Raw genomic sequence first — 461,373 nt, 5'->3', positions numbered from 1 at the left:
TAAGTATTTATCAGGACTCAATCTAAATACAGGATGGTTAATCATATTTGACCGTCGTCCTGATTTACCCCCCATCAGCGATCGCACTACCACGGAAATAACCCAGAGTCCTCAAGGGAGAAATATTACAGTAATTCGGGGGTAGCCTAGTCATCTATCCCAGTCAACCGTCAACAAAACAGCGATCGCACTAGCTAACTTCATAAAGTTGGATATTACGGAACTGACTATCAGCATTAGGATTTACTACATCGTGGTCATTCACTACAGTGAGGTAGTTAAAGTTACCTGTGAAGTAATTTCCTACGCTAATTTGGTAAGCTTTCCAATCTTGCTCCATGCTGTAGTTGTTATAGTTTTGTAATCCCCAATTTTGAGTACCACTGAGTTTGAATGTTGTTTGTGGACTAATTACATTATCTGTGTCAAAGCCAATGGCATGAATTTCTCCAGCGCTAGTGCTTCGGAATTCAAATTTTAGGATGGTGTTGGCAGTAATGTTGTAGTTGCCAATGTCCAGTTTTTTCCAGGTATTACCGAATAAGTCTAATTGAGTTTGATCATCGGAAATAGTGTGGTGACCATTCAAATCTTGTTGAGGGTCGTAAGAAGAAATCAGGTGGTCGTTGGTTTGACCGTTGATGTCAACCTTAATGTTGGGAACCTTGTCATAGATTTTTAGATTCCGGAACTGACTATCAGCATTAGGATTTACTACATCGTGGTCATTCACTACAGTGAGGTAGTTAAAATCTCCCGTGAAGTAATCTCCTACGCTAATTTGGTAAGCTTTCCAACCTTCACTTATGCTGTAGTTGTTATAGTTTTGTAATCCCCAATTTTGAGTACCACTGAGTTTGAATGTTGTTTGTGGACTAATTACATTATCTGTGTCAAAGCCAATGGCATGAATTTCTCCAGCGCTAGTGCTTCGGAATTCAAATTCTAGGATGGTGTTGGCAGTAATGTTGTAGTTGCCAATGTCCAGTTTTTTCCAGGTATTACCGAATAGGTCTAATTGAGTTTGATCATCGGAAATAGTGTGGTGACCATTCAAATCTTGTTGAGGGTCGTAAGAAGAAATCAGGTGGTCGTTGGTTTGACCGTTGATGTCAACCTTAATGTTGGGAACCTTGTCATAGATTTTTAGATTCCGGAACTGACTATCAGCATTAGGATTTACTACATCGTGGTCATTCACTACAGTGAGGTAGTTAAAATCTCCCGTGAAGTAATCTCCTACGCTAATTTGGTAAGCTTTCCAACCTTCACTTATGCTGTAGTTGTTATAGTTTTGTAATCCCCAATTTTGAGTACCACTGAGTTTGAATGTTGTTTGTGGACTAATTACATTATCTGTGTCAAAGCCAATGGCATGAATTTCTCCAGCGCTAGTGCTTCGGAATTCAAATTCTAGGATGGTGTTGGCAGTAATGTTGTAGTTGCCAATGTCCAGTTTTTTCCAGGTATTACCGAATAGGTCTAATTGAGTTTGATCATCGGAAATAGTGTGGTGACCATTCAAATCTTGTTGAGGGTCGTAAGAAGAAATCAGGTGGTCGTTGGTTTGACCGTTGATGTCAACCTTAATGTTGGGAACCTTGTCATAGATTTTTAGATTCCGGAACTGACTATCAGCATTAGGATTTACTACATCGTGGTCATTCACTACAGTGAGGTAGTTAAAATCTCCCGTGAAGTAATCTCCTACGCTAATTTGGTAAGCTTTCCAACCTTCACTTATGCTGTAGTTGTTATAATTTTGTAATCCCCAATTTTGAGTACCACTGAGTTTGAATGTTGTTTGTGGACTAATTACATTATCTGTGTCAAAGCCAATGGCATGAATTTCTCCAGCGCTAGTGCTTCGGAATTCAAATTCTAGGATGGTGTTGGCAGTAATGTTGTAGTTGCCAATGTCCAGTTTTTTCCAGGTATTACCGAATAGGTCTAATTGAGTTTGATCATCGGAAATAGTGTGGTGACCATTCAAATCTTGTTGAGGGTCGTAGGCGGAAACGAAATAGTTACCGACAACATCTTGGATGTCTACAATAACGGTGGGATCATCATTTTCAATTGTCCCCGTAGCAGCAGCGGTGGTAATAGTTGCGTCACTAGGGTTGGATAGGGTGACTGTAAAGCTTTCATCTAGTTCTACTACCCTGTCACCACTGACATTGACTGTAATTTCCTTAGTGGTTTCGTTCTGGAGAAACTCAACTGTACCTGATGGAAATACTCCACCTGTAAAGTCATCAGCAGTAGCAGGGTTGTCACCTGTACCTGTAACCGCCCAGTCAACACTACTTGTACTTGTGGTGTTCCCCGTGCGGGTAACTGTGAAGGTGAAGGGGGTAGTATCTGCGTCACCTTCAGCCTGTGTAGCATTAGTAGGGGCGATCTCTAAGGTAGCATCATCATTTTCAATTGTCCCCGTAGCAGCAGCGGTGGTAATAGTTGCGTCACTAGGGTTGGATAGGGTGACTGTAAAGCTTTCATCTAGTTCTACTACCCTGTCACCACTGACATTGACTGTAATTTCCTTAGTGGTTTCGTTCTGGAGAAACTCAACTGTACCTGATGGAAATACTCCACCTGTAAAGTCATCAGCAGTAGCAGGGTTGTCACCTGTACCTGTAACCGCCCAGTTAGCTGTGCTTGTACTTGTGGTGTTCCCCGTGCGGGTAACTGTGAAGGTGAAGGGGGTAGTATCTGCGTCACCTTCAGCCTGTGTAGCATTAGTAGGGGCGATCTCTAAGGTAGCATCATCATTTTCAATTGTCCCCGTAGCAGCAGCGGTGGTAATAGTTGCGTCACTAGGGTTGGATAGGGTGACTGTAAAGCTTTCATCTAGTTCTACTACCCTGTCACCACTGACATTGACTGTAATTTCCTTAGTGGTTTCGTTCTGGAGAAACTCAACTGTACCTGATGGAAATACTCCACCTGTAAAGTCATCAGCAGTAGCAGGGTTGTCACCTGTACCTGTAACCGCCCAGTTAGCTGTGCTTGTACTTGTGGTGTTCCCCGTGCGGGTAACTGTGAAGGTGAAGGGGGTAGTATCTGCGTCACCTTCAGCCTGTGTAGCATTAGTAGGGGCGATCTCTAAGGTAGCATCATCATTTTCAATTGTCCCCGTAGCAGCAGCGGTGGTAATAGTTGCGTCACTAGGGTTGGATAGGGTGACTGTAAAGCTTTCATCTAGTTCTACTACCCTGTCACCACTGACATTGACTGTAATTTCCTTAGTGGTTTCGTTCTGGAGAAACTCAACTGTACCTGATGGAAATACTCCACCTGTAAAGTCATCAGCAGTAGCAGGGTTGTCACCTGTACCTGTAACCGCCCAGTTAGCTGTGCTTGTACTTGTGGTGTTCCCCGTGCGGGTAACTGTGAAGGTGAAGGGGGTAGTATCTTCGTTACCTTCAGCCTGTGTAGCATTAGTAGGGGCGATCGCTATAAACTGATCATTAAAGATGATTTGCAATCCTGCATCCCTATCAGCTACATAGGCGTAGTTCCCCACCACTTGTACACCATGAGCCAAGCCAGGGGTATCGTAAACGCCGGTGCGGGTGGGGTTGGCGGGGTTGCTGATATTGATGATTTGCAATCCTACATAATCATCAGCGACATAGGCGTAGTTCCCCACCACTTGTACACCATGAGCCAAGCCAGGGGTATCGTAAACGCCGGTGCGGGTGGGGTTGGCGGGGTTGCTGATATTGATGATTTGCAATCCTGCATTATAATCAGCGACATAGGCGTAGTTCCCCACTACTTGTACATCATAAGCAGCGCCCAGGGTATTGTAACTGCCGGTGAGGGTGGGGTTGGCGGGGTTGCTGATATTGATGATTTGCAATCCTGCATAATCATCAGCGACATAGGCGTAGTTCCCCACTACTTGTACACCCAAAGCAGAGCCAGAGGTATCGTAAACGCCGGTGCGGGTGGGGTTGGCGGGGTTGCTGATATTGATGATTTGCAATCCTGCATCCCTATCAGCTACATAGGCGTAGTTCCCCACTACCTGTACACCATTAGCAACGCCACTGGTATCGTAACTGCCGGTGCGGGTGGGGTTGGCGGGGTTGCTGATATTGATGATTTCCAATGCACGCTCATCAGCGACATAGGCGTAGTTCCCCACTACTTGTACATCATAAGCCCGTCCAGAGGTATCGTAAACGCCGGTGCGGGTGGGGTTGGCGGGGTTGCTGATATTGATGATTTGCAATCCTGCAATATCATCAGCGACATAGGCGTAGTTCCCCACTACTTGTACACCCAAAGCAGAGCCAGGGGTATTGTAATTGCCGATGATATTCAGTACCCCCATATAATTCTTCAATGTCGCACCACTCAAAGGTACTGACACCAATCCATCACCTAGCTCCAAATCCCAATTACCCCCCAGGGTAGGATGACCGGTTTTACTAGTGGAAGCACTAATAACACTTTGGGTTAGCTGCTGTAACTTCTGGATAAATTCCGCCCCTGCATCCCCCGCAGCCACTTCACACCCATAGAGACAGATATGGCGACTTGACCACTGCTGTAACTGTGGTTGGTATAAATTAAGATTTCTTAAGTTAACTTGACTATTACCTAAATATAAACATCCCGGCGCACCGTGAGAAATGATGTGGAGAGTGTCACAGTGGGGATGCTGTGCTAAAAATCTTGTAATTTGAGTTATACCATCCTCATCAGGATTGAGGATAACAGTGGTTATACCTGGTATAACACCCGCAGCGAGGGTTTGATAGTCGGATACAGTGGAATCAATAAATACAATAGCCATAGGAGTAAAGGTGTTATGGGTGGTACATAGCATAGGGAATGGCGTTTGCAACTTGCTTAATTACGCTTCATACAAAAAAAATATAAACCACAATAAATTTAAAGTGAAGTAAAATTTATTAAAAAAATAGAAAAATTACATTCAGGACTTAGAGTTCGCAAATCAGCTTCTGGGTGATTCTCTGCTAACTGCTTAAATGAAATTGCGATCGCTCTGGGGTCAACATCTTGGTTATGGTATAAGTCCAGGGTGTCAAATATTCGCTTAATAATAATTGTTAACCCTATTTATAAAGTTATATTTAACACCCAGTCGGATTTATCCGACTTTAGCTATTAGACAGGGGTTTCTAACCCCTGGCTCCCGGTGCTTGTAGCTTTTAAACCCTGACCCGTCAACTGTCAACCGTCAACGGTATGGCTAACGCCACGCTATCGCTATCGACTCCGCTCACCGTCAACGGTATGGCTAACGCCACGCTATCGCTATCGACTCCGCTCACCGACCACCGTCAACAGTTAACACCTAGTCGGATTTATCCGACTTTAGCTATTAGACAGGGGTTTCTAACCCCTGGCTCCCAATGCTCTAAACTGCTGCGGTTTCACAGGCGATCGCACTGGCGTTTTGTCAGTCAACCGTCAACCGTGATCACAGTTATAATCAAATCAACCTATACCTAAACTTTTATGACTAAATGGTTTAACACCGCAGGCCCTTGTAAGCCAAATATCCACTATACCCTACCCACCAGTGAACGGTTACCCCAATTAAAACGCCTGATTGAGCAAGAGAATTACTTTGTTATCCATGCACCCAGACAAACAGGTAAAACCACTGCCATGCTTACCCTAGCACAGGAATTAACAGCCAGTGGTAAATATACCGCCGTCATGGTATCCGCAGAAGTAGGTTCGCCCTTTCCCGATCAGCCAGAAATAGCAGAACAGGCAATTTTAGGTGCTTGGCGAGAGGCGGCAAGATTTTGGCTACCCAAGGAGCTAGAACCACCGGTGTGGCCAAATGCACTACCAGGACAAAGGATAAATGCTGCTTTAACTGCCTGGGCGAGGCTTCTGTGCGCCCCCTGGTGGTGTTTATTGATGAAATTGACTCTCTGCAAAATCAAACTTTAATTACTGTCTTAAGGCAATTAAGGGATGGTTTCCCCCGTCGTCCCCAAGGTTTCCCCCAATGTGTAGCCTTGATTGGGATGCGGGATGTACGTGATTATAAGGTAGCCTCTGGTGGTAGCGATAGGTTAAATACCTCTAGCCCTTTTAATATCAAGGTGCGCTCTCTGACTTTAAGTAATTTCACTCTAGAAGATGTAAGTAATCTATACGCACAACACACCGCAGCCACTGGGCAAATATTTACCCCCCAAGCTATTAACCACGCCTATGATTTAACTCAAGGTCAACCTTGGTTAGTCAATGCTTTAGCTAAGGAAGTTACAGAATATTTAGCAGAAGATACCAATATCCCCATCACGGTAGATTTAATCAATCAAGCCAAAGATGTACTAATTCAAAGGCAAGACACCCATTTAGATAGTTTAGCAGAACGATTGCGAGAAGATAGAGTTAAAGCCATTATAGAACCTATTTTATCTGGGGAAGAACTACCCAACACCCCAGAAGACGATCGCCGTTATCTGTTAGATTTAGGTTTAGTGATTCGCAGTAAAGAAGGTGGGTTAAAGGTAGCTAACCCCATCTATCAAGAGGTCATCCCCAAGGTGTTAGCTCAGGGTACTCAAGATAGTTTACCGATGATTCAACCCAGTTGGTTAACACCCACAGGGGAATTAAACCCGCAAGTTCTATTAGAAACCTTTCTAGACTTTTGGCGACAACACGGAGAACCATTATTTAAAAGTACCCCGTACCCAGAAATTGCGCCTCACTTAGTATTAATGGCATTTTTACACCGTGTCGTTAATGGTGGTGGTAGCTTAGAACGGGAATACGCTATAGGCTCCGGGAGGATGGATATATGTCTGCGTTATGGGGATGTAGTCTTAGGGATGGAATTAAAGGTATGGAAACAGGGTAAACCGGACTCTTTACAGCAAGGATTGATACAGTTAGATAAGTATTTATCAGGACTCAATCTAAATACAGGATGGTTAATCATATTTGACCGTCGCCCTGATTTACCCCCCATCAGCGATCGCACCACCACGGAAATAACCCAGAGTCCTCAAGGGAGAAATATCACAATCATTCGCGGATAGCTGGGTAATCTATCCCAGTCAACCGTCAACAAAACAGCGATCGCACTAAGCAGCCGGGTAATAAATTACCCGTCTGATAGCGAAAGTCCACTAGAAGTGGACTATTAGGTTAAATAGGGTACTCTAGGCAATGGTTATTAATGGCATTTATAATGTTATATTTAACACTCAGTCGGATTAATCCGACTTCAGCTTTTAGACGGGGGTTTCTAACCCCCGGTTCCCTCCCAATTGTCGAGCTTCATGGCGATAGCGAAGCGCTGCTGCAAGCAGATCGCCTATGCATAAGCGATCGCCCTTCCGTCACCCGTGGTCGGTGAGCGGAGTCGATAGCGATAGCGTGGCGTTAGCCATACCGTCAACCGTCACCCGTGGTCGGTGAGCGGAGTCGATAGCGATAGCGTGGCGTTAGCCATACCGTCACCCGTCACCCGTGGTCGGTGAGCGGAGTCGATAGCGATAGCGTGGCGTTAGCCATACCGTCAACCGTCACCCGTGGTCGGTGAGCGGAGTCGATAGCGATAGCGTGGCGTTAGCCATACCGTCAACAGTTTTTCTATAACGTGTAGGTGAAGTCATTTACCAACATTCCGGGAACTAGACTACCTCCTAATTGACGACTCTCATAAGTTCCCACATCGGGGATGAACTCTTGAAAGTTGGTGAACTCTACAAGATTATCTCCCCAGAAACGATAGAGACTTTCATCAAAGCGTAAATTTTCAATGGGGGCGATGATTTCCCCCTGTTCTACCCAAAAACAAGCATAACGAGTCATCCCGGTAATTCTCCCCGTGGGGCGATCGCTCCAGTTGAGGTAATGTAGATTAGATATATATAGTCCTGTATCTAAACTCCTAAGAATATCGTCAAAGCCTAAATTACCCGGACTGATGTGGGGCGATCGCAAAGTTTCGGAGCTATTAGCACCGTTGGCGGTTTTACCGTATTCCTTAGCGGTGCGAGAATTAACTAGAGTATTAACTAAAACCCCCTGTGTAATTATGGGTAACTCAGGAGCTACCATTTCTCCTAATTGATTAAATCGCGGTACAAACCCCTGTTGAAAGTTTTCTGTTAAACTAAACTTAGGGGATAGTTGTTTTTCTTGGCGTGATAGCATAGCCAAAGCACTGTTTCCCTGTTGTAAATCAGCCTCACTCACCGCTGACCAGGAAAGCATATCTAATAAATCTGCTACTGCAGCGGGAGCAAAATAAGTTTTATACCGTCCCGGTGTCAATTGTTTAGCTGGACGGGAAAGTAATTTTAGTTGGGTTTTAGCTGCGCTCATCTTGGCGATGTAAGCGCTGTCATCCCAATGACTACCAGCAAGGATGACTTTAACTGCTTGTCCACAGGTATCAAATAGGGAATAATCTAAGGTAAAGGTATCAGTGGTAAACCAGTGTTTTTGACCTTGAGAATCAGCATAGGCTTTAATCACTAACCCTCCGGCATAAAGACCAGTAAAGTCTAAATCTCCCACCTGGGCTAATATAGTTGTAACTACGGATTCTTGTGGTAATAATTGCCCAGAATTGACTTCGCGACTAATATTATTGCCTGATGGTAACACTAAATAGGGGTCAAGGGGTAAAACTGGCAATTCTTGGCGGAGTTCGAGTAATGCTGTGTGTGCTGCGAGGGAGTCTATTTCCCTGTTTCCTGTCAAGGGAAAACAGCGAAAGCTGCGGCGCTGATTTTCCATTAAAGTTAATTCTATGGAACCGTCAGCAACTACACCTGTTTGTCTCACCTTCCCATGGTTAAAACGAGTAAATTGGCTGTGTTCACTGCTGAGTCTGAGGGTAAATTCTTCCGTGACTGTTTTTTCTATCAGTAGTGTTTCTATAAGTTGATTGAAACTGTTTTCTAAAGTCATGGGGTGTTTTTGAGGGGGAATTTCTGGGGATAGTTAGGGATGAGGGGGGTTTGATATAGCAAAAGTTGCAGGATACTTGTGGGTGGGGTAAGCAGTTGTTTAACCACCGCCAAAAACCTCCACATTAGCAAACACACACAGGGGTGAACCATGTCCTACCCAAATGGCTTGATTAGGTTCACCTTTACCACACATGGCGGTACCATACATTTCCCAGGTGTCAGCATTGCCTATGTGGGTGAGACTGTGCCAAAATTCCGGGGTAGTGGCTCTATAGTTGGGGTTGCGTAGGGTTTTGGTGAGTTGACCGTTTTCAATTAATTTGGCATATTCACAACCAAATTGGAATTTATAACGGCGATCGTCTATTGACCAGGAGCGATTGGATTCCATGTAAATTCCGTGTTCTATACCGCTGATGATTTCTGCTGTGGTTTGGTTCCCTGGTTCTAGGTTTAAGTTAGCCATGCGGTCTATGGGGGGACGGTTCCAGGAACAAGCACGAGCGCAAGCTACACCGGGTATATTGGCTCTAGCTTGGCTTTCTAAGCTACCTAGTCCCCTTTGTAGTACGCCTTGTTTAATTACATATTCTTTTGTGGCTACTGCGCCTGTATCATCAAATCCGTAGCTAGCAAATTCCCCGGGTACGGTGGGGTCAAAGGTGATGTTCATTAGGGGTGAACCGTATTCTAGGTTACCAAAGTCACTGGGTTTGACGAAGCTACCCCCGGCGTAGTTGCGTTCGTCTCCTAAAATGCGGTCAATTTCTAGGGGATGTCCGACGCTTTCGTGAATTTGCAGCATCATTTGGTCAGGTGCTAAAAGTAGGTTGGTGCGGGTGTTGGGACATTCTGTGGCGGTTAGCAGTTCTACTGCTTGCTCGCCAATTTGCTGCACTCGCTGCCATAATTGCTCTTGTTTTAATAGCTCCCATCCGCCTTGATAGCAGTGTGCTTGCCAACCATTATTACTGCGTTGTTGGACTATTTTACCATCTTGGGCGATCGCCCCATAATGGGTTCCTAGGGAGACAATTTTTTGATATACTTGGGAAGCGTTACTGCTGACAAACCAAGTTTCTCTTTCCGTAGTGGTGGCGCTGGCTGAGGTTTGAACAATTTTGTCATTAACTTTTAACCCCTGACATATACGCACCAAGAAATTATTGATTTCTCCAGGACACAAACTATTTAAGGGTTCCAGGTAGGGTGAGTTATATTCCCCCACTACTTTAGGGCGTTGATTGGCGTTAAAGGGATATATCCACCATTTGCTTGCTGCTAGTGCTTGTTGATATGCTGTATGGGCTGCTGATTGTAGTGATGGTAATTCTAGAGAGGTTGTGGCTGCATAACCTAGACAGCCATTAACTAAAACTTCTAGCATAGCTCCCATGGTGGAAGTTTTACCGTTGATTTGGGGTAACCCATCCCGCACATGACGGGTGGATGCGTTTGTCTTGACGACTCTAATTCCAATCCAATCAGCTGCAATGTTGAGATTAGCGATCGCTTGTGTAAGTTTAGACCACATATTGATAGGAAATTATGAATAGGTTAATTAGTAATTAATTCTTTATACTATAAAATTAAAATGGCTAAACCCCAAACTCCCGCACCAAACTATACAGCTGCGGGAATAGGTTGATTTTTAATGGCCATTTTGGCTGTCATCGGCAACAAATGCAGTGCTGACTTTGCCAGTGGTATCAAATATATAAGAAGGTCTCCACAAGTTGGGTAGTCTGCGTAGCTCTGGAAATTCCCGCCGCAGAATTCTACAAGAACGACCTTGAAAGGCTTTTACTACTTGAGCAATAGAGTGATGGTGGTCATACTCCACTTGTAAATAAACTTGATCTGGCGCGATTTCTAGAGCTTTAATCATCCATTTTTTATCATCAGCAACAGTCTGAAATACTTTGATACACTGTTGCTTAAGAAGTGCGCTCTCGGCAAATATTCTTTCATGTCCGTAGGTCATCCAGATCAAGTGAACACTGACTAAACCAATGGCATCACTGTAATGATTGTATAGAGGTTGCATTGAGATGTCTATTCTTTTTCGGCAAGGAAAATGGTATCATATTTACACTATGCCTAAGGTATAACTTAACAAAAACCTCACATTGTCTATAGCATTTCCCATGCTCGTGAGGTACAATTTTTTTTTAGTTTGAGGGAACAGGGAACAGGGAACAGGGAACAGGGAATAGGGAATAGGGAATAGGGAATAGGGAATAGGGAATAGGGAATAGGGAACAGGGAACAGGGAACAGGGAACAGGGAATAGGGAATAGGGAATAGGGAATAGGGAATAGGGAACAGGGAATAGGGAATAGGGAATAGGGAATTGGTCTGTACTTCATGAGCCTGAAAAAGGCTATATATCAAGGTGAAATCTAAAATTTCCATTAACTTTCCGCCGTGGGAGAGACAGCATCGGATGTAATACTTGTCTGTGAATTTGATTGATTATCTGAAGTTACAGATAAGTTGCAAACAGCAGATTTTTCTTCACTTAATAACTTCGGCTGTAAATAAAGATTCTCTACCAGTACACCTACACCCGCTACCCAAGGGGGGACAATTACAGCGCCAATAATTCCTAAAACTTGCGTTCCTCCCAGTACAGCTAAAAGTTGATATAAAGGACCCACTCGCACAGAAGAACCCACTAGCAGGGGGTCAAGAACATAAGTTTCTACGTTTTGAATAATCACAAATAACAGCAATACCCACAGAAAAGTTAAACCACTTTGGGGAATGGCGACAATTAAAGCCGGAATTGCTCCTAAGACTGAACCGACAAAGGGAATTAAGTTAGTAAAACCCGCAATTACACCGAGAGCTAAGGCAAATTCTGATAGTCCTAAAATCCTCAATCCCACGGTAATCACAACACCGAGAATGGCAGAAACTAAGACTCTTCCTTGAATATATCCTCCCATGCGGCGAGCAATCGGGATAACTTGCGCCCTTAGACGTTCGTCCCAAGGTTGGGGAAACAGACTCACCAGACCTTTAATTAAGTTTTTACTTCCAGCTACCATATAAGCAGATATGACCAGGGACAAAATTAGATTTACTACTCCCCCAATAAAGCCACGAGTAAAGCCAAAGGAACGTACAAGTAGCTGTTGACTCGAACGCAGTAACCAGTTAGCTACTGACTGGAGGTCAAAAAATTCTTCCACTGACTCTATTTGAGTAATTCCCAGTCGCAGGGCGAGATTTTCCGCAGCATTCCACAAATTATCTAAATACATCGGTAGTTTACTAGCTAGTCGCTGAATCTGTTCCGAAACCGATGGCCCAATGATTAAGCCTGCGCCAATTAATCCAGAAATTAAGCTAACATAGACGATAATTACCCCTAGCCAACGGGGAAGACGTATTTTTTCCGCGGCGTTGACTAAGGGGGCGATCGCAGAGGCTAAGACTACGGAAATCATTAAAATTACTAATAAGCTCCGTAATTGCCACAGGAGGACGACGACGAAAAAGGTGGCAACAATGAGGAAAAGGTCAGATAAGGAAATAGACTTACGCTGTTCAGACATATTTGATTATGTAGTCATTAGTGATGAGAAAATTCCATAGATGGCGGTGGAATTTTGTGATCATCATCGGTAATAATGGGGTAAAACAGCTGCCATGACTGTTGTGTATTCCCATGCTAGTACGTCAGGGGAGAAATCTACCATTTTTTCCTACCTAGGCACTTCTGAGGAATTAACATGATTTTTTGATATTTGATTACATCTCTATGGAAACATTAGTTACTGCCGAATTGACAAAAATGGATGCACCAAAGCAAGGAATACCAGTGACAATTATTACTGGTTTTCTTGGTAGTGGCAAGACGACTTTATTAAATCATATTCTCGGTAATCAACAGGGTTTAAAAACTGCGGTTTTAGTCAATGAATTTGGGGAAATCGCTATTGATAATGAGTTGATTGTCTCTACGGAAGAGAATATGATTGCCCTGAGCAATGGTTGTATTTGCTGTACTATTAATAATGATTTGGTAGATGCGGTTTACCAAGTTTTAGAACGCCAAGATAATTTAGATTATTTGGTGGTGGAAACCACGGGACTAGCTGACCCGTTACCAGTTGCTTTAACTTTTCTGGGTACGGAGTTACGAGATTTAACCCGTCTGGACTCAATTATTACGGTGGTAGATGCAGCTAACTACAGCTTGGATTTATTTAACGCTGAGGCGGCATATAGTCAAATTGCCTATGGTGATATCATTATCCTGAATAAAGCCGATTTAGTTGATGAGGCGGCTTTGAGGGATTTGGAACGGAAAATCAATGATGTTAAAGAAGGTGCGAGAATTATCCGCACGGTGCGATCGCAAGTTCCCTGGGTTTAATTCTCAGTGTGGGTTTGTTTACCTCTGACAAGTATTTTCAGGAAGTGGATGACCATGACCACTCAAAGTGTGACCACGACCATGATCACCATCACCATTCCCACCATTTAGAAAATGACGGTTTCAGTTCTGTTTCTTTCCAAGCTGACCAGGCTTTTAGTATTAGAAAATTTCAGTATTTCCTAGATAACCAATTACCGACAAATATTTTCCGAGCTAAAGGAATTATCTGGTTTGAAGAAAGTCCTAACCGTCATATTTTCCACCTTTGTGGTAAACGCTTTACTTTAAATGATGATGAATGGAAAGGTACACCGAAAACCCAGTTAGTACTAATTGGTCAAAATTTGGATGGGGAAGCTTTGATTTCTCAGTTAGAAAACTGCATTTCTGAACAGGAGAAATAAGAAGCAGATCACAGGGGTGGGTTTTCGGTGCTTTTTTACCTTGGTCTTCCTATGGTGGTGACATATATCACCGCTTCATCTGCGGGAATGCCTAAAATCTCATTAACTTGGTCGTCAAAGAAGCCACCGATACCACTAACGCCTACACTCAAATGGGTAGCGGCTAAATTTAGTCTTTGTCCTAAATGTCCAGCATCCATGTGTAAATAACGGTAAACGCGATCGCCATATTGAGCGATCGCGGATTTAAGATCAGCCGTATGGAACAGGACTACCGCAGCATCGCGGCCTAAATCTTGTCCCAAGCAGAGAAAGTGTAACTCTCGGCGAAAGTTTTTGAAGCGAATTTGTCGTAATTCTTGGGCTTTGGGGGCGTAATAATAACAACCAGACTCTAAACCATTCACCCCACTAACGGCAATAAATGTTTCAATCAGGTTGGTATCAAAGTAATCCGGAGAACTATCTAAACCTTGGTGGAGGTAATTTTGGGGTTGATAGGTGAAATCAAGTAAACTTTTGAGTTCATCCAAGGTTAAATCATCACCACTGTAGGCCCGGGTAGAACGTCGCTTATACATGGTTGTTTCTAAACCTGACAGCTTTGCTCCCCAATTAATGGGAGTAGTAGCGGTGGGAACTTTCAGACAGAAAGGAAAATTGTATTTATCTTCTAAAAGATTCTCTGACTTAGGGGAGGGTAAATAAGTCTGATGAGTTGCATCTGGGGTAATTTGGGTGCGAGAGTGAAAATATTTGAGTAATTCACCATCGGGGATGGGGGGATAATTGGTTTCACTGGTGGAGGGTAAAGCTGTACATCCTGGTGGTAAATTTTCCTCAATATCTAATAAATCTGCCAAGGCTAGAATAGCTAAGGCTCCCTCTTGTTCCGAGTCAATATACAATAGGTCATTGACCGCTTCATCCACAAAGCCACCAATTAAGTGGGGGCGATAGTCATTCATGGCTGCTGCTAGCTCAATATTGCCCAGCAAGTGTCCTGTATCTAAAAAAATGCGGCGGTAGGCTCTATCCTCATATCGCCAGGTTCAACGATAAAAAACCCCGGTGATGATTATTGCTAATTGGGTATTTTGCATAGCTGGATGGTCAAAACAAGCTGACTGCAAAGCTGTCCAGACATCACTTTCCCAATAATGCATCAGAGAGTGATCCCGACATTGGTAGTTATATAATCCCGGTGGTAATAACCCCGTCCCACGGGAAACTAGATAAACTTCCGCCGGATATAACCCCCCCGCACTGGGAGCGGCTCGTAAGTATACTGCACTACCCATGGAAGGCATTCTGGCTGTGAGTCCATAACTGCGAAACAGTAACCGCGAAAGTCTCCGCCACCACTGAGCATCGGGGTTATCAGCCAATGTCTGTGCTGTTTCTTGAATATAGGGCTTGAGGTCGAAGGTGGTACCAATTTTGTATTCTTTAAAGGGTACTGGTTGTTTAGCCCAGTCTAACCCTTGAGATTTAGAGGCTAGGGTTTCAGGATCGTATTTAGTCCGTTCGTGGTAGTGTTGAGCAATGGATTCGCGTAGTTCTGGCATATTAATTTCAATACTCTTGGCTGGTTTATTTTGATCTTGGCATTCATCAGCCCGATTGTTTCGTGTTAATTCGTACAAAGTTTAAACTTACCTCAGGTTAAAACCTGCCTAGCTGCCATATAATAAAACTAATGTCTTTACAGTTTATTTCTCTTCCCCGTTCCACACCTCAACCACCCACAGGTTTAATTGTCTGTTTACATGGTTGGGGTGCTAATGCTGAAGATATTGCATCTTTAGCACCATTTTTTAAGTTACCTGATTACCAGTTTGTTTTTCCTAATGCACCGTTTCCTTTTCCCAACTCTTCTACTGGGAGGGCTTGGTATGACCTGAGAATGGAAAATATGTATGCAGGTTTACCCGAAAGTCGGGAATTATTAATGGGTTGGTTGCAATCTTTGGAGAGTATTACTGGTGTACCTTTGTCCCAGACTATTTTGTGTGGTTTTTCTCAGGGTGGGGCTATGACTTTGGATCTGGGGTTAAAATTGCCCTTAGGGGGGTTAGTGGTGATGAGTGGATATTTACATCCTGATTTGGTAACCACGACTAAAGCTGATTTGACCCCATGTTTAATTATGCATGGTAGGTATGATCAGGTTGTGCCACTGGCGGCCGCTGTCAAAGCACGGGAGTTTATGGAGTCCCTGGGGGTGGGGGTGCAGTACCATGAGTTTGATGTGGGTCATGAAATTCAGCCCCAGATGTTAGATGTGCTACGCAATTTTGTGGTTAATGTGATTGGGTAGTCTGGGGTACAATTTTTTTCCGCACTATGGTAAAAAAATTGGAATTTTTTCGGAAATATGGCCTCTCTAATGAGTAAGATAGATTGGGTGGCAGCGTCACAGCTAAAACTCAAGTCATGCTGGGTCTCCACGTTACGGAGGTTGTGGTAAGAATTCTGCATAAGGGAGGGGCAAGCATTGTGAAAACTTTAACCATTTCTCAGAAAAACATTTCTGCTATGACTACTACAGATGTGCAAGAGTTGGCTAATCGTCTGGAAGTAGATAATTACGGCAATGCCTTTGAGGGTTTAAATGATTGGCATCTGTTGCGTGCGATCGCCTTTCAGCGTCCTGAGTTGGTTGAACCCTATATCTACCTCTTGGATTTAGAAGCCTACGACGAAGCATAATGGTTTCATAATTAGGAGTTATGTAATAACTCCTAATTTTTGACCATGCTCTATCTCCAGTCCCAAACTCGAAACCGCAAAAAAAGGGTCATCATTGCTGTAGGTGGTGGGATCGCCGCCTACAAGGTCTGTGAATTGGTTTCCAGCTTGTTTAAAACTGGGGTGGAAGTCCGGGTAATTCTTACCCAAGCTGCACAACAATTTATCACCCCTTTAACTTTGGCTACCCTCTCTCGCCATTGTGCATACACAGATGATGATTTTTGGCAAGCAAATCACTCCCGACCTTTGCATATTGATTTGGGAGAATGGGCAGATTTGTTGGTAATTGCCCCTCTGACGGCTCATACTTTGGCTAAGTTGGCTTGTGGTCTGGCTGACAATTTACTCACAAATACTGTGCTGGCTTCTAGTTGTCCGGTGTTGTTAGCACCAGCCATGAATACCGATATGTGGGCCCAGGTGGCGGTGCTGCGCAATTGGCAACGGTTATTGACAGATACCAGGTATCATGGTATGTTTGTCGGTTCGGGTCTGTTGGCTTGCGATCGCATTGGATCCGGGAGAATGGCAGAACCGCAGGAAATTTTAACTCATATCCAATCTCTGTTATACAGTGGTGGTAAGCGAGATTTACAAGGGCAGAATGTCTTAATTAGTGCCGGGGGAACTAGAGAATATCTTGACCCGGTGCGGTTTATTGGTAACCCCTCTACGGGTAAAATGGGGCTAGCTTTAGCACAAGCAGCTATGCACCGAGGCGCAAAGGTAACCTTGGTACATGGACCTGCTAGTTGGGAAGTACCCTTAGGGGTGGAAGCTATACCCGTGGTAAGTGCAGAGTCTATGGGTGCGGCGATGAAATCTCACCTACAGGATGCTAATATAATTATTATGTCCGCAGCGGTGGCAGATGTCAAGCCTAAAGATTATAGTACACAGAAGTTACCTAAGCGATCGCTCCCCAGTTCTTTACCCTTAGAACCAGTACCAGATATAATTGCCCAGTTAGCCCAACTTAAACAACCATCACAGCTATTAGTCGGGTTTGCAGCACAGACCGGGGATATAATCACCCCAGCGCGGGCGAAGTTGCAGTATAAAAATTTAGATGTGATTGTTGCTAACCCCATTGATCAACCTGAGAGCGGTTTTGCTAGTGACGATAATCAGGCGGTTTTTTTAGATCAACAAGGAAATCAGGTAGAAATTCCCCTAGTTTCTAAGTTACAAATGGCTCATTGTTTGTTTGATTTTTTGGGGTTATTTCACCCAGAGGCGCTGAAGCGCAAACAATGAGAGTCAGATTAGGAAAAGTTGTTATTTTTCGGTCTCTTCGGCATTTTCCTTATAATGTCTGTAACACCTGACTAGTTCAGGCTAATTTTTTTTACAGTGAAGGGTTTGCAAATGTTTACTGTGTCAGAGATTCCCATTGTGGGGATAATTTTATTAATTGCTGTGGGTATTTTAGGTTGGGGCTTTTATCGCGCTAGACCCTTTGGGAAACTGGGAATCTTAGCCTGGTTACAGTCCGTCGTGTTGATGGTTCCCTGGTTACTGTTTTTTGGTTTGTTTGCCGCGGGCATTGATATTAATATAGCTGGTATATTGATTTTAGTAGTCAGCTCTGCGGCGTTATATATCTTTTTAGGTAGACAGTTACGCGCTGCTGGACAAGATGCAATCATTAAACAACAGGCCACCGAAAGGTTAGCTGGGGATTCTGCACCTACAGGAGAAAATACCCCCCAAGTGGTATTAGCAGAACTGAAAATTGAAGCTGTACCAATTCCGGAGGAAGATTTAAGCGCTATTCGCTCTATTTTTGGTATTGATACCTTTTTTACCACAGAAACCATCTCTTATCAAGAAGGGGCAATATTTAAAGGTAATCTGCGCGGAGAACCGGAAGCAGTTCACAAAGCCCTAACCGCCAGTTTACAAGCCAAATTAGGGGATAAATATCGGCTGTTTTTAGTGGATGGTACAGAGGGTAAACCGGTAGTAATTATTTTACCTAGCCGTAATGATCCCCGTCCGATGTCATTACAACAAAAGTTCTTTGCAGTCATTCTCTTGGTCGCAACTATCGCCACCAGCTTGGAAGCAGCGGGGTTGTTGCTGAATTTTGACTTTTTTACCAATCCCGGACGCTTTACAGAGGCTTTACCCATTGCTGCGGGGATATTTGCAATTTTAGCAACTCATGAAATCGGTCATTGGTTAGTAGCTCGTCGTCACCAAGTCCGCTTGAGCTGGCCTTTCTTTTTACCAGCTGTGCAAATAGGTTCCTTTGGTGCAATTACTCGCTTTGAGTCTCTGTTACCTAGTCGTAAGGTACTATTTGATATTGCTTTGGCTGGTCCTGCTGCTGGTGGTATTCTCTCCTTATTAATGTTAATTAGTGGTTTGCTACTTTCCCACCCTGGTAGTTTATTTCAATTACCTAATCAGTTTTTCCAGGGTTCTATTTTGGTGGGTGGTTTGGCGCGGGTGGTTCTGGGTTCGGCTTTACAATCATCTACGGTTAGTGTCCATCCCCTGGTAGTGATTGGTTGGCTAGGATTAGTAGTTACAGCTTTGAATTTAATGCCAGCTGGACAATTAGACGGTGGGCGGATTGTCCAAGCAATTTATGGCCGCAAAACCGCAGGACGCGCAACTACAGCCACTTTAATTCTACTGGGTCTGATTTCTTTAGGCAATCCCCTGGCTATTTACTGGGCGGTAGTGATTTTCTTGTTACAAAGAGATTTGGAACGCCCGACTTTAAATGAAATCACCGAACCAGATGATACCAGAGCCGCTTTAGGTTTATTAGCACTGTTTTTAATGATTACTACTCTGTTACCTTTGACTCCCGGTGTGGCCGGAAGATTAGGGATTGGCGGTTAATTAAGGGGAGGGGACTTGATTTTATTGTTTCCCCCCTGACAAGGGGGGATTAAGGGGGGGTAAAAATGTCATGATTAGTGTATCAAATATTGTTTGACCCCATCCAGTTCCCATCCCCTCACCTCAGCAACCACAATTACACAAATCACCATGACAGCAACAAGCTAATTTTTTTTAGGTTTATTTCACGTAAACAAACCCAACACAGGCGGGATTTTATCCCCTGGTGCTATTGAACCCAACCTGTAATTTCATGAAATCAAATATGATAACCGCCAATGATAGACCACGATAGACTATTTAAAGAATTAATCCAAACCTTCTTTTGGGAATTTATCGAACTGTTTTTACCAGAAGTATTAGAGTATGTAGAAACAGACACCCTCACATTCTTACCAGAAGAAATATTTACCGATGTCACCTCTGGAGACAAAAGAAAAATAGATTTATTAGCACAAGTAAAATGGGAAAAACAAGACAGTTACTTTCTCATTCACCTAGAAAATCAAGCCTATAATCAAAAAGAATTTGAACGGCGAATGTTCCATTACTTCGCCCGGTTAGATGCTAAATATTTACTTCCCATATTTCCTATAGTTATCTTCTCATACGACGAACCAAAACGCCCAGAAAAAAGCCAATATACCGTTAACTTTCCCAACCGAAAAATACTGGAATTTAACTACTTTACCATTCAACTAAATAACCTCAAATGGCGCAACTTTTTAAACCAACCCAACCCCGTAGCAGCTGCATTAATGACCAAAATGGACTTTCAGCCACAAGAAAGGGTGAGAGTTAAACTAGAATGCTTGAGAATGTTAGTCACATTACAATTAAATCCTGCTAAAATAGAACTAATTTCTGGTTTTATTGACACCTATCTCAGGTTAAACACAGCGGAAGAAGAAGAATTAAACACCGAGTTAAAACAAGCCAACTTAGTTGAAGAGGAACAAATTATGGAAATTGTTACCAGTTGGATGGAAAAAGGTATTGAACAGGGAGAACAAAAAATTATTAGAAGACAACTAAACCGGCGATTTAACAATATTACACCCACATTGGAAAGCCAAATTAATAGCTTATCTTCAGAACAATTAGAAAACCTAGCAGATGTAATTTTTGACCTGCAATCTCTAGCAGATTTAACTAACTGGTTAGAACAACAAAAGTAAAGTATGGCGGTTATTTGATAATTTTCATCTTAGGGAACACACCGAACACACCGAACACACCGAACACACCGAACACACCGAACACACCGAACACACCGACCACACAAAAAACAATAAAATCCAGTTCCCTCCCCTGACAAGGGGAGGGTTAGGGTGGGGTGAAAGAATATTTGGTACACTAATCATCACTTACTAAACATCCTCTCATGATAGACCACGATAGACTATTTACACGATAGACTATTTAAAGAATTAATCCAAACCTTCTTTTGGGAATTTATCGAACTGTTTTTACCAGAAGTATTAGAGTATGTAGAAACAGACACCCTCACATTCTTACCAGAAGAAATATTTACCGATGTCACCTCTGGAGACAAAAGAAAAATAGATTTATTAGCACAAGTAAAATGGGAAAAACAAGACAGTTACTTTCTCATTCACCTAGAAAATCAAGCCTATAATCAGAAAGAATTTGAACGGCGAATGTTCCATTACTTCGCTCGGTTAGATGCTAAATACTTACTCCCCATATTTCCTATAGTTATCTTCTCATACGACGAACCAAAACGCCCAGAAAAAAGCCAATATACCGTTAACTTTCCCAACCGAAAAATACTGGAATTTAACTACTTTACCATTCAACTAAATAACCTCAAATGGCGCAACTTTTTAAACCAACCCAACCCCGTAGCAGCTGCATTAATGACCAAAATGGACTTTCAGCCACAAGAAAGGGTGAGAGTTAAACTAGAATGCTTGAGAATGTTAGTCACATTACAATTAAATCCTGGTAAAATAGAACTAATTTCTGGTTTTATTGACACCTATCTCAGGTTAAACACAGCGGAAGAAGAAGAATTAAACACCGAGTTAAAACAAACCAACTTAGTTGAAGAGGAACAAATTATGGAAATTGTTACCAGTTGGATGGAAAAGGGAATTGAGAAGGGAATTAAACAAGGTATTGAACAAGGAATTGAACAAGGAATTGAACAAGGAATTGAACAAGGAGAACAGAAAATTATTAAAAGACAAGTAAAACGGCGATTTAACAATATTACTCCCACATTGGAAAGTCAAATTAATAGCTTATCTTCAGCACAATTAGAAAACCTAGCAGATGTAATTTTTGACCTGCAATCTCTAGCAGATTTAACCAACTGGTTAGAACAACAAAAGTAAACTATAGCGGTTATTTGATAATTTTCATCTTAGGGAACACACCGAACAGACAATAAAATCCAGTTCCCTCCCCTTGTCAGGGGAGGGTTAGGGTGGGGTGAAAGAATATTTGGTACACTAATCATCACTTACTAAACATCCTCTCATGATAGACCACGATAGACTATTTAAAGAATTAATCCAAACCTTCTTTTGGGAATTTATCGAACTGTTTTTACCAGAAGTATTAGAGTATGTAGAAACAGACACCCTCACATTCTTACCAGAAGAAATATTTACCGATGTCACCTCTGGAGACAAAAGAAAAATAGATTTATTAGCACAAGTAAAATGGGAAAAACAAGACAGTTACTTTCTCATTCACCTAGAAAATCAAGCCTATAATCAGAAAGAATTTGAACGGCGAATGTTCCATTACTTCGCTCGGTTAGATGCTAAATATTTACTTCCCATATTTCCTATAGTTATCTTCTCATACGACGAACCAAAACGCCCAGAAAAAAGCCAATATACCGTTAACTTTCCCAACCGAAAAATACTGGAATTTAACTACTTTACCATTCAGCTAAATAACCTCAAATGGCGCAACTTTTTAAACCAACCCAACCCCGTAGCAGCTGCATTAATGACCAAAATGGACTTTCAGCCACAAGAAAGGGTGAGAGTTAAACTAGAATGCTTGAGAATGTTAGTCACATTACAATTAAATCCTGCTAAAATAGAACTAATTTCTGGTTTTATTGACACCTATCTCAGGTTAAACACAGCGGAAGAAGAAGAATTAAACACCGAGTTAAAACAAGCCAACTTAGTTGAAGAGGAACAAATTATGGAAATTGTTACCAGTTGGATGGAAAAGGGAATTGAGAAGGGAATTAAACAAGGAATTAAACAAGGAATTGAACAAGGAATTGAACAAGGAGAACAAAAAATTATTAGAAGACAAGTAAAACGGCGATTTAACAATATTACACCCACACTGGAAAGCCAAATTAATAGCTTATCTTCAGAACAATTAGAAAACCTAGCAGATGTAATTTTTGACCTGCAATCTCTAGCAGATTTAACTAACTGGTTAGAACAACAAAAGTAAAGTATGGCGGTTATTTGATAATTTTCATCTTAGGGAACACACCGAACAGACAATAAAATCCAGTCCCCTCCCCTGACAAGGGGAGGGTTAGGGTGGGGTGAAAGAATATTTGGTACACTAATCATCACTTACTAAACATCCTCTCATGATAGACCACGATAGACTATTTACACGATAGACTATTTAAAGAATTAATCCAAACCTTCTTTTGGGAATTTATCGAACTGTTTTTACCAGAAGTATTAGAGTATGTAGAAACAGACACCCTCACATTCTTACCAGAAGAAATATTTACCGATGTCACCTCTGGAGACAAAAGAAAAATAGATTTATTAGCACAAGTAAAATGGGAAAAACAAGACAGTTACTTTCTCATTCACCTAGAAAATCAAGCCTATAATCAAAAAGAATTTGAACGGCGAATGTTCCATTACTTCGCTCGGTTAGATGCTAAATATTTACTTCCCATATTTCCTATAGTTATCTTCTCATACGACGAACCAAAACGCCCAGAAAAAAGCCAATATACCGTTAACTTTCCCAACCGAAAAATACTGGAATTTAACTACTTTACCATTCAGCTAAATAACCTCAAATGGCGCAACTTTTTAAACCAACCCAACCCCGTAGCAGCTGCATTAATGACCAAAATGGACTTTCAGCCACAAGAAAGGGTGAGAGTTAAACTAGAATGCTTGAGAATGTTAGTCACATTACAATTAAATCCTGCTAAAATAGAACTAATTTCTGGTTTTATTGACACCTATCTCAGATTAAACACAGCGGAAGAACAAGAATTAAACACCGAATTAAAACAAGCCAACTTAGTTGAAGAGGAACAAATTATGGAAATTGTTACCAGTTGGATGGAAAAGGGAATTGAGAAGGGAATTAAACAAGGAATTGAACAAGGAATTGAACAAGGAGAACAAAAAATTATTAGAAGACAAGTAAAACGGCGATTTAACAATATTACTCCCACATTGGAAAGCCAAATTAATAGCTTATCTTCAGAACAATTAGAAAACCTAGCAGATGTAATTTTTGACCTGCAATCTCTAGCAGATTTAACTAACTGGTTAGAACAACAAAAGTAAAGTATGGCGGTTATTTGATAATTTTTATCTTAGGGAACACACCGAACACACAAAAAACAATAAAATCCAGTCCCCTCCCCTGACAAGGACAAGACAAGGTGGACAAGGTGGACAAGGTGACCACCGGAGAAAAACAGTACAAAGTCTGTATTCTTAGTAAGAAAAATAGCCCCTTAAAAGACCATTTTCCGGATAAAATCTTCCTTGTCCACTTTCCTTCCTTGTCTTCGGTGGTCTTGCGTTCACAGATCATATTAAAAACCTACCCTTGTAAGCAAGGGGGAGGGGTCAAACAATATTTGGTACACTAATCATAACTTGACAAACATCCGCCAATGATAGACCACGATAGACTATTTAAAGAATTGATCCAAACCTTCTTTTGGGAATTTATCGAACTGTTTTTACCAGAAGTATTAGAGTATGTAGAAACAGACACCCTCACCTTTTTAAGCTGTTGTGCAGCTAAATCGAATAAACAGCATTACCTTTATTTTTAACTTTGCGCTCCCATTTAATAATAAGACCTCCTTCGTTTAGCAATTTAGTTAATAATTCTTCTAACTGTTCTACCGATTCAAATAATCTGTGAGCTATATATTCTTTCGCCGAATGCCATACCAGTTCAATTAAATTATAATCTGGACTATAAGGTGGTAAAAATTCTAGAATAATATTTGGCATTTCGGCTTCAATCCGAGCTAAAATATCTTTTCTTTTTTTTAACTAGCATTGTCAAGAATAATAACTATTTTAGCCGAATTATCAGGAAAATTTTCCGGCTTATTTCCTGCTTCTATCCATTCCTGTCTTAAAAAATGATTCAGAGATTTCAACTGCTCATAAAACACATCTGCATTTCCCTGTTTAATCACAAAGTTTATTCTTTTTTTGTCATGATAACGCAACCCTCCCATAATGTTCACTCTTCCCCTTCTCCTTTGTCCTGTCACCTCTTTTCTCTTACCTTTCTTTCCCCATGTTTTTCTTCTTATCACTCTTAAACTAAATCCACTCTCATCCCAAAACCATACCTGTAAAAGCTCAGGGGTTGATTTCGTTATTTTTAAATATTCGGCTAATTTTTCTTTAAATAACTTACGCTTCTCTGGATTTTGTTTATCCTCTAGGCTGTACTTTGCCCAAAGGTAAACGTACTTTTTTCTCTCTAAAATTCTCCTTACTTGCGAACTACTTAACTTTATTCCTGTCTCTATTTCTAGATATGTCGCTAGTCTGGCTGATGTCCATCTGCCAAATTCATATCCACATTCATCAGGGTTTTTCTCAATTACTTCCAACAATAAATTCTCATATTCTTTTGTTACTTTACGGAAGTTACCTTCTCTTCTTCCATCTAAAAAACTTTCTATTTTATCCGGATCACCATGCACTGCCCAATATGCTACTGTTGTATATGCTATGTCTAAAAAATCACTTATTTCTTGGTAAGTTTTCCCATCATTCATCAACAATAATATTAGTATTTTTTCTCTTACATAAGGATTATCTTCCTCTTTTAGGTGTTTTAATAGCTTTTCTCTTTGCTCTTGAGACAGATGGTTTCTTGCTGGCATACTTCAGAAGCGATCGCTTAGTTACTTAATTCTTTATTATATAATCTAGCTGCACAATAGCTTACTATAAACTGCGTAACTATGCCCTAGATTTTCTCTTTAACAGATTTGCTCACGATGATGTGGGTTAATTTTGTTCAAAGTTGTGTTTCTGATTGTTGCACCTGTTCACCAGGACTAGGGAAGGAAACTGGATCAAGGGATGGACTAGGGGAATTTAACTGCGGTTGTTGCGATGACGCTTCCATATTGCTATCACTGAAGTAGGAGCCAACAATCTTGTCATAGTTAGAAGCAACTGCTAAAAATACGCCACCTAAAATATAAATGGGTAGGGGAAGGTTGAATTTTTTTAACCAGTCAAACAGTTCTGCTACAGCAAATAACAATAAAAAACAAGCCAGCCAAACCCTCATTTTTCTCTCCCCTGTGTGCAACTGTATTTTTAGGGTGAGGGCAAATACTCACCCTGATTTATTGGTTAAATATATCACGTTGTTTTTAAGCCGGTTTATGAGCAATAAAATACTTGCTCATGAAGTGTACCTGGGTGGAAATATTCTCAAAACCAGCTTGCTCTAAACGTGCTACTAGGTCATCATGTGTATAATCCCGATAGTAAGGTTCATGAAACAGTAGGGGGAAAGATTCCATGTTTACAGCAAATTCAGGTGAGTCACTGATTTGAATGGAATCACAAATGACAAACACTCCCCCGGGTTTTGTGACTCGGAAACATTGTTCAATCACTGTTTGACGCACTTTTGCTGGTAACTCATGGAAGAGGAAGACGGAAGTTACCCCATGGAAGTAGTTGTTTAAGTAGGGTAACTCTTCAGCGTTAGCTTGTAAGAGTTGGGGTAACTCTCCAGGAATTTCCGAGAGTTGTTGATTGGTTTTGCGTAAATATGCTGGTGATAAGTCCACACCATACAAGGATGCTTGAGGTAGAGACCCCCGGAGCATCCTTAATGTTCTTCCAGTCCCACAAGCTACGTCTAAAACACGTATTTGTTTTGCTGGTAGGGAATTAAAGGCTTTTAACCCCTGCTTTAAAGGGGACAGTATCCGCCGTCGCATGGGGTCAGCTGTGCCACTAAACAGGATTTCTACCTGTAAATCATATAGGTTGGCGGAATTGTCGCTTAAATAGCCGTTGGTTTGGTTATGGAAGTTCTGCACATAGTAGCTGGGATAACCATCTGTTTCTATTTCTGGGGAAAATTCTTGATGTTTTTTTTGTGCAGACCGCTCCCAGATTTGCGGTAGCTCTAGGCATACCATGGGATAGTAACGGAAAAAATCCGACCATGGTTGGTCAAATAGCAGGCTTTCGGGATATACTCCTTTTTCTGTATCTTGCCAATCTGTTTCTAGTAACTGATTTATTCTTTGCTGTAGTTTGAATAAAACCTCCTCAGTCATGGGTTTCCCCCTTTGTCCTAGGGTGGGATGAATCAGATTCATCAGCCTTGAACTTAAAGTTTTGTGAATTACACCAAAATAAGTTTTACCTTGTTGAAAGGCTTGATAACTCAGCTTAGTTAAAGTCTCAGACATGAAAATACTCGGGTATTGAAGGGGATTTATTACTTTTCTCAATTATATGTAAAAAATTGTAACGAACAAAACTCTCTGTGTGAGATCATGGCTAACTGGACAAAATATAAATTTTTGTAAATAAAATCCTATTCTGTAACCAAAGTTACAGAATTATTGTTAATATAGTGGAGTAGTAAATGACCATTGATTACGAGAACCATAAGGGGGACTGTGTTATGTCTATTCAAGATAGAAGTCGGATGTTGGCTATGCGTCAATATCAACAAGTGAAAAACCGTCAGCAGTCGATGCTAATGCGTGCTGCACAAGAACTCGGTCTTCCTGAAGAATTATCGGAGTACTGGAGCCCCATTCAAGGGAAAATTGACCCCACCGTGCGCCTGATTTATGAGAGTAGCCATGCTGCTATGAGCTAGTTGTGAATATGATTAAAGTTGCTGTCTACCAAATTTTTGACTGTGATTAGTAAAAAAAAGCCACCCCAGCAGGGTGGCTAAATGTTCACTGCTAAATTAAGTTAGCAGTCGTAATAGAGGTAAAACTCATAGGGGTGAGGACGTAGCTGCATCTGCTTAACGTCATTAGCTAGTTTGTAGTCAATCCAGTTTTGGATGAAGTCTTCTGAGAAAACGCCTGTTTCTGTCAAGAAAGCATGATCATTTTCTAATGCTTCCAATGCTAATTCTAGGGAACCCGGAGTTGAAGGAACTTTCGCCAGTTCTTCTGGAGAGAGTTCATAGATGTTTTTATCTAAGGGTTCACCGGGATGAATTTTGTTTTTGATACCATCTATACCAGCGCAGAGCATGGCTGCAAATGCTAGGTAGGGGTTAGAAGTAGCATCAGGACAACGGAATTCTAAGCGCTTGGCTTTGGGGTTGTCGCCAGCTAAAGGAATCCGTACGGAGGCTGAACGGTTACCTTGAGAGTAAGCTAGGTTAACTGGTGCTTCATAACCAGGTACTAGGCGCTTGTAAGAATTAGTTGTGGGGTTGGTGATGGCTAAAAGTGCGGGTGCGTGCTTGAGAATACCACCAATGTAGTACAGTCCCATTTCACTCAAACCAGCATACTTGTCACCAGCAAATAGGGGTTTGCCATCTTTCCAAATGGACTGGTGACAGTGCATACCAGAACCATTATCGCCAAAAATTGGCTTGGGCATAAAGGTTATGGTTTTGCCGTATTTCTTGGCAACATTCTTGATGACGTATTTATAAGTCATCAACCAGTCAGCTGCTTGTATTAGTGTACCAAAGCGGAAACCTAGTTCGCACTGACCACCGGTGGCGACTTCGTGGTGTTGTTTCTCAATGGGTACGCCACAATCTCTCATGGTCAGTAGCATTTCGGTACGGATGTCTTGGAAGCTATCCGCGGGTGATACTGGGAAGTAACCTTCTTTGAAGCGTGTTTTGTAACCCAAGTTGGGGCTTTCTTTTCTCCCAGTATTCCAAGCACCTTCTACTGAGTCTACATGGTAGTAGCCTTCATGGGCGTTTTGGTCAAAACGGACATCATCAAAGATAAAGAATTCTGCTTCAGGCCCAAAGAATGCTGTATCACCAAGTCCGGTAGAAACTAAGTAGTCGATCGCCTTTTGAGCAATCACACGGGGACAACGGTTGTACCATTCCCCTGTCCGCGGTTCTTTAATACTACAAACTATACTTAATGTTGGCTCTGTCATGAAGGGGTCGATCCAAGCTGTGTTGGAGTCGAGTACCATCATCATGTCTGATTCGTTGATGCTTTTCCAACCCCGAATGCTGGAACCGTCAAAGGGTACGCCATCTGAGAAGGAACTTTCATCGATTTGGTCATGGTACATAGTTAAATGTTGCCAAGTACCTAGTGTATCGATGAATTTCAGATCAATCATCTGAATTTTTTGGTCTTGAATCATCTTCAAGACTTCTTGTGGGGTTGTCATTTTTACTCCTTCTCTACCAATTTCCTAAAGTAAAACTAGAATCTTCCAAAGCATCCTCACCCAGATGATCTGAATTAAGTTGTTGATGACACACTTGGAATATCATAAATCCTGGACATTAAAGAATTTTGTATTTTTTGTTACAGCTTCTCTGGATTACAGGTTATATTAACCTTTTCCGGAACATCTGCACAAAACTTAAACTTCATCTCATCAGGGGTCAACTTTGGCATAAAATCCTTAATTAGCGGGTAATCTGTTTTTGTGCGGCATTTTATTTTAATTAGAATGGCACAAAAATTTACCGGTGCATGACTGCAACCAAATTAATATCAAAAGATAGCATTTATTGGGAGAAGAAAGAATGCGTGATGCAGTAACAACCTTGATTAAGAATTATGACGTTGCTGGAAGGTATTTTGACCGGAATGCGATCGACAGTTTAAAATCTTACTTTGAAAGTGGTACGGCACGGGTACAAGCTGCTGCTGCGATTAACTCTAATGCGGCGGCCTTGGTTAAACAAGCTGGTTCTAAGTTGTTTGAAGAACAACCAGAGTTGATTCGTCCCGGCGGAAATGCTTATACAACCCGTCGTTATGCGGCTTGTCTGCGGGATATGGATTATTATCTGCGCTATGCTACTTATGCCCTGGTTGCAGGTAACATGAATGTTTTAGATGAGCGGGTACTCCAAGGACTACGGGAAACTTATAATTCTTTGGGTGTACCTATTAGCCCTACGGTTTTTGGTATCCAGATTCTCAAGGGTTTGGTTAAGGAACAAGTTGCAGCTGCTGGTATTGCTGATACTAGCTTTGTTGATGAACCTTTTGATTATATGACTCGTGAGTTGAGCGAGCAGGATGTTTAGAAATTAATTTTTGAATCAGGGATAATATAACCACCGCACTTTGGCTTTTTTGACAAGGTGCGTTTATTGTTTTTAATGTGACACGAGAATCCAAATTTACAATGATTTAGGAGAGTTAATTTAATTGGTAAAGCAGCGACTTGATACGCTATTAGTAGAGTTAAATTTATGTAGTTCCCGCGCTTTAGCACAGCGCTTAATTCAAGCAGGGGAAGTAACGGTTAATCAGCAGATGGTAGATAAACCAGGGACGGAGGTTGATACTACTGCGGAAATTAAGGTAAAACAGCGATCGCGTTTTGTGTCTCGCGGTGGGGAAAAACTGGCTAAAGCTTTAGAATTATTTACAATCCCCGTGGAGGGTCGCATCTGTTTAGATGGGGGTATTTCTACCGGTGGTTTTACTGATTGTTTACTCCAAGCTGGGGCGAAAAAAGTTTACGGTATAGATGTGGGTTATGGTCAAGTTGACTGGGGTTTAAGAAATGACCCGCGGGTGATATTAAAAGAACGTACTAATTTACGTCATCTTACACCCGCAGAGTTATATACTGATGAGCAAATACCTGATCTGGCGGTGGTGGATGTATCGTTTATCTCCCTAACCAAGGTTTTACCAGCTTTGTGGAAATTAACCCAATGTCCCCGGGATGTAGTATTACTAGTTAAGCCACAGTTCGAGGTGGGAAAATCCCGTGTAGGTAAAAAGGGTGTTGTCAGGAACCCTGATGACCAAGCTGATGCTGTTTTCCAGGTGTTACAAGTGGGTTCTCAATTGGGATGGAAGTATCAGGGCTTAACTTGGTCGCCTATTACCGGCCCAGCTGGTAATATTGAGTATCTTCTCTGGTTAGGAATGGATGGGGAAACACCACCGCCTGATTTAGATATAATTCAGCAAATGACAAAATCAGCCATGGTAGATTTTCGGAGAGTTTAAACGTCGTAAATAAGACACTCTAGTGCGTCTGGATGTTTTTCACAGTAGGTTTCTAGAGCAGTTTTGCGGTGTCGTTGAGCTTGTTGCTGATGGGCTTTTTCTGCTTGTAGTTCTTCGACGATATCCCACGCTACAGCACAGCTGGCGGAATTGTCTCCTTGAGTTTCGCAGGTTTGACGAGCTTCCACAATAGATTCTAGGATAGCTTCATCTAGGGTTTTATTGCCGGAGTTAACAGCAGATTGAACAGCTTCTAGGGATGTTGTCATGATATTTTCACCTTGATTGATGAATATTGACTGTTAGCTTTATAGGACTTCAAAAGCTTATATTTCTAGTGTAGATAAGCTGATGAAAATGGTTTGGTAGTGAATCCCCGTCTGGAGGTAAAAAGCCAAAAATATCAAAAGAAATTTTGACGATGGCTCTAGTTTTTTTGCCTTCGTTTTTATTTCTGTTGTTTCCTCAATTTTGCACCCAAAATTCTCAAGTCAAGAATCACCGATAGCGTAGGGTGGCGTAAGCCATACTTTTAGGTGGGTGAGTATGTCAATATTTTGTTGCTAGTTCTTGTTGTAGGCGGTAGAGAATTGTATTGTGGTCAACCTGAGATAGAATTTCTTCAATTACTGTGCTAGCTCCTAATTCTCCCCAAGTACAACCTTTTTCTAAGTAGACTTGAGCGGCTTTACCTACTGTGTATGCACCATAACCCGCAATACCAGATTGAGCGATCGCAGTTCCAGCATAAGCTGTAATATTGAGGGGATTTTCACCACTAGCGATCGCCGCTGTGGTTTTACCTAAACCCACCATCATACTACTGGCGATTTCTCCTAACAGCAACCCACCGGAACTTAAGAAAATGGTCTTTAAGATTTTGCTGGCTTCGTAGCTAGTCATGGGTAAGCCATACAACCTTGCTAGAGAACGAATTAAAACTAAATCAGCGATCGCACCACAGATAACATCCAAAACTGGTACAGGATTTAATCCTACTGCCAAAGCCTTATATTTAGTGAATTTCCAAATAATATCTTCAGCTTCTTGGTTGCGGAATTCCATAGTTTTTTCAGCCATGGTTGCTGATGCATCCCGAGCTTGAATCAGTGCATTTAGAGCTAGAAGCGATCGCCCTTCCCGATTGAGAATAGATAAAATTGTCTGTTGTAGTTCCTCCACCAGGGGGGGTGGTGTTTCCCACTCATAGGTCACCCGACCATCTGGCCATTCTACCCGCACTTCTAGGGGTGCTGGTTCCGCGGCCACCATAACAATTTCATCTGGTAGTAAAGGCGGTGCTTGGGGGTATCCTGCGCCTAGCTGTTGCAAATTGTGATAGATTGCTGTGCGGTCTGTTTCTGGATATAAATCTATTTTATTAAATACTAAAATCAGGGGTTTTTGTGCTTGTCTTAGCTCTAACAATGCGCGATACTCAAGGCGCGTAATATCACCTGAAACCACAAACAAAATTAAATCAGCTTGTTTGCTTACTTCTCGCGCCATTGTTTCCCGTGCTTCCCCCGCAATTTCATTGATTCCAGGCGTATCAATTAACTCAACTAATACCTTACCTCCCGGTTGCCAACGCACAGAACGCGGCCACTGAGTTACACCGTTGATCGGTCCTGTTTGCAGGATTTTCGCCCCCAGTAAAGCGTTTAATACTGCTGACTTACCCCGACTCACCAAACCAAAGGCTGCAATTCTAATCACATTCGAGTCTAGTTTGCTCAGGGTAGAGTTTAAGGTTTCTAATTCTGGTTTGAGCAACCCCAGTAATTCTGGGTGGGAGCTAAACTTTCCCGACTGGCGATAGCTTCCGTGGCGTAGCCCTAGATGTCCATACCAAGATAGTGCTTGTCTAAGACTAGCACGGGCGCGGTTTAAGTGAGTTTCTTGGAGATTACGCACAAGGTAAGCTTAGGTATGGGAAATGGGGGCAAAAAGCTAGATTCTATCTACCATTTTACCATTGAAAATAGGGAGAGATTGAAAATAGGTTAATGATATTTTTATTGTAAATTTTAACAACACCATGATATGGTGAGAGCAAATAAATCAAAGTCCTTTCCATTGTTCAGTAGTCAGCAGGTCGGAGTAATCTCCCAGCTCCAATCTCTACAGCTACGCCACGCAAGCTATCGGTAGCCTTAAATATCTGGCATTGTCCACCCTAAAATTTAGCTTTAGCCTTTGGGTAATTAGAAGTATTTCAAGCTAGTTACAGCAGAAAACCAAAGTAACTGTAATTCCTTTTGGATGTAGGACTCAATGAATTAAGCCTGGAGATTTGGCTTTTTGTGAGTTGATCTGAGCTATTTACCAGGTCAGGATTCCCCCACAGAGGTAGATTAGTGGGAGTGCGCCAAAATACTGGTAATTTTTTGATATGAATAACAACCCTAGGAGGAAATTTGAAGGTATCAATTTTGCGGCGAGAGTGGTTTTCTAACACTCGGCAGGATATCATGGCGGGAGCCGTTGTAGGACTAGCTTTGATTCCACAAGCGATCGCTGTTTCCATTATCGCCGGGGTTGATCCTAAAGTGGGGCTTTACACCTCATTTATTATTGCCGTGATCACCGCCTTTTTAGGAGGTAGACCGGGGTCAATTTCCGCGGCCACAGGTGCAATGGCGCTATTAATGATTGATTTAGTCAAAGATCATGGCTTACAGTATTTATTCGCCGCCACCCTCTTAACCGGGGTGTTTCAAGTTGTGTTTGGCGTGCTCAAACTGGGTCGCCAAATGAAATTTGTACCCAGAGCGGTAATGATTGGCTATATTAACGCCTTAGCGGTGTTAATTTTCCTGGCCCAGTTACCCCAACTCACCAACGTTCCCCCCACAGTATATATATTAACCCTCCTGTCTTTGGTAATTATTTACATTTTACCCCGCTTTACCAAAGCAGTACCCTCCCCCTTAGTAGCTTTAGCAGTGATGACGATCGCCGCCATGGCGCTAAAACTAGAAGTTCCCACAGTGGGGGATATGGGAGAACTACCCAAGAGTTTACCCTTGTTTGCTTTACCCCAAGTCCCCTGGAACCTGGAAACCTTAAAGATTATTTTGCCCTATTCCCTCACCTTAGCGATCGTGGGTTTATTAGCTTCCTTCCTGACTGCTGCTTTAGTGGATGAACTCACAGATACACCCAGCGATAAAAACCAAGAAGCTAAAGGACAAGGTATTGCTAATATCGTCACTGCCTTCTTTGGCGGCATGGCAGGATGTGGGATGATTGGACAATCGGTAATTAATGTCCAGTCTGGTGGTAGGGGGAGACTCTCCACCCTTGCGGCCGGAGTTTTCCTATTAATTGCTATTTTATTTTTACAGGATTGGGTCAGACAAATGCCCATGGCTGCATTGGTAGCCGTAATGATTATGGTGTCTATTGGTACGTTTCGCTGGTCATCCTTTCAGAATATTCGCCGCATCCCCACCACGGAAACTGCGGTCATGTTAACCACAATGTTTGTGACTATTTTTACCCGAAACTTTGCCCTGGGGGTAGTTACCGGTATCGTCATGAGTACTTTATTCTTCTCTAACAAAATTGCTCAGTTAGTGTTTGTGGATAAAGTGCTGAGTGAGGACGGTTCCCATTGCACATATAAGGTAGCTGGTCAAATTTTCTTTTTATCACGAGATGAATTTCTCGCTGCTTTTGATTTTACCGAACTAGTGGAGCGGGTGACTATTGATCTGACTCATGCTCACCTGTGGGACCAAGGAGCAGTGGAGGTACTTGATAGAGCAGTGCTGAAATTTCGCCGTAATGGTGCAGATGTGGAAGTCCTAGGACTAAATGAAGCTAGTGCAACCTTGCTGAATAAATTGGCTATGTATCCTAAAGCCGATGGTTTGAACAAACAATAGTATTTTAACAGCATCATGAAAAATATTTTACTTTGTACCGATGGCTCGTTTTTTGCAGAAAATGTTTATAAATATGGTGCTTGGTTTGCTCTCAAGTTTGGTTGTCACATTAATGTTTTATTTGTGACTGATATCCGTAGCCAACAAGTAGCTTCTACTGGTAACCTCAGTGGTACTATTGGACTAGGGAGCGCTGAAAACTTATTGCATGAGCTGGTCAATTTAGAACATCAAAAAGCCAAGCTGAATAATCAACGCGCTAGATTGATTTTACAAAATGCTGCGGCAATTCTCAAAGCTGAAGGTGTCACAGATGTCCAGTTAACCAATAAAACGGGGTTTTTGGTAGATTGTTTTGATGAGTTTGAGAAAGATGCAGATTTGATTGTTTTGGGGAAACGGGGAGAAGGTGCAGAATTTGCTTCGGGTCATTTAGGGGCTAATATAGATCGCATTGTGCGCAGTAGTACTAAACCATGCTTAGTTACACCGCAGGAATTTAAACCAATTTCCCGCCTGTTAGTGGCTTATGATGGTAGTGTTACGGGTAACAATATTCTCCAATTTTTAGCCGCTTATCCTGTATTGAAAGATTTAGAAATTCATTTGCTGACTGTGGCTAAAACTGGGAAGCTGGAAACGGCAACTCAAACACAACATCAAGGTAAGCTATATTTGCAAACCGTTGGATATGAGCCAGTTTGTAGTGTTTTAGAGGGTGACCCAGAAACGGTTATCACTAATTATATTCACCAAGCAGATATTAGTTTTTTGCTCATGGGCGCTTACGGTCACAGTCGCATTCGCCATTTAGTCATTGGGAGTACCACCGCTCAACTGCTCAGAAGTACCAAGATTCCTCTATTGTTATTCCGTTAGCTGACTGCGCTGTATTCCCACGCTTCTAAGCGTGGGTTGTTTGACTATCTCAAAAAAAGCTTTAATTTCAGGCTTTCTCGGTTGTGGGAGGGAGCGCAATGGGACTTAATTCTAGTTCTGGGTGGTCTCCCTTAACTTGGTCTAGGTTCCACTGGTTTTTAAACAACAGTACGGGACGCTCCCAACGGTCTTTCACCACAAAGGTGTTAAATAAACGCCCGACTTTATCCAAAATATCCCAACCTCCAGTTACCCAACGCGCTACTGAATAAGGTAAAGCTTCTAAGTAGGTCTCCACTCCGTACTCATTGACTAGACGAAACTGCACTACTTCAAACTGCAGTTGACCAACGGCTGCTAAAATGGGGTTACGTTTGCTTTCATCTGTGGAGTGTAAAATTTGTACGGCTCCCTCTTCTTGTAGTTCTGTTACTCCTTTATTAAAATTCTTATATTTCGTTGGGTCGGCATTCCTCAAGTAAGCAAATAGTTCTGGGGAGAAGGAGGGTATACTGGGATAAATCAACTTTTCGCCCATGTAAACAGTGTCTCCAATGGCAAATGTCCCCGGGTTATTTAAACCTACTACGTCCCCTGGATATGCTACCTCTACTGTGTCTCTTTCTTGGGCGAATAACTTCTGAGGGTGGGAAAGGCGCACTGTTTTACCTGTGCGCGCATGGTTAACTACCATATCTTTTTCAAATTTACCAGAACACACCCTTAAAAAGGCAATGCGATCGCGGTGTTTGGGGTCCATGTTAGCTTGTAATTTGAAGACAAACCCAGAAAACTCTGGATATGTCGGGTCAATTTTACCTTTGTTACTTTCATGGGGGGTGGGTTTGAGTCCATATTCTAAAAAGGACTTGAGAAACAATTCTACCCCAAAGTTATTCATTGCACTGCCAAAAAACACCGGGGTCATTTGACCTCGATGCACTGCTTCTAGGTCTAGGGTTGGTCCCAAACTATCCAAAATCTCTAATTCTTCTTGCAGTTGGTGATACAAATTTTCACCTACAAGGGACTCAATTCTGGGGTCATTGGCGGCGATAATAGTATCTGTGGCTTTTTTTGTACCATGGTCGCCACTCTTTTGAAACAGATGTACTTGCTGGTGTTGACGGTCAAAAATCCCTTGAAATTGGTCTCCTGTGCCAATTGGCCAATTAATTACATAGGTTGACAGTCCCAATTCCCGCTCAATTTCATCAATGAGTTCTAAAGGCGACATACTGGGACGGTCTAGTTTATTAATAAATGTAAAGATAGGTAGGGAACGCAGTCGGCAAACTTCAAATAATTTGCGGGTTTGGGTTTCTAGCCCCTTGGCTGCATCAATGAGCATGACTGCATTATCCGCAGCTGCCAAGGTTCTGTAAGTATCTTCACTGAAATCTTGGTGTCCTGGTGTGTCTAAAAGATTGAGAAGAGAATTTTGATACTCAAATTGTAATACTGTGGAGGTGATGGAAATCCCTCTTTGTTGCTCCATGGCCATCCAGTCTGAGGTGGCGTGGCGTTGGGAACGACGAGCTTTGACGGAGCCAGCTTGTTGAATTGCTCCCCCGTAGAGTAGGAGTTTCTCGGTGAGTGTGGTTTTACCCGCGTCTGGGTGAGAGATAATCGCAAAGTTGCGCCGGCGTTCTATTTCTTGCGGGGCGATCGCATCCCGTAATTCTGTTTGCATAAGTTGAAAATTTTCACCCACTGCTCTATTGTCAAACCGATGTAGTCTATCTTCAGACAAGCTGTATGATCATGCAAGACAAGCAATCATTAGAGCAGTCCTATGGTGGCCACTGATCACCAATTTTGATGCTAAATAACCTAATTTTTTTCAAGCTACAAAGCTGCACGGCTGAAAGACAAAAAGTTTTTACATTTTCCTTTTCTGATTATACAACTAAATCCACTGTTTTCACTTCCCCAGTCCCAGGAAGAAACTACCACCAAATGCGATCGCCATGTTCATCTAGCCTTGCTGCGCGAATCACATCAGAAATTTCTTCTGCGTCTTTGACATGGTGGAGTGCTTTCTTTGTGCCATCAGGATACTCCACCACAAAGTACGTCGGGACTGTAATCTGGTCGCCTGTGATATCTGGCACATTCACGGCTATCTGTTGGGCTTTTTCCTCTAGGGTTTTAGACTCGTCTATGACATCCCCTGGGTTGGCGGTTAAGTTTCTTTCTTTGACTGTTGCTGCTGCGTCTTGATCGTCGTCACTGACTGGCTGATCTAGATTGTTGAGTTTCTTAGTCATGATGTTTTGCCTTGGGGAAAATTTATACATCTACTAAGAACAATCTAAAAAATTATCCCTGTGATGAGTTCCTTCTCTAGAGGGAGAAAAACACAAAAAACAGGTTATTCGGCGCAGTTGACAATTAAGTGTGTGAGGGCATCAATCAGGCGATCGCCTTCCATGGGTATAATGTCTTTACCATGCATAATTTCTTGAGTAGTCACGAAGTGGACTAAGGAGCCAATGAGAATTCTGGCTGTGGCTTCGGGGTCAGGTATTTTTAATTCCGGGTGAGCTGCTAAATATTTACTGATGGTCTCTATGGCTGGTTTGGCGATGCTGTAAATAAAAACCTGGGCTAACTCGGGAAACCGCGCCGACTCCCCCATTAACAGCCGTTCAAATGACTGATATTCTTTATCTTTGACCATCTGCTCTAAGGCGGTCACTGCTAACCGCCGTAGGACAACATAGGGTTCTCCATGTAAGGGTTGTGACCCCAATATGGAGTAAAACCTTTTTCTGGCTAATTTCTCAATTAATGCTTTAAATAATCCTTTTTTATCTTGAAAGTAACTGTATACTGTTGCTTTAGAAACTCCTGCTGCTTCTGCTACCCTATCCATACTCGCTGCTGCATACCCACGAGCTAAAAATTCTTGCATCGCCCCTTGCAAAATTTTTTCCATTTTCTCTACTGAGTTTGAGCGGTCAGTTTCTCCACCTTTTGGGCGTATCATGTGCCAATAGTCCTTAACATTATCAATATTTTCACACTTTTGTTAGTAATCCCTTGACTAAACTACTCGGTTTAGTATAATTCTATTATAGAACTAAACCGTTTAGTTTTGTATTTTGGAGTTCATTCTGGGGATTATGTAACCATAGCAGCGATTCCTAGTCTACAGAGGAAAAATGTAGGTAATGACCACAAAGAAACTATCTATCTCTCGTGTACAGACTAATACCTCAGTGAAAATTTTGAGTTAGTGGAGTGGAAAGCCATGATTATGTCCAAAATTCACCGGACAGTATCACATCTATTTTCTCTGGTGAGTGATAAAAGAGAGTTAGGCGGGACATTTACCAAAATAGGATTTTTTCTGATTTGAATCAGCGTATTTGGAATTGCTTAAAAGGTATGCTATTGTGCAAAACTCAAAGCTAGATCGAGCCATATCCTCCCCATCGATTTTACGTCCGCCCCTTGTTATAGCCATTATTGTATCTTTAACTGTAATCGGTACTAGTGTTTATACGGTATTTAAATTCCAGGATAAATTAAATCAAAATGAGTCCAGCCCAGCAGCAATAATCCCTGAGTTAACAACCGTAACAGCACTAGGACGCATCGAACCAAAAGGACAAGTGATTAAAATTTCTGCTACCATGTTGCCGGAAGGAAGTCGGGTAGAAGAACTTTTAGTCACAGAGGGCGACAGGGTAAAAGCAGGGCAGGTGATAGCGATTTTAGACAGCCGCGATCGCCTGTTGGCGGCCTTGCAAGAGGCTGAGGAACAAGTGAAAGTAGAACAGGCGAACTTAAAGCGCATCAAAGCAGGTGCTAGACGTGGAGAAATTTTAGCACAACAAGCGATAATTGCCGGCTTAGAGGCAGAACGCCAAGGTGATATTGCAGCCCAAGAAACCACTGTAGCCCGATGGCTGGCGGAAGTGGGGAATGCGGCGATAGAAAACCAAAGATATGAAGAACTGTATAAACAAGGGGCAATATCAGCCTCCCAAAGAGACAGCAAGAGCTTAAAACTGGAAACAGCCCAGAAAAATTTACAAGCAGCACAAACACAGTTAACTCGCACTCAGTTAACTAGCCAGGAAAAAATTAACGCAGCTAGAGCAACACTTAATAGCATAACTGAAGTGCCACAGGTGGATATCGAAGCAGCTCAAGCCGAAGTGAATCGGGCTATAGCAGTTATGAAGCGGGCCCAAATCAATCTCCAGCAGGCTTATGTGCGATCGCCTCAAGATGCACAAATATTAGAGATCCATTCCCGTCCGGGAGAATTAATTTCAAGTAATGGTATTGCTGACATTGGGCAAACCAGCCAGATGTATGTAGTTGCGGAGGTTTACGAAAGCGATATCAATAAAGTTCATCCAGGGCAGAAAGTAGAGGTATTTGGTAATTTTGTACCTATTGAACTGCAAGGGGTAGTAGATCGGATTGGCTTACAAGTGCGGCGGCAAAATCTCATTAATACAGACCCCACAAGTAATATTGATAACAGAGTCCTTGAGGTTTATATCCGACTTGATGAAACTTCCAGTCAGAAGGCTGCCAAGTTAACAAATATGCAAGTTAAGGCAGTGATTCAACTGACTAATTCGTAATTACTTACACCAATCAGCAATGGACAGGGGGCTTAACTATGTCAATTTTCCGATTAACCCTACTCAGCACGACCTATGATGGGACTAATCCAACAACTGCGACGACGCACGCCCCTAGGATGGCTGCAACTGAGTCACGAAAAAAGCCGCCTGCTGGTAGCACTCTCAGGGATTGCTTTTGCGGATGTTTTGATGTTCATGCAGATGGGCTTTCAGACGGCGCTATATGACAGTAACACTAGACTACATCGTAGTTTACAGGCAGATATTCTTTTAACCAGTCCCCAAGCCCGTAGTATGCAAAATATGCCGACATTTTCTCGGCGGCGGCTTTATCAGGTTATGGATATACCGGGGGTGAACTCAGCAGAAGCAATGTATGTGAATAACATCATTTGGAAGAATCCCCAAACCCACCGCCAGACATCGGTACAAGTCATTGGTTTTAATCCAGATCAGCCAGTTTTTGATTTACCGGAAGTGAATCGGCAGTTACAGTCTATCAAACTACCTGATACTGTGTTATTTGACCGCAATGCTCGGGGTGATTACCAACAGGCGATCGCCAAAATTAATCAAGGTGAAAAAGTCACTACTGAAATAGAGGGGCGGACTATTACCATTAGTGGTTTATACACCGTCGGGGCTTCCTTTGGTTCTGATGGTAGCTTAATCACCAGTGATCAAAACTTTTTACGGTTGTTTTCTAGACGCCCAGCCAGCAATATCAGTTTAGGTTTGCTCAAGGTCAAACCCGGTTATGACCCGAAAAAGGTAGCAAAGGCTTTACAAGCCTACCTCAAAGATGATGTTAGGGTGATGACCCACCCAGAGTTTATTGAATTTGAAAACAATTTCTGGCGCACCAACTCCCCCATTGGCTTTATTTTTAGTTTGGGTGTATCCATGGGGTTTGCTGTGGGGGTGATTCTGGTTTATCAAGTTCTTTCTACTGATGTCAATGCCCATGTCAGGGAATATGCGACTTTTAAGGCTTTGGGATATCGCAATTACTACTTTTTAAGTGTAGTGTTTGAACAAGCTTTGATTTTAGGAGCATTGGGGTTTATTCCAGGGGTAGCAGTGTCTTTGGGACTTTACCAAATGACTCGCACCGCTACAAATCTACCTATGTATATGACCGCGGCCCGGGCTTTACAGGTGCTGGTTTTAACTATCATTATGTGTTCAATTTCTGGGGCGATCGCCACTCGTAAACTACGCTCTGCTGACCCGGCGGATATGTTTTAGATGGAACTATATAGCATTTACCCGGCTCTTAGGGAACACCGGAACACCGGAACACCGGAACACCGGAACACCGGAACACCGGAACACCGGAACAGGGGATAGGGAGCAGGGGATAGGGAATAGGGAATAGGGGATAGGGATATAGGGAATAGGGGATAGGGGATAAGGGAACTTGGTGTGTACTTCATAAGCATGAAAAAGGCTTGAAAAGGTAAAATTTAAAACTGCTATGCTTCCAGTCATTTCCATCCGCAATCTCGATCACTACTTTGGACAAGGTTCATTGCGTAAGCAAGTTTTATTTAATATTCATCTAGAGATTCGACGTGGTGAAATTATTATTTTGACTGGCCCCTCTGGTTCGGGTAAAACTACCCTCCTGACTTTAGTGGGTGGGTTGCGTTCTCCCCAGTTTGGTAGTTTGCAGGTGTTAAACAGGGAACTTTGCGGTGCTAGTGGGGCAGAATTAGTGCGATCGCGACAGCATAACGGTTATATTTTTCAAGGGCACAATCTGCACCGTAGTTTGACAGCACTGCAAAATGTCAGAATGGGTTTGGAACTGCACAAGCATATTGGACTTGGACAGATGCAAAGCCGTTCGGTTCTGATGTTGGAGCAGGTAGGTTTAGGAAATCACCTGAATTATTATCCTGACCAATTATCGGGAGGACAGAAACAACGAGTAGCCATCGCCCGGGCTTTGGTCAGCCATCCCCCTCTAGTTTTAGCGGATGAACCGACTCGAGACTCTTGACAGTCAGTCTGGTCGGGATGTGGTCAACCTGATGCACAAACTGGCCAAGGAACAGGCTTGTACAATCCTCATGGTGACCCACGACAATCGCATTCTGGATATTGCTGATCGTATTGTGCAGATGGAAGATGGTAAACTAGTTGATACCTCTGCTGTGAAGGTAAAAATTTAACCAGATTCGCGTAATTCCCCCCTTATTTCCTGAGTGTGAGCGAATATGTATCGGTTGTCCTATTTGAGTCTTAAAAGGTGGAAACCCAACCGCCACATCATCTTGATTGGCATCTTTACATCTGCTTTAGTTGTCATCTTGGCTTTACCTCTACTTGCTTTGCAAGTACAACAGGTAACTCCCAGCAATCCTCAGCTGGGTGATACTTTATCTGTGGTAATTAACGTCACTAATCCAGAGATTGTTAGTAATCCCACTGTGTTATTAGGTAATAATTCTTATCCAGCTTTTCCCATCGACTCTGATAAATATCGGGCTTTAATTCCTACAACTCCGCTAGATCAAGCCGGCAGGATAACACTCAAGGTTACCGGGGATGGTCAAGAGCGAAACTTGGCAGTAAATTTGCGTCATCGCACCTTCCCTACACAACGGATTAATTTACCACCGGGAAGGGCCGGGGTCAAGGCCACAGAACATGAACTAGAGCGGGTAGCAGCTTTCAAAGCACTACAAACCCCTCAAAAGCATTGGAATGGCCCCTGGTGAAACCCAATGCCGGTAGGATTACTACCATTTATGGTGTCCGGCGTTACTATAATGGTGAATTTGCCGCAGATTACTACCATCGTGGGATAGACTACGCTAGTCCTACGGGTTCGCCAGTAGTGGCGCCGGCGGATGGAACAGTTGCTTTGGTAGGTACGGTATCGGCAGGGTTCCGAGTTCATGGCAACACCGTTGGTATTGACCATGGACAGGGAGTAACTAGTATTTTACTACACCTCAATAGTATTAAGGTTAAAGAGGGTGATTTTGTGACCGCTGGTCAAGTAGTTGGGACAGTGGGGTCTACCGGCGCTTCCACCGGTCCACATTTGCACTGGGGTTTATATGTCAACGGCAAATCTGTTGATCCTGTCCCTTGGCGATTTGGTGCTATTAATTAAGATAGGTAAAAAGTCAAGGCACCACGGAAACAAGGGTGCCGACTGTTAGTTTATTATATAATGAACGAACATCCTCATTACGCATTCTTAAGCAGCCATGAGAGATCGCAAGTCCCAATAAGTGTATATCTGGGGTGCCATGAAAACCAATTTCATTGCGTCCATCTGACCAAAAACCAATCCATCGGTCTCCCAAAGGACTATCGGGACCTGATGGAAATATTTTATCAGTGATGGGGTGCTGCCAAATCGGATATTTTTGCATATCCCTCACCCGGAAGGAACCTGTAGGGGTCTCCCAACCCTCTTTACCTATGGCAATGGGGTAACTGGCTATGACTTCACCTGTATGGTAAACATAGGTACGGCGATCGCTTAATTTCACCACTACTTCTATATCAGATGATTTGAGTGTAGATAACCCCTGAGAATTGGGGCTTTCTCCAGGAAGCACTGATGGTCTTTTCAGGAATGACTCATTATTTTGGGTGGTATTGCTGAGTGTATCTGATATCTCACTCACCCCGCTATTCTCGACCACCGGTTGCTGAGTGGATTTATTCCCCAGCGCCAATTCCGTCAGTATAGTGTCATTCATAATACTTCCATAGGCAGGTTCCATGGGGCTGTGAATTTTTGTTAGCCGCCAATGGACAGCCAGTGATAAAATGGCAGTGCCAAAACACATAAACATAACTATACGCGCCACAGATTCATTTCTTACCATTGCCATCGCTTATTGTTTATCTTGAACATCTTCAGGGGAATAAATGGTTTTTGAGTATGTCTCAAATTATCAATAATTTATCAGCACTTATCTGTTCTGTTTTGACATACTTATTATGTTTGTCAAGGTTTTGATAGCATTTCCCATGCTCGTTCAGTAAACATCCCAAAAATTGTGCTAAAAAGTCAGGTTTTTCGTACATTTGACCATATTAACAGAACTGAGCTTCAATATATTTTTCAATATATTTACACAAAGCCTCAAAATTTTGGCTAAAAACAGACCTTGACTTGATCTGTTGATGTCCTAGTTTGAGATACTACCATGTACCAGTTAGAGATCCGTCACTGTTTCCCGGAACATTGCGCCCATTAGCTTGTCTAATAGGTAGGGATGATTTAAAGTTCAGTACGATCTATGAGCCAATCGATTAGTGTATCCTGGTCAACTGTGGATGCCAGATACCCGGAAGCATCGGTGCTTGACAAACTCTCTAATCACGATCTAATTTTACGCTGTCAAACTGGACTGCGTCCAGATCGGGCTGCATTTGCAGAGCTATTGAAGCGCTATCAAAGTCAAGTTGAGCGAACTTTATACCACCTGGCTCCAGATTGGACTGACAGGGCTGATTTGGCTCAAGAAGTGTGGATTCGAGTCTATCGAAATATTAGCCGATTACAAGACCCCGTGAAGTTTCGGGGCTGGTTAAGTCGGATTGCTACGAACTTGTTTTATGACGAGTTGCGTAAACGGAAGCGGGTAACTACTCCGTTGTCATTGGATGCTCCCCGTATACTGGACGATGGCCAGATGGATTGGGAAATTCCAGGTGATACCCCAGGACCTGAGGAAGTCCTGACAACTAGGGAGTTTTACGAGCAACTGCGAGAGGCGATCGCGGATTTACCAGAGGTATTTCGGACGACTATTATTCTCAGAGAAATCGAAGGGATGACCTATGAAGAAATTGCCGAAATCACCGGTGTTTCTTTGGGCACTGTTAAATCCAGAATCGCTAGAGCTAGATCCAGATTACAAACTCAGTTGCAAAATTATCTAGATGCTTAATTTACAAAACATCCTCTTAGGGACTTGTCAATAAATGTGTTTCTCGGCTAATGGCAAAGTTTCAACATTCCCCCTCACATAAGGCCTAATTTGATGAATTAATTCAGATTTTTTATGCTTTTGCCCGCATATGAATGGGTCATAATGCTACAATGGAAAGTAATTCTTCATTTGATAACCGTGACCTGTGGCTCCATCTTCAAGATGTGTCAGATGGTACAGGTCACCGTACTAACGAATCAACGGGTGCTATGGATATGGTGGAGCGCGATCGCTTCGAGTTATTAAGTGCTTACCTCGATGGAGAGGTAACAGCTGCCGAAAGTAGGCAAGTGGAAGAATGGCTGGAAAACGATGCCTCTGTCCAATGCCTGTATACCCGGTTACTAAATCTCCGGCAAGGTCTGCGGAGTATACCAGTACCAGCAGTTCAGCAATCATCAGAAGTCACAGCCCACCAAGTGTTAAAGCGTGTGCAGCACCGGCGTTTGCGTCTAATTCTGGGGATGGGAGGAACTGCTGTGGCGGCTTGTATACTCTCTGCTGTATCAACCTTGCTACCCGGTGGTAAACTGAACACACCACAACTGGTGCAAAAACTACCAGCAGGGTCTACACAAGACACTATGGAGTCTCTGGTGGCTATTTCCCCCCTGATGGTGGCGTTAAATAACCCAGTCATCGAAATTCCCAAAGCTGTAATGGCTTCCCCAGAAAACTCTCTGAATTTCGAGCCTCCTCTGGGGCAAAAATAACCACACATTAATTCATCCAACTGCGTTATCAACTATAATGGCTAAATGAGAGCCAAAATTGAAAATACAATCCTCTTGATTCACCACAATTTTAAATGGGGCGTACAACATATTAAGAAAAGCAGTCCTGAACGCTTTTGCAGACGGGATAGAGGGGTTAGGAGTAACTCCAATCAGGTTTACCCCTGGTAAAGTGACTTTGTAGATTTGTCTATAATTTCACAAACTCTTTACGTTCAATTGCGGGTCGAGCTTCCCGTGATCGTGACTGGGAATATGAACCAGAAGTATGGTTAGCTCTGTGCCGAATGCTGTTATCTTTTGCTGAGTCTGGATATTTGGGTTACAAGGAAACTTTGTTAGAGTTTCCCCTATCCCAGGGTGAAATTCCGGCTGTATTAAAAGATGCGGCTACTTGGGATTGACTACTGTGGTCGGTACTAACAGGCTATCTTCTAGTTTCCCTATACCGAGAAAGCAGGTGTCTTGATTGTACACTCTGGCTATGCCGGCAAAGTCCCCATTTAGGGTGATTTTTTGCCCCTGACACCATCTTACAGCCGGTATATTGGGTAATGTCACTGATGGCAAATGTTCTAAAGGTACATCTGGGGAGATGGGTTGAAATGTCCCTGTTTGTAGTTGTGTTTCTAGGTCACTGAAACTGAGGCTATGTGGCAGGTTAAAACCACTACTGGCAGTACGGAGTAAAGCGGCGAGAGTCCCACCAGTTCCTAGGATAGCGCCTAAGTCACGAGCAATGGCTCTAATATATGTACCACTACCACAGGCGATCGCTACATCCAATTCGGGAAAATCTCCCCATCGCCAATCTAAAATTTCTGTGTGAAAAATTTCTACTGTCCGTTTAGGTACTTCCACGGTTTTACCTTGGCGCGCTAAGTCATAAAGGCGTTTACCATCAACTTGGATGGCGCTATAAATTGGCGGAATTTGCTCAATTTTACCTTGAAATTGTGCCAATGCCGTGGTAACTTGAGTCAATGTCAACCCTGGACAAGGTTCACAGCTAATGATTTCACCCTGTAAATCATCCGTTGTGGTCTGCACACCTAAGCGAATGGTCGCTGTGTAGGCTTTATTTTCTGGGAGATATTGTAATAATCTGGTAGCTTTACCCAGAGCGATAGGTAAAACACCCGTCGCAGCTGGGTCTAATGTCCCCGCGTGTCCCACACGTTTGAGTCGCAGAAGTTTGCGTACCCGCGCTACGCAGTCGTGAGATGTCCAGTCATAGGGTTTATTTAAATTCAGAAACCCCTCTAGGGGCAAATTTTGTAAGCTCATATATTATAATCAATCCTTAATCTAATTGCCTTTGCCTAGGGCGATCGCCACTGAACCAGTTACAACTAACAGTGCGCCTAATATCCCAATTACAGTTAAATGTTCTGTGGGCATCAGAGTAGGGTAAACTGTTGATAGGGTGGCAACGGCAATTAAGGTAATAATCGGGGCAATAGCTAACAGTGCACTAACTCTTGATGCTGGCCAATGTTGTAATGATTCCGCAAAAGCACCATAGGCGATGAGGGTATTTAAACCACAAAACAGTAAAACTAATAATTGGGAACTGCTCAAGGTGACAATTTTTCCGGGTTGAGCAAAGGGGGTGAATAGTACAGCACATCCCCCATATATAATCACCATGATTTGAGCAGAGGACAGGGAGTTTAATAGTTGTTTTTGGCATAGGGCGTAAATAGCCCATGCTGCAGATCCTAGAACTATTAAACCACTACCAAGGATATATGTTCCCTGGACTGTAATTAAACTCAGTTGCTCATGGAAAAATATCATATATCCAGCAGTGAGGATACTCACCCCTATCCATTGATGCACTGTATAACGCTCTCGGAAAATTACCAAACCACCTAAACTTAATAATAGTGGCGCTAATTGAATCAAAACCTTAGCGTTACCCGCAGAGGTGAAGGCTAACCCTTGCATAAATAACAGGTAGTTAAATCCTAAAAATAGGGTGACGATCGCTAATAATACCCCTGAACTAGAGCGCAATTTTTGCCAATCGGGTAATTTACCCCCCAATCCTAACAGTACAGCTAGGACTACAAAGGACAACAAAAAGCGAAACCATATAATAGTATAGAGTTTGTGAAATTATAGACAAATCTACAAAGTCACTTTACCAGGGGTAAACCTGATTGGAGTTACTCCTAACCCCTCTATCCCGTCTGCAAAAGCGTTCAGGACTGCTTTTAATGATCGTACATTCATAATATTATACTACAAATGTACATAAATGACTATAAATTCATTAAATTATTGTAGACATCCAGAACTCGTAAACTTATAGTCAGGGCGATCGGTAAGATTCCCCATAACCAGACTGTTAATAAGGATAATCCTAAACCTAAACGCCAACGACCGGAACTTTGATGCATAAGTTAACTGCTGGGGAGTGTCAAGTTTGTAATATCTCTAACAACTGGGATTCAGTCAACTGAGGAATTCCTAAAGCTTCTGCTTTTGCTAACTTAGAACCCGCATCTTCACCCACCAGCAGATAATCAGTTTTTTTGCTGACTGAATTAGTTATCTTACCCCCGGCTGCTTGAATTAACTCTTTAGCCTTATCTCGTGTTAAAGTTGGTAATGTCCCCGTAATTACTAAGATTTTACCAGCTAATTGGGAACTAACCTGAGTCACTGTTTTTGTTTCTTCCCTGGTAGCTAGTTGTAGTCCTGCGGATTGCAACCGGGTAATTAACAATTGATTAGCATCAATCCTGAACCATTGATATACAGATTGGGCAATTTCCGCACCAATACCATAAATACCAGCAATCTCCGATTGTTTAGCTGTGGCTAACTTTTCTACGGTGGGGTACTTCTGAGTTAATAATTGGGCATTGACATTACCCACGTGACGGATACCTAAACCATATAGTACCCTAGACCATGGTTGATTTTTTGATTGGGCGATCGCCTTGATTAATTTCTCTGCTGATTTTTTCCCCATTCTTTCTAATTTACATACATCACTTTCTGTCAAGTCATATAAATCAGCGACAGAACCCACCAAACCCCTATCCACAAGTTGATAAACTGACTTTTCCCCCAGACCTTTAATATCCAAAGCATCCCGACTTACCCAATGTTCAATTTCCCCTTTAAGAATAGCGGGACAGGAAGCATTAACACAGCGGGTCACAGCTTCACCCAATTCTCTAACCACCGGTTGACCACAAACTGGGCAATGGGTGGGCATAATAAAAGGTTGAGCATTATCTGGACGCAGTTCTGGGAGTACCCGCACCACCTCCGGGATGATTTCCCCAGCTTTACGCACAATCACAGTATCTCCAATGCGGATATCTAACTGCATAATGCGATCGCTATTATGTAAAGTAGCACGGGAAACCGTAGTCCCAGCTAATTCTACAGGGCGCATTTCAGCCAAAGGCGTTAACGCCCCCGTGCGTCCCACATTCACAGAAATATTTTCTACCCTAGTCGGCGCTTCTTCTGCTGGATATTTTAAAGCGATCGCCCATCGGGGGAACTTCTGGGTAAAACCTAGGTGTTCTTGTAACTTAAAAGAATTTAACTTGACTACTACCCCATCAGTCATGTAAGGTAAAGATAGGCGTTCTGTGTCCCAATATTGGTAATACTCCCCTACCTCAGCCATAGAACCACAGAGTTTATGATTGGGATTCACAGGAAAACCCATAGTTGCCAATAACTCTAAAGCTTCCCATTGGGTATTAGCAATACTTGCATCATCCATCCCGGAAATGTGCAAGGTATAAGCAAAAAAATCTAACCGTCGCTGGGCGACAATGCGGGAGTCTAATTGTCTGAGTGTACCAGATGCAGCGTTGCGGGGGTTAGCAAATAAACTCTCTCCTGATTTTTCCCTCTCGGCGTTAATTTGTTTAAATACGTCCAAGGGTAAAAACGCCTCCCCCCGGACTTCCACCCGGTTGAAACTTTTGGAACCAGCAAAATGTAACTTTAAGGGAATTGAACGAATTGTCCGCACGTTTTGCGTAATGTCTTCACCCACTACCCCATCACCACGAGTTACACCCCTAACTAAAACCCCATTTTCATAGGTTAAAGCCAAAGCTGAACCATCAATTTTTAATTCTGTAACGTATTCTACCCCATCTATTATATGAGGTGCTTGTCGTCGCCAGCGTTTATCCCATCTTTGCAATTCCTCAAGATTAAAAGCATTCTCTAAACTGTAGAGAGGAATGTGATGACGTACAGAAGTAAAATGTGTCGCTGGTTTCTCACCCACGCGCTGGGTGGGACTGTCTGGGGTCAGTAATTCAGGATAGTTAGTTTCTAGTTCATACAATTCTCTATATAGTTGGTCATAGACAGCATCCTCCATCATGGGCGCATCTAGGACATAATAAGCATAACTAGCCTGTTGCAACAACTGGCGTAGTTCTTCTATATGTTTTAGTTCCGAGTTAATCTCTGTCATGGGACTGTAGAAATATCCACTATATAGGATGATTAGGGTATTCTTCCAGGTGACTCGGGTTGCTCAGGTTTAATAGTCGCTGTCAGCTACACATATACCTTTACATTTTATGCCATTGGTGGCAGTCCGATGACAGTGAACACAGAGAACTTTTTCTTGATTGGTGTTGGTATCCGTGCTTGGCTGTAATTTATCTTCTTGGCTGGGTGATTTTACAGTCATAAACCATGAAATAATTTTAGGACTGTTTACATTTTATCAATATTTGTGCTTCAGGATTTTTGTGTACCGTCAGCGCAGTGATTAGAATAAGATAGCCTAGCAATGCTTGAAGAAGGGGTATAATGAGTCAGTCAGCAATCATTACCGCATCGCCAGATGTGATGAGTGGTACGCCAGTATTCACAGGGACTCGCGTTCCTATGCAAACCCTACTGGATTATTTAAAGGCGGGAGAGTCTATTGATGATTTTTTAGAGGGATTTCCCACAGTGAAGCGAGAACAGGTCAACCATTCTTTTCTTGTTGCTTTGTAGCCAGAAGATTCATCAAAATATTGGCAGCCTGAGAACAATCGTAAGGCGACCATACCGGATATTCTTGATTTGCGACAAAGAAGTTTGCATCTTCTTCTTTTACCAGTTCTGTGGCTAGAAACTGCATCAGCCTAAGCTTATCAATTCTGGGCAGTGTCTGGATTTGTGACATGAGTTCAGCCAATGGCATTGAGAATCTCCGCGTCTGAGGGTTTTTGAAAGGATGTGATCGCTATCTGCTAGTCTGGTGGGGTAATGATTTTAATTGTACAATTTGCCCAACCCCGCTACACTTGTACGATAAACAGTACAGGTTCTCCCCAATGGAAATGTAAAAACTAATTGAGAAAGCACATTTGGATTTACCACCACTCCCAGAACAAGAAAAAATCGCTTCTATCCTCTCAACAGCAGATGCAGATATGACACTCAACGAAATCTTACCCACAGTCAACAAACTATCACATCAAGATAAACTCAGACTTATCCATTTTCTCCTATTAGCAGTAGCCAAAGAAGAAGGATGTAACTTAGAAACCAGTGACACAGAAAATACACTCCTCAGCCAACTCGCTTCAACCAGTGCCACGGTTTGGTCGCCCCAAGCAGATAATAAATCATTACAAGCATTATCAGACCTATTAGCAACAGCAAAGGAAAACTCTCATGCTTAAAGGTCAACGGTTTCCCTTCATAGAGAAAACCGATAGCTTTGGTGAAATCAGCACCATGCCCTATTTGCCATTGACCCTTACTAAGGGTAACAAATCCTTAGAAGTAATGGCATTATTAGACACAGGAGCAAGCGTTAATGTTCTGCCATATCAAATTGGGTTAGAACTAGGAGCAGTGTGGCAACAACAAACCCTAGAATTGACATTAAGCGGCAATCTAGGTAACAATCAAGCACGGGGGTTAGTTTTATCCGGTCAAATTGCTAACTTTACACCCATACTGCTGGCATTCGCTTGGACTCAATCCCCCAATGCACCTGTCATCCTTGGACACCTTAACTTTTTTGCAGAATTCAATGTGTGTTTTTATCGCCATGAATTAGCTTTTGAAATTTATCCCAAACCAAAAGTACAAATTTGATACTTGTTTGAATCTGGCATCAACAGCGATAACTGCACTCACACAAGTAATTGCTATTATCTTCTAAAAGACAATACCATCTTGTACAGCGAACTGCTTACAGCAGCGCTTCGCTATCGCACTGCGTCTTAATGCTATCGATCCGGTGTTCCCTCTCTTATAAATCTAACTCCGTTTGACTTACCTTAATTTCCTTCTGCTTCTCCGCACTTCTAAGCACTTCATAACTTAAGGGGATATTTAACCTTTCTTTTTTCTCCAGAATATCCGCCACAGTTACAATCTGGATTTTATCACAGCTATGGCTCATGTATTTATTTTGGTAAAATCCCGCCTCTTTTGCAGTCTTGAGCATCGGATCAGTGGGATTTTCCAGGGTGATAAATATGGCAATACTAGCATTTTGTAGGGTCATTGTTCCCAGTAAATCTCGGATATCTCCTGATTTGACTTTCCCTGATTTGACTTGAAAAATCATTGTCTCACGTTTATCATTACCTCGGAAATAAACAATCCCGTCTACACCTCCATCGCTACCTTTTTTATTGTTAATTACTGCTCTGTTGTTACTGTAAGTTAAGATTGCCCATTTCTCAAACTCTTTGCGGGTGCGATCGTCTTTTTTGTTAGCTAATGCGATCGCGCTTTCTCTATCTTTGGGTATACCATGGAGATTTATGGTGTCTAATACTCCCTTCCCAAAACTATCTTCTAATCTTTTTAAGATTAAGCTAATACTTTGATAGGTGATATCAATCCCTATCCATTGGCGTTCTAGTCTTTGGCTGACTGCTATTGTTGTACCACATCCACAATAGGCATCTAGTATGATATCATTCTCGTTAGAACTCGCTTTGATGATTCTTTCTAGTAGTGCTTCTGGTTTTTGCGTAGGATAACCTAAACGTTCTTTACTAGAAGGCATTATCGGCTGAATTTCAAACCAGTCTTCAGGATGCTTTCCTTGATCATTTTGTTGATAATTATCGTATACTTTATCACCTCTAAAAGCTCTAGCTTTATATTTTAACCTTTCTTCACTATCTCCAGAATAAGGAATACGAATATTATCAACATTGAAACAATAATGTTTGCCTTTAGAATACCTAAAAATAATATCATGTTTTCGAGCAAAATCTTTTTTAGGAACACCTCCACCTCGATAACACCAAATAATCTCATTTCTAAAATCCCCACCCTGAGAACAAAAAACAGCATCTAATACTAACTTTAAATAATGACTCGCATTAGGATCGCAGTGTAGGTAAAAGCTCCCAGTAGGTTTTAAAACCCGGTGAATCTCCGTGATTCTTAAAGTCATACTCACTAAATAAGCAAGTAAACTACCCTTCCCTAAAACATTTTCTAACCCGATAATTAAATCAATACATTGCTGAGTAAATAAACCATGGTAATTAGTAAAAATTTCCTCTATTCCATGTATGGCGTGGTCATCCCATTCCCATGTATCTATAAATGCTTGAGCTTGGGCTTTATCTTCTGACCCAATATTATTATAAATTTGATTGTAATTGCGTTTAGAATTAAAAGGCGGGTCAATATAACATAAATCAACAGACTCATCTTTTATATAGCGTCTTAAAACCTCTAAATTATCCCCATAATAAAGTTGATTAACCATGATGTTTCTCCAATTATCCTGCTTGGTTTAACCCTGATTAACCCTTTTTATACTTAAATCGTTTTTTGCTGTAGTAGAAAATACCTGATATTATCTGACGTTATATTAAAAAATATTAACTAAATACCTGAAAAAACCTGATTATCTCCTGGGGAATTAAGTTATAATTCCTACAGGTGCTACTGAATCTAGGTTTTATGAATGTTACCGAAATTTTACAATTTGTAGATAATTTAGTCTTTACTGAAACAGAGCAGCATTTAGATGATTTACAAAAAAAGATTATTGAAGAGGTGTTTAAAGGGAGAACTTATAAGCAAATTGCAGAAACTTATAATTATGATGAGGGTTATATTGGTGATGAAAGTCGCAAGTTATTTAAAATCTTATCTCAACACTTGGGAGAAAATATTAATAAGTCTAATTTCTGTTGGACTTTAGAACGAGTTAGAGATTTTTCTAAGATTCTTAATTACGGAAATAATAATATTACTTGGTATTCTAATTATGAAAAACCCCATCATTCCCAAAATCAACCACCGGATCAAGCTGATAACACTGAAAAATCTATAAAAACTTATTATGATTTAAAGCTAGCGCCAAAAGTTACCCAGTTCTACGGAAGAGAACGAGAGCTAAAATTATTACAGGACTGGACATTAAATGATCATACTCCCTTAATAGCCATATTGGGACAAAGGGGAACTGGGAAAACTACCTTAGTTAAAAGGTTTATTGATATCAACTTACAGAAATTTGAATTAATTATCTGGAGAAATCTCAAAATATATCCATCTTCTGTGAATGAGTTATCACATCAAGTCATTACAGAATATTCGGGAACTATCACGCCTAATTTACCAGATAAATCTCTGATCTACCAATTTTCCCAGTTATGTCGCGAACAAAAGTGCTTAATTGTCTTTGATGATGTCCAAACCCTATTTACTCCCGGTGAATTTGCGGGGAAATATCAACCTCAATATCAAGATTATCAAGGGTTATTTCAGATGTTCACAGAATTAGAGCATCAAAGTAACATAATTCTAATTAGTCAAGAACAACCTCCAGATATTCGTTGTAGAAATCAGGAATTATTCCCCAGTTCATCTGTAAGTAAGTGTTGGGAATTGTCGGGTTTATATAATATAGACTTTCTCCAAAGTATGGGTTTAACATCCCATTCGGAACAGGAATTAATACAACTAATCAAACTCTATAATGGTAATTTTATTTATCTGGGCGATATTGCTGGTTTAATCAGCAATTTATTTGCTGGTAGTGTGAGGGAGTTTTTAGGGGAAAATAACCTAGTAATTACTCAAGATATGAATATTTATTTAACTGAGTTATTCCAGAGATTATCACCTATAGAACAGAAAATAGTCTTAGGAATGAGTAAATCTCAACAACCTGTATCTAGGGAATATTTACGGAAAAATTTATCACTGTCATCTACAGAGTTAATCAATGGCTTACAATCATTATCTCAGCGTTATCTGATTAAAAACATAGCAGCGGATAAAGTCATGTTTAGTTTAGATTCAGTGTTTCTGGGTTATTTACAGCAATATATCTTAGATCCCCGACTTCTTCCAGAGGTCGGGGATATGACTACTAAAATAAGTAAAGTTACTTAAGCTGCGCCACTGTTTTTATTAAATAAAATGGCGATGGTTTTGAGAATTAAGTTAAAATCATATAGTAAGCTCCAATTTTTTTGATACTGCAAATCTAGGCGAATCACATCCTCAAAACTGCGTACCTTAGACCTTCCATTAACTTGCCATTCTCCCGTCATACCGGGTCGGACATCTAAACGCTGCCATTCTGGCACTTCGTAGCGTTCTACTTCGTCGGGTGTGGGTGGTCTAGTACCTACTAAGCTCATATCTCCCCGGAGGACATTCCAAAATTGCGGTAGTTCATCTAGGCTGGTACGCCGTAAGAACTTACCTACTTTTGTAATTCTGGGGTCGTTCTCGTTCTTAAAAAATGCTCCCTCAACTTCGTTCTTAACTTGGGATTTTTTCGCCTCTGCATCTACGCACATGGAGCGAAATTTCCAAATTTTAAACTGTTTTCCCATCCAACCGCAGCGGACTTGACTAAAGAAGATGGGTCCGGGGTCATCGAGTTTAATTGCTAGGACTATGGGTATAAATAAAATTCCTGTAATTACTAAACCCACTGTTGCGCCGATAATATCTATAAATCTTTTCATCCAAGATGCTATTGAGGGATGAGTCTGTGGTAATTGTTCCAGGCGCTGGTTAGGTGTGAGGTTTTCAGCTTCTGTAATTTCCCTGCTAGACTCTATGGGAAAGACTTGATCTAGCCCTGTGAGGTTGAGTACGGCCATTACCTGGGGGGTAATATTCCGCAAGGTTAAACTAATCCCTTTTACACGGGTCTGTTTGAAGTTACTGACTAAGGCTCCTAAGCCACTACTATCCATAAAAGTAGTTTGCTCAAAATCAATAATAATCTCTTTGGGAGGGGTGTCTCCTTGAATTAAATCCTCACAGGTCTGTTTAAAGCTAACCGCCTCAAGTACGCTTAACCGGGCTGGTATCTGCACTATTACAGTTTCCTGGAAGGAAGTTACTAAAAAGTCTTCCTGTGTGAGTTGGGTAGTCATGAGGCTCCGCACTTTCGTTTCTATCTAAATTTCGGCCGGGGAAAATTGTTTTGTCCTAGCAGGTTACCTAACTTTGTCTGATATCTGTGGACTGAAGGATTCAGAAGTTAGTTGATGAAGATTAGAGCCGATATTGCCCGCGACGATTCACAATAGAACAAGAAGTAAAGAAAACATACCCGCTTTTGTGCCGACGCAGCGCGATCGCGTTACTCATATCCCATGACTGCTAAAACTACGGTAAAATCTACAGCACGCCTGATGGAGGTCTTTTCTGCTATTCAAGGGGAAGGATTTCATGTTGGGACCCGTCAACTTTTTATTCGCTTTGCTTTATGTGACTTGCGCTGTCACTTCTGCGATAGCGTTCATACTTGGAATGCACCGGTTAATTGTCGCATAGAGCGATCGCCTGGATTGCGCGACTTTGAATTTCACTCTAACCCTGTCCCTCTCACCACTTTAATGGCATGGGTGGAACGGCAAAATTTACCTTTTCTCCACGATAGCATTAGCCTCACTGGCGGCGAACCCCTGCTTCATGCAGCCTTTTTAAAGGAATTTTTGCCCCCGGTGCGATCTCTTACCCAATTGCCTATATATTTGGAGTCTGGAGGACATCGCCCAGAACAGCTGGCTATGATTTTGCCCTATCTGGACTCTGTGGGTATGGATTTAAAACTGCCTAGTGTCAGCGGTGAAACCTATTGGCTAGAACATACAAACTTTTTACAATTATGCTTTGATGCACAAGTTGAGGTTTTTGTCAAGATAATTATTTCTGAGAATACAGACCCGGCGGAGTTGCAACGTTCCGCAGAATTGGTGGCGGGTGTGAGTCCAGATATTCCCATATTTTTACAACCGGTGACACCTTTGGGGGGTGTCTTAGCACCTACTCCCCAACAGGTTTTATTATGGCAAGCTATGATTAAACCTTTGGTACCCCAGGTTAGGGTTGTACCTCAAACCCACAAGATGTTAAATCAATTGTAAGTTACACGTCTATTTTTTGGTAATTTTTCGGGGGAGTTTGCCGCCCCCCTGTTTTTACGGTCAGCCTTCGTCGCTGCTTCTAGATTTGGCTTTGACTTTATTTGCACTGCGTTTGAGGGCAGATAGTCGGTTTTCGTAGCGAGTCCGTTGGCGTTTACTAGGTGTTGTGTCAATCATGGTTTTTAAGGCGCTTCCTAGGCTCTTGTAGGCGTTGGGTAAGCTATAACCAAAACGGGTCGCTAGGGCGATCGCTTTTTCGTCCGCAGCAATTAATTCTCTGATTTGCTTTTCGCCATTATTTTTTTGATATAATCGCCACCCGGAAACTCCACATAGGGCTAGGGCTAATACTAGCAATAATCCATCCTGTACCCACAATTCACCCACGGCACCGCCTAACCCAATGGCTAATGCTGCCATTTCCCAACCATCTTTAGGAATTGTATCATTTTGAATCCGCGCTACTTCGTGCCAAAACAATAGATTGCGCTGATCCATTGCTAGAGCATCCCATTTCACCAAGTCAATTTGAATTTCTACTTGGTCTTTACTAATTTCTTCACAGCGGATTAGGGGTGGGTTAACTTCGGTTGTTCCTTCAACTGTCACCCAGCTTTGTAATTCCGGCGGTAGTAAGCCTTTTAAGCGCCGCAGTTCGCCCATTTCTGCTCTAGCAAAGGAGGTTGCGTAGGATGTCATAAAATCCAGCCCTAGAAAAATTCAGTATACTTTGGAGTATAGCTATTTCAGTGATGATTGGCCTGATCACTGGTTAGCTCTGTTAATGTGCATTTTAAACCAGAAACCCCGTTTTTTTGTTAGGATGCAAAAAAACCAACACATCACACTTGCCAGGCAGTTTGTTGGCAAGTAGGTCGGTGATTGGGTAGAATTGTAACACAATGGACAAAACACCTGAGGTTTAATGTCTGATTATTTCCAAGGAAATTTACCATTACAGTCCGTTTCCCAGATCAAAAGTGCAATCCGGGGACTTAAGGCTGAAACCAAAGAGGTGAGTGAAGATTTGGCGGCGACTATCGCCGCTGCTGCTGAGGAACGTAAGGCGGGTGATATCTTAGTTCTTAGGGTGGCAGATGTCTCTTATCTGGCTGATTACTTTGTGATCATGACCGGTTATTCTCGCGTACAGGTCAGGGCGATCGCCAATGCTATTGAGGCTCAGGTAAAAGCTGATTGGCATAGGTTACCTCTCCACAGTGAGGGTAAGGTTGATGCTAGTTGGGTGCTGCTCGATTACGGTGAGGTGATTGTTCATGTCATGATGCCTACAGAGAGGGAATTTTATAATTTAGAAGCATTCTGGGGTCATGCAGAACACGTTTCTCTGACAAGTTCTCAACAGGGTGGGGGTTAGCTAACATGATTAGGCCTTCGGTTTCTTATTGTCCAGTTCCTATCGAGCAACAACCGCTCAATGAATACGAACAGTTAAAAACATCTTGGCTATTTTGTGATTGTATCTTGAATAGGCGCGATTATATCACAAGGCTGGTGGGGATTTGGAGTTTGTCTTGGTTGGTGGCAGGTCCCAGTGGCTGCGGCTAGTTTCCCGCCACATAAACATCTGGCCCATTTTCTCCTCTGTGGTTCCGCAGGTGCTAGTGTGGGGGTGATTTTGGTGCTGGTTCGGTTGTTCTTGGGCTGGCTTTATATTCGCGATCGCCTCTATAATCCCACTGTGTTTTATGAAGAGTCGGGGTGGTATGATGGCCAAACTTGGACTAAGCCCCAAGAGGTAATTATGCGCGATCGCTTAATTGTCTCCTACGAAATTAAGCCTATTCTCCAGCGGTTAACATTTACTGCCGCTGTCTTGGCGGGAATGTTTGCTATTGGTACTATAGTTTGGCAATTCTCATAAATCCTCATCTGGTCATTGGTAAGTTACCAATGACTAACAATTAAATCATCTAAATCATCACAAAAGGTAATAAATTTTCACCCATGACAATGGGAAAACGCACTCAAGCCATACCTCTGGAAGTCCGTCTCCTACGGGAAGGAATTGTCGAATCTCGCCATATAGTCCAGGCTGTTGTCTGCGATGACCGGGGACGGGTGCTGTCTGTGGCTGGTAACTCTGAAACTACCGCCTTTGTCCGCTCCGCACTCAAACCTTTTCAAGCACTGGCAGTTACTACTACAGGCACCCTAGAACGCTATAATCTCAGCGATCGGGATTTGGCTATAATTACCAGTTCCCACAAGGGTACCATCCAACAGGTCAGACAAGTCTTTAATGTTCTCTGGCGCGCTGACCTTGACCCCCAATCTCTCCAATGTCCCCAACCTAAAGGTAAAAATAGCCCCCTAGAATATAACTGCTCCGGTAAACACGCCGGGATGTTAGCTGTTTGTCAACAACGCCATTGGCCTTTACACAACTACTTAGAACGTAAGCACCCTGTACAGCAGCTGGTTTTAACCAAAGTCGCCGAACTGCTACGTATGCCGGCCGAGGAGTTCCTCAGCGCCCATGATGACTGCGGCGCTCCCACCTATTTAATGCAAATCAGTCAAATGGCCTCCTTATATGCTCTGTTGGCTTCTAGTAGTAATGTCGATATGGAGCGCATTGTCAGGGCTATGACTCATCACCCCACCATGGTAGCCGGTCCTGGGGAATTTGACACCGAACTCATGGGTTTAGCCCCCGGCGAACTCATCAGTAAGTCAGGTGCCGAAGGGGTGCAATGTATTGGGAGGCTGGGGGAAGGTATGGGGCTAACTATTAAAGTCATGGATGGGGCAAAACGCGCTAAATATGCCGTGGCTATTCACCTACTGCAACAAATGGGTTGGATTAGTCCCAGCGCCGCCCAAAGTCTGAGTGAGCAGTTTATGATTTTGGGTAAATACAAGCGTTTGGAAGTCATTGGAGAATTATCATTTTTATAGTTGACAAACTTCTGGCTTTATGGTTATACTATAAAGGTCAAGAAGCGACGCGGGATAGAGCAGCCTGGTAGCTCGTCGGGCTCATAACCCGAAGGTCAGTGGTTCAAATCCACTTCCCGCCACCACATCAAAGATAAATAAGACCCTGGTAACTATATTGTTCCCAGGGTTTTGTTTTTGTCGCGCCCATTCCCCAGCCGAAGTTGGATAAATCCCACCGATATTTTACACAGATACCCCCTAGTTTGGCATAGGGGGGTGTGTTAGCGTAGCCTAACCCACCCATCTACTGAAGGAGTAAAACAACCCTGCTTGGGAACAGGGATGTTTATCAATTTACCAGCTAGTGCTTACTACACAAAGCGAATGTTATCTGGTGCAAGTCCACTATTTGGCCCGATGTTACCAATGATTACACTATCACTAAAGTTTCCATCACCATCATAGTATATATCACCTGTATCAGTGGCGATACCAAGGCGGACACTGCTTTGATTGTAAGTTGCAATGTTAACTGCTGTATTGTAGAAGATAGTGTTTGCAGTAGTACTAGTACTATTTGGATCAGTCTCAATGTTAGCAGTTCCACTGCCTCCAAAGGTTCCAGTATCAAAGCGTAGAATGTCGCCACCTCCCCCAGTCATAAAATCAGTGATGATATTTCTATTGGCGTTATCTGTAATTCCATCAAAAGCAAAAGTATTAACACCAACACCACCAGTTAAGGTGTCAACGCCATTTCCACCAATTAAGGTGTCATCTCCATCTCCACCAATGATGGTGTCATTCGCCTCTCCACCATCAATATAAATCCCATTAGTGGTATATCCAGAAGCATTGATGGTGTCATCTCCTGTACCACCAATGACGGTGAGGATACCTGCTGTTTGAGCGGTGGTTCCTAGGGTGATGTTATTATCACCATTGGCTGTGGTTAATATTTCCACGTTGCTGACATTGGTAAAGTTTGCATCCCCTAGGGTTTGACCATTATTGGTGAGTTGAATGGTGTCTGTATTCGCACCACCAGCTATGGTAACAGCAGCGACTAACTGGACGGTGTCGGTAAATATGAATCGGTTATCTCCATCTCCACCCATTAAGCTATCAGCACCACCACCACCGATGATGCTGTCATCTCCATCTCCACCAATGATGGTGTCAGCACCTGTACCACCAGTTAAGGTGTCATTCCCACTTCCACCATCAATATAAATCGCATTGCTGTAAGCAGCAGCATTGATGCTGTCATTACCTGTACCACCAATGACGGTGCGGATAAGTGCTGTATTTTCGGCGTTGCTTCCTAGGGTGATGTTGTTATCACCATTGGCTGTTATTAATATTTCAACGCTGCTGACATTAGCAAAGTTTGTATCTACAAGGGTTTGACCCGCAGTGGTGAGTTCAATGGTGTCTGTATCCCCACCACCAGCTATGGTAGCAGCAGCGACTAACTCGGCGGTGTTGGTAAATATGAATAGGTTATTTCCATCTCCACCAACTAAGCTATCAGTACCACCACCACCGGTAATGGTGTCGTTTCCAGTTCCACCGTCAATGGTGTCAGCACCTGTACCACCGATGATGGCGTCATTCCCAATCCCACCGGTGATGCTGTTATTTCCATTTCCACCGATGATGCTGTCATCTCCAATTCCACCGTCAATGGTGTCAGCACCTGTACCACCAGTTAAGGTGTCATTCCCACTTCCACCATCAATATAAATCGCATTGCTGTAAGCAGCAGCATTGATGCTGTCATTACCTGTACCACCAATGACGGTGCGGATAAGTGCTGTATTTTCGGCGTTGCTTCCTAGGGTGATGTTGTTATCACCATTGGTTGTGGTTAATATTTCAACGCTGCTGACATTAGCAAAGTTTGTATCTACAAGGGTTTGACCCGCAGTGGTGAGTTCAATGGTGTCTGTATCCCCACCACCAGCTATGGTAGCAGCAGCGACTAACTCGGCGGTGTTGGTAAATATGAATAGGTTATTTCCATCTCCACCAACTAAGCTATCAGTACCACCACCACCGGTAATGGTGTCGTTTCCAGTTCCACCGTCAATGGTGTCAGCACCTGTACCACCGATGATGGCGTCATTCCCAATCCCACCGGTGATGCTGTTATTTCCATTTCCACCGATGATGCTGTCATCTCCAATTCCACCGTCAATGGTGTCAGCACCTGTACCACCAGTTAAGGTGTCATTCCCACTTCCACCATCAATATAAATCGCATTGCTGTAAGCAGCAGCATTGATGCTGTCATTACCTGTACCACCAATGACGGTGCGGATAAGTGCTGTATTTTCGGCGTTGCTTCCTAGGGTGATGTTGTTATCACCATTGGCTGTTATTAATATTTCAACGCTGCTGACATTAGCAAAGTTTGTATCTACAAGGGTTTGACCCGCAGTGGTGAGTTCAATGGTGTCTGTATCCCCACCACCAGCTATGGTAGCAGCAGCGACTAACTCGGCGGTGTTGGTAAATATGAATCGGTCATCTCCACCTCCACCAACTAAGCTATCAGTACCACCACCACCGGTAATGGTGTCGTTTCCAGTTCCACCGTCAATGGTGTCAGCACCTGTACCACCGATGATGGCGTCATTCCCAATCCCACCGGTGATGCTGTTATTTCCATTTCCACCGATGATGCTGTCATCTCCAATTCCACCGTCAATGGTGTCAGCACCTGTACCACCAGTTAAGGTGTCATTCCCACTTCCACCATCAATATAAATCGCATTGCTGTAAGCAGCAGCATTGATGCTGTCATTACCTGTACCACCAATGACGGTGCGGATAAGTGCTGTATTTTCGGCGTTGCTTCCTAGGGTGATGTTGTTATCACCATTGGCTGTGGTTAATATTTCAACGCTGCTGACATTAGCAAAGTTTGTATCTACAAGGGTTTGACCCGCAGTGGTGAGTTCAATGGTGTCTGTATCCCCACCACCAGCTATGGTAGCAGCAGCGACTAACTCGGCGGTGTTGGTAAATATGAATAGGTTATTTCCATCTCCACCAACTAAGCTATCAGTACCACCACCACCGGTAATGGTGTCGTTTCCAGTTCCACCGTCAATGGTGTCAGCACCTGTACCACCGATGATGGCGTCATTCCCAATCCCACCGGTGATGCTGTTATTTCCATTTCCACCGATGATGCTGTCATCTCCAATTCCACCGTCAATGGTGTCAGCACCTGTACCACCAGTTAAGGTGTCAGCACCATCTCCACCTTCAATATAAATAGCAGTGGTGTAAGTAGCAGCATTGATGGTGTCATTACCTGTACCACCAATGACGGTGAGGATACCTGCACCTTCGGCTTCTGTTCCTAGGGTGATGTTACTACCAGTACCGTTAGCTATGGTTAATATTTCAACGTTGCTGACATTGGTAAAGTCTGCATCTACAAGGGTTTGAGCATCAGCGGTGAGTTCAATGGTGTCTGTATTCGCACCACCATCTACGGTGTCAGCAGTGGTGAGAAGTCCACTACCAAATTGGAATAGGTCATCTTGGTTTCCACCGGATAAGTTATCGTCTCCACTACCAGCGATGATGGTGTCAGCACCATCTCCACCGGTGATGCTGTTATTTCCATTTCCACCGATGATGCTGTCATCTCCAATTCCACCAATGATGGTGTCAGCACCTGTACCACCAGTTAAGGTGTCAGCACCATCTCCACCTTCAATATAAATAGCAGTGGTGTAAGTAGCAGCATTGATGGTGTCATTACCTGTACCACCAATGACGGTGAGGATACCTGCACCTTCGGCTTCTGTTCCTAGGGTGATGTTACTACCAGTACCGTTAGCTATGGTTAATATTTCAACGTTGCTGACATTGGTAAAGTCTGCATCTACAAGGGTTTGAGCATCAGCGGTGAGTTCAATGGTGTCTGTATTCGCACCACCATCTACGGTGTCAGCAGTGGTGAGAAGTCCACTACCAAATTGGAATAGGTCATCTTGGTTTCCACCGGATAAGTTATCGTCTCCACTACCAGCGATGATGGTGTCAGCACCATCTCCACCGGTGATGCTGTTATTTCCATTTCCACCGATGATGCTGTCATCTCCAATTCCACCAATGATGGTGTCAGCACCTGTACCACCAGTTAAGGTGTCAGCACCATCTCCACCTTCAATATAAATAGCAGTGGTGTAAGTAGCAGCATTGATGGTGTCATTACCTGTACCACCAATGACGGTGCGGATAAGTGCTGTATTTTCGGCGTTGCTTCCTAGGGTGATGTTGTTATCACCATTGGCTGTTATTAATATTTCAACGCTGCTGACATTAGCAAAGTTTGTATCTACAAGGGTTTGACCCGCAGTGGTGAGTTCAATGGTGTCTGTATCCCCACCACCAGCTATGGTAGCAGCAGCGACTAACTCGGCGGTGTTGGTAAATATGAATCGGTCATCTCCACCACCACCAACTAAGCTATCAGTACCACCACCACCGGTAATGGTGTCGTTTCCAGTTCCACCGTCAATGGTGTCAGCACCTGTACCACCGATGATGGCGTCATTCCCAATCCCACCGGTGATGCTGTTATTTCCATTTCCACCGATGATGCTGTCATCTCCAATTCCACCGTCAATGGTGTCAGCACCTGTACCACCAGTTAAGGTGTCATTCCCACTTCCACCATCAATATAAATCGCATTGCTGTAAGCAGCAGCATTGATGCTGTCATTACCTGTACCACCAATGACGGTGCGGATAAGTGCTGTATTTTCGGCGTTTCCTGCTAGGGTGATGTTGTTATCACCATTGGCTGTGGTTAATATTTCAACGCTGCTGACATTAGCAAAGTTTGTATCTACAAGGGTTTGACCCGCAGTGGTGAGTTCAATGGTGTCTGTATCCCCACCACCAGCTATGGTAGCAGCAGCGACTAACTCGGCGGTGTTGGTAAATATGAATAGGTTATTTCCATCTCCACCAACTAAGCTATCAGTACCACCACCACCGGTAATGGTGTCGTTTCCAGTTCCACCGTCAATGGTGTCAGCACCTGTACCACCGATGATGGCGTCATTCCCAATCCCACCGGTGATGCTGTTATTTCCATTTCCACCGATGATGCTGTCATCTCCAATTCCACCGTCAATGGTGTCAGCACCTGTACCACCAGTTAAGGTGTCATTCCCACTTCCACCATCAATATAAATCGCATTGCTGTAAGCAGCAGCATTGATGCTGTCATTACCTGTACCACCAATGACGGTGCGGATAAGTGCTGTATTTTCGGCGTTGCTTCCTAGGGTGATGTTGTTATCACCATTGGCTGTTATTAATATTTCAACGCTGCTGACATTAGCAAAGTTTGTATCTACAAGGGTTTGACCCGCAGTGGTGAGTTCAATGGTGTCTGTATCCCCACCACCAGCTATGGTAGCAGCAGCGACTAACTCGGCGGTGTTGGTAAATATGAATAGGTTATTTCCATCTCCACCAACTAAGCTATCAGTACCACCACCACCGGTAATGGTGTCGTTTCCAGTTCCACCGTCAATGGTGTCAGCACCTGTACCACCGATGATGGCGTCATTCCCAATCCCACCGGTGATGCTGTTATTTCCATTTCCACCGATGATGCTGTCATCTCCAATTCCACCGTCAATGGTGTCAGCACCTGTACCACCAGTTAAGGTGTCATTCCCACTTCCACCATCAATATAAATCGCATTGCTGTAAGCAGCAGCATTGATGCTGTCATTACCTGTACCACCAATGACGGTGCGGATAAGTGCTGTATTTTCGGCGTTTCCTGCTAGGGTGATGTTGTTATCACCATTGGCTGTGGTTAATATTTCAACGCTGCTGACATTAGCAAAGTTTGTATCTACAAGGGTTTGACCCGCAGTGGTGAGTTCAATGGTGTCTGTATCCCCACCACCAGCTATGGTAGCAGCAGCGACTAACTCGGCGGTGTTGGTAAATATGAATAGGTTATTTCCATCTCCACCAACTAAGCTATCAGTACCACCACCACCGGTAATGGTGTCGTTTCCAGTTCCACCGTCAATGGTGTCAGCACCTGTACCACCGATGATGGCGTCATTCCCAATCCCACCGGTGATGCTGTTATTTCCATTTCCACCGATGATGCTGTCATCTCCAATTCCACCGTCAATGGTGTCAGCACCTGTACCACCAGTTAAGGTGTCATTCCCACTTCCACCATCAATATAAATCGCATTGCTGTAAGCAGCAGCATTGATGCTGTCATTACCTGTACCACCAATGACGGTGCGGATAAGTGCTGTATTTTCGGCGTTGCTTCCTAGGGTGATGTTGTTATCACCATTGGCTGTTATTAATATTTCAACGCTGCTGACATTAGCAAAGTTTGTATCTACAAGGGTTTGACCCGCAGTGGTGAGTTCAATGGTGTCTGTATCCCCACCACCAGCTATGGTAGCAGCAGCGACTAACTCGGCGGTGTTGGTAAATATGAATCGGTCATCTCCACCACCACCAACTAAGCTATCAGCACCACCACCACCGGTAATGGTGTCGTTTCCAGTTCCACCGTCAATGGTGTCAGCACCTGTACCACCGATGATGGCGTCATTCCCAATCCCACCGGTGATGCTGTTATTTCCATTTCCACCGATGATGCTGTCATCTCCAATTCCACCGTCAATGGTGTCAGCACCTGTACCACCAGTTAAGGTGTCATTCCCACTTCCACCATCAATATAAATCGCATTGCTGTAAGCAGCAGCATTGATGCTGTCATTACCTGTACCACCAATGACGGTGCGGATAAGTGCTGTATTTTCGGCGTTTCCTGCTAGGGTGATGTTGTTATCACCATTGGCTGTGGTTAATATTTCAACGCTGCTGACATTAGCAAAGTTTGTATCTACAAGGGTTTGACCCGCAGTGGTGAGTTCAATGGTGTCTGTATCCCCACCACCAGCTATGGTAGCAGCAGCGACTAACTCGGCGGTGTTGGTAAATATGAATAGGTTATTTCCATCTCCACCAACTAAGCTATCAGTACCACCACCACCGGTAATGGTGTCGTTTCCAGTTCCACCGTCAATGGTGTCAGCACCTGTACCACCGATGATGGCGTCATTCCCAATCCCACCGGTGATGCTGTTATTTCCATTTCCACCGATGATGCTGTCATCTCCAATTCCACCGTCAATGGTGTCAGCACCTGTACCACCAGTTAAGGTGTCATTCCCACTTCCACCATCAATATAAATCGCATTGCTGTAAGCAGCAGCATTGATGCTGTCATTACCTGTACCACCAATGACGGTGCGGATAAGTGCTGTATTTTCGGCGTTGCTTCCTAGGGTGATGTTGTTATCACCATTGGCTGTTATTAATATTTCAACGCTGCTGACATTAGCAAAGTTTGTATCTACAAGGGTTTGACCCGCAGTGGTGAGTTCAATGGTGTCTGTATCCCCACCACCAGCTATGGTAGCAGCAGCGACTAACTCGGCGGTGTTGGTAAATATGAATAGGTTATTTCCATCTCCACCAACTAAGCTATCAGTACCACCACCACCGGTAATGGTGTCGTTTCCAGTTCCACCGTCAATGGTGTCAGCACCTGTACCACCGATGATGGCGTCATTCCCAATCCCACCGGTGATGCTGTTATTTCCATTTCCACCGATGATGCTGTCATCTCCAATTCCACCGTCAATGGTGTCAGCACCTGTACCACCAGTTAAGGTGTCATTCCCACTTCCACCATCAATATAAATCGCATTGCTGTAAGCAGCAGCATTGATGCTGTCATTACCTGTACCACCAATGACGGTGCGGATAAGTGCTGTATTTTCGGCGTTGCTTCCTAGGGTGATGTTGTTATCACCATTGGCTGTTATTAATATTTCAACGCTGCTGACATTAGCAAAGTTTGTATCTACAAGGGTTTGACCCGCAGTGGTGAGTTCAATGGTGTCTGTATCCCCACCACCAGCTATGGTAGCAGCAGCGACTAACTCGGCGGTGTTGGTAAATATGAATCGGTCATCTCCACCACCACCAACTAAGCTATCAGCACCACCACCACCGGTAATGGTGTCGTTTCCAGTTCCACCGTCAATGGTGTCAGCACCTGTACCACCGATGATGGCGTCATTCCCAATCCCACCGGTGATGCTGTTATTTCCATTTCCACCGATGATGCTGTCATCTCCAATTCCACCGTCAATGGTGTCAGCACCTGTACCACCAGTTAAGGTGTCATTCCCACTTCCACCATCAATATAAATCGCATTGCTGTAAGCAGCAGCATTGATGCTGTCATTACCTGTACCACCAATGACGGTGCGGATAAGTGCTGTATTTTCGGCGTTGCTTCCTAGGGTGATGTTGTTATCACCATTGGCTGTTATTAATATTTCAACGCTGCTGACATTAGCAAAGTTTGTATCTACAAGGGTTTGACCCGCAGTGGTGAGTTCAATGGTGTCTGTATCCCCACCACCAGCTATGGTAGCAGCAGCGACTAACTCGGCGGTGTTGGTAAATATGAATCGGTCATCTCCACCACCACCAACTAAGCTATCAGCACCACCACCACCGGTAATGGTGTCGTTTCCAGTTCCACCGTCAATGGTGTCAGCACCTGTACCACCGATGATGGCGTCATTCCCAATCCCACCGGTGATGCTGTTATTTCCATTTCCACCGATGATGCTGTCATCTCCAATTCCACCGTCAATGGTGTCAGCACCTGTACCACCAGTTAAGGTGTCAGCACCATCTCCACCTTCAATATAAATAGCAGTGGTGTAAGTAGCAGCATTGATGGTGTCATTACCTGTACCACCAATGACGGTGAGGATACCTGCACCTTCGGCTTCTGTTCCTAGGGTGATGTTACTACCAGTACCGTTAGCTATGGTTAATATTTCAACGTTGCTGACATTGGTAAAGTCTGCATCTACAAGGGTTTGAGCATCAGCGGTGAGTTCAATGGTGTCTGTATTCGCACCACCATCTACGGTGTCAGCAGTGGTGAGAAGTCCACTACCAAATTGGAATAGGTCATCTTGGTTTCCACCGGATAAGTTATCGTCTCCACTACCAGCGATGATGGTGTCAGCACCATCTCCACCGGTGATGCTGTTATTTCCATTTCCACCGATGATGCTGTCATCTCCAATTCCACCAATGATGGTGTCAGCACCTGTACCACCAGTTAAGGTGTCAGCACCATCTCCACCTTCAATATAAATAGCAGTGGTGTAAGTAGCAGCATTGATGGTGTCATTACCTGTACCACCAATGACGGTGAGGATACCTGCACCTTCGGCTTCTGTTCCTAGGGTGATGTTACTACCAGTACCGTTAGCTATGGTTAATATTTCAACGTTGCTGACATTGGTAAAGTCTGCATCTACAAGGGTTTGAGCATCAGCGGTGAGTTCAATGGTGTCTGTATTCGCACCACCATCTACGGTGTCAGCAGTGGTGAGAAGTCCACTACCAAATTGGAATAGGTCATCTTGGTTTCCACCGGATAAGTTATCGTCTCCACTACCAGCGATGATGGTGTCAGCACCATCTCCACCGGTGATGCTGTTATTTCCATTTCCACCGATGATGCTGTCATCTCCAATTCCACCAATGATGGTGTCAGCACCTGTACCACCAGTTAAGGTGTCAGCACCATCTCCACCTTCAATATAAATAGCAGTGGTGTAAGTAGCAGCATTGATGGTGTCATTACCTGTACCACCAATGACGGTGAGGATACCTGCACCTTCGGCTTCTGTTCCTAGGGTGATGTTACTACCAGTACCGTTAGCTATGGTTAATATTTCAACGTTGCTGACATTGGTAAAGTCTGCATCTACAAGGGTTTGAGCATCAGCGGTGAGTTCAATGGTGTCTGTATTCGCACCACCATCTACGGTGTCAGCAGTGGTGAGAAGTCCACTACCAAATTGGAATAGGTCATCTTGGTTTCCACCGGATAAGTTATCGTCTCCACTACCAGCGATGATGGTGTCAGCACCATCTCCACCGGTGATGCTGTTATTTCCATTTCCACCGATGATGCTGTCATCTCCAATTCCACCAATGATGGTGTCAGCACCTGTACCACCAGTTAAGGTGTCAGCACCATCTCCACCTTCAATATAAATAGCAGTGGTGTAAGTAGCAGCATTGATGGTGTCATTACCTGTACCACCAATGACGGTGAGGATACCTGCACCTTCGGCTTCTGTTCCTAGGGTGATGTTACTACCAGTACCGTTAGCTATGGTTAATATTTCAACGTTGCTGACATTGGTAAAGTCTGCATCTACAAGGGTTTGAGCATCAGCGGTGAGTTCAATGGTGTCTGTATTCGCACCACCATCTACGGTGTCAGCAGTGGTGAGAAGTCCACTACCAAATTGGAATAGGTCATCTTGGTTTCCACCGGATAAGTTATCGTCTCCACTACCAGCGATGATGGTGTCAGCACCATCTCCACCGGTGATGCTGTTATTTCCATTTCCACCGATGATGCTGTCATCTCCAATTCCACCAATGATGGTGTCAGCACCTGTACCACCAGTTAAGGTGTCAGCACCATCTCCACCTTCAATATAAATAGCAGTGGTGTAAGTAGCAGCATTGATGGTGTCATTACCTGTACCACCAATGACGGTGAGGATACCTGCACCTTCGGCTTCTGTTCCTAGGGTGATGTTACTACCAGTACCGTTAGCTATGGTTAATATTTCAACGTTGCTGACATTGGTAAAGTCTGCATCTACAAGGGTTTGAGCATCAGCGGTGAGTTCAATGGTGTCTGTATTCGCACCACCATCTACGGTGTCAGCAGTGGTGAGAAGTCCACTACCAAATTGGAATAGGTCATCTTGGTTTCCACCGGATAAGTTATCGTCTCCACTACCAGCGATGATGGTGTCAGCACCATCTCCACCGGTGATGCTGTTATTTCCATTTCCACCGATGATGCTGTCATCTCCAATTCCACCAATGATGGTGTCAGCACCTGTACCACCAGTTAAGGTGTCAGCACCATCTCCACCTTCAATATAAATAGCAGTGGTGTAAGTAGCAGCATTGATGGTGTCATTACCTGTACCACCAATGACGGTGAGGATACCTGCACCTTCGGCTTCTGTTCCTAGGGTGATGTTACTACCAGTACCGTTAGCTATGGTTAATATTTCAACGTTGCTGACATTGGTAAAGTCTGCATCTACAAGGGTTTGAGCATCAGCGGTGAGTTCAATGGTGTCTGTATTCGCACCACCATCTACGGTGTCAGCAGTGGTGAGAAGTCCACTACCAAATTGGAATAGGTCATCTTGGTTTCCACCGGATAAGTTATCGTCTCCACTACCAGCGATGATGGTGTCAGCACCATCTCCACCGGTGATGCTGTTATTTCCATTTCCACCGATGATGCTGTCATCTCCAATTCCACCAATGATGGTGTCAGCACCTGTACCACCAGTTAAGGTGTCAGCACCATCTCCACCTTCAATATAAATAGCAGTGGTGTAAGTAGCAGCATTGATGGTGTCATTACCTGTACCACCAATGACGGTGAGGATACCTGCACCTTCGGCTTCTGTTCCTAGGGTGATGTTACTACCAGTACCGTTAGCTATGGTTAATATTTCAACGTTGCTGACATTGGTAAAGTCTGCATCTACAAGGGTTTGAGCATCAGCGGTGAGTTCAATGGTGTCTGTATTCGCACCACCATCTACGGTGTCAGCAGTGGTGAGAAGTCCACTACCAAATTGGAATAGGTCATCTTGGTTTCCACCGGATAAGTTATCGTCTCCACTACCAGCGATGATGGTGTCAGCACCATCTCCACCGGTGATGCTGTTATTTCCATTTCCACCGATGATGCTGTCATCTCCAATTCCACCAATGATGGTGTCAGCACCTGTACCACCAGTTAAGGTGTCAGCACCATCTCCACCTTCAATATAAATAGCAGTGGTGTAAGTAGCAGCATTGATGGTGTCATTACCTGTACCACCAATGACGGTGAGGATACCTGCACCTTCGGCTTCTGTTCCTAGGGTGATGTTACTACCAGTACCGTTAGCTATGGTTAATATTTCAACGTTGCTGACATTGGTAAAGTCTGCATCTACAAGGGTTTGAGCATCAGCGGTGAGTTCAATGGTGTCTGTATTCGCACCACCATCTACGGTGTCAGCAGTGGTGAGAAGTCCACTACCAAATTGGAATAGGTCATCTTGGTTTCCACCGGATAAGTTATCGTCTCCACTACCAGCGATGATGGTGTCAGCACCATCTCCACCGGTGATGCTGTTATTTCCATTTCCACCGATGATGCTGTCATCTCCAATTCCACCGTCAATGGTGTCAGCACCTGTACCACCAGTTAAGGTGTCATTCCCACTTCCACCATCAATATAAATCGCATTGCTGTAAGCAGCAGCATTGATGCTGTCATTACCTGTACCACCAATGACGGTGCGGATAAGTGCTGTATTTTCGGCGTTTCCTGCTAGGGTGATGTTGTTATCACCATTGGCTGTGGTTAATATTTCAACGCTGCTGACATTAGCAAAGTTTGTATCTACAAGGGTTTGACCCGCAGTGGTGAGTTCAATGGTGTCTGTATCCCCACCACCAGCTATGGTAGCAGCAGCGACTAACTCGGCGGTGTTGGTAAATATGAATAGGTTATTTCCATCTCCACCAACTAAGCTATCAGTACCACCACCACCGGTAATGGTGTCGTTTCCAGTTCCACCGTCAATGGTGTCAGCACCTGTACCACCGATGATGGCGTCATTCCCAATCCCACCGGTGATGCTGTTATTTCCATTTCCACCGATGATGCTGTCATCTCCAATTCCACCGTCAATGGTGTCAGCACCTGTACCACCAGTTAAGGTGTCATTCCCACTTCCACCATCAATATAAATCGCATTGCTGTAAGCAGCAGCATTGATGCTGTCATTACCTGTACCACCAATGACGGTGCGGATAAGTGCTGTATTTTCGGCGTTGCTTCCTAGGGTGATGTTGTTATCACCATTGGCTGTTATTAATATTTCAACGCTGCTGACATTAGCAAAGTTTGTATCTACAAGGGTTTGACCCGCAGTGGTGAGTTCAATGGTGTCTGTATCCCCACCACCAGCTATGGTAGCAGCAGCGACTAACTCGGCGGTGTTGGTAAATATGAATCGGTCATCTCCACCACCACCAACTAAGCTATCAGCACCACCACCACCGGTAATGGTGTCATTTCCAGTTCCACCGTCAATGGTGTCAGCACCTGTACCACCTAGTAGGTTATCAGCACCATCTCCACCTTCAATATAAATGTTATTGCTGTAAGTAGAAGCATTGATGGTGTCATCTCCTGTACCACCGTTGACGGTGCGGATACCTGCTGTTTCGGCGTTGGTTCCTAGGGTGATGTTACTACCAGCACCGTCAACTATGGTTAATATTTCAACGCTGCTGACATGATCAAAGTCTGCATCATCAAGAGTGTGAGCACCATCAATGAGTTCAATGGTGTCTGTACCACCACCACCAGCTACGGTGTCATTACCGGTGAGGCGACTGTCAGTACCATCCAAGCCAAATCGGAATATGTCATTTCCATCTCCACCAGATAAGTTATCGTCTCCACTACCAGCGATGATGGTGTCATTACCTGCATTAGCATTAATGGTAATTCCAGTGTTATATCCAGAAGCGTCAATGCTGTCATTCCCTGTACCAGCGTTGACGGTGAGAATACCTGCTTCTTGGGCTTCTGTTCCTAGGGTGAGGTTATTAGTACCATTGGCTGTGGTTAATATTTCAACGTTGCTGACATTGGTAAAGTTTGCATCTACAAGGATTTGAGCATCACTGGTGAGTTGAATGGTGTCTGTTGTACCATCTCCACCATCTACGGTGTCATCACTGGTGAGGCGACCACTTTCAAATCGGAAGATGTCATTACCTTCACCACCGGATAAGTTATCGTTTCCACTACCAGCGATGATGGTGTCATTACCTGCATTAGCATTAATGGTAATTCCAGTGTTATATCCAGAAGCGTCAATGCTGTCATTACCTCCACCACCGTTGACGGTGCGGATACCTGCTGTTTGGGCGAGGTTAGCTAGGGTGAGGTTATTATTACCATCTGCTGTGGTTAATATTTCAACGTTGGTTTTATTAGCAAAGGCTTCATCCCCTAGGGTTTGACCATTAGCTGTGAGTTGAATGGTGTCTGTTGTACCATCTCCACCATCTACGGTGTCAGCACTGGTGAGGCGATTACTACCAAATTGGAATAGGTCATCTCCTGTACCACCGGATAAGTTATCGTTTCCACTACCAGCGATGATGGTGTCATTACCTGCATTAGCATTAATGGTAATTCCAGTGTTATATCCAGAAGCGTCAATGCTGTCATTACCTCCACCACCGTTGACGGTGCGGATACCTGCTGTTTGGGCGAGGTTAGCTAGGGTGAGGTTATTATTACCATCTGCTGTGGTTAATATTTCAACGTTGGTTTTATTAGCAAAGGCTTCATCCCCTAGGGTTTGACCATTAGCGGTGAGTTGAATGGTGTCTGTTGTACCATCTCCACCATCTACGGTGTCAGCACTGGTGAGGCGATTACTACCAAATTGGAATAGGTCATCTCCTGTACCACCGGATAAGTTATCGTTTCCACTACCAGCGATGATGGTGTCATTACCTGCATTAGCATTAATGGTAATTCCAGTGTTATATCCAGAAGCGTCAATGCTGTCATTACCTCCACCACCGTTGACGGTGCGGATACCTGCTGTTTGGGCGAGGTTAGCTAGGGTGAGGTTATTATTACCATCTGCTGTGGTTAATATTTCTACGCTGGTTTTATTAGCAAAGGCTGCATCTACAAGGGTTTGAGTATTATCTGTGAGTTGAATGGTGTCTGTATTCGCACCACCAGCTATGGTAACAGCAGCGACTAACTGGGTGGTGTCGGTAAATATGAATCGGTCATCTCCACCACCACCAACTAAGCTATCAGCACCACCACCACCGGTAATGGTGTCGTTTCCAGTTCCACCGTCAATGGTGTCATCACCTGTACCACCGATGATGGTGTCATTCCCACTACCACCAGTGATGCTGTTATTTCCAGTTCCACCTTCAATATAAATCGCAGTGGTGTAAGCAGAAGCATTGATGATGTCATTACCTGTACCACCAATGACGGTGCGGATACCTGCTGTTTGGGCGAGGTTAGCTAGGGTGAGGTTATTATTACCATCTGCTGTGGTTAATATTTCAACGGTGGTTTTATTAGCAAAGACTTCATCTGCAAGGGTTTGAGTATCAGCGGTGAGTTGAATGGTGTCTGTATTCGCACCACCATCTACGGTGTCAGCAGTGGTGAGAAGTCCATCTCCAAATTGGAATATGTCATCTCCATCTCCACCAGATAAGTTATCGCTTCCACCACCAGCGGTGATGGTGTCATTACCTCCACCACCATTAATGGTAATTCCAGTGGTGTAATCAGCAGCATTGATGCTGTCAGCACCATTTCCACCGTTGACGATGCGGATACCTGCTGTTTGGGCGAGGTTAGCTAGGGTGATGTTATTAGTACCATTGGCTGTGGTTAATATTTCAACGGTGGTTTTATTAGCAAAGACTTCATCTGCAAGGGTTTGACTATCATCGGTGAGTTGAATGGTGTCTGTATTCGCACCACCAGCTACGGTGTCATCACTGGTGAGGCGGTTTGCTCCAAATTGGAATAGGTCATCTCCATCTCCACCTACTAAGCTATCAGCACCACCACCACCGATAATGGTGTCATTACCTCCACCACCATTAATGGTAATTCCATTGGTATATCCAAAAGCGTCAATGCTGTCATTACCTGTACCACCAAAGACGGTGAGGATACCTGCTGCTTCGGCAAGGTTAGCTAGGGTGAGGTTATTATTACCATTGGCTGTTCTTAATATTTGAACATCTGTGACATGGGTAAAGGCATCATCTGCAAGGTCTTGACCATGAGCGGAGAGTTGAATGGTGTTTGTACCAGTACCACCCTCTACAGTATCTCCGCTGGTTAAGCGGCTGGTTCTGCCAGAAAATGCGCTAAATTGGAAGGTGTCATTTCCTGTAAGGCCCAATATGCTATCATTGCCACTACCAGCGGTGATGATGTTATTGCCATGATTGCCTATGAGGGTGATACCGTAAGTAATAAGACTGGCGTTGATGTTTAAGTTGGTTGTATTCTTAGTTGTATCAGATAGAGGCGCCTCTATCTGGGCATTATTGGCGGTAATAAACCTATCCCGGGTGACTTCGTAGGTCTCAACTTTTTCGATGTTACGGACAGACCGGGAAAGGGTGAGGGTGTCGTTGGGAGTGTTGCTAACAAAGACAATTATGTTATTACCAGCTTCACCGTCAATAATTTCTGAGCTGGTGTGGTCAACACCATATTGAACTAGGAAGGTATCATTACCATCACCACCGTATAGCCGGTCTGTGAATCCTCCCCCGACTATGGTGTCGTCGCCGTGTCCACCATAAATCGTATTGGTCATAGCGATGCGGGTACGATTATTATAAAGATCGTTACCACCAAAAAATACGTCGTCGGCAAACAGCTGATCATCGCCATCCAAGCCGTAAATGGTAGTTCGACTATCGTTACCAATAATAATGTTATTGCTAGCGTTACCCCTACCAACTAGGGTACGTGTGGAGATTAAGGTTAAATTCTCTAGGTCATCTCTCAGGGTATAGGAATAATAGGTATAAACGGTGTCGATTCCTTCCCCGCCGCTGATGGTGTCGCGGACGTTTTGTGAAACAAGTATGTCATTGCCTTCGCCGCCTACTAGGCTGTTTATACCACCATTACCTATGAGGATGTCGTCACCACCTGCACCGTCAATGGTGTTGTTGGAATTGTTGCCAATAATGATGTTATTGCCACCGTTACCAGTAGCCCTGATGCGGCCTGAACCGGTAAGGATGAGGGTGGCATCACCGGCACCGCCATCTATGGTGTAGTCAATAGATGTGTATAGGGGATTCGTCATAATTAAACCTTTGATATTTTGTATATGTTTATATAGATTAAATAGGGAGATGTGAAAGTGTTAACGGGGAACGACGGTGAGAATGGTGGCGAAACCGTACTGACCGGCGGGGATTCGACTTCCTTCTACCATAATGTTGAAGCCAAGGCCAAAGAGGGCATCATAATAAGGGACACCAGTAGAAGTAGTATAGGCGGCATTTTCTCCTAGAATGACTACGGCGTCACTGGTCTGAACTGTTTGATCTCCCACTACGCCAATGATGGTTCGAGCATCGATAAATTCATCATTGATTTGGCTTAAGGGCGTTAGGAGAATATCAGCCGCGTCGATTCCACTTGGTGGATCAGTAATTGTAATTGAACCTCCACCAGGAATAGGGATTGTTGTTGTTGTAATTGCCACTGGGGCATACATACGAGTGGTGGCGGTGAGTATGGGTAATGGCCGGCCGCTAATTTGTACAGGTGAGGTGATGGTGGCGATGGTGTCTGCACCAGGGGTGCAGGATAGGCCGACATAGGCTAACTGACCGAATCCATTAGTGGGATTACCCGGACCAGTAGTAGCAGGTTGAGATAATAGCACACCGCGGGTGAATGCGTTGCTGGGAATGTCGCCGCCATCGCCGGAAACGCTCTCAACGAGTCGCCCGACGGTTTGACCGAGAATGTCGCAGGCGGGGATGACATCAGCCACCGCTTCCATTTGAATCTGGTTACCGGCTTGGGTAGGTGTTACCCATAGTGCGGCGGTGGTAAGGAGGGAAATTCCTGTGAGGATAGAGAATATACGGATAAAATTGTGATACATGACAGCAAAACTAATGAAGGTTGCTTGAAGTCAGGTGGAAAAGGTGTGCTGTCAGTTTTGGTGTAAATTCATATTTACAGCATTTTACCCCGGCTCCAGTAGAGTCGGGGTAGTCGTCGTAAGTGAGCATACTTCTATTCATGGCGGCTAGGTTTATTTGGTTGGCTTAGACAAGGGGCGGGAGGCCCGACCCATAGTCAAGGTTTTTGTCAGGGTTTTTAGGGAAGGTTTAAGTTTTGGGGTTGGGTACTGTGATGGTTAAGCTGAAGGGAAAGGTGAGGTTATTCTTTTCCCGTTCGGTTTCTAGAGAACCTTTAAATTCGTAAGTACCTGGTTTAAGATTTTGCAGGACGGGATTATTTTCGATGTAAACATCTCTTTCGGAAACTGCGACTATGGAGGTGGGTGTTTCTCTACCTTCCAGGGGTTCTTGGCCGCTACCGGATATGGTCCAATTCAGCCAAGCGCGGGTGGAGCCTAAGCCGGTATTTTTAACTCTGATGGCGACTCGCTTTTTATCGGGGTCGTAGGTAGCTTTGAGGATGTTTAATTCGGGTGCTACATTGCCACTTCTAGCATAGATGGGCATACCAATGCGGCTGCTGATGGCGGCTTGGGCTATGGAGTCGGGGCTGGTTAATGCTACTTCCCGGAGGTCTTGGACATAGAGGACGGCGCGGAGTTCTTTGTTTTGAATTTCCCGGGGGACTCTAGCTACTAGGCGCACGTTCCTTTCTGTTCTGGGTTGGAGTTCTATTTCCCTAGGTGAAAAGACTAGATAGGGTGTGAGATCCATGTCACTGCTTTTGAGGGACTCTAAGCCATTGGAAGTATAAGTAAAGGGTTCAGCGTAGACCCGTGCGCGGTAGGGGTTGTTTGTACGATTGCGAACGGTGATTAGTTGTTGTGCTTGCCCGTTTTGCATATCCATGACTACCATCAAGGGGGACATACTGACTTGAGCTTGGGTGGGTAGGGAAAATAAGACGATTAATAATGCACAACCCAAACTCAGGGCTAAAAAACTTAGGTATTTAAATTGTCGCCACATATCGGTTATTTATGGTAAGAATTACTTCGGAACCATGGTACTAGATTAACAATAATTGTGACATGGTAAAAAGTAATTTTGTTTCCAGATTTTTACCCCCCTTAATCCCCCCTTGTCAGGGGGGAAACCGTCAACAGTCAACGGTTCGACTCCGCTCACCGACCACCGTCAACGGTTCGACTCCGCTCACCGACCACCGTCAACGGTTCGACTCCGCTCACCGACCACCGTCAACAGTCAACAAAATCTGAGTGCTTATCTAGGAACTACGGTTAACATGGTGGCGAAGCCATATTGACCGGCGGGAATGCGCTCAAGGTCTGTGCTAATGTCAAAGGCAAATCCAAATACAGCGTTTTGCTGTCCGTTGTAGGCGGAACCTACTCCCAAAATTAAACTAGCGTTGCTGGTTTTAACGTCCTGACTGCCGACAACGGAGGCTACAGTATTAGAGTCTTCAAATTCGCCGTTTAAGAATTGCAGATCTTCGGTAATTACTAAGCCTGCTGGAACACGGTCTATAGCAGCATGCATCCGAGTTGCGGCTGTAAGCACCGGTAATTGAGGTGATCCGGAAATTTGGTAAGGAGAGCTGACGCTCGCCATGGTGCTGTTACCACTGAGGTTACAAGACAAGCCTACATAAGCTAACTGACCACGACCGGGGCGAAATCCGTCGTCGTTACCTGCACCACTAATGGTCTGGAGAAGACATCAGACGACCACGGGTGAATTCTTGACCCTCAATATCTCCACCATCCCCATCTATGGACTCTACGAGTCTACCTACGGTTTGACCGAGAATGTCGCAGGCGGGGATGACATCTGCAATGGCTTCAATTTGAATTCTGTTACCTGCTTGGGCGGGAGTCGCCCACACCATGGTCAGAGAAACTAGAATAATGCTCGGTACTGGTATTTTCCGCAGTAAAGCCCAATTCAACATAGTGATTTCCTCAAGACGGCTGGGTGATTTCCTAGTCACACTGGAATAGTTTAGGCAAGTTTCAACCCGCATGACATCGATACAATTAGCTATCTAGGAAGTAACAATGATGGGAGTGGTGCTATATTGATTGAAGGAAGTTAATTAAGTATCAATATAATTGCGATACTTTACCTATGTGCCAGTGGTAGCTATTTTTAATTAAAAATTAAGTGGTTTTGCTGTTGACATTGGCTCACAGTTGCCAACAGCAGACAAACCAAGGGTTTAAGCCTTGGGGTTAAAAAAACCGGAGTGCAGCCATAGGTAAAACTAACATATGAACGCACCCCTTGTACACTTACCTGCAGGTTTGGTTGTGGAAGTAGAGATTAGCGTGGAACTACGGTTAAGGTGCTGGCGATACCATATTGACCAGCAGGAATCCGGGCACCGTTAACTTCAATTTGGAAGCCGAATCCAAATGTGCCGTCAGTTACAGTGGTACCATATGCTGAGTTTTGTCCTAAGATAACTGCAGCGTCACTGGTAGCAACTGCTCCGTCTGGACCGCTACTTACAGCAACGACGGGGTTAGCGTTGGCAAAGCTGGTGTTTAAGTCATCTAAGTCTTGGAGGACAACGTTGGCGGCTGGAACAACCGCACCAGTAGCAGCGTACATCCGAGTGGTGGCGACGTTGATATCTAAATCAGTACCACTGATTTGCACAGGGGAGGTAACGGTAGCAATGGTGCTGTCACCAGCGGTGCAGGATAAGCCCACATAAGCTAATTGACCTGCTGCGTTTGCGAATCCGTCAAGGCTTTCTGGAGCAGAAACTAGACGACCGCGGGTGAAAGCGGCATCACCATCACCAGGAACGGACTCAACAAGTCTACCAACGGTTTGACCGAGAATGTCGCAAGCGGGGATGACATCAGCTACCGCTTCCATTTGGATTTCGTTACCAGCGTAGCTAGGAGCTGCAGCCAACATCATAGAACCGGATGCAATTACCATACCGGTGAGCATGGAAGCCTTGCGTAATAAGTTAGACATAGCTAATTCCTTCAAATTGAATGAATGTTATTGTTTTGATCGAGTGATGTTTTTATGATCACGTGACTAACACTTTAATTATTTAAGTCTGAAAATCACATCGATCCTAGACTCCTAAATTTAGTCACAGATAATTAGTACTAAAATTAGGCGGTATCAGTACCTATTGATAGAGATTTTTTGAGGAGTTAGATAAAATGGCGTTGCTGATTGAAAATATGAATCAGGCGATCGCTACAATCTGATGAGTGGGAGAGGTCTTGAGCGGCACTAAGCCATACTTAAGATAATGTATTACCAGTCGAATGGAGATTTTAAGCATTTCTTCTGATTTAGAATAACAAAAAGTTTTACGATGTAGTCGAGCTAAATAATGTCTAAAACGACTGTTTTCTCCTTCTACTCGCGTCATATAAGTTTTACTAACAATATGATCTTCATTGCTAATAAAACAAGGATAAACTGGGTAACCGTCTGTAACATAAAAGAAAGAATGCCAACATCCGATAATCTGCCATAATAGCTTAAAAGTTGCCGAACTACGGTCACCTAAAACCCAAGCTATAACTCCTGGAATATGCTTATTAACTGCCGTCCACAACCAAATCTTGTTTTTTTTTACTGATAAATGTTTCTAACTCATCAATTTGGGTTATTTCTGGGATTTCATCATATTCTGGTGTATCTGGCAAGGTGTTACCTACCTCTTTTACCCAGTTGATGACTGTCGTATGATGTACTTTTTTAACCCGTTCTATTGCTCGAAAACCAGATCCATTAACATACATTTCTAAACATTCACGTTTGATTTCTTCTGAGTAACCCTTCGATTCATAAGAATTAATAAACTGACGACCACATTTAACACATATGTGATTTTGCTTACCTCTCTGTTTACCATTCTTGCGAATATGAGTTGATGCACATCTTGGACATTTCATAGCGATCGCACTAATTCATATTTCTATTCTGCAACGCCGATAAAATAGATAAAAACGGACTAGCTAACTTTGCCGCGTCAATGCGACTAGAGACATTTAAGCAACTTAAAATCCGGGTGACATGATTTTTGACTGTTCTTTCGGAAATAAAAAGTTTTTCGGCAATTTGGCGATTAGTGTAGCCGATAATTATTAAACACAGAACTTCGCGCTCTCGTTTGCTTAACTTGTTGAGTTCTGGTGTTAACTGTATGTTTGCATTGGTTGGTAAATCTAGTTTGGATAGTTTGGATAATTGTGTAATATTTTGAAACCTAAATGTTGACGGTTGTAACACTCCAGGGCTAAACTCGGTGTAGCCCTTAATAACTAGACGAATGGAGTTAACTAAGTCTTCCAGGGAAATATTCTTGAGTAGGTAGGCACTGGCGTTGTACTTGATGGCTTGATGCACATAATACTGATCGTCAAAGCTAGACAAGATAATGACTTTAGTTCGGGTAAATCTTTGGGTGATGATTTGAGTGGCTGATATTCCATCCATTTCAGGCATATTAATATCCATGATGACGATATCAGGATTTAGTATTTCCACTTGTTCAATGGCTTGGATACCGTTTTCGGCTTCACCAACAACCTGTAAATCTGCATCGCTTTGCAGCAAAACCTTTAAGCCTTGGCGAATGAGATGCTCATCTTCAACTAGAAGTATAGTAATCATAATTAAAAGTTATGGAGTGTAAGTTTAAGTTAGGGGTTAATTATCCAGTTTTGTAACTCAAAGGAGAACAAAAATCAGAAGAAAATGGTTGCCATAGCCTTTAAGTCATTTGCTTGTAAAATTTTAAATTATTTTGTCAACAAATGTATAGCTGGGACAGCTTAAAGGGCAATTGACGAGGTTAATGGAAATTAGATCTTAATATTGTGGTAGTCAAACAACCATCATTGAGTATATATATTTCTGTAAAGAACCTACTGGTAAGTAATAGAGGTTCTGGTGGGAATATATATAAAAAGATAAAGGTGTGTACTCAAATTATCCCCTCCTGAACAGGGTGTAAATGCCGTACCTGGTACTAGTACCAAGTATACCTATTTTAGGATGTTTAAGAACTATTTTTGAGGAAATAAATAGGAAATAAAATCTATGGGATGGCTGATCCAAATTATGTCATGATGATTGTAAAAATTGTCCGCAAATGTTAGAGTTGTCTTACCTAGGTAAATTTAAGTAAAATTTAGTTATTCTTTCTTGATAATACACTTAGTAAATTATGAGTAATTACCCTGTAATTAAAGCTGTACTCATTGCCGTAATTTGGATCACCATTTTGATCCGGGGTACTTTAGTTATGGCACAGCACACTACAGATTTTTTCAATGTGGCTCAAATTGCTGCAGCCTGTACTTTTGATGCAGGACCGATAGCAGGACAGCTGGTAGAAAGTTACAGTGGTGGAGATACTACATCTTTAGTTGCTGGAATTTTCGATAATGGTACTGTAAAAGGTGTACCAGGCCAAGCACGGATCGACTGTAACAGCCCAACGGGAACCTATGCAATTATTACTTCTCCTCAATTTGTTCCGGGGTCTTCTACCAGTGACATAACTAGTATTGTTACAACTGGAATTACCACCCTATACCGGAGTGAATCGACCGGAAATTTTAGCATCGGTGACCCTTTTGTTCCGATGTTAAGTGTAGTGGGTGATGGTAAAACAGAAAGTAGAAGTACCCCGATTTTGTTAACAGATAATAATAACGCCATAAATTTTAATGATCCTACTTGGTTTTTAATCGGTATGGAAATTCTGCTCAACAGACAAGGTGCGCCATCTGGAGAATTTACTTTTCAATCTTCTTTAACTCTCATACCTAATTAGGCTTGATTTTAAGCGGTTATCGATTGGGTATCCTTAGCGAACTACAAGAAGTTAGTCATGAATTAAATTTTTTAGTTAATGTTTTACTGAGAAGATAGTTTATTCTTCTCATCCCTTGTTCCAAAATTGATTGAGATGTTCTCATCATGTGATTTCCAGGTTGTAACTACTTCAGAAAATCCACCTACTCAGGATGTATTACTTGCTGAGTTTGAGTCAGCAGAATTTATCCCCTCGTTAGGGAACTGTTCTGAGGATGTTCCAAGGGTAACTATTCCAAAAAGTATAGATTTTGATTATGTATTCCCGGAACAGCACCGGGATTTGGCGCGTTTTGATTTGTGGTTAGAATCTATACCCCCATTAACCACTTCTTCAGAGGATGTTCCACGGGTTACTATCTGGGAAAACCTACTTACTCAGGAGTTATTAGGGACTAAGGTTAAGTCAGTAAAATCTAGTTCTTTGATAGCGCGGTCTGGTGAGGAGTTTCCACGGGTTACTATCTCAGAAAATTTAGATTTTAATTATGTACTCCCCTCCAGTGGTTCTAACTCATCTTTGATAGCGCGGTCTGGTGAGGAGTTTCCACAGGTTAGTAATTTAGAAGCTTTAGATTTTGACTATTTATTCCCTGGTGTTAATTCTAATTCATCTAGTTATTTGTTAACGGGGTCTGGTGAGGAGTTTCCACAGGTTAGTAATTTAGAAGCTTTAGATTTTGACTATTTATTCCCTGGTGTTAATTCTGAATCTTCTTTGTTAGCGCGGTCTGGGGATGTGACTGGTTTCACTATCTCAGAGAATACTATTGCTGAGAGTGTTTTCCCTGGTGTTAATTCTGAATCTTCTTTGTTAGCGCGGTCTGGGGATGTGACTGGTTTCACTATCTCAGAGAATACTATTGCTGAGAGTGTTTTCCCTGGTGTTAATTCTGAATCTTCTTTGTTAGCGCGGTCTGGGGATGTGACTGGTTTCACTATCTCAGAAAATACGATTGCTGAGAGTGTTTTCCCTGGTGTTAATTCTGAATCTTCTTTGTTAGCGCGGTCTGGGGATGTGACTGGTTTCACTATCTCAGAGAATACTATTGCTGAGAGTGTTTTCCCTGGTGTTAATTCTGAATCTTCTTTGTTAGCGCGGTCTGGGGATGTGACTGGTTTCACTATCTCAGAAAATACTATTGCTGAGAGTGTTTTCCCGTCTGTTAATTCTGAATCTTCTTTGTTAGCGCGGTCTGGGGATGTGACTGGTTTCACTATCTCAGAGAATACTATTGCTGAGAGTGTTTTCCCTGGTGTTAATTCTGAATCTTCTTTGTTAGCGCGGTCTGGGGATGTGACTGGTTTCACTATCTCAGAAAATACGATTGCTGAGAGTGTTTTCCCGTCTGTTAATTCTGAATCTTCTTTGTTAGCGCGGTCTGGGGATGTGACTGGTTTCACTATCTCAGAGAATACTATTGCTGAGAGTGTTTTCCCTGGTGTTAATTCTGAATCTTCTTTGTTAGCGCGGTCTGGGGATGTGACTGGTTTCACTATCTCAGAAAATACGATTGCTGAGAGTGTTTTCCCGTCTGTTAATTCTGAATCTTCTTTGTTAGCGCGGTCTGGGGATGTGACTGGTTTCACTATCTCAGAGAATACTATTGCTGAGAGTGTTTTCCCGTCTGTTAATTCTGAATCTTCTTTGTTAGCGCGGTCTGGGGATGTGACTGGTTTCACTATCTCAGAAAATACTATTGCTGAGAGTGTTTTCCCTGGTGTTAATTCTGAATCTTCTTTGTTAGCGCGGTCTGGGGATGTGACTGGTTTCACTATCTCAGAAAATACGATCGCTGAGAGTGTTTTCCCTGGTGTTAATTCTGAATCTTCTTTGTTAGCGCGGTCTGGGGATGTGACTGGTTTCACTATCTCAGAAAATGCGATCGCTGAGAGTGTTTTCCCTGGTGTTAATTCTGAATCTTCTTTGTTAGCGCGGTCTGGGGATGTGACTGGTTTCACTATCTCAGAAAATGCGATCGCTGAGAGTGTTTTCCCTGGTGTTAATTCTGAATCTTCTTTGTTAGCGCGGTCTGGGGATGTTTCTGGTTTCACTATCTCAGAAAATACGATTGCTGAGAGTGTTTTCCCTGGTGTTAATTCTGAATCTTCTTTGTTAGCGCGGTCTGGGGATGTGACTGGTTTCACTATCTCAGAAAATACGATCGCTGAGAGTGTTTTCCCTGGTGTTAATTCTGAATCTTCTTTGTTAGCGCGGTCTGGGGATGTGACTGGTTTCACTATCTCAGAAAATGCGATCGCTGAGAGTGTTTTCCCTGGTGTTAATTCTGAATCTTCTTTGTTAGCGCGGTCTGGGGATGTTTCTGGTTTCACTATCTCAGAAAATACGATTGCTGAGAGTGTTTTCCCTGGTGTTAATTCTGAATCTTCTTTGTTAGCGCGGTCTGGGGATGTGACCCCGGTTACTAAGCCAGAGAATATACCTGGTAATCAAGTATTAACCCCTAATGTTAATTCTGAGGTAGGGCGGTCTGGGGATGTGACCCCGGTTACTAAGCCAGAGAATATACCTGGTAATCAAGTATTAACCCCTAATGTTAATTCTGAGGTAGGGCGGTCTGGGGATGTACCCCAGGTTACTAAGCCACAAAATATACCCAGTAGTCAAGTATTAACCCCTAATGGTAATTCTGAGGTAGGGCGTTCTGGGGATGTGACCCCGGTTACTAAGCCAGAGAATATACCTGGTAAAGATGCACCAGCACCAACAAGTCAGGAGTTGGCTAGACGTGAGATATTGGGATTAACTACCCCCAGTAATGTAAGTACTCCTAAGGATATTCTACCAGTGGGAATTAAATTTGGTAAACAAGATGTTTTATCTGGTGTGTTGGTGAAGGGGAATGAAGATGGTAGTGAAGCTGTGAACTTTGAGGAATGGCTGATACCCTATGAATCTTTTCTTAAGGCTTTTGGCTTTACAGTCACTCCTTTACCTAATGGTAATGTTCAATTGCGATCGCCTGGGTTAGTCAAGGAATTTGACCCTAAGTTATTGATTGCAGACAGCGAGATTGGCGAGGCCTTGACTATCGCAGAGATACGTCGTCAGTTTATGGTAGAAATTAAATTTGACATTGATAGCTATGCGATTGTATTTGAAGGGTCTTGGTTATTTGCAAAAGGTCGAGAGGAGAAAGAAGTTAGACCCGTAGTTTTAGAGGGTTTACCCCGTGTGACTCCTCCTGAGTACGCCTTGTCCGCTGTGAGTCAAAATGTAAATTCTTCTCTACGTACTAACACTTTCAACAATAGTGGGTCAACCACCATCGGCGGAAAATTGGGAGACTTTACATTTAGTACCAGGGTTGCTCAACCAAACCTAGAAAATTTTAACCAAGCTTACCTACAAGACTGGAGAATACAAAATTTAGGCAAAAATAGGGATCATATTTTTGGAAGCCAAAGCTTATTTTATCCAGGCTCCTCAAATTTTGGCGAATTTTGGGGTTATAGTTATATTAGTCGCTTTGGTTATGAAGCAGGTCGCGGGGGGTCAGACGCTAATCTAAATTCCCGACTGAGTAACCGGGATTTTGTCCGCACCGTTGAAGGTAATGCTGCACAGGGGAGTTTAGTGCAAATTTGGGGCGGTAATGTTTTATTAGGTGAGGTATTGGTAAACGAGACGCAAAGATATAGTTTCCCTAATGTTCAAGGTAATAGATTTACAATTCTATCTTATCCGGAGGGTAATCTGGCGGCTACCCCGGAAAGAGAAATCAAAGTTATTGATCCTCAGTATGACCAACTTCCTGCTGGTACTAGCGCCGTTTATACCTCTGTGGGTACATGGCGTCAGCGTGAACAACATCAAAGCCTAGGTTCTGTTAGTGGTTTAGTCACGGGTGCGGGTTATCGTTACGGAATCTCCAATGATTTAACTGTGGGATTTGGTGGTGTTTATGATAGTGTAAATTTCCGCTCCTTTGGAGAGGTGATTTATGGTCATTCTAAATTCCCCTTGACTTTAGGGTTGCGTAGTCTTTCCGCTACCGCCAACCAGTCTAGCAGTTTAACTTTTTCCGGTAGTTTCAGACTTAATCCAAGTTCGAGTATTTTTTGGAGTATAGGGGAACAGGTATCTTGGCGACTGAATAGCAGTTTTGAACCCATCAAAAATGTGAGATTACAGACGGACTTAAGTAATACCGGGTTTAATGTCAGGAGCTTTCACAATTTATCATTGCTTGGGGTATCGGCGAACTTAAGTTTAGGATATGAACAAAAAGACAACTCTTTGCGAACCTTTGCGGAAACATCAACCCGTTGGCGCTGGGGAAATCTCTCTCATAATTTAGATGGTCGTTTTGAGGGGGATGGTGGTTGGCGATTACGCAATAGTTTGCAGTGGAAAAACTGGCAATTAGATTTAACAAACTCTTATAAACAGGTAGTTTTCAGTCGTTTTAACGCCCAAGAGTCAGAGATTTGGAATAACCTGAGTTTTCCGATTATTGGTAGCAATTCCTACCAAGAGATTTATTTAGTTAATAATTTGAATCGCCACAAGGATAATTCGATTAAAGACCAAATATATGGGCGTTATCTGAAGTCGGATAATGCTAGCCTAGCTGTAGCAGCTTGGCGACATAATGGCAACCCCACATCAGGGAGGGAACAGTTAGATAGAACTAATTGGAGTTGGGAGTTAGGTTATGGTTTTGGTTCCCAATCATCAGGGCCTGTAGTATCTGTGACCTCCCCGAGTTTATTTGCTGGTTTAAGTTTAAAAGCGGGGTATTCAGGTGCATCGGCGCAAGGAGTGAGTTCTGGATTCTCTTTGGGGTTGGTGATGAATTTAAATTTAAATCTGCAAGATGGTATCAGTACAGATAAAAGAAATGCTAGTCAGTTTCAAGGGAATGGAGCAATTTTAGTACAACCGTTTTATGATGAGAATAATAATGGGGTGCGCGAGAGAAATGAGCCTCTGATTACTTCAAGTGATAATTCTTTATTTATGCTGAATAATCTCTCTTTAAAACAGAATAAAAGTTTGTCATTAATTGGTAATGGAACTGTGATTCCTACTCCCATAGGGGAGCATAGATTAGATTTAGATCCAGCGGGGTATCCTATCGGGTGGGAACCTCAGGAAAGAGCCTTTGCTGTGGAAGTAGCCCCGGGAGCTTATACAATTGTGAAAGTTCCATTTGTGAAAACTGCGACTGTAGAAGGAAGGCTGAGAAATCAATTGGGTCAACCGATAAATGGAGCTAGGGTAGAGGCTATTAGTGTTACCAACCAGAAAAGATACTTTTCTATTACCAGTCCCTCTGGGGCGTTTTATTTAGATAATCTGCCACTGGGAGAATATACTTTGAATGTGGGGGGGTTAGATATTACTCCCCGAACTCTGCAACTAAGTAAATCGGAATTTGTGCAGGAGACTTTAGAGTTACAGGTTTTTATTCCCCGTGACGGACAAACAGCAGACCGAGCAGCAGTTCCCACTTATACGGTTAGTGGATATCTCAAGGATAAAGCAGCAGAAAATCTCAAGGGAATTAAAGTGACTGCTATTCATAGTGAATCGGGGAAAATTTTTACTTCCATTACTGATATTCAAGGTTTCTTTAAGTTTCAAGATTTAATTCAAGGTGAGTATCAAATCAAGATGGGTGATTTTGTTGTTGAACCGGGGAAATTTATCATAGATAGTTCTTCCCCATGGGAGAATAATATGACATTGCAAGTTAACGCATTTAAACAAGAAATTTACGCTGATGCAGCTAATTATGTTGTACGGGGTGTTTTAACCGACGATGGTGGGGCAAGATTATCTCAGGTTGAGGTAATATTAACTGAGGTGGAAACTAACCAGAAATCTTTATCAGAAACTAATGCTTTAGGTGCGTTTATTGTGGAAAATCTGCCTATAGGTAAATATAAGATAGAAATTAAAAAAGGAGCAGAGGAATTAGAAGCCAGTCCCAAGTATTTGGAAATTAACGAGGAATCTTTTTTACAGTCTACTGTGAATATTGAAGTCAACTTAAAGTAGAAATATTAATTGATTCCGGTGGTTGAGGGAAGTCGAAACCACGATCGCCCCCATGATATTGTTCCCTTCGACTGCGCTCAGGGAACATGGCGTTCCGGTGGTTGAGGGAAGTCGAAACCACGATCGCCCCTGATATTGTTCCCTTCGACTCCGCTCAGGGAACATGGTGTTCCTTATTCGCCATGTGTTGTTAGCAGAGACTTTTGATCTATGCTGAAAAAAGAAACTTGACAAAAAGCGGAGAAATGGTTGTGAAGTTGCAGCGACCGATTTTAGTGGGAGGATTGGGACTATCCTTTTGCTTATGGATGTTACAAAGCTGGGATGATTATATCTTACAGCTGAGTGAGGTGGGTTTGTTTGGCGCTCTGGCTGTGGGGGGCGGTTTGTGGTTATTCCAGAAAAATCAACCGCAACACAAAGCAGAGCAGTTGGATGGTATGATCAAAGGGCGGTCGGCTGTGGAAACTGCGATCGCCCAAGGGGAAGCGATAATTAGGCAATTAGAACAGGAAGCTGTCAACCACCCGGCCTTAGAGACGCTCCAAGGAAGACTGGGGCAGTTGCAGATAGAATTAGATAGGGAAGAAATTACCATAGCTGTCACCGGTGGTAAATCTGTAGGGAAAAGTAGTTTAGTTACACTGCTGGAGTCTAGGGGATGGGGGGGAACACAGAACAAAGTAACTCTATGGGAAACGACCCCTTTATTTACCCAGACAGGTGAGCAATCAGATATACCTATATTAGCAGCAGTTAAACAGTGTGATTTTGTCTTATTCCTGACCAATGGTGATTTGACAGATTGGGAATTTCAGAGCTTACAGCAGTTAAAAGCAGCCAATCAACCGGTGCGGTTAATTTTTAACAAACAAGACCAGTATTTACCAGAGGAACGGGAGAGTATTTTGCTGTCATTAAAACAGCGAATGTCAGAGAATGTAGTGGGAACGGTAACGTCTCCTGTGGCGCGCAAAGTACGCAAGCATGAAAGTAATGGTAATATCCAAGAGTGGATGGAACAACCGGAACCGGATATTGAGGGGTTAATTGAGGATCTGAATAAAATTGTCTCACAGCAAAGACAACAACTAATCTGGACAACTACCTGGAGAAAAGCCAAGTTGTTGAAAGCGGCGGGGAAAAACTGGCTGAATGAAACCAGGGGCGATCGCAGTATCCCCATTATTGAACAATATCAATGGATCAGCGCGGCTGCTGCCTTTGCTAACCCAGTACCAGCCCTAGACATTTTAGCCACAGCAGCGATTAACGCCCAGATGGTGATAGACTTAGGTAATATATACCAGCAAAAATTTTCCCTAGAACAGGCCCAAACCCTAGGGGTAACCATGGGGGGGTTAATGCTAAAACTAGGCTTAGTGGAACTGTCCACCAAAGCTGTGAGCATGGTCTTAAAAAGTAATGCGATCACCTTTGTGGCTGGTGGTATAGTCCAAGGGGTGAGTGCAGCCTACCTAACCAGAGTAGCAGGTTTAAGTTTAGTGGCATACTTTGCCCAACAGGAAGAGGCCATAGATTCGGGAAATGTCTTGAATTTAGAGAAATTACGCCAGACTGTGCAAAAAGTCTTTGAGAGTAACCAGCAGATGAACTTGTTATCCAGGTTAGTTCAGGAAAGTATCAAACGCTTATCACCACAGACTGAAACTGTGAAATAATTGCACAAATAACCGTCAAGGACAAGTAATAACCTTGTGCCTTGGCGTAACCGTTAATTTTGATATATTAACATAGTGACTTAGTAAAAAAATATTAACTTTTCATTCACAGGCAAAACACAAGATGGCAGCAGACTATATTGATATTGCGCCATTTATCGATCATTCTCTGCTGAACCCAACAGCTACCCCAGAGCAGGTCGAGCAATGGTGTGAAGAAGCGTACAGATTTAATTTTGCGGCGGTTTGTGTTCACCCTAGTTATGTGAAGCAAGCAGCAGAACTGCTCCATGGTAAAAATCCCCACATTTGTACAGTAATTGGCTTTCCTACGGGGGCGACCACCTCAGGGGTGAAACTGTATGAAGCTCAAGAGGCGGTGGAAAATGGGGCTACGGAACTAGATGTGGTGATGAATTTAGGTTGGTTGAAAGCTGGTATAATTGAGGCGGTACACCGGGAGATTGCCCAAATTTGCGAAGCAACCGGACAACTGGTGAAGGTGATTTTGGAAACCAACCTGCTAACTGATCGGGAGAAAAAACTGGCGGCGGAAATATCCATGGAGGCCGGGGCGGGATTCTTGAAAACTAGCACAGGTTGGCACGGGGGTGCAACGGTGGGGGATGTCAGACTGTTAAAAGAAATGGCAAAAGACCGGTTGGGAATTAAGGCATCTGGGGGAATTCGCACCTACAATGAAGCTATAGACCTGATCTTAGCCGGTGCTACCAGACTGGGAACATCTCGGTCGATGGATTTGCTGCGCCAAAGCCAAGACCAACGAAAAAGCTGAGTAGTCACGGGTGGTTGGTGGGCAAAAATTGACTAATGACTAATGAGTAAAACTTATAAAGTTACGGGAATTAATCTCAAATCCCAAATTCTGGGAGAATCAGACAGGGTAGTGACAATTTTAACCCGAGAGTTGGGTTTAATTCGCGCAGTAGCGACGGGGGCGAGGAAGCCAAACTCTAGCCTAGGTGCTAGGAGCGGCGTGTTTATGGTCAATGACTTACTCATAGCACCAGGGCGATCGCTCGATAGAATTATACAAGCGGATACCGTAAAAACCTATCCTGGTCTGGCTGTGGATGTGGGGAAATTTGCCGCGGGGCAATATTTAGCGGAAATAGTGCTGTGTCAGGCCTTGAGTGAGCAACCCCAAGAGGAAATTTATCAGTTACTCCATAAATATCTTCGTAAATTAGAGGTATTAGATATAACAGATAGATATAGATATAATATTTATGCTTATTTAGCTCATGCAGTGTTTCACTTTTATGCTTTAGAAGGTTTATGCCCTCAAGTACAAGCGTGCTGTTTAACTAACTATACCATCAGGCCAAATTTCGCAGATCCTAACTGGCGGGTGGGCTTTAGTGTGACAGCAGGTGGTACAGTCTGTTTACAGGCGTGGGAAAATTTGCGCCAAGAAAAACAGCAACCCTCAGCCCTTGAGTCTAACTTAAATTACCAAAGGGTTGTGCATAGGGAAGATATACCGGTAATTTGTGCTCGGTTGGATGCTACAGAATTAGCTATGCTCCAATATCTCTCAGAAACAGAGATAATAGCAACAGATACTAACCAAAATTATCGCTGGTTATCTATTGAGCAAATTTTGCGCCAATATGCTCAATATCATTTAGGTCGCCCTATTCGCTCTGCTACCTTGATTGACTCTTACTTTGCTGCTAACCATGATGCAACCGTCTGATGTAGATAGAAAAATCTCATCTTTATCACCAAACACCAAAAAACACAATAGGGTATCGGATCCTATCGTCACAAATCACTTAAGTGCTGTTCCGCACAGCCCAGAACAGTGTCAATTAGATGTGGCTGGGGAAATAGCAAAAGCTGATCTTACCAGGGAATCCCTAGGCCTGAGCAATGGTCAGAAAGAAGGTTTATCAGTAGTGACTTCCCCAACTAAACCGCCCCAATTAGAGGGGACTGGTAAGCCGGAAAATAGACCAGAGCAGGGGTTTTTACCGGTGTTAAAAAATCCTAATTTTCTGGCGCTGTGGGGGGGTCAGGTTTTTTGCCAGATAGCAGACAAAGTATACTTAGTATTAATGATTGCTTTAATTAATACGCAATTTCAGGGAAGTGACCAGAGCATTAGCGGTTGGGTATCAGCTTTGATGATGGCTTTTACCATTCCAGCGGTACTGTTTGGTTCTGTGGCGGGTGTATTTGTAGACCGCTGGCGGAAAAAGACTGTACTGGTAAGCACCAATGTTTGCCGGGGGGTGTTAGTGTTATCCATACCCTTGTTGCTGTGGTTAACACATGATTGGCGGCCGGTGGGGATGTTACCAGTGGGTTTTATAATTATATTGGGGGTGACTTTTTTAGTCTCCACACTGACACAGTTTTTTGCGCCCGCAGAACAAACAACAATCCCCTTGGTGGTGGAGGAACAGCATTTACTCTCGGCTAATTCTCTATATACGACTACCATGATGGCTTCAGTGATTGTGGGGTTTGCAGTGGGTGAACCACTGTTGGCGATCGCCGATAGAGTATGGTTAGAAATAGGTGGTAGTGATGGACTAGGTAAAGAGCTCTTGGTAGGTGGGAGTTATGCGATCGCGGCGTTAATTTTGTTATTATTAGTGACCAAAGAAAAACCCCACCATCCGGACACAGAATTTCCTCACGTCTTAGCTGACTTAAGAGATGGGTTGAAATACCTCAAAGCTAACTCTATACTGCGCAATGCTTTAGTAAAACTGACGATTCTATTTTCTGTATTTGCAGCTTTAACGGTGCTAGCGGTGCGGATGGCGGAAATAATTCCCAACTTAAAAGCATCTCAATTTGGCTTTTTACTAGCATTTGGTGGGATTGGTATGGCTGCGGGGGCGACAATGCTGGGTCAATTTGGTCAACGCTTCTCCTACTGCGAATTGAGTCTGTGGGGTTGCTTAGGGATGTCAGGAACTTTAATTGGGTTATCGGTATTTACAACCCAGTTAGGGATAATTTTACTGTTAGTAGCTTTGTTGGGTGTATTTGGGTCTATGGTAGGTATCCCCATGCAAACTGCGATCCAAACGGAAACGCCGGCGGAGATGCGGGGTAAAGTCTTTGGGCTACAAAATAATGTGATTAATATTGCCTTGACCTTACCTTTAGCCTTAGCTGGGGTAGGTGAAACCTTAATAGGACTACCAGCAGTTTTTGTGATTTTAGCTATTACTGTATTTTGTGGTGGTATATTAACTTGGTATAGTTCCCGCCAATAGTCAACAGTCCAGATGATCTTGGTTTCGTGGTAAACTCAGGGAAAGTTGCACAATACCAGAGGCTTTGAGCTGTGAGTAACTCAAAGGTTGATCAATTGAAACCGCTTTTCAAAATAGCTAATAAAGAATGCGTATAGCCTGGATTGGAAAGAAATCACCATTTTGCGGTAATGTCACCTACAGTAGAGAAGTAACAAATGCTTTACTAGACAGGGGACACCAAGTTAGTTTTCTCCACTTTGCTCAAGAAGAATCAGAAACAGAAAATTGTCCGAATTTCCAGGAAGTTTCCCTACCGTTTATTTACAAATCCCAGGTTTACACAATTCCCACGTTAAAAGCAACCAAGGTATTAACGGAGTCTCTGCGGGAAATCAAGCCGGATGTAGTCCATGCTTCTTTGAGTTTATCGCCTCTGGACTTTATGTTACCGGAAATCTGCGAGCAACTGAATTTACCTTTGATTGCGACGTTTCATACAGCTTTTGCGGGGAAGGGGGCAAAATTTCTCTCGGGAACCCAGCTGTTAGCTTATCAGTTGTATGCGCCTTGTTTGGCGAACTATGATCGGGTGATTGTATTTTCCCAAATTCAGCGGGAGTTATTAGCCCGTATGGGTGTAAAGGACAGAAAAATCGCTGTGATTCCCAATGGAGTTGATGCGGTGAAGTATTCCCCCGGACCTTCAGGGGTGAAAGCACAATTCCAAGGGGAGCGGTTGTTTGTCTATCAAGGTCGTATAGCACCAGAAAAAAACGTTGAACCTCTGTTACGAGCTTGGAAGCAGTCACAGATGGGAACTGGGAGCAAGTTACTGATGGTGGGTGATGGGGTTTTGAAGTCTTCTTTGGAACCATTTTATGGCTCGGACGCAGGGATTATCTGGTTAGGATTTGTGGCGGAAGAAAGGCGGCGAATCGAAATTTTACGGGGTGCTGATGTGTTTATTTTACCCTCTCTGGTTGAGGGTTTATCTCTGTCTCTGTTGGAAGCAATGGCTTGTGGAATAGCTTGTTTGGCTACAGATGTGGGAGCAGATGGGGAGGTATTAGAGGCGGGGGCGGGTGTAGTCCTGAATACTAAGACAGTGCGATCGCAGTTAAGAACCCTTTTACCCCTACTCCAGGACCATCCTGAGTTAACCACCCTCCTGGGAAACAAAGCCAGACAGCGGGTGTTAGAGCGCTATACCCTGAGTAAAAATATCAGTCAGTTAGAGGAATTATATCGGGAAGTTTTAGCAGATAGGTCTGTACCTCTGAGTCCGAGAGGTTAAGCTATCAATTCTACAAATATTCAGGTTGAGCTAGGGGATTGATGGCGATCGCCTAGATTTTTGGTGTTTTTTTGACTGGTAATACTGTATCAGAGGTGACTTTTATGCCATTTTGTCAAGAGTTACTCAAATAAGTTTACAAAAGTTAAGATTTAGTTTACAATCTGTTACATAGAGTGCAAACGTCTAATTATTTTGTGAATATGGCTTTAACTATCCAGTCGGCTCAGAATATCTTTTCTAATACTCAAGTTCCCAGTCAGATTCCCGCGACCATCGCCCTGTTCGACCAACTGAGTGTTGACGACCAGCTAGCATATTTGTGGTTTGCGTATACGGAAATGGGGAAAACAATTACTCCCGCAGCGCCTGGGGCCGCCAGATTGCAACTAGCAGAAAGTTTGCTCAACCAAATTAAGCAAATGTCAGCGGAAGAGCAAACAAGAGTGATGCGCGATATTGCGAGTCGTGCTGACTCACCCATCAGTCGTTCCTATGGGTTTTTCAGTGTGAATACTAAGCTGGCTTTTTGGTACGAGTTGGGAGAGTTGATGAAACAGGGTGTGGTGGCTCCCATCCCCACTGGTTATCAAATGAGTCCGGGTGTGCAATTGGTACTAGAGATCACCAAGAAACTTGATCCGGGTCAGCAAATTACAGTGCTGCGGAACACCGTAGTTAACATGGGATTTGATACCTCTGATTTAGGGCCAAGTAGCTACCCCAAAGCTGTAGAGGAACCAGCATTTACTCGTACCGCGCCACCTGTGTCCTCAGTAAAAATTGACGGGATTACAGAACCGGCGGTTCTGGGCTACATTGAAGCGATGAACGCTGATAACTTTGATCAAGCTATTAGTCTGTTTACTCCCGACGGTGCGCTACAACCACCATTCCAAAAACCCATTGTCGGACATGAGGCGATCGCCAAATATATGCGCGAAGAAGCCCAAGGATTAAACATGATGCCACAAAAAGGTATCTGTGAGAACCTTTCCGATGGGTCTAAGCAGCTAAAAATTACAGGTGTTGTACAAACTCCCTGGTTTGGTGTGACTGTGGGAATGAATATTGCTTGGCGATTTTTAATTAATCCCGAAGGCAAAATTTTCTTTGTCGCCATTGATATGCTTGCATCTCCTGAAGAATTACTAAATCTGCGTCGGGTTTAGATTTCTGGGGTAGTTTGGGGTGTTGCTGGGGCTTAAATTTCTGGTTCAGCAACGCCTAATTAATTACCTAGGTGAGTTGGTTGTTGATAAACCCGTTTGAGGGTGTTCACATCTCTGGGTGAAATAGGCGGGGGATTGCTAACTTGGGAAAAGTATAAAGCATCGGTGGGTAAATCGCTATGACCCCAAATTCCCAAGGCGTGGCCGAGTTCGTGACGGGATGCGGCTTGAAGATATACCCCTGTTTGACTAGGACTCAATAAGATGGTAAACTTGTGATCTAGTATTCTATTATTTTCGTATACTTTATAAGTGGTTTGGGCGGAACGGGCCGCGGGGGATGACCACGGGTAAATTGTAGAGGTGGGACTTGGCGGATAATTGTAATATCAGCTATTTCCGGTTTGTCTACTACCACCAAGGGTAAATAAACATTCCACTCTTGTACTGTCTCTATAACAGTGTTGACCCATGCTTGAGCTTGTGTATGATTAGCTGTTGTGGGGGGTTGTATATAAACTTGAATCGGAAATTTTGACCAGATTAAATAACCCACCCCGGTTTTTGCTACTTGGTCAAAGTAATCACCACTATTTGTGTGGTCTTGCCATTGCGCCAGGGATGGGGGTAGTGGATGGGTAGTATAGGATGTATTTACTACTGTAGCAATAGATGGCAGATTTGTCAAGACAACTAGCAGCCCGGTACTGATGAATAAAGACAGAACTGCTAGTAATTTGGGGATATGGAAATTTTCACGGCGTGGGAATTTAGAGGTTTTTATCTGACATCCCATTATCCTATACCGGATTTTTACTTAGGTAACCACCCAGCACTCAACAGCAATGTTAAACCCATAAATATAACTGTCAGCGCCCAGGTAACTCGGTTTAAAGTATCTTCGGCGCTTTTGGTGCTGCTAAATAATTGTGCTTGTCCGCCAATGGCTCCAATTCCATCGCCTTTAGGGCTATGTAGTAACACTAAAATAATTAACCCTAAAGCAGAAAGAGCCCAAATAATTTGCACAATAGTAGTAATATTAACTGTCATGGTCAGGCTGTCCGTAATAATTTATGGTTATTTATGGTTATTTATGTTTTCCCAATCATAGGGATTATATCACATTCTGGTCAGGTTGTTTGAGCGGTAGTGCCCTGGCTTTGGGGAAGCAGTGAGGAGTCAGAAGGTCTTCACTGCTGGGTTGGTTTATATACCAGCTTTGACCGGGGTACGTGTGGGTTGCACTTGATACCCGGACGGGATCAATAGGGAGCGTCCGGTCATTTCTGAGGGTTGGGGTAACTGGAGAATTTCCAGAATTGTGGGTGCTATATCCGCTAGTTTACCATCCCTGCACAGTTCTACATTTGTACCATGTCCGGGGATTTTAATCGTCTCTCCTTCTACTAAAATGAAGGGGACTGGGTTAGTGGTATGTGCTGTCCAGGGGTTACCCTGCTCATCCAGCATATACTCGGCGTTACCATGGTCAGCAGTAATAATTGCCGTTCCGCCCACTTGGGTAATACTACTCAGTAAGCGACCCAAACAATGGTCTACTGTTTGAATAGCGCTCATGGTGGCTGCCATTTTCCCAGTATGCCCTACCATGTCCGGGTTAGCATAGTTAATCACCACTAAAGAGTATATTCTTTTGTGAATGGCGGCGATCGCCACATCTGTAACTGCGTCCGCTGACATTCCTGGGGCTTTGTCGTAAGTTGCTACCATGGGACTACTGACCAGTTCTCGGTCTTCCCCAGGGAAAGGTTCCTCTAGTCCGCCATTAAAGAAATAGGTGACGTGGGCGTATTTTTCGGTTTCGGCGGTGCGAAACTGCTGTAAACCATGATTGGCGATGACTTCACCCAAAATATTCCTCAAATTTTGCGGCTCAAAGGCTACCTTCACTGGTAGTTCTGGGTCGTATTGAGTAAAGGTAGCAAAGGACAACCGCTGAATTTTTGCTCTAGTAAAGCCGGTGAATTTGGGGCTGACAAAAGCTTGAGTCAGCTGTCTAGCGCGGTCTGGGCGGAAGTTGAAGAAGATCACACCGTCCCCTGGTGCTATAGCCCCAGGAGCAATGCGGACTGGGTTAATGAATTCATCCGTCACATCTTCGGCATAAGATGCAGCCAAAACTTCTACAGCTGGACGTTGATCAATGTTAGCATCTTGTGTCATCACATCGTAGGCGCGTTGAATGCGCTCCCAACGATTATCTCTATCCATAGCATAGTAGCGACCACTGAGGGTAACTATACGCCCTATGCCTTTTTGGTCTATTTGTGCTTGCAATAACTGGATGGCTTTAATCCCATCCTTGGGGAGAGTATCACGACCGTCGGTGATGGCGTGGATACAAACTTCTGAAATTTCCTGTTGTTTGGCTAGGTCTAGTAGTCCAAACAGATGGCTGATATGAGAGTGTACCCCCCCATCAGAACACAGCCCCACTATATGCAATTTACCATTCTCACTGCGGACTTCCTGGCAAATCTTCACAAGTGCTGGGTTACTGAGAATAGAACCATCTTCGACTGCATCCGAGATGCGGACTAATTCTTGGGGTACTACTCGCCCAGCGCCAATGTTCAAATGACCAACTTCCGAGTTGCCCATTTGACCTTCTGGCAACCCTACGGCTTTTCCTGATGTGCTGATGAGGGTGTGGGGGTAAGCTGCCCATAAGCTTTCCATAATGGGGGTTTCAGCGGCGGTAATTGCGTTTCCTCGCTGCTGTTCGCGGTAGCCCCACCCGTCTAAAATGACTAGCACCACAGGAGCAACAGGTGCTTTGGTCATGGTCTTGCCCTTTACTTTCTGTAATATCCGAATAATACCACTGCTAATCTACAGTGCAAGTGAATTTTTACTTATTTCCTTTTTCCCGCAGATTTTGCCGCTTTTTTTGCCGCTTTTTCCGCAGCGATTGCTGCTAGTCTGGCTTGTTCTTTTTCTTCGGCAATTTTATCGAGGTAATAATGATAGTCTCCTAGGTAAACACGAAATTCCCCATCCCGGATTTCTACGATTTTGTTGGCTACTTGGGAAATAAAATACCTGTCGTGGGACACTACTATGGCTGTACCATCATAGTTTTGTAGCGCCTCTTCTAACATTTCTTTGGCGGGAATGTCTAAGTGGTTAGTCGGCTCATCTAAAATTAGGAGGTTGGCTGGACGTAATAGCATTTTTGCTAAGGCTAACCGCGCTTTTTCTCCACCACTTAAAGCCGCTACTAGTTTAAATACCATGTCCCCACTAAAGAGAAATCTCCCTAAGTGTGTGCGCACTTCTTCGTTTGTCCACTGGGGTACTTGATCATGGATGGTTTCCATGACTGTTTTCTCTAGGTCTAAGGCTTCCGCTTGGTTCTGCTCGAAGTATCCCGGGATAACGTTATGGTCCCCTAGTTTTACCGTTCCTTCTGTTGCTGGTTCTGTCCCCATTATTACCCTTAATAGGGTGGATTTACCCGCTCCGTTGGGACCGAGAAAGGCTACGCGATCGCCTCTTTCAATTAGTAAACTAGTTGCTAAGAATAATATCTTATCATCATAGACATGAGTTAGGTCTTTAATGATCACTACCTCCCTCCCACTGCGCGGAGACGGGGGAAAGCGAAAATGTAAGGTTTTTACATTGGCTGTGGGTGCTTCGATGCGCTCGATTTTTTCTAGTTGTTTTTCCCGGCTCTTGGCTTGGGTACTCCGGGTCGCACTGGCGCGGAATCTGTCTACAAATGCTTGCTGTTTCTCTAGTTCTTTTTGTTGGCGATCGTAGGCGCTTAACTGGGCGAGTTGATTTTCCGCTTTTTGTTGGAGGTATGCTGAATAGTTACCTAGGTAAGTAGTAGAAACACCCCTCTCTGTTTCTACAATCTGGGTACACAGTCTATCTAAAAATTCCCGATCATGGGAAACTATTACCATGGGGGTGGTTAGTCCTCTGAGGTAATTTTCTAACCATTCTATGGTTTCTAAGTCTAAGTGGTTCGTCGGTTCGTCCAGTAGCAATAAGTCGGGCTTTTGTAGGAGAATTTTACCTAAACTCATCCTCATCTGCCAACCACCAGAAAAGGCACTGACTAGGCGATCGCTGTCTTCGCTATCAAAGCCCATTTCTGGTAAAATCTTCCCAATCCTTGCATCTAGGTTATACCCGTCTAAGGCTTCAAACTCTCGCTGTAGTCTATCTAGTTTGTTAATCAGTTTATCTAGTTCTTCTAAACTGGCGGTCTCCATCTCCCTCTGTACTTCCCCTAGGGAAATTTGTACTTGATTTGCTTGCGCAAAGACTCGCCAAAATTCTTCTCTGACTGTGCGACTCGGATCTACTTCAAATTCTTGGTTCAGGTAAGCTATGTGTAAGCTGGATGGGCGAATTATTTCCCCCGCTGTGGGTTCTATTTCCCCTGTGATGATTTTTAGCTGGGTTGATTTTCCCGCTCCGTTGACTCCTACTAAACCTTATGCGATCTCCTGGTTTGACTTCCCAGTTAATATCTTTGAGAACTTCACCTGTGGGATATATTTTACTGATATGTTCGAGTCGCAGCATCAAGTTTCTCTGGGGTAGGGGATGGTTGTGAAGGTTAACACTCTTCCTGATTTTAACAAAATTTAACTTAAGTTTATGTTTTTTATTTAGTTTTTTATTTAGAGGAGTCAGGGGTTATAAACCCCGTTTGATGCTACCCAGGGAGTCAGGGGTTATAAACCCCTGTCTGATAGCTGACGTCAGATGAATCTGACTACCATAATTTAGCTAGCAGTCTACTAGATCCCGGAATTCTCACATAATTAGCGATACTCTACCATAATTTAGCTAGAAGTCGGGTATCTTTGGGGCGATCGCCTGTACGGTTTTTAAACGCAAAGGTCGCTAAGTACGCGCAAAGGTTCGCAAAGGTGTTTTTTGACAATATTTTATTTGGTTGGGTGGGTGGGGTCGGATTACTAGATCCCGGAATTCTCACATAATTAGCGATACTCTACCATAATTTAGCTAGAAGTCGGGTATCTTTGGGGCGATCGCCTGTACGGTTTTTAAACGCAAAGGTCGCTAAGTACGCGCAAAGGTTCGCAAAGGTGTTTTTTGACAATATTTTAATTAGTTGGGTGGGGTCCAATTACTTTTTGATTCTGGTTTTCTTTGTCTCGTAGCTCTTGGTTTAATTTTAAGAGTTGCTCTAAAATGTCATCTTCAGAGGTAAATTTATAGGCTTCTATGACTAGTTTATCTAGTTGTTCATGGAGTTTAGATAGTTTGCTGCTGGGTTCGTTGTAGAATTTATTATATAATGTGGTGATTCCCCACTGTTTAGAGTCCATTTGTTGAGTCCGATATTCGTGGAGTTCTACGGTTTTGGCTCGGATTTTTTCGACTATCTCCCCTGTTGCTGTCTGGGGAAAGGGAAAGGTTTCAAAGCAGGTGGTATTAGTGTAGCGAGTATCTCCCTTTAAAGTTGAACTTTGGGCTTTTACCCACTGACGATGTATTTTAGATGTGAGAATACCTAATATGTAAAAGTCTTCTGATGCAATTACAATATTTAAGTCACCAGGTAGCCAGTTTAATGGTGCTGGAATAAATATAGCCCATTTGGAAACTCTAGGTACTGTGAAGTAATAAGATAAAGATGAAATGGCTTTTCTCATATAAGTTGCATTACTTCCTAATTTCCACCAATTAATTTTTCTCTTTTTCATTCTGTTATTATCTCTTTCTGGCTTGACATTGATTTTAATATGCTCAAAGGGTAATTGATACTCACTTGCATCTTCAATACTCATATCATTAAAGTCAATAATCCAACGCTCTGGTTTACCATGGGGATTTTGCGCCAGATTTGCACCCATGGAAAATAGTTTTAATACCTCTTGATTTTTCCCATCCGCTTTTATCCATTCCTTTATCTTCTCTTCTGTGATCACAAAACCCATTCCTACAGGAGCAACTCCTTGAAAGCATTTATTCAAGTTAGCTTTTAACCGCACAGCTTGAGAAACATCAATACTAGATTTCAAAGAAGAATTAATTCTGCTAACTACTTCATCATCTAAATAGTATTTACCCGGTTTGGCTTTACACCAGTTGACAATACTTACATGAACTTTCGCTTCCCCTGACCATGGTTGGGTAGATACGGCTTCATGAATATAACCCTGATTTTGAGTAATATAATCTAAAGCTGCGACTCTGCTTTTACCCTGACTGACTGAATTGGTCGCTACTAAACCTGCTCTCCCTTGTTCATCAAGGTGTTGGTGCGCTAACCTAAACCAATAGGCGCAAAAGTCTACTGAGTCTTTAACTTGGGGGAATTGTTGAAAAACTTTATCTATATATTCGTCGCCTAAAGCTATTCTCATATGTTTACCCCCCAAAAATGGCGGATTCCCAATAATTGCATTGGCTTTTGGCCATTGACTAAATAAGGCATCCCCACAGATAATATTCCTATCTAAAGAATCCAAGGGTAAGGCTGGCTCGGTTAACTGTAAGTTGTCAATGGCAATTTTCCGCCCAATCATTAATGTTACCCGCGCTAACTCGACGGCAAATAAGTTAGTATCCATCCCATAAAATTGCATGGGGGTGACTAAACCTATCTGCATTTGCTTGGAGGTTAATTTCCGATTTTCCTGGATTTTCTCTAAGAGCAGGGTTTCAATTCTCTTTAATTCCTGATAGGCTATATACAGAAAGTTGCCAGAACCACAAGCTGGGTCAAGGACTCGATAGCTTTGTAGTTCTAATTGCAATAGTTCTAATTCCTTAAGGGTGTTAGCTTCCTCTATTCTTTCTTCCCAATAACGGCTAATGGTAGGGCGAACAATTTTCATGATGTCCACTTCTGAGGTGTAGTGAATACCTTTAGCGTGGCGCTCTTGTTGATCTACTGTTCCTTCAAATAAGTTACCAAAAATAGCCGGTCTAACTTTACTCCAATTCTCTTTAGCGGAAACGTCTAAAAATTTTAATTCTTCTGGGGTTAGTTCCACTGGTTCAATGTGGGAAAATAACCCGCCATTAAAATACTCTACGCCTTGATAACGTCCCGCTGGGGTTTTTCCCGGTCGGTTCATTTCGCGGAATAAGTTACCTAAAAGGTCGTAGGAACTTGCGCCATTAATACAGTCTTGAACGCAGGAAATAAACATATCCCTTGGTAATAGTTGTCTGTCTTCAGCAAACATAGCTAAGACGCATTGCAAAATAAACCTTTGTGCGGTTAGTTTCTCAACTGGCCGGTTTTCTAGTTCTAGGAGTAATTGACCCATGGGCCGAGCGGCTCTTTCTGTGACTTCTACCTGGTTGTTATTGAATACGGGAGTTTTATTGCCAATTTCCATAAAGGTAAAGGCTCCCGCCCTTTCTGGTAGCTGCTCTAGGGATATTTGATCTACGGGTGTATCTAGCTGAATGTCAAAGTCAAATATCCAAAATTCATCAAAGTTACATAATATGACGTATTTGGGGCGTTGGGGTACTAATCGTGTCCAGTAATCAAATGCTTGGGAGTAATGTTTACTTAGGTCTTCGCCGCGTTTTTTCATTTCAATTAATACGCGGGGTTTCCACACTAGGTCAGCAAAGCCGGTTTTACCTTTTTTACTCCCTTTTTTGATGGGTTCTTCAAATTTCGCCCCCGCGTCTAAGGCTCCTTGGTGTCCAAAGGCTCTAAAAAATCGGTCTAAGAATGTTTGCGCTTCTTGTTTTTCTTGTCCTTTGATGTGTTGCTGACAAAAGTTGACGAATTTATTTAGGCTTTGGGGGGTTGCTGCTGTCATTTTTGGTGGAGATACCCTAGGTGGTGTGAGTAGTTACTATGTTATGGGTTATTCCACCGTGGGGCGAGTTTAGCTCCCGGACTTTTCACATAATTAGAGATACCCCACCATAATTTAGCTAGAAGTCGGGGATATTTGGGGCGATCGCCTGTACGGTGTTTAAACGCAAAGGTCGCTAAGTACGCGCAAAGGTCGCAAAGGTTTTCCCTCCCCTGACAAGGGGAGGGTTAGGGTGGGGTAAAACAATATTTTATACATTATTCATAAGTTTTCCAACATCCTCTTAAACCCAAAGGTTCCTAAGGTGTTTGGGTTTTAGGGATTATCCCCAGCTTCTGCTGCTGCTGCTAGTCTTTCCATGACGGTTCTACCAATGATGGCTACTTCATTTAATGGCATGGTTTTAATCTGCTTTACCATCTGGTTTACATCTGTTGATTGTGGCATGGGCTTGACACCAATATAATGGAGCAGTTCTTCCATGGTGTAGCCGGCTTTGTTGGCAATGTTGGCTAAGTTTTCTGTGTCTGGGATTGATTCTCCTTTTTCCCACAGTTGCACTGCAGTGGCAGAAACACCGAGGAGTTTACCGAAACCCCTCTGACTCATGGGCCACGAGCCATTTTTACTACTTCTATGAGTTTTTGTCTAGCTGCTAAGTCCACTACTATAATATTTCTCTGACTACATTTACCAGTTTACATATTTTATCGATTTAGGTATTTACAATTTAACTGAGCAATGATAATCTTAATTTATAATTGTTATTTTTAAGTCTAACTGTAAGATAAATATATAACCTTATTAAATCAGGTAGAAGGGGTGCATATGTTCCGCAATCTACGCCGAGTTAAAAAGTATCGCCGCCCGGGTTGTAATCTCATAGCAGCTAAGAATATCAAACCCAGTCAATGGAAGATTTCAGATGCGGAAGTTAAGGAAGCGCTGAAACACAAGGGCTGTGAGGTGAAGGAGGTCAAGAAAATCCGTTATCTTAAGCATCAGGTGTGTATTTCCTTCTGGGATGCTAAGGGGAATGTGTGCAGTAGCTTTTTCAGCTATCGGATTTTTACCCGTTGGCAAACAACTGTGGAGAGGTTAATTGAGTGCTGTGATAGCCTCCTGGAGTGGCGGAGGTTAAATCAGACTATGCGCTACGAATTTGTGTATTACGAGTATCTGGCGGAAATGGAAAAGGCACTCCGAACTGCCTTAGAAAACCGCTTGTATGCATTAAAAGCTACATTAGAAATAGCGGTTTTCCATGAGAGTTAACGGCTAAAAGTTAGTTTGAGGTAGCATTTGCTAACTCTGCCAGGCGTTCTTGCTGGTCTTGAGAGATACAAGATTGAATGAGTATCTCTAACTCACCTTCCAAGACGGGATTAAGTGAGTAGTTCTGTCCTAGGCGGTGGTCGGTAACACGGTTATCTTTATAGTTGTAAGTACGGATTTTCTCGGAGCGTGAGCCTGTACCAACTTGCGATCGACGCATGGAAGTTACGGCTTCTTGTTGCTCGCGTAACTTGATTTCGTACAGTTTAGCCCGGAGGATTTGCATCGCCCGTTCTTTGTTTTGCAATTGACTACGTTCTTCTGTGCAGAAAATACGGATACCAGTGGGTTTGTGGTACAAGTCTGCTGCGGTTTCTACCTTGTTAACGTTTTGTCCCCCAGCACCACCAGAACGAGCGGTGGTGAGTTCGATATCTTTGGGATCAATGTGAATTTCCACATCATCGACTTCTGGCATAATGGCGACGGTGGCTGTGGAGGTGTGAACCCGTCCTCCAGCTTCTGTAGCTGGTACACGCTGTACACGATGGACTCCCGCTTCAAATTTGAGTTGACTGTAAACGCTATCGCCCTGAATTTCCAGGATCACTTCTTTGAAGCCGCCCATTTCCCCCAGGGATTCGCTGACGAGTTTGACTCTCCAGCCTTGGAGGTCGGCATAGCGGGAGTACATGCGCAGTAAATCACCCGCCCAGATACTGGCTTCATCGCCGCCGGTACCGGCGCGAATTTCTAACATGATATTTTTATCATCGTTAGGGTCGCGGGGTAAGAGTAAAACCTTGAGGCGATTTTCTAGGTGTTCTAGTTTTGCTTCTAGTTCCTTAACTTCCAGGGATGCCATTTCTTGCAACTCTGGGTCACTGTTGGACTCTTTGAGGACTTGACGCGCCCCTGCTAGGTCTGTGGTAGCAGTTTTCCAAGTTTCGTAGGTATTGACTGTTTCTTCTAGGGAAGAACGAGACTTGGCAATTTTTTGATACTCATCAGGGTTTTTGGCGGTATCGGGGTCACCCAGACGACGGGTTAATTCATGAAATGTTTGTTCAACAGATTTGAGTTTTTCTAACAGGTATGTTTCAGCCATGACGAATGCGATCGCTCCTTACAGATAACTAGGCTCGGCAAAAAATGACAAGCGACCCAGCAGTTACCGGGTCGTCGTTAACAGCCACAGCCAAGGCGCTACTTTTCTTGGGAATCGCTCTGAGTGGATTTAGTGGTGCTCATGCCGTATTTACGCAAGAAGCGCTCAACGCGACCCTCGGTATCAATCAGCTTCTGAGTACCGGTGTAAAAGGGGTGATTTCCTGACCAAACATCTACGTGTAATTCTGGCTTAGTAGAGCCGACGGTCATCACTACTTGACCGTTACAGTAAACTTTAGCCTCTGGATACCATTGGGGATGAATATCAGATTTAGCCATGTTTTTGTCGTTAACCTATATTAATTATAACTTTTAGTGGAGAATTGATCCGGGGGAATTGGGGCAGATTGTGTGCTATTCCCAATGACCAATTCCCATTGATGTGTTTAACGTTTGGAGTACTGAGGTGCTTTCCGGGCTTTGTGTAAACCATATTTTTTCCGTTCCTTTGCCCGGGGGTCGCGGGTCAAGTAGCCCTCGATTTTCAAAGGTGGGCGGTTATCTGGGTCGAGTTGACACAGGGCGCGAGCTACACCTAAACGAATAGAATCAGCTTGTCCTGTGAGGCCGCCGCCTTCAGCTTTGACTAAAATGTCATATTCGTTTTCCAGTCCCAGGGTTTCTAGAGGATTTCTAATGACTCCTAGGTAATTGGCGTTGAATTGAAAGTACAATTCTCCATCCTTACCGTTGACGGTCAATTTCCCTTCACCGGGAACCAATCTCACCCGTGCTACTGCGGACTTGCGACGACCGGTACCCCAGTACACGGCGCGACCGCTATTACTTTGTGCTACTGTCATTAATTTTCTCCGGGAATTGTATTAATTGTGAGTTCTTTGGGTTTTTGGGCGCTATGGGGATGAGTCGGACCTGCGTAAACCTTGAGTTTAGTGAACAACTGCTTACCCAGGCTATTTTTAGGTAGCATACCTTTAACCGCGTGTTCTACAATGCGTTCTGGTAGGCGCTGTTGCAGTTTGGCAAAGGTTTCTGTTTTCATCCCCCCGGGGCGGCCGGAATGGCGACGGTAAAGTTTTTGGCTGCGCTTTTTCCCTGTGACTGCTACTTTTTCAGCATTAACGACAATAACAAAGTCACCGGTGTCCATGTGGGGGGTGAATTGGGGTTTGTTTTTGCCTCTGAGAATCATGGCGATTTCGCTAGCCAGGCGGCCGAGGCGTTTATCGGTGGCATCTACTACGTACCACTCACGCTCAAGGGATGCTTGAGGAGGAAGGTATGTTTTTGTGGTCATGATAGTTTTGTTTTATGAGAGTGGTGTGGAATTGAGATCAAGGTGATCTGCTAGGGGATATTCTAGGGGAATATTTGTGGGAAAGACCAATTTGGGCTGGGTTTCATACCAAATTTCTGGGGGAAAGGGGAACTCTGGGTAGCCAACTCTTAATAAACACAAACCCTGGGGAGGGGCGGCGTGTTTGACTTTTTCCCGGCGCTCTGTTTTCCACAGTTCGGTAAAGCTAGCCAGTGTCAGCTTGCTGGAACCTACTTGTGCTAGCATCCCTACTAACAGCCGTACCATGCCATACAAAAATCCATTGGCCTGAATTTCAATATGAATAAATGGCCCACTGCGATGACATTCTGCGGCTTGCACTTCTACCCAAGAGTGCTCGCGCTTGGAACCGGCTCGGTGAAATGCGGCTAAATGATGTTTCCCTATCAGCGGTGCGAGGGCTGCTTGGATTAAGGATTCATCCAGGGGTGCATAATAATAATGCCAACTGAAGGGTCTAACGAACAAGTTGGGCCGAGGTTCAGTATATATCGTATAGCGATACCGCCGATATGCGGCACTAAATCGGGCGTGCCAATGATGATCTACACTCGCTGCAGCCCTAATGAGTATATCTTGGGGCAGGTAGCTGTTGAGGATTGATGCCCACTTCTGGGGTGGGATGAATCCTGTGGCTTCAAAATGGGCTACTTGGGCAGCTGCATGGACTCCCGCATCGGTGCGCCCGGCACCATGGAGGGTGACATGAAACCCTTGTACCTGAGCGATCGCTGTTTCGATTTCTTCTTGAACTGTACGATGTTGCTTTTGTCTTTGCCAGCCGTGAAAATGAGTGCCTAAGTATTGAATTACTAAGGCGACTCGATGGGTTGGCCTAGGAACCGGTTGGCTTTCTAACATACAGGTTTTGTCTGTTGGTCTGGTGTCTGACCCATGACCAATGACTAATGAACTAGACTAGCTCGATGATTGCCATTTGCGCATGATCTCCCCGGCGGTTAACGGTATGCAGGATGCGGGTATAACCCCCGTTGCGATTACCGTACCGAGTTGGGGCTTGCTCAAATAAGGCATGAACTAGTTGCTTGTCGTAGATGTAGCCCAGGGCTTGTCCGACGTGCTGCTAAGGAGCCGTCTTTGGCTAGGGTAATCATTTTATCTACTTCGCTGCGAACAACTTTAGCGCGGATTAAAGTTGTGGTGATGCGACCATGACGGATGAGCTCTGTGGATAGCGATCGCAACAGGGCGCGCCGCTGGTCGGCTGGTTTACTGAGTTTTTTGACTCGACAACGATGACGCATAATAAATGAGTAAAAATTGGGGTTTAACTAACTGTGTTTAGAGCCTCTTTCTGGGGACAGGGTAATGCCTAAACGGCGCTGTAAAGCTTCCACTACTTCTTCTGCTGATTTTTGACCGAAGTTTTTAATTTCTAACAGGTCTTCTTGGGTGAAATCCAACAGGTCTGCCACGGAGTTGACTTGTGCGCGTTTGAGACAGTTATAAGCCCGTACAGAAAGTTGCAGTTCTTCAATGGGAATTTGGGCGGTGGGATCTTCTGGGACTTCAGCGCCTGTTTCTGTAGGCTCTAGTGAGATATCTTTCAATGGATTGAATAGCTCTACTAGAATACCAGCTGCTGAGGATAGTGCTTCTTGGGGCGAGATACTGCCATTTGTCCAAACTTCTAACAGCAAGCGGTCTTTGGTAATTGAGCTCTCCCCACGAGCTTCTTCTACACTATAGTTAACTTTCCGCACTGGCATAAATACCGAGTCAATTTGCAGAAAGTCTAAGGAGGTGGCTTCTTCGCGTCCTCGCTCTACTGTGCGATAACCTTTTCCTTTCTCAATGCGAAATTCCATTTCCAGTTTGCCACCCTCTGCTAGGGTAGCGACGTACTGGGTGGGGTCTATGACTTCTACTTCGCTGGGCAAATCAAAATGTGCCACAGTGACTGTTGCAGGACCATTCACAAGTAATCTGCCAATCTGGGGTTGAGATGAGTAGCTTCTGAGGATTACTTCCTTCATTTTCATGAGGATTTCCAGCACGTCTTCCCGCACACCGGGAACTGTGGCAAACTCGTGGGTTACACCGGCAATTCTCACTGCTGTAACTGCTGTCCCCTCTAGATTCGACAGTAAAACCCGCCGCAGCGCGTTGCCAACTGTTGTTCCTTGACCACGCTCTAGAGGTTCCAGCACAAATTTACTATAATGGCTCCGACTTTCCTCTGTATTAGACTCTACACATTCAATTTGAAACTGCGCCACGGATTAGCCTCCCTTCTTTAAGGTGCTGCTAGCAGGCAAATCAATTGCCTCGTTGAATTTAGTTTTCGTTCCCTAGCTTTGTGGAGCCAGGTAGATTTAACTGCCTTTGAAAAGTGGCAGTATGGTATCCTCGCCCTATCTACGGGGAGATGATTATTTATTTTGGGTGCTCTGAACTTTAGCAGCCCCCCCGTCAGGAAGAGCTGACTTGCTTCACACTGGACTCCTCCCTGGCACCGCTGCGGTTGGGGGTGGGGTTTGAGAAACAGTTTGGACACTAAATTTTATTTAAACTCGGCGGCGCTTGGGCGGGCGGCAACCATTGTGAGGAATGGGGGTGATGTCCCGAATCAGGGTAATTTCTAGTCCGGCTCCTTGGATGGCGCGAATGGCGGTTTCTCTCCCTGCTCCAGGTCCACTAACCATGACTTCAATTTGCCGCATTCCTTGGTCTATAGCCCTACGGGCTGCACTTTCTGCTGCTGTTTGTGCTGCAAAGGGGGTGCCTTTTTGGCTCCCTTAAAACCGCTCGAACCGGCACTAGCCCAGGAAATCACGTCCCCATTTTGATCGGTAATGGTGACAATGCTATTGTTGAAAGTAGACTGGATGTAGGCCATGCCATTGGGTACGTTGCGCTTTTGCTTTTTGCTGCCGCCTTTTTTTGTTGGTTGTCTTGCCATATTTTTTTAGTTAATCCTAGGTACAACTTGCTTTGATCTGCCGGGTTTAAAGGTTTATTTGCCTGGAGCCTTCTTCTTCCGGCCACTGTCTGCCTTCTCCCCCTGCGGGTTCTGGCATTAGTGCGAGTTCTTTGACCTCTGACTGGTAAGCCCATGCGGTGGCGACGACCGCGGTAGCAACCAATATCAATCAAGCGCTTGATGTTCATGGCTTCTAAGCGCCGCAAGTCACCTTCTACTTGATAGTTGCTTTCTATTTCGCCGCGCAGGGCTGCCACTTCAGCATCACTTAGGTCTTTAACACGGGTATCTGGATTTACACCTGTAGCGGCTAAAATTTCCAGAGACCTTGTTAACCCAATGCCGTAAATATAAGTCAGACCAACTTCAACGCGCTTATCACGTGGAAGGTCTACCCCGGAAATACGTGCCACAATTATTTTCTCCCTATGGTTATCGCAGTTGCTATGACAAAGACTTAATTAATTAACTTTGTCGTTTTTTATGGTGATTAATCTGTATTTTCACTCCTTGATGTGTGAGAGTGTTAGCCTTGGCGTTGTTTGTGCTTGGGATTGACGCAAATCACCATAACGCGACCGCGACGGCGGATCACGTTGCATTTTTCACACATTTTCTTGACTGAGGCTCGAACTTTCATGCCTTTTGTAATTGACTCCAAATAGTAAATTATAGCATTTTTAGGGAATTTAATTCAGTTAATTAATGGGGGAGAACCCAAAAAGATGGTTTTATGGTAAGATTTTGGAGGTATAGCTATTTCTTCCGCAGTCTATAGGTGATTCTGCCTTTTGAAAGGTCGTAGGGAGTTAACTCAACTTTGACGCGATCGCCAGGTAAAATCTTGATGTAATTACGGCGAATCTTACCGGAAATGTGTGCCAAGACATTGAACCCATTATCCAAGTCAACGCGAAACATCGCATTGGGGAGGGATTCAGTGACAGTGCCTTCCATTTCAATCAAATCTTGCTTAGACAATTTGTTTTTTCCTCAATTCAACAATCTCCTATTGATACAGTTGCAGCACTGGCTCTGCAAAAGAACATATTTTGAGAAATATATCAATAGTTTATTAATATATCTTAGCTAAAATTGTCCAGCATCTTAGCCATAGGGGCGAGAGACGCGATGAATCGCGTCCTGGCGGGGTAGTGAGTGGTGATTTCCCCCCACTGATCAGGCTATGAAGTAACGATGAGGCGCAATTGCTCAGTGACTTCTTCTTGGGACTGATGGCCATTGACCGTGACTAATTTCTGGCGATCGCGATAATAGTCAATCAATGGTGCTGTTTGAGAGCGGTAAACATCTAAACGGTGACGAATTACCTCCTCGGTATCATCTTTTCGTCCCCGAGCGAGTAAACGTGCTACCACCACATCATCTGGAGCATCGAGATTAACAACCCGCTGGTCACCCTGATGAGTTTGTGCGAGCAACTGCTCGAGAAAAACCGCTTGTGTGACCTTGCGGGGAAACCCATCAAGAATCCAACCGGATGTGACATCCGGTTGGACAAAGCGCTCCTGCACCAAGTCCTGAACCAACTGGTCCGGTACTAAATCGCCCTGATTGACATAACCTTGAGCCTTAATTCCCAAAGGAGTTTGCTCTTGCATAGCCTGCCTTAATATATCCCCAGTAGAAATGTGGGGAATATTCAAGTCTGCCGCCAAAACTTGAGCTTGAGTGCCCTTACCAGAGCCAGGTCGTCCCAAGAAAATTAATCGCGTCACTATTGTTTCACCATTCCTTCATAACGCTGAGATATCACGTAAGTTTGGACTTGTTTAGCCGTATCAATTGCCACACCTACCAGTATGAGCAAAGAGGTAGCACCCAAACCTCGAAAAGTAGGGACACCTAGAGCACTTTCCACAGCCGTGGGAATAATAGCGACAAATCCCAAAAATATCGCCCCTAAAAAAGTCAGTCGATTCATCACACGCTCAAGATACTCACTGGTAGCCTTACCGGGACGAATACCGGGAATACTAGATCCCATTTTCTTCAAATTCTGAGCCACATCAACTGGATTAACAATCAAAGAAGAGTAGAAATAACTGAAGAAAATAATTGACACCAAGTAGACCAGAGCATAAACCCAAGCCCCGGAACCCCCAGGATTGAGATAAGTGTTGACAATGTTAGCTATGTCAGGATTTCTGGTGAAATTAGCGATTAAAAGTGGCAGACTGAGAATTGCGGCTGCAAAAATAATCGGCATGACCCCCCCGGAATTGAGCCGCAGGGGTAAATAACTACGCTGCTCTGCCAAGACACGGCGACCGACTTGACGACGAGCGGAAATAATGGGGATGCGGCGGATACCTTCCTGAACGAAAACAATCCCGACAATAGTAGCCAGGAATACCAGTACGAGGACAATAACGCGACCGACAGTTTCTCTACCGCCAACTTGTACCAAGTCAATGGTATCGCCTAAAGCCTTTGGTAACGAAGCGACAATATTGACAAAAATCAACAATGATGCACCATTACCAAGTCCGCGTTCTGTAATCAGTTCTGATGCCCACATAACAAACATAGAACCAGCCGTGAGAGCGATGGCTGTTTCAGCGACAAACAAAATGCCGGGATTCAAAGCAAATTGCTGGAGGAACAACGACGAAAAAGCGACACTCTGAATAGTTGCCCAAACTACCGTGACATAGCGTGTAATTTGGGAAATTTTCCGGCGGCCCTGCTCACCTTCGTTTTTCTGTAAATTTTCTAAAGATGGAATTGCCGCGGTGAGTAATTGGATAATAATGGAGGCATTGATAAAAGGTAAGATTCCGAGGGCAAAGATGCCCAAAGTGGAAAGTCCCCGCCCAGAAAAGATATCCAATAAACCGAATACGGCATTGTTACTAGATATAGCTGCGGCGAACCTAGCCCTATCAAGACCAGGTACCGGCAAAAATATACCCAGGCGAACCAAAATTAAAATACCGACGGTGACAAGCAGCCTACCTCTGAGTCCGGCTGCTTGGGCCATCTGCATAAAAGTTTCTTGAGCCGTTGGGGCTTTTTCTCGACTGATCATAGAATGCTACCTCTATAGTGAACCGGGGGCTGGCAGGTATCTAGAGATGGCAAGTAGGGAATCATGTATTTCCTGATACCACTTCACAGCTACCACCAGCCGCCTCAATTTTGCTACGAGCTTGTCCTGTAAAAGCTGCTGCTTGTACCTTGAGGGATACATTCAATTCACCGTTGCCCAAGATTTTCAATGGGCCTTTAGCAGCAGTGATGATTCCCGCATCTTTGAGAGAAGTCAAAGTTACTTCTGTACCAGCAGGAAGAGAAGCGAGCTTATCTACATTAATCGTAGTGTAAATTTTCCGATTCACAATCGGAAAGCCCTTAAGCTTAGGTAAGCGGCGGTACAATGGTTGCTGACCACCTTCAAAACCTGGTCTGGTACTGCTACCGGAACGAGATTTTTGACCTCTCATACCCAAACCAGCGCTAGCGCCTTGACCAGCGGAAATACCTCTAGCTACACGACGGCGGCGTTTTTTTGAACCTTTTTGGGGCTTAACATCGTTGAGTCTCATGATGTAATTAGTTATTTTTTAGAGCTTCACTATTGACCGATCAATGTTGAGGGCTTGCTTAAACCGTCAGCAAGCCATTAACCGTTAACCATTCTAAATGTAGAGTTTTTCAATAGGAATACCGCGATCTTCGGCTACTTCAGAAAAAGTACGGAGTGTAGATAAGGCATTCACTGCGGCTCTAGCATTGTTGAGGGGGTTATTGGAACCAAGTTGCTTGGCCAAGATGTTACGAACTCCTGCCAATTCCAGTACAGTCCGCACAGCACCACCAGCAATTACCCCGGTACCGGGTGCTGCGGGGCGCATCATCACCTTAGCACCGCCACCCACACCATCAATAGGATGGGGGATGGAGTTAGATTTAGTCATAGGAATGTCAATCAGGTGTTTTTTGCCATCGGCCACGCCTTTTTTGACAGCGCCAATGACATCTGAAGCTTTGCCGACTCCGACACCGACTTGGCCACGTTCATTACCGACGACGACGATGGCGCGGAAGCTGAGTTTTTTACCTCCCTTAACGACCTTGCTCACCCGGCGGATTTGGATGACGCGCTCTTGTCCAGTTAGTTTCTTCTTTTTTTGTGCGGTTAGCCTTACGACGACCAGTTGCCATAATCAAATGCTCTCTATTAGTCAGTTGTCATTAGAAATCTAAACCAGCTTCGCGTGCTGCATCAGCTAGGGCTTTGACACGACCATGATATAAGTTGCCACCGCGATCAAAGACTACTTTGGTGATTCCTTTTTCCAACAATCGCACTGCTACCAATTTGCCGACTTGGGCTGATGCCTCACAAGTAGCACCTGTAGCCAAATTCGATTTCAACTCTGGTTCGACGGTGGAGGCTGCTACTAAGGTGTGATGCTTGGTGTCGTCAATTACTTGAGCGTAAATATGTTCATTGGAACGGAACACGGCTAAACGTGGACGTTCTTGGGTGCCGTGAACTTTACCACGAACGCGGCGATGACGACGCTGTTTTGATTCTCTACGAGTAAGTTTCATTGTTATTTCTTACCACTCTTACCAGTCTTACCAGCTTTGCGTCTGACGGCTTCACCGGCATAACGAATCCCTTTACCTTTGTAGGGTTCTGGGGGGCGAACAGCACGAATTTTTGCGGCTGTGTTACCTACTATTTCCTTATCGTAACCACTGACGATGACGTTAGTGTTATTTTCTACAGCAAACTGAACTCCTTCAGGGGGGTCAATCTGCACTTGATGGCTGTAGCCAATATTCAGGACTAGGTTACGTCCTTGAACTTGTGCCCGGTAACCCACACCTTGAATTTCCAGACGACGCTGAAAACCTTGGGAGACTCCCTCCACCATGTTAGCCACTAGGGTACGGCTTAAACCGTGCATTTGCCGGGACGTACGTGTGTCATCGCGACGGGTGACATTTAATGTTTGTCCTTCTTGGGAGACAACGACATGAGTAGGCAATGTCCGCGAAAGTTCGCTTTGGGTCCTTTCACTAAAACTTGGCTACCATCAATTGTCACTTCCACTTTGGCGGGAATATTAATTGGACGTTTACCAATACGAGACATGATTCTTGGTCCTTTATCTTCAGTCCTGACCCTGGGGGTAATGACTACCAAACATAGCAAAGTACTTCGCCACCCAGGCTCTGACGACGGGCTTCGCGGTCAGTCATAATGCCACTGGATGTAGAAATAATGGCAATGCCGATGCCACCTAGTACCCGGGGTAATTCTTTTCTATTGGAGTAAACGCGCAAACCCGGTTTACTGACTCGTTTCAAAGCGGTAATTAAAGGCTGACGGTTTTTACCCTTGTATTTGAGTGAAATCACCAAATTGCGTTTAATCCCTTCTCCTGCTTCTACAACTTCAGCAACAAAGCCTTCCTCTTGTAGTACCTTGGCAATACTACGAGTCATTTTTGTGGCTGGCACTTGTGTAGTCTGATGCCTTGCCAGGTTGGCATTGCGGATGCGCGTGAGCATATCTGCAACTGTATCGTTAGCTGCCATCGTTCCCTCTTTAGATGAACTTATTGATCGCGAAAGGGCATTCCCATTTCTTTAAGTAAGGCGCGACCCTCTTCGTCGTTTTTCGCCGTTGTGATGATGGAAATATCCATCCCACGGATTTGATCGATACTGTCGTACTCGACTTCTGGAAAAATTAGCTGTTCTCTAACACCCATAGTGTAGTTACCGCGACCATCGAAGCTTTTAGGACTGATGCCGCGAAAGTCTCTAATTCTGGGTAGTGATAAGCTAACTAATCGGTCAAGAAAAGCGTACATCCGTTCGCTTCTGAGGGTTACCATAATGCCAACAGGCATACCCTGACGAATTTTAAAGCCGGCGATCGCCTTTTTCGCCCGAGTCACCACTGGTTTTTGACCGGTAATCAGGGCAATTTCATTTAAAGACGCTTCTAGCGCCTTGGCATTTTGAGCCGCTTCCCCCAAACCGCGGTTAACAGTAATTTTCACTAACTTCGGTACTTGATGAACGTTAGTGTACTGAAACTGATTCATCAGTTTAGGGACGATGGTTTCTTGATATAAACCTTTGAGTCTTGGTGTTGCCATAGTTATTTATCTGTATCCCTGGGCTTTGTCAGGGAGGCCTTGTGAATTACTGAGGAGTCCCTTCTGGTAGAAAAACAGCAGTTATTCCCTTTATTTATCGAGAATTTCGCCTGTTTTTTTGAGCATTCTCACCTTTTTACCTTCTGCTGTAAAGGTGTAGCAAACACGACTTGTAACGTTTTGCTTAGTAGAATAGAGCATCACATTGGAACTATGGATAGGAAATTCCTGAGTGACGATGCGGCCCGATTCTCCTTCTTGCTGGGGTTTGACGTGCTTAGTCTTGATATTGACACCTTTAATCAGGACTTTACTCAGTTGGGGTAGTGCTTTGACCACTTCACCAACTTTGCCTTTGTCCTTACCGGCAATTACTTGCACAGTGTCGCCAGTTTTGACGTGCATTTTATGAAATACTTTGGCTTTTTCCTTGGGGTTTGCCATTACAGCACCTCCGGAGCCAGAGAAACGATTTTGGTGAAGCTTTTATCGCGTAATTCCCGAGCCACCGGTCCAAAGACCCGTGTACCTCTGGGATTACCATCCTTATTGATGATCACCGCGGCGTTATCATCAAAGCGAATAGTCATACCACTATCCCGGCGGATGTTGTGACGGGTACGGACAATCACTGCTTGTATGACATCGGATTTTTTCACAGCCATGTTGGGGATGGCATCTTTAACAACGGCGATAATCTTGTCGCCGATGAAACCATAACGCCTGTTGCCTGCACCTAATACACGGATGCACATAATTTTTTTGGCACCGCTATTATCTGCGACAGTGAGGTAGGTCTGGGGTTGAATCACAATTAATCTCCCTTTTGGAGTTTAGATTACTGTAACAAGTATTACACTGTAGTCTTAGTATTCAAGATATCTTTGACTTGCCAGCGTTTGGTCTTACTCAAAGGTCTAGTTTCTTGAATCCGGACGCGATCGCCCACCTTGCACTGACTATTTTCGTCGTGAACCTTATAGCGGCGGGTTTGCACGACAATTTTGCCATACTTAGGGTGGGGAGAGCGGTTTTCCACAGCGACTACCACAGTTTTTTGCATTTTGTCGCTGACTACCACGCCGACTCGTTCTTTGATTGCCATAATCTCCTAGTTTTTATTCTGTAGTCGATTGACTTGTAGCCTGTTGGCGCTGAGTTTCCACAGTGAGCAACTGGGCGAGGCGGTGGCGGGCGTGTCGGAACTCATGAGGCTTTTCTAATTGTCTTGTAGCTTTTTGCAACCGTAACTGAAACAGTTGTTTTTTAACAGAGACAATTTCCGAGACCAGTTGTTCATCACTTAATTCTCTAGCTTCCGAAATCTTGGGAAGAGGCATAACCTACTCCTGCTCCTGTGGTTGAGAACGCACAATAAATTTAGTTTTAATTGGCAGCTTATTGGCAGCCAAACGCATAGCTTCGCGGGCGATTTCCTCGGAAACTCCAGCGATTTCAAACATAATGCGTCCTGGCTTAACTACCGCCACCCAAAACTCTGGAGAACCTTTTCCTGAACCCATCCGGGTTTCTGCCGGACGCATAGTGATAGGTTTATCCGGAAAAATCCGGATCCAGATTTTACCACCCCGACGGATATAACGAGTCATTGCCCGACGGGAGGCCTCAATTTGGCGGGAGGTAATCCAAGATGGCTCTTGAGCTTGGAGGCCAAAATCACCGAAGTTAAGGTTACAACCGCGGCTAGCTAGGCCTTGCATCCGTCCGCGCTGTTGTTTGCGGAATTTAGTTCTTCTAGGACTTAACATGCTTCATCCTTCATTAGATCGGTCTTCAAATTGCTGACGACGGCGTTGTTGTTGACGACGACGTGGTTCGCGATCGCGTGGGGTGGATGGAGCGGTGGTTTCTTCCTGTCCTGGGATAATTTCTCCCTTAAACACCCATACTTTAATCCCCAGAATCCCGTAAATTGTTTTAGCTGTGCAGTAAGAGTAGTGAATATCAGCCCGGAGGGTATGTAAAGGCACTCTTCCCTCACGAGTCCACTCTGTCCGAGCAATTTCTGCACCGTTGAGGCGACCGCTGACTTGAATTTTAATGCCTTGAACACCAGCACGTTGGGCGCGCTGAATAGCTTGGCGTACCACCCGCCGAAAAGAAACCCGCCGTTCCAGCTGTTGAGCAATGTATTCCGCAATCAAAGCCGCGTCTGCATCAACTTTTTGGACTTCGACCACATTAATCCGAATTTGACGATTACTGCCGCAGCATTTCTTGTAGTCCCACCCGCAGTGATTCAATACCTTGTCCACCGCGGCCGACAACTACACCTGGTCTAGCCGTGTGTACTTCCAAATCAATTTGGTCGGCTTTGCGCTCAATCCGCACCTCGGAAATTCCGGCATTGTTTTGAGCCAATCTACCCAGCTTTTGTTCTATGTATTTCCGAAGTTTGTGGTCTTCTTGTAAAAGTTCTGGATAGCGTTCAGGAACTGCAAACCAACGGGATTGATGCTCTTGTGTAATACCCAGGCGAAAACCAACTGGATGAATTTTCTGTCCCACAAATGCTTCCTCTAAGAATTTCTTACTTTACGCAGTTTTTCGTGTCTAGACCCCATCGGTGAAAGAAGGGGTATTTCATTTAGCAGTAGCATCAGCGGCCACAGCCACAGTGATATGACACGTTGGCTTGCGAATTTGGTAAGCTCGCCCCTGAGCTCTTGGTTGAAACCGTTTTAGCACTGGACCTTGATTAGCATAGGCTTGAGTAATTACCAGTTGCGTCCGGTCTAAACCAGCATTATGCTCGGCATTAGCCGCTGCACTTCTGAGAAGTTTCAATACTGGTTCACAGGCTCGATAGGGCATGAATTCCAATACAATTAGTGCTTCTCGGTAGGAGCGCCCCCGAATTTGGTCAAGTACACGGCGCACCTTGTAGGGAGACATGCGGATATAACGAGCGATCGCCTTTACTTCAGTAGTATCAATAGCCATAATTTTCTCCTTAAGTCATTAGTCACAATGACTAATAACTATCTCCCTGCTTTTTTATCACTCTTCCCATGACCTCTGTAGGTACGTGTGGGGGCGAACTCTCCCAACTTGTGTCCTACCATTTGCTCATTCACAAAAACCGGAACGTGTTGACGTCCGTTATGAACAGCGATGGTATGACCTATCATCAACGGCAAAATTGTCGAAGCTCTCGACCAAGTTTTAATAACTTGTTTTTCGTTTTTAGCGTTGAGCTTTTCCAGCTTACTCAGCAAGTGATCCGCTACAAAAGGACCTTTTTTTAGAGAACGACCCATAATTTCGACTTTGGATGTTTGACTTGAGATTATGACTGACGGCCACCACGTCCACGTTTAGAAGATTTCCGACGACGACGCACGATCAATTTGCTGCTAGCTTTCTTAGGCTTGCGAGTTTTTGCCCCTAAAGTAGGTTTACCCCAAGGTGTTACAGGACCTGGTCTACCAATAGGAGCTCTACCCTCACCACCACCATGTGGGTGGTCTACCGGGTTCATCACACTACCTCTAACCTTAGGACGGCGACCCTTCCACCGATTCCGTCCCGCCTTACCGGCGCTGAGATTTCGCGCATCGGTGTTACCTACCTGTCCAATAGTGGCGTAGCATTCTTTACGAATCATCCGCACTTCCCCGGAAGGTAGCTTGAGAGTGACATAGTTACCTTCTTTAGCCACCACTTGGGCATCAGCACCAGCCGCACGGACAATTTGCCCGCCTTTCCCCGGTGTCAGTTCCACATTATGGACACTAGTACCCAGGGGGATATTAGACAGTGGTAAAGCGTTACCATCCTCAAAGGGAGAGTCAGGACCGGCGATAATTTTCGCACCCACTGATAACTTATTGGGGTGAAGAATATAACGCTTTTCCCCGTCTTCATATAAAACCAGAGCGATGCGAGCATTCCGATTGGGGTCGTATTCAATGGCTATAACTTCGGCGACAATATTACGTTTATCCCTTTTAAAGTCGATAATCCGGTAAAGTTGCTTGTGTCCGCCACCCCGACGACGGCTAGTGATCCGCCCTTGATTATTACGACCCTTAGGGCGATGTACGTATTCTGTTAATGATTTTTCCGGCTTTGACTTAGTAATTTCCGCAAAGTCGGATACAGTAACTTGGCGCGTACTAGGGGTATAAGGGCGATAAGAACGAGTACCCATTTTATTTTATACCTCTGGGAATAGAACTTGTCTAACTTTCTCTTCGTCCCCAGGGGCTACAGTGACGATAGCTCGCTTATATTGGGGCTTGTAACCAATAAATTTACCAACACGACGCTGTTTACGTGGTGGCATCATGGTATTAATTTTGACTATCTTTACCTGAAATAGGTCTTCAATCGCCGCCTTAATTTGTGGTTTGCTAGCCTTGGGAGCTACTTCAAAAGTATATTTATTTTGCTCCATGAGGATAGTCGCCTTTTCAGTCACAATGGGGCGACGCACTAAGTCGGGAAGATTGCGGGGGTCAAACTTAGGCACTATAGACCTCCTGAATTTTGGCTAAAGCTGATGCAGTGACGACAATTTTATCAGCGTGCAGCAAGTCGTAAACATTAAGTTGGTCTGCTGCAATTACCTTTAAATTTTCGATATTCCGGGCTGATAAATAAACATTATCCGCCTTTTGAATCTCCGGCAAAATTAACAATGCCTTACTTTCAGGTGCTGCTCCCCAACGAGCTAGTGCTGAGACTAACTCCTTAGTTTTGGGGCGGGATAACTCGTTGTTAAAATCTTCAACCACAATCAAATCGTCCCCACGACCTACAAAAGCGGTTCGCAGTGCTAAACGCCGTTCTTTGCGGTTTAATTTCAGGTTAAAATCTCTGGGTTTCGGTCCAAAGATCACACCACCACCACGCCACAGTGGAGAACGAATTGACCCAGCACGGGCGCGACCTGTTCCCTTTTGTCGCCAAGGTTTACGACCGCCGCCTCTAACTTCGGAACGAGTTTTTGTACTCGCAGTCCCTTGGCGAGAGTTAGTCATTTGTCTTACCAAGGCTCGATGCACAATATGAGAGGCCGTTGATTCTTGAGCAACCCGTAACTCAAAGGTAGTCTGTCCGACCTGTTCTCCTTGCCAATTTTTAACTATGCTTTCCACCATTTTTATGTCCTTTTGTGTTTTTTGCCTTTTTTCTTTAGTTCATGAGTAATGACTACTTACCAACTTTCTTTGTAGGCAGAATATTCACTAAGGACCCCGGCTTACCAGGAATGGCTCCTTTAATTAATAGTAAGTTGCGTTCCGGGTCTACTCGCACCACGGTCAACTTGCGAATTGTCACCCGACTACCACCCAAACGTCCTGCCATCCGTTTACCGGGATAAACACGACCAGGGGTTGTACCAGCGCCAATGGAACCTGGCGCTCTATGGTTTTTAGAACCGTGTGACATCGGTCCGCGGCCAAAGTTGTTACGCTTTTGGTTACCCGCAAAACCGCGACCGATACTGGTACCGACTACATCGACAATTTGACCTTCAGTAAAAATATCCGCCTTAAGTTCTTGACCTAAAGTATAATCACTAGCGCTATCTGTGAGATATTCGTTTAAATGACGTAAAGCTGGAGCAGATGATTTTGCCAAGTGACCCAGCAGAGGTCTATTCAACGCCTTGGGTTTGACTTCACCATAACCAACTTGGATGGCGCTGTAACCGTCGGTCTGTTTTGTTTTAACTTGTGTAACAGTGCATGGCCCCGCTTGAACGACGGTGACTGGAATTGATACTCCATCTTCGTCGAAAACTTGGGTCATGCCCAGTTTGGTGCCGAGAATACCTACAGACACAGTAACTGGTTCTCCTTATATACTTGCTGGTGTTGGAATCGGACTGTTGATCGCACTTTTACACTTGTATCAGTGCCGATTGAGGTTGGACGACCCTCGGAAATTTCGGGTAGGTAGTACTACACCATACCTTTAAGGACACAACTAGCTGTGTCTTTACTGTTTGGTGAATCCGTTTACTTTCACTCACCTGGTCACCAGAACAGCCACAAGCTTTTTTTTCTGGGCGAAAAAAACAACTCTTGGAATTTCAGAGCAATGCTTTTAAGCTTTGCACTTTGTGCAGTAATGCTTTCGTCCAAGCAATTACTTAGGCACTTTCTGGAGGCAGTGCTGTTAGTGGTCTTTGCCCTATCATTTGCTACTGCCGTGCTGTGGTGGGACTTAAGCGGTTTTCTCCCGCTCAGTATCCGTTAACTAAGTTCGATGCAATGTTATGAAACTAACATTACCCCTCAGTTTTTGCTTCACTCAACACTTTAATCTTAAACTACAGCTTAAGATTTTCCCTGGGTTTTCAGGGATATAGGAGTGAATGTAGTACAGAGTCGTTTATGGGCTGGGTTTATTTAGCCTCTAACTCTTTGTTAACCTGCGAGTTTTTCTAGTGTACCAGTCTCTGACAACTTTAAGATAAGTTTATTATTGCCCGGAGATGGTAAACATCTAAGATCCCACAGAAAATTGAGCAGTCAGTTTTTACGCTCGGAGGTCACAATCTAATATCATAAATCATCTATTGATTTTTGTCGAGAAATCTTTAAAATAGTTTTTGATTACAGGTGATGTCCTGAATACTTGAACCTAATCCTGCTTCAGGGTCAATAATAGAGATATCTGAGTGGGATAAGACGAAAGAAAATTTATGGCACTGATTACCACTGGCAACGCTTTCATTCGCGATCTGGAAAAATTTGGTTCCCTTGGTGTTTACGTACCTTTGGAAGGAGGTTTTGAAGGTCGATATCGCCGCCGACTGAGGGCTACTGGCTATGTCGATCTTCATATTACCGCCAGGGGGTTGGGCGACGTAGCTGCCTATCTCACAGGAGTTCATGGAGTCAGACCACCTCACCTGGGTAAAAAAAGCTCTAGTAGTGGTGCTGCGGTAGGTTATGTATATTATATTCCACCGATTGTTACCTACAATCTAGAACAGCTACCACCAAATTCAAAGGGGCTGGTGTTGTGGATCATTGAAGGCAATATTCTCGCAGATCAGGAAGTTGAGTTTTTAGCCACCTTACCTAGCTTAGAACCCAGAGTAAAAGTAGTAGTAGAGAGAGGGGGGCGCGTCCTTCCGTTGGCAACCTCTCAAAGACACATACTCTGCTAGTTATCAAGCTGTCTAATCAAGGGAACCATATCGTCGCTGGAAACTTGCTAAATTTCCAGTGGCGATGTCCCTCCGCCCTGTGCCCAAGGCGATCGCAAAACAGAACTACAATTAAGAATCGTCATACTGTCAAAGGGAGGCCAGTTGAGCTAACTCCCTACTTTCTCAGTGCTGAAGGTAATCAGAGCGAAAATGAGACGTAAATCTACTGGTAGACCAGCTAATACTTCTAAATCCTCGGCTTTACAATCCCCCTTGTTCAACATCTCTACTATCGCCATTTTGGCGGGGGTGCTGGTGTTGGGTATTGGAATTGGTATTGCCTTTAGTTCCACAACCACTTTAACCCCGGCAAATGTCGCTTCTCGTGAATTCATAGATACTAAAGCGCCTAACCCTGAGATTTGTGTGCAGTTTGGGGCTAGTGCAATGGTCATGGACGCGAGACTGTTTGTTACTCTCAACCCGTTTAATGTCTATGTTGCTCAACCAAGTATGCGTCCTGGGTGCGTTCTGCGCCAAAATAACTGGGCAATTTTAGAGCAACGTAACCTTGTATCATCAAGCCAAGTCAGAGAATGTAGGAGTCGTTTAAATACCTTTGGCTTTACAGGCAACTTGGACAGTGAAAACCCTGACATTAGATGTATTTACCAAAACCAAGCTGCTCAAAACTTTTTCACCTCTCAGCCCGGAGCAGTGACACAACCGCAAGAAACAGAGAGATTTTAGCGCCCTTGGAAATTGAGTCTAAATTTACACCCCCTCATGGGGGTTAATTTTTCCATTGGCCTTCTGATTGTAGGCTGCTAGTGCTTCCCAGTTCATCACGTCTGCTAACAAAGTTTGATAACCGAGGGTATTGGGGTGAAGACCATCTACACCTAAGCGCTGTAAACGCCACGATTCATCACGGGCCATCCATTGATCGAAAATATCTAAGTAAGGAATTTGCCGTTGCTGACAAGCAAGTTTAGTAACTTCTTTATAACGGTACTGGTCGCTGTGATTATAATAAAAGCAATCTAAAAAAGGCATTTTGCTTTCATCCACAGGAACCATCCCCACAAACAACACAGGGCAAAGTTTTTGTGCTTGTGCGAGCAGAGCAGCAATTTCGGTTTTAAATACAGCAAAATCTGTATAATTACGACCATGGCTACTTTTTAATCGGGCGGAATCATTCACACCGACGGAGAGAATCATCAGGTCGGGAAGCCGATTTCTTAATTCACCTCGATGGCGAAATTCTACTTCTAGCCTTTGTGCTACTTGCTGGGTGCGATCGCCTCTCACCCCCAAATTATATAATATATGACCAGAACTATCGGGCAACATCCACCAGCGCCGCAGTTGTTCAACCCAACCCCCTGTTTCTGGGTCCCCAAAGCCATAAACTAAGCTATCTCCTAGTGCAATAATTCTCAAAGACTGAAATGGCTTTGGTTGTACTACCAGCTGAGAGGAAGAAAGCTCGAGTGTTTGCATTTTTAGAACTATATTTTATATCTTTACAAGATTCTATACATTTCTACATCATTAAAGAATATATTTCTGTTGTTTGATTACACTAGACTTATGTATTTGCTTGGGATGCGTTGATTACGTAAGGGGTTGGTGCATTCTGGCGCGGCCAATTCCGGGATAAAAACCGAATTAACCCAGGCAAAGATATTAACATCAACAAAACTCCTACCCACCAACCAGAACGCAATTGTTCTAAGTTATCCAGCGATGAGGTAGTTTGTGGCTGATTAGAGAAAAACCCTGCTGTTAGTGCTAGTAAATTATTTAACCCATGACAGGCTATAGGCACAATTAATGTTCGGGTCTTGATATATAGCACACCCATGACAAAACCAAACATAGATAATCCCAGGAAATTTGGGTGTAAAATTCCAAACAGGACAGAGGAGACAATCAAAGCTGTACGGATACCCCACTTGGTAGCCCATCGTTGCAGTATAACCCCCCGGAAAATAAATTCTTCCGCGATGGGAGCCACGACTATAATTGCGATCGCACTCAGTAAATTGTCTAGTAAAGGTGCTGAACTGTGAGCAGAAGCATTGCTGGCTACTTGGCGCAGGAGTTCCTCTATAAAAGAAGGAGCGAACCACGACAACAGGGAAAATGAGACTAGATAGGCACTAAGTGAAAACACGATTACCATAAGAACTAAGCCCACCGTCGGTAACCATTTATAGTTCTTCGGCAGAATACCCACAACATACCGCAGATTAATTCCTAAACGATTGAAGTCTGCGAATATCCACAGGCAAAGCAATCCAAATATTAAAATATACAGCACCAGGACAACAACTTGATTATTAAGTGTGAGTCCGTTAATTCCTTGCACATAACCTAAACAAATACCGGACAGCAAGGATACCAGTAGACCCTTGGCGAACAGATAACGAACCCTGACCCGGGAAAATGGATTATGTATCATAAGTGCGAATTATTGCTGTAATGTCCTCAGTGTCTATATCAGTAACTTGAAGTTTTCCTGGATTATAGACTAATTTGCCTTTACATAAATAAAGTGTAGTATAGTTTATTCGCAATTGCGATAATTTTGCAAATCTACTGTAGAAATATGATTAGCAGGAACTAGTTTATAATGTTTTTCTTGAACGATTTTTACTTCACTTTCCTCTATTGCTAGTTCAAACATGGCAATTAAATTGCTATCCATAAATTGTGCTGATATGGAACGACTTAGCTGAGGAAATTTTTGATTACAATAGCCAATATCTTGTTTTGTTTGAACAACACCAAGCTGATCATTACCTGCTTTAGATTCTTGCAGTATAATAATATACTCTAAATTTATCACACCTTTGAGAGCGATCGCACCAATTATGGAGGGAAAAATGAGTAAAATTAGCATCAATCTTCAGAATAGATTTCCCTATGCAATTTATATTGCTGGAGGAATATTTATTTTATTTTTGGCAATAATTATGCGTCCTTTTGCGGTTATTAATGCGGGTGAAAGGGGTGTATTGATGCAGTTTGGCAAGGTACAGGATAGAGTTTTAGATGAAGGGCTACACCCGATTATACCCATAGTCATATCAGTTAAAAGAATTAATGTCCGGGTGCAAAAAAATACTTTCCAATCCGATGCAGCTTCTAAAGACTTGCAAACAATTACCACAGAACTTGCAGTTAACTGGCGCATTGACCCACTGAAGGTAAATCGCATTTATCAACAAGTGGGAGATGAAACATTAATTATTGATGGTATTATTACCCCAGCAGTATCGGAAGTTCTCAAAGCGGCTACGGCTAAAAAAACAGCCGAGGAAGTAATTACCAAAAGAACAGAATTAAAACAAGAAATTGATAGTAATCTAAAAAAACGTGTAGAGTCTTACGGTATTATTATAGATGACGTTTCCTTGGTAAACTTCTCCTTTTCTCCAGAGTTTAGTAGAGCAATTGAATCTAAACAAATAGCAGAACAGGAGGCTAAACAAGCAGAATTTATTGCTCAAAAAGCTACTCAAGAAGCCCAAGCTGAAATTAACCGGGCTAAAGGTCAAGCAGAAGCGCAAAGATTACAAAGGCAAACTTTAACACCTGAGTTACTGCAAAAGCAAGCTATAGAAAAATGGGATGGTCGTTTTCCTACAGTCATCACTGGTGATGGTACTTTACCTTTAATTAACCTTAATGCAGGTAGTTTATCTAGTGGAAATAAGCAGTAATAATTTTTAGCGATCGCTTCTGTGACTTGAACTATTAGTATGCGATCGCTATATTAAAAAAAAGGTAACAATAGGAATAAAAACTTTTTTATTTATCTCAAATTCAGAAATACAATAGTTTATAAAATATGTATAAGTGCTTAGGTTTTTCCTGGGATTTATCTAATGTCATAATTTTGATAGATTTTGTTAAAAGCTTTTTCATTATAGTAGGTGGAGCAATTGCTTTAGCTAGTTATAGAGGTCAAAATCGACAGAGAGCAATAGATAACAGCTTAAACTCTCTCAAAATGTTTGAAAAAACTATACAACACAAAGATATAGAGATTTGGAAAAACGTATATAGCAGGACTTATGAAGGTACCGGAGCAGATCCATATCATTTTATTGTGTTTTGTGAAGATAATAAAACAAAGCAAATACCAGTTTGCGACCTTTTTATCTCTGAGGGTAAGGGATTATGCCTTGCTCAATCAAAATTAAATGAAGATGAAGAAATTTGCGACCTTGAACTAGGTTCTATACGGCTTATAGCAGAGCAGCTAAATCTAATAGGTTACGAAGTTTTGTATGGAAATGTAGAATTAAGAATAATTTATTATGAATTAGGACAAATAATTGACATTATATATAAATGGATTAATGAAATACAAGACAAAGAAGTAAAAGCATCTGTACAGTTTATGTTCCCTTATTTCATGAAAATGTGCCGCAAATATAAACGAACTATAAATTCTATTCCTAGCAAAAGTTATGTTAATTTTTGCTAGGCAAATATAACTTTTGTGGGACTATTAGTTTTTATCTTAGTATTCGCTTATTTTTCTCCGCTCTATTATCTGGGAATCAACACCGTAATATTTAGCTGCTGCTGTCATATCTAAATTTAGTAACCTCTCATCTCCTAAATGTTTGATAATTTTGGGTTTATCTAACTTTAAATCTAAACATTTAATAATTTCTAACCCTACAGCTTTAGCCAATAAAGGAGGAACAGAATTACCCACTTGTCTAAATCCGTGCCATTTTGTCACATGAAACCTAAACCAATCGGGATAGGAATGTAACCGCGCTGCTTCCCGCACAGTAATACATCTGGGTATAAACGGATGTATAGGTCTAGGGGAGGTAAAAGCTCCGCGATTACTAGGTGTACCTGCTCTGAGAGTATTACAAATTCCTTGGGGGTCAAGTTTATAGAAGCGGCTAATTTTTTCGGTTGTACCAGGAAGTGTAGCTGCAAATCTGGTCATAGACTCTAAACTATGCTTTGTTCTTAAACTGGAGGTCAAGATGGTAGAGTCATAGTGACGTTGATATCCATAGTCATTATTTGCCGAATTTAAACCACGCAGTAATAGACCGTAATCACTCGGCTTTCCCAACTCTGCAACTACCCAATCACGTTGATACAATTCATCATATTTTTCAATCTCCGGTAAATCTTGCAATGCTTCCCAAACTGTGGGACTTAAGTTTAATTGATGAGAGAATCCTGATTTCTTTTGTTTAGCTGGTTGAGTAATGGTGTCTGGATAATTTGGTAGTTCTAAATCATGACGACAACCGAGAATAAATAACCGTTCGCGATTTTGGGGAACTCCAAAATAGGCAGAATTTAAAACCTGATATTTTTGTTTAACTTGATAACCATTAATCTCAAATTCATGAATAATTTGTGCAATGAATTCTTGATGTTTTCCCACCGTCATTCCTTTGACATTTTCCATGACAAAAAACTTGGGCTGGAGTGCTAATACTAATCTAATGTAATGAAATACTAAGGAATTTCTAGGGTCTTGAAAAGAACGTTTACCTATTAATGAGAATCCCTGACAGGGCGGACCACCAAAGATGACATCAATTTCTTGATTACCAATAGCCGAATTTTGTCTAATATGTTGACTGGTAGTTTCTTCAACAGGCTGACATAAAACAGTCCAAAAAGGAAAATTAAACTTGTGGGTTGCACAGTGGATAGGGTCAATTTCTACAGATGCTAATACATCAAAGCCAGCTTGTTCAAAACCGAGGGTCATCCCCCCAGCACCAGCAAATAAATCCACAGCGATAGGGCGGTTTTGTTTCATCTGCTTCTAGTTATTATTTCCTACTTTCCAAGACCTGGTAACATTTGCAAAATCTCTGCAGCAGCGCGATCGCATACACCTACCTCCCCCAACAGCTGACGCATTTGGGTATAATCTGCGAAAGTTTGCTGTCGGCGCTCAGGATTTAAGAGTAATTCCATAGATGCTTGGAGAATATTTTCCGGTGTCGCTTGTTCTTGTAGGAATTCTGGTACAATGGGCTTCATCACCACCAAATTAACTGGTGAAGCAAAAGGTATAGAACCTTTAAGAATGTTGCGAGCAATCCAAACAGTCAAGGGGTTGAGGCGATAAACCACAACTTGGGGCACATTTAATAAAGCCAGTTCGAGGTTAACCGTACCAGATTTAGTGATAGCCAGATCAGCGGCGGCAAATAGTTCTTTTTGTTGCTCGCACAGAATTGTCGCCCGTAAACCATAACGTTGAATAGCTGCTTCTATGGGTTGTCTGTAAGCTTCCAGAGATAGGGGAATCCAAAAATGGACGAATGGTAATTGAGCTTGAATACTTTGAGCAGCTTGAAAAATTACTGGTAAGAGGTATTTTAACTCTTGATGACGAGAAGCTGGGAGGAGTGCGATCGCCTTTTGTGCGGGTGGAATTTGCAATTTAGCCCGAGCTACTGAGCGACTGGGTGCATCTTGCATTCTGTCAACTAGGGGGTGACCAACCCACTGCACTTGTGCGCCATTCTCGCGAAAATAACGGGCTTCTTCTGGGAAGATAGCCAAGAGTTTATCTGTAAAGCTGACAATACGGGATGTATTACGTAAACCAATAGACCAAACCCACTCTTGGGGAGCGATGTAATAAACTACTGGTACCTGTGGTAAATGCTTTTGCATATAAGTACCAATGCCCAGATTAGGTCCCATATAATCAATTAGTATGACTAAATCAGGGGGGTATTGTTGCAAAAAAGCGATCGCCTGACGTTGTACCCTAATAGTAGGGAAAATATAAGGCAAAGATTCCACCAAACCCATAGAACCAATACCACTAGTTTTCCCCAAAATAGTAGCGCCCTGGGCTGCCATTTTTTCCCCACCCAGAGCCACAATTTCTAATTTTAAACCAGCGGATTGACGCTTAATTGCCTGAATCAGCAATGAGCCTTGCAAATCCCCAGATACTTCCCCTGTGCTGATAAATATACGCATTTGATAATTAATAAAAATTCATATTTAACAACGGATAAATAAGTAGTTACACTATACTGATAAAATACAGTATATTTAACGAATATAGGCACTACAGTGAATGATAAAACTATTCCGGGGTGGGAATGATGCCCGTTCTTGTCCATCTCACCCCAATAAAAGCTGTATAACTTCAAGAGTCATCATGGGGGCTGGTTTTTTTCCTTCCCGGAATTAACCCACGTCTTCCAGACATTTGAGAAAGTAGGAGAAAACGACGCAGGGATTGCAGTTGTTCACTGTCTCCGAGTTGTTCGAGTGCTTCTAAAGCCTCCTTAAAACTTAAACCAGAGCGATAGAGAAGCCGAAAAGCCTTTTTCAAAACTTGTAAATCCTCAGAACTCATCCCAGAACGTTTTAACCCTACTAGATTCAGAGTTCTCACCCGTGCAGGATTTCCCTCCACCAACATATAAGGAGGGACATCGCGGTCAATACGTGCCATCCCTCCGACCATTGCGTGTTGACCAATATGTACAAATTGATGCACCCCTAAAACTCCGCCCAACCTGGCGCGTGACTCTATATGGACGTGACCCGCCAATGCCACGGAGTTAGGAATAATCACGTGGTCTTCAATTATGCAGTTGTGAGCTACGTGTACATAAGCCATTAACAGGTTATTATTGCCAATCACCGTAGCCTCACCCGCCCCAGTAGCACGGTTAATAGTGACATATTCACGAATTAAGTTATTGTCACCAATTTTCACCCAAGTTGGTTCGCCAACAAACTTGAGATCCTGGGGTTCCATACCAATAGCAGCACCGGGAAAAATCTGATTTCGCGCTCCAATCTCACAAGGACCTTCTAGCACGACATGAGGGCCAATAATTGTTTCCATGTCCGACTTTGACATTAGCTCCAATCACAGCATAGGCACCGACTTGCACTGTTGGGTGAAGTTCCGATTGAGGATGAATTACAGCAGTGGGATGAATAAGCGTTTTCAAGGGTGAATCTCCAGAACTTTTTTAAGTGTAGAAACGCGATTAATGGCGTTTATACAATCAGTGGCCAAAAGTGTCGAGCAAAGCAAGTTGTGTGTAAGAGCAACGAAAATCTAGACTGGATGATGTTTTGTTATTTATGGAAGTCGAGCTTAAGAGTCAACCACGGCTTTACCCACTCGACAGCTTATTAGTTAATTCGAGAAAACATTAATTCGCCTTCAGTAGCAAGTTGACCGTCAACCTCTGCACGGGCTTGTACTTTAGCGAAACGACGTTGTTTTATCCACAATAGTTCTACTGTCATCACTAGCTGATCTCCCGGAACTACCTGGCGGCGGAATCGCACTTTATCGATACCAGCAAACACAAATAGTCCCTCCTCAAACCCTGGTAATTGCTTAAGAATAATACCCCCAACCTGTGCCATTGCTTCAACAATCAGCACTCCAGGCATCAGGGGACGTTCTGGGAAATGTCCCTGGAACTGTGGTTCATTGACAGTGACATTTTTAACGCCTACAGCCAGTTTTTCGGGAACATAGTCAATGATTTTATCTACCAATAGGAATGGGTAACGGTGGGGTAGCAATTTCTGAATTTCTTCAGATGAAAATGTGGTTTTAATTTCAGTACTTTTTTCTGGGGTAGATGTAGGTGTAGTAGTATCGGGACTATTCACTGGGGTGACAATTGCCATTAGCGCTGTGTTGAATTTGTAATTAATGAATTAAGTAGTCATGGGTGAAAACCTGAGATTTTAGATTTTACCCGATTCCTGTTCTAAAATTTTCCGAGCCAGTTGAATGTGTAAATTGTGGCTGGCTTTATATGCTAAGAAATGAGCTTGAGGAAAATTTCCCAATAAACTCAAATCTCCTACTAAATCTAATATTTTATGACGAACTGGTTCATTTTCAAACCTGAGTGGTGGATTTACCCAACCTTCTGACCCACAAACAAGGGCGTTATCCAAGCTACCACCCTTAATTAACCCGGTTTTCTGTAAGTATTCAATTTGGTGTAGTAACCCAAAAGTACGAACCGGAGCAATTTCCGCCACAAAGTTGTCACTCAATGACCAACTGTACCATTGGTTGCCAATAGCCGACAGTTCAAAATCAATCTCGTAACTAAAACGGGTTATTGATGCTGGAAGGGCGCAAGCAAAAGCATCATTTTCATAAATCCAGATGGGCTGTTTCACCACCAAGGGAACTGGTTTACTAGTTGGTTGCGACACTAAGCCAACTTGAGTAATACTGTCAGTCCAAACCTGTGCTGAACCGTCTAATAGTGGTACTTCTGGTCCATCAATTTCAATGCGGGCGTTATCGACACCCATACCGGCCAGGGCTGCTAATAAGTGCTCCACTGTGCGCACGCCAGCTTCACCTTGGCCCAATTGAGTAGAGAGCAGAGTTTGACTGACGGCGGTAACTTGAGCCGGAATGATTGGGAAATCTGGCAAATCCACCCGCACAAAGTACCGCCCACTCCCAGATGAAGCTGGGAATATGCGCACATGGGTACTCACACCACTATGCAGTCCCACTCCAGTTTGAGTGATTTCTCCTGCTATGGTGTGTTGTTCCATGAGCTAAAAGTTAATATGTGATTCATTTGCAGTTTCGGTGATGACCCCTTATCGGAATAGTATTGAGGCAAATGCCAAAATTAGCAAGTGCCGTTAAAACCTTTCACCAATACCAAAATTGATGCGACTATCGCCGTCATCGTTAATGCCGTAGTCAATCCGAATGGGGCCTAGTGGCGATTGTACACGCACACCCAAACCGTAACCGTAGCCACTACCGTTTTTGTTGAGGACGTTAGCCGCCTGAGTTGTGGTTCCTAAGTCACTACCGACATCAACAAACAGTGCGCCGTTAACCACTGAGAATACAGGGAAGCGATACTCAACAGAGGCTTGGACATAACTGCGTCCACTGGTTAAGGCTCCTTCTTCGTAACCCCGCACAGAGTTGCTACCGCCTAGGGTAAAAGCTTCATAGGGCGGTAAGTCACCCAGAATGGTTCCGCCTTGCACGTTAAAGGCTAGGGTTTGCGCCCCCGGTGCGAAGTTGGTCAACCTCACAGGTAAGTATTGACTATAGTTACCCCGGAGTCTGGTTAGAAAAATGCTACCTAGTCCCACTGGTACGGACTGATCCACACCAAAGCGTAGCAAAGAACCTGCTGTTGGTTGCAATTGGTTATTACGCAGGTCGCGCTGTGCGCCTAGTTGTAATAACACTAAGTCATCTTCACCTCCCCCTGAGAGGCTTAGAGGAACTGTTTCTGTGGGCACTCCATCCTCGAATACTGCGGCTCCTTCCGGTCTGATATTACCATCAGCATCACGGGTGGAAATTCGTTGATACTGCAATCCGGCTGAAGCACTCCATTCTGATCTTTCATAGGGATTGGGAGATAATGGACGGTTGAAATTAACACCACCACCTAATCGGAGAACACGAGGGCGATCGCCGTCGGTTTCACCTGGTTGAAATGTCCTTATATTCTCATCTTTGCCGTCAAAAATTAATGAAACTGAACTGCGGCGAAAAATATTTGTTGTATAAGAAGTTCTATAGGGGTCACCGGCAATCCAGGGGTCTGTAAACCGCAGATCAAAAAGCAGCTCCCGTTGTCCGATCTGTACTTCGGCTCCTAGGTTTTGGTTTCTTCCTCCTAGGTTTTGCTGCTGATAGCTTACAGTCCCAAATAATCCACTGGCAGAACTAAACCCGGCTCCAGCTGCAATAGACCCACTAGTACGTTCGGCTACGTTCACTACTACTTTTACCTGACTAGGGTCAGTACCAGGGTCAAGAGATATGTTGACATCTTCAAATAGCCCCAGTCCAAATACTCTCTGGAGGTCTGTTTGTACTATGTCCCGGTTAAATACTTCTCCTGGACTTAACTTCATTTCTCGGGTAATTATATATTCTTGGGTTCGTCCCTGAATTGGTTCTCCGTTTTCATCTACCTCCCGACCTTCGCGATCCTGGAAGCGGACCTGAATATTTTCTACCACCCCTTCGGCTATTTGTAGGGTGACAAGGCCGGTTTCCGAAATTTGTGGTGAGCCAATGAGGTTGGCTAATACGTAACCTTGTTCTTGGTACTTTTTAGTTAACTGCTGGATACCTGCTTGGAATTGTCTCAGGTTGAGGACTTGACCATATTGCTCACCAAAGACTGCATCCACAGTACCGGGAGCTAGTACCGAGGGAACATCAGTTCCCGGATTAGCTTGCACTTGTACTTTGGTGAGGACGGGGTTAAGTTGGACAATAAAGCTTACCCGTACGCCCACAGGTGTATCTTCTGGCACTGCTTCAACGTTGGCAAAGAACCCAGTGGCAAAGATGGCATTAATATCTTCTTGCAGTTCAGATCTGGTTGTTGTGCGACCTGGTTGAGTACGAATGACGCTGTAAACTTGCCTTTCTAGTTCCGGTGTTAGTTGTCCCTTTTCTGATCTGACAACTACTTCTGATACCAGTACTCGAGGTTCTGAGCTTGGAGTACTGGAATTTTCTCCACCGGGAGTAGTTTGAGCCGTGAGCACTGGGGGGGCAATTTCCGGAACCGAATCAACTTTCAGGCTTGTTAAGGTGGGGACAATTACTTCTGCTGTTGTCTTCTGGGATGATTTCACGGGGGTAACCGTGAACAAAGACTGATTTTTGGTTTCAATTGCTGACTGCTGATTGAACCCAGGACTAAAAACTTCTGTTGTCTGTTCTGAATTATTAATACTTTGGGCATTTGCACTCCCACAGATGCCTAGTGGCGCTGCAACTGCTACAAATGCCATCCATACCGGAGATAAACGCATGTTCTTTCAATTCCTCTATGGCTACGCCACGCAAGCTATCACATCCACACACCATTACTCTTATGCACAAGACCCCAGGTGCAAATCAAGTTGCTTCCTATTGCCTATTTACTGATGGTTCACAAAGCATCAGTCAAAAACTATTGATTCTGACTTTTTGCTTTTGACCATTTCAAGTTTTAGTTTCTACTGCTTTTAGCACTCTTTCTAATACCTCCTGGTAAGCATTTTCTACATTTCCCAAATCCCGACGGAAACGGTCTTTATCCATCACCCTCAAGTTAGGATCTGCTTCGCCTGTGTTCCATAAACGGCAGGTATCCGGGCTGATTTCATCTGCCAAGAGTATCTGCTGTTTTGAGTCCAAACCAAATTCTAGTTTGAAGTCTACTAGGGTAATGCCGCACTGCTGCCAAAAGCCCCGGAGAAATTCGTTGACTTGCAATGCTAGATTGTGAATTGTCTCTACTTGTTCCGGTGTTGCTAGTTTTAAGAGGAATAGGCGATCGCGTGTTAACAGTGGATCTCCCAACTGGTCATTTTTGTAATAAAATTCCACTAAAGGTTGTTTGAGCACTGTACCTATTGGTAATCCTGTTTGCTGACACAGACTTCCTGCGGCAATATTTCTCACCACTACTTCTAGTGGCACAATCTTCACAGCCTTGACTCGCATTTGATGCGGTTGAGGACTGTCAATATAGTGTGTTTTTATACCTTGTGTTTCTAATTGCTGAAATAGCCGGCTAGAAATGCTACAGTTAATTTTTCCCTTGTTGATAATACTGCCACGTTTCTGGGCATTAAAAGCCGTGGCATCATCTTTGAAATCAGCTAACAGGACTTCTGGCTCGTCCGTTGCATAGAGAATTTTAGCTTTGCCTTCGTATAACTGGGGATAAACAGACATGATATGAGATAAATTTGTACGCTGTGGGTAGTTTTCGACCTTTTAGGCTTAACTATTTTATCTTTTGTGCTTCAATATCCGCCATTGGTGCTGAGTTAGCTATAGTTGGTTAGCTGATATCAAGCACATACACCTGAAAAAAGGTGATCAAGGATAAAATATGTAATCAATTGACAAAATCTAGTTTATCATTTAATGATAATTTAATGAAATAAGTTCTCAACAATCAGACTATAAAACTATCATATTTTGCCAATTAAGTAAATACAGCAGATTACAGGTAAATGAGGTGCGAGTATTAATCTTAAAACTCCCGTAGGGTAGGAATCATGTCGCCCTACTGTATCTCACTTACACAAAATGTTCTGTAAATTGTTTATACAGCTTTTTGTCAAAGGTTTGAGGTTTGACTTAATGTTTGAAATTCCCAATCATAATTAACCATTTCTTGTCTCACCCCGGTATGATTAAAGTCTTAATGTAAACTAATTGGGTCTGAGAAAAAAAATTGAGGGTAGTTAATTATTTAGTTATATTAAAAACTTTCAAGTACAAAAAAACCCATGATTTTAGACAAAGAAGACAAGAATAAAAAAAGTTGCGTGGGATACAGTTCGAGAATTTATTGATGGAAAATAAACACAACAAAAATGGAGAAAAAAATAATGAACAAAGATGATTTTCTCTATCCTCGTGGACGCTACTATGGTCATGTCAAGCCGGAAAATTTGGTTTTTAATGCAAATTTGCAGGAATTTGCTCAACGTATCAGTTATATCTGTAATTTAGAGACTGGTGGAAAGCTCACCCCAGAAGAAGCTTACGAACAAATCAAAGCTTTATGGAAACAACTGAAAAAAACGAAAAAACAACTGCAAATTGGCAAAAGTCCCTTTCAAAATGATGATGGGGAAACTACAAGCTGAAGGAGTACAAATAGCAGGTTTATATAGCAAAACTCAAAAGTCCTATCCCATAGTCTCTAAGAGGATGTTTGATAAGTTTTCAACAGGTAATTTTTATCTTAGGGAACAGGGAACACATCGAACAGGGAATAGGAAGGATTGGGAAGGATTGGGAAGGATTGGGGAACACACAAAAAACAATAAAATCCAGTCCCCTCCCCTTACAAGGCTATCCATTACCCACATCTTTCTTAACATTGCTGGAAGGCAAACACAATAAAGGTTGTAGAGATGTGCATAGTGGGGAGGATTGACAAAAAAGAATAAGTATGGACATTGAGAAAACCCAACAGGTGATTGAGTTTTTGAATACAGGGGCGAGGGGCTACCCCTCCGCCATAGGCGATCGCTAAATATCAAGATGAGATGGGGAATCGGAGTGAAGTAATTGCCAAGTAGCAGCAATATCGTGTAAGCGTCGTAGCCCACGCCAAATGGTTTTCACACCCGGTTCACCATCACCTTTGCGACCCAAAAAACCACCAAGAGTGGCAATCATTCGCACAGCATCATGCAAAGAAGGTGGCTGGTCTGGAGGAATAGGATTTTTGTTGATAGTGGCACATAAGGACTGCCATTCACTGTTTTCCAAAACAACATCACAAGGTAAATCAGGATGAACTCGTGCTTGATAAGTAAGCCATAACAATCGCCAAGCGACAATAGTATAAGTGGCTAGTGCCATGTGAATTCGGTCAGCAGTTTCCAGTTGTAATTTCTCGATGCCACAGCCACTTTTTAATGTGTAATGATAACGTTCTATCAACCAACGGTAAGTGTACCATTGAACACAACATGCAGCATCTTCTAGACTGTTAATTTCTAAGCTAGTAATTAATAACCAACTAATGGGATTTGTTCCTGGAGGTGGATTTTCCTCTTCTGCCAAAATTACTTGTAACCTGACAGGTTTTAGCTGTAAACGTCCAATATGGTGTAATGGTACTTGAATATCAAAACTCGTGAACCTAATTGTCAGTCTCGCCTGTCTGGAACTATGTTCTGGAGACCGTTTGACTTCTACAGTCACTGTTCCAGATGCTTCGATTTGACGAATGGCAAGATGTAGATATTTGCCACAATGGTCTACTTTACGATTATGAGTCCCACGAATTAGTAAGTGTGATTTTTCTCGACGTTGCTGGCTAAAAAGGTCAAATATATCCGCTTCTGAGTCACATATTGTTATTACTTCAATTTCTGAGGGAATCAAATTTTGTGTAGTCTGCAACCCATCCAACCAACGTTGACTTTCTTTTTCTTTTGTCTCTCGTTGACGACGTTTTTTAGCAATACCTAAATTCTCTTGTTCTCTTGCCCATACTTGCTGCTCAATAATTCCTAACGGTACTCCATTACTTGTGGCTGCAAGTGTTGAATGTACTTTTAATCCTGATGATTTTCTGTGGTCAAGATAACCTACTCCTTTTGTGGCTGGGTGCGATGTCAAATCTATGTTTGTTGTATCTTGTATTGCCAATACTATCTCATGTTTTTTGATTCTTTCTATGGTGCTGGATGTGTGGGCAGCACCAATATCACTTGCTTGAAAATGTGGTGATTTCCAAAAATTATATGCCGCCTTTGTTGCTGCTATATTTCCACAAGCAAGTGGTACACTACTATCTGGTTGTGCTGCTAAATCTTCTACTATCCTGATTAACCGCTTGTTTCGACGTGCATCCCCTAAGTTTACCTGTGCCAATTCTTTCGCTGCCCACTTTTCCATGATGCCATTACCCACTCTCCTCTTTCAAAACTATAGCCATCAAGGCTTTCACTGTGATGTTAAGTCTTTTGTTTAATTGTTAAGAAAAATGTGGGTAATGCATAGCCTTACAAGGGGAGGGTTAGGGAGGGGTCAAATAATATTCGATACACTAATCATGACTTGACAAACATCCTCTAAGTCTCTAAAGAGGACAGATGAAATAACAATCCCCGTCACCAAGGGTGCGGGGAGTCTCAAAGCAGTTTTCATGGAGGGGGTTATACAAATGTCTATTTAGGCTACTTTTGTCATTTTTTCCGAGAAAAGCACCTTTTGATAGTAATCTTGTAGCTGACCTGTGGCAGCTGACCAGCCCCATTTTTCTGCCTCTCTACGGGCGTTGTGACGGATGACATCTCGTTCTTGCTTGTGTTGTAGGAGGCGGACAGTGGCATTAATGGCATCTTCAACATCTGCTGTGGGGTCAAAAAGATAGCCATTGAGGCCATCTGTAACAATATCAGGAATTCCCCCAGAACGGGCTGCTACTACCGGACAACCAGCGGCCATTGCTTCTAGTAGCACCAGACCTAGTGTTTCTGTGCGAGAGGGAAAAATAAAGGCATCAGCGCTAGCAAAGGCAGAACCTAATTCTGGCCCCATGAGATATCCCACAAAATGGGTGGGAGTGTCGGCAAAATGTTTTTCTAATTCTTGACGGTGGGGACCATCACCTACCAATGCCAATCGAGCATCGGGAATTGCTGCTAATATGGGCTTGATGCGCTCAATTTCCTTTTCGGCGGAAAGACGACCGACATAGAGTAGCAAGGGACTGTCTGGGTGATTTTCAGACAGACGCGATCGCATGACCCCAGTAGCTAAATTAGGATGAAATAATTCTGTATCTACACCTCTTTGCCAGATATTGACCCGTTCGATACCATGTCCTGTGAGTTCTGTCATCATCGCCGTAGAGGTACAAAGATTCAAAGCGGCTTGATTATGAGCACCTTTGAGCAATTCCCACAGCAGCCCTTCTAGCATTCCCAATCCGTAATGCTGGAGGTATTGAGGTAAATGGGTATGGTAGGAGGCTACTAATGGTATTTTGAGGATCTTGCTATAAAAAATTCCCGCCAGTCCTAAGACAGCTGGATTAACCACATGAATAATATCTGGCTGAAATTCTTCTAAAGCAGAACCAATGGCGGGACGGGGTAAGGCCATTTTTAGCTCTGGATACAATGGCAGCGGAAAACCACTCACGCCGTAAACTTGAGCTCCTTTGTGTTCGGTGATGCCGCCATCAGGGGCAAACACTAGTACTTGGTCACCACGGCGCTGGAGATGGTCTACAGTATGGCGCAGGCGCGTGACTATGCCGTCAATTTTCGGGAGAAAGGTTTCAGTAAATAGGGCGATTCTCATAAAAACTAAATAAGCAGATAATCCCAGATGCTTTTGGATGGCAATCAATTACCCGGACACTCGGTCTGGTGGGTATAGATACAAATCGTGCATATGCAGGCTTTATGGTCAGTCCGCCCTGCTAGGTAGAAGTGGGCAAGATGCCCACCCTACAAACTATATAGTTGATGCTCAGTCAAAAAGGATGTTTCGCTACAGGCTGAGAATTAATTTCTGTGCCAAGAGACCTTGGGCAGAATTTGCTGGTGATCAACTCGTTTTTGATACTTGACGGCAAAGTTTAATAGAGAATCTAGTAAGGAGTCAGACAGATAGTGCGGCTGTAAACCTAGGTCTAGCAGTTTGGTATTTTTAGCGTTGAAGTAGTGTTCTTCTTTTTCCACTCTGGGGTTATCCAGGTGATTGATGTCTACATTCAGTCCTATGGCATTGCCAGCTTTTTTCACCATTAATGCCAGGTCACCAATGCTGAATAGTTCAGTAAATTGGTTAAATACCCGGAATTCCCCTGGCGCTGCAGGGTTAGCGATCGCTAGTTCAATACATCGTACTGTATCCCGAATATCTAAGAAGCCACGAGTTTGTCCACCTTTACCGTAGACGGTGAGGGGGTGGGCAATGGCAGCTTGGATACAGAAACGATTTAGTGCTGTTCCAAACACTCCATCATAATCAAGACGATTAATTAACATTTCGTCCATTCCCGTTTCTTCGGTGAGAACGCCATAAACTATCCCTTGATTTAGGTCTGTAGCTCTTAATCCCCAGATACGGCAAGCAAAGTTGATATTATGACTATCATGAACTTTGCTCAGGTGGTACATGGAGCCGGGTTGCTTAGGATACGGTAGGGTATCTTTGCGCCCGTTGTGTTCAATTGTGATGTACCCCTCTTCGATGTCGATATTGGGTGTACCATATTCGCCCATTGTTCCCAGTTTTACCATGTGGCAATCTGGGAAATCTTCTCGCATGGCGTAGAGCAGGTTTAATGTGCCGACTACGTTATTGACCTGGGTGAGAACTGCGTGTTCTCGGTCAATCATGGAAAAGGGCGCTGATCGTTGTTCACCAAAATGCACTAGAGCCTGGGGCTCAAATTGGTGTAGAACTTTCTTGAGAAATTCGTAGTTAGTAATATCGCCAATGAATAGGTCGATAGATTTACCTGTCAAATCTTGCCAGCGCTGGAGGCGTTGCTGAATTGGTGCGATGGGAGTTAGAGTTTCCAGACCCAATTCATTATCCCAGTGCCGCCGCACCAAACTATCTAAAATTCCAACTTCATAACCTCGGTTGGAAAGGTAAAGTGCAGTTGCCCAACCGCAATATCCATCACCACCAATAACCAGGACTTTCATCTTCACCAGTTTTTACTCGCTGATAGCTAAATCTATCAGGTTTCTGTACCTTATTCACGATCATTCTTGTAAAAATAGCTGGTTCTGGGTTGGAAATTCATGAGGATGACGGGGATGAGGAGCATTAAGCAATTGAAAATTCACCCTTGAAGTCTTTGACCTCCGGGGATTCCCGCGCCAGAATCCTTCACGTCCAGGCAATGTTGTCGAACAAATGATCATTCTTGACTCATCTATTGTAAATAAACGTAACAAAAATAGCGTTAAAACGCTTTAACGTCTTGACAACTGATAAACCAACCGATAAGGTGATATACATACCCGGGTAAGGCCGTCAAAGAGTTATATGCAAGCTAAGCAAAAGGTTACTTTGTATTTGTCGCCAGAAGTTCACAAAAAACTGAAGATTCGTTCAGCTATTGATTCCGAACCGATGTCTGAACTTGCCGAACGCGCCCTAGTCTTCTACCTAGCTAACTCAGAATTAGTGGAGGAAATTGAAGCTTCTGTGTATGGACGAACACACCGAATTTATTCCTGCCCAGATTGTGACAGTTCATTAGTCTTACGTGATGGAGAACTGATTGCTATGGGTAATCAACCGGGAATAATGAGGGAGCATCTATCTATTGATGAAATGGAAAAAGATGAAACTCATCCCAAGGGTGAGGAAGAATTGGTTCCTTGCTAGGTAAGAATGATGAATGAACAATTCATAATTCTGCTGTTGCCACAACCAAAAAACGATGTCTTTACTGTATAAGGTCTCAAGCAGGTCGATTGTATGAAAGAAGAGCTCAGTATTCTAATTCAAGCTCAATATCCTCTAATCTACCTTGTGACCTCCGAGGAAGAGCGGGCGGAACAGGCAATTTCCACAATCGCCCAAATATTAAAGCCCCAACGCCGCGTATACGTCTGGACAGTAACTCACGGCATCGTGGAATGTGGGCAACCCCGGAACGTCACTCAACACAACACTGTTTCCCCAGAGGCTGCAATTGAGTGGATAATCCGACAGAAAGAACCTGGTATATTTATTCTTAAAGATTTACATCCGTTTATTGATGCGCCGGCCACAACAAGGTCGTTAAGAGATGCGATCGCCAGCTTCAAGGGAATGCAGAAGAACATCATTTTGATGTCACCCATGCAGCAAGTTCCCATTGAACTAGAGAAAGAAGTTGTGGTGATTGACTTCCAATTGCCAGACATGGCGGAGTTAAACAAAGTCTTAACTTACCATTTAGAGCAAAATCGGGGGCGACGACTGACAACCGAGGCGCGAGAAAAGCTTCTCAGAGCCGCTTTAGGTTTAACTAAAGACGAATCTGAGAAAGTATACCGTAAGGCACAAGTAACTACAGGTCGCCTAACGGAAGAGGAAGTAGATATAGTTCTATCAGAGAAAAAGCAACTAATTCGGCGCAATGGTATTTTAGAATACATCGAAGAAGATGCAACCATTGATGCTGTAGGGGGCTTAGAAGAACTAAAAAGGTGGCTCAAACAGCGATCGAATGCCTTCACAGAAAGGGCAAGAGAGTATGGTTTACCTCAACCCAAAGGGATGTTAATTCTTGGTGTTCCTGGTTGCGGTAAGTCGCTAATTGCCAAAACTACCTCCCGACTATGGGGTTTACCATTACTACGCCTAGATATGGGGCGGGTATATGACGGCTCAATGGTGGGAAGAAGTGAAGCAAATTTACGTAATGCCCTAAAAACAGCAGAATCTATCTCTCCAGCGATTCTGTTCATAGACGAGTTAGATAAATCCTTTGCGGGTAGCTCAGGTTCATCTGATTCAGATGGGGGTACATCAAGTAGAATCTTTGGTTCTTTCCTAACATGGATGCAAGATAAAAAATCTCCAGTCTTCGTCATGGCCACTGCTAACCGAGTGGAACGCTTACCAGGAGAATTTTTACGGAAAGGACGTTTTGACGAAATTTTCTTTGTGGATCTGCCCACAACCGAAGAACGCCAGGATATTTACAAAATCCACCTCACCAAGCGTCGTGAAGAAATTTCGCGATTCGATCTTGAGCAATTAGCCAAGATGTCTGACGGCTTCTCGGGGGCAGAAATTGAACAAGCACTTGTGGCGGCAATGTATGAAGCCTTTGCCCAAGACCGCGAGTTCACACAATTAGATATTATTGCTGCACTAAAAGCGACTCTGCCGTTGTCTCGGACGATGCAAGAACAAGTAACAGCCCTGAGAGATTGGGCTAGACAGCGCGCACGACCCGCCGCAGCCTCCGTTGCTGAATATCAGCGCCTGGAGTTTTAAAAGCTTTCCCCTGCTCACCCCGGGGGCAAAGGCTAGCCCAAAAGCTAGCAGCAAAGAGAAAAAGCCGCATTTCCATCAGCGCGGCTTACCGAAAAAAAACCGTTGTCTTTTTTCTCACTCTTCTCACTGGAGGAAACCCAAATGTCTCATTTTAGCACTCTGCGTACCAAAATCACCGATGCTGAAATCCTCAAGTCTTCTTTACGCGACTTAGGTATCAGCGTAAAGACTGAAGCTGATGTTCGTGGTTACAATGGCCAGCGCGTTCGTTCGGACATCGTGGCTGTTTTGGAAGGTGAATATGATCTAGGTTGGTCTCGTAATAGCGATGGTTCCTTTGACCTCATCGCTGACCTGTGGGGCGTTGCTAAGAAGCACAACCAAACCGAGTTAATCAACTCCATCAACCAAAAGTACGCTGTTAACAAAACCTTGTCTGAAGTCAAACAGCGCGGTCTGCAAAACGCCAATGTCAAGTTGGTATTGCAATAAATATTTCTCAGCGCGTTCCCAAAGCTGAACGGGTTAACCACATCATTAGCGGTTAGCCCGCTTTTTTATTCTGGTATTATACTGGTAAATTTGTCCATGACTCTAACAGTATCAGAATTTATGAAAATGTTCACGATTGGACACTCCAATCATTCAATTGAAAATTTTATTGCACTTTTGCAGCAACATGGAATTACTGCTGTAGCAGATGTCCGATCTAGCCCTTATAGCCGCATATTTCCACATTTCAATCAAGCTGCTTTGAAAAAATCCCTCGCAGCTGTAGATATTGCCTATGTCAGGCTGGGTGATAATTTAGGCGCTCGTCCTGATGATCGGATCTGCTATGTAGATGGTATGGCTCGTTATGATTTAATTAGTGCAACAAAAGGTTTTGCAACTGGGTTAAATCGTCTCATCCAAGGTGCTAAACAATATCAAATTACTTTAATGTGTGCTGAAAAAGACCCTATTGTTTGCCATAGAGCTATTTTGGTTTGTCCACATTTGAAAAAGACTAATTTAGAAATCAACCATATTCATAAAAATGGTGATTTAGAATCACATGACTGTTTAGAAGATAGATTATTAAAACAGCATAATTTATCTAATTTTTTGCCTAAAAATAAAAATTATGTTAAACAACTTTCTCTATTTGATACGCAAGCCACAGATACTATAGAAAAACCTTTTACTCGCGAGGAATTAATTCAACGAGCATACCAGCTACAAGCTGAGAAAATAGCCTATGTAGAACACAAATATATGGATACAGAAGATTCTCATGAGCAAGCAAGTTAATCTATTTACTATTGGTTTTACCCAGAAAAAAGCGGAACAATTCTTTGAAACACTTATCAAAGCTGGGGTGAAACGAGTTATTGATACTCGACTGAATAATGTTTCCCAATTGGCTGGCTTTACAAAAAAGAATGACTTGGAGTACTTTCTGGGTAAAATAGCAGAAATTGAATATATTCATATTCTTGATTTAGCTCCAACTAAAGATATTCTGGAGGAATATAAAAAAAACGAAATTAACTGGACAACATATGAAAAAAGGTTCAATGAACTGCTGACACAGAGACAGATTGAGAACAAGGTTAATTTAGACCTTATAGATGAAGCTTGTCTATTGTGTAGTGAAGCAAAACCTCATAATTGCCATCGCAGGTTAGTTGCTGAGTACTTGCAAAGTAAGTTAGACACAGAGATCAAAATTCATCACCTGTAAAAGTAAGCTTGACAGGGTGCAAATCAGGGGGTAAAAATGGCTATTTTTGAAATTATCTGCCTGGCGAAATCTACTAAACATGGTGGAATTTGTATTGCTGGTTTAAAAACTGATGGTTCAGGTTGGCTGCGTCCAGTCTCTAATAAAAGAGATGGTACTTTATATCCAGAACATTACACTCTAAAGGATGGCAGAGAACCTGAACTTTTTGACATTATCAAAATCCCATGTACTAAACCAGAGCCAAAATATCACCAACCCGAAAATTGGATTATTGACCAAAATAAATTATGGTCTATTGGAGGAAGTTGCAACTTATCTCAAGCTCAACAGCTTTTAAATCCAGAGATTAAAAAACACTCTTGTGCTTCTGAACTCTTAGGTAATTCAGGATGTCAGATTGAGTATGAAGACTTGAGAAAATCTAGGGCTGAGTATTCCTTAGCTTTAATTAAGCCCTGTGAAATTCGATGGAAAATTACTAGTTATGAAGGTCGTAAAAAAAGTAGAGCTATTTTTAAACTAAGTAGCAATGAGTATAATTTACCAATTACAGATCCAGTATGGAACTCCCTACTCTTTTCTCTTAAAGAGGGAACATATGACTGTGAGGAAGTGATCGAAGAACTAAGTCTTCAAGACTTTGAACCTAACAAATTTATATTAACTATCAGCTTAGGTGAGCCTTTTGAGGGACGTTGTTACAAGTTGGTTGCAGCAGTTATAAATGCAACAGACGCGAAAAAACGTTTAGGTTCGATGTAATTCAAGGTTGATAGGCTTGTTTAATATCTCACAGCAGCATGATATCTGATTTGACGTAATTATATCTGCTCTATCTGCTCCTAGTCCCATAAACTAAAGTGTTTATTTTACCCGGTAGAGCATCTGAAACTTTTCGCTCCTGATGTTCTCCGCCCCAATATCACTAAATTTGTAACAACTCAGGGAAAACGTACTTTTAGTTAGTTTTCACAGAAGTTTCATTAGCATACGATAAAACCCGAACTTTTAGTACGTTTTAAATTTGATGAAGAGGAACAATTATGAGAAAGCTAAGCAGCTTTTTGGTGAAAGAGTTAAAGCACTTCGTAAAGAAAGAGAAATTACACAGGAGCAGCTTGCAGAGCACATTAATAAGTCTATTGAGCATATTAGCTATATAGAACGTGGCGAACGCGCTCCCTCCTTTGAAACAATTTTAGACATTGCTGAAGCTTTTATAGTATCAGTACCGTACTTAATGAATATCACACACCAGACGGTGGTTAGCACTAACTTTCTTACTCAATTACAAGCCCCAGTCATCATTCCTTCTTCTGTCGAGCCTGTTGAAGAACCAATTATAGCAACCGCCAAGGTAATTTAAGCATAAACTATAAGTAGTCCCTTTTCATGTGAAGCGATCGCTTGCTACAGGTATATGCCCAAGCCGTACAGTTACGACCTTCGTCAAAAAGTAATCCAAGCGATTGAACTCGATGGCTTGAAGAAAACTGAAGCCAGTCAAATGTTTAATATTAGTCGCAACACCATCACCCTATGGTTGAAGCGAAAAACCGAAACGGGGGACTTCCAAGCCTTGCCTAGTAAGCGTCCTGGGAATGGTCACAAAATTACCGATTGGGAAAAATTTCGTGAGTTCGCTTCCGTGCATGGCGATAAAACCCAAGTAGAGATGGCCTCACTTTCGGCCTGAAGAAATTAGCGAGCGCACAATCTCAAGAGCTTTGAAAAAAATTGGTTTTACGCGAAAAAAAAGACTTATGGCTACCGTGAGCGCGATGAGGTTAAACGACAGGCTTTCGTAACGCAGTTGTCTAAGTTACCTGTGGAGAAGATTGTATACCTCGATGAGTCAGGAATGGACAACCGAGACCAGTATGATTACGGTTGGAACTCAAAAGGACAGCGCTTCCATGCACTTAAATCAGGTCGTCGTCAAGGTCGGGTGAACATAATTGCCGCGCTGTGTAACCATCAGCTGATAGCTCCTTTCACTGTTGAGGGTGCGTGTAATCGAATAGTATTTGAGACTTGGCTTGAAGCTTGTTTGCTTCCCACACTCAAACCGGGACAGGTTGTGGTGATGGATAATGCTACATTTCATAAAGGTGGGCGCATTCAACAACTGATTGAGTACGCAGGGTGTGAAGTGTTGTACCTACCACCTTATTCTCCAGACCTGAATCAGATTGAAAAATGTTGGTCTTGGTTAAAAAGTCGAATCCGCAAAAAACTTGAGCAGTTTGATTCTTTACGAGATGCCATTGAGGATGTCTTACTTTTTGCGTCCTAACCTCCTTGGCGGTTGCTATAACACAAATAAAGAACGTCGTTCGGATCTAGAACGACTGCAAACAGCACTTGAAGCTATACAAGAATTGCAAAACCTTGCAAATGAGTATGGTATTAATGATGTTTTTCAAGACAATGGTGGTAAGGTTCTTCAAGTACTTATTTTGCTTGGCTTACGAATATCGCCTGGACGCGAAGGAAACGATGCAATTGATGAGAAAGAAAATGAGTATGAGTTGAAAACAATCAATAGGCTTCTTAGTAGAAGTGTCACTACACATCACCATCTAAATTTGGATATTCTTGCCAAATATCGATCTGTGAAAGCTTGGTATATTGCTGTTTATGAAGGGATAGAATTAAAAGCCATCTACAAGGTTCATCCAAGTTCACTCGAACCTAAGTTCAGCTATTGGGAATCAAGAATACTTGGGGGACTAGAATCTATCAATAACCCTAAAATCCCTCTAGGATTGATTGAGAAAGAAGGTGAACTGGTATATCCCAAAGATAATGATTAACTATCTCAAGGAAAACCTGACACTCTAAACTAAGAATTACAACTCCATAGCTAATTGCTTTGGATTAGTGAGATACATCGGCTCTTGCTGGCGTACAAGATTTTCGTAAAGAGCAAGAGCATTACTTGGATTTTGAACTTTGCTTAAAAAGCGGAATGCTGAAGCAGCAAGATATCCTGAATCTTGTTCAAAAGCTATCCATTTTCTTCCTAGTTCTTCGGCTACAAATCCCGTAGTGTTTGAACCTGCAAATATATCCAAAACTTTATCTCCAGGATCAGTCAAGAATTTAATGAAGAACATTGGCAACTTTTGTGGAAATCTTGCAGGGTGAGGAGATATTGAAATAGATTTACATATTTTAATGTAGTTAGAATTGCTCTCAGTGTTGGGAATTTCTAATAAATTGGAAGGAATTGCACCCCCATTATTAGTAGCAAATTTATTACCAATATCATGACCTGAAGGTCTCCCTTTCGGTGTGTAATACTTTTCAGGATTTGCTTGTAATTTCTTCATACGAGCGGAGTAAGGGACTAAAACATTACTTACATTGGCTTTAGGATGATCAGTTTTTGATAACCACCACACTGTATTTACAGCATCTTTAGCTCGAATCTTTTGCTTGTTAACCCACTCAATTGGTGAGGGTAATTTTGCTGGATTAAACCAGAAAAATTCCTCAGCAAGCCTGAATTCCAGATCATCGCACAGTCTGAGTAGAATTCGATAGTTATGTAGAGATCTAATAGGACGTTTGCTTTGATAAGCTCCACCTAAGTCAATTACAAAGCTTCCAGTTGGAGAGACGACTCTATGAACTTTCTGGCAAAACTCAAACAGCCAATCCACGTATTCTTCTTGCTCAACGTTACCGTAGGTTTTTTTGCGTTGAAGAGCAAATGGTGGTGAAGTTAACACTAAGTCAACTGAATCAGTTTCAAGCTGATCAAGTAGTAAAAGTGAATTGCCGACATATGCTGCGCCATAGTCTGTAAAGTAGAGCGGATTTTGAAGACTCATTATAAACGCACTTAGAGTTAGTTATATACTATAATGCTAAAATGCTCAAATTTAGACATACTCCTTGAAGCTTCAAACCGTTCAGATTCAAGATACTGCAAAAGGCCAAAATAGAAATTATAAAAACAAGTATCTATAACTTTAGACAGACAGCCTCTGAAGCTGACAAAATTCATAAAATTGATCGTCGGTCATGGTAATTGCAGTGGGCAGTTGCAATACTACTGGTATAATTTCTCTGATTATAGGTAAATTAGTGATCATATTACATCAATAACATGTGGGCTGGTTATATTAGCATATAAAAAAATTCAGGGCGGCTATAACACCACCCTATTTCCCCTCATATTTAAAATTTACTGGCAACACCCTTGGTGGGTACGATATTTACTCTGAGATATTAACTAAAGTATCAACTTCAGATGAAGCTAGGGTTGGGGCAGTGAAGAGACGTGAGCACAGACTTACCGGTTGCTGACGAGCGAAAACCGGCAGAACTTGACGCGCATGGGCTGCTACTTCCACTGTTTTGACATCATAAGTCTGGGTAGCCAATTTAGGATATAGACCAATACCGATGATGGGAACCATCAAACAGGCGGTAATAAATAGTTCCCGGGGTTTGATATCAGGGATAACAGCATCTAGATGTAATTCTTCACTTTGCTGGCCGTAGAAAACTTGGCGCAGCATGGATAGTAAATAAATTGGAGTTAAAATTACGCCAACGGCTGATAACAGGATAACTACAATTTTGAAGCTGGAACTGTAAACGTCGCTGGAAGTAATACCCAGGAACACCATCAATTCACCCACAAAGCCACTCATACCGGGTAAAGCCAGAGAAGCCATAGCCCCAATGGTAAACACTGCGAAGGTTCTAGGCATAACCTTAGCTATACCGCCCATTTTGTCCATCATTAAGGTGTGGGTACGTTCGTAAGTGACACCGGATAAGAAGAACAAGCTAGCGGCTATCAATCCGTGAGAAACCATTTGCAGCACAGCACCGCTAATACCAATTTCTGTGTAAGAGGCTATCCCAATTAATACAAATCCCATGTGGGCAATGGAAGAGTAAGCCAAGCGGCGTTTGAGATTTGTTTGGGCAAAGGCACAGCAAGCACCGTACACAATATTTACTACACCTAATATTGCTAAAACTGGGGCAAAATAAACATGGGCATTAGGTAACATTTCCACATTGAAGCGGATGAGTGCATAACCGCCCATTTTTAATAACACACCAGCTAAAATCATAGAACCAGGTGCAGAGGCTTCACCGTGGGCATCAGGTAGCCAAGTATGTAGGGGGAAAATTGGCATCTTGACACCAAAGGCAATGAGGAAACCTGCATAGGTTAACAGTTCTAGAGCTTTAGGGTATTGCTTCATTCCCAGTGTGGCGATGTCGAAGGTGACGGTATCACCTGAGAATGCCATGGCAAAACCGGCGACTAAGATAAATATTGATGCGGCGGCTGTGTAAATAATAAACTTGGTGGCTGCATAACGACGCTTGGGACCTCCCCAGATGGCAATTAGCAGGTACACAGGTACTAACTCTATTTCCCACATGAGGAAGAATAACAGCAAGTCTTGGGCGACAAATACCCCTAGTTGGGCGCTGTACATTACTAACATCAAAGCATAAAACAAGCGCGGCTTGTTTGTGACTTTCCAGGCCGCGAAGATTGCCAGAGTGTTAATTAAGCCTGTTAACAACACCAGGGGCATGGATAGACCATCAACCCCCACTGACCAATTTAAACCTAACTGTGGTATCCAAGAATATTTTTCTACCAGTTGTAGTGTGGGGTTTTGAAAGTCGTAGCTGTACCAAAAGGCATAAATCATTAGGGCAAAGTCGGCTAGGGCAACTCCCAAACCATACCAGCGTACTGTTTTGCCTTCTTTATCTGGGATTAAGGGTATGGCTAAGGCAGCCACCAAGGGCAATAAAATTATGGCTGACAGCCACGGAAATTCAATAGCATTCATCACTTCCGACAATCAATTTACCTTTTTGCTTTTGATTTAATTATATTAAGGAATTTGTAGTTTTGTAAATGTTATTGATCCCTAATACTGGCACTTTCAGCAAGTTATAGGAATAAATACTTACTGAATATTTGCCAAAACAATTCTAGTTGTAAATTTTTGTAACGTCAACACAACATTTAATAAAAAAGGCGGCTGAAGCCACCTTTTTAAGTTAGAATATGATTGTTAAATGGAAACAAGCGACTTTACACAATCCGATTGACAATTGTCCAGACTTCCCCATCTGAGCGGACATGGGGAACTGAGATAGTCTTAAAACCAGTAATAAAAGGCTTGTAGTACACCTGCCAATACAAAGGACTTAAGTAATCAGTGCAAGATTTCAGCTGACGGATTTCTGTGGCTAATTCCCCAGCTAGCTGATTAATGCGTTCAGCATGAACCTGAGCTACCTTTCTAGCTGCTTCTAACTCCTGCTGTGGGGTAAGTTGTTGAGATTTATTTCGGCAACGTTGTAACTCAGCTTGTTTGTATTCTAGCTGTAATTCCAGGGCGGCGATCGCATCATCTATACCCTTGAGTTCCACAGATAATTGGGGATTTTCTCGTGCTTGGCGGCGACAAGCTTCCACCATAGCTGAGGGTGAATCACTCTTGCTAGATAATACATTATTAATAGTCAAGGTAGCCCGTTCTTGCTGGAGCGCTTGAATTTGTGAATTCAGAGTGGTGATTTCTGTATGAATTTGGTCAATCATTGGAGTTTATCCTTGGTAGCTTGCGCCTTGAGTATCTAGAGAAAGCGATCGCACAACTGCTATAATTCCTACCGACTGCCAAGCTGATAACATTGCCGCTTCTACAGACTGGGAATGTAACCTATCTACCAAAGCCAACAATGTCGGCCCAGCACCACTAATCACCATCCCATAAGCACCAGCAGCCAAAGCCGCACCCTTAACAGCATCGTAACCGGGAATCAAAGCTTGACGATAAGGCTGATGTAATCTATCTTGTAAAGCTGCTCTTAACCATTCTCCCTGACCAGTTTGCAAACCGCGCAATAATAACCCTAAATGGGCAGTATTAAAAATTGCATCTGCACGGCTAAATTCAGTCGGTAGAACTTGACGGGCTTCACTAGTAGAAAGCTCAAAATCAGGAATCGCCACCACTGGTATAATATCACTATGCCAAGGAATATCGCAAATTTCCCAACCATCGGCACTGGTAGCCGCCAGACGACATCCCCCCAACAGAGCCGGGACGACATTATCAGGATGTCCCTCCATAGCGATCGCTAATTTCATTACTTCTAACTGACTCAAAGGCGCACCCGCCAACTGATTAGCACCCACTAAACCCCCGACAATGGCTGTCGCTGAACTACCCAAACCCCTAGCCAAAGGTACACCTAGCTCAATTGCCATTTTTACTGGTGGCGGTGTTTGTCCTATATATTCATAGCACTTAACAAAGGCCTGATACAGTAGATTATTGGTATCGGTTTGTACCCGTTCAGCTTCTGCACCTGTAACAGCAATGATGAATTCACCCCCTTCTAGAGGAGTAAAAGTGAACTTGTTGTATAGGGTTAAGGCTGCACCAATACAGTCAAAACCGGGGCCTAAATTGGCAGTTGTAGCGGGAACCTTAACAGTGATAGTAGAAATAACAGACATTTGCAAATACTCACCCAATCAATCCACTAGCATCTCATGTAAAGGGTTGATTTGTTCAAGAGTCTTGCTAATTGGGCAAAAGTATGCTTTACAAGACTTAATATATTACCAAAGATTCACCAGGGAACTAAAATTATCGCAGTTAGTGATCACTTTGAGAAAATCTGGATCATTTACAGTCATGGTTAGCAGCCCTGAGGGGTTAAGATGTAAAAAACTCAGCGATCGCCCTTAAGCAGTCTGTGATCATGGCGCTCATGTAGGAATATCTTTTATGCGCCGAGATTCCATATTTTACCAACTATTTCAACAATTCCCAAGTTTACTATTTGAACTATTGACAAATCCGCCAGTCAATGCGGAAAAATATCGCTTTGATTCGGTAGCTGTCAAAGAACCTAAATTTGAAATTGACGGGGTATTTTTACCACCAGACAATGAAAATCCGGGTGTAGTGTATTTCTGTGAGGTACAATTTCAAAAAGACGAGAAACTCTATGAGAGAGTATTTGCAGAATCCTTATTATATTTCTACCGTAACCGGGAGAGATTTAGGGATTGGCAAGCAGTGATAATTTACCCTTCACGCAGTATTGAACAAAGTAATATTTATCCCCATCGTGGGTTGCTCAATAGTCACCAAGTGCATCGAGTATATTTAGAGGAATTGGGGAATATTCGCCAATTACCCCTATGGGTAGCATTGATGGTACTAACAACTATAGAGCCAGAACAAGCACCATCTGAAGCTAGGTATTTACTAGAGCGTTCCACTTATGAGCAGTCAGAAACCGCCAGTCGTACCATAATTGAATTAGTAACTACAATTATGGTGTACAGGTTTGAAAAATTAAGCCGAAGGGAGGTTGAAACCATGCTAGGAATCACACTCAAAGAAACGCAAGTTTACCGAGAAATTAAGGAAGAAGGTCGAGAAGAGGGAATACAAAGGGAAAGATCCCTAGTCCTGCGACTATTAACTCGCAAGGTGGGGGAATTACCCGAAGATGTGCGCCAGAGTGTGGAAACTTTACCTTTAGAAGAATTAGAGAATCTGGGGGAAGCATTGCTTGATTTTAGCAGCATAGCTGATTTACAGAGGTGGTTAGACTAGGCAGAGCCTAGTCGATGATGGTTAGAAGTTCTCGAACTTAGCGATCGCATTCTTCATTTTATCCACCACCTCATCCACAGGTATAGCCCCCAACTCCCCAGAAGCGCGGGTACGGATACTCAAGCTATGAGATTCAACTTCTTTAGCTCCCACTACAGCCATTACTGGTACTTTGGCTTTCTCAGCATTGCGGATTAACTTACCCAGGCGATCGCCACTGGTATCGACTTCAACCCGGATACCCGCCGCCAGCATTTTCGCCGCCACTTCTTTGCTAAAATCAAGTTGTGCCTCACCCACTGGTAACAATCGAGCTTGTACAGGAGCTAACCACAAGGGGAAATCCCCAGCGTACTCTTCAATTAAAATCCCAATCAAGCGTTCCAGGGAACCAAAAGGCGCACGGTGAATCATCACAGGACGTTTACGGGAACCATCTTCAGCCACATATTCTAAATCAAAGCGTTCTGGTAAATTGTAATCTACCTGAACAGTGCCTAATTGCCATTCTCGTTCCAAGGCATCACTAAAGATAAAATCTAACTTAGGACCATAAAACGCTGCTTCGCCGATTCCCTCAAAGTATTCCATACCCAACTTTTCCACAGCGCGGCGAATTGCCCCTTCGGCTTGCTCCCAAACCTCATTAGAGCCGATATACTTATCACTAGCTGGGTCACGAAAACTAAGTCTAGCCTTAAAATTCTTCAGTTGTAGACTCTTAAACACTGACAGAATCAAATCTACCACATTGAGGAATTCACTATCTAACTGTTCAGGGGTGACAAACAGGTGTGAATCATCCACAGTAAAACCGCGCACCCTTGTTAAACCGCCCAATTCTCCTGATTGTTCATAGCGGTAAACCGTGCCAAACTCTGCTAACCTTATCGGTAATTCCCGGTATGAACGTAATTCACTTTTGTATATTTGGATATGAAAGGGACAATTCATAGGCTTGAGGACGAAGCCTTGTTCTAGTGCTGCTGCTGACTCATCATCAGACATCAGGGGAAACATATCTTCCTTATACTTTTGCCAATGTCCCGAAGTCTTAAATAAATCTACCCTAGCAATATGGGGTGTAACCACAGGTAAATAACCCCGTTTGAGCTGTTCTTGCTTGAGGAAATCTTCTAATGTACTGCGTAACAAAGTACCTTTAGGTGTCCACAAAGGTAAACCCGGCCCTACCTGTTCGGAAAATATAAATAATCCCAGTTCCTTACCTAGTTTACGATGGTCTCGCCGGAGTGCTTCTTCCTTGCGCCGCTTATACTCAGCTAATTGTTCGGGGGTTTCCCACGCAGTAGCATAGATGCGTTGTAACTGTGCCTTGGTTTCATCTCCACGCCAATAAGCCCCGGCCACACTTTCCAATTCTATAGCTTTGGGGTTTAATTCGCCAGTATTTTCCACATGAGGACCAGCGCACAAATCCCACCATTCATCACCCAGATGATAAATTGTAATGGGTTCTTCTTTAATATCTGCCAGGATTTCTAGTTTGTAAGGTTCTTGGATTTGCTCTATTCGTTCTTTAGCTTGTTCGCGACTGACTTGTTCGCGAATTACAGGTAATTTGCGGTTAATAATTTTCACCATCTCTTTTTTGATGGCTTTTAAATCATTTTCGCTAAATGGTTCTGGACTATCGAAGTCGTAGTAAAAACCGTTTTCAATCCACGGTCCAATTGTCACTTGTGCTTTAGGAAACAGCTTTTGTACCGCCATGGCCATGACATGGGAAGCGGTGTGGCGAATCTTCTTTAATTTTTCTGATTCACTGGTCCGGGGTAAATAAATTTTTTCAGGTTGTTCTGACGGAGTGAGAGATGATTTTAGCGACATCGGTTGCTGAACCATGAGCGACGTGATTGTAAAAATATAATTTTAGATAATTAATCAGTATTCCAGAAGCATACAGCACTAGAAAGTGCTGCTTCAAATATAAAGACTTTAATTACCTGTTCTCAGCAACTACAGTTGATGAGGTTTAGGAGTCTGCAGCACCAAGGGGCTGGCGGCCATTGTAATTATAGTTCACAGAACTGATGATTACAGATTTTTTCCATGATCTATCTGAGAATATCATTTCAGGAAATGTTAATTTTTGTAAAAAATGTTAATATTATGAGAGAAGTTAGAAATATACTTTTTATCTATGGGAGACTCGAATTTACCACAGGCGGATCTGCTGAAAACGATATTAGAGCCTTTACTTGAGGACTTTAACTATTGGTTCGCGCGATCGCACGAATTGCTAGAAACCGAGCAATTGACATTTATGAGTCACGAAGAGCAATCTAATTTACTCTTGCGAGTCAAGCAAGCGCAAGATGAACTAAACGTAGCCAGGATGCTATTTACAGCCACAGAAGGGCAAGTCGGTATTGAGATGAAAACCTTAATGCCTTGGCATCAACTGCTCGGTGAATGCTGGAATGTATCAATGCGGTGGCGTCAGACACCAAAAATCTGAACCTGGCAAGACAGTATAACTATACAAGTCGCATAGAAGATACAAAATCCTTAATATTATTTTCATTAACAAAAAATGTATCCCATGCTACTCTAGGTTAAATAGAGATTAACAATTTTTTTCATAAAAGTATAAGCGCACCAAACCTGCGTGACATATTTGTATTCGCTCGGATAGAGAATACAGGCGAAGTAAAGCACTACCGAATAAAGTTTTAAAATTTGCTGCTCTTGGAGGAAAACCCAATGTTACACTTACTTTACATTCTGGCTTTTACAATTCTAGCTGTCATAGCCGTTGCGAACTTAATCCGCAACTTAATTATGTTTAGTTTTGATCGAGAGCGAGTTGATGCAGCTAAATATTCCCCAATGGATAATCCAGGATACCTATCTTCGAGAAAACAATTTGTTCCCCATCCAGAACTCTTAGATAACGCCGGTAACCTAATTAAAGAACCCTTGTTAGTCATGCGTTCAGTCAACGTTGAGGATGCGCGTCAACAGTTAGATGCGATTTATGAATCTTCTCCTGGGCAAAAAATTGATCGTCAAGAAGAAAGTTAATTTTCTGGGGGTAGTAGTGGGGGTTGAGCATGGCTCAACCCCTAAAAATTTGTAAGTTATTTCCTAGTTAGGCTTCAATAACCACCCGGAGATTACCGCGTTTTTTGACAACGCGACAAGCGGTAGTAGTACCAGAGCGCTCAAATTCTAAATCAAGGATAGTAGCACCAACGCGCAAGTTATGGAATGACAGAGAATTAATAGATTCTGGTAAAGTGGGGTGAATAATGCGCAAGCAGTTATTTTGAGCATCAGGGACTAGATTAACTACCATTTGCAGCAGTTGAAAAATAGAACCAGTCGCCCATGCTTGTGGTGTACAAGCGACAGGATACTGTACAGGAGCATGGTCACCATTACGTTCGTAACCGCAGAATAGTTCTGGGGGGCGTTGATATGCTTGGTGGTTAGTCATATCAAACAAACCTTGGAAAACTTCTAAAGCTTGGTCAATTAAACCGAGCGATCGCAATCCCATAGCAATGAGAGAATTATCATGAGGGCCAAACCGAGCCGATGTGATAACCCATAGGATTATAAGCGGGGGACAAACTGCTGAGAGTGCGAATACCCCAACCATTAAACATATCTGGAGCGCGCAATCGTTCCGCCACACTGTAGGCCTTATCCGGGGTAAAAATACCCAATTTTAGACAGTGTCCGGGGTTAGATGTGATACTTTGAACCTGGTTTCCCTCCCCATCCAGAGCCAGGGCGCAGAAATCCTGGTCTTTGAGCCAAAAATCTTGATTAAAACGGGCTTTTAGGTGTCTAGCCTCATCCAACCAGCGTTCTGCTAAGTCTGGTCGCTTCATGATCTGAGCAATTTCTGCCAGATTAATTTTAGCTGCATAAACATAAGCCTGGACCTCACTTAAAGCAATTGGTCCGGGAGCGAGTTCACCCTTATGGTCTACGATACAGTCGCCAGAATCTTTCCAACCTTGGTTAGTTAGACCCCGTGGAGATTTACGGTAGTAGGTCAAATAGCCAGTTTCCTGGAGATGGTGATCAATCCAATCCATAGCTAAAAGAGCATGGGGCCAAAGTTTGTCAAGTGTTTCTTGATCATGAGTCCAGGTATAGTATTCAGCATACAACATCAACCACAGAGGGGTAGCATCAACCGTACCGTAATAGGGTGTATGGGGGATTTCTTGACAGCGAGCCATTTCCCCAAACCTCAACTCATGTAAAATTTTGCCTGGTTCTTCTTCCCGCCAGTCATCCTGAGTTTTACCTTGATATGATGCCAGTATCATCAAAGTTTCCCGAGCAATTTGGGGGTTTAACATCAAGGTTTGGGAAGCTGTAATCAAGGAATCTCGCCCAAACAAAGCGGAGAACCAGGGGACACCGGCGGAAACAGTCTTATAGTTACCAAAAGATTGGCGTAACAGATACATATCTTGTTCTGCCCGCTCAATGATACGATTAAAGATGGTTTTATCCGATCTAATTTTGGTAATTTCCTGTATCCATTGTTGCTCTTCCATCAACTCAGCGGCCTTAGCTTGGACTAAAGTCAAAGCAGCACTGACTGTAGAACTGGGCTGATTATCGGTGAACATATTCACCCGGTAACCTAACTTTTGGGTTTCATGGGAGGCTAAATCTAACCGCCAGATAGCAGTATAACCCTGGAAATCATCCGGCTGACGATACTGGAATTGGATGCGGGATTCCATTAATAAGCCATCCACACCTTGATAGGCTAAAGTCAAAGATTTTTCTTTTGGTGGATGTACAGAGGAAAGGCCATGACTGGTAAGAGGTGCAGCGTCTGGGGATGTTGATTGTATTAAGTGTAATATCTTACCCCGTTTTTCTCTTTCGGCGCCCCGAACTTCAAATAGATCCACAAAATCTGCATCAAAGCTGATACTTAATTCAAAGCTGACATTTGTGGTACTGTAATTAGATATTTCAATTTCCTCAAATAACGCCCCATTTAACACAAGTTCCCGGCGAATCCCTACGGTTTCAGCTTTCAGGTGTTGGTCAATATTGGGGTTAGTACACAGTACAGAGACAGAAAACCCTTTTTCGGCACTACTACCCAGGAGGATAGGCGATCGCCCTTGAATTTGCAACTCCAGACGACTGAGAAACCGGGTATCCGAGCAAAATAGTCCCACATTAGGGTTACCATCGCTGAGGGAACAGCCAGAAATATTACCGATGGTATCCGTCACCAGAAATAGATCATCATCTTTAACCGTGAGAGTAGGTTGTGGTCTTTCACTGACAACACAAGGCCATTCCGGTAGAGGTAATTGTTCTGCGGGAGCAAAAGTTTTGCCATCCAGAGAAATTTGTGCCGCGGTGGTGAGTATATCCGGTGTCATGAGGCAAAGTTCCTTGAGCTAGGGTCAATTCAAGGCCAGACAAAACAGAAATCTTTACCAGAGTATATTTTTCATATATAAAGTCAAGGAGGAAAAGCGGGAATTTTCAGCCATTTAGCACCGCGTCAAACCCCATGGTGACCTAATAGCAGGATATACTTAGCTAAGATAGTCAAGTTACCACTGGCGAAGGATGTATTGGGGATCTCAGCCCAAAATCATCTACAATAGTGGGTAGTTTTTTAGCTGAAAATTTGTTTTGATGGGGAATTTTAGCTAAATAAACAGCGGCTCCAGCCGATAGCAGATCTGTGTGTTGAATGTATATTGGGCGTAATACCCGATAATTTTCGACTTCAAGATTCTTTACAGATTCTAACGGTGAGCAGCATTTGAGAATCCGTTGTAATTTGTACAATGCAGCTATGAAGTGAATCTTTTTTTGTGATTGGGCTTTTCCTTAACGATATTCATGAGCATTTCGTCATCTGTGCTGAGTGAGCTGCTACAGTCAATACCCCACCTGCGACCCCAGCTATATTTCAAGGCTTCATTAACAGCGCTTTCTCACGCGATGGAAGATCAGGTGTTAGCGGGGAATTTAGAGCAACCATTGGTAATTGCTAGCTTCCAACGTGAGCGATACTATCGCCAAGAAGCTCATCGCTATCAGCGTTTAGCTATGGGTAGTAATCAAATATATGTTTTATCCGCACGGGAAACGGAATTTACCAATAGTTCCCAATCTTATGAGCAGGTAGTATTTGAAGCCGAAGATGCCTTAAGTCAAGAATGGCACTTGGTGGTAATTGCTGATAACTATGCTACTTGTTTAGTGTGCAGGGAGAGCCTGGGTTCCATTGCCAAAAACCAGCAAACACCGGAATTTAGCTCTAATCTAGATATGGATACGGCGCGCCGGTTTGAGGGAATCTGGACATCAGAACGGGGGGTGAGCCTGAAAGCAGCGGAATTGCTATTAGACAGGATTATAGTTTATAGACCAGACCTGGAAGAAAAAATTCAACAAGCCCGCCAGAGGTTTGGGATTGGGTCACAGAAAAATTATTCCCTCTTACAAACAGCTGAATATGCTTGTGACATAGATACTGACCCCTTTGTCCAGCGGTTGGTGACTTATCTACAAGCTAGTCAGTACAAATTACACAAAGCCTATCGTTCCATTACTGCCCAATCACGAAAAGAACGTTTAGTCAACTCCATTAGTACAGCGATTAGGCGATCGCTCGATCCCCACGAAGTGCTACAAGTAGCGGCACAGGAACTAGGGGAACAATTAGTGGCTAGTAGGTGCTTAATTTATCGTGCACAAGCTACAGATGCACAGGCGGATATTAAACATGAGTTTTTAATTCCGGGAATTTTACCTGTAGTTGGGGAAATTTGGCAGTTAAGGGAGAATCCTTTATTTCAAGAAGTAGTAGAAAAGGGCGAGGGAGTGTGTGTACATAATACCCTGAGTGATAGTCGGGTGATTAATTCGCATAAACTGCGTGAAATTGCCGAAAAATTCGCCATTCGTTCTTGGTTAATGGAACCAGTATTATTTCAGGGGAGGTTGTTAGGGATTGTAGAATTACACTATTGTGGCTTACCACCACACCAGTGGCAATCGGGAGAGCAAGACTTAGTAAAAGCCGTCGCCACCCAAATGGGAGCAGCATTAATCCAAGCCGAAGCCTACGCCAATCTTGAAGAGCTAAACCAGCAGCTAGAAGCCCTAGACCGCACCCGCAGCAACTTAATAGCGATTACCGGACACGAACTGCGCACGCCCCTATCCACAATTCAGGTATGCTTAGAAAGTCTGGCTAGTGAGCCGGATATGCCTTTAGAGTTGCAGCAAGTGATGCTCAATACTGCGCTGTCGGACTCAGAAAGAATGCGAAAACTAGTGCAAGATTTCCTCACCCTTTCCAACCTAGAAAGCGGGCGGGTAGAATGGCATCCAGAAGCCCTGACCTTACAGGAATGTGTAGATTTAGCTCTCAGCCGACTACGCAGCCGTTCCGCCACAGAACCGCCGCCCAAAATCCAAACTCAAATAGACCCAAATCTGCCCTTAGTCAGAGCTGACGGTGATTGGCTGGTGGAGGTGATAGCTAAACTAATCGATAACGCTTGTAAATTTACTCTATCTCCAGGAACGATTACGATTACAGCCACTCAGAAAAGCAATGATCTAGTTGAGGTGACAGTGGCTGACACTGGGCGGGGTATTGAACCCAATCGTCTAGAAATCGTTTTTGACCGGTTTTATCAAGAAGAAGGTGCTATGCGACGTACTGCGGGGGGTACTGGTTTGGGACTAGCAATTAGCCGCCAAATTGTCAATGGCTGGGGCGGGGAAATTTGGGCAAAATCCAATGGTAAAGACCAGGGTAGTCAGTTTCATTTCACTGTTCCCATTGCCCACATCAGTCAAGAACAACAGCGCAGGAAAGCCAAGAGTAATTTATAAGACTAAAAACTGTTACAGTCTATGACGCGATCGCAATATGATCGGGTCAGCGGTGTTACGATTCCCTAAAAACCGTTGAGAGAGATATTTTTTATGGCAGAAAAACTTTCTGGACAAACCCCCCTATTTGGTGGTAGCACTGGTGGCTTACTCCAAAAAGCAGTAGAGGAAGAAAAGTACGCTATCACTTGGACTAGCCCTAAAGAGCAAGTTTTTGAAATGCCTACCGGTGGCGCTGCTACTATGCGCAAAGGCGAAAACCTGCTATATATAGCTCGTAAAGAACATGGCATTGCCTTGGGCGGTCAACTCCGGAAATTCAAAATCACAGACTACAAAATTTACCGGATTTTACCAAATGGGGAAACCACCTTCATTCACCCAGCTGATGGTGTGTTCCCAGAAAAAGTTAACGCCGGGCGCGAAAAGGTGCGTCATGTACCACGCAGCATTGGGGAAAATCCCAGTCCCGCTAAACTTAAGTTCAGTGGTAAAGCTACCCACGATGTCTAGAAGCTAGGTATTGGGGATGAGGGGAGTAATGGAATTGTTTCTCCCCATCCCCTCTCCTCCTGTGCTCACCACTCTCTAAATCCATTTATGATGTTCCCTGATTTCTCTGATTTTTCTGAACTAGCTTTACAAGGTAATTTTGTCCCAGTGTATCAAGAATGGGTAGCAGACCTCGATACCCCAGTATCTGCTTGGTATAAAGTCTGCGCCGGTCAGCCTTATAGCTTTTTGTTGGAATCAGTAGAAGGGGGCGAAAACATCGGCCGTTATAGTTTACTCGGTTGTAATCCCCTGTGGATTTTGTCCGCCCGGGGTGACACGACTACTCAAACACATCGGGATGGTTCCCAAGTTGTGTTTACAGGAGACCCGTTTGCAGCTTTGGCTCAATGTTTGGCACCTATAAACCAGTGACTTTACCCCAACTCCCCCCAGGAATTGGCGGACTGTTTGGCTTTTGGGGTTATGAGTTGATTCGGTGGATAGAACCACGTGTACCTATTCATCCACAAGATGAGCGTAATATACCTGATGGATTGTGGATGCAGGTAGACCACTTGTTAATTTTTGACCAGGTGAAACGGAAAGTTTGGGCGATCGCCTATGCTGATTTACGTGATCAAAATGTGAATTTATGGCAGGCTTATGAACAAGCGTGCGATCGCGTCACACAGATGCTCTCTCAGTTATCCCGCCCTGTGTCGCCCCAAGAAACAATGTTAGAATGGACACCGCCGGGCAGCAAGGATGGGGGAGGGATAGAAGAATATACTAGCAACTTGACACAGGAGGAATTCTGTGATAGTGTAGAAAAAGCGAAGGAATACATAAAGGCAGGAGACATATTTCAAGTCGTCATATCCCAGAGGTTATCGACAAAATATAAAGGTGATCCCTTTGCCCTTTATCGCTCCCTGCGCCAAATTAATCCTTCCCCCTACATGGCTTTCTTTAATTTCCAAGACTGGCAAATTATCGGTTCCAGTCCGGAGGTGATGGTAAAAGCCCAAGCCGATGGAGCGGGTGGGGTAGTAGCTACAGTCAGACCCATAGCTGGGACGCGTCCGAGAGGTAAAACCCCACAGGAAGATGCAGCTTTAGCTACAGATTTACTGCAAGATCCCAAGGAAACAGCGGAACACGTGATGTTGGTTGACCTAGGTCGTAACGACTTAGGGCGTGTGTGTGAAAGTGGAAGCGTGAGAGTTGATGAGTTAATGGTGGTAGAGCGTTATTCCCACGTGATGCACATTGTGAGTAATGTGGTGGGTAAGTTATCACCAGATAAAAGCGCCTGGGACTTACTCAAGGCCTGTTTCCCAGCGGGTACTGTCAGCGGTGCGCCGAAAATCCGAGCCATGGAAATTATCCACGAGTTAGAACCATGTCGTCGGGGTGTTTATTCTGGGGTCTATGGTTATTACGATTTTGAGGGACAATTGAATACTGCGATCGCGATTCGCACGATGGTATTGCATAATCATACTGTAACCGTCCAGGCGGGTGCGGGTCTAGTGGCTGATTCTGACCCACAGAAGGAATATCAGGAGACCTTGAATAAAGCTCGAGGTTTGTTAGTAGCTATTAGTTGTTTACAATGATGTAGTATTTAATCAATTTTTTTGCGCGAGGATCAGGTTTAATACATTCAGTTCCCGGGAGTGGAGTAGATATTTTTCTGTGAACAGTTTTTGTCTCATTTCTGCTAAGGCATAACTTCTAAAGACTAAAAAGGGAAATTCTTGATAATTATGACCTATAGGTAAGATGTTAGTGACCGGGTATAACGAACGAAGGTATGTAAATAGAATATCACGGAAACGCAGGTCTTCTGGTTCTTCTGGTTCCTCAGCAAAATATTGACTCATCACTTCTCCACTAATAAATGCAAGTAAGGGTAAGACATAATATTGGTCACTATATTCACTGGTTTGTGTGAAGTTTTGTGTCTTGGGTGGCGCTTTTTTTAATTTCTCGACTAGTTCAATTGCGTCTTGAGTTGCAAATCTTAAGTTTTCCGGATAAATGGGATTTTTACTAATTAGTTTGAGATTATCCCATAATTCTCCATGAGCATACTTTTCTATATCCAGGAATTTCATTTGATAAGATTCTTGGATGTTATTAGTAGGTACTATGAGCAAACCACCGTTAATATAACCTAACTCTAAAGGAGGAACATCTAGTAGTTGATCAAAACTATTAGCTAATTGCAAAAATTGCTCCTTAAAAGACTTCTGTAATTTTAAATAACTTTCTTCCGTAGTTTTTTCAACCACAAAATCCCCATCTCCCATGAGTTTCTCTAGACTGGTATAGACTTGTTTTAATAACTCATGACTCCGATGAATCTGGTATTCTTTCTTAAGTTGGTTGATCAGATTAACTATCTGACTAGAAAATGTTTCCCCAGCAGCTAAAACCGACTTACCACCGATAGGAATCAGTATATATTTCTTTCTGCCAATTTTACCATAACCATATATGCGAGTCATCATAGAAGCCTTAAGAATTAACAGCAGGTTTAATAAACTGAGGACACTTTCTTGTAAAGACAATTGAGGGTTATCTTGGTAATAAACAGAACGTTCAGCTAAATAGAAGGACAAGTATTTATCTTGGTTATCTATATGATCATTTCCCCGACCGCGGTAAATCACCTGAATGATTTCCATCAGGTTTTTTTCAATCTCAAACTTAGGGATTTCTACCAAAATGTGCTTGGCTTTGGGGAAAGATAAACCACGACTTCCCGAAGCAGTCATGAACACTACCTTGACATTTTCCTGATACTGTTGAATTTGTTGTTTCTCTAATTCCGAGATATTGGCGTGTATTTCTATATAATGAGTATTTTTCTGGAACTTCTCCCTACCCAAGGTTTCCTGAAGCTTGTCAATAATTTGTGTTAGTTTGGGTTTATTTTGGATGTATACTATAAATTGTTGCACCTGAGAATCTTGTAATAAATTCTGGATATCGGCGAAAATGACATCTAAGAGCTTTTGCTCTAAATTAGATTTATCCTTTAACTGGGCGCGATCGATAAATTTACAAGACTCAATAAAAATTTGATAGCTAATAGTTAAGCTTTTAGCTGGGTAGGAATTAGCGTTAATCATGGTCGCAGGTAATTTTTTAAACTGCAAATTGACCACTGACAGGGGTTGAATATTTTCCAGAGCTTGACGAAAGTAGATTTTATTGGGTTCGGGGGTAGTATTTTCTAGATGTTGACAAATGACATTTTGATCAACGATGGAAGCATCTGCAATAATTACCTTAGTGTTAAAACCATTTTCAGGTTGATTTAACTGATATTTATTGATGAGTTTATGAATACCATGGAGAAACTCCACCCCTCCCTCATCCCCGGTAATTTCGTCTATCATGATAAATAGATGTTTGATGCGACGGGAGATATTTTGCATCTTTTGGGGAAAGACCTTATTTTCCCTAGTGTTGTATGCGTCGCTGAATATTTTATCCAGGTGTTTGAGGGTATCTCCAGTCTGAGTTTTCTTTAAAGACTGGGTGGAAGTAGTAGCAATAACGTTGTCAGATAATTTGTGAGTAATGGTAGTATATAGTCCTTCACAAAGACTCTTTAAAACACCTGCGGTTTTTTCTCCCCGGTCTATAATAGTATCATCGGTGATGTGTTCGAGTCGGTTACTGCGTCTCACCCCTCTTTCCACCTTTTGACTCTTAAGAAAATTAACTTTTCCTCGAATAAAATCCTCTTGATATAGGTTCGAGGTATATTCAACAGAGCATTTACCAGAGTTATCCTGAATCAGGTGAGTATGAGTATTGATCGCCAAGATTCTGTCATCTACTAAATTACCGGTTGCTTTATCCTTGAATTTTTCGATGATGTCGAGATTTACCTGTTTGCGGGGACTGACATAGAAAAATAGAAACCCTTCATCTAGATGATGTTTGAGAAAATTGACGATCGCAGTGGTTTTACCAATACCTGGGTTTCCGGTGAGGAATATATAGGTATTCTCAGAAAGCAAAGATTTCTGAATCAGTTGACTATGTGTTTCACGAAAGTTGTAGCTTCCCGTCAAACCTAAGTCGGAAATTAACTCTGGAGGAACTGGGGCGACAGAGTTAAAAAAGTCGCTAATTTTCTCGGTGTGAGGTGGTATGATATTGATGCGATCGCGGGTGATGTTTACAAGAGAGTTGACAAACTCCCTACCTTGGTCAAAGCTACTCCCAGCGTTACGCTTAATTTTATCTAAAACTCGACGACGTGCGTCGGTGATTTGTTCTTCTTTGTCATGTGATTTATAGATTTGATGACAAGTCTCAAAAATCTTGAGTTGATCTGGTGTAATAGATATAGTATTGAATGAGCGATCGCTATAACCAATAGCATTAAACACAATTGACGATCTATCTGATATCATCCCGGTTTCTTGGAGAAATTGGTCAAAGCTATAAATATAAGCAGCTGCTTGAATTAACTTAGCGGTTTCCTTATCCTTAGCTTTAAAAGCCGTGAAATAGTCTGTTAAACTGGGGGAGAAGTCTAAATCTAAAGAATTAGTATCAACACTCAAGCTAGAAAACACACTTTTAGAACGGACATAGTTAACATCCCGCATCAACAAGTTGCGAATAACTTCCACATAATCAATATTTTGGATATCTTCATCAGTGTGAACAGAAAATACTGATAAATCAAGACATAAAACCCGATATTTACGCCGACACTTGAGCAAAAATAAAGTATCTGCATTCAGAAAACCACCTTTTTCCTGATATCTAGGAATATAGTCAGCAGTATTTTCTAACTGATCAAACTGGGAAAGAACATCTTTAAACCACTGGGTCTGGTCGGTTTCATAAGTTCCAATACTGTTATCACCATGAAAACAGCATTGATAATAGAGAATTTCCAGGTGTGGGTAATTCCCTGATTCTTCATACCCCAAAGATGTCAAATATTCTCTAAAGAAATTTAACCCCGATAAAAATCCCTTTTGAACAAAGAATTGACACCAGGTTTCAGCTATATCTCGTTCTAAGGTACTTAATACCCTATCAACTATTCTTTGTCGAATTTTAGAGAACTTGAGGTTTTCTAATTGATGACGATATAAATTACCAAATTTCTGCTTAATTTGTTTTTGCTGAATATAGCAGAGAACACCAATATTAAAACCCACCTCAAATAATCTTCCTAAATCCTCAGCTATGTTCGCAGTCATATTGATTTATTTCCTTTTCTTATATAACTAAAAACCATACATACCCATTAAGAGGATGTTTAGAAAGTCATGATTAGTGTATCAACTATTGTTTAACCCCACCCTAACCCTCCCCTTGTAAGGGGAGGGGACTGGATTTTATTGTTTTGGTGTGTTCGGTGTGTTACCCATTCCCCATTCCTCAATCCTTCCTGTTCCCTGTTCCCTGTTCCCTGTTCCCTAAGATAAAAATTACTTGTTGAAAAATTATCAAACATCTACTAAGAGCTTGATTTGGGTCTTGCGAGTATATCCCTAACATAAGTTAAAAAAGCTAGAGAGTTAAACTCTACCTTACCGCGACTATATTTTAATAAAGCTAGTTGACCAATAGACTCATCTCCGATCAGGTTTTGATAAGGGTCTAACTTGATTTGAAGTTTACCCGATTTTTCGTGCTTTTGATAACGGGAGAAATGAAACAAAGTCAAGCATTGCAAAATCTCCCTTTTTAAGTGACTGTCCTGATAAATTAGTCCGGTTCTAATATCCTTGTCATCCAGTACACCCTGATAAATATTCAGCAAAGTTGCGTAAGACATCACACCATTATAGTTGGTATCTTTAGCAACTGCGATACCGTTAAACAAATTGAAAAATACAATTGACTTCTTGCTAGTATCTTCTACTAACTGTGTCAGTTCTACAGTATCTTGAATATATAATGATGTTGACTTGATTTTGTTTTCAACTTTGACCGCGTAGTATTTATCAAAGAACATGGGATAAATTTTAATATCACTCCTTTCTCGTGTCAAAGCCCTAATGACATTTTCCGACATAAAAAATAGTTCGTCGCTTTTAGTTTGAGTGATGTGTAATGTGCTGCTGTAGGGAACTTTGGCTATGTAAATAAAGTGTCTGTAGCCTTTTTTATAAAGTTTATCTACATTCTCAACTATCACGCTAGGATATGAAAACATATCTTCATGATTATCATAGTTTTCGGAAAATGTTTTCAATAATCTTAATGTCACAGTTTGCGGTTGAATTCGGAAATCAATAATTTCCCCCATCAGGTTAGATTTTTTTGCTTCCATTCCCCATCTACTATCACTACCGCGACTAGAAACTATAATCATTGCTAGTTTATCTAGTTCCCGAAATTGAAATTCCTCTCCAGGGGGGAAAGTGAATTTTTTCGGTAATACAGAATATAAAGCGCTTAAAGTATTAGGAATTTTAAATTTACCCTTGGTCGAGAAATCACTAATATCTATTCCCTGGGAATTACTCCGATATTGTTCATTAAATAAATGGGATAATACACCGGTCAAGGAAACTATAAATTTTTCTATGGGTGCATCATCTTTCTTGTTGTTGAGGTGTATCCTTAAAATGGGAATAAATAACTTTGATTTTTTTTCTAATAAGACATACAAGCAGATGTAAGCTAGTAAGCTGTAGGTAATTTTGTAAATAAATTCTTGATGGGACTCTAGTTTCTGGGTTTGAGGTTTCCCAGTTTCTGGTTTTTTAGGATCTGGACGATAGGGAAATATTACCAAGTTACGGTTTGATAGGTTTTTTTGACAAAAATTGAAGCACTCGGTATCACTAGCTGGTACAAATACTACCGGTAAAACACCAATACCCTGACCTGTTATATTTATGTCATATTCCATCTGAAAAGTTTCTCTGTCATCAGTCTCAAAAAAGTAGATTTCGCTGATAGTCATTTTGGCTGGGAGACTGACGAGAAAACTGTTATCTGTGGTTGCTTCCCCCAAATTGATATATTTAAGACAGTCTTTAGGATTCTCCCGTAACAAAGATTTAAAAAATGTATCTCTATCAACAATAGTGTTAATATCTGCTTCTAAAATACTATTCTTGACAGAAATATGTAGGGGATATTCTCTGGTAGGGAAGGAAGTTTTCCGCTTGATCAGCTTTGTTAAAACTCCCTTGAGAGTTTTGATTTTTTCTCTAACTTCCAACTTGTCAAACCCATTAATAATGCTTCTAAATAGTCGTTTTTTAGCTTCTTCATCACTACCTTGCAATATTGGTAATACAGATTGTTCCCATTTAGTAATGGGGTTATATTCTAAATCATTCTGGGGATTATTAGGATATTGACGAGATGCAAATAAAAAGTAATATAAAAATGCTATCTTTAATACCTTATATACAAATGACGTTTTTCTAGATTCATCTTGGATTTGTTCTTGATGTTCTTGACTATCTGGGTGTAAAATGTCAAGATTACGCTCAAAAACTGTTTTACCCCCATAGGTTTGGACTTTACCATCAAATTTCAACTTTAACCCAAAAATAAATTCTACTTTCTCGCGGTTTTCCTGTTCTGTTTCTCCTAGGTAACCCTCAATCAAGGGGATAATGGGAAGCATATCAAATGCTTCACCCCGAGAAAACATATTTTGGTAATTAACCTCTACTCCCTGATAGTTAACTATATATTCCCCGTCTGCTTTGTTGGTATTATTAATATAGTCATCTAATAATTTTAATCTTCTGATTAAGTCCTGTAAATATATTTTACCTTGCAAGTTGTTCTCACTAGCATTGTCATCAATATTTTCATAGAGAAATTCTAAATATTTGATTTTGGCTAATTTCTTTAATTTACCTAATGTTTGCTGGTTCACCAGATTTTCTAAGCGGTGAATATCTGATTGATCATTTTTCTCTAAGTTATCTAAAATATATTCTAGGTCATCCTTTTCCTCCGATGTAGGCTCAAGTTGAATATCTATAAAGTTATTAATTCCCTCTAATAAGTGGGCGGTAAAATTACTGGGTTTGTCCACTGAGATTTTAACTTTATGCGCTTTGAGTAGTTGTGCGTGTTGTCCGTCGTTATTTCTAACTGTTAATCGCTGTTGTTGTAATTGGTTAGATGGTGGGAAATTATAGGCGAGGTCAAATTTAGTTGGTTGTTGGCGAAATGTCTGCAAATCTGCAATCAGTTGTGTGACAAATGTCAATCTATCTAAAGATAGATTTTTGCTCAAGTAGGATGTTAAATTGGATATAACTAATTCAGTGATGTTACTTATTTGCTCTGAAAATCTATCTTGAGAACCAGGGCTAAAATTGAGAGTAGCAGCACGTACTCCCTTAGCATTTCCTAAAGGACTATTCACTTGTGAAGTGGCGATTTCAGCGGCTATTTGATTAATATCCACCACTAACCATTGATGATTGTTATCGGTTCTGAATATTTGGTTTTTCTCTAAGCTTTGGCAGATTTTCGTTAGTAAGTCAGTATAATCGACATTTGCTAAATCAGGATTGATTGTAATTTTATTCACGTAAAGACCTCAGTATGTAAATATCTGCAATTGATATCTATGGATATAATAAGCACAATTATAATTATACCCCATAGTTGCCAGTGAAACAGTAGAAACTTAACCAAAAACAGCCATAAAAAAAGTCCAGTAATCAGGACTAAAAAAATAAGATGAAGATTGGGGAGGTCAATTCCTGAGAGTAATTCACAGCACAGGAAGAAAATTAAGCCCAGGCGGCGATTTTCCCTAATAGGCCTTGAAATAGGCGCAAACCATCAGTATATCCCAGGGAAGCATCTGATGCTCTTTCTGGGTGAGGCATCATGCCTAAAACATTGCCTTGTCGATTGCAAATCCCGGCGATATTATTGAGTGAGCCGTTGGGATTGTCTCCTGCATAGCGAAAAACCACTTGACTATGATCTTCAAGGGCTGCTAAAGTAGACTTATCAGCATAAAATCGCCCTTCGCCGTGGGCAATAGGCAGAGTGATAGTTTCATTGGTAGTGTAGGCTTGAGTCCAAGGAATATCGTTACGCTCAACGGTCAGCGGAGCGCGATCGCAGATAAAATGTAAATCCTGATTCCTCGTCAAAGCACCGGGTAACAGACCAGCTTCAGTTAATACCTGGAAACCGTTACAGATACCGAGAACAAATTTACCTGCTTGGGCGTGGTCAAGGACTTGCTGCATCACAGGGGAGAAGCGGGCGATCGCACCACAACGCAGATAATCACCGTAACTGAAGCCTCCGGGGATGATAACTACATCCAAATCAGTGATATCAGTTTCTTGATGCCAAACCATGCGAGTAGGCAGCCCCAGCAAATCTCTGGTAACATAAGCAACATCGCGATCACAATTAGAACCCGGAAAAACCAAAACCCCAAATTTCATGATTTAGTGATTAATTCCTCTTAATTAGTCTTAATTAGTGTAGTGGGAGTGAGAAATGGGGACAGAGAAATTAATATGCTTCCCTGTTTCCCCATCCTGGATGCTAAATAACTCCTGTTTGTGTTTCCACCTCAATCAAATCAAAGCGATAATTTTCAATCACTGGATTTGCTAACATTTGGTCACAGATACGTTCAAGGTCTCGACGGGCCTTGATCTCCTCAGTAGAAGTGATGGTGAGTTCGATGTACTTCCCAATCCGCACCTGTTCCACGTTGTCGTATCCCAGTTGCTTCAGACCAGATTGTACGGCCACACCAGCAGGGTCTAACACTGAAGGGCGAAGGGTCACGAAAATTTTGGCTAGATACTTCCTTTGCACAGGCTTTTTGCTAAATGCTGCGATCGCTATACTATAACTTTCTGTCCCAACTGAGTCAAAATAAAATCAACAAGCAGTTACAGTTAAGGAATAACCTTGCCAATTTAACAGCTGTCACTACAGTAGTAAATTTAAATAATTGTCTATGAGAGCCATACGCACCCGCAGTCAAGAGCGGATTCTCAGCCTACTCAAGAGCATCGAAAAAGGAATTTCCGCCCAAGATATTTACGTAGAATTACGTAATCGCAACCAAACCATGGGTTTAGCAACAGTTTACCGCGCACTGGAAGCCTTAAAACTAGAAGGGATGGTACAGGTGAGGAATTTAGCCAACGGTGAAGCCCTGTATAACCTAGCCCAACAAGACAAACACCACCTGACCTGTTTGCAGTGTGGCCTATCAATTCCCATTAATCAATGTCCTGTTCATCCCTTAGAAGACCAGTTAGAATCCCAGCATAAATTTAAAGTCTTTTACCACACACTAGAATTTTTTGGTTTGTGTAGTCAATGCCAAATGAATCAAGCTAACGTTGCTCATTCTTGAGACCACCAAAAGAAGGATGACTAGCATCAGCAACAATAGAACGCATCCCCTCCAAAGTAGCAGGGATAGTGCGGGGGTCCATAAACATCACCTTACTACTGTCGCTGCTACCAATCCTCGTCCCCATGTCCAAATAACTTTGAGCTAGTAAAAACTGTAAAGCTTCTTGTGCTCCTGGTTGACCATTGAGAGCATTAGTGATTACTTGGAGAGCTTCAGCGGTTGCTTGGGCTTTGAGGACTTGTTGCTGACGTTCAGCTTCAGCTTGTAAGATAATAGATTTTTGTTGCGCTTCCGCTTGGAGAATCGTAGATTTTTGACGAGCTTCAGCGTCTAAAATTTGCGCCTCAGCCTTCCCCCTAGCGGTATTCACCGCCGATTCCCGTTCCCCCTCGGAAGTGAGAATTGCTGCCCGTCGCCGCCGTTCCGCCGCCATTTGGAGCTCCATTGATTCTCGCACCGTCTGGGAGGGAACAATATCGCGCAATTCTACCCGGGTAATCTTCACACCCCAAGGGTCAGTAGCAATATCCAACTCACGCAATAATATTTCATTAATTTGAGACCGGGCGGTAAAAGTTTTATCTAACTCCAGTTGTCCCATTTCCGAGCGAATTTGAGTTAGTACTAAATTTGTCATGGCTGCTTGCAGGTTTTCCACCTTATACCATGCCTTTTCCATGTCTACAATCTGCCAGTAAACCACCGCATCCACTTCAATCCCCACATTGTCGCGGGTAATACATTTTTGGGGAGGAATATCTAAAACTTTTTCGCGGATAGTTTGTTGATAAACGATTTTATCCAAAAAAGGCATCACAAAATTCAGCCCAGGGCCAAGCTTTTTATTATAGCTCCCTAATCGTTCTACTAATACCTCATTACCCTGATTCACGACTCTTACAGATCCTGCAACTGCAGAACCACCAAGAGCCAGAAATACTAGCAAGAAAAATTCATTCATATTTTACATTCTCCTAACTTCTCATGCCATGTCTGTGTGAACAACTGTACAAGCGCCCACTCAACGCAATAGGTAATCAGGCATTACAATCAAAGTAGTGCCTTCTCTTCTGACTACATAAACTCTTTGATGGGGTGCTATGTACAGTTGCTCGTCGTCACATTGTGCGCGCCAAGAATTCCCCTCATACAGCACCCGTCCGGTTTCCCCAGGGGGAATTTCCGTTAAGGTTTGAGCTACAACTGTATCCACCATTTTTGATTTGCGTCCTCGCGGTTGCAAAAAGCGACGAGAAAGCACAATCAAAACTGTGGACAGTAATAACCAAGCTGCAACTTGCAACCCTAAACTACCCACACCCACTAGAGACAGTAGCGCCACCATTAAGGCACTAATTCCCATTATGAATTCCACAAAAGCCGATGGTAAGAACAGTTCCATTAAACACAGAACAACTCCCGCCAACAGCCAGATTAAGGTATAACTTGGCATAGGCATAGCACCATTCTAGACTCTAAATTCACCTAAATTGATTGCTTGGATCAAATCCACTTACACTTTAACTGTATCCTTAACCCACTAAATCTTAATTAATATTGATTAATTTTATTAGGTGTGTCCTGCAAAATTAGGGAATAGGTTTTTCCATTCTGCTGCTGGGCTTGGTTCCCCCACTATCGGTAACAACATACCCCGCTAGTTAAAGATATATTTTCAGTTGAGAAAACTAGTGACCATTTATTGTAGAATAACATTTGTATTTAAAGCGCACAGCAACAGTAAAACGGATTTTTAATGATCTGAATGTCCCTCACTAATCACTATTAAAGCCTGCATGGGCAGGCTTTGTTTGTATATTAGTGAATATTACAAACAGTTTTTTTAGCAGTTTCAGTAAGGAGTGACTGTGGAGATGCTTATGGAACAGCAAAAACCAAGTGGAGATGTGGTTATCAAAGTAGGCGATCGCATCCGTGTTAAAGAGTCAGTAGTAGTTTATCATCATCCTGAAAATCGGGGTGAGGCTTTTGATCTCAAAGATACAGAAGGCGAAGTCGTGAATATTGCTACTGAATGGAAAGGTAGACCTGTCAGCGCTAACTTACCGATTCTAGTGCAGTTTAGTAAAAAATTTAAAGCTCACCTGCGTGAAAATGAGTTAGAAGTAATTTAAATTACTCACGAGCGGCGAAACCATTGAAAAATATTCAATTCGCCGCGCATTTTCTCTAACTCTTGACGATGCTGTGCTGCTGTTTGGTAATACCAAGCGCAATAACTCTCAAACTCTGAACGAGTCTCAACTTCTGCGTAGAATTGGTAAGTTGTGTGATAGTGCGAAAAGTCCGCATCAACTTCACACTGAGGCGATGGCACAATATAAGGTAAATTTTCAGACATCATGATAATAGCACCAACTCCCTAAACATTCTAACTGGTTACAACCAACCACGCCAGCCATAGACCCAACTGCCAATATATTCTTTGAGGGCACTAGTAAATAACCGTAAGTTACCCACATCAGGCAATAAGTTCAGGATAGCAGCTTTGGGGGTTCTAGTCATGGCTGCCATTTCATTGTCACTCACCTCAAAATCAGTCGGTGCGGGAATCACATCGATACCTTGACGTTGGAAAATTTGCACAGATCGCGGCATATGCATTGCAGAAGTAACCAACAATACCTTACTAATACCACGTGCTGTTAAAATCTGCTGAACATTCACGGCATTCTCATATGTATTGAGAGCCTCCGGTTCTTGAATAATCGCCTCCGATGGGATCCCAATTGATGTCAGCACATCCGCCATATCTACAGATTCAGGGGAACTGTTACCACTCCAGTCAATGCGACCCCCAGTGACAATAATGATCGGGGCTTTGTTTTGGCGGTATAATTGGGCTGCATAAATAATGCGATCGCCCGCCTCATTCAAATCAACAGTTACCCTGGGAGGGTCAGGGGAGCTAGTCGCACCACCTAAAACTACAATTGCTTGAGCGGTGGGTACTGGACTTGTAGGGAGATATTGCCATTCTAGCGATCGCACCACAGACTTAGCCACCCAAGCATTACTAGAAACCAGCAATATAATTAAAGCCAAACTAATCGCCATGGCCGCCAGGGTGGGACGTTTCCATACTGTCACCAATGCCACCATTAAACCAATAGTAACCAGTCCCAGGGGATAAAAAAACAGTGGTAGTAACTTAGACAGATACAGCACGTTTCAAATAAATAAAATACACAGCTTAAGATCATAAATCTTGTGGGGTGGGTATCCTACCCGCCCTCTCTAAAAAGATATTCCCTCATTTTTCCCAAAACCGGAAATTGAAACTTCCAGAAGTCCGACGATAACGACGGGGGACTTTTCTAGTTTGCTGTTTAGTAATTCTCTCCCTAGGGCCTTCATTCACATCAACATCTAAAACCTCCATAGGTAGCTGAGTATTCATAGGCTCCTTACAACCCCACCAAGCAGTCATCCAACCCCCACCCAGGGCCGCCATTGCACCTAGGAAGATCCCAGCGGGTGCAGAATACCCCAACAACACAAACCCCACCAAGAAAAACAACCAATATTTTAGTCCCGCGTCAATACCATCAGAGGAGGGTATAGCAGGTTCCCGGGGGCTATTTTTAGTAGAACTTGTGAACCAACCCAAAACAAAACCAGCAATAATCCCCAAAAAGATACTCAGGGGTAGTGAAAAGCCCGCCATGAGCAATATGAAGATTAAAAATCCCCCAAATATCAGTTGAGAAAAGAATTCCGGTGAGATAGGCGGTAAACCTTTAGTTGCCATAGACTTACAAACACTGTAAACTACTGATTTTAATTATGCCTGTGGTGATGCAGTGGTATCCCAAATCTGCACATAGGGCATTTCCTCCCTGGTAAATGCTTCCGCCTGCTCTACCTGCGATGTTAATAAATCTACAGTAGCATCAGCAATATCCCCAGTACGTTGAGCCAGACGCTCTTGCACAACTGCTAAAGGTGCAGTGCAGTATATAATCTCCAGGGGAATTTGGTATTTTTCCGCTTCCCCGATGGCATTTTGTCGGAGGTTTTGTTTATCATATTTAGCATCTAGAATTACATTAAACCCTTGGCGAGCCAGGATAATTCCCAGATCCAGCAACCGGCCATAGGTTTTTTGAGTCATTTCTGGGGTATATAAATCATCCCCACCACGCTCCCAAACAGAAATCCCCCCTAAATGTTTACGTACCGCATCTGAGCGAATGTGAATCGCCTGGAATTTACGCGCCAAATATTTAGCCGTTGTAGACTTCCCAGAACCGGACAACCCAGACATTAAAATCAGTTTTCCTGATTTTGATTTAGTATACTCCCAAGCTTGGCGATAATATGCTGCTGCCGTTTTTGCCGCCTCTGCCTTCACTGTTTCTGGTATATTGGGGTCATCTAACAAAAATGAAGTCACCTTAGCCCGAACATAAGCCTGACGACTTAAATACAAAGGTAATAACTGCAATCCTTCCCAATCACCAGTTTGCTCCACATAGGTGTTTAAAAAGACATTAGCTAAATTAGGGCTGTTTCGCGCCTCCAAATCCATCACCGTAAACGCCACATCATACATGACATCCACAAAGCGAAACGGTTCGTTAAATTCAATGCAGTCAAACAGAACCATCTGATCATGCCATAAAGCAATATTTCTCAGGTGTAAATCACCGTGACATTCACGAATGTAGTTATTTTCAATTCTACTGGTAAATAATTCTGGATGTTCTAAGAAAAAATTATCTGTATATTTTTTGGTTTCCTGAAACTGTTGCTGTGTCTGGGGTCCACCAATATACTTTTCTGTTTGTTGATAATTCTCATCAATTGCCGCCCGCACTTGCGGCACTTCGCCAAAACTGCGAATATAATCGTTAGTTGTTGTAGATTTAGCGTGGTATTGCGCCACTACTTTACCTAGATTCTCTAAGTCAGCCTCTGTTAACTTACCTTGATCAAATAGTGTACTCAAGAGTAAATCCTGGGGAAACTGGCGCATTTTTAGGGCGTACTCTACAGGCTTTCCTGCTCCTTCTAAGTGATATTGCCCATCAACTACAGTTATATGTAATACTTCTAAATACAATTCAGCCGCGCCCCGTTGATTCAAACGCAACTCTTCTTGACAAAAATGCTTGCGTTTTTCTAGAGTAGAAAAATCCAAAAAGCCAAAATTTACTGCTTTTTTCAACTTATAGGCATAATCTCCCGTAAGCAGTACATAGGAAATATGAGTTTGAATCAGTTCTATAGGTTCTGTGACTGGGTGGGGATAAAATCCCGGTTGTAACATCTGCTGAATTAAAACTGGAAGATTTGCTGGTGTCATAAAAAAACCGTGGGTTGGAGAGTTACAAAAATTGCACATCAACCCCCTGGGGGGATTGTACAAGGTCAAAGACCAACTCATAAACCCATATTCTCACACTTTCAATAAAAAACCAGGGTTGAACCCTGGTATCATCAGCAATCATGAGATTTTTTAGTGGTGTTTTTTACAACTTACACCACAGCATTAACTTTGAGCAGATGCAAAAAAGCTCAGATGGTAAATAAAACCCTTAGCAGGATGGGATTGCACTTCTCGTAATACAGTTGTACCAGTCCACTCCAGTTCAGGGATATTTAGTTCAATTTCTGTTTTATTTACACCAGCTTGTTTGAGCAGACGCTCCACAGTTTTAGCTTCCACTACTAAAGAAATTGATTCTGCACCTTTGTGACCGTACAAATTAGCAGGTATCAGACCAGAACGACGTAAAGCATTAGGTTTGCTCCCTTCTGGTCGCTTTTGAGATTCGACTTTAATCGCCATAGAAGTTGTCAGTTATTAGTTATCAGTTGTTGACATTTGCACTTGATCATATAAACAAGCGCCTCCCCATCTGTCTTACACTCCCTACTTAATTAAGCAGCGGGTGTACCGTCACCGTACAATAAAGCACGTTTAGGTCCGTGTATGGGATCTTCCACAATAATGGTTTGATCGCGACTAGCTCCCAAGGAGACGATCGCGATGGGAACTTCCATCAATTCCGCTAAGAATTTCAGGTAGTCTAGGGCTTGGGGTGGTAAGTCTTCCAGTGTACGACATTCCTTAGTGGATACTTGCCATCCTGGTAGGGTTTTATAGATGGGGCGACATTGCGCAAATCGACGGGAACTGGTGGGAAAGTTTTCACAGCGATCGCCATCTATTTCATAGGTCACACAGACTTGAATTTCTTCTAGTTCATCCAGAACATCCAGCTTGGTAATGGCCATACAATCCATACCATTAATTCGTACCGCATAGCGACCAATCACCGCATCAAACCACCCACAGCGCCGCTTGCGTCCCGTTGTTGTCCCAAATTCCGCTCCGCGATCGCACAACAATTCCCCGATTTTTCCATCTAACTCCGTGGGAAAAGGCCCTTCTCCTACCCTAGTCGTGTAGGCTTTAGACACACCAATTACCCTGTCTATCATTGTCGGCCCTACCCCCGCTCCTACGCAAGCCCCACCTGCTACCGGGTTAGAGGAAGTCACATAGGGATAAGTCCCGTGATCTAAATCTAGCAGGGTTCCTTGTGCCCCTTCAAACAGGATATTGCGGCGACGCAAAATTGAATCATATATTTTTAGGGATGTATCCACCACATAAGGCCGTAAGCGATCGGCATAACCCATATATTCCTCAATTACTGCTTGGGGGTCTAGGGGTGGTAGATTGTAAAGTTTTTCTAAAATAACGTTTTTATAATTAATCGTCCATTCCAACTTCTCCCGTAGGGCTTCCGGGTTCATCAAGTCTAACATCCTAATCCCTGTACGCTCGGATTTATCCGCATAGGTCGGGCCAATCCCTCTCCCCGTCGTGCCGATTTTATAACTTCCTCGCCGCTCCTCTGATGCCTGGTCAATTACCCGATGATAGGGCATTGTTACATGGGCTGTTTCTGATATTAACAGATTGGCAGCAGAAATATTTAATTTTTCCAGTTTATCCAATTCTGCTATCAACACCTGTGGATCTATCACCGTTCCACAGCCAATAATACATTCCGTATTGGGATACAAAATACCAGAGGGGATTAAGTGCAGCTTAAATGTCTGACCTTCCACCACTATTGTGTGTCCAGCATTCACTCCCCCTTGGTAACGTACTACCACATCTGCGGAGCGGCTGAGTAAGTCTGTGATTTTACCTTTTCCTTCGTCGCCCCATTGGGCACCTATGACAATTACGTTAGCCAAGAGATTATATTATCAGATTATAGTTTGCACAAATTATAATTAATAACAAATTGGGTGAATTTTGTCAATCTTCAGAGGAATCATCATTCACCCACCCCCTGACCCTGCTCATCCTACCAAGAAGGGTCAGGTTTTGACCATGACAGAAGTCATTGGTTGCCTTGTGTATCTACCTGTTGTATAATTTTTGTGATCGTGAAATACCCACAGGGTGGTAACCTTCACGTCACAGGCATTGAGTTGTTTAATATTTTCTAAACAGCCTCTAAGGGGTAGAATCTACGAAAATTCCCAGGGTAATAATTTTTCATTCATTAATGTTAACAGGTGCATACTATGTCACAACAAATAATTTCATCGCTCGATGAACCAAATGCTCTACCAGGTTCTAATTTTACCTTGCCCCTGAGCTATAATACCTCAACAGGTGATAATACTCTGACTGGTATTAGTCTGCGGTTGCACTATAATTCTAGTGAACTGAGGTTCCAAAATGTCCAAAACTTCTTTAACACCAGTGTATTCTCTCCGGTAGCCGACCAAGCTGATAATAACGACTTTGACAACGACCCCCAAAGCGATCGGTATATCGAATTTGCCTATTTTGAAATTTCGGGTAACTGGCCTAACCAAGCTCTACCGTTAAAATTAGGGGACTTCAACTTTACTACTACTGAGAACTTTGATGGCACTCAAATCAAGGTGACTTCAACAGAGACAGCCACTGGTTATACACTCGAAGCGCCACCAATTATAATTCAGCAGACCACTGGTCTGGGAATTGCTGCTAAAAGTGCGAGCAAAATTGAAGGCGACGAGAATACTACCCCCTTTACCTTCACCATTAGCCGTTCTGGTAATTCCACGACCACAAATAGTGTTAACTGGAATGTAGTAATAATACCAGGTAGTGACAATGCAGATGGGTTGGACTTTGGGAACATCTTACCATCAGGCACTGTTACCTTCAATCCGGGAGAACTCTCGAAAGATATTACCATTAACGTCACTGGTGACAATATCTTTGAGGGAGATGAAACCTTCAGCGTCATTTTATCCAACCCCACCAATAATGCTGTTATTACAACGGGTAGTGCGAGGGGAACTATTTTAGAAGATGATCGCTTTCAACAAATCTCTTCAGCGGAAAACCTGGCGGCATCCTCTGGTAATACTGTTAGTATCCCCCTATTTTACAGTACTTCCACAGGTGACAATACCTTAACTGGTATTGGTTTACGTTTACATTACAACTCTAGTCACCTAAGTTACACCGGCGTCAATAACCTCTGGGATACTGACTTATTTGGTGATATCGTTACCTCTCTCGATAACAACGACTTGGATAATAACCCCAATACAGACACTTACCTAGAAATACCTTACTCTAGTATTCAAGGTAACTGGCCTAACGAACCCCTACCGTTGAAATTAGGAGACTTCAATTTTACCGCCGGAGCCAACTTTGAAGGTACACAATTGCAGGTTACAGCTAGTTCTTTAGCGGCTAATTATCGGCTAGCTACTAGCCCCATTATGGTAGACAAGCGGCAATGGAATCTTGATATTGACGGTAACGGTCAAATCAATGCCCTATCTGACGGGATTATGGTGGTACGTTTTCTCTTTGGTACAGCCTTTTCTGGGGATAAATTGACAGATGGAGCCATAGCCGCTAATGCTACCCGTAATCTCACGGAAATTCGAGAATATTTACAGGAAGCGGTAGACAATAAGTACTTAGATATTGACGGTAACGGTCAAATCAATGCCCTATCCGACGGGATTATGGTGGTACGTTTTCTCTTTGGTACAGCCTTTTCTGGAGATAGATTGACAGATGGAGCCATAGCCGCTAATGCTACCCGTGGTCTCACGGAAATTCAAGAATATTTATCCCAGTTGACTACCCTTAATGTAGTCACAGATCGAACTTTAACCGGTACTGCTGGTAATGATACCCTCAACGGTGGGGCGGGTAATGATATCCTCAACGGTGGGGCGGGTAATGATATCCTCAACGGTGGGGCGGGTAATGATACCCTCACCGGTGAAACTGGTAATGATATCCTCAACGGTGGGGCGGGTAATGATATCCTCAACGGTGGGGCGGGTAATGATACCCTCACCGGTGGGGCGGGTAGTGATACCCTCACCGGTGGGGCGGGTAGTGATGTATTCCTATATAACTCCCCCAATGAATCTAATAGAACCAACTTATCTGTAGCGAGTTTTGATACTATCACCGACTTCACCCAGGGAGTAGATAGAATTAGCTTTGCTGCATTGGCTACCGCCGGCCAGTACGCCAGTCAGACTGTGGTACAGACAGCAGCCAATAATTCTGGGCAAACCACCATCAATTCTACCCTTCTCAATGCTACCGCCGCCGCTATCGGTCAAGATAGATTTGGCGCTTTTGTTTTGGGAGGTAACACTTATATTCAGGGTACTAATCAAACGACTACCTTTGAGGATGATTTACTGCTGAGAATCAATGGTACCTTTACTTTAACTACTGCTGACTTTATCCTTCAAACTGTAGATGTAGTCACAGATCAAACTTTAACCGGTACTGCTGGTAATGATATTCTCAACGGTGGTGCGGGTAATGATATCCTCAACGGTGGGGCGGGTAATGATACCCTCACCGGTGGGGCGGGTAGTGATACCCTCACCGGTGGGGCGGGTAGTGATGTATTCCTATATAACTCCCCCAATGAATCTAATAGAACCAACTTATCTGTAGCGAGTTTTGATACTATCACCGACTTCACCCAGGGAGTAGATAGAATTAGCTTTGCTGCATTGGCTACCGCCGGCCAGTACGCCAGTCAGACTGTGGTACAGACAGCAGCCAATAATTCTGGGCAAACCACCATCAATTCTACCCTTCTCAATGCTACCGCCGCCGCTATCGGTCAAGATAGATTTGGCGCTTTTGTTTTGGGAGGTAACACTTATATTCAGGGTACTAATCAAACGACTACCTTTGAGGATGATTTACTCCTGAAAATCAATGGTACCTTTACTTTAACTACTGCTGACTTTATCCTTCAAACTGTAGATGTAGTCACAGATCAAACTTTAACCGGTACTGCTGGTAATGATACCCTCAACGGTGGGGCGGGTAATGATATCCTCAACGGTGGGGCGGGTAATGATATCCTCAACGGTGGGGCGGGTAATGATATCCTCACCGGTGGGGCGGGTAGTGATACCCTCACCGGTGGGGCGGGTAGTGATGTATTCCTATATAACTCCCCCAATGAATCTAATAGAACCAACTTATCTGTAGCGAGTTTTGATACTATCACCGACTTCACCCAGGGAGTCGATAGAATTAACTTTGCTGCATTGGCTACCGCCGGCCAGTACGCCAGTCAGATTGTGGTACAGACAGCAGCCAATAATTCTGGGCAAACCACCATCAATTCTACCCTTCTCAATGCTACCGCCGCCGCTATCGGTCAAGATAGATTTGGCGCTTTTGTTTTGGGAGGTAACACTTATATTCAGGGTACTAATCAAACGACTACCTTTGAGGATGATTTACTGCTGAGAATCAATGGTACCTTTACTTTAACTACTGCTGACTTTATCCTTTAAATCATAACCTATGCGATCGCTCTTAGCTGACTAATTAGGGCGATCGCCCTCACAGATGGTAATTCTAGGGGTAACCTATGCGATCGCTCTTAGTTGATTAATTAGGGCGATCGCCCTCACAGATGGTAATTCTGGTGGTGCGGTGGTGGGATATGGGTTTACAGCATTTTTCAAGCTAGCCGGGGAATCAATTCCCTGTCTGATAGCTGAATGGTGGGTTACCTAAGCTGCTTTGGGTTTAGGAAAGTGACGTAGGTTTTGTTACAATTAGTAAAGTTTATATTTACAAAAAAGCCTTATGGAGTTATGGGCTGAGTTACATAATTTTGTGGTTTAGCTTCAGCAATCATGATTCCCCAAACCAAACTAAAATGAAATTTAGTTGTACGCTCTATATTAAACTGTGCTGAAGTTAGTAAACTATGAAACTGTTTTTGGGTGTAACACCCCTTGTAAGCAGGGTCAACAAACTTCAATATAAAATCACATATTTGACAGGATAAATAATCTTTACACCAATCTAAAATAAGTAGTTTACCTTCTGGTTTTAAAACCCGTCTTATTTCCAATAATGCCCCATGAGGATCATCAAAATAATGAAATGCACTGGCGGATATGATTACATCAAAACTGTTATTTAGGAATGGTAAATTTGACACACTTGCATTCTGAAATGAAACATGAGAATAAGTACGACATTTCTGTTTAGCGACTAGGAGCATTGCTGGGGAAATGTCTACTGCAGTAATTATTTGCTGTGGATTTTCGGTTAGTAATAATTGCTCAAACTCTCCGGTTCCACAGCCCACATCAAGGACTGTTGCTTCTGGTGCAATGTCTGCCCAATTTTTTAAAACAGATAATGTCTTGGTAATGTAAGTATTCCAACGCCGGTCATATAAATCTGCTATCTGGTCATATTGTTGGCGAATTAGTGTTTCACTCATAGGTATTTTTTGTGAGATGGTGAATATCAATATTGTTGGTACAAGTTCAGGTTGATTTATTCAACAACATTTGAGTAAATTGGTGGACTGGACTATTAAAAGATAAGCTACTGCCCCAGATCACAAATAATTCCTTTACAATCAGCTTTTTGATTTTGGAGTTTACTGCAGTACTAGCCCCTAAGACAATTAACTGCCCCCTGTGGCTTTTCACCTTGCAGGGCTTGCAGAATATTTTGGGCGGCTTCTAGGGCGATGTCCCGCCGTAGCTCGTCAACCGCAGATCCAATATGGGGAGTGAGAAAAGTTTGATTGGTGTTTTCTAATAATGACTGGGGTATGCTGTGGGGTCGATCGCTACGATGCCAGTCTTCCATTTCAAACACATCGGCAGCATAGCCCCCTAAGTGTCCAGATTCCAAAGCTTGACACACGGCCTGCTCATCCACTACGGAACCACGACCGGGGTTAATTAAAAAGCTCCCTGGCTTCATTTTAGCTAAGGTGTTGGCGTTGATTAAATGAAAGGTTCCTGGTTGCAGAGGTACTACTAACATAACAAAATCACTTACCTCCATTAAAGTATCAAAAGATACTCTTACTAAATTCGCCATTTCCTCTTGTTCCGGTGTTAAAGCCACCGGATCGCTGTACAGTAACCGCATCTCAAAACCTGCTAGACGTTGAGCGATGGCTTTGCCTAATGCACCCATACCGACAATTCCCAAGGTACGATTTGCTAGACCTAGGCTGTAAAGTTGGGGTCGCCAACCAGCAAATTTACCCCTGCGCATGAGGCGATCGCCTACTAGCATCTGTCGTGATAAGCCAATTAATAACCCAATAGCAATTTCCGCAGTAGGTGCCGACAACAAAGAAGGCACAATTGCAAACCATACACCACAACGGGTACAGGCATCAACATCAAAATTATCGTAGCCTTTCAGAGCTGCTGCAATTACTTTTAGCTGGGGACACTCCCGCAAAAAAGCTTCATCAATGCTGTCCGGCATAAATACCATCAATCCGTCGGCATTTTTAGCCCTTTGGAGAATTTCCTCACGAGATAAAGATTCTCGATGGGGATTAGCAATCACCTCACAATGAGGTTCAAGAAGTTCAATCACTTCTGGATGTACCCAGTTTGTAATCACAACCTTTGGTTTCATAGCATTTCCTCAAGCTAAACGTCTGCGCAAATAGCCACTGAAACTATCTACCAATATCACCATCATCAAAATGACGAGTAGGATTGCTGATACTTCTGTATACCTAAGTATACGTAAAGAACCAATTAATTCAAACCCTATACCCCCAGCACCCACTGCACCCATAATAGTAGAAGCGCGAAAGTTATATTCCCAACGATATAAGGTTACATCCAGGATTTGCGGCAAAACTTGGGGTAAAATGCTGTGATATATTACCTGGATCTTGTTTGCACCAGCCGCCTGTGCTGCTTCGATTGGTGCTGAGTTTACGTGTTCGATGTACTCAGCAAAAAACTTACCCACCATCCCAATTGAATGAAACCCAACTGCTAATGCTCCTGGTAATGCACCAAACCCCACCGCAGCTACCAAAATAATCCCCATAATCAGTTCTGGTATAGCCCGTAAACCATTGAGAATCAGACGCGCCACCTGAAACACAAATGGATGGGGTGTAGTATTACCAGCTGCTAATAGTGATAATGGTAGAGAAAAAGCAACTGCGATCGCAGTTCCCGCAACACTCATCGCCAAGGTATCAAACAGGGGCTTAATCCAGTTGATAGCCAAACTAAAATCTGGCGGTAGCATTTGGCTAACTAAATTTATCCCACTGGGCACACCTTCAGCCAATCTTTCCCAATCAAAAAGACCAACTAATAAGCAAGATATGATCACAATCACTACAACAACAGCTACTTGCAGTAAATGCTTATATCTGTGTTGTCTTTGTTGTTTTAACAGAGGTTCAAATTTTTGATAACTATTGGTTGCCATAAAACTCCGTCAAATGGTTAGCAGTAACCCCGCAAAAGCAAGATATTATTTGACAGTCATATTTTTCCACCCAGAAATTTATAATCTGGTTTAAAATAAGTCCCTATTAATTTAACTTTTGAAAATCTAGATTCAAGGTTTTACCTAAATTTCTAACTACATCATACTCTTGATCTGTAATTGCACCAAAACCATCTGCTTTAAAAGCTTTGAGAATTTCTTCATCCTTGAGTTCAATAAATGCTGCACTAATTTGTGTCTTTAGCTCTGGCTTCAAATCTGAGCGAATTGTCCAAGGATATTGAGGAAATGGTTCTGATTCTGCCAAGACTTTGACTTTGTTAGTATCGATAACTTTTCGCTCGATTAAAGATTCAAAAATAGGTTTACTCAATCCCCCTATTTGAGCATTGTTATTTTGAACTGCGACAGCAACTGCATCATGAGAACCAACAAAGACTTCTTCATAATCTTTTTTCGGTTGTAACCCCTTGTCAAGCATCATTGATTTGGGAATTAAATGACTAGAAGTAGAAGCTTGATCACCATAGGCTACTGTTTTTCCTGACGCTTGATCAAGAGAATTTACACCACTTTTTACACTAGCAATAATCACTGATTTATAGGTAGTTTCACCATCCTTCTTTAAAGCTGCAAAGGGTTCAATATTACTTTTAGTTTTAGCTAAAACATAGGAAAGTGGTCCAAAGTAAGCTAGTTCTAAACGTCGATTACTTGCGGCTTCAATCATTGAAGAATAGTCAGTTGTTACAACCAATTCAATATCTTTCCCTAACTTTTCTTCTAAATATTTTTCTAAACCCTGATTATTTTTGATGACAGTTGAAGCATTTTCATCTGGTAAAAGAGCTACCCTTAAAGTATCGGGATCAGATACACTAGGGTCAACCTCAGTATTCGTAGCAGTGTTGTTAGGTGCTTGACAGCCAACCAAGGACAACACGACTACAGCAACAGATGTGAGTATTTTTTTTTGAATGGCGATCATGGTAGAAGTTCTCCTGATATATCAAATGGTATTAGTGTGTAAACTCTTGTGGGATTGAGGTCGGGAAATAATATGTTATCCTTTGCTTTGTGTATGAGGGGCTTTGCCAAATTGCTCCTCGATATCTAGGTGAATATTTTCGGTTTTGCCATAAATACGATTAAGTTCGTACTCCTCAATGTCTGCGGCATTACCATCAAAAACTATATGACCTTGAGATATTCCAATTATCCTGTCTGCATAGGTTTTAGCTAAATCTACTTGGTGTAAACTCATAATCGCCGTGATGCCGTCTTCTTGACAAATTTGACATAGAAAAGAAATCACCTTGTGAGAACTAGCAGGGTCAAGGCTCGCCACCGGCTCATCTGCCAGAATTAACCTTGGTTGTTGCGCCAACGCACGCGCAATACCTACCCGTTGCTGTTGACCACCACTGAGATTATCTACCCGTGCTAAAGCTTTATTTAACAGTCCTACCCTCTCTAAACACTCCAAGGCTATATATTTGTCAGCTTTGGGTAATGGGAAAAAGCTCCTGAGAGTTGAGTGATAGGCTAAACGACCGGTCAGCACATTTTGTAGTGCAGTTTGTCTACCAATTAATTGGTGCTGCTGAAAAATCATCCCTGTGCGCTGGCGATGCTGATGCAGCACCTTGGGTTCATTGAGTTTCCCCCAACCTTCTACTGTGATAGACCCTGCTGTTGGTTTGATTAGTCCATTTAAACACCTTAACAAGGTTGATTTACCCGAACCTGAAGCTCCCAAGATGACTGTAAATTCCCCAGGGTTAAAGTTTAAAGAAACTGACTGGAGGGCTGGAACTCCCCCAGGATAAGTTAAACTCAAGCGATCGAGCTGAATTATCATCCTAGGAAAATTCCCCTATCCTACAGAATCCACAAGCACTTGATTTCAAAATTTAATCAAAACTCCACTTCAATAACCACAGGTTATTGCTTTTATTTAAAGTTTGGGTTAATAATTGATTTCTTTTAGGTTAAAAAAAAATATTGGCTATCTTCCGCGAGCAAGAGGATTCACCTTATATTAGTTTTCGCAGTGACGGAAGTTAACAGATAATAGATAATAGACTGTGGGTTTTGCCTAAACTTACTCTGTCAGCAGAATCTCAGTGTCTTTAGACCTGAGAGTGTCAATGGAATCTCTATGAAGCAAGAATCCCCCCGCTTATAGCCCTGGGGAGTGTCAAGCATCACGACTCGTAATTTACATGGGACTGGATATTTACACTTTGCCTTTAGCATTTGAATTTACTTCTCCTGGCCCGGTTATCCTGGACATTGGGCCTATCAGTATCCGCTGGTATGGATTGTTAATTGCCATAGCAGTCATCATCGGTGTGAGCCTTTCCCAGTATCTAGCAAAGCGCCGTCATGTTAATCCAGAATTGATTGCTGATTTATCAATTTGGTTAGTGATTGGGGCGATTCCCGCAGCGCGGCTTTATTATGTTTTGTTTCAATGGTCAGAATATCAGCAGCATCCAGAGAGAATTATTGCTATTTGGCAAGGAGGTATTGCGATTCACGGAGCGATTATTGGTGGTACTTTAGCAGCTTTAATCTTTGCTAAACTCAATAGAGTTTCTTTTTGGCAATTAGCTGATTTAGTCGCCCCTTCGCTAATTTTAGGACAAGCAATTGGACGTTGGGGGAACTTCTTTAACTCCGAAGCCTTTGGTCGTCCTACTAATTTACCTTGGAAGCTATATATTCCCCCACAAAACCGTCCTTTAGCTTTAGTTAATTTTGAATATTTTCATCCCACATTTCTCTACGAATCCCTGTGGAATTTAATAGTATTCGCTTTGCTGATTACTTTATTTTTCCGGGGTTTATCTGGGAAATCACCCTGGCGCTTAGGGACAATATTTTTATTTTATGTGGTGGGCTACAGTTTAGGACGCTTCTGGATTGAAGGGGTTCGCATTGATAGTTTAATGCTGGGTTCCCTTCGTATTGCACAAGTTGTCAGTTTAATTGCTATTGTGCTGGGACTAGCTGGATTAGCTTGGCTCTACTTATTTAAACGCCCTTTACCTGATTTAATTCCGCCTCCCCATCGGGATGAAGGAATCAGGGATATATAGGGAAAAGGAAAAAATGCCCCAGAGTAAACTCTAGGGCCTAACCAGGGTGCATCTACCATTCATCTCTACTAATAATTAGGGAGCAATCCGGAACTTTAGGGCAAAAATCCCAAAAAAAGGATTTTCGCATTTAGATATCGCGTCAATTACAGAAAATAAGTCATTATTATTTGTATGAAAAATAATCTAGATATGACCCGGCCAGCAGTTTATATTGTGGGAACAGGTCCAGGAGATCCCGATTTATTAACAGTCAAGGCCCAGAAACTCTTGTCCCTTGCAGATGTAATTTTATTTGCTGATTCTTTAATACCGGAAGAAATTGTAAATTTATGTCGAGAAGATGCGGAAATTATTCCCACTGCAAATAAGACCTTAGAGGAAATTCTAGCACTGATGATTGCAGCAGTGCGATCGCATAAATCTGTAGTCCGTCTCCATTCGGGAGATCCCAGCCTTTACAGTGCTATCTATGAGCAAATGCAACTCTTAGGGGAGGCTAATATCCCCTTTGAGATCATCCCTGGTATTAGCGCCTTTCAAGCTGCAGCGGCGAAGCTCAAAATAGAATTAACGGTACCCGGTTTAGTTCAAACCATTATTCTCACCCGCTCCAGTGGACGTACCCACGTCCCCCCATCGGAGGAATTAGCCGCCCTAGCAGCACATCAAGCTAGTCTGTGTTTATATCTAAGTGCGCGTCACATAGAAACCGCCCAAGCCAAACTTTTAGCACATTATCCCCAGGACACCCCAGTAGCAATTTGCTTTCGCATTGGTTGGCCTGATGAGAAAATCATGGTTGTCCCTTTGGGGGAAATGGCAAACTGTACCCATGAAGAAAAGCTAATTCGTACGACACTTTACATCATTAGTCCCGCACTTTCACCCGCACAACGTCCATGGGGTACGCCCCTAGTTCGGAGATCCCGTTTATACCATCCCGAACATAGTCATATATTTCGCTCATCTGATGATTAAACATCTGTGACCTATATCTATTTCACCCGGAGTCCGATAAAGTTAAATATATGCACAATATGCACAAAAACTGTAATCTTAACTCAATACCATGCCTTTAATCAAAGTCCAAACTTCTGTATCTATGCCTCACAAAGCAGATGTTGAAAGCATGCTGAAAAGCTTATCTAGCAAGTTAGCACAACATTTAGGTAAACCTGAATCTTACGTGATGACCTCCTTTGAGTCCGGTATTCCTATGACCTTTGCAGGGACTACAGACCCGGCTTGCTATATTGAAATTAAAAGCATAGGCACTATGAAACATCAGCAAACTCAAGCCATGACCCATGAGTTTTGCCAAAAGATTCACCATTATTTAGGTGTCCCGGAAAATCGGATTTATATAGAATTTGTGGATGTTAAGGCTACAATGTGGGGTTGGAACAACTCAACTTTTGGTTAGTTAAGATGCTACCCTGCGAGTTTTGCTTCAGCAGGGTGTACCCACCAGACTAGTTGATATTTTCAACCTGATGTAGGATTGCAGCGAATTTCTAGCATAAACCCGTCGGGATCATAAAAGTATACACCTTTACCTGTAGGACGAGTCACAGGGCCATGGGCGATCGCAATGTGATTTTCTCTGAGGACTGTGACAGCTGACTCAAATAATCGCGGATCTATTTGACACTCCCCACGTCTAAAGCCGGGGGATTCTTGAAGAGTCCACAAACTGACCTTCAATGGTGCTGGCAAAAACACCCTACACGCTCAAAACAACTACCAGGACAAAAGGTATTGCAATTGCGCTTACTTTTTTTTTGCTTTGGTGAGTCCATCGCAATGCCAGTTAGGTACGCTCAACATCCTGCCATTATTTGCCCTTTAACTATTCCAAATCAAGTTGGATATGTCCGTTGCCGGGATTTCTCCGCACTAGGATGTTTCTTCACGTAGATGGTTGTTCTTACTCCCTTTTACCATTATACGACTGTGGCTAAAGCCAGTCAATCGTTCTAATGCGACTAAAGTCGCTATCGACTTATCCCCATGTCTAAAAGCCATTGGCTCAGGTCTCGTTTTATGGTCAAAGGCGAGATGGTATGCTCTGGTAAAGGTTTTTTCTGGATTGGGATCTGGTGGTGATAATTCCGGTGTCCAGAATAAATCTAAAATTGTCCCATCGGGGGTGACAAAGTTAGCGACTTTCCCTGTGTTCACCAGTTCTACTAAGGTGGCTGGTACTTCCTCCCCTGTGAGTTCATGTAAACCTAAGATAGTACCGTAAAAGTACCGAGAAGCTTGCATATCCTTGACATTGAGGGCAATATGATGGATAGAACGGAGATTCCCGCCTATAAGGCTGGGTTTGGCGGTAGTGCTAGGCTGCATACTAGAAACTGCTCCTGTTGGTTATAGTTATCGCCGATACTCGTCGCCGCAGTCGCCAATTAATTGATATAAATCCCGTGACTGGCTGCAAATAGAATTAATGCGATCGCTTTCCTGTGTATCTAGGGTAAAACTAAATATTTTTCCATTGTCTTCTATGTGTTCAGATATACCTAATCTTGCGCCAATGATCACACCTCCTACAGATGGCTGATCTAAAATATAACGTGTGGCTACGTTAGAAATACTGACATTATGAGCCTGAGCAATTTGCTTGAGTGTAGATAGCAGCTCTTGAAATAACTGCCAATTACCCCAAGCATCTACCATATTTTTATACTTTCTTAAGCTAACTGTAGCTAATTCACTTCCTCGCGGTTCTGATTTACCCAAATATTTCTCTGATAACAAACCACCGCACAGAGAACCGTAAGTAAAGAGTTTGATATCATGGTCTTGACAAAAGTTAACCATATGCACTAAGGGGCGGCGGTCAACTAGAGAAAATTGTACTTGATTAGAAACTATTTTAATCCCTGCATCGACAATAATTTTCAGGTGTTCGGTATCAAAGTTAGTTAAGGCTAAATGCTTAATCTTACCCTCTGTTTGCAGTTCTGCCATATACTTAAGGGCATCTAGATAATTTGTATCTCGATATTCCCACCAATGAAACTGCATTAGGTCTAAAGATCCTACATCCATCCTTTTGAGGGAGATGTTGATATTTTCCTCTACGAGCTTTTTGGTCATTTTTCCCGGACGGGGTACCCATTTAGTGAAGGCTTGGATCTGAGCTAAAGCCTGTTCACCACGGGTTTTAATGACTTGACGGCGAAACTCACCAATAAAATCTTCCGCCGGGCCATAATGGTCTGCTAAGTCCCAAGTGGTAAAACCTGCATCCACGTATTGAAACATGGTGTCTATTGCGGTTTTGGGGTGAATGCGTCCGTGTCCGCCGGAAACTTGCCACATCCCATTTAAAATGCGACAAATATTTAGGTCGGGGGTGAATTGCAGTCGGCTTTGTGGTGGTAATAGCATATTTTTAATCTTTGATTTTTATACAAACTTGAGATATCAGTTGTGGGTGTTTAACGCCAACCGGTTTCGGCTTGTTGGAGTACATAGTACCCTACTGCTTGTATTTCCTCTGGGGTGAGACGGTCTTGGTAGGCTGACATATTATTTTTGCCGTTGGTGACTATAGATGTGACTGCTTCTATGGTGTTCATACCATATTTTTCTAGGGCGGGCTTTTTCAAGTTTTTTCCCCGTCGGATAATGTTACCGCCGTTGATATGACATCCGGCACAATGAATACTAAAAATTTCTGCACCATGATTGATGTCTGCTGCCATGGCTGGCAGGGTAAAATTATTTATTAACAGGAATATTGTGGTTATTGACAATATCAATAGTCTGTTCACGAAGTTACTCATAATACTGATGTGGCTATCAATATCATAATCATAGGGGAGCAGGTAAGATACCCGATCACAAAAGGTTTTGCTTGATTTAACGTGTAATCCTGTTGAGTTACCTTTCATCCCTACGCTTTAGCGTAGGGGTTCTGAGGCTCCCACTATGTTTGGATACAGATAAAACCATTACTCATGGTCACACAATGAAAAGATAACTACCAACCTTTATCTGCTTGTTCTAGGACATAAGCAGATACATCAGAAATCTGTTCTGGTTTTAAACGAGCCTTAAAAGCTGGCATAGCACCTTTGCCATTTGTAACTTGACTAATAATCGCCTCTTGGGAGTACATACCGTATTTTTCTAAATCACCCTTTTTCAAACTTTTATTAGCTTGAACCAAATTTCTCCCACCAGCATGACAAGCAGCACAATTAGCACCGAATATTTTAGCTCCACTAATAGTATCTGCTGCTAAAGCTGGACTACTAAAGGCAAAGGTGAAGATAGTTATGCTTAGAAGTATCAGAGAAATAATTTTTTTCATCTTGTGTTCTCCTGAAAAAAGAGTAATTGCGGACAAGACCTTTCACAATTATTGTGAGTTCAATCAATTGCCCGCGTCAAAAGACAATCTGTCAAACTTGATTGTGAAGAAAATCTATGAAAGAGATTTTAATTCCTACCTTCAACCTCGATGGGCTAACTTTTGCATCCCATCTTCTGTGACCCGACAAATGCGCCAATCATCCAAAATAGCCGCCCCCATACTGCGGTAGAATGCTTGCGCCGACTCATTCCAATCCAGTACACTCCATTCCAAGCGTCCACAATTGCGCTCTACAGCTATTTGCGCTACTTTAGACAAAAGAGCCTTACCAACACCTTGACGGCGGTATTCTGGTAAAACAAACAAATCTTCTAAGTAAATTCCCGGCTTAGTCAAGAAGGTAGAATAATTGTGAAGGAAGAGCGCGAAACCAACTGCTTGCCCTGCATATTCGGCTAAGATTGCCTCAATATACCTGGGAGAGCCAAATAGATGCTCCTCAAGAGCCAAAGCATTACCAGTTACAGCGTGGGATAATTTTTCATACTCAGCTAGCCCCTGAATTAAATTAAACAGTACTTTGCTATCAGAGGGTTCAGCAAAACGCAAAATCAAATTATCAGAACCAGTCATTAATTAATCATGTATAGTTTATAGTCCATAGTCTACAGCGAATTTTTGGATTAGTTGGGATGAGGATGTGCCTAAATATATGAGCAACTCCTAAGGAAGCAAATTAGGAACAGACAGAAAGCCTAGCTTAACCAGAATGCCAGATTTAATTTTCAGGTATCTTAAACATCCTGTCACACAAAATGACTTAGGCGTAAACAGATGAGTTGGTTTTCACCCCTGGCCTGATAGCTGGTGTTGGTGGTGGGGTTCTCAGCTTACCTGATTTAATAATTATGAATTAGGAATTAAATTAACCATCCCTTTAGGCGCTTGGCGATATGAGGACGGCGTAACTTGCGCATGGCTTTACTTTGAATTTGTCGTACTCGTTCACGGGACAAATTGAACATATTACCAACTTCTTCTAAGGTACAGGGTTCGCTGGTTGTCAAACCGTAGCGTAAAGATATTACGTCTTTCTCTCTGGGGGTTAGCACATCACCCAAGACATCCCAAATCTCCTGACGCATCATGTTTTCATTCATTTTTGCTTCTGGAGACAGGTTATCTTCGTCTTCTAGCAAGTCCATTAGTTCTGTGTCTTCCTCTTTACCTACACGGTGATTCAGAGAAAGTGCTTGTCGCCTTAATTGTTGCAATTGGCGCAGTTGTTGGACACTAATTTCCAATGCTTGGGCCATTTCGGCTTCGTTGGGATTCCGAGAGAGTTTTTGCTTGAGTTCTCTTTGGGCTTTTTTGAGCTTGTTGAGTTTCTCAACAATGTGAATGGGTAAACGGATGGTTCGCGCATCATTGGCGATCGCGCGGGTAATTGCTTGTCTAATCCACCAGTAGGCGTAAGTGGAAAACTTATAACCTTTATCCGGGTCAAATTTTTCTGTAGCACGATTTAGACCCATGGCACCCTCCTGGATTAAATCCAGAAACGGTACACCGCGATTCAGGTATCGTTTAGCAATCGACACCACCAATCTCAGGTTGGAGCGAATCATTTTACGTTTCGCTACTCGACCTTGGTATAAGCGGCTTTCTAGTTGCTTTTCTGTCATTTCTAGCCGGGAGGCTACTTGTACCTTACTGGTTGGCTGTCCCAGTTCTAATTCCAATGCAGCTTGGATCTCCCTCACTTCCTCGATAAACCTAACTCGCCGGGCTAACTCTACCTCTTCTTCGGGTTTTAACAGGGGATAACGCGCCATTTCTTTAAAAAACGCGCCTACAGCATCATCATGCTCGGTTTTGTTGTATCCTGAAGGCCTGATTGCAGCCATGTCATCCCCATCACGTTCCTCTGATTCCAGATTTTCGATTATTGGGGGTTCTGACTCTACCATTGATTCTAAAAGTTCCAGTGAGTTTTCTTCATGTTCGACAGTGGTTTCCAGTATTTCCATTGTTCCCAATTCAGCAATGTTCATAGTTTCCTTTAGGGATTTTTGCTTTGTTTGGTACATAATTTCATGACACGCTGCTTCAAGCTTGGTAGTTTTCCCTAACCAACAAATGCACCCCTTTGTCAGAAAAATATACACGGAAAGCTAATTGCTTATTCATTAGTGAAAATCAGCCCCTACCCGCTTTTTCTTGGTTCCTGTTTGATAGAACCTCTAAGAAGTACTGGTTTTGGCCCCAGAAACTATCTTCTCAGGTTCCAACACAAATATTCCTGAGTTTTCCTCAATCCCCGAATCTGTCAAATGCCCTCAACCTTTATCCACCTTAACAAATATCAAAAACTCAGGTAAATACCCCCTAGCGTTAATCTTTTATAAGTTACATAACTTTTTCTGCTTCATCGGTGAGAATTTACTACATAAATCATCATCTTGCTTTGGGTTCGGTGCTGATTTCAGCGAGCTTCCTAAAGGACATGGTTTGACTAGTCTAATTTTGGGAAATAGTTTATTTGTATAAAAGCATCTCATATGTACCAAGGGTTGAATATCTATCAAGGGGATGAAAAACACTATATCCTATTTAGTAGTTAGTCAGGCCATTTCCGGAATCCCTGGAAAAATAATTGGATTTTTTATAGAGGATTTTAAATATTTATGCCACGAATTGTTAAGACAAAATTGTCTGGTACATTACATAACTGGGAAATCATCAAGTATTATGGAGAGAAAAGTATGATCAAATACATTTTACCTCTGAGAAATAAAAATCTTTGATAAACCTGTGTGCCGCCCAAACAATTAGGTAGAAATCAGACATAAAAATGTTGAAAAAATAGCAGAATTATGTATAAAAATCAAATAAAATCGCTGCATTTACTGGTGGCTGAACCTGGAGAAACTTATCAATCAGCAAATGTGAATCGATGGATTGAAGTGTTGGTAGACTGTCCAGGAACTACGGGACTTTTTACTTATAGATTGCCGAGGGAGTTAAAAGTAAAACCAGGTGATATTTTAAGTGTACCATTTGGTACTCAAAAAGTAGGAGCGATCGCCATTCGTTTATTGGCAGAACTAAATATTGATCTACCACCAGAAAAAATCAAGGATGTAGAAGATATAGTCAGCGAAGGGTTCTTCCCCAAAAGTTATTGGGAATTATTAAATCGAGTAGCTGCATATTACTATACGCCTTTAATTCAGGTGATCCGGGTAGCGTTACCACCGGGATTACTAGGGCGATCGCAACGTCGGCTCCGCCTAGTTGGGGATGCAGAAATAAAAAGACAAATCTCCTCAGATTTAACTTTCCTTAGTCCCCCAGCCCAACAAATTTTAAACCTTTTACAAGGTCAATCAGCAGGAGACTATAGCCTGGTCTACTTGCAACAAAAAGTCAGAACAGCCTACAAAGGTGTGCGGGAGTTGTTGCGATTTGGGATAGTAGAAAGTTATTTAGAAGCACCGCGACTCAATCGCCCAAAACTACAGAAAGCTGTTACCTTGATTGGCACCATTGATGATAATTTAACCGAGCGTCAACAAGAAATTCTGGAAGTATTACGGCGGCGTGGGGGGGAATTGTGGCAGAGTGAACTATTACAAACTTGTAATGCTAGTTCTTCGACCCTGAAGACCATGGTACAAAAAGGTTACATTGTCATCGAAGAAAAAGAAGTGCTGCGAACAGAACAGGGACTAGCACTAGCACCAGATCACCCCAAAACCTTAAATCCTCACCAAGCAAATGCATTAAAAAATATTCAAGGTTTAAATGGTTTTGCTCAAGTCTTGTTACATGGGATTACAGGTTCTGGGAAAACAGAGGTATATTTACAAGCGATCGCACCTCTACTAAAGCAAGGAAAATCCGCCCTGGTATTAGTTCCAGAAATTGGACTTACACCCCAACTAACAGACCGTTTTCGCGCTCGTTTCGGAGCTAAAGTTAGCGTTTATCATAGTGGTCTTTCGGAAGGGGAACGTTATGACACCTGGCGACAAATGCTCACCGGGGAACCGCAAATAGTCATCGGGACTCGTAGCGCGATTTTTGCGCCTTTGCCAAATTTAGGTTTAATCATCCTAGACGAAGAACACGACAGCAGCTTTAAACAAGATTCTCCCATTCCTACCTACCATGCGCGCACCGTCGCCCAATGGCGAGGGGAATTAGAAAATTGTCCCTTAGTTTTAGGTTCTGCTACCCCTTCGTTAGAAAGTTGGGTCGGTCTGACAAACCCCTCTACACCAATTCCTAGTTATTACCTCTCCCTTCCCGAACGGATTAATTCTCGCCCATTACCACCGGTGGAATTGGTGGATATGCGGCTAGAGTTACAGATGGGAAATCGTTCTATATTTAGTAGGTCGCTACAATCAGCTTTACATCAGCTAGAAGAGAAGCAACAACAGGGAATTTTATTTATCCATCGCCGGGGACACAGTACTTTTGTGTCTTGTCGCAGTTGTGGTTATGTGATGGAATGTCCCCATTGTGATGTGTCGCTGTCCTATCACCAGACTGAAGAGGGAGCGCCGCAGTTACTACGCTGTCATTACTGTAACTATACGCGATTGCATCCTCAACAATGCCCTGAATGTGGTTCACCTTATCTGAAATTCTTTGGTAGCGGTACTCAACGTGTCGCCCAAGAATTAGGAAGACAGTTTCCGCAGTTAAGTTATATTCGTTTTGATAGCGATACCACCCGTAATAAAGGCGCACACCGTACCCTACTAACTCGATTTGCTAAGGGTGAAGCCCATTTATTAGTAGGAACACAAATGATTACCAAGGGTTTAGATTTACCCCAAGTGACACTGGTGGGTGTGGTTTCTGCTGATGGTTTGCTGCATTTATCAGATTATCGCGCCAGTGAACGCGCATTTCAAACTCTAACCCAAGTAGCAGGCCGTGCGGGTAGGGGGGATGATGTGGGTAGGGTGATTGTGCAAACTTACACCCCAGAGCATCCGGTAATTGGGGCGGTACAACAACATGATTATCAGTGTTTTTGTCAAACTGAATTAGAGCAACGCCAAGCACTTAATTATCCTCCCTATGGGAGATTGATTTTATTGCGCTTGAGTAGTTTAGATGTGATTCAAGTCCAGAATACGGCGCAAATCATCGCTACAGCTTTAAGTTCTCAGCCAGGATTTGATATCCTTGGACCAGCACCGGCTAGTGTCATGCGGGTAGCTAACCGTTATCGCTGGCAAATATTACTCAAGTTTGCCCCAGATGTGCTACCAAAATTACCTGACTGGGAGTCAGTGCGATCGCTTTGTCCTGATGCTGTGAGTTTAACTATAGATGTAGATCCATTAAATATTATGTGAATTATGTGAAACTTTGAAAGATGTAGCAGTTATCAAACTGCTACACATGGGAGATATGGGGTAGGAAGTGTTTCAATACTAGATAAATTCTTCCCCAGTCCATACTTCATTGATGTGAGTCATCCAGGGTATACCTTCATTGACTGGAGAACTAACGCTAATTTTAGCTTGGTTGGCAAATCGTTTTAACTGGTTGGCTAAATAAGGAATAGTAGTCATGATGTGCTGATAACTTTTAATATCATGACAGACTAAAATTAACATGAGAATGCCGCTATTGACCTTGAAATACCAGTGACAGCTGGATAACAAAATGCGTACTGTAGGCTTACAAGCCAAGAAAAAGCTTTTTTTGGTAGCTTCTTCTAGTTGACTCAGCCAAATGCAGCTCATTTGCATTGTTTTTGGGGATGGCAAATCATCGGGAGATAAATATGGTTGATACATAGTAACTCTGGCATTATTCAAAAGATTAAAAACCTAAATCCTGCTGAATGATCTGTAAATAATTACCTAAAGACCAAATCCAGCCGGTAGGCTCCAGACTCCATGAACTTTTGATTTAAGCTCCGTTCACCCCTTTACAAACTTTATATAATCCATCAGATATTATTGCTAATTTTCCTCATATTTCCTTAGTGTTTAATCCATATAAGTTAATATTTTGAGGGAACACACCGAATAGGGAATAGGGAATTGGTGTGTACTTCATGAGCCTGAAAAAGGCTTTAATACTATTTTCATATGAATAGGTGGCTGAGTTGTTGTGGGGTGAGTATTTGCTCCTGTTCCTCCATCCAGACTTGAAGCTGTGGGGGGTTGAGACCCCTCATAGCTGGATGGGGGTGAGTGAGAAAAACAAGTTTTTTAATCTCCATATCAGAGTAGATTTTCAGTATTTTTGACGGAAACTTGAAAAAGAATATGAAAAATAGTAATAAGGGAGAAACTAAATCGTTTGGGGTTATATATTAAGAAACCGGGAGTATGGGTTTTATATGTATAAAATCTATCATTGAAATTGAGTTGGGTGCGAAATAGATGGGACAAAGTTTTTTGCAAATCGGCGTAACGCTGTGTATTGTGATAGCGATCGTGCCAGTTTTGGGAAGGTACATGGCGCGTGTTTTCCTGGGAGAAAGAACGCTGCTGGACCGGTTCATCAACCCTATAGAGCGTAGCTGCTTAGTTTTAATCGGTGTGGGTAGCAAAGATGATGCCTACGGCGGTAAGCCGCAGACGGTTGGGGAATATATTCGCGCAGTGCTGTACAGCAACCTGTGCATGGGTACTTTAGTATACCTGATAATATTCTATCAGAGATTACTACCTTGGAATCCCAATGATTTTGATGCGCCTAGCTGGGATATATTGCTGCACACAGTTGTTTCATTTGTGACTAATACTGGACAGCAACACTACACTGGTGAAACAACCTTAAGTTATTTTAGCCAAGTAGCAGCTTTAGGCTTTTTGATGTTTACCTCAGCCGCAACAGGTTTAGCGGTAGGAATTGCTTTTATTCGGGGGTTAACAGGCAAAAAATTAGGGAACTTTTACGTTGATGTCACTCGTGCCATCACGAGGATATTACTACCAATGTCAATTATAGGGGCGATCGCTCTAGTTTTCTGCGGTGTGCCGCAAACATTAGCTGGAACCCTGGTTGTAGAAACCTTAGAGGGAAGAACCCAATATATTGCTAGGGGCCAGTAGCCTCCTTTGAGATGATTAAAATGTTGGGTGATAACGGCGGCGGTTTTTTTGGCGTTAACTCAGCCCACCCCTATGAAAATCCCAATGGGGCTGCTAATTTAATCGAAACCATGGCCATGATTGCCATTCCTGCATCTTTAATTTACACCTATGGCATATTTGCCAAAAATATGAAACAGGCCTGGCTGCTGTTCTGGATGGGATTTGTAGCCTTGATGATTCTGATTTGGGTGACAGTAACCGGAGAACAACAGGGTAATCCCCTGGTAAATGGCACATTGGGAATAGAACAGCCGAATTTAGAGGGCAAAGAAATTCGATTGGGTTGGGTACAAACAGCAATCTGGGCAGTGATGACTACAGCCACCATGTGCGGTGCGGTGAACGGGATGCATGATTCATTGATGTCCGCAGGATTATTTTCCACTTTATCGAGCTTATTCCTGCGCATTATCTGGGGAGGTCAGGGAACTGGTACAGCTTACCTATTTACTTACCTAATTCTGACTCTGTTCTTAGTAGGGTTAATAGTGGGGCGCACTCCACAATTTTTAGGGCGGAAAATTGAAAGAAGAGAAATCATCCTTGCTAGTGTGGTGCTGCTGATTTATCCCATTGTGGTTTTAATTCCCAGTGCCATTACATTAGCTTATCCTCTTTCCCTGTCTGGAATTACTAACCCTGGATTTCACGGCATTTCCCAAGTAGTTTATGAATATGCGGCTGCTGGTGCCAATAATGGGTCTAGTTTACAGGGATTGGATAATAACACCCTGTGGTGGAATTTAAGTACCTGTTTAAGTATGTTTGCCGGGCGTTACATTCCGATTATTGCCATTTTGCTCTTAGCTGACGGTATATCTCGTAAACCAAAAGCAGTAGAAACCGCTATTACCCTCAAAACAGATTCGCTGTTATTTACCGCAGCGACGGCTGGATTAGTGGTGATTTTGGCAATGCTGGCTTTCTTTCCAGTATTGGCGTTGGGCCCGATTGCCGAGGGTTTCAAACTAGCTGCGGCTAGTTAGAAGATTGGTTATTAGTCAACATTTCCTGATATCAGATAAAATGAACGTTGCACCTACCTCTCAAGGTAAATCATCACGTTTTCGTCCTGGCGTGGAGGGAACTTTACCTAGTCATCGCCGCCCCACCCTTAAAAAAGCTAAGATAAATCGCAAAAAACTGTATATCAGAGCCATGAGGGATGCTTTGATCAAGCTGCATCCCGGGTATGCCGTCAAAAATCCAGTCATGTTTTTGGTTTGGCTGGGGACAGTTGTCACCCTCGTATTCACTATTGCGCCCAACTTATTGGGTCGATCCCCGGAAAATCACCCACGTATTTTTTACGGCTTGTTGACAGGAATTTGCTTTCTCACGGTTTGGCTGGCTAATTTTGCGGAAGCATTGGCACTGGGACGGGGGCAAGCCCAAGCAGATGTATTGCAAACTACAAAGTCAGAGGCGATCGCCAAAAAACTTGCTCCTGATGGCACAATTTGCCAAGTTCCTGCCACCAGTCTGAGAACAGGTGACACCATATATTTGGTAGCTGGGGATATGATTCCTGCCGATGGTAAAGTAATCATGGGTACGGCTTCGGTGGATGAATCAGTAATTACCGGTGAAACTGTACCAATACTGAAAGAATCAGGGACTAATGTTGCCAGTTCGGTGATCGGTGGTACCCATATCATCTCTGATGAACTGATTGTTAGCATTACATCTGACCCAGATCAAGGGTTTATTGACCGGATGATTGCTTTATTAGCAGGAACAAAACGCAGTAAAACACCGGGTGAAATCACCTTGATGATTTTCCTCGGTGTTTTGAGTTTAGTTGCTCTGTTAGTCGTGGCCACGTTGCCGGCATTTGCTTACTATGTGGGGAGTCCGGTCAGTGTACCTATTTTGATAGCCCTGTTGGTAGCGCTGATTCCCACCACCATGGGCGGATTATTCAATACCATTAGTATTGCTGCTATGAATGGGGTTGCCCAATTTAACATCATTGCCACCTCAGGAGAAGCCCTGGAAGCTTGTGCTGATATCACCACCCTGATTCTTGACAAAACAGGGACAATCACCTTTGGCAACCGCTTGGCACAGGAGTTTATTCCCCTCAATGGCCATTCATTAGAGGAGATGGCTAATATTGCTTTGGCTGCGAGCGTATTTGATGATACATCTGAAGGGAAATCAATTACCCGAGTGGCACAAAGCTTAGGCGGACAACTTGATTTTGACCTCAACCAAGCCCTAGGGGTTAAATTTTCTGAGGACACCCGCATGAGTGGCACAAACTTCGAGCGGGGACATAAAGCTCGCAAGGGAGCGGTAACAGCAATTAAAGAATTTATTCGTTTGGGTAATGGACAAGCACCTCCAGAATTGAATTCTGTCTGCGAAAAGATTTCCCAACAGGGAGGTACACCGCTGGCGGTTTGTCTAGATGAGGAAATTTATGGTGTGATTTACCTGAAAGACATAATTAAGCCGGGTATCTGCGAGGCTTGTCAGCAGTTAGGCTACATGGGTATCAATACTATATTACTGACTGGGGACAACCTGATTACGACATCTGTGATTGCCAACCTTGCAGGAGTTAATGACTTTGTTGGTGAAGCGACAGCAGAGGATAAAGTCAGTATTATCCACACAGAACAAACAGCAGGTAAAGTAGTAGCAATGATAGGAGACGGCTCTAATGATGCTGCTGCGCTCCTCAAAGCCAATGTCGGCGTGGTCATGAATACAGGTAGTCAAGCTGCTAAAGAAGCAGCCGATATCATAGATTTGGACTCTGACCCCACAAAGCTGATTGATCTAGTGAGCATTAGTCGGCAATTAGTAGTTACCCGTGGTGCTTTGACTACATTTTCCCTTGCGAATGATATTACTAAATACTTTCTAATTATCCCATTCATTTTTACCGCTGCTCATCTGCAGGGTTTAAATATCATGAATTTATCCAGCGCGAATTCGGCTGTCATATCCATACTGATTTATAATGCTGTGACGATTCCGGCTTTAATTCCCTTAGCTTTGAGAGGTGTACAGGTAAAATATCTGCAAACTAATCAACTGCTGCTGCGCCATCTGTTGATTTATGGTTTGGGTGGAATAATTGCACCTTTGCTTGCTATTAAATTCATAGATATGCTCATTGCAACCACCGGTTGGGGATAGAAAAGCCCAAGGTTCTGACCCTATGGAAAACCGCTCAGGGGTCTACATCTGTGGTCAATTAATTCTTTTCTGAACTAGAAACTCACCGCCGATAAATTTTTATGAATTTTATTCGTGAAACTATCACAGCTTTTCGCATGACCTTAGTGCTTTGGTTACTAACGGCAATCATCTATCCTCTGGGGATCTTGGTCATAGGTCAAGCCTTCTTTCCTTTTGAAGCCAATGGCAGCGTTATGGTAAATTTAGACACTCAACCAATTGGTTCAGCTTTGATTGGTCAGACATTCACATCTGAGGGTTATTTTCACGGTCGTCCCAGTAGTGTGAGATACAGCCAAGGAAAACAAGCCAGCCCCACTGGGATATCAGGAGGAAGTAATTTTGCTCCTAGCAACCCGGCACTGTTAGAGCGAATTTTGGAACGGGTTACTGAATTACAAGAGGAAAATATTCAACCGCTGGCTGATTTAATTTATGCTTCTGGTTCTGGCTTAGACCCACATATTTCTTTGAGAGCAGCCCGCCAACAGTTGAGCCGAGTGGCTCTCGCCCGGGATGTGAAAGAGGATGAAATAATACGTTTAATTAGCCGATATACTGATAATAGATTTTTGGGGGTTTTTGGGGAGCCGGGTGTCAATGTTTTGCGATTGAATTATGCCCTTGACTTACAAGAGATTAACTCTCAATAAAAATAGGTGATGGGTCATTGGTCAGCCCCTCTCCTTGATCGGGAAAGGGGCGGCGATGAGATTGGGTAATTGATTCAATCCGCAATCCAATGACTTGGGAAAATAATTAGGCTTGACGTGAGTAGTATTCCACCACGAGCAGCTCATTGACTTGTAATGCTACCCATTCTCGTTCAATAACGCCGTTAACCTTGCCAGTTAACTTAGCTTTGTCAAATTCCAGATGACTGGGGAGATTGGCTAATCCAGGATATTGCAAATTGGCTTCTACCAATTTCCGGGAAACTTCGCGGTCTCTGACTGCAACGACTTCCCCGGGACGACACTGATAACTAGCAATGTTGACTCTGCGACCGTTAACTGTTACGTGACCGTGATTTACCAGTTGGCGGGCGGCTGGAATGGTGGGAGCCATCCCCAAACGAAAAACGGTGTTGTCCAAGCGCATTTCTAGCAGTTGTAGCAGCACTTGTCCGGTGGAACCGGTGACGCGTCTAGCTTTACGCACATAGCGCAACAGTTGCTTTTCGGTTAAACCGTAGTTCATCCGAATCTTTTGCTTTTCTTCTAGACGAACTGCATACTCAGAGCGTTTTTTGCGGTTCTGACCATGCTGTCCTGGTGGATAGGCGCGTCTAGCACTTTTACGACTTAATCCTGGCAATTCGCCTAAGCGACGTACAATTCTGAGGCGTGGCCCTCTGTATCGGGACATGAGTTTCCTTAATCTATTCCTGTTAACTTTTAACTAGACATTGAATTTTGACACTTTCCTGATTATACATCAGGAAATTCCTGGCGATCTGAAACTGCTGAGGAAGTTATAGCCTTTGTCGATCTCATGAGTCAGTTCCTGGACTTCTCACATAATCAGAGATAATCTAGGATAATTTAGCTAGAAGTCGGGGATCTGTGTGACTAGAAGATCATGTATTGGATGGTCTTGACCGGATGCGATCGCGCGATCGCTGCTGCAAGCAGTTCGCCAAGCGCTGCTGTTAAAGGCGATCGCGAAGCGCTGCTGCTGTGGGTTGAAAAATTCCGTTTGATGCCACACGGGGAGCCGGGGGTTAGAAACCCCCGTCTCAAAGCTAAAGTCAGATAAATCTGACTAGAAGATCATGTATTGGATGGTGTTGACGGGATGCAATAGCCAAGCGCTGCTGTTAAAGGGTAAGGTCCCCGACTTCTTAGATAATTGGCATAATCTCATATAATTTGTCCAGAAGTCGGGGATCTGTGTGACACCGAAGATCATGTATTGGATGGTCTTGACGGGATGCGATAGCGCGATCGCTGCTGTTAAAGGCGATCGGTGTGGGTTGAAAAATTCCGTTTGATGCTACACGGGGAGCCGGGGGTGAGAAACCCCCGTCTCAAAGCTAAAGTCAGATAAATCTGACTAGAATATCATGTATTGGATGGTGTTGACGGGATGCAATAGCCAAGCGCTGCTGTTAAAGAGTAAGATCCCCGACTTCTTAGATAATTGGCATAATCTCATATAATCTTTCCAGAAGTCGGGGATCTGTGTGACACCGAAGATCATGTATTTGATTATCTTGACGGGATGCGATCGCGCGATCGCTGCTGTTAAAGAGTAAGATCCCCGACTTCTTAGATAATTGGCATAATCTCATATAATCTGTCCAGAAGTCGGGGATCTGTGTGACACCGAAGATCATGTATTGGATGGTCTTGACGGGATGCAATAGCGAAGCGCTGCTGTTAAAGGCGATCGCTGTGGGTTGAAAAATTCCGTTTGATGCTACACGGGGAGCCGGGGGTTAGAAACCCCCGTCTCAAAGCTCAAGTCAGATAAATCTGACTAGAAGATCATGTATTGGATGGTCTTGACGGGATGCGATAGCGCGATCGCTGCTGTTAAAGAGTAAGATCCCCGACTTCTTAGATAATTGGCATAATCTCATATAATTTGTCCAGAAGTCGGGGATCTGTGTGACACCGAAGATCATGTATTGGATGGTCTTGACGGGATGCGATAGCGCGATCGCTGCTGCAAGCAGTTCGCGCGATCGCTGTGGGTTGAAAAATTCCGTTTGATGCTACACGGGGAGCCGGGGGTTAGAAACCCCCGTCTCAAAGCTCAAGTCAGATAAATCTGACTAGAAGATCATGTATTGGATGGTCTTGACGGGATGCGATAGCGCGATCGCTGCTGTTAAAGAGTAAGATCCCCGACTTCTTAGATAATTGGCATAATCTCATATAATTTGTCCAGAAGTCGGGGATCTGTGTGACACCGAAGATCATGTATTTGATTATCTTGACGGGATGCGATAGCGCGATCGCGGTTGTTAAAGGCGATAGCGAAGCGCTGCTGCAAGCACATCGCGTAACACACAGGAAATTTACCCAGATATCATAAATATTGAACCCAGTACCGGCGAAATAGTTTTATATTCCCAAAAATCTATCTTTAGATAGATGACAAGATTGCCTAAATAGTCATACAGAGGCTTAGGTATCAAAAAAATATTTATTTACATATGATTTGAAATTAAATGTGATATTATCGGTCTAATTTGATTCAAAATACGTTAAATATCGACTAGTTTTCAGTAACATTGACCCTACGCACTGTTACTAGATTTATGGCTGCGCAGCAGTTGTAAATTCCAAATCATCCCACGGAATAAATGGTATAAATTATGGCAACTATTAAGCAAATTTTGCACGGATTCCCAGATGCTGCTACATCTAAACAGGATTTAGGTGTTAAGTAAGTTTGAGAGATAATTGTCAAATTTTGTGATCTGCTTGCTGTGTAGGTATTTCCAATGCTACCAGTCCATCAAAATAGTTACAAACTATTCATATTTGGTCGATTGTTGCTTAACAATTAAGATGGTAGATTCTACTCAAATATACCTGAATCGCCATCTGGGTAGGCAACCCACATAAAGTTAATTTTGTCAAGGATTATTAAGATGCACTTACCCTGGTTGAACTATATCCTCACCGGACATTCAGATTGGGTTTGGTCAGTAGCCTTCAGCCCGGATGGTCGCACCTTAACTTCTGGGAGTGATGATGGCACCATCAAACTGTGGGATGTCGCCACCGGGAGGTTAATCGCCACCCTCACCGGACATTCAAGTTTTGTTTATTCAGTAGCCTTCAGCCCGGATGGTCGCACCTTAGCTTCTGGGAGTGGGGATAGAACCATAAAACTGTGGGATGTCGCCACCGGGAGGTTAATCGCCACTCTCACCGGACATTCAGATGGGGTTTGGTCAGTAGCCTTCAGCCCGGATGGTCGCACCTTAGCTTCTGGGAGTGGGGATGAAACCATCAAACTGTGGGATGTAGCCACCGGGAGGTCAATCGCCACCCTCACGGGACATTCATATGGGTTTTTCTCAGTAGCCTTCAGCCCGGATGGTCGCACCTTAGCTTCTGGGAGTCGGGATAACACCATCAAACTGTGGGATGTAGCAACCCAAGGGTCAATCGCCACCCTTACGGGACATTCAGGTTCAGTTTGGTCACTAGCTTTCAGCCCGGATGGTCGCACCTTAGCCTCTGGGAGTGGGGATAAAACCATAAAACTGTGGGATGTAGCAACCCAAGGGTCAATCGCCACCCTCACGGGACATTCATGGTGGGTTTATTCAGTAGCCTTAAACCCGGATGGTCGCACCTTAGCCTCTGGGAGTTGGGATGGAACCATTAAATTGTGGGATGTCGCCACGGGGAGGTCAATCGCCACCCTCACGGGACATTCAGGTTCAGTTTGGTCACTAGCCTTCAGCCCGGATGGTCGCACCTTAGCCTCTGGGAGTGGGGATAGAACCATCAAGATTTGGCAAATGCGTTTAAAGTCTGACAACAATGATAAAGGTTATAAACAGGATGATGGTGATGAAGAGGATAAAAGTTATAAACAGGATGATGGTGATGAAGAGGATAAAAGTTATGAACAGGATGATGGTGATGAACAGGATGATGAAGAGGATAAAAGTTATGAAGAAGATGATGCTGATGAACAGGATGATGAAGAGGATAAAAGTTATGAAGAAGATGATGCTGATGAACAGGATGATGAAAAACCACCAGTTTTGTCACCGGAAGAAAGAAGAAGGATTAAAGAAGAAAATATTAACGATCTGCATATAACAGTAGTTCAAAATCCTGAATTATCTAAGCTAAAAAATGCAGCAAATAATGATGCTTGGGAATATTTAACAGAATGGATTGCTGAATCTATTTGTGATATTAATTTCCGCGCAGCTAGTAAATCAGTTACAAGATTAATCACAAGAGTCCGACATAAAAATCCCCGTGAAATAGCACACAAACTAATTATTCATAAATCCTTACAGGCAGCAGGATTAGAATTAATTAGAGATGTGGTAGCAACGGTTAATAATATTTTAGATGGATTAGGAGCGGAGGGGATTGATCTGCCAGAAATAGCCAAATTAGGGGCAGAGATGGTTTATCAAATCGCAGAGATTTATGGATTTAATATAGATGCTCCTGAAAGAAAACAAGAAGCTTTATTTATATTTGGCTTTATTTTCTCAGGAGAAAAAGTAATAGATATAGGAATAGATTGGTTAAAGTTGGGTTACATTAATAAACTCCTAAAAGTGGGCAGTAAAGCCTTAATGATTTATGGTCTAGGTCATGCGGCTTGTTTCTATTATGAATATAAAGATAAATTTAGTCTCATTCCTCCAGATAATTTACTTAATACATTGCGTCGAGAAAGAGATGATTACTTCCCCAATGATGTATCAGAAGCAACTGTCAAAGAAAAATTAAGACTAGAAATTTCCAATGCTTTCCCTGAAATTAACTATGAAGATTTAAAGTGTCTACTAGCAGAAAAAAAATGGAGAGAAGCAGATGCAGAAACAGAATATATAATTTCAGAGTTATTAAATAGAGAGATTAAAGACGACACTAGCAAGATATTTGCCAAAGATATCAATAAAATTGATCAGTTATGGTATCATTACAGTCAAGGTAAGTTTGGTTTCCAAGTCCAAAGAGATATTTTTCACCAATCTGATATCAATAAAAAAATTGGTAAGTTTGGAGAAGCATTAGGTTGGCGTGGAGAAGCATCTTTAGGTATTGGTGAGTTTAGTTGGAAAGACTATGATGAATTAGTTTTTGAACTTGATCAATCACCCAAAGGACATCTACCTGCTTTTTGGTTTTATAAATATGAAAAGCACAAATATTTTATTGTAAAATATTTGAAACCAATACTAGAAAGAGATGATTGGCACAATATAAAAGCTTTACCTTTATCTGAAGATGTCAAATTAGCACCAACACTTGATGATGGTGGGGTTAACTTACTTCTCCAAGCTTCAACCACAGATGAATCAGCCGATGTCAAAGATGATAAAGGTGATGAACAGGATCATGGTTATGAAGAGGATAATGGTTATGAAGATGTATCAGAAGCAACTGCCCAACAAAAATTAATAGCAGAAATTTCCATTGCTTCCTATAACGATACTGATCCCAAGGTTAGGATAAATGCGATATCCCAAGCCCTGAACTATGGGGACGATGGGGTTAACTTACTTCTCCAAGCTTCAACCACAGATGAATCAGCCGATGTCAAGGATGCGGCTTATAATCTCCTGTACTCTAAGTATGGCAAGTTAATTGAGTCTGTAAACGCTTATCAAGCACAAAAATCACTAACATCATGGGAGTTAGAATATACCCTCACCGGACATTCAGGGTCGGTTCGTTCAGTAGCCTTCAGCCCGGATGGTCGCACCTTAGCTTCTGCGAGTTGGCGAACCATCCAACTGTGGGATGTAGCAACCCAAGAGGAAATCGCCACTCTCACCGGACATTCATATGGGGTTTTGTCAGTAGCCTTCAGCCCGGATGGTCGCACCTTAGCTTCTGGGAGTGATGATGGCACCATAAAACTGTGGGATGTAGCAACCCAAGAGGAAATCGCTACTCTCACCGGACATTCAGGGTCGGTTCGTTCAGTAGCCTTCAGCCCGGATGGTCGCACCTTAGCTTCTGGGAGTAGGGATGAAACCATCAAACTGTGGGATGTAGCAACCCAAGGGTCAATCGCCACCCTCACCGGACATTCAAATTGGGTTCGTTTAGTAGCCTTCAGCCCGGATGGTCGCACCTTAGCTTCTGGGAGTAGGGATGAAACCATCAAACTGTGGGATGTAGCAACCCAAGGGTCAATCGCCACCCTCACCGGACATTCAAATTGGGTTCGTTCAGTAGCCTTCAGCCCGGATGGTCAAATCTTAGCTTCTGGGAGTAGGGATGAAACCATAAAACTGTGGGATGTAGCAACCCAAGGGTCAATCGCCACCCTCACCGGACATTCAAATTGGGTTCGTTCAGTAGCCTTCAGCCCGGATGGTCGCACCTTAGCTTCTGGGAGTGATGATGAAACTATCAAACTGTGGGATGTCGCCACCCAAGGGTCAATCGCCACCCTCACCGGACATTCATATGGGGTTTGGTCAGTAGCCTTCAGCTCGGATGGTCGCACCTTAGCCTCTGGGAGTGAGGATAGCACCATCAAGATTTGGCGAAGGCGTTAATTACAGCGCATTTCATCTGAGTAGGTACAAGGGCGGGCAGGATGCCCACCCCACAAGATTTATGATATTAAGGTGTGTACTTTATTTACTTGAAAAGTGCTGTAAGCTATAGAGATTCTCACAATAAAATCGCAAAAAAGGCACGGAAGCCAGGCTTTAGACAGTGAGGGAAGCGATCGCTTACAACAGTCTGGTAATTTCCTGGGGCGAAATTTCCCGCCTAGCAGCTCAAAACCAACCAGAGGCGCAACAAGGACAATTGTTTTAACCACCTTATACATATCCCCCACTTCTCGACAAAATTAAAACTAATTCAACACCCCCATATATAGCCTATCTATTACCCGGATCTTTCTTAACATTCTTGAGAGCGATCGCTCGCAAACCCCCAAACCTTAATCCTCCGTTGATGATTCTCAAGAAAATAAGGGTTTTATCAAGAGTAGGGAAATTTTCAAGCGTTGAAACCATTACCACATAAATGTTTCAAGATTATTAAGAAAGATGTGGGTAATGCATAGCTTTGTCACGGGAGGGGTTGGGGATCGCATATTTTCTGTAGCTAACAAAGTAATTAAAAAAATTAAACTACCCAGTTTGCCCCTCTAACGCGATTCGCACGGGCTATAGTTTGCATTAGTGTGTGATCTTTCATGGGTTTATCTAGGTAAATAGTAGATAAAGTTGGTACATCAAAACCTGTTAACCACATGGCACAAACAAACACTAAACGCAGGGGATTTTCTCGATCTTTAAATTGATATTCGATATCATGACCTTGAGCATCAAGGGTATTCATTATGTACAAATTTTAACAGTGGGCTGGTTAATTTTGTCATTTCTCCTGATAAATAAGTTTTAAATTTCGTTAGATGCTTGTAATACAACAGTGTATAATTGAGGATTAACTCTAAAGTTGGCCTGGGTAATTAACTGATCAATCAATGGTTTAATAGCTGGAATTAGTCCCTGTTTTTTGGCTTGTATTAACACTCCCAACAGACCTGTTATATTTATTCCATAATTGGTAGCTACTATTCTTCCTCTGCGTTCATCCATTAACAGCAAATCAGCTTTCATTTCTAAGGATAAAATAATGGCTTCAGCTTCTCCCAAGTGAATACTTTGATTATTTTCTTGAATTTCTGTCACTTGTAGAGAATTAATAACTGTCTGTGTCTGTATCCAAGATAAAGTTTGTACTTCTACTGCACCAGGGACAATTTTATTTATGTCAACCATTTCGTTATAATATACAGCTTCCGGGATGATCACCCTACTATACAACTGTCGCAATAAATCTAACTGACCAATTGCTGCTAAGTTTGTAATTGGTGATGTATCGCTAACTATAATCACAGTAAACCCATTGATTGCAGTGTCTTGATATCAGATTGAAAATCTTCAACATCATAGTTAATGTGTAAACCTCGTTTTGCTAGTTGATGCTGAAATTCTAGGACTGTGATTCCTGTCCATGCTCGGACTTTACCACTGCTAATTTTACCTTGTTGGTAAAGCAAAATGGCAATTTCTAATTTGAGTTCGTCTTCAGTCATGTTTGAAGCTCTAAGGATATCATTGGGAATTATGACACTCATTTGAGAAAACTCCAAGTCCTAATATATGTTTATTCTAATTTTTCTCTCATGCTGGGTGGGAATTGAATGTCTAAGTATTCTACTGAAAGTTTACCAGAGATGAGACGAGTTAGGAGGCGATCGCGTGTTTGTTTGAGAATATTATTTACTTTATTAATACTTCATTATTTTTCCAGCAAACGTTGTTGATACTCATTCTGCGGTTCATGATTTAATATAGATAATTGATCAACCTTTTCAAACCACCGCTTCCACCTATCCGTTAAAGATTCTGAAGATTGAACATTAACTGCTTGATTTTGCTGTTGTGCAATCAAGAAATCAATAAACTCATCTACCCTCGATACCAGAGGATCTGGTAATTGTTGTAACTTATTAACCACAACTTCACGAGTATTCATAGATTTATTCCTTTACTCTTTACTTAATGATAAGGTAATTATCCCCCGCAATCTCTTTAATATAGTCATCCTATTTGACTTGAGAAATTATCACTGAGGAAAGGGAACAGGGAACAGGGAACAGGGAACAGAAATTGTTCATGAATCATTTAGGATTGCTATATTATGGGCAATAATCCCCTCTAACAAATGCACCTCTTGATTTAACTCTAAAATCTCCTCAATAAACTCCTCTTGCGTTTTCCCATCTTCCTCTATCACCACCCCCACATACCGCCCAGGATTTAAAGAATAATCCTGTTCCTTCACTTCCTCCAAAGTTGCCAACGCGCATATTTTTAGATTATCTGGGTTTATACGGAGTCGTGCAAGATTTGAGTCCCCCATGCTCCTCATGCGGTAGCAAATTCTGTCAAACCCCGTTTATTGGGATGATGAAAGCCTAAAACAATATCACTTTGGGGTATTCCGGCTGATAATAAGTCGTCAACAACACATAAATTTGTTGCGTCTTCTTCTACCCAAATTTTGCCATTTTTAATGCACAGATACATGATGATATGCTGGACTAACTTTTTATCATCCCAGCCGAACCGAAACCAAAGATATTGGTCTCTTGCTTCGTCAAAAGCCAAGCGATCACTTGCTTCAATTTCTCGATTTTCTCTATCTTGATTCTTGGTCATTTGATAATATTCAGTCAATATTTTCTGAATCGCCTCACGGTATTTTTCTAGGTTATCCATTGTTTTATTACCTCCTTTTCCATATCTACAACTATTAACAAAACGTTATTTTCATTACTTACTGCCTGTACAGATTTTCGTTGAAAAAACTCTCCATAAACGACATCATCAACGGCTAGATATAGTTTATATAGCAATCCTAAATGATTCATGAACAATTTCTGTTCCCTGTTCCCTGTTTCGGTGTTCCCTTTCCTCACTCATAATTTCTCAAGTCAAATAGGATGACTATATAGCAATCCTAAATGATTCATGAACAATTTCTGTTCCCTGTTCCCTGTTCCCTGTTCCCTTTCCTCACTCATAATTTCTCAAGTCAAATAGGATGACTATATTCTGGTTCAGTAAGTTGAATAAGTTTACGATAGACAATGTATTGACCTAAAGCACTATGAAAATCGTACATTAGCGACTTGCCCACAAAACTCTTAATTTCTACAACAATCTTTTGTCCTTGGCGTTCTGCGGCCAGAGGTTTTTCTGCTGCTAAATCAGCGAAGAGTTCAGCGTCCTCATATTTAATAAAGTATGGATCATCCGTAATAGTCCAACCGTCTTTTATTAATGCGTTTTTTACTCTATCATGGTATAAATCTTTCGCTGGCATAGTAAATTGAGTAATTAACACTTTCATTCTAAAAAATTTTAAATGCCAGTCACAGCTTTATTATAATAAACTCGCCTCTACCCTGCTTCCCCTCTCCCTTGCTCCCTCTTTCCCAGCTCTAAATGTCTAGACTTGTCTAGGATTTATATAGCAGTTGATGAAATGCGATCGCCCCTAGAAGCAGCTACAGAAAACCGCTCAAAGATCAAGTAGTGTTACACTGCAAAAGCACCAACACCTTAAACTGGGTATAGATGATGGGTGGGTAAAAATGGTCAAAATCACTGGACGTAAATTTGTAGGTGGAGAAAATGTTTATGATATTGGGGTTGAGGGTGACCATAATTTTGTGATTAAAAATGGTCTGATAGCCTCTAATTGTTTCAATAAGTCTCATTCCACCGCCTATGGATATGTAACTTATCAAACTGCGTATTTAAAGGCTAATTATCCGTTGGAGTATATGGCGGCACTGTTGACGGCGAACAGTGGCGATACGGATAAGGTGCAGAAGTATATTAATAACTGCGCTAATATGGGGATTACAATAGATGCCCCGGATATTAATCGTTCTGGTCTGGATTTTACACCGATAGATGGAAAGATTTTATTATTTGGATTTACAGCGGTGCGGAATGTGGGACAAAATGCGATCGCCTGTATTTTGTCAGCGAGAAATGAGGGGGGTGATTTTCAGTCTCTGGGGGATTTTTGCGATCGCGTGGATTTGCGTGCTATTAACCGGCGGACTGTGGAATCTTTGATCCAGTGTGGAGCTTTTGATAAAATTGAATCAAATCGTCACCAATTAATCCGTGATTTAGAACTAGTTTATGATTGGGCGCAATCCCGCGCCAAAGATAGGGCTATAGGTCAGGGTAATCTTTTTGATTACTTAGGTACTAGTAATAGTACTAGTAAGCAAACAGGGAACAATAGTTTTGAAACAGTTCCTAAAGCTGAACCTGTGGCTGATTTTATGCCCCAGGAGAAGTTACGCATGGAAAAGGAATTACTGGGTTTTTATGTATCAGATCATCCCTTAAAGTCCTTAAAGCCAGCAGCATCGCTGCTGACTCCGATTAACCTTTCACAATTTAAAGAACAAACAAAAGATACAAAAGTTTGTGCCGTGGTGATGCTGAACAATGTCAAAAAAGTGATGACTAAGAAAGGCGACCAGATGGCAATTTTACAAATAGAGGATTTAACTGGACAATCGGAAGCGGTGGTTTTTGCCAAAACCTATGAACGCATCAGTGAGCAACTGGAAGTTGATGCGAGGTTAATTGTCTGGGGTAAAGTAGATCGGCGAGATGATCAAAATCAACTGATTGTTGAAGACATAGAAAGAGTTGAGCAAGTGCAAATGGTGATGGTGGAACTGAATCCGCAACAAGTAAGTGACATCCAAACCATGCATAATTTAAGGACGATTTTACAAGAACATACAGGGGACAAAGAAAGGGCAAAAATTCCGGTGGTGGGAATTATACAATCAGAAACTGCTCGGGAATTGGTTCGCTTTGGTTGGAATTATTGCGTTCAAGATTCTCAGAGTACAGTGGAAGCTTTGCAAAATGCTAGATTTAACGCAAATATTAAATCCCTCACAGGCAGTTAATAAAGCCTTTTTCAGGCTCATGAAGTACACACCAATTCCCTGTTCCCTGTTCCCTGTTCCCTATTCCCTTTCCTCACTGATAATTTCTCAACTCAAATACGAGTCCTATATTTTCTCTTGAGGTGGCTTTGCAATACCTTGCTTGAGGAGAGTGGCCTCAATTTCCCTGATGAATTGCATATCTTCGGGTGACAGGGCTGGTTGTAGTTTCCCGATAAATCCTGACTGCTAGGGGTTTGCTTGTGGAGAAAATGGAATGCTTGGCGCAATTGATGGGGACTGGCTTTAATAGGGGAATCAAAATGACAAGCAATAATCTGGCGAAAATCCCAGGTTGCTACTTGTTCAGCCCACATTAGGACTTGTTGAGGTGCTTGGGGTAAAATGAGAACTTGGAGGATGGGGGCTACAAAGGGTCGTCCATTACCTTGGAGGGTATAGAAAGACTTTTGCCAATCTTCTCGCCACCGAAAGGGAAATAAACCAAAGTAAGCTTTTGGTGAATGGTCTGGTGCTTGGAAAGCATCCCGTAACATTTCCCCTAATCCAGTGGTTGCTAAGGAATGAGGACTAAAGTAGACTGCAAATAGTGAAATACGTTGCCATCCCTTGCGGCGATTTTCTGGATGATCTGTGATGGTTTCCCCTGCATGATCGCGAGCATGGAATAGTAAGGGGTAAGGGTCTAATTGGGTGATTGGGGGTGGTTCTTCGGGTATGGACAGTATGGAGTCAGTGAGAAGTAGGGTGTGCGATCGCTTGTGAAAAAATGCCACTTCTACAAATGAACCGCTTCCCAAGTTGATATCTAGTACCTGATAATCGAACTCATCAGCAAAAGGACTGTGACTACTATCTTCTGGGAGTACCTGAGTCCGTTGTGGGGGAAAACCCAGCCAACTTAGGGGTAAATTGATGGGGAAACTCCATTGATGGGGAGCAACAAAAACCTGTGCTTGGGGGAAGCGGCGAGCAAAAGGACCGACAAAAACCTTATGTTCTAGACCGGAGCTAGTGGGGAGAATAATGTATTTAACATCGCCGTGTTGTGTGACTAAGTTGTTAACGAGGCGGACACATTCAGGAGTGGGAGCCACTGGGGCGTAAACCAGAAGCCCACCCTGTGCTAGTTTAACCACGGTCATCCGAATCGGCACAACAGTGTAGAGAATGCCTTGAAGCTGATCGAATGTCCAGATAGTATCTTTAAGTATTTCTGAGCAAATTGTCCGCCGTTTACCGTAGGGATATAGAGGTACAGCGGGCCAGAAGTGCCATGACCAATCTCGGGGATGAGTACTGGATTGTTCCATTTATGTGCGTGGACGTTGAGGTTTTACACTGTTAATTGTGATTATTGCCACTAAGACGATGGCGAAAATTAGTGCCAGGTTTCTCAGTAAAGAATTTTGCCACTGCTTGATTGCGATCGCCACCAATGCCCAAACTGTGACTCCTGTATAGGCAAAGTCTCGGTGTTGGGTGAGAATGAGGGCGGCAACAGTAAAAGCCGCTAATAACATAATAGCAGTCCATATTTCAGGGGAAATCCCCCAGCCTTGCCAACGGTGAAAATACAAAGCAGAGGCTACATTAACAATAGTTGCTACACTAATCCAGCCCAGATAAATACTGATAGGGAAGTGAACACACCACCTCTTGCTTTGAGAAACAGATTTTTTGCCAATACCTAGGCGCACATAGATAGCAATTAGTGGTATGAGAATTAAGAGTATGGCGATCGCAGACAGAGTAAACAGTTGGGAGAGGAAAAGATATACCCAGATAATTTGAGCCGCAGAGGCAATCACCAACAAGTACCCGCTTTTGCGTAAATCGTCATCATACCTGTGGTTGGGGAGAAATTGATAAATTCCGAAAGTGAATAAACCTAGATAAATCAGTCCCCAAATAGCAAAAGCATAGTTAGCGGGGATAATCAGGACATTAGCGAAGAAAGTATTAGAAATTTGTCCTATAGTCAATCCCCGGAGCGGATAAATATTAGATACTACGTTGACGACAAAACCGGCAATAATGGCGCTCAAAGTCGCAACTTGCCTGATCAAATCCCCATCATTTCCAGATGTAGAATTCTGCATAAGAGAATCATAAGATTTATGTCCTGGTCTACTTTTATTTTACCGCTTTATGGACTAGGGGTTGATTTTGACAAACTGCCTCATAGCAGAAGTATAAAATACCAAAAAAATATCAAATATAAATAGGCAACAAACCATCAAAGGAGGTTTGTCAGTGGATAACACATTTACACAGAACCAACATTTAGTATCAGTGGCAGCAGGTGAAGTAAACTTAGAGGGAAATTTGGTGATTCCTGATGGAGCCACAGGTATAGTAGTATTTGCTCATGGTAGTGGTAGCAGTCGCCATAGTCCCCGTAATCGATATGTTGCTGGGGTTTTACAACAGGCTGGACTAGGAACGCTGCTAATTGACTTACTAACTCATGAAGAGGAAAAAATTGACCTGATAACCAGACATTTGCGCTTTGATATTGAATTATTGGCATCGCGACTAGTTGATACCACCGATTGGCTAACACAGCACCCAGAAACTCATCACCTGCAAATAGGTTACTTTGGAGCGAGTACAGGGGGCGGTGCGGCTCTGGTAGCTGCGGCCAAACGCCCTGAGTCTGTGAAAGCTGTAGTTTCTCGCGGCGGGAGACCTGATTTAGCCGGTTCGGCGTTACCTGATGTCCAGGCACCAACATTGCTGATTGTTGGTGGATACGATAGGCCAGTGATCGAGATGAATCAGGATGCACTGGAACAATTACGTATACAAAAGCAGTTAGAAATTATTCCCAGAGCCTCCCATTTGTTTGAAGAACCGGGGACATTGGCAGCAGTAGCACAGTTGGCGCGTGAGTGGTTTACCCGTTACCTGACACCGGAAAGCTCATAAGCAAAGCCCTCAGATAGTCTCTGGGGGCTTTGATGGAAAAGAATATTGTCCCACCCTTTGCTGGGTAGGACTGGCTATCTATTCCCATGCTATAGGCGGATGGGAAACTCGCCAAAAGAGGTTAATTGCGGAAACGTCTCTTACTTTGCCTGTGTTTGGCAATTTCTTTGCGCTTGCGTTTTTCCAGAGGGGTTTCAAAGTGACGATGCTTCCTCATATCTGGAAAAATACCTGCTTTAGACACTTCTCGCTTAAACCGACGTAAAGCTGACTCGATAGCTTCATTTTCACCCACTATGATTTGGGTCATTATCTCTCCTAATAAGTTGATTTAATTGATCGTTCGACAGTCGTAACGAATTCAGTTACCTAGAGTATACAAAAAACAGACCTTTGTGATTGAAAGCTGAGTAAGGTTTATGGGAGCCGCTAACCTATCGGCGGTTCTGTAAAACCTAGCCAAAGCTATACAATTGCGGCAGAAGCTGACCAAAACCAGAGTAAATCTGTTGCCTGAGCAGTTCAAAACCATATATCATCTTCGGTGTTTAGTCACTGTTTTAAGGTGGTCTTAGTATGACTACTAAGGGGTTTGTGCAACTTTTAAGCTAATCAAAGCGATTAAACTAGATTAACTACGGCATCCGTCAATTCTGACTTGTCAGAAAGCACGATAGAATCATGGGTCACGGTAAAGGCAGTTGCTTGCAAAGCACGCAATAAAATATTGCGTGCGCCATTCACATCACGATAGACCTGAATTCCGCAATGTGAACATTTAAAAACTTTGTTTCCACCTAGTTTATAATGAACATGACCGCAGTTACCGCACGTTTTTGATGTATATGATTCGTTACAAAGCACGACTATTACACCTTTTCTTTGTGCAGCTTGCTTAAGATGTTGCTCAAATTTGTAATGGGAAAGAGTCAACATTTGCCTTACAGACTTACTGTTTATTCTGCGTTTCTTGCCACTACGTTTTTTAATCACCATTTGACTAGAATCAAAGGTTGGTAAGTAAATTACTTTGTAGCAATTAACAAGCAAGTTAACAGTTTTGTTATGCAAATCCTTAATTAAATTCTCAATTCTTTCTCTGACACGATTAGCAGCAATACGCATCTTTCTACGTTGACGGCATCTTGTTTTGGTAGAACGGCTGATGAGATTATCAAGGTGCTGACACAATCTTTGTATGCGTCCGATGTCTCCCGTTGCAATCTCTAAGACATTCTCGCCATCAAAACCAGTTAAGAAAGTGCGATTACCGGGGTCTAATGCTATTACCCTATCACTACCAGTAGGTACGGTTTCTTTGTGTTGAGGAAAGCAACCAAACCACTTACCACGACGGTAAACAAGCTCTGTGCCATATTCGCATTGCTCAGGAATAGTTTGACCAATTGTGGTAAAACCTAAACCTTTGGTTGTGCGCGGATACCAAGTACCATTCTTGAAATTGCCCACCTTAAATTGAATAGCTTGGCTTGTGGCTTTACAGCTTTTAAACTTCGCATTACCACCTTGACTACGAGCTTGTTTAAAGGCATCAAATGCCTCAAAACAAGCTTCTTGACGTTGATGGCCTGGTAAGGTTTTCACCCATTCGGGTAAATTCATTGTTTGAGCTATTTTATCTAACTCCTCAGCAGATATCTTGACTTCTTTTTCTGTGCTAGTTTTCTGATCAATAATTACCCTGACTTGAGTATCATAATTATTGTGAAGATAACTGATACATTGATTGAAGTAATAACGATAAGCGGCAAGCCAACGCTTCCAGACTCGATGTAATTCTTTACTAGGAAATAGCCTGATTTTCAATACACTGTTCGGTGGCTGCTTTGTCGATTTCTTGTGACGCGATTTCTTTTTGTAAGTCTTCTTTGATGATTGACTTGTATTTTCTAAGCCCGTATAACCTGCTAGAGAAACAGTGGATGATCGACAGCATATCTTGTACAAGTTCCTGCTCTGGACTGAGCTGGCGGTCATTGAGAACCACGAGTTCGCACTCAAATTTTGTGCATAACCACCTAACCAATTCAAATCCGAATCGGACAAGTCGGTCAGGGTGGGGAACGACAATACGTTGGATATCGCCGTCGATGATTCTTTCCAGAATGGCGAGGAATTTTTTCCGTTTAAAATTGAGTCCGCTGCCAACTTCTGAAATAATTTCAGCCTCTGGGTATCTTGTGCGTAAGTGTTCAAGTTGTCGTTGCAAATCATCTTGCTGGGAATGAGTCGATACTCGTCCATAACAAATAGTTTTAATTGTCCGGGGTATTCCGCCGATTTTTTCGACTTCTTCGAGGATGAACCGCCTTTGACCGCCTGGTGTACGGATTGCTTTAAGCTTACCTTCGTTTTCCCATCTCCTGAGACTGGAGACATGGACACCAAGGATTTTAGCTGCTTCCTTGGGAGTGATATGTTGCATCAAAACCTCATTAAATCAACTACTTTTAGTGTAGCGTGAGTTAATGAGATTTGCTTGTTTTAAGCAAATAAGTTACAATTAGTTACACGTCCACTCCAGAGGCTGACATGGTAGAACTTACCGCATCTAAAAGGGTACACCGACCGCCGGACAGCGTTTGATGCGACATTTAAGGAAACTGGTGCTAAGACTCCCACATTTGTATAGGATTTAGGATTTTTGCCACCGGGTTTCTAGATGTCTTTGAAAGGCAGTGGCAAAGCCTGGCTTACAGGAGTTGTCCACGCTTACCTACTTCGCCTTTTATATATGAGCTTTACCGCTATGGAAGTAGTTTAGCATTTGTAAACGTCCTATGGGAATCGGGTTTGATTTTCCCACGGGGGAGGTAAGTTAACTATCAATATAATACGGCAGGGTGACAAACCTGAGCTTTGAGGTAGCCGGGGAAACGCGAGAGGATGTTTGTCAAGTCATGATTAGTGTATCAACTATTGTTTTACCCCTCCCTAGCCCTCCCCTTGTAAGGGGAGGGGAATGGATTTGATTGTTTTTTGTGGGGTCGGTGAGCGAAGTCGATAGCGATAGCGTGGCGTTAGCCATACCGTGTTCGGTGTGTTCCCTCAAACTAAAAAAAATTGTACCTCACGAGCATGGGAAATGCTATATAAACAAGATATGACAACAAGTTATAGAGAACGATACCACTTAAAGCCGGGTTTACTGAGGAAGATTACAACTGTTGAGAATCGACTCTCTCTCAAGGATGGGAGATGTTAAATCTAGTGGCTTGTAGCTGATTTTCTAGGTTTGCACGTAAGCGCAAGTCTGCTATTGACCAAACCCACAAGTTATTTGTAGACAATATAAAATCTTCTTGTTTATGAGTGACAATTGCATCTAATTGCCAATACTTAGCACAGCATAACTCTACAGCAGATTCAAAATCCCTCAGGGGTAATGAACGTGCCTTTTGGAGAATGTGCGGGTTAACCTGAGAGAGTGCAATTTTTTCCTGTAACCAATATAATATCATCTCAGCAATATTACTACCGTTTAAGCATCTGGCATAGGCAGAAATTTTTTGCGCGCCGAGATTTGTCAGGTACATCTGAATAGCTGGATTTACTTGGTCTAATAATTGTCTAATATCTTCTGTAAATTCTTGGCGATTCATCAAAGCTTCTAGTATTAAATCAGCATCCAATAAAATTCTGATCACTTGATATCCCCTTTATAGTCTAATAAAGATAGCGTCAGAAAGCAGTTGAGAGCCATTAATTTTACATTCCTGGTCTGGATATTTTACGTACTTACTTTGGGAACAATCAATTAGTAAGACTGTAATTTAAACAACTCAAGTCGTAAGTATAAATGGGCTTTAGCTATCTCAATTGAGTATGAACATAATTAAATACAAGCTGAACCAGCAAGATTTCAGATAGGGTGTGAAATTAGGCTTGAAGTAATGTTCAGCCCAATTATCTGCAATTGAGATCAAGGGAAGTCTCAGAGGATGTCTGGTGTGGTTTGATTGATGAATTGATTGGTTGAGGCGGGGAATGGGGAAGACCAACGGACGGCTTTTAGCCGTCCAGGTCTTGGTTAAATCTAAAAATTTAAGCTCGGCCAGTCTGGTTGACGATAATAGTGGGTCATGTCATCGAATTTTCGTAGTTCCACAGAGTGGATGAAAAATTCTGGAGAACTTTCCAGCCATTGCTGATTCAATTCAGACAGCATAGTGGTGAAATTTGTACGGTCTAAATCTGAGGAAATGTCGCCAAAATAGCCCAATGTAATGTGGGCTGTCAGGTGATAATGCTGTTCAACACCCAAAGCCATTAAGTTGGGATTTTGATAGATTTGGCGGCGAAATTGAATAATCTGCTCATAACAACGTTGGTCTTGAGGGACTAAACAAACACCTATGGCTCTCGGACATGACTATCAGCCCGAGCATTTGCCATTGAATCGGAGGGGTTCGGTTTGTGATGGATTGTTGATATTGCTGCAAGATTTCAGCACAACAGGAACGTAACTCTTGTTCAAATTCCGGGTTTTTTTCGCAGGTATGAAGATAAGCACTGTCCCAAATCAAGTCAGCTAAAGTCAAATGAAAGCTAGTAGGGGGTACGGGGACAATCAAATCACTATTGACAGGTAGCTGTAAAAGTTCCTGCTGGTAAGATTGTAATTTTGTATAGAAGGTAGAGTTTTTCGCATCTTCGTCACCCGGTGGGGTAATGAGTGAATACCCAGGAAAAGGTGTAGGTTGTCTGAGTCCAGAATGTAAATGAAACTTACCAGATTCCTGAATATGCTGAATTTGGGATCTGTAAGCTTCTGGTAGCGTCATTCTTGCTACCCGGTTTAGGTAAGTTTGATAGTTGTCGTCCAATCTTAGTAGCCTCGCGCTCTCACTTGATAGATTTTAAGGAAATTTACTCAGATTATGCAGAGTGATTTCAAAAGTGTTGAACTTTTTTTTCAATGTTTCTATTTTTGAGTTATAATTATTACAAATCTATAAGTATAATTTACCTTTTTTTGTGGAGATGCTAGCGCGGACGGTTAGCCGGTTCTGGTCGGCATGGTAACCCATTCTTGGCATATCAACCATCTGCCACAAGAGTCAATTCTGTGTTTGGTAGATATGAACAGCAATTCATCCCCTGAGTTGCTGTGAGTTTATCAGTGGTGATGCGTAAAATAAGTAGGTTAAAAGACAAAGGGACGCAGGGTTAATATAGCATTGGGGGTTAAGTGTGTCAAAAATACGACAAGGCAAAAGGATATATAAACTATGACAAAAATATTAGATACTCTGGTTAACTCTCTCTCAGGTCTAGAAATTATTACCGAACCTAGCCACGTGGCCAAATTATCTCAGGATTATCACACCTTTAGCCCAGTTCTAATACCAAAGCTACAAGGAAAAGTCGGGGATGTGGTTGTGCGTCCCAGCAATGAAAAAGAGGTAATAAAAGTTGCCCGGGCTTGTGTAGAATACCAAATACCTATAACTGTGAGAGGTGCGGGAACTGGTAATTATGGGCAATGTGTGCCTTTACATGGGGGCGTAATTTTAGATATGTCGCAGATGCAGGGGATACCTTGGGTAAAACCGGGGGTAGCACGGGTAGAAGCTGGGGTAAAGTTGGCGGCTATAGATAAAAAAGCTAGGGAAATAGGCTGGGAAATCCGGATGGCACCCTCGACATACCGCACAGCGACTATTGCTGGGTTTATTGCTGGTGGAAGTGGGGGGATTGGGTCAATACAATATGGGTTGTTAGGCGATCGCGGTAATATTTTAGCTCTGCGAGTGGTAACCTTAGAAGACCAGCCCCGTGTCATGGAATTACGAGGTGATGATGTCAGTAAAGTAACTCATGTCTGGGGTATCAATGGCATTATTACTGAGGCGGAAATTCCCTTAGGGCCTGCTTACCCTTGGGCGGAAGTGATTGTTACTTTTAACGATTTTATGGCAGCTGGGAGGTTTGGGCAAGCCTTGGGTAATGCGGATGGGATGATTAAAAAATTAATTGCGGTGTTTGCAGCGCCCATTCCCGAATACTTTCACTCACTACAAGAGTATATTTCCCAAGGTAGTCACTCAGTCTTGTTAATGTTGGCGGAACCAAGTTTAGAATTATTACCCGGTTTAGTGCAGCAATATGGTGGACAGATTACCTATAAAAAACCAGTTGCAGAAAAAAGTCTGAATTTGGGGGAATTTACTTGGAATCACACCACCCTTCACGCCCGGAGTATAGATAATTCAATTACCTACTTACAAAGTATGTTTCCGCCAGATCCTAATTTGGAACTGGTAGAGCATATGTATCATTACTTTGGTGATGAAGTGATGATGCATTTAGAATTTTTCCGAGTGAATGGGAGGGTAATTCCAGGTGCTTTACAGCTGGTGCGTTACACCACAGAAGAACGCCTAAATGAAATTATTCGCTATCACGAAGCCAAGGGGGTATCTATTGCTAATCCCCACACATATATTATTGAAGATGGGGGGAGAAAGGTGATTGACCCTGAGCAGTTAAAGTTTAAGGAAATGGTTGATCCTTATGGGTTAATGAATCCTGGTAAAAGCAAGGTTTTAGAATTTAATAAATGAAGCTGTGAAGATGATAAGAGTATTGATTCCTGTGCAAATAAGTTTGTACAGAATTCGCTAAAGCCTTTGCTAATAAAGGAGGTACAGCATTACCAATCTGGTTAAACTGATTGTTTTGGGAACCTTGAAATTGAAACCAATCAGGGAAACTTTGTAGACGCGCGCCTTCACGAACTGTCAGCCTTCTTCTGCGTCCATCTGGTAAACGTATGCGTAACATATCACCGGTTGGACTGGATAAATTTCTACAAGTGACTGTTCTGACAGGGGAATCCAAATGAATATCTCTAGGATTGATGCATTTAGAAGCTATCTCATACTTTTTAATATATTCATCCATGCTAGGAGTCAGAAATTTAGAATTAGGTGGTGCTAAATATGCTAATTCTCCCAAGGCTTCCCCAGCAGTGTAAGGTGAATATAAATGTGTTTTTTCGGGCCACTCCCACCCGCCTTTATGTGCTACACAAAACAGTCTCTCTCGTTTTTGAGGTACACCATAGTGGGCGGCGTTTAAAATTTCCCATTCAACTATGTAATCAAGTTTTTTTAAGGCTAAAACAATTTCTGCAAAATATTTCTGATTACGAAATAGCATTCCCCTGACATTTTCAAACAAAGCTAGTTGAGGACGATAACGCTCAACAGCAGCAAGAAAAGTTGGGAAGCCGTCACGACTATCTTTTAAGCCTAATTGATGACCACTGACGCTAAAGGGTTGACAAGGGGGACCGCCAATTATAACTGTAGCTTTCTCAATTAAATCAGATAATGGTGTTAAATTAAGCTGATGACAGACACTCGGCAGATTATGTTGATATGTCGCGCAGGCATCTGCTAAAATTTCGTAACCAATTGTTGGAAAACCTGTAGCTTCAAAGCCCAGGGCTAACCCACCACAACCGGCAAATAAATCAATGACTAAATGTTGAGTTTTATTTGTTTGAGGTAGTTGTAGTTCTGTTTCTAGAAAGTTCAGGTAAGGCGGTCTGAATGTCAAGGTTTGAAATCAAATCTTAAAGAACTAATTAGATAAAAGTAGGGCAGTAACCCTAACTATAAATCTTTAAGGGGTGAAAATCTATGGTGTGAAGACCTGAACAGTATCATTTGGGACAGATAATTGCACCCGTGCGCCGATGGGTAGGGGAATATCAGCGATGGTGCGAGCATGAATTTCTTTGCCAGAGGCGGTTTTTAAACAATAGAGATACTCTCGGCCTAAAAATCTGCGGCTGTGAATAAATACAGCCGAATCAGTGGCTGGTTCTAATCTTAAGCCTTCCTGACGGATCATGATTTCGCCGGTATCGTTGCTGAGGTTAACTGGTAATTCAAAATTACCTACTTCGGTTTCCCAAATATTACCTTGACGGCGGGCGGGAAGGAAGTTAGCCTGGGTGACAAATTCAGCGACAAACCTGGATGCAGGATGAGTGTAAATTTCTTCTGGTGTGCCTATTTGTTCTAAGTTTCCTTGTCTCATGACACCGACTAAATCGGAAATTGCTAGCGCTTCTTCTTGGTCATGGGTAACAAATATGGCTGATGTACCTGCGGCTTTGAGGATGTCTCGGATTTCTTCGCGCAAGCGCAACCGCACTTGTATATCTAGGTTGCTTAAGGGTTCATCTAACAGCATGAGTTGAGGTTGGGGTGCTAAGGCGCGGGCAGGGCGACTCGTTGCTGCTGTCCGCCTGAGAGTTCGTAAGGGTAACGTTTTTCTAAGCCTTGCAGGTTGACTAGTTCAATGACTTGGCTGATACGTTTTTGTATTTGCTGTGGTGTGGAATGTTTTAAGCCAAAGGCGACATTTTCGGCGACGGTTAAGTGGGGAAACAGTGCGTAGTCTTGAAAGACAATACCGATGTCGCGGTGTTCGGGGGGAACAGAAACAGAACCGTTACCAACTATTTTACCGCCAATTTTAATTGTTCCCGATTGCAGCTTCTCAAAGCCGGCAATCATGCGCAACAGGGTAGTTTTACCGCAACCAGAGGGGCCGAGTAATCCTAATATATCTCCTTGTTGGAGGGTTAAGGAGACGTTATTGACGGCGGGAGGGACATTTGGGGAAAACTGCTTGGTGATATTTTCTAGTTGGACAATTGCTTGTTGCATGGTAGATAAGAAATAAAGCGATGAGGAAATTAAAATTTGGGTTGTGTTTTGGGGTTAGGTATGACTTTGTCTTCTTTAACGTTTTCTTGAGATAGTACTAATAAGGTTGAACCCATGGAAACTAGCAGCATGGTGAGGGAGGCGGCGGCCGCATCGGCAAAAGCTACGTTTTCTGTGGCTTGCCAAATTTGTGTGGCTAGGGTGTTAAAGCCTATGGGTGCTAGTAACATTGTGGCGGGTAATTCTTTGATGGCGGTGAGAAATACTAGTACTGCACCACTGATTAAACCTGGTTTGACTAGGGGAAGGGTGACTTCTTTTAGGGTTTCCCAAGGAGTTCTACCTAGGCTGCGTGCTGATTCTTCTAGCTGGGGATTTATTTGTAAAAGACTAGTGCGTATTCCTCCCATTGATTGGGGCAGAAATAAGACTAAATAGGCAAATACCAGCATTGGTAATGTTTGATATAGCCAGGGTAAGTAGTTAGCCCCAAAAAAGACTAATGATAAAGCGATGACAATTCCTGGTATGCCAAAACTGATGTATGAGCAGCGTTCAATGATGGCGCTGATTTTGGTGGGGAATCTGACTGATAGGATGGCTACAGGTAAGGCAAATATTGTAGCAGCGATCGCACCTAATCCAGCTGCTAAAACTGAGTTGAGGATACTGGGTAACAAGTTGGGGAAGTTGTAACCGCTGTTGATCCCGCGAATTAGCCAAAATAAGGTGATACCTACTGGTAACACTACACCGAAGCTAGTGATCAGTAGGCAAAAGCCCAGAGCTGGCCATTTCCAAATTCCTAATTTGACAATTTTGGGGGGACGCAGGGAGGCGGATCCGCGAGTGTAATATGCAGCGCGCGATCGCATGCGATACTCTAGCCATAAAATCAACAGTACCAGTGTTACCAACATTAAAGATAACACTGCGGCTGTGTTGCGGTTAAAGCTAGCTTTGTATTGCATGAAAATTACCCTTGTAAAGGAGTCAAACTGCATTAAAGAGGGTGTACCGAAATCTCGCAGCGCATACAAAGCTACTAATAACCCCCCGGCAATTATTGATGGTTTCAGTTGAGGTAGAACCACCTTAAAAAAGGTTTCGTGACTACCATAACCCAGACTGCGCCCGGCTTCTTCTATAGAAGGGTCTATACCTTGTAGTCCTGAACGTACACTCAGGAGTAAGTAAGGGTAAGTAAACAAAGTAATTGCTAAAACCGCACCGGGAAAACCATAAATAGAAGGTAACTCTTCTACTCCCAAAGGTTCTAGTAATATTTGTAAAAAACTGCCTCTGGGTGCTAAGGTGGCAATCAAAGCAAAACTGCCCACATAGCTAGGAACTGCTAAGGGTAATGTAGTGGCCACTACCCAAAATTTCCGTCCTGGTAAGTCTGTCCGCACTGTTAAAAAAGCTAATGGGACAGCAATCAGTGCAGAAAATACAGTCACTGTTGCCGCCATAGCAGCACTCTGTAAGAATACATCAATATTACGGGGACGAGTGATTAATGCCCAAAACTCATCCCCACCAATACCAACTGCGCGAATCACTAAATATACTAACGGCAGCGTAATGGCTACTGCTACAACTGCTGCCGCTAATATGAGAAATAATGGAGGGCGAACCGATGATTTCAATTTTTACAAAACTCCTGCCTCTTGTAGCAATTCTAAGGTTCCTTCTAAATCTTGTAAATTAGTGAGGTTAATATTTGGCCCTGAATCTGACTTAATGGTACTTGATTTGCTGGCCCTGCTACTCCTTTGACTAAAGGATATTCATTTGTTTGTGTAGCAAAGTATGTTTGTGAACTTGGTTTGAGTAGGTAGCCAATAAATCTTTCTACGTCTGATTTTTGCTTGGTGGATCCCATAATTGCGACACCTGCGATGTTAATCATCGATCCTGGGTCTTTATTAGTGTAGTGAGTCGCCACAGGGAAATTAGGATTAGTTTTTTTGAAGTTAGCTAAGTAGTAATGATTCGTGAGACCGATATCAGCTTCTCCGCGTCCTATGGCTTCGACAATTGTAGTATTGTTGCGGTAAACTTTTGTGCCATTAGCTCTCATAGCTCGTAGCCATTCCAGAGTTCTGGGTTCTCCTTCCAGGGTGCGCATGGCGGTAACAAATGATTGGAATGAACCGTTAGTTGGAGCCCATCCTACCTTACCGCGCCATTGTGGTCTGGTTAAGTCCCAGATGGACTTTGGTAGTTCACTTTGTCGGACGCGATTCGTATTATAGTTTAATACACGGCCGTCCAGAAATACCCATCCAATTTCCCCGGGGAGAACGAAAGCGCGGATCTACTTGGTTGAGTAGGTCAGGCGAAATGGTTGTAGTTAGCTTGCGTCTTTCTAACGCGCCTAAAGCACCTGCATCTTGAGCAAAAAATAAGTCAGCACGGGTATTTTTACCCTCTTCTACAAGAGCAATAGCCAACTCCGCAGTATCACCATAACGCACTTGGATATTCATACCCAGGTCTTTTTCGGCTTGTTCGAGTAAGGGCGAAATCAGTTTTTCTCCTCTACCTGAATAGATAGTGATAGTTTTTGTCTGTGCATTTACACTCAGACCAATTCCCCAAGTGAGCATGAAAGCTAAAGCTCCGGCTGAAACTTGCTTTAATGAGAAAGTTTTCAATTTTTTACCCTCGATTTTTCCTTAACAGAAATATTTTTCAATAGATTTGACTACTTATAAGTATTATCATTAAGTAGTCCTAGTAAGCAAGAAGAATTCTCAACTTTTTTGTCAGCAGGTTCTGCTGGTGTGAGCTAACCAAGAGCCAGATCGGCTTAAATGACTGCTACTTCCTGCATGATTTGTAGTGTTTTCTCCAAATCATTGAGGTTACTCAAATCAATTTTTTGATTTTGTTGGCGAATTTCAGTGAGTGATTTCAAATTCCCTTGGGGAGAAATTCCAGAAACCAGAGGATACTCATAAGTTTGATTAGCAAAATAGTTTTGAGCATCTTGACTGAGCAAAAATTCTGTAAACCTTTGAGCTATATTAGGATGCTTGGCAGTATTGACAATCGCTACGCCGGCGACATTGACTAAAGACCCAACATCTTGAGTGAAATGATGTGCGACTGGAACTTGAGGATTATCTTGTTTAATTCGTTCCAAATAGTAATGGTTAACAAGTCCTACAGCTATTTCACCACGACTTAAAGCTTCAACTATTGATGTGTTGTTAGGATACACTTTTGGCTGGTTAGCTTTAATACCTTTTAACCATTCTTTTGCTTTCTCGTCACCCTCGGCAACCCGTAACCCAGTGACAAAGGATTGAAACGAACCATTGGTAGGTGCCCAGGCGATTTTCCCTTTCCATTTCGGGTCAGTAAAGCCAAAAATTGAGGATGGTAATTCCTCTGGTTTGACTAATTTAGTATTGTAATCTACTGTACGGACTCGACCCGTAACACCTACCCATTTACCCTCTGGAGAACGGTAAGCACTATCGACCTGATTCAGGAGGGAGTCGGGTAATTTTACGGCTCTACCGGCTTTCTGTAGCGCTCCGAGAGCGCCTGCATCTTGACCAAAAAATACATCTGCGGGACTATTTGTACCTTCTTCCAAAATTGCTGATGCTAATTCAGCCGTATCACCATAACGGACTTGAATTTTAGCGTTAGTTTGTTGTTCAAACTGCTTGATTAATTCACCGATGAGTTTTTCGTTGCGTCCTGAGTAAATTACTAGTTCTGATTCTAACTGTGTGGCGGTTTGATCAGAATTCCCATTGCAAGCAACTACTAATCCAGCGCTAGCAGTTGCTATTCCTAAATAAATAAATTGGCGACGTTTCATGCTTTCCCTAAATCGGAACTATTACAGATTTTGATCAAACAATCAACTGCTATGGCTACTTGAGAGAACAATTGTGCCTCTCCTACCAATTGGATGCAAAGATGACTGATTTTGCGGTAATGCTGTTTTTTTTAGTTGATATTATTGACAATAAGTTTTAATTATGCTTTGGGAACTACTTGAGATTAATTTCTATTAAATCAGAATTTTGCTCTAAAAGCAATTAGATCCATATAGGAATTATTCGCGAATAACTAGGTGGGTAGGAGTTTTACGGAGTAGGTTTAGTTTCTCAACAGTTTTTGGCTATCAACCATTTTGGGTGTCCCTGGGGTGAAATGCATTGTGATGGAAATTTCAGGGATAGTGGGGCGATCGCTCAGGGGATGTTTGTCAAGTCATGATTAGTGTATCAACTATTGCTTGACCCCACCCTAGCCCCTTGTAAGGGGAGGGGACTGGATTTGATTGTTTTTTGTGTTTTCCCCAATCCTTCGGTGTTCCCTGTTCCCTGTTCCGGTGTTCCCTGTCCCTAAGATAAAAATTACCTGTTGAAAACTTATCAAACATCCTCTGAGTAAACCTAGAAAATAAACGTATAATCCAGGTCCATAAATTGATCTGTCTGTAGTTACTCAATTTAAGGTACAATCAAAAGCCTGCTAATTAATGACAATGCTGCTGACAGGAGATGCATATGGCCCGGATGTATTATGACGAAGATGCCAATTTAGACCTTTTGGCTGGAAAAACTATTGCCATTATTGGCTATGGTTCCCAAGGTCATGCCCACGCCCTTAATCTAAAAGATAGTGGTTTGAATGTGATTGTGGGACTATATCCGGGTAGTAAGTCAGCAGCTAAAGCGGAAGCATCTGGTTTAACTGTGAAATCTGTAGCCGATGCTGCGAAAGCTGCTGATTTCATCATGATTTTATTACCGGATGAAGTCCAAAAGACAGTTTACAAAACCGAAATTGAACCAAATCTAGAAGCTGGTAATGTTCTGGCCTTCGCCCATGGCTTTAATATTCACTTTAGCCAAGTCGTCCCACCTGCTAATGTAGACGTGGTGATGGTGGCACCCAAAGGACCGGGACATTTAGTACGCCGGACTTATGAGCAAGGACAAGGGGTACCGGCGCTGTTTGCAGTTTATCAAAATGCTAGCGGTCAGGCACGCGATCGCGCCATGGCTTATGCTAGAGGTATTGGTGGTACACGAGCTGGTATTTTAGAGACTACATTCCGGGAAGAAACCGAAACAGATTTGTTTGGTGAACAAGCGGTATTATGTGGTGGTTTAAGCGCCTTAATTAAAGCTGGATTTGAAACCTTAGTTGAAGCTGGTTATCAACCAGAGTTAGCTTATTTTGAATGTCTCCACGAAGTGAAACTAATTGTTGACTTAGTTGTGGAAGGCGGACTAGCCCAAATGCGCGATAGTATTTCTAACACTGCTGAGTATGGCGACTACACCCGTGGCCCTAGGGTAGTGAACGAAACTACCAAAGCGGAAATGAAGAAAATCCTCAGCGAAATTCAATCTGGGCAATTTGCGCGGGAATTTGTCTTAGAAAACCAAGCTGGTAAACCAGGATTTACTGCTATGCGCCGCCAAGAAGCTGAACACCCCATTGAGGAAGTTGGTAAAGATTTACGCGCCATGTTTAGCTGGTTAAAGAAAGTGTAATTAAGCTTTGTAGTGAGGGCTTCAGCCCTCCACACTGTTAAATATTTGAGTACTTTGCCTTAATGGCGGGGTACTGACGCATCAAATTTGTTGACACTCCCACGGCTAGAAGCGCGTGGGATTCTTGCTTTTATTTTTGTAAAAAATCTCTTCTTTGAGCTACCTCAAAGACAGGATCATAATATTTATGGCAGATTAGGGGTATGATGAATTCGGAGGGTTACGCCGATGACCAAAACTACCCTCAAATCCCCAAACGCTTCCGGACACGAAGTGTTAGCCGCAGCAGGTAAAAAATATCTGCGTCCCGGCGGACGAATAGGGACAGAAAAATTATGTGAATGGGGGAATTTTCAGCCGGGTGAAACAGTTTTAGAGTTAGCTTCTAGCTTTGGATACAGTGCTATATCCTTAGCGCAACGCTACCATGTGAGAGTAGTGGGGATCGAAAAAAATCCTGATAGCGTAATTCGGGCGCGGGAAAACATTCGCCTAGCTGGCTTAGAAAATCAAATTGATATCATTGAGGGTGATATTTTTCATTTGGATGTCATCCCCAATAAGTTTGATTATGTTGTAGCGGAAGCCATTCTCACAATGCAGTCTACCAGCGGAAAAGCCAAGCTGTTGAGGGGAATACACAACCGACTGAAACCGGGAGGTAAGTTCCTCTCCCATGAATTATTAGCTGATAACAAAGAAAAAATAATTGGTAGTGAATTATCCAAAGTAATTCGCGTTAATGCTAGACCACTTTCAGCAGACAACTGGATAACAGCTTGTGCAACAGCAGGATTACAAGTAGAAAAACATCAAACTGGAAAAATGAATTTATTGAACTTCCAGCAGATGTTGCAAGATGAAGGAATTATGGAAACCATGGGGATTTTATGGAATATATTCACCCAGCCATCTATCCGTCAAAGGGTATTAGAAATGCGTCATGTCTTTCATAAATACCGCCGGGAATTAGGCTATATCATTTTGTGTGCTGTTGCTCAATAGCAGCATTACTTGTTGGTGAAATTCTCTCAAAGTCTTTCCTTGTGCCTTTGTTCCTTGGTGTACTTTGCGCTTACTTTATGGCCATATATCCTCAAAACATCGGAAAAATGACTAATCAAACCAAATCTACCGAATATTTAGTTACCCAACTGCGAGAACAAATTGAATACCCCCGTGCTGGGGTTCTGAGCAAAGTAATAACTCAAGATAAAAATTGTCAATACACCTTATTTTGTTTAGCAGCCTCAACAGAGATTTCTGAACATACTTCTACTCGCAATGCTAGTATTAATGTTTTAGAAGGAAAAGGTTTACTAAACTTAGCAGGGGAAGAAATTACACTTGAACCGGGAGTTTTTGTTTTTATGCCTGGCCATGCACCCCATGCTTTAAAAGCAGAAGAAAATTTAGCTTTTTTACTCACCCTTTCCGACAAAGTATTAGATAAATAATAACTTTATGGGCGCTCAATTGCCAGATAAAATCCTCAAATTCGATTTATTTAACTTTTTTTATTTTGTGCGCCCCTGCGTTTATGGGTGATTTAAATTGATATTTACCCTCAGCTTACATCTAGTTAATTATCCTTTCATGTAGTATAAACTACCGGGAAATTTGAAGAGGAATTTACCCAAATGTCAACCTTAATTTCTACCTTCAACCAACAGTTAGATATTTCGCCAGTGCAATTAGAATCTATATTGACAAAATCCCTGGTGGAATTTCTCAACTCACCCGAACTGCGAGCAACACTCAATAGCTTAAATACTAATTTGCTCAGAAAAACTTTACCTACAGCCGGACAGGTTTTAGCCAAGGAATTACCGCCTTTTTACCATTGGTTAAAAAAAGAGTTAGGTATTAAGCGTGTTCCTGATAGTCCTGACCATACAACTAAATGGGTAATTGCTTTTGTGAATAATCAAGAAAGTTTAATGCATTTGGTTGAGTTACATCGTCCAGTTCCGCGCCTGGCTTTAGAAGCTTCTATTCCTCGGTTGGTGGGAGTGTTTACAGGTGTGGAAGATGAGCAAATTAAGCAAGAATGGCAAAAAGCTGTGGCTGCACTCTGTTTAGTTTTAGTGGTTGCTGCTCGTGAGAGAGAGAGGTTAAATTTAGCAGTTTCATAAATTAGCTGATATGATTTTTTTGTAAAAGGGGAAATTAATTTACAATCATTATCAATTAATTTATTTTATTCTTTGTCCCAACAATTACCATATTTTGGGCTATTTTTATCACCTTTTTCTGAACATTCAACACTTATGATTTTATTCATATATATTGCCAGAGGCGATCGCTTCTAATCTGCCACCATCTAATATAATGATTTTACCTCCCCGACTATAGGTAACTACTGTGTTTAAACTTTTGATTAACCGCAGGCATTCTTCATAGGTAATACCAATACTACGCGCTATACGATAGTAAGATAATTTAATTTTTAAAGTTTGACCTTGACTAGTGGTTTCGGTTCCTGATGTAGCGGCAGAATATTGGATTAATCTCGCTAGGCGCACAATTGCTTTTTCTGAAACTAATCCATGTACTGTTTCATGTAATTGTTGAATGCGATTGTTAAAAACCACCAACATACGTAAGGCAATTTCGGGATTATTTTGGATCGCTTGTAGTAAAGCCTCACGTTCAACGGTGAGAATTTCACAATCGCATTCAGCTGTCACATTTGCAGGTGAAATACCATTCCCTAAAAGTGCGGGAGCGGCGAAGATTTCCCCCGCGGTTAGTCCTCTTAAAATAGTTTCCTTACCTGTGGTTGCTGTTTTGGTGACTTGAATAGCTCCACTAACTACAGCATACAATTTTTCTGGTAATCGATCGCCCTCATGCAAAATCATCTCTCCTTTGCTGTATCCTTGCACCTGAGTGAAAGATTGCAATTTTAACTTGTCTGCGGTTTCTAAACCTGCAAACACAATAATTTCTGAGAGTTGTGCTAACGATGCCTGCATGTTAACCTTGTGTTACCAAGTTGGGTCGATGTTGAATCCAAGGGTTGGCGGCTTCTAATTGCGCAGCTAGACTAATTAAAGTGGATTCCGCCGCGGGTTTGCCAACTAGCTGTACACTCATAGGTAACCCGTTAGCATCAAAACCCACAGGAATTGCTATAGCGGGTTGTCCCGTGGCGTTAGCAGCGGGACAAGGTGCTACCCAGTGGATAATTTTTTGGAATGTCTCTTCTGGAGTTAAATCAGCCCATTCCCCCACCCGAATGGGTGAACGTAAATATACAGGCAATACTAGTACATCTACGGTATCGAAAAACGCCACAATTTGCCTGGCTAGGATTTGCATTTGGGAAACCGCCCGGAGATACTCACCCACTGAACCTATGCGGGAGAAGAGAAAGCGATTAACCGGCTGTAATGCTTCTGGTGGTATTCCTGATGCAGCGACAGCACCTTGCCACACAGTTTGAAATGGTTCTACTAACCCACTCAAATCAAGGGACTTCTCTTCTATAGTATGACCTAATTGTGCTAATAATTCTACTGTTTGCATTACCCCTTGCTGACAGTTAGCATCAGCTAGCCCCAGGGGGTGGATACTGGTACTAAAGGCGATGCGTAAATTACCGAGTTTCTCTGTGGTAGCGGCGAGGAAGGAAGTTTGAGGATCTGGTAACCAGTAAGGATCACCTGTGACATAACCAGACATGACATCTAAAAGGGCGGCTGCATCTGCTACCGTCCGGGCGATCGGTCCATTAGTACCAAGTCCAGCTACGGGACTTCCTACGGGTGCATGGGTGACTCTACCCCTTGATGGTTTTATACCCACTAAACCACAGCAAGCCGCGGGACCGCGAATAGAGCCGCCACCGTCGGAACCTTGGGCTATAGCACATAACCCCGCTGCTACCGCTGCAGCAGCACCGCCACTGGAACCGCCGGGGGTGTATTCTAAATTCCAAGGGTTTCTCGCTGGGGGAAATCCTGTAGGTTCGGTGTAAGGAAATGAACCTAGTTCTGAGGTGGCGGTTTTACCCAGGATAATAAATCCAGCTTGTTTAATGCGAGTGACTACGCCATCATCGTACTTAGGGATGTTTTGTAATAAAGCAGGACTCCCATAGGTACAGGGTACACCAGCCACGGCGTTTAGGTCTTTAATGGAAATGGGGACACCGAAAAATGGCGGTAGTTCTGAGGTGGTTGTTAATATTTCTGTTTTAGCCTGAGCATCTGCGATCGCTTGTTCTGCTGTGACTGTAAAATAACTTCCTAGTTGGGGGTTAAACTGCTCAATGCGGTTTAAATATAATTCTACTAATTCCAGGGGTGATACTTCCCGACCACGAATCAGCTTGGCTAATTCTAGGGCTGGGGTAAAAGCTAAATCATTGTTATTCATATGTTGATTAATTAAAATATCTATTGATAATTGATAATGATGATATATAGCAATCCTAAATGATTCATGAACAATTTCTGTTCCGGTGTTCCGGTGTTCCGGTGTTCCCTTTCCTCACTGATAATTTCTCAACTCAAATAGGAGACTATATATAACTGACAAGTTTGTATTAGGACCGGAGTTCCCCAAAACTATGTATATTAAACTTGGGTGCGGTCTGTTAAAATCTCGTAACCTGTTTCTGTCACTAAAACCGTATGTTCAAACTGGGCTGATAGAGAATTATCTACAGTTACAGCGGTCCGACCTGTCAGACAATATTCTAGTATGCTTAGAACCTGCATTTAAAATTGGTTCAATTGCTAAAGTCATTCCTGCGCGTAGTTTCACATTTGGCATTTCCCGGGTGCGGTAGTTAAAAACTGAAGGTTCTTCGTGTAAATTCCGACCTACACCATGACCTGTAAATCCTTCCACCACACTAAAACCATTACTTTTTACATGGTCTTCTATGGCTCCGGCTAAGTCAAGTAAATAAGCACCCGCCTTTACCTGTTCAATACCTTTATAGAGTGCTTCTTCTGCAACGCGGATGAGTTTAGCAGCATCTGGGGTGACATCTCCCACGGCGATGGTAATACAAGAATCACCATGAAAACCTTCGTAATAAGCACCGGTATCTACTTTTAACACATCCCCGGTTTGAATTACTTTCTTAGTGCTGGGGATACCATGGACAACTTCATGATTAATACTGGCACAAATGGAACCGGTAAAGCCATGATAGCCTTTAAAGCTGGGTGTAGCGCCCATTTCCCGGATGCGGTTTTCAGCGTAAGCGTCCAAATCTGCTGTAGTCATACCCGGCTTGACCATCTCAGAAATTTCTTTGAGTACGGTAGCTACAATTTTAGCTGATTGCCGCATGGTTTCAATTTCCCGGGGGGATTTAATTTCAATTCCCCGGTGTTGTTTTGGTGTGGTTTGGGGCTGAGTTTTTTGGGAGAGCAGGTTACTGAGAATGTTCATGGAGAGTTTAATAATTACTGATGACTGACTGATATGGCTATAAATTTAAGTTACCTTATTTTTACCAAGCCTGGTTTGCGATTGCTGTCATCAGTTACTGTATAGCAATTTCTCCTGTCATTCCTGCTGCTGTATGTCCGGCTATAGAACAGTTTAAGCTATATTTTCCGGGTTTGATGGGCACAAAGAACCATTCTGCTTCTGCACCGGGTTTGAGTTCTAGTTCATGAATTGCGCCTTTGACTTCTACTTTGCCAGCTTCGACTTTTTGCGTCCAGATACTATCAGCAAAATCTTTGGCTGTGAAATAATGTTTTAGTTGGCTGGGATTATTTAGGTGTAATAGATAGCGTTTACCAGGGACAAATTCTAAATGATCTGGTTCAAATTTGAGTTCATTAGCGGAATTACCTAAACTAATCGTAATTTCTCTAGGTGGCTGTTTAAGTAAATTATCTGTAAAATCAGCGGCGATCGCCTGGCTCTGAAGCGCAAAAACTAAGCACAGCAGCAAACATAGGAAAGTGAACTGGCGAATTAAACGCAGTACATTAGGTAAAATTGGGTACAATATATTTTGATAAAATTCTGTAAATAACCGAGTCATTGAGTAGTTAAACCAAATTTTGCCAAGGGTATAATATATTAACTAATTTTGACAATGTTACAAAAAAACCAGAATAATTGTAGCATGGTTTAATACACCCTGTAACTAATCAAGTTGAGCCAGACAGCGAATAAATTCTAGGGGTAAGCCATCAGTATCAGCAATAAAAGCCACCTCCCAAATGCGATCGCCTATTTGCTGCTGAGTGGGTTCTAAAAGTACTTTCAGGGGTGGTAAATTCTCTGCACAATTAACACGTGATTGTAAATTTGTCAACCATCCGGGTAAATCGGATGTAATTGTAGTTAAATCAAAAGACAGATGATAATAACCCACATAATGCTCATCGGTAAAAGCATCTGGTGCGGGTTTAGGTTGAGGAATTTGGATTAATTCGATTCTCCCCCCTAAACCTTCCATCCAACAAGCCAGAGTATAGCCTGTGGTGAAGCGCTCACAAACTGTAAACCCTAACAGTTCATAGAATGCGATCGCCCGATGAATATTAGCAGTGCGAATCGAAGCGTGATGCATAATAATTTAGTCACCCCCTGGTAGAGACAATTGATCGATTGTCTCTACATCTGTTACTCAAATAATCGGAAATAGGGATAGCGTACAGGTACACCAGGTTCCTTTTCCAGATCAAAATTAATCACATCCCAACTGGGATCTTGGGAAGCATCGGGGCTAAAATCCACGGGTAAGCCATATAATCGTGCTGAGGTAGCTTCCGGGTCTCCAGAACGCCAAGGGGTGCTACGTTCTAGATAGCCACTCATCAACTCCTGATAACGTTGAGCAATAATTACCCGTGTTGCCCTGTAACCTTGAGTATACAGCTTATCCAATGCCTCGTGGATTTCAAAGCGAATGCCATCGGGATGGGTATGCTGTCTATACCATTCATTATTCCAGCGTCGCCAATGACGACCCGACTGGAGGTGAACTAACTCTCCATTTTTAGGGTTGGCCTCAAAAGCACCATGACGGGGACACAAATAAGTATCTGTGAGTGTCAGAGCCGGAATAGACTGACGACAGTGGGGACACTGAATGTCAGGGCCAAATATAGGGTACTGCAAGCCTGGATTCATCATGAAGTGCATAAAAACATATTGTCGTTTTCACCAGCACCAGCGAGTTGGATTTGACACTTCGGCTCCTCTATTGTCGAGGCTTGCTCATTGCTGCAAAGAAACCGAGTTTCAGCGTAAACAATCTTCACTAGCATCTGACTCAGATGAGAGAGGTGACACTGTGATATTCTGGTTGTGCAGCAAGCCTCAAACTTTAGAGCTTCTCCAGTGTTCGGTGGGTACCATATTCATATTCTATCGTGTCTACAACTTCTTACTGGCCATCTCCCGATTTTTCTCAAGCAGCTTTCATCGCCGCCAATGCTGTGGTTATAGGTTCGGTAAACATTCAAGCCGGGGTCAGCATTTGGTATGGTGCAGTAGTTAGGGGAGATGTAGAACGCATTGATATTGGGGAATGTACAAACATTCAAGATGGGGCAATTTTACATGGTGACCCTGGTTTACCAACAATTCTAGAACATCATGTCACTATCGGCCATCGCGCCGTGGTACATTCTGCCCACATTGAATATGGCTGCTTGATTGGCATTGGTGCAATTATTTTAGATGGGGTGAGAGTGGGTCATGGTAGCATCGTTGGTGCTGGCGCGGTGGTAACTAAGAATGTCCCCCCTCGGTCTCTAGTGGTCGGTGTTCCTGGTAAGGTATTGCGCCCAGTTCCAGAAAACGAAGCCGCAGAACTGATAGAACACGCAGAACGTTACAAAAAGTTAGCTTTAGTTCATGGGGGAACGGGAAATGATCTTGGTTTTGCTCACCAGAAATAGTGCCAAAGATTGTAATATAACTATATATTGGTAATTAGCCTGAAGGCAGCAATGCTTAACATGATTGCAATCCCCGCTGAAACTTGTAATCCCATGGGACTAGCAAAATTTGCCAATTAGGTTAAAAATAAACATGAGAACAGTTCATAAAACTTTAATTTTCACTTAAAAGAGGAGTTCTAGATATGGATATCGATTACCGTATAGTCATCGTTCTTGCACCCATTGTCATTGCTGGTAGTTGGGCTGCATTTAACATTGGTGCTGCAGCTTTAAGACAAGTACAAAACTTTTTGAACAGAGAAGCCTAAGTTTAAACAAAATTATCGATAAAATCGGCTGTTTCCTTAATTCAGGACAGTCGTTTTTTGGGGGGGGAAATGGGGTATTTTCGCCCTATTCCCTCATATACCTTGTCTTTCTCATCTGTTTGTGGATATAAATTCTTTACTAAAACCGTTTCAGCATTTTGGCGTTAATCTGGGACTCTCCCGCATTATCAAACTATTGGCTAACCTGGGTAACCCCCATCTCCAAGTTCCGGTAATTCACGTTGCTGGTACTAATGGTAAAGGTTCTGTTTGTGCTTATCTTCACTCTATACTCACTGAAGCTGGTTATCAGACTGGCTGTTATATCTCTCCTCATTTAGTTGATTGGACTGAACGCATTTGTATTAATAAACAGCCAATTACTAGTGAGAAGTTCAGCCAATTAATCTTACAAGTCCAAGATGCTATTCAAGCTGATGATGAGTACCCAACCCAGTTTGAAGTGATTACCGCCGCTGCTTGGTTGTATTTTGCTCAAGCTCAAGTTGATGTGGCCGTGATAGAAGTGGGTTTGGGGGGGCGGTTGGATGCGACCAATGTTTGCTCAGATCCATTAGTAACTATAATTACATCTATTAGCCGGGAACATTGGCAGCAATTAGGTCCGACTGTGGCGGATATTGCTAGGGAAAAAGCAGGTATTATTAAACCGGGGTGTCCGGTTGTGGTGGGGAAATTGCCCCCAGATGCCCAAAAAGTTGTGCGATCGCGTGCCGAAGAATTACAATCCCCTTATATTTCACCAAAATCTGCTCATGAAATCTCCCCCGGATGGGCTGAATATGAAACTCAGGTAAACTCCTGGGTTATTAAATATCCTCTCCCATTACAGGGGCAAATTCAACTAAATAACTCAGCCTTAGCTTTAGCTGGTGTAGAAATTCTGCAAAACCAGGGTTGGAAGATTTCCCCAGAAGCGATTGTTAACGGGATGAGTAAAACTCAATGGCCCGGACGAATGCAATGGGTGAGTTGGAAAAACCGCAAATTATTAATTGATGGCGCTCATAACCCCGCAGCTGCTCAAGCATTAAGAGATTATGTAGACAGTTTACACACCCCTGGGTTAACTTGGGTGATGGGAATGCTTTCTACTAAAGAACATAGAGATATTTTTCAAGCCTTACTGCGATCGCAAGACCGATTATATCTAGTTCCAGTCCCAGATCATAGTTCAGCCGACCCCAGAGAATTAGCCCAAATAGCCGTTGAAATTTGTCCAGAATTGTCCAGATGTGAAACCTATCCAGATTTAACATCCGCCCTAGATGCAGCTATTAATGAGAAAAATAATCAAGTTGTTTTGTGTGGTTCTCTCTACTTAATCGGTCATTTTTTCAGACAGGGGAGATAGCTCCCCGGCTGTTGAACCAGTCGGGGATGTGGTGAAAATCTCAGACTATAGCCTATTATTCCATTCTTGCGCCGCATCTTCCACAGCTTGATCTACAGTTTTTTGACCTAACATAGCTGCTTGTAAATTTTCATAAATCGCCTTTTGCAGACGTTTAGAATCTTTCAAAGTTGGCGTTAAAATCTCTGCTTGTTGCAATTGTTTCGCACTAATCACCCTCGCCCGTTCCACTGTAGAAGCAGTATCAGGGACATTTTGAAAGTAACTATCTGCCAGTGCTTGTTTTGTGGATGGTAAAACATTAGCAGCTTTAGCAAAGGCTAGCTGATTCTTGTCATTGGTGACAAATAAAGCAAACTTAACGGCCGCATCGGGATGTTGACTAGCACGGGGGACAACTAAATTCATCACAGCCACATTCTTTTTACCAGTATCACCGGTAATCTGGGGTGCGATCGCGGAGGCCTTGGCAATTTGGGGAGCATTCCTAGCAATGGTATTGAGAAACTCAGGCCCGGAAGCTAAAAAAGCCGTTTGTCCAGACTGGTATAAATCAATGCCATGGCGATGTCCTTGGGTTAAAGCCTCCCTGGGAAGTAACCCCTGTTGATATAAATTCACCCAATATTGAAAAGCTGCTTTACCTTCGGGAGAATTAAAAGCCGCCTTACCCTCCTCATTGACTAGGGTAACGCCCATTTGTACAAATGACTCCAACACCTCACCGGAATCTTGGGGTACAAAAGTGACAAAAAAGGCATATTTACCCGTCTGGTCTTTAATTTTCTGGGCGACATCTGCCAATTCTGCATAGGTTGACGGTACTTTATTAATACCTGCCTGTTGCAATAAATCAGTGTTATAAATATTTAGCCTGGTAGTCAAGTACCAAGGAATACCAAAACTTTTACCATTCAGGGTGCTAGCTTTCCAAATATTCGGTAGATAAGAAGAACGTTCTGCATCAGAAATTTTGGGATCTAAGTCTAACCAAGCATTTCTTCCCGCCAGTTGAGAAGCAAAAACTGGATTGAGATTGACCACATCAGGTGGTGTATTTGCTGAGACAGATGTTAAAATTTTGTTCTCCATTGCCGCCCAGGGCACATCAACCCAGTTGACCTTGATACCGGGATTTTCCGTTTCAAAATTAGCAATCAAACCTTGGAAATAGTCAGTAAATTGAGGTTGGAGTTGCATCGTCCAAAACTCAACAGTTGCTTGTGTACCCGCAGGAGATACTGTATTATTAGCAGTATTACAACTTACTAACCAACTAGTAAGTAAGCCTACCAATGCCCAAATAACTAGTTGTTTGAATTTTCGCAATCGGATCATTTTAGCCTGATGATTACATTTGCAAGGGGTGAAAAGTTGTCAAAATCAGTTGCTTAGTCTATCAAAAATTGTCAAGTATCAGTCAGTTGATCATGTTAATCTGCTCTTAACCCATGACCAGGTTGAGAGCAAAAGCTGAAAAAATCTGGGGCATTTTTCAGTATTCCGGCAATTTGTATGTATATTTTGTGGTTTAAATTTACTGAAAAAGCACAAAAAAACCCGAAATCTATATAAATTAATGGTTTCATCTATCCAGTTCAGGCTACAACACCTTAGAATGATTCATTGAAAAGTCGATCTGATGGGATATACAGGTATTTCTAACATCAATAATCCCAAAGAGCGACTTTTCTAATTCTCTCTAGGGAGAATTAATCAAAGATGCCACACAGTGCAACTGTCGAGAATCTCAAGTAAAGATCAAGGAGTTTGATATGAACAAGGGTGAATTAGTTGATGCAGTGTCTGAAAAGGCTAGTGTTACTAAAAAACAAGCCGATGCTGTGTTAACTGCTGCTTTGGAGACTATTATTGAAGCTGTCTCTTCTGGGGATAAAGTAACATTAGTAGGATTTGGCTCCTTTGAATCACGAGAACGCAAGGCTCGTGAAGGTCGCAACCCCAAAACTAACGAAAAGATGGAAATTCCTGCCACTAGGGTTCCTGCTTTCTCGGCTGGTAAGCTGTTTAGAGAAAAGGTTGCACCCCCAAAAGAACCCAAAGAATAGATAACGTTTTAGGGAACCTCTTATTGATGCAGCAACCAGTTCACGGTGGAAATTTAGCCTGGGCGGCAGCACTAGCTGGCTGTCCACCTGAAGGTATTCTGGATTTTTCTGCCAGCATCAGTCCTTTGGGACCACCAAATAGCGCGATCGCGGCTATTTATTCCCAAATTAGTAATCTTAGGCACTATCCACAACCAGATTACAGTGAACTTAGAGTTGCTTTAGGAGGCTTTCATAAATTACCTTCTGAGTGGATTCTGCCAGGGAATGGTTCAGCGGAATTACTGACTTTAGCCGGGAGAGAGTTAGCGAATTTATCCGCAACATCCTTAGTTACTCCAGCCTTTGGCGATTATTACCGAACACTAACGGCATATAATGCTAATATCCTGGAGTTTCCCCTTTCTTTGACAACTGGACAATGGGAAATAGGAATAAATTCTGCTTCATATCCTTTATCTTCACCAGGAAGTTATGGATTATTGCTAAATAATCCTCATAACCCCACAGGGAGGTTATTCTACAGGGGGGCGATTTTGCCTTATTTAGAGCAATATTCCTTGGTGGTGCTGGATGAGGCATTTATGGATTTTCTCCCCCCCGATGAGGAACAAAGTCTCATTGGAATGGTGCAAGAATATCCAAATCTCGTAGTATTGCGATCGCTAACGAAATTTTACAGTCTCCCCGGACTGAGATTAGGCTATGCGATCGCCCACCCTGACCGTCTGGCTCAATGGCAATCATGGCGAGATCCCTGGCCTGTAAACACCCTAGCCGCCGCCGCCGCCATTGCCGCTATCCAAGATCAAGAGTTTCAAGAGCGCACCTGGAAATGGCTACCACAGGCAAGAAACCAACTTTTTCAAGGTTTAACCTCAATTCCAGGTTTGCAGCCTCTAGAAGGCAGTGCTAACTTCCTACTAGTAGGATCACAATCATCGAGTTCTCAATTACAACAACAATTACTCCAGCATCACCAAATTTTAATTCGTGATTGCCTCAGCTTTAAAGAATTAGGCGATCGCTTTTTCCGGGTTGCTGTCCGTTCGGAGTCTGATAACCAACGTCTGCTCACAGCCTTATATTCCTTGACTGTTGACCATTGACCAATAACCAATGACAATTGATTACGACTTAGTAATTATTGGTGGTACTGTTGCCGGACGCTATGCAGCCCTAGTTGCAACCCAACTCAAAGCCACCGTGGCTTTAGTGGAGTCTCAACTAAATTATGGCTTTAGTCAACATCAAGCCATCAGCGAAGTTGCTAAAATCCTCCATAACCTCAATGATGTTGCTGGCCGGGGAATTCACACCACACAACCATCACTCACCTGGACAGAAACCAGGTTGTATAGTCACGGTGTGATCGACCACATCCAAGCACAAACTTCTCTGGCTAACCTAGCAGCTCTGGGTGTAGATGTCATCCTGGGTACTGGTCAATTTCAATCCTTACCCCATTTAGGCTTTACCGTAAATCAACGCCTATTGCGGGGGCGTACCTACTTACTAGCCACTGGTTCTGTTTTGTACCATCCAGAAATTCAGGGATTACAACCCACTGGTTACTTGACATTATCTAATATTTGGCAAACTCTCAAGCAACCAACCTTACCGCAAAATTGGGTAATTATTGGCGGTATTCCCCAAAGTATTGAAGTAGCCCAAACTCTGGCGCGGTTGGGTTGTAGTGTCACCTTAGCAGTGAAATCTGCATCTATTCTCCCCTACGCCGACCCAGAAATAGCCCACCTGCTGCAAGCACAGTTAGAAGTTGATGGTGTGCGTGTCCTGACTCAAAAACCAGTAACTCAAGTCAAACTAATTGAGGGTAAAAAGTGGGTTCAGGTAGGAAATAAAGCTATTCAAACCGACCAAATCCTAGTAGCAACTGCACAGCAACCAAACCTAGAGTACCTGAATTTAGGTGCTGTAGGTGTGAAATGGCGGCAACGTCGCTTACTGCTCAATGATAAATTACAAACTACTAATCCCCGTATTTACGCCTGTGGCGATGTGATTGGGGGTTATGATTTTCCCAATGTTGCTAATTATGAAGCGAGAATCGCTGTCAAAAATGCCTTGTTTTTTCCCAGATTTACAGTCAATTATCGCTGCATTCCCTGGGGTCTCAATTCTCATCCCCGGTTAGCGGAAGTCGGTTTAACACCAGTCCAAGTAAAACGCCAATTTCGACCCGATGAGGTTTTAGTTTTACGGCAGTATTATAAATCAATCCCAGCTGCCCAACTCCGAGATCAAACTACAGGTATATGTAATTTGATTGTACACCGCAATGGGGAAATTTTGGGAGCCTCCATATTGGGGGAGGAAGCGTCGGAGTTAATTAATATAATTGCTTTGGCTATGTCCCGAAAAATTCCCGTTAAACATTTAGCTTCTTTGTGTTGTGTCTATCCTAGCTTTTCCCAGATTATTGAAGATACAGCCACACAGTGGGGTCAGCAAAGGTTAAATACCAATCATGCTTTACAAGATTTTCTCGAAGGCTTTTTTCATTTCCGCCGCGATTGGAATTGGTAATCGGCTTATTTCGGTCGCTCACTATGACGCTTAAAGTTCTTTTCTGTTAAAGATACGCTACCAATTCCTTGGAGGATACCACGACCGATTAAACCTAAACCCCGTCCCACTATTTTAGTGAGCAAAAAAACAATACCGCTACCCACAATAGATAATAATGATTTCAACCGCGGCGCGATCGCATCTCGAAATTCTAGTACCAGTGTCACTAATAGGGGAATACCAGAAAGCTGGGCTAATTCCTGACCACGGGGGGCATAAATTGCAGTTTTGGCAATCCCACGCGGTGCTAATACAAATAGCTCATAGGTACTTTCAAATATGCTTTTAGGCTCATTGATATACTTGTTTAAACGGTATTTCCATGATAACTCATTGCGGAAGCGTTCTATTTCTCTTGTGGAAATTAAGCGGCGATCATAATAATTCTGTTTAATGTCTTCTACGTCTGCTAAAGAGTTGAGCAATGGTTGCACTACACTATTGGCTACGGAAATCAATAAATTTTCTAAAATTATTAATGCTTGGGATTTCGCTTCAGGTGTACCCCCAGGGTAGGTGGTATTATCAATGTGCAAGTCTGTCTGAAATACTAAATAAGAAAATAACTCTAGTACTAGGGGTATTTTATTGATGATCTCTGTTTGTACCACCCGATAATTTTGCAGCAATAAATTGACAACTTCTATATCTTGGTTACCTACTTGTACGCGATAAAATTTGCCAAAGAAATCTGTAATTACTCCTTGCCATAAATCATATAATATTGTGTCTTTTAAGCTTTCTAATTGAGCGCCGCTTACTTGAGGAACACGCAATTCATCTAGGTTTTGCGCCAGTTTTTGCAGAATTAAATACAGTAGTTCCCGTCTTTTATCTTCCCGAAAAATATCAATTTCTAAAGCCACATCTGTGACATTTTGTAAAGAAAATTGTAATTTATTCACACATACTGCAAATAGATCAGATTGTAGCGATCGCGGGCTAAGTAGAGGCGCTAAAGTAGGTTCTTCTTTTACCTTCAATCTCACATTCTCACTACTGAATACTGGAATTACAGCCGGTTTCTGCTGTTCCGGTTCTCTTTCCTGTGGCGAAACTAATAACCGACTGAGTAACCAACGCGCGGCTAATAGTTCTCGTCTTTTTCCAGCCAGAACAGCTCGATCTATTAACGGGATCCCAGGGATTTGTAATTGCGTCATCACTGCGCCTAAATCTGCTTCAATGTAAGCAACCCCCGACAAATACCAATTTTTCCGCACCCTGACCAGGGGAAGAGTAGGTGATGGCGTGATGGAATAATCCGCAGTGGAATCAAGGCTTCCCTGTGGAGGAAACCAATAACAACCACCATCTACTACTGCTTCCATAGCAGCGACTAATTCAGAAATAGGAGTACCTTTAGGACAGTAGCCATTAACGCCAGTAGCACGTACGGCTAACAGCAATCCTGGTTCTTGAACAGAACTCAGTAGGAAAATTGGTAGTTTGGGGTATTGGTTTTTGATTTGTTGACACAGTTGTAATCCTTGCTGCTGACTGGAAATAGAGCGACCATTACCTAATTCTAAAACTACCAAGTTCACTTGGTTGGGGTCTTTTTGAGCCAGTTCTGCTAGTATCTGCAAGGCCCTTGTATCTGTTTCTGCTTCCGATATTACTTCGATGTCAGGCACTGTTGACAAAGCTACCCGTAGTCCTAACCGGAATATGGCATCTTTGTCAATTAACAATAATTTTAGGGGTTTATTATTCATAAGATATAGTACGCGGGAAACTCAGTCACAAACCGCGCTGAGATCGGCTGATGATGAAAACCCCCAAGTTTAGCTTTAACTATTGCAGTCCTCCTGAGTATGACATTCTCGTGGGTTAATTGTCACGCCAATTTTGTGGGAATATTGGTGAAAATCCCGTTAAAAATTATTCTGGTTTTTGGGGATGGCGGTAACCATAAAAGTTAATACTGTATTCAGTAATCCTGACTCCTGTTTGTTTTTCCACCTCACGGATTAATTCTGCGGGTAGTTCTATATGCACATCCAGCAGTTGATTAGTATCAATACAGTTGACATGACTATGGGAATCACTGATATTACCGTATAAACGCCCGTCACAGCGTTCAACACACTCAATGATGCCCTGACTTGATAGGGCTTCTAAATTTTGATAAACAGAAGTGTGACCAATATCTTTACCCTGCTGGCTGAGACGAGCATAAATTTCTCTAGCAGAAAGGTGTTCATTAGCCTGCCACAGCAATTCTAAAATAAAGCGGCGCTGGCGACTGACGCGCATCCCCAAGAGTTGACACCTATCCAGGGCTTCCTCTAGGGAACGAATTGGTTTGGGAGATATCGAGTGATTTTGCATAGTTAAGTTGGTTAACTATAAGGGTATTTTCCCGATTTTGTCTGGCTCTGGGAATTTACAATTTAATGTGGTGATTGTCCGTTGGTGATTAGGGTTTGTTTGATTACACTCTGCTCTTAAACAAACTCATTACAACTTTAACTTACAATTATAGCAAATGTCCAACCCTAGGCAGGTGTCAAGTTTGCCAAGTTAGACATACACAGGTAAAAAAATAACTGGGTGCAAATAATGTGCCATCACACCCAGCAAAGCTGGTGATTCTCGATCCTACTTTTGAGCATGACGATTACAATTCAAGTCGATACCGACCACGTTAACAATCTAGATATCTCACCTGCCTTGAAGGTGATTACGCAACTACTCGAAGACAAAGGGATGGCATCCTGGGAACAGCAGTTAAGCTTTAATATCCAATATGCCTTATCACCCGGAGATCCCCGGGAACTTTCAGAAATCCCAGAGTTGCGTCTATGGTTTGTCCGTTTAGATGCTAAATATCCCTGGCTACCATTTTTACTAGATTGGAAATCCGGGGAATTAGCCCGTTATACTGCCATGCTTGTACCACACCAATTCAGTGCAAAAGAAGGTATTCAATATAACCCAGAAGCCTTAGAAATATTTCTCATGCACAAAATTTTTATATTAGGTGATTGGCTCAAGGAACAAGGTATCCCCAGCTATCCCCGGTTAAAGTCTATGGCGCAAATGCTGGGTTATGACCTAGATGATGGGTTGTTTGAGATGCTTTGAAAAGCCTACACCTCTCAAGAGGTGTAGGAGGATTTTAGCCGCCCCAAATTTTCTGCAAAACTATTTGGGGTGAAATATCTGCTAATTGTGACGTTGGTGATTTAATCGCCAGAAACTTATCATTTTTGGGCAACACCGATTCTGGATCTGTAGAGCCAAACAGGGCAATAGTATAAGTTTGCACTGCTACACTTAAATGAAGTAGTGGATCATCAGTAGATAACATCAAACTTGCTCCCCCAATCATGGCGGTTAATTTGCCAATGTTATCAGGAGCAGTCAGCTTAATCCCGGTGGTTCTTTCCAGGAGCGATCGCCAAACCTGCTCATTTTCAGAGCCGCGAATCACCACCACAGGCAAATCCGGTTGCTTGTGTTGGCATTCTTGAATGATTTGCTCCCAGTGTTTTAGAGGGTAGAGTTGATCTGAACCTGTGTGAGAGATATCACTAGAACCAGCATGAACTAATATGTAGCCTGTGTCATTTATTCCCAAGCGTTTTTGTTCATTTTGTGACCAGTCAATATCCGGTTTAGGCAGACTCACTGCTAACTCTGGGCAAGGGGTTTTAATCCCAAAGGGTTGCAGCAAATCGTGGTAAACTGCCGCCTTGTACTGGTTGGGTTGGTATGGCACAGAATCAGTCAGAAAACCTGCTCCTTTGCCTTTGTAGCCAACGCGGGTAGGGATTCCAGTTAGCCACAGCAAAAGACCCATTAACCAACTTTCTCCCGGAGTGATCACCGCATCATACTCGCGATCGCGAATCATCCCCACGAAATTACTCCAATCAGCCAGACTATTGCGGTCTGTGTAATCAAAAGTCAGGACATCATTAACTGACTTGCTCACCCGGTAGGTAGCCTTTGACCGGGGTTCCACAACGACATCTAACTGAGCCTTAGGGTAATAACGCCTCAAGTCATCTAGAGTCGGGAAGAAAAGAATTTGGTCGCCAATTCCGCCAGGAACAAGGGCTACTACTCGCATAATATTTATTCACGCGTACTCGCTCTTATTTTAGGTGAATATAGTCATTAGTTATTGATTATTAGTCATTAGTCATTGATGATCAGTTATTAATTGATTGAGGTTTTCTGTGCATTTACTTATTCCAGCCGCTGGAACCGGCAAAAGAATGGGAGGAACCCGCAATAAACTCCTCCTGCAAGTGCGATCGCAACCAATTATTGCTTGGACTCTCAAAGCTGCCGCAGCGGCCAGTACAATCAAATGGATAGGGATTATTTCTCAACCGGTTGACTGGCCGGACTTCAAGGCAATTGTCGCCGATCTAAACGTGACTAAACCAGTAGAATTTATTCCTGGCGGTCTCTCCCGTCAAGAATCAGTTTATAATGGCTTGCAGGCGCTTCCAGACACCGCAGAACACGTATTAATTCACGATGGGGCCAGATGTCTGGTGACACCAGACTTACTCAACTCATGCGCCCAAGCCATCCAAGAATGTTCTGGTTTAATTGCTGCGGTTCCCGTGAAAGATACAATCAAAGTCGTAGATAAGCATGGCATCATTCAAACTACCCCCGACCGTCAGCAATTATGGGCAGCACAAACCCCCCAAGGCTTTAATGTTAACTTATTAAAACAGTGCCACGCTCAAGGCCTTCGTCAAGGCTGGGAAGTCACCGATGATGCTGCTTTATTTGAAAGATGCGGTATTGAAGTCCGAATTGTCCCGGGAGAAGAGACAAACTTGAAAGTGACAACTCCCCAAGATTTGGCCATGGCTGAATTTATCCTCAGCCAACGATAATGGGGTGAACATTCCCCAGTGTCAAGGTGCGGGGATTTTTGATTCAATGACCAACGACTAATGACCAATGACTACAGCAACTAAGATAGAAGCGATTCTGTATTTAAAAGGTAAGCCTTTATCCCTGGGTGAAATCGCTGAGTATGCAGGGTGCGATCGCGCTACAGTCGAAGAGGGAATCATGGAACTAATGGATAATTATGCTCACAGAGATAGCGCCTTAGAAATCCTAGAAACCCCCAATGGTTACAGTTTGCAACTGCGCTCTGATTTTCATGACTTAGTACAAAGGCTGATTCCTGTAGAATTAGGATTAGGTGCATTGCGGACTTTAGCCGCCATCGCTTTGAATAACCCCATACTCCAAACTGATTTAATTGAACTACGAGGTTCAGGAGTATATCAACACGTACCGGAACTGGTGGAACTCGGATTTGTGAGGAAACGGCGAGACAATGATTCTCGCTCCTACTCACTGCAAGTCACACCCAAGTTTTATCAGTATTTCCAAATTGAAAACTTGTCGCAAATCTTAGAACAGCAGCCCCCGGAAGAACAACTAGAACTAAACCACCAAACCCAAACAAGAGAGCCGCGCGGCTGATTGATATCTGTGTGTAGCCAGTTGTGAAGAACCGTCAAGGGATCACCCTAATTTAGGATTGTGAGCTATGTCAAACTGTAGAAGTATGTCACACTAGAATCAGCAACTAAGCTCAAATTTGCCAATGGTGTTTGACCCTGACTTTTTGAATGACAATTCCGAGGAAAACTCCAATCAGCTTCTCAATGACCACTTCGACGAAAATCCGAATCAGTTACTCAAATATTTACAACATCAGCCTCCTGAAGTTCTAGCCCGTGTCGCTCAGTCCGTGAGCCCGGAAATTAAACACATAATCTCCCAAAACGTCCAAGGACTAGTGGGAATGCTCCCCCTGGAAAACTTTAACGTGCAAATTACCACAGATAAGGAGAACTTAGCGGGGCTTCTCTCATCGGCCATGATGACAGGATACTTTCTCCGCCAGATGGAGCAAAGGATGCAGTTAGAGAATTTGTCTAATACTTAATTGTCAATCGGGCAATTTTTGCAGACTATCACTTGATGTGGCTTGATTGTATAGTTGATTAGCAATACGCGTAGCAGTTTCAATGGGGATAGCAAAGCCCAAACCTTGAGCATCGGCGCGGATAGCAGTGTTAACACCAATAACCTCACCGTGGGCATTTAACAAGGGACCGCCAGAGTTACCGGGGTTAATGGCTGCATCAGTTTGGATAAAGCTGACTTGCTTATCTGGGACGCCAACTTGAGCGCTGGTGCGCCCCGTAGCGCTGATAATGCCAATAGTGACAGTATTATCTAACCCCAAAGGGTTGCCAATAGCGATCGCCCATTGTCCGGGGATTAATTTTTGTGAATTGCCTAACTTAACCGTAGGCAATTTATTTTCGGCAATTTTCACCACTGCCAGATCTGTAGTCAGATCAACTCCCACTACCCGCCCCTGAAAAGTTCGACCATCTTTGAGAGTGACCTGCACAGTATCTGTATCTGCCACCACATGAGCATTAGTCAGCAATAGGCCATTTTCGCTTAAAATAAATCCCGAACCTGTACCGCGCTCAATGCGTTCTTTGGGAATTGGTTGCTCATCTTCGCCAAAAAATCGACGTAAGAGGGGATTTTTCAAAACATCTGAGATGGGGTTAGCCACTTTGCGGGTAGCATTAATACGTACTACCGCAGGTCCGACTTTTTGTACTGCCGTAGCAATAAAATTCAGGTTATCACCCCCAGTAGTGCCCATGGGTCCCCCCAACCGATGAGGAACCACAGACTCTGAAGGTAAGGGTGCGGTTACATTCCGTAACTCTTGAAAATGGCGGTTATGTGGTACAAGATAACGACTACCGAACACCCCAGCACCGGTACCAATTGTCAGTAAAGATAGATAAATACTTAGCTGTTTTAAGGATAACTTCATAAAACCTTGTCAGATGTGTGGAAACGAGCGCGTCTTTAGACCTGAGATTGTCAATAGGTTTCAACAAAACGTTGCAGTTGCTAACTTCTCAGTGTAGTCAAGCAATGGACAAGTTAACAGATAATTTCACAAATAAAACGACAATAAGCTACAGGGCAATTGGGACATGACAAAATTCTCATAGTCAGGATTTGACTTTTGAGTTTTGCTGTACCTGTCCACAGCCCCATTCCCCCACTAAAATCTAAACTGAGCGATCGCTTGACTTTGATCTTATGACTTTTCCTTATCGTCTAGTTTTGCTGTATAGCCTACTTAGTGCTATGGGTTTAACATCCACCCCTGTAAGCTCAAACACTGCTCATGCAGCCCCTAGTTGCCCAACTCCGGCATTATCTCGCTTCGTGCGCCATCAAGTTAATCGTGGTGAAACTGTGGAGAGCATAGCACAGCGGTACAATCTCACATCGGCAACACTCATCGAAATGAATCCGGATCTGAGAACCGCAAAGCCCAATGTAGGGAGCAATTTGCAAATTCCTCCCTACAATGGCATTGTTGTACAAGTACCTAGGGGTCAAAATTGGCGACAGGTGGCGGAAAAATATGAGGTTCGCGCTGATACCCTGTTTGAAATCAATGGTTGCCAACAAGACCCCAGAATTGTATTTGTTCCCGGGGTAAATGGGTCAGCACCCCGCCCCATAACTGACTCTAATGGGTCTACAGAGCCTATATCTATTAGTGGCTATCCTTTGCAGTCAGTCACAACTGTGATGTTTCCTTATGGCTGGCAGATTCATCCTACCACTGGTGAAGTGTTTTTTCATAGTGGCGTGGACTTGTTAGCTGCTGTAGGTACTCCTGTACAAGCGATCGCTCCGGGAACTATAGTATTTGCTCAACCACAGGGTACTTATGGCCAATTAGTGATCATTAACCATGCTGGCGGTATCCAAAGCCGTTACGGTCATCTTGGTGATATTCAGGTTTCTTTAGGTCAAAAAGTTAATCAAGGCGACTTATTGGGAACCGTAGGCACGACTGGGGAGCCGACTGTCAGGCAACCACACCTGCATTTTGAAATCCGTTCTAATTCCGATTTAGGTTGGGTAGCGAAAGACCCCCAAGGTTATTTGAACAACAGGCCATGAACCTGTTGTTCATCGTCAGACAAATCAATTTTACTGTCCAGAAAGGGTCTAACTGTGGCAATCTGAGATACAGAGACCTTTAATCTGATATTTTAACTACAGTCAATTTACCTCATTAGGTTATGCAAACTCTGCCAAATCTTACAACCGTTGACAATAAAGCAAATCCAGCAATTTTTGATACTAACATTAAGCGGCGTAAAACTCGTCCCGTCAAGGTGGGAAATGTCACCATTGGGGGTAACTACCCAGTAGTAGTGCAGTCGATGATTAACGAGGATACCCTCGATATAGATGGTTCCGTAGCAGCTATTCGTCGTTTACACGAAATTGGTTGTGAAATTGTCCGGGTCACAGTACCCAGTATGGCTCATGCCAAAGTGATGGCGGAGATCAAAAAAAGATTAATTCAAACTTACCAAGACGTGCCAATTGTGGCCGATGTGCATCACAATGGCATGAAAATTGCCTTGGAAGTCGCCAAGCACATTGAAAAAGTACGGATAAATCCGGGATTATATGTGTTTGAGAAACCAAACTCCAATAGAACCGAATATACCAACAGCGAATTTGAAGAAATTGGCGAAAAAATCCGTGAAACTCTAGAACCTTTAGTAGTTTCCCTGCGAGATCAAGGTAAAGCCATGCGAATTGGGGTAAATCATGGTTCGCTGGCGGAAAGGATGCTATTTACCTACGGGGACACCCCAGAAGGCATGGTAGAATCTGCCTTAGAATTTATTCGCATTTGTGAATCCTTAGATTTCCGTAACCTAGTAATTTCCATGAAAGCCTCACGGGTTCCCGTGATGCTAGCCGCCTATCGTCTCATGGCCAAGCGCATGGATGACCAGGGTATGGATTACCCCCTACATTTGGGTGTGACAGAAGCAGGGGATGGGGAATATGGACGGATTAAATCCACCGCGGGCATTGCTACATTACTAAGTGATGGTATTGGCGATACAATTCGCGTATCACTCACAGAAGCACCAGAAAAGGAAATTCCGGTTTGTTACAGCATTCTGCAAGCTTTAGGATTGCGCAAAACAATGGTGGAGTATGTTGCTTGTCCTTCTTGTGGGCGGACTTTATTTAATTTAGAGGAAGTTTTACACCAAGTCCGGGAAGCTACCAAACATTTAACTGGGTTGGACATAGCAGTTATGGGTTGCATTGTCAACGGTCCGGGAGAAATGGCAGATGCCGACTATGGTTATGTTGGTAAAACACCCGGTTACATTTCTTTATATCGTGGTCGAGAAGAAATTAAAAAAGTCCCAGAAACACAAGGTGTAGAGGAATTGATTAACCTGATTAAGGCAGATGGACGTTGGGTAGAACCTTGAACAGGTGGGTATTGGGGAAAATTTCTCCCCTCCTCAATGCCGAGTCGCCCCGGATTGTCAAGTAATTTAATGAAATTAGTAACACATGTCTGGTCTCTACAGTGCAACCCTGTGTTAGATTGGGCATACTGACTATACATTCCTCCCTCTGACGCAGCTGTCATTATGGTGATTACAAAAAGTAGACTTGTTTTGGGTGCTACGGCGGTGACGCTTTCCACCATTGCTGTTACTAGCCTTGGCATTCACTCGCGAGGTCAGGCTTTATTTAAAGCAAGTCCCAAAGAATTGGTAGACGAGGTTTGGCAAATTGTCCAACGCCAATATGTAGACGAGACTTTTAATCAAGTTGATTGGCTGGCTGTGCGGCAGGAGTACTTGAGCAAAGAGTACAGTAGTCAGGAAGATGCCTATACATCCATCCGGGAAATGCTCAAACGGCTAGATGATCCCTACACCCGGTTTATGGATCCTCAAGAGTTCAAGAATATGCAAGTGGACACTTCAGGGGAACTGACAGGTATTGGGATCACAATTAGTCAAGATGAAGAAACTAAGCAGATTGTGGTAATTTCCCCCATTGATGATACACCCGCATTTAAGGCCGGCATTTTGGCTAAGGATGTGATTAAGACAATTAATGGTCAAAGTACCGAGGGTATGGATACTAACCAAGCAGTATCCCTAATTCGTGGTGAGCCGGGAACGAAAGTCAATCTGACAATTGAACGGGATGGTAAAGCCAAACAGTTTGAGATCACACGGGCTCGCATTGAAATTCATCCAGTTAAATATTCTAGACAGGAAACTCCTATAGGTAACTTAGGTTACATTCGACTGAATCAGTTCAGCGCCAATGCTAGCGGGGAAATGCAAAGCGCTATTAGGGATTTAGAAAGGCAACGGGTTAACGGATATATTTTAGATCTACGTGGCAACCCCGGCGGTTTACTCTACTCCAGTGTAGAAATTGCTCGCATGTGGCTAGATAGAGGTACGATTGTCTCCACTATTGACCGTGGGGGTGAACAGGAGCGGGAAGTGGCGCGGGGACGTGCTTTAACTGATAAACCTTTGGTGATTTTAGTTGATAAAGGATCGGCCAGTGCCAGTGAAATTCTCTCAGGAGCTTTGCAGGACAATAAACGTGCTGTTTTGGTGGGTTCTCAAACTTTCGGTAAAGGTTTAGTGCAATCAGTGCGTCCTTTAGAAGATGGCTCAGGTTTAGCGGTGACAATTGCTAAATATCATACTCCCAGTGGTAAAGATATTAATAAACATGGGGTGGTTCCCGATGTGACTGTGGAATTATCTGATGAGCAGCGTCAGGAATTGTGGTTGAGACAACGTGAAAAACTGGCTACACTAGCAGACCCTCAATTCGCTAAAGCTGTGGAAGTGTTGGGTAAAGAAATTGCTGCTAGAGGTATGACGAGTTTAGAACCCAAGTAAGTTTGATCCTCAAGGGGTGTAGGTTTCAGCACTCTTTGATGAGTGGGAGGAAAAATTGACCAATAAGGTACACTGGCAAGAACGAATTGGCAATCAAAGGGATTGGGTGTGGCGAGGCTGGCAAACTCGTTATACTTACATCCGACCTAGTCAACATTCCCAAAAGACTACACCCTTAATCCTGCTCCATGGTTTTGGTGCTTCCATTGGTCATTGGCGACATAACTTAGAAGTATTAGGGCAACATCATACAGTCTATGCCCTCGATATGCTCGGGTTTGGTGCATCCAAAAAAGCGGCTGCCAATTATAGTATACAACTGTGGGTAGAGCAGGTCTATGAATTTTGGCAAGCATTTATCCGTCAACCAGTCATATTAATCGGTAATTCTAACGGTTCGCTGATTTCCTTAGCTGCTGCGGCAGCCCATCCAGAAATGGTTAAAGGTATAGTCATGATGAGTTTACCTGACCCATCTTTAGAACAAGAAGCCATCCCGCCGGTTATGCGACCTGTGGTCATGGCAGTTAAAAAATTAGTTGCTTCCCCTTGGCTTCTCAAACCTATATTTCACTTGGTGCGTCAACCCGGCTTTGTACGTCGCTGGGCTAGTCTGGCTTACGCCAAACCAGAAGCTATCACCGATGAACTAATAGAAATTTTAGCAGGCCCTCCCCAAGACCGGGGCGCACCTCGTGCTTTTATGGCCTTGTTTAGAGCTGCGATCGCTATTAACTTTAGTCCTAGTGTCAAAGCTATATTACCCAGCATTACAGCACCAATGCTGCTAATTTGGGGACAAAAAGATAGATTTGTGCCCCCCATACTGGCGCAGAGATTTACTCAGTATAACGAGAACCTAGAAGTACTCAACTTAGAAAATGTCGGCCATTGTCCCCATGATGAATGTCCAGAAACAGTCAATCAAGTAATTCTAGATTGGGTTAACAGACACATCTAATTACGTAACTGTGACGTGTAACTAATTGTAAATTATTTGCTTAAAACGCGGAAATATTACTAAATCACGCTAGACTAAAAGTAGTTGATTTAATGAAGTTTTGATGCAGCATGTCAGTCCCAAGGAAGCAGCTAAAATCCTTGGTGTCCATATCTCCAGTCTCAGGAGATGGGAAAACGAAGGCAAGCTTAAAGCAATCCGTACACCAGGCGGTCAAAGGCGGTTCATCCTCGAAGAAGTCGAAAAAATCGGCGGAATACCCCGGACAATTAAAACTATTTGCTATGGACGAGTATCGACTCATTCCCAGCAAGATGATTTGCAACGACAACTTGAACACTTACGCACAAGATATCCAGAGGCTGAAATTATTTCAGAAGTTGGCAGCGGACTCAATTTTAAACGGAAAAAATTCCTCGCCATTCTGGAAAGAATCATCGACGGCGATATCCAACGTATTGTCTTTCCCCACCCTGAGCGACTTGTCCGATTCGGATTTGAATTGGTTAGGTGGTTATGCACAAAATTTGAGTGCGAACTCGTGGTTCTCAATGACCGCCAGCTCAGTCCAGAGCAGGAACTCGTACAAGATATGCTGTCGAGCATCCACTGTTTCTCTAGCAGGTTATACGGGCTTAGAAAATACAAGTCAAGCATCAAAGAAGACTTACAAAAAGAAATCGCGTCACAAGGAATCGACAAAGCAGCCTCCGAACAGTGTATTTAAAATCAGGCTATTTCCCAGTAAAGAATTACATCGAGTCTGGAAGCGTTGGCTTGCTGCTTATCGTTATTACTTCAATCAATGTATCAGTTATCTTCACAATAATTACGATACTCAATTCAGAGTAATTATTGATCAGAAAACTAGCACAGAAAAAGAAGTCAAGATATCTGCTCAAGAGTTAGATAAAATAGCTCAAAAAATGGATGTACCCGAATGGGTGAAAACCTTACCAGGGCATCAACGTCAAGAAGCTTGTTTTGAGGCATTTGATGCCTTTAAACAGGCTCGCACTCAAGGTGGTAGTGCGAAATTTAAAACCTGTAATGCCACAAGCCAAACTATCCAATTCAAGGTTGGTAATTTCAAAAATGGTACTTGGTATCCGCGCACAACAAAAGGTTTAGGTTTTACTACAATTGGTCAAACTATTCCTGAGCAGTGCGAATATGGCACAGAGCTTGTTTACCGTCGTGGTAAATGGTTTGGCTGCTTTCCTCAATATAAAGAAACTGTACCTACTGGCAGTGATAGGGTAATAGCAGTAGACCCTGGTAATCGTACTTTCTTAACTGGTTTTGATGGCGAGAATGTCTTAGAGATTGCAACGGGAGACATCGGACGCATACAAAGATTGTGTCAGCACCTTGATAATCTCATAAGTCGTTCTGCCAAAACAAGATGCCGTCAACGTAGAAAGATGCGTATTGCTGCTAATCGTGTCAGAGAAAGAATTCAGAATTTAATTAAGGATTTGCATAACAAAGCTGTTAACTTGCTTGTTAATTCCTACAAAGTAATTTACTTACCAACCTTTGATTCTAGTCAAATGGTGATTAAAGGACGTAGCGGGAAGAAACGCAAAATCAACAGTAAGTCTGTACGGCAAATGCTGACTCTTTCCCATTACAAATTTGAGCGACATCTCAAGCAAGCTGCACAAAGAAAAGGTGTAATAGTCGTGCTTTGTAACGAATCATATACATCAAAAACCTGTGGTAACTGCGGTCATGTTCACTATAAATTAGGTGGAAACAAAATTTTTAAATGCCCACATTGCGGAATACAGATTTCTCGTGATGTAAATGGCGCACGCAATATTTTATTGCGTGCTTTGCAAGCAACTGCCTTCACCGTGACCCATGATGAAATCATGCTTTCTGAGGAGTCAGAATTGACGGATGCCGTAGTTAATCTAGTTTAATCGCTTTGATTAGCTTAAAAGTTGCACCTCATCAGTCTTCACAGCTGTCGCACCATGAACCGAACGGGCCACAGCAACCATCTTGTTCAGGATATCCTGACTGGGAACCCGACCTTTTAACACCACAGTAGTACCGGTTTGAGCCACCCAGAGAGTATCAATATCTCCCAGTTGGGAATCTTCATCAAAGGCCAATGCAACACGCTTGGCTAAACCACTCTGGTCGTATTCTCCATTCAAGCCTAAACGTTCTGGGGGAATTGATGTGGTAGTAGAAGGACTTGGCTGTACTTGCTGCGAAGGAGGATTTACTCGTGCGTTTTGGGGTTTCTCTAATCCAAAAATTCTTTTCAACCAACCCATAAGCGGTTTTCTCCCATTGTTGATTAAATACTCTATTCCCATCATCAAAGCATGACAATAATCTACATCTCTCGTTGAAAAGATATTTACTGTTTTGCCCTAACGAAAATGCCGAAAAACCGTGAGGAAGAGGCGCATTGCGCCGTATTTCCTACGTCAGGCAGGGGATGTTCGCCCAGCGTCTCCCCTTGGGAGAAGGCTGTTTAAAGCGTTTACGCCACTGGAACTTGTGATATATTAATATTAACACCGAAAGGTAAACAACCTGTATAAAAACCCAACTGCCTAATGGCAATCTGATGGCGTAGCGTGGGGTCAGCCATACCTTGAAAATTGAAGATATGGGGTTCTATTCCATAGTTCTAGTTCCCACCCACCGAATAGGTAAAATCTTCCCTTCGGGAAGCCGCTACGCGTCTACATAGAGAATAGACGAATCAGAATTTAAATCAAACAAATTCTTGGAGTAATCCAACTACCGAGGGGCACTCGGAAAGTTAACGCTTGAGGAGAGAACCACCTCTGGGTTAGAGGCCGCAAGGGGTCTAATCTAAGTGGACTCGTTGAACCAAGAATCTCCGCGGCTTCAGCCCGGAGAATGTCAAAAAAGATAGAACGGTGAGCAAAATGATTGCCTGAGCCTGTTTTGCGGAATATGAAACATACCCTTTCAGTTTTGGTAGAAGATGAGTCGGGTGTTCTTTCCCGTATCTCCAGTTTATTCGCGCGTCGTGGCTTTAATATAGAAAGCCTCGCCGTTGGTCCAGCAGAGCAAGGAGGAGTTTCTCGGATTACGATGACTGTACCTGGAGACGATCGCGTAATTGAGCAACTCACCAAGCAACTGTATAAGTTAGTGAACGTCCTCAAAGTACAAGACATCACCGAAACTCCTTGTGTAGAGAGAGAGTTAATGCTTCTGAAGGTGAATGCTACTAGCAGCAACCGTGCAGAAGTAGTGGAATTAGCTCATATTTTTCGGGCGCGAGTGGTAGATGTCGCTGAGGATTCTTTAACTCTCGAAGTTGTGGGAGACCCTGGGAAAATGGTGGCCATCGTCCAAGTATTACAAAAATTTGGTCTGAGGGAAATCGCCCGCACTGGTAAAATTTCCCTGACTCGTGAGTCTGGTGTCAATACTGAGTTGCTGAAGTCTTTGGAAGTTAAGGTTTGATTTTACCCGCGCCAGTTGCTAGTCGGGACTTGAGTTCTGACTACCAGCAAACATTTCTATTAAGTTTGATGTCATCAGTAGATCCCCGACTTATCAGACATCCTCTGAGCAGTCGGGTATTTGTCTGATAATATTCACATAGTTATGGCATTGAAAATACTGGACTTTACTAACATATTGCCTAGAATTATATCGTAATATATTATTAAAAACATAAAATTATTTAGAGAAATAAAAATAAATGTATATGCTAAAAATATGCCATAATGGCATGACAAGAAGACTAAAAAACTGGTACAAAGTTGATGGTTAACTGCAGTAGTGATCATAAATAAGGTTGCTAAAAAACATGATAATAAACATTACTGAGGTTAATTTTTTAGGCTGATACAGGGATGAGATACTCATTTGATCAAGGAATTAAGTAGGGAAGATTAAACTTTAAATTTACTAATTGCTGGTAGTGGTAATTTTAGTACTTATTTCTCATATTCACAGGATTACAGCTTCCATAAAAGACTTGCATTTATTTTTATCTACCTACTAATATTCTGGTTGTAATTAGAGATTATTGATAAATAAATCATCCATTGTGTAGCCTTGGGCATCCAGGAATATGGGGAATGTAAGGATACCTATCCCACAAAAAAAACGAGGATATTTTTAATGGGGAAATCCTGACAGAGAAAATATTTGATATTCCTATGCCAAATCACAAACAGTAAATAATGTTTAACCCTAAATCAGGCATTTACTATTCACCGAGTTTTTATTAGTCATTGAGACTAATGCCGTTTTGGAGGTTAGATAATGACAACAGTATTTTCGCCACAACATCTAGGTGAAAAACTCACTGATACTTTAGGAGAGAAGCTGACAAAACCAGAACTGCAAAGGTGCTGGGCATCTATGGAACTTGTGGAACCGCCAGTAGCACAGCAGTTTTGGCAATCCGCAGAAATGAACCCTGGTATTTACATCATTCTGGGCGGTAAAGTCAGACTATCAGATAGTGCTGATAATTTAATTACCACCCTGTCAGCCTCATCTTCATTTGGTGAAATAACCTTGTTTCCAGAGGAAAACTTGAGTCATTACACCGCCAGAAGCTCACAAAACCTACAACTGGGGTATGTCAGACAAGAGGTATTGCAAGAGTTGATAGACAAATATCCTCAGATGCGCGATCGCCTGTTCTGTCGTGCCCAAATGTGGGATTTACTGATGAGGTGTCGGCAAAACGGAGAATTTCCCACACAACCGGGGCAATTTCAGGCCATGCTCAAAGCCTTAACAGTGTTTGAGCGACACAACCTAGATATTGGCTGTGTAAATACACAATTTCCAGATTCCCAGTTGTGGCTGTTGTATAAAGGTCAACTGCTGGAATCCGAGGGAAACTCCTTAGTACCAGGGCAAATCTCGACTCAACCGAATCAAGGTACATGGCAAGCCATCCAACCAACCATTGCTTATATCCTCAAAAGTTCACAGTGGGAAAAAGCACTAGAACACTGTCCAGAATTAGCTTCCTTTGTCAGTGACCGTGAAGTAGAAACCACTGTTAAGACACAATGGCAAGGGAGCTCATCCCCAACAGCCAAGGTGATTCCCTTTCCCCACAGAGAAAAACAGTCACAGAAAAAACCAAATCAAACACTGCCTTACTTTCCCAGCCCCAAAGTGAAAATAGGGCATTGGTGGCAACAGCTGAGTCAACGGTATCCCTTCTATGCCCAACAAAGCGCCTCCGATTGTGGCTGTGCTTGCTTAGTAATGATTGGTAAATATTGGGGTAAACAGTTGAGTGTGAATCGCTTGCGGAATATGACCAATGTCAACCGCAGTGGTGCATCTTTACGGGCTTTAGCAGCAGTAGGGGAAAACCTGGGTTTTGCCACTCGTCCGGTCAAAGCCACCTTTGCTAAATTTGCCGAACAATCTTTACCGGCGATCGCCCATTGGGAAGGTAATCACTTTATAGTTGTTTATAAAATCACCAAAAGTGAGGTAATTGTTGGTGACCCTGCCATTGGTCAACGCACCCTGACCAGAAGCCAATTTAACGCTGGTTGGACTGGTTATGCGTTATTACTGCAACCTACAGAACTGCTGCAAAAAACCAAGGATGAAAACCCGGGCTTCTGGAAGTTCTTTGAGTTAGTTAAACCTCACTCTTGGGTACTGGTAGAAGTGTTCATAGCCAGTGTGCTGATGCAAATATTTGGACTAGTAACGCCGGTATTCACCCAGTTATTACTAGATAGAGTGTTGGTGCAGCGCAGCATTCCCACCTTAAACGCCGTGGGTGTGGGGATGATTGTATTTGGTTTGTTTAGTATTGCCATGAATGCAGTCCGACAATATCTTTTAGACCATACAGCCAATCGGGTGAGCATCTCGCTAGTTGTAGGTTTTATTAAACATACCTTCCGCTTACCCCTGGCTTATTTCGAGTCCCGTTATGTGGGGGATATTATTTCTCGGATTCAAGAAAACCAAAAAATCCAGCGCTTCCTCACGGGTGAGACTCTCTCAATCATCCTGGATATGCTGACACTAGTGATCTATCTAAGCATCATGTTCTGGTATAGCTGGAGTATGACTGTCTTCGTACTATTGACAGTACCGCCATTTTTTATTCTGGCACTGGCTAGCACAAGTATTTTGCGTCGTATTTCCAGAGAAGTGTTCAATGCGGGAGCCAAAGAAAATAGTTATCTTATAGAATCTCTCACAGGTATTCGTACAGTGCGATCCCTAGCCATTGAACAGACAGTACGCTGGCGTTGGGAAGAGTTGCTGCATGATTTGGTGAAAAAAGGCTTTAATGCTCAAGTGGTTGGTAACCGCTTGCAAATTATGAGTGGCGTTATTCAAACCTTTGTGAATGCTTCCTTGATGTGGTTTGGTGCTTGGCAAGTTATTCAAGGGGAACTAACTATGGGGCAATTAGTAGCTTTCAATATGTTAGTGGGTAATGTTTTGAGTCCTTTTCAAAGGCTATCAATGCTGTGGAATGAATTGCAGGAAATTATCATTTCTACAGAACGGATTAACGATGTTTTAGATGCACAACCAGAAGAGGACTTGCAAACTCAAAACCGCCGGCCTTTAGGGATACTGCGCGGCATATTTGTTTTGAGAATGTTGCCTTTCGTTACCATGCCGAAAGTCAGACTAACGTCCTAGAAAATATTAACTTTGAAATTCAGCCAGAGCAAATGGTGGCTTTGGTGGGGCGCAGTGGTTCGGGAAAAACTACACTCAGCAAGTTAATTTTGGGTTTATATCCACCTACAGATGGCAAGATTCTGATTGACGGATGTGATATTACTAATATTGGACTGCGATCGCTCCGTTCTCAAATAGGTGTAGTAGACCAAGATACCTTTTTATTTGGTGGTACGATTCGAGAAAACATTAGTATTGCTCACCCAGAAGCGACCTTAGAAGAGATTATCGCAGCGGCACAATTAGCTGGCGCGGATGAATTTATTCAGAAGTTACCAATGGGCTATGAATCCCAAATTGGTGAAAGTGGCGGAATGCTTTCCGGTGGACAACGCCAACGCCTAGCTATTGCTCGGGCTTTACTTGGTAACCCCCGGTTATTACTCTTTGATGAAGCCACCAGTCACCTAGACTCGGAATCAGAGCGGATTATTCAGAATAACCTCAAAACCATACTCAAAGGGCGTACCAGTGTGATTATTGCTCATCGCCTGTCCACAGTCCGCAATGCAGATTTAATTTTGGTTTTAGACCGTGGTGTGTTAGTAGAAAGCGGTAGTCATGATCAATTAATTGCCAAAAAAGGACATTACTACTATCTCAATCAACAACAACTAGCTCAAGTAGTTTAAGTTGATCTGGTTTTTGCATTGGACTATACAAAAGGTGCGGAGTCATTAGACATTAGTTAGTTCCCAATTCCCAATTTCCTATGAAACTATGCCTTACACTTCTCCCAATTCTTCATCTGCACTTCTGAAACAAGAAGAGGATGACTATAAACTTTATATTCAACCCCAAGAAGAAACCACTGAATCTCACGAGTCGATTCCAGAAGGTAATACTCAGGATTTATATTATGGTACTGAGGAGTTACTAGATGCCTTACCAAAGGTGTGGACTCGTGGTGTGTTGTATGTATTGGTGGGTTTTGGCGCTTTAGCTTTACCCTGGGCGACTCTCTCGAAAGTAGATGAAACTGGTAGCGCCAGAGGACGTATAGAGCCTCAAGGTGCAACACAAAAATTAGACTCCCAATCCGTGGGGAATGTCACAGCTGTTAAGGTGACAGAAGGTGATACTGTAACGGTGGGACAAGTGTTATTAGAACTTGACTCTGAGATTTTGCAGACTGAACTTCAGCAAGCTGAGGCTAAACTCTCAGCACTGTTAAACCAAGAAGCGCAGTTTGACGTGCTGAGAAATCAACTGCAGTTAACACTAAGTATTCAGAAACAACAAAATCAGTTTCAAGCCTTAGAGAAAATGTCCCAAGTTAACCAGGCAAAACAAAACCTTGGTTACAAACAAAGTATTTATAACCTGCAAAAGTTAGAAAAACAAGCATTACTCGGTCAGGTAAAGCAGCAGGTTCAAACTGCTCAAAAGGAGGAACAGTCAGCTTATGAGCGTTTGAGTATAGATGCTCGGCAAGTCCAGCGTTTTGAGCAACTTTTGAACGATGGGGCGGTTCCCCTCAATCAAGTTGACCAAGTTAAAAAAGAAGAACAGGAAAGCCGACGCATTTATACCAGGGCGGAATCTGATGTTAAACAGGCACAATTACGCTTGACTGAAGAAATGAGTCGCTATGAGGCGACGATGAATCAGTTACAGTCTGATATCGAGCAAGCAAAACATCAACTGCAAGGGGAAGAAAACAGCTATCAAAGTTTACTACAAACTGGTAAGTTGGCTGTGCTGAAATATCAAGAACAACTTAAAGACCTAGAAACCCAAGTTGCAAATTTACAATTGGAAATTACTCAAACTAACAGCAAAATTAAGTCGTTGAATCTACAAATGCAGCAACGAGTGGTGCGATCGCCTGTGGATGGGGTAATTTTTGAGTTACCAGTTTCTAAGCCAGGGGAGGTAGTACAAGTTGGTCAGAGAATTGCCGACATTGCGCCTGAAAATACTGCCATCATTCTCAAAGCTCATATGCCAGTCCAAGATAGTGGCTTCTTAAATGTGGGAATGCCAGTGAAAATCAAGTTTGATGCCTATTCATTCCAGGAATATGGCATCATCCAAGGTCAAGTTTCTCGGATTTCTCCCAATTCTAAAATGACTCAAACTGCCGCAGGAAATATAGAAACCTATGAGTTAGAAATCACTTTAGAACAGAACTATATTGAAAGGGACGGAGAACGTATTCCATTAACGCCGGGTCAAACAGCAAATGCTGAAGTTATTATACGTCAGCGCCGGGTGATTGATTTTGTTTTAGATCCGTTCAAGAAGTTACACAAAAATGGTTTAGAGCTTTAATAGTTTACTTCGGGGATTGTGTCATGCCTCAAATTCTCAATATTTCCACCGCAGATATTATTCACAGACTCAAATTATCGTCTCAAGTTCCTGGTCTGGTAGAGGCGATCGCCTCTCAAAAAATCATTCAGGAGGTTGCTCAAAAAGCACAAATCACTGTGACACCGGAAGAAGTTCAGCAACAAGGGGATAATCTCCGTTTAGCAAATAAGCTTGTCAAAGCTAAAGATACATTGACATGGCTAAAGAAACACCATCTTTCTGTGAATGAGTTTGAAGAATCAGTATATAACAAAATTCTGGCTCAGAAGGTAGCAGATCATTTATTTAGTTCTCAAGTTGAACAGTTCTTTTATCAACACCAACTAGATTATGTAGTGGCCATTACCTATGAAATCATTTTTGATGATAAAGACTTGGCGTTAGAAATGTTTTATGCGCTGGAAGAGGGGGAAATCAGCTTTCCAGAAATTGCTCGCCTATATATCTCAGAACCAGAGCTTCGCAGCACTTATGGATACCAAGGAAGGCGACACCGCAAAGATTTTCGCCCGGAGATTGCTGCATCTGTATTTGCTGCAACTCCACCACAGGTGATTAAGCCCATTGGGACTGCAAAAGGGGTGTATTTAATTTGGGTAGAAGAAATTAGTCAACCCCAATTAGATGAGCAGTTACGCGAAAAAATTATTACAGAATTATTCAATGGTTGGTTAAAGCAACAACTGGAGTGTATGCAAATAATTACTCATCTGGATTCCCAGAGCTTACAGCCTCAGAAAGAATTACTCAAGCAGTCTTAATTTATGGGCGTTGCTGATTGTAAATCTGAAATATCCTTAATTTTTCATTGGTAAAATATTTGATTTATCTTACCCCCAGCCCCGCTCCTTAGCAAGAAGAGCGGGTAATGTCCTATCATTTAAATTCCCTAAATATCCCCGACTTCTGCCACAATCTTCTGACTTGAGAACAGATGATTATAGAAGTCGGGGTTATGCGTTAACCATGGCGTTGAATAGTTAATTAATAGGAACAATAACATCAATTTAGTTCATGAAATAGCATTGCATGACTTATTGCATTATCTGGTTAATCCGCTATATTAGAAACATAACCGAAGGCAAGAAATCGGTTAGTTATTAAACAAGAAATCCTGGGAGAATATCCATGATTATTTCCGATTTAAATATCTTAGAAACAGTTAACGCAGAAAATGTGATTGGCGGTTGTGGCTACAAGGATGAATATGGTAAAAAGCCCGAATATCAGCCAACCAAGTATGATAAAAAGCCCAAATATTATGAACCACCCAAGTCTTATGATCCATGTGAGACAGTATGCTATGAAAAATGTGATGAAAAGGGTAAAAAGGAACAGCCTAGAGTATATATCACAAAGTGCGAACCTAATTCTAAGTATTACTCTTAGGCTTAGTTATCGCCTTAACTAAAGACTAACAGAATCCATTCATGTTCTCAGGGGCTCTCAGCGATTATTACGTTGATGCTATATATGAGAATACTTACAACCGAATTTAGTTAGTTTCCCTGTATTTCTCCAATTGAAATCAGGTAGTGAGAAGCTCGCTGGAATTGTTTAAAAAGCATTCCAGCGATTTTTTATTGATTGATTGATTTAATGTTTGTATTTCAATGGATATCACAGACAGTTTAAAACCCAATACTTGCATTATCAATGCTATTCATAAATAAGTCTATATATTTGATTTGTAGAGTAAAAATAGCGGGATTATATGAGTGTTTATTCCACAATCAAATTAGCATATAGGCAAGAGTTGCTTATAGCTATCAATTGAGTTACAATTAATAATTAAATGAATTATTTTTAGCAAAAATAAAATAAAAAGCTATTCTTTTTATGGAAAATGTTAGCTATATTCTAAATATAGCCAAGCGGAACTTGGTTATACAAAACAATTCTAAACCCAGCGAAAAAATTCTAGGAAAGGCTCATGATTATTTCTGACTTAAATATTTTAGAAGCTGTTGACGGTTCTGCTGTTGTTGGTGGTGGCGGTTTCTACATCAACAACAAGAAGTTGGAGAAAATCGACAGTAAAGTAAATGTTGATATTCATAAGAAACTTGACGTACAAGTTGATATTCACGGTAACTTTGCTGATGTTCAAGCAGTAGCTCAAGCATATGGTCACAACACCGATGCTGAAACTATCACTTTTGCAGAAGTACATGAAGGTGTTTCTTCTGATGCTGCTTCCCGTTCAACCGCAGCAGCTCTCAGAGGACCTAAGAAGAAGTACTAAGTCCAAATTATCAAAGATATAGATTATTTCTTTGACAGAATTTGACCGCAGAAGCAGGAGCAATTAACGAATTACCAATAAATATGGAAGTTAGTTTGCACCTCTTCTGCTTCTGTGGTCTTTACTCATTTATTTACTGAGAGTAGATAATCAGATTATGCCTCGTTATCAAGTTATAGTCAAACGTCTAGTCTCACCGGATGGACAGATTATTGGTGAGGCCAAAAGTGTGGTTTCAGCATCGCCCAATAGTGAAAGTGAAGTTGTTCAAACCACTGCGGTAAAAGTTTCTGCTGGTAGCAGTTCTAGTAGTTCTGCAACATCGGCTCAAGTTAGATTAGTGCGGTGAACAAAATCAAGTAGAAACAGAGATAATTTTTCAGATAAATGCTAATTATCCCATGCTTATGATGCGTGGGATTTTCCATATAAAGTCTTTTAACAAGTAGTACCCCACAGAGTGGGGTACTACCAAAAATTGCCAATAAAAAAATCAAAAATAGACAGTTACAGCACTTTTCAAGTAAATAAAGTACACACGTTAATATCATAAATCTTGTGGGGTGGGCATCGCGCCCTTTTGTACCTAACTCAGATGAAAAGCGCTGTAAAAAGTTTCTTTGGAGTTAAAAGCTTACCAATCTAGATATTTTTAGGAATTATGTCTGATTAAAATCGCTATGTTTTTTTGGTAGGACAACATAAACCCGTTCTTATCCCTAGCTGTGGCGAAAGCTTCTCCCATAGCCTTACTAATTCTTGTCCGACCAGTATCATCTACAATACTTTGAGCTTGGGTAAAAGTGTTGGACTCATCTCCAACTGCGGAGGCTGCTGTGGTTATTTCCGCATATCCCGGGGCGACATATGTTTGAATATCTGTAATAGCATCTAACCCACCAATAATGCTGTCTTCTGTTGTTTCACAATAATCTAAGTCATTAATAACCATGTTTTTACCTTTTTCAATAGGTATTGATTTAATTACAATAATACTATAAAAAATTAATAAAGACTAGTAATCTGAGTTGACTTATTTTTATTAATTTAAATGTGTAACTATAGAAAAGATAGAAGTAATTATTAGTTTCTGTAGATAATCATTTAGATAGATATCAAGAGAACTTTCATTGAAAAGTTATATCTATAGTCATCCTATTTGATTTGAGAAATTATCAGTGAGGAAAGGGAACAGGGAACAGGGAACAGGGAACAGAAATTGTTCATGAATCATTTAGGATTGCTATATAATATTCGCCCCTAGCATCACGAATCATAAGGCAGATATAACTACAATCTTAGGCGGTACTGAGTGAAAGTATAAATTAGTTTCGCCCCCCAAGGCAGACTTTGGCTGCTAGTCAGGACGCAAAGGTGCAAAGAAAAAAGAAGGTCATTTTGGCATTTTATATTATGATTCCGCAAAGCCCCATTTTACCTTCGCGCCTCTACCTGGAGGGAAAGCCTAAGGGCGAATACGGTTAAAAAAAATTCCACATCTGATTATTTTTTTTAATTAGAGTTTTTAATTAGAGCTATTACTTCAAATAAATGAGTAAGTTTAATCCGGGAATAGTGCGGGAAAGAGTCCATAAAACCAGGGTAAGATATAGTAAACCCAAACTCCACTGATACCAAGCCAGGGTGGCGATAATACCTGGTAAATGTTCATCCCGGAGGCGAATATCGTTAAAACCTAACCTAACTAAGTTATTCAAACTAAAGTCATAGTAATTGAGCCAGTTCCACCGACGATTCCATAGTAAATGCATATATCTTTCGCGGAATGTCTGATTTCTGGGTATGACAGGTAATCGCCCAATTAATAATCGTAACTGGCGAAAAGTACCATCTTCTGTAAAATAGGAAACATCCATTAAATCGTGATAACGACCTTGTTGGTAAAGGCGGAAAATTAAAGCCACTGGTAGAGGGACAATAATAATTACCAGACATCCTAGGGTTAGCCAAGGGTATTCAGCATTGCGGAAAATAGCTAATAAACTCAACAGTGTTAACAAGCTAAAACCAGCACATATAGAGATGGTTTCGTAATAGGTGGGAATAATGGGAACCGGATGTAAGCGACGACAGCGGTCTATGAGCCAGAATAACCAGCCAAAAAAAGCGATCGCCACACCCCCCACACCAAAGACTAACCAAAAGCTGGTACCATAGCCACTCAGGAGCAGTAATAGACTCAAAGCCGACCATCTGACTGCTTGTAGGAACCACGCACCGGGGGAAAGGGGTTGAGCAATCACCAAGCGATCGCTAAGGTGATAAGTATCTAAATCGATATCTGCTAAACTTAACAGATCACCACGATTACGGAATGGTTGAATTATACGACGACGGGCGATCGCCTCTGCCTGAGTTGCACTAAAACCCAAATCAAGCAAACTTTGGCGACTAGCAGTATTAATATTCCTATCCACCAACCGATGGGTTAACTCCCGCAAACGTAGTTTTTGTTTTGTATACTCCAACTGATTAGCGTCAGCGATTTGCTGCTGCTGACGGAAATTCTGGCCCAAATTGCGCAAAACATTCTGATTACCCAGGGAACTAGGAACCCGGAACCTTTGGCCAATTTCCCCAGGATTCCCTAAAATTTTACCTTGATTAGAATTAAAAGTCAGACCAGGGACATTTAAAAAAGCCTCCTGAGCAAACCGCGCATCACTAAAATCCGCCTGATTCAAAATACTAGCACCACGTAAATTCACAGCATGATTAAAAATAGCTGCGCGAAAAATTACAGCTTGCTCAAAAATAGTTTCCGTAAAAAAAACATACTGATGAAAATCAGCCTGACCAAAGTGTACAGTACCAGCAAAACGCACACCGGAAAAATCAACATTTCCCAACCATTGAGAGCGACTAAACTTAGCTGACTGCTTAAAACTAGCGTCATTGAACTTAGTAGACTCCGAGAAAGTGCTATTTTGGAAATAACCCGATCCTGGAATTGCGCCCTTTGAAAATTCACCTGCTCAAAAAACGCACTACCTTTAAAATTAATTCCTTGGCGAAAACTAGCACCACTGAAGCCCACAGAGCGGCTAAATCTAGTTTCTTCCCAGTTACTAGACTGGATAAAAATAGCATTCTGAGCATTCACCGGCTGAAAAAAGAAAGTATGAGAGAATTGCACCTCCCCATTAAAACGGGTTCCCACCAGATTTAAAGAACCACGAAAAATATTGATTTCACTAGCAGTTCCGCCACCTCCCAAAAGTGCGCGACAGTCAGGAGAACTAGGTAAAGCTATTCCCAAAGACTGCAAACAAACAGAGCGTAAACTTTGCAATTGTTCCTGTTCACCACGGGTCAAAATAGGAGCATAAACAGGCGCAGCATAAAGAGGAGTTCTCAAACCCAAATCCCTACCCAAAAAACTCCCCTGAATTAGAGAACCACTCAAATCCAAACCCAAAGGCTTAGTCCCCGACCTTTGTAACTCCTTGCGCAGCAACTGGTAAAAATCATCCCGAAACCTGCCATTTTCCGGTCGCAAATCAATCACCATCTGCCGTAAATCCACAGTCAGACTCCCATCACGGATGACCGGTGTTCGCAATCGTTCTTGTAACAACTCCAGACTTAAAGGAGTAAGTTCCAGTTGACTAGGAGACGCTCCAACCGGGGGAGAGAAAAAAAGCCAGCCAACGCAGACATAAATCCAAACCCAACGCAGACATAAACTTAATTTTATCTTTGCGCTCCTTTGCGCCCCTTTGCGTTTAAAAAAAAACTGAATCACTAATTACCCATAAAAATAATAATCTTACCTATCTATAGCACCAGACTAGGTGCAGTTGACAAGCCGCCAAAAGCCAGAGGCGATCGCCAGTATAATTCTTCGTGAAACAACACAATCCCGGTGTTGCGAATACACCGGGATTGGTAATGTATATTTTATAGAGTTCTATGGATTGTCTTGATTGCCAGCCTGTTTTTTCAGGGAGGCGATCGCGTCTACATTTAGGTTTAAAATAGAAGATATCAAGCTGGTATCGGTCAATTCTCCTAAGACGCTGGAGACCTTAACATCTTGGCTAACCTTGACTTGCTCGGATGCAGTATCAACTGTTGCTTCGATTAATTCTTCTACTCCGGAGAATAGGGAGCCAAATAGAGAAGATGATATGTTCATGAGTTACTCGTTACGATTAAATTTTCCGCCCGGAGAATGGGCGTGTTAAATCTTAGACTATTAAGCATAAGCCTACCACAAGATGCCTGTTCGGGGGGGTGAAGATATCCACACCTACAAAAACATAGGTGTGCATATTGGTACAAAAAAATGTAATATTATCTTAAGACTGGGGTTAATATATTGACATGAAGCGATCGCTCTAGAAAGTATCCCAAAATAGGTAAAATAAATAAGGATGATGACGATCAATTGATGAATTAGTTATCCTAGAAAAACAGACTCAGATTCAATTTCTGAATTAAATCGAGCAATTGTGCTGCTAAGGCAGAGCAAACCAAACCAAGTAAACCAAGACCAAACCACATCTTAACTACAAAAGAGCTTCCATAATCATAATGCCTGTGATTGAGAAAAAACGAACTCGCGATCTACCCCAAATCAATGAACGCATCCGGTTCCCCAAGATTCGAGTCATTGACACTGATGGCGCCCAATTAGGAATTATGCCTCCACAAGAAGCACTAAAACTGGCTGAAGAAAAAGAGCTGGATTTAGTATTGCTCAGTGATAAGGCTGACCCACCGGTTTGTCGAATCATGGATTATGGGAAGTACAAGTTTGAGCAGGAGAAGAAGGCACGGGAAGCCCGGAAAAAACAGCACACAGCAGATGTTAAAGAAGTAAAGATGCGCTATAAAATTGAAGAACACGACTATAACGTACGTGTGAAGCAAGCAGAGCGCTTTCTCAAAGATGGAGATAAAGTAAAAGCGACTGTAATGTTCCGGGGTCGAGAAATTCAACACAGTGATTTAGCAGAAGATTTGCTTAAGCGCATGGCCAAAGATTTAGAGCCCCTGGGTGAACTACAGCAAGCACCGAAAAAAGAAGGCAGAAATATGATGATGCTGATTTCGCCCAAAAAATAATTCGCCGATTTTTCCAGATATCCAGTATAATAGATGACCCCTAGTTGGGGAAGTCGCTGCAAAGTTGATAGTCCTGGGCGCTGAGTGATTAAAATCATACTCAGATGCTCGGGACTTTGGCAATTTATCCAGTCTAAATATCCAAGAGAAATTACCTGTTGCAGCGATCGCGTAAAATTGCTTCAGCGCAGCTTTTTCCGCCATAACTACGTAGGCGGCTAATATAAGTATTAATCGCGGCTTCAAACACAAAAATTGGTAAACATAAATTTAATATGAGACAATCATTTAAAGCAATGCGACGGGGTAACAATTCCGTAAACCGGTGACATAGGACACTTTCAGATAGCCACCAACAGAAGAATAATTGAAACTTTGACTAATTCCGTAACATCCACTGGTATTTTGACCCGGTTCGCTCAATATAGTCATCCTATTTGACTTGAGAAATTATCAGTGAGGAAAGGGAACACACCGAACAGGGAACAGGGAACAGAAATTGTTCATGAATCGTTTAGGATTGCTATATAAAATACTACTAATTCCCACTTATGCTCATAGAAACAGCAATTGGTGAAGAAATCATCACAACCAACCTCAAACAGTTTCTGTTAGTGCTTTCCGTATCTTTGGGAGTAGCCACCTTACCACAGGTAGTTGGTTGGTTTCGTCATATACCATATACTTTACTCCTGGTGATTGTCGGCTTAGGGTTAGCCTTTGTGGATGTCCGTCTAGTCACCCTTTCCCCTGAGTTAATTTTATTCATTTTTCTACCGCCCCTATTATTTGAAGCCGCGTGGAATTTGCGCTGGCCGGAGTTAAAGCGGAATTTGGTGACAATTTGCCTATATGCAGTTTTAGGGGTGGTAATCTCCATTGCAGGTGTAGCAGTGGGACTAAATCAACTGGGGGGGATATCCCTAACCACAGCCTTACTGATTGGCGCTAGTTTATCCGCCACTGACCCTGTTTCTGTAACCGCTTTATTCCGGGAGTTGGGGGTGGGTAAAAGTCTCACCACGATGATGGAAGGGGAAAGCTTATTTAATGATGGCATGGCGGTGGTAGCCTTTGGTTTTTTACTCGCCCTGTCCTTGGGAAATGCTCAATTGGGTATCCAGCCGATTGTATTACAGCTGGGGGTAGTAATTGGGATTGGGGTAGCAGTGGGGGGATTAATTGGCTTTGGTATTTCTTATCTTACCCAACGCTTTGATTTACCCATGGTGGAACAGTCTTTAACTCTGGTTTGTGCTTACGGTACTTACCTGATTGTGGAGGAGTTGGGCGGTTCCGGTGTGATTGGAGTTGTGACCACAGGGTTAATTTTAGGTAACTTTGGCTCTCGTATAGGTATGAACCCCCGCACTAGGGTTATTGTTTCGGAATTTTGGGCTTTTTTAGCATTTTTTGTGAATTCTATAGTTTTCTTGTTGATTGGCGACCAAATTCGCTTTAGTATTTTGGGAGAAAACCTGCAAATCATTGCCATTACAGTCGCAACTATGATTTTAATGCGGGCTATTAGTATTTATCTTCTCAGCAATTTGAGTGCTGTAATTACTCAATATCAAATCCCCTTACCTGAACAAACGGTTTTATGGTGGGGTGGGGTACGTGGTTCTGTTGCTATTGCTTTAGCTTTAAGTGTACCGATAGGACTACCGGAGCGAGAAAAAATTATTGCGACGGTGTTTGGAGTGGTTTTATTTACTCTACTGGTTCAAGGGTTGACCATTAAACCTTTGCTGCAAAAGTTAAATCTTTTGGGTGATGCGCCTCTACGTGAGCAATATTCAGAACTTGCTACTCGTTATGTAGCTTTAGAAAGGGTTTTACAACGCCTGGAAAAAGACCATCGTCCGGGTATTAACCCTGAGTTTTACCGTTACCAGGAGACGCTAATTCAAGGTGAGATCAAAAATCTACAAAGTAAAATCGACCAGTTACAGCTGGAGTATCCTCATCTTGGTAGTTTTATTACTGAACAGTTCCGGGATGAACTCTTGGTTATTGAGGCTGATACTTATGCGGAGTTTGTCCGCGCTGGTCGGTTAAATACGGAATTAGCCCCGATGCTGACAGATGTCTGGGAAAATGGTAAGGGCTAAAAAAAGGTTATATATTTATCCACTGGTTTTTTGCCACTTATCTAAAATATCCTTAAATACCAGTTCTTCTATCCAGGTTTTCGCAACTACCGCCAAGGGTAGCGCCATGACTAACCCTAAAGCACCGAAGAAGCTGGCGAAAAAGATTTGTGCTGTCAGGGTAAAAGCAGGTAAGAGCGCTACCTGTTTGGCCATGACTGTGGGTGTTAACCAGTAGCTTTCTATGTTCTGAATAACTACGTATAGAATTAAAACCGCGATCGCCTTCCATGGTGTATCAAGAAAGGCGATAGTCATGGGTAAAATTACGCTTAAAGTCGGTCCAATATTGGGAATAAAATTGAGTAACCCAGCAAGTACCGCATGAGCCAGTGCTAAGGGTACTTGTAAAACTAGCAGTCCTAACCCGCTTAAAAAGGCAATAAATACCATTTCAATTAAAGCGCCAATTGTCCAGTTTCCCAAGCCTTCACCGCATAAGGTCAAAATTTGTTGGACGCGATGGCGGTAAAATGACGGAAAACAGCGTACAAATATGTTACGATAGGGTTGAGGATTAGCTAACAGCATCAAAGTTAGAACTATGACTAGTAGAAATTGTAAGACGGCAGTCACTCCAGTAGAGAAAAACGCGATCGCTTGTCTAATCAGATTTTCAGTTAATGGCTGTAGTTGTTGAATTAAATTATTAATATCTGGTAATTTCGTCACATAGGGGCCAATGATTGTACCTTCTAACCAATTGCTCATCTGTTGAATGCGAGCTATTCCACTAGGAAATAACTGTACTAATTCCTGAAACTGGGAGATAAAAGGTGGCACAATGACCAGGAAAAAACCAACTAATAAAGCGAAGACAATCACTATACTCAGCCACACAGCCCAAATGCGCTGCATCCCCGACCTTTGAAAGCGCCGTACTAGTTGGCTAATGGCTGTTGCTAGGACAATGGCTGTAAATAAAAGTAACAATAACTGGCGAATTTCCCAGAGTATATAAAGTGAGATCACCAGTACCAAAAATCCCAGTAATTGGCCTATTTTCATATTTTCCATAATCCGTGATCTCTACCGCATAAATTGCCGCTACTGACCAATCAAATCGGACTGCTGATGAAAAATCAATTATTTCAGGTTTTCTGGATTGTAGGAACAGCAATGACGCTGCTTTTAACAGGGTGTAAACAGGTAATTGAGTATTTACCACCGTTACCTGAGGTGGAGATGCCATCAGCTAATTTACCACAGTTGCCACAAGTAGCCCAGTCTGATACAAAGGACCAAATAGAGAGTTTAGTTACACAACTCATTAATCAGAGGCGTGAAGATAAACAACTCCCGCCTTTAGAGCATAATGAAAAACTAGCACAGGTGGCTCGTAATTACAGCCAACAAATGGCAGAAAATAACTTTTTCAGTCATACCGGTATTGATGGTAGCACCCTAGAAGATAGAGTTAAAGCTGGTGGTATCATCTACTCGGTGGTGGGTGAAAATATTTTCCAAAGTACGAATATTCCCCAACCTGCAGAAGTAGCTGTTGATGGTTGGATGCAAAGTCCCGGACATCGTGAGAATATTCTCCGTCCGGTTTTTACAGAAACTGGGGTAGGAGTTTGGCGAGTTAACAATACCTACTATATAACTCAGCTATTCTTGCGCCCTTGAATAGGAATTAAGAACTAACAGAAATGTCAGCACCTTTCTCAGAGGATGTTTGATAAGTTTTCCACAGGTAATTTTTATCTTAGGGAACAGGGAACAGGGAACAGGGAACAGGGAATGGGGAACAGGGAACAGGGAATGGGGAATGGGGAACAGGGAACAGGGAATGGGGAACAGGGAACAGGGAACAGGGATTGGGAAGGATTGGGAAGGATTGGGAAGGATTGGGAAGGATTGGGAAGGATTGGGGAACAGGGAACAGGGAACAGGGAACAGGGAACAGACAAAAAACAATCAAATCCAGTCTCCTTTCCCTTATAAAGGGGAGGGTTAGGGAGGGGTCAAATAATATTCGATACACTAATCATGACTTGACAAACATCCTCTTAGGGTTCATATTTTGATCAAAATATAGACTAATAGATAGATTTTTTGGCGTTGAAATTTTCCCATAATTCACACTTTTAGTAGTTAAATAATCTGGGCTAATTCTGAAGAATTAGCCTTTATTAGGGTACATCTATCTGGTTAATTTTGTCTATTAAAAAGGTCTTTAATGATTGGAATATTGACAATATGCAACATTTGTTGTATGTAGTATAGGCTAATTTTGTAGTTCAAGAGTTTTTGTCTTTTTGCTTTTGATGAGTCAATGAATTCCATAGATAAAATAAAATTTCCTAGGTAATAATTTTCCTGAAATTAATTTATTTGTCTGAAGACTTGAGTAATAAAACTGGAGTTAAGGCTATGGCATTTTTTGGCTATCACGCCTCTCATGAGCAGTTTAAACCGAGCGCTCTTTTAGAATATGTAAAAGCCGCTCATCAAGCTGGATTCAGTGGTGTGTCTTGTTCAGATCACTTTCATCCCTGGAGCGATCGCCAAGGAGAAAGCGGTTATGCTTGGTCTTGGTTAGGTGCAGCAATGCAGGTTACACCCTTAAATTTTGGTGTAGTTTGCGCACCCGGACAGCGCTATCACCCGGCGATTATTGCTCAAGCAGCGGCGACCCTGAGTGAAATGTTTCCCCAACGTTTCTGGTTAGGATTAGGGAGCGGACAAGCATTAAACGAACAGATTACAGGGGACTTTTGGCCGGCGAAAACCGTCCGTAATATGCGTTTGAAAGAGTGCGCGCAGGTGATCCGCGCCCTATGGAGTGGGGAAACCATCACCCACTACGGTTTAGTAAATGTAGAACAGGCCAAACTTTATACTAGACCAGCAACACCACCATTGATTATTGGTGCGGCCATTACCCCAGCAACTGCGGAATGGTTAGGAAGTTGGGTAGATGGACTGATCACTATTTCTCACCCTGAGCAAATGCTACAGCAAGTGGTAGAAGCATTCCGCCGGGGTGGTGGGGAAGGTAAGCCCATGTATCTTAAAGTACAGCTTTCTTACGCACAGGAGGAAAGCACAGCTTTAGAGGGAGCATTTGAGCAATGGCGGACTAATATTTTCTCCAGTCCTGTATTAGCAGACTTGCGTCATCCCCAGCAATTTGAGGACATGGCGGAGTTTGTCAAACCAGAAGATATGTATAAATACATCCGCATATCAGCAGACCCACAACAACACATTGAATGGTTGCGCAAAGATATTCAACTGGGTTTTAGTGAAATTTATCTCCACAACGTTAACCGTCAACAGCGGAATTTCATCGAAGTATTTGGTAAACAGGTCATCCCAGCCCTTCAAGGTGCTAATTAAGGAGTAAATAAATTATGCGAGTAACTGTTGGGCCACCAATTCTGATGATTAATCATGGTAGTACCTTCATGTCCACTGACCTGGGTGGAGAAATCAACCCCCATAGTCATCTGGGAATTTTTGCAGACGACACGAGGTTTTTAAGTAACTATAGCTGTTACATTGATGGTCATCCCTGGATTCGCCTAACTTCGGCCACCACAACATATTATGCAGCGCGGGTTTATCTGATTAATCCTGAATTTACTTGCAGACAGGGAAAAGTTACCCAAGGTGATTTATCCTTAATTATTAGCCGCACGGTAGAACAAGGAATTCATGAGGATCTGGATATTACTAATAATGCATGCCAACCTGTGACATTTAATCTAGAAATTGCCTTAGCTTCAGACTTTGCCGATATTTTCGAGGTAGAATCACAGGAATATGTGCGTCGGGGACATATTGAAACTAAATGGTGTGAAAAAGAACATCAACTAGAAACCAGATATACAAATGGCTCATTTTCCCGTTGTTTGATATACAAACCTTGTAACTTTACCTCCCGACCTTACTATGCAAACGGTCGCATTACCTTTGAGATATCACTAGAACCGAGTCAGACTTGGCACACTTGCTGTAAATATAATCTGATTGATCATGAGCGGGTGCGTGAAGCGGTTGATTTCTGTTATCAAGAGATGGTAGAATCCAAGAGCATAAATACAGAAATTGAAAGGCTGCACTGTCAATGGCGGGACTCAGTAACTACTATTGTCTGCGGGAATGAGGATGTAGTGCGATTGTATCGCCAGTCAATTGAAGATTTAGGTTCACTACGATTATATGATTACGATTTTGGCCCTGATATTTGGCTACCAGCAGCAGGTGTACCTAAGTTTGTGGCGCTGTTTGGCCGTGACAGCTTGATTATCAGTTTGCAAAATATGATTGTTCATCCCGGTTTTGCTCGGGGAACGCTGCAAAAATTGGGGGAGTTACAAGCTACTGAGTTAGATGAATGGCGGGATGCTCAACCAGGTAAAATTCTCCATGAAATCCGCCAAGGTGAATTAGCATATTTTGCTAAAGTCCCCCATACACCCTATTACGGTACTGCTGATGCTACATCTTTATTTCTGATTACTTTACATGAAACCTGGAAGTGGTTGGGAGATAATTCATTATTGCAGAATAACCGGGATATAGTGCTGCGTTGTCTGGAGTGGATTGATAATTATGGGGACTTAGATGGTGATGGGTTTCAAGAGTACCAAATGCAATCACCCGGGGGAATTGAAAATCAAGGTTGGAAAGATTCTGCTCAAGCGGTGGTTTATCCCGATGGAAGCCAGGTAAAGGCACCAAAAGCATTATGTGAGTTACAAGGTTATGTGTTTGATGCTTGGATGCGGATGGCGGAGGTGTTTGATGTCCTGGGTGAAGGAAGTTTTGCTCACGAATTACGCACTAAAGCTAGTCAATTACAGGTACGCTTTGAGGAGCATTTCTGGAGTGAAGATTTAGACTGTTATGTTTTTGCTCTAGACCCAGATAAGCAACCTGTGCGATCGCTCACTTCCAATGCTGGTCACTGTTTATGGAGTGGTATCGCCAGTCCTGAACGTGCGGCCCGTGTGGTGAAGCGGTTGATGCAACCAGATATGTGGAGTGGTTGGGGTATTCGCACTTTAAGTACGAAAAATGCAGCTTATAATCCTTATTCCTATCATTTAGGTTCAATTTGGCCTCATGATAATGGGATTATCGCTATGGGGTTTAAGCGCTATGGTTTTACTAAGGAGGTCGCCCAAATTGCTCACGGTATCTTTGATGCGTCCAAGTATTTTGCTAGCTATCGCCTCCCAGAACTATTTGCTGGTACTCAGCGTCAACCAGGAGCTTTTCCAGTTCCTTACATTGAGGCTAATGTACCTCAAGGCTGGGCTGCTGCATCGGTTTTTCATCTCATCCAAGCTATACTGGGTTTACAAGCTGATGCTCCCCATCAGTTGCTTTATGTTGACCCACATTTACCACCATGGTTACCAGAAATTGAACTTCAGCAGGTGGAAATTGGTAACTCCCGTGTAGATTTGCAGTTTTGGCGACACGGTGAGGTTACCCATTGGGATGCGGTGGTTAAATCTGGTGAGGTGGAGGTTAAACAGCAAAGTTATTTCAGGCGCAATTTTTAAGTTGACCTGAAAACAGCAGGAATACTGACGGTAAATGTTGTCCCCTTGCCTACTTGACTATCTAACCAAATTGTGCCTTTGTGCAAGTCTACACATTTCTTAACTATGGACAAGCCCAAACCTGTACCAGCAATTTTACCGACGTTAGACCCGCGATGAAAAGATGTAAATAACTTAGCTTGATCTGCATCAGGGATACCAATCCCTCTATCACTGATTTTAAATATCAGTTGCTGATTTTCTTGGGTTAAACTCAATTTAACTAAATTGTGCTCAGGACAGTATTTAATCGCATTGGTCAGGAGATTGCTGAGAATGTGTCGTAACAGTTTCTCGTCAAACTCAACCATCAAAGAACCGTCTGACATTTGCTGGTCTACACTACAAGAGAAATCTATTTTATGTTTGCTGGTGGTGGTTTGTATTTCTTCTGTGAGACGACGACAAAAAGCGATGATATCCGCTGGTTCTGGTTGAAATTCCATCTTTTGAGCTTCAGCGCGGTTAATCAGCATTAACTCATCGAGCAGTTGAGTCACCCGCTGAACGGTTTGTTGGATGGTCTGAAGGTGCGCTTGTGTTTTTTCTGTATTCAGGCGATCGCCAAAATCTTGCAAAATCCCTGTAGATGAGGATATAATGGCTAGAGGTGTACGAATTTCATGGGCTGCCATGGTGATCAATTGCGATCGCATTTCGCTAATGGCTTTTTCCTTGGCTAAAGTTTGAATAATATTCTTTTGGGCTTGCTTGAGTGGGGTGATATCCCTGATTACAGATGCTACAGCAGTTGGTTGTCTGGTTTTTTCATCTGGGATTAAGAAAAAATAAGCATAGGTATAAATCACTGCTCCTGTTTGTAAGTGGCGCAGCCTGATTTCTCCTTCCCACTCACCTATTTTGAGGACAGTGGGCAAAATCTTGGATTCAAATAAATAGCGGTCATCTGGATGAATATAATCCCAGAAATTTTCTTTTTTTAAAGAATTTTGACCATGAAAACCGATGATGTTCTTACCAGCATGATTGAGAAATACTAGTTGGTAATCGAGATTAATTATACCAATAAATTCAGAACTGTTTTTAACTATCATAGCCAGTTGTCCCTGTTCTGATTCAAGGTGGCGCTGATTTTTCTGGGAATTTAGATGTTCCCATAAAGCTAGTGTTAAAAGGAATACTAAAGCTAGGAAGACAAAGTAAAACAACTCTTGAATCAATTGATATCCAGGTAAAAGGTCAAAGGCTTTTCTACCACTGAAACCTAATAACACATAGAGCCGTTGTAAAATACCTAACTGAGGATAAATAAATCTTTCCGGGGTTTTTACTACATCTGAAATGGTTAACTTTAGGCTAGTTTTTGGGGTAATATCTGTAATATTACTGTGTATGCCTTCTGTTGTTTTATTGCGTAATAGTACTGATTTAGTAGAGTTAAGAGATGGCGATAGGGCTAGGGCTGGCTTGTCAGTTCGCACCCATGTTATTAGTAAAACCAAAACCCATAATAGAGGGTGAAAATACTTTGAGCATTTTAACATCTTATACATTTGCACCTATGAAAATAAAATCTTGTTTTCATCTTCAACAAGCAATACTATTCATTTTCTAGTAGCCCTGAATTAATTCTGTTGTCGGGAGAGCAACTATTGCATAAGTTGCTGGTTTTGCTTTACTCCAGTTTGACTTAACCGTACAGCAACAAGTAGTTTTACTGTTAAAAATAGCTTGGTTATCTAGTCCACACCACTGAGACTCAAACCCTTGTCCTGAGCAATGATCAATATTCTAGCATTTTGTGACCGAATAAATTCGGTTGTTAACTGATATCCTCCCCGGAGAAACACGGGGGCTTTACGGAGAGTGTCTCCTCAGGTGTAACACTGAACAAAATAATCAGGAATTACTGGGATTGCCAAACCAGACTATTTTAGTAATTATTTTCATATTGTTGTCGGAAAAATGAAATTTATTACAGAAGCTAATGTTAGTATAATTTTTTGAACTCTGTTAGGAGTTATTAATCAAAGCAATACAATCCTGGAAGATGATTAAGAAGTATGTCAACAAAATTTTTTGGTGTTTCGGATATTCACAAAGCGATAGTACTTTGTCCCTTGATCCTGAGTGCTGAAACATCGGTAATTGCAGCCGTCAAGTTAATGTGTCAGGTTTGTGACACGTATAATCTCACCTCATCATTGGTGAATGATAGAGAAAACCCCACTTGTGTGCTGGTAGTGGAAAATCAAAAATTAGTTGGGATATTCACGCACAAGGATCTGATTAGATGTATAGCCATGGGGGTGAATCTGGAGCAAGCAACCCTAACTGAGGTGATGAATCAGCATCCAGTGACTCTAGAAAAATCACAATTTACAAATATTTTTATAGCTCTGAATTTGTTACATCAATACAAAACTGACAATCTAGCTATTGTTGATGAACAGAATGAGGTTGTGGGTTTAGTAACAGTGAGTTCCTGTGAATCTGTCTATGAAAATTCCCAATCTTTTATAGAGTCCATAGATTCAGAAGAATTACCCTTAGTGGTTCCAGCTATCAAGAAAACCTTAGAGCGAGAAAGAGAACTGAGTGAATTGAAGTCGCGTTTTATAGCTATGAGTTCCCATGAGTTTCGCACCCCTTTATCTGTAATTGCTTCCTCCGCCGGTATTTTAAAAGATTTTGGTGATCAACTCGACGAGGAGAGAAAGAAAAAACATTTAGATTTTATTCTAAATTATGTGAAATATACAACAGAAATATTAGATAATATTTTATTAATTAATCAAGGGGAAAATAGCCATTTAGAATTTAAACCTGCTCCTTTAGATTTAGTTAGTTTTTGTCAGGAATTAGGGGAAGAGATGCAATTAAGTGCGCCACATCATAATATTGTCTTTGCTACTACTGCTGAATCTGGCGTAATTGGGAATTTAGATAAAAAACTACTCAGGCGAATTTTAATCAATTTGCTGGCTAATGCCATCAAATATTCACCTGATAGAACTACAGTGGAGTTTAACCTCAAGATTAGCAAGTCAAATGTAAGTTTTACTGTTCAAGACCAAGGTATTGGTATTCCTGAAGCAGACCAAGTTAAATTGTTTGAATGTTTTCACCGCGCCACCAATGTAGGTAATCTTCACGGGATGGGTTTAGGGTTATCCATCGTGAGCAAATGTATTGAACTACACACAGGTTCAATTGCTGTGAAGAGTGAGGTGGGGATGGGGACTACTTTTATTGTCACGATTCCCTTGAGGTAAGACCGAGGGTAATTATGGCTGTGCACCAAACTATCCCGGGTGGGATAGTTGAGTATGTTGGTTTTGATGAACGCAGAGGGTCGCGGAGGCTGAGTATTACATATCCGATTTATACCAAGCTTGTCGCCACTGTTTCATTTGATTGATTTCTGTTGCTTGGGCTTTGATAATTTCTTGGGACAATTCCCGCATTTCTGGGCGCTGAGACTTCTGTAAAGCATCTTGGGCCATGACTACAGCACCTTCGTGGTGGGGAATCATCCCATTGATAAAACGCAAATCAAATTTATCATCAGCAACACCCAAGTCCATGGTCATCATCATGGCTTGCTTTTGTGCTGCTGTCATCTGCATCATGTGACCCATTTGAGCATGATAAGCCATGGGTTGATCACCGGCCTGAGGATACCAAGCTGTGCGCCACTGCTGCATTTGAGCAATTTCTTGCTTTTGGGCGGTAATGATTTCCTCTGCTAGCTGTTTGATTTCAGGACGTTGTGATTTTTCCTGTGCTTCCTGAGCCATATCTATAGCTCCTTGATGGTGTAAAATCATGCCATCAATGAAGCGTAAATCATAATTAGCATCCCCTGGACCTAAATCCATAGCATGATCTATCTGACTGTGGTGATTACTGGTTTCACTTGCGGTGGTATTGAGGTTGGGGTTTTCGGATGTGGTTGTGGAACAAGCTGTCAAAACTCCCGCAGTAAAGGATGTAAACACTACAAAGCTCCAAGCTAAAAATTTATTTCTCAAAGATAAGATTTGCATGGTTGATTCTTCACAAGGCATGATCTCGATTATATTTTGATCTGTCTAATTAACCAGGCTCTGGGTCCTGAGTAAAATAGGAGGTGATTGGGTATTCATTCCCCAGTCCTCAAGCATATAAATGAAAGGACTTCTCCAGCGAGCAGTTTTTTGCTTAGTTTTATTGGTTACTGGATGTATCCCTACTAGAGATGTCAGGAATGCTCAAGCACCAATCGCAGGAAATACATTAGTACAATCCACGGTTAATAGTGATATAAATTACATCTCTCGGGTTGTCCAAGAGGTAGGTCCTGCAGTGGTGCGCATTGACTCTACCCGCACTGTGGAAATAGCCCCAGACCCGATTTTAGAAAGGTTTTTCCGGGGAGAATTACCCACTAGGGAAGAAGTACAACAGGGTCTCGGCTCAGGATTTATTACTACTGCGGATGGGCTAATTTTTACTAATGCCCATGTGGTAGCAAATGCCGATAATGTCACAGTTATATTGAAGGATGGCCGCCGTTTTCAAGGGGAGGTGGTGGGGGCTGATTCAGTAACTGATGTTGCTGTTGTCAAAATTGCAGCCACGAATTTACCGACGGTGAAGCTGGGTAATTCGGATAATTTAATACCAGGAGAATGGGCGATCGCCATTGGTAATCCTTTAGGGTTAGATAATACAGTCACCCAAGGAATTATCAGCGCTACACAGCGTTCTGTAGCAGCTCTGGGTGTACCTGCAGAACGAGTGGACTTTATCCAAACTGACGCGGCCATTAATCCGGGTAACTCTGGCGGTCCCCTGCTGAATGCTCAAGGAGAAGTAATTGGGATGAACACCGCTATCATCCAGGGAGCCCAAGGGTTAGGTTTCGCCATTCCCATCAACACTGCTCAACGCATTGCAGAACAATTAATCGCCACGGGAAAAGTATCTCACCCCTACATCGGTATTCAAATGGCTCAGTTAAACCCTGAGTTACGTGAGAAAATCAATCAAAGTGATGCGGGGATGAGAATTACTCAGGATAGCGGTGTAATTATTCTGGGAGTCGTTGGTAACTCCCCTGCTTTTCGCGCTGGTTTGCGTCCCGGTGACATTATTGAAAGTATCAATAATATAGGTATTCAAGATATCAAGCAAGTACAACAACAAGTAGAAACCACCAACATCGGTAATACCATGGTGATCACCATCAACCGCGATGGGAGTAGACAGAACATCACAGTCAAACCAGAAGCTTTACCTACACAATAGCAACAGTCAAAAGATAGATTTTACCTCTCTACCATTTGTCAGAAGCAAAATAAATTACCTTGGTCTATAGTTGCGGTGGTGAAAATGGGACTTTCTTAATTAAAAATTATTATGGAAGGTTTTCGTCTTGGTTCTATTTTCGGATTTGAAATCCGAGTTGATTTGTCTTGGTTGATAATTTTCTTTCTCGTCCTGTGGACTTTAAGCGCTGGGATATTCCCCACCAACTATCCCGGATTTGATAGTAGTACCTATTTTGGTATGGGTATAGTAGCAACGCTGCTGTTTTTCGCGTCCCTGCTAGCACATGAGCTTTCTCACTCCTTCGTGGCCAGAGCCAAGGGAATTCCCGTAGAAGGTATCACCCTATTTATTTTTGGTGGAGTTTCCCGGACTCGTATGGATGCACAAACCCCCGGTGATGAGTTCCAAATAGCTGGGGTGGGTCCGGTTGTCAGTCTGCTGCTAGCTGCTGTTTTTGGTTTGATTTGGTATGTGGGGAAAAATACCGGTTTGAGTGTGGTATTTACCGGTGTTTTTGCTTACCTAGCGGTAATTAATCTGGCTCTAGCTATCTTCAATATGTTACCGGGCTTTCCCTTAGATGGCGGTCGCGTTTTTCGTTCTCTTCTTTGGAAGTATACGGGTAATCTCAAAAAAGCCACAAAAATCGCCTCTAACGGGGGAAAATGGCTGAGTTATCTGTTAATTGTCTTCGGTGTTTTAGAGATGTTTGCTGGGGCGATTTTGGGGGGACTGTGGCTAATTCTCATCGGTTGGTTCTTGTACAACGCCGCCGAAACTAGCTATGAGGAACTTTTGCTGCGCACCAGTTTACAAGGGGTAAGGGCCCAGGAAATTATGACTCCTCACCCAGAAACTGTTAGTCCTGACATGAAACTTCAGGAGTTAGTAGATAGATATTTTCTCAGTCGTCGCTATCATTCTTTTCCAGTTACACAGAACGGACATGCTGTAGGTATTATTACTTTAAATCAGGTGAAGGATGTCCCCAGGGAAGAATGGCAATATTGTACTGTCAAAGATACAATGATACCCACGGAAAACGGTGTTACTGCTTGTCCAGAAGAACAGATGTCTCAAGTATTGCAAAAAATGCAAGATTCAGGGGTTGCCGTGTACTGGTGATTCACAATGACTTACTTAAAGGTATCATTACAGCCAATGATTTAGCTTACTGGTTACAGCGACAACGAGATTTAGGTGAGCTTACCTAATGATTGACTAAAAATTAAAATTAAGCATTTAATAAGCATAAAATTATTTAAAGAGGCTATTTGGTGAAAATTTGCCATTTTTGGGTGAATATTCCGAGCAATCTTTTGCTTCTTCAGTCATGACAATAGAAGGTTTTACAGCACATTTGAGATAATGGTTATTTGAATAAAACCGACAGTTCTTACAGGGAACCTTATGTATACCATTGAGGGTAAAAACCATCTTATTGTCTAAAACAGTGCGGATTTTTTGTAATATGAGGAAAAACATCACCCAACTGAATAGCAAAGCTATGGGAGATAAACTTAAAGCTACATCTGGGATATTTATACCATCTGGTTGCATTTGCTCTTGTTTAACTTCAGTTTGAGTTACTTGAGAAATATTTCTATTTTCTCCCATTTCCTGCGGGGTAATTACTTCAACAGACATATTTTTTATCCTCAGCTATCTACAATATGTTGTTTTTGATACACTCTGAATTTTGAATCTCAGCATAACCCTAGGTTTTCATCGGCGGTTAATGATTGATTTATGATAATTTCGCCAAAACTCTAATTAACAAGTCAGGGTAAGTTTACCGCTGGTTCAGTTTGACAATTCCCAGAAAATTTTTGCAGGTGGATGGGAAATAAACAATCTAGAAGCTACAGAGTATAATTGATGCGGTAATATTCATTTTTTATAGTCTAGATAAAATCTGTTCTTGAAAATGCGCTGATATTATTAACTTACATTAAGATGCAAAATCCTCAATCTAGTTTATGGTTTAATTATATATTTAGCAGAATAAAATTTACCCTATATCTGCCGATAGTTTTGTTTATAATTTTTAGTTATATATCCAAAGTAATATATTAATACATCGGTTTAATAAGGACTGATTTTATGATAGAATTTACCAAAAGACCACTGTTAATCAAACTAGATTAATGACAAGATAGGAAGATAAAATATGATTCATGTTAGCCATTAATTAAATATAGTGAGGAATCATAAATGTTAGACATTATTCTGGCTTGGTTAGTAACTACAATTAGCTTTTTAATCATTTCTCGACTACCTATAGGTATTGAAATCGATAGTTTGGGTAAAGCAGCAATTTCTGCAGCAGTTTTCGGCATATTGAATGCAATTTTACTACCGATTCTAGCATTTTTTACGTTCCCTGTTATTCTTCTGAGTTTTGGGTTGTTTTTCTTCATCTTGAATGCAATTATTTTTTCTCTGGCTGCTGCTTTGGTTCCGGGATTTACTCTGAGATGGGGTTTTTGGAGTGCATTAATCGGCTCGATCGCCTTGGCGATTGTTAATTCTATCCTCCTAGCTATTGTCAGAACCTGGAGTTAAAAAAAGTCCACTTTTTCAGAATACAAAAAATCATGGTGGTGTGAATGTTTATGTCTAAATTTTTTGTCAAAAAAATTGTCTTGCTAGTGACAGCGATGCTGATGGGGATAGTGCTACTTTCTTATCAAGCATTACCCATAGCTGCATCACAATCTTCTGGACAAACCGCTATTGGTGCTATATTTCCCCCCGTCGCTTCTCCTGATGGAGAACTCAGCGCAGGACCTGCAAAGTTACCACCATTACCCTATGATTATGCAGCACTGGGAAAAGCTATTGATGCGGAAACGATGAAGCTACATCATGACGGACATCATGCTAGTTATGTGAATAATCTCAATGATGCTCTCAAGGAACAGCCAGATTTACAGAAAAAGAGCGTTGAGGCTTTGCTGCGGGATTTAAATAGTGTCCCTGAAAATATCCGCACCAAGGTTCGCAATAATGCTGGTGGACATCTGAATCACACAATTTTTTGGCAAATTATGACCCCTGAAGGTGGTGGAGAACCTACAGGGGAAATTGCGACAGAAATTAACCAAACTTTTGGGGGTTTTGATCAGTTTAAACAACGGTTTAATCAAGCTGGAAGCGATCGCTTTGGTAGTGGTTGGGTCTGGTTGGTGCGTAACTCAACGGGTGAATTGCAAATCGTCACTACACCTAATCAAGATAACCCGATTATGAATGGTGCATACCCAATTATGGGTAATGATGTCTGGGAACACGCCTATTATTTGAGGTATCGCAACCGCCGCGGTGAGTATTTAAATAATTGGTGGGGTGTGGTCAATTGGTCGGAAGTTAACAGGCGATCGCAGGTTTCATTACAGTTTTAAACGCAAAGGGTCGCTAAGGGAACGCAAAGGGTCGCAAAGTTTTTTGGGGGTATGTTAAGTCGTATATCTCTATTTTTTCTGGGAATACTCGCTTTTGTCTTTGTAGTTTTGATTGCTTCTCCGGCTACTATTATACCCCCCTGTGACCCTGTGGAACCGGTTACTGTTTATGTGGTTGATTTGGGTTTACATTCTAGATTGGTTTTACCTGATCGTGATCAGGGATTAATTCAATATGCTTACGGTGATTGGCGTTATTTTGCTTTGAATCAGCAAGGTTTGGGTAGTGGTGTTAGGGCGCTGCTCATTCCTACTGGGGAACTTTGGGACGGAGAAGATATGCGAATTTTTCTGGGTTACAGCAGTCTGTCGGTTCTGATACTACTATCCTGAGTTTTGCAGTTGCTAGGGGTCGGGTTACTGCTCTCAACCAGTTTTTAGATCAACGCTTTCAGGACAATATTCACACGGCGATTTTTAACCCCCAAAATCACATGATTTTTGTCCAAGACGACCTAGACTATACTTTGTGTCACAACAGTAATCATGAGTTGGTTGTGTGGCTAAAAAGGTTAAATTGTCGTGTTGAGGGTTTTGTTCTGTTGGCTGATTTTCAATTGCAAGTCTCTCACTGATTATACACCTTAACAATTCATTCTCTTATCCTGCTGAAATAGATGATAACTTTCGACACCTAGGAATGTGTAAATAAATATTTCAATTATCGGAGTATCAATTATTCGCAAGTTGAGGGAACTAATATGTAAATAGATTTACCTTCATCATGATTAGCGCGGATAAGTTTTTACGGGTGCATGAACATGAATAAGAGAAGTTTTGCAACCATAGACGCCAATCAGGCTGTAGCTCAAGTGGTTTATCGACTGAATGAGGTTATTGTTATTTATCCTATTACTCCTTCTTCGCCTATGGCTGAGTGGGCGGATGCTTGGGCCAGTGAGGCTCAGAATAATATTTGGGGTACTGTTCCCACTGTGGTGGAGATGCAGAGTGAGGGGGGTGTTGCAGGTGCTTTACATGGGTCTTTACAAACGGGTTCACTGACAACTACTTTTACAGCTTCTCATGGATTATTGCTGATGATCCCGAATATGTATAAAATTGCTGGGGAACTGACACCGACGGTTTTTCATATAGCAGCGCGATCGCTCGCTGCACAAGCCCTCTCTATTTTCGGTGATCATAGTGATGTCATGGCAGCACGGGGTACGGGTTTTGCCATGTTATGCGCCGCTTCGGTGCAAGAAGCACAGGATTTCGCCTTGATATCAACTAGGACAACCCTAGAATCACGGATACCATTTATACATTTTTTTGATGGCTTTCGTACTTCCCACGAAATTAACAAAGTAGAAACTTTAACTGAAGATAACCTAGGGGAATTTATCCCCGATCAGTTAGTATTCGCCCACCGTTCACGGGCCTTACCCCCGACCAACCAGTTCTGCGGGGAACAGCACAAAATCCTGATGTCTACTTCCAAGCTAGGGAAACTGTCAATCCTTATTATTTAGCTTGTCCAGACATCACCCAAAAGGTCATGGATGAATTTGCAGCTATGACGGGACGACAGTACCAACTGTTTGAATACTACGGTCACCCCGGGGCGGAACGGGTGATGGTGCTTATGGGTTCCGGTTGCGAGGCGGTACATGAAACGGTAGATTATCTCAAGTCCCATGGTGAAAAGGTGGGGGTTGTCAAGGTCAGACTATATCGCCCCTTTGATGCTGTGCGCTTTGTGGCTAGTTTACCCAAAACTACCCGCAGCATTGCCGTACTTGACCGCACTAAGGAACCAGGCGCATCTGGTGAACCATTATATTTAGATGTGGTGGCTGCAATTCATGAAGTATGGGAAACAGGGGAAAAACTTCAAGTTGTGGGGGGTCGTTATGGTTTATCTTCTAAAGAATTCACCCCAGCTATGATTAAAGCGGTCTTTGACCACTTGGCTGCAACTCAACTGAAAAATCATTTCACCATCGGTATTGAGGATGATGTCACCCACACCAGCTTAAGTTATGACCCTGATTTTAACATTGAATCCCACCAGATTATTAGAGCTATTTTTTATGGTTTAGGTGCTGATGGTACTGTGGGGGCAAATAAAAACTCTATCAAAATTATTGGGGAAGAAACTAACAACTACGCTCAAGGTTATTTTGTCTACGACTCTAAAAAATCAGGCTCGGTGACAGTTTCTCACCTGCGCTTTGGTTCCCAATTGATTCGCTCTACCTATTTAATTACTCAAGCTAATTTTATCGGCTGTCATCAATGGGAATTTTTGTCAAAGTTCCCCATTCTGAAGGACATTATACCAGGTGGGACATTATTAATCAACTCCCCCTATGACAAAGATCAAGTTTGGCATCATCTACCAGCATCAGTACAAGAGGAAATTATTCACAAGGGGCTGAGAGTTTATGTCATTAATGCCTATAAGGTGGCTCGTCAAGCTGGGATGGCGGGGAGAATTAACACGGTAATGCAGGTATGTTTCTTTGCTTTGTCGGGGGTGTTACCCAGAGCAGAAGCCATAGAAGAAATTAAAAAATCTATCCGCAAGAGTTACGGCCAAAAAGGCCAGGAAATTGTACAGATGAATATCAGGGCGGTGGATACCACATTAGAAAATTTGTGGGAGGTAGAAATAGGGTCAGAAGTGACCGGGGAGCAGTTTTCCCGATCACCAATTCCCGATACTGCGCCGGCGTTTGTCCGTGATGTCTTAGGTAAAATGATCTGTCGTCAAGGGGATGAACTCCCGGTGAGTGCTTTACCCGCTGATGGTACTTATCCCACAGGGACTGCGAAATGGGAAAAGCGTAACATTGCTCAGGAAATACCCGTTTGGGATACAGATGTTTGTATTCAATGTGGTAAGTGTGTGATGGTGTGTCCTCACAGTGTGATTCGTAGTCAGGTTTACGAAGCCCAGCAGTTAGAAAATGCACCCCTAACCTTTAAGAGTGCCAATGCTAAAGACCATGATTGGCAAGGTTTAAAGTATACTATCCAAGTAGCGCCGGAAGATTGTACTGGTTGCGGTATTTGCGTAGATGTTTGTCCGGCTAAGGATAAATCAGAACCACGGCGTAAAGCCATTAATATGGCACCACAGTTACCATTGCGGCAGCAAGAACGGGAAAATTGGGATTTCTTTTTAAGTATTCCCCACCCTGATAGAAGTAAGTTGAAGTTGACCCATATTAACCAACAGCAAATGCAAGAACCATTATTTGAGTTTTCTGGGGCTTGCGCTGGTTGTGGGGAAACACCTTATATTAAGTTAGCCACACAGTTATTTGGCGATCGCATGATTGTTGCTAACGCCACGGGTTGTTCTTCAATATATGGGGGTAATTTACCCACCACACCTTGGACACACAATAGCGCCGGACGTGGGCCAGCTTGGTCAAATTCCCTATTTGAAGATAACGCGGAATTTGGCTTAGGTTTTCGGATTTCCATCGATAAAAAAGCCGAATTTGCCGCCCAATTGCTGCAACAACTAGCAACAGATCTAGGTGAAGAACTAGCACAGGGTATTTTAAATGCGCCACAAAAAGATGAAGCTGATATTTGGGAACAACGAGAGCGAGTAGAATTACTCAAACAACGGTTAGAGCAAATCCCGAATAATCAAGCCAGCCAGCATCTTAAATCTCTAGCTGATTACTTAGTCAAAAAGAGTGTATGGATTATTGGCGGTGATGGTTGGGGTTATGATATCGGCTACGGAGGATTAGACCACGTTTTAGCCAGTGGACACAACGTTAATATTCTGATTCTGGATACTGAGGTCTACTCGAATACAGGCGGACAAATGTCTAAAGCCACGCCCAAAGCAGCTGTAGCTAAATTTGCCGCTGGAGGTAAAGCCGCACCTAAAAAAGACCTGGGCTTAATCGCAATGACCTACGGTAATGTTTATATTGCTAGTGTCGCCATGGGCGCACGTGATGAACACACCCTAAAAGCATTTCTGGAAGCGGAAGCTTATCAAGGGCCATCCCTAATTATCGCCTACAGCCATTGTATTGCCCACGGCATCAATATGACCACAGCCATGCAGAATCAAAAGGCGGCTGTAGATTCAGGTCAATGGCTACTATATAGATTTCATCCAGACCGCATCAAGGAAGGACAAAACCCATTACAACTGGATTCCCGCACGCCTAAGTTACCACTAGAGGAATATATGTATCTAGAAAACCGCTTTAAAATGTTAACCAAAAGGGACAGCCAAGCAGCACTGCAATTACTCAAAGAAGCTCAAGCTGATGTCAAAACCCGTTGGGAAACCTATCGATATTTGGCTGCTAGAGATTATACCCAGAGGTGAGTACAAGATTATCCGCGTTTCTCTGTGGTTAATTACCCCTGAGAACATTAACAACAGGAGTAATGAGTATGGACTTAACAACAACATATATGGGGATAAAATTGAGGTCCCCTCTTGTTCCCTCCGCATCTCCCCTGTCGGAAGACATTGATAATATCCAGCGTATGGAAACAGCAGGTGCTGCTGCGGTAGTAATGCATTCATTATTTGAGGAACAATTGCGCCTAGAAAGTCATGAACTCCACGATCATCTCACCCAAGGTACAGAAAGTTTTTCGGAAGCTCTAACCTACTTACCTGATTCCATTAACTTCCGGGTAGGACCAGAAACTTATTTAGAGCATATCCGCAAAGCTAAAGAAAGGGTGAGTATCCCCATTATTGCTAGTCTCAATGGCTCATCCCTGGGTGGATGGACAAACTACGCCAAGCAAATTCAGCAAGCGGGAGCGGACGCGCTGGAGTTAAATATTTACTATGTTCCTACTGATATGGAACTCACTAGTAATGAAATTGAACAGACCTATATTAATATTCTCGATGCGGTCAAAGCAGTAGTTACTATCCCCGTAGCAGTCAAACTCAGTCCTTATTTTACTAATATGGCAAATATGGCTCAACGTTTGGATGCTGCTGGGGCTGATGCATTAGTCTTATTCAACCGCTTTTACCAGGCGGATATTAATCTCAATCTCTTGGATGTTGAACCTAATGTATTGTTAAGTACACCCCAATCCCTGCGGTTACCCCTACGGTGGATTGCTATCCTCCATGGCCGCATTCATGCTGATTTGGCAGCCACTAGCGGTATTCACAGGGGAGAAGATGTACTAAAAATGCTCATGGCTGGGGCGAGAATTACTATGCTTTGCTCAGTCTTACTCAAGCATGGAATCGACCAGATTCGTGTGATCGAGCGGGAAATGCGCGAATGGATGGAAAAACACGAGTACGAGTCAGTACAGCAAATGCAGGGGAGTATGAGTCAACAAAATTGCCCCAATCCTAGCGCTTTTGAACGTGTCCAGTATATGCGATCGCTTGCTAGTTATAAACCTGAATGGAAAGCCAACCACGATACATCATATTACTTTGGTTGAAAACCATGATCGTAACCCCACCCCTTGACCCTTTAACCCCCTGGGGGTGGGGTTCTAAACCATAGGGAAACTAGGAATAGTCTGATCAATTAACTGCATTAATTTAATGGTTTCTTGCAGCGCCACGACTACACGCTGATAATGTAGAATATCTTCATGATTTAGGGTGCGTCCTTTGCGGTCTTTGAGCCATTTTTGACAAACTTGATAACCACCAATATAAAAGTTCCATACTTGCTCTGGTACCCCTGTGAATTTATCCCCCTTTTTATTAATCACTACCGCACCTTGAATATATTTAGGATATCCTGAATCTACTATTTGACTTCCGCCATTTTCTGTAAAATTGGTGATGAGGTTATTTAATTGGGGTGATTTCATCAGGTGTAGTGCTACTAGTTCTTGTCCATATTCTGCAAGTTGACAAAATAGCTCATTGTTGCTGGTGAGGGGGACGCGGGGGAAGTCGATTTTGAGAAATTCGGCGTAACGGGTGCGGTAGGTGGGACTGTGGAAGATGGCGTATATGTAATAAAATATGGTTTCTGGTGTGGGGAGGTAACCCAGGTTTTGTTCTATTTTCTTGAGGAAGTCTTGTGAGAAGTTGGGGCGTTTTTGTTGTTGGAGTTCTTGGGGGTTGGTTTTGTCGGGGTAAAGGTAGAGGGGGAATATATAATTAATTTCTCTTGTTTTATTTGAAACAACACAACTCTCTATGATTTGATTACCTAAATAGCACAAGTTCCAAATAGTGTTTTGAGATTGTTGACGAACAGTAACTAATCCCAAATTCTCACCTAATAACATATGTTTCATCACTTCAGGGCGAGGCATACAAAGAAAACCTCTACTTTTTCCTGTATAATAAGTATACTTAACATCAAAAGGTCTATATAAAATAGGGGTTATATTATCTTGATTAATCTTACTATTTTGAATATCTTCTTGAGCTAAATTAACTTTCCAATCTCTGGAATCTTTACCTAAATCATATTTTTCTCTTGCAGATTCCACATCTAGACTGATAAACTCATTAACAAGATTCCATACTTCTGCCTTTGTATCTTGAATGGTTAACTTATCTCTAGCTGTGACAATACCTACAGAATTAACAGCCATAATATCAGTAATCTTAAAATACTGCTCATACTCCCCTAACAAATCCCTATCTTGAGGAATCAATAGATAAAAAGGGGATTGGGCGTTAATTACCTGAAAATCTGTAGACTTAACCGTATTTTCCGTTAACACCTGATACTTATCTGACCTTAAACCATATAAATGAGCATGATTAATATATCTATCCTCTCCCTTAATAGCTAAAGTAATACTTACCCCTTGCTGAATATCAAAAACATTCTCATCCTTACTTCCATCTATCCCCGTCTCTTTCTTCTTACTATTCCCATGTAAATCATAAATGTAAATTTCATCAAAACTTTTAATCAAATGCTGACGCATTCCCCTAAAAGTAGGATTATCTAAGAAACCATGATTACTAATAAATCCTAATATCCCTCTTTTGCTTTCATCAATGCGCCATTGTGCAAACCTGATAAACTTGACATAATCATCCTGTAACCATTTCGGGTTTTTCTCACCCAATGGTTTACCATCTACAAAATAGTAGTCATTAACTAACTCTTTAATCCAAGGGTTATTATTTTCCGAGTGTCCCGAATAAGGAGGATTACCAATCACCACCATAATCGGTTCCTGTTTTTTAACCCTTGACCCATTCCCTGCTTCCTGTGCGATTAACTCTTCCATTTGGGGAATACCCAAATTTAACTGCTGGGTTTCCTCCCTTAACCTCACATCCTCCAAGGTATTAATTAAATAAACCCCCAACCGCACCCCACCATCAAACTTATATCCCGTCTCTTCCAAAAACAAACCCAATTTAAGATGACAAATTGCATAGGGAGCCATTAACAACTCAAAACCAAATATCCTCGGTAATAACCTTTCCTTGACGTACCCAGACCAAGACTTATCAGCTAAACCTTCCGTAAGTGCTTCTGGTGACTCCTGAAACCGTTGATAAATTAATTCACATATCCATAATAAGAATGTCCCAGTACCACAAGCAGGGTCAAGAATCATTACCTCTGGGTCTGCTAACCCCAAGGGTTTATTAAATTTCTCCTGTACCAAGATATCTACAGACCGCACCATATAAGAAACCACCGGTTCCGGTGTGTAGTACACCCCCCGACGTTCCCGCATTTGTGGTTTATATGCTGCTAAAAAGTCTTCATAGAACCGAATTACAATATCTTCCCGGTTCATCTTCATCTCAAAGTCACTGAGAATCGCTTCCATTTTAGCAGCCCGGAGGACACCAAAAATCTCTGCAATTGCCCCAATTAACTCATTACCTAAGTCTGAAGCTGTCCGCTGTGATATGTCTTCAAATAGTTTTCGTAAGAAAGGATTGGTTTCTGGTAGCTGTTCCCAAGCTGTTTTTCTGTCAAACAGGGTTTGTTGATTGCGTCCTTGTTTTCTATCCTTGACATAACCAAACACCCTGGACGTAAATAAAGCATAGGCGATGGTTTGAGCGTAGATATCAGCAAAGCTGTAATCTTTGTCGTTGTCAGAACTAAGTTTTAATGAGGGTAGTAATTCCCGTTGAAAGCTCTTAAGTAGGTTGTGTAAGTACCCGGTTTCTGATTCTTGGTGGTAAACTTCTGGGATGATTTGCTCAATTACCCGCGCTGATTTAGCTAAGAGTTGAGCTAATTCCTGAGATGTCTGAATAGGTTCATAAAATACCCACTCTACTAGGGGAACGGGGGTAGAGGTTAAATTATCAACTGCTATGGGTAATTCACTTTGAGTGAGTCGTTTTAACCTTGCGACTAACTGACTATCATCCCAGTTAAAGGTTTGGATCTGTGTTTGACGTAACCCCCCTTCTGTGGGAAGTATAAAAGCTACCGGTCCTGATGATTCAGGGCTGGGTAACAGTAGATACATGACTGGTTGGGCTTCAAAGATGCGGTTAGTATAATGACCGTAGATTTCTTGTTGCTGTGCTGGGGAGGTGAAAAACTGCTTCGCCTCGGTGTCTGTCATCCCTGTAAGCTGTGGATAAAATCCCACTGCTATGGGGGAGGTTTCCTGAGCTTCTAACTGGTTTTTACCGGGGTGTAGATACCAAAACCGTGAACCTTCTGGGTCAAGTTGTTTGAATGGATATCCTAACAGTTGCTGTAGTGCTTCAACTCGACTGTTTGGGTCTTGGTGGTTGATGAGTGGTTGCAACTGTTGTGATATAGCATTCATGGTGCTGTATGGTAGGTGTTGATACGGGAGCAATCAGGGTAAAAGATTTGATATTGATAAATTATACTATAGTTGGTTGAGTGATGTTACAATTTTTAATACTGCGTATACCCCACCTTTTACCCTGTGAGGGCTGGGTGTGGGGTCAAGAGATATTCTAGGATAATTTAGCTAGAAGTCGGGGATCTGTGGGGCGATCGCGAAGCGCTGCTGTAAGCAGATCGCCACCCAGGGGGGTTGGGGTGGGGTTCTAAATAGGGAAACAAAGAATAGGCGTTGCTGAATCCAAGTATGAATCATGCGATCGCCTGTACCAGTTGCGTAAGTCCTACTGGAAATATGCTGTACAATAAAAAACAGATTAGGGAGATTTTATAATTATGCAAATCACCATAGATTTACCAGATAATTTAACAGATAAAATTCAAAATGAATGGGTTAATTTACCACAAAAAATCATTGCCAATCTTGTCTTAGACGCTTTGCGGGAAGGTTTAATTGATTTTCAGGAAATGAAGGAGATGCTTAACTTTTTCTCTGAGGCAGAATTAAAGGAATTTTTAAAACAAAAAAATATGCTTCATACTAAAGGAATCCTCAATTTATCTGGTGCTTGTGCGGATATTGATTTTAATGTTGATGAACAAGGAATTTATGAAGATACGGATGATGATTTAATTGGCGTGTTTGATGAATAATAATTCTTTAGTTTATTTACTAGATACAAATGTTTGTATTATGTATCTCAAAGGTAGGTCATTGAGTATTAATCATCATCTCGATAATTTAGAACCTGAAAAAGTTGCGGTTTGTTCTGTGGTGAAGGCTGAGTTATTTTATGGGTCAAGGCGAAGTAATAACCCTGGAAAAGCTTTGAAGATTCAAAAATCATTTTTACAGCAGTTTGTATCTTTACCTTTTGATGATTCCTGTGCGGAAGTTTATGGACAAATTCGGGCTGATTTAGCTAAAATTGGCACTCCTATTGGTCTAAATGATTTACAAATTGCTGCTATTGCTTTGGTGAATAATTTAATATTGGTAACTCATAATGTAAGAGAGTTTGGCAGAATTGACGGGTTAAAGTTTGAAGATTGGGAAGTTAGTTAAATGGGTAAGTATCAGGGTGGCGATCGCGAGTGAGTCTTTTTAACCTTACTACTCACTGATGGTCATCCCAGTTAAAGGTTTGGATCTGTTTTTGACGTAACCCCCCTTCTGTGGGAAGTATAAAAGCTACCCGTCCTCATACCTGGGGACTAGGTAACAGTAAATACATGACAGGTTGGGCTTCAAAGATGCGGTTAGTATAATGACCGTAGATTTCCTGTTGCTGTCCATTAGTATTAATTAAATCTTATATTCTCAATAATAACGCTGACACAGAAATACTGAGACTAGTGGGTTTAATTCCTTCCAGAAGCAGTAAACTTAGGTTGTCTGTGTCTTCCACTAATTGGGTGACAAATTGATCATCATCTAAACGGGCTTTACTACCCTCTGTATAATTTATCAGCAGTTTTTGTACATCACTCATGGACTTGTGATAACTGAGTTTTCTGAGGGTATTCTTAATCAAGGTCGGGGTTAAATTTCCCTGGGGGGAATATTTCTCAAGCGGCGCTGGATTTTATTAATGCGTTCGGAGCTATTATTTAAGGTGGTTAGGTTTTCTGGCTGTTGTAGTTCGGCAATGTATTGATGTTTTAATTTTACTAGCTCTTGGTATATTGACTGGGCAGATGATAGTACACTGTTGACGGAAAAAGTATTACTAATGACTGGGGTTTTCATCGCCGAGGCGATCGCCAGACCATAACCGTCTTTTTCTCCCGTTTGGTCGTTCCAAAATAGGGTTTGCTGTTTTTCAGCAATAGGTTCACCATTGGGGCCGAAATATGCTAAACTTAAAACAGCTAATCCTGTGGGTTCATTCACCTCCCCAGTACGACGACCTATAACTATGGGGTTGGGTTGGTAGTCTTCACCTAATCTTTTTAATAGCTTACTAATTTCCTCACTGTGTAGAATCTCATTTTCTGTGTAAAAACTCAGATGAGTGGCTTGTTTTTGATAAACTTGTTCTTGGAAATTGTTCTGCTGTAATTTTCTAGCTTTAACTAAACTCTGGAGAAAGTCTACATATCCTGGTAGAATTTCATCATCAAATAAAGTATCTCCATAAATTGAATCTCGTAAACTGTTAACATGGGAGATAGTAGGGATATGGCGTTTAGTTTCTAGATCGATGAATTGAGTATCCTGGTCTACTAACTCTCCTACTAGTTTTTTATGGAGATTTGCCAGACGTGATGCTTGTCTGAGTAATTGACTTTCGCTGTTAGCATAGTAAATATAAATATGTGCAGCTTGGTGTTTTTTGGGTCTGTCAATCCTACCGATTCTCTGTTCTAAAATCATCGGGTTCCAAGGTAAATCAATATTAATTAAATAATCAGCATCTTGGAGATTTTGACCCACAGATAGGGTTTCCGAACCAATTAATACTGTAATTTTTGCTTCTGGTTGGGGGTATTCTGTGGGATTTTGACAACTAGCAACGGGAGCAAATAGTTTAAATATTTCTTGACGAGTTAAAGTTACCTCTCGTCCTTGGGGTAGTTTGGCTTGACCAGGGCTAATTTTTTGGGGTTTGTCTGCATTATTGGGGTAATATAGTTTAGGAGAACCGGTCAGCATTCCTATACCTTGGGAGGCGATCGCCTGATCTTGCGCCATATAAAGATAATAATCGATCACCGTATCGCTAAAAGTAGAAATCAGCAATACTTTATGACCCAGCTTGACCAACTCCCTCACTTTTTGTCTGACCTGTTCCTTTTTGTGGTCAATGACAAATTCAGCTTGGAGTAGAGTTTGAATTTCTTGGAGTTGTTGCAAATCGTTGTCACAATCTGCTAACATTTTGTCATAGATTTGCCTAGCTCTATCAGGCTGATTCTCTAAAGCTACCGTGTTTCTATCAATAGAACGTCTTAACTGTTGGCGCTTTTGTGGTTGTTCCTCCTGTGCTTCCTCCTCTTCCTCATACTCCTCATCCCAGGTTTCCCGTTCATCATCATCTAAATTTAACCGGTCTGTTTGACCTGTTGACTTTAAATTAAACTCGTAGTGAGTTAATAAAAATTCCTTTAATCCCGCAGCGTCCGGGGAAATAGACTGTAAACGGGATTGCATTTGTGTAATCCGTCGCCTAAAATTATTGATAGTTTGGCTCAAAGCATACATACTAGACTCAGCCCGTTGGAGAAAAAACCGGTGCTGGTTACCTAACAAGCCGCGCTGTTCCACATTACTAGTTAAATAACGAATTGGGTCAGCAAAGGGAATGTAAAGACTTGTTTCAAAATGGGTAAAAATTTGGTCTAGTGCTTCTTCCGTGGTATTTTCAAACTGTACCGGCAACCATTCGGCTATGCGTTGAGCATATACATTTAAATTGCTGCTGGAGTCTCGCAACATCTTTCTAGTCCGTTGCAGAAACAGTTCCTTGTAGATTTGGCGAAATATCTCTGTATTATCTGTGAAGTTCCTCACCCCTGTATCCCTTCTTGTAAACCAGTCGGTGACCTCAGCGGGTAAGTTTAAATCTTGGAAAGCTTCAGGACGACTAATAAAAGGTGAGAGAATATTATAAATGTCCTCGCGGCGGTTATTCCAGGGGGTAGCAGTTAAGAGCAGAAAATGACGCTGTTTACCTAACTTGCGGTCGTTGTCTTGAATTTGCAAGCAGGTTTTGTGAATGCGGTTATTATAATTGCGGATACCCTCATGGGCTTCGTCAATGATAATTAAATCAGGGACCACCATAACGATCCAAGTTTTCTAGAAAGTTACTACCCTGACGACTCATCAAGTTTTTATTGTAGGGTTCGTAATCATGGGACTCAAAACCCAACTCCTTTAACTCCCGTTTCCAGTTGGGTAAAAGTTTTTTAGCTGCAATAATTGCGATTTTAGCATCGGGGTGTTGTTGTCGATATAATCTCCCCACCGCAGCTGCTAACCGAGTTTTTCCCAAACCTACAGCATCCGCACACACAGCAACCCCAAAATCTTGCATTACCCTTAGACAGTGTTGCGCTCCTGTTTTTTGGTGTTCAAATAATATACCCTGATTTAATAATTCATCGAGTAAGTCACTACCTTGTACCCGGAACTGTTGGGGGCGTTTTTTTGCTAACCAGTAAAGAAAGTCATCCGGTGTACCATGATTACCAGCTAAAATCATTTCTATGGCTGATTTAAATCCTGGTATTTCCTCAAAATCAGGAATTACTAAAGACTGGCTAACTACAGGGGGTTTTTTAGGTGTAGTGCGATAAACTCCCCTGGGGGTTTTGACCTGGAACTGAGTTAAGGGTATGGGGGGATGGTCTGAGTTTACCTCAACTTCACCAATAATCTGTTGTGGTGACTGGTTGTGAATGTTTACCTTCACCAACTCATTCTCAGTCACTCCTATGTCGGTAACTTGGTCTAGATTTTGACCTGTAATTTCAACAGTTGTAGTTTCACCGCTGGGGAATTTATCCGGTGTGATGGACTCAATGACTGGTTTTTGTTGTTCTTGGCGGCGTTGTCTTTCTGTTAATACTTGTTGTAAAAATTCTTGACTGAGGTCAAAACTTAACTCCTGGTCTTGCCATTCTCCATCAAATTGCTGAATACTATCTAATATGGTTTCTGCGTCTAATTCATCCCAGGAGTAGAGAAAAGTCATACTTTCTGCATTTCTGGAATGTGCAGCACGGGTAAAATTATCTGAACCCTCATGTTGAATGTGGTGATCTAATTGGTCAGTGAAAATCCCCGTTTTTTTGTGGTAGAGGGCTTTTCCTGAGTCCATTTTAATTAGTCTTATTTGTAGAAATCCCAGTCTGACTAGTTCTGCTAATATTTCTGTTTCTGTAAAATCGCCTTCTGCTAAACCTTGGAGAAATTCTTCTAGGGTGCGTTGGATAAATTGGTAGCGATCGCTCTGGTTGTAGAGTTTGTCTAATTCTGCAATATCTGTTAGTTTAGTAAAACCTTGCCAATCCATTAATAACCGGATTTGTCCCTCAGTTTCCACAATAGCGGCCAATGGTTCTTGATATAGTTTTAAAACACCGCTATCAAAGTAAGCTGTGGAACGGCGGTAAATTTTAGTTCGTTGTAAAATATTAGTGAAAAATTGCCGATATTTATCTAAGTCAGGGGGGAGACTAAAGCGACGTTGACGACCGGAAACTTCTAAAAAGCTCCCTGCTAATAAAGCTGGTTCTGTGGTCACCCTTTCTTGATGTAGGAATTTTTCCAGGATAGATAGTTCACAGGTTCGCAATAGGGTGACGCTGGGTAAATCTCCCTCTTTGATGGGGATATATTCAAATACTTTAGCTGTTTTAGGGTCTATGCGTAAAAGTTTATGGGTGGCGTTTTGATTACCCATACCTAGGAATTTAATCACGTTATGTAATGGGTTATCAGCGTCCCGATGTTGGAAAACCAGCCAATATTGATGATTAATTCCTTTGATGGGATTCCCTTGGGGTAGGTAGTAGGGGCGTTGTTTGCGAATTAGTTCGGGGATAAAGTTATCTAGCATAGTGAATGATTGATTTGTGGGTTAGATGATGTTTTAAAAGGTATGATTAGTGTATCAAATATTGTTTTACCCCCACCCTCCCCATTCCCTTCACAAGGGAATGGGACTTGATTTTGTTTCTTCCGGTGTGTTCTCTAATCCCTAATCCCTAATCCCTAATCCCTAATCCCTAATCCCTGTTCCCTGTTCCCTGTTCCCTAAGATAAAAATTACCTGTGGAAAACTTATCAAACATCCTCTTAGATATCGTCAAAAACTTAACCAGCTAAAGACTTCTTGAACAGTGATCTTTAAATCAACCCCTGTGATAACTGGTAGGCGATCGCTATTTTTAAGTTCTTGAACTCGGCGATCGCTATCTACTACTAAAATACTTTCATCCTCACTATCAACTAACCAACCTAACTCAGTTCCATATTCAGCACAATGTAGTAATTTACTGAGAACTTGTTTATATTTCTGTTCGGGAGAGAGAATTTCAATTACCCAATCTGGATGGATTTCAAACCGATTGGCGATGCGTCCTGATGGTAACCTAGGGATGCGCTCCCAGCGAAATACCGCTATATCTGGGACAATTGCTAATCCACCAAAAATACAGCGTAGTTCTGGAAAAGCTTTAGCGATTTTCTGAGGTTTAGTAATTTGATTAATAGTTTCGCATAGCTCAATCTGTAGTTGGCTATGTTCCCCTTGAAGCATTGGTTTCTGTATAATGTGTCCATGAATCAATTCAGAAGCTGGTTCTGTTTCTGACAATTGTAAAAATTCTTCTATAGTTGTGGGTTGTGCTGTAATCGTCATAGCTTTATGCTCAAACCTCTTTGATTTTAACAGCCAAGTGACAGGTCAGCGCCTATCCTGAGATTTTGGGATTCTAAACCACAGGGAAACTAGGAATAGTCTGATCAATTAACTGCATTAACTTAATAGTCTCTTGCAACGCCACCACTACACGCCGATAATGTAGAATATCTTCATGATTTAGGGTGCGTCCTTTGCGGTCTTTGAGCCATTTTTGACAAACTTGATATCCACCAATATAAAAGTTCCACACCTGTTCTGGTACCCCTGTGAATTTATCCCCCTTTTTATTAATCACTACCGCACCTTGAATATATTTAGGATATCCTGAATCTACTATTTGACCTCCGCCATTTTCTGTAAATTGGGTGATCAGGTTATTTAATTGGGGTGATTTCATCAGGTGTAGTGCTACTAGTTCTTGTCCATATTCTGCAAGTTGACAAAATAGCTCATTGTTGCTGGTGAGGGGAACACGGGGGAAGTCGATTTTGAGAAATTCGGCGTAACGGGTGCGGTAGGTGGGACTGTGGAAGATGGCGTATATGTAATAAAATATGGTTTCTGGTGTGGGGAGGTAACCAAGGTTTGTTTCTATTTTGTTGAGAAAGTCTTGTGAAAAGTTAGGGCGTTTTTCTGGTTGGAGTTCTTGGGGTTTATTTGTGTCCGGGTAAAGGTAGAGGGGGAATATTGACGCAGCACCTCTTGAACAAGCAAAACTTCTATCAATAGCTGGAACTTTAGATACAAGTACATGAGAATATATAACTTGATCTTGCATTTGCCTAATAGACATTAAACATAAATTATCTTTACCTACAACATGATTAATTAATTCACCCCTGGGTCGATCTATTATTGCGGTACTATAATAACAGTAACGCCAATCAAAAGGACGATATAAACAGGTAATGATTTTTGATTGCCAATTATTGTCAGCTTTAACTGTTTTCCGTGCTTCCTTTAATTGCCAATCTCGATTATCTTTTATATCATATTTCCGCGAGTATTCCGCATCAGAAAGTTTCTCATTTCGCATTTCGTTAAATCTTTGAGAGATTTTATCTAGTTCAAAATCAAGCGCCAAATGATCTCGATGAGTTTGAAAGCCTAGCACATTAACAGGGATAATATCAGTAATCTTAAAATACTGGTCATACTCTGCTAACAAATCCCTATCTTGAGGAATCAATAGATAAAAAGGAGATTGGGGGTTAATTATCTGAAAATCTGTAGACTTAACCGTATTTTCTGTTAGAGCTTTATACTTATCTGTCCTTAAACCATATAAATGAGCGTGATAAATTTTCGTCATAATTTTATGGATAGCATGAAAATAGCCTCAGAGGATATTGATTTTGATCACATTTCGCTCTGAGTAGCGAGGGGTTCTAAATAGGGAAACTAGGAATAGTCTGATCAATTAACTGCATTAACTTAATAGTCTCTTGCAGCGCCACCACTACACGCTGATAATGTAGAATATCTTCATGATTTAGGGTGCGTCCTTTGCGGTCTTTGAGCCATTTTTGACAAACTTGATATCCACCAATATAAAAGTTCCACACCTGTTCTGGTACCCCTGTGAATTTATCCCCCTTTTTATTAATCACTACCGCACCTTGAATATATTTAGGATATCCTGAATCTACTATTTGACCTCCGCCATTTTCTGTAAATTGGGTGATCAGGTTATTTAATTGGGGTGATTTCATCAGGTGTAGTGCTACTAGTTCTTGTCCATATTCTGCAAGTTGACAAAATAGCTCATTGTTGCTGGTGAGGGGAACACGGGGGAAGTCGATTTTGAGAAATTCGGCGTAACGGGTGCGGTAGGTGGGACTGTGGAAGATGGCGTATATGTAATAAAATATGGTTTCTGGTGTGGGGAGGTAACCAAAGTTTTGTTCTATTTTGTTGAGGAAGTCTTGTGAGAAGTTAGGGCGTTTTTCTTCTATGCTTTGTTGCTCTTTGGTTGTGTCGGGGTAAAGGTAGAGGGGGAAACAATATGCAGCACCTTTGTTGCTTAAAGTAATTCTACATTCTGCTGGTATATTAGTTATAGTAACATGATTAAATATTCCTTCTGCTACTTGACGAACCGTTATTAAACATAAATTATCCTTACCTGCAACATGATTAATCAATTCACGCCTGGGATAATCCATTGCTACTGTACTATAATAACAGTAACGCCAATCAAAGGGACGATATAAACAGGTAATGATTTTTGATTGCCAATTATTATCAGCTTTAACTGTTTTCCGTGCTTCCTTTAATTCCCAATCTCGATTATCTTTTATATCATATTTCAGGGAGTATTCCTCATCAAAAAGTTTCTCATCTCGCATTTCGCTAAATCTTTGATATATTTTATCTAGTTCAAAATCAATAGCAAAATGATCTCGATGAGTTTTAAATCCATTAGAATTAACAGCCATAATATCAGTAATCTTAAAATACTGCTCATACTCCCCTAACAAATCCCTATCTTGAGGAATCAATAGATAAAAAGGAGATTGGGCGTTAATTACCTGAAAACCTGTAGACATAACCGTATTTTCAGTTAAAGCTTTATACTTATCTGACCTTAACCCATATAAATGAGCATGATTAATATATCTATCCTTTCCCTTAATCGCTAAAGTAATGCTTACCCCTTGCTGAATATCAAAAACATTCTCATCCTTACTTCCATCTATCCCCGTCTCCTTCTTCTTACTATTGCCATGTAAATCATAAATGTAAATTTCATCAAAACTTTTAATTAAATGCTGACGCATTCCCCTAAAAGTAGGATTATCTAAGAAACCATGATTAGTTACAAAAGCTAAAATACCTTGATTAGTTTCATCAATCCGCCACTGAGCAAACCTGATAAACTTAACATAATCATCCTGTAACCATTTCGGGTTTTTCTCACCCAATGGGCTACCATCTACAAAATAGTAGTCATTAACTAACTCTTTAATCCAAGGGTTATTATTCTCCGAGTGTCCCGAATAAGGAGGATTACCAATCACCACCATAATCGGTTCCTGTTTTTTAACTCTTGACCCATTCCCAGCTTCCTGTGCGATTAACTCTTCCATTTGGGGAATAGCCAAATTTAACTGCTGGGTTTCCTCCCTTAACCTCACATCCTCCAAGGTATTAATTAAATAAACCCCCTACCGCACCCCACCATCAAACTTATATCCCGTCTCTTCCAAAAACAAACCCAATTTAAGATGACAAATCGCATAGGGAGCCATTAACAACTCAAAACCAAATATCCTCGGTAATAACCTCTCCTTAACATACCCAGACCATGACCGATCAACTAAACCTGCGGTCATGGTTTCCCCTGACTCCTGAAACCGTTGATAAATTAATTGACATATCCATAATAAGAATGTCCCAGTACCACAAGCAGGGTCAAGAATCATTACCTCTGGGTCTGCTAACCCCAAGGGTTTATTAAATTTCTCCTGTACCAAGATATCTACAGACCGCACCATATAAGAAACCACCGGTTCCGGTGTGTAGTACACCCCCCGACGTTCCCGCATTTGTGGTTTATATGCTGCTAAAAAGTCTTCATAGAACCGAATCACAATATCTTCCCGGTTCATCTTCATCTCAAAGTCACTGAGAATCGCTTCCATTTTAGCAGCCCGGAGGATACCAAAAATCTCTGCAATTGCCCCAATTAACTCATCACCTAAGTCTGAAGCTGTCCGCTGTGATATGTCTTCAAAGAGTTTTCGTAAGAAAGGATTGGTTTCTGGTAGCTGTTCCCAAGCTGTTTTTCTGTCAAACAGGGTTTGTTGATTGCGTCCTTGTTTTCTATCCTTGACATAACCAAACACCCTGGACGTAAATAAAGCATAGGCGATGGTTTGAGCGTAGATATCAGCAAAGCTGTAATCTTTATCGTTGTCGGAACTGAGTTTTAATGAGGGTAGTAATTCCCGTTGAAAGCTCTTGAGTAGGTTGTGTAAGTACCCGGTTTCTGATTCTTGGTGGTAAACTTCTGGGATGATTTGCTCAATTACCCGCGCTGATTTAGCTAGGAGTTGGGTTAATTCCTTGGATGTCTGAATAGGTTCATAAAATACCCACTCTACTAGGGGAACGGGGGTAGAGGTTAAATTATCAACTGCTATGGGTAATTCAGGTTGAGTGAGTCGTTTTAACCTTGCGACTAACTGACTGTCATCCCAGTTAAAGGTTTGGATCTGTGTTTGACGTAACCCCCCTTCTGTGGGAAGTATAAAAGCTACCGGTCCTGATGATTGGGGACTAGGTAATATTAGATACATGACTGGTTGGGCTTCAAAGATGCGGTTAGTATAATGACCGTAGATTTCTTGTTGCTGTGCTGGGGAGGTGAAAAATTGCTTCGCCTCGGTGTCTGTCATAGCTGTAAGCTGTGGATAAAATCCCACTGCTATGGGGGAGGTTTCCTGAGCTTCTAACTGGTTTTTACCGGGGTGTAGATACCAAAACCGTGAACCCTCTGGGTCAAGTTGTTTGAATGGATATCCTAACAGTTGCTGTAGTGCTTCAACTCGACTGTTTGGGTCTTGGTTGTTGATGAGTGGTTGCAACTGTTGTGATATAGCATTCATGGTGCTGTATGGTAGGTGTTGATACGGGAGCAATCAGGGTAAAGGATTTGCTATTGATAAATTATACTATAGTTGGTTGGGTGATGTGACAATTTTTAATACTGCGTATACCCCACCTTTTACCCTGTGAGGGCTGGGTGTGGGGTCAAGAGATATTCTAGGATAATTTAGCTAGAAGTCGGGGATCTGTGGTGCGATCGCGAAGCGCTGTTGTAAGCAGATCGCCCTGGGTTGAAAAATTGCGTTTGATGCTACACGGGGAACCGGGGGTTAGAAACCCCCGTCTCAAAGCTAAAGTCAGATGAATCTGACTGGAATCTTATGTATTTGATTATTTTTAGCTATAAGTGGGGGATCTGTGTGAATGTGGGAGGGGGCGTAAGATCCCCGACTTCTCACATTATTAGAGATAATCTAGGATAATTTAGCTAGAAGTCGGGGATCTGTGGGGCGATCGCGAAGCGCTGCTACAAGCAGATCGCCCTGGGTTGAAAAATTGCGTTTGATGCTACACGGGGAACCGGGGGTTAGAAACCCCCGTCTCAAAGCTAAAGTCAGATGAATCTGACTGGAATCTCATGTATTTGATTATTTTTAGCTAGAAGTGGGGGATCTGTGTGAATGTGGGAGGGGGTGTAATATCCCCGACTTCTCACATTATTAGAGATATTCTAGGATAATTTAGCTAGAAGTCGGGGATCTGTGGTGCGATCGCGAAGCGCTGCTACAAGCAGATCGCCCTGGGTTGAAAAATTGCGTTTGATGCTACACGGGGAACCGGGGGTTAGAAACCCCCGTCTCAAAGCTAAAGTCAGATGAATCTGACTGGAATCTTATGTATTTGATTATTTTTAGCTAGAAGTCGGGGATCTGTGTGAATGTGGGAGGGGCGTAAGATCCCCGACTTCTCACATTATTAGAGATAATCTAGGATAATTTAGCTAGAAGTCGGGGATCTGTGGTGCGATCGCGAAGCGCTGCTACAAGCAGATCGCCCTGGGTTGAAAAATTGCGTTTGATGCTACACGGGGAACCGGGGGTTAGAAACCCCCGTCTCAAAGCTAAAGTCAGATGAATCTGACTGGAATCTTATGTATTTGATTATTTTTAGCTAGAAGTCGGGGATCTGTGTGACTGTGGGAGGGGCGTAAGATCCCCGACTTCTCACATTATTAGAGATAATCTAGGATAATTTAGCTAGAAGTCGGGGATCTGTGGTGCGATCGCGAAGCGCTGCTACAAGCAGATCGCCCTGGGTTGAAAAATTGCGTTTGATGCTACACGGGGAACCGGGGGTTAGAAACCCCCGTCTCAAAGCTAAAGTCAGATGAATCTGACTGGAATCTCATGTATTTGATTATTTTTAGCTAGAAGTCGGGGATCTGTGTGACTGTGGGAGGGGCGTAAGATCCCCGACTTCTCACATTATTAGAGATAATCTAGGATAATTTAGCTAGAAGTCGGGGATCTGTGGTGCGATCGCGAAGCGCTGCTACAAGCAGATCGCCCTGGGTTGAAAAATTGCGTTTGATGCTACACGGGGAACCGGGGGTTAGAAACCCCCGTCTCAAAGCTAAAGTCAGATGAATCTGACTGGAATCTCATGTATTTGATTATTTTTAGCTAGAAGTCGGGGATCTGTGTGAATGTGGGAGGAGGGTCACATTAAACAGGGACAAAATTCATGGCGACACCGTTCATACAATAGCGCTTACCAGTCGGTGTTCGACGATCATCAAACACATGACCTAGATGTCCACCACAGTTACTACAATGTACTTCGATTCTAGTCATAAAAAATGACCGATCTACAGTAGTGGCGATCGCACCTTCAATTGGTTGGAAAAAGCTGGGCCAACCAGTACCACTGTTAAACTTAGTATCAGATGTAAACAGTGCTTGTCCACACCCAGCACAGACAAAAGTACCCTCGTCATATTGCTTATCTAGGGAGCTGCTAAAAGCGGGTTCTGTACCATGTTTTCGTAAAACGCGGTACTGTTCCGGCGTTAAAATACTGCGCCACTCTTCTTCAGGTTTAGTAATTGCAAACTGGCTTTTAGAAGTCGTCATGGTTTTGGAGTCCCCCAAGAGAAGATGTTAAATAAATTGTGTGATAAAACTGCAGTGCCGACAATTGCGGTACTAGCCTCTAAAAAATAGCGTCTGTTCATGATCTCAATTCTAACCTAAGCAATTTTTTCTACACAGCCTACATTACCCACTATTTACTAGTCAAAACAAAGTTCATACTCTTGTGTGGTAACATCAGGGTTAGTTTTGAGATAATCACCCAGGCGATCGCAAGCATTGCTCACCAGTTCATTGAGTTTCAATGTTTGCAATTCTACCTCCTCTAGGTTCCACAATTTAATAGTGGCATCCCTACCCGCAGAAGCTAGCTTAGTACCGTCAGGACTAAAACTAACGGTGTGAGCACCCTGGTTATGAGCAAAGAAGGTTTTTAACAACATAGCATTACTAATATTCCAGAGTTTGATAGTGCCATCATCGCTAGCTGAGGCCAAAACTTTGCCATCGGGGGAGAAACTAACTTGAAGTACTAAACCAGTATGGCCCTGGAAGGTGTGAACTAGTGAACCGTCTAACCTCCACAGTTTAACAGTTTTATCATCACTAGCTGAAGCAATAGTTTGGCCATCGGGAGCAAAATTAATCCTCCATATACTAGCGTTATGACCTGAAAAAGTGCTCAACAGGCGACCCTCTAAGTCCCAGAGTTTGATAGTTTTGTCCACACTAGCAGAGGCGATAAATTTACCGTCGGGGCTAAATTTGACATGAGTTACCCAACCCTTATGACCGGAAAGAGTTTGTAGCAGCTGACCGTCGCGACTCCAGAGTTTAATAGTTTTGTCTACACTAGCAGAAGCCAGAATTTGATCATCAGGGCTGAAATTCACACTCGTGATCCAACTATTATGTCCCTTCAGGGTATGCAGTAAAGTCCCATCTCGTTGGCGAATGTCGATACTGTGGTTTGTACGTCCCAAGGCCGCTATATTTTGATCTTTAGTCAAGCCAACATTGGTAACATCTTCTATGGGGGAAGGTAATGTTTCCAGTAATTGACCGTCCAAATTCCAGACCCTCATAGTTTTGTCATCACCCATGGAGGTGATAGTATTTCCATCAGCGGTGAAGCTGATTTCATTCACACTACCTTCATGACCATAGAAAATTTTAGGTAAATTTTTTCTCAACTCCCATAATCTAATAGTATTGTCATCACTACCTGACGCTATTGTGCGGCTATCTGGGCTAAAACTCAGACTATTAACCTCATGGCTATGTCCTTGTAAAGTATCTAATAAGTCACCGGCACGACTCCAAAGTTTAATAGTTTGATCACGGCTCACAGATGCTATGATTTTACCATCGGGAGAAAACCTGACTTGCCAGACACCCAGAGTATGCCCTTCTAGAGTTCTGAGTAAATTACCATCACGACTCCAGAGTTTAATTGTATATTCATTGGTGGCAGAAGCAATTGTTTGGCCATCGGGACTAAAACTGACATCCAAGACTTCTTTGGTACTTGCGGGTAAGGTTGATAACAAACGACCATCCAAACTCCAAAGTTTCACCGTGCCATCATCACTAGCTGAAGCAATGGTATCACCTTCTGGTGCAAAGCTGACGCTATTGATACTTCGGCTATGTTCTCTAAAATTGAGGAGCAATTTACCCTCACGGCTCCATAATTTGGCAGTCTTGTCAGTACTCCCACTGATTAATAACTCACCATCCGGTGAGAAACTGACGCTATTTACACCATCTTCATGATCTGTGAGAGTTGTGATTAACTTACCATCACGACTCCAGATTTTAATGGTATTATCACTACTACCAGAAGCAAATACTTGACCATCCGGTGAGAAACTGACGCTATTGACTTCACCCTGATGGTCTGTGAGAGTTGCTATTAAACTGCCATCACGATTCCATAGTTTAATGCTGTGATCAGCATAACCCGCGGCCAGTATTTGACCATCCGGTGCAAAACTAACACTAGTCACCCAGGAATCATGAGTTAACCGATGACGTTCTTGAGTGCCATAAAGTGCTTGTTGTAGGATGATTGCAGTTTGAGCTTGAATATTACTCGGGATCCCATAAGTATTTTTTTGGACTTCCCTACCCGCTTCGAGTCCCGTGACTAATGCTTCTAACTCCTGATGGGAAAACAGAAAGTTTTGTGACAAAGCATTTAAGGCTTGTATCTCTCGTAACTGGGCTTTTTGACCTTGTTGGTAAGCTAAAACAGCTAAACCAAAAGCAGTCAGTCCCAGAATGCTCATAATCCCCACTGTTCTTTGAGCTTTTCGCAGTCGATTTTTTTCTATTTGTTGTTGGCGTTGTCTTTCTACTAAACAAGCTTGAATAAAACTTTGGACATCAACAGATATTTCATCGGTGTAATTGAGATAAATCTCTTCAGCTTCTGCAAGGCGAACACCTTGTAAGAGAAAGTCAGGCTGTTGATTGTTATTCTTCCACAAAGCTGCTGCTTGGGCAACTTGACGACGCGATCGCAACAGCGCCCGATTTTCCTCCAACCACCAGCGCAACTTTGACCAATGGCGAATCAGCACCTCGTGAGCTACTTCTATAGTTACAGGGGAAGACCGGGGGGATGAGTCCGAAATTTTACCTTGTGCTCTCACCTCATCCCACACCCCTGCATCCTCTTCTAAATTCACCACCACCAGCTTGGCAGCAATTAACACTTGTAATGTTCTTTCTACCAATGCATCCGGGTATTTTTGCACAATTAGCTCAGATTTGAATACCCGTCGCCTAGTATCTTCTGTACCCTCACCCAACTGTGTCAGGGACAGAAAAATCCACCGCGCGCAGTCTTGAGCTTCCGCATCTAAACTAGTATAAACTGTTTGAGCTTTACTTTCCAAAGCTCCTTTAATTCCGCCCAAATGCTGTTGGTAAGCTTGTAAAGTAATCGCACCATTTTCGCGATATTCCCACAACTGTTCGAGAACAAATTCTAACAGTGGTAAATTCCCCGGTGATTGGTGTAACTCTTGTACTAGCACTTCGACTAATTCCGCCTCCACTGTTAAACCAACTTGTCGCCCTGGGTTAATAATCACACGTCGGTATTCTTGTTCCGTCAAGCAGGGAGTTAACAGCACACTCGACTGCTGTAATAACTTCACCAATACTGGTACTTCTAAACAGGGGGCGATAAAATCAGCCCGCAAAGTAATAATTAATTTAAACTTATCTGGCATTAGTTCCAGCGCGCCTAGGACAAGTTTTAAAAAGCGTTGTCTATCTTCACCAGATGCAAGAGTAAATAATTCTTCAAATTGGTCTACTACCAAAATTACCATTGGTTCCGGGCGTTGAGCTATCCACTGGGTAAACCCTTCTACCCCTTGGGACAACATCCCTTGTAATTCCGCCTGCTGGTAAGCTTTTTCTTTTTCCGTACCGCTATCTAGCAAGCGCTGTGATAAAGCTAGCAGAGGATTTGCACCAGGGCGACAGCTTCTCATCCACCAGTCTTCACTACCTGGTAATAGTTTACCTTGTCGCAGTTGAGCGATTAATCCCGCCTGTACTACCGAAGATTTACCACTACCGGAGGCTCCCACAACCGCAATAAATGACTTTTGCCCCAACTCACTAATTAGCTGCTCTACAACAGCTTCTCTACCGTAAAAATACTGAGCGTCCTCTTCCCGAAAAGCCCGTAAACCCCGGTAGGGACAAAGCCCTAAATCAATAGCTGCTGTTGATTGAGTGCCTGTATTGCCCGTGGGTATAATTTCAATTACACCTTGGGATCCAGATAGCCAAATATGTAGAGGTAAGTCATGCTGAGAAAATAATTGTAATTGGGTAATCCAAGCCGCAGCTGATAAACTACCCTGGGGTGGGGCTGCTTCTAAGGTAGAGTGGAGGGCTTGGGCAAATTTTTCGGGATGATTTTTAGGTGAAGCCGCAGCAATTATACATTGTCCTTGATCAAATCCTAGTTGTAAATCTTCTACCCAGTCTTGTAGGGAGGGCTTGTCATTGGCTACCCCGGGGCAATCTAAAATGATAATTTGTTGAGTATAAGTTGAACGCCTCAGTTCTTGTCTTAACCAAGAACGACTCAGTCGGGTATTTTCTCCTAAAATTAAAGCCGGTTCACCAGCTTCAGTTTCTTCGAGTCGCCCACGTAAATATAACAGTACTGTAGAAAAAACTCTCGGGTGGTTGGGTGGTGCTGCTTGTGTGGTTTGTAAACAGGTTTGAATAGTAGAGTGTAAATCTTTAGTGCTAGCTTCTATGGAGCCAGTCCAATACTCTAACTCAAAACCACCCACACCCCGGAATAATTTACTTACAGCTAGGGTGGTCTGATTTGTGGCTAGTCCCTCGATTATTAATGCTTGTCGGGGAGAGGGGGATTCTACAAGGGCTGGTTTTAATCCCAGAATTACTTCCCCCACTCCTTCTACAATACGCTTGGGTGTTTGCTGCGGATATTCCGAATACAGATGAGTGTCGCCTCTACTTTTGTTTTGCTGATTAATCAGTCGTAATTGCTGATTAGTGTCTTCAATGTATTGGCTGGTTTGATGATAAACATATCTATAAAGTGCATCAGCATCAATTAATCCTTGGGGATCAGCCGCTTGACCGCGCAACCCACGCATTAAGTAATAAGTAAATACGCCATGTCCCAGTTCGGTAAACTCCCAGGATTGTTGATTAGTATCACAGGACAGTAAGGCATAAAATCCTTTACTCTGTTTTGCTCTTTGGCGTAATAATTCCACCATCTGGGATGTGGGGTTGGGTAAGGATGCTGTAGTTATATTACTTCTGGAATTGCGGAATGTGAGATTACCGCTATGACAAGCATCTAGCCAGACTAACTGAGTTTGCGCCTGACTATTTCCCAACAGGTGCAACACTTCCTGTAAAGCTAAACCTGTGTTGAGTAAGTCATCTGTTTGAGTATCTGCTAAACACAAAAATGCTTGTTGTGAATTGGGATCTAGCATCCCATGTCCAGAAAAATAAAATAAAATTGTGTCCTGTGGTTGAGCAGCATCCGTAATTTCACTTAAGCTACGCCGCAGTGTGGAGAGGGTCGGTATTTCGGATAAATCATGGTAAACCCTCTGCTTAGTCTGGGTCAGTCCTTGGCTAGCGTCGCTCAAAGCTGCGGCTAAACCCTGACAATCTACAGCGGAGTAGCGTAGTGAGGGTAGTCTCTTGTCTTGGTATTTGTTTACTCCTACCAACAACAGCCAAAATTTTGCCTCTGCCTTTTTTAGGATATGGGTTAAGTGACTGGTAGTGATACCGAGTGGAGACATTTTAAGTTTTCTGGGTAATTAGTAAGGTCTAAGTAATAGTATAAATAAATGCTTGTTTACTGTCGCCCACAGGCTCGCCTAATGACAGCCCCATTTTTCTGCCTGATGACAAACAAGATCATGAGTACTGTCCCCGGTAGGTTGTGGGATGCAGCGATAGTAATATGACATCACCAGTAGCTACTGCCGTAAGCCAAATGGTATTCTGTTTATATTAATACTTTTTGACGAATTATTGCAGTATTTTTCTTTATTCTTAGAATTGGGGTATGAAAATTGGTGAGATTAATCCGGTAACGATAAAAAAAACGCCAATTTGGCCACATGAATGGGATTTTATTTGTTAAAGTATTGATTGTAAAAGACTTGTGGGCTTTATAGTCCAGGCTTTACTACACTTCAAGAGCATTAACTGCGGTAGTAATTCCGATACTTCTGTTAATTCTGCTCTATGACTTGAAGATTGCTGCTAGATTCTCTGTAGTGATCTCCACCAATCCCTTCTTCTCGCAAAAGGGACACGTAGAATCATAAGTCCTTGTTGATTTACTCCTATCTAACCCATAGTTCAACAGCACAAATGCTGTTGAACAGGGTTTTTTCGCAATCAAAACACCTGAGACATTTTTAATTTTGTCTGAGGTGAATGTGCATCAGGAGTGGTTAAGAATTAACTAAAAGCATTGAAATCAAGAGTATATTCGGATATGGGTAAAAACCGCCAATTAGATCTGCCATCGAGTTCTAATACATACTCATGATATTGTAACAAACTGGGGCGGTGTCCCACACTAATTAATGTGGTTTCCTTGGCTTTAAGTTGTTCATACAGCTTCTTCTCATTAGCTAAATCCAGCGCACTTGTAGCTTCATCTAGGATGACATAGCTAGGCCTACTTAGTAGGAGTCGCGCAAAGGCTAGGCGCTGTTGTTCACCTAAGGAGAGAACATTAGCCCAATCTAACTCAATTTCAAAGCCTCCAAATCTTTCTGGTAACTCTGCTAAGTTCACCTCTTCTAAGACATGGCGCATTTTACTTTCGCTGATATCATTGTCAGGGTTGGGGTAAAGTAACTGACTGCGCAGGGAACCCAAAACCATATAAGGACGTTGGGGTAAAAACATGATCTCCGATAAAGCAGGACGGATAATCTGACCAGTACCCGCATTCCATAATCCGGCGATCGCCCTTAATAAGGAACTCTTACCACTACCACTATGACCCACAATTACCAGACCCTCACCCGGTTGTAAGCTGAATGGTAAATCCCGAACTAAAGTGCGTTCATAGTTGGGGGTCAACAGGGTCACACGACGCAACGCTAGGTGAGAATCTTCTGTGATATCAATAGTCGTCATTCCTGATGGGGTTTGGTTTGTGGTTTCCAGGACTTCGGCTAAGTCCCCCATCCGTTCAATCCCCGCTGCAAAAGCTGTTAAATTTTCAAACTGACTCACTACCACAGATAAAGCCCGGAAAATCTGACTAAAGGCGATCGCAGCTTGGGTAAATGTCCCAAATTCAGTATCACCCGCAAAGTAAATTGGTGCAATCACCAAATAAGGAAGGGCTGAAACAAAATAATTATAGCTGGTAGTAAAAAAGCCTAAATTCCGTTGCCAATTGATCAACAACTCAAAGTTACGAATAGCCTGTAAAAAACGCTGTTTAAGCTGTAGTATTTCTTCTGTTTCACCTTGGTAAAAAGCGATGGATTCGGCGTTATCCCGCACATGAACCAAACCATAACGAAAATCAGCCTCGCGTTTGAGTTGATTAAAATTAATGCCTATTAACCTTTGACCCAGCCAAGCGGTTACCACAGTCCCAAAGATAGCATAGACGACCAGAGCCACCGATAGGGAAACAGAAATAGATAATAAAACCCCAGTAAAAGAGATTAAAGTAATAACTGATGTCAGAATCAGTAATGAAAAAGATAAACTAGTCCGGGTAAATGCTCTAATATCCTCAGCAATCCGCTGGTCTGGGTTATCAATTTTCTGATTAAAATTAATTTGGTAATAAGCACGATTTTGGAAGTATTTATCAATAAAATGGTTTGTCAACCACTCCCGCCATTGTAAACCCAACTTGTCTTGCAGATAGCCAAACATGACAACAATGGGAGTACCAACGACTAATAGCCCCGCATAAATGGTAATAAATCGCCAAAAAGTTGATGTATCTTGCGTTTGGGGAAAAGTCGCCAAAGCAGTATCAACATTCCGGAAAATAAAGCTAATACTGACATTAATACCATTAACAGCTAGTGCCAAGACTAGCAACAGTCCTAGTAATCCCCTAGCTTGCCATTTTTTTTCCGAAAACCAGTAGGGTTTGGCTAGCTTGAGAAATTTTTGCCACAATTGAGGGTCTAATCGTTTTGGTGGGGTTATTGTACTCATTGCCAAGTTTAAGAACATCTAATAGTAATTCTGTATGACAATTCGCCAAAGTGAAAACCGCAAAACACGGAAATTAAACACAGATACCCATTTAGATTGTAGTCTGGAGATTTCAAAGTTCAGTGGTACACGCAATTCTTGAGCGATCTGGGTATCCAGGAAGGTAAACAGGAAATAGCCCTTAAGCTAGGGGAAGGGATGACAATAGAAGCGATCGCGCGAGTTACTGGATTATCTGTAGAAGTAGTACAAAAATTACAGCAAGAATACCAGCCATGATAGAATTTTGTGATGTTTGACAACATCTGTAAATTCATCGCGGAAACATTTGCCACCGACTTAGCAACATGGCTATTGGGAAAACCTGTAGACTTAACCCAGTTAAGTCCTAAAGAACTATCTAGTGAGCCTATCCGTGCCGATGCTCTGATTTTACTGCAATCAGAGGAGGTAATTCTACATCTAGAATTCCAAACCCAGCCAGATGCGTCCATTCCCTTCCGGATGGCGGATTATCGCCTGCGAGTGTATCGCCGCTTTCCCCAAAAAAGTATGTACCAAGTAGTGATTTATTTAACAGAGACTAAATCACCAGAGGTATATAAAGACAGATTTGAAATTGACAGCTTACAACATGAATTTAGGGTAATTCGGCTGTGGGAACAACCAACAGCAGTATTTTTAGGGAGTGCAGGATTACTACCATTTGCAGTGCTGAGTAATACTAATAATCAAGCTACAACATTACAAAGGGTGGCTGATGAAATCAACAAAGTAGCTGACAAGAGAATGCAAAGTAATCTGACAGCATCCACAGCAGTTTTAGCTGGGTTAGTATTAAAGCAAGAAGTGATTCAACGCTTATTACGGCAGGATATTATGCGCGAATCAGTGATTTATCAGTTGATTAGAACTGAAGGGAAACAAGAGGGTATACAACAAGGTATACAACAAGGTATACAACAAGGTATACAGGAAGGTAAACAGGAAATAGCCCTCAACTTGCTAGGAGAAGGGATGAAAATAGAAGCGATCGCGCGAGTTACCGGATTATCTTTAGAAGTAGTACAACAATTACAGCAAGAATACCAGCCATGATAGAATTTTCTGTAAATTCATCGCGGAAACATTTGCCACCGACTTTTGGCTAGGGTGTACTATAACAGGACAATAACCATATTGCCCTGCTTAGTGTTGATATTTCCGTCAACAAAGCCCATTAATTAGCCTTGGGGCTTTGTCAACGTCTAAAACCATACTCAAGGGTAAAAAACTGCGGCTTCAAGTCGGCTAAGGGTTCCCTGAGTTTACTTAGTTCTGCTTCTGGTCCGTGAATTTCCAAACGAGTCAGCTCGGCAATTTTCAGGGCTTCTTCGAGTAAGTAACCAACATTATCAAGATGAGTTAGCAGTCCCTCTGCATCTTCATACCCTTCACGACAGTGAACTTGGTCTTGATCAAAACTAAATCCATAATAGAGACACTTAGATTCTTCACTAGTTTTTTTGACAAATTGCTCACACAAATCCTTGAAAGCGTCTAGCTTCCCACTATTAACTTGGAAGTAGGGGACAATGGTACAGCATTTATCTTCAGTGGGCATAAATTTCTTGTAGTAATTGTTAACGTGGTTATCTACCTGAAATTACATTTACCACGTCTTTAAGCAAACTTATTGGGTTAAATGCCGATTTTAGATATTTTCCTCTACCTTTGCTATCTCCAATAGTGTTTTTAAGACCGAATCGGGATTAAGACTAATAGAATCAATTCCTTCTTCCACTAAAAACCGCGCAAATTCTGGGTAATCGCTGGGTGTTTGTCCACAAATGCCGATTTTACGCTGCTGCTTTTTAGCGGATTGTATAGCCATTTTGACCATTTGCTTAACTGCTGGGGTGCGTTCATCAAACAAATGTGCTACTAATGCCGAATCTCTATCTAATCCTAGGGTTAGCTGGGTTAAGTCATTGGAACCGATAGAAAAGCCATCAAAAACTTGTGCAAACTCCTCAGCCATAATCACATTACTAGGTAACTCACACATAACATAAACCTGTAAGCCATTAACACCTTGTTTGAGATGATTTTTTGCCATTTCCGCCAACACTAAACGCCCCTCATCGGGAGTGCGACAGAAGGGAATCATGGGGATGACATTAGTCAAACCCATATCATCTCGTACTCCCTTGATGGCTTGACACTCCAGAGCAAAACCTTCTCTGTAACCCGGGTCATAGTAACGTGATGCTCCGCGCCAACCCAGCATGGGGTTTTCTTCCTTGGGTTCAAACTGCTGACCGCCTAAGAGATTAGCATATTCATTGGTCTTGAAATCTGACATTCTCACAATTACCGGCTTAGGATAAAAAGCCGCCGCAATTCTGCTTATACCCTGGGCTAATTTATCGACAAAATACTGGGGTTTGTCTTCGTAAAGGGCGGTAATTTGATCAATTTTGGTTTTGACTTCATCCTCTAGCTTTTCATAGTGAATCAAGGCCATAGGATGAACTTGGATGTGGTTAGCAATAATAAATTCTGTGCGTGCTAAACCAACTCCGTCGTTGGGAATTGCAGATAAACTTAATGCTTCTTGGGGGTTACCCACATTCATTAAAATTTGGGTACGGGTGCGGGGTAAGTTTTCTAAAGCAACTTCTTTAATTTCAAAGGGTAACAAGCCATGATAGACTCTACCTTCATCACCCTCGGCGCAAGAAATGGTGACTTCTTGACCGGTTTTTAATATGGCTGTAGCATTGCCACATCCCACAATTGCGGGTACTCCCAATTCTCGCGCAATAATGGCCGCGTGACAGGTGCGCCCACCAGCATTAGTAATAATCGCCCCGGCGCGTTTCATAATTGGTTCCCAGTCTGGGTCTGTTCTCTGTGTTACTAATATGTCTCCTGGTTCAAACTGTTCAATCTTATTGACATTTAAAATTAGCTTAACTTTACCTTGAGCAATGGCTTCGCCAATGGCGCGACCAGTCACTAGGGGTTGGGGGGGGTTGGCTTCCTTATGGGTTTTAACGAAGTGATAGCTGCGTAATAGGTTTCCTGTTTTCTGTGATTGGACTGTTTCGGGTCGGGCTTGGACAATGAATAATTGATTAGTAATCCCATCTTTAGCCCATTCAATATCCATGGGGGAGTAATTACCGTTGGCTTGGGTATAGTGGTCTTCTATTAAACAAGCCCAATGTGCCAGTTGGAGAATTTCGCTATCACTGAGGGCAAATTTACCTTGTTCTGTTTCCGGGACTGGGACATTTTTTGTATGTTTTGAGCCATCATCATAAATCATTTTTAGCTCTTTGCTGCCCAATTTCTTATCGATGATGGGGCGAAAACCTGCTTTTAATGTCGGTTTAAATACGTAGTATTCATCGGGGTTGACGGTTCCTTGAACTACGTTCTCTCCTAAACCGTAGGCGGCGTTAATTAGTGCTGCATCTTTAAACCCGGTTTCGGTGTCAATGGAGAACATGACCCCGGATGTGGCTAGGTCGGAACGTACCATTTTTTGAACGCCGACGGTGAGGGCAATGCTAAAGTGGTCAAATCCCTTGGTGTGGCGATAGGAAATGGCGCGATCTGTAAATAGGGATGCAAAGCAACGATGACAAGCTGCTAGGACTCCCTCTACACCGACAACATTTAAGTAGCTTTCTTGCTGTCCGGCAAAACTAGCGTCGGGAAGGTCTTCGGCGGTGGCGCTAGAACGGACTGCTACATCTGTGTCTTGGTGATATTTCTTACATAATTTTAGATATGCGGTGGCGATCGCATCCCGTAAGTCTTGAGGAAACGGTGTTTCCATGACTAGCAATCGGGCTTTTTTGCCTCGTGCTTTTAAATTTGTGACATCTTCAACATCCAAGTCAGCAAACAGTTGACGTAATTTGGCTTCTAACCCTGCTGAGGCGATGAAATAGCGATAAGCGTAGGCGGTGGTAGCAAATCCCGTGGGGACGTTTACCCCTTGATGTGTCAGTTGTTGAATCATTTCTCCCAGTGAGGCATTTTTCCCACCTACTAGGGGTATATCACTAATACCAATTTCATCAAACCAGAGAATGAGCGATCGCGCTTTATCAGATTGAAAACCTGTATTCTGAGATACTGTAACCATCTGTATTACCTCTCAAGTAGACGCTTTGGTTGTCAGTGATTCTTAAAATATTTTTCCCATGTCTAATTTTATCCTTAATACTTGAGATTGTGCTATTAGATGCAACAATATAGTTAGAAAATTAAATTTTCGAGATCATAACCAGAGCACAGTCCCAGATTGATCATACAATGGCACAACTAGAAAGACTACTACAAATGGCTGAAGATGAACTAACTCAATACAGTACTGATGCCCGCAAAATTGAAAAAATGCGCCGTAAAATCGGTTTGTCTGTATCGATGGTGGAACAGAGGCAAGTTAAAGCTGAACTATTAGCTACCATGAAACCTAATATTATTACTAATCTGGTGGAAGAACAAAGGCAAGCAGTAGCCTTACCATTTTGGGGCATGCAGGGTTAGGTTTGTTATTCGGAATTTCCGTCAATCAACCGGTGCTTTTATTAGCAGGTGTGCTGGGGAGTGTAGCGGCTTTCCGAATCCAAAAGTGGGGATGGCAATTACAAGCGAAGCGTTTATTATTAAAAACTCTCGAAGATATTGAGGCACGGGTGTACCCACCCAGAAACTAAAGCGGATTTTACGTATATATCCGTAATTTTTGTGTATGATTACAAACAATTTAGAGGTAACATCTTGCTCATGGTATAGAAATCTATTGCTAGCTGGTTAAAAATTCTTACCATAGATGAAATTAATTTACCAGATCATTCCAGCAAGAGATAATTACTGCTATGGTAATTGAATTGTAGAGTAATTGTAGAGTAAATATTAAGGATAAAATATTTAAGAATCCCAGGGTTAAACAAAACACCAATATTACTATATATGCTGTGGATCTTAGTATGACTGAAATTTAGGGTCAGGTCAATCAGGAGTTTGACAAAGATGGTAGGCTTAATTGGCACTCTTTGTTACTCATGAGATATCCAGTTAACTAAACAATAGCGAATCCTTGGTACAAGAGGTTAGCTAAATTACGAAAGTGACCATTGTGACTTTTAATATGCTCGTACTACTTAAGAAATAGGAGGTAGTAATTATGACTAAATATGATCAGATTTTTAATTCTACAAAGACCACCAAAGAATCACTGACTCCAGAAGAAGCAGTAGCAGCGATGGCAGTGGTGACAGAAATTGCTCATTATTCCATAGAGGAAGCGGATGCAGAAGTTTTAGCGAGTATCCTGTGGGACCTTGAAGTTTTTGAGGAATACTCAGAAGATGGAATTGCCCAAATAGTTCATAGACTGATAGACATTGCTGCAAATGAGGGACTGGGAAGCCTATTTAATGTTGCGAGTAAAAGCCTTACCCTGGAACTAGTGCTAGATGCTTTTGCTGTGGGGGTAATGGTGATTATAGATGAAGACGATTTAATTATCCCCAAAGACAAACAGCCGTATCTCAAGCAATTACAGAAAGCTTTAGACTTGGAAGATGAAGAAGCCTATGAAATCATACAAGAAGTAATTGCCGCCTATCAAGAAGGAGAAGAAGCACTTTACCTAGAAGACGAGAACGACATAATCATAGACAGAGATTATGGCGAAGATGTATATGAATCGCCCTCTGGTAATTTTTCAGTTCCCATTCCTGTTGACCCACGGCAGGGAGGTCAGGTAAAAAGTGAAGACGGGGTGGTGGGCTTTTTTGATAGTTTCGGTACTATGCTGAGAATTGATCATTACCCCATATCCTCAGAACAACTAGAACAGGTAGAATCTATTGGGCAGGAAGAATATTTGCAGTCAATTTTGCTCAACAAGTATGTTCCAGAAGTAATTTTTACTAATCTGCCCAAGGCAGAAGTCATATATACTGAGTATTTAAAAAACGCTATTGAAGGTTCTTTCTTTGCGTTAATTGATATGCCCCAGGGGTCAACAATTCCCCAAGCACAAAATAACGGTAATACTACCAGACTAGACGCATACCGAGGGCTTTTAGCATTTATGCATTCTAACTATTTATATATAGTTAGCAGTCAGGAAAGCTTTGATAGGGGTGAAAAACCCAGTTCTATTAAAGAAGGAGCCGAGGAGATTAAGGAGAGTATTTTGGATTTTGTGGAAACTATAGACTTCATCGAAACCGATTAAAAGTTCCAAGGGGGTGAAAAACCCCCTTCTAGCTTAATTCTCTAGGCCAATTAAATGAAATCTGGTGGAAATAAGAGTGTTAAAACTCTTGTGGGGATCCCGTTGCTATAACGCAACCTTAAATTTTAAATTTTAAATTTTAAATTTAAGTTTTAGTTGATAAATCATCTGTGAGTAATGAATTAAATCCTAACTATTAAGCGCCGCAGCAAATCCAAAGCTGTATTAGCACTGACATGACGAATTAAAGCACGTCCCCGCATCGCTCCAAAGCGATACTCAAAACTAGTCACTTCATCCTGCGGTCCGGCTAAACCGATGTAAACTAAACCCACGGGTTTAGTATCAGTTCCTCCAGTGGGGCCAGCAATACCAGTAATACTTAATCCCCAGGTAGTTGACAGGCGGTTTTTCACCCCCATAGCCATTTGTTCAGCAACAGTAGCACTGACAGCGCCAAATTTATCTAAATCCTCTGGGTTCACTCCTAGTAACTTGACCTTGGCGGAGTTATCATAAGCAATTACCCCACCGCAAAAGTAATCAGAACTACCGGAAATATCCGTTAACATTTGTCCCAGTCCTCCACCTGTACAGGACTCGGCTACGGAAATAGTCTCAGTTTTAATACGTAATAATTTACCAACAACAGCCGCTAAAGTATCATTACCACTACCGTAGTAATCTAACCCAGCAATGTCTTTTAGCTGTTTCTCCACAGGGGTAATTAAAGCCTCTGCGGCTTCTGTTGTGGGGGCTTTGGCGGAAATGCGTAATCTGACTTCGCCTTTACCGGCGTAAGGGGCGACGGTGGGGTTAGGTAAGTTAAAATACGGGGCAACTTTTTCTGCTAGAGCTGATTCACCAATACCCCAGAACTTTAAACTGCGGCTGTAAATAATTTCTTTTCCCCAACCTTGATTTTTGAGAAAAGGTACTGCTGTTTCTGTCCACATCTGATGCATTTCTGAGGGAACCCCAGGAAAGGTAAAAATGGTTACATTAGGTCTGGGTTGCCAAATAATCCCTGGGGCTGTCCCACTGGGATTAGGTAAAATTTCTGCACCTTGGGGAATTAATGCTTGTTTGCGGTTGGTAGGGCTCATGACCCGACCTCGTTGGGCGAATTTATCGGTAATGTCTGCAATGATTTCTGGACGTTCTATCAAAGGAACGCCAAAAAAATCGGCGATGCTTTCACAGGTGAGGTCGTCGGGTGTGGGACCTAAACCACCGGTGAAAATCAGAATTTGCGCCCTTGATATGGCAATTTCTATGACTTGTTTGACTCTTTCTGGGTTATCGCCTACTACTGTTTGATAGTAGTGGGGTATTCCTAGTTGGGCTAGTTGTTGGGCTATATATTGGGAGTTACTATTCAGGATGTCCCCTAGGAGTAGTTCTGTACCAACACAAATAATTTCTGCACTCATGGAGGTGAATGGGGTTAAGAAGAGGTTTTTTTAGGTCAAGTCGCAAAGGCGCAAAGGTATCAGGAGTTCAAGGTTTGATTTTTTATCCCCTCTGTATTTTGGCGACTTTCTCAACCGATACAACTTCTACCTTTGCGCGAATTTAACTAAGCTAAGGCTGGTACGGGAATGTGCAGATGTGGGTACAAGGGGAAGCGATCGCACAATGCCGCTACCCGTTGGCGACAATCTTGTGTTACTGTCTCAGAACCGGGGGAAAGTAGCCTATCAGCGATAATATTACCAATCTCGGTAAATTCTGCGATCCCCATACCCCGTGTAGTCATAGCTGGGGAACCCAATCTTAGACCACTAGTAACAAATGGTGATTTTGGGTCAAAGGGAACTGTATTCTTATTGGCGGTAATATTTACCTCACTCACCAGTTGATCAGCTTGTTTACCTGTGAGTCCAATATTCTGTAAATCTACTAACATTAAATGGTTATCTGTCCCATTAGACACCAGCTTTAACCCACGGGTTTGCAGTTGACTAGCCAAAGCCCGGGCATTATCAATTACTTGAGCCGAATACTGTTGAAAATCGGGTTTTAGTGCTTCCCCAAAAGCCACTGCCTTACCGGCGATGACGTGTTCTAGGGTCCGCCTTGGCTACCGGGAAAAACTGACTTATCTAGCTTCTTACCCAACTCAGCATCCCGGGTCAAAATCAAACCACCACGGGGACCGCGGAGAGTTTTATGGGTCGTGGTTGTCACTACATCACAGAAAGGAATCGGGCTTGGGTGCAGACCGCTAGCCACTAAACCCGCAATATGGGCAATATCTGCTAGTAAGTAAGCTCCTACTTCATCGGCAATGCTGCGGAACTTTTCAAAGTCAATCACCCGGGGATAAGCCGAATATCCGCAGATTATGAGCTTAGGACGCTCCCTTAGCGCCTGCTCGCGGATTTGTTCGTAGTCTAGCTGTTCTGTTTCTTGACTAACACCATAGTGGCAAACTTGGAACCACTTTCCGGAAACATTTACCGGCGAACCGTGGGTCAGATGTCCACCATGGGACAAATCCATACCCATTATTTTATCACCTGGTTGCAACAATGTCAAGAAAACTGCAAAATTTGCCTGAGCGCCGGAGTGGGGTTGGACATTAGCATGAGCGGCACCAAATAGCTGTTTAGCTCGGTCGATGGCTATTTGTTCGATTTGATCAACAAATTCACAACCGCCATAATAACGTTTACTTGGTAAACCTTCGGCATATTTATTAGTTAATACTGAACCTTGAGCCGCTAGTACCGCAGCTGAGGTAAAGTTTTCACTAGCAATTAATTCTAGGTGCTGGCGTTGACGCTGTAGTTCTTGGTTAATTAACTCAGCGATGGCGGGATCGGAGTTAGCCAAAATTTCGGAATTGGTTTTAGTCACTGAAAGTTATCCTTGGTAGAAATTTGCTCAACAATCTGTTTCTAGTTCCTGTGGAGGAGGGATGAGGGCGTGTTTACCCTGGTACATTGAGGGTAAAACCCATAGCTCTTGAATCTCAAATTTTACCCTTGATGGGGAATAGGTTATTTTACCTTTCGTTACATACTTTGGTTTTTTAGGTCGTTATACATACAATAAGTTAAAGTTCACCGGATTTTTGAGTGCGATCGCGATTTTTTATGAGGTGAGCCATTGTTAGCATTTTGGAATCGGATGCGATGTTAGTCATTTTAATGGATAATCAAATCCTTGCTCCTGGGAAAGTTTGCCAATCTTGTTTACTGGTTGACGGTAGCGGTCAACCCCGTTGGTATGGGGGTCAACTGCGATGTGCTCAAGCTATTCACAAACTGGCGGCACAGCAAGCACAGCAATATGAATGTATGATGGGTTTCCGAATTGCCGATATTGAATAATCGGATTTTGCCGCTAGACTACATAACTGCGTTATCCTAGGCTCAAGTAACTCTTGAAATTTAGCCATAGGAGAACCCACAATGACTTGGCGCGGGTCTACAACGGTTCCTGACCGGATTTTTGCTTGTTTACCTTATTTACTCCCCCTGGTTGAAAGTCTCAGCTTTGGTAGCTTTTTGTTTGGACAGTTTCCTGTACTAAAATTGCTGCTTATCCCTTTGAGTCCCATAGTAGCAATTTATGGCAGTATTCCCTATGCTAGTCTGATTATTTTCTTGGCTTTGTTTGCCCTGGTAATCAGAAACGAAAAAATAAATCACTTTATTCGTTTCAATACTATGCAAGCAATTCTTCTAAGCATTGTTTTATTTTTGTGTTCCATCCTACTGGAAGTTGTGGGTTTGGTTCCTGGTGCTGGCTTGGCCACAGAAACCCTCACAAACACCATCTTTATCGGCATATTAGCAGCATTTGTATATTCTGTAGCCCAATCCTTGTTGGGGCGTTATGCAGAAATTCCCGCCATTTCCGATGCAGTGCATATGCAAATACGGTAAGTGTTAACGTTTGGTGACTGTGTTCTCTAGGCGACCAATGCCTTCAATTTCTACCCGAATGCGATCGCCGATGTGTAATTGTCCTACGCCAAATGGCGTACCGGTAAGCACTACATCCCCTGGTAGTAGTGTCATCACCTGACTAATGTAGGAAACTAGGACATCAGGGGGAAATACCATCTCATCAATACAAGCAGATTGCACAGGAGTGCGATCGTCATTCAAGAAAGTCTGTAACCTCGCACCGGGATTTACTTCGCGCACAATCCAAGGACCTAGGGGACAGAAGGTATCAAAACCCTTGGCGCGAGTCCATTGGCCATCCTGTTGTTGTAAATCCCGTGCCGTGACATCGTTAGCGACAGTATAGCCCCAAATTTTAGTTTGGGCTTCTTCTGGTGTGCAGTCACAAGTGCGATCGCCAATTACTAGTGCTAGCTCACCCTCGTAGTCCACCCGCTGGGACTGGGGAGGATACTTAATCTGTGTTTCCGTAGGAATAATAGACGTTGATGGCTTGAGAAATATTAATGGTTCTTTGGGGACTGTAGATCCCATTTCCTGAGCATGGTCTGCATAATTCTTCCCTACCGCCACTACTTTTGAGGGCGCACATGGGGTGAGAATTTGATAATTTTCCGGTTCTAGAATTAAATCCGTGGGTTGTCCTTCTAACCAGGGTGGAGCATCTAACACCTGCACGCTCAGGGATAGTTGTAGCAATCCATAGTAAATCTTGCCTTCTAGATTTTGAACTCGCACATAGCGCTGCGCCATAAACTTGATGAATATCCTTTTGTTTGCGATTACAAGCTGCTTTGGATTTTAGAGCCAATCTAAAATCTAAAATCTAAAATCTAAAAATTGGCGCATTTGGCTCATGATTTTGATGAAAAACTGATAAGATTATAATTCCTTGTTGCTGAAATGTTGATAATTATTAGTATCATTTGTGATATTAATGTATCAAATCACATCAGCAGCCCTTTGTCCATAAGGTGACTGAAAATCATGTCTATAGTTTACGAAACAATTTACATTCTCCGTCCAGACCTAGGAGATGAACAGGTAGAGCAAGCAATTGCTAAATACCAAAACTTGCTGACTGAACAAGGTGCTGAAAACATCGAAATTCAAAACCGTGGTAAACGTCGCCTAGCTTATGAAATTAAAAAGCATCGGGATGGCATTTATGTTCAAATGAACTACACAGGCCCCGGAAATGCCATCGCTGTTATGGAACGTGCTATGCGTTTGAGTGAAGAAGTAATTCGTTACTTGACCATTAAGCAGGAACTACCAAAGGAAACAGCACCAGCAGAAGCAGAAGCAGAACAGACAGAAGCTGTTGCTGTCTAACAAGGCAATGTCACACTTGCGTAGCTGATACCTTGAAAACAAGAATCCCCGAGTTTTTAATTCGGGGAATTTCAACGTTACAATCTGACCATAGGTGAATATATCAAGCCACCACTAGATTTTTATCATGGCTGTGAGTGAAAATATCCTCATAAGTATCAAAAATTTCAAATACTGAGTCCAGCTGTGTTAGCTCCAAAATTAATCTCACCGGAGCTTGTACGTTACACAAAACTAGACGACAATTATTTTCACGCGCAGAAGTTAGTCCATTGATGAGGGGGACTAATCCTGAACTGTCCATGAAATCTACTTCTGACATATCAAGAACCCAGAGTTGATGAGGCCGGGGTACCACTTCAAGCATCTGTTTGCTAAAAGCCATTCCACCTTGCAAGTCTATACTGCCGTGGGGCTTAAATAAAACTACTTGATCTTGTGAGATAATCATGAATTTAACAAACTAGTTGGAACACGTGACAGAACAGAAATTTGACATCAATACTGATTCGGTTTCAACGACAAAATCACTGTTTTATCTTTAAAATGTCGTATAATTTATTATGACTCCTATAAGTATACGCATGATTGTCTACTAATTTCGGTATCAAGGGTATCTTTTACCATATCTTTATATCTTACCATACCATTGATAAATATTTAATAAAAACCGCTAAATAAAGTTGCATAAATATACATTTAATGCTTGGGGATGGAGTCAAGGTTTGGAGAGACGTGTAAATCTGCATCCAAAAATCTCCTTGACAAGTGGCAATCTGGAAATTTCCATTGTGGAAGCAGCTTGATTGACACCTCAGCCATAGAAGCGCCAAGATATATAAAAGGTAAAAAATTGTAAAGGCGGCGGTGCGGGATGTCTGTTGATCTGATTTCACTAGAAAACATCCAGGAATTTGCTCACCAGTACGGTTACTGGGCAATTTTTTGGGGAATTTTGCTAGAAAATTTGGGCATTCCTCTTCCAGGTGAAACCGTAACCCTAGTGGGCGGGTTTCTCTCCGGTAGTGAAGAACTAAACTATTGGTTAGTTCTTAGTGATGCCGTTGCAGGTGCTGTCATTGGTGGTGCTTGCGGCTATTGGCTTGGTAAATGGGGCGGCTGGCCTTTTCTAGTAAAAATAGGTAAACTCTTTCGGATTTCCGATGAGCGGTTATTGAATATTAAAGATCAATTTAGTGAAAATGCGACTAAAGCCGTATTTTTTGGGCGTTTTTTCGCATTGTTACGGATTTTTGCCGCACCACTGGCTGGTATAGCCGAAATGCCTTTCAGAAAATTCTTTTTGTACAACTTAGCAGGAGCCACCGCCTGGGCCAGTCTCATGGTAACCTTAGCTTTCTTTGCTGGTAGAGTTGTCTCCCTAGAACAACTAGTTGCTTGGGTGAGTCAATTTGCGATCGCAGCCTTACTAATCCTTGTTACCTTGATTGTCATACCCATCTGGTTAGAATCCCGCCAGGTCAAGGGCGCGTCCGGTGAGTAAGTAAAACGGGGACTACAGTCCCCACATACCCTCAGATTAAGATTGAGAAGCCCAAATGCGAGTGGGTAAGCCCCAAACGTAAATAAACCCTTCAGCTGCTTTATGGTCAAACTGGTCTTCAGAACCATAAGTCGCTAAATCGGGGCTATAGAGTGAATGGTCACTCCAACGCCCGACAATGGTGGCGCTACCTTTAAACAGTTTGACTCGCACAGTTCCCATAACACGTTCCTGTGTTTTTTGAATAAAAGCATCTAGTGCGCCTTTCAGGGGGCTGTACCACAGACCATTATAAACAATTTGGGTGTAAGTCTCTTCAATACCTCGCTTGTAGTGGCTGACATCTGCTGTTAGAGTCAGACTTTCTAAATCCCGGTGTGCCTGAATTAACACCAGCATCGCCGGCGATTCGTAGATTTCCCGGGACTTAATCCCCACTAGGCGGTTTTCAATCATATCTATGCGGCCAATACCGTGATTTCCTACTACCTGATTGAGCTGTTCAATTAACTCCACTGGGTTTTTAGGTGTACCGTTGAGGCTGGTGGGAATACCACGGGTAAAACCAATTTCAATGTACTCGGGTTCATTCGGCGTGTCAGCGATCGCCTTAGTCATTTCATAAATTTCAGCTGGTGGTTCCGCCGCAGGATCTTCCAGTACGCCAGCTTCGATACTACGACCAAGTAAATTTTTATCAATGCTGTAGGGGGAGGACTTTTTCACCGGTGAGGGGATACCAAATTGCTCACCATAAGCGATGGTTTGCTCGCGACTCATTCCCCATTCTCTCGCTGGTGCAAGGATCTTCAATTTGGGGTCAAGTGCAGCACAAGACACATCAAAGCGCACCTGATCATTACCCTTACCAGTGCAACCATGAGCGATCGCATCAGCACCATATTTATGAGCAGTTTCTACTAATATTTTGGCAATTAACGGGCGAGCCAGAGCAGTCCCCAAAGGATAACGATTTTCATAGAGGGCGTTGGCTTGAATGGCCGCAAAGGCATAATCTTTAACAAAACTGTCTTTCACATCAGCCACCAATGACTCACTAGCACCGGATTTGAGCGCTTTTTCTCGGATTGGCTCTAATTCATCTCCCTGACCCAAATCTGCTGCGAGGGTAATCACCTCCTCCACACCCCACTCATTTTTCAGGTAGGGAATACAAACAGAGGTATCCACCCCCCCAGAATATGCCAAAACAACCTTTTTAGCGCGACCCATTGGTTTCTCCAGTTAGAAAAACAAAGAATGAGTCATCATTATAAGGTATGTAGGCTTTAAAAATTACCTCTGAGAAACAGAGTAAATACATTCTCGTTGATTTTCAATTCCTGTCCATTGTTATCTATGCCAAAGTCGTACTCATTATTACTCCAGGATAGGTTAAATATAGGACTATTCTGATTGCTACCGATTCTCCATCTAGCTCCCGCACCATAAACAGCACGAGCGGCATTTTCATTCACGGGATTATAATAGGCTGATAATGACAAATTTTGGCTAAATTGAATACCAGCACTTGCCAGCAAAGTATTTTTAATTGCATCCGGTAAAACATCCCCAAAATAGTTAGTTAAACCGAACCAAAAATTACCTAAATTAGCCCTAGCTCTCAGGTTAATAGAATTTACAAAGTCATTGGATCGAGTTTCCCTGTCAAAAGCATAATTAACCCCCGTGGAGATGACTAAATTACTATTCCGATTCCAGGGGATAACTTTATCAATACTACCTGTAACTTGACTGTAATTATCAACATCTGGATTAATATAACCAATTATGGCTCCAGAAAAACGCCATCTGTCCGCAGTATTTTTCGTATAATCTAGACCGCTGTAAGCTTGAATTTCTTCTGCGCCGATCACACCTGTATAATATCGCCAAACATCCTGACTCCCAGTAATATTACCACTGAAACTCAAATGTGGTACATATACTGTTTCTTGTGTATATTTGCTAGATGTGACACTATTCGCCTCTTGATTAAAAACAGTCACATAAACTTGAGCATAAAAATTCGCTACATTCAGAGGTGAAAAACTTTGATTATTAATAGTAGATCTAAAATCTATATTAGACTCAGACCCCCCTTCTAAACCCTGAGAGGATAATATTTTCAGGTTACCAATATCTTCAAAACGAGTACTAACACCAGAACTACGTTGGATAGTTGGTGACGCTCCTACCCAAATACTATTAAAACTAGCAGCAGGTACTTGTGACAAACTTGTCAATCCTGGGGGAATACTCTCGGCTCTAGCAATTCCGCCATGATAAGCAGTTAAACTATTAGCAGGAATTCTCACGTTATTAGCAGCTAAAAACAAATTTCTGTTAACAGTCCTCCTCCCAGAAGGTTTGTGATGATTATCCCCTGGTGAAGCTAAATTGTTTTTCCCACTTGAGTTAAATCTGGTTTCTGAACTAGCTATGTTGGGTACAATATCAGGTAATACACTATATCCCAATTGCAAAGCTGTATTCAACAAAGTATTATCATCATTTAAAATGAAGCTAAAGCCGCGTACAGTTCGACCCATGACAGCTTCCCGGTCATTCATCCTCACAATTTGCCTAACTATAGAATAACTGGCAACAGGAGTATTTTCAACTTCTTCTTTTCTAATGACTGACATTTGGTCGCCATTACTATTACCAACCAATGCGCCGGTGTTGGGTATTAACAAATCTATACCAATTTGTTGACCATTTTCTAACCCGGGTTGAAATTCCGGTTTCCTGATTTCTTCTGCTGTTGTTGTTGCTACTACATCCCCCAGTGTTGCAGTTTGGGAAATCCTAAATGGTAGTAGATTATCAGAGTTAATATTCCCAGATTGTAAAGCCGGAATATATGTACATATTTGATCGGGGTTAGTCCCAGGAAAGATACATGAACCTGTCATACTCAATTGCAGGTTTGTACCCAACACAGTTTGTGGTTGTTTAAAGCTAACAGTAACTTCTCTAGTTTGTCTGGTGGTTTGCAGTTGTAAATATTCTCCTATTTGGTCTACAGTCAAGATATTATTTGTTGTTAAGTTTTCCTTAACTGTTCCGTTCAGCTTGACAATTCCGTTAATATTAAAAATATTATTGGGGCTATTATTAAAGTTGTAACCTAAATTTAATCGTCTCTCGGTTAAGTGGTCAATCAATAGACCATTGATAGGTAAGGTAGTTGTGCGGCGATGGATTTTTCGCTCATCAGCAATCCTCGGAGCAATGATATATTCTTGATTATCCCCTGGATGTGGTTTTTCTATTGCTAATTTTTGTTTAATTTCTAATTCATCAACTTTAGGTTGTGAAACTAATTCTAGGGTGTGAGATTCTGTGGTCTTAGTAGGTGTACAAGAATGAATTATAGAATTACTTGTTAGTAAGTCCCTGACGGCGGTAAATTCTGCTTGTCCAGGATGAATGAACGGACAAAAGGTAACGTGAGAACTAGTTTCTGATAAATTTGTCACCTTTAGCTGGTGGATAATACCAGATGCTGATATGTCCTCCAGATTATTAAATATTTTCTTTTCCACCTCGGAAGTGGCAAAAAGTTCTAATTGGCTATTGCTTGTATTTTTAGATATCTCAGCAACTGCTGTTTGAGCAAGGAATATCACTGCTGAACTCAAGAGAAGACCAATTGTTAAGTTTAATTTTTGGTAGTGCAGAATCAGCATAGACACTTATTACCAGTCCTGAAATAATTATCAAGTCTGGTTAAAAGATTATCATAGGGATTTATGGTTTGTATTTTTTTTCTAACTTAAAAAAAGTTAGGGCTAAAAGAATTGGATGACGGTATCAATTTAACTGCCCCTATTGATAATTTTAAATTCTTGACACCCTAACAATTTTTTTTAAATAAAAGCGCTACCATCCCAGATTACTTAAAATCCAGTTTCTATGGTTCCAATGGGGAGTTCTGTGAAGGTAGCAATGCTGTTAGCTTGGGCGGTTTCTAAAGCAGAATCAACCCCACCTGTCATAGTAACATTGTTGTAAACTTCGCTCTCAGACTGACCACCTTCTTCACTGAAGGAATAATTCCCACTATCGCTGATGATTTCAATCACGCCAGCACTACCTAAAGCAGTTGCGGAAATCACACCAGAGTTGGATGTGGCTAAAGCAGCAGCATCGTTTTTACCAATAGCGCCAGCCGCAGTCATTTCAACTACTAAACCATTTTCATTAAGTGTAGCTGCTACAGCCCCAGCAGCAGCGCCTTCACCAGCAGAGGCTACAGAACCAAAACCCAATACACTGGCGGAAACTGCAACTAAGGCGATCGCTACTTGTTTGTGGAATTTCATCAACTTGTACTCCTCTTATTTCAACTTTGATCTAGTTGCGATGTATACACATTAACCTCTGTAGGTTGCTAATTTCCTCACTATTAGTTACTTTTAGTACCACAGAGAAAGCTTACAACATGTGTATAACTACCATCAATACTATTTAGTATCTGATTAAAAAAGAGGTTATACTTTAGCGTCCTTAAGGTTAACTTTAAGTTAAGTTTTGCCTGGTTAAGTAATTATCAATAAAGTTGAAGCTAGGCTGGTTGTGAGAGATACTAATCTTTAGTTAACGATTAATTAAAGTTAAGATCACCTCTAAATGTTATGTCAATGGATATCTTATAATCGATATCTTATGAATACCTCACTCTCTGAACTACGTTCAGATACATTTGAGAGGTTTTCGTAATTTCCCACTATTCATCCCTACCTTGCTTTGCACCAAGGTAGGGACTTTCGTGTTGGCGTTAATTATAAATTAATAATAGATAAAACTTAATCTGCAAACTTATATCTGTAATTTGACAATTCTCCTGGAGGTGATACCCTAGGTCAGATATCCAACCCATAACCCAGCAAAAAATATCCCCGACTATTATGAAGTCGAGGATAGGAAAATAATCTTGACGCTTGTGACCTGTCTAGGATTTAAGTACCAATAATACCGCCGTCATTCTTGGTAATTACCACGGTAGCAGAACGGGGGCGACCGGATCGGCCATGACCTTGACTATGTGGCCAGTTGCTAACCTTGTTGGGTTCCTCAGTAGTACCACCATCGCCTGGATGCTGAATATTGATAAACATGGTTCTATGATCCGGTGTAGTAGTCACACCGGTGACTTCACACTCGGTGGGATTGGTAAGGAAAAGCTTGATCTGTCTAGGATCATTAGGGTTAGCACATAACATGGTGTTACTACCAATGTTGACTAAATTACCAGTACCATCACCGGAGTGGTCAGTTTGAATCCACAGACGACCATAGTAGTCAAACCACAGGCCATCGGGTGAGCTAAAGTCGTCACCGTTAATATTACCTTGCAGATTTGGCTCAGTTCTCTGGCTATCACCAGCTAAGACATAAATATCCCACTCAAAGGTAGTAGCTGCAACGCTGCGCCCAGTCTCCCGCCAACGGATAATGTGACCGTAACGGTTGTTCTCTCTGGGGTTAGCCGCATCCACAGGAGGACGAGCAGAACCTCCGGGGGTTGTGCCATCTGCACTATTCACCGATGCGGGTGTTGTACCGCGACGAGAGTTATTGGTTAATGTGCAGTAAACTTCAACTTCATTGAACCCACGAATGCGAGGACGCACAGCAACCCACTCTGGGCGGTCCATCATGGTAGCGCCAACTCTGTCCGCAGCCTGTCTGGTTTTAATCAGCACTTCTGCTTGGTTATTAAATCCATTTTCTGGTGTCAGTCCCCGTTGACCCCAAACTAGAGGTAGCCATTCACCGGTACCATTGTCATTGAACTTGGCAACGTAGAGAGTACCGTGGTCAAGGATATCACGGTTATTGGCACGCACTTTAGGATCGTAGGTACGAGAACAAACGAACTTATAGATATATTCGTTGACGTTATCGTCACCCATATAGAAAGCTAGACGGTTGTTGTCATCAACAACATATTGAGCGCTCTCGTGTCTGATGCGACCCATGGAAGTACGCTTAACTGGCTTGCTGTTGGGTTCGTAGGGGTCAATTTCCACTACCCAGCCGAATAAATGGGGTTCTAGGGGATTGTTAAAAGCGTCAAAGCGGGGATCAACCTCAGCCCAGCGATAGTAGTTAGAGGCTGCAGGGATACCATAACGTCTTTGTCCATTAACGATATCAGCCTTTTTACCCTCCAGACCTGGAATATTAACTATATCGTCATCTTGCCCAGCTACAAATGTGCTGTTAGCGAAATAACCTTGGAAGTTCTCTTCACAGGTGAGGTAAGTACCCCAGGGTGTTATACCATGGGCACAGTTATTGAGGGTACCATAGGCAGTGAAACCGTCATTCACCCCAATTTCAATTGATCCATTGGGTTGAATAGAGAATTTCTTAGACCTCATCAACGCATCGCCAGCCGCCGGACCCGAAACACGCATTTCCGTATTGACAGTAATGCGGCGACCATAGCGGGAATTGCGATCAACACTCCAACCACCCCCAAATCTATCCTTAGATACCTCTTGGATGGATACACCATGAGCAGCCTGAGATTTTCTGGCTTTCTCAATGGTCATTACAGTATTACCGTCAGTATGCAAGAAGTGTTCTTGAGTATACTCATGGTTAACACACAGTATTCCCCTACGATTGTAAGCTCGACCTTCTACAGGGACATCTAACCCCGATGTCCGGTTGTAATAGCTTTTTCCTGGTAGAGGGAAGAAGTGCATCCCGTCATGGTTCTCCCCCACTTGTTTTTCTTGGGCTGCTGCATCCTGAGAAGCATCGGGTAGCCAGTCAGGGGCACCAGGACATGATGGGGTCTCCCCAAGCCGATAAAATCCGCGCTGTGTAACCCGGGGAACACTAACTAAATCTTTCTCTAACAGTCCAGTTTCTGCGTTGCGGAGATTTGGTTCAATACTTTGGAAGCCTATACCAGCAAAGCCAAGCCCAGCAGGTACTGTGGATGTGGAAGCAGTTGCTGTTTGCAGCAAGCCGCTGACAGTGGTATCACCTAGAACTGCCAATATAGATGTACTGGCTGCTGTTACCACAAAGCGCCGGCGCTTCATGCTCACCCGTCCAATTACGTCGAGAATTGACTCATTACCGGATGGGTTGATGGTTATGTTGTTCTTCGGATGAAGATGACTTTTCATTTATAGTGACTCCGTTTAATCTTTATAACCAAAGCAATTTAGTTGGCACACTCAAACAAGACTTGAAGGGGATAATTGCAATATCCATTGAGTGGTTTTTACTCTTGTGATAACCAATTACCCATAGGTGAGGAAATTGGAAAATCAGATATTTTTCTGACTGAACATAAGCACCAATATTTTGTCCTCAATTTATGTAATAAAGATTAAAATATGGTTATAACCTGATTAATTTAAGTTTATTCAGTAGCTTTATTTGAGAATAATTATGTTTTATTTATCAATTAAATCACTGCTATTACAGCAGCTAAATTTCAGCTACAGGCTTATAATTTAGGTATTTAACCTTGGTTGACATTTATCTTAATTGAGACTTTTTTTTAGGTTATTAAAAATAATTCTCATTTAATTTTGAATAATAAACATTTACTCAGATATATCTTGATTAACAATAATTTCTGTGCATAGAAAAATACTCTAAATAAATATTAGTAAAATTCTTCTATAAATCGCTAAAACTATACTTGATTTATTATTTAATTTATGATTTGGAGTAACTAGGCAAAACTGTGTGACTCCAACTCAACACCCCTATAAACACCAGTAATAAAAAATGACTGCTCTATTTTTGATGAAAGCCAGGGGGCAGCTGGTATATTGTCCTTGTATCTAGAATATCTAGTCTATTGTTGTCTTATCCTGGAGATGGGTAATTCTGTTGTGGGTGAGACTGTGTTTTTCAGTGTTGTTATACCAACCTATAATCGCCGACCAATTCTAGAAAAGTGCCTCCGCGCTTTGGAGGTGCAAGAGTTGAGTGGATCAAGTGCATACGAAGTTGTTTTAGTAGATGATGGCTCTACTGATGGCACATTGGACTGGTTGAAAGCACATAAGGAAGAATTTCCCCATGTGCGATGGTTTGAGCAAGACCACGCCGGACCGGCGGCGGCTCGAAATTTGGGGATTTCCCAAGCACGGGGAGATATAATAGTTTTTATTGATAGTGATTTGGTGGTGGTGAATAATTTTCTGCAAGCCCATGGGGAGGCGCTGGTGCAGGGGCGCAAAAAACTAGGAAGCGATCGGGAAAGGCTACAGGAAGCAGATCGCTTTTTTACATATGGTGCAGTAATTAATACTTGCAATTTCCATGAACCCACGGCTGAACCCTATAAAATCACAGATTTTTCTGCGGCTTTTTTTGCTACAGGTAACGTAGCCATCCCCAAGCATTGGCTAGAGAAGGCGGGAATGTTCGATAATAGCTTCCAACTGTATGGTTGGGAAGACTTAGAATTAGGTGTGAGACTAAAAAAACTGGGGCTAAAACTAATTAAATGTCCAGCAGCAGTGGGCTATCATTGGCATCCACCATTTAACTTAGAACAAATTCCCCGTTTGATTGACCAAGAAATTCAACGCGGACGCATGGGAGTTTTATTTTATCAAAAGCATCCCTGTTGGGAAGTGCGAATGATGATTCAAATGACCTGGTTACATCGTTTACTGTGGGGTGTTCTCTCCCTGAATGGCTTACTGAATGAGCGGACTATGGCGCCTTTGTTGCGGTGGCTAATTAACTTAGGTAAACCCCAGTTAGCCTTGGAAGTTGCCCGAATTTTCCTTAATTGGTACAACGTCAAGGGAGTTTATGCTGCTTACGCCCAAGTCAGAAACCAGTAAAATTGAGTTGAAATAGTACATTTATTGTGATATGCTCGGAGGGTTGTCTAAACTCGCACATCCAGTAATTCGGGTGTTTCCTCACCGGGGAAATACTACTGGGTGGAGGTTTAACCCGAATAGGAGTAAAAAAATATGCCAGTAGTTTCATTGGCTCAAATGATGGAGTCAGGGGTACATTTTGGGCATCAAACCCGGCGTTGGAACCCAAAAATGTCTCCCTACATTTATACTTCTCGCAATGGCGTACACATCATTGACTTGGTGCAAACTGCCCAGTTGATGGAAGATGCTTATAGCTATATGCGATCGCAGTCTGAACAAGGTAAGAAATTCCTGTTTGTGGGGACAAAACGCCAAGCAGCCGGAATCGTTGCCCAAGAAGCGGCACGTTGTGGCTCTTTCTACATTAATCAGCGTTGGTTGGGTGGAATGCTGACCAATTGGGCAACCATCAAAACCAGAGCAGACCGTCTCAAAGATTTGGAACGCCGGGAAGAAAACGGCGCTCTAGATTTACTACCCAAAAAAGAAGCTTCTATGTTACGTCGCGAGATGGTGAAGCTTCAGAAATACCTGGGTGGGATTAAGAACATGCGGAAAGTACCCGATGTGGTGGTGATTGTAGACCAACGGCGGGAATATAATGCAGTTCAAGAATGCCAAAAACTGGGACTGCCTATTGTGTCTATGTTAGATACAAACTGCGACCCAGACGTAGTAGATATTCCCATACCAGCTAACGATGATGCCATCAGATCAATTAAACTGATAGTTGGCAAATTGGCGGATGCAATTTATGAAGGTCGTCACGGTCAGCTAGAAACTGACGAATACGAAGATTATGATGGTTCTGAGTATGACGAGGAGTACGAGGAGTACGAAGATGCTGACTCCACCTCTGACGACGAGGAATAATCATCATCAATCAGCATCTGGCGTTGCTGAGTGTTCAAAGGGGAAGAAACAAGTATGGCTAACGCCATGCTAATGAGAATAAGTATATTATGATTCCCCCTCCTCTCTTGAGGGGAGGGGGTGATGGGGGTGGGGTTCTTCTTTCACCATCTCTATCAGATTTCACAGCTTTTTCTTCCCCAGCCCTGAGTAAGATAGAAATACTCAACACCCGTGAGCGATAACAACTCAAGGTAAAGTTAGGAATTAAGGCAACATGGCGGAAATATCGGCAAAACTTGTCCAAGAGCTACGCCAAAAAACTGGTGCAGGCATCATGGACTGCAAAAAAGCCCTCAAGGAAAATGAAGGCGACATAGAAAAATCTATAGAATGGCTGCGACAAAAAGGCATTGCTTCGGCAGGGAAAAAAAGCGATCGCATTGCGGCAGAAGGTCTAGTAGAGACCTACATTCAACCTGGTGGTGAGGTTGGTGTACTCATAGAAGTTAACTGCCAAACCGATTTCGTCGCCCGTAACGAAGCGTTTAAAGCTCTCGTGAAAAACCTAGCCCAGCAAGCAGCCACAGCTGATAGTGTAGAGTCTTTATTGACTCAGCCCTATCTTGAAGATCAAAGCGTCACGGTAGACCAGTTTATCAAGCAAACCATTGCCCAGCTTGGTGAAAATATCCAGGTACGTCGCTTTATCAATTTTGCCATCCCAGAAGGTAAAGAAGGTATCGTAGACAGCTACATTCACACTGGTGGTCGAGTTGGGGTTTTAGTAGAGCTTAACGCCGAAACTGATTCAGCAGCTAAAAATGAAGAGTTTCAAACATTGGCGAAGAATGCTGCTATGCAAGTGGCTGCTTGTCCCAATGTTGAGTATGTTAGCATCGAGGAAATCCCAGCGGAAATTGCTCAAAAGGAAAAGGCGATTGAAATGGGGCGGGATGATTTGGCTAATAAGCCGGATAACATCAAAGAGAAAATTGTTCAAGGTCGCATTGAGAAACGCCTGAAAGAAATGACTTTGTTGGATCAGCCTTTCATTCGCGACCAGGGTATTTCTGTGGAAGACTTGGTAAAACAAGTTAAAGGCAAAGTAGGGGAACCTATCAAGGTGAGTCGCTTTGTGCGCTACATCCTGGGTGAAGGTATTGAGAAGCAAGAAAGTAATTTTGCCGAAGAAGTGGCTGCACAAATGGGTGCTAAGTAATTTTACTGGTGGTTATGAGTTATTTTTATAACTCTTTGGTTGTGTAATGACAGGTCAGTGATAATTAACTGGCCTGTGTTTTTTTGGGGTAGTGGTGGGTTGTCGAAGTTAGCGGTTTCGACCTAGGGTACACAGATAAGTAAGGAAGATATGACCAGAGCAATTGAGCTAATTGAACGGGATATTACAGCCTTACAAGAGGCTATCCGGGCGATCGCCAGGTCGCTCCAAAATGCTTATGCTAGTTATTGTCATAGTTTGGGAACAGCTTGCACCAAGCAGTTGATTTTGGCAAGTTACTATCTATGTACTCAAGGGTATCCCGAAAAGTTTCTCAATTTATCCCTGAATCAGCGCCAAAAGTTGCAGCAAGGTATCCGCAATTTGGGTACCCAAGGTGCAGAGTTATTAAGTTCTTATCTCCAAGCTCAAGGGATAAGCTCTGATCAAGTAGATGAAGTAGATGAGGAAGTCAGGAAGATGTTATCTGAGTCATCAGACTTACCTATGAGCAATGTAACTAAAAAAAATTCCCCGCCTGACTTATCCAACCCCATGGAAATATTAGAATGGCAAGAGAGCATAGAAGAATTCATCCAAGGTGTACTGAAAAATATCTCCCGTGAGACAAATCTTTTATTACAAAAATTTTCTATTATAACCGAAAAAATACCGGAACCTCTTTTAGAAGCAGCTGCGGCGGTTATGGAACCAAATGCCACGCTATCGCTATCAGAAGCATCTGTTCAGGTTATACCAGGGCTACCCAACCTGTTAAACTTGGTGGTGGAAATTGAAAATGAACAAAGTCCGGAAAACTCAAAACTCACACAGGTTATGGCGATTAATCTCCGATTGGCAGAAATGGAATTTGCTGATACAAAAGTTTCATCTGATCGTAAACAAATTCGCCATATTCTAGTTCAACTTCAGAGCGTAGGACGAGATTATCAAAAAAAGCAACGGGAGCGCTCAGTTGCTCAAGCTGAGTCTGCATGGCGCGCGAGTTGGCTTGAGTAGAGATATTCCCATTTACCCCATTCCCCATGACCAGTGACCAATGACCAATGACCAACCAGATTGGGTAAGATTGCAGAAAGCCTTGGCAATAGAAGCAGACCAGGGCTTTACAGACTTGATGGGCAAACAATACCGCTTCAGTGAATTTCTGTGCTTGACTTTTGGGAAATTCCCCGCAGTTTCGCCATCTACGGAACAAACTACCACCCTATCGCGATCAGAACGTAGCCGTTGGGAAGAACTAGCGGCGAGGTTTGCTAATTATCCCCATCTGGACTTAGAGGAAAGACAGCACTTAGTGGCTGAAACTCGCCGGTATCTCTACCAACTACAGCAAGAACCAAAGGAAACTACCACACAGCCACAGCAGAAATACCAAAGCCAAAATCCTCAACCTAAAACCCCAATTGTAGCAGAGGTGTCTCGGCGGTTAGCGCCTAAGATTGACCAAAAACTCAGTGATTTACCAGAAATAGGCATCCGCAATGCTGAAAAATTGGCAGCCCTGAATTTGTACACGGTGCGTGATTTACTTTACTACTATCCCCGTGACCACATTGACTATGGTCGTCAGGTGAATATCCGAGACTTACAGGGGGGTGAAACAGTCACCATAATTGCCAGCGTCAAGCGTTGTAACTGTTTTACTAGCCCCAAAAATAAGAAATTATCCATTTTAGAATTAGTCCTCAAGGATCAGACAGGCGAAATTAAAATTAGTCGCTTTGCTGCTGGTGCGCGTTTTGCTAGTCGCGGTTGGCAAGAAGGTTTAAAACGCCGCTACCCTGTGGGTAGTATTTTGGCGGCTTGCGGGTTGGTGAAGGAAAGTAAATATGGTTTGACTCTGGATAACCCAGAACTGGAAGTATTAGCACATCCTGGGGATACCATTGATTCTCTTACTATTGGTCGGGTAGTGCCCATTTATCCTCTTACTGAGGGTGTGGTGGCCAATACTGTCAGACAGGCGGTTAGGGCTGCTTTGCCTGCTGTGGTTAATCTGAAAGACCCTTTACCTAAGGGGTTACGGGAAAAGTATGGTTTAATGGAGTTGAAGGATGCGATCGCTAATATCCATTTTCCTGATGAGAGTGCCAGTTTACAAGTTGCCCGTCGTCGTCTAGTTTTTGATGAATTTTTCTACCTGCAACTGGGCTTACTACAACGTCAGCAGCAAGCTAAGGCTATCCAAACTAGTGCTATTATCGCCCCTAAAGGTCAGCTAATTGAGAAGTTCTCGGAAATTTTGCCTTTTCAACTCACAGGGGCGCAGCAACGGGTAATTAATGATATTCTCAAGGATTTACAACAATCCACACCCATGAATCGTTTAGTACAGGGGGATGTGGGTTCGGGTAAAACTGTGGTGGCGGTAATTGCTATCTTGGCGGCGATTCAGTCTGGCTATCAAGCTGCGTTAATGGCTCCTACGGAGGTTTTAGCAGAACAGCATTATCGTAAGTTAGTTAGCTGGTTTAACTTGTTGCATTTACCAGTAGAATTACTCACAGGTTCCACTAAAATTCCTAAACGCCGGGAAATTCACTCGCAGCTAGGAACCGGTGAATTACCTCTGTTGGTGGGTACTCACGCCTTAATTCAAGATACTGTTAACTTCCAGCACCTGGGGCTGGTGGTAATTGATGAACAGCACCGTTTTGGGGTGAAACAAAGGGCGCTGTTACAGCAAAAAGGTGAGCAACCCCATGTGTTAACTATGACGGCGACCCCCATTCCTCGGACTTTGGCGTTAACTATACATGGGGATATGAATGTTAGTCAGATTGATGAGTTACCACCGGGACGGCAAAAAATTCAGACTACTGTATTAACGGGTCAACAACGCCGCCAAGCTTATGATTTAATCCGCAGGGAAGTTGCCCAAGGAAGACAGGTGTATATAGTTTTACCACTTGTGGAAGAGTCGGAAAAGTTAGATTTGCGTTCGGCGGTGGAGGATCATCAAAAGTTACAGGAAACTGTTTTCCCAGAGTTTCAGGTGGGATTGTTGCATGGTCGCATGAGTGCGGCACAAAAGGAGGCAGCAATTACTAAATTCCGCGATCGACAAACCCAGATTTTAGTTTCTACCACCGTTGTAGAAGTGGGTGTCGATGTCCCTAATGCAACCGTTATGCTCATAGAAAATGCCGAGAGATTTGGCTTGTCACAACTGCACCAATTACGGGGGCGTGTGGGTCGGGGGGCGGCGAAGTCTTTTTGTTTGTTAATGAGTAGTTCTCGCAGTCCTGATGCTCAACAACGGTTAAAGGTGTTGGAACAGTCCCAAGATGGCTTTTTTATCGCGGAGATGGATATGCGGTTACGCGGACCGGGGGAAGTGCTGGGAACTCGTCAATCTGGTGTAGCAGATTTTACTTTAGCCAGCTTGGTGGAAGATGAGGAGGTTTTACTGTTAGCTAGACAAGCTGCGGAGAAGGTAATCGAGATGGATGCAACTTTGGATCGTTGGGTGTTGATGAAAGCTGAGTTGAAGTATCGCTATGAGCGGTTAATGGGTGGGGCGATTTTGACTTAATTTAGCGACTAACCACGCTATCACTATCATTGGGGGGAAATGTTAGGGTTTTCATCCCACTTGATAAAGCCTTTTTCAGGCTCATGAAGTACACACCAATTCCCTATTCCCTATTCCCTGTTCCCTGTTCCCTGTTCCCTCAAACTAAAAAAAATGTACCTCACGAGCATGGTAAATGCTATAGTTTAATTACTAACAGTATAGTTTGAGTGTTTATAAACACAAGGTTTAAGCTATCATCAAAAACACCTTTACAGTTGAAAATCTTCACAAAACTTCTATGATTCTCCCTCCTCTCTTGAGGGGATGAGGTGAGGGTGTGGGGTTCTTCTTTCACCCCTAACAAGATTACCTAACTAAAGGTAGAAACAATGGGGGATCGCTTGCTGTATTGTTCACAATTTGTTACAAAAGTATAAAGAACTTCTAGAGACCCAAAACTTCATGTTCGGCGGACTTACTGGTTTAAAAGATTCTCAAGGTACAGATTGGGGAGAGCGAATGCTTAACACAGTCGCTAGCCAAACGATTCGCCACTTGTTTACCCAAAGCGAGTCAGTAGAAGTCTTTGTACGCTGCTATCCCTCCAGCAAACTCTTGCAAGGTAGTATTGACAGCTTTAAAATGAGCGGTCGCGGGTTGGTGATTCGCAAAGATTTCTTGGTAGAGGAAATGTCCTTTGAAACGGATGCTGTTGCCATTGACTTCGGCGCGGTTATGAGTGGTAAGCTCAAGCTCAGGCAGCCTACTCAAGCGATCGCTCACGTAGTATTATCAGAAGCTGGCATTAACCAAGCCTTCAATGCCAAACTAGTAACACAGCATCTGGTGAACCTTACCATACCCTCCTTGACGGCAATATCTGGCGGTGAACCGGTAACATTCACTAATATTCAAGTAGAACTGTTGGCAGAAAATCGTCTGCGAATGATGGCTAAGGCAGATTTAAATAATGGGGAACTCATACCCCTATGTATGACCATGGCTGTCGCCGTGGAAAGACGGCGACGGATTTCTTTTAAAGACCCTAAAATTGAACTGGATACAGTACCTGTAGCACAACGAGAAGTGTCCCAAGTATTGGGGATAGCATTCGCAGAAATTTTAGATAATATGGTTGACTTAGATCGCTTTGACCTTGATGGTGTAAAAATGCGGCTGAATCGTTTAGAAACTGAAGGTAAAAAGTTAATCTTTAGTGGATATGCAGAAATAGAACGTATACCTCGTAATCCTTAGTTACACCACCGTTAATTAGCTCCCGGACTTCTTTCATAAATTCCCAACCCTTGAGTATCCATACAGAAGTCCGGGATCTCTATCTTCCCACGCCTATATATTGGAAACCAGCCCTCACCATAGTGTCAGGGTCAAGGAAGTTACGACCATCTATAATTACCGCATGGTTCATTAATTGCGCCATTTTAGCATAATCTAGACTACTGAACTGTTGCCATTCAGTCACCAATACTAAAGCGTCGCAGCCATCAGCTAACCTTTCGGCGTCGGTTTCTACTAGTACACCGGTTAAACCATCACGTATACCTGTTTGGGAAACAATGGGGTCATAGGCTTTGACTTTTGCGCCCAGTCGGTTGAGGTGCTCAATGAGGTTGAGTGCTGGAGCGTCGCGCATATCATCTGTATCTGGCTTGAAGGTCAAACCCAAAAGTCCCACAGTTTTACCTTTGAGGATTTTTAAGGCTTGTTGGAGTTTTTCTAAAGCGATTAAGCGTTGGCGTTCATTTACACTAACAGCAGCTTTCATAATTTGGGCTTCGTAGCCATAATCATCAGCAGTGTGAATCAGTGCGGCCACATCTTTGGGGAAGCAGGAACCACCCCAACCAATACCAGCGTTTAAAAACTTGTGACCAATCCGGGAGTCTAGACCTATGCCTTTTGCTACTTGGGTAACATCAGCACCGACGCGATCGCAGATATTAGCAACTTCGTTAATAAAACTGATTTTGGTAGCTAAAAAGGCGTTAGCAGCGTATTTGATCATTTCTGCCGAACTCAGGTCTGTGGTCAGCACCGGCACAGGAGGTAAAGATTTATCTACAGCGTACTGGCGTTCGACAATGGGAATATATAATTCTTGCATTAAAGCGATCGCTCTTTGACTATTACCCCCCAAGACAATGCGATCAGGATTAAAAGTATCATATACTGCCGAACCTTCACGTAAGAACTCTGGATTGCTGACAACATCAAACTCAGGTAATTTCTCCTGGACAGCCAACCCACGGTTGGGTATAAGTGTTTTTTGACGTTCTGCAATACCATCTAAAACAATCATCCGCACCCAGTCACCAGAACCAATGGGTACTGTAGACTTATTGACAATTACCTTATAACCACCGTTGAGATTCGCGCCAATGCTATGAGCGACAGCTTCCACATAACGGGTATCACTTTCACCAGTAGGTAAGGGTGGTGTTCCCACAGCAATAAACAGAATCTCACCATGGGCTACTCCGGCGGCAATATCTGTAGTAAAGTGAATTTTCTCCTCTCGAATAGCAGACTGCATAATTTCCGAGAGTCCCGGTTCAAAAATGGGGACTGTCCCGATTTCATTAACTTAACTTTTTCTTCATTATTATCGACACAAATTACATCATGGCCGATACGGGCCAAGCAAGCGCCCGTCACCAAACCAACGTAACCAGTACCAATTACGCAAACACGCATTGAGTTTAACTCCTCGTTTTTTGGGGTTAGCCTTGAAAAAAATCGTTAAAATATTACATTAATTTCGGAAGCACCGATAATGCAAAATAACGAATAGGAACATATTTAGCCTACAGGCTAATTAAGCACAACAGTAAATACCGCAAAAAGCTGATATTTAAGTACCGTATTTTATCCGCTCGCAGAAATCTGCCACTGTCAGCTTTAACCCCTCTTGCAGCGGGACAGTAGGTGACCAATCTAACAAGGTTTTCGCTTTAGTAATATCAGGTTCGGCGACGACGCGGATCATCAGATGGTAAAGGCTCGTAGTGAATTTCCACATCTGGGTTAACCATATTTTGTATAGTTTGCGCCAATTCTAGAATCGTGTATTCCCCAGGGTTACCCAAATTCACCGGACCAACATAGTCACTATTCATTAAGCGGATAAATCCCTCCACCAAGTCGGAAACATAGCAGAAACTCCGAGTTTGGGAACCATCACCATACACAGTTAAAGGAATACCCCGTAAGGCTTGAACAATAAAATTACTGACTACTCGACCATCGTTTTCTAACATTCTCGGACCATAAGTATTGAAAATCCGCACCACGCGAATATCGACTTTATTTTGTCTGTAGTAATCAAATGTTAAAGTTTCAGCAATGCGTTTGCCTTCGTCGTAACATGAACGAATGCCGATGGGATTAACATTACCCCAATACTCTTCTGTTTGGGGATGAACTTCGGGGTCACCATACACTTCGCTGGTTGAGGCTAAAAAGAATCTGGCCTTAACACGTTTAGCTAGTCCCAACATATTTAATGTCCCCATCACATTAGTTTTTACAGTTTTTACCGGGTTGTACTGGTAATGTACTGGAGAAGCTGGACAGGCTAGATGATATATTTGATCGACTTCTAAGCGAATTGGCTCTGTGATATCATGACGAATCACCTCAAAATATGGATTATTCATCCATTTGAGGATATTACTTTTACGACCTGTATAAAAGTTATCCAAACAAATAACCTCATGGCCTGCTGACATTAATCTGTCAATCAGATGAGAACCAATAAATCCAGCGCCGCCCGTAACCAAAATTCTCATAGTTTTACAGAAAGTTTACAAATATTTGTAGTTACCCTGGAACTGAGGATGAAATCATCCGGTTTCCGTGCGCAAATAAATATCGAACCAACAAATGTAACTTGAAAGAAACATTTTTATACAAGAGCAGTATAAACTGAATTTTGTCAATTTTAAACTTTACTGCTGAATAATTCATAGTATAAAGATAGCAAACAGCCCCATCAGATGGTCTGATTGGTCTGATAATTCATCAAATCTTCAATGATCAAATATCACTCTCTTGCCGCCTTCAATCAACGGTTGAGGACACAATCAAAACATCTGCTCATATCAACTGATTTACCGGAAAAATATAGAGACACCGTTTTTCTATAGGACAGAGGTCGACCGGGAAATCTGGGACTGTAACACTCCCCCTTGACTCTGTTGTGGTGTTCCCAGCATGACAATAGAGCAGGTAAGTTCTCCAGCTAACTGGCTGGTGACATCACTAATAGCTAACCCTCCGGGACTTGTACGATTTCGTATAAAAGGTAATACTACTAAATCATATAATCGTGCTGCCTGTAAAATCGCTTGGGCAGCATTTTCATGAACGATAATTTGAATTTCTGGGGGAATAGGTACAGCTAGTTGAGATATTAATGAGGCTAGGTGCGATCGCCGGTTGGCGATTTTCTCTGATAGCGATAGCGTGGCGTTAGCCATACTGCTGCGGTTATGAGTCCGCCATAACAGACCGCAATTAAAAGCTGGACGAGTGCATACATTCAGTACGGTAACTATGGCGTTCTGATTAGCCTCAGCCAACATCTGGGCAAATTGTACAGGTGGCAATGATGATGCTGTTAAATCTTCTAAGGGTACTAAGATGCGTTGAATTTTCTTTGGCGAGTCCACCAGACGGGTCACTACTACCGGACAATGACATGACCACAGGACATTATCAATTACATTGCCAAATAAACGCGCTCTCAACCCAGTGCGGTTACCCCAACCCATGATGATTAAATTAGCTTTTTGTTCCCGAGCTGCTCTACTAATACCCGAAGCAAAAGCATCATCAATTCTCAGTAATGGTTCTGCTTTTACTCCCAAGAGTCGACTTTGTGCTCTAGCTTTTGCTAATAACCGCTCACTGCGGCGCAGAGCAGTTTCTAAATGCGGTGCATCCATATTACCGGTAGCAGTAGCAATGGCCAATGGTACAATTTTACCTTGAGCTTGATTTGCTAATAATCCTGCCATTTCAATTAAATACTGCTGAGTATGAGGATTACACACAGGTACAACTATGGTCATACAACTGTGTTTTGCTTCTGTTTTCTCTTTAGATAGAGTTGCGGTTGATGTAGGAACGGGGGTAGAGACTAAGGCTACAGTTGTCTGACTGGTTATCCATGAACCTAAGATCGAGGTAACGATCATTAAAACAAGGACACTGTTTAATACTGCTTCTGAGAGCAACCCAGCCCGATATCCCACTAAAGTGGCTGCTAAAGTTATCCCCATCTGAGGTATTGACAATGACCACATAGTCAATATTTCCCCCCAGTTGTAGCCGTAAAGCAGTTTTGTGAATAAAGCTGCTATGAATTTGCTGCTGATTAAACTGACTACAATCACAAGTGTTAATTCCAGGGTGGTAATACTGGTAATTAAGGCAGTTAAATCAATAATTGAGCCAAAATTAATCAAGAAAATGGGAATAAATAAGACACTACCAATAAATATCACCTTTTCTTTAACTGGCCCCTCACCCAAGGCTGCATTCACCGCCAAACCTGCTAAAAAGGCTCCGACAATTGTTTCCACTCCTATCAATTGAGCACCCAGCGCAGCCAGAAATACACTGAGTAACACAAATAAAAACTGATTACCCTCGTCGTCTCTAAATTGGCGGAAAAATTCTTTACCCAGAATGCTTAAACCAACTACAATGAGGATGGTGTAAATACTCAACCAGATCAACAAGCGCATTAGTGACGCCCAGCTGAATAACTCCGGGTCAGGGGTCGCTATACAAACAGCTAATACCAGTACAGCGCTGAGGTTGGTAAAAGTGGCTGCTCCCACGGTGATACTGACAGCTTCATTATTTATCATCCCCAGACGAGTGATCATGGGATATGCCACAAGGGTATAGGAACCTAATAAGGAGCCGATTAAAATCGAGGTGTTCCATTGAAAATCAAAAATCTGTCCTACCAAGATTCCCATGAGTAGGGGAAAACTAAAGGTAAGGATACCAAACCCTAATGAGCGTTGTTTCTGGCGTTGGAAATGCTTCAGTTCCAGTTCTAAACCAGCTACAAACATCAAGTAAAGTAAGGCAATGTCTGATAATGGCTTCATAACCCCTGATTCTGTGTGCAAGAGATTCCACCCTGATGGACCGAGTACTAACCCAGATAAGACTAAGCCGATAAATCCTGGTAGTCTCAATCGCTCAAAGAGGATGGGTATAACTAAGATGACCACCAGCAAAACAGCAAAGGTCACAATTGCTTCCTCGCCGATAACCTGAGTAGTTGGTATGGCTACGCCACGCAAGCTATCGGTGAGCAGAACTTGTGATATTAGTTCCATGGATTTAGACTTTAAGGGGTTACGCCGAATTTGTGATTACCTACCAGGCAATCAACTCAAAATGATTAATTAACGTAAAATCCACCCTGGCGAAAAATTCAAAAAACTAAAAGATTATGGTCTGTCCCTATTGGGACACCATTTGTTATTTCCCTACTTTAATATTACAACTGAAGTGGGTGTTTAATAAAGAAGCTCCCACCGGATTAATTGGCGATTCCTCATACATACCATTCCCTATTCAACCTTGCGGTTAATATTAGTCAGGTATGCAATCCTCATTTTGCCCGTTCCCTATCCCCACCCTACGAGTACTTTAAGGGTGGGGACTTCCACGTAATGTTAACTCCAATGATATCTTTGATACTCCCGACGGCTAGAAGCCGGGGGATTCTTGAAGAGTCCACAAATGAACTTTCAATGGTGATCAAAGACACCCTACTGATTCGGCTTAGGTCTAAACCTAGCTTGATCGCTACTTTTCTTAGAATATTAGCTGCAACCTTCGCAACAAGTCAAGCTATATAATATTCTCGGTCGGTAGCGACTTCAGTCGCTACCGACTCATCCCCATGTCTAAACCCATTGGCTCAGGTCTCGTTTTTTGGTCAACCTGCCTTTACTTGGATTTAGGATTTTTACTACTTAGCTTTTTATATGTGCGCTTTAACGCTGATACTCACTGGATCACATCTTGACCTTTGGTTACATACTTTGGTTTTTTCAAGTCGTTTTAGGTAATCTAAGGATGGATTTGACTTAAAATAAACCTTAATCGATCATAATCGTCTTTTAACAAAATACTGAGAGTACGCCCAGCTTTGATCAGCCACTGTCGGTCAGCTTGGCGTAATTGGTAAACATGGCGGATGGCTGCTGCTGTTAATGACTCTACTGGGGCGCTAGTTAGAGAAAGCAATGTCCGTAAAAAATCTAGTTCTTCGGTGAATTTGATGATGGTTTCTGATTCACACAGATAAACAGCTTGATGAATTTGCGGAGGACGGGGTGGTAAATACTGATATAGGCCTTGGTTTAGCCCTAGAGTCCGGGACGAATGCTTAAACCCCACAATAACCGCCCGAAATTCAGTTTTCAACATGGCAAAAATTTGGGGCTGTTCCTCGCGTAAGTCCTGCAAAGACAACCCCAAGGCCACAGCGCGATGTACGGAATCTATGGGAGTGGTGGTAGCAAGATACACCACAGCATAAATCTGATTGCCTGACTCTTCATCCACGGCACAAACCCAACTACCAAAAGGCGGCATGGCGGGAACACTTAAGTCTTCCGCTTCCAAGCACTGGGCAAGAAATTCAGTAGAACTAGTTTCTATCACCTCCGCAATATGCCGGGGCTGGCGATCGCCTGTGGTAAACTGTGGTAGTGGTAGACGCATCTTAGTTCACTTAAACCTTATCTGCCGGCATTGAGTTCTACGGGTTCCAATTCTGATAAGCGAAAGGTAATTAATTTATCCCAGTTACCACCTTCAAACAGCACAGCTACCTTGCCGTCACTGACACGTTGTACAAGTCCTTCGTAGCGATAATAGGTGTCTGCGGGATTTTTAACCCTAACTATTGATCCAGGCAGAATCATCATGTTTACCCTCGCTGGTTTACTGTTTTTGACAATACATTAACGGGAGATTCCTATTCAACTTAGTGAGAGCGTCACCTTTCCCACTAGCTTGCAAAACCCTCAGTGAAACTTCTCCAGGGGTGGTAACCCCAAAGACTGCCATTTATCGTAGCCGATAGCGTGGCGTTAGCCATAAACCACTCACCAGGCCTTACTTGGCACAATTACCTGTCTAGGCTACCTGATTCTAACATATTCTCAGTGGTTTAGGTGGCGTAGCCATGCTTTCAGGGACAATAATTATATATAACAATACTTGATTAATTTTAATAATGACAATGACCGGAACTACACAGCAGCCATCTATGGCTAACGCCACCCCATCGCCATCAGTCACCTTAGAAAAACTTGTTTGGACTTGGCGAGGTCACAAAATTCAATACACCCTCATGGGTACGGGCCGCCCTTTGGTACTGGTTCACGGCTTTGGTGCTTCCATTGGACACTGGCGGAAAAATATCCCGGTTTTAGCTGACGCAGGCTATCGGGTTTTTGCTCTAGATCTTTTGGGTTTTGGTGGTTCTGATAAGGCGATAATCAACTACAGTGTAGAAGTCTGGGTAGAACTACTGAAAGATTTTTGGGAAGCACATATCCAAGAACCTGCTGTATTTATCGGTAACTCTATTGGTGCGCTTTTAAGCTTGATAGTGCTGGCAGAACATCCAGAAATTACGGCGGGTGGTGTTTTAATTAACTCTGCTGGTGGTTTGAGTCATCGTCCCCATGAGTTGAATCCACCTTTGCGCATAGTAATGGCAGCTTTTAATAAATTCGTGCGATCGCCGATCACAGGTAAATTTGTTTATAACCGCATTCGTCAAAAATCCCAAATTCGTCGCACCCTATACCAAGTTTACCGCCACAGGGAAGCTGTAACAGATGAATTAGTAGATATTCTTTATACTCCATCTTGTGACCCAGGGGCGCAAGAAGTTTTCGCCTCCATCCTCACAGCCCCACCTGGTCCTAGTCCAGAGGAACTATTGCCCAACATCCAACGTCCTTTATTAGTAATTTGGGGTGCTGATGATCCTTGGACACCAATTACCGGGGCGAAGATTTATGAACAAGCGCGTGAGAATGGCAAAGAGATCAAAATTATGCCCATTCCTAACGCCGGTCATTGTCCCCACGATGAAGTTCCAGACATTGTTAACGCCCACATTGTCGCTTGGTTGGCGCAAAATTAATAGTTGAGCTATACAGACGCCCAAAAGGCGTCTAGCCGGTGAATAGATGCACAAACTATCTTCTAGTGTGGGTAAGGTGACAAAACTGCGTCAACACCTCTTAGAGGATGTTTGATAAGTCATGATTAGTGTATCAAATATTGTTTTACCCCACCCTAACCCTCCCCTTGTAAGGCTATTCATTACCCACATTTTTCTTAACAATCTTGAAACATTTATGTGGCAACGGTTTCAACGATTGAAAATTTCCCTACTCTTGACAAAATGTACCTTATTCTTCTTGATAAAACCCTTATTTTATTGAGAATCATCAACGGAGGATTAAGGTTTGGGGGTTTGTGAGCGATCGCTCTCACGAATGTTAAGAAAGATCCGGGTAATGGATAGCCTTGTAAGGGGAGGGGATTGGATTTGATTGTTTCGGTTCCCCATTCCCCAATCCTTCCGGTGTTCGGTGTGTTCCCCAATCCTTCCGGTGTTCCCTGTTCCCTGTTCCGGTGTTCCCTGTTCCCTAAGATAAAAATTACCTGTTTAATACTTTCCAAACATCCTCTTATTTTTTCTATGGCTTACGCAAGCAGTAGCTGTCGCCCCTTGAGCAAATCAGACGTAGATGGTGTGTGTAATGGAGCTTGATGTACACAATGCAGAAGCAATTCCCCTCACTCATAGTCCTGATTTTTCTCAGCTAGGCTATGAAGTGATCAGAGAACTAGGACGGAACCAGATAGAGGGGCGCATTACTTACCAGGCTCAGGTCTGTAAGTCTCATCAACAGGTGGTAATTAAACAGTTCAGTTTTGCCCATACGAATGCTGACTGGTCAGGTTTAAAAACTTACGAACGGGAAATAGAAATTCTGCAACAACTTGATCATCCTCGTATCCCGCGCTATATAGACTCTTGTGCCACCTCCGATCATTTTTATCTGGTACAGGAGTATAAAAATGCTCCATCTTTGGGGTTAAGACGCAGCTTTCAGCCGGAAGAAGTCAAACAAATAGCCCTATCGGTTTTAGAGATTTTAGTTTATTTGCAGACAAGACCCAACCCAATTATTCATCGGGATATCAAACCAGAAAACATCTTAGTTGATGAGGATCTCAACGCTTACCTAGTGGATTTTGACTTAGCTTGGTTACAGGAGGTGAAAATGCCTCTCACTAGCATTGCTTCTGGAACGCCTGGTTTCATGCCTCCAGAGGAGCAACTTGGTCATCCCCTCACCCAAGCTACAGACCTGTACAGTTTAGGGATAACATTGATTTGCTTACTCAGTGGTACTAGTTCTCTTGAGATTTGTCAATTGATAGACAAGCAGTATGGGTTTAATTGCCGGGAAATACTTCCCCAATTACATCCGCGTTTTCAATCGTGGTTAATGAAACTGGTGAAATTTCAGGGTAGATATCGCTATGCTAGTGCATCTCTGGCTTTAAAAGCACTGCAAGAAATTCCAGTTATTTGTGCTGATCATCATATCGACACTTTGACCAGGTCAATCAAACTCAGACAAAAAACCGCTCTGCTATGCCTAGGGATCACAGGCATACTAGCAGTAGCGACAACAACCTTGATACTTTCCCACAAAATTGAGGTAGCCCAGCAGCTGACTAACGACTAATGGCTAGTTCCAACAAACCAGGAGGGGGAGTAATTTCAATCCGACGGGATGATAAATCTACCACCGGGGCAATCTCTTTCACAAATGGGATCAAAAGAGTCTTAAGTGATTTTTCTGAGGTTACAGGTTCATTTTGCTGATGCATCTCCACTTGTAATAAATCGTTACCGGCAGAAATTACATCTACCACCTCCCCCACAAGTTCCCCTGATTCTTGCATAAAAACCAACATCCCCAATAAATCGGTGACATGATATTCATCTTCACCTAATTGGGGGCGATCGCTTGCGGGTACTAGTAACATATAATCACGCAGAGCCTCTGCTTGGTTACGATTTTCCACACCCGCCAAAGAAATCACACACAAATTTTTACCTTCTACATAACGTCCCGACAACAACTCCACTGGTTGTGGCTCCTCGTCGCCTGGATGCCATAACCAACGTATTCCCGGAACCTCAAACCGTTCTGGAAAATCCGATTGTGGATAAACCCGCAACTCCCCAGACAAGCCTTGAGGTGCGACGATTTTACCAATTTCCAACCATTCATCAAGATTCGGGACTGAGGTAATTTGATTGTTGGCGGTTTTTGCGCCTGGGCTCTTGGTTTTCATAATTTAGGCATTTACTACAGCAGGCTGATACACTTGTGCAGCCACTTGTGCCAAACGTTGCATAGCTATGGCGATTTCCTCATCACTACCTGTTAGACTAATACGTAAACATTGGTGCTTGTGCTGCCATTGTTCCCGCAAACCAGGGAAAAAGCTACTACCTGGAACAACAATTACACCCACTTGCTTGAGTTCCTGGTAAAATTCCCAGTCAGTAATGGGTAGATCCTGGAGCCACAACCAAGCAAATATAGCACCTTCACCGCGATGGAGGAACCAAGGTAAATCTTGGGGCATTGCGGCATCTAGAGTATTTTCTAGCACAGAAAACTTCTTCTGGTAGAAGGGACGAATCACTGCTTCAGCTATTTGGGCTAAAGCACCAGAGTTAATAGCACTAGCGGCTATAGCTTGTCCATACCGTGAGGGATGAATACACAAATTTGTCTGAAAGCACTCTAAGGCTTGAATCATGCTTTCATCGCCAATGGCGATACCGATACGTTCCCCCGGTAATCCCGCCTTGGATAAACTCATGCAATGTAGAATATTCCCACCGAATACGGGTGTCATTTCTGTGAAGTTCAAAGCCGGGAAAGGAGGGGCATAAGCTGAGTCAATTAACACGGGTATATCGTGAGGTGCTGCTAAAGCTGCAATTTTTTTCACTTCATCCTGAGTCAGAACATTACCCGTGGGGTTACAGGGACGAGAGAAGATCACGCAACCGGTACTTTCTGTAATTGACAGTTGGCTGAAATCTGGACGATATTTAAACCTGTGAGCCTCTACATCAATGTCTAAAGTGGGTTTATATGCGATTAAGGCTTCCGGCTCTAAACACACACCGCCATAGCCTGTATAGTCGGGACTGAGGGGCAGAACAATTTGCTTAATATCACCGTTACTTGTGTAACCGCCGAAGGCATTAGCAGCGTAGAAGTAGAGGCTTTGACTACCGGGTGTAATTAAAATATTGCGATCGCTTAAGTTTAAACCATATCGGTTGTTAAAGTCATGGGCGATCGCTTCAATTAACGGTGCATAGCCTTGACTCGAACCGTAACGACACACCACTTCCCCATATTCGGAACTAGCTAATAATTCAGCCGTGCAGTCTCGCCATAACTGTTCTACCTCCGGCAAAATCAAAGGGTTACCAGCGCTCAAATTAATAAATTCTTGCCCCGCCCCGGCTTTCAAAGTTTCGATAATATCTTTCATAATTGCTCTAACGCCAGTTAGGTTAGACATTTGAGCGCCAATTTTTGTGAGGGCAGGATTCATAAGCTTTGTAAAAATATGGATGAGGTAGAAATGGACAAAATTATTAAGTTCTATGATGGCATCAGGTTTGCCACCTGTAACTAATGTAGCAATCTCAAGGGAAAAAGTAATTTGGAAATTTTATGGTTAATTTACATGAAAGTGAAAAAAACTTCCTCTCACCAATTGCCCATCAACACCAAAATTACCCACCTACCGACTGTCATCACCTGGTAAATTAGCAAATACCTGGGAAACTAAATCCCTAGTCTTATCTTCCAAGCGCTGCCAATCCACCTCCCCCGCATCATCAATTAAACTAGGATCAATATTTGCCCCTGCATTGGCAGCAGTGTAATTTATAAAACACACTTGATAACAAATTTCCCATAAATCTATACTCACCTGATGCTGTTGACGCTGCAAAAGTAAATGATATCCTGGATGAGGCATTGGTAGATCAGTAAGAGTAGCGCGAATTTCTTCTGTCTTTTCTACGGTGGCATTTTCCATTTCTTGCAACAACTGAGTTACCAAAGCCTTAATTTCATCAGTAGTGTTGGCGGGCCAAATCAGGACATCCTGGTAAGTCCCTTTCCAAGTAGACGCGTCAAGACCCTTGCGAATATTATCCACAACACGAATAAAAGCAGGTTGCATCAGGAGTTCAGCCTGCTGCCATGTGACTGGGTTAGTAATTTTAGGAGGCATTGCTAGTAAACGGGAACAGTAAATGCTAAACAAACAGTCTAAGTTTATTAAAAAACTAAATTTTTTAGTTTAAATCTTCATCCCAAAATAGCGGATTTGATCCCTATAATTTTTCATGAAATCAAAAATTAACGAATCTCATTAAGTAATAACTCTGAGGGTAAAATATGATCGGTAAGCTGTTAGACCATCGTTACCAAGTCATTCAAGTCCTCGCTCAAGGGGGATTTGGTCAAACCTATATAGCCCAAGATACCAAGCGACCGGGCAACCCTATCTGTGTTGTTAAGCACCTCACGCCCTTAACCTCCGACCCCAGAGCTTTTGAGACAGCCCAGCGTTTATTTAACAGCGAAGCGGAAACCTTGGAAAATCTAGGTTATCATGACCAAATACCCCGGCTACTGGCTTACTTTCATGAAAACCAAGAATTTTACCTAGTACAAGAATTTATTGCCGGACAGACCCTAGGGGCGGAACTCATACCCGGTCAGCCTTGGAGTGAAAGCCGAGTCATGGAACTGTTGCTAGGAGTCCTGGAAATCCTCCAATTTGTTCACCAAAAAGGCGTAATTCACCGTGATATTAAACCAGACAACATTATCCGCCGCGCCTGTGACCAGAAATTAGTTTTAGTAGATTTTGGGGCAGTCAAGCAGCTAAGATTACCAATGGCCAGTGTTGGGGGAAAAAGTACTGCTACAGTTGCCGTGGGGACTCCTGGCTATATGCCTACGGAACAAGGGCAAGGTAAACCCCGCCCTAATAGTGATATTTATTCACTAGGGATTATTGCGATTCAAGCCCTTACAGGACTACCAGCCCTGGAATTAGAAGAAAACCCCAATACAGGGGAATTGCTATGGCAGCATTTAGCAACCGTCAACTACCGGTTGGCGGCAGTGCTGACGAAAATGGTACATTATCACTTCAAAGACCGTTACCAAAGCGCAACAGAAGCATTGCAAGCTTGTCATAAAATTCATCCAGTATTTACACCCGCCACACCTCCAGAATCTTCTCACCATCATCACCATCAACCCACTCAATCTTTATCCCCAGTATCCCCAGAAAAAACTATTGCAGTAGCGCCGGCGAATTTTGTTACTGTCAAACCAAGTAGTCAAAAATCTGACAAAATAGACCCTTGGCCGTTCTTGATTGGTTTATTTTTAGCAGGTGGGGCGGCGGCTTTAGTCACAAATGTATATCCTAATGTGCGGAAATTAGCGGATAATACTATCAGAAACAACTGCTCGGCTGTGGTTGCTGGTAATTCCAATATTCGTTCTCAACCTAGCTCCATTAATTCTGATATTTTGCAAAAAACCAGCACCCATAAGGAGTTTGAGGTTACAGGCAAGCAGACAAAACTAGGTTGGGTACAAGTTAAATTGAATTCTGGTCATTTGGGTTGGGCTCATGTAGATGTCATTACCAATCATCAGGAGTGGGTTTCTTGTCTGGCAGATCAAGGTATTGCTATTAACACAGTAGATGATAGTAATTTGATTGGATCTTCACCAGTTCCTCAGCCCCAACCAGCACAGACATTCAATCAGTCACCGTCTACCAATGATCCTCATGAGTCTGAATCAGGAGATTTACAAGGCTCCCCCGCTTTGGGTCGGTCTATTCCTGGTATGGCTACGCCAGGTAAGCTATCGCCTTCTTCTGCCCATGACTACGCCACGCAAGCTATGAAACAGACAGTAACTATGATTCATCAGTGGCAAAAAGACTGGGCTAAGGCCGAGGCGCTATTTAATGATATCAATAGAGCTATAGAAGACGGTGAATGGGACAAAGTTTTAGATTATAAAAATAATCCCGAAAAGTTGCCAGATACCCAATACTGGCGCGACAAAATACAATCGTTATTTGAACAGGCAGACGAAAATCTGACAAAAGAGACATCACCGAAATTAGATCATCAGCAAAGCAAAAAAGTCACTCCTTTACCAAGGTAAGGGAGTGGGAGCCTGGTCAATAACTAAAATCAATATTCTGATTTGGCTATATTGCTCTTAGTGCATCTGGTCATATTCTCGGGCTTCAAATCCTCTGGACTCCATCCGTGAAGAAGGCAAAAATTCCGCGCGACGTACAGGGGCTAAGGGTGGGGTGGGACCCTGGTAAGGATGTATAACTTGTACTGTACGACCGGGACGCTGGCGTGGTGAAAATAAAGCCAGTACACCAGCGACTACAACACCACCGCCAATGGTGAGAGTTGCGCCTCCTACTACCCAAATGATGGGTGAAGACCACAGGGCTGCTGGAGTTTGAGGCTTTAATGCTTCTGATGTAAGTTTTTGGCTATTTTGTTGAGCTAACTGTACCTGCTCGTTCTGCCAATTTTGGAATTGGAACTGGAGTTGTTGGTTTTGCGCTCTGAGCTGTTCGTTGTCGCTTTTTAAGCGTTCCAACTGCATATTTAGCCGTTCCATTTCCACCCGCTGCTCTGGATTAGCCGGGGAGGGCGGTTGATTGGGTTGGGGATAATATGGATTCACCCCATAGGGGGAATACATCTGGGGTTGGGGCATTAGGGGCGGCGCTATAGTAGCCGGTATCTGGGGAGCAGAAACAGCGAAATTACTTTGTATGGGACTATCTGCCCCCCTGAGCAAGACAAGCGCCGCTAGTCCGGCCACGGCAACACCGCCGATAAATGCCATACTCTCACTCATCGCTTTTGCTCCTCTGTTACTCGTGACTGACTCACTCTCACACTGATCATAATTCGCCTACTCAACTTTACATAATACTCAACTATAAGCGACCGGACTAGCTAGTTTTTTTACAGCTTATTTGTGCTGTTAATATTCAAAACTATATTGGCTCAATTGTCCACAAAGTCACTTTCACAAAGTTATGGTTCCATTAGTTTTAACCAACTTTGTCTTCTGGCGCTTGAGTATTTGTGATGTTATCGCTTGTTTTGATCGCAGCCTTGAGATGCTGACAAAATTGGGCGATCGCATTTAGTCCCTGTTCTGGTGTACCTTCTGCTAAACGTTTGACAAATGCACTACCCACAATTGCCGCATCTGCTCCCCATTCTCTGACTTGACGGGCTTGTGCAGCTTCAGAAATGCCAAATCCCACCCCGATGGGTTTATCTGTAACCTCACGTATTTGTTGGAGTAACTCTGATACTCGTGACTCCATTTGAGTTCGCATCCCGGTAACACCAGTGACACTGACCAAATAAATAAATCCTTGGGAAGAGCGAGCAATGGCTTTGATTCTGGCGGGGGAACTGGTAGGAGCCACCAACAAAGTTAAGTCAATACCCATTTCACTTGCTGGTTGCAGCAATTCTGCTGCTGACTCTAAAGGTAAATCGGGGACTACTAATCCTGAAACCCCTGCGGCCGCAATTTGCCCAAGAAACTTGTCAATCCCCCGGTGCAAAATGGGATTGTAGTAACTAAACAGGATAATAGGCGATCGCAAGCCGGGAGTAGTAGCTTGCAACATTTCTAAAACCTGTTCTAACTTTGTCCCTCGTTCCAAGGCGCGGGTAGCAGCCGCTTGAATTACCGGCCCATCTGCTAGAGGATCGGAGTAAGGAATACCGAGTTCAATCATATCGGCTCCGTGACGATCCAGAACTTGCAAAGCTGCGGCTGTCGTTGCTAAGTCTGGGTCTCCAGCAGTAATAAACGGAATCAGAGCGCACTCTCGATTTCGTCCCAAGGTGTTAAAGCAATCAGAAATCGCGGTCATGTGTCCAGAATAATTATGAGTCAGTGGTCAGTTTATAAATAACTGATCAATGATAACTTTACACTTGACTTTGTTCTTCTTGTGCGATTTCTGCCTGAATTTTTGCCAGTTCTTCAGGAGTAAGTTCATCTAGGCGTTTTTGGAGGAAGGCCTGTTCATACTGTTCCCGTTGTTCATGGTAGGTCATTTTATTTCCCACCGCCCGGAATATATAGGAAGCCAACCAGCCGAGCAAGCCACTCACTAGTAAGACTTGGCTCCAGATCCCAGCTTGTGCAGCTTCTAAACCCACTAACTGTAATCCTACGTATCCCAAACCACCAGCAATAAAAACACCCAAGCCAATACCAATAGCATCAATGCGTCGCATGAGAGTTATGACCTAACAATCTGTTAAACTTCAAGCCGGGGACGGGGTCGCAGATTCACAAACGGCGATAAAACTAATAACCCTGGCAAAAAGAAAAACACCATAAAGTACATCACAGTTCGCTCAATGGATCCGGCTACATACCAGCGCTGTTTGAGGTACAGCATCACAGCAATAGGGATTACTAACAGGTAAGCTCCAGCCAAAGCCAGATACAGCAGGGCTACAATCATATATCTTCTCTTGAGGTGGACAATAGCATTAAGTGCATCTATTCCCCATCATAGGCTGAACCCCTCCCCTGAGGAAAGTCTAGCTATTGCAGTTGTCAAGAAGAAATTGTTTGTATATTCTTGACATAGATGCTACAATCATAAAGGCAACAAAAAAGAGCTAGTCCTAAGCTGACTATTTTATAGACAAAACTATACCTATGTTGACAAGCATTGACATAAGTGAGTTAAGAAAATCGCCCACTTGATATATAATCCGACGATATCAAGTATTGAATTAAGACTATTGCCAACGCGAAAACCAAGCAATGATAGCGGTAGTCTTTCTTGTAAATCTTAACTTGAGAAATATCGCGTCTGGCTAAGGCGTGCAAGTCTACTAAGGGATAACCGCTCCCATGCTCCCGTTGAAGTAGAAAGTAAAGTCTAGCTTTGTCTAGGTTTTATATAGCAGTTGAAGTTAAGCACAATTGTAGATACTCAATCCCAGAAAACTAGGAAGCAAAACCATAAACTACCAAATCTGGAAAAAAAATATCAATTGGCTTGTACAAATGACCTACTTGATGCTAATGTAAACTAAGTAGATTGGCTGCATTAAACAAAAGGGCTACCCAACATATATAGATACGGGGGTGTGGCGGAATGGTAGACGCTACGGACTTAGAAAACTGAGCCTTGATAGAGAAATCTTTCAAGTGTAAGCTGTCAAACTCAGGGAAACCTAAATCTGTTCACAGGTATGGCAATCCTGAGCCAAGCCGAAACAAGTGCTGAGTGTTAAAACTCATAACTAATCGGAAGGTGCAGAGACTCGACGGGAGCTACCCTAACGTAAAGCCGAGGGTAAAGGGAGAGTCCAATTCTCAAAGCCGCTGGTTGTCAAAACCCGGCAGTAGTGAAAACTGCGAGAGAATGAAAATCCGTTGACCGTAAAAGGTCGTGTGGGTTCAAGTCCCTCCACCCCCACTAAAAATTTAACGTAGAAGTACACCTGCCTAGTTAAACATGGGCAGGTTTGATTTTTGGCACAATCTTAGGGTATGGGTTTATTTAGGGAGGCTAGGGCTGCACCAGCAGTTTCGGCGATAATACTAACCAGACGATAAAAAGCGATCGCACTAATTATCACAGCAGAAGGAAACCGATGCTGCAAAAGAGCCATGGCTGTCAGTTCAAACACACCCAAGCCGGAAGGTACACCGGGAAGCACAAAACCTAATAACCAAGAAAAGCAAAAAGCACCTAATAATAAAGGTAATTGGCTCAAATGCAATGGAGTCAGGGCAAAAACAGTTAAAACAAACCCAGAACCACGCAAGACTAAAAAACCCAATTCCCCCAACAAAGCCCTAAGGGGATAACGTTTAACTTGCAAAGGAATAGTAAGCTCAGTAGCAGACCTTTTCACCTTGATTTTCTGACAGAAGCAAATCACCGGATTTAAAAATCGGGGATGAACACCAACCAGGACTACAGCCAAACTAAAAAATTGTAATATTTGCACAGAACCGGTAATACGATGAGGGGCAAATTGATTACCGAAGATAATAATCATAATTAAAGCTGCGGCCGCCATTAATAGGGGTTCGAGTAATACGCTTAAAGTAGCAGCACTCACAGGAATCTGAGCATTTTTCGCTGCCATAATTCTGCCATAATGATGCCAGATATTACCAGGTAAATATTTAGCAATATTGGTTTTGAGGTAGACCTGAATAAATTCCACAGGTGGGACTGGTTGATTTAAGTCGTGGAGAATCCAAGTCCATATCCAACCACCCCAAATATGTGCTAGTAAAGTTACCCCTGTGGCTATGCACAGAATTGCCCATGCGACTGCATCAACTTGGATTGTTATCACCTCATACCAATGATCCTTGAGGGCTTTCGCTAAAAAAAATATGGTTACACCGAAAATTAGTCCGCGTAAAATTTGCTTCGTCATTTGCAAGAAATAAAGATATCTTAAATCACCCGAATATAATCAATTGCTGGTATTAATCTCTCTACAGTTAGATCATAGTCTGATTTTGGTAGCAAGTATAATGTTACCTACGCTAGAGGTTAACCGATAGTTTTATTTCTAATCTTGAGTGGGGTTATGAAACATAGATGTTTGTAATCCGGTGAGTAAATGGAAAGCTTAGGAACCATAGATAAACAGGGATGAAATTGATATCTGTTAACCGATAAATGTCAGAATTTGCTGATGCTATCAAATAATCAATTAAATGGGTAACCTATTTTCCTGTAAAAGGAGGATTTGATGGACAATATGATAGCTTTCTGGGAAAAGTTAAAACTACGCCAGTTTGTGATTATCTTTATAGCTGGTCTATTGTTGATAGTTACTACTTCTTGTAGTGGAGCAAATCCTCAAGGATCAAAACCACAAAACCCAGCAGTTCAGGCTGGTGGTGCTAATAATCCTGATAAAGGTGGTGGAGATAAATATACTAAATATAGGATGAGTACAGATACTAAAGCGATTAATTCAGAAGAGAAAAAAGAAATTGATCGAGCTAGTTCACAATCAGATTTACAACTTTTGATAGCCATAAGTAGAGACTCAGAAATACTTTACCCCGGTGCGGATACACCTCAAGGTAGAGTTGAAAAAGAAAAAGAATTGCCTATCATCACTGACAAAAACTTCCAAAGACCTGCGCCTGGTGGTTGGATTCAACGAGAACCGGATATAGGAACTCGCATTCAAGAACGGGTGGAAAGAGTACAAGATTCAGTGAAAGAAGCTTCTGGTTTTTTACAAGAAAAGGTAAAAGAAGCCAATTCTAGACCTGAGTTACCAAAAAATCCAGCAGTCGGTAAGTAGAAACTTAAAAGCATCACAAGAGTAAAGTTATGAAGAAATTCATTAATTGGCTAAAAAATATTAGTCCTGTGAAGATTTTAACAGTCTTTGTGGCAGTAACATTGCTGTTAACGACACAGGCTTGTAATCGTGCGGGGATAGCTCAACAACCACCGCAACCCAGTGGTCAACCGCCTAATGTAGAAAGATACGACCCGACAAAAATTTATAAACTTAACACCCCAGAAGGTGGAATGAATAACTTTAGTGATGTCGATCCTAGAGCCAAAGGGGCTGAAAGAGAAGCAAATGCTAGAGCCGCAGAATTGGCGAGAAAAGCGCGGGAAAACGTTCAAAAAAAGGGTATTGATAGCTCGGAGCAATATATTCGCAATTATCAGGAGGGTACACCTTTAGATGAGCGGGTCAGGCGTTTGGGGGAGGACATTGGTAGTTCTGCAGAGGAATTAGGTAAAGGTGTGATTAAGGGGACTCAGCGCGGAGTAGAAAATATTGAGAAAAGCACTGAACGCACTGCCGAAGACCTGACGACAAATATCCAACGCGGCGCGGAGGACACCGCAAAGAGTGTTCAACGCCAAGGGGAGGATGCAGCGGAGGCAGTGAAAAGGAGAATCAGAGAAATTGAGATAGATTAATACCAGGTAAAACTAGGTGTAATTAACTCCAGATTGATGATGCTGCAAATACCAAGCTTGTAATGCTAATCGTTGAACTTCGCGCCAGGGGATATTATGCTTTCGAGCTAATTGTGCACAATCTTCATATTCTGGCTGGACGTTGGCAATACGCTGATCTTGTCTTGGTCGGTGCCATGCAACTTTAACCCGGACAGTGCCATATTCCAGTTCCACTGATTGAATTTCCCGTTGTAAAATGGCGCGCTGTTGGGTGCTGCGGCGAATTCCTAAAGTAGTGGTTTCGCGAAATAAAACTGCTTCACAAGGGAGTAAATTCTCAGGATGGCAAATGACAGTGAGTAAAATTCCCGGGCGTGACTTTTTCATTCCTATGGGTTGGGTGAACACATCCACTGCACCAACGGTAAACAAGGCTTCAAAGACATAGCCGAGGGCTTGGGGATTTAAGTCATCAATTTGGGTTTCAAGTACGGTGATGGTTTCTAAATCGGCATTGGTATGTTCAAAATTATGGGCGGAATCCCCCAGCCACAGACGTAATATATTAGGGATAGGTAAATTAATCGTTCCTGCTCCCAGTCCTACCTGTTTAATGGTCATTGGTGGCGGTGAACCAAACTCTCTAGTTAGGGTAGTAACGATGGCGGCGCCGGTTGGTGTGACGAGTTCGTGATCAATACCATTACTAAAAACTGGACAACCCCGCATTTCCCACAATTTCAATACTGCTGGTACTGGTACAGCCATTTCACCGTGGGCGGCGCGTACTGTTCCCCCTCCTGTGGGTAAGGCTGAACAGTATAGTAGGGGTAATCCTTGATGATTACTGGAAATCCCTAACCAATCCAAGCCCAAGCAGGTACCGACAATATCGACAATTGCATCTACAGCGCCCACTTCATGGAAATGTACCTTTTCTGGCGCGATCCCATGCACTGCACCCTCAGCTACTGCTAGCTGTCGAAATACTGCCAAACTCCAAGCTTCTACCCGTGATGGCAAGTTAGCTTTGCAGATGATTTTTTCAATTTCTGGGAGGTGGCGGCCGTGATGGTGATGCTTATGTAGTAAATCTACATGAACTTTGGTGGCCTGTTGACCATGGCGTTGCACAAGTTCGGCTGTGAGCTGATAATCCTGGTCAATCCCCAATTTATTGAGTGTTTCACGTAAATATTCTACTGGAACACCCAAACTAACTAAAGCCCCTAGGCACATATCACCAGAAATTCCTGTGGGACATTGAAGATAAGCGACTTTACTCATATAGATAACTTCAACAACTTTATTTTTAGACTTTGCACAATTATTCTGATGTAAATTATGGCCTATTTGAGGCAGGCGCTCATCTATATCGGTGACAATATGTGTAACGCTCAATTTGATATTTTTCCTCGTTGGCACAATTGTCCACCTCTAATTCAAAATTGGCTATGGCAAAAATTTTCGCTGTCCATCCTGATAATCCACAAACTCGACGTATAGAGGAAATAAAGTCAGCGCTCTCTAGTGGCGCAGTGATGCTCTACCCTACAGACACAGTTTATGCTATTGGTTGTGATTTAAATGCCAAGTCGGCAGTAGAACGAGTGCGGCAAATTAAACAGCTAGCCAATGATAAACCACTGACATTTTTGTGTCCTTCATTATCAAATGTGGCAACTTATGCGTTTGTCAGTGATACAGCCTATCGGATTATGAAGCGCTTGATACCTGGTACTTACACGTTTTTACTACCTGCTACCAAGTTAGTACCCCGACTAGTACAAAGTCCTAAGCGAAAAACTACTGGGATTCGTGTACCAGACCATCCGGTATGCTTGGCATTGCTAGCAGCATTGGAAAATCCGATTATTTCCACTTCGGCACATTTACCGCCAGATGATGAACCTGTAGACCTAGATTTACAACCTAGACTATCGCGGATGGAACTGTTTGACCGTTTGGATAATTTAGTAGATTTAATTATAGACACGGGGGAGGAATCAACTTATGAAGTGTCTACGATTTTGGACTTAACGGGAGACGAACCAATGATCACAAGGCAGGGGTTAGGTTGGGAAGCAGCAGCAGCTTGGGTATAACAAACAAACTACACAGGTTTATCTTTTAGTTTCTCCAGAAATGTCATAGAAAAACTCAAGTTTTGAGAGTGACATACTTACATTATCTGGCAGTGGTTAAAACACAATGGCAATAAATGTAGAGATAGCAAGTCTTTTAACCACATTTGAGGCGTGGTAAATATCTATGTGTCATATCTAACCTGCTGGTTGATATATAGTATTTGCCGTTCTCATAGTTAGCCTGACATCTGTGGTTGATTAACTCTTGCGTGTACTTCACTGAGGCGAGAACATCTATAAGAAGTAACACACTATTTTCCGTGTAAATTTTTCAATTGCCTACAGTCTTGTATCTGAGCAGTGCTTGCAGTGGGTTTTGAGAATGCTAAATAGTTCTCCAGCCAAGGCTGGCCTTATTTGCTGTACCTGCGTTGTAGTTATGGTGCAATACCACACTCACCGAAAAGTCATGAAAGCCAACCTTGTAAATCTACCAACTTCAAAATCTGCTGTTTTCTGCAATGTTTCGCCTGCAGAATTGCTCCAGGACGATGACAATAGCTTGAGACAATTCTTGTATCAAGAAATGCTTTTGTCTGTGAAAGCGGCATCTGAGTGTGTACAAGCAGTATCACAGCGTATAGCTACAGAAGTTGAACGAATATGTCATAAAAGCTCCCGTATCCAAGAATCTGGAGAAGTCCAGTCATGGCAAGTTAATTTAGCTAGGCATCGCCTGCAAAAGTGCCTGCATTACTACCAACTAGGTTCCCGTCGGGGGAGGGTGGAATTACATAGTACTTTAGGTGCTATGGTTTACCGTCATGTCGCGACTGCTGGTTCAGAGTTGGGGTTTAATGCTCGTTACACTCTGATTGAAGATTTTTTACAAGCGTTTTACATCGAAGCTATTAAAGCTTTCCGCAGGGAAAACCAATTGTCAGAAGATTATCAACCCCGGACTCAGTTGCAATTGGCAGAATACATGGCTTTTACAGAGCAATATGCTAAACGCCGAATTAATTTACCTGGTGGGAATAATCAGCAATTGATTATCCTTCGCGCTCAAGGTTTTGCTCGTCGTCAGCCCCAAGAAACTACTGTAGATATTGAAATGGCGGTGGAATCTACTAGGAGTGAAGATGCGGAATCTTACCAGCGTCACTGGCAGTGCAACAGATTAGATCCCAGATGGTTGCTCAAACTAATTTTGATCCGTCGGAGGAGTCGGAGCGCGATCGCGTGATTGCGGAATTGGCAAAATACCTGGAATCTCAAGGTCAGTCTGACTGTGTGGAATACCTGAAGCTGAAATTACAAGACCTCTGTGCCCCAGAAATTGACCAAATCCTGGGTTTAACTAGCCGTCAGCGCGACTATCTACAACAGCGTTTTAAATACCATGTGGAAAAATTTGCCAAGAACCACCAATGGCAATTAGTTCATCAATGGTTGGGTGCAGGTCTAGAGCAAAAGTTGGGTTTAACTTCTGGACAATGGGACATCTTTGTGAGTGTGTTATCTCCTGAGCAGCAACAGATTTTGCAGTTGAAAACTACTCGACACAGTGATCAGGCGATCGCTAAAGCGATAAAATGTACACCTAAGCAGCTGCAAAAGCGCTGGACTCAAATGCTAGAAGTGGCATGGGATATTCGTAATGGCGAGAATCATATCCAAGCCAGTTAAATGTGAATTTATCGCAGATCAACCGATCTTAATTCCCCATCAATAACTCAAAAACTATAAAAAATTACCTCTACTACTTCACTCAAAAAGATGGGGAAATTATGGCAAAAGTCAAATGCTGACTATCCAATGGTTTGATAGTTTGATCATCTGCTGCGAAGCCTATTTATTTTAGTACAAAGGTACTATTTTATATTTGTTGTTCAGGTGGCAAAATTAAAAATTTATTAACGTATAGCACTACGCATACACGTTAGGACATCATAATTGTGGTTTTAAGGGAACAGGGAACAGGGAACACCGGAACAGGGAACAGGGAACACCGGAACAGGGAAATGTCCTAACACTTGTGGTTACTGCTATAGTATTTACTGTTGCTTGTAGGAAATCCTAAAATCAGGAAATCTGTCAAATCAAGCAAAATCAACATGAGTCAGGGCGGAAGGGCAGTTACATCTGGTAATGTTTTAGAAAACTGTGTGGAAGGTACTTTGCAGGGACATGGATATCTTCAAGTTGGCTGTGATTTACCCAGAAAACAGCGCCTACAATGTCTCTTGAGTGCGAATAATATACCCAAAAGATATGCCAGACAGGTTGATATCGGACCAGGAATTTATGGCAGCGATATAAATGTAGATTTTTATATTATTGGTAGCAGTCCAGCTTCTGGACTAATTATTGAATGTAAATGGCAGCAAAGTAGTGGTTCAGTAGATGAAAAACTTCCCTATCTGAACTTGAATATTCAAAACTGCTATCCCACACAAGCGATAGTATTAATCGATGGTGGAGGCGCGAAACCACAAGCCATCTCATGGTTACAAACACAAGTTGTTTCTAATCAAAACTTATTAGCAGTTTATAACTTGAGCACCTTTATTACCTGGTCTAATAATAACCTTTAATAGGAAGTTACCAATACCTCAGTTATCTGTCCTCGCTTTTTAGGATTAGAATTAATTGACCTACTGGCTGATATTCTATAAATCTGGAAGCCGGTATAAAGTTGGCGAATAAAGTCACAATCTGAATTAGATAGCATAACTTTTACTCCCCGCCCGGCTAGTTCTACAAATATATCTCTGAGTTGAACTTGTTGGGTTTCACCAAAGCAATAGTGACTATAAGCTGTAAAATAACTGGTTGCACTGACAGGATAGTATGGCGGGTCAAAATAGACAAAATCATTACTACTAGTGGCATAATTTAACACATCTGTAAAATCTGCTTGTTTAATTTGCGCGGTATTAAGGGCTGCTGATGCGCCTCGCAGTATATCTTCCGGGCAAATATTAGGATTTTTATATTTTCCCAGTGGGACATTAAATTTACCTTGAGAATTGACTCGATAAAGTCCATTGAAACAAGTTTTATTTAGATATATGAAACGCGCAGCTTGTTGTAAGTCAGTCCCTCCCGGTGAGGCTCTGACATGATAGTAATAGTCTTGACTATGCTGCTGATGATGTGCTTGTAACAGAGAGATTAATTCTTCAACACTATCCTTGACACAGCGATAAGTTGTAATTAATTCTGTATTAATATCACTTAATATAGATGCGGGGGGATGGAGATAGAAAAAAACCGCCCCACCTCCTAAAAATGGCTCATAGTAGGTTTGATATTCCTGGGGAAAATATTGATTATATTGTGTGATTAACCGAGCTTTACCACCAGCCCACTTTAAAAATGGACGCGGAAAAATTTTGGGAGATATTTGACTTACCATTGATTCCAACTCAGCTAGCAAACATAAGAAATATAGCGCAGGCAGCATATTTTATCTGAGTTGAGTAATTTTTTGGCTGCATAGATTACAATAAGATGAATGTGAAAGCAAGTGTAATTGTATAACAAGGCAGTATATATTGAAATGTTTGACGGATTTTGGGATAACGTCTTTCGCTACCCGCGCTACTTTGTTACTATCCTCTTAGGGGTGTTTCTCAACACGGTGGAGCCATTAATGCCGTTGTTAAAACGCCCTGTAACCCTGATTGCTCTTTTGGGTTTCTTTGTGGGTAGCCTAGTGTTTGTGAGTCTTACACTGCGGGCGATGCTAGGCTTGAATCCAGTCTAGACTCAAAGCATCAGGGTGTTCTTGTGTGGGGTATTGAGTGCTTCTAACTCGGTCCTGTGCAATTTATATATAATTATGTCGTACAACCTCTGTGAGGAGGCACAACTTTATGGCTACTAATCGCCGCGTTTCCCGCGTTGCTGAATTGATTAAACGGGAAGTTAGCCAAATGCTACTCCATGGTATTAAAGATGACCGTGTAGGTACAGGAATGGTGAGTGTTACTTATGTAGATGTTTCTGGTGATCTCCAACACGCCAAGGTCTACGTCAGTATTTATGGTACAGAGTCGGCTAAATCAGAAACAATGGCGGGGTTAAGGTCTGCAACTGGTTTTGTCCGCAGCGAACTTGGTTCACGAGTTAGGCTGCGTCGCACACCAGAAGTGATTTTTATTGAGGACGATTCTATAGAGCGGGGTACTAAGGTGCTGTCGCTTTTAAACCAACTGGAGTATCAGCGATCGCCAGAAAATACGCAAGTAGCGGATAATACTAGCGATGAAGATGATTAATCTTGAGAAGAAGTAACTCGCTAACAATGTCACTTGAGAACAATTAATTCCTAGTGAATTCGCTAAACACTTAACAGACGGGATGTGATCACGTCTGTTTTAATCTAACTATGAGGATATTTTCTGGCAAAATTCCCATTATTACTGCAATTTATTGATGATCATTGAGGTTTCGGCTAATTATTTGTCAATTACCAGGAATTATATGCTATAATACTATGTCATAAAATATACTTATAGTTCATATAAGCAAAACCCCAAGAAATATTGACATGATCTTGCCAGCAAGTTAATTTAATTGCCCTTAATTGCCCTGAAAGCATTAATCCTAGTACTTTTCGTCTGAAAGTTATAATTTATTGACATTCTTAACATTTCTTTAGATAATTTGAAGGTGTATAGCGTCAAAATAAGATTAGTTCCGTATAGCAAACTACAAAATCCTAGCCACAAGTCTGATGCTGTTCATGTTTGTTCCTAGTGTTTGATGGGAACAATGCCTACTGTAAACTTTGTGAGTAAAAACCATGACTGTGAATACGGTGCCTTCTATCAATTACTACTCCTACTACTCTTTGGATTTAATCCAAGACGAAGCACGCCGACTGGTACAAAAGGGAATTGTTAGCCGGCAACAGCCTATATATACATTGTGTCAATATATACCAGCTAGAGAGTGGGTAGGCGTGGAGTGTGAGTTAGAAAGATGTGACTTTTTATTACGCGATCGCATTGGCGACCTAATTGGCCGGGAAGAATGGGACAATGACTAATCAGTCTTGAGATTTGGAATTCTCTGTTTATAGATTAAGGAATCACAGCACTTTTAGGGCGGTGAGCTTGTCAACTGGGATGTTTGTAATTGAGAGCAAGGGATTTCATGGCGAATTGGAACGGATAATCTCTAGTTTTGATATGTATTTCCTCATGCAGAATCTTAGTTTTTGCACTAACGCAAGCAGCATTAGAACCTGAATATATACAATTTTGCCAGTTAAGAAGGGGTGGAGGCAATTTTTGGTTTAGATGCGCCACTCATTGAAAATTTAGTATTTTACTATACATTAAATTGCCGTAGTAGTTTAACATATGAAACTGCTGCGGTAATTTTTTGATAGTTCATCCTACCTGTTCTAAATACTGGTGAACATCTTCAAGAATTTGTGTCAGTTCAGCTTCTGTAGTTAAGCGAATATTCAAGTCGCGTACAGTAAGGAGAACTTTAGCAGCAAAGGGACTCGGCCAAATATTGGGATTACAAAAAATCTCTAAAAATACTTCACCAGTGTAGCGATATTCTAGGGGAGGCTGAGGGGTAACTTTACCGACGCTGGGATTATTGGTTTTAGCGGCGACAGCTTTGAGACTTAACATTAATTTATCTATGGCGGCTTTTAATTCCCGTGCTTTTTCGGCTGAAAAGCTGAAGGAAACAGAACCGGAAATCAGATTCAGGGTTAGAGGAGTGTAAGACATGAGCTATTTCTCAAGATTGATAGCGTAGAGTGGTGTCAGCCATATAATATTACCTATCTTACCCGAATAGGTGGTATTGACAAAACTTGTACCCGATGGCGATCGCTTGCACTATCGGAGGGAACACACCGAACAGGGAACAGGGAACAGAAATTGTTCACAAATCAAATAGGAGTCCTATTACCAAGACTAACAATAAAATATATGGCTTCCGTGGGGTAAGCCATATATTTTAGGGGAGGAAAACGTATTTTTACTAGGATAAGATGAAAGTTTATTTAAAAAAAATCTCAGTAAAGCAGTTGAATAACAGCGATTATAGCGAGATATAGCCAACAGTGTGTAATATTTTTACATATTGATTCTTGGTTGGAAGTTTTATATTACAAGTCATAGCAATAAATTTTAAATATGTTTTATGACTAAGGACAACCGCCCGGAAATACAAAAGGTGTTAATTATCACCTTACTGCTGAATATGTTGGTGGTAGGATTGAAGGGATTTTTGGGGTATGCTACAGGCTCTTTAAGCTTGTTAGCTGATGCCTTACATAGTATGACAGATGGAGCCAGTAATATTTTAGGGTTAGTTGCCAATAGATATTCTGCGCCGGAACCAGATAGAGAACACCCTTACGGACACCAGAAATTTGAATCTGTGGGAGCTTTAGGAATTGCGGTTCTGTTGCTTATCGCCTGCTTTGAAATTCTGCAAGGTATAGTGGAGCGAATTACTCAAGGTAGTGAACCTGTAGAGATATCCCCAGTAGAGTTGTGGTTATTGCTTGTGGTGCTAGGTATCAATATTTTTGTTGCTTTTTACGAACGTCGTGTAGGTCAGCGTTTAGGTAGTGCAATTTTGATTGCTGATGCTACACACACCATGAGTGATGTTTGGGTGACCATTTCTGTAATTGGGGGTTTGATAGGGGTTTGGCGAGGTTATCAATGGTTGGATGTGGTGTTAGCTTTTCCTGTCGCTTTGTTAGTATTGGGGAGTGCTTGGTCAGTGCTGAAAAGCAATTTACCTTGGTTGGTAGATCAAATGGCGATCGCACCGGAAACCATCGAGGCGATCGCCACTGCTGTTCCTGGGGTGATTAATTGTCATGACATCGCCTCCCGGGGTATTTTAGGTCGCCAAGTCTTCATAGAAATACATTTAATTATAGATGCAGTAGATGTAGAAACAGCCCATAAAATTAGTGAAGAAGTAGAAAGGCGACTAGAAAGACATTTCAGCCCCACTAGAATTTTAATTCATATCGAGCCGCCGGTATACCAGAGCAAATCAGCTAAAGCTTGACACTCCCCACGTCTAACCGATAGCTTGCGTGGCGTAGTCATAGAACAGGGTGGGAGGAATCATTGACTGAAAAGACACTAGTTGAAAAGATTGATACTTTATATTAAGATGTAACTATAATTAACATTATTTAAATTTTATTTACCCAGCTGCAAATACAGTTTTAGGCGAAAAAACAGCAATTTTACATAAATTGTCAACTGCTACTCCAGACAGTTAGCAGTCATGAGTTTAAATGCAATTAATTATCTCCGTCCTATGGTTATGCTGGGATAAAGGACTATGTAAATCCAAGCATGAAGAATGTTTGACACAGAACTGCTAAATCACAATAGTAGAGCTAGTCTCAAAACTACTTATAATCTATGGAACCCAGGCCACAGAGACGCTATCAGGAATTAAACGTGAGTAATAACGATATTACTATCCCCTTCCCAATTGATGTCAGCAACTGTAACAAAGAGCCTATTCATATTCCTGGCTCTATTCAGCCTCATGGAGTGATTTTTGCGCTCAAAGAACCGGATTTAACCATCCTCCAAGTTAGTGATAATCTCCTCAAATTCTTTAGTTTACCTCCAGAAGAAGTAATCAATAAAAATCTCAGCCAATTACTCGATGCCGAGCAAATTAGGTTAATAAAAGACTCTTTAAATGAAGATGATTTACCAATTGTTAATCCGATAGAAATGAGCATAAAAGTGGATAATCATCCTGTGAATTTTGATGGAATTATTCACCGTTATCAGGGGGGTTTAGTTTTAGAATTAGAACCAAGGGTAGCAGAAAGAGGTGATGCTTTTTTCAAATTTTACCACTTGATAAAAAGTGCAATTTCCAAGCTAAAAGCAGCATCAAATATAGGAGAATTTAGTCGGATTCTTGTTAAGGAAACTAAGAAAATTACTGGTTTCCATAGAGTGATGGTTTATCGATTTGATCAGGATTGGAATGGTGTAGTTATTGCTGAAGAAAAGCCAGAATATCTGACATCTTATTTAGGATTACATTACCCAGCCTCCGACATTCCCGCACAAGCGAGAAAACTCTATAGCCAAAACTGGCTGAGACTGATACCAAATATAGACTATGAACCGGCGGTAATTGTGCCCAGGAATAATCCTTTAACTGAGGAACCTTTAGATTTAAGTAATTCTGTGTTAAGGAGCGTCTCGCCTTTACACATTGAGTATATGCAGAATATGGGCGTAACTGCTTCGATGTCAATTTCGATTATCAAAGATGGAAAACTGTGGGGATTAATTGCTTGTCATCACCAATCACCGAAATTTATCCCCTATGAAATTCGGAATGCTTGTGAATTTTTAGGACAAATAGCCTCTTTAGAAATTGCAGGTAAAGAAGAGCATGAGGATATTGAATATAAGCTGTATTTGCAATCTTGCAACTCCAACTTAGTGGAGTATATGTCATTGGAACAGAACTTCATTGATGGTTTAATTAACCACGACCCAAATCTGTTAAATATTGTCAACGCTCAAGGAGCAGCAGTATGCTTTGATGGCGAATATTTTACGGTGGGGAAGACTCCGGAAAAACAGGAGATGCAAGAGTTAGTACAATGGATTTATGAAAACCAAAAGGAGGAGATTTTCTACACTGATTCCCTATCTCAAGTTTACCCAGAAGCAGAAAAATTGCGGGATGTGGCTAGCGGTTTGATGGTAGTTTCCATTTCCCAAATTCAGAAAAACTATGTTTTATGGTTTCGCCCGGAGGTAGTGCAAACTGTAGATTGGGGAGGTAATCCCAATAAACCGGTAGAAGCGCAAGAAAATGGCAGTATACGCCTATCACCGCGCAAATCCTTTGAGTTATGGCAAGAAACAGTACTATTAAAGTCTCTCCCTTGGAAATCCGATGAAATAAATGCGGCGCTGGAGTTGAGAAGTGCAATTATTGGCTTAGTGCTGCGCAAAGCGGATGAATTAGCACAGCTAAATGTGGAACTGGAACGGAGTAATAGAGAATTAGATGCTTTTGCCTATATAGCGTCCCATGATTTAAAGGAGCCACTGCGGGGTATTCACAATTATTCTAACTTCCTGATGGAAGATTACGGCGGGCTGCTGAATGAAGAAGGTAAGAAAAAGTTAGAAACGTTGATCCGTCTCACTCAGCGGATGGAGGATTTAATCGATTCACTGCTGCATTTTTCTCGCTTGGGGAGAGCAGACCTGGCTATGGCTCCCACGGATCTGAATGATGTACTAAATGGTAGTTTAGAGTTATTGCGTCCGCGGATTGAGGATATGAAAGTAGATATTCAGATTTCCAGACCCCTACCGACAGTGTATTGCGATCGCGTCCGAGTAGGTGAACTGTTTAACAATTTGATTACTAACGCCATCAAATACAATGATAAAGCCAATAAATGGATTTCCATAGGTTACATAGAGGAAGCACCATCCCCCACGATATTTTATGTGAGAGATAATGGGATTGGGATTCGAGAGAAACACTTTGAGTCAATTTTCCGAATTTTCAAACGACTACACGCTCCCAGTAAATATGGGGGAGGTACAGGAGCGGGGTTAACCATTGCTAAGAAAATAGTAGAAAGACACGGGGGGAGAATTTGGGTAGATTCCACCTATGGCGAGGGTACTACGTTTTATTTCACATTAGAAGGAGTGAAATAAACTGATGATTGGCAATCTTACCAAGCCTTTACTTGTAATTGAAGATAGCGACGAAGATTTTGAAGCCCTGTGTCGGATTATGAAGAAACAAGCTGTAGTTAATCCTGTGTTTCGCTGTACTGATGGCGATGAGGCGCTGGACTTCCTTTACCACACCGGGATTTACAGTAATACTCAAAACTTACCGCGTCCGTCGATTATTTTGCTCGATCTGAACTTACCGGGAACTGATGGGCGAGAAGTGTTACAGAAAATCAAGCAGGATGAGGAGTTTAAATATATCCCTGTAGTTGTATTTACCACATCATCTAATCCCAAAGACATTGAAGTATGTTATCAATCTTGCGTTGCTAGTTATATGTTAAAGCCCATTGATATTAACAGACTGGTGGAAACTCTTCAAAGTTTCATCACTTATTGGTTAGATATAGTCATCCTCCCCGATAGCGTAGCATGGCGTAAGCCATAGCTGTTAGTAAATAGTTATGACAGAACCGGTTACTGTTTTAATTATCGATGATTGTCAGGAAGACCGCCAGGCCTATCGTCGTTATCTACTGCAAGACCAGGAATACATCTACACAGTCATGGAAGAGGAGTCAGGGGAAGGAACCTTGAAATTGTGTCAGCAGTTTCACCCTGATGCGATTTTATTAGACTTTTTACTACCGGACTTAGATGGCTTGGAATTTCTGGCAGAATTACAACAGCAGTCACAGAAAATCATGCCAGCAGTGATTATGTTAACTGGTTATGGTAACGAAACTGTGGCTGTGGCTGCAATGAAAAGTGGTGTTCAAGACTATTTAGTCAAAGGACAGACCACTGGTGAGCGTTTGCGCTCAACGATTCACTCAGCGATTAAAAATGTGCAACTTAGTCAAGAGCTGCAACGCAGTGAGGAACGTTTCCGCACCTCCATTGACAATATGCTGGATTGTTTTGGCATTTTTTCGGCTGTACGTCAGCAGATGGGGGAAATCCTGCGCTTTCGTGTGGATTATATGAACGCCGCAGCTTGTGAATTTAGCCAAATTATGTCAGGTGTCCAGGGGGAATATCTGTGCAACATTCTCCTGAATATCCGCGATAATGGCTTGTTTGATGAATGTTGTCGAGTGGTAGAAACAGGTCAGCCTTTAGAGAAAGAGTCTGTCGTCTGGACTGCTTGTGACCAGAGACGGCAATCAGCTAAAGTGATTGATATTCGCATCACAAAAATGGGGGATGGCTTCGTTGCTTCTTGGCGAGATGTCACCGCGAAAAAACAGGCGGAAGATAAGTTACGCAATAGTCAGCAGTTTATCGAAGCTATTACTAATACTATACCAGGGATGTTATACGTTTATGATTTAATTCAACAGCAGAATATCTATACTAATAATCAATTTACCAAACTCCTGGGTTATACTGCCCAAGAAATTCAGGACATGGGTACTGAGTTGCTCCCATTGTTAATGCATCCTGAAGATTGGGTACGATTTACTAGACACTTGCAAGTAATTAACTCCGCTGGGGATGGTGAAATTGTCGAATTTGAATACCGGATGCGCCACGCCAATGGTGAATGGCGGTGGTTTGTCAGTCGAGATACTGTATTTAACAGGAGTGTTGACGGTTCGCCGCACCACATTGTGGGTACAGCTTTTGATATCACTGTGCGTAAGCAAGTAGAGGAACAGCTGCGTTTAAGTAATGAGCGTTTTCAACTAGCGGCTGCTGCGGTCAATTGTTTAATTTATGACATAGATTTTAAGAATAATACTGTTAGCAGAACTGAGGGTTTAACCCGAATTTTGGGTTATTCCTTAGCAGAAGCAGATCCCACCCATAAATGGTGGATGGAGAAAATTCATCCCGAAGATAGAAAGGGTGTGGGAGAGCAATGGAGAAATGTTCTTAGTAAGGGTCAATACTATTCTCTTGAGTATAGAATACTTCATAAAGACCAGGGGTATCGCTATATATTAGACCAGGGCATAATTGTCAGAGACCCTCATGGTCAGATTATCATACGAGCCGTAGGCAGTGCTACGGACATTAGCGATCGCAAGGCTACTGAAACCGCTTTGCGCGACAGTGAGGAACGCTACCGTTATTTATCTAATGCCATTCCACAATTGGTGTGGATTTGCAATCTTGAGGGTGAATACGAGTATGTAAATCAACAGTGGTGTGAATTTACGGGTCAAACTATGGAGCAAGCCCTAGGGTTAGGCTGGCGACAAGTTATACATCCAGATGATCTTCCCTCGGTTATCCACTCCGGGATAAAAGCCTTGGAGACAGGAGAAGCTATGAACACGGAAACGCGTTACCGGAAATTTGACGGTAGCTATTGTTGGCATTTAGCTAGGGGTTTACCAATTAAGAATGACCAGGGACTGGTGATTAAGTGGTTTGGTACTAGCACTGACATAGACCAGCACAAGCAGCTAGAGGCTGAACGGGATAGGCTGTTACAGCTGGAACAAGCAGCCAGGACGGCCGCGGAAACGGCTAACCAAACTAAAGATGAGTTTGTGGCTATGGTATCTCATGATTTGCGATCGCCACTTAATGCCATTCTCGGCTGGGCTAAATTACTACGGACTCGTGAACTACCTCCAGATACAGTTGACAGAGCTTTAGAAACTATCGAGCGTAATGCTCAATCTCAGTCTAAACTTTTGGAAGATCTGTTAAATATGACCCGTATCCTCCGGGGTCAGCTACAGATAGAACTCCGCCCAGTCAATCTGGTGAGTCTGGTCAAAGCATCTGTGGAAACTGTTTACCCGGATGCCAGTAGTAAAGGCATTCATTTAGAGTCTGTCATTGATGAATCTATCCCCCCTATAGTTGGGGATACCCATCGATTGTCACAAGTTTTAGGTAATTTACTTTCCAATGCTATTAAGTTTACCCCATCTGGTGGCAAAGTGCAAGTACAACTAGCAAAAAATGATCAGTCTTCAATACGTATTCAGGTGAGTGATACTGGTGTGGGTATTAAACCGGAGTTTCTGCCCCACGTGTTTAAGCGGTATCATCAGGCAGAGTGTAGTCATCAACAAACTGGTTTGGGACTGGGTTTAGCGATCGCTCGTCATTTGGTAGAATTACACGGGGGTACTATTGAGTCCCACAGTCCCGGGGAAGGGCTAGGGGCTACTTTTACGGTTAAGTTACCTTTATTTACTGAATAAAGTTTTAAATTGCCTGATAGAACCCAGAGAATAATTTTCTAACTTAAAATCGGCGAAAGGTTTATTTTCTAACCTATCTCTTAAGGCTTCATCTAAAATCAGACCTGCTGGTACTTCCTTCACCCCGATGATAATTATACTTGTTTGGTATGCGGTCAAGTCCTGATTTTCCTGACAGGTGCTTGCTTGAAATTGACCCAGGTTTAACAAACGATAACCTTTAACGCTGGGTGTATTCTGAAATAATCTAGTTGCTAAACCTTGAATTTGTTGGGCGCGTTCTAAAGCCAGGCGTTGTTTAACTCCTGGTTTCCCGCCACAATTCGCCAGACCCACAGCAATAATTTCACTAGGTTCTTGCATGATTTCCTGGATATTTTCTGGCTGTAGTTTTAAGTTGAGAAGGTCAAGACTAATAATTTCATCATTATATTTAACTTGAAAATTGCTACCAGGTAACCATTTATATTTAACTGACAAAACAGCTATATTAAACTTAGCAATTTTACCTTGACTATCCATACCTTCCTGATAAGGAAAGTAATCAACCATCCCTTTTCTTTGGGGAGATTGTGTGGATGGTGTCAAGGTGGCAAACTGGGGAGAGTATATCACTAAAGCTATCAAACCCAGAATCCCCAAAGAAGCTAACAGAGCCGCTAATAGTCCTTGTAAAGGAACTTTCTTTGATGGCTGTGTGGGGGTGATATTTGTAGGTATAAATTTTCTTAACCAATCCACAGCTTCCCCTGGTGAACCCAGGTTATTTTGCTGCTGTAGCCACACATCCAAATGAGGCTGCTCCATTGTTTCCATGATTATACAGTGGAGAACCAAACCATTTCTAGTTTCATGCTGAAAATATCCGGCAAATTTGGGCAGAACTGGATGATTCAGACTTGACAAAATAGAGGCTTCTTGGCAAAATAAGTCTACTGCTTCTGGGTCATTTGATAACTCTTGATTCAAGACTTTGAGGATTTTAGGCGTGTTTTGTTCGGTGGCTGCGTAGACTTTACTAAACCCAGTTTTGTCACTCAACAAACTGAGCACCCGATAACGTCCTAGTAGTTCCAAGGAGGAACCGCAACTTTGACAAAACCGGTCTTGATTATTTGGGTGATGAGGTTGAGGACAAACTGGATTAATACAAAGGCTCATGATCAAATAATGTCAAAGTCAGGCTGCTTTTATTTACGTTCTGCTAGAAATGCTGCTACAGTCCGGTTAAATGCTTCCGGTTCTGTCAAAAATGGCCAATGATTACCCGGAACTTGGCAAAGGCGCAAATTCTTTAGATAAGTTTTGTAAGGTTTAATTTGCCAGTTGAGGCGGTTGAGACCTTGTTCTGGTTGTATGAACAGGGTAGGAGTATCAACGGGGGAAATAAAACCGGGTACACACATAACATCTGCAAAAATGCGATCGCGAGCTGCTATAGTAAACTTACTACCCCAACTCCCATCGGGTTTTTGTTCAATTCCCCCTTGAAATACCTTTTGTTGTAAAGTACTCCATCCTTGATATTGTTTTAACTGACGCGCTTGTGCTTCAGCTTCGGAGTAACTAGCAAATGGTCCCATACCCTTGAGGAAAGATAGATAACGGTATAACAGGGGGAAAGTTAACCGCAATAAACTAGGCATTTTCCAGATAAAAATCGGGTCAACTAAAACCATACTGCGTAAACGTTGCGGGTTTTTTCTCGCCCAGATAGCGGCGAGTTTTCCTGTCCAAGAGTGACTGACCACATGGGTAGAAGACCATCCCAGATGATCCATGAGGGCTTCCAGGTCTGCGATCGCACTTGCAAAGGTATAATCATCTTCTGGCTTGCTGCTTTCACCATGACCACGCATATCTGGGGCAACTATGTGGTATTGTGGGGCTAGGTCATCTCCCAAGCTGGACCACACCAAAGCGTTGTCAGCTAAACCATGCAATAACAATAAAGGTTCTTCTGCTTGTTTCCACTCTAAATAGGAAAGTTCGATATCAGATTTTGATAAGGTTTGACGGAAAGGCATGGGAACAAAGGTATAGGTTTATACAAGTGCTTACAGTCAACAGTCAACACTCATCATAGATTAGACCATGGGATAACGCAGAGACTAGAGACAAATTTATTTAATTTTTTTTCTATGTTGAGAAATATAATGATGCAATAGGATAAAAAACATCAATATATAACTGGAATAAATAGCAATACTGAAAGTAACAAATGTAGGTAGATTCAGTGTTTTAATCAGGTTTATGGTGAGAACACTGAAAATTATACTAGCTAAAAAAGCTAATAAATCCTTATTCAAAATATTCTCCTAAATCCTATTTATAACCACTTCATCTACTAATAATTGATTCATGAATATGAATACCGTAAACAATGTTACTTATCAAAGACTTTGGGAGATCATTTAGATTTTTTTTAGAAAATATAGAAATCCGGTTTGGTTTGTGAATTGATTTGTTTAGGTAGGGAACAGGGAACAGGGAACAGGTAAGAAGAATTGCCGTGTGTACTGAGTCTTGTTCAAAAATCAAATAGGAGTCCTATATGTCGGGTTGGTTTGTGAATTGATTTGTTTAGGTAGGGAACAGGGAACACACCGAACAGGGAACAGGTAAGAAGAATTGCCGTGTGTACTGAGTCTTGTTCAAAAATCAAATAGGAGTCCTATATGTAAATATTTTCTCAAAAGAACAGAGCCTTATCCTTAAGGCCATGCTCTGCTATCAGACCCTACAGATGTTTGTTAGTTGCCGAAAAACATTGTTAAATAGTTAAATATAATAACTATTGAGGTCGTCAAAGTGTTATCAAGTTACCGAGGCGCAATTTTTGATATGGATGGCCTGATATTTGATACAGAAAGTATTGCTCGATGGGCGTGGAAACAGGCGCTCAAAGAGCATGGCTATATAATGAGCGATAATTTATACAGGTCACTGGTAGGACGAGACTTATCATGGCGGGAAAAATTACTCAAAAAAGTTTACGGAGAAAGTTTACCATTTGACTCAGTGACTACCCAACGTATCGCCATTGGTGATGAGCGGGAATTACGAGAAGGTCTACCAATGAAACCAGGAGTTTTAGATTTGCTGCAAAGACTCAATGACCTGGGTATGATGATTGGATTAGCCACCGGAACGGGACGCACTAGAGCCATCCGACGTTTAACAAATGCGGGGATTAACCAATATTTCACCATAATAGTCACCAGTGAAGATGTAGCTGAGGGTAAACCAGCACCAGATATTTTTCTAGAAGCGAGTCACCGCATGAACATTGCGCCCGCAGAGTGTATAGTGTTTGAAGACTCATGTGTGGGTGTGGAAGCTGCTTTTGAGGCGGGAATGTGTGCCATTATGGTTCCCGATATTGAACAACCATCCCCTGAAATTAGCAGTTTAGCTTATGGAGTTTTCAAATCCCTGGAAGAGGTGGGGGAATTATTACCACCAAGGGTTAAAGAATTGAAAGTTGCTGAGAACCTAAAACACCCAAACATGAATTAGGAATTACCTGTAATTGCTTCGATTGTAGCCACTACTTCCCCAGTTTGAGTGGTATTATAACCGCCAATAGCCTCTAGCTGTGAGAGTACCCGCCGATGTCCTAATGTACCCAGTAATTTCTGTACGGGGGCTTCATCTAAGTATGGCTGGAGAATAGCTAAGTCGTATCTTGATTGTTGTAAAGGGATGAATCCTAAGCCAAAGGCTGCGGCCACAGATGCAGTGCTGATACCAGATGTTACTTTACCCGTAGCTACTGCTTGGGCTACTTCTAAGTGTCCGTGGAGAATGTGGTCAAATCCTTTGACGGCTGTAAATGGTATATTTGCCTCTTGTAGCGATCGCTCTAATACTTGGCGACTACCTGACCCAGCTTCGCGGTTAGCAATGGTGACACCAGGTTGGGCTAAATCTGCAATACTTTTTAATCCTAAGGGATTATGGGGTTGGGTGAGCATCCCCTCTTCCCAGATACCCAGGTTAATTAATACCGTCGTCGCATCTTTGATGATAGAACGGACAAAGGGTGTATTATATTCTCCTGTCTGGGAATCGTACATATGCATACCCGCCAAATGAACTTCCCCCCGGCGCAGTCGGTGCAATGCTGTCATACTGTTATCTGAAATCCAGTGTACTCGCAAGTGAGGATGCCAACGTTCCGCAGCTCGCGCCCAGAGGGATAAAGCGGGCGCACAACCTGCCAAAATCACTGTATCATACAGATTTACCGGTTCATCTAGCAACTGGACGACCATGGTATTTTTACCGGGTAGGCGATCGCCTTCCCCATCGGCTGGTATCATTTCAGTACGGAAGGCATCTTGACCAATTAAAGGATGAGCAATCCATTGATTACCCACTTGGGCTTCACCTAGGGGTACATTATAGGCGGGTACTGCGGTGATTTCCGGTAAATCTTGCTGCTATATAAATCCTAGACAAGTCTAGACATTTATTTCTTACTTCAAGGGGAGCATGGGAGCGGTTATCCCTCAGTAAGCTTTCAAGGTTTAGCCAACCTCGATAAGTTAATTGCTGCGTTTAAATCCCTATCCATTGAATGGCCACAACTCCCACAGTTGTAAATTCTTTCTTTTAGTGGCATATCTTGGATATGCCCACAATTTGAACAGGTTTTGCTTGAAGGGTAAAATCTATCAGCAATTATAATTTCACCACCAAACTTTTTAGCCTTGTATTCTAACTGGCGCTTAAATTCATAAAAACCACAATCAGCGATTACTTGAGCTAATTGGTGATTTGAAATCATCCCAGAAACATTTAAATCTTCTACTACTATTTTTGCGTGGTTTTTGCATAAGAAAGTAGTGATTTGGTGAAGAGTATTTTTTCTGAGATTAGCTACTCTAGCGTGATGTTTAGCCAGTTGAATTTTAGCTTTGTGTCGGTTATTAGAACCTTTGTTTTTGCGAGCAAACTTTCTAGATAATCTTTTCAGCTTTTTAAAATTAGCTTTGTAATGCTTAGGATTAGGAAACACTACCCCAGTAGAAAGTGTAGCTAGTTCCTTAACCCCTAAATCCACCCCTACAATCTCGTGCTGCTTATCTATTGCTTTGTGTTCTTGCTTGTAAGCGAAAGCAATAAACCAGCTATTAGCAGTTTTTGATATTGTGATTGATTTACAGGTTGTGTGTGGTAAGCCTTCATAAGTTTTTACCCATCCAATCGTTGGTAGCTTTATTGATTTGCCACCTACTGGAATCGGCTTACCTCCAGCATCAATGGTAAACGCGTCGCGATGTCCTTTCTTTTTAAACTTAGGATATCCACCTTTACCGCCAAAGAATCTAGAGAAAGAATCGCCTAGATGGTCGAAAGCATATTGAGTTATTTTCTGACAAATACCTTTTTCTTTAATCCACTCAAACTCAGGTTTAACATGGTTATTAAAAAATTTCTTCAGAATATATTTGTTGGGCTTTAATCCATCTTTATAAAGATTATTCCAAGTCGCTAAACCCCAGTTATAAGTAAACCTGGCAATACCTGCGTGTTTATTCATTATTATTTCTTGGGCTTTACTCAGCTTTAACTTTGTTTTGATGGATAAAAGCATTGCTCGACCTCAACACTGTATTTCTTTGTTGTCTAATTCTGTCAGATATTGTTTAGGTTCGTCAATAGCTTTTTTAAGCGTTTCCTTGATTTCATTGGAATAATTTCTCAACCCGTACAAGCGACAAGAAAAACAATGAATGATTGCCATTAAGTCCTCGACTAATTCCTGTTGCGGAGATAGTGATTCTTGATTGGCTACAATAATTTCACATCCTAGCAGGAAGTTTCCCAACTGAATCCCATCGTTGTAATGTCTTGACTGACACCCCAATTTTCTTTGCAAACTCATGAGGTTTAAACATAAATGCACTTATAGGTTTGTAAATAAGTGTATAGGTTTGTCTATTTAATTATCAACTAGGCTACTACTCTGTTAGTTGCAATGCAATTGAGGGCGGAGAAACGCAGCCACTACGGGTTTTACTAATTAGCTACCTTGTGCCTTGCTAACTTCAAAGCCGATAAAAATAGTATCACACCCAAGATTACGTATAACGCAGAGCTTGTTACATACCTCAAAAGGTTACTGCCGATGAAAGCTCCTAGTATTGAACCAGAGGCCATTGAAATCATAAACTTTTGCTCTGATTGAACTTCTTTGATTCGTTGCTGAAGTCTATATTTGAATAGACCCATGATGATCGTCGGAATGCTGATTGCTAGGCTCAAACTTCCTGCTAATTTAATATCAATGGCAAACACCAAAATAATCGTAGGAATAATCAACTCACCACCTGCAACACCAAGCATACTGCTAAATATTCCAATCACAATTCCTGCCACAAAACCAATGCCAATTCTTACTAAATCGGGTAATTGCCAACTCTGAACACTGAAAATTAGATCGTGACCGATCAATACGAAGCTGAGGAAAAATAGAAAAACGACAACAACCCGATTTAACGTGCGTTCGTTAATTCTAGTTGCATAATTAACCCCAACATAAGAGCCAATCAAAGAACCTGCAAGAATATTAATAATTACCGTCAGGTTTGCTAAAACATTCTCAAAACCAATAATCCCACTACGAAAAATGAATGAAAAAAACACACTAACAAGGCTCACAATGAGATTGATAATAATTGCATGTAGAGTTCGATAGTTAAAAATACTAACTAAAACTGGTAAGCGAAACTCTGCACCACCTAAACCGATTAATCCACCGAGAATTGCCACTAATACTCCCCAACCAAATGCCCAAATATTCCGCATAAACTTTAGTCCTCCTTTTTTACGGACAAAATTCACTGAAATACTATGTTTCCAGCTTGTATCTCATCCCCAGTAAAATATCACTGGGGATTTTTTCTACTCCTCCATTAAAAAAAGTTTCCCCATATCTAAACGCACATACCATGGGAAAGGTTTATATTTTAAATTAACCCATTTCTCCTTAAACACTTCCGCTTGCAAGTGATAATCATCACCGTTACTGACTGAATTGTGCAGTCGTAAATATAACGTTACCCTGTGGGGTGTTTCCCTAGTCTTGATTAACCAACACGGGAAAGTATTCTCACTATGAGGGTGATCTGTAAAGTCTAGATGATGGGCGCGAATACCTATATAAGCGGGAGATTGCGGCCAAGGTTCCCTGACTTTGAGAGTACATTCCCAATCTAAAGCTTTAACTTGACTGTCCGATACTACCTTGACTGGGGAAAAGTTTTTACAACCTGTTAACTGGGCTACGGTGTAAGTATTGGGATGGGCGAAAATATTTTGTTTATCATCGTTAGCAATAATTTGACCTTGAGACATGACTAACAACTGTTGACATACCTCATAGGCTTCTTCTAGATTATGGGTCACAAATAGGGTCACCCCTGAATAAGTACTCAGGGTTTCAATTAATTGTTCTTGTAATTGGTGGCGCAGATAGGTATCCAGGGCTGAAAATGGTTCATCTAATAGTAATGCTTCTGGTTTGATGGCTAAAGCTCTAGCTAAAGCTACCCGTTGTTGCTGTCCCCCGGAAAGTTGATGGGGGTAGCGGTTCTCTAATCCCTGTAACTGGACAGCTAGTAATTGCGCTTGTACCTGTTGTTTAATCTCTGACTTTGATAACCCTTGAGGTAAACCAAAGGCAATATTTTGCATGACAGTCATGTGAGGGAATAAAGCGTAATTCTGCATTAAGAAACCAATACGGCGATCGCGTGGAGGTAAATTAACTCCCTGACGAGAATCAAATAACACCCGCCCATTTAAAATAATCACTCCTTTTGTAGGTGTTTCTATACCAGCAATACAGCGCAAAATCATACTTTTGCCAGCGCCTGAACCTCCCAACAACCCCAAGGTATTACCATCACCACTAAAACATACTTGCAGGTGAAAGCCGGGAAGTTTTTTGTCGATATCTACAAATAATCCTGATTTAGTGTTAGAAGCAGTTTGACATTTTTGGTATTCCTGATTTCTCAGTCCTATGGGAAATGGCGAACTTGGCTGTTTATTTTTCCCCCGGTTTTCTTGCCACAAGTTAACTGCAATAATGCCAGATAGGGAAATACTCATGATGGCGATCGACCAAAACCAGCCTCATTCATCGCCCCAGCTTCCACAGCAAAATAAATTGCCATGGGGATATTTTGAGTTTGTCCGGGAATATTACCCGCTAACATCAGGGTAGCGCCAAACTCACCCAAAGCCCGCGCAAAAGCTAAACTGGTGGCCGCCACAATTCCGGGAAATGCGAGGGGTAAACTGATGCGCCAAAAGATGGTTGATTCAGAAGCTCCCAGGGTTCTGGCTACTCTTAAAAGATTGCCATCAATTTGTTCAAAGGCTCCTAAAGCTGTTTTATACATGATGGGAAATGATACCACAGTGGCAGCAATGGCAGCACCATACCAAGTAAAAACAATGCTGAAATTCAAGGGCTGCATCAGTTTACCCGCGGGCCATTTCTGCCAAAAAATAGTAGTAATAAAAAGCCTACAACTGTAGGCGGTAAAATCAAAGGTGCGACAAAGATTCCTTCAATGAATGACTTGGCTTTACCCTTGTATCCTAACATCCAGTAAGCGGACAAAATCCCCAGGAAAAAGGTAATAACTGTGGCCAGTAGTGAGGTCTTTAGTGATATCCACAGGGGTGATAAATCCATATTAATTGGTAATTTGTGTATATTTACAGAAAATTATACAAATATTGTGGTGTGGTCATCTTAACCAGCACCACCGCCCCTCATCTATGCTGCTTCAGCATTCTTGAAAAAAGGACACAAAACCAAGATATGCTATTAACTCACAATAAACCCGTATTTCCTGAGTATGGCTTTTGCTTGGTTACTTGATAAAAAATTGAGAAATTCTTTGCCCGCAGGGATATTTTTACTGGTTTTAATTACAGCCATGGGATAAACAATTGCAGAGTGGTATTTTTCATCAGCAGCCACTACAACTTTGACTTTGCTGGAAATTTTGGCATCTGTGGCGTATACTAAACCAGCATCAGCATCGCCACTTTCTACCGCTGCTAAAACTTGACGCACATTATTAGCTAAAACTAATTTAGGCTTCACTTGCTCAAAAATACCCAGTTTTTTGAATACCTGGTCTGCGTATTCTCCTGCGGGGACACTTCTGGGTTCTCCCACAGCGATTCTCCTAACTCGAGTCTGTGTTAAGTTGAAAAAGCTATTAATGCCGGTGCTATTCTTGGGGACAATCAAGACTAAGCGGTTATTTGCCAAGTTGGTACGAGTACCGGGTAGTAAAAGTCCTTTTTGTTCTAGTGCATCCACTTGTTTTCTAGCAGCAGAAATAAATATATCTACTGGAGCGCCTTGTTCAATTTGTCGTTGTAGTGCGCCAGAAGCCCCAAAGTTATATGTGATATTGACGTTTGGTTTACTTTGTTGATAGATGTCCTGTATTTCTGTGAGTACATCTCTGGTACTAGCGGCCGCAGATACTAGTAAGTTGACGTTTGACTGTGCTGGTGAGGGTGTGAAAGTGATTAAAGGTAAGGTAATAGCTAGGATACAGCTAGTAACTGCTAGAGCAATCCAACCCAGAATCTGTTTTTTATTCATATTTTTATTTTTGGTGTGTAACTATAGCACTACGCATACACGTTAGGACATCATAATTGTGGTTTTAAGGGAACAGGGAACAGGGAACACACCGAACAGGGAAATGTCCTAACACTTGTGGTTACTGCTATAAAATTTCCAGGCGGCTATAAAGCTGCTGGTTCATATTTACACATTAACTGAATTTAAATTCTGTAGCAAGTATAACTGACATAATGCCAATATTTCTGCTTTTATCTGGCATTTAAGACATAAAACCCTGTTTTTAGACCGGAAAAGAGACTGTATTTTCTGTGATATAGCAATCCTAAATGATTCATGAACAATTTCTGTTCCCTGTTCGGTGTGTTCCCTGTTCCCTTTCCTCACTCATAATTTCTCAAGTCAAATAGGATGACTATAAGTCAGTTATTACAGTACTTTTGTAGAGCAAGTTTATTTCACTCTTGGCAAAAATTTATGCTTTATAACTGGGATGAAATTTACGACCAAGGATGCTAAGGTAAACCCAGAAATAGGCTGAGTTTTTGCCATCATGTATCATATTGGTTTTGGAGTAAATGATTTAGGTGTGTCACCTCCCACCATGGCTTTGTTATCTGGTGACCCTGAAAGGGCGCGGTTGATTGCTCAGACCTATTTGCAAGATGTGCGCTTGTTGTCGGAGAATCGCGGACTCAATAGCTATATGGGATATTTACCCAATGGCCGCCCCATTTTATCCGCTACTAGTGGTATGGGTGCTCCTTCTTTAAGTATTGTGGTGAATGAGTTGGTACAGGTGGGTATCCGCCAAATTATCCGGGTTGGTACTTGCGGCTCAATTCAACCTTATATACCTGTAGGTAGTATTGTGATTAGCAGTGGGGCGTTATGTCGCCAAGGTGCAGCCAATGATATTGCACCGGTGGAGTATCCAGCAGCTGCTGACCCGTTTCTCACTGTGGCTTTGGTTAAAGCAGCGCAAGAACTGGAAATTGAGCATTATTTAGGAATTACCGCCTCGGTGGATACTTTCTTTGAGGGACAGGAACGGACTGATTGCGCTAATCCTTATTTACTGCGCTCACTTGTTGGGATCACAGAAGAATATCAGCATTTGCATATTCTTAACTATGAGATGGAATGCGGGACGCTGTTTAAGATGGCCGGAGTATATCAGTTTGCAGCCGCAGCTGTTTGTGCTGTAATTTCCCAACGCACTGTTGCTGAGAATATCATTTTAACTCAGAAAGATATAGCTGTGCAAAATGCGATGGCCACTGCCATACATACAGCCGCTAATTCAGTATTTTGATTGCCACTGCTTTAGTCTCTCATAGTCTCCTTCCAGCTTGCACTGGTCTGGGGTGACAGTACCTACTGGATTTGTCGATACCTGCGGTTATTAATGTCATCTTTGGCAACCATAGTCACCGCCTGTTACCTGCTATATGACATTAATATGCATTGAAAAAAATAGATTTTTAGCAATTTTATATTTTAGTCATCATCGCCACTGACATATATAAAAATAAGGATTTATCAGACTTAAATTATTAGCTAAAAAAGACAATAATCACGATTATAAGTCTATTTAAAACTGGTTTTGTCCTTGACTTTCTTGATTTGGGTGAATAAAAATAGCAGTAACAGTTAAGCGAACTGAGTTTAATTGTTAAACAGTAAACAAGAAATCAAAGATTACTTGAGGAGCAATCAAATGGCTAACATTATTCTTTCTGAACTCAACAATGCTGGTGTGGAATTATTTCAAGATTCTGAAAGTTTTCTCAATGAACTTAAAGATGTAGATGCTGTTTCCGGCGGTAGCACCAGTGATTTTAGCACTGGATATGTCAGCGATATGTCTACATTAACTAAGTTAGCTGAAGCCTTTGTAACCACCTATGCTATTGGTCACGTGACCTTCCTAGCTAAGTCATTTAGTCACGCTTACTAATGACTTGAATCGCTGCATTTAATTAGGATCTCAGTTTACTAGATAGCTGTTCAGGGATACATCTATTAATTATTATCCCTGACGGCTAATTCCGGAAAAAACTATCGCTACAAATACTTGAGGAGCAATCAAATGGCTAACATTATTCTTTCTGAACTCAACAATGCTGGTGTGGAATTATTTCAAGATTCTGAAAGTTTTCTCAATGAACTTAAAGATGTAGATGCTGTTTCCGGCGGTAGCACCAGTGATTACACTACCGGTATCAGTAACAGTGGATATGTCAGCGATATGTCTACATTAACTAAGTTAGCTGAAGCCTTTGTCGGTACTTATGCTATTGGTCATGTTACCTTCCTAGCTAAGTCATTTAGTCACGGTTACTAATGACTTGAATCGCTGCATTTAATTAGGATCTCAGTGTACTAGATAGCTGTTCAGGGATACATCTATTAATTATTATCCCTGACGGCTAATTCCGGAAAAAACTATCGCTACAAATACTTGAGGAGCAATAAAATGGCTAACATTATTCTTTCTGAACTCAACAATGCTGGTGTGGAATTATTTCAAGATTCTGAAAGTTTTCTCAATGAACTTAAAGATGTAGATGCTGTTTCTGGAGGTGAAAGCAGTGTTTCTAATAGTGGATATGTCAGCGATATTTCTACATTAACTAAGTTAGCTGAAGCCTTTGTAAGCACCTATGCTATTGGTCATGTGACCTACCTAGCTAAGTCATTTAGTCACGGTTACTAATGACTGTAATCACTGCTTTTAATTAGGATCGCAGTTTACTAGATAGCTGTTCAGGGATACATCTATTAATTATGATCCCTGACAGCTATAGCGTTTCCCCGCAGGGAATCAATTAGTGTCTACTTGATTAGACACCATCAGTGAGGAACTTTTCCAGGTTGGGGACATCTACCCAACTTGATGTTGTGTGAGATTTATGAGATAAATCCATTAACAGTTGAGAATAAACCCCTTCTCGCAAGGATGGGACTATTAGCTGTTGGCGTTCAATTCCTTGTACCCATTGGTCTACTACACGGGTAAATGCACAAATACGCCCGTCTGCGTGATGTTGGGGAAAAACTAACCGGTTGGGTATTTCAATTTCTTGGAGAGGTTGACCAGGTTGGCAACCCCACACGCGAAATCCATGTATATAATCTTTTTGATTTTCACTACCTAAAACTAGGGTACCGCGATCGCCATACACTTCTATCCAATGTGTGCGAGATGCGTAAACTACAGCACTGATAGCAACTTGACAAGGTGTACCATCAGCTAATTCTAAAGATAGCAGACAGTTATCATCTGTATTGACTGGTTTTAATTCTCCAATACTGGGGTCAACCCGTGCGGGAATGGCGGTACTCAGGTAGGCGTTTAATCTGCTGACTGGTCCAAAGAGCCAGGAGATATAATCAAAGGCGTGGGAACCTAAAGAACCTAATGCACCGCCTCCCTGTTCTTGACAGGAATACCAGTTCCAGGGGCGTTGGGTATCGGCGCGGGAAGAACCTAACCAATCAATTTTAATTAAGCGCTTGTTACCTACATAGTTTTTAGCTAATAATTCGGCGAATAATTGCCATCCTGGAACAAAGCGAAATTCAAAATCTACTATAGCAGTTACGCCTTGGGCTTGGGCTAATTGATATAATTCTTTAGCTTCTAAGACATTTAAAGTTGTGGGTTTTTCTAATAATAAATGTTTCCCAGCTTGCAGGACTGCTTTAGCCATTTCATAGTGGAGAAATGGGGGTGTTGCTATACTCACCGCTTGCACTGCTGGTAATGCCAAAATATCGGTAATATTGTCGCAGGCGTGGGGGATATTATGAGTGTGGGCGATGGTTTGGGCTTGATGAATATCTCGATGATAAACGGCGACTATTTCGGTGCGATGATGGGCTTTAAATCCAGGAATGTGGACTTTTTGACCAAATCCAGTACCAATAACTGCCACGCCGATTTTATTTTGATTGATGGGGATTTGAGAAGGCATAAAGTCAGGATGGGGTTTTACCGTTAAAATTTTAATATTTCTCGGTCATAGTTATCGGGAAGGGGTTCTATTTCCCAGACTATACCTTCTCCTGGTTCTAATGCAACCTCTATATAAAGTTGTTCCACCGCAGTGGTGGCCATATCTTCATTGTTGGGAAATGGTTGTAAGTCTTCCGTGAGGAGTCTGAGTTTAAAACCCCCAGGAATGGCTGCGCCTATGATAGTATGACGTAACTCAAACCGCCAATGTGTGATGTGGGGTTGACCTTGGGGTGTAATCACCAGTTCATATAATTGACCCGCGATCGCTAGTTGGCGCGATAAAGTCACTCTTGGTTGATTTTCCGTCACATTTCGCGCCCCAGCCCTATTGGGTTGCAGATTGATCTTTTCCCACCCCACTACCATTTCCGACACACCGCTGTTTAACCATTGTGTCACTGAGCGTTGTTCTGGTAGTCCCAAACGTTGTTCATATAATCGTTGTCGCCAACCTCCATGGCCAATTAATCCCCCCCACAATGGAAAAGGCACTGTTAAACCGGGGTTAATTATGGCTGGATTTCCCAGGCGGGTAATTAAATTTTCCGCTTGTGCTTGTGGTATATTTGGTAAGTCTATGATGGCAGTTCGTGTAATTTCATCACTGCAAAATTCTCGCGCTACCCCTAATACACTCATATCGGTAATAATATAATCTTGCTCCAGAGCATAGGTGCGATCGCTTGGCTGATAATTACCTTTGGTTTTGAGTTGTTGATGGGTACAATAGCCCCAAACCCTAACATAGCCATCATCTGGTTCTACTTGCACTCCTAAGTAATAATCCCCCGCCCAGGTAGGAATATCTACCCATTCCTGGGGTACACGCAATTCACTACAATCAATATTTTCACTGGGAACCAAAATAAATCTCACTGCGTCTACTGTGATAGCAGTACCATTGACTAGCTCCCAAAAACTAGGTAAAGCGGTGGTATTAGGCCAAACTTGGGCTTGGGGTGTGAAGTCTGACTGTAACCAAGGTAAGACAGCACCCAAACACAGTTGATTGATATAGGCTTGATAATTGTTCCGAGAGTGAATTGCAGATTGTATAGTATCTGGAATTGCTAAAATTATGTCTGTAAAAACACAATTTAAGATGGGGGTATTAATATTCATGGGGTTTTCTCCGGATAATTTGGCGGCTTTTCCTCTACGCATTAAGTAGAAATGCTGTAGTATTTTTGCAACCATTCCTCAATCACAGGACTCATGCTAGTTAGTAGGTCTGTGTTGACGGAAATATGCAAAGTATTCCGACTCCAATTAGCCAGAGTTCGCAGTAATATTGTTTTAGCTGTTGTCAATCGCCGGGAAACTGTATATTGCTTGATTTCTAACTGTTTGGCAATGACATTTTGATTTTGCTGTTGACCATAGTATAGTTGTAAAATATTTTGCAATTGCGGTTCAAGTTGGGTGATGGTATCCCCTAAAACTTGGTTAATCTGCATTTGCACACCAGCGCGGGTTTGGGCTTCTTCAGCGGCGATAATTCCATCGATTAAAGATGCTGGTTCGGTTCCTGGTAGATCTACCCCTGGTAGATAATCAAGGGAATCCCTCCTGGGGTAAAGATATTTTCTCACGGCTGTGGCCGCACTGAGGAGCCAATTTTCTAAGGTTTTGGGGTTGACTTTAGAGCGAGTTTGTGTATTATAAATCTGGGCGATCGCTTGCCAAATTTGCTCATCTGGTGGAGCTAGTTGGCGACAATTACCAGGTTGGGGGATATATAAAGTTTTAAAACATTGCCAAGCCACAGTATAAGCGTCAATGGTATCTGAGGAGTACCCAGCATTTTTGAGAGCGTCATGGAAACGCATTTGTGATGTTTTCCTTAACAGACCCCAGTCTGTACAAATATCCACTTCCCCAACTTGGCGACAATATTCCCGGATAGCATTCCCAAACACAATACTGGCATAACTTTTCAAACTACTGCTGTAATTAGGATTAAAACCTTGGAAAACTTTATTAACTTGGGCGATCGCTATCTGAAAACAATCTGATATTTTGTATTGGGTACTCAGGAAGTTAGCGACTGTTTTTTGAGAACTCCAATAGCAAGCTTCTTGTAAATATGCTGTCAGATGTTGCTGGGCTAAAAATTTAGTTTCTGCAACTTCCCAAGACTTATACCAATATATAACCCAAAAGTTTTCAGTTGTATTTTTTGTGGTTTGTTGCAGACAACTTTGAATGCTGCGACGCAATCTTGATTCTGTCGCCCAATGACTGAATCTGTCTCCCTGAAACTGTAAGAAGGTGGAAAAAATTTCCATGATAGTAGGCCGGGGTTGCATAAAAAATGAGAAACTGACCTAAAGGAAAAATGCCAGGTAAAACAATACCAGCACTTTACTACACAAAAGATAATCACAATATCTAAAAAAATGCGGTTGATGTTGATTCACCAAAGAATATTATCTAAAAGTTGGGATAACAAATAATATTCGGAAATTTCAAGAGATCAAGATTAATAGTTTTAGCCGTTACTAATAATCATTACAGGACTGTTTGTGATCACAAATAATTGCCTGGGTCTGGGCGAATATGATGCTGTGCTAGGTGGTAGCCAGGAAAACTGAAAATAAACCTCTATTTTATACTCTTAAACTCACGAACTACACTGGTGGTCAAACTTAGGGGAGACAGATTAGCCAGTTTAGTGTACAATTTATCAGGAATTGACCGAAAATAAAACTTGATCAGATGGTTTCGGCTCCAAAATAAATACTAAAATCGCAAAATCTAGAAATTATTATGTTGATAAGTGCCGTTGTTGCATATTTGCATTACTTGGGGTTGATGTTGTCTTTTGGAGCGCTAGTTTTAGAGATATTCATCTTAAACTCTCAAAAGGAGTTGAGCTTAAATGAGGCTTGGAAAATTGTCATCGCTGATACAGTATATGGTATATCAGCAGTAATGATTTTGGCTACAGGTGTATTACGTGTTCTTTACTATGGTAAAGGCTCGGAGTACTATTTAAATAATCCTGTTTTTTATACGAAAGTAGCTATCTTTCTGTTGGTAGGTGGTTTGTCTTTGTATCCGACAGTTTCTTTTATTAGTTGGGTTCCTGCTCTCCAAAAGGGGACAGCCCCTAAGGTAGAATCAACTCAAGTAAATCGTCTCATCTGGTTAATTAGAACTGAAATTGTTGGTTTTGCACTGATTCCCCTGTTGGCTGCACTCATGGCCAGGGGAATAGGTTACCCAGTGAGTTGAGTAATTATAGGGTCGCTAGCAAATCCTGCAAGCGATCGCGACCATCCCGAAACACAGGCCAACCGTCCCCCACCAATACAGCCTCTACGTGGGGTAGTGCTGCTAGGCGTTGCACAGAAGCCACAGCCGCTTCACGGTTGAGCAACTTCTCATCAGGTAAGATGGTTAAACTACCAGCCTTGCGGGCGCGTACAAGGTCTCCGGTAATCAAAGTTGTTTCCTCTAGTAACAAGGCCAACTCCCCCGGTGTCTTAGAACCGTGGAGTTCTAACACCTTTAATCCGGGAACAACTTCATCACCATCACCTAACCAGCGATCGCAACGTATGGGAAAATTATCCTTTTCCTTCACAGGTCCGGCGATCTTAGCATAAGTTTGGTCAGCGATTTCCTTAGCAGACCTGATATGCTCAGAATTAGTCAACACAATCCAAAGCACACCACCGAGGGATTGCAAATGATTCCAATCATGATTTGATAAAGCTACTGGGTCAATGAGGATATTTCCCTGTGGACGCACCCAAGCAACCCCATGGAAATCAATATTTCTTGTGGGATTGAAAGTAGACCAGCCATATAGATCGGGACGGTGTAGAGATTTCATAAAAATTCTGGTTTAGTACCTTCAATAGCTCTGGATTTATAGTTCAATTTCCATAATGTATCAATAATCCCATCTTTAATTCAATGCTTATAGCCATTTTTTGGCAATTAGTCCCTGGGTGAGCAGCTTAACCACTCAATTACTGGCAAAGTATTTTAGAGGATGTTTGTCAAGTTTTGACCCCACCCCCTTCCTTACAAGGTTAGGTTTTTAATATGATCTGTGAAGGCAAGACCACCGAAGACAAGGAAGGAAAGTGGACAAGGAAGATTTTATCCGGACAATGGTCTTTTAAGGGGCTATTTTTCTTACTAAGAATACAGACTTTGTACTGTTTTTCTCCCTTGTCACCTAGTCCACCTTGTCCACCTTGTCTTGTCCTTTTAAGGGGAGGGGACTGGATTTGATTGTTTTTTGTGCGGTCGGTGAGCGAAGTCGAACCGTGTTCTCCATTCCTTCCTATTCCCTATTCCGGTGTTCCTTATTCCCTTTCCTCACTGATAATTTCTCAACTCAAATAGGATGACTATAGTCAGTATTTTAATTTTATAAAGCCTTTTTCAGGCTAATGAAGTACACATCAATTGCCTATTCCGGTGTTCCGGTGTTCCGGTGTTCCGGTGTTCCCTGAAACTAAACAACTTTGTACATCACGAGCATGGGAAATGCTATATCAATCAAATTTACGAAAAAAATGCCATTGACCCTAAAAAAAATCTGATTACTGTTATAAGTAGTGCCTATGTCAGTAATTCAGGAGGTATTTACGATGATCATGATGATGACTGAAACCATGACTACTCAAATGCAAAACTGCATCAACGCCTGCATGGAATGTCACAAAATCTGCCTGGAAACCATGACTCACTGTATGAGCAAAGATGGTAAGCAAATCAACAAGGGCATTATGAGTATGGTGCGTGACTGCTCAGAAATGTGTATGATGTGCATGAACATGATGATGGGCGGTTCGGAATTCATGGGGCGCACTTGTATGCTTTGCGCCGAAATGTGCGATCGCGTTGCTACGGCTTGTGAACAAATGAGCCAAGATCAAAAGATTATGCAATGTGCAGCCTCGTGCCGTCGGTGTGCAGCAGCTTGTAGATCCATGGAAATGATGCCTGCCTAACTATAGCACCTAGATATACCTAGATATAATTGAGGTCTTTTGACCTAATTTATTGAAAAAACGAGAGATGTAAACGTTGTCTACATCTCTCGTTCGTCAATCCGACTTACAGCAGTTTTCAAGTAAATAAAATACACACCTTAACATCATAAATCTTGTGGGGTGGGCATCCTGCCCGCCCCTCAATACCTCACTCAGATAAAATGCGCTGTAAACAAAAATCTAGACAGCAGAGAAGTAAACCTTAGACTTCACAGGGTCAGGATTCATAGTTTTATCACCAGGTTGCCAACCAGCGGGGCAAACTTCATCAGGGTGAGACTGAACATACTGGAGTGCTTTTAATGTCCGCAGAGTTTCATCAACACTGCGACCAAAAGCCAAGTTATTAATGGTAGAGTGCTGGAGTACACCATCTTTATCGATGATAAACAGACCACGCAAAGCAATACCTGCCGCTGGGTCAAGGACGTTGTAAGCGGCGCTAATTTCTTTCTTAATGTCGGAAACTAGGGGATAATTGAGGTCACCCACACCACCAGCCTTGCGGTCAGTTTGAATCCAGGCTAGGTGAGAGAACTCGCTATCCACGGACACACCGAGGACTTCAGTGTTAATTTGCTTAAATTCTTCGTAGCGATCGCTGAAGGCTGTGATTTCAGTGGGGCAAACAAAGGTAAAGTCTAGGGGGTAGAAAAACAGAACGACATACTTACCACGATAGTCGGAAAGTTTAATTGTCTTAAATTCTTGATCTACCACAGCAGTTGCTGTAAATTCAGGAGCCTGTTGACCAACACGGAGGCATCCTTCTGTTGCGTAAGTGAGGGACATGAAGCCAATTCTCCTTAGACTGATATACGTAAAAGAGCGTTGAAACTCGGGTCAGTTCACACTTACCCGTCTAAAATTTAATTACAAACTGTTACGACTATATCATAGTCATAACGATTTTGAGTAAAAAATGCCTGATTTAGACACAAGAGAATGGTTACTAACTAATGGCTTGGGGAGTTTTGCCAGTGGGACAATTTCAGATGTTCGCACCCGCACTTATCATGGTTGGCTATTTGCCGCCACTAATCCCCCCTGTGGGCGTACCCTGTTGTTTTCCCACTTGGAAGCAAGTTTAGAAGTCTCAGGAAAGGTGATTTCACTAGGGACAAACTGCTGGGGTAATGATGAAATTGCCCCCCAGGGTTACAAGTTGCTGCACTATTTTGATATTAACCCAGTTCCCAAATGGATTTGGAGCCAAGACAATTGGCAACTCAGTAGAGAGTTAATCATGCCCCACGTTTTAGGGGATATTTGTAAAAATCAGTTGTTAGTTAAGTATGTTTATCAGGGATACACTACAGTAAATTTACGGTTACGGCTGCTGATAGGCGATCGGGATTTTCACCACCAGCAAAAAGGTGATCCAGGCTTAGAGTTTTCACAATTACTGGGTAAAAATCAAGTTTGTCTCCAAGCCATATTTCCGGGGGGATTCGGTACACCATGGTATTTGCGCTGGAGTAGAGGGGAATATCAAGCTAATAGGGTTTGGTACTGGGATTATTTATTACCAGAAGAGAAAAAACGAGGATTAGGCGATCGCGAAGACCTCTACAGCCCTGGCTACTTAACAGTTAAACTAGAACCGGGAGATGCCATTGTTCTAGAAGCACAGATGGGTTTTCCTGACCCACAGCTAGGTCTACTCACCCCAGAAATTTTTACCGCTGCGGTGGAAGCAGAACAAAAAAGACTATCCCAAATTTTTGGCTGGGTAACCCATAAATCCTCCTCATCCCCGATTTGGCAAAAATTATTAAAAACCAGCGATCAATTTATTGTTCATCGAGCTTCCATTGCTGGACCCACGGTGATTGCTGGTTACCACTGGTTTAATGACTGGGGACGTGACACCTTGATTGCTATACCTGGTTTAGCTTTAGTCACCGGGCGCTTTGAACTAGCTAAAGGACTATTACAAACCTTTGGGCGTTACTGTCGTCACGGTCTGATACCTAATGTTTTTCCTGATGTTGATGGTGAACCCTCTTATAACAGTATTGATGCAGCTTTATGGTGGATTGAAACTTTAGGGCTATATTTAGAAGCTACCCAAGATTGGGAGTTTTTGGCGGCTCAGTTTCCCATTGTGCAACAAATTCACAAAGCTTTTATGGGTGGGACTCATTATAATATCCAAGTTGATGCTACTGATGGCTTAGTGAGTTGGGATGTCCCCGGTATGGCTCTTACCTGGATGGATGTGGTAATTGACGGAGAAGCTATTACCCCCCGCAATGGTAAAGCAGTAGAAATCAATGCTCTGTGGTATTCCGCTTTATGTTGGATGAGTAAATGGGCGCAACGCTTAGGGGAAATGCAGTTAGGGGATTGCACCCGCTTGGTAAAGCAAGCCCTGCGTTATGGTCAGCAAGCGGAACAAGTAAAAATTTCTCTACAAAAGTTTTGGAATCCATTAGGTTATTTATACGACACTATAGAATTAGATGACCGCCGTAATGCCCAGATTCGCCCTAATGCAGTGATAGCATTGTCCTTGCATCATTGCGGCTTTTCACTACAGCAGAGCCAGGCTGTAGTTGATTTAGCTACTGTGCGTTTACTTACTCCCTATGGTTTGCGGAGTCTAGATACATCTGACGCTGCTTATATCGGTAAATATATTGGAGATTCCCTACAGCGCGATCGCTCCTACCACCAGGGGACTGTTTGGGCTTGGTTGATTGGTCCGTTTACTCGGGCTTGGGAGCGTTCTTACCCCCAACTACCTTTACCTTTTGATTGGCAACCATTACTAGATCATTTCCTTTGTGATGGTTGTATACAATCGATTTCAGAAATTTTTGATGGGGATTTTCCCCATACCCCTAAAGGTGCGATCGCTCAAGCTTGGTCAGTTGCGGAAGTAATCAGACATTTTTCACCAGGGTTGTATAATAGCACACGGTTGACGGTTGATGGGTGATGGGTGATGGGTGACGGGTGATGGGTGACGGGTGATGGGTGATGGGTGACGGGTGATGGGTGACGGGTGATGGGTGACGGGTGATGGGTGATGGGTGATGGGTGACGGGTCAGGGTTTAAGAGCTACGACCACAGGGAGCCAGGGGTTAGAAACCCCTGTCTAATAGCTAAAGTCGGATAAATCCGACTGGGTGTTGAATATAAGATTATAAATAGGGTTAACAATCATTGCCTAGAGTATTATATGTAACTCACAAGTCCACTTTTAGTGGACTTTAGCTATTAGACGCTTAATTTATTCCCCGGCTAATTGTTGATGGTCACACCTCTTCCCAGTCAACAGTCAACCGTCAACAGTCAACAGTCAACAGTCAACAGTCAACGGTTCGACTCCGCTCACCGACCACCGTCAACAAATCCAAACCTAACCCCGAATTACTGTAATATTTCTCCCTTGGGGACTTAGGGCTATTTCCGTGGTAGTGCGATCGCTGATGGGGGGTAAGTCGGGGCGACGGTCAAATATTACTAACCATCCTGTATCTAAATTTAATCCTGATAAATACTTATCTAACTGTATCAATCCTTGGGGTAAGGGGTCGGGTTTACCCTGTTTCCATACCTTTAATTCCATCCCTAAGACTACATCACCATACCTTAAACATATATCCATCCTCCCGGAACCTATGGCGTATTCCCGTTCTAAGCTACCACCACCATTAACTACCCGGTGTAAAAATGCCATTAATACTAAGTGGGGCGCAATTTCTGGGTAAGGGGTACTTTTAAATAATGGTTCCCCGTGTTGTCGCCAAAAGTCTAAGAATAAGCCTAATAATTTTTCTGGGATTAATTCACCACTAGCACTCAACCATTCAGGTTCAATCACTCCTAGGGACATAATGGGGGTATAGGCTAAAACTTTAGGCAAAACCTCTCTATATATGGGGTTAGCAATTTCTAAACCTCTAATGGGATGATAGCGACACAATCCTAAATCTAGCACAAAACGAATATCATCATTAGGCACATCTGGTAATTCTTCCCCGGCTAACATGGGTTGAATAATTGCTTTTACTCTATCTTCTCGCAGTCGCTCGGCGAGACTATCTAGGTGGGTGTCTTGCCTTTGAATTAGTATATCCTTAGCTTGATTGATTAAGTCTATAGTGATGGGGATATTTACATCTTCTGCTAGGTATTCTGTAACTTCCTTAGCTAAAGCATTAACTAACCAAGGTTGACCCTGGGTTAAATAGTAGGCGTGGTTAATGGCTTCGGGGGTAAAGATTTGCCCTGTGGCTTGGGTGTGTTGTGCGTATAGATTACTTACATCTTTTAAGGTGAAATTACTTAAAGTGAGAGAGCGCACCTTGATATTAAAGGGGCTGGAAGTATTTAACCTGTCAGTACCACCAGAAGCTACTTTATAATCCCGTACATCCCGCATCCCAATTAACGCCACACATTGGGGGAAACCTTGGGGGCGACTAGGATAACCGGAGCGTAATTGTCGCAGTACAGAGATTAAGGTTTCATCACTTAAGGCATCAATTTCATCTAAGAATACTACCAGGGGAAGGGGAGAACTAGCAGCCCACATACTGAGAACTGTTTGTAAATCTAACTGGGTGATTCCCGTTTCTTCCTTAATCTGATTAATATGTGGTAAGGGTAACTTTAAAAACCGGATTTGATTCTGCCAGTGATTTAAAATACTATTTTGCGCCGCCAGGGGATCATGGGGGAATACTGCACCCACTTCTAAGGATAGTAAGACGGCGGTGTACTGACCACTGGCTGTTAACTGCTGTGCAAGGGTGAGCATGGCAGTAGTTTTACCGGTTTGTCTGGGTGCATGGATGACAAAGTAATTGCGCTGGGCAATCAGGCGTTTTAACTCTGGTAGGCGTTCGGTGGTGGGTAGGGTGTAGTGTATATCCGGTTGACAGGGCCAGCAGTGTTAAACCATTTAGTCATAAAAGTTTAGGTATAGCTTGATTTGATTATAGATGACTGTTGACGGTTGACGGTTGACGGTTGACGGTTGACGGTTGGCGGTTGACGGTAGGGTGTTCTAGGTAACCCACTAGTCCACTTGCAGTGGACTTTAGCTTTGAGACGGGGGTTTCTAACCCCCGGCTCCCCCTGTAGCATCAAACGGAATTTTTCAAACCCAGAGCGATCTGCTTGCAGCAGATCGCTCAAGCTTGGTCAGTTGCGGATGTAATTAGACATTTTTCACAAGGCTGGTATAATACCACTAGGTAAAATTTTAGTCAATATTTTTTCCTAAAAATCAGGTAATACACATGGCTTATAGTGATTTCACCTTGAGTAAGTTTAAAAAGGACTTTAATATTCATATTCATGAAGAAATGGATTTATTTATGAATGTTGAACCTATACAAATAAGTGAAAAGCTCAAATTTACTTTAGAAGAAACTACAGAATTAGCATTAGCAATTAATACGGAAAAAGCCCGATCAGAAATGATTATTACGCCGATTTTACTGGAGGTAAGACGTAGGTGTAATTACGAAATTAGTTTATTTTCGGGAACTGATTTTAATCTAGATTTTAAAAAAGGATTAAACGGTTATTGTGATTTTATCATCAGTCTTTCTCAGGAACAGTTAACAATTAATGCACCTGTAATAATCATTGTTGAAGCTAAGAATGAAAACATTAAATCTGGTTTAGGACAATGTGCAGCGGCGATGTTTGCAGCACAGTTGTTTAATGAACAAGAAGGTAATGATATTAAAACTATTTATGGTGCGGTGACCACTGGGGATATTTGGAAGTTTTTAAAGTTGCAAGGGACAAATATATTTATTGATTTGAATAATTATTATATTAAAGAGTCAGATAAAATTTTAGGTATTTTGTGTCATGGAATTAATAATTGAATGGCGAAGCGCTGCTGCAAAAGCATATCGCGAAGGGCTGCTGCAAGCATATCGCATTGGCGCTGCTGCTCAGTGCAGCCGGGGAATAAATTAAGCGTCTAATAGCGAAAGTCCACTAAAAGTGGACTGTTAGGTTACAAAAAATACTCTAGGCAATGATTGTTAACCTGATTTATAATGTTATATTTAACACGTAGTCGGATTTATCCGACTTAAGCTATTAGACGGGGGTTTCTAACCCCCGGCCGCGATTGTCGTAGCTCTTAACCCCTGACCCGTCAACCGTCAACCGTCAACACCATTAACGCCCCCGCCAAATCTTGATGGTACCATTCCCACTCCCAGAGGCTAAGGTACGGCCATCCGGGCTGAAAGCTACTGAACTAACCGAAGCTGAATGTCCGGTGAGGGTTTTCTCTAATGAAAATGAAGGTGAACTGGTAATGACACTTATAGGATTATTGGGAAATAAACCATAACGCATACAACTATAAATTTGAGTTCCCATTAATCCTATAGGACTTACGCACTGTACAAATTCACCATGATGTGCGTCAATGAAAATCCGCTGTATGCTTCTCAATGCACAACTTCGGGGTGCAACCAAGGGAGGGTCTACTAAGTATGTCAGTGCTGAAAAAGAGTATAGATTAATTACAGAGGAGTTAATCAGTGAGTGAAGAACAGGATTATGTTCGTGTAGTCAAAGGTGAAAAGTTCTACCGAGTCATCGACTGTGAGGGTGCCTTGGTGTCGTGGTTTAGTGGGTTGGAGATAGTTGCTAATTTTTCTAATCCATCACCCCGCGAAATAGATGGATTTGCTAATGGAGAGTTTGAATTAGCTTTGAATGTGATCAACGACATCCCCTGGTTTTGCTTCAGGATATTTAGCTTGATACCTAAGAAAGGTTTCGGAACAAAAGAGTACCGAGTTATCCTACCGTGGCAGGAGTGTCCGTTCCATGCTGCTAGGATTGACCCGCAATCTCTCCAAAGGATAGAAGAACTTGCTCTTCAGGCTGAGGAAAATAAGGAACTCCGTGTCGCCACCAACGTAATTTTACTTGATTTCCCATCTAACACAGTTTTATCGTTGCGAAGGTTTACCTTGTCACCCTTCTTTACTCGCAAGCTGTTTACAGCCGTCCTGGATACCAAAGCAGCCCATACTTCTGAGAGCTATGATCTGGCTGTATCAGAAGTTCTTGCGCGGTATCCGGTTGATTCTATAGCAACCGCCAAGGTAATTTAAGCATAAACTATAAGTAGTCCCTTTTCATGTGAAGCGATCGCTTGCTACAGGTATATGCCCAAGCCGTACAGTTACGACCTTCGTCAAAAAGTAATCCAAGCGATTGAACTCGATGGCTTGAAGAAAACTGAAGCCAGTCAAATGTTTAATATTAGTCGCAACACCATCACCCTATGGTTGAAGCGAAAAACCGAAACGGGGGACTTCCAAGCCTTGCCTAGTAAGCGTCCTGGGAATGGTCACAAAATTACCGATTGGGAAAAATTTCGTGAGTTCGCTTCCGTGCATGGCGATAAAACCCAAGTAGAGATGGCCTCACTTTGGCCTGAAGAAATTAGCGAGCGCACAATCTCAAGAGCTTTGAAAAAAATTGGTTTTACGCGAAAAAAAAGACTTATGGCTACCGTGAGCGCGATGAGGTTAAACGACAGGCTTTCGTAACGCAGTTGTCTAAGTTACCTGTGGAGAAGATTGTATACCTCGATGAGTCAGGAATGGACAACCGAGACCAGTATGATTACGGTTGGAACTCAAAAGGACAGCGCTTCCATGCACTTAAATCAGGTCGTCGTCAAGGTCGGGTGAACATAATTGCCGCGCTGTGTAACCATCAGCTGATAGCTCCTTTCACTGTTGAGGGTGCGTGTAATCGAATAGTATTTGAGACTTGGCTTGAAGCTTGTTTGCTTCCCACACTCAAACCGGGACAGGTTGTGGTGATGGATAATGCTACATTTCATAAAGGTGGGCGCATTCAACAACTGATTGAGTACGCAGGGTGTGAAGTGTTGTACCTACCACCTTATTCTCCAGACCTGAATCAGATTGAAAAATGTTGGTCTTGGTTAAAAAGTCGAATCCGCAAAAAACTTGAGCAGTTTGATTCTTTACGAGATGCCATTGAGGATGTCTTACTTTTTGCGTCCTAACCTCCTTGGCGGTTGCTATATTGGGGAATCATCCCGCGTTAGGTGCAAATCGGGAGACTAAAAGAATGGAAACAGGTTTAGTTATTGGATACCTCAAGCAATATCCAGAAATATGTATGAGGTGCAAAGACTTGACTGAGTTTGAACTAGCTGATTATTTGGTGGCGCTGCTAGTTGAATCAGAACCTGACTTATTCGTTAGGCAAGAACTTTTGAGGTTATCGTTGGCAAGGGTTGACTGGGCATATGTCAAAAATTGGGTAGTTTAAACCAGTTTTACCCCTTGCCAACTTTTGTGGAGTGCCATTAGCTGACTTTCCCAGTTACAAGTTGGCGAGTCGGCTTTTTAGCTTTTCTCATCAACACAAGGGCGAACAGTTCTCTAAAATCTTTGCAGTGCTTACTTTCAGGTATCTTTGCAGCTAGATTGAGTTTAAAAGCCTAATTGCTTCTTGATAAGCAGCAGTATTACCTTGATTGCGGAATAATTGCGCTGCTCTTTGGAGGTCTCCCCTGGCTTTGTTGATGTCTCCTAGGTTACCGTAAACAGCACCGCGATTTCTGTAAGCTTCAGCTAAATTAGAATTAATCCTAATAGCTTGGGTGTAATTAGCCAATGCTAAATCCCATTTCTGCAGCTTACCGTAAACATTACCGCGAGTGTAGTAAGCTTCAGCTAAATTAGAATTAATCCTAATAGCTTGGGTGTAATTAGCCAATGCTAAATCCCATTTCTGCTGGTTATAGTAAGCATTACCTCGACCGTAGTAAGCTTCAGCATAATTAGGATTAAGTTTAATAGCTTGGTTGAAATCAGCCAGAGCTAATTCCCATTTTTGCTGGTTAGCGTAAGCAAAACCGCGAAGGATGTAAGCTTCAGCATAATCAGAATTAATCACAATAGCTTGGTTGAGATCAGCCAGTACTAAATCCCATTTCTGCTGTAAAGCATAAACAGCACCGCGACGGACGTAAGCATCATCTAAATTAGGATTAAGTTTAATAGCTTGGTTGAAATTAAACAGAGCTAAATCCCATTTCTGTTGTTGAGCGTAAACATTACCGCGATTGTAGTAGTAAGTTATAGCTATAACGCTGAGAGTAAATCGATCAACATGACTGCGATTAGGATTAAGTTCAATAGCTTTATTCAAATCAGCCACAGCTAATTCCCATTTCTGCTGGTCACGGTAAACTCTACCGCGACTGCTGTAAGCTTCAGCAAAATTAGGATTAAGTTTAATAGCTTGGGTGTAATCAGCCACAGCTAAATCACATTTATGCTGGTCAGGGCAACTAGTAAGCATTTCGCGATCGTAGTAGTAAGCATTACCTCGACCGTAGTAAGCTTCAGCGTCATTAGGATTAAGTTCAATAGCTCGGTTGAAATTAAACAGAGCTAACGCCAAATTTCTCTGGTCAGCGTAAACAATACCGCGATTGATGTAAGCTTTGGCATAATTAGGATTAAGTTCAATAGCTTTATTCAAATCAGCCACAGCTAATTCCCATTTCTGCTGGTCACGGTAAACTCTACCGCGACTGCTGTAAGCTTCAGCAAAATTAGGATTAAGTTTAATAGCTTGGGTGTAATCAGCCACAGCTAAATCACATTTATGCTGGTCACGGCAAACAATATCGCGACCGTAGTAAAAGTAAACATTACCTCGACCGTAGTAAGCTTCAGCGTCATTAGGATTAAGTTCAATAGCTCGGTTGAAATTAAACAGAGCTAACGCTAAATTTCCCTGTTCATAGTAATCAATACCGCGTCTGAGGTGAGTTTCAGCTAAATCCTGATTAGACCGACCTTGACTGTAAAGTATTGGGGGTCTTTGACTAACTACTTGGGAATTTTTGATAGTTAACGCTTGGGTTTGATTGGTTTGACCCCAAGTGGGGGTAGCACTGAGGGTGAATGTCAGTGTTGTTAAGGCTACAGCTTTAGTTAGTCCTATTAATTGCATGGGTTTTACCTTTGATGGTTAGTTAAATATTTAACGGTATGCATACTTATAAGAAGAAACAGCAAAAGTTTAAATAGATGAAATTTATAATACCACGCTCTGGACATAATAAAATAAATGACACATTTATTTTATTCAATCTCAGTAATACTATTTAGGTAATCTTGTCATCTATCTAAAGATAGATTTTTGAGAGTATAAAAATTTTAGAGTAGTATTGACCCCACCCCCAACCCCTCCCCTTACAAAGGGAGGGGAGTATATGAAATGACTTACAGCAGCGCGATCGCCTTACAGCAGCGCGATCGCCCGGTGAAGATGATCAAATACATGATCTTCGAGTCACACAGATCCCCGACTTCTGGACAAATTATATGAGATGATGCCAATTATTTAAGAAGTCGGGGATCTTACGCTCCAATAATTATGATCAAAAGTCCATTGCGTTACCCTGGTGGGAAGTCAAAAGCTATTAAGGAAATAACAGCACACTTACCAGAAAGCTTTTCAGAATTTCGAGAACCTTTTGTGGGTGGTGGTTCTGTATTTATATACTTGAAACAAAAATATCCCTATCTGAAAATTTGGATTAATGATTTAAACCGCGAGTTATATCTGTTTTGGAAATATGCAAAATCCGATTTACGCCGTCTGTTAACAGAAATCCGTCACATTAAACAGACATATACAGATGGTAAAATCCTTTTTGCAGAATTAACCACTATAGACAGCAATAACTTATCTGACTTTGACAGGGCAGTACGCTTTTTTGTTCTGAATAGAATTACATTTTCTGGTACTGTAGAATCTGGGGGGTTTTCTGAGCAAGCTTTTCATAAACGCTTTACTTACTCTTCCATAGACCGCCTAGAGAAGTTAGGGGAGATTTTAACGGATGATGTGAAAATTACTAACTTGGATTATGGTGACTTATTGAAAGCAGAGGGTAAAAATGTATTTATATTTTTAGACCCGCCTTATTTTACTGCTACCAAATCCAGGTTATATGGTAAAGATGGTGATTTGCACACCTGTTTTAATCATCAAAGGTTTGGGGAATTGGTCAGAGGATGCGCTCACCCTTGGTTAATCACTTACGATGATTCCCCTCAAATCAGAGAAAACTTTCCAGACTCTTACCTGTTTGAGTGGGAATTACAATATGGTATGAACAATTACAAGCAGGGTAGGGCAGCCAAGGGTAAGGAGTTATTCATTAAAAATTACTCTAATGGCTCAGGTCGGATTTGAACCAACGACCCCAGGCTTATGAGTCCCGTGCTCTAACCAACTGAGCTACTGAGCCATGCTTATTCATCGTTTATTAGCATAGCATAGAGTTTTGGGGATGGCTAGTGTTTTGTCATATTATTTTTTTTTCTATTTTTTTTAACTCGCTGGATACTGCTGTAACACCTGCTGTAGATATTGTCCTGTATAAGAAATAGGATTGGTTGCAACTTCTTCGGGTGTCCCCACTGCAATGATTTCGCCGCCTTTATCCCCACCTTCTGGACCTAAATCAATTACCCAGTCAGCGCAACGAATGACATCTAAATTGTGTTCAATGACTAAGATGGAGTTACCCTTATCGACTAACCTTTGTAATACATCCAATAATTTATGGACATCATAAAAGGATAACCCGGTGGTGGGTTCATCTATGAGATACAGGGTTTTACCTGTAGCGCGGCGAGATAGTTCTGTGGCTAATTTCACCCGTTGGGCTTCCCCTCCAGATAAGGTGGTAGCAGGTTGTCCGAGTTTGATGTAACCTAAACCGACATCATATAAAGTTTGCAGTCGGGTAAAAGCTTTGGGGATGTTCTGGAAAAACTCTAAACTTTCCTCGACGGTCATATTCAGCACGTCTGCTATAGATTTATCTTTGTATTTCACCTGTAAGGTTTCCCGATTGTATCTTGCGCCTTTGCAAACTTCGCACTGTACATACACATCTGGGAGAAAGTTCATTTCAATGACATTGACACCCTGACCGCTACAAGCTTCACAACGCCCACCTTTGACATTAAAAGAAAATTGTCCGGGTTTGTATCCCCTGGCCTTGGTTTCGACTGTTTGGGAAAATACATCTCGAATTGCATCGAAAATACCTGTATAGGTAGCGGGGTTGGAGCGTGGTGTACGTCCTATGGGTGACTGGTCGATGACAATGGCTTTATCTACTGCGTTTAATCCCTGAATTTCTTGTAAGTGTTTGGGTAGGGGGACTTTCTTTGTTAAATGATGTTGTAGTGAGGGATAAAGTAGTTCGTTGATGAGGGTAGATTTACCGGAACCAGAAACACCGGTGACGGAGACCAGTTTACCTAGGGGAATTTCTACATCGATATTTTTTAAGTTATTGCGATGGGCGTTTTTAATTACTAAACTGCGTCCGTTCCCCTGTCTTCGTTGCGCTGGGGTGGTGATTACTCGTCTCCCCGATAAGTAAGCACCTGTTAAAGAGTCTGTTGCTGCGAGTAGGGTTTCTAGGTCGCCTTGAGAGGTAATATTTCCGCCGTGGATTCCTGCACCTGGTCCAATATCAACGATGTGATCAGCAGCGCGGATGGTTTCTTCGTCATGCTCTACGACGATGAGGGTGTTACCTAACTCGCGTAATTTGGTTAAAGTTTTGAGTAAGCGGCCGTTGTCTCTTTGATGTAAACCGATGCTGGGTTCATCTAAAACATAGAGTACCCCTGTTAAACCAGAACCTATCTGTGTGGCTAAACGAATCCGTTGGGCTTCCCCACCGGAAAGGGTCATGGCGGGACGGTCAAGGGTGAGATAATCTAAGCCGACATCTAGTAAGAATTGCAATCTGGCTTTGATTTCTCTTAAAACTAAGTCGGCAATTTGCAGTTGGCGATCGCTTAATTTTAACTGATCAATTCTGGTTTGGCAATCTTGAATCGAAACCCCGGTTAAGTCTAAAATACCATATTGTCCCAAGCGTACTGCTAAAGCTTCGGGTTTTAAGCGTTTTCCTCCACAAACCTCACAGGGTTGGTCAATGAGATAGGGTTCTAATTTCTGCTTAATTAAGTCTGACCCCCCCTCGTATTGCCGTTGTAAAATGGGGATTACACCTTTAAAATTCTGCTTTCTTTCTTGATTTTCGCCATAGAGCACGGTTTGCTGTTGTTCTGCTGTTAGCTGATTCCACTTGGTTTGGAGTTCAAACCCGTGAGCTTGTCCTAAAGTATAAAGCAAATCTAGATAATAGGAGTTTTCTTTTTCCGACCAGGGGGCGATCGCTGCATATATTGGCGATTGCGGGTCAGGTATAATCAAATCTGGGGTAAATGTTTTTAAACTGCCTATGCCGTGACAATGGGGACAAGCACCATAAGGGGAGTTAAAGGAGAACAACCGCGGCGATAATTCTTCCATTACCGCCCCATGGACTGGACAAGCGAAGTTTTCTGAAAATACTAATTCTTCTTCTTGCTCCTCGCTGTGACTGACCAGGATGTTGGCAATACCACCGGACTGTTTAAGGCACGTAGAAAGAGAATCTACTAAACGCTCTTGAATACTGTCTTTTTTTACTAAGCGGTCAATGACAACTTCTATGGTATGAGTAATATTTTTATCTAGTTCTATGGAGTCGGAGAGTTCCCGCACTTCCCCATCTACACGCACCCGCACAAAACCTTGAGCAGCGAGACTCGATAACAGCTTGCGGTGAGTCCCTTTTTTCCCCCGGACTACGGGGGCGAGAATTTGAAACCGGGTACGGTCTGGTAATTCCAAAATGCGATCGCACATCTGGTCAATGGTCTGGGGTGCAATGGAGCGCCCGCATATGGGACAATGGGGTTCACCAGCACGACCAAACAGGAGGCGTAAATAATCGTAAATTTCTGTGACTGTCCCCACGGTGGAACGGGGGTTATGGGAAGTAGATTTTTGGTCAATGGAAATGGCCGGACTTAACCCCTCGATGGCTTCGACATCCGGTTTATCTAATTGACCTAAAAATTGCCGTGCGTAGGCGCTCAGGGACTCTACATAACGCCGTTGACCTTCGGCGAAAATGGTATCAAAGGCTAAGGAAGATTTACCGGAACCGGAAACCCCAGTAAATACAATCAGGCGATCGCGTGGTAATTCCAGGTCTATATTTTTGAGATTATGCTGTCTAGCACCCCGAATGCGAATAGTATTTTGACTGTTGTCGTGAGCGTGAGGAAGATGGCCATTTAAGCATGGGGTGTGATATAACATATCGGCTGGGTAATAGTCTACTAGCAGCAATTCTTCATAATACTATTTTTGCAACAGTTATATTAGTACTGATATACCAATATTGATAATTATACCAGTCAGCAATACTTAAACTCATGATTACCAGTTGAAAATGTGCATCTAGCAAAAGTAATAATTATCAATTGTCAACTGAGGATATTTTCCGGGGAACATCAGGTACTATTCTATGCTGAATATAGATCAGGAAATCAAACTTAAAATAAACATTAAAAATGTTTCTATACTAGAGTAAATCTGTTAGTGTTTCATGAAGACAGCAGAGAAAGTTAACAGAAGGTTAATAATGTATTCCTGTTGCGGTTGTGGAGAGAAATCATTAGAAAACTATCCTGTCAGAATTGTTAAAAACTCCCTAATTGTAGAAGTAAATTCACCGATGAGATTTTCGGGTAATTTGTCGTTAGTTCAGAAGTCTTGCTGACGATAAACCCATGGAGTTAGCAAAAAAATTTAGCAATGGAGTTTGATATGACTTTAGCGAGTCCCGCACAAATGCAGCCTTTAGCCGGGGAAGAACTGGAGAAAATAAACGCTTACTGGCGTGCTGCTAACTATCTTTCGGTTGGACAAATATATCTGTTTGATAATCCCCTACTGCGAGAACCTTTAAAACCCGAACACGTTAAACCCAGACTATTAGGACACTGGGGAACAACACCAGGGCTGAACTTTATTTATGTTCATCTCAACCGGGTAATTAAAAAGTATGACCTGAATATGATTTATATCGCAGGTCCTGGTCATGGGGGACCGGGACTAGTCGCTAATACTTACCTGGAGGGGACATACAGCGAATACTACCCCAACATTTCCCAAGATGTAGAGGGAATGAAGAAACTGTTTAAACAGTTCTCTTTTCCCGGTGGTATTCCTAGCCACGTTGCACCAGAAACCCCTGGTTCAATTCACGAAGGGGGAGAATTAGGTTATGCTCTGGTTCATGCCTATGGTGCTGCTTTTGACAACCCTGATTTAATTGTGGCGGCGGTTGTGGGTGATGGGGAGGCGGAAACAGGAGCTTTAGCTACCAGTTGGCATTCTAACAAGTTTCTTAACCCTGTGAATGATGGTGCAGTGCTGCCTATATTACACCTCAATGGCTATAAAATAGCTAACCCCACGGTTTTGGCTAGGTTGAGTCATGAAGAATTAGAAAACCTATTTTTAGGTTATGGTTATAAACCTTACTTTGTAGAAGGTAGTGACCCTGCGGATGTCCACCAGCAAATGGCGGCGATTTTAGAAACTGCGATCGCCCAAATCCACAGCATCCAAAGAGAAGCTAGGGTACATGGTTATAACCACAGTAGCAAACGTCCCCAGTGGCCGATGATTATCCTCAGAACCCCCAAAGGTTGGACAGGACCTAAAGAAGTAGACGGGAAAAAAACCGAGGACTATTGGCGATCGCATCAAGTACCCTTTGGTAACGTAGTCGGGAACCCAGAACACCTAAAATTACTAGAAGACTGGATGAAGAGTTACAAACCCGAAGAACTCTTCGATGCTAACGGTAAACTCATCCCCGAACTAGCAGAACTAGCGCCCCAAGGACAACGACGGATGGGGGACAATCCCCACGCCAATGGCGGTATTCTGCTGCGGGACTTAAAAATGCCTAACTTCACAGATTACGCTGTGGCGATCGCCAAACCAGGGACAACTTATGCGGAAGCTACCAAAGTAGCCGGAGAGTTCCTGCGGGACGTGATGAAACTCAACGCAGAAAGCCGCAACTTTCGGGTATTTGGCCCTGACGAAACCGCGTCAAATCGACTGGGTGCGGTGCTAGAAGTGACAGATAGGACGTGGGTAGCGGATATCCTCCCAGAAGATGAAAAACTGTCACCCAATGGTCGGGTGATGGAGGTGCTCAGTGAAACCAATTGTCAAGGCTGGTTAGAAGGATACCTGCTTACAGGTCGTCATGGCTTCTTCTCCTGCTATGAGGCGTTTATCCACATCATCGACTCGATGTTTAACCAGCACGCCAAATGGCTCAAGACTACTAATCATATTCCCTGGCGGCGACCGATTGCATCCCTTAACTATTTACTCACCTCTCACGTTTGGCGACAAGACCATAACGGATTCTCTCACCAAGACCCTGGTTTTATCGACCATGTACTTAACAAAAAAGCCGAGATTATCCGCGTCTATCTTCCCCCCGATGCTAATACTCTGCTGTCGGTAACAGACCATTGCTTAAGAAGTCGCCAATATGTCAATGTTATAGTTGCTGGAAAACAGCCATCATTGCAATACTTAGACATGGACGCTGCTATTAAGCATTGTACCAAAGGCCTGAGTATTTGGGAATGGGCTAGCAATGATCAAGGGAGTGAACCAGATGTAGTTATGGCTTGTGCTGGGGATGTTCCCACCTTAGAAACCTTAGCCGCAGTCGATATTCTGCGTCAGTACTTCCCAGAATTAAAGGTGCGGGTGGTCAACATCATCAACTTGATGAAACTACAACCACAAACTGAGCATCCCCACGGTTTAAGCGGTAAAGAATTTGATATAATTTTTACCACTGATAAACCAATTATCTTTGCTTTCCATGGTTATCCTTGGTTAATCCATCGTCTGACCTATCGCCACACCAACCACAAAAACTTACACGTGCGCGGTTATAAGGAAGAGGGAACCACTACCACCCCCTTTGATATGGTTGTGCTCAATGACCTTGACCGCTTCCACTTGGTGATGGATGTAATTGACCGCGTGCCAAAACTAGGTTATAAAGCTGCTTATGTGAAACAGATGTTAGAAGATAAGCTGATTGAACATAAGCAATACATTCAGGAACACGGCGAAGATATGCCGGAAATTCGCGATTGGAAGTGGCCTTATTAAGCTAATCACTAGGGTGGGTAAGCCATGAGCAACCCACCCTTAATTTATTGTAACTATTTGACGTACTTCACCGCCCTAAAAGTGCGGTGATTGCTTAAAGTATAAGAACCCAGGCGATTACCTTCAGCATAACGCGATCGCCGCTTACGGTATTTAGTCACAAAAATAGCTTCATCATGGGTTATACACAATCTTCATAATACAAATCATAAACCTCTAGTAAAATAGTAAATCTATAGGGTGAAAAAACATCATTTTTTTTAGCAACGACAAGATAATCTTCCATATATAGCGTTCGGTAGATTTATATATTAGAGGAATTTGATAGTGAGTAACACAAGTATGAATCAAAACCAACTGGTTCATTACTCTTCAATAAAACCAGTTAATGTCAGAAGACTACCTGAAATTTTACTTCGCCGGCGCTTTTTTTGCTTAGGTATTTCCTGCATATTTATGTCAGTGACTGGCTACTTGGCTCTCAATATCAAACCGAATTATCAAAGCTCCATGCAGATATTGGTACACTCCAATTTATACGAGGGAGTTAGAGTAAATAATAGTTCCTTAAGTACAAATAATGACTTAACTGAAGCTAACCCACCAGTATTTGATCACAGCTATCAGATGAAACTGATGGTGAGTTCTAAATTGATACAGAAAGCTGTAGATATTCTGCGTTCTGATTATCCAGATATTACCCTAGAAGATATTAAAGGCCACCATAGAGACAATCAAAAAACAGGTCTGTTAGTCAAGCAATTACCAGTCATCTCTGGAGTTTATCAAGGTCATAGTCAAATATTTGAGGTTTCCTTTAGTGCTAATGACCCAGTAAAAACACAAAGAGTGTTGCAAGCTCTACAAACAGTTTATCTACAGTATAATACACAGCAACAACAAGAACGACTGAAGCAAGGACTGAGTTTTGTTAGCGCACGCTTACCTCAGACCAAAAAAGAGCTGAGTCAAGCTGAGAAAAAGTTAGAAGATTTCCGCAAACAGCATAATATACTTGACCCGGAAGTACAAAGTAAAATCCTGCTAGAATCTCTTGCTGATGTTGAAAAACAGCAACAAATTACCCGCGCACAGATTAAAGATGTACAAGCTCGGTACAATAACCTAGAACAAAAAATCGCTGAGTTATCCCAGAAGGCCAGAATTGCTTCTCGTTTAAACCAATCAACTCGTTACCAATCCCTATTGGGTGCAGTTCAAAACACTGAACTAGCCATTGCTAGGGAGGAAATGCGCTATACAGAGGAGTCGCCAATCTTAGAACGACTCAGACAGCAATATCAGAGTCAAAAAGCGCTGTTAGAGCAAGAAATCAAAGAATTGGTAGATGTCAAAGATATTAAAAATGTTAGTGACACCGAAAAATTACCCTTGACACAAGGAGAAGCAACAGAAGTTAATCCTACCCTGATGCAAGAATTTATTCAGGTGCAAACAGTTCTACAAGGACTAAAGGCTCATGAAAATAGTTTATCTGAATCGGAGAAACAACTCAAGTCCCAACTGAGCAAATACCCCAGCCTTATAGCTGAGTACAACCGCCTACTACCAGCAGTAGAAACTCAACGCAAGATACTTGAGCAATTAGTCCAGACCCAGCAGTATTTGGGATTAAAGATTTCTCAGGGGGGGTTTAATTGGCAAATTTTAGAGCAAGCAGGTTTGGGAACTTCCACAAGTGACCGGAGAAAAACACTTTTACTGGGGGGAGTTGTAGTTAGTCCCATTGCAGGTATTGCCCTCTCCCTGATTTGGGGAATCTTGAATTACACTATATATTCTGTTAAGCAATTACAGAAGCTGACGCAGCTGAGAATATTGGGGTCAGTGCCAAAATTGGCGCTCTCTAGTGTCAACAAGGGTTTACCTCGCTGGTTTTGGCGCAAACAGGAAAATTTAGCTGTCCCTTTGTTAGAAAGTAGCACTTGGTTACCTAGCCATGAAAGCATAGATATTATATACCAAAACCTTCAAATATTCAAGCATCTTTACCCCTACAAGTCCCTGATGTTAACTTCAGCAATATCTAGAGAAGGTAAGACCACCTTGGCCCTGGGACTAGCTGCAAGTGCTGCGCGAATGAACCGGCGCGTCTTATTGATTGACGCTAACTTGCAGTGTCCTCACATACACAAAAATTTGCAACTGTGTAATGACTGGGGACTATCTCTGTTATTAATTGATGACACAAATACCCAAGTCCAAGATTATATCCAACCCATTCACCCTTCTATTGATATTTTGACTGCTGGCCCCACACCGGAGGACACAATTCAATTGCTGAGTCACAACCGAATGGCAGAACTGCTAAAGTTGTTTGAGCAAACCTATGATTTAGTCCTCATCGATGCACCGCCGATTTTAGGCAGCGTGGATGCCAGAATTTTGGCATCATGCTGTCAAGCAATTGTCATGGTGGCGCGTATTGGTCAGGTGACTAGCAACCAGTTGAAGCCAGCTATAGAAGTTTTGAGCAAATTGAATTTACTGGGAATTATAGCTAATGATGTGAGTAATTCTCAAGGTTAGCAATCGGGAAGACGTGTAAGTAATTGTAACTTATTTGCTTAAAGCGATTAAATAATATTAACTCACGCTAGACTAAAAGTAGTTGATTTAATGAGGTCTTAATGCACCATGTCACTCCCAAGGAAGCAGCTAAAATCCTTGGTGTCCATGTCTCCAGTCTCAGGAGATGGGAAAACGAAGGCAAGCTTAAAGCAATCCGTACACCAGGCGGTCAAAGGCGGTTCATCCTCGAAGAAGTCGGAAAAATTGGCGGAATACCCCGGACAATTACAACTATTTGCTATGGACGAGTATCGACTCATTCCCAGCAAGATGATTTGCAACGACAACTTGAACACTTACGCACAAGATACCCAGAGGCTGAAATTATTTCAGAAGTTGGCAGCGGACTCAATTTTAAACGGAAAAAATTCCTCGCCATTCTGGAACGAATCATCGACGGCGATATCTAACGTATTGTCTTTCCCCACCCTGAGCGACTTGTCCGGTTCGGATTTGAATTGGTTAGGTGGTTATGCACAAAATTTGAGTGCGAACTCGTGGTTCTCAATGACCGTAAGCTCAGTCCAGAACAGGAACTCGTACAAGATATGTTGTCGAGCATCCACTGTTTCTCTAGCAGGTTATACGGGCTTAGAAAATACAAGTCAAGCATCAAACAAGACTTACAAAAAGAAGTCGCGTCACAAGAAATCGACAAAGCAGCCACCGAACAGTGTATTGAAAATCAGGCTATTTCCTAGTAAAGAATTACATCGAGTTTGGAAGCGTTGGCTTGCCGCTTATCGTTATTACTTCAATCAGTGTATTAGTTATCTTCACAATAATTACGATACTCAAGTCAGACTAATTATTGATAAGAAAACTAGCATAGAAAAAGAAGTCAAGATATCTGCTGAAGAGTTAGATAAAATAGCTCAAAAAATAGATGTACCCGAATGGGTGAAAACATTACCAGGGCATCAACGTCAAGAAGCTTGTTTTGAGGCATTTGATGCCGTTAAACAGGCTCACACTCAAGGTGGTAGCGCGAAATTTAAAAGCTGTAAAGCCACAAGCCAAGCTATTCAATTCAAGGTGGGCAATTTCAAAAATGGTACTTGGTATCCGCGCACAACAAAAGGTTTAGGTTTTACTACAATTGGTCAAACTATTCCTGAACAGTGCGAATATGGCACAGAGCTTGTTTACCGTCGTGGTAAATGGTTTGGCTGCTTTCCTCAACATAAAGAAACCGTACCTACTGGTAGTGATAGGGTAATAGCATTAGACCCCGGTAATCGCACTTTCTTAACTGGTTTTGATGGCGAGAATGTCTTAGAGATTGCAACGGGAGACATCGGACGCATACAAAGATTGTGTCAGCACCTTGATAATCTCATCAGCCGTTCTACCAAAACAACGTGCCGTCAACGTAGAAAGATGCGTATTGCTGCTAATCGCGTCAGAGAAAGAATTGAGAATTTAATTAAAGATTTGCATAACAAAGCTGTTAACTTGCTTGTTAATTCCTACAAAGTAATTTACTTGCCAACCTTTGATTCTAGTCAAATGGTGATTAAAAGACGTAGCGGGAAGAAACGCAGAATCAACAGTAAGTCTGTACGGCAAATGCTGACTCTTTCCCATTACAAATTTGAGCGACATCTCAAGCAAGCTGCACAAAGGAAAGGTGTAATAGTCGTTCTTTGCAACGAATCATATACATCAAAAACCTGTGGTAACTGCGGTCATGTTCACTATAAATTAGGTGGGAACAAAGTTTTTAAATGTCCACATTGCGGAATACAGATTTGTCGTGATGTAAATGGCGCACGCAATATTTTATTGCGTGCTTTGCAAGCAACTGCCTTCACCGTGACCCATGATGAAATCATGCTTTCTGAGGAGTCAGAATTGACGGATGCCGTAGTTAATCTAGTTTAATCGCTTTGATTAGCTTAAAAGTTGCACTTAATGACTTAATGATCTGATTTTCCATACTGAAGGCATAATTGTGAGGAAGTGGCAACTTCCCGGGTGAGCTAGTCCTAATCTGACTATTTTATAGACAAAACTATACTTATGTTGACAAGCATTGACATAAGTGAGTTAAGAAAATCGCCCACTTGATATATAATCCTACGATATCAAGTATTGAATTAAGACTATTGCCAACGCGAAAACCAAGCAATGATAGCGGTAGTCTTTCTTGTAAATCTTAAGAGAAATATCGCGTCTGGCTAAGGCGTGCAAGTCTACTAAGGGATAACCGCTCCCATGCTCCCGTTGAAGTAGAAAGTAAAGTCTAGCTTTGTCTAGGTTTTATCTAGCAGAACTGTCTCATCTTCACTGGTAGATCATAGATACTTGCTTAAATGTGATTTAAATGATGAGTATGAAATTTCAACTGTTATTAGGCTCTTTGTTTTCCCAGCTTAAAGTACGTCATTGGTGGATAGGCATCTTTTTGTGGATGGTTTTAGTCGCCCCGGCTCAAGCATCTATCATCCTGCGCGTGGCAATTGAGAGGGGAGTTAATCAAGTCAAGGTGGGTAGTTCCACAACTGCACTTGTCAAGGATAGTAGAGGCCGGACTCTGGGACAATTACCCGCTATGAGTTCATTTGATGCCCAAAGTATCCCCGGTGGTGTGGCTCTCAATAGGTGGCAATCTGGCTTATTTTGGATTGAGCCGACAAATCAGGGATTTGTTTATATTGGCGATCGCTGGTATCGTGGCAGAACCTTGGTTTTGCCTACAGATAAAGGGTTAGATGTCGTTAACTGGGTTGATTTAGAAGAATATCTTTACAGTGTCATCGGTGGTGAAATGGATTCTAGATGGCCTCAGGAAGCCCTCAAAGCCCAGGCCATAGCTGCTCGCACCTACGCACTTTACAAGCGCCGGGAACAGCGCAATCATCCCACTTATGACTTAGGGGCTACTCCTGACCGGTGGCAAATTTATCAAGGAGTCGCTAAGGAATCTCCTGCTATTTACGCGGCCGTTGATTCTACAGTTGGGAAAGTATTAACACATAACAATCAAATTATTCTCTCCGCGTTTCACGCCTGTTCTGGGGGCATACTGAAAATGTCGAAGATGTTTGGGGAAAACGCCTGGCTTACTTGCGTGCTGTTCAAGACTACGATCAAAATATCAGCGCTTGTAACTGGGTGCAAACCTTTTCCCCCGATGAAATTAGCTCGAAAATTTCCGGTATTGGTAACATCAAAGATATGATTCCACAAGCCTTCTCACCTTTCCGCAGTGTGAAAGCGTTAAAAATTGTGGGTGAGCAAGGTACAAGAGTACTCAGAGGGGAAGAGGTGCGAACTGCACTCAAACTCCGAAGCACGCGCTTTAATATCACTAGAGGCACAAATGGTGATTTTGTCCTCCAAGGTCTAGGATTTGGTCATGGCTTAGGAATGAGCCAGTGGGGAGCCTATAATCTGGCTCGACAAGGAGCCAACCACCTGCAAATTTTAGGACATTACTACCAAGGGGTAACCCTGACCCCAATTAAGACCAAGTAAGTTACTGCACCACTATCTTAGCATTTATGAGGATATGTAATCTATTATTAGCAAATAACTAGCTATTGGCTAGCCCTCAAGCTCTTGGTCGATTAAGTCGGTTTCGGTGGAATAAACTAAATCTTCACTACTGATGACTTTTTCTGTAGCGAATTGCTGTGCGTAGTTGATTTTTCGCTGTAAAGTCTCCTCTGGATTTGCTAATAGTTGAGCCTGATACAAGCGATCGCGATTGCGTGCAGCAATTTTTTGATTGCGCCATTGAATCCAAAAATAACGCACTAAGGGGATACCTAAGAAACCCGCACCATAACCCAACAATAGCCAATAAATCCCCTCTACAAAAGCTACTAATCCCCCCAATTGCGCCGCTGCTGTCCCATCGGCTATTAAACCTCCCAATATTAAAGCCGCCACAAAATTGAGTACACCCAAACCTGCAGCCAGGATAATTTGTCCTGCACCTGCAGCACTAAAACGCCAAGGATATTCTTCTAAATGGGTGGGTACTAATTCAGGGCTTGTTTTAGTGGCTTTAACTTGCAGCTCTGGGAAATAATAGACAATGTGCCCTTCTGGGCTGACCTCTGGTTGTCCATTAAAACGAGTCAGCACAGGCAGCATATAATCTTCATACTCCCGTGTATAAGTTTCCCCAAGGTCATCCAGATAGGGAGCAATTTGTTCTGCTACCACCGCACCATGATTATTCCCAATCACAGTCGCGATTTCTTGCCATCGCCGTTGTTCTAAATTAGCATTTGGATTACCATCGCCAAATAAAAAGGAAAATACAGCCTCAAAGAAATTCAAGTTACTTCCTTGCTGTCTTTGGTAATGCCGTTGTTGGGAGCGGGTGCTATAATCGGGGCTGAAGTACCAGAATAAATCTGGGAATGGAAAAAAGAATAACCCACCACCCCCAGAACTGCGGCCTCGATCATTGTCATTGCGATCTGAACTCCCGGCATTCACAATGATAATAATCGTCACAGTGATCAGGACAATAGAAAGAATTAAGAAAATACCAAAAGAAATGCGAATCAGGTAAAAAAGAACTGCCCAGACCTTTTTCCACCATTCCTGCAACCGCATCTGAAAGTATTTATTACGTAAGATTTCGCGGAAATTTCGCGGAAACAGGTAAACAATATCGCCTGTTTCTGCTACTTGTAAATGTCCGCCCGCATCAGAAGCCAAGGCTAATAAACCTTGTCCCGCCTCCGCTACACTCAAGCCACCCTGACTTGAGACATCACCAACAGTCACTCGGTAACCGAGTTTTTCTACAGCTTGCATGATGGTGGGATTGGGAGTCACTATTCTTCCCTCCTGTGAGAATTTACTTGTATCGCTCTTTCAGTATAGAGTTTTATTTTCATCTTTCCCCTGTGAGTTCCTGGTACTGCCTTCATGTTATGATTATGGCGCTTGGCTTGGTTAATCAGCAATTTTTCTGTTCTAAGTATGGTTCAGTATACTCTCGCTCAAAGTCCAGAAATTATGCTCACTGTTTCTGGAAAAGATTCAGCCAAAGCCCGTGATAAAGCCATGGATCAGCTGATGGAATTAATGGATGCTGGTAAGTTACCCACAGAATTGGAGGAGGGGTTTGGCCCTCAACAATTAATTGAGGTGAAGTCACAGACAAATTTTTCTGTCAGTGGTGAGGACAGTATTACAGAAGCTGTTCAGATTTTGAATAATCTCGCCACACTCAAGCTGAAGGTGCAGGAATCACGCGCCGAAGCCCTAGAAATTCGTCACGCTGTTGATGTTTTGTTTTCAGATAATCCGGTAACTGAAGAGGAAATTAATCGCCTCAAGGAAGGTTTTAAAGTCCTAAAAAACTTTGCCCAGGCTAATTTACGCTACCAGGAAGCTAGAGCTAAAGCCGAACACGCTCGGCAAATTTTAGATCAAGCTTTAAAGTCGCCCTAACAATAAATAAAAAAATAAGGAGCAGATTAATCTACTCCTTATTTACTGGGGCGCTAGGATTCGAACCTAGGGATGGCGGGACCAAAACCCGCTGCCTTACCGCTTGGCTACGCCCCAATGATTCACACTATGACAATATAGCAGCCTAACCAGGGGTAATGTCAAGTACCTTGACGAGAAATTTCCGAAAAATTTCCCCCTCTAAATTTTTTTGATTTACCAGTTGCAAATTCAGTTAAATAGGATATAATAGTAAAGTTGAAACCAAGGGCGGGTGGCGAAACTGGTAGACGCACCACACTCAAAATGTGGCGGCCTTGCGGTCATAGGAGTTCGATTCTCCTCCTGCCCATTAATTACAAAGTCAGTTAAACAGATACAACGTCTAAAATTATGCATTAGATCAACTATACGTAAAACATATGGTAGCTTGGTAATTACTGTATCAAATATTGTTTTACCCCCACCCTCACCATTCCCTTGTGAAGGGAATGGGACTTTATTTTTTTGCTTCCCCTAATCCCTAATCCCTAATCCCTAATCCCTGTTCCCCGTTCCCTAATCATCACTTTTCCAACATATTCTCAGCAATATATGTTAGAGTTGAGGTGTCTTTAAGGTTAGTAGGTTTCAACCCTTCCAAAGCCGTTTGAGCATCTGCAAACCGTTCTTTGATTGGTCATCTACTAAGATATTTTCCGGTTTCACATCTCGATGAATTACCGGAGGTATGCGATTTTGTAAATATACTAATATTTCTAAAACTTTAACTGCTATGTGTTTAATTTCCTCCGGGTCAAAACTGCGCCCGATGGCTAAACTCTCGGCGTTTTTATACTCTTGAACTAAACAAAAGCCGTCATCTGTTGCAAATGCGCCCAAATATTCAGGAATACCAGAGTGTTTCAGTCCCTTTAATACTTGAATTTCCCGCTCATGTTCCTTATACGCTGACCAACTCGAACCAGTCTGAGCAAAACAGAACTGTTTAATTACTACCTGCTTACCTGTCTGTAACTGTGACGCTAACCAAGCAATTCTCCCCCCTTCCCGGTTGCGTCCCAATTCCCTTATTACTTCATAACCCTGTGGTGTAAAGTCTGGATGGTTCATTATTTAGTAGCAGCAAATAACTGTGATTAATGTAACACTTATAAACCATCTTTAAACACCCTTGGCGAACCTTGGCGTTAAAAAAACCACCTCAAAAACCTAGGGTGCAATCAAATGCTCCTCAGACCGGCGATATTGAGCAATTAACCGGCGGCGTTGAATGGGTGGATAGAGCAGCATAGTTACAAAGGGTAAACCCGTAGCTAATAGGGCTAATAAAATGTAGGGGTGAAGCGTTCCCACTGCTACCGCAATACCGCTACTGATTCCTAATCCGGCGGTGAATAGTCCCAACTTCTTACCGCCAAATTCAATCACAGGTTCAATCATAGATACAATCACAAATTCAATCCCAGCCACAATCACAGCCACAATCACAGGCACAATCCCAATCCCAATCACATTCCCAATCACAGCGGCCACCAACCCAGCCTCAAACCCAGCCTCAAACCCAGCCGCAAACCCAGCCGCAATCCCAGCCCCAATCCCAGGCCCATAAGCAGCCCCAATCCCAGCCGCATAAACCCCAATCGCAGCCTCATTATCCCCAATCACAGCCGCAGTCCAATTCCCAATCACAGCCCCAAAGAAAGCCCCAATCCCAGCCGCAATCCCAGCCGCAAACAAAGCCGCAATCCCATAATACTCAATCCCAGCCGCAATCCCAATCACAATCCCAAACCCAATCACAACCCCAAACCCACCACCAGACAAAGCAAGATATCCATTTCTGGTGGTACTAGCCCAAATCCCAGCCCTCTTGACAAACCCAATCCAAGCCCCAAACACACCCCCAATCGCAGCCCCAATCACAGCCGGAATCACAGCCGGAATCCCAGCCCCAATCACAGCCCCATAAGCAGCCGCAATCCCAGCCCAAATGAGAGGAACAAGTAGATAACCTGCATAACCTAACCCAGCAAAAATCAACAACGAACCCACCAACCCCAAATAAGGAACCGATCGCCGTTCAATAGGTAAAGGCGCTGTTTTTACCCGCACAGTTAAACTGTGAACCTCCACATTAGCATTACTCCGTAACCACAACCGACGCTCATACAACTTGTCCGCCATTAACTTACTAGTATCTACCCAGACATCACAGTTAATCTCATTACCCTTAAACTCCCTCGGTGATACCACAATCCAACTGTGAGAGTCGGGAGTATGGGGCGGATCTTGGGTATGGGGTGCAACTTCCCACTTACCCTCTAACAAAGTCTCCGACATAGTGTTAACCACTTGTATCGGTTGTTTTAACCTTTCCCCGATGCGAGTAGCTGTCAACTCCAACACCAATGTACTCAACTTCACTTCTGGTACACGCACCACATCCAAGGGTGTCAACGCCTGTAAAGCCGTTTGAGCATCTGCAAACCGTTCTTTCAGCCGTGGTTTAACCATCAACTCCAACCACCCCAGAAACCGCACACTTAACCGGGGTAATAAATCACGGAAATGAATTACATAGGGGTCATCCTCATCTGTCAAATCTTGTATCTGCGTTGACTTTTTCCCTGTGAGTAAACAAATCAACGTAGCACCTAAACCATATAAATCAGAACCCTCCGTGGGTTTACGTAATTGCTCCGGGGGGATAAAACCCGGCGTACCTTGGAACACACTACTAGCCGCCACCTCTTGACTACCAATGCGACTCATGCCAAAGTCAATCAGATACACATTCAATTGGTCATCTACTAAGATATTTTCCGGTTTGACATCTCGATGAATTACCGGAGGTATGCGATTTTGTAAATATACTAATATTTCTAAAACTTTAACTGCTATGTGTTTAATTTCCTCCGGGTCAAAACTGCGCCCGATGGCTAAACTCTCGGCGTTTTTATACTCTTGAACTAAACAAAAGCCGTCATCTGTTGCAAATGCGCCCAAATATTCAGGAATACCGGGGTGTTTCAGTCCCTTTAATACTTGAATTTCCCGCTCATGTTCCTTATACGCTGACCAACTCGAACCAGTCTGAGCAAAACAGAACTGTTTAATTACTACCTGCTGACCTGTCTGTAACTGTGACGCTAACCAAGCAATTCTCCCCCCTTCCCGGTTGCGTCCCAGTTCCCTGATTACTTCATAACCCCGTGGTGTAAAGTCTGGATGGTTCATTATTTAGTAGCAGCAAATAACTGTGATTAATGTAACACTTATAAACCATCTTTAAATACCCTTTGCGAACCTTTGCGCCACCTTTGCGAACCTTTGCGTTAAAAAAACCAAAAACAGAATATCTACCCTTAGATAGATGACAATGGTTTTTGTGGGATGATTGAATAACCTAACAGCAGATTTTGGGATGAGGGGTAATAGCCATGAACTTACAAGAAACCCAATTACAAATTGCTCAATTGCAGCAACAAATGACCTTAACCCTGGATAATCCCCCATCAGTCAAGTTACAAGTTAAGAATATTAACTTTATCCAGAAACAATTAAGAGCTATTAAAAAAGAGCTTAACTTAGTCATTAAAGAAATTAACCAACAAGCTACCCAAACACCTCCAGACAGTATGATCTCATTAGGACTAGATTTATTTGGTCAACGTAAGTTTGCTGGTCAAGTCCGACAAAGTACCAGGAGAGCCATTCAGTCAGAGAAGATCACCTTAAGACAACCTTATATGGAGATGAAAGATTATATAGACCAAGTGTTATTAGAGGGGGATAAACTGAAATTACAAGCAGAACAATATTTACTGTAGTAGTCCCCTCCCCTTGACAAGGAGAGGGTTGGGGTCAGGTTGATTCACCATCCCCAAGTACCCGGACTACCCTTAAAAGGTCCCACAATATCATGGGTCACCCAACCACCGTAAAAATTACCTGGTTGTGGTTGTACTCTTTCCCCATCCACATAGCAAGCATCCATGAGATGGGCATAGAATGCTACATGATACTTAATAGAGGCAAAATTAGCTGTAGGGTCGGGATAGAACCAAGCAGCATTATGTACTTGTTTATCACCCACGCGGATAGTATAGTAACTAGCGATACCTTTCCACTCACAAAAACTAGATTTTGGCATCAATACTAAGTATTCCATTTTGATATCCCCTGGGGGAATATAGTAAGTTGGTGGATGACTAGTTTCTAAAACCCGCTTGGCGCTGTGGGTGTCCACAATGACGACATCATTAAAAATGATTTGAATATGTTTGTTTGTGTCTTCTAGACGAGGGGGACGGGGGTAGTCCCAAACTGATTCTTGTCCGGGACTGGGGTTAATGGGTTGAGGAGACACCATGATTAATAAACATTAAAATCCCATTTTAAACAACGAACTACCCAAAAGCCAAGCATTCACACTTACACAGGGATAGTAAAGCACGCCGAAGCAGTCGAGAGTTTATTTTTTAACTGGCAAATCTGGAGTATGATTAACCATGGTTAAGTATTGATTGCGAGTTCCATCTAAACGGTAGTGATCGCAAATTTGGCAAAGTTTTAAAATATCTAGTTTACCGAAGGATTTTTGATGCTCAATTTTGTTGTCGTTTCGCCACCGCCAAAAAGTTGTTCTATCAATGCGCCGATTTCTGTCAGGCCATCTTCGCTGGGATAAAAACTCGATTAATTCCCCCTCGTCAACGGAATAATTTTCTGGTAACTTCATGAATTTTGCTTTTAATTCCATGAGGGGTATAAGTGGATCTAGATTCGATAGTTTCATCCCAGCACGCTCTTAGGGTTTCATCTTAGTCCAATGATGTGGAAGGATTTATGCACCAAAGTATTCTATGGTTAAATTGCACTGTAACACGGTGAGTTGAATAGCTATGGACACCCTGAAGTGATTTAGTCAATATATATTTGTATTTTTCTTGACTGTCCTACCTCAAGTTTGCTATCTAAATAATAGAGATTTATATTATTTCTCTACAGAGAATAAACTGATTAATATGCAAGTGCAACCCATATGCAACAACTTGACTATTAAGTGTTGGTGAAGATGTGAATAATATGAGTTGTATAATTATTCAGGCAATCTTATGATTATATCAAAATATCCGCGCGATCGCCCGTGTTGACCAACCGCAACAATTGGATCTATCTAGAAATGTATTCTTAAGTCAATCTCTGCATAATTCGCCCAGCTAGAATAGAGCGATCGCTTCATCTGAGTTAGGTATAAAAGGGCGGTATCGAGGACTACCCCGCAAGATTTATCATCATGCTGACTGTAGCTTTTGTAACGATTTATCTTAATCTAATTAATATTAATTTGACAGGAAAATCCACCGGCTAATTCTAGATAAAGTATCAGGAAAAACATAAAAAATAAATTTATTTGTCTAGAATGTGATTTATATAAAAAATCTGTAAATTATTCCGGATAAATATTTCTATTCTTGAGGCCTGATTTAACAGGTGAATATTAATTAAATCTGGAAAATATTAGTTAATAAGGTTTAGTTACAAAGTCTTGTAGGCACATATTTTTAGTCAGGGGTTAGGGATGTGCGCAAGATTGGAGATATTTGCTATGGTTTTGCTGGTTTCAGATACTCTCAAAACTGAGAACCAATTGTAAATAAAAACAAGAAGTAAATCTAGTCTGAATTGTCGTTCCGGTTGAGGGTTTAAGTTAACTTATGAAACTGCGGTTATTTGAGCGAGAACACCTAAAGGTTAAAAGAAGACTGACCATAGCTGTGGTGAGCATATTAGGTGTAATTACTACTATATCTTGTAGTCCAGATAAAGATGTACTGATAACAGAAATAGGTCTTAGTCCTCCTAACAGCCGGACAGTGCAAACATCCTCAGCGGGGAATCTCTATCTTGAGGGTAAAAATAAACACCTCAGAGGTGATTTGCAAGGGGCGATCGCTATTTATGACCAAGTTATTGATCAAGACCCAGACTATGCTCAGGTCTATAAAAGCCGGGGACTGGCTTACTTTGACCTGGGAGACAAGCAAAGGGCGATCGCAGATTACAATCAAGCCATTAATCTGGCTCCTGACGATGGCGAAGCCTATAATTATCGGGGAAATGGCCTAGCTTCCCTAGGAGACTACCAACGGGCGATCGCAGACTATAACGAAGCCATTCGCGTCTCCCCCCGCTATGCCGAAGCCTATAATAATCGGGGAAATGCCCGCGCCGCTCAGGGGGACAATGCAGGGGCCATAGATGACTTCAACCAAGCCATTAGCCTAGATTCTCGCTCTGTCATGGCTTACAATAATCGAGGCAATGCTCGGGCAGCCCAGGGAGACAGACAAGGTGCCATTGGGGACTATAATCAAGCCATTCGCCTCAATTCTTCTTTTGCCCCCGCCTACAATAACCGTGGTAATGCCCGCGCTGCAGAGGGAGACAGAGAAGGGGCGCTGCAAGACCTACAACAAGCTGCCTCTATTTTTCAACAACAAAATAATAATGAATTATATCAACAAGTCATGAACAATATTCGCGAGATTAGGTAGCAATCATTGTGATTAATCCCCTCAATTGGGGGACTAAGCGGATTTGAGACTAACTATACCCACAAGGGGATACAGTGGGGAAATGGCGCTCCCAAATTTATTTACTGAATAAAGATTCAAATTCCGCCTGTAAAGATTTGATCTCTGCCAGCCTAGCAACTAGTATATTCTCATTACCAGCATCTATTAAACGGACTTTCCAATAACGAATACTTTCGGCATTATTTAACCAAAACTTTACTACAGTCTCTCTGACCTGTTCAGTATTCCAACCCCATTTTATGGGTAATGGTTCTACAGATTCTAATAAGGCATCCAAAGTACATCTATGGGTGCTGAGATATTCTACACCGCCACTAATTGGTTTGTTTATGGTCTGTTGTTGATGTTTAAAAAACTCCCAAACAGGAGACACTCCCACAATATCAAAGGTGTATTTCATTCCATCTCTCCCCATATTTAATTACTTGTGTAGAAAATCTTGACGCTGCTAATTAATTCTTGCATACAATCATCTACAGCCATCTAGAAAAAATATTTTCTTCGCCCATAATATGACAAGAATTACCTGGGAAAATTAGCACTCTAAAGCAGAGAGTGCTACTATGTTTTTGGTTCTTTATTGTATTATTAAATGAATTTGTGGATTATTTAAGAGGTAAACTGTATTTTTAATAATTTGTTAACAAATGCCGGGGGAGAGTTAGCGGCTTTAGCTGCTGCTGCTTTGTGGGCGATCGCCTCGGTGGTGTATGGCTTTGTGGGAAATCATATTCCGCCCCTGGGACTGAATTCACTCAAGGGGATAGTAGCGATCGCCCTGCTAATTTTCACCATCTTAGTAACTGGGGAATCCTTACCCACATCCGCCCCCACGCCGATTTTTTTACTGTGCTTGAGCGGAGTAATCGGTATTAGCTGGGGTGATACTGCTTTTATGGGGGCGCTCAATTATTTGGGCCACGTCGTGTGTTACTTATCGGTACCCTGTCCCCTCCCATCACGGCTATCCTGTCTATGATTTGGCTGGGTGAAAGTTTAAATATTAGAGCTTGGTGTGGAATTATAATTACTATTTTAGGAGTTGCTTGGGTAATCACAGAACCGCTTCCCAGTAGCAACAATCATCCCCCCACCCATCTATGGCGGGGGATCGGTTTGGGCTTATTAGCCGCCATCACCAATGCCATAGCTACAGTTATCGCTCGCGTAGCCTTTACTACTGGTAATATATCATCTTTGTGGGCGACTTTATTCCGCTTAAGTGCCGCCCAATTGATTCTCTTTGGCTGGCTGTGGTTCCCCAAAGGCCAGGCCCAAGCCTTATCCTATACCTCTTCTAAACCATCCTGGCGGGTCATTTTCGCCGCGTGCTTTGGGGCTTTTTGTGGTACTTATTTAGGTATTTGGCTACAACAAACAGCGATTAAATTCACAGCTGCGGGAATTGCGTCCACCTTATTACAGACCAGTCCCCTATTTGTCATCCCTATTGCTATATGCATTGGGGAAAAAGTGAGTTGGCGAGGGATGGCGGGGGTGATGATTGCCATCATTGGCATTGGATTGTTATTTTTTGACTAGCAGACCACCTTGGGAGTTCTAAATCATCTTTTTGGTCGTAGCTTTGTACAGACGTTCCGCCGGAAAGTCTGTACAGCAACCTTAAACCAAATCAAACATCCTTTCAGACATCCTCTAAAGTACGAAATAGGGCGCTATGCGCCTATTAATCCAGGTTTTTCGGCATTTTTGTTATAATGACTACCTGATTTGCGATGTTCAACGGCAGTCATACCATTATGTTCTAACAATTCACCTTCCTCGACAACAGCATAAATTAAGTATCTGTCGCCACATTCGAGTAAGTTGGTCACAGTACATTCCAGATAAGCTAATGCTTGAGTTAAAATCAAACAACCATTATTAGCCACCTTTGTCTCAAGATTGTTAAAGGGATTTTCCCCTATTGTGCTTTGACGGCAGAAATAACGCCGTAAATTTCGATTTTCTTCGAGAATATTCAGCACAAATTTGTCGCCGGGTTGACGCATTAAATCTGCATTTTGGTCTTGACCAATGGCAATTATAATTCCTGGTGGGTTAAACGTTGCCTGAGATACCCATGAGGTTAAAATACCTTTATGGCTTTCTACATCACGAGTTGTCACCACACATAAAGAACCAATAATCCTTCCTACAGCTTGTTCAGTACGATCTATTTTCGCTTCCGTCACCACTTGGCGGAGAGTCCGCAGTTTCTTTGTTTTCTTTAAGTTTTGGGCAAAAGTCGCACCTGCTGACTGACAGTGTTGAACAGTTTCTGGTGTGGGACTAAAGCGCACCCGAATAGTTTCAAAGCCTAAACTGTAGTTAGCGTCTTTCAGTTTGCTTTCAATTAAATCTATAGCTTCGCCACTCCAACCGTAGGAGCCAAACACTCCTGCTAACTTGGTTTTCGCCGCTGTTGAAAGAACTATCCCTAAAGCAGTTTGAATTTGGGTGGGTGGATGACCCCCTAAAGTCGGAGAGCCGATAATAAAACCATCGCTGGCTTCAATTATACGGGTAATTTCTGTGGGGTCTGCCAATTCACAATTGATAGACTCAACATTGACATGATTTGCAATCAAACCTTGAGCAATGGCATGAGCTAAAATTGCCGTACTACCATAAGCAGAAGTATAAAGCAAAGCAACCCTTAAATCTTGAGATTTCTGTGCTTGACACCATTGACGGTAATCATAAGTAAAACGACTCAGACTGTAACGCACCACCGGGCCATGACCAGGAGCATAACATCTAGCCGGCAAAACAGCCAATTTATCTAAAACTGCTTCAACTTGTTTCCCTTGGGGTGCATGAAGACAGTCAAAGAAATAATGACGTTCTGCGTCTAATTTTTTCCAATCTTCATCAAATAAGGTATCTTCGCAAATATGAGCGCCAAAAAATTTGTCTGTGTATAAAATCTTAGTTCCAGGGTCATAAGTACAAAGACCATCAGGCCAACGAGGAGTAGGAACTGTAATAAATGACAGGCGATGTTTTTGTCCTAAATCTAAAGTATCTTCAAAACGCACAGCTTGAATGCGTGATTCCCACTCAGGAAAAGCACTTTTCAAAGCATTTGCAGCAGGACGAGAGCAAATTAACTTAGCTTGCGGTGCAAGGGAAAGTAACTTTTTGAGGGTAACTTGGCGGTTAGGATTCACGTGACCGAGAATAATGTAATCAAGGGTAGTGAAATCCAGATATTTTTCTAGTTCCTTTAGGTAAATAGCCGTAAAAGATTCACCAGGAGGGTCAATTAAAGCTTTTTTGTCAGCCAGAATTAGATAAGAATTGGCTGTAGTCCCTTTTTGACGGGAGTACTCAACTTCAAACTTTAGGCGTTCCCAAGTACGCGATCGCAAAATGAGCGTATTTTCCCCAATATTTGCCACTTGTACGTCTCTGGGACGACTGAATGTCGCAATAGTCATAATACTCTCCTGTGTTCTTTCAGTTCTTAATCACTAACTTTTGTTGATAGCGATTGCTATATTGTTTTTCTGGGTCTATACCTTCAAAAGTAGGCGGTATCCAAACTCGCAAAACTAACAGTACCCCCAGGACTAGCAAAAAGGCACAAGTCGCTAAAACTTGGCTCCAATCGGTTTCTAGTACACCTTTAACAATCACTTCTCTTAAAGCTGAAACAATAGCAACTTCTACAGCTACTCCAATAGATATGCGTTGTTCTTGCAGGTAAATAATCAGTAGTCGGAATAATTCCACTAAAATCAGTAAAAACAAAATATCGGCGGTCACAACATGGAAATCTAAAGGAGGAAGCAGGGAGAGAAACATATCCCACACTTGGATTACCATGAAGCTAAATAAACCCATACACAAGGAAACTACAATCACATCTTGGATAAATTCCAATGTGCGGACGATGCGACACCGATTGATTTCGTACACAGAAATTTCACTATCTTCCAGAACAGGTTTGTACATATAGGACTCCTATGTGATTTTTCAACCAGACTCAGTACACACGGCAATTCTTCTTACCTGTTCCCTACTTAGACAAATCAATTCAGAAACCAAACCGGATTTCTAGATCAATGAAAATTGCGGATTGGGCTGTAATTGAAAATTCTGAGTTACTGATTTAGTAATGATTGCCGATTTTGCGGTGATGAACAGCAGTTAAAGCGTTAACATTGGCTACTCTGCCAGTTTTAACAGTGCTGTAAATAACCCAATGGTCACCACAATCCATCCGGTTAGTGATTTCACATTCCATATAGGCTAAAGCATCTACCAAGATGGGAGAACCATTACTTGCTGGATAAGTTTTCACTCCTTCAAAGCGATTAGCACCCGGAGCAAACCGTTTCAGGAAATGTTTGATTAATCCTTGATGGTTATCTTCTCCCAAGACATTTAAAACAAAGCGATCGCCCAGTTGCATTAAAGATGCAATAGCTCGTTCCTTGGACACAGCAATGGCAACTCCTAAAGGCGTTAAACTTGCTTGTGTCACCCAAGAAGCCAACATTGCACTTTTAACCTCCCCTTTTTGGGTAGTAACAATATATAATCCTGAGCTAATTCTGCCTAGGGCTTGTTCTAAGTTGCTGTTAATGGATTGGATTTTTTTACTAGTGCGATCGCTACCCCGGCTTTGTCGGTCACGGGTCAACCATTGACCCATATCTGTACCTGCTTCTTCACACAATTTTTCTGTTTTTTGTCCTGGAATCTCTTTAATTAAAATCGGAGGGAATGCTTCAACTAATCCTAAGTCTTGAAACTTATTGCGTAAGGGATAAACAGGCTCATCTTCTCCGCCACCAGATTCTAATAAACCTATAGCCTGCTTCTGATGTACAGCCGCCAAAATAGTATTTAAAGCAGATTGAGCCGTCACTGAATATTGGGATGGCATAGCAATCACTATCCCAGCAGCTTGAGATACCAATTCTCTAACTTCTTGTAATTCAGCAGTATTAATGTCTATTAGTTCTACAGCTACACCTGTTTTAGTACATCCATGTCCCAAAGTATGCACTAAATGTTCACCATAACCGTAATCTTCAGCATAAAATAAAGCCACCAATATCTCTGTTTTAGCTTTGGCTAAACTCCAAGTTTTATAATTCTCGAACCAGTCAGAAATATGATGCCTTAACAAAGGTCCGTGACCTGTAGCTACGGTATTTATTTCTAAATTTTCAATCCGTTTTAATGCTGCTAAAACAGACCGCGAATTGGGTCCCATCAGACAGTCATAGTAATATTTAAAATCTCCTGCAATAGTAGAGAAATATTCATCATAGGTATGGTCATCACAATAATGCATCCCAAACACATCGCAGGTATAGAGAATCCCTGTTTTGTGCTCGTAGGTCAAAATTGTATCAGGCCAGTGTAAGTTAGGGGCGGATATAAACTCTAATTGGTAACCATTACCTAAATCTAAACGCTGTCCGCTTTTGACCAGCAATGATTTAAATGGCTGGTGAACCATATTTTCGAGAAACTGAATTGCTACCTTAGACCCAACAACAGTAATCTCAGGAGCTAACTGCAAAATATCCTTAACTAAACCACTATGGTCTGGTTCGGTGTGGTTAATAACTAAATAGTCTATTTTATTTAAATCAATTAAACCTGCAACTATCTCAAGATATAGTTGCTCAAATTTGCGATGTGAGGTGTCAACTAAAGCAATTTTTTCACCTTGAATTAAGAAAGAGTTATATGTTGTTCCATTTCGTAAACCAAATTCGATATCAAAACGTTCCCTATCCCAATCAAGACAACGAATAGCAGTTGTTTTAGAGGCAATTTCTACCGTTTGAACGGTCAAACGTCCTACATTAATAGCTTGAGTATCTTCTGTAAGTATGACCATTGATTTTCACCTCAAAAATATGGGAAATTCACTACTCTTTTATTTTGAACTAAAAACCACTATTAGTAAAATTTCAATTTCTCAAGCTATTGATTAGTAATATTTATCTGTTGTTGACCATAAAACGAGACCTGAGCCAATGGCTTTTAGACATGGGGATAAGTCGATAGCGACTTTAGTCGCATTAGAACGATTGACTGGCTTTAGCCACAGTGGTATAATAGTGAAAGGGAGTAAGAACAACCATCTACGTAAAGAAACATCCTAGTGCGGAGAAATCCCGGCAACGGACATATCCAACTTGATTTGGAATAGTTAAAGGGCAAATAATGGCAGGATGTTGAGCGTACCTAACTGGCATTGCGATGGACTCACCAAAGCAAAAAAAAAGTAAGCGCAATTGCAATACCTTTTGTCCTGGTAGTTGTTTTGAGCGTGTAGGGTGTTTTTGCCAGCACCATTGAAGGTCAGTTTGTGGACTCTTCAAGAATCCCCCGGCTTTAGACGTGGGGAGTGTCAAATCCAGCAAAAACAGTCGGTTGGATGCAGCAAGAATCCCACGCACTTCGGCTGCGCTCAGTACAAGCTGAGTGCAAGTGCTTCTGGGCGTGGGAGTGTCAATCTTGCAAACTACTGTGTAAAACTATCAAACTTTGCGCCAATTGACTGAGGCGGGTTTCTAGATATTGTTTGCGCCCTAAAAGTTGACGTAATTTTTGGTAACGGGCGATCGCCACGCTCACTATGGGTAATTCATCTGCTGGACAAGGACGTGACCAAACTTTACCAGCAGCATCCAAACCACAAAGATTATAACCAGTGCGGGGGGATTGATCAGAATTTCTACAAATCTCCTCTACATATTCCATCAGGCGGTCAACTTCCCCATGGCGGAGTGTCGCAGTTCCTCCTGGTTCTGGTTCTTTGACATGGGATTCTAACCAGCCATTAATAATCGGTCCTTCTAAGTAAATCTTTTGAATCTGTTCTATTATTGTTTGTAGTTCTGTTTGCCAACCAGTGATATGTTGCCCTATGTCTTGCAGTATATTCGTGGCTAATGCCGGATTAGCGCCGTGGCGATGACTACTAAAGCTAGGATGTTTAAATTTGGGTAAGTTGGGGGTTTTGCCACCCATCTGATGGGCGGGAAAGGTTTGCACACAGTGATGTTGTCCAACTAAATTCTCAACGCTTGAATGCTCACTAGGGGATACTGCGCCTAGTTCGTCGGTGTCTTTTTTACGTGAGCTAGATTCCGCCCCCCCGGTGCTAATCCTAAAGGAGAAAGACGACTTTAACGAATCACCGGCTGGGGTGGTTGTAGTACTACGATTGCCTAAATCATGTAAAGTGGCTTCAATACGTTTTAAACCTGTTTTCATAAAAATATCCTGAAATGTCATGTTTCCACTAGTTTGGAAGAGTTCAGAATGCAGTCGTTGGGATAACCGTTATATTAGGATACAGTTTTGGGCAAAGTCATCTTAGTTACAGGACCAGCAAGGTCTGGTAAAAGTGAATGGGCGGAAACTCTGGCTATAAAGTCTGGTAAACCGGTGGTTTACGTCGCTACAGCCACTGAAAACCCAGAGGATACAGAATGGCAACAGCGTCTTCAAGAACACCAAAAACGTCGTCCCTCACATTGGGTAACGCTTTTGGTACCTGTAGAATTATCGACTACTCTAGCAGATGCCCAGCCAAATACCTGCCTTTTGATTGATTCTTTGGGTACTTGGGTCGCTAATCTTCTCGAACAAGATGAAGATACTTGGAGAAACACTCTAACAGAGTTATTGGCAACACTGCCACTGGTAGCTGCAAATATTATATTTGTGGCGGAGGAAACCGGTTGGGGTGTGGTTCCAGCTTACCCTCTTGGTCGCCAGTTTCGCGATCGCTTGGGTTGTCTTGTCCGCCAGTTAGGTGCTGTTTGTGAACCTGTTTATTTAGTTACGGGTGGTCATGTTCTCAATCTCAGCCTTTTGGGTACACCATTATGACCATCTCCTCAGCGCCCTGTCAGTTACTGTACCACTACTAAAATCTTAATTTGAAATTAAACATTCCCCCTTCAAAAATCCCCTGTAAAAATTTAAAATCATCCTATGGCAACTCAAAAAGAAGTAAGAGAGTATCTTGCCTACTGGTTTCAGTTGGGTAAGAAGGTGTTAACGGGCAATGGTCAGGCAAGTTTTTTGCCCGTACCTGTGCTGAAGGGTGGTGGCTACAGTGAGGAATTTGAAGAATGTTGGCAAAAAATTATCTCTCAGACAACTGGCGAATGTTACCTTGAGGGCACTTATGAAACCATTAGCGAACTCCTAACACCAGCTTGGGAACTTTTACCTTGTGGCCGTTGTCAGATGCCAATACCCAAGCGTAACTTAGGAATGCCGGCTTTGTTATGTCCTTGCAATGATTTACCTACTTGGCCTAACAGTGAATTACCAGCGCCCCGCACCCCCGTTAATACCCAATCACATTTAATGTCAATTCGTAATCGCATTGAGAGTAATTACAGCTGAAAGTGACGCATCTAAATTATTGGTAGGTTTTTTGCCGTTGCACCTCGTATAACATTAAAGCAGCTGCGATCGCCACATTCAAAGACTCTACTCCTGGACTCAGGGGTATTTTCACTTGCTGGTCTGCCATGGCGGCTAAATCTGGCGACAACCCAGCCCCTTCATTCCCCAGTAAAATTAAACTCGGTTTTCGCCAGTCTACATCCCAGTAGGTTAAATTTGCTGTGGGTAGAGTTGCTACTACCTGCATTCCGGCTTGCTGACTTTGTTTGACTGTCCCTTGCAAATCTTCGGTTACTGCTGTGTTGACGCGAAACCACTGTCCTGCAGAGGCACGTAAAACTTTGGGGCTGTCTACGTCTACACTATCACGACTCAGCCATAACCCCGTAGCGCCAGTGGCTGCAGCCGTGCGAATTATTGTCCCTAGATTACCTGGGTCTTGAATAGTTTCCAGGGCGAGGACTAAACCAGTAAACGGCACTTGAGTTTGATTAATCCGCCGTTTTGCTGTGGCAATTACACCATCTGGTTGCACTGTGGTAGCGATCGCCTCTAAAATTTCTTTACTAACGATTTCTACCCTTTCACTGTGGTTACAAGCTGCTTCCCAGATTACCGGGTGGGACATTTGCCATTCTGGCGTGCAACAGACTGTTACTAGTGGGTAATTCACCTGGCAAGCCTCCTGCAACAGGTGTGTTCCTTCCAGTAAACATAATTCTTGCTTATGACGCTCTTTGGTAGAGTGCAGCTTGCGGATTTGCTTGACTAAAGGGTTTTGGAGACTAGTTAACACAATTGGATAGTTTTGATTTTGGATTAGTCCAATCTCAAAAGAATTTCACAATCAAACACTTATGCGGAACCCGGGACTTGAACCCGGAAGCCTTGCGGCACTAGAACCTGAATCTAGCGCGTCTGCCAATTCCGCCAGTTCCGCTGGCATTCATTTTGATCAACGATTCATCATTATCACTTAAATATTTATTTTTGTCAAGTACCATCCCTAAATTATTCTTTCCACCTAGACTGGGGCAAGTCTGACCACCTCACAAAGCTTACTCCAGAATGTTTATAGACCTTAAGGAACCTGTGAATTCAAATTTATTAATACGAGATGTCTAAGAAAATGTAGAGAAATTAACTCTTTACTGTAGAATCAAAACCAACTTCTAACCTATAAAATTACGTATTGTTTTTGGAGGTAGGCTTATTAATCCTTCTAGCAGCTTACCAGATGCCAAGATTTCTCAGGAAGCAGACTCCTCAGTCTTGCAAATACGGGGTAGGCATCCTTTACGAGGCCATGTGAAAATCAGTGGGGCTAAAAATTCCGCACTAGTGATTATGGCTGGATCTTTGCTGTGTTCAGGCGATTGTCGCATCCGCAATGTTCCATTACTGGCGGATGTAGAAAGAATGAGTGAGGTTTTGTCAGCTTTAGGTGTTCGCCTCACCAGAGAAGGTGACATTTTAGATATCAACGCCAGGGAAATTACCACATCAACAGCTCCTTACGAATTAGTTACCCAATTAAGGGCTAGTTTCTTTGCCATTGGGGCGATTGTGGCTCGGCTGGGGGTAGCACAAATGCCATTACCAGGTGGTTGTGCCATTGGAGCTAGACCAGTGGATTTACATGTGCGCGGACTCGAGTCCATGGGGGCTCAAGTGCGGATTGAACATGGCATTTGTCATGCTTATGTTCCAGGGAGTGGTGGTAGGTTAAAAGGGGCTAAAATTTACCTAGATAGCCCCAGTGTGGGAGCTACGGAAACTTTAATGATGGCCGCCACCCTCGCGGATGGGGAAACCATTATTGAAAACGCGGCACGAGAGCCAGAAGTCGTGGATTTGGCTAATTTCTGTAACGGTATGGGGGCTAAGATTCAGGGTGCTGGCAGTAGTCAGATTAAAATAGTGGGTGTGACCAAGTTACATTCTATCGACTACAGTATTATTCCCGATCGCATTGAGGCGGGAACGTTCTTAGTAGCTGGAGCTATGACTGGTTCAGAAATTAGTATGTCTCCAGTGTTACCAAACCACCTAATTCCAGTAATTGCTAAATTGCGGAAAATGGGTTTAACGATCATGCAAGATGCACCAGACTGCTTACGTATCCTCCCCGCATCCACCCTCAGAGCTACGGATATTGAAACTTTACCCCATCCTGGTTTTCCCACGGATATGCAAGCGCCATTTATGGCTTTACTGAGTGTGGCTGAGGGTGACAGCCTGATTAATGAATCGGTGTTTGAAAATCGGCTGGGTCATGCGTCTGAGTTGAATCGCTTGGGAGCAGATATTCGGGTCAAGGGTAATACTGCCTTTGTGCGGGGAGTGCCGATTTTATCCGGAGCACCAGTTATAGGCGCAGATTTACGGGCTTCCGCAGCATTAGTTTTAGCAGGACTCGCAGCTGAAGGAGAAACGACGTTTCAGGGATTACAGCATCTTGACCGCGGCTATGATCGAATTGATCTGAAATTACAGCAACTAGGGGCGAAAATACTGCGCGTGGTTGCTGTACCTCAAGATCCGGAATTAACTCCTAGCAGCAGTACTCCCCCAGCCTAAACTGGGGTACTCGGGGATCAGGGGTAATGAATGGGTACTGGGGACTGGGGACTGGCACTCAGGACTCAGCACTCGTTATACTAGCTGTGGGAGGCTGTTGATCTTCTGTTTTTTCAGGTTGTTATATCATGTCCTTGTTCAAAACTCCGCTCATCGGCTTAAAAGCTGACTCCTTTCGTCATCCATTAGACCTACAAGCCACCACATCTCTTAAGCAGATACCAGGTCTGGATATGATGGTGCGAAATTGGCTCGGACCGGTCGCCGAACAGGTTTTTTATGTGGAAAATATTGCCTCCAGTGTGTTGGTGGGTGAAAAACAATTGCCTGATTTATACCAATTATTGTTAGAAGCCTGCAAAATCTTGGATATAGACCCTCCCCAGTTATATATCCGCCAACATCCGGCTCCTAATGCTTATACTTTTGCTATGCGGGGTAAGCAGCCTTTTATTGTCCTCCATACTTCTTTGGTGGAACTGTTGACCCCACAGGAAATACAGGCGGTGATCGCCCATGAATTAGGACATCTTAAGTGTGACCACAGCGTTTATTTAACACCTGTGAATCTCTTGGTCTTAGCAGCTGCAATTGTCCCCAATGTGGGTACTTTTATCGCCCAAGCCATACAAACACAATTATTAGAATGGGTACGCTGTGCTGAGTTTACCTGCGATCGCGCTGCATTACTCGCTACCCAAGACCCCAAAGTTGTGATGTCAGTCTTAATGAAGTTAGCCGGTGGTTCCCCTACCCTAGCACCACAACTTAATTTAGAGGCCTTTGTCGCCCAAGCTCGTGCTTACGATGACATTAGTAAAACCGAAATGGGGGAAATGGTCAAAGCCACTCGCACATCCCAATTAACTCATCCAGTCCCAGTTCTAAGAGCTAGAGAAATTGACCGTTGGTCTAGCAACCAAGAATATCAATCTTTATTGCAAAATCATGGAAAATCTACCAGTGAAGTTACATCCCCTGGAGGATGGCGCAATTGGTAGGATAGGACAACACCAAAAAAAAGGGGAAGATTTTTTCTCTTCCCCCTTTGGGTGCTTTGTCAGCTTGTTTGAGTTTTTGGCGTAACATTTGTCTTTGCTTTTTCAGTTGGCGTTTTCTCGCAGAACCGCCCCTACCTTTATCGTTTCTCCCTTCTCTGCGGGGAGATTCCCATCTTTTGAGTTGCATTGCTTGCTTATTTGCTCGGTTTAATCCTTGGAGGTGGTGCGTGTACCAGAACTTAAGTTGAGTACATCGGTGTTGGAGTTGACAGCTACTCGCATCGGGGAAAGGTTAAAACAACCGATACAAGTGGTTAACACCATGTCGGAGACTTTGTTGGAGGGGAAATGGGAAGTTAGTTACACCCCATCCCCAAAACCCAGCCCATACCCCAGACTCTCACGGTTGGATTGTGGTATCACCGAGGGTTAGTAGCTAGTTACTCTTTTCTTAACTAATAATAACAAAAACTCACAGTTGCTGAAAATTTCCTCTCATCTTTTCGCTTTGTGACAGAATTACAGTAAAATCACTGTATGCTACTAAGATTCAAAACCCAACTTAAAGTCAACAAGCAACACCGACTACTACTAGGATAACACCCAGGAGTAGCCAGACACGCTTGGAATCAAGGGTTAGCACTTTGTCAACAGGTTAACACCTCATGGCTATTTGTTGTGAAACTTAAAGGCAAAATCTTCTCACCCACAGCAAAACCAACCCCGGATCTATATCTCTACCCTAGGGTAGATGACAAACTTACAGCTATTCTAACTTAAAGTTATTTACACTTGTATAAATTTTAATAAACTGTCTGCTAAATTACTAACAGCTATCCTTTATATTTAAATTTCTGCCCTTGTATATCCCCTAGTTTCCCATGTCCAGACTTTTGATTAGCCAGTACCAAGCAGAAGTAGCCAAAATTATCCAGTTTGGCGGTTCCCGTAAAGAAACTGCTATTCGGAGGCCTTTTCAAAATCTTTTGAATGGATATTGCCAAGCTAAGGACTTTGTGTTAATTGAAGAGTTGGATTTTAAGTTACCTAATGGTAAAGTGGTTCGTCCCGATGGTACGGTTAAGGATGCTTTGCGATTAGATTGGGGGTACTGGGAAAGTAAAGACGAAGATGATAATTTAGATCAAGAAATTGAGAAAAAGTTAAATAAAGGTTATCCTAGTAGTAACATCCTCTTTGAAGACTCCCAAACTGCGGTTTTAATTCAAAACGCCACAGAAACCCAGCGGGTATCGATGAAGGATGCTGAAGCTTTAGACGCACTAATTACCAACTTTATTAATTATGTCAGACCGGAAGTTAGAGATTTTCGGTCAGCTATAGAGAGTTTTAGGCAAGATTTACCCACTATCTTAGATTATCTCAGAGATTTAATTGATAGTCAAGGGGAAACTAACAGTAATTTTCAAACAGCAAGGAATAAGTTTTGGTCAATCTGTCAGGAGTCCATTAACCCAGAAATCAGTTTAATTGATATTCGCGAAATGATGATTCAGCACATCCTCACAGAGGATATTTTTCTCAATATTTTTAACGAATCTCAGTTTCACACAGAAAACAATGTCGCACGGGAGTTACAAGGGGTAATTGCTACCTTCTTTACTGGAAGTGTGAAGCGTAACGCTTTAGGGAGTATTGAAAGGTATTATGCCGTAATTCGGCGCACAGCGGCTAATATTGCTAATCATCAAGAAAAGCAAAGGTTTCTGAAGTCTTTGTATGAGAACTTTTATAAAGCTTATAACCCCAAAGCAGCGGATAGGTTAGGAATTGTCTATACTCCTAACGAGATTGTCCGGTTTATGATTGAAAGTACAGACTTTTTAGTACATAAACATTTTGGAAAGTTGTTAGCTGATCGGGATGTGGAGATTTTAGACCCAGCGACGGGTACGGGGACTTTTGTGACTGAGTTGATTGATTATTTACCTGCTCATTGCTTAGAGTACAAGTATAAGCATGAGATCCACTGTAACGAGGTGGCGATTTTACCTTATTATATTGCGAATTTGAATATTGAGTACACCTATAAGCAGAAGATGGGGGTGTATGAGGAGTTTGAGAATATCTGTTTTGTGGATACTTTAGATAATACGCTGTTTGTGGGTAAGCAGATGGATCTGTTTGCGATGACTGTGGAGAATACAGCGAGGATTAAAAGACAGAATGATAGAACTATTTCGGTGATTATTGGCAATCCTCCTTATAATGCAAAACAGGAGAATTTTAATGATGATAATGCTAATCGGGGTTATGAGGCAATAGATAGGTTAATTAAGGGCAGTTACGTTAAACATAGTCAGGCTCAAAATAATATTGTCCTGTATGATATGTATACCCGGTTTATTAGATGGGCTTCTGATAGGTTGGGTAATAATGGGATTATTGCCTTTGTTTCTAATAGTTCTTTTATTGATTCTATTGCTTATGACGGGTTTAGAAAAGTTGTAGCGAAAGAATTTAATGAGATTTATGTAATTGACACTAAAGGTAATGCGCGCACCAGTGGAGAAAGAAGACGTAAAGAGGGCGGTAATGTTTTTAGTGATGAAATTAGGGTAGGGATAGCTGTTTATTTTTTAATCAGGAATGAACACGCTCAAGGGTTTAAGGTTTATTATGATGCGATTGAAGATTATACAAATGCAGAGGATAAGAAAAAATATTTTAGTTCTCGGAAGTTTAAAGATTTAGGTTTTAATCATTTTAAACCAGATAGTAACGGTAACTGGATAAATCAAACTGATAATGATTTTGATAGTCTTTTACCTGTGGTTGATAAGAATGTAAAAGCAGGTAAAGGACAAGAAGCTGTATTTAAGTTGTTTTCTAGGGGTGTAGCAACTCAACGAGATGAGTGGGTTTATGATTTATCTGTGAAAAATTTAATAGCTAAGATGAAATGGTTTGTAAAAATTTATCAAAGTCAATTTGAAAAATCACCAGAAACAGAACTTTCTCAAGAAATCAAATGGGACGATGATTTGAGAACTTACTTTCAACGAAAAATACAGAAAAAATTTGAGAAAAATAGCATAATCACAAGTTTATATAGACCGTTTTATAAACAGAATTTATATTTTGATAAGCATTTTAATGGTAGAACATATCAATGGTTTACTATACATAATAGTAATGACTTAGAAAATAAATATATTGCTTTCTCAGGTATTGGTTCAAGTAAATATTTTCACTGTCTCGCCTCTAATTTAATAATTGGATTAGATACAATTGAAAAAACTCAATGTCTCCCCCTGTACAGATACGACCAAAAAGGAAACCGCATAGATAACATCACCGACTGGGGACTAGAACAAATTCAAACCCATTACCAAGACACAACAATTACTAAAATAGATATCTTCCACTACACCTATGGGGTGCTACATAACCCAGAGTACCGCCAAAAATACGAACTCAATTTAAAGCGAGACTTTCCCCGGTTACCTTTATATGATAACTTTCCCCAATGGGTGGACTGGGGAAAACAACTCATGGATTTACATATTAATTATGAAACTGTCACACCCTACAAACTCAGTCGGGTTGATATTCCTTTAAAGGGTAACCAAACCACACCCAAGCCAAAGTTAAAAGCTGATAAAACCAAAGGGATTATCATCTTAGATGATGTGACCACATTACAAGGTATACCTAGTATAGCATGGGAATATATGCTGGGCAATCGTTGCGCTTTGGAATGGATTTTAGATCAATATAAGGAGAAGAAACCCAAAGACCCGACTATTGCGGAAAAGTTTAATACTTACCGGTTTGCAGACTATAAGGAACAGGTGATAGATTTGTTGATGCGGGTGTGTAGAGTCAGTGTGGAAACTATGAATATTGTTAATCAGATGTCGGGTGGTTAAGATACCCTACTTCTCACATCATCACAGATAATCTAGGATAATTTAGCTAGAAGTCGGGGATCTGTGTGTCTGTGGGAGGGGATGGTAAGGCGATGTTAAAGGCGATCGCGAAGCGCTCCTGTAAGGCGGTGACCACCAAGGGAAGCGTTACAAACCCCCCTCTCAAAGCCATAGAAAATAAACCTTTGCGTACCTTTGCGTACCTTTGCGCCCCTTTGCGTTTAACAACAGATATAGTCGCCACCTAAAAGGGGTTAAAATTTACGTTGGATGCTACACGGGGAGCCAGGGGTTAAAAACCCCCGTCTCAAAGCTAAAGTCAGATAAATCTGACTAGAAAATCATCTATTTGATTATCTTGACAAGATGTGATATTGAAGCGCTGCTACAAGGCGATCGCGTAAGAGGTAGAAAAACCACTTGGCGTTAAACAGTATAATCAATCATGGTCTGCAAAGCATTTTGTAAGTCTTTGGTCAACTGACTGACAGCTTGACGAGTAGCAGGGCGATCGCCTTGAGATTTTTGCCAGCGTTCAGTGACAGAAATTGGTTCACCGACAGTAATCGTCGCTTTCCTGAAACCTAAACTAGGTCTACCGGGGAGGGTAGACTCCTGAATCCGAGAGAGCAGATCAAACATTAATAAAGCTGTTTCCGCTAACCTTTCGGGGGTTGGTTTTTCCTGAATATAATTAGCTGTCACACCTACAAAAGTTTCTACTATCCTCATGTGTTGCATTTTCAAATCTGCTTCACAGGCGACCCAGTCTGCTAACCCACGTTGGAAGGGTGCTAAAGCGTCAATATCTGCTAGATCATCCCGGTAGATATAATTCCAACCTGCTTCTTCTAAACGACGACAGCGATCGATAAAATTGCCTTGTGGTTGTACGCCAAAATATTCTTCCGCCACCTGTAAGGCTATATCCATTAAATGATGTAATCTGTTAATGATCATCTGGTTACGGGTGGTAGATTGATCCACAGAGTTAGTTTTAGGTATGTCTCGATGATAGAAACGGCGGTAAAACTCTTCCATCTGGGTAATTAAATACTCAGCCAAACAACAAATACGTTGATAGTAAACTTCTAGTTGGTGATTAGTTCCTTGCTCAACTACCCCCAAACCGCTATCAGCTTCTAACTTACTTAACAGCCAATTCAGTCTTGACCAAGGTGGCTGGACGTAGCTATACTGAATAGCTACCGGGACAATAAACACAGTCTGATCACCCTGGGCTTTTTCCAGGTCTTCTACACACCAGAAACCTAATTGGGCTACACCGGGTTCTAAGGGGCTAACAATTCCACTATGACCATTATTACCTCCTTCTGGTGCGACTGCGATGGGCATTTGTCCATTACTAAATAAATCCCGTGCTGTTTGAATGGCTTTTCTATCTAATCGGCGACCACGACGAATGGGGACACCACCCACCCTAGAAAATAACCATCCTAACCAATCCCCAGCCCATATAGTCATACCCCGGTCATAGAGAAAATAGCTATGGAGGGGCGATCGCAGTTGAATATCCTGCTGGCGTGCAACCCGGGGCAAAATGTAGGAAAGTAGATAGAGCATACACAGAGGGTCTTCTACCTCTGGGTGGCGAAATGCAATCAAAAAGCGAATTTTCCCAGCCTGGAATTGTTGATAAAGTTGGGCTAAGGTCTCCACGTTCTCAGCTTCCACTTGCACAATTCCCGCGGGTAACCATGGTCTAGTACGAAAACGTAGCACAATAGGCAATAACCACCGGAAAATCTGTAGTATAAATGGGTTAAAGTGATGGGGAATGAATTTGAGTGGTGGTTGGGTAGAACGAATTGACTTAGGCAAAGTAACTCTCCAGATTATTATGTAGTTGGTATGTAAAGGATTAAGTAATTTGAATATGAATACACCCGAAGATGGGCGAAAGTACGCGCCAGCTACACAAAGGAATCGTGAACCTATTCTAGAGGTACTGTTACAGGTGTTACCCCCAACTGGTACTATTTTAGAAGTCGCTAGTGGTACGGGTGAACACGCTGTATATTTTGCGCCCCGTCTTACCCCCCGCCGATGGTTACCTACTGAACAAAATCCTTTATTACGTGCTAGTATTAAGGCTTGGGCTAAAGAATATCCATCAGATAATCTTTACCCACCTTTAGAACTTGATGCTAGTATGGCGAGTTGGAAAGTCGAGAAAGATACTGTACCTGACTTACCCATTGTAGCTATAGTTAATATTAATATGATTCATATTTCGCCCTGGTCAACTTGTCTAGGACTAATGGCTGGTGCGGGTCGCATTTTGCCCCCAGGGGGAATACTCTATTTATATGGACCGTTTAAACAAAATGGAGAGCATACAGCACCTAGTAACGCTGCTTTTGATGAATCTTTGAGGGCGCAAAACCCAGCTTGGGGGGTGCGTAATTTACAGGATGTGATTGCAGCAGCTACCAGGGAAAATATGAACTTAAAAGCAACTTACCAAATGCCGGCTAACAATCTCTCTGTAGTATTTGAACGCTCTTGACCATGGAGATTAGCAGACTCGAACTGCTGACATCCTGCTTGCAAAGCAGGCGCTCTACCAACTGAGCTAAACCCCCATCAACTATAAACAGCTTTGAGAAACAGTTTTTGCTGATTTTTAATTATTATATCATTACTCAATAGATTATGCAAGAAAAAAATCAGGTAGTGGCGGCGCTGTATAAATTTGTCAGCTTACCGGACTTTGCCGAGAAACAAGAACCCCTACTGTCTTACTGCCAATCACAAGGTATTAAGGGGACTATTTTATTAGCAGCAGAGGGCATTAACGGGACTATTGCCGGCTCTCGTCCAGGGGTTGACTCTGTTTTGGCATTTTTGCGTTCTGACCCCCGTTTAGCAGACTTAGAACACAAAGAGTCATATACTGAAACACAGCCCTTTGAACGCCTGAAGGTGCGGTTAAAGGCGGAAATTGTGACTATGGGTTTACCAGAAGTTGACCCAAATCAGCAGGTGGGTACTTATGTCAGTCCTCAAGAATGGAATGATTTGATTTGTGACCCGGAGGTGATTGTCATTGACACCCGTAATGATTATGAAGTGAATATCGGTACTTTTAAAACAGCACAAAATCCCCAAACTAAATCTTTCCGAGAGTTCCCGGAATATGTGAGTAATAACCTTGACCCCAATCAACACAAGAAAGTCGCTTTGTTTTGTACAGGGGGGATTCGTTGTGAAAAAGCCTCAGCTTTTATGCTCTCCCAAGGTTTTACGGAGGTCTATCACCTGAAGGGTGGTATTCTCAAGTATTTGGAATCAGTACCAGCAGAGGAAAGTTTGTGGGAGGGTGAATGTTTTGTTTTTGATGAACGGGTTGCGGTTCGTCATGGATTGGAGTTAGGTAGTCATGAGTTATGCTTTTGTTGCGGATATCCTATTTCTGAGCAAGATAAGGCTTCCCCTCAATATGAAGAAGGTATTTCTTGTCCTCACTGCTTTGATAGTCTGACTGCGGAAAAAAGGCTGCGTCAACAGGAGAAGTGGAAACAGTATAAATTACAGCACCTTTTTTCTGCGTGAGCCATACCAGGGTGGGCTTTCCTGCCCACAGAATGAGATTTATAATATTTGGATTCTTTTATATTCCAACTTTTGCCGAATCAGTTTGAGAATCTCAAGACCCAATATTACAGGCTTTTGCGATCACTCTTGCACAATTTCATCTTCTTGTTGTTTACTTTCCTCCAGAATTTGCTCTAGTCTGGCTTGAATTTCCTTGTGTGTTTGCACACCTTCAAAGGCATAACGATTATAACCATTACGCTGGATGATTTGTTCTAAATAGCGCATCCGGTCTTCAGATGCGGGGTGTGTACTCAAATAGGCGGGGATAGTTCGTCCTTTTTCCTGTTGTTTGATAGTAACAAAGAAATTGCGTAAACCATCAGCAGCATAACCCGCACCAGCTAATACACGAGTACCAACAACGTCGGCTTTCAGTTTCTTGTTGACGGCCATAATCTAGGATTGCTAAATTAGAGATCAGATTGCCAAAAGGGATAATTTGCCCAATGTTGGACAGGAGATTGGCGTTAGTTATCCGATCAAATCCATGAGATAAAACTGCGTGACCAACTTCGTGTCCTAATAGTCCGGCTAATTCTGCTTCTGAATTGAGGGCCATAATCGCCCCGGTATTGACAAATACTTTACCACCGGGTAGAGCAAAGGCATTGAGCGAATCATCTAAGATGACATTAAATTCATACTCAAAATCATTGCGCCCCATTAAGTTGGCAATGTTATTACCAATGCGGCTAACGTATTCTACAATGGTGGGGTCTTCTATTAAAGTTGATTGCTGCTTATAAACTGCTGCAAGCTGCGCCCCCATAGCTGACTCACCTTGGAGGATCAAAGGAGCTAATGTGACGGCTTGGAGATTGGCATTACCAGTTACAATCCCAATTGTAGCACCCACAATGCCCTGCAATACCACTTGTTGATTTAGTTGACTACGAAAGCGGTTAAAATTATTTTCAGCAATATTAGTAAATTCCTCGGCTTGGGGATGATCGGGGTAAGTCATCGCAAATTGACGCGCAGTAATAGAGGCTTCTAACCATTGTTCAGCTTCTTGCTGGGCTTTAATTAGGGCTTGATTTAGTTCTGCCGATTGGGGGAAAATACTGATGGCACGCTCTAAAACAGGTAGTATATCTTTCTTATCACCATATTTTTTCGTGGCTTCTGCATAGAGTGTATATGCAGGGGTGAATTCTGGATGTCTTTCTAGAAGCATTTGTAAAGGGACAAAGATTTTACTGGTAAGTCCCTGTTGCATTCCCTCGGTGGCGTTGCGCCAATATACTCTCCCAGCGCCGGAAAGTTGCTCTGGGTCAGTAATTGGCTCAGGAAGAGTAATTCTAGATGCTTCCTGAGCAAATGGGGTTTTGACTTGGCGGTAAAGTTTTTCGGCTCCTGCGGTATCTCCTGCTAGGTATAATTGATCTGCTTTCACCAGAGTTTGTAAGCGGTTAGCTACATTGGGAGTTTGTGCTGTAGAAATGATTGGTATTGTTAGGTGAAGACATAAGAATAAAAATATACCACAGGCTACCCATAGCAAGGGCTTTTTTTTCATGAATTTTTCCCCAATAATGGCAAAGCAACAAATACAGATGTATTTTAGGCGATCGCACTCGGTTTCTTTTATCTGTGCAACACAGTAATTTCACTATAATATTTTCCCCAAATATTATCCAGGGTTTCTGAAAAATTTATAAAAATTTATACTAAAATCACTAAGATAGCGATCGCTCCTCCCGTAAACGGCGTTTCCGTTAGGTTGAGATATAGTCAAAGTGTAGTCATTGTTTTCAAGTTATGCTTATCCAGAAGATAGTTCAAGAACTGCAAGACATTCCCGAAGACAAACTAGGAGAACTATATAATGTAATTCATTACTTTCGATTAGGTTTAAATCAAGAGCGTACCCAACCCCGCACCCCCGGTTTACTCAAGGGAAAACTGGGCGAGGCGTTTTTTGAAGCACTACCAGAAGAAGAACTCCAAATAATTGAAATCATTCCTGATGTAAAGCTTGATCAATAGCGATCGCCTTTAGTGGTGACTAAAGGCAATTCAAAACAGGATAATTATTTCTTATGGGCTAAAGTTAAGCCATCGGCGATGGGAAGTAAACTCAAATTAATCCGCTGGTCTTGGTGTAGTTTTTCATTGAGGGCGCGAATGTTGGTAGTGCGATTGTCTTGAATTTCTGGGTCGGCTACACTACCAGACCAAAGTACATTATCAATCAAAATTAATCCTCCTGGTCTGACTAGTTGGAGCGATCGCTCATAATAACCGTCATAATTACTTTTGTCAGCATCAATAAAGGCAAAGTCAAAGGTTTCTGCAGCACCTGCTGCTAATAGTTGGTCTAATGTCTCCATTGCTGGGGCAATGTGTAAATCAATTTTATCTGCAACCCCTGCTTTTTGCCAATAACGACGGGCGATCGATGTAAACTCTGCACTCACATCACAGGCTACTACCCGACCATCGGCAGGTAATGCCAAAGACACCACCAGGGAACTATAACCCGTAAATACTCCTATATCTAAGGTTTTTTTTGCCCCGATTAATTGCACCAGCAAGGACATAAACTGTCCCTGTTCCGGTGCAATCTGCATCACAGCCATCGGATGCTGGGCTGTTTCTGCTCTCAGTTGGGAGAGGATTTCCGGTTCCCGTAAAGATACGGATAATAAGTAGTTATATAGTGATGGTTCTATTCCCAGTGTTTTATTTGCCATAGTTCAGTGAAATTAACATCCAGATGATTGATTTTACTTCTTGAGAGTGAGAAAAGCTAATTTGTCTTTCCACCTCAAGAATGATAAATTTCTATATTTTCATAGTTAACTTAAAAGCAGATGAACAGGAGCAATCCTGACATTCCAAGAGAGTTGTGTACTTGTTTTCAGTGGTCAGATTAAGAGCGTGTGTCAGGTGTGAGGATCACAATGTCAGCTAAACCTAGTTTAGCTGACATCCTGGGTAAAACTGCCTGAACTTGAACATTATTAGTTGGGAGCTAAAGCATAAATTTTAACCTTGGATTGAGGTATTAATCCGAGGTTTGCTTTTAGGAATCTGTGAATTGTTTTTTCTTGATTAATTTACACATAAAATTATCCTATGCCAGAAGAGATATTACAACCACCACAGCAACAAAAACCACCCGGTAAAGAGTCAGAAATGAAGCCCCGTCCCCAAGCTGATGATCCGCACTATCAAGAGTCAACGGCTAATTACTTATAAAAAACAACAACTACAACCTATGACATCCCCAAAACCATTGCTAGGTACAGACTTAGTAGATTGTGCTAGAGCAAATGCCAAGCAAGGAATAGAAATTGCTGCTTATCAATGTGGGTATGGCGATGATATTAATAGTTTTAGCCAGGCCCTGAGAGAATCTTGTCAGACAATGAATTTAAAGGTGAGAGAGCTCAATGAATTAATTACGAATCAAGACAAAATTATAGAATTAGGCACTGGGGAAATTGTCGCCCCTGAAACATCCTCACAGTTATAACCCTAAAATTACTCGCGCCAAATTAAAGTAAATCAAAACACCCAGGACATCAACGGCTGTAGTAATAAACGGTGCTGACATCAACGCGGGGTCTAGGCGGAAGGAGCGGAATAAAAATGGCAGTGCAGAACCTGAGACAGAAGCAATCACA

At 42.4% G+C, this 461,373-nt stretch carries 369 protein-coding genes, 6 tRNA genes and 49 pseudogenes (2 of these 424 running past the window's edge); 187 read left to right on the top strand and 237 right to left on the bottom strand.

Going from position 1 to position 461,373, the window contains the following annotated elements; genetic code table 11:
• Positions 1-145: pseudogene (locus tag AC6IZ0_RS08900) on the top strand (AAA family ATPase) (it extends 1,405 nt beyond the left edge of the window).
• Positions 146-190: 45 nt separating this feature from the next.
• Here AC6IZ0_RS08900 and AC6IZ0_RS08895 read toward each other — a convergent pair.
• Positions 191-4,810 carry a DUF4347 domain-containing protein gene (locus AC6IZ0_RS08895; RefSeq protein ID WP_497725819.1) on the bottom strand — a complete coding sequence of 1,540 codons (4,620 nt, stop codon included), beginning with the start codon at positions 4,808-4,810 and terminating at the stop codon, positions 191-193.
• A gap of 416 nt (positions 4,811-5,226) precedes the next feature.
• On the opposite strand from AC6IZ0_RS08895, the gene AC6IZ0_RS08890 reads away from it, so the two are divergent.
• From AC6IZ0_RS08890 to AC6IZ0_RS08880, 3 genes and pseudogenes are all read left to right on the top strand, one after another.
• A complete protein-coding gene (locus AC6IZ0_RS08890; protein WP_497725818.1) occupies positions 5,227-5,493 on the top strand; it encodes a hypothetical protein in 267 nt (88 codons plus the stop codon).
• Between the two features lie 6 nt (positions 5,494-5,499).
• A pseudogene (locus tag AC6IZ0_RS08885) lies at positions 5,500-7,049 on the top strand (ATP-binding protein).
• A gap of 140 nt (positions 7,050-7,189) precedes the next feature.
• Positions 7,190-7,369: a hypothetical protein gene (locus tag AC6IZ0_RS08880; RefSeq protein WP_497725817.1), complete on the top strand. Its 180-nt coding sequence runs from the start codon at positions 7,190-7,192 to the stop codon at positions 7,367-7,369.
• A 236-nt stretch (positions 7,370-7,605) separates the two neighbouring features.
• On the opposite strand, the gene AC6IZ0_RS08875 is transcribed toward AC6IZ0_RS08880, so the two are convergent.
• The 4 genes from AC6IZ0_RS08875 to AC6IZ0_RS08860 all read right to left on the bottom strand — a co-directional run bounded on the left by AC6IZ0_RS08875 (position 7,606) and on the right by AC6IZ0_RS08860 (position 12,499).
• A complete protein-coding gene (locus AC6IZ0_RS08875; RefSeq protein ID WP_497725816.1) occupies positions 7,606-8,934 on the bottom strand; it encodes a TldD/PmbA family protein in 1,329 nt (442 codons plus the stop codon).
• Positions 8,935-9,033: 99 nt separating this feature from the next.
• Entirely contained in the window at positions 9,034-10,470 is a 1,437-nt protein-coding gene (locus AC6IZ0_RS08870) for a TldD/PmbA family protein (RefSeq protein ID WP_497725815.1), read from the bottom strand.
• Between the two features lie 117 nt (positions 10,471-10,587).
• Positions 10,588-10,983: an IS200/IS605 family transposase gene (tnpA, locus tag AC6IZ0_RS08865; protein ID WP_271732785.1), complete on the bottom strand. Its 396-nt coding sequence runs from the start codon at positions 10,981-10,983 to the stop codon at positions 10,588-10,590.
• A 367-nt stretch (positions 10,984-11,350) separates the two neighbouring features.
• Positions 11,351-12,499 (bottom strand): AI-2E family transporter, encoded by a 1,149-nt coding sequence (locus AC6IZ0_RS08860; RefSeq protein ID WP_497725814.1) that lies wholly within the window; start codon positions 12,497-12,499, stop codon positions 11,351-11,353.
• Positions 12,500-12,705: 206 nt separating this feature from the next.
• Here AC6IZ0_RS08860 and AC6IZ0_RS08855 point away from each other — a divergent pair.
• Positions 12,706-13,730, top strand: a pseudogene (locus tag AC6IZ0_RS08855) (CobW family GTP-binding protein).
• 35 nt (positions 13,731-13,765) lie between these two features.
• On the opposite strand, the pseudogene AC6IZ0_RS08850 reads toward AC6IZ0_RS08855, so the two are convergent.
• Positions 13,766-15,298: pseudogene (locus AC6IZ0_RS08850) on the bottom strand (SagB/ThcOx family dehydrogenase).
• Between the two features lie 131 nt (positions 15,299-15,429).
• Here AC6IZ0_RS08850 and AC6IZ0_RS08845 point away from each other — a divergent pair.
• The 9 genes and pseudogenes from AC6IZ0_RS08845 to AC6IZ0_RS08805 form a co-directional block, all read left to right on the top strand.
• Complete coding sequence (locus AC6IZ0_RS08845) at positions 15,430-16,050, top strand: alpha/beta hydrolase (protein WP_497725813.1); 621 nt, start codon at positions 15,430-15,432, stop codon at positions 16,048-16,050.
• A 179-nt stretch (positions 16,051-16,229) separates the two neighbouring features.
• Positions 16,230-16,442, top strand: coding sequence for a protein IsiD (isiD, locus tag AC6IZ0_RS08840; protein WP_271732779.1), 213 nt, complete (start codon positions 16,230-16,232; stop codon positions 16,440-16,442).
• A 45-nt stretch (positions 16,443-16,487) separates the two neighbouring features.
• Positions 16,488-17,741: a bifunctional phosphopantothenoylcysteine decarboxylase/phosphopantothenate--cysteine ligase CoaBC gene (gene coaBC / locus AC6IZ0_RS08835; RefSeq protein ID WP_497725812.1), complete on the top strand. Its 1,254-nt coding sequence runs from the start codon at positions 16,488-16,490 to the stop codon at positions 17,739-17,741.
• Positions 17,742-17,852: 111 nt separating this feature from the next.
• Entirely contained in the window at positions 17,853-19,340 is a 1,488-nt protein-coding gene (locus AC6IZ0_RS08830) for a site-2 protease family protein (protein WP_497725811.1), read from the top strand.
• Between the two features lie 278 nt (positions 19,341-19,618).
• Positions 19,619-20,518 (top strand): Rpn family recombination-promoting nuclease/putative transposase, encoded by a 900-nt coding sequence (locus tag AC6IZ0_RS08825; RefSeq protein ID WP_497725810.1) that lies wholly within the window; start codon positions 19,619-19,621, stop codon positions 20,516-20,518.
• A gap of 219 nt (positions 20,519-20,737) precedes the next feature.
• On the top strand, positions 20,738-21,700 hold the full coding sequence (locus tag AC6IZ0_RS08820; RefSeq protein WP_497726026.1) for an Rpn family recombination-promoting nuclease/putative transposase: 963 nt from the start codon (positions 20,738-20,740) through the stop codon (positions 21,698-21,700).
• A 145-nt stretch (positions 21,701-21,845) separates the two neighbouring features.
• Entirely contained in the window at positions 21,846-22,793 is a 948-nt protein-coding gene (locus AC6IZ0_RS08815; protein WP_497725809.1) for an Rpn family recombination-promoting nuclease/putative transposase, read from the top strand.
• Between the two features lie 158 nt (positions 22,794-22,951).
• Complete coding sequence (locus AC6IZ0_RS08810; RefSeq protein WP_497726025.1) at positions 22,952-23,890, top strand: Rpn family recombination-promoting nuclease/putative transposase; 939 nt, start codon at positions 22,952-22,954, stop codon at positions 23,888-23,890.
• A 335-nt stretch (positions 23,891-24,225) separates the two neighbouring features.
• A pseudogene (locus AC6IZ0_RS08805) lies at positions 24,226-24,342 on the top strand (flagellar assembly protein H); the annotation flags it as partial.
• A gap of 13 nt (positions 24,343-24,355) precedes the next feature.
• Here AC6IZ0_RS08805 and AC6IZ0_RS08800 read toward each other — a convergent pair.
• The 3 genes and pseudogenes from AC6IZ0_RS08800 to AC6IZ0_RS08790 form a co-directional block, all read right to left on the bottom strand.
• Positions 24,356-25,467 (bottom strand): annotated as a pseudogene (locus tag AC6IZ0_RS08800) (IS630 family transposase).
• Between the two features lie 137 nt (positions 25,468-25,604).
• Positions 25,605-25,883 carry a hypothetical protein gene (locus tag AC6IZ0_RS08795; RefSeq protein WP_271734754.1) on the bottom strand — a complete coding sequence of 93 codons (279 nt, stop codon included), beginning with the start codon at positions 25,881-25,883 and terminating at the stop codon, positions 25,605-25,607.
• A gap of 85 nt (positions 25,884-25,968) precedes the next feature.
• A complete protein-coding gene (locus AC6IZ0_RS08790) occupies positions 25,969-27,027 on the bottom strand; it encodes a class I SAM-dependent methyltransferase (protein WP_497725808.1) in 1,059 nt (352 codons plus the stop codon).
• A 218-nt stretch (positions 27,028-27,245) separates the two neighbouring features.
• Here AC6IZ0_RS08790 and gifA point away from each other — a divergent pair, with 218 nt between their 5' ends.
• Positions 27,246-27,446: a glutamine synthetase inactivation factor IF7A gene (gifA, locus tag AC6IZ0_RS08785; protein ID WP_497725807.1), complete on the top strand. Its 201-nt coding sequence runs from the start codon at positions 27,246-27,248 to the stop codon at positions 27,444-27,446.
• Between the two features lie 101 nt (positions 27,447-27,547).
• On the opposite strand, the gene glnA is transcribed toward gifA, so the two are convergent.
• Entirely contained in the window at positions 27,548-28,963 is a 1,416-nt protein-coding gene (gene glnA / locus AC6IZ0_RS08780) for a type I glutamate--ammonia ligase (RefSeq protein ID WP_271734756.1), read from the bottom strand.
• 364 nt (positions 28,964-29,327) lie between these two features.
• Between glnA and apcB the strand changes: the two genes are divergently transcribed.
• Positions 29,328-29,837, top strand: a complete 510-nt coding sequence (apcB, locus tag AC6IZ0_RS08775; protein ID WP_271734757.1) for an allophycocyanin subunit beta — start codon at positions 29,328-29,330, stop codon at positions 29,835-29,837.
• Between the two features lie 124 nt (positions 29,838-29,961).
• Positions 29,962-30,777, top strand: coding sequence for a TlyA family RNA methyltransferase (locus tag AC6IZ0_RS08770; RefSeq protein ID WP_271734758.1), 816 nt, complete (start codon positions 29,962-29,964; stop codon positions 30,775-30,777).
• Here the strand turns inward: AC6IZ0_RS08770 and AC6IZ0_RS08765 are convergent.
• Both AC6IZ0_RS08765 and AC6IZ0_RS08760 read right to left on the bottom strand, forming a co-directional pair.
• A complete protein-coding gene (locus tag AC6IZ0_RS08765) occupies positions 30,774-31,046 on the bottom strand; it encodes a Calvin cycle protein CP12 (RefSeq protein ID WP_271734759.1) in 273 nt (90 codons plus the stop codon). The two genes, AC6IZ0_RS08770 and AC6IZ0_RS08765, sit on opposite strands and share 4 nt — an antisense overlap.
• 280 nt (positions 31,047-31,326) lie before the next feature.
• A complete protein-coding gene (locus AC6IZ0_RS08760) occupies positions 31,327-32,694 on the bottom strand; it encodes a GTP-binding protein (protein WP_497725806.1) in 1,368 nt (455 codons plus the stop codon).
• 557 nt (positions 32,695-33,251) lie between these two features.
• Between AC6IZ0_RS08760 and AC6IZ0_RS08755 the strand changes: the two genes are divergently transcribed.
• Complete coding sequence (locus AC6IZ0_RS08755; RefSeq protein ID WP_497726024.1) at positions 33,252-34,670, top strand: SulP family inorganic anion transporter; 1,419 nt, start codon at positions 33,252-33,254, stop codon at positions 34,668-34,670.
• A gap of 15 nt (positions 34,671-34,685) precedes the next feature.
• On the top strand, positions 34,686-35,549 hold the full coding sequence (locus AC6IZ0_RS08750) for a universal stress protein (RefSeq protein WP_271734762.1): 864 nt from the start codon (positions 34,686-34,688) through the stop codon (positions 35,547-35,549).
• Between the two features lie 67 nt (positions 35,550-35,616).
• Here AC6IZ0_RS08750 and prfC read toward each other — a convergent pair whose 3' ends face one another.
• From prfC to AC6IZ0_RS08735, 3 genes are all read right to left on the bottom strand, one after another.
• Positions 35,617-37,242, bottom strand: coding sequence for a peptide chain release factor 3 (prfC, locus tag AC6IZ0_RS08745; protein WP_271734763.1), 1,626 nt, complete (start codon positions 37,240-37,242; stop codon positions 35,617-35,619).
• A gap of 256 nt (positions 37,243-37,498) precedes the next feature.
• Positions 37,499-37,819, bottom strand: coding sequence for a hypothetical protein (locus tag AC6IZ0_RS08740; RefSeq protein WP_271734764.1), 321 nt, complete (start codon positions 37,817-37,819; stop codon positions 37,499-37,501).
• Between the two features lie 104 nt (positions 37,820-37,923).
• Positions 37,924-38,541 (bottom strand): TetR/AcrR family transcriptional regulator, encoded by a 618-nt coding sequence (locus AC6IZ0_RS08735; RefSeq protein WP_271734765.1) that lies wholly within the window; start codon positions 38,539-38,541, stop codon positions 37,924-37,926.
• Positions 38,542-38,950: 409 nt separating this feature from the next.
• Between AC6IZ0_RS08735 and AC6IZ0_RS08730 the strand changes: the two genes are divergently transcribed.
• From AC6IZ0_RS08730 to AC6IZ0_RS08715, 4 genes and pseudogenes are all read left to right on the top strand, one after another.
• On the top strand, positions 38,951-40,156 hold the full coding sequence (locus tag AC6IZ0_RS08730) for an ABC exporter membrane fusion protein (protein ID WP_271734766.1): 1,206 nt from the start codon (positions 38,951-38,953) through the stop codon (positions 40,154-40,156).
• A 78-nt stretch (positions 40,157-40,234) separates the two neighbouring features.
• Positions 40,235-41,407, top strand: a complete 1,173-nt coding sequence (gene devC / locus AC6IZ0_RS08725) for an ABC transporter permease DevC (RefSeq protein WP_497726023.1) — start codon at positions 40,235-40,237, stop codon at positions 41,405-41,407.
• Between the two features lie 229 nt (positions 41,408-41,636).
• A pseudogene (locus tag AC6IZ0_RS08720) lies at positions 41,637-42,336 on the top strand (DevA family ABC transporter ATP-binding protein).
• 45 nt (positions 42,337-42,381) lie between these two features.
• Positions 42,382-43,286: pseudogene (locus AC6IZ0_RS08715) on the top strand (M23 family metallopeptidase).
• Between the two features lie 13 nt (positions 43,287-43,299).
• Here the strand turns inward: AC6IZ0_RS08715 and AC6IZ0_RS08710 are convergent.
• Positions 43,300-44,019 carry a L,D-transpeptidase gene (locus tag AC6IZ0_RS08710; protein WP_497725805.1) on the bottom strand — a complete coding sequence of 240 codons (720 nt, stop codon included), beginning with the start codon at positions 44,017-44,019 and terminating at the stop codon, positions 43,300-43,302.
• Between the two features lie 411 nt (positions 44,020-44,430).
• Between AC6IZ0_RS08710 and AC6IZ0_RS08705 the strand changes: the two genes are divergently transcribed.
• From AC6IZ0_RS08705 to AC6IZ0_RS08695, 3 genes and pseudogenes are all read left to right on the top strand, one after another.
• Complete coding sequence (locus AC6IZ0_RS08705) at positions 44,431-45,084, top strand: sigma-70 family RNA polymerase sigma factor (protein ID WP_271734772.1); 654 nt, start codon at positions 44,431-44,433, stop codon at positions 45,082-45,084.
• 152 nt (positions 45,085-45,236) lie between these two features.
• A complete protein-coding gene (locus tag AC6IZ0_RS08700; RefSeq protein ID WP_497725804.1) occupies positions 45,237-45,839 on the top strand; it encodes an anti-sigma factor family protein in 603 nt (200 codons plus the stop codon).
• A gap of 227 nt (positions 45,840-46,066) precedes the next feature.
• Positions 46,067-46,264 (top strand): annotated as a pseudogene (locus tag AC6IZ0_RS08695) (hypothetical protein); the annotation flags it as partial.
• On the opposite strand, the gene truB reads toward AC6IZ0_RS08695, so the two are convergent.
• From truB to AC6IZ0_RS08670, 5 genes and pseudogenes are all read right to left on the bottom strand, one after another.
• Positions 46,251-47,147, bottom strand: a complete 897-nt coding sequence (gene truB, locus AC6IZ0_RS08690; protein ID WP_497725803.1) for a tRNA pseudouridine(55) synthase TruB — start codon at positions 47,145-47,147, stop codon at positions 46,251-46,253. The pseudogene AC6IZ0_RS08695 and the gene truB overlap by 14 nt on opposite strands.
• Before the next feature lie 21 nt (positions 47,148-47,168).
• Positions 47,169-47,972: pseudogene (locus AC6IZ0_RS08685) on the bottom strand (DMT family transporter); the annotation flags it as partial.
• Positions 47,973-48,127: 155 nt separating this feature from the next.
• Complete coding sequence (locus AC6IZ0_RS08680; protein ID WP_497725802.1) at positions 48,128-48,265, bottom strand: hypothetical protein; 138 nt, start codon at positions 48,263-48,265, stop codon at positions 48,128-48,130.
• Positions 48,266-48,285: 20 nt separating this feature from the next.
• On the bottom strand, positions 48,286-50,325 hold the full coding sequence (ligA, locus tag AC6IZ0_RS08675) for an NAD-dependent DNA ligase LigA (RefSeq protein ID WP_497725801.1): 2,040 nt from the start codon (positions 50,323-50,325) through the stop codon (positions 48,286-48,288).
• 69 nt (positions 50,326-50,394) lie between these two features.
• Complete coding sequence (locus AC6IZ0_RS08670) at positions 50,395-50,547, bottom strand: DUF8639 family protein (protein WP_497725800.1); 153 nt, start codon at positions 50,545-50,547, stop codon at positions 50,395-50,397.
• Between the two features lie 122 nt (positions 50,548-50,669).
• Here AC6IZ0_RS08670 and AC6IZ0_RS08665 point away from each other — a divergent pair, with 122 nt between their 5' ends.
• Positions 50,670-50,861 (top strand): DUF433 domain-containing protein, encoded by a 192-nt coding sequence (locus AC6IZ0_RS08665; RefSeq protein WP_497725799.1) that lies wholly within the window; start codon positions 50,670-50,672, stop codon positions 50,859-50,861.
• On the opposite strand, the gene AC6IZ0_RS08660 is transcribed toward AC6IZ0_RS08665, so the two are convergent.
• Complete coding sequence (locus tag AC6IZ0_RS08660; RefSeq protein WP_497725798.1) at positions 50,833-51,051, bottom strand: hypothetical protein; 219 nt, start codon at positions 51,049-51,051, stop codon at positions 50,833-50,835. The genes AC6IZ0_RS08665 and AC6IZ0_RS08660 overlap by 29 nt on opposite strands.
• Positions 51,052-51,217: 166 nt before the next feature.
• Here AC6IZ0_RS08660 and AC6IZ0_RS08655 point away from each other — a divergent pair, with 166 nt between their 5' ends.
• A complete protein-coding gene (locus AC6IZ0_RS08655) occupies positions 51,218-51,535 on the top strand; it encodes a hypothetical protein (protein ID WP_497725797.1) in 318 nt (105 codons plus the stop codon).
• Entirely contained in the window at positions 51,528-51,956 is a 429-nt protein-coding gene (locus AC6IZ0_RS08650; protein WP_497725796.1) for a pepsin/retropepsin-like aspartic protease family protein, read from the top strand. Before AC6IZ0_RS08655 ends, AC6IZ0_RS08650 begins: the two co-directional genes overlap by 8 nt.
• A 157-nt stretch (positions 51,957-52,113) precedes the next feature.
• Here the strand turns inward: AC6IZ0_RS08650 and AC6IZ0_RS08645 are convergent, their stop codons facing one another.
• A complete protein-coding gene (locus tag AC6IZ0_RS08645; RefSeq protein ID WP_497725795.1) occupies positions 52,114-53,598 on the bottom strand; it encodes a DNA methyltransferase in 1,485 nt (494 codons plus the stop codon).
• Between the two features lie 197 nt (positions 53,599-53,795).
• Between AC6IZ0_RS08645 and AC6IZ0_RS08640 the strand changes: the two genes are divergently transcribed.
• On the top strand, positions 53,796-55,238 hold the full coding sequence (locus AC6IZ0_RS08640; protein WP_497725794.1) for a helix-turn-helix domain-containing protein: 1,443 nt from the start codon (positions 53,796-53,798) through the stop codon (positions 55,236-55,238).
• Here the strand turns inward: AC6IZ0_RS08640 and AC6IZ0_RS08635 are convergent.
• Entirely contained in the window at positions 55,235-56,239 is a 1,005-nt protein-coding gene (locus AC6IZ0_RS08635) for an anti-sigma factor antagonist (protein ID WP_271732180.1), read from the bottom strand. The genes AC6IZ0_RS08640 and AC6IZ0_RS08635 overlap by 4 nt on opposite strands.
• Before the next feature lie 222 nt (positions 56,240-56,461).
• Between AC6IZ0_RS08635 and AC6IZ0_RS08630 the strand changes: the two genes are divergently transcribed.
• Entirely contained in the window at positions 56,462-57,235 is a 774-nt protein-coding gene (locus AC6IZ0_RS08630) for a 7-carboxy-7-deazaguanine synthase QueE (RefSeq protein ID WP_271732179.1), read from the top strand.
• Between the two features lie 60 nt (positions 57,236-57,295).
• Here the strand turns inward: AC6IZ0_RS08630 and AC6IZ0_RS08625 are convergent, their stop codons facing one another.
• Positions 57,296-57,934 (bottom strand): DUF3318 domain-containing protein, encoded by a 639-nt coding sequence (locus AC6IZ0_RS08625; protein ID WP_497725793.1) that lies wholly within the window; start codon positions 57,932-57,934, stop codon positions 57,296-57,298.
• A 226-nt stretch (positions 57,935-58,160) separates the two neighbouring features.
• Here AC6IZ0_RS08625 and rsfS point away from each other — a divergent pair, with 226 nt between their 5' ends.
• The 4 genes and pseudogenes from rsfS (at position 58,161) to AC6IZ0_RS08605 (ending at position 60,282) form a co-directional block, all read left to right on the top strand.
• Complete coding sequence (gene rsfS / locus AC6IZ0_RS08620; RefSeq protein ID WP_497725792.1) at positions 58,161-58,613, top strand: ribosome silencing factor; 453 nt, start codon at positions 58,161-58,163, stop codon at positions 58,611-58,613.
• Between the two features lie 5 nt (positions 58,614-58,618).
• Positions 58,619-59,120, top strand: a pseudogene (locus AC6IZ0_RS08615) (CGLD27 family protein).
• Between the two features lie 83 nt (positions 59,121-59,203).
• Positions 59,204-60,157, top strand: coding sequence for an asparaginase (locus tag AC6IZ0_RS08610; protein WP_497725791.1), 954 nt, complete (start codon positions 59,204-59,206; stop codon positions 60,155-60,157).
• Positions 60,158-60,205: 48 nt separating this feature from the next.
• Positions 60,206-60,282: transfer RNA gene (locus AC6IZ0_RS08605), tRNA-Met, on the top strand.
• Between the two features lie 228 nt (positions 60,283-60,510).
• Here AC6IZ0_RS08605 and AC6IZ0_RS08600 read toward each other — a convergent pair.
• The 3 genes from AC6IZ0_RS08600 to AC6IZ0_RS08590 all read right to left on the bottom strand — a co-directional run bounded on the left by AC6IZ0_RS08600 (position 60,511) and on the right by AC6IZ0_RS08590 (position 79,129).
• Positions 60,511-77,265: a hypothetical protein gene (locus AC6IZ0_RS08600; protein ID WP_497725790.1), complete on the bottom strand. Its 16,755-nt coding sequence runs from the start codon at positions 77,263-77,265 to the stop codon at positions 60,511-60,513.
• Between the two features lie 60 nt (positions 77,266-77,325).
• Positions 77,326-78,078 carry a hypothetical protein gene (locus AC6IZ0_RS08595; protein ID WP_497725789.1) on the bottom strand — a complete coding sequence of 251 codons (753 nt, stop codon included), beginning with the start codon at positions 78,076-78,078 and terminating at the stop codon, positions 77,326-77,328.
• A 229-nt stretch (positions 78,079-78,307) separates the two neighbouring features.
• Entirely contained in the window at positions 78,308-79,129 is an 822-nt protein-coding gene (locus AC6IZ0_RS08590) for a fimbrial biogenesis chaperone (protein WP_497725788.1), read from the bottom strand.
• A gap of 62 nt (positions 79,130-79,191) precedes the next feature.
• Between AC6IZ0_RS08590 and AC6IZ0_RS08585 the strand changes: the two genes are divergently transcribed.
• Positions 79,192-79,380, top strand: a complete 189-nt coding sequence (locus AC6IZ0_RS08585) for a hypothetical protein (RefSeq protein WP_497725787.1) — start codon at positions 79,192-79,194, stop codon at positions 79,378-79,380.
• A 4-nt stretch (positions 79,381-79,384) separates the two neighbouring features.
• Here the strand turns inward: AC6IZ0_RS08585 and AC6IZ0_RS08580 are convergent, their stop codons facing one another.
• The 5 genes from AC6IZ0_RS08580 to AC6IZ0_RS08560 form a co-directional block, all read right to left on the bottom strand.
• A complete protein-coding gene (locus tag AC6IZ0_RS08580; protein WP_497725786.1) occupies positions 79,385-79,735 on the bottom strand; it encodes a hypothetical protein in 351 nt (116 codons plus the stop codon).
• A gap of 88 nt (positions 79,736-79,823) precedes the next feature.
• Positions 79,824-80,075, bottom strand: coding sequence for a hypothetical protein (locus tag AC6IZ0_RS08575; protein ID WP_497725785.1), 252 nt, complete (start codon positions 80,073-80,075; stop codon positions 79,824-79,826).
• Positions 80,076-80,446: 371 nt separating this feature from the next.
• Positions 80,447-81,115: a hypothetical protein gene (locus tag AC6IZ0_RS08570; protein WP_497725784.1), complete on the bottom strand. Its 669-nt coding sequence runs from the start codon at positions 81,113-81,115 to the stop codon at positions 80,447-80,449.
• Positions 81,116-81,338: 223 nt separating this feature from the next.
• A protein-coding gene (locus tag AC6IZ0_RS08565) for an IS1 family transposase (RefSeq protein ID WP_497725783.1) occupies positions 81,339-82,056 on the bottom strand; the annotation gives its coding sequence in 2 pieces (ribosomal slippage) (positions 81,339-81,735 and positions 81,734-82,056; 720 coding nt in all).
• A gap of 10 nt (positions 82,057-82,066) precedes the next feature.
• Positions 82,067-82,777, bottom strand: coding sequence for a response regulator transcription factor (locus tag AC6IZ0_RS08560; protein ID WP_497725782.1), 711 nt, complete (start codon positions 82,775-82,777; stop codon positions 82,067-82,069).
• Between the two features lie 556 nt (positions 82,778-83,333).
• Between AC6IZ0_RS08560 and AC6IZ0_RS08555 the strand changes: the two genes are divergently transcribed.
• The 8 genes from AC6IZ0_RS08555 to AC6IZ0_RS08520 all read left to right on the top strand — a co-directional run bounded on the left by AC6IZ0_RS08555 (position 83,334) and on the right by AC6IZ0_RS08520 (position 97,401).
• The gene (locus AC6IZ0_RS08555) at positions 83,334-83,945 is read left to right on the top strand and encodes a hypothetical protein (RefSeq protein ID WP_497725781.1); all 612 of its coding nucleotides are present in this window, start codon (positions 83,334-83,336) and stop codon (positions 83,943-83,945) included.
• Positions 83,946-84,080: 135 nt separating this feature from the next.
• The gene (locus tag AC6IZ0_RS08550) at positions 84,081-90,014 is read left to right on the top strand and encodes an MSCRAMM family protein (RefSeq protein ID WP_497725780.1); all 5,934 of its coding nucleotides are present in this window, start codon (positions 84,081-84,083) and stop codon (positions 90,012-90,014) included.
• A gap of 245 nt (positions 90,015-90,259) precedes the next feature.
• Positions 90,260-91,696: a YcjF family protein gene (locus AC6IZ0_RS08545; protein WP_497726022.1), complete on the top strand. Its 1,437-nt coding sequence runs from the start codon at positions 90,260-90,262 to the stop codon at positions 91,694-91,696.
• A 124-nt stretch (positions 91,697-91,820) separates the two neighbouring features.
• On the top strand, positions 91,821-92,492 hold the full coding sequence (deoC, locus tag AC6IZ0_RS08540; protein WP_497725779.1) for a deoxyribose-phosphate aldolase: 672 nt from the start codon (positions 91,821-91,823) through the stop codon (positions 92,490-92,492).
• Between the two features lie 42 nt (positions 92,493-92,534).
• A complete protein-coding gene (recO, locus tag AC6IZ0_RS08535; RefSeq protein WP_497725778.1) occupies positions 92,535-93,416 on the top strand; it encodes a DNA repair protein RecO in 882 nt (293 codons plus the stop codon).
• A complete protein-coding gene (locus tag AC6IZ0_RS08530; RefSeq protein ID WP_497726021.1) occupies positions 93,403-94,953 on the top strand; it encodes an MFS transporter in 1,551 nt (516 codons plus the stop codon). Before recO ends, AC6IZ0_RS08530 begins: the two co-directional genes overlap by 14 nt.
• Before the next feature lie 127 nt (positions 94,954-95,080).
• Complete coding sequence (locus AC6IZ0_RS08525; protein WP_497725777.1) at positions 95,081-96,229, top strand: glycosyltransferase family 4 protein; 1,149 nt, start codon at positions 95,081-95,083, stop codon at positions 96,227-96,229.
• A 203-nt stretch (positions 96,230-96,432) separates the two neighbouring features.
• Positions 96,433-97,401, top strand: a complete 969-nt coding sequence (locus tag AC6IZ0_RS08520) for an orange carotenoid protein N-terminal domain-containing protein (RefSeq protein ID WP_497725776.1) — start codon at positions 96,433-96,435, stop codon at positions 97,399-97,401.
• A 59-nt stretch (positions 97,402-97,460) separates the two neighbouring features.
• Here the strand turns inward: AC6IZ0_RS08520 and AC6IZ0_RS08515 are convergent.
• The 6 genes and pseudogenes from AC6IZ0_RS08515 to AC6IZ0_RS08490 all read right to left on the bottom strand — a co-directional run bounded on the left by AC6IZ0_RS08515 (position 97,461) and on the right by AC6IZ0_RS08490 (position 105,868).
• Positions 97,461-98,197: pseudogene (locus AC6IZ0_RS08515) on the bottom strand (peptidase).
• A 17-nt stretch (positions 98,198-98,214) separates the two neighbouring features.
• The gene (secG, locus tag AC6IZ0_RS08510) at positions 98,215-98,454 is read right to left on the bottom strand and encodes a preprotein translocase subunit SecG (protein ID WP_271733168.1); all 240 of its coding nucleotides are present in this window, start codon (positions 98,452-98,454) and stop codon (positions 98,215-98,217) included.
• 156 nt (positions 98,455-98,610) lie between these two features.
• Complete coding sequence (gpmI, locus tag AC6IZ0_RS08505; protein WP_497725775.1) at positions 98,611-100,209, bottom strand: 2,3-bisphosphoglycerate-independent phosphoglycerate mutase; 1,599 nt, start codon at positions 100,207-100,209, stop codon at positions 98,611-98,613.
• A 71-nt stretch (positions 100,210-100,280) separates the two neighbouring features.
• Positions 100,281-101,967: pseudogene (locus tag AC6IZ0_RS08500) on the bottom strand (ABC-F family ATP-binding cassette domain-containing protein).
• Between the two features lie 548 nt (positions 101,968-102,515).
• Positions 102,516-105,203: a DNA methyltransferase gene (locus AC6IZ0_RS08495; RefSeq protein ID WP_497725774.1), complete on the bottom strand. Its 2,688-nt coding sequence runs from the start codon at positions 105,201-105,203 to the stop codon at positions 102,516-102,518.
• 315 nt (positions 105,204-105,518) lie between these two features.
• A pseudogene (locus AC6IZ0_RS08490) lies at positions 105,519-105,868 on the bottom strand (helix-turn-helix domain-containing protein).
• Positions 105,869-106,031: 163 nt separating this feature from the next.
• Between AC6IZ0_RS08490 and AC6IZ0_RS08485 the strand changes: the two are divergent.
• The gene (locus AC6IZ0_RS08485) at positions 106,032-106,478 is read left to right on the top strand and encodes an RNA-binding protein (protein ID WP_280793348.1); all 447 of its coding nucleotides are present in this window, start codon (positions 106,032-106,034) and stop codon (positions 106,476-106,478) included.
• Positions 106,479-106,488: 10 nt separating this feature from the next.
• Here AC6IZ0_RS08485 and prfA read toward each other — a convergent pair whose 3' ends face one another.
• The 31 genes and pseudogenes from prfA to rplC form a co-directional block, all read right to left on the bottom strand.
• Complete coding sequence (prfA, locus tag AC6IZ0_RS08480) at positions 106,489-107,586, bottom strand: peptide chain release factor 1 (RefSeq protein ID WP_497725773.1); 1,098 nt, start codon at positions 107,584-107,586, stop codon at positions 106,489-106,491.
• A 98-nt stretch (positions 107,587-107,684) separates the two neighbouring features.
• Positions 107,685-107,927 (bottom strand): 50S ribosomal protein L31, encoded by a 243-nt coding sequence (gene rpmE / locus AC6IZ0_RS08475; protein ID WP_271732189.1) that lies wholly within the window; start codon positions 107,925-107,927, stop codon positions 107,685-107,687.
• A 107-nt stretch (positions 107,928-108,034) separates the two neighbouring features.
• Positions 108,035-108,451, bottom strand: a complete 417-nt coding sequence (gene rpsI / locus AC6IZ0_RS08470; RefSeq protein WP_271732190.1) for a 30S ribosomal protein S9 — start codon at positions 108,449-108,451, stop codon at positions 108,035-108,037.
• On the bottom strand, positions 108,451-108,906 hold the full coding sequence (rplM, locus tag AC6IZ0_RS08465; protein ID WP_271732192.1) for a 50S ribosomal protein L13: 456 nt from the start codon (positions 108,904-108,906) through the stop codon (positions 108,451-108,453). Before rplM ends, rpsI begins: the two co-directional genes overlap by 1 nt.
• Before the next feature lie 12 nt (positions 108,907-108,918).
• Positions 108,919-109,809, bottom strand: a complete 891-nt coding sequence (gene truA, locus AC6IZ0_RS08460; protein WP_497725772.1) for a tRNA pseudouridine(38-40) synthase TruA — start codon at positions 109,807-109,809, stop codon at positions 108,919-108,921.
• A gap of 52 nt (positions 109,810-109,861) precedes the next feature.
• A pseudogene (gene rplQ, locus AC6IZ0_RS08455) lies at positions 109,862-110,213 on the bottom strand (50S ribosomal protein L17).
• 27 nt (positions 110,214-110,240) lie between these two features.
• On the bottom strand, positions 110,241-111,188 hold the full coding sequence (locus AC6IZ0_RS08450) for a DNA-directed RNA polymerase subunit alpha (RefSeq protein WP_271732198.1): 948 nt from the start codon (positions 111,186-111,188) through the stop codon (positions 110,241-110,243).
• A gap of 288 nt (positions 111,189-111,476) precedes the next feature.
• Positions 111,477-111,871, bottom strand: a pseudogene (gene rpsK / locus AC6IZ0_RS08445) (30S ribosomal protein S11).
• Positions 111,872-111,925: 54 nt separating this feature from the next.
• Positions 111,926-112,305: pseudogene (gene rpsM, locus AC6IZ0_RS08440) on the bottom strand (30S ribosomal protein S13).
• Positions 112,306-112,418: 113 nt separating this feature from the next.
• Positions 112,419-112,532: a 50S ribosomal protein L36 gene (gene rpmJ / locus AC6IZ0_RS08435; protein WP_006196723.1), complete on the bottom strand. Its 114-nt coding sequence runs from the start codon at positions 112,530-112,532 to the stop codon at positions 112,419-112,421.
• Between the two features lie 116 nt (positions 112,533-112,648).
• Entirely contained in the window at positions 112,649-112,873 is a 225-nt protein-coding gene (gene infA / locus AC6IZ0_RS08430; protein ID WP_006196724.1) for a translation initiation factor IF-1, read from the bottom strand.
• Positions 112,874-113,076: 203 nt separating this feature from the next.
• Positions 113,077-113,631: an adenylate kinase gene (locus tag AC6IZ0_RS08425; protein WP_497725771.1), complete on the bottom strand. Its 555-nt coding sequence runs from the start codon at positions 113,629-113,631 to the stop codon at positions 113,077-113,079.
• The gene (gene secY / locus AC6IZ0_RS08420) at positions 113,631-114,944 is read right to left on the bottom strand and encodes a preprotein translocase subunit SecY (RefSeq protein ID WP_271732205.1); all 1,314 of its coding nucleotides are present in this window, start codon (positions 114,942-114,944) and stop codon (positions 113,631-113,633) included. Before secY ends, AC6IZ0_RS08425 begins: the two co-directional genes overlap by 1 nt.
• A 61-nt stretch (positions 114,945-115,005) precedes the next feature.
• Complete coding sequence (gene rplO, locus AC6IZ0_RS08415) at positions 115,006-115,461, bottom strand: 50S ribosomal protein L15 (protein ID WP_271732206.1); 456 nt, start codon at positions 115,459-115,461, stop codon at positions 115,006-115,008.
• Between the two features lie 93 nt (positions 115,462-115,554).
• Positions 115,555-116,080: pseudogene (gene rpsE, locus AC6IZ0_RS08410) on the bottom strand (30S ribosomal protein S5).
• Between the two features lie 30 nt (positions 116,081-116,110).
• Positions 116,111-116,473, bottom strand: a complete 363-nt coding sequence (rplR, locus tag AC6IZ0_RS08405; RefSeq protein WP_271732209.1) for a 50S ribosomal protein L18 — start codon at positions 116,471-116,473, stop codon at positions 116,111-116,113.
• Positions 116,474-116,475: 2 nt separating this feature from the next.
• A pseudogene (rplF, locus tag AC6IZ0_RS08400) lies at positions 116,476-117,023 on the bottom strand (50S ribosomal protein L6).
• 44 nt (positions 117,024-117,067) lie between these two features.
• A complete protein-coding gene (rpsH, locus tag AC6IZ0_RS08395) occupies positions 117,068-117,469 on the bottom strand; it encodes a 30S ribosomal protein S8 (protein ID WP_200989445.1) in 402 nt (133 codons plus the stop codon).
• Positions 117,470-117,489: 20 nt separating this feature from the next.
• Entirely contained in the window at positions 117,490-118,038 is a 549-nt protein-coding gene (gene rplE / locus AC6IZ0_RS08390; RefSeq protein ID WP_271732211.1) for a 50S ribosomal protein L5, read from the bottom strand.
• Positions 118,039-118,128: 90 nt separating this feature from the next.
• Positions 118,129-118,482 carry a 50S ribosomal protein L24 gene (gene rplX / locus AC6IZ0_RS08385; RefSeq protein ID WP_271732212.1) on the bottom strand — a complete coding sequence of 118 codons (354 nt, stop codon included), beginning with the start codon at positions 118,480-118,482 and terminating at the stop codon, positions 118,129-118,131.
• On the bottom strand, positions 118,482-118,850 hold the full coding sequence (gene rplN, locus AC6IZ0_RS08380) for a 50S ribosomal protein L14 (protein WP_271732213.1): 369 nt from the start codon (positions 118,848-118,850) through the stop codon (positions 118,482-118,484). Before rplN ends, rplX begins: the two co-directional genes overlap by 1 nt.
• 41 nt (positions 118,851-118,891) lie before the next feature.
• A complete protein-coding gene (rpsQ, locus tag AC6IZ0_RS08375; protein WP_497725770.1) occupies positions 118,892-119,143 on the bottom strand; it encodes a 30S ribosomal protein S17 in 252 nt (83 codons plus the stop codon).
• 13 nt (positions 119,144-119,156) lie between these two features.
• Entirely contained in the window at positions 119,157-119,378 is a 222-nt protein-coding gene (rpmC, locus tag AC6IZ0_RS08370) for a 50S ribosomal protein L29 (protein WP_271732216.1), read from the bottom strand.
• Between the two features lie 3 nt (positions 119,379-119,381).
• Positions 119,382-119,807, bottom strand: coding sequence for a 50S ribosomal protein L16 (rplP, locus tag AC6IZ0_RS08365; RefSeq protein WP_271732217.1), 426 nt, complete (start codon positions 119,805-119,807; stop codon positions 119,382-119,384).
• A 3-nt stretch (positions 119,808-119,810) separates the two neighbouring features.
• Positions 119,811-120,567 (bottom strand): annotated as a pseudogene (gene rpsC / locus AC6IZ0_RS08360) (30S ribosomal protein S3).
• 75 nt (positions 120,568-120,642) lie between these two features.
• On the bottom strand, positions 120,643-121,002 hold the full coding sequence (gene rplV / locus AC6IZ0_RS08355; protein WP_271732220.1) for a 50S ribosomal protein L22: 360 nt from the start codon (positions 121,000-121,002) through the stop codon (positions 120,643-120,645).
• Between the two features lie 38 nt (positions 121,003-121,040).
• Entirely contained in the window at positions 121,041-121,319 is a 279-nt protein-coding gene (gene rpsS, locus AC6IZ0_RS08350; RefSeq protein ID WP_271732222.1) for a 30S ribosomal protein S19, read from the bottom strand.
• A 29-nt stretch (positions 121,320-121,348) separates the two neighbouring features.
• A complete protein-coding gene (gene rplB, locus AC6IZ0_RS08345; RefSeq protein ID WP_497725769.1) occupies positions 121,349-122,212 on the bottom strand; it encodes a 50S ribosomal protein L2 in 864 nt (287 codons plus the stop codon).
• A gap of 6 nt (positions 122,213-122,218) precedes the next feature.
• Entirely contained in the window at positions 122,219-122,533 is a 315-nt protein-coding gene (locus AC6IZ0_RS08340; protein ID WP_271732225.1) for a 50S ribosomal protein L23, read from the bottom strand.
• On the bottom strand, positions 122,526-123,164 hold the full coding sequence (gene rplD / locus AC6IZ0_RS08335; protein WP_271732227.1) for a 50S ribosomal protein L4: 639 nt from the start codon (positions 123,162-123,164) through the stop codon (positions 122,526-122,528). Before rplD ends, AC6IZ0_RS08340 begins: the two co-directional genes overlap by 8 nt.
• 52 nt (positions 123,165-123,216) lie before the next feature.
• A complete protein-coding gene (gene rplC / locus AC6IZ0_RS08330; RefSeq protein WP_271732228.1) occupies positions 123,217-123,852 on the bottom strand; it encodes a 50S ribosomal protein L3 in 636 nt (211 codons plus the stop codon).
• Between the two features lie 865 nt (positions 123,853-124,717).
• Here rplC and AC6IZ0_RS08325 point away from each other — a divergent pair.
• Positions 124,718-125,204 (top strand): annotated as a pseudogene (locus AC6IZ0_RS08325) (NAD(P)H-quinone oxidoreductase subunit N).
• Positions 125,205-125,380: 176 nt separating this feature from the next.
• Entirely contained in the window at positions 125,381-125,920 is a 540-nt protein-coding gene (locus tag AC6IZ0_RS08320; protein WP_271732232.1) for a DUF3172 domain-containing protein, read from the top strand.
• 24 nt (positions 125,921-125,944) lie between these two features.
• Here AC6IZ0_RS08320 and AC6IZ0_RS08315 read toward each other — a convergent pair whose 3' ends face one another.
• From AC6IZ0_RS08315 to AC6IZ0_RS08305, 3 genes are all read right to left on the bottom strand, one after another.
• A complete protein-coding gene (locus AC6IZ0_RS08315; protein ID WP_497725768.1) occupies positions 125,945-126,676 on the bottom strand; it encodes a GDSL-type esterase/lipase family protein in 732 nt (243 codons plus the stop codon).
• Between the two features lie 88 nt (positions 126,677-126,764).
• A complete protein-coding gene (locus tag AC6IZ0_RS08310) occupies positions 126,765-127,640 on the bottom strand; it encodes a CPBP family intramembrane glutamic endopeptidase (RefSeq protein ID WP_497725767.1) in 876 nt (291 codons plus the stop codon).
• Between the two features lie 105 nt (positions 127,641-127,745).
• On the bottom strand, positions 127,746-128,081 hold the full coding sequence (locus AC6IZ0_RS08305; RefSeq protein WP_497725766.1) for a hypothetical protein: 336 nt from the start codon (positions 128,079-128,081) through the stop codon (positions 127,746-127,748).
• Here AC6IZ0_RS08305 and AC6IZ0_RS08300 point away from each other — a divergent pair.
• Both AC6IZ0_RS08300 and AC6IZ0_RS08295 read left to right on the top strand, forming a co-directional pair.
• On the top strand, positions 128,065-128,904 hold the full coding sequence (locus AC6IZ0_RS08300) for a prohibitin family protein (RefSeq protein ID WP_497725765.1): 840 nt from the start codon (positions 128,065-128,067) through the stop codon (positions 128,902-128,904). The two genes, AC6IZ0_RS08305 and AC6IZ0_RS08300, sit on opposite strands and share 17 nt — an antisense overlap.
• A 128-nt stretch (positions 128,905-129,032) precedes the next feature.
• Positions 129,033-129,674 carry a hypothetical protein gene (locus AC6IZ0_RS08295; RefSeq protein ID WP_497725764.1) on the top strand — a complete coding sequence of 214 codons (642 nt, stop codon included), beginning with the start codon at positions 129,033-129,035 and terminating at the stop codon, positions 129,672-129,674.
• 36 nt (positions 129,675-129,710) lie between these two features.
• Here AC6IZ0_RS08295 and AC6IZ0_RS08290 read toward each other — a convergent pair whose 3' ends face one another.
• The 7 genes and pseudogenes from AC6IZ0_RS08290 to purC all read right to left on the bottom strand — a co-directional run bounded on the left by AC6IZ0_RS08290 (position 129,711) and on the right by purC (position 137,927).
• Positions 129,711-130,994 carry a DNA cytosine methyltransferase gene (locus AC6IZ0_RS08290; protein WP_497725763.1) on the bottom strand — a complete coding sequence of 428 codons (1,284 nt, stop codon included), beginning with the start codon at positions 130,992-130,994 and terminating at the stop codon, positions 129,711-129,713.
• Positions 130,995-131,014: 20 nt separating this feature from the next.
• Positions 131,015-132,178 carry a lipid-A-disaccharide synthase gene (gene lpxB / locus AC6IZ0_RS08285; protein WP_497725762.1) on the bottom strand — a complete coding sequence of 388 codons (1,164 nt, stop codon included), beginning with the start codon at positions 132,176-132,178 and terminating at the stop codon, positions 131,015-131,017.
• Positions 132,179-132,350: 172 nt separating this feature from the next.
• Positions 132,351-133,170 (bottom strand): annotated as a pseudogene (lpxA, locus tag AC6IZ0_RS08280) (acyl-ACP--UDP-N-acetylglucosamine O-acyltransferase).
• Positions 133,171-133,357: 187 nt separating this feature from the next.
• Positions 133,358-133,867, bottom strand: a complete 510-nt coding sequence (fabZ, locus tag AC6IZ0_RS08275; protein WP_271732243.1) for a 3-hydroxyacyl-ACP dehydratase FabZ — start codon at positions 133,865-133,867, stop codon at positions 133,358-133,360.
• Between the two features lie 60 nt (positions 133,868-133,927).
• Positions 133,928-134,764: a UDP-3-O-acyl-N-acetylglucosamine deacetylase gene (lpxC, locus tag AC6IZ0_RS08270; protein ID WP_497725761.1), complete on the bottom strand. Its 837-nt coding sequence runs from the start codon at positions 134,762-134,764 to the stop codon at positions 133,928-133,930.
• 93 nt (positions 134,765-134,857) lie between these two features.
• Positions 134,858-137,017: a BamA/TamA family outer membrane protein gene (locus AC6IZ0_RS08265; protein WP_497725760.1), complete on the bottom strand. Its 2,160-nt coding sequence runs from the start codon at positions 137,015-137,017 to the stop codon at positions 134,858-134,860.
• Between the two features lie 172 nt (positions 137,018-137,189).
• On the bottom strand, positions 137,190-137,927 hold the full coding sequence (gene purC / locus AC6IZ0_RS08260; protein ID WP_497725759.1) for a phosphoribosylaminoimidazolesuccinocarboxamide synthase: 738 nt from the start codon (positions 137,925-137,927) through the stop codon (positions 137,190-137,192).
• A gap of 650 nt (positions 137,928-138,577) precedes the next feature.
• Between purC and AC6IZ0_RS08255 the strand changes: the two genes are divergently transcribed.
• Entirely contained in the window at positions 138,578-138,853 is a 276-nt protein-coding gene (locus AC6IZ0_RS08255) for a DUF7219 family protein (RefSeq protein WP_271732247.1), read from the top strand.
• A 388-nt stretch (positions 138,854-139,241) separates the two neighbouring features.
• Here AC6IZ0_RS08255 and AC6IZ0_RS08250 read toward each other — a convergent pair whose 3' ends face one another.
• The 3 genes from AC6IZ0_RS08250 to AC6IZ0_RS08240 form a co-directional block, all read right to left on the bottom strand.
• Positions 139,242-140,621: an IS4 family transposase gene (locus AC6IZ0_RS08250; protein ID WP_497725758.1), complete on the bottom strand. Its 1,380-nt coding sequence runs from the start codon at positions 140,619-140,621 to the stop codon at positions 139,242-139,244.
• A gap of 276 nt (positions 140,622-140,897) precedes the next feature.
• Positions 140,898-142,034 carry a glycosyltransferase family 4 protein gene (locus AC6IZ0_RS08245; RefSeq protein ID WP_497725757.1) on the bottom strand — a complete coding sequence of 379 codons (1,137 nt, stop codon included), beginning with the start codon at positions 142,032-142,034 and terminating at the stop codon, positions 140,898-140,900.
• Between the two features lie 206 nt (positions 142,035-142,240).
• The gene (locus AC6IZ0_RS08240; protein ID WP_497725756.1) at positions 142,241-143,395 is read right to left on the bottom strand and encodes an NAD-dependent epimerase/dehydratase family protein; all 1,155 of its coding nucleotides are present in this window, start codon (positions 143,393-143,395) and stop codon (positions 142,241-142,243) included.
• A gap of 346 nt (positions 143,396-143,741) precedes the next feature.
• On the opposite strand from AC6IZ0_RS08240, the gene AC6IZ0_RS08235 reads away from it, so the two are divergent.
• From AC6IZ0_RS08235 to AC6IZ0_RS08195, 9 genes and pseudogenes are all read left to right on the top strand, one after another.
• Positions 143,742-144,086: a slr0373 family blue light stress response protein gene (locus tag AC6IZ0_RS08235; RefSeq protein WP_271733830.1), complete on the top strand. Its 345-nt coding sequence runs from the start codon at positions 143,742-143,744 to the stop codon at positions 144,084-144,086.
• Between the two features lie 93 nt (positions 144,087-144,179).
• Positions 144,180-145,691 carry a stress-responsive protein Ycf46 gene (gene ycf46 / locus AC6IZ0_RS08230; protein ID WP_271733831.1) on the top strand — a complete coding sequence of 504 codons (1,512 nt, stop codon included), beginning with the start codon at positions 144,180-144,182 and terminating at the stop codon, positions 145,689-145,691.
• A 141-nt stretch (positions 145,692-145,832) separates the two neighbouring features.
• Positions 145,833-146,183, top strand: coding sequence for a DUF1257 domain-containing protein (locus tag AC6IZ0_RS08225; RefSeq protein ID WP_089090590.1), 351 nt, complete (start codon positions 145,833-145,835; stop codon positions 146,181-146,183).
• Positions 146,184-146,279: 96 nt separating this feature from the next.
• Positions 146,280-146,984 (top strand): DUF488 domain-containing protein, encoded by a 705-nt coding sequence (locus tag AC6IZ0_RS08220; RefSeq protein ID WP_497725755.1) that lies wholly within the window; start codon positions 146,280-146,282, stop codon positions 146,982-146,984.
• A complete protein-coding gene (locus AC6IZ0_RS08215) occupies positions 146,968-147,417 on the top strand; it encodes a DUF488 domain-containing protein (protein WP_497725754.1) in 450 nt (149 codons plus the stop codon). Before AC6IZ0_RS08220 ends, AC6IZ0_RS08215 begins: the two co-directional genes overlap by 17 nt.
• A gap of 36 nt (positions 147,418-147,453) precedes the next feature.
• A complete protein-coding gene (locus AC6IZ0_RS08210) occupies positions 147,454-148,182 on the top strand; it encodes a dual OB domain-containing protein (RefSeq protein ID WP_497725753.1) in 729 nt (242 codons plus the stop codon).
• A gap of 265 nt (positions 148,183-148,447) precedes the next feature.
• Complete coding sequence (locus tag AC6IZ0_RS08205; protein WP_497725752.1) at positions 148,448-148,786, top strand: helix-turn-helix domain-containing protein; 339 nt, start codon at positions 148,448-148,450, stop codon at positions 148,784-148,786.
• Positions 148,787-148,840: 54 nt separating this feature from the next.
• A pseudogene (locus AC6IZ0_RS08200) lies at positions 148,841-149,716 on the top strand (IS630 family transposase).
• Positions 149,694-150,236 (top strand): hypothetical protein, encoded by a 543-nt coding sequence (locus tag AC6IZ0_RS08195; RefSeq protein ID WP_497725751.1) that lies wholly within the window; start codon positions 149,694-149,696, stop codon positions 150,234-150,236. The pseudogene AC6IZ0_RS08200 and the gene AC6IZ0_RS08195 overlap by 23 nt, the downstream one beginning before the upstream one ends.
• A gap of 36 nt (positions 150,237-150,272) precedes the next feature.
• Here the strand turns inward: AC6IZ0_RS08195 and AC6IZ0_RS08190 are convergent, their stop codons facing one another.
• The 4 genes from AC6IZ0_RS08190 to thrB form a co-directional block, all read right to left on the bottom strand.
• A complete protein-coding gene (locus tag AC6IZ0_RS08190; protein ID WP_497725750.1) occupies positions 150,273-151,259 on the bottom strand; it encodes a DNA-methyltransferase in 987 nt (328 codons plus the stop codon).
• A gap of 387 nt (positions 151,260-151,646) precedes the next feature.
• Positions 151,647-153,260 (bottom strand): NAD(P)H-quinone oxidoreductase subunit 4, encoded by a 1,614-nt coding sequence (locus tag AC6IZ0_RS08185; protein ID WP_497725749.1) that lies wholly within the window; start codon positions 153,258-153,260, stop codon positions 151,647-151,649.
• Between the two features lie 248 nt (positions 153,261-153,508).
• Entirely contained in the window at positions 153,509-154,021 is a 513-nt protein-coding gene (locus tag AC6IZ0_RS08180; RefSeq protein ID WP_271733838.1) for a hypothetical protein, read from the bottom strand.
• 6 nt (positions 154,022-154,027) lie between these two features.
• Positions 154,028-154,945: a homoserine kinase gene (thrB, locus tag AC6IZ0_RS08175; protein ID WP_497725748.1), complete on the bottom strand. Its 918-nt coding sequence runs from the start codon at positions 154,943-154,945 to the stop codon at positions 154,028-154,030.
• A 274-nt stretch (positions 154,946-155,219) separates the two neighbouring features.
• Here thrB and AC6IZ0_RS08170 point away from each other — a divergent pair, with 274 nt between their 5' ends.
• Positions 155,220-156,059 carry an Rpn family recombination-promoting nuclease/putative transposase gene (locus tag AC6IZ0_RS08170; RefSeq protein WP_497725747.1) on the top strand — a complete coding sequence of 280 codons (840 nt, stop codon included), beginning with the start codon at positions 155,220-155,222 and terminating at the stop codon, positions 156,057-156,059.
• A gap of 21 nt (positions 156,060-156,080) precedes the next feature.
• On the opposite strand, the gene thrS is transcribed toward AC6IZ0_RS08170, so the two are convergent.
• Positions 156,081-157,925 (bottom strand): threonine--tRNA ligase, encoded by a 1,845-nt coding sequence (thrS, locus tag AC6IZ0_RS08165; protein WP_497725746.1) that lies wholly within the window; start codon positions 157,923-157,925, stop codon positions 156,081-156,083.
• 298 nt (positions 157,926-158,223) lie between these two features.
• On the opposite strand from thrS, the gene AC6IZ0_RS08160 reads away from it, so the two are divergent.
• Together AC6IZ0_RS08160 and AC6IZ0_RS08155 are read left to right on the top strand one after the other, a co-directional pair.
• On the top strand, positions 158,224-158,541 hold the full coding sequence (locus AC6IZ0_RS08160) for a DUF2605 domain-containing protein (protein WP_271733842.1): 318 nt from the start codon (positions 158,224-158,226) through the stop codon (positions 158,539-158,541).
• A 245-nt stretch (positions 158,542-158,786) separates the two neighbouring features.
• Complete coding sequence (locus AC6IZ0_RS08155; RefSeq protein ID WP_271733843.1) at positions 158,787-159,107, top strand: DUF2973 domain-containing protein; 321 nt, start codon at positions 158,787-158,789, stop codon at positions 159,105-159,107.
• A gap of 67 nt (positions 159,108-159,174) precedes the next feature.
• Here AC6IZ0_RS08155 and AC6IZ0_RS08150 read toward each other — a convergent pair whose 3' ends face one another.
• Positions 159,175-159,585, bottom strand: a complete 411-nt coding sequence (locus AC6IZ0_RS08150) for a hypothetical protein (RefSeq protein WP_497725745.1) — start codon at positions 159,583-159,585, stop codon at positions 159,175-159,177.
• A gap of 16 nt (positions 159,586-159,601) precedes the next feature.
• Positions 159,602-161,455 carry an amylo-alpha-1,6-glucosidase gene (locus AC6IZ0_RS08145; protein WP_497725743.1) on the bottom strand — a complete coding sequence of 618 codons (1,854 nt, stop codon included), beginning with the start codon at positions 161,453-161,455 and terminating at the stop codon, positions 159,602-159,604.
• Positions 161,456-161,927: 472 nt separating this feature from the next.
• Here AC6IZ0_RS08145 and AC6IZ0_RS08140 point away from each other — a divergent pair, with 472 nt between their 5' ends.
• The 3 genes and pseudogenes from AC6IZ0_RS08140 (at position 161,928) to trpE (ending at position 166,051) form a co-directional block, all read left to right on the top strand.
• Positions 161,928-163,937 (top strand): DICT sensory domain-containing protein, encoded by a 2,010-nt coding sequence (locus AC6IZ0_RS08140; RefSeq protein WP_497725742.1) that lies wholly within the window; start codon positions 161,928-161,930, stop codon positions 163,935-163,937.
• A gap of 93 nt (positions 163,938-164,030) precedes the next feature.
• Positions 164,031-164,450, top strand: a complete 420-nt coding sequence (locus tag AC6IZ0_RS08135) for a photosystem I reaction center subunit II PsaD (protein ID WP_271733846.1) — start codon at positions 164,031-164,033, stop codon at positions 164,448-164,450.
• A gap of 87 nt (positions 164,451-164,537) precedes the next feature.
• Positions 164,538-166,051: pseudogene (gene trpE, locus AC6IZ0_RS08130) on the top strand (anthranilate synthase component I).
• Positions 166,052-166,063: 12 nt separating this feature from the next.
• On the opposite strand, the gene AC6IZ0_RS08125 reads toward trpE, so the two are convergent.
• The 4 genes from AC6IZ0_RS08125 to purS all read right to left on the bottom strand — a co-directional run bounded on the left by AC6IZ0_RS08125 (position 166,064) and on the right by purS (position 174,254).
• Positions 166,064-169,675, bottom strand: coding sequence for a helicase-related protein (locus AC6IZ0_RS08125; RefSeq protein WP_497725741.1), 3,612 nt, complete (start codon positions 169,673-169,675; stop codon positions 166,064-166,066).
• Positions 169,676-169,935: 260 nt separating this feature from the next.
• On the bottom strand, positions 169,936-172,992 hold the full coding sequence (locus AC6IZ0_RS08120; protein WP_497725740.1) for a hypothetical protein: 3,057 nt from the start codon (positions 172,990-172,992) through the stop codon (positions 169,936-169,938).
• A gap of 205 nt (positions 172,993-173,197) precedes the next feature.
• Positions 173,198-173,872 carry a phosphoribosylformylglycinamidine synthase subunit PurQ gene (gene purQ, locus AC6IZ0_RS08115; protein ID WP_497725739.1) on the bottom strand — a complete coding sequence of 225 codons (675 nt, stop codon included), beginning with the start codon at positions 173,870-173,872 and terminating at the stop codon, positions 173,198-173,200.
• 103 nt (positions 173,873-173,975) lie between these two features.
• A complete protein-coding gene (gene purS / locus AC6IZ0_RS08110; protein WP_271733269.1) occupies positions 173,976-174,254 on the bottom strand; it encodes a phosphoribosylformylglycinamidine synthase subunit PurS in 279 nt (92 codons plus the stop codon).
• A gap of 145 nt (positions 174,255-174,399) precedes the next feature.
• Here purS and AC6IZ0_RS08105 point away from each other — a divergent pair, with 145 nt between their 5' ends.
• The gene (locus tag AC6IZ0_RS08105; RefSeq protein ID WP_497725738.1) at positions 174,400-174,804 is read left to right on the top strand and encodes a Fur family transcriptional regulator; all 405 of its coding nucleotides are present in this window, start codon (positions 174,400-174,402) and stop codon (positions 174,802-174,804) included.
• On the opposite strand, the gene AC6IZ0_RS08100 is transcribed toward AC6IZ0_RS08105, so the two are convergent.
• Together AC6IZ0_RS08100 and AC6IZ0_RS08095 are read right to left on the bottom strand one after the other, a co-directional pair.
• On the bottom strand, positions 174,785-175,768 hold the full coding sequence (locus AC6IZ0_RS08100) for an SPFH domain-containing protein (protein ID WP_271733271.1): 984 nt from the start codon (positions 175,766-175,768) through the stop codon (positions 174,785-174,787). The genes AC6IZ0_RS08105 and AC6IZ0_RS08100 overlap by 20 nt on opposite strands.
• A gap of 60 nt (positions 175,769-175,828) precedes the next feature.
• The gene (locus AC6IZ0_RS08095; RefSeq protein ID WP_497725737.1) at positions 175,829-176,260 is read right to left on the bottom strand and encodes an NfeD family protein; all 432 of its coding nucleotides are present in this window, start codon (positions 176,258-176,260) and stop codon (positions 175,829-175,831) included.
• A 409-nt stretch (positions 176,261-176,669) separates the two neighbouring features.
• On the opposite strand from AC6IZ0_RS08095, the gene AC6IZ0_RS08090 reads away from it, so the two are divergent.
• Entirely contained in the window at positions 176,670-176,942 is a 273-nt protein-coding gene (locus tag AC6IZ0_RS08090; RefSeq protein WP_497725736.1) for a ferredoxin-thioredoxin reductase variable chain, read from the top strand.
• 5 nt (positions 176,943-176,947) lie between these two features.
• Here AC6IZ0_RS08090 and AC6IZ0_RS08085 read toward each other — a convergent pair whose 3' ends face one another.
• The 6 genes from AC6IZ0_RS08085 to AC6IZ0_RS08060 form a co-directional block, all read right to left on the bottom strand.
• Complete coding sequence (locus AC6IZ0_RS08085) at positions 176,948-177,169, bottom strand: hypothetical protein (protein WP_271733276.1); 222 nt, start codon at positions 177,167-177,169, stop codon at positions 176,948-176,950.
• Positions 177,170-177,207: 38 nt separating this feature from the next.
• A complete protein-coding gene (locus tag AC6IZ0_RS08080) occupies positions 177,208-177,996 on the bottom strand; it encodes a YdcF family protein (RefSeq protein WP_497725735.1) in 789 nt (262 codons plus the stop codon).
• 85 nt (positions 177,997-178,081) lie between these two features.
• Positions 178,082-178,579 (bottom strand): hypothetical protein, encoded by a 498-nt coding sequence (locus AC6IZ0_RS08075; RefSeq protein ID WP_497725734.1) that lies wholly within the window; start codon positions 178,577-178,579, stop codon positions 178,082-178,084.
• A 33-nt stretch (positions 178,580-178,612) separates the two neighbouring features.
• Positions 178,613-180,136 (bottom strand): bifunctional aminoglycoside phosphotransferase/ATP-binding protein, encoded by a 1,524-nt coding sequence (locus AC6IZ0_RS08070; RefSeq protein ID WP_497725733.1) that lies wholly within the window; start codon positions 180,134-180,136, stop codon positions 178,613-178,615.
• Positions 180,137-180,322: 186 nt separating this feature from the next.
• Positions 180,323-180,622: a 50S ribosomal protein L25 gene (gene rplY / locus AC6IZ0_RS08065; RefSeq protein ID WP_497725732.1), complete on the bottom strand. Its 300-nt coding sequence runs from the start codon at positions 180,620-180,622 to the stop codon at positions 180,323-180,325.
• Positions 180,623-180,714: 92 nt separating this feature from the next.
• Positions 180,715-182,046, bottom strand: a complete 1,332-nt coding sequence (locus AC6IZ0_RS08060) for an adenylosuccinate synthase (RefSeq protein WP_497725731.1) — start codon at positions 182,044-182,046, stop codon at positions 180,715-180,717.
• Positions 182,047-182,382: 336 nt separating this feature from the next.
• Between AC6IZ0_RS08060 and AC6IZ0_RS08055 the strand changes: the two genes are divergently transcribed.
• The gene (locus AC6IZ0_RS08055; RefSeq protein WP_497725730.1) at positions 182,383-185,655 is read left to right on the top strand and encodes a Calx-beta domain-containing protein; all 3,273 of its coding nucleotides are present in this window, start codon (positions 182,383-182,385) and stop codon (positions 185,653-185,655) included.
• A 296-nt stretch (positions 185,656-185,951) separates the two neighbouring features.
• Here AC6IZ0_RS08055 and AC6IZ0_RS08050 read toward each other — a convergent pair whose 3' ends face one another.
• From AC6IZ0_RS08050 to phnC, 5 genes are all read right to left on the bottom strand, one after another.
• On the bottom strand, positions 185,952-186,602 hold the full coding sequence (locus tag AC6IZ0_RS08050) for a class I SAM-dependent methyltransferase (protein WP_271732906.1): 651 nt from the start codon (positions 186,600-186,602) through the stop codon (positions 185,952-185,954).
• A gap of 173 nt (positions 186,603-186,775) precedes the next feature.
• Positions 186,776-187,771 (bottom strand): phosphonate dehydrogenase, encoded by a 996-nt coding sequence (locus AC6IZ0_RS08045; RefSeq protein ID WP_497725729.1) that lies wholly within the window; start codon positions 187,769-187,771, stop codon positions 186,776-186,778.
• A gap of 9 nt (positions 187,772-187,780) precedes the next feature.
• Positions 187,781-188,590 (bottom strand): phosphonate ABC transporter, permease protein PhnE, encoded by an 810-nt coding sequence (phnE, locus tag AC6IZ0_RS08040; RefSeq protein ID WP_497725728.1) that lies wholly within the window; start codon positions 188,588-188,590, stop codon positions 187,781-187,783.
• A 106-nt stretch (positions 188,591-188,696) separates the two neighbouring features.
• Positions 188,697-189,599, bottom strand: a complete 903-nt coding sequence (gene phnD, locus AC6IZ0_RS08035; RefSeq protein WP_497725727.1) for a phosphate/phosphite/phosphonate ABC transporter substrate-binding protein — start codon at positions 189,597-189,599, stop codon at positions 188,697-188,699.
• A gap of 75 nt (positions 189,600-189,674) precedes the next feature.
• Positions 189,675-190,472 (bottom strand): phosphonate ABC transporter ATP-binding protein, encoded by a 798-nt coding sequence (gene phnC, locus AC6IZ0_RS08030; protein ID WP_497725726.1) that lies wholly within the window; start codon positions 190,470-190,472, stop codon positions 189,675-189,677.
• 364 nt (positions 190,473-190,836) lie between these two features.
• Here phnC and lgt point away from each other — a divergent pair, with 364 nt between their 5' ends.
• The 3 genes from lgt (at position 190,837) to AC6IZ0_RS08015 (ending at position 193,141) form a co-directional block, all read left to right on the top strand.
• A complete protein-coding gene (lgt, locus tag AC6IZ0_RS08025) occupies positions 190,837-191,715 on the top strand; it encodes a prolipoprotein diacylglyceryl transferase (protein WP_497725725.1) in 879 nt (292 codons plus the stop codon).
• A gap of 174 nt (positions 191,716-191,889) precedes the next feature.
• Entirely contained in the window at positions 191,890-192,696 is an 807-nt protein-coding gene (cobM, locus tag AC6IZ0_RS08020) for a precorrin-4 C(11)-methyltransferase (protein ID WP_497725724.1), read from the top strand.
• A 91-nt stretch (positions 192,697-192,787) separates the two neighbouring features.
• Positions 192,788-193,141 (top strand): phenylpyruvate tautomerase MIF-related protein, encoded by a 354-nt coding sequence (locus tag AC6IZ0_RS08015; RefSeq protein WP_497725723.1) that lies wholly within the window; start codon positions 192,788-192,790, stop codon positions 193,139-193,141.
• Positions 193,142-193,203: 62 nt separating this feature from the next.
• Here the strand turns inward: AC6IZ0_RS08015 and AC6IZ0_RS08010 are convergent.
• The 7 genes and pseudogenes from AC6IZ0_RS08010 to AC6IZ0_RS07980 form a co-directional block, all read right to left on the bottom strand.
• Positions 193,204-193,362, bottom strand: a pseudogene (locus AC6IZ0_RS08010) (VOC family protein); the annotation flags it as partial.
• Positions 193,363-193,614: 252 nt separating this feature from the next.
• Positions 193,615-194,070: a VOC family protein gene (locus tag AC6IZ0_RS08005; protein WP_497725722.1), complete on the bottom strand. Its 456-nt coding sequence runs from the start codon at positions 194,068-194,070 to the stop codon at positions 193,615-193,617.
• A gap of 27 nt (positions 194,071-194,097) precedes the next feature.
• On the bottom strand, positions 194,098-195,117 hold the full coding sequence (locus AC6IZ0_RS08000) for an aldo/keto reductase (protein ID WP_271732923.1): 1,020 nt from the start codon (positions 195,115-195,117) through the stop codon (positions 194,098-194,100).
• A gap of 50 nt (positions 195,118-195,167) precedes the next feature.
• On the bottom strand, positions 195,168-195,503 hold the full coding sequence (gene petJ, locus AC6IZ0_RS07995) for a cytochrome c6 PetJ (RefSeq protein ID WP_280793588.1): 336 nt from the start codon (positions 195,501-195,503) through the stop codon (positions 195,168-195,170).
• A 209-nt stretch (positions 195,504-195,712) separates the two neighbouring features.
• A complete protein-coding gene (petJ, locus tag AC6IZ0_RS07990; RefSeq protein ID WP_271732929.1) occupies positions 195,713-196,045 on the bottom strand; it encodes a cytochrome c6 PetJ in 333 nt (110 codons plus the stop codon).
• Positions 196,046-196,186: 141 nt separating this feature from the next.
• Positions 196,187-196,681 carry a GNAT family N-acetyltransferase gene (locus tag AC6IZ0_RS07985; RefSeq protein ID WP_497725721.1) on the bottom strand — a complete coding sequence of 165 codons (495 nt, stop codon included), beginning with the start codon at positions 196,679-196,681 and terminating at the stop codon, positions 196,187-196,189.
• 287 nt (positions 196,682-196,968) lie between these two features.
• On the bottom strand, positions 196,969-198,138 hold the full coding sequence (locus tag AC6IZ0_RS07980; RefSeq protein WP_497725720.1) for an RpoD/SigA family RNA polymerase sigma factor: 1,170 nt from the start codon (positions 198,136-198,138) through the stop codon (positions 196,969-196,971).
• 786 nt (positions 198,139-198,924) lie between these two features.
• Here AC6IZ0_RS07980 and priA point away from each other — a divergent pair.
• Positions 198,925-201,426 carry a primosomal protein N' gene (gene priA, locus AC6IZ0_RS07975; RefSeq protein WP_497725719.1) on the top strand — a complete coding sequence of 834 codons (2,502 nt, stop codon included), beginning with the start codon at positions 198,925-198,927 and terminating at the stop codon, positions 201,424-201,426.
• 78 nt (positions 201,427-201,504) lie between these two features.
• Here priA and AC6IZ0_RS07970 read toward each other — a convergent pair whose 3' ends face one another.
• Positions 201,505-201,873, bottom strand: a complete 369-nt coding sequence (locus AC6IZ0_RS07970; protein WP_271732934.1) for a hypothetical protein — start codon at positions 201,871-201,873, stop codon at positions 201,505-201,507.
• A 594-nt stretch (positions 201,874-202,467) separates the two neighbouring features.
• Here AC6IZ0_RS07970 and kdpA point away from each other — a divergent pair.
• The 3 genes and pseudogenes from kdpA (at position 202,468) to kdpC (ending at position 207,029) form a co-directional block, all read left to right on the top strand.
• Positions 202,468-204,170: pseudogene (gene kdpA / locus AC6IZ0_RS07965) on the top strand (potassium-transporting ATPase subunit KdpA).
• A gap of 40 nt (positions 204,171-204,210) precedes the next feature.
• The gene (kdpB, locus tag AC6IZ0_RS07960; RefSeq protein ID WP_497725718.1) at positions 204,211-206,334 is read left to right on the top strand and encodes a potassium-transporting ATPase subunit KdpB; all 2,124 of its coding nucleotides are present in this window, start codon (positions 204,211-204,213) and stop codon (positions 206,332-206,334) included.
• 101 nt (positions 206,335-206,435) lie between these two features.
• A complete protein-coding gene (kdpC, locus tag AC6IZ0_RS07955) occupies positions 206,436-207,029 on the top strand; it encodes a K(+)-transporting ATPase subunit C (protein WP_497725717.1) in 594 nt (197 codons plus the stop codon).
• Between the two features lie 106 nt (positions 207,030-207,135).
• Here kdpC and rpsD read toward each other — a convergent pair whose 3' ends face one another.
• From rpsD to AC6IZ0_RS07940, 3 genes are all read right to left on the bottom strand, one after another.
• Positions 207,136-207,744: a 30S ribosomal protein S4 gene (gene rpsD / locus AC6IZ0_RS07950; RefSeq protein WP_271732942.1), complete on the bottom strand. Its 609-nt coding sequence runs from the start codon at positions 207,742-207,744 to the stop codon at positions 207,136-207,138.
• Between the two features lie 180 nt (positions 207,745-207,924).
• Positions 207,925-208,086 (bottom strand): hypothetical protein, encoded by a 162-nt coding sequence (locus tag AC6IZ0_RS07945; protein WP_497725716.1) that lies wholly within the window; start codon positions 208,084-208,086, stop codon positions 207,925-207,927.
• Positions 208,087-208,510: 424 nt separating this feature from the next.
• Positions 208,511-208,669, bottom strand: a complete 159-nt coding sequence (locus AC6IZ0_RS07940; RefSeq protein WP_497725715.1) for a hypothetical protein — start codon at positions 208,667-208,669, stop codon at positions 208,511-208,513.
• A 617-nt stretch (positions 208,670-209,286) separates the two neighbouring features.
• Here AC6IZ0_RS07940 and AC6IZ0_RS07935 point away from each other — a divergent pair.
• Both AC6IZ0_RS07935 and AC6IZ0_RS07930 read left to right on the top strand, forming a co-directional pair.
• On the top strand, positions 209,287-209,418 hold the full coding sequence (locus tag AC6IZ0_RS07935) for a hypothetical protein (RefSeq protein WP_497725714.1): 132 nt from the start codon (positions 209,287-209,289) through the stop codon (positions 209,416-209,418).
• A gap of 562 nt (positions 209,419-209,980) precedes the next feature.
• Positions 209,981-213,604: a GUN4 domain-containing protein gene (locus AC6IZ0_RS07930; protein ID WP_497725713.1), complete on the top strand. Its 3,624-nt coding sequence runs from the start codon at positions 209,981-209,983 to the stop codon at positions 213,602-213,604.
• Positions 213,605-214,187: 583 nt separating this feature from the next.
• Here the strand turns inward: AC6IZ0_RS07930 and AC6IZ0_RS07925 are convergent.
• The 8 genes and pseudogenes from AC6IZ0_RS07925 to AC6IZ0_RS07890 form a co-directional block, all read right to left on the bottom strand.
• Complete coding sequence (locus AC6IZ0_RS07925) at positions 214,188-214,403, bottom strand: type I restriction enzyme subunit R domain-containing protein (RefSeq protein ID WP_497725712.1); 216 nt, start codon at positions 214,401-214,403, stop codon at positions 214,188-214,190.
• A gap of 59 nt (positions 214,404-214,462) precedes the next feature.
• Positions 214,463-214,963: a PIN domain-containing protein gene (locus AC6IZ0_RS07920; RefSeq protein WP_497725711.1), complete on the bottom strand. Its 501-nt coding sequence runs from the start codon at positions 214,961-214,963 to the stop codon at positions 214,463-214,465.
• Positions 214,960-215,163 (bottom strand): UPF0175 family protein, encoded by a 204-nt coding sequence (locus AC6IZ0_RS07915; protein WP_497725710.1) that lies wholly within the window; start codon positions 215,161-215,163, stop codon positions 214,960-214,962. The genes AC6IZ0_RS07920 and AC6IZ0_RS07915 overlap by 4 nt, the downstream gene beginning before the upstream one ends.
• Positions 215,164-215,369: 206 nt before the next feature.
• Positions 215,370-215,606, bottom strand: a complete 237-nt coding sequence (locus AC6IZ0_RS07910) for a hypothetical protein (RefSeq protein ID WP_271732950.1) — start codon at positions 215,604-215,606, stop codon at positions 215,370-215,372.
• Positions 215,607-215,744: 138 nt separating this feature from the next.
• Positions 215,745-215,993, bottom strand: a complete 249-nt coding sequence (locus AC6IZ0_RS07905; protein ID WP_280793627.1) for a hypothetical protein — start codon at positions 215,991-215,993, stop codon at positions 215,745-215,747.
• 5 nt (positions 215,994-215,998) lie between these two features.
• Entirely contained in the window at positions 215,999-216,352 is a 354-nt protein-coding gene (locus AC6IZ0_RS07900; RefSeq protein WP_497725709.1) for a XisI protein, read from the bottom strand.
• On the bottom strand, positions 216,340-216,504 hold the full coding sequence (locus tag AC6IZ0_RS07895) for an element excision factor XisH family protein (RefSeq protein WP_497725708.1): 165 nt from the start codon (positions 216,502-216,504) through the stop codon (positions 216,340-216,342). The genes AC6IZ0_RS07900 and AC6IZ0_RS07895 overlap by 13 nt, the downstream gene beginning before the upstream one ends.
• Positions 216,505-216,683: 179 nt before the next feature.
• Positions 216,684-216,959, bottom strand: a pseudogene (locus AC6IZ0_RS07890) (XisH family protein); the annotation flags it as partial.
• Positions 216,960-217,230: 271 nt separating this feature from the next.
• On the opposite strand from AC6IZ0_RS07890, the gene AC6IZ0_RS07885 reads away from it, so the two are divergent.
• A complete protein-coding gene (locus AC6IZ0_RS07885; RefSeq protein ID WP_497725707.1) occupies positions 217,231-218,583 on the top strand; it encodes a helix-hairpin-helix domain-containing protein in 1,353 nt (450 codons plus the stop codon).
• A 105-nt stretch (positions 218,584-218,688) separates the two neighbouring features.
• On the opposite strand, the pseudogene AC6IZ0_RS07880 reads toward AC6IZ0_RS07885, so the two are convergent.
• A pseudogene (locus tag AC6IZ0_RS07880) lies at positions 218,689-219,896 on the bottom strand (DUF4336 domain-containing protein).
• Entirely contained in the window at positions 219,897-220,685 is a 789-nt protein-coding gene (locus AC6IZ0_RS07875; protein WP_497725706.1) for a TspO-related membrane protein, read from the bottom strand.
• Between the two features lie 154 nt (positions 220,686-220,839).
• On the opposite strand from AC6IZ0_RS07875, the gene AC6IZ0_RS07870 reads away from it, so the two are divergent.
• On the top strand, positions 220,840-221,514 hold the full coding sequence (locus AC6IZ0_RS07870; RefSeq protein WP_497725704.1) for a dienelactone hydrolase family protein: 675 nt from the start codon (positions 220,840-220,842) through the stop codon (positions 221,512-221,514).
• A 121-nt stretch (positions 221,515-221,635) separates the two neighbouring features.
• Here AC6IZ0_RS07870 and rpsU read toward each other — a convergent pair whose 3' ends face one another.
• From rpsU to AC6IZ0_RS07845, 5 genes and pseudogenes are all read right to left on the bottom strand, one after another.
• Positions 221,636-221,824: a 30S ribosomal protein S21 gene (rpsU, locus tag AC6IZ0_RS07865; RefSeq protein ID WP_017803988.1), complete on the bottom strand. Its 189-nt coding sequence runs from the start codon at positions 221,822-221,824 to the stop codon at positions 221,636-221,638.
• Positions 221,825-222,135: 311 nt separating this feature from the next.
• Positions 222,136-223,341: an RNA-guided endonuclease InsQ/TnpB family protein gene (locus AC6IZ0_RS07860; RefSeq protein WP_497725703.1), complete on the bottom strand. Its 1,206-nt coding sequence runs from the start codon at positions 223,339-223,341 to the stop codon at positions 222,136-222,138.
• Entirely contained in the window at positions 223,319-223,963 is a 645-nt protein-coding gene (locus AC6IZ0_RS07855) for an IS607 family transposase (protein WP_497725702.1), read from the bottom strand. Before AC6IZ0_RS07855 ends, AC6IZ0_RS07860 begins: the two co-directional genes overlap by 23 nt.
• A gap of 757 nt (positions 223,964-224,720) precedes the next feature.
• Positions 224,721-225,182 (bottom strand): PIN domain-containing protein, encoded by a 462-nt coding sequence (locus tag AC6IZ0_RS07850; protein ID WP_271732517.1) that lies wholly within the window; start codon positions 225,180-225,182, stop codon positions 224,721-224,723.
• A gap of 389 nt (positions 225,183-225,571) precedes the next feature.
• Positions 225,572-226,361 (bottom strand): annotated as a pseudogene (locus AC6IZ0_RS07845) (DUF1868 domain-containing protein).
• 405 nt (positions 226,362-226,766) lie between these two features.
• On the opposite strand from AC6IZ0_RS07845, the gene AC6IZ0_RS07840 reads away from it, so the two are divergent.
• Positions 226,767-228,101 carry an FAD-binding oxidoreductase gene (locus tag AC6IZ0_RS07840; protein ID WP_497725701.1) on the top strand — a complete coding sequence of 445 codons (1,335 nt, stop codon included), beginning with the start codon at positions 226,767-226,769 and terminating at the stop codon, positions 228,099-228,101.
• Here AC6IZ0_RS07840 and AC6IZ0_RS07835 read toward each other — a convergent pair.
• The 6 genes and pseudogenes from AC6IZ0_RS07835 to AC6IZ0_RS07810 form a co-directional block, all read right to left on the bottom strand.
• On the bottom strand, positions 228,091-229,101 hold the full coding sequence (locus tag AC6IZ0_RS07835; RefSeq protein ID WP_497725700.1) for a DNA cytosine methyltransferase: 1,011 nt from the start codon (positions 229,099-229,101) through the stop codon (positions 228,091-228,093). The two genes, AC6IZ0_RS07840 and AC6IZ0_RS07835, sit on opposite strands and share 11 nt — an antisense overlap.
• 81 nt (positions 229,102-229,182) lie before the next feature.
• Positions 229,183-229,743, bottom strand: a complete 561-nt coding sequence (locus AC6IZ0_RS07830) for an ABC transporter ATP-binding protein (RefSeq protein ID WP_497725699.1) — start codon at positions 229,741-229,743, stop codon at positions 229,183-229,185.
• A gap of 17 nt (positions 229,744-229,760) precedes the next feature.
• On the bottom strand, positions 229,761-230,222 hold the full coding sequence (locus AC6IZ0_RS07825) for an ABC transporter ATP-binding protein (protein WP_497725698.1): 462 nt from the start codon (positions 230,220-230,222) through the stop codon (positions 229,761-229,763).
• Between the two features lie 29 nt (positions 230,223-230,251).
• Positions 230,252-231,871: an ABC transporter permease gene (locus AC6IZ0_RS07820; RefSeq protein ID WP_497725696.1), complete on the bottom strand. Its 1,620-nt coding sequence runs from the start codon at positions 231,869-231,871 to the stop codon at positions 230,252-230,254.
• Between the two features lie 3 nt (positions 231,872-231,874).
• Positions 231,875-232,834: pseudogene (locus AC6IZ0_RS07815) on the bottom strand (iron ABC transporter substrate-binding protein).
• Positions 232,835-233,037: 203 nt separating this feature from the next.
• The gene (locus AC6IZ0_RS07810; protein ID WP_497725695.1) at positions 233,038-234,063 is read right to left on the bottom strand and encodes an iron ABC transporter substrate-binding protein; all 1,026 of its coding nucleotides are present in this window, start codon (positions 234,061-234,063) and stop codon (positions 233,038-233,040) included.
• 697 nt (positions 234,064-234,760) lie between these two features.
• On the opposite strand from AC6IZ0_RS07810, the gene ilvC reads away from it, so the two are divergent.
• The 4 genes from ilvC (at position 234,761) to AC6IZ0_RS07790 (ending at position 237,891) form a co-directional block, all read left to right on the top strand.
• Complete coding sequence (ilvC, locus tag AC6IZ0_RS07805) at positions 234,761-235,756, top strand: ketol-acid reductoisomerase (protein ID WP_497725694.1); 996 nt, start codon at positions 234,761-234,763, stop codon at positions 235,754-235,756.
• A 228-nt stretch (positions 235,757-235,984) separates the two neighbouring features.
• On the top strand, positions 235,985-236,761 hold the full coding sequence (locus AC6IZ0_RS07800) for an SAM-dependent methyltransferase (protein ID WP_497725692.1): 777 nt from the start codon (positions 235,985-235,987) through the stop codon (positions 236,759-236,761).
• 107 nt (positions 236,762-236,868) lie between these two features.
• Positions 236,869-237,213, top strand: coding sequence for a cupin domain-containing protein (locus AC6IZ0_RS07795; RefSeq protein ID WP_497725691.1), 345 nt, complete (start codon positions 236,869-236,871; stop codon positions 237,211-237,213).
• A gap of 183 nt (positions 237,214-237,396) precedes the next feature.
• Positions 237,397-237,891: a hypothetical protein gene (locus tag AC6IZ0_RS07790; protein ID WP_497725690.1), complete on the top strand. Its 495-nt coding sequence runs from the start codon at positions 237,397-237,399 to the stop codon at positions 237,889-237,891.
• Positions 237,892-238,032: 141 nt separating this feature from the next.
• Here the strand turns inward: AC6IZ0_RS07790 and AC6IZ0_RS07785 are convergent, their stop codons facing one another.
• From AC6IZ0_RS07785 to AC6IZ0_RS07760, 6 genes and pseudogenes are all read right to left on the bottom strand, one after another.
• A complete protein-coding gene (locus AC6IZ0_RS07785) occupies positions 238,033-238,734 on the bottom strand; it encodes a Crp/Fnr family transcriptional regulator (RefSeq protein WP_497725689.1) in 702 nt (233 codons plus the stop codon).
• A 1-nt stretch (position 238,735) separates the two neighbouring features.
• On the bottom strand, positions 238,736-240,139 hold the full coding sequence (locus tag AC6IZ0_RS07780) for an amidase (protein WP_497725688.1): 1,404 nt from the start codon (positions 240,137-240,139) through the stop codon (positions 238,736-238,738).
• A 200-nt stretch (positions 240,140-240,339) separates the two neighbouring features.
• Positions 240,340-241,168 (bottom strand): annotated as a pseudogene (gene map / locus AC6IZ0_RS07775) (type I methionyl aminopeptidase).
• A gap of 94 nt (positions 241,169-241,262) precedes the next feature.
• The gene (locus AC6IZ0_RS07770) at positions 241,263-241,775 is read right to left on the bottom strand and encodes a plastocyanin/azurin family copper-binding protein (RefSeq protein ID WP_497725687.1); all 513 of its coding nucleotides are present in this window, start codon (positions 241,773-241,775) and stop codon (positions 241,263-241,265) included.
• A 105-nt stretch (positions 241,776-241,880) separates the two neighbouring features.
• Entirely contained in the window at positions 241,881-242,309 is a 429-nt protein-coding gene (locus tag AC6IZ0_RS07765) for a VOC family protein (protein ID WP_271732504.1), read from the bottom strand.
• A gap of 53 nt (positions 242,310-242,362) precedes the next feature.
• Entirely contained in the window at positions 242,363-242,872 is a 510-nt protein-coding gene (locus AC6IZ0_RS07760) for a TIGR02652 family protein (protein WP_425332610.1), read from the bottom strand.
• 242 nt (positions 242,873-243,114) lie between these two features.
• Between AC6IZ0_RS07760 and AC6IZ0_RS07755 the strand changes: the two genes are divergently transcribed.
• The 3 genes from AC6IZ0_RS07755 (at position 243,115) to AC6IZ0_RS07745 (ending at position 245,331) form a co-directional block, all read left to right on the top strand.
• On the top strand, positions 243,115-243,645 hold the full coding sequence (locus AC6IZ0_RS07755) for a gamma carbonic anhydrase family protein (RefSeq protein ID WP_271732502.1): 531 nt from the start codon (positions 243,115-243,117) through the stop codon (positions 243,643-243,645).
• A 185-nt stretch (positions 243,646-243,830) separates the two neighbouring features.
• On the top strand, positions 243,831-243,956 hold the full coding sequence (locus AC6IZ0_RS07750) for a photosystem II protein Y (RefSeq protein WP_271732501.1): 126 nt from the start codon (positions 243,831-243,833) through the stop codon (positions 243,954-243,956).
• A 121-nt stretch (positions 243,957-244,077) separates the two neighbouring features.
• Positions 244,078-245,331: a bifunctional folylpolyglutamate synthase/dihydrofolate synthase gene (locus AC6IZ0_RS07745; RefSeq protein WP_497725686.1), complete on the top strand. Its 1,254-nt coding sequence runs from the start codon at positions 244,078-244,080 to the stop codon at positions 245,329-245,331.
• Positions 245,332-245,376: 45 nt separating this feature from the next.
• Here the strand turns inward: AC6IZ0_RS07745 and AC6IZ0_RS07740 are convergent, their stop codons facing one another.
• Positions 245,377-246,669, bottom strand: a complete 1,293-nt coding sequence (locus AC6IZ0_RS07740) for an ABC transporter substrate-binding protein (RefSeq protein WP_497725685.1) — start codon at positions 246,667-246,669, stop codon at positions 245,377-245,379.
• A 437-nt stretch (positions 246,670-247,106) separates the two neighbouring features.
• On the opposite strand from AC6IZ0_RS07740, the gene AC6IZ0_RS07735 reads away from it, so the two are divergent.
• Genes AC6IZ0_RS07735 through AC6IZ0_RS07725 form a run of 3 tightly spaced genes read left to right on the top strand, consistent with a single transcriptional unit; the run spans position 247,107 to position 249,950 of the window.
• Positions 247,107-247,400, top strand: coding sequence for an HU family DNA-binding protein (locus AC6IZ0_RS07735; RefSeq protein WP_200989291.1), 294 nt, complete (start codon positions 247,107-247,109; stop codon positions 247,398-247,400).
• 26 nt (positions 247,401-247,426) lie between these two features.
• Positions 247,427-248,509 (top strand): threonine-phosphate decarboxylase CobD, encoded by a 1,083-nt coding sequence (gene cobD / locus AC6IZ0_RS07730; RefSeq protein ID WP_497725684.1) that lies wholly within the window; start codon positions 247,427-247,429, stop codon positions 248,507-248,509.
• Positions 248,510-248,519: 10 nt separating this feature from the next.
• Complete coding sequence (locus AC6IZ0_RS07725) at positions 248,520-249,950, top strand: dihydrolipoyl dehydrogenase family protein (RefSeq protein WP_497725683.1); 1,431 nt, start codon at positions 248,520-248,522, stop codon at positions 249,948-249,950.
• Between the two features lie 5 nt (positions 249,951-249,955).
• Here the strand turns inward: AC6IZ0_RS07725 and AC6IZ0_RS07720 are convergent, their stop codons facing one another.
• The gene (locus tag AC6IZ0_RS07720) at positions 249,956-251,710 is read right to left on the bottom strand and encodes a DUF3685 domain-containing protein (RefSeq protein ID WP_497725682.1); all 1,755 of its coding nucleotides are present in this window, start codon (positions 251,708-251,710) and stop codon (positions 249,956-249,958) included.
• Between the two features lie 166 nt (positions 251,711-251,876).
• Complete coding sequence (locus AC6IZ0_RS07715) at positions 251,877-252,326, bottom strand: Fur family transcriptional regulator (RefSeq protein ID WP_271732491.1); 450 nt, start codon at positions 252,324-252,326, stop codon at positions 251,877-251,879.
• Positions 252,327-252,608: 282 nt separating this feature from the next.
• Between AC6IZ0_RS07715 and AC6IZ0_RS07710 the strand changes: the two genes are divergently transcribed.
• Positions 252,609-253,082: a CRR6 family NdhI maturation factor gene (locus AC6IZ0_RS07710; protein ID WP_497725680.1), complete on the top strand. Its 474-nt coding sequence runs from the start codon at positions 252,609-252,611 to the stop codon at positions 253,080-253,082.
• A gap of 34 nt (positions 253,083-253,116) precedes the next feature.
• Here the strand turns inward: AC6IZ0_RS07710 and AC6IZ0_RS07705 are convergent, their stop codons facing one another.
• Complete coding sequence (locus AC6IZ0_RS07705) at positions 253,117-254,073, bottom strand: glycosyltransferase family 9 protein (protein ID WP_497725679.1); 957 nt, start codon at positions 254,071-254,073, stop codon at positions 253,117-253,119.
• A gap of 109 nt (positions 254,074-254,182) precedes the next feature.
• Between AC6IZ0_RS07705 and ispD the strand changes: the two genes are divergently transcribed.
• The 3 genes from ispD (at position 254,183) to AC6IZ0_RS07690 (ending at position 255,933) form a co-directional block, all read left to right on the top strand.
• Positions 254,183-254,860: a 2-C-methyl-D-erythritol 4-phosphate cytidylyltransferase gene (ispD, locus tag AC6IZ0_RS07700; RefSeq protein WP_497725678.1), complete on the top strand. Its 678-nt coding sequence runs from the start codon at positions 254,183-254,185 to the stop codon at positions 254,858-254,860.
• 67 nt (positions 254,861-254,927) lie between these two features.
• Complete coding sequence (scpB, locus tag AC6IZ0_RS07695; protein ID WP_271732487.1) at positions 254,928-255,464, top strand: SMC-Scp complex subunit ScpB; 537 nt, start codon at positions 254,928-254,930, stop codon at positions 255,462-255,464.
• Between the two features lie 124 nt (positions 255,465-255,588).
• Positions 255,589-255,933, top strand: a complete 345-nt coding sequence (locus AC6IZ0_RS07690; RefSeq protein ID WP_271733890.1) for a DUF760 domain-containing protein — start codon at positions 255,589-255,591, stop codon at positions 255,931-255,933.
• 42 nt (positions 255,934-255,975) lie between these two features.
• On the opposite strand, the pseudogene AC6IZ0_RS07685 reads toward AC6IZ0_RS07690, so the two are convergent.
• Positions 255,976-256,851, bottom strand: a pseudogene (locus AC6IZ0_RS07685) (trypsin-like peptidase domain-containing protein); the annotation flags it as partial.
• Between the two features lie 275 nt (positions 256,852-257,126).
• Between AC6IZ0_RS07685 and AC6IZ0_RS07680 the strand changes: the two are divergent.
• The 6 genes from AC6IZ0_RS07680 to AC6IZ0_RS07655 all read left to right on the top strand — a co-directional run bounded on the left by AC6IZ0_RS07680 (position 257,127) and on the right by AC6IZ0_RS07655 (position 263,695).
• Positions 257,127-258,005, top strand: coding sequence for a peptidoglycan DD-metalloendopeptidase family protein (locus tag AC6IZ0_RS07680; protein ID WP_271733891.1), 879 nt, complete (start codon positions 257,127-257,129; stop codon positions 258,003-258,005).
• Between the two features lie 122 nt (positions 258,006-258,127).
• Positions 258,128-259,354 (top strand): (E)-4-hydroxy-3-methylbut-2-enyl-diphosphate synthase, encoded by a 1,227-nt coding sequence (ispG, locus tag AC6IZ0_RS07675; protein WP_497725677.1) that lies wholly within the window; start codon positions 258,128-258,130, stop codon positions 259,352-259,354.
• Between the two features lie 165 nt (positions 259,355-259,519).
• Positions 259,520-260,806, top strand: a complete 1,287-nt coding sequence (gene ctpC / locus AC6IZ0_RS07670; RefSeq protein WP_497725676.1) for a carboxyl-terminal processing protease CtpC — start codon at positions 259,520-259,522, stop codon at positions 260,804-260,806.
• Between the two features lie 55 nt (positions 260,807-260,861).
• Positions 260,862-261,767, top strand: coding sequence for an alpha/beta fold hydrolase (locus AC6IZ0_RS07665; RefSeq protein WP_497725675.1), 906 nt, complete (start codon positions 260,862-260,864; stop codon positions 261,765-261,767).
• Positions 261,768-261,867: 100 nt separating this feature from the next.
• On the top strand, positions 261,868-262,494 hold the full coding sequence (locus AC6IZ0_RS07660) for an IS607 family transposase (protein ID WP_497725674.1): 627 nt from the start codon (positions 261,868-261,870) through the stop codon (positions 262,492-262,494).
• A 1-nt stretch (position 262,495) separates the two neighbouring features.
• On the top strand, positions 262,496-263,695 hold the full coding sequence (locus AC6IZ0_RS07655) for an RNA-guided endonuclease InsQ/TnpB family protein (RefSeq protein WP_497726020.1): 1,200 nt from the start codon (positions 262,496-262,498) through the stop codon (positions 263,693-263,695).
• A gap of 9 nt (positions 263,696-263,704) precedes the next feature.
• Here AC6IZ0_RS07655 and AC6IZ0_RS07650 read toward each other — a convergent pair whose 3' ends face one another.
• Complete coding sequence (locus AC6IZ0_RS07650) at positions 263,705-264,058, bottom strand: BON domain-containing protein (RefSeq protein WP_497725673.1); 354 nt, start codon at positions 264,056-264,058, stop codon at positions 263,705-263,707.
• Between the two features lie 655 nt (positions 264,059-264,713).
• Between AC6IZ0_RS07650 and ilvN the strand changes: the two genes are divergently transcribed.
• The 7 genes and pseudogenes from ilvN (at position 264,714) to AC6IZ0_RS07615 (ending at position 273,376) form a co-directional block, all read left to right on the top strand.
• Positions 264,714-265,232, top strand: a complete 519-nt coding sequence (gene ilvN / locus AC6IZ0_RS07645) for an acetolactate synthase small subunit (protein WP_271733897.1) — start codon at positions 264,714-264,716, stop codon at positions 265,230-265,232.
• An 810-nt stretch (positions 265,233-266,042) separates the two neighbouring features.
• Positions 266,043-269,098: pseudogene (locus tag AC6IZ0_RS07640) on the top strand (peptidase domain-containing ABC transporter).
• 88 nt (positions 269,099-269,186) lie between these two features.
• The gene (locus tag AC6IZ0_RS07635) at positions 269,187-270,740 is read left to right on the top strand and encodes a beta-barrel domain-containing protein (RefSeq protein WP_280791558.1); all 1,554 of its coding nucleotides are present in this window, start codon (positions 269,187-269,189) and stop codon (positions 270,738-270,740) included.
• A 23-nt stretch (positions 270,741-270,763) separates the two neighbouring features.
• Complete coding sequence (locus tag AC6IZ0_RS07630) at positions 270,764-271,543, top strand: peptidylprolyl isomerase (RefSeq protein WP_497725671.1); 780 nt, start codon at positions 270,764-270,766, stop codon at positions 271,541-271,543.
• 367 nt (positions 271,544-271,910) lie between these two features.
• Positions 271,911-272,171 (top strand): hypothetical protein, encoded by a 261-nt coding sequence (locus tag AC6IZ0_RS07625; RefSeq protein ID WP_497725670.1) that lies wholly within the window; start codon positions 271,911-271,913, stop codon positions 272,169-272,171.
• Between the two features lie 544 nt (positions 272,172-272,715).
• Entirely contained in the window at positions 272,716-273,027 is a 312-nt protein-coding gene (locus AC6IZ0_RS07620; protein WP_497725669.1) for a hypothetical protein, read from the top strand.
• Between the two features lie 157 nt (positions 273,028-273,184).
• Positions 273,185-273,376, top strand: coding sequence for a hypothetical protein (locus AC6IZ0_RS07615; protein WP_271733905.1), 192 nt, complete (start codon positions 273,185-273,187; stop codon positions 273,374-273,376).
• A 303-nt stretch (positions 273,377-273,679) separates the two neighbouring features.
• Here the strand turns inward: AC6IZ0_RS07615 and AC6IZ0_RS07610 are convergent, their stop codons facing one another.
• The 3 genes and pseudogenes from AC6IZ0_RS07610 to AC6IZ0_RS07600 all read right to left on the bottom strand — a co-directional run bounded on the left by AC6IZ0_RS07610 (position 273,680) and on the right by AC6IZ0_RS07600 (position 277,186).
• Positions 273,680-273,979, bottom strand: coding sequence for a hypothetical protein (locus tag AC6IZ0_RS07610; RefSeq protein WP_271733907.1), 300 nt, complete (start codon positions 273,977-273,979; stop codon positions 273,680-273,682).
• A gap of 586 nt (positions 273,980-274,565) precedes the next feature.
• Positions 274,566-276,793 (bottom strand): annotated as a pseudogene (locus tag AC6IZ0_RS07605) (pentapeptide repeat-containing protein).
• Positions 276,794-276,958: 165 nt separating this feature from the next.
• Positions 276,959-277,186: a hypothetical protein gene (locus AC6IZ0_RS07600; protein WP_497725667.1), complete on the bottom strand. Its 228-nt coding sequence runs from the start codon at positions 277,184-277,186 to the stop codon at positions 276,959-276,961.
• A gap of 398 nt (positions 277,187-277,584) precedes the next feature.
• On the opposite strand from AC6IZ0_RS07600, the gene infC reads away from it, so the two are divergent.
• Positions 277,585-278,118: a translation initiation factor IF-3 gene (gene infC, locus AC6IZ0_RS07595; RefSeq protein WP_497725665.1), complete on the top strand. Its 534-nt coding sequence runs from the start codon at positions 277,585-277,587 to the stop codon at positions 278,116-278,118.
• Between the two features lie 151 nt (positions 278,119-278,269).
• On the opposite strand, the gene AC6IZ0_RS07590 is transcribed toward infC, so the two are convergent.
• Positions 278,270-278,431, bottom strand: coding sequence for a hypothetical protein (locus AC6IZ0_RS07590; protein ID WP_497725664.1), 162 nt, complete (start codon positions 278,429-278,431; stop codon positions 278,270-278,272).
• Between the two features lie 238 nt (positions 278,432-278,669).
• Between AC6IZ0_RS07590 and AC6IZ0_RS07585 the strand changes: the two genes are divergently transcribed.
• Positions 278,670-280,232: a cation:proton antiporter gene (locus AC6IZ0_RS07585; protein WP_497725663.1), complete on the top strand. Its 1,563-nt coding sequence runs from the start codon at positions 278,670-278,672 to the stop codon at positions 280,230-280,232.
• A gap of 15 nt (positions 280,233-280,247) precedes the next feature.
• On the opposite strand, the gene AC6IZ0_RS07580 is transcribed toward AC6IZ0_RS07585, so the two are convergent.
• Entirely contained in the window at positions 280,248-281,279 is a 1,032-nt protein-coding gene (locus tag AC6IZ0_RS07580) for an AI-2E family transporter (protein WP_497725661.1), read from the bottom strand.
• Positions 281,280-281,345: 66 nt separating this feature from the next.
• Between AC6IZ0_RS07580 and AC6IZ0_RS07575 the strand changes: the two genes are divergently transcribed.
• The 4 genes from AC6IZ0_RS07575 (at position 281,346) to AC6IZ0_RS07560 (ending at position 285,793) form a co-directional block, all read left to right on the top strand.
• Positions 281,346-281,900, top strand: coding sequence for a CAP domain-containing protein (locus tag AC6IZ0_RS07575; RefSeq protein WP_497725660.1), 555 nt, complete (start codon positions 281,346-281,348; stop codon positions 281,898-281,900).
• A 114-nt stretch (positions 281,901-282,014) separates the two neighbouring features.
• Positions 282,015-282,218, top strand: a complete 204-nt coding sequence (locus AC6IZ0_RS07570) for a hypothetical protein (protein WP_497725659.1) — start codon at positions 282,015-282,017, stop codon at positions 282,216-282,218.
• A 429-nt stretch (positions 282,219-282,647) separates the two neighbouring features.
• Positions 282,648-283,616, top strand: coding sequence for a TIGR03885 family FMN-dependent LLM class oxidoreductase (locus AC6IZ0_RS07565; RefSeq protein WP_497726019.1), 969 nt, complete (start codon positions 282,648-282,650; stop codon positions 283,614-283,616).
• Between the two features lie 14 nt (positions 283,617-283,630).
• On the top strand, positions 283,631-285,793 hold the full coding sequence (locus AC6IZ0_RS07560) for an amylo-alpha-1,6-glucosidase (RefSeq protein WP_497725658.1): 2,163 nt from the start codon (positions 283,631-283,633) through the stop codon (positions 285,791-285,793).
• Here the strand turns inward: AC6IZ0_RS07560 and AC6IZ0_RS07555 are convergent.
• Complete coding sequence (locus AC6IZ0_RS07555) at positions 285,790-287,274, bottom strand: PAS domain-containing sensor histidine kinase (protein ID WP_497725656.1); 1,485 nt, start codon at positions 287,272-287,274, stop codon at positions 285,790-285,792. The genes AC6IZ0_RS07560 and AC6IZ0_RS07555 overlap by 4 nt on opposite strands.
• Before the next feature lie 582 nt (positions 287,275-287,856).
• Between AC6IZ0_RS07555 and AC6IZ0_RS07550 the strand changes: the two genes are divergently transcribed.
• Complete coding sequence (locus AC6IZ0_RS07550; protein ID WP_497725655.1) at positions 287,857-289,068, top strand: ATP-binding protein; 1,212 nt, start codon at positions 287,857-287,859, stop codon at positions 289,066-289,068.
• 96 nt (positions 289,069-289,164) lie between these two features.
• On the opposite strand, the gene AC6IZ0_RS07545 is transcribed toward AC6IZ0_RS07550, so the two are convergent.
• Positions 289,165-289,842, bottom strand: a complete 678-nt coding sequence (locus AC6IZ0_RS07545) for a DUF305 domain-containing protein (RefSeq protein WP_497725654.1) — start codon at positions 289,840-289,842, stop codon at positions 289,165-289,167.
• Between the two features lie 121 nt (positions 289,843-289,963).
• Between AC6IZ0_RS07545 and AC6IZ0_RS07540 the strand changes: the two genes are divergently transcribed.
• Together AC6IZ0_RS07540 and AC6IZ0_RS07535 are read left to right on the top strand one after the other, a co-directional pair.
• Complete coding sequence (locus AC6IZ0_RS07540; protein WP_497725653.1) at positions 289,964-291,085, top strand: HhoA/HhoB/HtrA family serine endopeptidase; 1,122 nt, start codon at positions 289,964-289,966, stop codon at positions 291,083-291,085.
• 111 nt (positions 291,086-291,196) lie between these two features.
• Positions 291,197-292,234: a site-2 protease family protein gene (locus tag AC6IZ0_RS07535; RefSeq protein WP_497725652.1), complete on the top strand. Its 1,038-nt coding sequence runs from the start codon at positions 291,197-291,199 to the stop codon at positions 292,232-292,234.
• Between the two features lie 132 nt (positions 292,235-292,366).
• Here the strand turns inward: AC6IZ0_RS07535 and AC6IZ0_RS07530 are convergent, their stop codons facing one another.
• Positions 292,367-292,756 (bottom strand): hypothetical protein, encoded by a 390-nt coding sequence (locus tag AC6IZ0_RS07530; protein ID WP_497725651.1) that lies wholly within the window; start codon positions 292,754-292,756, stop codon positions 292,367-292,369.
• Positions 292,757-293,323: 567 nt separating this feature from the next.
• Here AC6IZ0_RS07530 and AC6IZ0_RS07525 point away from each other — a divergent pair.
• From AC6IZ0_RS07525 to AC6IZ0_RS07500, 6 genes and pseudogenes are all read left to right on the top strand, one after another.
• Positions 293,324-293,674 carry a phage holin family protein gene (locus AC6IZ0_RS07525; RefSeq protein WP_497725650.1) on the top strand — a complete coding sequence of 117 codons (351 nt, stop codon included), beginning with the start codon at positions 293,324-293,326 and terminating at the stop codon, positions 293,672-293,674.
• Positions 293,675-293,724: 50 nt separating this feature from the next.
• Positions 293,725-294,513, top strand: coding sequence for a superoxide dismutase (locus AC6IZ0_RS07520; protein WP_497725649.1), 789 nt, complete (start codon positions 293,725-293,727; stop codon positions 294,511-294,513).
• A 51-nt stretch (positions 294,514-294,564) separates the two neighbouring features.
• The gene (locus AC6IZ0_RS07515) at positions 294,565-294,906 is read left to right on the top strand and encodes a hypothetical protein (protein WP_497725648.1); all 342 of its coding nucleotides are present in this window, start codon (positions 294,565-294,567) and stop codon (positions 294,904-294,906) included.
• Positions 294,837-295,148: a hypothetical protein gene (locus AC6IZ0_RS07510; protein ID WP_497725647.1), complete on the top strand. Its 312-nt coding sequence runs from the start codon at positions 294,837-294,839 to the stop codon at positions 295,146-295,148. The genes AC6IZ0_RS07515 and AC6IZ0_RS07510 overlap by 70 nt, the downstream gene beginning before the upstream one ends.
• A 186-nt stretch (positions 295,149-295,334) precedes the next feature.
• A pseudogene (gene nifJ / locus AC6IZ0_RS07505) lies at positions 295,335-298,885 on the top strand (pyruvate:ferredoxin (flavodoxin) oxidoreductase).
• 68 nt (positions 298,886-298,953) lie between these two features.
• Positions 298,954-299,985 carry a dihydroorotate dehydrogenase-like protein gene (locus AC6IZ0_RS07500; protein ID WP_497725646.1) on the top strand — a complete coding sequence of 344 codons (1,032 nt, stop codon included), beginning with the start codon at positions 298,954-298,956 and terminating at the stop codon, positions 299,983-299,985.
• Between the two features lie 54 nt (positions 299,986-300,039).
• On the opposite strand, the gene AC6IZ0_RS07495 is transcribed toward AC6IZ0_RS07500, so the two are convergent.
• Together AC6IZ0_RS07495 and AC6IZ0_RS07490 are read right to left on the bottom strand one after the other, a co-directional pair.
• Entirely contained in the window at positions 300,040-303,276 is a 3,237-nt protein-coding gene (locus AC6IZ0_RS07495) for a type ISP restriction/modification enzyme (RefSeq protein ID WP_497725645.1), read from the bottom strand.
• A gap of 171 nt (positions 303,277-303,447) precedes the next feature.
• Positions 303,448-303,576 (bottom strand): hypothetical protein, encoded by a 129-nt coding sequence (locus tag AC6IZ0_RS07490; RefSeq protein WP_271730904.1) that lies wholly within the window; start codon positions 303,574-303,576, stop codon positions 303,448-303,450.
• A gap of 80 nt (positions 303,577-303,656) precedes the next feature.
• On the opposite strand from AC6IZ0_RS07490, the gene AC6IZ0_RS07485 reads away from it, so the two are divergent.
• Both AC6IZ0_RS07485 and vapC read left to right on the top strand, forming a co-directional pair.
• Complete coding sequence (locus tag AC6IZ0_RS07485; protein ID WP_280791583.1) at positions 303,657-303,974, top strand: UPF0175 family protein; 318 nt, start codon at positions 303,657-303,659, stop codon at positions 303,972-303,974.
• Positions 303,967-304,386 carry a type II toxin-antitoxin system tRNA(fMet)-specific endonuclease VapC gene (vapC, locus tag AC6IZ0_RS07480; protein ID WP_497725643.1) on the top strand — a complete coding sequence of 140 codons (420 nt, stop codon included), beginning with the start codon at positions 303,967-303,969 and terminating at the stop codon, positions 304,384-304,386. The genes AC6IZ0_RS07485 and vapC overlap by 8 nt, the downstream gene beginning before the upstream one ends.
• 247 nt (positions 304,387-304,633) lie before the next feature.
• On the opposite strand, the gene AC6IZ0_RS07475 is transcribed toward vapC, so the two are convergent.
• The 10 genes and pseudogenes from AC6IZ0_RS07475 to AC6IZ0_RS07430 all read right to left on the bottom strand — a co-directional run bounded on the left by AC6IZ0_RS07475 (position 304,634) and on the right by AC6IZ0_RS07430 (position 324,075).
• Positions 304,634-304,813 carry a hypothetical protein gene (locus tag AC6IZ0_RS07475; RefSeq protein WP_497725642.1) on the bottom strand — a complete coding sequence of 60 codons (180 nt, stop codon included), beginning with the start codon at positions 304,811-304,813 and terminating at the stop codon, positions 304,634-304,636.
• A gap of 50 nt (positions 304,814-304,863) precedes the next feature.
• A complete protein-coding gene (locus tag AC6IZ0_RS07470; protein WP_497725640.1) occupies positions 304,864-307,107 on the bottom strand; it encodes a helicase-related protein in 2,244 nt (747 codons plus the stop codon).
• Positions 307,094-308,887: an IPT/TIG domain-containing protein gene (locus AC6IZ0_RS07465; RefSeq protein ID WP_497725639.1), complete on the bottom strand. Its 1,794-nt coding sequence runs from the start codon at positions 308,885-308,887 to the stop codon at positions 307,094-307,096. The genes AC6IZ0_RS07470 and AC6IZ0_RS07465 overlap by 14 nt, the downstream gene beginning before the upstream one ends.
• 249 nt (positions 308,888-309,136) lie before the next feature.
• Positions 309,137-309,691 (bottom strand): Uma2 family endonuclease, encoded by a 555-nt coding sequence (locus tag AC6IZ0_RS07460; protein ID WP_497725638.1) that lies wholly within the window; start codon positions 309,689-309,691, stop codon positions 309,137-309,139.
• A 73-nt stretch (positions 309,692-309,764) separates the two neighbouring features.
• On the bottom strand, positions 309,765-311,006 hold the full coding sequence (locus AC6IZ0_RS07455) for a type ISP restriction/modification enzyme (protein ID WP_497725637.1): 1,242 nt from the start codon (positions 311,004-311,006) through the stop codon (positions 309,765-309,767).
• Between the two features lie 76 nt (positions 311,007-311,082).
• On the bottom strand, positions 311,083-312,831 hold the full coding sequence (locus AC6IZ0_RS07450) for a type ISP restriction/modification enzyme (RefSeq protein ID WP_497725636.1): 1,749 nt from the start codon (positions 312,829-312,831) through the stop codon (positions 311,083-311,085).
• Positions 312,832-312,861: 30 nt separating this feature from the next.
• Positions 312,862-314,304 carry an N-6 DNA methylase gene (locus AC6IZ0_RS07445; RefSeq protein WP_497725635.1) on the bottom strand — a complete coding sequence of 481 codons (1,443 nt, stop codon included), beginning with the start codon at positions 314,302-314,304 and terminating at the stop codon, positions 312,862-312,864.
• 1,665 nt (positions 314,305-315,969) lie between these two features.
• A pseudogene (gene msrB, locus AC6IZ0_RS07440) lies at positions 315,970-316,478 on the bottom strand (peptide-methionine (R)-S-oxide reductase MsrB).
• Positions 316,479-316,535: 57 nt separating this feature from the next.
• On the bottom strand, positions 316,536-321,665 hold the full coding sequence (locus AC6IZ0_RS07435) for an nSTAND1 domain-containing NTPase (protein ID WP_497725634.1): 5,130 nt from the start codon (positions 321,663-321,665) through the stop codon (positions 316,536-316,538).
• Positions 321,666-322,335: 670 nt separating this feature from the next.
• On the bottom strand, positions 322,336-324,075 hold the full coding sequence (locus AC6IZ0_RS07430; RefSeq protein WP_497725633.1) for an ABC transporter ATP-binding protein/permease: 1,740 nt from the start codon (positions 324,073-324,075) through the stop codon (positions 322,336-322,338).
• Between the two features lie 138 nt (positions 324,076-324,213).
• Between AC6IZ0_RS07430 and AC6IZ0_RS07425 the strand changes: the two genes are divergently transcribed.
• Positions 324,214-324,354, top strand: a complete 141-nt coding sequence (locus tag AC6IZ0_RS07425; protein WP_271734177.1) for a hypothetical protein — start codon at positions 324,214-324,216, stop codon at positions 324,352-324,354.
• 12 nt (positions 324,355-324,366) lie between these two features.
• Entirely contained in the window at positions 324,367-325,173 is an 807-nt protein-coding gene (locus tag AC6IZ0_RS07420) for an Rpn family recombination-promoting nuclease/putative transposase (protein ID WP_497725631.1), read from the top strand.
• A gap of 142 nt (positions 325,174-325,315) precedes the next feature.
• On the opposite strand, the gene AC6IZ0_RS07415 is transcribed toward AC6IZ0_RS07420, so the two are convergent.
• On the bottom strand, positions 325,316-325,678 hold the full coding sequence (locus tag AC6IZ0_RS07415) for a putative quinol monooxygenase (RefSeq protein WP_497725629.1): 363 nt from the start codon (positions 325,676-325,678) through the stop codon (positions 325,316-325,318).
• Between the two features lie 90 nt (positions 325,679-325,768).
• The gene (gene ppsA, locus AC6IZ0_RS07410) at positions 325,769-328,216 is read right to left on the bottom strand and encodes a phosphoenolpyruvate synthase (protein WP_497725628.1); all 2,448 of its coding nucleotides are present in this window, start codon (positions 328,214-328,216) and stop codon (positions 325,769-325,771) included.
• Between the two features lie 170 nt (positions 328,217-328,386).
• Between ppsA and AC6IZ0_RS07405 the strand changes: the two are divergent.
• Positions 328,387-328,790, top strand: a pseudogene (locus tag AC6IZ0_RS07405) (hypothetical protein).
• A 470-nt stretch (positions 328,791-329,260) separates the two neighbouring features.
• The gene (locus AC6IZ0_RS07400; RefSeq protein WP_497725627.1) at positions 329,261-330,322 is read left to right on the top strand and encodes a tellurite resistance TerB family protein; all 1,062 of its coding nucleotides are present in this window, start codon (positions 329,261-329,263) and stop codon (positions 330,320-330,322) included.
• A gap of 182 nt (positions 330,323-330,504) precedes the next feature.
• Here the strand turns inward: AC6IZ0_RS07400 and AC6IZ0_RS07395 are convergent, their stop codons facing one another.
• Entirely contained in the window at positions 330,505-331,755 is a 1,251-nt protein-coding gene (locus AC6IZ0_RS07395; RefSeq protein WP_497725626.1) for a competence/damage-inducible protein A, read from the bottom strand.
• A gap of 146 nt (positions 331,756-331,901) precedes the next feature.
• Positions 331,902-333,184: pseudogene (gene glyA / locus AC6IZ0_RS07390) on the bottom strand (serine hydroxymethyltransferase).
• A gap of 278 nt (positions 333,185-333,462) precedes the next feature.
• On the opposite strand from glyA, the gene AC6IZ0_RS07385 reads away from it, so the two are divergent.
• Both AC6IZ0_RS07385 and AC6IZ0_RS07380 read left to right on the top strand, forming a co-directional pair.
• Complete coding sequence (locus tag AC6IZ0_RS07385) at positions 333,463-333,660, top strand: hypothetical protein (protein WP_497725624.1); 198 nt, start codon at positions 333,463-333,465, stop codon at positions 333,658-333,660.
• A gap of 81 nt (positions 333,661-333,741) precedes the next feature.
• Positions 333,742-334,218 (top strand): Tic20 family protein, encoded by a 477-nt coding sequence (locus AC6IZ0_RS07380; RefSeq protein WP_497725623.1) that lies wholly within the window; start codon positions 333,742-333,744, stop codon positions 334,216-334,218.
• A gap of 3 nt (positions 334,219-334,221) precedes the next feature.
• On the opposite strand, the gene AC6IZ0_RS07375 is transcribed toward AC6IZ0_RS07380, so the two are convergent.
• Complete coding sequence (locus AC6IZ0_RS07375; protein ID WP_271734187.1) at positions 334,222-334,995, bottom strand: fumarylacetoacetate hydrolase family protein; 774 nt, start codon at positions 334,993-334,995, stop codon at positions 334,222-334,224.
• A 234-nt stretch (positions 334,996-335,229) separates the two neighbouring features.
• Here AC6IZ0_RS07375 and rpsF point away from each other — a divergent pair, with 234 nt between their 5' ends.
• Positions 335,230-335,577, top strand: a complete 348-nt coding sequence (gene rpsF, locus AC6IZ0_RS07370; RefSeq protein ID WP_280791404.1) for a 30S ribosomal protein S6 — start codon at positions 335,230-335,232, stop codon at positions 335,575-335,577.
• 103 nt (positions 335,578-335,680) lie between these two features.
• On the opposite strand, the gene AC6IZ0_RS07365 is transcribed toward rpsF, so the two are convergent.
• A complete protein-coding gene (locus AC6IZ0_RS07365; protein WP_271734189.1) occupies positions 335,681-336,028 on the bottom strand; it encodes an STAS domain-containing protein in 348 nt (115 codons plus the stop codon).
• Positions 336,029-336,451: 423 nt separating this feature from the next.
• Between AC6IZ0_RS07365 and AC6IZ0_RS07360 the strand changes: the two genes are divergently transcribed.
• A complete protein-coding gene (locus AC6IZ0_RS07360; RefSeq protein ID WP_497725622.1) occupies positions 336,452-337,081 on the top strand; it encodes a DedA family protein in 630 nt (209 codons plus the stop codon).
• A 36-nt stretch (positions 337,082-337,117) separates the two neighbouring features.
• On the opposite strand, the gene AC6IZ0_RS07355 is transcribed toward AC6IZ0_RS07360, so the two are convergent.
• From AC6IZ0_RS07355 to AC6IZ0_RS07340, 4 genes are all read right to left on the bottom strand, one after another.
• Positions 337,118-338,314 carry an argininosuccinate synthase gene (locus tag AC6IZ0_RS07355; protein WP_497725621.1) on the bottom strand — a complete coding sequence of 399 codons (1,197 nt, stop codon included), beginning with the start codon at positions 338,312-338,314 and terminating at the stop codon, positions 337,118-337,120.
• 56 nt (positions 338,315-338,370) lie between these two features.
• A complete protein-coding gene (locus AC6IZ0_RS07350; RefSeq protein WP_497726018.1) occupies positions 338,371-340,776 on the bottom strand; it encodes a hypothetical protein in 2,406 nt (801 codons plus the stop codon).
• Positions 340,777-340,986: 210 nt separating this feature from the next.
• A complete protein-coding gene (locus AC6IZ0_RS07345) occupies positions 340,987-341,412 on the bottom strand; it encodes a hypothetical protein (protein ID WP_271732122.1) in 426 nt (141 codons plus the stop codon).
• Positions 341,413-342,048: 636 nt separating this feature from the next.
• Entirely contained in the window at positions 342,049-344,238 is a 2,190-nt protein-coding gene (locus tag AC6IZ0_RS07340) for a PhoX family protein (protein WP_497725620.1), read from the bottom strand.
• A 705-nt stretch (positions 344,239-344,943) separates the two neighbouring features.
• On the opposite strand from AC6IZ0_RS07340, the gene AC6IZ0_RS07335 reads away from it, so the two are divergent.
• From AC6IZ0_RS07335 to AC6IZ0_RS07310, 6 genes are all read left to right on the top strand, one after another.
• A complete protein-coding gene (locus AC6IZ0_RS07335) occupies positions 344,944-345,924 on the top strand; it encodes a glycosyltransferase family 2 protein (RefSeq protein WP_271732124.1) in 981 nt (326 codons plus the stop codon).
• A gap of 135 nt (positions 345,925-346,059) precedes the next feature.
• Positions 346,060-346,842 carry a 30S ribosomal protein S2 gene (gene rpsB, locus AC6IZ0_RS07330; RefSeq protein WP_497725619.1) on the top strand — a complete coding sequence of 261 codons (783 nt, stop codon included), beginning with the start codon at positions 346,060-346,062 and terminating at the stop codon, positions 346,840-346,842.
• 256 nt (positions 346,843-347,098) lie between these two features.
• Positions 347,099-348,043, top strand: coding sequence for a translation elongation factor Ts (tsf, locus tag AC6IZ0_RS07325; protein WP_497725617.1), 945 nt, complete (start codon positions 347,099-347,101; stop codon positions 348,041-348,043).
• A gap of 150 nt (positions 348,044-348,193) precedes the next feature.
• Positions 348,194-349,063 (top strand): hypothetical protein, encoded by an 870-nt coding sequence (locus AC6IZ0_RS07320; RefSeq protein ID WP_497725616.1) that lies wholly within the window; start codon positions 348,194-348,196, stop codon positions 349,061-349,063.
• Positions 349,064-349,103: 40 nt separating this feature from the next.
• Complete coding sequence (gene recG, locus AC6IZ0_RS07315; RefSeq protein WP_497725615.1) at positions 349,104-351,602, top strand: ATP-dependent DNA helicase RecG; 2,499 nt, start codon at positions 349,104-349,106, stop codon at positions 351,600-351,602.
• A 444-nt stretch (positions 351,603-352,046) separates the two neighbouring features.
• Entirely contained in the window at positions 352,047-352,841 is a 795-nt protein-coding gene (locus AC6IZ0_RS07310; RefSeq protein ID WP_497725613.1) for an LmeA family phospholipid-binding protein, read from the top strand.
• A 79-nt stretch (positions 352,842-352,920) separates the two neighbouring features.
• On the opposite strand, the pseudogene AC6IZ0_RS07305 reads toward AC6IZ0_RS07310, so the two are convergent.
• The 5 genes and pseudogenes from AC6IZ0_RS07305 to AC6IZ0_RS07285 form a co-directional block, all read right to left on the bottom strand.
• Positions 352,921-354,299: pseudogene (locus AC6IZ0_RS07305) on the bottom strand (UDP-glucose dehydrogenase family protein).
• Between the two features lie 157 nt (positions 354,300-354,456).
• Positions 354,457-355,393, bottom strand: a pseudogene (locus AC6IZ0_RS07300) (UDP-glucuronic acid decarboxylase family protein).
• A gap of 351 nt (positions 355,394-355,744) precedes the next feature.
• Entirely contained in the window at positions 355,745-357,964 is a 2,220-nt protein-coding gene (locus tag AC6IZ0_RS07295) for a cation:proton antiporter domain-containing protein (protein ID WP_497725612.1), read from the bottom strand.
• Between the two features lie 742 nt (positions 357,965-358,706).
• On the bottom strand, positions 358,707-359,363 hold the full coding sequence (locus AC6IZ0_RS07290) for an HAS-barrel domain-containing protein (protein ID WP_271733132.1): 657 nt from the start codon (positions 359,361-359,363) through the stop codon (positions 358,707-358,709).
• A 17-nt stretch (positions 359,364-359,380) separates the two neighbouring features.
• Positions 359,381-359,566, bottom strand: a complete 186-nt coding sequence (locus AC6IZ0_RS07285) for an NAD(P)H dehydrogenase subunit NdhS (protein ID WP_497726017.1) — start codon at positions 359,564-359,566, stop codon at positions 359,381-359,383.
• Between the two features lie 320 nt (positions 359,567-359,886).
• On the opposite strand from AC6IZ0_RS07285, the gene AC6IZ0_RS07280 reads away from it, so the two are divergent.
• Complete coding sequence (locus AC6IZ0_RS07280) at positions 359,887-360,801, top strand: alpha/beta fold hydrolase (protein ID WP_271733130.1); 915 nt, start codon at positions 359,887-359,889, stop codon at positions 360,799-360,801.
• A 625-nt stretch (positions 360,802-361,426) separates the two neighbouring features.
• Positions 361,427-362,425: a serine/threonine protein kinase gene (locus AC6IZ0_RS07275; protein WP_497725611.1), complete on the top strand. Its 999-nt coding sequence runs from the start codon at positions 361,427-361,429 to the stop codon at positions 362,423-362,425.
• Here the strand turns inward: AC6IZ0_RS07275 and rimM are convergent.
• The 3 genes from rimM to AC6IZ0_RS07260 form a co-directional block, all read right to left on the bottom strand.
• The gene (gene rimM / locus AC6IZ0_RS07270; protein ID WP_497725609.1) at positions 362,415-363,041 is read right to left on the bottom strand and encodes a ribosome maturation factor RimM; all 627 of its coding nucleotides are present in this window, start codon (positions 363,039-363,041) and stop codon (positions 362,415-362,417) included. The genes AC6IZ0_RS07275 and rimM overlap by 11 nt on opposite strands.
• A gap of 3 nt (positions 363,042-363,044) precedes the next feature.
• Complete coding sequence (locus AC6IZ0_RS07265) at positions 363,045-364,328, bottom strand: valine--pyruvate transaminase (RefSeq protein ID WP_497725608.1); 1,284 nt, start codon at positions 364,326-364,328, stop codon at positions 363,045-363,047.
• Between the two features lie 192 nt (positions 364,329-364,520).
• A complete protein-coding gene (locus AC6IZ0_RS07260) occupies positions 364,521-365,018 on the bottom strand; it encodes a hypothetical protein (RefSeq protein ID WP_497725607.1) in 498 nt (165 codons plus the stop codon).
• 167 nt (positions 365,019-365,185) lie between these two features.
• On the opposite strand from AC6IZ0_RS07260, the gene AC6IZ0_RS07255 reads away from it, so the two are divergent.
• Positions 365,186-366,988: a protein kinase domain-containing protein gene (locus AC6IZ0_RS07255; protein WP_497725605.1), complete on the top strand. Its 1,803-nt coding sequence runs from the start codon at positions 365,186-365,188 to the stop codon at positions 366,986-366,988.
• 57 nt (positions 366,989-367,045) lie between these two features.
• On the opposite strand, the gene AC6IZ0_RS07250 is transcribed toward AC6IZ0_RS07255, so the two are convergent.
• The 5 genes from AC6IZ0_RS07250 to AC6IZ0_RS07230 all read right to left on the bottom strand — a co-directional run bounded on the left by AC6IZ0_RS07250 (position 367,046) and on the right by AC6IZ0_RS07230 (position 371,304).
• Positions 367,046-367,711, bottom strand: a complete 666-nt coding sequence (locus AC6IZ0_RS07250; protein WP_497725604.1) for a heterocyst differentiation related protein — start codon at positions 367,709-367,711, stop codon at positions 367,046-367,048.
• Positions 367,712-367,910: 199 nt separating this feature from the next.
• Positions 367,911-368,753: a tryptophan synthase subunit alpha gene (gene trpA, locus AC6IZ0_RS07245; protein WP_271734072.1), complete on the bottom strand. Its 843-nt coding sequence runs from the start codon at positions 368,751-368,753 to the stop codon at positions 367,911-367,913.
• A gap of 58 nt (positions 368,754-368,811) precedes the next feature.
• On the bottom strand, positions 368,812-369,123 hold the full coding sequence (locus AC6IZ0_RS07240) for a DUF3007 family protein (protein ID WP_271763921.1): 312 nt from the start codon (positions 369,121-369,123) through the stop codon (positions 368,812-368,814).
• 23 nt (positions 369,124-369,146) lie between these two features.
• Positions 369,147-369,380 carry an NAD(P)H-quinone oxidoreductase subunit L gene (gene ndhL, locus AC6IZ0_RS07235; protein ID WP_271734074.1) on the bottom strand — a complete coding sequence of 78 codons (234 nt, stop codon included), beginning with the start codon at positions 369,378-369,380 and terminating at the stop codon, positions 369,147-369,149.
• Positions 369,381-370,392: 1,012 nt separating this feature from the next.
• On the bottom strand, positions 370,393-371,304 hold the full coding sequence (locus AC6IZ0_RS07230) for a lysylphosphatidylglycerol synthase domain-containing protein (protein ID WP_497725602.1): 912 nt from the start codon (positions 371,302-371,304) through the stop codon (positions 370,393-370,395).
• 321 nt (positions 371,305-371,625) lie between these two features.
• On the opposite strand from AC6IZ0_RS07230, the gene AC6IZ0_RS07225 reads away from it, so the two are divergent.
• Together AC6IZ0_RS07225 and AC6IZ0_RS07220 are read left to right on the top strand one after the other, a co-directional pair.
• Positions 371,626-372,192: a DUF6658 family protein gene (locus AC6IZ0_RS07225; RefSeq protein ID WP_497725601.1), complete on the top strand. Its 567-nt coding sequence runs from the start codon at positions 371,626-371,628 to the stop codon at positions 372,190-372,192.
• Positions 372,193-372,221: 29 nt separating this feature from the next.
• Entirely contained in the window at positions 372,222-372,830 is a 609-nt protein-coding gene (locus tag AC6IZ0_RS07220; protein ID WP_271734260.1) for a hypothetical protein, read from the top strand.
• A 12-nt stretch (positions 372,831-372,842) separates the two neighbouring features.
• On the opposite strand, the gene larC is transcribed toward AC6IZ0_RS07220, so the two are convergent.
• Positions 372,843-374,099, bottom strand: coding sequence for a nickel pincer cofactor biosynthesis protein LarC (gene larC, locus AC6IZ0_RS07215; RefSeq protein WP_271734259.1), 1,257 nt, complete (start codon positions 374,097-374,099; stop codon positions 372,843-372,845).
• A gap of 167 nt (positions 374,100-374,266) precedes the next feature.
• On the opposite strand from larC, the gene AC6IZ0_RS07210 reads away from it, so the two are divergent.
• The 3 genes and pseudogenes from AC6IZ0_RS07210 (at position 374,267) to AC6IZ0_RS07200 (ending at position 377,496) form a co-directional block, all read left to right on the top strand.
• Positions 374,267-374,917 carry an L-threonylcarbamoyladenylate synthase gene (locus AC6IZ0_RS07210; protein WP_271734258.1) on the top strand — a complete coding sequence of 217 codons (651 nt, stop codon included), beginning with the start codon at positions 374,267-374,269 and terminating at the stop codon, positions 374,915-374,917.
• A gap of 451 nt (positions 374,918-375,368) precedes the next feature.
• Positions 375,369-376,588: pseudogene (locus tag AC6IZ0_RS07205) on the top strand (HetZ-related protein).
• Between the two features lie 428 nt (positions 376,589-377,016).
• Positions 377,017-377,496 (top strand): PD-(D/E)XK nuclease superfamily protein, encoded by a 480-nt coding sequence (locus AC6IZ0_RS07200; RefSeq protein ID WP_497725599.1) that lies wholly within the window; start codon positions 377,017-377,019, stop codon positions 377,494-377,496.
• Here AC6IZ0_RS07200 and AC6IZ0_RS07195 read toward each other — a convergent pair.
• The gene (locus tag AC6IZ0_RS07195) at positions 377,493-378,320 is read right to left on the bottom strand and encodes a DNA adenine methylase (protein WP_497725597.1); all 828 of its coding nucleotides are present in this window, start codon (positions 378,318-378,320) and stop codon (positions 377,493-377,495) included. The two genes, AC6IZ0_RS07200 and AC6IZ0_RS07195, sit on opposite strands and share 4 nt — an antisense overlap.
• Before the next feature lie 144 nt (positions 378,321-378,464).
• Here AC6IZ0_RS07195 and AC6IZ0_RS07190 point away from each other — a divergent pair, with 144 nt between their 5' ends.
• The 3 genes from AC6IZ0_RS07190 to AC6IZ0_RS07180 all read left to right on the top strand — a co-directional run bounded on the left by AC6IZ0_RS07190 (position 378,465) and on the right by AC6IZ0_RS07180 (position 379,958).
• Complete coding sequence (locus tag AC6IZ0_RS07190) at positions 378,465-378,671, top strand: DUF751 family protein (protein ID WP_271734254.1); 207 nt, start codon at positions 378,465-378,467, stop codon at positions 378,669-378,671.
• Between the two features lie 109 nt (positions 378,672-378,780).
• Positions 378,781-379,185 carry a 30S ribosome-binding factor RbfA gene (gene rbfA / locus AC6IZ0_RS07185; RefSeq protein ID WP_271734253.1) on the top strand — a complete coding sequence of 135 codons (405 nt, stop codon included), beginning with the start codon at positions 378,781-378,783 and terminating at the stop codon, positions 379,183-379,185.
• Between the two features lie 527 nt (positions 379,186-379,712).
• Positions 379,713-379,958, top strand: a complete 246-nt coding sequence (locus tag AC6IZ0_RS07180) for a DUF4327 family protein (protein WP_271734252.1) — start codon at positions 379,713-379,715, stop codon at positions 379,956-379,958.
• A gap of 346 nt (positions 379,959-380,304) precedes the next feature.
• On the opposite strand, the gene AC6IZ0_RS07175 is transcribed toward AC6IZ0_RS07180, so the two are convergent.
• Positions 380,305-380,661, bottom strand: coding sequence for a hypothetical protein (locus AC6IZ0_RS07175; RefSeq protein WP_271734250.1), 357 nt, complete (start codon positions 380,659-380,661; stop codon positions 380,305-380,307).
• Positions 380,662-381,079: 418 nt separating this feature from the next.
• Between AC6IZ0_RS07175 and cdf31 the strand changes: the two genes are divergently transcribed.
• The 4 genes from cdf31 (at position 381,080) to AC6IZ0_RS07155 (ending at position 387,818) form a co-directional block, all read left to right on the top strand.
• Positions 381,080-381,967, top strand: a complete 888-nt coding sequence (cdf31, locus tag AC6IZ0_RS07170) for a CDF family zinc efflux transporter Cdf31 (RefSeq protein WP_497725595.1) — start codon at positions 381,080-381,082, stop codon at positions 381,965-381,967.
• A gap of 365 nt (positions 381,968-382,332) precedes the next feature.
• Positions 382,333-384,630: an ATP-binding protein gene (locus AC6IZ0_RS07165; protein ID WP_497725594.1), complete on the top strand. Its 2,298-nt coding sequence runs from the start codon at positions 382,333-382,335 to the stop codon at positions 384,628-384,630.
• 4 nt (positions 384,631-384,634) lie between these two features.
• Entirely contained in the window at positions 384,635-385,099 is a 465-nt protein-coding gene (locus tag AC6IZ0_RS07160; protein WP_271734247.1) for a response regulator, read from the top strand.
• A gap of 16 nt (positions 385,100-385,115) precedes the next feature.
• Positions 385,116-387,818, top strand: coding sequence for a PAS domain-containing sensor histidine kinase (locus tag AC6IZ0_RS07155; protein WP_497725592.1), 2,703 nt, complete (start codon positions 385,116-385,118; stop codon positions 387,816-387,818).
• Here AC6IZ0_RS07155 and AC6IZ0_RS07150 read toward each other — a convergent pair.
• Positions 387,804-388,979 (bottom strand): 4-Cys prefix domain-containing protein, encoded by a 1,176-nt coding sequence (locus tag AC6IZ0_RS07150; RefSeq protein ID WP_497725591.1) that lies wholly within the window; start codon positions 388,977-388,979, stop codon positions 387,804-387,806. The two genes, AC6IZ0_RS07155 and AC6IZ0_RS07150, sit on opposite strands and share 15 nt — an antisense overlap.
• Before the next feature lie 29 nt (positions 388,980-389,008).
• On the bottom strand, positions 389,009-389,845 hold the full coding sequence (locus AC6IZ0_RS07145) for an alpha/beta fold hydrolase (RefSeq protein WP_497725589.1): 837 nt from the start codon (positions 389,843-389,845) through the stop codon (positions 389,009-389,011).
• Between the two features lie 784 nt (positions 389,846-390,629).
• On the opposite strand from AC6IZ0_RS07145, the gene AC6IZ0_RS07140 reads away from it, so the two are divergent.
• Positions 390,630-391,337: an HAD family hydrolase gene (locus tag AC6IZ0_RS07140; RefSeq protein WP_497725587.1), complete on the top strand. Its 708-nt coding sequence runs from the start codon at positions 390,630-390,632 to the stop codon at positions 391,335-391,337.
• Here AC6IZ0_RS07140 and AC6IZ0_RS07135 read toward each other — a convergent pair.
• The 6 genes and pseudogenes from AC6IZ0_RS07135 to modA form a co-directional block, all read right to left on the bottom strand.
• Complete coding sequence (locus AC6IZ0_RS07135) at positions 391,334-392,200, bottom strand: substrate-binding domain-containing protein (protein WP_497725585.1); 867 nt, start codon at positions 392,198-392,200, stop codon at positions 391,334-391,336. The two genes, AC6IZ0_RS07140 and AC6IZ0_RS07135, sit on opposite strands and share 4 nt — an antisense overlap.
• A 143-nt stretch (positions 392,201-392,343) precedes the next feature.
• Positions 392,344-393,420, bottom strand: a complete 1,077-nt coding sequence (locus tag AC6IZ0_RS07130; protein ID WP_497725584.1) for an RNA-guided endonuclease InsQ/TnpB family protein — start codon at positions 393,418-393,420, stop codon at positions 392,344-392,346.
• A gap of 9 nt (positions 393,421-393,429) precedes the next feature.
• A pseudogene (locus tag AC6IZ0_RS07125) lies at positions 393,430-393,636 on the bottom strand (IS607 family transposase); the annotation flags it as partial.
• A gap of 209 nt (positions 393,637-393,845) precedes the next feature.
• Complete coding sequence (locus AC6IZ0_RS07120) at positions 393,846-394,634, bottom strand: sulfite exporter TauE/SafE family protein (RefSeq protein ID WP_497725583.1); 789 nt, start codon at positions 394,632-394,634, stop codon at positions 393,846-393,848.
• Positions 394,635-394,730: 96 nt separating this feature from the next.
• Positions 394,731-396,540: pseudogene (modB, locus tag AC6IZ0_RS07115) on the bottom strand (molybdate ABC transporter permease subunit).
• Between the two features lie 129 nt (positions 396,541-396,669).
• Positions 396,670-397,464, bottom strand: a complete 795-nt coding sequence (modA, locus tag AC6IZ0_RS07110; protein WP_497725582.1) for a molybdate ABC transporter substrate-binding protein — start codon at positions 397,462-397,464, stop codon at positions 396,670-396,672.
• 535 nt (positions 397,465-397,999) lie between these two features.
• On the opposite strand from modA, the gene AC6IZ0_RS07105 reads away from it, so the two are divergent.
• The 4 genes from AC6IZ0_RS07105 (at position 398,000) to AC6IZ0_RS07090 (ending at position 400,165) form a co-directional block, all read left to right on the top strand.
• Entirely contained in the window at positions 398,000-398,761 is a 762-nt protein-coding gene (locus AC6IZ0_RS07105; protein WP_497725581.1) for a nucleoside phosphorylase, read from the top strand.
• Between the two features lie 405 nt (positions 398,762-399,166).
• Positions 399,167-399,406 carry a hypothetical protein gene (locus AC6IZ0_RS07100; protein WP_497725580.1) on the top strand — a complete coding sequence of 80 codons (240 nt, stop codon included), beginning with the start codon at positions 399,167-399,169 and terminating at the stop codon, positions 399,404-399,406.
• A 132-nt stretch (positions 399,407-399,538) separates the two neighbouring features.
• Positions 399,539-399,793 carry a hypothetical protein gene (locus tag AC6IZ0_RS07095; protein WP_497725579.1) on the top strand — a complete coding sequence of 85 codons (255 nt, stop codon included), beginning with the start codon at positions 399,539-399,541 and terminating at the stop codon, positions 399,791-399,793.
• A gap of 132 nt (positions 399,794-399,925) precedes the next feature.
• Positions 399,926-400,165, top strand: a complete 240-nt coding sequence (locus AC6IZ0_RS07090) for a hypothetical protein (RefSeq protein ID WP_497725578.1) — start codon at positions 399,926-399,928, stop codon at positions 400,163-400,165.
• 127 nt (positions 400,166-400,292) lie between these two features.
• On the opposite strand, the gene AC6IZ0_RS07085 is transcribed toward AC6IZ0_RS07090, so the two are convergent.
• Genes AC6IZ0_RS07085 through AC6IZ0_RS07075 form a run of 3 tightly spaced genes read right to left on the bottom strand, consistent with a single transcriptional unit; the run spans position 400,293 to position 403,779 of the window.
• Positions 400,293-401,426 (bottom strand): Gfo/Idh/MocA family protein, encoded by a 1,134-nt coding sequence (locus AC6IZ0_RS07085; protein WP_497725577.1) that lies wholly within the window; start codon positions 401,424-401,426, stop codon positions 400,293-400,295.
• A gap of 23 nt (positions 401,427-401,449) precedes the next feature.
• Positions 401,450-402,592 (bottom strand): DUF1822 family protein, encoded by a 1,143-nt coding sequence (locus AC6IZ0_RS07080; protein WP_497726016.1) that lies wholly within the window; start codon positions 402,590-402,592, stop codon positions 401,450-401,452.
• A gap of 41 nt (positions 402,593-402,633) precedes the next feature.
• On the bottom strand, positions 402,634-403,779 hold the full coding sequence (locus tag AC6IZ0_RS07075) for a sigma-70 family RNA polymerase sigma factor (RefSeq protein WP_497725575.1): 1,146 nt from the start codon (positions 403,777-403,779) through the stop codon (positions 402,634-402,636).
• 460 nt (positions 403,780-404,239) lie between these two features.
• Between AC6IZ0_RS07075 and AC6IZ0_RS07070 the strand changes: the two genes are divergently transcribed.
• On the top strand, positions 404,240-404,707 hold the full coding sequence (locus AC6IZ0_RS07070; RefSeq protein WP_271731012.1) for a DUF2214 family protein: 468 nt from the start codon (positions 404,240-404,242) through the stop codon (positions 404,705-404,707).
• A gap of 4 nt (positions 404,708-404,711) precedes the next feature.
• Here AC6IZ0_RS07070 and AC6IZ0_RS07065 read toward each other — a convergent pair whose 3' ends face one another.
• Positions 404,712-405,311 carry an MBL fold metallo-hydrolase gene (locus AC6IZ0_RS07065; RefSeq protein ID WP_497725573.1) on the bottom strand — a complete coding sequence of 200 codons (600 nt, stop codon included), beginning with the start codon at positions 405,309-405,311 and terminating at the stop codon, positions 404,712-404,714.
• Between the two features lie 769 nt (positions 405,312-406,080).
• Here AC6IZ0_RS07065 and AC6IZ0_RS07060 point away from each other — a divergent pair.
• Positions 406,081-406,443, top strand: coding sequence for a four-helix bundle copper-binding protein (locus AC6IZ0_RS07060; protein ID WP_497726015.1), 363 nt, complete (start codon positions 406,081-406,083; stop codon positions 406,441-406,443).
• 222 nt (positions 406,444-406,665) lie between these two features.
• Here AC6IZ0_RS07060 and AC6IZ0_RS07055 read toward each other — a convergent pair whose 3' ends face one another.
• The gene (locus tag AC6IZ0_RS07055; RefSeq protein WP_271731701.1) at positions 406,666-407,277 is read right to left on the bottom strand and encodes a peroxiredoxin; all 612 of its coding nucleotides are present in this window, start codon (positions 407,275-407,277) and stop codon (positions 406,666-406,668) included.
• Between the two features lie 130 nt (positions 407,278-407,407).
• Here AC6IZ0_RS07055 and AC6IZ0_RS07050 point away from each other — a divergent pair, with 130 nt between their 5' ends.
• Positions 407,408-409,429, top strand: coding sequence for an amylo-alpha-1,6-glucosidase (locus AC6IZ0_RS07050; RefSeq protein ID WP_497725572.1), 2,022 nt, complete (start codon positions 407,408-407,410; stop codon positions 409,427-409,429).
• Between the two features lie 424 nt (positions 409,430-409,853).
• Here AC6IZ0_RS07050 and AC6IZ0_RS07045 read toward each other — a convergent pair.
• A pseudogene (locus tag AC6IZ0_RS07045) lies at positions 409,854-411,409 on the bottom strand (P-loop NTPase family protein).
• A gap of 6 nt (positions 411,410-411,415) precedes the next feature.
• Positions 411,416-411,637, bottom strand: coding sequence for a hypothetical protein (locus AC6IZ0_RS07040; RefSeq protein WP_497725571.1), 222 nt, complete (start codon positions 411,635-411,637; stop codon positions 411,416-411,418).
• Between the two features lie 104 nt (positions 411,638-411,741).
• Between AC6IZ0_RS07040 and AC6IZ0_RS07035 the strand changes: the two genes are divergently transcribed.
• The gene (locus AC6IZ0_RS07035) at positions 411,742-412,341 is read left to right on the top strand and encodes a hypothetical protein (RefSeq protein WP_497725570.1); all 600 of its coding nucleotides are present in this window, start codon (positions 411,742-411,744) and stop codon (positions 412,339-412,341) included.
• 301 nt (positions 412,342-412,642) lie between these two features.
• On the opposite strand, the pseudogene AC6IZ0_RS07030 reads toward AC6IZ0_RS07035, so the two are convergent.
• Positions 412,643-412,756 (bottom strand): annotated as a pseudogene (locus tag AC6IZ0_RS07030) (hypothetical protein); the annotation flags it as partial.
• 257 nt (positions 412,757-413,013) lie between these two features.
• On the opposite strand from AC6IZ0_RS07030, the gene AC6IZ0_RS07025 reads away from it, so the two are divergent.
• From AC6IZ0_RS07025 to AC6IZ0_RS07015, 3 genes are all read left to right on the top strand, one after another.
• The gene (locus AC6IZ0_RS07025) at positions 413,014-413,595 is read left to right on the top strand and encodes a hypothetical protein (RefSeq protein ID WP_497725568.1); all 582 of its coding nucleotides are present in this window, start codon (positions 413,014-413,016) and stop codon (positions 413,593-413,595) included.
• A gap of 54 nt (positions 413,596-413,649) precedes the next feature.
• Positions 413,650-414,524 (top strand): IS630 family transposase gene (locus AC6IZ0_RS07020; protein WP_497722827.1). Its coding sequence is split into 2 segments (ribosomal slippage): positions 413,650-413,979 and positions 413,982-414,524, totalling 873 coding nucleotides; the frame shifts between segments, so codons are not numbered across the junction.
• Between the two features lie 65 nt (positions 414,525-414,589).
• On the top strand, positions 414,590-414,793 hold the full coding sequence (locus AC6IZ0_RS07015; protein ID WP_497725566.1) for a hypothetical protein: 204 nt from the start codon (positions 414,590-414,592) through the stop codon (positions 414,791-414,793).
• A 153-nt stretch (positions 414,794-414,946) separates the two neighbouring features.
• On the opposite strand, the gene AC6IZ0_RS07010 is transcribed toward AC6IZ0_RS07015, so the two are convergent.
• Positions 414,947-416,491, bottom strand: coding sequence for a tetratricopeptide repeat protein (locus AC6IZ0_RS07010; protein WP_497725565.1), 1,545 nt, complete (start codon positions 416,489-416,491; stop codon positions 414,947-414,949).
• A 426-nt stretch (positions 416,492-416,917) separates the two neighbouring features.
• Here AC6IZ0_RS07010 and AC6IZ0_RS07005 point away from each other — a divergent pair, with 426 nt between their 5' ends.
• Positions 416,918-417,742 (top strand): DNA adenine methylase, encoded by an 825-nt coding sequence (locus AC6IZ0_RS07005; protein WP_497725564.1) that lies wholly within the window; start codon positions 416,918-416,920, stop codon positions 417,740-417,742.
• Here the strand turns inward: AC6IZ0_RS07005 and AC6IZ0_RS07000 are convergent.
• Positions 417,724-417,797: transfer RNA gene (locus AC6IZ0_RS07000), tRNA-Met, on the bottom strand. The genes AC6IZ0_RS07005 and AC6IZ0_RS07000 overlap by 19 nt on opposite strands.
• An 83-nt stretch (positions 417,798-417,880) precedes the next feature.
• Entirely contained in the window at positions 417,881-420,727 is a 2,847-nt protein-coding gene (uvrA, locus tag AC6IZ0_RS06995) for an excinuclease ABC subunit UvrA (protein WP_497725562.1), read from the bottom strand.
• A gap of 510 nt (positions 420,728-421,237) precedes the next feature.
• Here uvrA and AC6IZ0_RS06990 point away from each other — a divergent pair.
• The 5 genes and pseudogenes from AC6IZ0_RS06990 (at position 421,238) to AC6IZ0_RS06970 (ending at position 429,700) form a co-directional block, all read left to right on the top strand.
• The gene (locus tag AC6IZ0_RS06990) at positions 421,238-423,628 is read left to right on the top strand and encodes a phosphoketolase family protein (RefSeq protein ID WP_497725560.1); all 2,391 of its coding nucleotides are present in this window, start codon (positions 421,238-421,240) and stop codon (positions 423,626-423,628) included.
• Positions 423,629-423,970: 342 nt separating this feature from the next.
• On the top strand, positions 423,971-426,178 hold the full coding sequence (locus AC6IZ0_RS06985; RefSeq protein ID WP_497726014.1) for a GumC family protein: 2,208 nt from the start codon (positions 423,971-423,973) through the stop codon (positions 426,176-426,178).
• Between the two features lie 101 nt (positions 426,179-426,279).
• A pseudogene (locus AC6IZ0_RS06980) lies at positions 426,280-426,921 on the top strand (IS607 family transposase).
• A complete protein-coding gene (locus AC6IZ0_RS06975) occupies positions 426,899-428,104 on the top strand; it encodes an RNA-guided endonuclease InsQ/TnpB family protein (RefSeq protein ID WP_497725559.1) in 1,206 nt (401 codons plus the stop codon). The pseudogene AC6IZ0_RS06980 and the gene AC6IZ0_RS06975 overlap by 23 nt, the downstream one beginning before the upstream one ends.
• Before the next feature lie 442 nt (positions 428,105-428,546).
• A pseudogene (locus tag AC6IZ0_RS06970) lies at positions 428,547-429,700 on the top strand (SpoIID/LytB domain-containing protein).
• 69 nt (positions 429,701-429,769) lie between these two features.
• On the opposite strand, the gene AC6IZ0_RS06965 reads toward AC6IZ0_RS06970, so the two are convergent.
• Positions 429,770-431,020: a hypothetical protein gene (locus AC6IZ0_RS06965; protein ID WP_497725557.1), complete on the bottom strand. Its 1,251-nt coding sequence runs from the start codon at positions 431,018-431,020 to the stop codon at positions 429,770-429,772.
• Between the two features lie 147 nt (positions 431,021-431,167).
• Here AC6IZ0_RS06965 and AC6IZ0_RS06960 point away from each other — a divergent pair, with 147 nt between their 5' ends.
• Entirely contained in the window at positions 431,168-431,641 is a 474-nt protein-coding gene (locus AC6IZ0_RS06960) for a hypothetical protein (protein WP_497725556.1), read from the top strand.
• A gap of 45 nt (positions 431,642-431,686) precedes the next feature.
• On the opposite strand, the gene AC6IZ0_RS06955 is transcribed toward AC6IZ0_RS06960, so the two are convergent.
• Positions 431,687-431,758, bottom strand: a tRNA-Gln gene (locus AC6IZ0_RS06955).
• Between the two features lie 151 nt (positions 431,759-431,909).
• Between AC6IZ0_RS06955 and AC6IZ0_RS06950 the strand changes: the two genes are divergently transcribed.
• Positions 431,910-431,993 (top strand) — tRNA-Leu (locus AC6IZ0_RS06950).
• A 278-nt stretch (positions 431,994-432,271) separates the two neighbouring features.
• Here the strand turns inward: AC6IZ0_RS06950 and AC6IZ0_RS06945 are convergent.
• Together AC6IZ0_RS06945 and AC6IZ0_RS06940 are read right to left on the bottom strand one after the other, a co-directional pair.
• Positions 432,272-432,754 (bottom strand): serine/threonine protein kinase, encoded by a 483-nt coding sequence (locus AC6IZ0_RS06945; protein ID WP_497725555.1) that lies wholly within the window; start codon positions 432,752-432,754, stop codon positions 432,272-432,274.
• Positions 432,755-432,853: 99 nt separating this feature from the next.
• Complete coding sequence (locus AC6IZ0_RS06940) at positions 432,854-434,881, bottom strand: serine/threonine protein kinase (RefSeq protein ID WP_497725554.1); 2,028 nt, start codon at positions 434,879-434,881, stop codon at positions 432,854-432,856.
• A gap of 203 nt (positions 434,882-435,084) precedes the next feature.
• Here AC6IZ0_RS06940 and AC6IZ0_RS06935 point away from each other — a divergent pair, with 203 nt between their 5' ends.
• Positions 435,085-435,474 (top strand): hypothetical protein, encoded by a 390-nt coding sequence (locus AC6IZ0_RS06935; RefSeq protein ID WP_497725553.1) that lies wholly within the window; start codon positions 435,085-435,087, stop codon positions 435,472-435,474.
• A gap of 44 nt (positions 435,475-435,518) precedes the next feature.
• Here the strand turns inward: AC6IZ0_RS06935 and AC6IZ0_RS06930 are convergent, their stop codons facing one another.
• Both AC6IZ0_RS06930 and AC6IZ0_RS06925 read right to left on the bottom strand, forming a co-directional pair.
• Positions 435,519-436,016 carry a DUF427 domain-containing protein gene (locus AC6IZ0_RS06930; RefSeq protein WP_497725552.1) on the bottom strand — a complete coding sequence of 166 codons (498 nt, stop codon included), beginning with the start codon at positions 436,014-436,016 and terminating at the stop codon, positions 435,519-435,521.
• Between the two features lie 102 nt (positions 436,017-436,118).
• The gene (locus tag AC6IZ0_RS06925) at positions 436,119-436,442 is read right to left on the bottom strand and encodes a hypothetical protein (protein WP_271731445.1); all 324 of its coding nucleotides are present in this window, start codon (positions 436,440-436,442) and stop codon (positions 436,119-436,121) included.
• Positions 436,443-437,364: 922 nt separating this feature from the next.
• Between AC6IZ0_RS06925 and AC6IZ0_RS06920 the strand changes: the two genes are divergently transcribed.
• Complete coding sequence (locus tag AC6IZ0_RS06920; protein WP_497725551.1) at positions 437,365-438,204, top strand: tetratricopeptide repeat protein; 840 nt, start codon at positions 437,365-437,367, stop codon at positions 438,202-438,204.
• A gap of 97 nt (positions 438,205-438,301) precedes the next feature.
• Here the strand turns inward: AC6IZ0_RS06920 and AC6IZ0_RS06915 are convergent, their stop codons facing one another.
• On the bottom strand, positions 438,302-438,646 hold the full coding sequence (locus AC6IZ0_RS06915) for a hypothetical protein (RefSeq protein WP_271731447.1): 345 nt from the start codon (positions 438,644-438,646) through the stop codon (positions 438,302-438,304).
• A gap of 306 nt (positions 438,647-438,952) precedes the next feature.
• Between AC6IZ0_RS06915 and AC6IZ0_RS06910 the strand changes: the two are divergent.
• Positions 438,953-439,788 (top strand): annotated as a pseudogene (locus AC6IZ0_RS06910) (DMT family transporter).
• 134 nt (positions 439,789-439,922) lie between these two features.
• On the opposite strand, the gene AC6IZ0_RS06905 reads toward AC6IZ0_RS06910, so the two are convergent.
• From AC6IZ0_RS06905 to AC6IZ0_RS06890, 4 genes are all read right to left on the bottom strand, one after another.
• Positions 439,923-441,689 carry a diflavin flavoprotein gene (locus AC6IZ0_RS06905; RefSeq protein WP_497725550.1) on the bottom strand — a complete coding sequence of 589 codons (1,767 nt, stop codon included), beginning with the start codon at positions 441,687-441,689 and terminating at the stop codon, positions 439,923-439,925.
• 19 nt (positions 441,690-441,708) lie between these two features.
• Positions 441,709-442,206 (bottom strand): phosphate-starvation-inducible PsiE family protein, encoded by a 498-nt coding sequence (locus tag AC6IZ0_RS06900; protein WP_271731685.1) that lies wholly within the window; start codon positions 442,204-442,206, stop codon positions 441,709-441,711.
• A gap of 157 nt (positions 442,207-442,363) precedes the next feature.
• Positions 442,364-444,112: a diflavin flavoprotein gene (locus AC6IZ0_RS06895; protein WP_497725549.1), complete on the bottom strand. Its 1,749-nt coding sequence runs from the start codon at positions 444,110-444,112 to the stop codon at positions 442,364-442,366.
• Positions 444,113-444,729: 617 nt separating this feature from the next.
• A complete protein-coding gene (locus AC6IZ0_RS06890) occupies positions 444,730-445,497 on the bottom strand; it encodes a hypothetical protein (protein WP_497725548.1) in 768 nt (255 codons plus the stop codon).
• An 87-nt stretch (positions 445,498-445,584) separates the two neighbouring features.
• Between AC6IZ0_RS06890 and cobU the strand changes: the two genes are divergently transcribed.
• Together cobU and AC6IZ0_RS06880 are read left to right on the top strand one after the other, a co-directional pair.
• The gene (gene cobU / locus AC6IZ0_RS06885; RefSeq protein ID WP_280791366.1) at positions 445,585-446,118 is read left to right on the top strand and encodes a bifunctional adenosylcobinamide kinase/adenosylcobinamide-phosphate guanylyltransferase; all 534 of its coding nucleotides are present in this window, start codon (positions 445,585-445,587) and stop codon (positions 446,116-446,118) included.
• A gap of 105 nt (positions 446,119-446,223) precedes the next feature.
• On the top strand, positions 446,224-446,643 hold the full coding sequence (locus AC6IZ0_RS06880; RefSeq protein ID WP_497725547.1) for a hypothetical protein: 420 nt from the start codon (positions 446,224-446,226) through the stop codon (positions 446,641-446,643).
• A 16-nt stretch (positions 446,644-446,659) separates the two neighbouring features.
• Here AC6IZ0_RS06880 and AC6IZ0_RS06875 read toward each other — a convergent pair whose 3' ends face one another.
• Both AC6IZ0_RS06875 and AC6IZ0_RS06870 read right to left on the bottom strand, forming a co-directional pair.
• On the bottom strand, positions 446,660-447,442 hold the full coding sequence (locus AC6IZ0_RS06875) for a TrmH family RNA methyltransferase (RefSeq protein WP_497725546.1): 783 nt from the start codon (positions 447,440-447,442) through the stop codon (positions 446,660-446,662).
• A 62-nt stretch (positions 447,443-447,504) separates the two neighbouring features.
• Positions 447,505-447,586, bottom strand: a tRNA-Leu gene (locus AC6IZ0_RS06870).
• A gap of 272 nt (positions 447,587-447,858) precedes the next feature.
• On the opposite strand from AC6IZ0_RS06870, the gene murA reads away from it, so the two are divergent.
• Together murA and AC6IZ0_RS06860 are read left to right on the top strand one after the other, a co-directional pair.
• The gene (gene murA, locus AC6IZ0_RS06865) at positions 447,859-449,226 is read left to right on the top strand and encodes a UDP-N-acetylglucosamine 1-carboxyvinyltransferase (RefSeq protein WP_497726013.1); all 1,368 of its coding nucleotides are present in this window, start codon (positions 447,859-447,861) and stop codon (positions 449,224-449,226) included.
• Between the two features lie 128 nt (positions 449,227-449,354).
• Positions 449,355-450,227, top strand: a complete 873-nt coding sequence (locus AC6IZ0_RS06860) for a M48 family metallopeptidase (protein WP_497725544.1) — start codon at positions 449,355-449,357, stop codon at positions 450,225-450,227.
• On the opposite strand, the gene AC6IZ0_RS06855 is transcribed toward AC6IZ0_RS06860, so the two are convergent.
• Positions 450,196-450,414 (bottom strand): hypothetical protein, encoded by a 219-nt coding sequence (locus AC6IZ0_RS06855; RefSeq protein ID WP_280791365.1) that lies wholly within the window; start codon positions 450,412-450,414, stop codon positions 450,196-450,198. The two genes, AC6IZ0_RS06860 and AC6IZ0_RS06855, sit on opposite strands and share 32 nt — an antisense overlap.
• Before the next feature lie 33 nt (positions 450,415-450,447).
• On the opposite strand from AC6IZ0_RS06855, the gene AC6IZ0_RS06850 reads away from it, so the two are divergent.
• Both AC6IZ0_RS06850 and AC6IZ0_RS06845 read left to right on the top strand, forming a co-directional pair.
• Positions 450,448-450,660, top strand: coding sequence for a hypothetical protein (locus tag AC6IZ0_RS06850; protein ID WP_280805606.1), 213 nt, complete (start codon positions 450,448-450,450; stop codon positions 450,658-450,660).
• A gap of 448 nt (positions 450,661-451,108) precedes the next feature.
• On the top strand, positions 451,109-454,120 hold the full coding sequence (locus AC6IZ0_RS06845) for a type ISP restriction/modification enzyme (protein ID WP_497725543.1): 3,012 nt from the start codon (positions 451,109-451,111) through the stop codon (positions 454,118-454,120).
• A 46-nt stretch (positions 454,121-454,166) separates the two neighbouring features.
• Here AC6IZ0_RS06845 and AC6IZ0_RS06840 read toward each other — a convergent pair whose 3' ends face one another.
• Both AC6IZ0_RS06840 and AC6IZ0_RS06835 read right to left on the bottom strand, forming a co-directional pair.
• A complete protein-coding gene (locus tag AC6IZ0_RS06840; RefSeq protein ID WP_497725542.1) occupies positions 454,167-454,364 on the bottom strand; it encodes a hypothetical protein in 198 nt (65 codons plus the stop codon).
• Between the two features lie 182 nt (positions 454,365-454,546).
• The gene (locus tag AC6IZ0_RS06835; protein ID WP_497725541.1) at positions 454,547-455,962 is read right to left on the bottom strand and encodes a lysophospholipid acyltransferase family protein; all 1,416 of its coding nucleotides are present in this window, start codon (positions 455,960-455,962) and stop codon (positions 454,547-454,549) included.
• 55 nt (positions 455,963-456,017) lie between these two features.
• Between AC6IZ0_RS06835 and AC6IZ0_RS06830 the strand changes: the two genes are divergently transcribed.
• Positions 456,018-456,650, top strand: a complete 633-nt coding sequence (locus AC6IZ0_RS06830) for a DUF938 domain-containing protein (protein ID WP_497725540.1) — start codon at positions 456,018-456,020, stop codon at positions 456,648-456,650.
• Positions 456,651-456,653: 3 nt separating this feature from the next.
• On the opposite strand, the gene AC6IZ0_RS06825 is transcribed toward AC6IZ0_RS06830, so the two are convergent.
• Positions 456,654-456,726 (bottom strand) — tRNA-Ala (locus AC6IZ0_RS06825).
• Positions 456,727-456,796: 70 nt separating this feature from the next.
• Between AC6IZ0_RS06825 and trhO the strand changes: the two genes are divergently transcribed.
• Positions 456,797-457,696, top strand: coding sequence for an oxygen-dependent tRNA uridine(34) hydroxylase TrhO (gene trhO / locus AC6IZ0_RS06820; protein WP_280801536.1), 900 nt, complete (start codon positions 456,797-456,799; stop codon positions 457,694-457,696).
• A 123-nt stretch (positions 457,697-457,819) separates the two neighbouring features.
• Here trhO and AC6IZ0_RS06815 read toward each other — a convergent pair whose 3' ends face one another.
• Positions 457,820-458,134, bottom strand: coding sequence for a M48 family metalloprotease (locus AC6IZ0_RS06815; protein WP_497725539.1), 315 nt, complete (start codon positions 458,132-458,134; stop codon positions 457,820-457,822).
• A complete protein-coding gene (locus AC6IZ0_RS06810) occupies positions 458,061-459,260 on the bottom strand; it encodes a M48 family metalloprotease (protein WP_497725538.1) in 1,200 nt (399 codons plus the stop codon). The genes AC6IZ0_RS06815 and AC6IZ0_RS06810 overlap by 74 nt, the downstream gene beginning before the upstream one ends.
• A gap of 242 nt (positions 459,261-459,502) precedes the next feature.
• Here AC6IZ0_RS06810 and AC6IZ0_RS06805 point away from each other — a divergent pair, with 242 nt between their 5' ends.
• The gene (locus tag AC6IZ0_RS06805; protein WP_271730964.1) at positions 459,503-459,730 is read left to right on the top strand and encodes a hypothetical protein; all 228 of its coding nucleotides are present in this window, start codon (positions 459,503-459,505) and stop codon (positions 459,728-459,730) included.
• A 44-nt stretch (positions 459,731-459,774) separates the two neighbouring features.
• On the opposite strand, the gene AC6IZ0_RS06800 is transcribed toward AC6IZ0_RS06805, so the two are convergent.
• Complete coding sequence (locus AC6IZ0_RS06800; protein ID WP_497725537.1) at positions 459,775-460,437, bottom strand: class I SAM-dependent methyltransferase; 663 nt, start codon at positions 460,435-460,437, stop codon at positions 459,775-459,777.
• Positions 460,438-460,822: 385 nt separating this feature from the next.
• On the opposite strand from AC6IZ0_RS06800, the pseudogene AC6IZ0_RS06795 reads away from it, so the two are divergent.
• Positions 460,823-460,927: pseudogene (locus tag AC6IZ0_RS06795) on the top strand (NAD(P)-dependent oxidoreductase); the annotation flags it as partial.
• A gap of 37 nt (positions 460,928-460,964) precedes the next feature.
• On the top strand, positions 460,965-461,222 hold the full coding sequence (locus tag AC6IZ0_RS06790; RefSeq protein WP_271730962.1) for a hypothetical protein: 258 nt from the start codon (positions 460,965-460,967) through the stop codon (positions 461,220-461,222).
• Here the strand turns inward: AC6IZ0_RS06790 and mgtE are convergent.
• On the bottom strand, positions 461,217-461,373 hold the 3' end of the coding sequence (gene mgtE, locus AC6IZ0_RS06785) for a magnesium transporter (protein ID WP_497725536.1). The gene runs 1,244 nt beyond the window's last position; only the last 157 of its 1,401 coding nucleotides appear in the window; its start codon lies off the right edge, out of view — the gene reads right to left on this strand; it ends in the stop codon at positions 461,217-461,219. The two genes, AC6IZ0_RS06790 and mgtE, sit on opposite strands and share 6 nt — an antisense overlap.

Source organism: Anabaenopsis sp. NIES-4685 (assembly GCF_059725405.1).
The sequence above is the reverse complement of the archived record's forward strand: the minus strand, read 5'-3'. Positions and strand labels throughout refer to the sequence as shown.

What these genes read in the sequence shown, in the direction of transcription:
- AC6IZ0_RS08495 (WP_497725774.1), bottom strand. Translation starts at nt 105,203, where the DNA reads ATGACAGCAGCAACCCCCCAAAGCCTAAATAAATTCGTCAACTTTTGT.
- AC6IZ0_RS08265 (WP_497725760.1), bottom strand. Translation starts at nt 137,017, where the DNA reads ATGCGTTTATCTCCGGTATGGATGGCATTTGTAGCAGTTGCAGCGCCA.
- AC6IZ0_RS08225 (WP_089090590.1), top strand. Translation starts at nt 145,833, where the DNA reads ATGTCTCATTTTAGCACTCTGCGTACCAAAATCACCGATGCTGAAATC.
- rpsH (WP_200989445.1), bottom strand. Translation starts at nt 117,469, where the DNA reads ATGGCAGCTAACGATACAGTTGCAGATATGCTCACGCGCATCCGCAAT.
- AC6IZ0_RS07830 (WP_497725699.1), bottom strand. Translation starts at nt 229,743, where the DNA reads ATGCTGTTAGATGAACCCTTAAGCAACCTAGATATACAAGTGCGGTTG.
- AC6IZ0_RS07320 (WP_497725616.1), top strand. Translation starts at nt 348,194, where the DNA reads ATGACCAGAGCAATTGAGCTAATTGAACGGGATATTACAGCCTTACAA.
- AC6IZ0_RS06800 (WP_497725537.1), bottom strand. Translation starts at nt 460,437, where the DNA reads ATGGCAAATAAAACACTGGGAATAGAACCATCACTATATAACTACTTA.
- AC6IZ0_RS07275 (WP_497725611.1), top strand. Translation starts at nt 361,427, where the DNA reads ATGGAGCTTGATGTACACAATGCAGAAGCAATTCCCCTCACTCATAGT.
- AC6IZ0_RS07620 (WP_497725669.1), top strand. Translation starts at nt 272,716, where the DNA reads ATGATTATTTCTGACTTAAATATTTTAGAAGCTGTTGACGGTTCTGCT.
- AC6IZ0_RS07060 (WP_497726015.1), top strand. Translation starts at nt 406,081, where the DNA reads ATGATCATGATGATGACTGAAACCATGACTACTCAAATGCAAAACTGC.
- AC6IZ0_RS07145 (WP_497725589.1), bottom strand. Translation starts at nt 389,845, where the DNA reads ATGCCTTTCCGTCAAACCTTATCAAAATCTGATATCGAACTTTCCTAT.
- AC6IZ0_RS06905 (WP_497725550.1), bottom strand. Translation starts at nt 441,689, where the DNA reads ATGACTATTGCGACATTCAGTCGTCCCAGAGACGTACAAGTGGCAAAT.
- AC6IZ0_RS07520 (WP_497725649.1), top strand. Translation starts at nt 293,725, where the DNA reads ATGTCTAAATTTTTTGTCAAAAAAATTGTCTTGCTAGTGACAGCGATG.
- AC6IZ0_RS07635 (WP_280791558.1), top strand. Translation starts at nt 269,187, where the DNA reads ATGCCTTACACTTCTCCCAATTCTTCATCTGCACTTCTGAAACAAGAA.
- AC6IZ0_RS07255 (WP_497725605.1), top strand. Translation starts at nt 365,186, where the DNA reads ATGATCGGTAAGCTGTTAGACCATCGTTACCAAGTCATTCAAGTCCTC.
- AC6IZ0_RS07210 (WP_271734258.1), top strand. Translation starts at nt 374,267, where the DNA reads ATGGCAAAAATTTTCGCTGTCCATCCTGATAATCCACAAACTCGACGT.
- AC6IZ0_RS07940 (WP_497725715.1), bottom strand. Translation starts at nt 208,669, where the DNA reads ATGAGATTATGCCAATTATCTAAGAAGTCGGGGATCTTACTCTTTAAC.
- AC6IZ0_RS08145 (WP_497725743.1), bottom strand. Translation starts at nt 161,455, where the DNA reads ATGACACCGGATATACTCACCACCGCGGCACAAATTTCTCTGGATGGC.
- AC6IZ0_RS08710 (WP_497725805.1), bottom strand. Translation starts at nt 44,019, where the DNA reads ATGGCAATGGTAAGAAATGAATCTGTGGCGCGTATAGTTATGTTTATG.
- AC6IZ0_RS07095 (WP_497725579.1), top strand. Translation starts at nt 399,539, where the DNA reads ATGGCTAACATTATTCTTTCTGAACTCAACAATGCTGGTGTGGAATTA.
- vapC (WP_497725643.1), top strand. Translation starts at nt 303,967, where the DNA reads ATGAATAATAATTCTTTAGTTTATTTACTAGATACAAATGTTTGTATT.
- gifA (WP_497725807.1), top strand. Translation starts at nt 27,246, where the DNA reads ATGTCTATTCAAGATAGAAGTCGGATGTTGGCTATGCGTCAATATCAA.
- AC6IZ0_RS07005 (WP_497725564.1), top strand. Translation starts at nt 416,918, where the DNA reads ATGATCAAAAGTCCATTGCGTTACCCTGGTGGGAAGTCAAAAGCTATT.
- trhO (WP_280801536.1), top strand. Translation starts at nt 456,797, where the DNA reads ATGCAAGAAAAAAATCAGGTAGTGGCGGCGCTGTATAAATTTGTCAGC.
- AC6IZ0_RS07360 (WP_497725622.1), top strand. Translation starts at nt 336,452, where the DNA reads ATGTCTGTTGATCTGATTTCACTAGAAAACATCCAGGAATTTGCTCAC.
- AC6IZ0_RS07290 (WP_271733132.1), bottom strand. Translation starts at nt 359,363, where the DNA reads ATGCGTCTACCACTACCACAGTTTACCACAGGCGATCGCCAGCCCCGG.
- AC6IZ0_RS07100 (WP_497725580.1), top strand. Translation starts at nt 399,167, where the DNA reads ATGGCTAACATTATTCTTTCTGAACTCAACAATGCTGGTGTGGAATTA.
- AC6IZ0_RS07340 (WP_497725620.1), bottom strand. Translation starts at nt 344,238, where the DNA reads ATGAAAAGTCATCTTCATCCGAAGAACAACATAACCATCAACCCATCC.
- AC6IZ0_RS08310 (WP_497725767.1), bottom strand. Translation starts at nt 127,640, where the DNA reads ATGATACATAATCCATTTTCCCGGGTCAGGGTTCGTTATCTGTTCGCC.
- AC6IZ0_RS07240 (WP_271763921.1), bottom strand. Translation starts at nt 369,123, where the DNA reads ATGCGACGCATTGATGCTATTGGTATTGGCTTGGGTGTTTTTATTGCT.
- AC6IZ0_RS08150 (WP_497725745.1), bottom strand. Translation starts at nt 159,585, where the DNA reads ATGGGATTGCGATCGCTCGGTTTAATTGACCAAGCTTTAGAAGTTTTC.
- AC6IZ0_RS06855 (WP_280791365.1), bottom strand. Translation starts at nt 450,414, where the DNA reads ATGCAACTCAAAAGATGGGAATCTCCCCGCAGAGAAGGGAGAAACGAT.
- AC6IZ0_RS08180 (WP_271733838.1), bottom strand. Translation starts at nt 154,021, where the DNA reads ATGATTGACCAAATTCATACAGAAATCACCACTCTGAATTCACAAATT.
- AC6IZ0_RS08890 (WP_497725818.1), top strand. Translation starts at nt 5,227, where the DNA reads ATGGCTAACGCCACGCTATCGCTATCGACTCCGCTCACCGTCAACGGT.
- AC6IZ0_RS07585 (WP_497725663.1), top strand. Translation starts at nt 278,670, where the DNA reads ATGCTCATAGAAACAGCAATTGGTGAAGAAATCATCACAACCAACCTC.
- AC6IZ0_RS07540 (WP_497725653.1), top strand. Translation starts at nt 289,964, where the DNA reads ATGAAAGGACTTCTCCAGCGAGCAGTTTTTTGCTTAGTTTTATTGGTT.
- AC6IZ0_RS08610 (WP_497725791.1), top strand. Translation starts at nt 59,204, where the DNA reads ATGACAATGGGAAAACGCACTCAAGCCATACCTCTGGAAGTCCGTCTC.
- AC6IZ0_RS08170 (WP_497725747.1), top strand. Translation starts at nt 155,220, where the DNA reads ATGCGCCGAGATTCCATATTTTACCAACTATTTCAACAATTCCCAAGT.
- AC6IZ0_RS07525 (WP_497725650.1), top strand. Translation starts at nt 293,324, where the DNA reads ATGTTAGACATTATTCTGGCTTGGTTAGTAACTACAATTAGCTTTTTA.
- tnpA (WP_271732785.1), bottom strand. Translation starts at nt 10,983, where the DNA reads ATGCAACCTCTATACAATCATTACAGTGATGCCATTGGTTTAGTCAGT.
- AC6IZ0_RS06925 (WP_271731445.1), bottom strand. Translation starts at nt 436,442, where the DNA reads ATGAAACTATCGAATCTAGATCCACTTATACCCCTCATGGAATTAAAA.
- AC6IZ0_RS07225 (WP_497725601.1), top strand. Translation starts at nt 371,626, where the DNA reads ATGGACAATATGATAGCTTTCTGGGAAAAGTTAAAACTACGCCAGTTT.
- AC6IZ0_RS08125 (WP_497725741.1), bottom strand. Translation starts at nt 169,675, where the DNA reads ATGACTGCGAACATAGCTGAGGATTTAGGAAGATTATTTGAGGTGGGT.
- rpsI (WP_271732190.1), bottom strand. Translation starts at nt 108,451, where the DNA reads ATGACAGTAGCACAAAGTAATAGCGGTCGCGCCGTGTACTGGGGTACC.
- AC6IZ0_RS07545 (WP_497725654.1), bottom strand. Translation starts at nt 289,842, where the DNA reads ATGCAAATCTTATCTTTGAGAAATAAATTTTTAGCTTGGAGCTTTGTA.
- AC6IZ0_RS06945 (WP_497725555.1), bottom strand. Translation starts at nt 432,754, where the DNA reads ATGAACCATCCAGACTTTACACCACAGGGTTATGAAGTAATAAGGGAA.
- AC6IZ0_RS08205 (WP_497725752.1), top strand. Translation starts at nt 148,448, where the DNA reads ATGAAGAGGAACAATTATGAGAAAGCTAAGCAGCTTTTTGGTGAAAGA.
- AC6IZ0_RS08870 (WP_497725815.1), bottom strand. Translation starts at nt 10,470, where the DNA reads ATGTGGTCTAAACTTACACAAGCGATCGCTAATCTCAACATTGCAGCT.
- AC6IZ0_RS07970 (WP_271732934.1), bottom strand. Translation starts at nt 201,873, where the DNA reads ATGTATCAACCATATTTATCTCCCGATGATTTGCCATCCCCAAAAACA.
- AC6IZ0_RS08140 (WP_497725742.1), top strand. Translation starts at nt 161,928, where the DNA reads ATGAGCATTTCGTCATCTGTGCTGAGTGAGCTGCTACAGTCAATACCC.
- AC6IZ0_RS07795 (WP_497725691.1), top strand. Translation starts at nt 236,869, where the DNA reads ATGACTAATCAAACCAAATCTACCGAATATTTAGTTACCCAACTGCGA.
- AC6IZ0_RS08635 (WP_271732180.1), bottom strand. Translation starts at nt 56,239, where the DNA reads ATGACTACCCAACTCACACAGGAAGACTTTTTAGTAACTTCCTTCCAG.
- AC6IZ0_RS07930 (WP_497725713.1), top strand. Translation starts at nt 209,981, where the DNA reads ATGCACTTACCCTGGTTGAACTATATCCTCACCGGACATTCAGATTGG.
- AC6IZ0_RS08320 (WP_271732232.1), top strand. Translation starts at nt 125,381, where the DNA reads ATGAGACGTAAATCTACTGGTAGACCAGCTAATACTTCTAAATCCTCG.
- AC6IZ0_RS06990 (WP_497725560.1), top strand. Translation starts at nt 421,238, where the DNA reads ATGACTTTAGCGAGTCCCGCACAAATGCAGCCTTTAGCCGGGGAAGAA.
- AC6IZ0_RS06830 (WP_497725540.1), top strand. Translation starts at nt 456,018, where the DNA reads ATGAATACACCCGAAGATGGGCGAAAGTACGCGCCAGCTACACAAAGG.
- AC6IZ0_RS08050 (WP_271732906.1), bottom strand. Translation starts at nt 186,602, where the DNA reads ATGAGTGAAACACTAATTCGCCAACAATATGACCAGATAGCAGATTTA.
- AC6IZ0_RS07075 (WP_497725575.1), bottom strand. Translation starts at nt 403,779, where the DNA reads ATGCAACCCCGGCCTACTATCATGGAAATTTTTTCCACCTTCTTACAG.
- purC (WP_497725759.1), bottom strand. Translation starts at nt 137,927, where the DNA reads ATGTCTGTTTATCCCCAGTTATACGAAGGCAAAGCTAAAATTCTCTAT.
- fabZ (WP_271732243.1), bottom strand. Translation starts at nt 133,867, where the DNA reads ATGGCAATTGTCACCCCAGTGAATAGTCCCGATACTACTACACCTACA.
- AC6IZ0_RS07285 (WP_497726017.1), bottom strand. Translation starts at nt 359,566, where the DNA reads ATGATTCTGCCTGGATCAATAGTTAGGGTTAAAAATCCCGCAGACACC.
- AC6IZ0_RS08575 (WP_497725785.1), bottom strand. Translation starts at nt 80,075, where the DNA reads ATGTTGAATTGGGCTTTACTGCGGAAAATACCAGTACCGAGCATTATT.
- rbfA (WP_271734253.1), top strand. Translation starts at nt 378,781, where the DNA reads ATGGCTACTAATCGCCGCGTTTCCCGCGTTGCTGAATTGATTAAACGG.
- AC6IZ0_RS07035 (WP_497725570.1), top strand. Translation starts at nt 411,742, where the DNA reads ATGGCTTATAGTGATTTCACCTTGAGTAAGTTTAAAAAGGACTTTAAT.
- AC6IZ0_RS07260 (WP_497725607.1), bottom strand. Translation starts at nt 365,018, where the DNA reads ATGCCTCCTAAAATTACTAACCCAGTCACATGGCAGCAGGCTGAACTC.
- AC6IZ0_RS08210 (WP_497725753.1), top strand. Translation starts at nt 147,454, where the DNA reads ATGGCTATTTTTGAAATTATCTGCCTGGCGAAATCTACTAAACATGGT.
- AC6IZ0_RS07065 (WP_497725573.1), bottom strand. Translation starts at nt 405,311, where the DNA reads ATGAAATCTCTACACCGTCCCGATCTATATGGCTGGTCTACTTTCAAT.
- secG (WP_271733168.1), bottom strand. Translation starts at nt 98,454, where the DNA reads ATGACAGTTAATATTACTACTATTGTGCAAATTATTTGGGCTCTTTCT.
- AC6IZ0_RS07715 (WP_271732491.1), bottom strand. Translation starts at nt 252,326, where the DNA reads ATGCAAAATCACTCGATATCTCCCAAACCAATTCGTTCCCTAGAGGAA.
- AC6IZ0_RS08815 (WP_497725809.1), top strand. Translation starts at nt 21,846, where the DNA reads ATGATAGACCACGATAGACTATTTAAAGAATTAATCCAAACCTTCTTT.
- truA (WP_497725772.1), bottom strand. Translation starts at nt 109,809, where the DNA reads ATGTTAGAAAGCCAACCGGTTCCTAGGCCAACCCATCGAGTCGCCTTA.
- AC6IZ0_RS07550 (WP_497725655.1), top strand. Translation starts at nt 287,857, where the DNA reads ATGTCAACAAAATTTTTTGGTGTTTCGGATATTCACAAAGCGATAGTA.
- AC6IZ0_RS07740 (WP_497725685.1), bottom strand. Translation starts at nt 246,669, where the DNA reads ATGATCCGATTGCGAAAATTCAAACAACTAGTTATTTGGGCATTGGTA.
- rpmE (WP_271732189.1), bottom strand. Translation starts at nt 107,927, where the DNA reads ATGGCTAAATCTGATATTCATCCCCAATGGTATCCAGAGGCTAAAGTT.
- prfC (WP_271734763.1), bottom strand. Translation starts at nt 37,242, where the DNA reads ATGCAAACAGAATTACGGGATGCGATCGCCCCGCAAGAAATAGAACGC.
- AC6IZ0_RS07475 (WP_497725642.1), bottom strand. Translation starts at nt 304,813, where the DNA reads ATGAGTGATGTACAAAAACTGCTGATAAATTATACAGAGGGTAGTAAA.
- uvrA (WP_497725562.1), bottom strand. Translation starts at nt 420,727, where the DNA reads ATGTTATATCACACCCCATGCTTAAATGGCCATCTTCCTCACGCTCAC.
- AC6IZ0_RS08135 (WP_271733846.1), top strand. Translation starts at nt 164,031, where the DNA reads ATGGCAGAAAAACTTTCTGGACAAACCCCCCTATTTGGTGGTAGCACT.
- ctpC (WP_497725676.1), top strand. Translation starts at nt 259,520, where the DNA reads ATGGTGATTACAAAAAGTAGACTTGTTTTGGGTGCTACGGCGGTGACG.
- AC6IZ0_RS06890 (WP_497725548.1), bottom strand. Translation starts at nt 445,497, where the DNA reads ATGAAAACAGGTTTAAAACGTATTGAAGCCACTTTACATGATTTAGGC.
- AC6IZ0_RS07900 (WP_497725709.1), bottom strand. Translation starts at nt 216,352, where the DNA reads ATGGATAACCTAGAAAAATACCGTGAGGCGATTCAGAAAATATTGACT.
- rpsF (WP_280791404.1), top strand. Translation starts at nt 335,230, where the DNA reads ATGTCTATAGTTTACGAAACAATTTACATTCTCCGTCCAGACCTAGGA.
- AC6IZ0_RS08880 (WP_497725817.1), top strand. Translation starts at nt 7,190, where the DNA reads ATGGCATTTATAATGTTATATTTAACACTCAGTCGGATTAATCCGACT.
- AC6IZ0_RS06845 (WP_497725543.1), top strand. Translation starts at nt 451,109, where the DNA reads ATGTCCAGACTTTTGATTAGCCAGTACCAAGCAGAAGTAGCCAAAATT.
- AC6IZ0_RS07610 (WP_271733907.1), bottom strand. Translation starts at nt 273,979, where the DNA reads ATGGTTATTAATGACTTAGATTATTGTGAAACAACAGAAGACAGCATT.
- AC6IZ0_RS07515 (WP_497725648.1), top strand. Translation starts at nt 294,565, where the DNA reads ATGTTAAGTCGTATATCTCTATTTTTTCTGGGAATACTCGCTTTTGTC.
- AC6IZ0_RS07750 (WP_271732501.1), top strand. Translation starts at nt 243,831, where the DNA reads ATGGATATCGATTACCGTATAGTCATCGTTCTTGCACCCATTGTCATT.
- AC6IZ0_RS07735 (WP_200989291.1), top strand. Translation starts at nt 247,107, where the DNA reads ATGAACAAGGGTGAATTAGTTGATGCAGTGTCTGAAAAGGCTAGTGTT.
- AC6IZ0_RS07810 (WP_497725695.1), bottom strand. Translation starts at nt 234,063, where the DNA reads ATGAAACGTCGCCAATTTATTTATTTAGGAATAGCAACTGCTAGCGCT.
- AC6IZ0_RS08015 (WP_497725723.1), top strand. Translation starts at nt 192,788, where the DNA reads ATGCCTTTAATCAAAGTCCAAACTTCTGTATCTATGCCTCACAAAGCA.
- AC6IZ0_RS07280 (WP_271733130.1), top strand. Translation starts at nt 359,887, where the DNA reads ATGACCGGAACTACACAGCAGCCATCTATGGCTAACGCCACCCCATCG.
- trpA (WP_271734072.1), bottom strand. Translation starts at nt 368,753, where the DNA reads ATGACCGCGATTTCTGATTGCTTTAACACCTTGGGACGAAATCGAGAG.
- glnA (WP_271734756.1), bottom strand. Translation starts at nt 28,963, where the DNA reads ATGACAACCCCACAAGAAGTCTTGAAGATGATTCAAGACCAAAAAATT.
- AC6IZ0_RS07120 (WP_497725583.1), bottom strand. Translation starts at nt 394,634, where the DNA reads ATGCGGAATATTTGGGCATTTGGTTGGGGAGTATTAGTGGCAATTCTC.
- AC6IZ0_RS08215 (WP_497725754.1), top strand. Translation starts at nt 146,968, where the DNA reads ATGAGCAAGCAAGTTAATCTATTTACTATTGGTTTTACCCAGAAAAAA.
- AC6IZ0_RS08195 (WP_497725751.1), top strand. Translation starts at nt 149,694, where the DNA reads ATGTCTTACTTTTTGCGTCCTAACCTCCTTGGCGGTTGCTATAACACA.
- AC6IZ0_RS08085 (WP_271733276.1), bottom strand. Translation starts at nt 177,169, where the DNA reads ATGTCTGAAAATTTACCTTATATTGTGCCATCGCCTCAGTGTGAAGTT.
- lpxC (WP_497725761.1), bottom strand. Translation starts at nt 134,764, where the DNA reads ATGGAACAACACACCATAGCAGGAGAAATCACTCAAACTGGAGTGGGA.
- AC6IZ0_RS07350 (WP_497726018.1), bottom strand. Translation starts at nt 340,776, where the DNA reads ATGCTGATTCTGCACTACCAAAAATTAAACTTAACAATTGGTCTTCTC.
- AC6IZ0_RS07015 (WP_497725566.1), top strand. Translation starts at nt 414,590, where the DNA reads ATGGAAACAGGTTTAGTTATTGGATACCTCAAGCAATATCCAGAAATA.
- thrB (WP_497725748.1), bottom strand. Translation starts at nt 154,945, where the DNA reads ATGTCTGTTATTTCTACTATCACTGTTAAGGTTCCCGCTACAACTGCC.
- AC6IZ0_RS08830 (WP_497725811.1), top strand. Translation starts at nt 17,853, where the DNA reads ATGTTTACTGTGTCAGAGATTCCCATTGTGGGGATAATTTTATTAATT.
- AC6IZ0_RS08750 (WP_271734762.1), top strand. Translation starts at nt 34,686, where the DNA reads ATGAAAAATATTTTACTTTGTACCGATGGCTCGTTTTTTGCAGAAAAT.
- AC6IZ0_RS07910 (WP_271732950.1), bottom strand. Translation starts at nt 215,606, where the DNA reads ATGAATACTCGTGAAGTTGTGGTTAATAAGTTACAACAATTACCAGAT.
- AC6IZ0_RS08240 (WP_497725756.1), bottom strand. Translation starts at nt 143,395, where the DNA reads ATGAAAGTCCTGGTTATTGGTGGTGATGGATATTGCGGTTGGGCAACT.
- AC6IZ0_RS08005 (WP_497725722.1), bottom strand. Translation starts at nt 194,070, where the DNA reads ATGCAGCCTAGCACTACCGCCAAACCCAGCCTTATAGGCGGGAATCTC.
- AC6IZ0_RS08580 (WP_497725786.1), bottom strand. Translation starts at nt 79,735, where the DNA reads ATGGCGAGCGTCAGCTCTCCTTACCAAATTTCCGGATCACCTCAATTA.
- cdf31 (WP_497725595.1), top strand. Translation starts at nt 381,080, where the DNA reads ATGACTAAGGACAACCGCCCGGAAATACAAAAGGTGTTAATTATCACC.
- AC6IZ0_RS07600 (WP_497725667.1), bottom strand. Translation starts at nt 277,186, where the DNA reads ATGAACATATCATCTTCTCTATTTGGCTCCCTATTCTCCGGAGTAGAA.
- AC6IZ0_RS07165 (WP_497725594.1), top strand. Translation starts at nt 382,333, where the DNA reads ATGGAACCCAGGCCACAGAGACGCTATCAGGAATTAAACGTGAGTAAT.
- AC6IZ0_RS07195 (WP_497725597.1), bottom strand. Translation starts at nt 378,320, where the DNA reads ATGGTAAGTCAAATATCTCCCAAAATTTTTCCGCGTCCATTTTTAAAG.
- AC6IZ0_RS06900 (WP_271731685.1), bottom strand. Translation starts at nt 442,206, where the DNA reads ATGTACAAACCTGTTCTGGAAGATAGTGAAATTTCTGTGTACGAAATC.
- AC6IZ0_RS07335 (WP_271732124.1), top strand. Translation starts at nt 344,944, where the DNA reads ATGGGTAATTCTGTTGTGGGTGAGACTGTGTTTTTCAGTGTTGTTATA.
- AC6IZ0_RS07250 (WP_497725604.1), bottom strand. Translation starts at nt 367,711, where the DNA reads ATGAGTGAGAGTATGGCATTTATCGGCGGTGTTGCCGTGGCCGGACTA.
- ilvN (WP_271733897.1), top strand. Translation starts at nt 264,714, where the DNA reads ATGAAACATACCCTTTCAGTTTTGGTAGAAGATGAGTCGGGTGTTCTT.
- secY (WP_271732205.1), bottom strand. Translation starts at nt 114,944, where the DNA reads ATGATCAGTCGAGAAAAAGCCCCAACGGCTCAAGAAACTTTTATGCAG.
- prfA (WP_497725773.1), bottom strand. Translation starts at nt 107,586, where the DNA reads ATGGCTGAAACATACCTGTTAGAAAAACTCAAATCTGTTGAACAAACA.
- AC6IZ0_RS07530 (WP_497725651.1), bottom strand. Translation starts at nt 292,756, where the DNA reads ATGTCTGTTGAAGTAATTACCCCGCAGGAAATGGGAGAAAATAGAAAT.
- AC6IZ0_RS08570 (WP_497725784.1), bottom strand. Translation starts at nt 81,115, where the DNA reads ATGTCTAACTTATTACGCAAGGCTTCCATGCTCACCGGTATGGTAATT.
- AC6IZ0_RS07720 (WP_497725682.1), bottom strand. Translation starts at nt 251,710, where the DNA reads ATGAATAATAAACCCCTAAAATTATTGTTAATTGACAAAGATGCCATA.
- AC6IZ0_RS06930 (WP_497725552.1), bottom strand. Translation starts at nt 436,016, where the DNA reads ATGGTGTCTCCTCAACCCATTAACCCCAGTCCCGGACAAGAATCAGTT.
- AC6IZ0_RS08290 (WP_497725763.1), bottom strand. Translation starts at nt 130,994, where the DNA reads ATGAAACAAAACCGCCCTATCGCTGTGGATTTATTTGCTGGTGCTGGG.
- AC6IZ0_RS08520 (WP_497725776.1), top strand. Translation starts at nt 96,433, where the DNA reads ATGGCTTTAACTATCCAGTCGGCTCAGAATATCTTTTCTAATACTCAA.
- AC6IZ0_RS06935 (WP_497725553.1), top strand. Translation starts at nt 435,085, where the DNA reads ATGAACTTACAAGAAACCCAATTACAAATTGCTCAATTGCAGCAACAA.
- AC6IZ0_RS07785 (WP_497725689.1), bottom strand. Translation starts at nt 238,734, where the DNA reads ATGCAGGCATCGTTAGCACAACTCTCAGAAATTATTGTGTTTGCAGGT.
- phnC (WP_497725726.1), bottom strand. Translation starts at nt 190,472, where the DNA reads ATGATAATTCAGCTCGATCGCTTGAGTTTAACTTATCCTGGGGGAGTT.
- AC6IZ0_RS08100 (WP_271733271.1), bottom strand. Translation starts at nt 175,768, where the DNA reads ATGAATGAATTTTTCTTGCTAGTATTTCTGGCTCTTGGTGGTTCTGCA.
- AC6IZ0_RS08845 (WP_497725813.1), top strand. Translation starts at nt 15,430, where the DNA reads ATGTCTTTACAGTTTATTTCTCTTCCCCGTTCCACACCTCAACCACCC.
- AC6IZ0_RS08235 (WP_271733830.1), top strand. Translation starts at nt 143,742, where the DNA reads ATGCAAGCTAAGCAAAAGGTTACTTTGTATTTGTCGCCAGAAGTTCAC.
- AC6IZ0_RS07435 (WP_497725634.1), bottom strand. Translation starts at nt 321,665, where the DNA reads ATGTCTCCACTCGGTATCACTACCAGTCACTTAACCCATATCCTAAAA.
- AC6IZ0_RS07395 (WP_497725626.1), bottom strand. Translation starts at nt 331,755, where the DNA reads ATGAGTGCAGAAATTATTTGTGTTGGTACAGAACTACTCCTAGGGGAC.
- AC6IZ0_RS08545 (WP_497726022.1), top strand. Translation starts at nt 90,260, where the DNA reads ATGGTTGTGAAGTTGCAGCGACCGATTTTAGTGGGAGGATTGGGACTA.
- AC6IZ0_RS07420 (WP_497725631.1), top strand. Translation starts at nt 324,367, where the DNA reads ATGTTTGACAACATCTGTAAATTCATCGCGGAAACATTTGCCACCGAC.
- AC6IZ0_RS08555 (WP_497725781.1), top strand. Translation starts at nt 83,334, where the DNA reads ATGAGTAATTACCCTGTAATTAAAGCTGTACTCATTGCCGTAATTTGG.
- AC6IZ0_RS07070 (WP_271731012.1), top strand. Translation starts at nt 404,240, where the DNA reads ATGTTGATAAGTGCCGTTGTTGCATATTTGCATTACTTGGGGTTGATG.
- AC6IZ0_RS08045 (WP_497725729.1), bottom strand. Translation starts at nt 187,771, where the DNA reads ATGAAACCAAAGGTTGTGATTACAAACTGGGTACATCCAGAAGTGATT.
- AC6IZ0_RS08665 (WP_497725799.1), top strand. Translation starts at nt 50,670, where the DNA reads ATGAGTCAGTCAGCAATCATTACCGCATCGCCAGATGTGATGAGTGGT.
- AC6IZ0_RS08585 (WP_497725787.1), top strand. Translation starts at nt 79,192, where the DNA reads ATGGTAAAAAGTAATTTTGTTTCCAGATTTTTACCCCCCTTAATCCCC.
- AC6IZ0_RS07570 (WP_497725659.1), top strand. Translation starts at nt 282,015, where the DNA reads ATGGGGAACAGGGAACAGGGAATGGGGAATGGGGAACAGGGAACAGGG.
- AC6IZ0_RS07310 (WP_497725613.1), top strand. Translation starts at nt 352,047, where the DNA reads ATGTTCGGCGGACTTACTGGTTTAAAAGATTCTCAAGGTACAGATTGG.
- AC6IZ0_RS07875 (WP_497725706.1), bottom strand. Translation starts at nt 220,685, where the DNA reads ATGCAGAATTCTACATCTGGAAATGATGGGGATTTGATCAGGCAAGTT.
- AC6IZ0_RS06790 (WP_271730962.1), top strand. Translation starts at nt 460,965, where the DNA reads ATGACATCCCCAAAACCATTGCTAGGTACAGACTTAGTAGATTGTGCT.
- AC6IZ0_RS08650 (WP_497725796.1), top strand. Translation starts at nt 51,528, where the DNA reads ATGCTTAAAGGTCAACGGTTTCCCTTCATAGAGAAAACCGATAGCTTT.
- truB (WP_497725803.1), bottom strand. Translation starts at nt 47,147, where the DNA reads ATGAGCTTACAAAATTTGCCCCTAGAGGGGTTTCTGAATTTAAATAAA.
- rplV (WP_271732220.1), bottom strand. Translation starts at nt 121,002, where the DNA reads ATGGCTATTGATACTACTGAAGTAAAGGCGATCGCTCGTTATATCCGC.
- AC6IZ0_RS06940 (WP_497725554.1), bottom strand. Translation starts at nt 434,881, where the DNA reads ATGAACCATCCAGACTTTACACCACGGGGTTATGAAGTAATCAGGGAA.
- AC6IZ0_RS08255 (WP_271732247.1), top strand. Translation starts at nt 138,578, where the DNA reads ATGGAGAAAAAAATAATGAACAAAGATGATTTTCTCTATCCTCGTGGA.
- kdpB (WP_497725718.1), top strand. Translation starts at nt 204,211, where the DNA reads ATGAACGTTGCACCTACCTCTCAAGGTAAATCATCACGTTTTCGTCCT.
- tsf (WP_497725617.1), top strand. Translation starts at nt 347,099, where the DNA reads ATGGCGGAAATATCGGCAAAACTTGTCCAAGAGCTACGCCAAAAAACT.
- rplM (WP_271732192.1), bottom strand. Translation starts at nt 108,906, where the DNA reads ATGACCACAAAAACATACCTTCCTCCTCAAGCATCCCTTGAGCGTGAG.
- larC (WP_271734259.1), bottom strand. Translation starts at nt 374,099, where the DNA reads ATGAGTAAAGTCGCTTATCTTCAATGTCCCACAGGAATTTCTGGTGAT.
- AC6IZ0_RS08295 (WP_497725764.1), top strand. Translation starts at nt 129,033, where the DNA reads ATGTATAAGTGCTTAGGTTTTTCCTGGGATTTATCTAATGTCATAATT.
- AC6IZ0_RS07380 (WP_497725623.1), top strand. Translation starts at nt 333,742, where the DNA reads ATGACTTGGCGCGGGTCTACAACGGTTCCTGACCGGATTTTTGCTTGT.
- AC6IZ0_RS08660 (WP_497725798.1), bottom strand. Translation starts at nt 51,051, where the DNA reads ATGCCATTGGCTGAACTCATGTCACAAATCCAGACACTGCCCAGAATT.
- AC6IZ0_RS07575 (WP_497725660.1), top strand. Translation starts at nt 281,346, where the DNA reads ATGAAAAATCAATTATTTCAGGTTTTCTGGATTGTAGGAACAGCAATG.
- rpmJ (WP_006196723.1), bottom strand. Translation starts at nt 112,532, where the DNA reads ATGAAAGTTCGAGCCTCAGTCAAGAAAATGTGTGAAAAATGCAACGTG.
- AC6IZ0_RS08300 (WP_497725765.1), top strand. Translation starts at nt 128,065, where the DNA reads ATGAGTAAAATTAGCATCAATCTTCAGAATAGATTTCCCTATGCAATT.
- AC6IZ0_RS07825 (WP_497725698.1), bottom strand. Translation starts at nt 230,222, where the DNA reads ATGCAACAAGCAATTGTCCAACTAGAAAATATCACCAAGCAGTTTTCC.
- AC6IZ0_RS07150 (WP_497725591.1), bottom strand. Translation starts at nt 388,979, where the DNA reads ATGAGCCTTTGTATTAATCCAGTTTGTCCTCAACCTCATCACCCAAAT.
- AC6IZ0_RS07010 (WP_497725565.1), bottom strand. Translation starts at nt 416,491, where the DNA reads ATGCAATTAATAGGACTAACTAAAGCTGTAGCCTTAACAACACTGACA.
- AC6IZ0_RS07465 (WP_497725639.1), bottom strand. Translation starts at nt 308,887, where the DNA reads ATGCTAGATAACTTTATCCCCGAACTAATTCGCAAACAACGCCCCTAC.
- AC6IZ0_RS08525 (WP_497725777.1), top strand. Translation starts at nt 95,081, where the DNA reads ATGCGTATAGCCTGGATTGGAAAGAAATCACCATTTTGCGGTAATGTC.
- AC6IZ0_RS07895 (WP_497725708.1), bottom strand. Translation starts at nt 216,504, where the DNA reads ATGAATCATTTAGGATTGCTATATAAACTATATCTAGCCGTTGATGAT.
- AC6IZ0_RS06815 (WP_497725539.1), bottom strand. Translation starts at nt 458,134, where the DNA reads ATGGCCGTCAACAAGAAACTGAAAGCCGACGTTGTTGGTACTCGTGTA.
- AC6IZ0_RS08185 (WP_497725749.1), bottom strand. Translation starts at nt 153,260, where the DNA reads ATGAATGCTATTGAATTTCCGTGGCTGTCAGCCATAATTTTATTGCCC.
- phnD (WP_497725727.1), bottom strand. Translation starts at nt 189,599, where the DNA reads ATGATCGCCATTCAAAAAAAAATACTCACATCTGTTGCTGTAGTCGTG.
- AC6IZ0_RS07800 (WP_497725692.1), top strand. Translation starts at nt 235,985, where the DNA reads ATGACCAAAACTACCCTCAAATCCCCAAACGCTTCCGGACACGAAGTG.
- AC6IZ0_RS07780 (WP_497725688.1), bottom strand. Translation starts at nt 240,139, where the DNA reads ATGAATAACAATGATTTAGCTTTTACCCCAGCCCTAGAATTAGCCAAG.
- AC6IZ0_RS07905 (WP_280793627.1), bottom strand. Translation starts at nt 215,993, where the DNA reads ATGGGGGACTCAAATCTTGCACGACTCCGTATAAACCCAGATAATCTA.
- AC6IZ0_RS08220 (WP_497725755.1), top strand. Translation starts at nt 146,280, where the DNA reads ATGACTCTAACAGTATCAGAATTTATGAAAATGTTCACGATTGGACAC.
- scpB (WP_271732487.1), top strand. Translation starts at nt 254,928, where the DNA reads ATGACTACAGCAACTAAGATAGAAGCGATTCTGTATTTAAAAGGTAAG.
- AC6IZ0_RS08790 (WP_497725808.1), bottom strand. Translation starts at nt 27,027, where the DNA reads ATGTCTGAGACTTTAACTAAGCTGAGTTATCAAGCCTTTCAACAAGGT.
- rimM (WP_497725609.1), bottom strand. Translation starts at nt 363,041, where the DNA reads ATGAAAACCAAGAGCCCAGGCGCAAAAACCGCCAACAATCAAATTACC.
- deoC (WP_497725779.1), top strand. Translation starts at nt 91,821, where the DNA reads ATGGCAGCAGACTATATTGATATTGCGCCATTTATCGATCATTCTCTG.
- AC6IZ0_RS07770 (WP_497725687.1), bottom strand. Translation starts at nt 241,775, where the DNA reads ATGACTCGGTTATTTACAGAATTTTATCAAAATATATTGTACCCAATT.
- AC6IZ0_RS07200 (WP_497725599.1), top strand. Translation starts at nt 377,017, where the DNA reads ATGAGTCAGGGCGGAAGGGCAGTTACATCTGGTAATGTTTTAGAAAAC.
- rplD (WP_271732227.1), bottom strand. Translation starts at nt 123,164, where the DNA reads ATGGTGGAAAGCATAGTTAAAAATTGGCAAGGAGAACAGGTCGGACAG.
- apcB (WP_271734757.1), top strand. Translation starts at nt 29,328, where the DNA reads ATGCGTGATGCAGTAACAACCTTGATTAAGAATTATGACGTTGCTGGA.
- AC6IZ0_RS07790 (WP_497725690.1), top strand. Translation starts at nt 237,397, where the DNA reads ATGTCAACCTTAATTTCTACCTTCAACCAACAGTTAGATATTTCGCCA.
- AC6IZ0_RS08625 (WP_497725793.1), bottom strand. Translation starts at nt 57,934, where the DNA reads ATGACATCCTACGCAACCTCCTTTGCTAGAGCAGAAATGGGCGAACTG.
- priA (WP_497725719.1), top strand. Translation starts at nt 198,925, where the DNA reads ATGTATAAAAATCAAATAAAATCGCTGCATTTACTGGTGGCTGAACCT.
- AC6IZ0_RS07375 (WP_271734187.1), bottom strand. Translation starts at nt 334,995, where the DNA reads ATGGCGCAGCGCTATGTGCGAGTTCAAAATCTAGAAGGCAAGATTTAC.
- AC6IZ0_RS07050 (WP_497725572.1), top strand. Translation starts at nt 407,408, where the DNA reads ATGCCTGATTTAGACACAAGAGAATGGTTACTAACTAATGGCTTGGGG.
- AC6IZ0_RS07560 (WP_497725658.1), top strand. Translation starts at nt 283,631, where the DNA reads ATGCGAGTAACTGTTGGGCCACCAATTCTGATGATTAATCATGGTAGT.
- AC6IZ0_RS07175 (WP_271734250.1), bottom strand. Translation starts at nt 380,661, where the DNA reads ATGTCTTACACTCCTCTAACCCTGAATCTGATTTCCGGTTCTGTTTCC.
- AC6IZ0_RS08740 (WP_271734764.1), bottom strand. Translation starts at nt 37,819, where the DNA reads ATGACTAAGAAACTCAACAATCTAGATCAGCCAGTCAGTGACGACGAT.
- rpsS (WP_271732222.1), bottom strand. Translation starts at nt 121,319, where the DNA reads ATGGGTCGTTCTCTAAAAAAAGGTCCTTTTGTAGCGGATCACTTGCTG.
- AC6IZ0_RS07630 (WP_497725671.1), top strand. Translation starts at nt 270,764, where the DNA reads ATGCCTCAAATTCTCAATATTTCCACCGCAGATATTATTCACAGACTC.
- rplR (WP_271732209.1), bottom strand. Translation starts at nt 116,473, where the DNA reads ATGAAACTTACTCGTAGAGAATCAAAACAGCGTCGTCATCGCCGCGTT.
- AC6IZ0_RS07710 (WP_497725680.1), top strand. Translation starts at nt 252,609, where the DNA reads ATGACGATTACAATTCAAGTCGATACCGACCACGTTAACAATCTAGAT.
- rplP (WP_271732217.1), bottom strand. Translation starts at nt 119,807, where the DNA reads ATGTTAAGTCCTAGAAGAACTAAATTCCGCAAACAACAGCGCGGACGG.
- AC6IZ0_RS07615 (WP_271733905.1), top strand. Translation starts at nt 273,185, where the DNA reads ATGCCTCGTTATCAAGTTATAGTCAAACGTCTAGTCTCACCGGATGGA.
- AC6IZ0_RS08670 (WP_497725800.1), bottom strand. Translation starts at nt 50,547, where the DNA reads ATGACTGTAAAATCACCCAGCCAAGAAGATAAATTACAGCCAAGCACG.
- ispG (WP_497725677.1), top strand. Translation starts at nt 258,128, where the DNA reads ATGCAAACTCTGCCAAATCTTACAACCGTTGACAATAAAGCAAATCCA.
- AC6IZ0_RS07400 (WP_497725627.1), top strand. Translation starts at nt 329,261, where the DNA reads ATGACTAAATATGATCAGATTTTTAATTCTACAAAGACCACCAAAGAA.
- AC6IZ0_RS07490 (WP_271730904.1), bottom strand. Translation starts at nt 303,576, where the DNA reads ATGATTCATACTTGGATTCAGCAACGCCTATTCTTTGTTTCCCTATTT.
- AC6IZ0_RS06880 (WP_497725547.1), top strand. Translation starts at nt 446,224, where the DNA reads ATGGCAACTCAAAAAGAAGTAAGAGAGTATCTTGCCTACTGGTTTCAG.
- recO (WP_497725778.1), top strand. Translation starts at nt 92,535, where the DNA reads ATGAGTAAAACTTATAAAGTTACGGGAATTAATCTCAAATCCCAAATT.
- AC6IZ0_RS07430 (WP_497725633.1), bottom strand. Translation starts at nt 324,075, where the DNA reads ATGAGTACAATAACCCCACCAAAACGATTAGACCCTCAATTGTGGCAA.
- AC6IZ0_RS06860 (WP_497725544.1), top strand. Translation starts at nt 449,355, where the DNA reads ATGTCCTTGTTCAAAACTCCGCTCATCGGCTTAAAAGCTGACTCCTTT.
- AC6IZ0_RS08765 (WP_271734759.1), bottom strand. Translation starts at nt 31,046, where the DNA reads ATGACAACATCCCTAGAAGCTGTTCAATCTGCTGTTAACTCCGGCAAT.
- kdpC (WP_497725717.1), top strand. Translation starts at nt 206,436, where the DNA reads ATGAATTTTATTCGTGAAACTATCACAGCTTTTCGCATGACCTTAGTG.
- modA (WP_497725582.1), bottom strand. Translation starts at nt 397,464, where the DNA reads ATGAATAAAAAACAGATTCTGGGTTGGATTGCTCTAGCAGTTACTAGC.
- gpmI (WP_497725775.1), bottom strand. Translation starts at nt 100,209, where the DNA reads ATGACCAAAGCACCTGTTGCTCCTGTGGTGCTAGTCATTTTAGACGGG.
- AC6IZ0_RS07765 (WP_271732504.1), bottom strand. Translation starts at nt 242,309, where the DNA reads ATGCATCACGCTTCGATTCGCACTGCTAATATTCATCGGGCGATCGCA.
- AC6IZ0_RS07470 (WP_497725640.1), bottom strand. Translation starts at nt 307,107, where the DNA reads ATGGTGGTCCCTGATTTAATTATCATTGACGAAGCCCATGAGGGTATC.
- infC (WP_497725665.1), top strand. Translation starts at nt 277,585, where the DNA reads ATGCCTGTGATTGAGAAAAAACGAACTCGCGATCTACCCCAAATCAAT.
- AC6IZ0_RS07535 (WP_497725652.1), top strand. Translation starts at nt 291,197, where the DNA reads ATGGAAGGTTTTCGTCTTGGTTCTATTTTCGGATTTGAAATCCGAGTT.
- coaBC (WP_497725812.1), top strand. Translation starts at nt 16,488, where the DNA reads ATGCTCTATCTCCAGTCCCAAACTCGAAACCGCAAAAAAAGGGTCATC.
- AC6IZ0_RS08245 (WP_497725757.1), bottom strand. Translation starts at nt 142,034, where the DNA reads ATGAGAATCGCCCTATTTACTGAAACCTTTCTCCCGAAAATTGACGGC.
- devC (WP_497726023.1), top strand. Translation starts at nt 40,235, where the DNA reads ATGGGACTAATCCAACAACTGCGACGACGCACGCCCCTAGGATGGCTG.
- AC6IZ0_RS06810 (WP_497725538.1), bottom strand. Translation starts at nt 459,260, where the DNA reads ATGAAAAAAAAGCCCTTGCTATGGGTAGCCTGTGGTATATTTTTATTC.
- AC6IZ0_RS08705 (WP_271734772.1), top strand. Translation starts at nt 44,431, where the DNA reads ATGAGCCAATCGATTAGTGTATCCTGGTCAACTGTGGATGCCAGATAC.
- AC6IZ0_RS07580 (WP_497725661.1), bottom strand. Translation starts at nt 281,279, where the DNA reads ATGAAAATAGGCCAATTACTGGGATTTTTGGTACTGGTGATCTCACTT.
- AC6IZ0_RS07220 (WP_271734260.1), top strand. Translation starts at nt 372,222, where the DNA reads ATGAAGAAATTCATTAATTGGCTAAAAAATATTAGTCCTGTGAAGATT.
- rpsQ (WP_497725770.1), bottom strand. Translation starts at nt 119,143, where the DNA reads ATGGCAATCAAAGAACGAGTCGGCGTGGTAGTCAGCGACAAAATGCAA.
- AC6IZ0_RS07345 (WP_271732122.1), bottom strand. Translation starts at nt 341,412, where the DNA reads ATGAAATTCCACAAACAAGTAGCGATCGCCTTAGTTGCAGTTTCCGCC.
- AC6IZ0_RS08160 (WP_271733842.1), top strand. Translation starts at nt 158,224, where the DNA reads ATGGGAGACTCGAATTTACCACAGGCGGATCTGCTGAAAACGATATTA.
- AC6IZ0_RS07885 (WP_497725707.1), top strand. Translation starts at nt 217,231, where the DNA reads ATGGTCAAAATCACTGGACGTAAATTTGTAGGTGGAGAAAATGTTTAT.
- AC6IZ0_RS07760 (WP_425332610.1), bottom strand. Translation starts at nt 242,872, where the DNA reads ATGAATCCAGGCTTGCAGTACCCTATATTTGGCCCTGACATTCAGTGT.
- AC6IZ0_RS08860 (WP_497725814.1), bottom strand. Translation starts at nt 12,499, where the DNA reads ATGTCTGAACAGCGTAAGTCTATTTCCTTATCTGACCTTTTCCTCATT.
- AC6IZ0_RS08735 (WP_271734765.1), bottom strand. Translation starts at nt 38,541, where the DNA reads ATGATACGCCCAAAAGGTGGAGAAACTGACCGCTCAAACTCAGTAGAG.
- rsfS (WP_497725792.1), top strand. Translation starts at nt 58,161, where the DNA reads ATGTCTGATTATTTCCAAGGAAATTTACCATTACAGTCCGTTTCCCAG.
- AC6IZ0_RS08640 (WP_497725794.1), top strand. Translation starts at nt 53,796, where the DNA reads ATGAATGTTACCGAAATTTTACAATTTGTAGATAATTTAGTCTTTACT.
- AC6IZ0_RS07055 (WP_271731701.1), bottom strand. Translation starts at nt 407,277, where the DNA reads ATGTCCCTCACTTACGCAACAGAAGGATGCCTCCGTGTTGGTCAACAG.
- AC6IZ0_RS07365 (WP_271734189.1), bottom strand. Translation starts at nt 336,028, where the DNA reads ATGATTATCTCACAAGATCAAGTAGTTTTATTTAAGCCCCACGGCAGT.
- AC6IZ0_RS07230 (WP_497725602.1), bottom strand. Translation starts at nt 371,304, where the DNA reads ATGACGAAGCAAATTTTACGCGGACTAATTTTCGGTGTAACCATATTT.
- AC6IZ0_RS08485 (WP_280793348.1), top strand. Translation starts at nt 106,032, where the DNA reads ATGTTCCGCAATCTACGCCGAGTTAAAAAGTATCGCCGCCCGGGTTGT.
- rplB (WP_497725769.1), bottom strand. Translation starts at nt 122,212, where the DNA reads ATGGGTACTCGTTCTTATCGCCCTTATACCCCTAGTACGCGCCAAGTT.
- recG (WP_497725615.1), top strand. Translation starts at nt 349,104, where the DNA reads ATGACCAATGACCAACCAGATTGGGTAAGATTGCAGAAAGCCTTGGCA.
- ppsA (WP_497725628.1), bottom strand. Translation starts at nt 328,216, where the DNA reads ATGGTTACAGTATCTCAGAATACAGGTTTTCAATCTGATAAAGCGCGA.
- AC6IZ0_RS07650 (WP_497725673.1), bottom strand. Translation starts at nt 264,058, where the DNA reads ATGGGTTGGTTGAAAAGAATTTTTGGATTAGAGAAACCCCAAAACGCA.
- AC6IZ0_RS07915 (WP_497725710.1), bottom strand. Translation starts at nt 215,163, where the DNA reads ATGACTGAAGACGAACTCAAATTAGAAATTGCCATTTTGCTTTACCAA.
- rpsD (WP_271732942.1), bottom strand. Translation starts at nt 207,744, where the DNA reads ATGTCCCGATACAGAGGGCCACGCCTCAGAATTGTACGTCGCTTAGGC.
- AC6IZ0_RS07355 (WP_497725621.1), bottom strand. Translation starts at nt 338,314, where the DNA reads ATGGGTCGCGCTAAAAAGGTTGTTTTGGCATATTCTGGGGGGGTGGAT.
- ilvC (WP_497725694.1), top strand. Translation starts at nt 234,761, where the DNA reads ATGGCCCGGATGTATTATGACGAAGATGCCAATTTAGACCTTTTGGCT.
- thrS (WP_497725746.1), bottom strand. Translation starts at nt 157,925, where the DNA reads ATGGTTCAGCAACCGATGTCGCTAAAATCATCTCTCACTCCGTCAGAA.
- rplY (WP_497725732.1), bottom strand. Translation starts at nt 180,622, where the DNA reads ATGGCGATTAAAGTCGAATCTCAAAAGCGACCAGAAGGGAGCAAACCT.
- AC6IZ0_RS07980 (WP_497725720.1), bottom strand. Translation starts at nt 198,138, where the DNA reads ATGTACCAAACAAAGCAAAAATCCCTAAAGGAAACTATGAACATTGCT.
- AC6IZ0_RS07295 (WP_497725612.1), bottom strand. Translation starts at nt 357,964, where the DNA reads ATGGAACTAATATCACAAGTTCTGCTCACCGATAGCTTGCGTGGCGTA.
- AC6IZ0_RS08645 (WP_497725795.1), bottom strand. Translation starts at nt 53,598, where the DNA reads ATGGTTAATCAACTTTATTATGGGGATAATTTAGAGGTTTTAAGACGC.
- AC6IZ0_RS08530 (WP_497726021.1), top strand. Translation starts at nt 93,403, where the DNA reads ATGCAACCGTCTGATGTAGATAGAAAAATCTCATCTTTATCACCAAAC.
- AC6IZ0_RS06805 (WP_271730964.1), top strand. Translation starts at nt 459,503, where the DNA reads ATGCTTATCCAGAAGATAGTTCAAGAACTGCAAGACATTCCCGAAGAC.
- AC6IZ0_RS07105 (WP_497725581.1), top strand. Translation starts at nt 398,000, where the DNA reads ATGTATCATATTGGTTTTGGAGTAAATGATTTAGGTGTGTCACCTCCC.
- AC6IZ0_RS08630 (WP_271732179.1), top strand. Translation starts at nt 56,462, where the DNA reads ATGACTGCTAAAACTACGGTAAAATCTACAGCACGCCTGATGGAGGTC.
- AC6IZ0_RS08875 (WP_497725816.1), bottom strand. Translation starts at nt 8,934, where the DNA reads ATGACTTTAGAAAACAGTTTCAATCAACTTATAGAAACACTACTGATA.
- rplE (WP_271732211.1), bottom strand. Translation starts at nt 118,038, where the DNA reads ATGGCAACACCAAGACTCAAAGGTTTATATCAAGAAACCATCGTCCCT.
- rpsB (WP_497725619.1), top strand. Translation starts at nt 346,060, where the DNA reads ATGCCAGTAGTTTCATTGGCTCAAATGATGGAGTCAGGGGTACATTTT.
- petJ (WP_271732929.1), bottom strand. Translation starts at nt 196,045, where the DNA reads ATGAAAAAAATTATTTCTCTGATACTTCTAAGCATAACTATCTTCACC.
- rplX (WP_271732212.1), bottom strand. Translation starts at nt 118,482, where the DNA reads ATGGCAAACCCCAAGGAAAAAGCCAAAGTATTTCATAAAATGCACGTC.
- AC6IZ0_RS07085 (WP_497725577.1), bottom strand. Translation starts at nt 401,426, where the DNA reads ATGCCTTCTCAAATCCCCATCAATCAAAATAAAATCGGCGTGGCAGTT.
- AC6IZ0_RS07190 (WP_271734254.1), top strand. Translation starts at nt 378,465, where the DNA reads ATGTTTGACGGATTTTGGGATAACGTCTTTCGCTACCCGCGCTACTTT.
- rpmC (WP_271732216.1), bottom strand. Translation starts at nt 119,378, where the DNA reads ATGCCTCTTCCCAAGATTTCGGAAGCTAGAGAATTAAGTGATGAACAA.
- AC6IZ0_RS07180 (WP_271734252.1), top strand. Translation starts at nt 379,713, where the DNA reads ATGACTGTGAATACGGTGCCTTCTATCAATTACTACTCCTACTACTCT.
- AC6IZ0_RS08095 (WP_497725737.1), bottom strand. Translation starts at nt 176,260, where the DNA reads ATGCCAAGTTATACCTTAATCTGGCTGTTGGCGGGAGTTGTTCTGTGT.
- AC6IZ0_RS08795 (WP_271734754.1), bottom strand. Translation starts at nt 25,883, where the DNA reads ATGAGGGTTTGGCTGGCTTGTTTTTTATTGTTATTTGCTGTAGCAGAA.
- AC6IZ0_RS07385 (WP_497725624.1), top strand. Translation starts at nt 333,463, where the DNA reads ATGTTAGTCATTTTAATGGATAATCAAATCCTTGCTCCTGGGAAAGTT.
- AC6IZ0_RS08070 (WP_497725733.1), bottom strand. Translation starts at nt 180,136, where the DNA reads ATGACACCAGCAAATCTTCCAGTTTTAATTCAGCAGATGTTACAACCG.
- AC6IZ0_RS08250 (WP_497725758.1), bottom strand. Translation starts at nt 140,621, where the DNA reads ATGGAAAAGTGGGCAGCGAAAGAATTGGCACAGGTAAACTTAGGGGAT.
- AC6IZ0_RS07565 (WP_497726019.1), top strand. Translation starts at nt 282,648, where the DNA reads ATGGCATTTTTTGGCTATCACGCCTCTCATGAGCAGTTTAAACCGAGC.
- AC6IZ0_RS08595 (WP_497725789.1), bottom strand. Translation starts at nt 78,078, where the DNA reads ATGTATCACAATTTTATCCGTATATTCTCTATCCTCACAGGAATTTCC.
- AC6IZ0_RS06960 (WP_497725556.1), top strand. Translation starts at nt 431,168, where the DNA reads ATGGTTCAGTATACTCTCGCTCAAAGTCCAGAAATTATGCTCACTGTT.
- cobM (WP_497725724.1), top strand. Translation starts at nt 191,890, where the DNA reads ATGAAAAATAATCTAGATATGACCCGGCCAGCAGTTTATATTGTGGGA.
- AC6IZ0_RS08590 (WP_497725788.1), bottom strand. Translation starts at nt 79,129, where the DNA reads ATGTGGCGACAATTTAAATACCTAAGTTTTTTAGCCCTGAGTTTGGGT.
- AC6IZ0_RS07840 (WP_497725701.1), top strand. Translation starts at nt 226,767, where the DNA reads ATGACAAAAATATTAGATACTCTGGTTAACTCTCTCTCAGGTCTAGAA.
- AC6IZ0_RS07460 (WP_497725638.1), bottom strand. Translation starts at nt 309,691, where the DNA reads ATGACGATTACAGCACAACCCACAACTATAGAAGAATTTTTACAATTG.
- AC6IZ0_RS06915 (WP_271731447.1), bottom strand. Translation starts at nt 438,646, where the DNA reads ATGAAATACACCTTTGATATTGTGGGAGTGTCTCCTGTTTGGGAGTTT.
- AC6IZ0_RS08755 (WP_497726024.1), top strand. Translation starts at nt 33,252, where the DNA reads ATGGCGGGAGCCGTTGTAGGACTAGCTTTGATTCCACAAGCGATCGCT.
- AC6IZ0_RS07725 (WP_497725683.1), top strand. Translation starts at nt 248,520, where the DNA reads ATGACAATTGATTACGACTTAGTAATTATTGGTGGTACTGTTGCCGGA.
- AC6IZ0_RS08825 (WP_497725810.1), top strand. Translation starts at nt 19,619, where the DNA reads ATGATAGACCACGATAGACTATTTAAAGAATTAATCCAAACCTTCTTT.
- AC6IZ0_RS07500 (WP_497725646.1), top strand. Translation starts at nt 298,954, where the DNA reads ATGGACTTAACAACAACATATATGGGGATAAAATTGAGGTCCCCTCTT.
- AC6IZ0_RS08550 (WP_497725780.1), top strand. Translation starts at nt 84,081, where the DNA reads ATGTTCTCATCATGTGATTTCCAGGTTGTAACTACTTCAGAAAATCCA.
- AC6IZ0_RS06985 (WP_497726014.1), top strand. Translation starts at nt 423,971, where the DNA reads ATGAATCAAAACCAACTGGTTCATTACTCTTCAATAAAACCAGTTAAT.
- AC6IZ0_RS07265 (WP_497725608.1), bottom strand. Translation starts at nt 364,328, where the DNA reads ATGAATCCTGCCCTCACAAAAATTGGCGCTCAAATGTCTAACCTAACT.
- AC6IZ0_RS08315 (WP_497725768.1), bottom strand. Translation starts at nt 126,676, where the DNA reads ATGCAAACACTCGAGCTTTCTTCCTCTCAGCTGGTAGTACAACCAAAG.
- lpxB (WP_497725762.1), bottom strand. Translation starts at nt 132,178, where the DNA reads ATGCGTATATTTATCAGCACAGGGGAAGTATCTGGGGATTTGCAAGGC.
- AC6IZ0_RS08075 (WP_497725734.1), bottom strand. Translation starts at nt 178,579, where the DNA reads ATGGCAACTAAAGGTTTACCGCCTATCTCACCGGAATTCTTTTCTCAA.
- AC6IZ0_RS07485 (WP_280791583.1), top strand. Translation starts at nt 303,657, where the DNA reads ATGCAAATCACCATAGATTTACCAGATAATTTAACAGATAAAATTCAA.
- AC6IZ0_RS08000 (WP_271732923.1), bottom strand. Translation starts at nt 195,117, where the DNA reads ATGCTATTACCACCACAAAGCCGACTGCAATTCACCCCCGACCTAAAT.
- AC6IZ0_RS07080 (WP_497726016.1), bottom strand. Translation starts at nt 402,592, where the DNA reads ATGAATATTAATACCCCCATCTTAAATTGTGTTTTTACAGACATAATT.
- AC6IZ0_RS07130 (WP_497725584.1), bottom strand. Translation starts at nt 393,420, where the DNA reads ATGCTTTTATCCATCAAAACAAAGTTAAAGCTGAGTAAAGCCCAAGAA.
- phnE (WP_497725728.1), bottom strand. Translation starts at nt 188,590, where the DNA reads ATGGCAACCAATAGTTATCAAAAATTTGAACCTCTGTTAAAACAACAA.
- rpsU (WP_017803988.1), bottom strand. Translation starts at nt 221,824, where the DNA reads ATGACCCAAATCATAGTGGGTGAAAATGAAGCTATCGAGTCAGCTTTA.
- AC6IZ0_RS07455 (WP_497725637.1), bottom strand. Translation starts at nt 311,006, where the DNA reads ATGACGAAAATTTATCACGCTCATTTATATGGTTTAAGGACAGATAAG.
- AC6IZ0_RS08305 (WP_497725766.1), bottom strand. Translation starts at nt 128,081, where the DNA reads ATGCTAATTTTACTCATTTTTCCCTCCATAATTGGTGCGATCGCTCTC.
- AC6IZ0_RS07495 (WP_497725645.1), bottom strand. Translation starts at nt 303,276, where the DNA reads ATGAATGCTATATCACAACAGTTGCAACCACTCATCAACCACCAAGAC.
- cobD (WP_497725684.1), top strand. Translation starts at nt 247,427, where the DNA reads ATGCAGCAACCAGTTCACGGTGGAAATTTAGCCTGGGCGGCAGCACTA.
- ligA (WP_497725801.1), bottom strand. Translation starts at nt 50,325, where the DNA reads ATGACAGAGATTAACTCGGAACTAAAACATATAGAAGAACTACGCCAG.
- AC6IZ0_RS07155 (WP_497725592.1), top strand. Translation starts at nt 385,116, where the DNA reads ATGACAGAACCGGTTACTGTTTTAATTATCGATGATTGTCAGGAAGAC.
- AC6IZ0_RS07625 (WP_497725670.1), top strand. Translation starts at nt 271,911, where the DNA reads ATGATTATTTCCGATTTAAATATCTTAGAAACAGTTAACGCAGAAAAT.
- AC6IZ0_RS08155 (WP_271733843.1), top strand. Translation starts at nt 158,787, where the DNA reads ATGTTACACTTACTTTACATTCTGGCTTTTACAATTCTAGCTGTCATA.
- AC6IZ0_RS08680 (WP_497725802.1), bottom strand. Translation starts at nt 48,265, where the DNA reads ATGCATCAAAGTTCCGGTCGTTGGCGTTTAGGTTTAGGATTATCCTTA.
- AC6IZ0_RS08700 (WP_497725804.1), top strand. Translation starts at nt 45,237, where the DNA reads ATGGAAAGTAATTCTTCATTTGATAACCGTGACCTGTGGCTCCATCTT.
- AC6IZ0_RS06895 (WP_497725549.1), bottom strand. Translation starts at nt 444,112, where the DNA reads ATGGTCATACTTACAGAAGATACTCAAGCTATTAATGTAGGACGTTTG.
- AC6IZ0_RS08600 (WP_497725790.1), bottom strand. Translation starts at nt 77,265, where the DNA reads ATGACGAATCCCCTATACACATCTATTGACTACACCATAGATGGCGGT.
- AC6IZ0_RS07705 (WP_497725679.1), bottom strand. Translation starts at nt 254,073, where the DNA reads ATGCGAGTAGTAGCCCTTGTTCCTGGCGGAATTGGCGACCAAATTCTT.
- AC6IZ0_RS07090 (WP_497725578.1), top strand. Translation starts at nt 399,926, where the DNA reads ATGGCTAACATTATTCTTTCTGAACTCAACAATGCTGGTGTGGAATTA.
- lgt (WP_497725725.1), top strand. Translation starts at nt 190,837, where the DNA reads ATGGGACTGGATATTTACACTTTGCCTTTAGCATTTGAATTTACTTCT.
- AC6IZ0_RS07680 (WP_271733891.1), top strand. Translation starts at nt 257,127, where the DNA reads ATGACTTTTCCTTATCGTCTAGTTTTGCTGTATAGCCTACTTAGTGCT.
- AC6IZ0_RS08190 (WP_497725750.1), bottom strand. Translation starts at nt 151,259, where the DNA reads ATGAGTCTTCAAAATCCGCTCTACTTTACAGACTATGGCGCAGCATAT.
- purQ (WP_497725739.1), bottom strand. Translation starts at nt 173,872, where the DNA reads ATGAAATTTGGGGTTTTGGTTTTTCCGGGTTCTAATTGTGATCGCGAT.
- AC6IZ0_RS07925 (WP_497725712.1), bottom strand. Translation starts at nt 214,403, where the DNA reads ATGAATACCCTTGATGCTCAAGGTCATGATATCGAATATCAATTTAAA.
- AC6IZ0_RS07445 (WP_497725635.1), bottom strand. Translation starts at nt 314,304, where the DNA reads ATGAATGCTATATCACAACAGTTGCAACCACTCATCAACAACCAAGAC.
- ycf46 (WP_271733831.1), top strand. Translation starts at nt 144,180, where the DNA reads ATGAAAGAAGAGCTCAGTATTCTAATTCAAGCTCAATATCCTCTAATC.
- AC6IZ0_RS06920 (WP_497725551.1), top strand. Translation starts at nt 437,365, where the DNA reads ATGAAACTGCGGTTATTTGAGCGAGAACACCTAAAGGTTAAAAGAAGA.
- AC6IZ0_RS08560 (WP_497725782.1), bottom strand. Translation starts at nt 82,777, where the DNA reads ATGATTACTATACTTCTAGTTGAAGATGAGCATCTCATTCGCCAAGGC.
- AC6IZ0_RS08895 (WP_497725819.1), bottom strand. Translation starts at nt 4,810, where the DNA reads ATGGCTATTGTATTTATTGATTCCACTGTATCCGACTATCAAACCCTC.
- AC6IZ0_RS07985 (WP_497725721.1), bottom strand. Translation starts at nt 196,681, where the DNA reads ATGACTGGTTCTGATAATTTGATTTTGCGTTTTGCTGAACCCTCTGAT.
- AC6IZ0_RS07160 (WP_271734247.1), top strand. Translation starts at nt 384,635, where the DNA reads ATGATTGGCAATCTTACCAAGCCTTTACTTGTAATTGAAGATAGCGAC.
- AC6IZ0_RS08105 (WP_497725738.1), top strand. Translation starts at nt 174,400, where the DNA reads ATGAGAGCCATACGCACCCGCAGTCAAGAGCGGATTCTCAGCCTACTC.
- AC6IZ0_RS08055 (WP_497725730.1), top strand. Translation starts at nt 182,383, where the DNA reads ATGTCACAACAAATAATTTCATCGCTCGATGAACCAAATGCTCTACCA.
- rplO (WP_271732206.1), bottom strand. Translation starts at nt 115,461, where the DNA reads ATGAGACTCAACGATGTTAAGCCCCAAAAAGGTTCAAAAAAACGCCGC.
- AC6IZ0_RS07690 (WP_271733890.1), top strand. Translation starts at nt 255,589, where the DNA reads ATGGTGTTTGACCCTGACTTTTTGAATGACAATTCCGAGGAAAACTCC.
- AC6IZ0_RS07415 (WP_497725629.1), bottom strand. Translation starts at nt 325,678, where the DNA reads ATGCCCACTGAAGATAAATGCTGTACCATTGTCCCCTACTTCCAAGTT.